Source organism: Paraburkholderia acidisoli, from assembly GCF_009789675.1.
Taxonomy (GTDB): domain Bacteria; phylum Pseudomonadota; class Gammaproteobacteria; order Burkholderiales; family Burkholderiaceae; genus Paraburkholderia; species Paraburkholderia acidisoli.
The window spans coordinates 2,520,411-2,981,783 of record NZ_CP046913.1 but is presented as its reverse complement, the minus strand read 5'-3'; the positions used below and the strand labels follow the sequence as shown (position 1 = coordinate 2,981,783).

Below are 461,373 nucleotides of genomic sequence, written 5' to 3'. Positions count from 1 at the left end.
TCCGGGAGCGTGGAAGCGTGGCGAAGAAGCCGCAATCTGGGCGGCGAGCAAAGCAGCCATCCGCACTGTCGCGCCGGGTTGCCACCCTGACCGTGCGCTAACGTACGCAGCACGCGGCGGTATACAGGCCGCCGGACGCGCTCGTGGCGATATCCCGCGCCCCTGGCCTCGAGAGTATCGGCGCAAACGCACCAGCGGCCTCTCAGCGCGCCGGGCGCGCTGTCACGCACGCTTGCCATGTGCGGGTTGCCCGGCGCCGCAGCCGCGAACGCCGCCGCGCGCGCCATAATGGCGGCCAACGCATTCAGGAGACGCACGTGACTCAATCGCAAACCGGGCAACCAGCGGGGCAACCCGCCGCGCAGCAACCCACGCCCTCCACGGCCAGCAAACGGCTGCCGCGTCTCTTCGTGTTTTCCGGCGCGGGGCTTTCGGCGGAAAGCGGCATCTCGACGTTTCGCACCGGCGACGGCATCTGGTCGCACGCGAGCATCGACGAGGTCTGCAACTACCTCACGTGGCGCCGCAACCGGCCCGCGGTGTTCCGCTTCTACAACCAGCGCATTGCCGAGTGCGGCGGCGCGCGCCCCAACGACGCGCATCGCCTGCTCGCGCAATGGCAGAACACGTGGGGCACGGAGCGCGTGCATCTCGTCACGCAGAATATCGACGCCATGCTCGAGCAGGCCGGCGCGCGTCAGGTCACGCATCTGCACGGCGACATGATTTCGCTGCTCTGCACCGACTGCGACTACCGCTTTCCCGCCTCGGGCCCCGGCCTCGATCCGCAAGCCGCGTGTCCGGCATGCGGTCAGGTCGATGGCGTAAAACCCGGCGTGGTGTTTTTCAACGAGGCCGCGCCCGAGTACGAAACGCTCTGGCGCATCCAGCGCGACATGAGCGACGACGATATTTTCATCGCGGTGGGCACGGCCTTCGAGGTCATTCCGCCCGAGCGGCTGTTGCCGCCGTCGCGTTACGGCCAGCACGCGCGGAATTTTCTCGTCGATCCGGCGCCGCGCCGTACCGAATGCTTCGGCGTGGTCGAGGCCGAACCGGCGACGGTGGGGCTGCGGCAGCTCGAACCGGCGATCGCGAAGATGATGGCGCACGGCTAGTCGCGCACGGCTAGTGACGCACGGTTAGTGGCGGACGGCTAGTCGCGCACGGTTAGTGGCGCACGCGTCGTCGTAAAAGCGCGGCCGCGGATCGGCACTGGTGTTCCGGCGTTCCCGCAAAGGCGTGCCTCCGAAAGGAGGCACGCCTTTTCATGGCGATGTCGCGCCCATGAAGTGGCGATACCCAGGCGCGCCAGACGCGGATCGGGCAAAACGCCCCCATGCGACACTCGTCGCTTCCCTCTCCCGAAATGAATCAACGATGAACGTTTCGAAGCAGATCGTCGGGTATCTGATCTCGCGTTCGCTCGTGCTCGCGAGCGTGGAAACCTGCACGGCGGGCGCGATCGCCGCGATGCTGGCCGAACAGCGCGGCGCGCCGCGTTGTCTCGCGCTGGGCTACATCGCTTACCCGGAAGCCGCCATCAGGACGCTTCCGGGCGTCCAGGCGCCGACGCTCGACCGCGAAGGTGCGCTGAGCGAGGCCGTCGCGCGCGAAGCCGCGCAAGGCGCGCTCGGGCCGCCTGCGCTGCATCCCGCCAACGCGGCGACCGTTGCGTTCGCCAGCATGGGCACGTTATCGCTCGATCACGACGATCCGCGCGCCGTCGTGGCGCACTGCTTCGCGTGGGCCTGCCGCCACGGCGACCGCGTGTATTGCGAAAGCGAGACGGTCGCGTTCTCGGGCACGCGTCACGATATTCGCCGCTCGATCGCGCGACGCGCGTTGCTCGGTGTGCCGCGCTTCGTCGATCGCATCGCGCGCATGTAGTTTTTCACGTCGACGCTTCGCGACCGGCGCGTTTCTCATTTCACTGCGCGCAAGCGCAGCACGCGAGCGCAGCGAGCGACGTACTTCTTCTCATAGTTATATGAGTATTTATATTTATAGGTAGTAGTTGTTAACAAGCCCTGGGATGAGATGTGGACAACCCAGAAATTGCGTGCCGGTTCAAATCGATGCGAAAAGGACAGCCATGCGGACAAGCGCTGTACGCGTTTTGCGCTTCGGGGATAACTTTTCGACCGTTTGCCCGCGAAGTGAAGTTATCAAGAACTCATCCACAGTTCGTTCGCCAGGTCGTCCCCAGTTTGTCCAGAGGATGACGTGGATAACTCGGCCGAATTCGTTGCGCGCGCATCTTGTCCACAGCCCGTGGCCAGCGCGAAAAAAAACGCCGCTCGCAGGCGACGTTTTTCGAAGTTTTTGAAACGGGATCGGTGGGGTAGGCGCGCGAGAAACCGCACGCATCAGGCGGCGCCCACGACGAATCGCATCGCGCAATCCGCGGCGCTCGCGTCCGCCTCCGCTAAACCGTTTCGGCCGGGTGGGTCGCGGCTTGCCGTGCCCGCGCGCGCGCCTGCCACGCGGGCAGCAATTGACACGCGAGCAAACCGCCGAGCATCAGCGCGCAGCCGCCGAGCGCGCGCGCCGTGAGCGTTTCGCCGAGCGCCGCCCAACCCGCGATGGCCGCGAACACGCCTTCCATGCTGAAGATCACGGCGGCGTGCGCGGGCGCGGCGTCGCGCTGCGCGACCACCTGCAGCGTGTAGGCCACGCCGACAGAGAGCGCGCCGCCATACAGGATCGTGGGCGCGGCGCGCACGACATCGGCGAGACGCAGCGGTTCGCACGCGAGGCCGATCGCGAGACACACCGCGCCGCACGCGACGAACTGCACGATGGAAAGCGCGAGCGGGTCGTGCCGCGGCGCGTAGTGGCTCACGAGCATCACCTGCACGGAAATCACGATGGCGCAGCCGAGTTGATACCAGTCGCCGTCCATCACCGAAAAATGCTCGCTGATGCTGAGGAAATAGAGCCCGACGGCCGCGAGCGCCGCGCCGATCCACGTGCCCGCGCCCGTGCGATGGCGCAGGAACACGCCGAAAATCGGCACGATCACGACATAAAGCGAGCTGATGAAGCCCGCATTGGCAATTTTCGTGTAGCCGAGGCCGATCTGCTGCAGCGAGATGGCGACCGCGAGCACGAGGCCGAGCACCGCGCCCGAGCGCATCACTGCGGCGTCGAAGAGCGGCGCGGCGGCCAGGTTTGCGCGATTGGCGCGGCGGCGCAGTCCCACGAACGTGAGCACGACGGCCGCGCCCAGCAGAAAGCGGATGCCGGTGAAAAGGAACGGGCCAATGGCGTCGAGGCTCAGGCGTTGGGCGACGAACGCCGACCCCCAGATCAGGGCGGCGACGAGCATCAGCAGATTGGCGCGCACATGGCGGCGGGTGGCGGATTTCAAGGCGAAAACTCGGTGGTGCGGAGGGCGGGTGCGGGCGAATGCGAGCGGCAATGCGCGGCGTGGGACGAACAGGCGACTCGAACCTGGGCAGCGGAAGTCCAGGTGAGCCCGCGAATCGATCATACGAATCGATCGTACTGATCGCGACGCGGCAAAGCCCGATTTGCGCCCCATGACGCGCGAAAAAAGCGTGAAAAACGCCGCGCAAACATCGATCGTATCCCAATTGAAAGGCGGGTGTCGTCCGGAAAATACAACCGGCGCGTTCGCGGGGATTTACGGATGACAAATGCCCTACGCTGCGTAATACTGCATCGCGCGAAACGCCGTCAGATCGGCCAACGGATCGTTTCGCGGCTTGCGCTGTTCTAATTCACAACGTGCCGTCAATTTGTCAGGTTTGGGGAACAACAGATGAAGAAGATTATCGCCTCGCTCATCGCCGCATCCGTCGCACTTATTTCGGTTCAGGCTTTCGCTCAGGACGCATCGGGCGCCGCTGCAACGGCTCCGGCTGCCAGCGCTCCGGCAAAGGCCAAGAAGACGCACAAGAAGCTCAAGCATCACGGCAAGCGCGCTGCCGTTTCGGACAGCGCCTCGGCCGCCGGCACGTCGGACAAGGGCGCGCAGAACTAAGCGTTCCTTCGCCATGAAAAAAGCCAGAGCTTTGCTCTGGCTTTTTTTTCGTCCGCCGACGGGGTGGGTTGGCGTGCCGGAATTGATCTGACGATTGCCGTCCCGCCCGGGGTGACGCCGATTCCGACGCCGATTCCGACGCCGCTTAAGACGCCTTCGCCAGCGCCGTTTCGAGCAGTTCGCCGACCAGCGCGTTGACGCCGCCTTCGTGGCCTTCGGCGCGCGCCTTCAGCTTCTCGACGAGTTCGGCGTTGAGCTTGCAGGCGAACGGCACGAGGCCTTGCGCCTGGTCCAGCTTGCGTTGCTCGCGGCGATCGAGCGCGGGCGCCGCCGCCGAGCTCTTGCCGAAGCGGTCGGGGCCGGCCTTGTGGGTCGCCTGCATCAATTTGAGCGCCTTGTTCTTCTCAAGGTCGGTTTTCTTCATGGCCATCTGTCGTGCTCCGGTGGAATGCGGTGGCGCGCATTGTACGCGCTCGCCCGCGTGCGTCCATGGCGGCGTGGGGCGGGTTCAGGCGCGCGCGTTCGCGTCCTCGTCGCCGCCGGCATGGTCGTCGGTGGTTTTTTGCGCCGATGCGTTCGGCGTTGGCTTCGGCGTGTCGTTCTGCCCATCGTCTGGCATGTCGCCCGCTCGCGCGGCGGCGGCCGCCTCGTGCGTCAAGCCGTCGACGAGCGTGCGCATGCGCTGCCAGTGCGTGCCTTCCCAGAAAACGCGGCGACACACGTCGCAGGTCACGAAGCGCGTCTGGCGCGCGAAAACGCCCTCGGGAACGCGCTCGCGCACGGCGTCGCGGTCGACACGGCGTAGCGGCGCGTTGCACAGCAGACACAGCCGGAACGGCCGCGCGCTCGCGGCGAGATCGAGGCGCTCGAAAATCTCGCGCGCCTGCGCGGGCGGCTTGAGCGCGCGCACGTAGCAGCCGTGCGTGATGCCGCGGCGCTTGAGCAGTTCGCGGTCGCGCGAGAGCACGATGCGCTGCTCGGCGCCCGCGAGCGTTTCGATGGCGTCGTCGGCGAAATGGTTGTCGTAGAGCGTGTCGAAACCCGCGAGCCGCAGCAGTTGCGCGAGGCCGCCGAGATGCGCGTCGGCGATAAAGCGCGGCTCGCGCAGCGGCGCGTCGCGCACGCGCAGCAGCGGGCGGATGTCGAGCGCTTCGAACTTCGGATACACGGCCACGCGGTCGCCGTCGGCAAGCGGATGATCGAAGCCCACCGATTCGCCGTTCACGAGGATCAGCTCGACCTCGGTGTGCGGCACGCCGAGCGCCTCGATCATGTGCTTCGCCGTGGCGTCGTGCGCGCAGGCGTGGGAGAACGCGCGCCGTCGCAGCGGTCGCGCAAGGAAATCGTTCAGCTCCTCGTAGAAGCGGAAGGTGGCGGTGACCATCGAAGCAGTATGGCACCGCGCGGCCATGGCTGCCGAGGCGTGTTTGCCCGCGCGCGCGGGATCGCGCGATCGGGGCACCGGTTCGTTTCGCGCGGGCGTTGCGCGATTCGGTCCGCGCGCTTCGTCGCCCAGCGCTCGCTGTGGCCTTCGGCCGCGCCGCGCTTGCCCGCGCTCCGGCGCGCTCGCCCGCGTTGTGCTGTACTGCTCGTTTCCCGTCGATGGCCCAGAGCCAGGCGCGAAGCCAGGCGCAAGCTGCCGCGAACGGGCTGACGAAAGCGAAAGAACGAAAGGAGCACGACGATGGCGATGGATATCGGTTTTATCGGTCTCGGTGAAATGGGCGCCGCGATCGTGGGCAATCTGCTCGAGGCGGGACATACGGTGCGCGTGTGGAATCGCACGGCGGCCAAGGCGCAGGCGCTCGCGCGGCAGGGCGCGCGCGTGGTCGCGACGCCGGCCGAGGCGTTCAGCGGCGACGCGGCGATTTCGATGCTCGCCGACGACGCCGCGTTGCGCGAGGTCATCGACGCCGCGCTGCTCGAACGCGCGCCGCGCGGCCTCGTGCACGTGAACATGGCGACCATCTCGGTCGCTCTCGCGCAAACGCTCGCTCAGGAGCACGCGGCGCACGGCATCCAGTACGTGGCCGCGCCGGTGCTCGGCCGCCCGGACGCGGCGCAGGCCGCGAAGCTCACGATCATGGCCGCGGGCGCGAGCGAGGCGATCGACCGCGTGCAGCCGCTCTTCGACGTGATTGGCCAGAAAACATGGCGCGTGGGCGCCGAGCCGCAGCACGCGAACGTGATGAAGCTGGCCGCGAATTTCATGCTGGCCTCGGCGGTGGAATCGCTCGGCGAGGCGGCCGCGCTGTTGGGCGGCTACGGCGTGGCGATGCGCGATTTCCTCGACGTGGTGACGGGCGGCCCGTTTCCTGGTCCGGTGTATGCGGGTTACGGCGGCATGATCGCCGAAGGCCGTTACGAGCCCGCGCTGTTCAAGGCGCGGCTCGGCCTGAAGGACGTGCGGCTCGCGCTCGCGGCCGCCGACGCGGTGTCGACGCCGCTGCCGGTTGCAAGCGTGTTGCGCGACAGCCTGCTCGAAGCCGTGGCGAACGGCGACGGCGAACGCGATTTCGCGGTGCTCGGCAAGGTGGCGGCGCGGCGCGCCGGGCGGCAAGGTTGAGTTCGGCCGGCTACCGGTTGGCTACTGCTAGCCGACCGAATGGCTTGCGCGAGGGAAATCGCGCGTTTTTTGATCTTTCTCCCGCGAAAGTGTCGATGACCGCGCGCTGACGCACAAATCGTGGGATTGCGGCTATGGAAAATGGGGCGCATCGCAACGGCCTGACGGCGCCGATTCCCGGCACCGGCGGCGGTTGCGTCGATGAGGCCTCGATGACATGGCAGCGAAGGCAGCGCCCGGCGCGGGAGAGGGAAAGTGGCCACGCGCATCCTGATCGCCGATAACGACGAGACGTCGCTCACCGGCCTGGACACCCTGCTGACCGATCTCGGCTACGAGGTGACGCTCGCGCGCACGCTCGACGAAGCTGTGGCGGCCGCCGCACGCGAGGCGCCCGCCGTGGCGATCGTGGCGCTTTCGCTCGCCGCCGACGATCCCGAGGCACTGGCGCGGCCGCTGCTCGCGGCGTCGCGGCCGGGTTCTGCGCAGGGCGCGATACCCGCCGCGCCGCACGTGCCCATGCTCATCGCCATTTCGGGCTGGGGCGAATCGCGCCACCGCGACGCGGCGCTCGCGGCAGGCTTCGACGTGCATCTCGTGCGCCCCGTCGGGCTCGACCAGCTCACGCTGATTCTCTCGATGACAGGACTGTGACGACCGTGTTGTGCTGATACGACATTTAGGGCGCACCCTACTTTACATGTTGCGTCGCATCACGCTAGTCGCTATACTGGTTCCTGTCTCCTCCATGTCTCCTCTGATATGGATTCAGCCCGCCAAACACGGCGGGCTTTTTTTCGTCCAGCGCTTTTTCATCGAGCATTTTCTGGGCGCGCATAAAAAAAGCCGGCTTCGAGAGCCGGCTTTTTGCTTTTCAGCGTTCACGCGCGAACGCGCGTCATTCAGCCTGCGAGACCCGTGTCTTCCGCCGCGCCGATCGCGAGGTTCATACACTGGATCGCCGCGCCCGAGGCGCCCTTGCCGAGGTTGTCGAGGCGCGCGACCGTGACGAACTGCTCGTCGTTGCCGAACACGAACAGATCCACGCGGTTCGTGTCGTTGTTGGCCTGCACGTCGAACATGCCGGCGTCGAGGTTGTCGTCGGCGTTGAAGGGCGCCACGCGCACGAACGCCTCACCGGCGTAGTACTCGGCGAACAGCGCCTGCACGTCTTGCGGCTTCGCGCCGCGCGTGAGTTGCTTCGGCGAGAAATAGGTCGTGACCGCGAGACCCTTGTAGAACGGGCCGACGATCGGCGTGAAGATCGGCGCGTTCTTCAGCGCGCCATGGAACGCCATTTCCGGCAGATGCTTGTGCGTGAGGCCGAGCGCGTAGGGGCGCGGGCTCATCAGCTTCGCGTTGCCGCCGGCTTCGTACTCGGCGATCATTTTCTTGCCGCCGCCGCTGTAGCCCGTGAGCGAATAGCTGTGCGCGGCGAACTCCGGCGCCACCAGACCGGCTTCGACCAGCGGGCGCATGGCCAGCACGAACGCCGAAGCGTGGCAGCCCGGCACGGCAATGCGCTTCGACTGGCGCACCTTGTCGCGCTGCGCCCTGGTCAGTTCGGGCAGGCCGTAGGCCCAGCTCGGGTCCGTACGGAACGCCGTGCTCGCGTCGATCAGCACCGTGCGGTCGTTGTCGACGAGCGAAGCCGATTCACGCGAAGCGACGTCGGGCAGGCACAGGAACGTGACGTCCGAGGCGTTGATGAGGCGGCGGCGTTCCTCGACGTCTTTGCGCTTCGCGTCGTCGATCCGCAGGATCTCGACGTCGGTGCGCGGCGACAGGTATTCGAAAATCTTCAGGCCGGTCGTGCCTTCCTGTCCGTCGACAAAAACTTTCGTGCTCATCTCAATCTCTCTGAACGCGGTGATTTGGGGTTGCAACGCAGGCGCGCCAGGCGGGCGGACAAGCCGCCCGTCACCCAGGGCGGCGCGGGAACGGTATTTTAAGACTTCATGCGTGCACGCGTGTGAACGTATCGGGAAAAAATCGGGGCTTACCCGTAAGGACAAGACGCGCCGCGCGATGGTTCCGCACGCGTTCCGCGCGGCGTCCCGTTCATGCCGGCGCCGCGCGGCCGCGTTTCGAACGCCTCAGACGTTCGAAGCGCGGCCCGCGAGCCAGCGCGAGGTCACGGCCGCCACGCGCACGCCAAACGCGCGCGCCGTTTCGTGGTCGCCGGGCAGCGGGCCTTCCTCGGGCGTGGCGTCGGCGGGCGATTGCGCGAGCAGGCCCGTGAAGCCGCCCACGAAGTTGACGTCGTTGCGCGTGGCGGCCTTGGTGTTGGCGGGCATCATGCCGGTGCCGGTCCAGACCATGCCGTGCTGCATGGCCAGCGTGACGAAATACTGGATGGTCGAGAATTTGTCGCCGTTCATGGTGGCGGAGTTCGTGAAGCCGGCCGCGATCTTGTCCTTCCACTTTTGCGTGAACCACGCCTTCGAACTGGCGTCGGCGAACGCCTTGAACGGCGCGGACGGCCCGCCCATGTAGGTCGGCGCACCGAACACGATGGCGTCGGCGGCGTCGAGTTCGGCCCAGCCCGCATCGTCGATCTCGGCAACGGCGATCAGCTTCGCGTCGGCGCCCGCGCCTTGCAGGCCTTCGAGCACGCTTTCCGCGAGTTTCTTCGTGTGGCCGTAGCCGCTGTGATACGCAATGACGATTCGGGACATGAAACACTCCGTGGCTGAAGGGGGAAGGGACGCGAACGTTGGCAGCGAGCGTCGCGCAGCGCGACGCGTCATCTAATCACACTGCGCAGCCGGACGTCGCGCAGGCGCTCGCACCCGAGCGCTCGGTCGCTCCTTCCCCGGCTGTTCGTCACAGGTCGGCCCGCGTGCCATCGCGTTCGCGGTCCGAGCGGCGGCCGCCGCGCCTGTCATCGGCCATAGTTGACGGTGAGCTGCGCGCGCCCGAGTTCGGCGTCTTCGATCTCGTGATCGAACAGCGCGGCGGGGCGGCCTTGCGCGAGCGGCAAGGCGTCCACGCGCAGCGCATGCACGGTGATCACGTAGCGATGCGGTTTGCCGGGCGGCGGGCACGGGCCGCCATAGCCATCGACGCCGAAATCGTTGCGCGCTTCCACGCTGCCCAACTTGCTTAGCGCGCCGGACGCGCTGGCGTTTTCAGGCACGCTCGTCACGCGCGCGGGCAGATTCGCCGCGGCCCAGTGCCACCAGCCGCGGCCCGGGGCGTCGCGATCGAAAACGGTAATGGCGAAGCTGCGCGTGCCCGCGGGGGCGTTGCGCCACGACAGCGCGGGCGACCGGTTCGCGCCATTGCAGCCCGCCGAGTTGAAGACCTGCTGCGTGCCGATCTTGCCGCCCTCGGCAAAATCGTTGCTCATCAACGTGAAAATTTCGCCTGCACAGGCGAAATTCATCGTGGAGCCCAGCATCGCCGCAAGCAGAAAATGCGTAAATGCAAGCCAAAAACTCATTGAGTCTGAAAATTTGGGAGTCCGCATTAGCGATTTCTCCTAAAGAATTGTGAAATTAAGGCCACAAATCCCTGAAGGGCGATTTTGATTTGTCCTTCGGATCGAATTTGATTCAATATAGCGGTATGAACGACAGGGGATTTGCCTGAGCGCGCTCAAGCGAAGCTGCGAATTCGGCTATAGTCGAGTGTTCTCCAGACGAAATGTTTGGAGTCATTGCGCGTGAAAGAAGCAATCAATCAAGTTGTGAAGTTATAGCGAAAGCACGCGCGGGAACGAGGCAATCGGTTTTGCCTAAATGCGGAGGGGTGATGCAGCAGCCAATCAGGGTCGTAGTCGCCGACGATCATCCGGTGATCTTGTTTGGTGCTGAACACGCACTGCTCAACTTCCCCGGAATCCAGGTAGTTGGCCGTGCGCGCCAATCGACCGAACTCGTAAAAGCGCTGCAAACCATGCCGTGCGACGTGCTCGTGACGGACCTCGCCATGCCGGGCGGCCAGTACGGCGACGGCTTGCCGCTCATCGGTTATCTGCGGCGCAATTTTTCGCACATTCCCATCGTCGTGCTGACCATGCTGGAGAATGCCGCGCTGCTCAAGCGTCTCGGCGAACTCGGCGTGATCGCCGTCGTGCACAAGTCCGACGACCTGAGCCATATCGGGCTCGCGGTGCAGCACGTGAGCCGCAACATCGAGTACATGAGCCCGCAGGTGAAAGTCGCGCTCGATCAATTGCGCATTAATAGCGGCGGCAAAACCGACGAAGTGATTCTCTCGAAACGCGAGCTGGAAGTCGTTCGACTTTTTGTTTCGGGGATGACAATTAAAGAGATATCTGAAAAATTGAATCGCAGTATTAAGACAATAAGTACGCAAAAAAATACGGCAATGCGCAAGCTCGGACTCGATCGTGACTCCGAGCTATTTCAGTACGCGCAGAGCAACGGTTTGCTCAATCTTTCCTCGCATGCGCCCGAGGGCGGCGGCGAGACGGAACCCGCGCCGCATTGAGCGCGCATCGAGCGAAGCCGCCTGTTGACGTTTGCTGTGATTCCGGTCGCGAATTCGGTGTGAAGTGACCATTCGCGGTTCAATTGCGCGGCGCCAAAGAAAAAAGGCCATCTGCCTCGAAAGCAGATGGCCTTTTTGCTGGTGCGTCGCGCGAGGGCGACGCGGCAGTCTTACTGCGGTGCCGAAGTCGCGCCGCCGTGCGCCGCCGACCATTCGGCCGGTGCGTGCAGGAACTTCTCGACTTCGTCGAGCGTTTTCGTTTCGAAATAGCCCGATTCCTTGGCGACGCGCAGCACGTCCCACCACGTGGCGAGCGCGTGCAGGTCGACGTCGATGTCCTTCAGGACCGAAACGCTTTCCTTGAAGATGTTGTAGTGGAACAGCACGAAGCAGTGGTTCACCTGCGCGCCGGCCGTACGCAGCGCGTTGATGAAGTTGATCTTGCTGCGGCTGTCCGTGGTCAGGTCTTCGACGAGCAGCACGCGCTGGCCTTCCGTGAGCAGACCTTCGATCTGCGCGTTGCGGCCGAAACCCTTCGGCTTCTTGCGCACGTACTGCATCGGCACCATCAGGCGGTCCGACAGCCATGCGGCGAACGGGATGCCCGCGGTTTCGCCGCCGGCAACGGCGTCGATCTGTTCGTAGCCGACGTCGCGCAGGATGGTGGCTTCGGCCATTTCCATCAGGCCGCGGCGCACGCGCGGATACGAGATCAGCTTGCGGCAGTCGATGTAGACCGGGCTCGCCCAGCCGGAAGTGAAGATGAACGGCTTTTCGGCGTTGAAGTGCACGGCTTGCACTTCGAGCAGCATCTTGGCGGTCGTGTCCGAGATCGTCTGGCGATCGTTGCCTGTCATGGGCGAATCCTTGGATATGAGCGGGAGGAGGGTGGGCGCGAGGCCCGGTGGCGCTGGCACGGCGGCCCGGGGGCTGGCCCCGGCGAATCCGCGGTGCGCGGCCCGGAGGCGCCGATCTTCCGACCTTTTCGGTCAGAACGATTCGCTCGGTCCGGACGGCTTCTCTTGCGCGCGTAGGCCGGTATTTTACCCGACTTGACGAGCGCCGACGAGTCGGCCGACGTGCCATGTCCCGGGGCCGAAGACGGGCAGCGGGGCGAAATCCGGGGCGCGATCGCAGCATCGGGCGTGACGACGCGCATTTGTTTTCGCGGTTGTGACGGTCCGCGGCCGCCTTTACACTCACGCCCGTTCGCGTCGTCGGTTCGTCTCGTTTGGTCTGGTTTCGTTTCGACTCGCTTCGTTCCGGTCGATGCCGCCGCTGAGTGCGAGCGGCCCATTCGCGGCGCGGCGGGCGGCCTTGGAGTCGCGCCCACATTGCCCGCTCCAACGTGATTTTCGCGCATCATCGTGCATCGGTGCGCTTTCTTTCCGCATCTCGCGCTTTACTCGCTTTTCAGGACCGCTTCGCCATGACCGCCGTTCCCACGCCCGCTTCCGCCGATACCTCGCGCGGCCACGCCTTGCGCGCGCTCGTCGCTTCGGTGCTCGGTTACGCGATGGACGGCTTCGACCTGCTGATGCTCGGCTTCATGCTGCCCGCGATCAGCGCCGACCTCCATCTGTCGGGCGCGCAGGCGGGCGGCCTCGTCACGTGGACGCTGGTGGGCGCCGTGGTCGGCGGCATCGTGTTCGGTTTGCTCAGCGACCGCTACGGCCGCGTGCGCGTGCTCACGTGGACGATCCTGCTGTTCGCCGTGTTCACGGGCCTGTGCGCGCTCGCGCGCGGTTACGCCGATTTGCTGGTGTACCGGACGATCGCGGGCATCGGGCTCGGCGGCGAGTTCGGTATTGGCATGGCGCTCGTGGCCGAGGCGTGGCCCGCGCGGCTGCGTGCGCGGGCGTCGTCGTATGTCGGGCTCGGCTGGCAGCTCGGCGTGCTGGCGGCCGCGTTGCTCACGCCCGCGCTGCTGCCGGTGATCGGCTGGCGCGGCATGTTCGCGATCGGCTTGCTGCCGGCGGTGGTGTCGTTCGTCGTGCGCCGCCGTGTGGAGGAGCCCGCGTTGTTCGTCGCGCATCGCGAGCGCGTGGCGCAGACGGCGCGCCACGAGCAGCCGCGCGCGCTGCGCATGCTGGTCGCCGATGCGCGCACCACGCGCGCGAGTTTCGGCGTGGCCGTGCTGTGCTCGGTGCAGAACTTCGGCTATTACGGGCTGATGATCTGGCTGCCCGCGTATCTCTCGAAGTCGTTCGGCTATTCGCTGACGAAGTCCGGCTTGTGGACCGCCGCCACCGTGGCGGGCATGGCGCTCGGCATCTGGCTGTTCGGCGTGGCGGCCGACCGCTTCGGGCGCCGTCCCGCGTTTCTGTTCTACCAGGCGGGCGCCGTGGTGATGGTGTTCGTCTACGCGCAACTCTCGACGCCGTTCGCGCTGCTGATCGGCGGCGCGGCCATGGGCGTGTTCGTGAACGGCATGATCGGCGGCTACGGCGCGCTCATCTCCGAGCTGTACCCCACGGCCGCGCGCGCCACCGCGCAGAACGTGCTGTTCAACATTGGCCGCGCCGTGGGCGGTTTCGGGCCGCTCGCCGTGGGCGCGCTCGCCGCGCGCTATTCGTTCACGGCGGCGCTGGGCATGCTCGCCTCGATCTACGTGCTCGACATTCTCGCCACGCTCCTGCTGATTCCCGAACGGCGCGGCGCCGCGCTCGACTGATCGATACGCCGCGCGAGATCTCGCGGCGGGCGTTGCACGCGCTTCGAGCGGCCTTCGCGCAGCGTTCGCACCCGCGTACCGCGACGCATCGCCGCATCTATCTCGATATGCGCTGTCACGCTGCTCCGCAGCATCGCCGCGTGACGCTTTCGAGGCAGCGCGTACACCGCGCACGACTGCGTGACGCAACGGCGCCGTTCTTCGCGCAACGCGCGCCCTTCACGATTCCTCGCAGGTTTTCACGCGCGCTGACGCGCCGCATCATCGCCGCCGCAAATGCCGGCTATCCGTCTTTGAACCAGGTCGACGCGTCAAATACGCGGTGTACACTGATCGCCCCGTCAGATCGGCTGCGCCCGTTCTGGATCGGCCGTGACACGCCGATGACCGGCTTCGATTGCCTTGCCGTCGTGCCGCTGTCGCACTCGCGTCGCTCATGCGCGGGCTTCATCGCGTGAGCCGGACCCGCCGCCGATCGCTGCGCACGCCACGGGAACCGTCGGCTCGACTACATAAAACAGATTCTCTTTCTTTCACGTCTCTCACGCCCTGGCAGGCCCGAAAATGGATGAACAACTGAAGCAAAGCGCGCTCGCTTATCACCAGAATCCGAAGCCCGGCAAGATTTCGGTCACGCCGACCAAGCCGCTGTCGAACCAGCTCGATTTGTCGCTCGCGTATTCGCCGGGCGTGGCCGCCGCGTGTATGGCGATCTACGACGAACCGCTCGACGCGCAGAAGTACACCTCGCGCGCGAACCTCGTGGGCGTCGTGACGAACGGCACCGCGGTGCTCGGTCTCGGCAACATCGGCCCGCTCGCGGCCAAGCCGGTCATGGAAGGCAAGGGCTGCCTCTTCAAGAAGTTCGCGGGCATCGACGTGTTCGACATCGAACTCGACGAAACCGATCCGGACAAGCTCGTCGATGCGATCGCCATGCTCGAGCCCACGCTCGGCGGCATCAACCTCGAAGACATCAAGGCGCCCGAGTGCTTCTACATCGAGAAGAAGCTGCGCGAGCGCATGAAGATTCCCGTCTTCCACGACGACCAGCACGGCACCGCCATCATCGCTTCGGCGGCGATTCTCAACGGCCTGAAAGTGGTCGGCAAGAAGCTCGACGAAGTGAAGCTCGTGTGTTCGGGCGCGGGCGCGGCGGCCATTGCCTGCCTCGACCTGCTCGTGAACCTCGGTCTGAAGAAAGACAACGTGCTGGTCACGGACTCGAAGGGCGTGATCTACGAAGGCCGCGGCAATCTCGATCCGTCGAAGGAGCGTTACGCGGCGAACACGGCGGCGCGCACGCTCGGCGACGCCATCAAGGGCGCGGACGTGTTCCTCGGCTGTTCGAGCGCGGGCGTGCTCAAGCCCGAGATGGTCGTCGACATGGGCACGAAGCCGCTGATTCTCGCGCTCGCTAACCCGGAGCCGGAAATCCGCCCGGAAGACGCGAAGAAGGTGCGCCCGGACGCGATCATCGCCACGGGCCGTTCGGACTATCCGAACCAGGTGAACAACGTGCTGTGCTTCCCGTTCATCTTCCGCGGCGCGCTCGACGTGGGCGCGACCACCATCACGGAAGAGATGAAGCTCGCGTGCGTGCGCGCGATCGCCGAACTCGCGGAAGAAACCGATCAGGGCGACGAAGTCGCGAAGGCATATGAAGGCCACTCGCTCGAATTCGGCCCGGAATACCTGATCCCGAAGCCGTTCGACCCGCGCCTCATCATCAAGATCGCGCCGGCCGTGGCGCAAGCCGCGATGGATTCGGGCGTGGCCACGCGCCCGATCCAGGACATGGACGCGTACCGCGAGGAACTCGGCGCGACGGTCTATCGCACGGGCATGGTCATGCGCCCCGTGTTCGCCGCCGCGAAGTCGAGCCCGGCGCGCATCGTGTTCGCCGAGGGCGAAGACGAACGCGTGCTGCGCGCCGCGCAATTCGTGCTGAACGAGAAGATCGCGCGTCCGATCATCATCGGCCGTCCTTCCGTGGTGGAAATGCGCTTGCAGAAAATGGGCTCGAAGCTGCGCCCCGGCACCGACTTCGAGATCGTCGATCCCGAAGACGATCCGCGTTACCAGAAGTGCTGGCAGGCGTATCACGAACTCGGCGCGCGCCACGGCGTGACGCCAGACGTGGCGAAGGCCGCGATGCGCAAGTTCAACACGCTGATCGGCGCGATTCTCGTGCACCTCGGCGACGCGGACGGCATGATCTGTGGTCTCGTGAACAGCTTCGACGCGCACCTGAAGCACATCGAGCAGGTGATCGGCCGGGCGAGTCATGCCGAAAACTTCGCGGCGATGAACCTGCTGATGCTGCCGGGCCGCAATCTGTTCATCTGCGATACGTATGTGAACGAAGTGCCGAGCGCCGAGCAACTCGCCGACATGACGATTCTCGCCGCGCGCGAGATCGAGAAGTTCGGCATCGTGCCGAAGGTCGCGCTGCTTTCGTCGTCGAACTTCGGCAGCGTGCGGTCGTCGACGTCGCAGCGCATGCAGGCCGCGCGCGAGCTGATCGCGCAACGCGCGCCGCAACTGGAAGTGGACGGCGAAATGCACGGCGACGCCGCGCTTTCCGAGCTGATCCGCAAGCAGTCGTTCCCGGGCACGACGCTTTCGGGTGAAGCGAACCTGCTCATCATGCCGAACGTGGAAGCGGCCAACATCGCCTACAACCTGCTGAAGATGATCGGCGGCGAAGGCGTGACGGTCGGCCCGTTCCTGCTGGGCGCATCGAAGCCGGTGCACATCCTCACGCCGGCGGCCACGGTGCGACGCATCATCAACATGACGGCCGTGGCGGCCGCCAACGCAGCGGTGGCGAAGAGCGCGAACGCGAAGTAAGCGAGCGGCTTTCACCGAAAGAAAAGGGCGCGCCGTTCACCACGGCGCGCCCTTTGTTTTTACGGCTTCAGCGTTGCCTCAAATCCTCACGCCGCATGGCGCGCCGCACCGTTCTCCGGCGAGCGCCACTTCGCGAGCAGCGTGGCCCATTTCGCGCGCGTGGCCTTGAGGTTGTTCTCCTTCACGTGACCGTAGCCGCGAATGGCGTCGGGCAGATTCGCGAGTTCGAGCGCGAGCGCCAGGTTCGCGTCGCTCAGGCCGCCGATCACTTCGCGCATCAACGCTTCGTATTCGCCGATGAGCGCGCGTTCGTGACGGCGTTCCTCGGTGCGGCCAAACGGATCGAGCGCCGTGCCGCGCAGGAACTTGAGCTTCGCGAGCACGCGCATCGCGCCCAGCATGCGCGGGCCGTATTGCTTCTTCACGAGCTTGCCCTTGTCGTCGTGCTTCGCGAACGAGGGCGGCGCGAGATGGAAGTTGAGCTTCCAGTCGCCTTCGAAACTCGCCTTGATCTTCTCGACGAACGCGGGATCGGCGTAAAGGCGCGCGACTTCGTACTCGTCTTTGTACGCCATCAGCTTGTGCAGATTTTTCGCCACGGCTTCGGTGAGCGCCTGCTGGCCTTCGGGGCGTTCGAGCTTCGCCTCGGCCGCGCGCACGGTCTCGACGAACGCGCGATAACGTTGCGCATACGCTGCGTTCTGATACGCGGCGAGATACTGCGCGCGCTTTTCGATGAGCGTGTCGAGCGCCTTGGGCGTGTGCAGCGAGACGATCTTCGCGCCCGCAGAGTCTGCGTTTTGCTGCGGCAACGGCTTCTTCACGAGCTGATCGACAGCCGCGCGGTCGTGCGCGACGCGACGGCCCCATTCGAACGCCGCGAGATTCTTCTCGACCTGCACGGCGTTGAGTTCGATCGCGCGCGTGAGCGACTCGTGCGTGAGCGGCAGCCAGCCTTTTTGCCACGCGTAGCCCAGCACGAACGGATTCGTGTAGATGGCGTCGCCGAGCAGCGCGAGCGCGTAGCGGTTGGCATCGACGGTCGCCACGTGGTCGGTGCCCGCGGCCGCGCGCACGTCGGCTTCCGTGTTCGAACCCGGAAATTGCCACTGCGGATTCTTGATGAACTCGGCCGTGGGCGTGGGCGCGCTGTTGAGCACCACGTGCGTGACGCCGGCCTGCATGCGCGAGACGCAGTCGTCGCCGGCGGTCACGATCGCGTCGCAGCCAATCACGAGGCTTGCCTCGCCCATGGCGATGCGCGTGGCGTGGATGTCGTCGGGACGGTTGGCGATCTGCACGTGGCTCATCACCGCGCCGCCTTTCTGCGCGAGGCCGGTCACGTCGAGCACGGTCACGCCCTTGGCTTCGAGGTGCGCGGCCATGCCGAGCAGCGCGCCGATCGTGACCACGCCCGTGCCGCCCACGCCCGTGACGAGCACGCCGTACGGGCGCGCGATGGCGGGCACCTCGGGCGTGGGCACCGTGGGCATCGCTTCGTCGGCCACGCTGCTGGGCTTGGGCTTGCGCAACTGGCCGCCTTCGACCGTCACGAAGCTCGGGCAAAAGCCCTTCACGCACGAATAGTCCTTGTTGCAGGTGGACTGGTTGATCTGGCGCTTCGTGCCGTATTCGGTCTCGAGCGGTTCGACCGAGAGGCAGTTCGACTGCACCGAGCAGTCGCCGCAGCCTTCGCACACGGCCTCGTTGATGACCACGCGCCTGGCCGGATCGGGATACGCGCCGCGTTTGCGGCGGCGGCGCTTTTCCGTCGCGCAGGTCTGGTCGTAGATCAGGATCGTCGTGCCGGTGACCTCGCGCAGTTCGCGCTGCATCGCGTCGAGCTGGTCGCGATGATGAATCGTCACGCCGGGCGCGAGTTTCGCAGCCGGTTCGCCCTGGTACTTTTCCGGCTCGTCGGTGACGATCACGATCTTCTTCGCGCCTTCGGACGCGAGCTGATGCGTGATCTGCGGCACCGTCAGCACGCCGTCCACGGGCTGGCCGCCCGTCATCGCCACGGCGTCGTTGTAGAGAATCTTGTAGGTGATGTTGGCCTTCGACGCGATCGCCGCGCGAATGGCCAGCAAGCCCGAGTGGAAGTAGGTGCCGTCGCCGAGATTGGCGAACACGTGCTTGTCCTCGGTGAACGGCGCCTGACCGACCCACGCCACGCCTTCGCCGCCCATCTGGCTGAAGGTGCTGGTGCTGCGGTCCATCCACACGGTCATGTAGTGACAGCCGATGCCCGCCATTGCGCGCGAGCCCTCGGGCACGTTCGTCGACGTATTGTGCGGGCAGCCCGAGCAGAACCACGGCTTGCGCTCGACCTGCACACGCGGCTTGGCGAGCGCGCGCTCCTTGGCCTCGATCACGGCGATGCGCGACGCGATGCGCGCGCGCACGTCCGACGGCATCTCGAACTTGTCGAGACGCGTGGCGATGGCCTTGGCGATGATCGCGGGCGAAAGCTCGTAGTGCGCGGGCAACAGCCAGTTGCCCATCGGCACGGACCATTCGCCGCCGGCGCCGTCCTTTTCGTCGAACTTGCCGTACACGCGCGGGCGCTGCGCGTCGGGCCAGTTATACAGCTCTTCCTTGATCGCGTATTCGAGAATCTGGCGCTTTTCCTCGACCACGAGAATTTCTTCCAGGCCGCGCGCGAACGCGTGCGCGCCTTGCGCCTCGAGCGGCCACACGCAGCCGACCTTGTACAGGCGCAGGCCGATGCGCGAGCAGGTTTCGTCGTCGAGACCGAGGTCGGTGAGCGCCTGGCGCACGTCGAGATACGCCTTGCCGCCCGTCATGATGCCGAAGCGCGCGTGCGGCGAATCGATCTCGATGCGGTCGATCTTGTTGGCGCGCACGTAGGCGAGCGCCGCATACCACTTGTAGTCGAGCAGACGCGCTTCCTGCACGAGCGGCGGGTCGGGCCAGCGAATGTTCAGGCCGCCTTCGGGCATGGCGAAATCTTCGGGCAGCAGGATGCGCGTGCGGTGCGGGTCGATCTCCACCGACGCCGACGACTCGACCACGTCGGTCACGCACTTCATGGCGACCCAGAGGCCCGAGTAGCGGCTCATCGCCCAGCCATGCAGGCCGAAGTCGAGATATTCCTGCACGTTGGACGGGAACAGCACGGGCAGGCCGCAGGCCTTGAAGATGTGTTCGGACTGATGCGCGAGCGTGGAGGACTTGGCCGCGTGGTCGTCGCCGGCGAGCACGAGCACGCCGCCGTGTTGCGCCGAGCCGGCCGAGTTGCCGTGCTTGAAGACGTCGCCGCAACGGTCCACGCCGGGGCCTTTGCCGTACCACATCGAAAACACGCCGTCGTATTTCGCCGATGGGTACAGATTCACCTGCTGCGAACCCCACACGGCGGTCGCGGCCAGATCTTCGTTCACACCGGGCTGAAACACGATGCCGTGACCGGCGAGGTGCTTTTTGGCTTTCCAGAGCGACTGGTCGAGGCCGCCGAGCGGCGAACCCCGGTAGCCGGAGATGAACCCCGCGGTATTCAGACCGGCGGCCTTGTCGCGTTCCTGTTGCAGCATCGGCAGACGCACCAGCGCCTGGATGCCGCTCATGTAGGCGCGGCCGCGTTCGAGGGTGTATTTGTCGTCGAGCGTGACGGAAGCGAGTGCGGCTTCGAGCGAAGCGCGCTGACCTGCGTCGAGCGGGGCATTCATTATGTGTCTTCCTCCATCCAACCAATCCGTTTTGGGATCGCCAGAACTTCTGGGCATCGGCATCTTGTGGATGCTTCAACCGGGCTCGCCATATTGGCTTCTTTTATTCGATAGTAGCACCCGGAAAAACCCGCCGCTTCGGCCTGTGGGCGGCCGTTCGTGGCGTTCTGGCTGGCGCGTCGCAGCATTTCGTTGCATTTTTCACGCCTGCGCGATCCGGCACCCTAACGATCGTGACAAGCGCAAGTCTTTGTGCAAGAAAGGATGTGTCGCAAGCCTCGCGAACGTAACAACGTGTAAAACTTGCACAGGCAAGTACCGGCTCTTGAATATGCTGTCGGTCTCCCTCACCTGTGGGATCCGCGCAATGTCCCGAAATAAATGGGGCATTACCGCAACAGGCTAGTCTGAAAAAAGGAGTACAAGCATGAATAATCGACATATCCAGACCTTCCTGACGGTCTCGGCCGCCTTCTTCGCCATGAGCGCGCCGCTGCATTCGAATGCCCGCACGCCGAGCGGCGCGAATGCCGTCACGCCGTGCGTTCGGTCCTTGACCGACGTGAGCGGCACGAGCGCCAAGGCGGAAACGAACGTCCTGCCGTCCGCCAAGGCGGAGCAGAAGTAACGCCAGCAGAATCCATCGCGATGCCGCGCTGATCCGCGCCGCATTCCACTCATTCGAATCCGTCGCCGGGTGTGCGGCGGCGGATTCAAAAGCACAAAAGGGCGAAGATCGCGCGATCTTCGCCCTTTTCATTTGTGTCGCCGGAAAAACGTCAGGCCTTGTCCTGCACCACGCCGCGGCGAATCTGGTCGAGTTCGATCGATTCGAACAGCGCCTTGAAGTTGCCTTCGCCGAAACCCTGATTGCCCTTGCGCTGGATGATCTCGAAGAAGATCGGGCCGATCTGGTTCTCGGTGAATATCTGCAGCAGCAGGTCTTCGGGCAGACCGTCGATCAAAATCTTGCGCTTCTTCAGTTCGTCGAGCGGCTCGGTGTGGCCCGGCACGCGGCGGTTCACCAGCTCGTAATACGTGTCGATGGTGTCGAGCAGCGCGATTTGCGACGCGCGCAGGCCGTCCACCGTGCCGTAGATGTCGTTGGTGCCGAGCGCGATGTGCTGGATGCCTTCGCCGTGATACGCGTCCAGATATTCCTGGATCTGGCCCGCCGTTTCGCCGCCTTCCTCGTTGATCGGAATGCGGATCTTGCCGCACGGCGAGGTCATGGCCTTGGACTTCACGCCCGTCACCTTGCCTTCGATGTCGAAGTAGCGGATCTCGCGGAAGTTGAACAGGCGCTCGTAGAACTCGGCCCATTCGGCCATGCGGCCGCGGTGGACGTTGTGCGTGAGGTGATCGATGTAGGTGAGACCGTGGCCGACGGGGTTCGGCTCGGCGCCCTCGATCGGCACGAAGTCGACGTCGTAGATGCCGATGTCGCCAATGCTGCCCGGCTGCGCGCCGTTCTTGCCGCGCCAGCGGTCGACGAAATAGATCAGCGAGTCGCCAATGCCCTTGATGGCCGGAATGTTCAGCTCCATCGGGCCGGTCTTGTTGTCGAAGCCCCACGCGCCGAGTTCGAGCGCGCGCTGGTAGGCCTTGGCGGCGTCCTGCACGCGAAACGCGATGGCGCAGATCGAAGGGCCGTGCTGGCGCGCGAAGCGTTGCGCGAACGAATCCGGCTCGCCGTTGACGATGAAGTTGATCTCGCCCTGGCGGTACAGCGTCACGTCTTTATGGCGATGGCGCGCGACGGCCGTGAAGCCCATGCGCTCGAACAGCTTGCCGAGCGCCTTGGGGTCCGGCGCGGTGTATTCGATGAATTCGAAGCCGTCGGTGCCGACGGGATTGTCCCAGGTTGCGACCTGCATGTGCGTCTCCGGTTTTCGGTGTATCGGTGAGGATCGATCCGAGCCAGTGTAGTCCGCGGCTTCGGGCGAAAACTTGCGAACTAAATCGCCGCCGCGACAATCGGCGCTATAAACTGCCTCAGTTAATTTGATCCAAGGCAGAAAATGGCGAACATCGAATTGGACGCGATCGACCGGCGCATTCTGGCGATCCTTCAGGAGAATGGCCGGCTCTCGAACCAGGAGATCGCCGAACGCGTGAATCTGTCGCCGAGCCCGTGCCTGCGGCGCATTCGCCGGCTGGAGGAAAGCGGTGTGATACGCGGCTACGTGGCGCTGCTCGATGCGCAAAAACTCGGCCTCGATCTGCTCGCCTACGTGAACGTGCGGCTGGAGAAGCGCGGGCCCACGGCTTCGGGCCGCGACGGCGTCACGCATGCGGAGCTGTTCCGCGCGGCCGTGCAAACCTGGCCGGAAGTGGTGGGTTGCCACGCCATGACGGGCGACATGGACTTTCTGCTGCGCGTGCAGGTCGAGGACATGGCGCACTTCTCGCGCTTCGTGCAGGACCAGTTGCTGCACCATCCCTCGGTGATCGACGTGAAATCGAGTTTCTCGCTCGACACGTTCAAGGAAACCACGGCGCTGCCGATTCGCTAAACGAGGTGGCGCGCGGCGGCAAAAGCCGGGCGCGCAGACGCAAAAAAAGCGGCCGAGGCCGCTTTTTTCATATCGCCGGAAACCGCGGGATTCAGGCCGCGACCGCTTGCGGCAGGATCGTTTCGATCAGACGCGTGGCGTTGCGCGCCTGACGCTTGAGCGCGTAGTCGAACACGGCGGCCTGCTCCTGGAGCATTTCCGCGATGATGCTGCTCTGGTCGGCCGGTTCGAGCGAGAGGTACGCGTCGGCTTCGCCATACGCGTATTCGATCTTCATGCCCGACTTCTTGGCGATGTGCATCATCGTGCTGTTGCGCGAGAGGCAGTGCATGTAGAGCTGCGTGACGTGCGTATTGCGGCTGCGGATGGCGGCGCGTTCGAACAGCTTCGAGCCGATGCCCTGGCCGCGCGCGCTTTCCAGCACCGAAACGCCGAACTCCGCGGTGCGGCCGTTGCCGTCGGCGGGCAGATAGGCGAGATGGCCCACGCCCACGAGTTGCAGCTGATGGTTGAACACGCCGAACACGGTGTCGCGCGTGAAGTCCATCGAGCGCACGTAGTTTTCGATCACGTGATCGGGCGCGGCCTGGCCGAAGCGCAGCAGGCGGTCGTCGGCGTCGAGCGTCAGAAAGTGCGTGACGAGACGCTCGCGATCCGCCGAAGTGAGAACGCGCACCATGACCGGCCCGGATGTGAGCGGACGCACGGGCGACACGATCGGCTCGCTGCCTTGGGTCGAAATCGGGTTCATGGTGGGTTCTCCTTGGAATGCGTGCAGCATGATGCGCCGCAAAAATGCATTCTAGCGAAAACCCTGGGTATGAGCTAGGGAAAACCCGGATTCGCGATTTGAGTGTTGCACCTAATTAGTTATTCTTGCGCACCCAACACTTTGATTTTTATGGATTATTCGCGTTGGGTAAGTTGAGGCGTCAAGTGTTGCCTCGATACATCATGTCGCAGCGCAGCAATTCAGGCCCTAAAAACGCGGCAATCCACGCGGCAATTACGCGCCCTGCAGACCGTGATCCACCACGGCGATCACCTGCTCGGCGAAGTCGCGATAACCCATGCGGCCGCCGGGCTTCAGCCACGTGAAGGTCCAGTTGATCATGCCGAACACCATCATGGTGAGGGCGGTCTGGTTCTCGGTGGTCACGCGGCCGGGATAGGCGCGCGCGAGCTGGCGCGTGAACGCGGCCACCACGTCGCGCTGGCGGTTCAGCACGATCTCGCGCTGGGCATCCACGAGATATTTGACGTCGTTGAGCAGCGCCACGTGGCGGCTGTGCGAGGTTTCGTACTCGATCAGGAATGCGCGGATCAGCTCCGCGAAGCTCTCGCGCTCGTCCAGGCCGCGCCGCTGGCTCGCGCCTTCCACCTCCGCGATGATCAGCATCAGCCGCTTGGTGTAGCGGTCGAGCAGGTCGAACAGGATCGCTTCCTTGCTCTCGTAATAGTGATAGAGCCGCGCTTTCGAGGTGCCGCTCGCGGCGGCGAGATCCGACATCGACGTGCTGGGGTAGCTGGTTTGCGCGAATTTGGCGGCGGCGAGTTCGAGGATCTGGTCGCGTTGGGTTTCGTGGTCGGGCGCTCGGGTGCGTGCCATATCGGAGTCTGCGGATTCTGCGGGTTCGGCGGTTCAGCGATTCAACGGGACAGAGAAAGGTGCGCGGCCATGTGCGGCAGGACGAGGCGCGCGGCGCGCGAGCGCGCCAGGCGAGCGTCGGCGGCGCTGGGCGCGCAGGACGCGCACATGTCGTCGCGCAGGCGCAGTTCTTCGGCCGCGGCCAGTTCGCGCAGGCGCCAGAGCACCACCGGTTCGGCCACGGCGAACCCGGCGCCCGCGCGCGTGAGCGCCGCGCCGAGCGCGCCGCTCGTAAGCCAGGGCGCGTCGGCGGGACGCTGCGCGTGGGCGGTGTCGAGCAGGTCGAGGATCAGCGTGTCGAGGTCGGCCCAGGTGCCGCTCGTGAAGGTGTTGTCGCGCCAGCGGCGCGTCTCGCCGTTGGCGAACTTCGCTTCCTGCCATTCCAGCGCGAGGCGCGTGATGCGCAGCACCGAGATGGGCGCGGCGTCGGCCAGGCGCGCTTCGAGGCGCGCGGGCGTGAGTTCGTCGGCGGCGAGGCGCACCTCGTTCAGGCGTTGCGGGGCGCAGCGCAGGCGGTAGCAGACGCGGCGCAGCGCGAGCTGGTGCGCCGCGTCGTGCGTGTGCCAGACGACCACGTTGGCGTCGCCGGGCACGAGCGCGTCGAGCGCCGCGCAGTCGTCCAGCGTGAGCGTGTCGGGCACGCCGCCGAGCAGCGCCCAGAACGCGGCGCGTTGGGCCACGCCGGCGTCCTGGGTTTCGTCGATGTCGCGTAGCGGGCCGACCGTGAGATCGTCGCGCAGGCCGATCACGCGATCGGCTCGCGCCGCATTGTGGATCGCCTGCTGGAGCGCGGCCGCAGCGGCCTCGCCGTGAATGAGATGGATCGTGGTCATCGACAACTCGTTGCGTTCGCGACGAACGCGTGAGGTCCGAAAGAGAAAAAGCGCCAGAACACGCGCAAATAAAAGGAGCCGCTCGCCAGCGCGCAGCGTTGCGCTGCACCACTCGCGAGCGGCCCCTAGTGTAAGCGGATCGCCTGAGGGCCGAAAGCGTGCTGTTGCTCTAGTGCCTCGTCTGGCGCTCTGATCGACCTCGGTCGCGACCGCGCGACCGCGCGCTCAGCGTTCGTCGAAACTCACGACCACGCGCTCGCTCAGCGGGTGGCACTGGCACGTGAGCACGAAGCCGTCCTTCACTTCCTGCTCTTCGAGCGTGTAGTTCTTGTCCATCTTCACCTCGCCTTCGAGCACCTTGGCGCGGCAGGTGCAGCACACGCCGCCCTTGCACGCGTACGGTAGCGCGAGACCCGCCTTCAGGCCGACATCGAGCAGGCTCACGCCTTCGTACGGCAGGCGCAGCTTGCGCTTTTTCCCGTCGATGACGATCTCGAGGTCGGCGGCCGGCGTGTTTTCGGTGATCTCGACCGGCGGCACGCCCGCTTGCGGCAGCGGCGAGCCGAAGCGCTCCACGTGCACGTTCTGCGTGGGCACGCCCGCGGCCTTCAGCGCGGCTTCGGCGGCGTCCATCATCGGGCCGGGGCCGCAGATGAAGGCTTCGTCGATTTCCCCGGCCGGCAGCAGCGAGTCGATGAACGCCGCGCACTTCTCCTGATCGAGCACGCCGTTGAACAGCTCGACGTCCTGCAAGTCGTCGGAGAGCACGTGGTAGAGCCGGAAGCGGTTCATGAAGCGATTCTTCAGGTCTTCCAGTTCCTCGGCGAACATGATCGCGTCCACGCTGCGGTTGCCGTAGACCAGCGTGAACGCGCTGCGCGGCTCGCTTTCGAGCGTGGTCTTGATGATGGCGAGCACCGGCGTGATGCCCGAGCCGCCCGAAAATGCCACGTAATGCTTGCCGTGATCGGCGTTCAGATGCGTGAAAAAGCGCCCATCGGGCGTCATCACGTCGATTTCGTGACCCGGCGCGAGCTGGTCGAACGCGAAGTTCGAAAAGCGGCCGCCGCGTACGCGCTTGATGCCGATGCGCAGTTCGCCGTCGCGGTCGTAATCGGTCACGCCCACGCAGATCGAGTATGAGCGGCGCGTTTCTTCGCCGTCGATATGCGTCTTGAGCGTGACGAACTGCCCTTGCGTGAAGCGGTAGGCGTCGCGCAGCTCGGGCGGCACCTCGAAAGCGACGGAGACGGCGTCCGCGGTTTCGGGCCGCACTTCGCGGATGCGCAGCGAGTGGAATTGCGGAGTGGCCATATCAGTAGGGTTTGAAGTAGTCGAAGGGTTCGCGGCAGTCGATGCAGCGGTACAGCGCCTTGCACGCGGTCGAGCCGAATTGCGCGAGGCGCTCGGTGTGCTTCGAGCCGCAGCGCGGGCAGACCGGCGCGGGCAGTTTCGGCATGAAGGTGATGGGACTTTCGCTCGCGCCGTGTGCCGCGCCGCCACCGCAATTGCCGGTGGGCGGCGCGATGCCGTAGGCGCGCAGCTTTTCGCGCGCTTCGCCGGTGATCCAGTCGGTGGTCCACGCGGGCGTCAAGGTCGTGGCGATGCGGTACGGCCCCAGTTGCGCGGTGTCGAGCGCATGCGCCACGTCTTCCGCGATCTGCGACATGGCCGGGCAGCCCGAATAGGTGGGCGTGATGACCACTTCGAGCTGGCCGTCTTGCGCGCGGCGCACGTCGCGCAGAATGCCCAGCTCGCGGATCGACACCACCGGAATCTCCGGGTCGGGCACCGCTTCGAGCGCCGCCCAGGCCTGTTCGAGCGCGCGATCTGGCGCGCCCCGATCTTCTGTGGCTTGCATCGTCATGTTCCTTGCGGGGTTGCGCGGCGCGCTTACCAGCGCGCGCCCGGATGCTGGCGCGCGAGGCTTTGCATCTCGGCGAGCACGAAGCCCATGTGTTCCGAGTGTTCGCCGTGCTTGCCGGTCGTCACGTGCTTCGCGGGTGCGGGCGCGGCGAGCGTGGCTTCTTCGAGCGCGGCTTCCACGTCGGCGCGCCACGCGGCTTCGAGCTGCGCGGTGAGCGGCGCGATGCCCGCTTCGGCCACGGCCGTTTCCACCGCGTCCGTGCTGAAGAACTCGCGCGTGTACGGCATCAGCCAGTCGATGGCGGTTTGCGCGCGGCGGTGCGATTCGTCCGTGCCGTCACCGAAACGCACGAGCCATTCGCGCGCGTGATGCACGTGGTAGCGCGTTTCCTTGATCGAGCGTTCGGCGATGGCGGCCAGTTGCGGGTCGGCGGAACGCAAGAGCGCGGTCCACAGATGCGCCATCAGCGTCGCATAGAGGAAGTTGCGCGCGATCGTCACGGCGTAGTCGTTGGCCGAATGCGTCGTGCCGGCGAGCGGGCCGAAGTGCGGCAGCTCGGCGAGCGTGTAGTTCGCGAACTCGCGCTCGGCGCGGAAATACGCGTAGTCGTCTTCCGTGCGTTCGCGGCCGTTGAGCGTCTTGTCGAGCGTGGCGGCGTGCGTGTAGAGCAGGCGCGCCTGACCGATCAGGTCGAGGCTCATGTTGGCGAGCGCGATGTCTTCTTCGAGGATCGGGCCGTGGCCGCACCATTCCGTGTTGCGCTGACCGAGGATCAGCGCCGTATCGGCGAGGCGCAGCACGTAGGCGAGATGTTCGGGCGTGGGCGTCGTCATGTTGGCGCTCTTACATGTGGTTGACTTCGTCGGGCAGCGTGTAGAACGTGGGGTGGCGATAGATCTTGTCGCCGGCCGGCTCGAACAGCTCGGCCTTGTCGTTCGGATCGGACGCCGTGATCGCGGAAGACGGCACCACCCAGATGCTCACGCCTTCCTGGCGGCGCGTGTAGACGTCGCGGGCCATGCGCAGCGCCATCGACGAATCCGCGGCATGCAGACTGCCGCAATGCTTGTGGTCGAGGCCCTGCTTGCTGCGCACGAACACTTCCCAGATCGGCCATTCCTTGTTCATTCGGGATCTCCTGATGTTTCGTTGGGTCAGGCCGCGTGCTTTTCGGCGCGCTGACGTTGTTTTTCGGCGTGGGCGAGGGCGGCTTCGCGCACCCATGCGCCTTCGTTGTGCGCTTTCACGCGCGTGCCGAGGCGTTCGCGGTTGCACGGGCCGTCGCCGTTGACGACGCGCCAGAATTCTTCCCAGTCGATCACGCCGTAGTCGTAGTGGCCGCGCGCTTCGTTCCACTTGAGGTCGGCGTCGGGCAGCGTGACGCCGAGCACCTTGGCCTGCTCGACGGTGGCATCGACGAACTTCTGGCGCAAGTCGTCGTTCGAGATGCGCTTGATGCCCCATTTCGCCGACTGATTGCTGTGCACGGAGTCGGCGTCGCTCGGGCCGAACATCATCAGCACCGGCCACCACCAGCGGTTCACGGCCTGCTGCACGAGTGTCTTCTGCGCTTCGGTGCCTTGCATCATCGCGAGCAGGGCGTCGAAACCCTGACGCTGGTGAAACGACTCTTCCTTGCAGATGCGGATCATGGCGCGCGCGTACGGGCCGTAGGTGCAGCGGCACAGCGGAATCTGGTTCATGATCGCCGCGCCGTCCACGAGCCAGCCGATCACGCCCACGTCGGCCCACGTGGGCGTCGGGTAATTGAAGATGCTCGAGTACTTGGCCTTGCCCGCGTGCAGCGCGTCGAGCAACTGGTCGCGCGACACGCCGAGCGTTTCCGCCGCGCTATAGAGATAGAGACCGTGACCCGCTTCGTCCTGCACCTTGGCGAGCAGGATCGCCTTGCGCTTGAGGCTGGGCGCGCGCGAGATCCAGTTGCCTTCCGGCAGCATGCCGACCACTTCCGAGTGCGCATGCTGCGAGATCTGACGCACGAGCGTCTTGCGGTAGGCGTCGGGCATCCAGTCCTGCGGCTCGATCTTGCCGTCGGCGGCCATCACGGCGTCGAACTGCGCCTGCTCGGGAGCGGCGGCGTCCGCGTCGATCGGCGCGACGTTGCCCGGAATGTCGAGGGATTGCGTGTACATGGGGACGCTCTCGTCGTGGGTGATTGGAGATATGCCGTGCAGTATAAACCAACCGACCGGTCGGTAAATGAATATTTTGACGTTGCGCAAAAAGGGCTCGAATGACGCGTAACCTTGGCGCTTCGGCTGGCTGTCAGGTCGATGCAAGGCCGCGTAGCCGCCCATGGGGCACAATGCGCCTTTGCCTGCGCACCCGATCCCATCAATGAAGAAGAATGCCGATTTTGCTGTCGTTCCCGCTATTGCCCGTGACGTTTTCCAGGGCGCGGCTTGCCGTGCGACCCGCGCGCCGCGCGCATCGGCGCTGGCCGTTGTGCTCGGTGCGCTGGGTGCGCTCAGTGCGAGCGCGCTAGCTTGTGCCGATCAATCGTCGAACGCCTGGGTGACGAGCTGGGCGACCACGCTCCAGCAGATTCCCCAGCGTGACGCCTTGCCGGCGCTGTACCGCGCGCCAAACGTCGCCGGCCGCACGGTGCGGCAGATCGTGTATCCCACGCTGGGCGGAAAGGTGGCGCGCATTCACGTGAGCAATCTGTACGGTCGCACGCCGCTCGTGATCGAGGCGATGGCGATCGCGCCCTCGGCGGGCGGGTCGGCGGCGAGCGAAGCGGGCTCGGTGAAGGTGACGTTCGGCGGCAAGGCGTCGGTGTCGGTGCCGCCCGGCGCGGGGCTGGACAGCGATCCCGTGCAGATCGACGTGAAGGCGGGCGCGCCGTACGCGATCAGCAGTTATATGGGCGACGCGCAGACGATGGTCGCGTGGCACCGCGTGGCGAGCCAGGTCAATTACGTGTCGCGGCCGGGCAATCACGTGAGCGGGCCGTCGATCGGCGCGTACACGCAGCGCTTCACCCAGTACGCGTGGGTGACGGGGCTCGCGGTCGAGGCGCCGGGCGCGGCCACGGTGGCGGCCATCGGCGACTCCATCACCGACGGCATGCGCTCGTCGCTCAATCTGAACCGTCGCTGGCCGGACGCGCTCGCGCGGCGCCTCGCGCAGTCGCCGCATGCCGATACCGCGGTGATCGATCTCGGCATCAGCGGGAACCGGCTGCTCAGCGACTCGCCCTGCTACGGCGAGGCGCTCGAAAAGCGCTTTGCGCGCGACGCGCTGGGGCATGCCGGCGTGAAGACGGTGGTCATGCTGATCGGCATCAACGACATCAATTTCCAGGCGATGCCGGCGCGCGCCGGGCTCGACTGCGATTTCCCGCATACGCATGTGGATGCGAAAGATCTGATCGGCGGATACCAACGCGTGATTGCGCAGGCGCATGCGCGCGGCGTGCGCATTCTCGGCGCGACGATCACGCCGGCGTCGCTGCCGGCGGATCGCGAAGCGATCCGCACGGCGGTGAACCAGTGGATACGCACGAGCGGCGCGTTCGACGGCGTGGTGGATTTCGACGCGGCGTTGCGTGACCCGGCCGAGCCGACGCGGCTGCGCGCCATTTACGACAGCGGCGACCATATCCACCCGAGCGACGAGGGCTATCTGGTCATGGCGAACGCGGTGCCGCTGGCGCTGTTGGGATCGAAACGATAAATTTCACGCCACCCCCTTGCGGGTTGGCTCACGGGGCGCTAAGATTCGCCCCCTTCGCAGTTCAGACGTAGCGGGAACCGCGAAGCCGCCACGAAACGGGCGGTGGTCGGATCAGCAGATTTTTGCGCTTGAGGTACCGGTTTTAAACGGTGAGCGAAAAAAAGATGTTGACGAGACGAAAAAGATTCTTCATAATCTCGTTTCTCTGCTGCTGACGCAGCAACGCAGAAAACGCCAGACAGTAGTGCAGCAGTTTGCGACTGGCCAGCGGTTTCAGCGAATCGATCTTTAAAAATTTACAGCCGATAAGTGTGGGCGCTTGATGCGGTGGCGGCCTGAAACGTTCTCCGGAACGCTTCGGGATAAGCAAAAGTATCAAGAGTCTCACACTAAAGTAAGTCAGGTTTTTGAAGCAATTCAGATTCCTGTCAGCTTTGAGTGAGCGACCGGTTCGAAAGAACCGAAAAACAGTAACAGGTTTGAACTGAAGAGTTTGATCCTGGCTCAGATTGAACGCTGGCGGCATGCCTTACACATGCAAGTCGAACGGCAGCACGGGTGCTTGCACCTGGTGGCGAGTGGCGAACGGGTGAGTAATACATCGGAACGTGTCCTGTAGTGGGGGATAGCCCGGCGAAAGCCGGATTAATACCGCATACGATCTACGGATGAAAGCGGGGGACCTTCGGGCCTCGCGCTATAGGGGCGGCCGATGGCGGATTAGCTAGTTGGTGGGGTAAAGGCCCACCAAGGCGACGATCCGTAGCTGGTCTGAGAGGACGACCAGCCACACTGGGACTGAGACACGGCCCAGACTCCTACGGGAGGCAGCAGTGGGGAATTTTGGACAATGGGGGAAACCCTGATCCAGCAATGCCGCGTGTGTGAAGAAGGCCTTCGGGTTGTAAAGCACTTTTGTCCGGAAAGAAAACCATCTGGCTAATATCCGGGTGGGATGACGGTACCGGAAGAATAAGCACCGGCTAACTACGTGCCAGCAGCCGCGGTAATACGTAGGGTGCAAGCGTTAATCGGAATTACTGGGCGTAAAGCGTGCGCAGGCGGTGATGTAAGACCGATGTGAAATCCCCGGGCTTAACCTGGGAACTGCATTGGTGACTGCATCGCTGGAGTATGGCAGAGGGGGGTAGAATTCCACGTGTAGCAGTGAAATGCGTAGAGATGTGGAGGAATACCGATGGCGAAGGCAGCCCCGGCCAATACTGACGCTCATGCACGAAAGCGTGGGGAGCAAACAGGATTAGATACCCTGGTAGTCCACGCCCTAAACGATGTCAACTGGTTGTTGGGGATTCATTTCCTTAGTAACGTAGCTAACGCGTGAAGTTGACCGCCTGGGGAGTACGGTCGCAAGATTAAAACTCAAAGGAATTGACGGGGACCCGCACAAGCGGTGGATGATGTGGATTAATTCGATGCAACGCGAAAACCTTACCTACCCTTGACATGTACGGAATCCTGCTGAGAGGTGGGAGTGCCCGAAAGGGAGCCGTAACACAGGTGCTGCATGGCTGTCGTCAGCTCGTGTCGTGAGATGTTGGGTTAAGTCCCGCAACGAGCGCAACCCTTGTCCCTAGTTGCTACGCAAGAGCACTCCAGGGAGACTGCCGGTGACAAACCGGAGGAAGGTGGGGATGACGTCAAGTCCTCATGGCCCTTATGGGTAGGGCTTCACACGTCATACAATGGTCGGAACAGAGGGTTGCCAAGCCGCGAGGTGGAGCCAATCCCAGAAAACCGATCGTAGTCCGGATCGCAGTCTGCAACTCGACTGCGTGAAGCTGGAATCGCTAGTAATCGCGGATCAGCATGCCGCGGTGAATACGTTCCCGGGTCTTGTACACACCGCCCGTCACACCATGGGAGTGGGTTTTGCCAGAAGTGGCTAGTCTAACCGCAAGGAGGACGGTCACCACGGCAGGATTCATGACTGGGGTGAAGTCGTAACAAGGTAGCCGTATCGGAAGGTGCGGCTGGATCACCTCCTTTCCAGAGCTTTCTGCTCACCGCGTTTTAAGCGCTCACACTTGTCGGCTGTAAAGAAGACAGACTCAGGGTCTGTAGCTCAGTCGGTTAGAGCACCGTCTTGATAAGGCGGGGGTCGATGGTTCGAATCCATCCAGACCCACCATGTCGATTGACCGTTGGTGCTTCAGCACCTACGGGCATCCCATCCCCGCAGGGGACAGGGCGTGTGCATGCCACTGGGTCTGAATGGTACGAGCGGGGGATTAGCTCAGCTGGGAGAGCACCTGCTTTGCAAGCAGGGGGTCGTCGGTTCGATCCCGTCATCCTCCACCAATCCTCAATGCCTAGTGTCCGGTTTGAACACAAGCCGGGTATTAAGCATTGGCGATTGAGCCAGTCAGAGCGATGTGAGTAAAACCATATCGGCTGTCGTTCTTTAACAATCAGGAAGAAGTAGTAAAGAGATTCATCGGAAACACACTTAGAGATGGGTGTGGAGTACGTGAATCAGGGTTGTGATTGTATCAATGTATTTTTAAGTGATCGAAAGATCGCCTTGAAATACGGCGCAACACGAATACTCAACCTGTAACGCGTGACTCTCGCTGTGAGCAATCACACAGAGACACACCCGTTATAGGGTCAAGCGAACAAGTGCATGTGGTGGATGCCTTGGCGATCACAGGCGATGAAGGACGCGGTAGCCTGCGAAAAGCGGTGGGGAGCTGGCAAACAAGCTTTGATCCACCGATATCCGAATGGGGAAACCCACTCCGTATGGAGTATCCATGACTGAATACATAGGTCATGTGAAGCGAACGCGGCGAACTGAAACATCTAAGTAGCCGCAGGAAAAGAAATCAACCGAGATTCCCAAAGTAGTGGCGAGCGAAATGGGACCAGCCTGCATTCTTTATCTGTACCGTCAGCCAAACGCTCTGGAAAGTGCGGCCATAGTGGGTGATAGCCCCGTAGGCGAAGACGGAATGGAAGAACTAGGTATGCGACAAGTAGGGCGGGACACGTGAAATCCTGTCTGAAGATGGGGGGACCATCCTCCAAGGCTAAATACTCGTGATCGACCGATAGTGAACCAGTACCGTGAGGGAAAGGCGAAAAGAACCCCGGGAGGGGAGTGAAATAGATCCTGAAACCGCATGCATACAAACAGTCGGAGCCTCGCAAGGGGTGACGGCGTACCTTTTGTATAATGGGTCAGCGACTTACATTCAGTGGCAAGCTTAACCGAATAGGGCAGGCGTAGCGAAAGCGAGTCCGAACAGGGCGTCCAGTCGCTGGGTGTAGACCCGAAACCAGGTGATCTATCCATGGCCAGGTTGAAGGCACGGTAACACGTGCTGGAGGACCGAACCCACTAACGTTGAAAAGTTAGGGGATGAGCTGTGGATAGGGGTGAAAGGCTAAACAAACCTGGAAATAGCTGGTTCTCTCCGAAAACTATTTAGGTAGTGCCTCGTGTATCACCTTCGGGGGTAGAGCACTGTCATGGTTGAAGGGTCCATTGCGGATTACTTCGCCATAGCAAACTCCGAATACCGAAGAGTGCAATCACGGGAGACAGACATCGGGTGCTAACGTCCGGTGTCAAGAGGGAAACAACCCAGACCGCCAGCTAAGGTCCCCAAATATGGCTAAGTGGGAAACGAAGTGGGAAGGCTAAAACAGTCAGGAGGTTGGCTTAGAAGCAGCCACCCTTTAAAGAAAGCGTAATAGCTCACTGATCGAGTCGTCCTGCGCGGAAGATGTAACGGGGCTAAGCCATATACCGAAGCTGCGGATGCACATTTATGTGCATGGTAGGAGAGCGTTCTGTAAGCCTGCGAAGGTGCATTGGAAAGTGCGCTGGAGGTATCAGAAGTGCGAATGCTGACATGAGTAGCGATAAAGGGGGTGAAAGGCCCCCTCGCCGTAAGCCCCCAAGGTTTCCTACGCAACGTTCATCGGCGTAGGGTGAGTCGGCCCCTAAGGCGAGGCAGAAATGCGTAGCTGATGGGAAACAGGTCAATATTCCTGTACCAGTGTGAAATGCGATGGGGGGACGGATCGCGGAAGGTTGTCCGGGTGTTGGAAGTCCCGGTCGCTGCATCGAAGAAGGCACTTTGGCAAATCCGGGTGCGCAATTCAAGGGTGTGGCGCGAGCGGCCTCGAGCTGCGAAGCAATCGGAAGGGTTCCGGAAAAGCCTCTAAGCTTCAGTTTCACATTGACCGTACCGCAAACCGACACAGGTGGGCGAGATGAGTATTCTAAGGCGCTTGAGAGAACTCGGGAGAAGGAACTCGGCAAATTGGTACCGTAACTTCGGGATAAGGTACGCCCCTGTAGCTTGATGCGCCTGCGCGCAGAGGGTGAAGGGGTTGCAATAAACTGGTGGCTGCGACTGTTTAATAAAAACACAGCACTCTGCAAACACGAAAGTGGACGTATAGGGTGTGACGCCTGCCCGGTGCCGGAAGATTAAATGATGGGGTGCAAGCTCTTGATTGAAGTCCCGGTAAACGGCGGCCGTAACTATAACGGTCCTAAGGTAGCGAAATTCCTTGTCGGGTAAGTTCCGACCTGCACGAATGGCGTAACGATGGCCACACTGTCTCCTCCCGAGACTCAGCGAAGTTGAAGTGTTTGTGATGATGCAATCTCCCCGCGGCTAGACGGAAAGACCCCATGAACCTTTACTGTAGCTTTGCATTGGACTTTGAACCGGTTTGTGTAGGATAGGTGGGAGGCTGTGAAGTGTGGACGCTAGTCTGCATGGAGCCGTCCTTGAAATACCACCCTGATCTGTTTGAGGTTCTAACCTTGGCCCGTGATCCGGGTCGGGGACAGTGCATGGTAGGCAGTTTGACTGGGGCGGTCTCCTCCCAAAGGGTAACGGAGGAGTACGAAGGTACGCTAGGTACGGTCGGAAATCGTGCTGATAGTGCAATGGCATAAGCGTGCTTGACTGTGAGACCCACAAGTCGAACAGGTGCGAAAGCAGGTCATAGTGATCCGGTGGTTCTGTATGGAAGGGCCATCGCTCAACGGATAAAAGGTACTCTGGGGATAACAGGCTGATACCGCCCAAGAGTTCATATCGACGGCGGTGTTTGGCACCTCGATGTCGGCTCATCTCATCCTGGGGCTGTAGCCGGTCCCAAGGGTATGGCTGTTCGCCATTTAAAGAGGTACGTGAGCTGGGTTTAAAACGTCGTGAGACAGTTTGGTCCCTATCTGCCGTGGGCGCTGGAAGTTTGAGGGGGCCTGCTCCTAGTACGAGAGGACCGGAGTGGACGAACCTCTGGTGTACCGGTTGTCACGCCAGTGGCATCGCCGGGTAGCTATGTTCGGAAGAGATAACCGCTGAAAGCATCTAAGCGGGAAACTCGCCTCAAGATGAGACTTCCCGGGGACTAGATCCCCTTGAAGGGTCGTTCGAGACCAGGACGTTGATAGGTCAGGTGTGGAAGCGCAGTAATGCGTTAAGCTAACTGATACTAATTGCCCGTAAGGCTTGATCCTATAACAGGTGTGTGTCGGCAGCCGCCAGTGCGTCAGCACGAAAGGGTGCCCCATCCTGCACAAGGTGCAGGATCTTGGAGAACACATACGGTTGAGATCGTTGTTGTGCCTGAAACAACACAACCCCAATTAAGCAGCACCTCTTTACGCTTCTTCCCGATTGGCTGTGGCGCACCGTAAATGCGACGCAGCAACCCGTCATGCCTGATGACCATAGCGAGTTGGTCCCACCCCTTCCCATCCCGAACAGGACCGTGAAACAACTCCACGCCGATGATAGTGCGGATTGCCCGTGTGAAAGTAGGTAATCGTCAGGCTTCTTACAAGCGAAACCCCGGCCCTAAAAAGCCGGGGTTTTTGCTTTTTCGCTCTCCCTATAAGTGAGAGCGTTGTGGGTTCTGCTCCGAACAAAGTGCTTGACACTGATCGGATGTTCCCCCATAATCATCAGTTCTCTGCGGAGGGGTGCCCGAGTGGCTAAAGGGGGCAGACTGTAAATCTGTTGGCTTACGCCTACGTTGGTTCGAATCCAACCTCCTCCACCAGAATTCAGCTGAAGTAACGTGTCGGGAATCGGCAGTAGTCAGTAGACCTCGCGGGTGTAGCTCAATGGTAGAGCAGAAGCCTTCCAAGCTTACGACGAGGGTTCGATTCCCTTCACCCGCTCCAGCGAAATGAAGTTAATGCCCATGTGGCTCAGTGGTAGAGCACTCCCTTGGTAAGGGAGAGGTCGGCAGTTCGATCCTGCCCATGGGCACCAGCCAGTATCTAGCAGGCCTCCAGAAGCGTTCAGAAGGCCTCGCATCGAGCAGGCAGCAGCAACAGTGATTGTTTGCGCGCCCCGCGCAACGTACGGAAAAATCCTCTTAGGAGTCGAAAATGGCCAAGGGTAAGTTTGAGCGGACCAAGCCGCACGTCAACGTGGGCACGATCGGTCACGTTGACCACGGCAAGACCACGCTGACGGCAGCGATCACGACGGTTCTGACCAAGAAGTTCGGCGGCGAAGCGAAGGCATACGACCAGATCGATGCAGCGCCGGAAGAAAAGGCACGTGGTATTACCATCAACACCGCGCACGTCGAGTACGAAACGGCTAACCGCCACTACGCACACGTCGACTGCCCGGGCCACGCCGACTACGTGAAGAACATGATCACGGGCGCGGCACAGATGGACGGCGCGATCCTGGTTTGCTCGGCTGCTGACGGCCCGATGCCGCAAACGCGTGAGCACATCCTGCTGGCCCGTCAGGTTGGCGTGCCGTACATCATCGTGTTCCTGAACAAGTGCGACATGGTCGACGACGCCGAGCTGCTCGAGCTGGTCGAAATGGAAGTGCGCGAGCTCCTCTCGAAGTACGACTTCCCGGGCGACGACACGCCGATCGTGAAGGGTTCGGCCAAGCTGGCGCTGGAAGGCGACACGGGCGAGCTGGGCGAAGTGGCGATCATGAGCCTGGCCGACGCACTCGACACGTACATCCCGACGCCGGAGCGCGCAGTTGACGGCGCGTTCCTGATGCCGGTGGAAGACGTGTTCTCGATCTCGGGCCGCGGCACGGTGGTGACGGGTCGTATCGAGCGCGGTCTGGTGAAGGTCGGCGAAGAATCGAAATCGTCGGTATCAAGCCGACGGTGAAGACGACCTGCACGGGCGTGGAAATGTTCCGCAAGCTGCTCGACCAGGGTCAGGCAGGCGACAACGTCGGTATCCTGCTGCGCGGCACGAAGCGTGAAGACGTGGAGCGTGGCCAGGTTCTGGCCAAGCCGGGTTCGATCACGCCGCACACGCACTTCACGGCTGAAGTGTACGTGCTGAGCAAGGACGAAGGCGGCCGTCACACGCCGTTCTTCAACAACTACCGTCCGCAGTTCTACTTCCGTACGACGGACGTGACGGGCTCGATCGAGCTGCCGAAGGACAAGGAAATGGTCATGCCGGGCGACAACGTGTCGATCACGGTGAAGCTGATCGCTCCGATCGCCATGGAAGAAGGTCTGCGCTTCGCAATCCGCGAAGGTGGCCGTACCGTCGGCGCCGGCGTGGTTGCAAAGATCATCGAGTAAGTTGTACTGCCAGTCTCGTTGATCGACTTGTGTAGTTTCGGGGTTGGCGGTGTCGCCGGCCCCAAAATGGTTTAGGGGTATAGCTCAACTGGCAGAGCGTCGGTCTCCAAAACCGAAGGTTGGGGGTTCGATTCCCTCTGCCCCTGCCAACTTATAGCGCTGTTTGCGCGTTGTTCTTTAAGGTGTTATGGCGAATCCTTCCGTCGAAACTGTTAATACTTCCAGCGACAAGCTGATGCTTGTGGTGGGCGTATTGTTGGTGTTGGCCGGGTTCGTAGGGTTCTACTGGCTCGGTAGCCAGGAGTGGTATGTCCGCGGTGCGGCGCTCGCAGTGGGCGTGATCGCGGGTGTGGTGGTCGGTCTTCTCTCGGCGCCCGGCAAGAGCTTCATCGGTTTTGCCAAAGACTCGTACAAGGAAGTTCGCAAGGTCGTCTGGCCGACTCGTAAAGAGGCTACCCAAACGACGCTGGTGGTCTTCGCCTTCGTCCTGGCAATGGCCATCATTCTGTGGGTTTGCGACAAATCCATCGAGTGGGTGATTTTCTCGGCGATTCTGGGTTGGAAATGATATGAGCGATACACCGGCATCCCCGAGCGGCAAGCGTTGGTATGTGGTGCACGCCTACTCCGGCATGGAGAAGAGCGTGCAACGTGCGCTTCAGGAGCGCATCGAACGTGCAGGCATGCAGGATCAGTTTGGCCAGATCCTCGTCCCGACTGAAGAAGTCGTCGAGGTGAAGGGTGGTCACAAATCCGTGACCGAACGTCGTTTCTTCCCGGGGTACGTCCTGGTCGAAATGGAAATGACGGATGAAACGTGGCACCTCGTGAAGAACACGGCAAAGGTGACCGGTTTCGTCGGCGGGGCACGTAATCGGCCGAGTCCGATTTCGCCGCGCGAAGTTGAAAAGATCATGTCGCAGATGCAGGAAGGCGTTGAGAAACCGCGCCCCAAGACCCTGTTCGAAGTCGGCGAGATGGTCCGCGTGAAGGAAGGTCCGTTCACGGACTTCAACGGCAGCGTCGAAGAAGTCAACTACGAAAAGTCGCGCGTCCGGGTCTCCGTCACCATTTTCGGTCGTGCCACACCAGTCGAACTCGAGTTCGGCCAGGTCGAAAAGCTGTAAATCGAATTCTACGGATCGCATCTTTGGTGCGATCCGTTTTTCCGCGCTTACGGTCCGCGCAATGGCCGTAGAGGAGCGCAAGTAGTCGAATCGGTTGTCGATGCCGGCAAAAAACCTGGCACAGCGAAGATTGCGGCGAAAGCGCGCTACCACTCACCAGGACGCTCACGCGTTCCCAAGAGGTTTTCAACATGGCAAAGAAAATCATCGGCTTTATCAAGCTGCAGATTCCTGCAGGTAAAGCCAACCCGTCGCCGCCGGTCGGTCCGGCACTGGGCCAGCGCGGCCTGAACATCATGGAGTTCTGCAAGGCGTTCAACGCGCAGACCCAAGGTATGGAGCCGGGTCTGCCGACGCCGGTCGTGATCACGGCCTTCGCGGACAAGAGCTTCACGTTCATCCTGAAGACGCCGCCGGCCACGATCCTGATCAAGAAGGCAGCGAAGGTCGACAAGGGTTCGGCCAAGCCGCACACGGACAAGGTCGCTACGATCACGCGCGCGCAAGCCGAAGAGATCGCCAAGACCAAGATGCCTGACCTCACGGCAGCCGATATGGACGCAGCGGTCCGCACGATCGCTGGTAGCGCCCGCTCGATGGGCATCATCGTGGAGGGCGTGTAATCATGGCTAAGCTTTCGAAGCGTCAACAGGCACTCGCGGCCAAGATCGACCGTCAAAAGCAATACGCGATCGGCGACGCACTGTCGCTCGTGAAGGAATGCGCCACGGCGAAGTTCAACGAGTCGATCGACGTGTCGGTCCAGCTCGGCATCGACGCGAAGAAGTCGGACCAGGTCGTTCGTGGTTCGGTCGTTCTGCCGGCAGGTACGGGCAAGTCGGTTCGCGTTGCTGTGTTCGCACAGGGCGAGAAGGCTGAACAGGCCAAGGCAGCCGGCGCGGAAATCGTCGGTATGGAAGACCTCGCTGAGCAGATCAAGGCTGGCAATCTGGACTTCGACATCGTGATCGCTTCGCCGGACACGATGCGCGTCGTCGGTACGCTCGGTCAGATCCTCGGCCCGCGCGGCCTGATGCCGAACCCGAAGGTCGGTACGGTTACGCCGGACGTCGCTACGGCCGTGAAGAACGCCAAGGCTGGTCAGGTGCAATTCCGCGTCGACAAGGCCGGTATCATCCACGCGACCATCGGCCGTGCTTCGTTCGAAGCCGCCGCGCTGCGCAGCAACCTGGACGCGCTCCTCGACGCGCTGACCAAGGCCAAGCCGGCAACGAGCAAGGGCGTGTACCTGCGCAAGATCGCTGTTTCGAGCACGATGGGCGTCGGCGTTCGCGTCGATCAATCGTCGCTGGCAGCGTAATTGCAGTAACAAGTTTTGCCGCGCTGAAGTCCGGGTCGAAGCTGAACCGGACCGCAGTGCGGATTTAAAGGGCTTTGGGCGGTTGTGCAGCAGTCGTATCGCGGCACAACCGGTTGTCAAAGACCGTTGGCGGAAGTGCAGCAGTTGGGTGCTTCCTTAATGCGAAGCCAACGCAGATGGCGAACCCGAAAAAGTTTTGAAGTGTTGATGTGAGCAGAAGCAGGCGGCAACGCCTGGCGAAGCAAGCTGATTTACTCCGGACTGGTCGGTCGCCGTTGTTGAACGCGGCATCTGGCGCGAGAGCGTTGGGTGTCGAATCTGGAGGTTAACCGTGCCACTGAACAAAGAAGGTAAGCAGGCCGTCGTGGCTGAAGTCTCCGCGCAAGTCGCGAAGGCTCAGACCGTCGTGTTGGCCGAGTATCGTGGAATCGCGGTTGGCGATCTGACCAAGCTGCGCGCGAAAGCGCGTGAGCAGCAGGTGTACCTTCGCGTGTTGAAGAACACGCTGGCGCGTCGCGCTGTCGAAGGTACCCCGTTTGCTCCGCTGGCAGAGCAGATGACTGGCCCCCTGATCTACGGCATCTCGGAAGATGCCATTGCTGCCGCGAAGGTCGTCAATGACTTCGCGAAGAGCAATGACAAGTTGGTCATCAAGGCTGGTTCCTACGAAGGCAAGGTGATGGACAAGGCAGGCGTGCAAGCGCTGGCCAGCATCCCGAGCCGCGAAGAACTGCTCTCGAAGCTGCTGTTCGTTATGCAAGCTCCCGTCTCGGGCTTCGCGCGTGCACTCGCCGCGCTGGCAGAGAAGAAGCAAGCAGAAGAAGCTGCCTGATTTCAGGTCAGCGAACGAACGCACGCAAGCGAGAAAGATCGCTAGCTGTTTCCGAATTCAAATCTGGAGTAATTTCAAATGGCAATCGCAAAAGAAGACATCCTTGAAGCCGTTGGCTCGATGTCGGTTCTCGAACTGAACGAACTGGTCAAGGCATTCGAAGAGAAGTTTGGCGTGTCGGCAGCTGCTGTGGCAGTCGCTGGCCCGGCAGGCGGCGGCGCAGCTGCTGCTGCTGAAGAGCAAACCGAGTTCACGGTCAACCTGCTCGAAGCAGGCGCGAACAAGGTGTCGGTCATTAAGGCCGTTCGTGAACTGACGGGTCTCGGCCTGAAGGAAGCGAAGGACCTGGTCGACGGCGCACCGAAGCCCGTGAAGGAAGCGGTGCCCAAGGCTGCTGCTGAAGAAGCGAAGAAGAAGCTGGAAGAAGCCGGCGCGAAGGCTGAAATCAAGTAAGTTTCAGCGCGCTGTGCGAAGGCTGGCGGTTTTTACACCGCCGGCCTTTTTGTGCTTTGTGGGGACTGCGTTTTTGTGTTCGATTTTTGATGAGTCGGAGGCAGGATGCGGGACCCAGAAGCCAAAGAGAACCGTCTTTCGTCGTGTGAGATCAGCGAACCGATCGCCGCGGCAGATGACGTTTCTCTTTGTCTTCTGAAGCGACTGCAGAAGGCAAGTTTGGTCGGGCAGCGGGCAAGTTATGACAAGCCGATATCCGCTGCCGTCAGCCAGCGGTTGGTAGAGGCCAACCACCAAGCTTCCAGGGCTCGCGCAGCCATCGGGTCTCAGTCGGTGAACACTCGGGTCGTCCTACCCGCCGTGATTCGGAGATCGTATGCACTATTCCTTCACCGAGAAGAAGCGTATTCGCAAGAGTTTCGCGAAACGCCCCATCGTTCACCAGGTTCCTTTCCTGCTGGCCACCCAGCTTGAATCATTCAGTACGTTCCTGCAAGCAGACACGGCAAGCGCCCAGCGCAAGTCGGAAGGTCTGCAAGCAGCGTTCTCTTCTGTTTTTCCCATTGTTTCCCATAACGGCTTCGCTCGTCTAGAGTTCGTGAGCTATATGCTTTCGCCGCCGGCATTCAACATCAAGGAATGTCAGCAGCGTGGCCTCACGTACTGCTCTGCCCTGCGCGCGAAGGTGCGTCTCGTGCTGCTCGACAAGGAATCGCCGAGCAAGCCGGTCGTCAAGGAAGTGAAGGAACAGGAAGTGTACATGGGCGAAATTCCGCTCATGACGCCCACCGGTTCGTTCGTCATCAACGGCACCGAGCGTGTCATCGTCTCGCAGCTGCACCGCTCGCCCGGCGTGTTCTTCGAACACGACAAGGGCAAGACGCACAGCTCGGGCAAGCTGCTGTTCTCGGCACGTATCATTCCTTACCGCGGTTCGTGGCTCGACTTCGAGTTCGACCCGAAGGACGTGCTGTACTTCCGCGTCGACCGTCGCCGCAAGATGCCGGTCACGATCCTGCTGAAGGCGATCGGCCTCACGCCGGAACAGATCCTCGCGAACTTCTTCGTGTTCGACAACTTCACGCTGATGCCGGAAGGCGCGCAGATGGAGTTCGTGCCCGAGCGTCTGCGAGGTGAAGTCGCGCGCTTCGACATTACGGACCGCGAAGGCAAGGTCATCGTCCAGAAGGACAAGCGGATCAACGCCAAGCACATTCGCGACCTCGAAACCGCGAAGACCACGTTCATCTCGGTGCCGGAAGACTATCTGCTCGGCCGCGTGCTCGCGAAGAACGTTGTCGACGGCGACACGGGCGAAGTGATCGCCAACGCGAACGACGAGATCACGGAAGGCGTGCTCGACAAGCTGCGCGAAGCGAAGATCAAGGACATCCAGACGCTCTACACGAACGATCTGGACCAGGGTCCGTACATCTCGTCGACGCTGCGTATCGACGAAACCGCCGACAAGATGGCCGCGCGCATCGCGATCTACCGCATGATGCGTCCGGGCGAACCGCCGACCGAAGAAGCGGTCGAGGCGCTGTTCAACCGTCTGTTCTACAGCGAAGAAGCGTACGACCTCTCGAAGGTGGGTCGTATGAAGTTCAACCGCCGCGTGGGCCGTGACGAAATCGTCGGCCCGATGACGCTGCAGGACGACGACATCCTCGCGACCATCAAGATCCTGGTCGAGCTGCGTAACGGCAAGGGCGAAGTGGACGACATCGACCACTTGGGCAATCGTCGTGTGCGTTGCGTCGGCGAACTGGCGGAAAACCAGTTCCGCGCCGGTCTCGTGCGTGTGGAACGTGCTGTCAAGGAACGCCTCGGCCAGGCCGAAAGCGAAAACCTGATGCCGCACGACCTGATCAACTCGAAGCCGATTTCGTCGGCGATTCGCGAGTTCTTCGGTTCGTCGCAGCTGTCGCAGTTCATGGACCAGACCAACCCGTTGTCGGAAATCACCCACAAGCGCCGCGTGTCGGCACTTGGCCCGGGCGGTCTGACGCGCGAGCGCGCTGGCTTTGAAGTGCGCGACGTGCACCCGACCCACTACGGCCGCGTGTGCCCGATCGAAACGCCGGAAGGTCCGAACATCGGCCTGATCAACTCGCTCGCTCTGTACGCGCACCTGAACGAATACGGCTTCCTCGAAACGCCGTATCGCAAGGTCGTGGACAGCAAGGTGACGGATCAGATCGACTATCTGTCGGCGATCGAAGAAGGCCGTTACGTGATCGCTCAGGCGAACGCGGCGGTGGCCGAAGACGGCACGCTGACCGACGAACTGGTTTCGTCGCGTGAAGCGGGCGAAACGCTGATGGTCACGCCGGACCGCATCCAGTACATGGACGTGGCGCCGTCGCAGATCGTTTCCGTGGCAGCTTCGCTGATTCCGTTCCTCGAGCACGACGACGCGAACCGCGCGTTGATGGGTTCGAACATGCAGCGTCAGGCCGTGCCTTGCCTGCGTCCGGAAAAGCCGGTCGTCGGTACGGGTATCGAGCGTACGGTTGCGGTCGACTCGGGTACGACGGTTCAGGCGCTGCGTGGCGGCGTGGTCGACTATGTCGACGCGGGCCGTATCGTGATTCGCGTGAACGACGATGAAGCCGTCGCCGGTGAAGTCGGCGTGGACATCTACAACCTCATCAAGTACACGCGTTCGAACCAGAACACGAACATCAACCAGCGTCCGATCGTGAAGATGGGCGACTGGGTTGCGCGCGGCGACGTGCTGGCTGACGGCGCATCGACCGATCTGGGCGAGCTCGCGCTCGGCCAGAACATGCTGATCGCGTTCATGCCGTGGAACGGCTACAACTTCGAAGACTCGATCCTGATCTCGGAGAAGGTGGTTGCGGACGACCGTTACACGTCGATCCACATCGAAGAACTGAATGTCGTGGCTCGCGACACGAAGCTTGGACCGGAAGAAATCACGCGCGACATTTCGAACCTCGCGGAAGTGCAGCTTGGCCGTCTCGACGAGTCGGGCATCGTGTACATCGGCGCGGAAGTCGAAGCGGGCGATGTGCTCGTGGGCAAGGTCACGCCGAAGGGCGAAACCCAGCTCACGCCGGAAGAAAAGCTGCTGCGCGCGATCTTCGGCGAGAAGGCTTCGGACGTGAAGGACACGTCGCTGCGCGTGCCCTCGGGCATGAGCGGCACGGTCATCGACGTGCAAGTGTTCACGCGTGAAGGCATCCAGCGCGACAAGCGTGCGCAACAGATCATCGACGATGAACTGAAGCGTTATCGCCTCGACCTGAACGACCAGCTGCGTATCGTGGAAGGCGACGCGTTCCAGCGTCTCGCGCGCATGCTCGAAGGCAAGGTCGCGAACGGCGGTCCGAAGAAGCTCGCGAAGGGCACGAAGCTCGAGCGCGCGTACCTCGAAGACCTCGATCACTACCACTGGTTCGACATCCGCCTCGCGGACGAAGAAGCTGCGGCGCAGCTCGAAGCGATCAAGAACTCGATCGAAGAGAAGCGTCACCAGTTCGATCTGGCGTTCGAAGAGAAGCGCAAGAAGCTCACGCAAGGCGACGAACTGCCGCCGGGCGTGCTGAAGATGGTCAAGGTGTACCTCGCGGTGAAGCGCCGTCTGCAGCCTGGCGACAAGATGGCAGGCCGTCACGGTAACAAGGGCGTGGTGTCGAAGATCGTGCCGATCGAAGACATGCCGTACATGGCCGACGGCCGTCCGGCCGACGTCGTGCTGAACCCGCTCGGCGTGCCGTCGCGGATGAACGTGGGTCAGGTTCTCGAAGTGCACCTGGGCTGGGCCGCGAAGGGTCTGGGCTGGCGTATCGGCGAGATGCTGGCGCGTCAGACGAAGGTTGCGGAGATGCGTGAGTTCCTCACGAAGATCTACAACGAGTCGGGCCACAAGGAAGACCTCGACAGCTTCAGCGACGACGACATCCTCGAACTCGCGAAGAACCTGCGCGAAGGCGTGCCGTTCGCAACGCCGGTGTTCGACGGTGCGACCGAAGAGGAAATGGGCAAGATGCTCGATCTGGCATTCCCGGACGACATCGCGCAGAACCTCGGCATGACGCCGTCGAAGAACCAGGTGCGTCTGTACGACGGCCGCACGGGCGAAATGTTCGAGCGTACGGTCACCGTGGGCTACATGCACTACCTGAAGCTGCATCACCTTGTCGACGACAAGATGCACGCGCGTTCGACGGGTCCGTACTCGCTCGTGACGCAGCAGCCGCTGGGTGGTAAGGCGCAATTCGGTGGTCAGCGCTTCGGTGAAATGGAAGTGTGGGCGCTCGAAGCGTATGGCGCTTCGTATGTGCTGCAGGAAATGTTGACGGTGAAGTCCGATGACGTGACGGGCCGGACGAAGGTGTACGAAAACCTCGTCAAGGGCGACCACGTGATCGACGCGGGCATGCCGGAATCCTTCAACGTGCTGGTGAAGGAAATCCGCTCGCTCGGCATCGACATCGACCTCGACCGCAACTAATCGGACTACGGAGAGAAGGCAATGAAAGCTCTGCTCGATCTATTCAAGCAAGTCCAACAAGAAGAAGTTTTCGACGCGATCAAGATCGGTCTGGCCTCGCCGGACAAGATCCGCTCGTGGTCGTTCGGCGAAGTGAAGAAGCCGGAGACCATCAACTACCGCACCTTCAAGCCGGAGCGGGATGGTCTGTTCTGCGCGAAGATTTTTGGTCCGATCAAGGACTACGAATGCCTTTGCGGCAAGTACAAGCGCCTGAAGCACCGTGGCGTGATCTGCGAGAAGTGCGGCGTGGAAGTCACGCTCGCGAAGGTGCGTCGCGAACGCATGGGCCACATCGAGCTGGCCTCGCCGGTCGCTCACATCTGGTTCCTGAAGTCGCTGCCGTCGCGTCTGGGCATGGTGCTCGACATGACGCTGCGCGACATCGAGCGCGTGCTGTACTTCGAAGCATACGTGGTGATCGATCCGGGCATGACGCCGCTGAAGGCGCGTCAGATCATGACCGAAGAGGATTACTACAATAAGGTCGAAGAGTACGGTGACGAATTCCGTGCCGAAATGGGCGCGGAAGGCGTGCGTGAACTCCTGCGCGCGATCAACATCGACGAGCAGGTCGAAACCCTGCGCACGGAGCTGAAGAACACCGGCTCGGAAGCGAAGATCAAGAAGTACGCGAAGCGCCTGAAGGTGCTCGAGGCCTTCCAGCGTTCGGGCATCAAGCCCGAATGGATGGTGCTCGAAGTGCTGCCGGTGCTGCCGCCGGAACTGCGTCCGCTGGTGCCGCTGGACGGCGGCCGTTTCGCGACTTCGGACCTGAACGACCTGTATCGCCGCGTCATCAACCGTAACAACCGTCTGAAGCGTCTGCTCGAGCTGAAGGCGCCGGAGATCATCGTCCGCAACGAAAAGCGGATGCTCCAGGAAGCGGTTGACTCGCTGCTCGACAACGGCCGTCGCGGCAAGGCAATGACGGGCGCCAACAAGCGTCCGCTGAAGTCGCTCGCCGACATGATCAAGGGTAAGGGCGGCCGCTTCCGTCAGAACCTGCTGGGCAAGCGCGTGGACTACTCGGGCCGTTCGGTCATCGTGGTGGGTCCGACGCTCAAGCTGCACCAGTGCGGTCTGCCGAAGCTGATGGCGCTCGAACTGTTCAAGCCGTTCATCTTCAACAAGCTGGAAACGATGGGCGTTGCCACGACCATCAAGGCTGCGAAGAAGGAAGTCGAGAACCAGACGCCGGTGGTGTGGGACATTCTCGAAGAAGTCATTCGCGAACATCCGGTCATGCTGAACCGCGCGCCTACGCTTCACCGTCTTGGCATTCAGGCTTTCGAGCCGGTGCTGATTGAAGGTAAGGCGATCCAGCTGCACCCGCTCGTTTGCGCGGCGTTCAACGCCGACTTCGACGGTGACCAGATGGCCGTTCACGTTCCGCTGTCGCTCGAAGCGCAGATGGAAGCGCGTACGCTCATGCTCGCGTCGAACAACGTCCTGTTCCCGGCCAACGGCGATCCGTCGATCGTGCCGTCGCAGGATATCGTGCTGGGCCTGTACTACGCCACGCGTGAAGCGATCAACGGCAAGGGCGAAGGCATGACGTTCACGGGCGTGTCGGAAGCGCTCCGTGCGTACGAGAACAAGGAAGTCGAGCTGGCTTCGCGCGTGAACGTGCGTATTACCGAAATGGTCCACAACGAGGACAAGTCGGAAGGCGCACCGGCATTCGTGCCGAAGATCACGCTGTACGCGACCACGGTCGGCCGTTCGATCCTCTCGGAAATCCTGCCGCCGGGCCTGCCGTTCTCGGTGCTGAACAAGCCGCTGAAGAAGAAGGAAATTTCGCGCCTGATCAACACGGCATTCCGCAAGTGCGGTCTGCGCGAAACGGTGATCTTCGCCGACCAGCTGATGCAGTCGGGCTTCCGCCTGGCAACGCGCGCCGGTATTTCCATCTGCGTGGACGACATGCTCGTGCCGCCGCAGAAGGAAACCATCGTCGGCGAAGCCGCGAAGAAGGTGAAGGAATACGATCGCCAGTACATGTCGGGTCTCGTCACCGCGCAGGAACGCTACAACAACGTGGTCGACATCTGGTCGAACACGTCGGAAGCGGTCGGCAAGGCGATGATGGAGCAGCTCGCCACGGAACCGGTGATCGACCGCGACGGCAAGGAAACGCGCCAGGAATCGTTCAACTCGATCTACATGATGGCCGACTCGGGCGCGCGGGGTTCCGCAACGCAGATTCGCCAGCTGGCGGGTATGCGCGGCCTGATGGCGAAGCCGGACGGCTCGATTATCGAAACGCCGATTACCGCGAACTTCCGCGAAGGCCTGAACGTGTTGCAGTACTTCATCTCGACCCACGGTGCACGTAAGGGTCTGGCTGATACGGCACTGAAGACCGCGAACTCGGGTTACCTGACGCGTCGTCTCGTCGACGTCACGCAGGATCTCGTGGTCGTCGAGGAAGATTGCGGCACGTCGAACGGCGTGGCGATGAAGGCACTCGTGGAAGGCGGTGAAGTCGTCGAAGCGCTGCGTGACCGTATTCTCGGTCGCGTCGCGGTGGCGGACGTCGTCAACCCGGAAACGCAGGAAACGATCTACGCGGCAGGCGACCTGCTCGACGAAGACGCGGTCGAAACGATCGAAAGCCTCGGTATCGACGAAGTGCGCGTGCGCACGCCGCTTACCTGCGAAACGCGTTATGGCCTGTGCGCCTCGTGCTACGGCCGCGACCTCGGCCGCGGCTCGCGCGTGAACGTCGGCGAAGCAGTCGGCGTGATCGCGGCACAGTCGATCGGCGAACCGGGCACGCAGCTCACGATGCGTACGTTCCACATCGGTGGTGCGGCATCGCGTGCGGCAGTGGCCTCGTCGATCGAAGCCAAGTCGAACGGTACCGTGCGCTTCACGGCGACGATGCGTTACGTCACGAACGCGAAGGGCGAGCAGATCGTCATCTCGCGTTCGGGCGAAGCCATCATCGCCGACGATCACGGCCGCGAGCGCGAGCGTCACAAGGTGCCGTACGGCGCGACGCTGCTGCAGCTCGACGGTGCAGCGATCAAGGCCGGCACGCAGCTCGCGACGTGGGACCCGCTCACGCGCCCGATCATCACCGAGTACGGCGGTACGGTGAAGTTCGAGAACGTCGAAGAAGGCGTGACCGTGGCGAAGCAGATCGACGACGTCACGGGTCTCTCGACCCTCGTGGTGATCGACGTGAAGCGCCGTGGTTCGCAGGCTTCGAAGAGCGTGCGTCCGCAGGTCAAGCTGCTCGACGCGAACGGCGACGAAGTCAAGATCCCGGGCACGGAGCATTCGGTGCAGATCGGCTTCCAGGTCGGCGCACTGATCACCGTGAAGGACGGTCAGCAAGTGCAGGTGGGTGAAGTGCTCGCACGTATCCCGACCGAAGCGCAGAAGACGCGTGACATTACCGGTGGTCTGCCGCGTGTGGCGGAACTGTTCGAAGCACGTTCGCCGAAGGACGCAGGTATCCTGGCGGAAGTCACGGGTACGACGTCGTTCGGTAAGGACACGAAGGGCAAGCAGCGTCTCGTTATCACGGACCTCGAAGGCAATCAGCACGAGTTCCTGATCGCGAAGGAAAAGCAGGTGCTGGTCCACGACGGTCAGGTCGTCAACAAGGGCGAAATGATCGTGGACGGCCCGGCCGATCCGCACGACATCCTGCGTCTGCAGGGTATCGAGGCGCTGTCGCGCTACATCGTCGACGAAGTGCAGGACGTGTACCGTCTGCAGGGCGTGAAGATCAACGACAAGCACATCGAAGTGATCGTGCGTCAGATGCTGCGTCGTGTGCAGATCACCGACAACGGCGATACGCGCTTCATTCCGGGCGAGCAGGTCGAGCGTTCGGACATGCTGGACGAGAACGACAAGATGAACGCCGAGGACAAGCGCCCGGCCACCTACGAGAACGTGCTGCTCGGTATCACGAAGGCATCGCTCTCGACGGATTCGTTCATCTCGGCGGCATCGTTCCAGGAAACGACGCGCGTGCTGACCGAAGCGGCGATCATGGGCAAGCGCGACGATCTGCGTGGCCTGAAGGAAAACGTCATCGTCGGCCGTCTGATTCCGGCTGGTACGGGTCTCGCCTTCCACAAGGCGCGCCGTGCGAAGGAATCGTCGGATCGCGAGCGTTTCGACCAGATCGCAGCGGAAGAAGCGTTCGAGTTCGGCGCACCGGAAGCTCCGGCTGCCGAAGTGCCGGTGGAAACGCCGCAGCAGTCGCACACCACGGACGAATAAGCGAAATCGCGGTGCAAACCGCGTCACGCTGAAAGGCCGTACCCCAAAAACCGCCCGGTTAGCGCCGGGCGGTTTTTTTTCGTCCGTCGAAACTGATTCGGTGTTTTGTCACTTAATTCAGAGTTGTCCTACGTTTTTAACAGATCGACGCATCTAGCATAGGCCGGCGTCGACATGACCCGCTGATCGCAAGCGCGCATTGCGTGTTGACGCATCGCTCAACCGCGCGATGCATCCCTATCGTCTTTCGATCGCATCGCCCTTTACTTTGGCGGTGCAATGCACTTCGATCGAAAAACGCCACTCGCGCACGCGGCTGTCTGGCTGCTTCTCTATCTCGCAACGGGAGCGCTGTCCGGGGAGTTCAACGTCAGCACGGCTGCATTGGCGCCGTACGTCTGGTTGCCGGCAGGCGTCAGTCTCGCGGCGATGCTGTTGTCGCGCTCGGTCTCGGGAATTCCGCTCGCTATCGCCTTTGCCTTGCTGCAGGCCGTGCTCTCGCATCAGGGCGGCCGCGACGTGCTGTCGTCGCTCGTCCTCGGGCTGCTGGCGGGCGTCGCGCCGCTGGCGGCCGCGGCGCTCGTGCGCGCACTGCGCATGAAGCTGGAAGGGCTGCATCTGCTGCCGACGGTCGTGGCGGCGGCGCTCGTGAGTGCGGTGCTGCTCGGCTGCGGTGGTTCGTCGTACTTCGCAATCACGCACGGCATGCCGTTCTGGGCGCCGCTGTGGCAGTGGAGCGCCGCGATCTTCGTGGGCGTGTGCATCACGCTGCCGCTGCTGGCGGTCTGGGCGCAGTTGCGCGCCCGGCGCTCCGCGCCGCGCAACGTCTGCCGCGAAATCGTCGGCTATGCGGCATTCGTGGCGATGGCTGCCATCACCTGGGCGCTGTTCGATAGCGGCACGGCGCTCAGGCTCGACGCATTGGGCGTGACCTGTCCGCTCTATTTGCCGATGTTTTGCGTCGTGATCGTCGCCATCGTTGGCGGTGCGCGGGGCGGCACGCTGGCCGTACTGGCGCTCACGTTGATCTGCCTCGGACATACCGTGCGCGGCGAGGGGCCTTTCGCGGCGCAATCGGTGCCGGCCGCGCTCATGCTGCTGCAGGCGCAGATGTATATCGGCGCCGCGGCCATGCTGGTGCTCATCGTGCATGCGCTGCGCGACGCCGAGGCGCAAGCCCGCGCGCTGGCCGAACGCTGGCGCACGGAACTCGAACTCTCGCTGGCCGGCGCGGCGCAGGCCGCCTATTCGGTCGATCCCGCAAGCGGTGGCGTGCAATGGCGCGGCGACGTGCATCGTCTCACCGGTCTCGCCGCCGAGCGGCTTGCGACCGTCGAGGACGTGATCGATCTCGTGCATCCCGACGATCGCGAATTGTTGCGCGCGCGCTGGAGAGCGCCCGAAGCGGCGCTGGCGGCGCCTCGCCATCTGCCGTTCCGTCTGTCGCGCGCGTGCGGCGCGCAAGAGTGGCTCGAACTGGTCGATCTGGGCTCGCCGTTATCGGACGGCAACGGGCGCGTGGCGTTCGTCGCCGGCGTCTGGCAGAACCCGTCGCCGTCGGTGAGGTAAGCCATGACAGTACGAACCGGCGCTCTGCTGATCCACGGACTGGGCGGCACGCAATTCGATCTCGGCTCGATGCATCGTCAACTGAAACGCTGCGGCATCGAAACCCATTCGTTGACCTTGCCCGGTCACGGCACCACGCCCGAGGCGCTGGTGTCCGTGCGAGCGGAAGCGTGGATCGACGCGGTCACAACGAAATATCGCGAACTTGTCGAGCAGTACGAAGTGTTTCATGTGATGGGCATGTGCATGGGCGCGCTGCTGGCTGCCGCGCTGTGCGCACGCGAGCGGCACGATAAAGGATCGCTCGTCACGCTTGCGCCGCCCATCTATATCGACGGGTGGAGTACGCCGTGGTGGCGCGGCGTGCGTCATCTGGCTTACCGTCTGCCAATTCTCCCGGCGAAAATGAAAATTGAGGAAGGCGAACCATTCGGCATCAAGAATGCGCTGGTGCGCAATATCGTCAAGGCGAAATTCGAGCGTGGCGATAACTTCCATTACCGCTGGGTGCCGCTCGCGTGCATCCGCGAGGTCGACCGCTTACGCCGTCGTGTCAAGCGCGATCTGCCCTTGATTTCCTGTCCCACGCTCGTCGTGCACGCGCGCGAGGACGAATTGACCAGCCTGAAATCCGCGCAATTCATTGCAAGTAAGGCGCGTGACGCCCGCATCGTCGTGCTGGAAAACAGTTATCACATGATTTGCGTCGACAACGACCGCGAGCAGGTTGTCAGCAGCGTGCTCGACTTCTTCGGAATAGCGCCGCAGCCTGTCACCACTGACGTTGTCATCGAGCCGTGTACGCCGGAGCAGACCCGGTCGCTCGTCGAGCGCTTCGAGCGTGGCATGCGTGAGCGGCGCTATGAGGACGTATTCGGGCTCTTTTCCGCGGACGTGCACTGGCACCAGCGCGGCGAGAGTCCTGTGGCGCGCGTCTATGGCGACCGCAACGCGTTGATCGATCTGTTCTCGCAATTCGTGACGCTGTCCGACGGTACGTTCCGCGTGACCGGTTTCGGTACGCCCGAATTTGACGCCGACGGCACGGTGCGGATGCGCCTGTTCAGCGAGGCGCAGGCGCGCGGTGCGACGCTGGCCGCGAGTGGCGTGCTGCGGCTCGCGTTTGGCAACGCCCGTATCCGCTCGGTCGTGTACGAGCCGGATCGCGGCGCGGAAGAGGACGCGTTCTGGAGCGCGGCGGCCCGAGCTGCGCAAGGGTCGGACGAACACGTCGAGAGCGATGCGTCGTTGACTGGCGCCGCGCTGGCCGCCGACTTCGAGAAAGCCGTTGCATCGGTGAGCGCGCTTGCCGTGCCGTTGCCGCCCGCCGTGCTGTTGAAACTGCGCGCGCTTTACAAGCAGGCGGGTTCGGGCGATGTGAGCGGCGAGCGGCCCGGCATGAGCGACGTCGTCGGGCGTGCCAAGTACGACGCATGGAAAAAACTGTGCGGCATGCCGCGCGAAGACGCGATGTCCCGCTATGTTGCATACGCGCGCTCGCTGACGCAACGGTAAGCCTATGCGGCATCGTATGTTTCGGAGTGCTGTGTTGTTCGTGACGGCGCTCATGGCGATTTGCGCCGTCGCGCAGACGCCAGCTTCCACATCCTCGACTACCACGCGCGACGCGCCCACCTCCGCGCAGGTCGCCCGGCCGCGCATCTGCCTTGCGCTCTCTGGCGGCGGCGCGCGCGGCTATGCGCATCTCGGCGTGCTCAAGGAGCTGGAGGCGCTGCATGTGCCGGTCGACTGCATCGCGGGCACGAGCATGGGCGCGGTGGTGGGTGCACTCTACGCGAGCGGCATGACCGCCGACGAAATCGAGCGCGCGCTGGCGGACCGCAATCTCGGCGACATCGCCTTCGACCGCGACGCGCGCAGTGCGCTCCCCGAGTCGTCGCGCGAGGACGAACTGATGTACCCCATCGGCGTGCCGATGGGTTTTGGCGGAGGGAAGGTGAAATTCCCCAACGGCCTCGTGCAGGGCAATCAGTTCATGGCGCTGTTGCGCACGTTGACCGGCCGCTATCCCGCCGATATCGATTTCGACCGCCTGCCCATTGCGTTCCGCGCGGTCGCGACGGATCTGGAAAGCGGCGAACGCGTCGTGCTGCACAATGGGTCGCTGCCGCTCGCCGTACGGGCGAGCATGGCCGTGCCGGGTCTCTTCGCGCCGGTAAAGCTCGGCGAGCGCACGCTCATCGACGGCGGCACGTCGTCGAATCTGCCGATCGACGTGGCGCGCGAAATGGGCGCCGATGTCGTCATCGCGGTCGACATCGGCACGCAACTCAAGCGCGCCGATCAGCTCGATTCAATGGCCGCCGTGACCTCGCAAATGGTCCGGCTGATGATGATGCGCAACGTGATCGCGCAGAAGGCGAGCTTGCGCGCGGGCGACATCCTGCTTGAGCCCGCGCTGGGCAAGCTGTCGTTTACGGACTTCAGCGTGATCCAGCCGGCCGTTCTGGCGGGGCAGGAGGCGGCCGTGCAACAGCGGGGGCGTCTCGGCGCGCTCTCGCTCGATGCGGGGCAGTACGCGGCGTGGCGCGCGGGGCTGCCGCACGATGCGGCGCTGCCGGTGGACACGCGCATCGCGCGCATTGAAGTCACGACAGGAAGTGGCCTCTCGGGCAGGCACGTCGAAAAAGCCCTGAAACTAAAGCCTGGCGACGTCTACGATGCGGCGGCCGTGGAGAACGCGCTGAACGAACTGGCGCGTCGCGATGGTCTCGAGAGCGTCACGCAAACGCTCACGGGGCCGCCTGGCGAGCGCGTGCTGCAAGTCCAGGCCAACGAGAAAAGCTGGGGCCCGAATTTTCTGCTGTTCGGTCTGGGCCTCTCGACCAATTTCGACGGCGACGGCGCGTTCTCGCTGCAGATCGGGCATCGCCTGCCGTGGATTACGCAGAGCGGTCTTTCCTGGCGCAACGACGTCGTTCTCGGCAGCCGCGTTCTCGGTATGCGCACCGAGTTGCGCCAGCCCGTGTTTGGCGAGGTGTTTCTCGCGCCCTACGCGTCGATCCGCCGCAGCGACCTGAATCTCTACGACGACAACAACGCCAAAGAGCGGCCGCTGCTGATCTACACGCAACAGGATATGCGGGTCGGACTCGATCTCGGCGTACCGCTCGGCAATCGGGGGGAGGGGCGCGTGGGCATTGCGCGTGTGCATACGTCCTACCAGGCGCGATCGTCGATTCTCACCGCGACGCAGGACGCGAACGGCGATGCGTCGGTAACCACGCGGAGCTTGTCGCTGGGCTCGACGTCGCAAACCGTCGCGAACGCCAGCGTCAAGATCGATCAGCTCGACGACGCGGTCTTCCCGCGCCACGGTTTTCACCTCAATACGCTCGTGAGCATGGGACTCGGCAATTCGCAGGCGAGCTACGACATCGCGTATGGGCGCGCGTTGTGGGCGGGGAGCGCGGGCGCATTCAGCATGAACGCCGCGCTGGAGGCGGGCGGCCCGTTTGCGGGTAATCGCAATTCGTCGTGGCAGTTCGGGCTGGGCGGGTTCCAGCATCTGTCGGCGTACTCGCAGGATCAGTTCAGCGGTCCCTATATCCTGTACGGCCGATTGACGGGACTCGCGCAGATCTCGCGCGATGGCGCCGGGCCGCTGCGCGGCGTATTCGCCGGCGTGAGTCTCGAGAGCGGGAACGTGTGGGAGACATCGAGGCAATTCGCGCGCGGTCCGTGGTTGAGCAGCGGCAGCGTGTTCCTCGGCGCGGTGACCGCGATCGGGCCGGTATACTTCGGCGTCGCCGCGGCGGGAGGCGGCGTGCACAACGTCTACTTCCAGTTGGGGAACCGTTTCTGACGCCGACCCGATGCGCAATGCCGGCGCCGCCCGGGCATGCGACCTCGTGCCGCGGCGCGCGTCGGCCTGCTGCGCGGCGCGTCGGCGCATGCTAACGTAGCGCGCCACGTCCGACCCGGCGTGTCATTTCGTACTACCGCGCTGGCGGCGTTTATCTGAATCTGGAGGCAGTAATCATGTGGTTCGTCGGGATCGGTCTCATCCTGAATCTGGCGACGTGCGTCGCCAATTTTTCGCATCTGCTGCACTTCGTCGGCAAGGAACAGGCCGCCAACTTTTTCGCGACGTTCCTCGTGCTGTGGGCGTTCCTGATCATCGGATTCATCATGCAGCTCGCGCGCAAGGTGAAAGTGGGCGCGCTGCTGCTCACGCTCGGCTCGCTCCTGTTCATGGCGGGCAGCGCCGTGCTGCTGCCGTTCGGCCTGCTCGTCGTCGTGTCGTTCGTCGCGGGCATCGTGACGATCGTCGGCGCGTTGCAGGTCATGCGCCGCCGCGTCTGAGTCGCGGCGCGCGGTTTTCCAGCGCGGTTTCCGCGTCAATCGCCGCGTCAATCGCGGCGTTAATCCCCGCGTTATCCCCCCGCTCTCTCCTGGCCGAACGGCCAATCTTCGAGGTCGCGGCGGTCAAGGTGCGTCCGGGTTGGTAAAATCCGGTCCACCGCTTCCGCTCCATCTGCCGCCGCCTTCATGTCCCGCTCCCTCGAAATCCTCAACGAAGTCTTCGGTTATCCCGCGTTCAGAGGGCAGCAAGCCGAGATCGTCGAGCACGTCGCGGGCGGCGGCGATTCGCTGGTGCTCATGCCCACCGGCGGCGGCAAGTCGCTCTGTTACCAGATTCCGGCGCTGGTGCGCCACGAGGCCGGGCAGGGCGCGGGCATCGTCGTGTCCCCGCTCATCGCGCTCATGCAGGATCAGGTCGCGGCGCTCACCGAAGTGGGCGTGCGTGCCGCTTATCTCAATTCCACGCTGAGCGGCGCCGAGGCGGCCGCCACCGAGCGCGCGCTGCGCGAGGGCAATCTCGATCTACTCTATGTCGCGCCCGAGCGTCTGATGACGCCGCGCTTTCTCGATCTGCTCGAGCGCACGCATATCGGCTTGTTCGCGATCGACGAGGCCCACTGCGTCTCGCAATGGGGGCACGATTTCCGCCCGGAGTACATCAAGCTCTCGGTGCTGCACGAGCGTTTCCCGAACGTGCCGCGCATCGCGCTCACGGCCACCGCCGACGACATCACGCGCGACGAGATCGTTCACCGTCTCGCGCTCGACGACGCGCGCATCTTCGTCTCGAGCTTCGACCGCCCGAACATCCGCTATCGCATCGTCGAAAAAGACAATGCGCGCACCCAGTTGCTCGATTTCATCCGCGCCGAACACACGCGCGCCGACGGCACCACCGACGCCGGCGTGGTCTATTGCCTGTCGCGCCGCAAGGTCGAGGAAACGGCGGAATGGCTCAAGGCGCAGGGTGTGCGCGCGCTGCCGTATCACGCCGGCATGGAATTCGAGGTGCGGCAGAATCATCAGGAAATTTTCCAGCGCGAGGAAGGCGTGGTGATGTGCGCGACCATCGCGTTCGGCATGGGCATCGACAAACCGGACGTGCGCTTCGTCGCGCATCTGGATTTGCCGAAAAGCGTGGAAGGCTATTACCAGGAAACCGGGCGCGCTGGCCGCGACGGGCTGGCGGCCAATGCGTGGATGGCCTACGGTCTCGGCGACGTGGTGCAGCAGCGCAAGATGATCGACGAATCCGACGCCGACGAGGCGCACAAGCGCGTGCAAACCGGCAAGCTCGACTCGCTGCTCGGGCTGTGCGAGGCGGCGTCGTGCCGGCGCGTGCGCCTGCTCGCCTACTTCGGCGAGGCGAGCCAGCCGTGCGGCAATTGCGACACGTGCCTCGAGCCGCCCGCCACCTGGGACGCCACCCAGGAAGCGCGCATGGCGCTGTCGTGCGTGTTCCGGGCGCAGCGTGCAAGCGGTTTTCACTTCGGCGCGGGGCATCTGATCGACATTCTGCGCGGCAATCGCAACGAGAAGATCCTGCAGCGCGGCCACGAGAAGATTTCCACTTTCGGCATTGGCGCGGCGCTTTCGGAGCCCGAGTGGCGCGCGATCTTCCGTCAGCTCGTGGCGTTCGGCTATCTCACCGTCGACCACGACGGCTTCGGCTCGCTCGTGCTCACCGAGGCGAGCAAGCCGGTGTTGAAGGGCGAGCAGCAGGTCACGATGCGGCGCTATGTGAAGCCCACGCGCACCCGCGCGTCGTCGGGCCGCACCAGCGAGCGCGCCGATCCGACCCTCGGCATGAGCCCGCGTCAGCGGTCGCGCTGGGAGCGGCTGCGGTTGTGGCGCTCGGAAACGGCCAAGAGCGAGGGCGTGCCGGCCTACGTGATCTTCCACGACGCCACGCTGGCGGAAATTGCCCGTAACGGCCCCGACTCGGTCGATGAACTGCGCGACATCCCGGGCATCGGCGCGCGCAAGCTCGAGCGCTTCGGCGAAGAGCTCGTCGAAGTCGTCGGCGACGAATAACCCGCAAATAACGCGCAAATAACCCGCAAATAACGCGCAAATAACGCGCAATGCGTGGCGCCCTCAATGCGCCGCGCGCTTCCCGCCCGCGCCGTGATGTCACGGCGCTGTCACTTGCTCTGTCCTCCGAACTATCGCAACCCGTTGACTCGCTTGGTATTTTCGGAATATCATGCTGGGTTCCGGTTCTTGGGATGTGCACGCTCGTCGGTTGGATCGATGAAAAGGCTCGGTTCATTAGCGAGGATCGGAGTTCTCGTAAGAGTTTAGATGCGTGGTTTTCCGCTTTGCCCGGGAATAAATGCATCGATTTTGTTCAATTTCAGGAATAAACAATGCCAACCATCAATCAACTGGTTCGCAAAGGCCGCACTTCGGAAGTCACGAAGAGCAAGTCGCCGGCCCTGCAGGACTGCCCTCAGCGTCGCGGCGTGTGCACGCGTGTGTACACGACGACGCCGAAGAAGCCGAACTCGGCACTTCGTAAAGTTGCCAAGGTTCGTCTGACGAACGGCTTCGAAGTCATTTCGTACATCGGTGGTGAAGGCCACAACCTGCAGGAACACTCGGTTGTGCTGATCCGCGGCGGCCGTGTGAAGGACTTGCCGGGTGTGCGTTACCACATGGTTCGCGGCTCGCTGGATACCCAGGGCGTCAAGGATCGTAAGCAAGCTCGCTCGAAGTACGGCGCGAAGCGCGCGAAGGCTACGAAGTAATAGCCAGGTGTCGTTTGCGCGCTGCGCAGGCGATAAAAGCGACAGGTGCCGGATTGGCCGGTGCTGTCGAGTAAGTGGTCACCCGACCAGGCTGGTAAGTCGTGAGATGAATCGGGTTAGTTGGTGGCCGCGGAGCGTAGGGTTTGATCCACGCTTCAACTGAAAAAGTAAAGGAAGAAACATGCCGCGTCGTCGCGAAGTCCCCAAGCGGGAAGTGTTGCCGGATCCGAAGTTCGGCAACGTTGATGTAGCCAAGTTCATGAACGTGCTGATGCTCTCCGGCAAGAAGTCGGTTGCCGAGCGTATCGTGTACGGCGCTTTCGAACAGATCCAGACCAAGGGTGGCAAGGACCCGCTGGAAGTGTTCACTGTCGCGCTCAACAACGTGAAGCCGGTGGTGGAAGTGAAGAGCCGCCGCGTTGGTGGTGCGAACTATCAGGTTCCGGTCGAAGTGCGCCCCTCGCGTCGTATGGCATTGGCGATGCGTTGGCTGCGTGAAGCCGCGAAGAAGCGCAGCGAGAAGTCGATGGCCCTGCGCCTGGCAGGTGAACTTTCGGAAGCGGCCGAAGGCCGTGGCGGCGCAATGAAGAAGCGCGACGAAGTTCACCGGATGGCGGAAGCGAACAAGGCGTTCTCGCATTTCCGTTTCTAAGAGGAAGCCCCGGCTCGGGGCCTTCTCCATAGCGGAAAAATTCCGGGCGGGTGCGCTTTTCGAGCGCCTCGCCCGTTTGTGTTCAGGCTCGTTGGGATCGACTCCACCGGAATCGTACCCGGCGCGCACCTCCCCTTAGAGGATCAAAGTGGCTCGCAAGACTCCTATCGAGCGCTACCGCAACATCGGTATTAGCGCTCACATCGACGCCGGCAAGACGACGACGACCGAGCGCATTCTGTTTTACACCGGCGTGAACCACAAGATTGGTGAAGTTCACGACGGCGCTGCGACCATGGACTGGATGGAGCAGGAGCAGGAGCGTGGCATCACGATCACCTCGGCTGCTACGACCGCGTTCTGGAAGGGCATGGGCGGCAACTACCCCGAGCACCGCATCAACATCATCGACACCCCGGGCCACGTCGACTTCACGATTGAAGTCGAGCGCTCGATGCGCGTGCTCGACGGCGCGTGCATGGTGTACTGCGCCGTGGGCGGCGTGCAGCCGCAGTCGGAAACGGTGTGGCGTCAGGCGAACAAGTACAAGGTTCCCCGTCTCGCGTTCGTCAACAAGATGGACCGTACCGGCGCGAACTTCTTCAAGGTCTACGACCAGCTGAAGAACCGCCTCAAGGCGAACCCGGTTCCGGTCGTGGTGCCGATCGGCGCGGAAGAAAACTTCAAGGGCGTCGTCGACCTCCTGAAGATGAAGGCGATCATTTGGGACGAGGCCTCGCAAGGCACGAAGTTCGACTACGTCGACATCCCGGCCGAACTCGTTGAGACGTGCAACGAGTGGCGCGAAAAGATGATCGAGTCGGCTGCCGAAGCCAGCGAAGAGCTGATGGAAAAGTACCTCGGCGGCGAAGAGCTTTCGGAAGCCGAAGTCATCAAGGCGATCCGCGACCGTACGATCGCGTGCGAAATCCAGCCGATGCTGTGCGGCACCGCGTTCAAGAACAAGGGCGTGCAGCGCATGCTCGACGCCGTGATCGACTTCCTGCCGTCGCCGGTGGACATTCCCCCGGTCAAGGGCGAACTCGAAAACGGCGAAACGGCTGAGCGTCGCGCGGCCGACGACGAGAAGTTCTCGTCGCTCGCGTTCAAGATCATGACCGACCCGTTCGTCGGCCAGCTGATCTTCTTCCGTGCGTACTCGGGCGTCGTCAACTCGGGCGACACGGTGCTGAACTCGACCAAGGGCAAGAAGGAACGCCTCGGCCGTATTCTGCAGATGCACGCGAACAACCGCGAAGAAATCAAGGAAGTTCGTGCCGGCGACATCGCCGCGGCCGTTGGCCTGAAGGAAGCGACCACGGGCGACACGCTGTGCGATCCGCAGCACCCGATCGTGCTCGAACGCATGATCTTCCCGGAGCCGGTGATCTCGCAGGCTGTCGAGCCGAAGACCAAGGCCGACCAGGAAAAGATGGGCCTCGCCCTGAACCGCCTGGCACAGGAAGACCCGTCGTTCCGCGTTCAAACGGACGAAGAATCGGGCCAGACCATCATTTCGGGCATGGGCGAGCTCCACCTCGAAATTCTGGTCGACCGCATGAAGCGTGAATTCAACGTGGAAGCGACCGTCGGCAAGCCGCAGGTGGCTTACCGCGAAACGATCCGCTCCACGGCGAAGGACGTCGAAGGCAAGTTCGTCAAGCAGTCGGGTGGTCGCGGCCAGTTCGGTCACGCAGTCATCACGCTCGAGCCGAATGAACAAGGCAAGGGCTACGAGTTCCTGGACGAGATCAAGGGTGGTGTGATTCCGCGTGAATTCATCCCCGCGGTCGACAAGGGTATCCAGGAAACGCTGAAGGCAGGCGTGCTGGCGGGCTTCCCGGTCGTCGACGTCAAGGTTCACCTGACGTTCGGTTCGTACCACGACGTCGACTCGAACGAAAATGCGTTCCGCATGGCCGGTTCGATGGCGTTCAAGGAAGCCATGCGCAAGGCGCAGCCGGTCATTCTTGAACCGATGATGGCTGTCGAAGTCGAAACGCCGGAAGACTACATGGGCAACGTGATGGGCGACCTGTCGGGCCGTCGCGGTATCGTCCAGGGCATGGAAGACATGATCGGTGGCGGCAAGATCGTTCGCGCCGAAGTGCCGCTGTCGGAAATGTTCGGTTATTCGACGTCGCTGCGTTCGCTGACGCAAGGCCGCGCAACGTACACGATGGAATTCAAGCACTACGCAGAAGCACCGCGTAACGTGGCCGACGCGATCATCAGCGCGAAGGCGAAGTAAGCATCGGCGCATTAGCGGGTCGGGCGGTCCTGCCCGGCTCGCATCGCACAGACACCGATTCACCACTTTTTTGAAAGAGTAGAAACATGGCAAAAGGTAAATTCGAACGGACCAAGCCGCACGTCAACGTGGGCACGATCGGTCACGTTGACCACGGCAAGACCACGCTGACGGCAGCGATCACGACGGTTCTGACCAAGAAGTTCGGCGGCGAAGCGAAGGCATACGACCAGATCGATGCAGCGCCGGAAGAAAAGGCACGTGGTATTACCATCAACACCGCGCACGTCGAGTACGAAACGGCTAACCGCCACTACGCACACGTCGACTGCCCGGGCCACGCCGACTACGTGAAGAACATGATCACGGGCGCGGCACAGATGGACGGCGCGATCCTGGTTTGCTCGGCTGCTGACGGCCCGATGCCGCAAACGCGTGAGCACATCCTGCTGGCCCGTCAGGTTGGCGTGCCGTACATCATCGTGTTCCTGAACAAGTGCGACATGGTCGACGACGCCGAGCTGCTCGAGCTGGTCGAAATGGAAGTGCGCGAGCTCCTCTCGAAGTACGACTTCCCGGGCGACGACACGCCGATCGTGAAGGGTTCGGCCAAGCTGGCGCTGGAAGGCGACACGGGCGAGCTGGGCGAAGTGGCGATCATGAGCCTGGCCGACGCACTCGACACGTACATCCCGACGCCGGAGCGCGCAGTTGACGGCGCGTTCCTGATGCCGGTGGAAGACGTGTTCTCGATCTCGGGCCGCGGCACGGTGGTGACGGGTCGTATCGAGCGCGGTCTGGTGAAGGTCGGCGAAGAAATCGAAATCGTCGGTATCAAGCCGACGGTGAAGACGACCTGCACGGGCGTGGAAATGTTCCGCAAGCTGCTCGACCAGGGTCAGGCAGGCGACAACGTCGGTATCCTGCTGCGCGGCACGAAGCGTGAAGACGTGGAGCGTGGCCAGGTTCTGGCCAAGCCGGGTTCGATCACGCCGCACACGCACTTCACGGCTGAAGTGTACGTGCTGAGCAAGGACGAAGGCGGCCGTCACACGCCGTTCTTCAACAACTACCGTCCGCAGTTCTACTTCCGTACGACGGACGTGACGGGCTCGATCGAGCTGCCGAAGGACAAGGAAATGGTCATGCCGGGCGACAACGTGTCGATCACGGTGAAGCTGATCGCTCCGATCGCCATGGAAGAAGGTCTGCGCTTCGCAATCCGCGAAGGTGGCCGTACCGTCGGCGCCGGCGTGGTTGCAAAGATCATCGAGTAATCGAGTAGAATACTCGGCTCGCTGTAGAAGTTGATGTATTCCGGAAGTTGATGTACTCCGGGTCTGCCCTGTGACGCCTTGTCGCGGGGCAGGCCCGTGCTCTTTATATCGTCTGGCGGCGCAAGTCCGCCTCGCTCTTTTCAAGGAATTACCATGGCTAACCAAAAAATCCGTATCCGCCTCAAGGCTTTCGACTATCGCCTGATCGATCAGTCGGCTGCTGAAATCGTCGATACGGCGAAGCGCACGGGCGCCATCGTCCGCGGCCCGGTGCCGCTGCCGACGCGTATCCAGCGTTTCGACATCCTGCGTTCGCCGCACGTCAACAAGACGTCGCGCGACCAGCTCGAAATCCGCACCCACCTGCGCCTGATGGACATCGTCGACCCGACGGACAAGACCGTCGACGCGCTGATGAAGCTGGACCTCCCGGCTGGCGTGGACGTCGAAATCAAGCTGCAGTAAGAGCCCGCGCGCTGTCCGGCGGAGTGGTTTGCAGCCGACAGCGCTAAGTCTTTGATTGCTTGCGGAAAACGTGAGGGGACGTTATACTTGACGTCTTTTCGCGCATCTGCGCAAAAAGTCGGTGTGTCTTTTTCGGGCCTTTACCCCGAAAACAGGCGTGAAGCACCGGCACTTTGTAAATTAGCCCCGACCAATCGCAGTCGGGAATGGAGAAAACGATGAGCCTTGGACTCGTAGGTCGCAAGGTTGGCATGACGCGTATCTTCACGGCAGATGGGGACTCGATTCCCGTTACCGTGCTGGACGTGTCCGACAACCGCGTGACGCAGATCAAGACTGTTGAAACCGACGGCTACACGGCCGTTCAGGTTGCGTTCGGTACGCGTCGTGCATCGCGCGTGACGAAGCCGCTCGCAGGTCATCTCGCCAAAGCTGGCGTTCAAGCCGGTGAAATCCTCAAGGAATTCCAGATCGACGCCGCTAAGGCCGCCGAACTGTCCGCTGGCGCAGTGATCGGTGTGGAACTCTTCGAAGAAGGCCAAAAGATCGACGTGCAAGGCACCTCGATCGGTAAGGGCTACGCCGGTACCATCAAGCGTTACAACTTTGCTTCGGGTCGTGCTTCGCACGGTAACTCGCGCTCGCACAATGTGCCGGGCTCGATCGGTATGGCGCAGGATCCGGGTCGTGTTTTCCCGGGTAAGCGCATGACCGGTCACATGGGTGACGAAACCGTGACGGTGCAAAACCTCGAAATCGCCCGTATCGACGCAGAGCGCAAGCTTCTGCTGGTCAAGGGTGCTGTCCCGGGTGCAAAGGGCGGCAAGGTTTTCGTGACGCCGGCCGTCAAGGCCCGCGCCAAGAAAGGAGCGCAATAATGGAACTGAAGCTCCTGAACGCTAATGGTCAGGAAGGCGCAGCAGTGAACGCGTCGGACGTCGTGTTCGGCCGTGACTACAACGAAGCGCTGATCCATCAGATCGTTGTCGCCTATCAGGCGAACGCGCGCAGCGGTAACCGCGCGCAGAAGGACCGCGAACAGGTCAAGCACACCACCAAGAAGCCGTGGCGTCAGAAGGGTACGGGCCGCGCTCGTGCCGGTATGTCGTCGAGCCCGTTGTGGCGTGGCGGTGGTCGCATCTTCCCGAACTCGCCGGAAGAAAACTTCTCGCACAAGGTCAACAAGAAGATGCATCGCGCAGGCCTCTGCTCGATCTTCTCGCAGCTGGCCCGCGAAGGCCGCATCTCGGTCGTCGAAGAGCTGTCGCTCGAAGCGCCCAAGACGAAGCTGCTGGCCGAAAAGTTCAAGGCCATGGGTCTCGAATCCGTGCTGGTCATCACCGACACGGTCGACGAGAACCTGTATCTCGCGTCGCGCAACCTGCCCCACGTGGCAGTCGTTGAGCCGCGCTTTGCCGACCCGCTCTCGCTGATCTACTTCAAGAAGATCCTGATCACGAAGGCAGCGGTCGCCCAGATCGAGGAGTTGCTGTCATGAGCGAGATTCGCAAGAACGATCATCGTTTGATGCAGGTCCTGCTCGCACCGGTGATCTCCGAAAAGGCGACGCTGGTTGCGGAGAAGAACGAGCAAGTCGTCTTCGAAGTCGCGCCGGACGCGAACAAGCAGGAAGTGAAGGCTGCTGTCGAGCTGCTGTTCAAGGTGGAAGTCGAGTCCGTCAACGTGCTGGTCCAGAAGGGCAAAGCCAAGCGCTTTGGCCGCTTCAACGGCAAGCGCAAGGACGTGAAGAAGGCGTACGTCTGCCTGAAGCCCGGCCAGGAAATCAACTTTGAAGCGGAGGCCAAGTAATCATGGCAATCGTGAAAGTTAAGCCGACCTCGCCGGGTCGCCGCGCGATGGTCAAGATCGTCAACAAGGATCTGCACAAGGGCAAGCCGTTCGCGGCACTGCTCGACACGCAATCCAAGACGGCTGGCCGTAACAACAATGGTCACATCACGACCCGTCATAAGGGTGGTGGTCACAAGCAGCACTATCGTATCGTCGATTTCCGTCGTACGAAGGACGGCATCCCCGCAAAGGTGGAACGTCTCGAATACGATCCGAACCGCAGCGCGAACATTGCTCTGGTTCTTTACGCAGACGGCGAACGTCGCTACATCATCGCGCCGAAGGGCGTGACGGTTGGCACGCAGCTGATGTCGGGTTCGGAAGCGCCGATCCGCGCGGGTAACACCCTGCCGATCCGCAACATCCCGGTCGGTACGACGATCCACTGCATCGAAATGCTGCCGGGCAAGGGCGCGCAAATGGCGCGTTCGGCTGGCACGTCGGCAATGCTGCTGGCACGCGAAGGCGTCTACGCGCAGGTTCGTCTGCGTTCGGGCGAAATTCGCCGCGTGCACGTTGAGTGCCGCGCAACGATCGGTGAAGTCGGCAACGAAGAGCACAGCCTCCGTCAAATCGGTAAGGCTGGCGCGAACCGCTGGCGCGGTATCCGCCCGACGGTCCGTGGCGTTGCAATGAACCCGGTCGACCACCCGCACGGTGGTGGCGAAGGCAAGACTGCGGCTGGTCGCGACCCGGTGAGCCCGTGGGGCACGCCGACGAAGGGCTATCGCACCCGCAGCAACAAGCGCACGACGAGCATGATCGTCCAGCGCCGTCACAAGCGTTAAGGAGTAGGCAATGGCACGTTCTATTAAGAAAGGTCCGTTCTGCGACGCCCATTTGCTGAAGAAGGTTGAGGCGGCTGCAGCAACGCGCGACAAAAAACCGATCAAGACCTGGTCGCGTCGCTCGACGATCCTGCCGGACTTCATCGGCCTGACGATCGCCGTGCACAACGGCCGTCAACACGTTCCGGTGTATGTCACGGAAAACATGGTCGGCCACAAGCTTGGCGAGTTCGCATTGACCCGTACGTTCAAGGGTCACGCAGCCGACAAGAAGGCCAAGAAATAAGGGGCAATCAAGATGGAAGTGAAGGCAATTCATCGCGGTGCCCGCATCTCGGCGCAGAAGACGCGTCTTGTGGCTGACCAGATCCGCGGTCTGCCGGTTGACAAGGCACTGAACGTTCTGACGTTCTCGCCGAAGAAAGCGGCTGGCATCGTGAAAAAGGTTGTGCTCTCGGCGATCGCAAACGCGGAACACAACGAAGGCGCCGATATCGACGAGCTCAAGATCACGAGCATCTACGTCGACAAGGCTGCTTCGCTGAAGCGTTTCACCGCGCGCGCCAAGGGCCGCGGCAACCGCATCGAGAAGCAATCCTGTCACATCACTGTGACGGTCGGGAATTAAGGAGCCATACGATGGGACAGAAAATTCATCCGACTGGCTTCCGTTTGGCCGTCAGCCGCAATTGGGCTTCGCGTTGGTACGCGAACAACAACAATTTCGCGGCGATGTTGAAGGAAGACATCGGTGTTCGTGAATACCTGAAGAAGAAGCTGAAGAACGCTTCGGTGGGCCGTGTTGTGATCGAGCGTCCGGCAAAGAACGCTCGCATCACGATTTACAGCTCGCGCCCGGGTGTGGTGATCGGCAAGAAGGGTGAGGACATCGAACTCCTCAAGGCCGAACTCCAGAAGCGCATGGGCGTTCCGGTTCACGTCAACATCGAAGAAATTCGCAAGCCGGAAACCGACGCGCAGCTGATCGCCGACTCGATCACGCAGCAGCTCGAGCGCCGCATCATGTTCCGTCGCGCAATGAAGCGCGCGATGCAGAACGCGATGCGTCTGGGTGCCCAGGGCATCAAGATCATGAGCGCGGGCCGTCTGAACGGTATCGAAATCGCACGTACCGAGTGGTACCGCGAAGGTCGAGTGCCGCTTCACACGCTGCGTGCTGACATCGACTACGCAACCTCGGAAGCGAAGACGACGTACGGCATCATCGGCGTGAAGGTTTGGGTCTACAAGGGCGACACGCTCGGCCGCAACGACGCACCGGTGGTGGAAGAAGTCGCCGAAGAAAAGCGTCCGCGCCGCAATGCGCGTCCGGGCGATCGTCGTCCGCGCCGTGATGGCGAAGGCGCACCGGGTGCCCGTCGTGGCGCACCGCGCCGTGGCGCCGGCGGTGACGGCAAGAGTGGAGAATAACGATGCTGCAACCGAAACGCAGGAAGTATCGCAAAGAGCAGAAGGGTCGTAACACCGGTATCGCAACGCGCGGCAACGCCGTTTCGTTCGGTGAATATGGCCTGAAGGCTATCGGTCGTGGTCGCCTGACCGCGCGTCAGATTGAAGCGGCGCGTCGTGCAATGACGCGTCACATCAAGCGTGGCGGCCGCATCTGGATCCGTATCTTCCCGGACAAGCCGATCTCGCAAAAGCCGGCGGAAGTGCGTATGGGTAACGGTAAGGGTAACCCGGAGTACTACGTCGCCGAGATTCAGCCGGGCAAGATGCTGTATGAAATGGATGGTGTGTCCGAAGAACTGGCCCGTGAAGCCTTCCGTCTGGCTGCAGCCAAGCTGCCGCTGAAGACGGTCTTCATGGTTCGCCAGCTCGGCGCCTAAGGAGTGATCGATGAAGGCATCTGAACTTCTTCAGAAAGACAAGGCCGCGCTCGACAAAGAGCTGTCGGACCTCTTGAAGGCGCAATTCGGCCTGCGCATGCAACTCGCGACCCAGCAGCTCACGAACACGAGCCAGCTGAAGAAGGTTCGTCGCGACATCGCACGTGTGCGGACCGTCCTGACTCAGAAGGCGAACCAGAAATGAACGAAAGCGTGAAAACCTCGCTTAAGCGGACGCTGGTCGGCAAGGTCGTCAGCAACAAGATGGACAAGACGGTCACCGTCCTGGTCGAGCGCCGCGTCAAGCACCCGATCTACGGCAAGTACGTCGTGCAGTCGAAGAAGTACCACGCTCACGACGAAGCGAACACGTACAACGAGGGTGACCTCGTTGAAATCCAGGAAACGCGTCCTCTCTCGAAGACGAAGGCCTGGACCGTGTCGAAGCTGCTCGAAGCGGCTCGCGTGATCTAAAAGCGCAGTTGCAAGGTAGCAACACCCCGGGGAGCCATTCTCCGGGGTGAGAAGTTGTTGAAATCGCTGAAGATTTCGCTTGCGAGACCAAGATTATCGAGTTATAGTCTTGGTCTTCCCTCTTTATGGGCGCGTTGTTGGCAAAGCAGCGGGCAAAAGTAGTGAGGGAGGTGGTTCGGGCGCCAGTCCGGATCTGCAAGTTTCACCGGAATGCGATGGCCGGTTTCGTTTGCCGTCGCTGCTGTTCTAACCCAAGCAGCTGAGCGGTCGTTCTAGTGGCGGCGCGGCTGACGGGACCAAGACTGACCGGATGTGCCATGGTGGCGCAACCGGATTAAGTTGGGAAAGATAAACCATGATCCAGACCGAAACTCGGCTTGAAGTAGCCGACAACACGGGTGCGCGTGAAGTCATGTGCATCAAGGTGCTCGGCGGCTCGAAGCGTCGTTATGCCAGCATTGGCGACATCATCAAGGTGAGCGTCAAGGAAGCAACGCCGCGTGGGCGCGTGAAAAAGGGCGAAATCTACAACGCTGTTGTGGTTCGCACTGCGAAGGGCGTGCGCCGTCAAGACGGCTCGCTGATCAAGTTCGATGGCAACGCCGCCGTGCTTTTGAATACCAAGCTTGAGCCGATCGGCACCCGCATTTTCGGGCCGGTGACGCGTGAGCTGCGTAGCGAACGATTCATGAAGATCGTTTCGCTTGCGCCGGAAGTGCTGTAAGGAGTCGCGATGAACAAGATTCGCAAGGGTGACGAAGTCATCGTCGTCACTGGCAAAGACAAGGGCAAGCGCGGCGTCGTGCTGGCTGTGGGCGAAGAGCGCGTCACTGTCGAAGGCATCAACATCGCTAAGAAGCATGTGAAGCCGAACCCGATGAAGGGTACGACGGGTGGCGTGGAAGCCAAGGCAATGCCGCTGGCTATCTCGAACGTCGCACTGGTCGACGCGAACGGCAAGCCGTCGCGCGTGGGCATCAAGGTCGAAGGGGACAAGAAAGTTCGTTTCCTGAAGACGACCGGTGCTGTTCTGAGCGCCTGACGCTGCGGAGTAAAAAATGGCACGTTTGCAAGAATTTTATAAAGAGAAGGTCGTTCCTGGCCTGATCGAGAAGTTCGGTTACAAGTCGATCATGGAAGTGCCGCGCCTCACCAAGATCACCCTGAATATGGGTGTGGGTGAAGCCGTCGCCGACAAGAAGGTCCTCGAGCACGCCGTTGGCGACCTCACGAAGATTGCTGGCCAAAAGCCCGTCATCACGAAGTCGCGCAAGGCAATCGCGGGCTTCAAGATTCGTGAAGGCTACCCCATCGGCACGATGGTCACGCTGCGTGGCAATGCCATGTACGAATTCCTGGACCGTTTCGTGACGGTTGCGCTCCCCCGCGTGCGCGACTTCCGTGGCGTGTCGGGCAAGGCGTTCGACGGCCGTGGTAACTACAACATCGGTGTGAAAGAGCAGATCATTTTCCCCGAAATCGACTACGACAAGATCGACGCGCTGCGTGGGCTGAACATCAGCATCACGACGACTGCGAAGACCGACGAAGAAGCGAAGGCACTGCTCGCCAGCTTCAAGTTCCCGTTCAGAAACTGAGGTTACCGTGGCTAAACTGGCACTGATCGAACGTGAAAAGAAGCGCGCTCGTCTGGCAGCGAAATTTGCGCCGAAGCGCGCATCGCTGAAGGCGATCATCGACGACCAAAGCAAGTCGGAAGAAGAGCGTTACGCAGCTCGCCTCGAACTGCAACAACTGCCGCGCAACTCGAACCCGACCCGCAAGCGTAACCGCTGCGCGATCACGGGTCGTCCGCGTGGTACGTTCCGCAAATTCGGTCTCGCACGTAACAAGATTCGTGAAATCGCGTTCCGTGGTGAGATCCCTGGCATCACCAAGGCGAGCTGGTAATAGGAGAAACATAAATGAGCATGAGTGATCCTATCGCCGATATGCTGACTCGCATCCGCAATGCGCAGATGGTCGAGAAAGTTTCGGTTGCTATGCCCTCGTCGAAAGTGAAGATTGCGATTGCGCAGGTTCTGAAGGACGAAGGTTATATCGACGACTTCGCGGTGAAAACCGAAGGTGCGAAGTCGGAATTGAACATCGCGTTGAAGTACTACGCTGGCCGTCCCGTTATCGAGCGCATCGAACGCGTTTCGAAGCCGGGTCTGCGCGTGTACCGCGGCCGTAACGACATCCCGCAGGTCATGAATGGCCTCGGCGTTGCGATCGTGTCGACGCCCAAGGGTGTGATGACGGACCGCAAGGCGCGCGCAACTGGCGTCGGCGGCGAAGTTATCTGCTACGTCGCTTAAGACCTAAGGAGAAGAAACATGTCTCGAGTAGGTAAGAGCCCGGTCGCGCTGCAAGGCGCAGAAGCGACGCTCAGCGACGAGAAGATTACCGTCAAGGGCGCGCTGGGTACGATTTCGCAAGCTGCAAACCGCCTCGTGAAGGTCGTCAACGACAACGGCTCGCTGAAGTTCGAGCCGACGGACGACAGCCGCGAAGCCAATGCGATGTCGGGCACGATGCGCGCGATCGTTGCGAACATGGTGCAAGGCGTGACGAAGGGTTTTGAGCGCAAGCTGACGCTGGTTGGCGTTGGTTACCGTGCTCAAGCGCAAGGCGACAAGCTGAACCTGTCGCTGGGTTTCTCGCACCCCGTGGTGCACCAGATGCCGGAAGGCGTCAAGGCTGAAACCCCGTCGCAAACGGAAATCGTGATCAAGGGGATCGACAAGCAGAAAGTCGGACAGACCGCAGCAGAAGTGCGCGGCTATCGTCCGCCGGAGCCCTACAAGGGCAAGGGCGTGCGCTATTCCGACGAGGTCGTGATCCTCAAAGAAACGAAGAAGAAGTAAGGGTGCGCAATCATGGATAAGACTCAATCTCGCCTGCGCCGCGCTCGTCAAACGCGTATCAAGATCGCTGAGCTGCAGGTCGCGCGTCTGGCCGTGCATCGCACGAACACGCACATCTACGCGCAAGTGTTCTCGCCCTGCGGCACCAAGGTGCTCGCCAGCGCGTCGACGCTCGAAGCTGAAGTGCGTGCGCAACTGGCTGACCAGTCGGGCAAGGGTGGCAACGTTGCCGCCGCTTCGCTGATCGGTAAGCGTATTGCTGAAAAGGCCAAGGCCGCCGGCATCGAATCCGTCGCCTTTGACCGCTCGGGGTTCCGCTATCACGGCCGCGTCAAGGCGCTGGCTGATGCTGCGCGCGAAGCCGGGCTCAAGTTCTAAGGAAGGAATTCGTCATGGCAAAGATGCAAGCGAAAGTTCAGGCTGACGAACGCGACGACGGCCTTCGCGAAAAGATGATTTCGGTCAATCGCGTGACCAAGGTCGTGAAGGGTGGCCGTATTCTCGGCTTCGCCGCACTGACCGTGGTTGGCGACGGTGATGGCCGCGTCGGTATGGGCAAGGGCAAGTCGAAGGAAGTTCCGGTTGCCGTCCAGAAGGCAATGGAACAAGCGCGTCGCAACATGTTCAAGGTGCCCCTGAAGAACGGCACCCTGCAACACGAAGTGCACGGCAAGCATGGCGCATCGGTCGTCCTCCTCGCTCCGGCGAAGGCAGGTACGGGCGTGATCGCCGGCGGCCCGATGCGCGCAGTGTTCGACGTGATGGGCGTGCAGAACGTGGTGGCCAAGAGCCACGGTTCGACGAACCCGTACAACCTCGTTCGCGCCACGCTGGACGGTCTGCGCAAGCAGTCGACCCCGGCTGACATCGCGGCGAAGCGCGGCAAGTCCGTCGAAGACATTCTGGGCTAAGGGTGGGAACCATGTCTGAAAAAACTGTCAAGGTTCAGCTCGTCAAGAGCCTGATTGGGACCCGCGAAACGCACCGCGCCACGGTGCGCGGTCTCGGCCTGCGTCGCCTGAACTCGGTTTCCGAGCTGCAGGACACGCCGGCTGTGCGCGGCATGATCAACAAGGTCTCGTACCTCGTTAAGGTCATCGGCTAAGCGGTCGACCAAAGACTCCAGGAGTTGAAAATGGAATTGAATAACCTGAAGCCGGCAGAAGGCGCGAAGCACGCAAAGCGTCGCGTCGGTCGCGGCATCGGCTCCGGCCTCGGCAAGACCGCTGGCCGTGGTCACAAGGGTCAGAAATCGCGTTCGGGCGGCTTCCACAAGGTTGGCTTCGAAGGCGGTCAAATGCCGCTGCAACGTCGTCTGCCGAAGCGTGGCTTCACGTCGCTCACGAAGGAATTCGTGGGTGAAGTGCGCCTCGCCGACATCGAGAAGCTGCCGGTCGACGAAGTCGATCTGTTGGCTCTCAAGCAGGCAGGCCTCGTTGGCGAACTGACCCGCAGCGCAAAGATCATCGCTACCGGCGAGATCAAGCGCAAGGTCGTCGTCAAGGGTCTGGGTGCGACGAAGAATGCGCGTGCTGCGATCGAAGCAGCAGGCGGTTCTTTTGCCGAGTGATTGTGAGTGGTGCGCGCGGGCTTGCCCGCCGTCACTAGCATCTGCATCGGAGAAGCTACTTGGCTAACAGCCCGAGTCTCGCAAAAACCGGTCGCAGCGCACCGAAGTTCGGCGACCTGCGTCGGCGTGCAGTGTTCCTGCTGCTGGCGCTGGTCGTTTATCGCATCGGCGCGCACATTCCGGTTCCGGGTATCGACCCCGACCAACTGGCGAAGCTCTTTCAGAGCCAGTCGGGTGGCATCCTTGGCATGTTCAACATGTTCTCGGGTGGCGCACTGTCTCGGTTCACGATCTTCGCGCTGGGTGTCATGCCGTATATCTCGGCGTCGATCATCCTGCAGCTGATGGCGATCGTCTCGCCGCAGCTGGAAGCGCTGAAGAAGGAAGGGCAAGCCGGACAACGCAAGATCACGCAGTACACGCGGATCTTCACGGTGGTGCTGGCGACGTTTCAGGCGTTCGGCATCGCGGTCGCGCTGGAAAACCAGCCGGCTCTCGTGATCGATCCGGGTATGGTGTTTCGTCTGACGACGGTTGTGACGCTCGTAACGGGCACGATGTTCCTGATGTGGCTCGGTGAGCAGATCACGGAACGCGGGCTTGGCAACGGTATCTCGATCATCATCTTCGGCGGGATCGCAGCGGGTTTCCCGAATGCGATCGGCGGTCTGTTCGAACTGGTTCGCACCGGCTCGATGGGCCCCGTCTCGGCGATCATCATCGTGGTGCTGATTGCTGCCGTGACGTACCTGGTGGTGTTCATCGAACGCGGCCAGCGCAAGATCCTCGTGAACTATGCGAAGCGTCAGGTCGGTAACAAGATTTACGGCGGGCAGTCGTCGCACCTGCCGCTCAAGCTGAACATGTCGGGCGTGATTCCGCCGATCTTCGCGTCGTCGATCATCCTGTTCCCGGCAACCATCCTGAACTGGTTCAGTTCGGGGTCGCGGACCGGCTGGTTCGCGGACACGCTGCACAACGTGGCTGAAGCACTCAAGCCCGGCCAACCCGTGTACGTGTTGTTGTACGCGTTGGCGATCGTGTTCTTCTGCTTCTTCTACACCGCGCTGGTGTTCAACAGCAGAGAGACGGCCGACAACCTGAAAAAGAGTGGCGCGTTCGTCCCTGGCATCCGCCCGGGCGATCAGACGGCTCGCTATATCGACCGCATCCTCACGCGTCTGACGCTGGCCGGTGCGATCTATATCGTGTTTGTCTGTCTGCTGCCGGAGTTCCTGGTGCTGCGCTGGAACGTGCCGTTTTATTTTGGTGGAACGTCGCTGCTGATCATTGTCGTCGTCACAATGGACTTCATGGCGCAGGTGCAGTCGTACGTAATGTCGCAACAATATGAATCGCTGCTCAAGAAGGCCAACTTCAAGGGCGGCGGAGTCCCGATGCGTTGAAAGGACCTATGGCCAAAGACGATGTAATCCAGATGCAAGGCGAGGTAATCGAAAACCTCCCCAACGCAACCTTCCGCGTGAAGCTGGAAAACGGCCATGTCGTTCTGGGGCATATTTCCGGGAAGATGCGGATGCACTACATCCGTATCCTTCCGGGCGACAAGGTGACGGTTGAGTTGACGCCTTACGATCTGTCGCGTGCGCGGATCGTGTTCCGGGCGAAGTGATTTAGGAAAAAGGGTAATATCATGAAAGTGATGGCATCGGTAAAGCGCATTTGCCGTAACTGCAAAATCATCAAGCGCAACGGCGTCGTTCGCGTGATCTGCAGCTCGGACCCGCGCCACAAGCAGCGTCAAGGCTGATTAGCGCGCTTGCGCTTTTTGTTTGAGGAAAAACAATGGCTCGTATCGCAGGGGTTAACATCCCGAACCACCAGCACACTGAAATCGGCCTGACGGCAATTTTCGGTGTTGGCCGCACGCGTTCGCGCAACATCTGCGTGTCCGCCGGTGTGCCGTTCAACAAGAAGGTCAAAGACCTTGACGACGCGGATCTGGAAAAGCTGCGTGAGGAAGTGGGCAAGTTTGTCGTCGAAGGCGATCTGCGCCGTGAAGTGACGATGAACATCAAGCGCCTGATGGACCTCGGCTGCTACCGTGGCGTCCGCCATCGCAAGGGCCTGCCCCTGCGTGGCCAACGTACGCGCACCAACGCACGTACGCGCAAGGGTCCGCGCCGCGCAGCACAGTCGCTGAAGAAGTAAGCGGATCTGACAGTTACAGGAAAACGTAATGGCTAAGGCTTCGAACAACTCCGCGGCGCAACGCGTTCGCAAGAAGGTCAAGAAGAACGTCGCCGAGGGCGTGGTTCACGTTCACGCGTCGTTCAACAACACCATCATCACGATCACCGATCGTCAAGGCAATGCACTTGCCTGGGCAACGTCGGGCGGTCAGGGCTTCAAGGGTTCGCGTAAGTCGACCCCGTTCGCAGCTCAGGTCGCAGCCGAATCGGCTGGTCGCGTGGCGATGGAATACGGCGTGAAGAACCTCGAAGTGCGGATCAAGGGCCCCGGTCCTGGCCGTGAGTCGGCGGTGCGCGCGCTGCATGGTCTTGGCATCAAGATCACCGCGATCTCCGACGTGACGCCGGTCCCGCACAACGGCTGCCGTCCGCCGAAGCGCCGCCGTATCTAAGGCGTCGCGATTGCCGAACGCCTGAGCCGCCGGTAACGGCGTCCCAGGCTCTCGGCGTTATTGAATTGACTAAGCCCACCGTTCGGTTCAAAGGACCGGACTAGCGCGAAACCGGGGCTCACGCCCTAGTCTTGCGTGATCAATTATCGAAGGAAAGCAACGTGGCACGTTATATCGGCCCGAAGGCCAAGCTGTCCCGCCGTGAAGGCACCGACCTCTTCCTGAAGAGCGCACGCCGCTCGCTCGCCGACAAGTGCAAGCTCGACAGCAAGCCGGGTCAGCACGGCCGCACCTCGGGCGCCCGCACGTCCGACTACGGCACGCAGCTTCGCGAAAAGCAAAAAGTGAAGCGTATCTACGGCGTGCTCGAGCGTCAGTTCCGCCGCTACTTCGCGGAAGCGGACCGTCGCAAGGGCAACACCGGCGAAAACCTGCTGCAACTGCTCGAATCGCGTCTCGACAACGTCGTGTACCGCATGGGCTTCGCATCGACCCGCGCTGAAGCGCGTCAGCTCGTGAGCCACAAGGCTCTCACGCTGAACGGCGTCGTGTCGAACGTTCCGTCGATGCAAGTGAAGGCAGGCGACGTCGTCGCGATTCGCGAAAAGGCGAAGAAGCAGGCGCGTATCGTCGAAGCCCTCTCGCTGGCAGAGCAAGGCGGCATGCCGGGTTGGGTCGCGGTCGACGCGAAGAAGTTCGAAGGCACGTTCAAGGGCATGCCTGAGCGCAGCGACATCGCTGGCGACATCAACGAAAGCCTGATCGTCGAATTGTATTCGCGCTAATCGGATTGACGGCCGGGGTAGCCTCTGTGCTTCGCGCAGGAGGTGGCCTCGGCTGTTTTTTTCAGGTTGTGGCCATCTCAGCCTTATCGGTGTAACGAGCCGAGGGTATTGAAAAGGAAAACCTATGCAAACCAGTTTGTTGAAACCCAAGATCATCGCTGTGGAATCGCTCGGCGACAACCACGCGAAAGTGGTCATGGAGCCGTTCGAACGCGGTTATGGCCATACCTTGGGTAACGCGCTTCGGCGCGTTCTGCTGTCGTCCATGATCGGCTACGCGCCGACCGAAGTGACGATCGCAGGCGTCGTGCATGAATATTCGACGCTCGACGGTGTGCAAGAGGATGTGGTCAACCTGCTGCTGAACCTGAAGGGCGTGGTGTTCAAGCTGCATAACCGTGACGAAGTGACGGTTACGCTGCGCAAGGAAGGCGAAGGCGTCGTCACCGCCGGCGACATCGAACTCTCGCACGACTGCGAAGTCATCAACCCGGAACACGTGGTTGCGCATCTGACGAAGGGCGGCAAGCTCGACGTTCAGATCAAGATCGAGAAGGGCCGCGGCTACGTGCCGGGCAACGTGCGCCGTTACGGCGACGAGTCGGCCAAGATCATCGGCCGTATCGTGCTGGACGCGTCGTTCTCGCCGGTTCGCCGCGTGAGCTACGCCGTGGAAAGCGCGCGTGTCGAACAGCGTACCGACCTCGACAAGCTCGTGATGAACATCGAAACCAACGGCGTGATCTCGCCTGAGGAAGCGATCCGCCAGTCGGCGCGCATCCTCGTGGATCAGCTGTCGGTGTTCGCTGCACTGGAAGGCACGGAAACGGCCGCGGAAGCGCCGTCGCGCGCACCGCAGATCGATCCGATCCTGCTGCGTCCGGTGGACGATCTCGAACTCACGGTTCGCTCGGCGAACTGCCTGAAGGCCGAGAACATCTACTACATCGGCGATCTGATCCAGCGCACCGAGAACGAGTTGCTCAAGACCCCGAACCTGGGTCGCAAGTCGCTCAACGAGATCAAGGAAGTGCTCGCTTCCCGCGGTCTCACGCTCGGCATGAAGCTCGAAAACTGGCCGCCGGCTGGTCTCGACAAGTAAAAGTAATGTGGCACGGGCGCGGATTTTCCTTTAGAATCCGCGTCTTGCCTTTTTCACGTACCGGCCCGTGCCTCACGTTGTTGTGAAGCGATAGAAGAGCTGGACCAAAACTTTGTTTCAAGGAAATTGAAATGCGTCACCGTCATGGTCTGCGGAAACTGAACCGCACGAGCAGCCACCGTCTGGCAATGCTCCGTAACATGTCCAACTCGCTCATCGAGCACGAAGTCATCAAGACGACGCTGCCGAAGGCGAAGGAACTCCGTAAGGTTGTCGAGCCCCTCATCACGCTCGGCAAGAAGCCCTCGCTGGCAAACCGTCGTCTGGCGTTCAACCGCCTGCGCGATCGTGACTCGGTCACGAAGCTGTTCGACGTGCTCGGTCCGCGTTTCGCGAACCGTCCGGGCGGCTACCTGCGTATCCTGAAGTTCGGTTTCCGTGTTGGCGACAACGCACCGATGGCACTGGTCGAACTGCTCGACCGTCCGGAAGTCACGGAAGAGAACATCCAGGAAGCGGAATAAGCTTTCCGTCGCCGCGGTCCCCGGATCGCGCGACATGCGAAAAAGCCAGGCCTAGCCTGGCTTTTTTGTTTTTTGCGCGGATGAAAACGCGCGCGGGCGTGTTGGCCTCCATGGTGCGCGGGAGCAGGCATCCTGCGCCCGGGTGGTACGATAACGTTCTGCCTCGAAGCCGCGCACGTGCCTTGCGCGCGGGCGCTCTGCCGGAGTTCGCCGTGACCCTCAATGTGACCCCGAGTGTGATCCCGAGTGTGATCCCGAGTGTGACCTTGATCCTGACCACGGCGCCCGACGAAGACGCCGCCGAGAAGCTCGCCTCCGGTGCGCTCGCGCAGCGCCTGGCCGCGTGCGTGACGCGCATGGGCGCGGTGCACTCGCAGTATCACTGGCAGGGCAAGATCGAATCCGGCGAAGAAGTGCAGCTTCTCTTCAAGACGAGCCTCGCCCGCGCGGCCGAGCTCGAACAGTTCATCCAGACCGAGCATCCCTACGAAACCCCCGAGATCCTCTCGTGGCAAGTCACGGCGTCGCACGCCTACGGACAGTGGGTTCATGCCGAGACTCAGCGTCCCCTCCATGTCTAATCGTTTCGATCGGCGCGCGTGTGCCGCGCCGTATGCTTCGCTTTGCGGTTTCCTCGTGCTCCTGTGCTGCACGTTGACGATGCTGCTCGGCGCCCCCGCCGCGCGCGCCGACGACACCGACTTTCTGCCCCCCGACCAGGCATTCACGTTCAGCGCGAGCGAAGAGCCGGGCATGGTCGACGTGCACTTCAAGATCGCGGACGGCTACTACATGTACCGCGAGCGCTTCGCGTTCGAGGCGCAAAACGGCGCGGCCACGCTCGGCGATGCGCAGATCCCGCCGGGCCACGTGAAGTTCGATCCGACCTTCAACAAGAACGTCGAGACCTATCGCAAGGAACTGACGATCCGCGTGCCGGTGGCGAAGTCGAGCGGGCCGTTCGATCTGGCCGTCACGTCGCAGGGTTGTGCCGATGCGGGCATCTGCTATCCGCCCGCGCAGCACGTCTATCACGTGAGCGGTGCGGCATTGCAGGCCGCTGCGGGCGGGCAGAGCGCGGTGCCGAAAGCTGCGGCGCAAGGCGCGCCCACGCAGACATCCGCGCAGACGCCGGCATCGGCATCGCAAGCCCCTACGCAAGCGCCCGCGCCTGCGGCGCAAGCCGCGCCGAACACTAGCGATCAACCGTGGTACGAGCGCGCCACCAGCGCCGACTACGCACAGTCGCTGCTGCAAGGTGGCGGCTTCTTCGCCGTGGTCGGTCTGTACTTCGTTGCGGGCATGGTGCTGAGTCTGCTGCCGTGTTCGTACCCGATGATCCCGATCCTTTCGGCGATCATCGTCGGCGAGGGCGCGCGCGTGACGCGCCTGCGCGGCTTCTCGCTCTCGTTCGTCTACGTGCTCGGCATGGCGCTCGTCTACACCGTGCTCGGCATTGCCGCGGCGCTGGTCGGCCAGAGTCTGGGCGCGTGGCTGCAGAATCCCTGGGTGCTCGGTGCGTTCGCCGTGCTGCTCACCGCCTTCGCGCTCACGCTGATCGCGGGCTACGACCTCGCGTTGCCGCAGCGCTGGCAGGACGGCGCCTCGCGGGCTTCGCAAGGCCGTTCGGGCGGCAAGTTCCTGGCCGTCGCGCTCATGGGTGCGCTTTCGGCGCTCGTGGTGGGCGCCTGCATGACCGCGCCGCTGTTCGCGGTGCTCGCCTTCATCGCGCACACGGGCAATGCCGTGCTCGGCGGCGCGGCGTTGTTCGCGATGGGGATCGGGCTGGGCGTGCCGCTGATGATTCTCGGCCTCGGCGCGGGCACGCTGCTGCCCCGCGCGGGCGTGTGGATGGACGGCGTGAAGGTGTTCTTCGGCGTCGTGCTGCTGGCCGCCGCGCTGTGGATCGTCTGGCCCGTGCTCGGCGCGACCGCGCAGATGCTGCTCGCGGCGCTCTGGCTGCTGCTGGCCGCCGCGGCGCTCGGCCTGTTCACGCCGGGCGCGGGCGTTTCGAACGTCTGGCGCCGGCTCGGGCGCGGCCTTGGCGCGGCGTTCGCGATCTGGGCCGCCACGCTGATCGTCGGCCTTGCGGCGGGGTCGAGCGATCCGCTGCGCCCGCTGGGCGTGCTGGCTGCGCGCGTGAGCGGCCCGGGCGCGGCCGATGCCTCGACCGCGGGTGCGCAAGCGAACACCGCAAGCGACCTGAGCTTCGCGCCCGTGCGCTCGCCGGCGCAACTGGACGCGGCGCTCGCTTCGGCCCATACGGTCGGCCAGCCCGCGATGCTCGACTTCTATGCCGACTGGTGCGTGAGCTGCAAGGAAATGGAGAAGTTCACCTTCAGCGACCCGCGCGTGCAGGCGCGTCTCAAGCAGCTAGGCCTGCTGCGCGCCGATGTCACCGCGAACGATACCAACGACCAGGCGCTGCTCAAGCGTTTCGGTCTGTTCGGGCCGCCGGGCATCATCTTTTTCGATACGAAGGGCCACGAAGTGCTGCGCGTGGTGGGCTACGAGAACGCCGAGCGCTTTCTCGCGCGGCTCGACAACGTGACATCCGCCGCGTCGGCGGCGGCGCCGCAGTCCTGACCGCGGTCCAGCGCGATAGCGTTCGCGCGTTCGGCATCGGCAAAAAACAAAAAGGCACGTCGCTCGACGTGCCTTTTTCGCTTGCGCTAAACGCGCAGAAACTTACTTCTGCGCGCGCAGGATCCGCGCGGCGTCGAGCGCGAAATAGGTCAGGATGCCGTCGGCGCCCGCGCGTTTGAACGCGAGCAGCGACTCCATCATCACCTTGTCGTGATCGATCCAGCCGTTTTGCGCGGCGGCCTTGATCATCGCGTATTCGCCGCTCACCTGGTAGACATAGGTCGGGAAGCGGAACTCGTCCTTCACGCGGCGCAGGATGTCGAGGTACGGCATGCCCGGCTTGACCATCACCATGTCGGCGCCTTCCTCGATGTCGAGGCGCGTCTCGCGCAGCGCTTCGTCGCTGTTGGCCGGGTCCATCTGGTACGTCATCTTGTTGCTCTTGCCCAGGTTCGTGGCCGAACCCACGGCGTCGCGGAACGGGCCGTAGAACGCCGAGGCGTACTTGGCCGAGTACGCCATGATGCGCGTATGGATGTGGTTCTCGCTCTCGAGCATCTCGCGCAGCGCGCCGATGCGGCCGTCCATCATGTCCGAAGGCGCGATGATATCGACGCCCGCTTCGGCCTGGGTGCGCGCCTGCGCCACCAGAATCTCGATGGTTTCGTCGTTGATGACGTAGCCGTTTTCGTCGAGCACGCCGTCCTGGCCGTGGCTCGTGTACGGATCGAGCGCGACGTCGCACAGCACGCCGAGTTCGGGGAAGCGCTTTTTCAGCTCACGCACGGCGCGCGGAATCACGCCGTCGGGGTTGGTCGCCTCGATGCCGTCGGGCGTCTTGAGCGCCGGATCGACCACGGGAAACAGCGAGAGCACGGGCACGCCCAGCTCGACGCACTGCTCGGCCACGCCCATCAGCAGGTCGATGGAGACGCGCTCCACGCCCGGCATGGACGGCACGGCTTCGCGCACGTTTTGACCGTCCGTGACGAACACGGGATAGATCAGGTCGTTGGTGGTGAGGAGGTTTTCGCGCATCAGGCGGCGCGAGAAGTCGTCGCGGCGCATACGGCGCGGACGATGATGCGGATAGAAGCTCATATCGGCGAATATCAGAGGCGGTGAAGCGCCCTTTGGGGCCAGGAAACTTTTCAGGACAATGGTATATCATACCGATCGAGCGAGGCGCCTGGCGCCAGACTCCCCGCTTCTCCTCCCTGAGCGGGTGCCTGTCGTTTTTCGATAAGGCTGTTTAACCCGCCGGCAAATCGCGGCGGGTTTTTTTCTGGGCGCGACAAAGCCCTCGGTCTATGCGCCGGGCATGCGTTTTACGAGCCATCCGGGCGGAAGCGAGGGGCGTTATGTGCGCTGGCGCACATAAGCGTAAAACTTACGGATTGGCTTCGCGCCGTGCGCCGGAATCGAGCGCAATCGAAAGCGCGAGGCGCGGCGAATCCAGCGCTATGAGGGATGGCGGCGGTGGCGGCGATCATGGCGATCCCCGCCCTGGCAGGCGCTTATTCGGCGGCTTGCCCGGCTTCGCCAGCCGTGGCCTTCGGCGCGATCCAGCTTTCGATCACCGCATGCGCCTCGTCCAGCCCAACCCGCTTGAGCGCCGAGAAGAGCTGCGCGCTCAGCTTCCCTTCGTAACCGGCCTTGCGGTATTCGTCGAACGCCTTGTTGGCCGTGCGCAGCGACAGCACGCACTCCTGACGCGTCAATTTGTCGCATTTCGTGAGCAGCGCGTGGATCGGCTTGCCCGTCGATCCGAACCACTCCACCATGCGGCGGTCGAGTTCGGTGAACGGACGGCGCGCATCCATCATCAGGATCAGCCCGGCGAGCTGCGCGCGCGACTGCAGATACAGCGAGAGCAGTTGCTCCCAGTGCGCCTTGGCGGCTTCCGGCACTTCGGCGTAACCGTAGCCCGGCAGGTCGACGAGGTAACCGGCCGGCTCGTCTTCGGGACCGACCGAGAAGTAGTTGATGTGCTGCGTGCGGCCCGGCGTTTTCGAGGCGAACGCGAGACGCTTCTGGTTGCACAGCAGGTTGATGGCCGTCGATTTACCCGCGTTCGAGCGGCCGGCGAACGCGACCTCGGGCCGCGCCGTGGCGGGCAGATCGCGCAAATGGTTGACCGTCGTGAAGAAGCGGGCTTGGTGCAGCAGGAAGGCCATCGGATACGACCACAGTATGAAACAGCGAGGCGACTGGCTCGCCGGGCCCGGAAGCGGCCGGGGTGGATTCTGGGATATCGGGGAGAGGCCCGACTGGCGCCGTAGCGCCGTGCGCGCTATTGTACAATGCGACGGTTTACTGAATACCGGTTAGGCCAGCGCGGGCCTTTCGGGCAGTGCCGTCGTTGTCGTCCATTGCAGAACCTGATTCCCACAAGACGAAACAAGGTGCGCGAATGAATCGACTGGGCAAGTCCTTGAAGGTACTCGAGATTGCGATAGCGGCAGGTCTGACAGCAGGTGTAGTCACGATGGCGGGAGGCGCGAGAGCGGCGGATCAGGGAACGCCGGCCAAACCCGACCTCGCGCGCGGGCAAGCGATTGCCGCGCAGGTGTGCGCCGCGTGCCACGCGGCCGACGGCAACAGCACGGGCGGCGCGTATCCCAAGCTCGCCGGCCAGCACGCCGCGTATCTCGTTAAAGAACTCAAGGACTTCAAGCCCCAGCCCGGCGGCAAGCCCGCCGCGCGCGCCAATCCGGTCATGGCGGGCTTCGCGGCCGCGCTGTCCGATCAGGATATGATCAATGTGGCGGCGTGGTTCGCCTCGCAGCAACCCAAGCCCGGCTACGCGCACGACGCGAAAACCGTGGCGCTTGGCCAGACGATCTGGCGCGCGGGCGTGGCCGACAAGGGCGTGCCGGCGTGTGCCGCGTGCCACGGACCCACGGGGCAAGGCATTCCGATCCAGTATCCGCGCCTTTCGGGGCAGTGGTCGGAGTACATCGTCGCGCAGCTCAACGCTTTCCAGCAGGGCACGCGCAACAACAACGACCCGATGCGCATGATCGCGCACCGGCTTTCCGACGACGAGATCAAGGCCGTCGCCGACTACGCCGCCGGCTTGCACTGAACGCGGGCGGCGCGACAGCAACACCGCGCGGCGGCTGGTCGAACAACAACAAAAAGGGTGAGGGCGTCGCGTTTCCGGCGGCGGGCCTGCACCCTTTTTTGCTGTGGCGCGGCAATCCCGGCGCGGCATCGGTTTCGCGATCGACATCGACATCGACATCGGATTTGACACGTCCAGCAGCGATAATCACGCGCACGCAGCAGCGTCATGCGGCGAATAGTGGAGTTTGAATGAGCGTCACCACGCAGGGTTTGGAGTTGAAGGTTCGCCAGAGGGCGGTGAAGAGCGCCGTCGAGCTGATCAGTTCGATGCGCTTCGCGATCTCGCTGCTCGTCGTGCTGGCGATCGCCAGCATCATCGGGACGGTGCTCACGCAGGACGACCCGTATCCCAACTACGTCAATCAGTTCGGGCCGTTCTGGGCCGACATCTTCCGCTCGCTGAGCCTCTACACGGTCTACAGCGCGTGGTGGTTCATGACCATCCTCGGCTTTCTCGTGGTGTCGATCTCGCTGTGCGTGATCCGCAACGGGCCGAAGATGATCGCGGACATGAAGAGCTGGAAGGACAAGGTTCGCGAAGGCAGCCTGCGCGCGTTCCATCACAAGGGCGAATTCGCGCTCGAGGGCACGACGCGCGCCGCCACGGCCGCCACGCTCGGCAAGCTCTCGGCGCGCCTCGGCTACCGCTTCGTGGTGCGCGAAAGCGAAGGCGCGACGCTGATCGCGGCCAAGCGCGGCGCGCTCACCAAAATCGGCTACATCTTCGCGCACCTCGCGATCGTGGTGATCTGCATCGGTGGCTTGCTCGACAGCAATCTGCCGATCAAATTCCAGATGTGGCTGTTCGACAAGACGCCCATTCGCAGCAACGCCGTCATCAACGACATCGCGCCCGAGCATCGGCTGTCGCAGTCGAATCCCACCTTCCGCGGCTACGCGTGGGTGCCCGAAGGCCAGTTCGTCTCCACCGCCATCCTCAATCAGCCCGACGGCTCGCTGATCCAGGACCTGCCGTTCTCGATCCAGCTCAACAAGTTCATCGTCGACTATTACTCGACGGGCATGCCCAAGCTGTTCGCGAGCGACATCGTCGTGATCGACCACCAAACCGGCAAGCGCATTCCCGCGCGCATCGAGGTGAACGAGCCGTTCGAATACGACGGCGTCTCCATCTACCAGTCGAGCTTCCAGGACGGCGGCTCGCAGATGTCGATGACCGCGTGGCCCATGAGCGGCGCGAACGCGAAGAGCTTCGCGTTCGGCGGCACGATCGGCAATTCGGCGCCGCTCGCCGCGCCCGCGGGCCAGCGCGTGCCCGGCATGGACGGCCAGACCATCGAGTTCGCCGATTTCCGCGCCATCAACGTGGAAAATATCTCGAACGGCAGCGGTGCGAACGACGTGCGCGGCGTTGCGCATCAGACGCTCAAGGAAGCGTTCGACGAACGGCTCGGTTCGGGCGCGAAAAGCGCGAAGCCGCTCGATCTGCACAATGTCGGGCCTTCGGTGCAATACAAGGTGCGCGACAAGGACGGCCAGGCGCGCGAGTACAACAACTACATGCTGCCGGTGGACGTGGGCGGCGGCGACCGCATGTTCCTCGCGGGCATGCGCGAGAATCCCGACGATCCGTTCCGCTACCTGCGCATTCCCGCCGACGCGGGCGGCACGCCCAAGGAGTGGATGCTGCTGCGCGCGGCGTTCGAAGATCCGTCGCTGCGCGCGCAGGCCGCGAAGCGCTTCGCGGCGCGCTCCGTCCCCGATTCGAACCGCGATCTCCAGCAGCATCTCGAAGACAGCGCCCAGCGCGTGCTGACGCTGTTCTCGGGCACCGATCCCTCGCAGCCCAGCCCGGTCACGAAGGGCGCGACCAATTCGCTCGGCGGCTTCCAGGCGGTGGCGGCGTTCATCGACAAATCGGTGCCGAAGGATCAGCAGGAAAAGGCCGCTGGCCTGTTGCTGCGCATGCTCGAAGGCGCGACGTGGGATCTCTGGCAGATCGCGCGCGAGCAGGCCGGCGAACCCGATCTCAAGCCCGACACCGACGCCGCGCGCTTCGTGCAGGACTCCATCAACGCCATTTCGGACAGCTTTCTGTACGGCGCGCCCGTCTATCTACAGCTCGATTCATTCAAGCAGGTGCAAGCTTCGGTATTTCAGTTGACGCGCGCGCCGGGCAAGAAAGTCGTGTATCTTGGCAGCCTGTTGCTCGTGCTCGGCATCTTCTCGATGTTCTACGTGCGTGAGCGGCGCCTGTGGTTCTGGCTGAAGGACCGGAGCGGTTCCGGCGCAGAGAGCCACGGCGTCGACGTCATCATGGCCATGTCGACCGCCCGCCGTACCCTCGACTTCGAGAAGGAATTCGCCCGCACCCGCGAGACGGTCGGTCGCGCGCTGGGCGCGGCGGCCGGGTCCGCCGGCGCTGCCGGGGCGCACGACACCCCCAACGAGCATGAAGGGCAAAACGATGGCAACGGTACGCACCGTGCGCCTTGATCCTCACTCGATCCGCGCGCACGACCGCCGTGCGCGCGTTGATGAATAACCTCCGATCGACACCGGAACGCCCATGGACTTGACTCAGGTTTCCTCCACCGCGAAAGCCCGCCGCGCAGACCGCGCCGCCGCGCCGCGCGACGCCTCGGCTGCCGCCGATCTGCACGACGCCCTGTTTGACGAACGCCCCTTCCTGCGCCGCCTCACGGCGCTCGACTGGCTGTTCGCGCTGGCGCTGGTGGCGGGCGCGGGTTTCGCGCTCTCGCGCTACCACGCGCACATGAATTACTACGACAAGCTGGTGCTGTGCGGCACGGTGCCGGCGCTCGTCGTGCTCGGCTGGCGCTGGAAGCCCGCGCGCCTCCTGATGGCCGGTATCGCCGTGCTCTCGATCGGCGCGATCCAGATCTACCAGGGCGATCTCGCCCGTGCCGACCAGGCGTTCTTCCTCAAGTACTTCCTCTCCAGCCAGTCGGCCATTCTGTGGATGAGCGCGCTGTTCGTGCTCGCCACGCTGTTCTACTGGATCGGCCTGCTCTCGCGCTCGGAAACGGGCGCCTCGATCGGCTCGAAGCTCACGTGGGCGGCGGTGCTGATGGGCTTTGTCGGCCTGATGGTGCGCTGGTACGAGTCGTATCTGATCGGCGCGGACGTGGGCCACATTCCCATCTCGAACCTTTACGAAGTGTTCGTGCTGTTCAGCCTGATCACCGCGCTGTTCTATCTCTACTACGAAAAGCACTACAACACGCGTGCGCTCGGCGCCTTCGTGCTGCTCGTGATCAGCGCGGCCGTGGGCTTCCTGATGTGGTACTCGATTTCGCGCGACGCGCAGCAGATCCAGCCGCTCGTGCCCGCGCTGCAAAGCTGGTGGATGAAGATCCACGTGCCCGCGAACTTCATCGGCTACGGCAGCTTCGCGCTTTCGGCCATGGTGGGCGTCGCCTACCTGATGAAAGAGCGCGGCGTGCTGGCGGACCGCCTGCCCGCGCTCGACGTGCTCGACGACGTCATGTACAAGTCGATCGCCGTGGGTTTCGCGTTCTTCACCATCGCCACCATTCTGGGCGCGCTCTGGGCCGCGCAGGCGTGGGGCGGCTACTGGAGCTGGGACCCGAAGGAAACGTGGGCGCTGATCGTCTGGCTCAACTACGCGGCGTGGCTGCACATGCGCCTCATGAAGGGCCTGCGCGGCGGCGTGGCGGCGTGGTGGGCGCTCACGGGCCTGCTCGTCACGACCTTCGCGTTCCTCGGCGTGAACATGTTCCTCTCCGGGCTGCACAGCTACGGCAAGCTGTAAGCGCACGGCGTGATATTTGCGGCCGGGGTGTAACCGCCGCGGCCCGCGCAACGAACTAACCGTCGGATGCCTCGTGCACCGACGGTTTTTTTTCGTGTGCCGGGAAGCTTCGCGCGTGCGCGGTGTTTGCCCGGATAAGGACGTTTCCCGAAACGCAGGAGCAGCAGCATGTGGGTTAGACGAAGCAACCGGATCTTGCTCAACGGCGACGACATCGCCGCAAGCGAAATCACGCCGCAAACGGTGTTCGAACAACGCCGGCGCGTGCTGAAAGCGGCGGGCGCGCTCGCGCTCGGCGGCGTGGCGGGGCCGTTCGCGGCGAGCCGGGCGTGGGCCGAATACGCGCCGGGCGACCCCAAGGCGCAGAAGCTCGCCGCCAGGACCAACCCCAAATTCGTCGCGCTCGACAAGATCACGCCCTATAAGGACATCACGACCTACAACAACTTCTACGAGTTCGGCACCGATAAGAGCGATCCCGCGCAGCACGCGCAGACGCTGCGGCCGCGCCCGTGGAAGATCAGCGTGGAAGGCGAGGTGAAGAACGCGAAGGTGTTCGACATCGACGAAATCCTCAAGCTCGCGCCGCTCGAAGAACGCGTGTACCGGCACCGCTGCGTGGAGGGCTGGTCGATGGTGATTCCGTGGATCGGCATTTCGCTCTCCGAACTGATCCGCCGCGTGCAGCCCACGGGCAATGCGCGCTACGTGCAGTTCGTGACGCTCGCCGACCCTTCGCAGATGCCGGGCCTCTCCGAGCCGATTCTCGACTGGCCGTACAGCGAGGGCCTGCGCATGGACGAGGCGATGAACCCGCTCACGCTGCTCACCGTGGGGCTTTACGGGCAGGTGCTGCCGAACCAGAACGGCGCGCCCGTGCGCGTGGTGGTGCCGTGGAAGTACGGCTTCAAGAGCGCCAAGTCGCTTGTGAAGATCCGCTTTCTGTCGAGCCAGCCGCCCACGAGCTGGAACAAGTACGCGCCCAACGAGTACGGTTTCTTTTCGAATGTGAATCCGAATGTCGATCACCCGCGCTGGAGCCAGGCGACCGAGCGGCGGATCGGCGAGGACGGCTTTTTCACGCCCAAGCGCAAGACGCTCATGTACAACGGCTACGGCGATCTCGTCGCGTCGATGTATCAGGGCATGGATCTGCGCAAGAACTTCTAGGCGCCGCGCGAGGGAGCGAAACATGGAGCGAAGGATGGAAGCGCCGAACCCGGCGCGCACGCCCAAACCGGCGGCGGGCGCGGCCCGCGCCGCGAGTGCGGCGAACGTGCCGGGTTGGCTGCGCTGGGCGAAAGTCGCGGTGTTCGTGGCCGCGTGGTATCCGCTCGCGCGTATCGTGCTGTTCGGTTTCACCGACCGGCTGGGCGCGAACCCGATCGAATTCATCACGCGCTCGACCGGCCTCTGGACGCTCGTGTTCCTCTGCATCACGCTCGCGCTCACGCCGCTGCGGCGCGTGACGGGCTGGAACTGGCTGATCCGCTTTCGCCGCATGCTCGGGCTGTATGCGTTCTTCTACGCGGCGCTGCACTTCACGACCTACATCTGGTTCGACAAATGGTTCGATGTCGCGGCCATGCTCAAGGACGTGGGCAAGCGGCCATTCATCACCGTGGGCTTCGCGGCTTTCGTGCTGCTGATTCCGCTCGCCGCCACCTCCACGCGCGCGATGGTGCGCCGGCTCGGGCGCCGCTGGCAGACGCTGCACCGGCTGATCTACGCGGTGGGCGTGCTCGCGATCCTGCACTTCTGGTGGATGAAGTCGGGCAAGCACGATCTCGCGCTGCCCAAGCTGTATGGCGCGATCATGGTGGCGCTGCTGGGCTGGCGGATCGCGATGTGGTGGCTGGCGCGGCGGCGGGCGAGCGCGGCTTGAATGACCGCCGGATTCATAGCCGGATTCGCACCGATCAATAAAAAAGCGACGCATCGAGCGTCGCTTTTTTTGTTGGCGCGTGAAACTGCGCGATCGGGCGCGGCAGGTCAGTCCGGCAGCACGCGCTCGCCCGCGAACAGTTGCGCGACGTCTTCGCGTTCGCGCGCGACGTGCACACGCGTGCCGTCGACCAGGATTTCGGCTGCGCGGGCGCGCGTGTTGTAGTTCGAGCTCATGACGAAGCCATAGGCGCCCGCCGAGCGGATCGCGAGCACGTCGCCGGCTTCGATCGCGAGCGTGCGCGCACGGCCGAGCCAGTCGCCGCTTTCGCACACGGGGCCGACCACGTCGTAGGTCTGCGCGGGCGCGGCGCGCTCGGCCACGGGCTCGATCGCGTGATACGCGTCGTACATCGCGGGGCGCGCGAGGTCGTTCATCGCGGCGTCCACGATCGCGAAGTTCTTCTCCGCGCCGGGCTTGAGGAATTCGACGGTCGTGAGCAGCAGGCCCGCATTGCCGACGAGCGAGCGGCCCGGCTCGAAATACACTTCGCGCGCCTTGCCCGTTTTCGCGCTATGGGCGTCGATACGATCGAGCACCGTGCGCACGAATTCGCCGATGTCGGGCGGGGTTTCGTCGTCGTAGCGAATGCCGAGTCCGCCGCCCACGTCGATATGGCGAATGCTCGTGCCGTCGGCTTCGATCTGGTCGACGAGTTCGAGCACCTTGTCGATGGCGTCGAGATACGGCGAGATTTCGGTGATCTGCGAGCCGATATGGCAGTCGATGCCAACTACTTCGAGATGCGGCATCGCGGCGGCGGCGCGATAGGTCGCGCGCGCTTCGTCGAACGCCACGCCGAACTTGTTCGCCTTCAGGCCGGTGGAAATGTACGGATGCGTTTTCGGATCGACGTCCGGATTCACGCGCAGCGAGACCGGCGCGCGCATGCCGAGCTGGCCGGCCACGTCGTTCAGGCGGTCGAGTTCGGGAATCGATTCGACGTTGAAGCACTTCACGCCCGCTTCGAGCGCCTCGCGCATTTCGCGCGCGGTCTTGCCCACGCCCGAGAACACCACGTCCGCCGCCTTGCCGCCGGCCGCGAGCACGCGCGCGAGTTCGCCCGCCGAGACGATGTCGAAGCCCGCGCCTTCGCGCGCGAACACGTTGAGCACGGCGAGGTTGCTGTTCGCCTTGACCGCGACGTGCACTTTGGCGCGGCGGCCCGCGCAGGCGTCGGCGTAGGCGTGCCACGCGGCGCTCAGCGCCGCGCGCGAGTAGACGTAGAGCGGCGTGCCGAACTGGGCGGCGAGATCGGCGGCGGACACGCCTTCGACGAAGAGCGTGCCGTGGTCGCGATGAAAAGCGTGGGAGGAAGCGGAATCGGTCATGCGAGCGGGTTTTACGGGTTTGGCGTGGCGCCGGTAGCAGGCTGGGAAGCGGGCTGCGCCGCGCCGTTGCTGGCGGGCACGGAATTCAGTTCGGAGTCCGGCGAAAGCGAGAGCGGCGTGCCGGTGGTGTCGGGCACCGAACCCACGGGCTCCGAAGCGGCTTCGGCACCCGACGCGGGCTGCGGCGCGGTCTCGTAATTGGGCTTCGCGGGCAGGGGCGGCACCGCCGGCATATAGAGCGGGCCGCGCTGACCGCAACCGGCGAGCGCCGAAACGGCAATCGCGCCAACGGCAAAAGCCGCTAGAATCGCGCGGGGCGATGCATGACGAGTCGTTTCGCGGGAGGTCTCGAGGCGTGCCGAAGAGACGCCGCGCGCTGCCGCGCGCATCCTGAAAATGACACGCATAATGGTCCCTGAATGATTAACCGGTGGAGTTTAGCATGCCAGACAGTGACTACCTGAGCCGCGCGGAGGCCGTGCTGACGGCCGTCGAGCGGGCCGTCGACGAAGCCGACGCCGACATCGAACTCGAGCGCAGCGGCAACGTTCTCACGCTCGAATTCGAGAACCGCACGAAGATCATCGTGAATCTGCAACCGCCGATGAGCGAGATCTGGATCGCCGCGAAAGCGGGCGGTTTCCACTATCGTTTCCTCGATGGCGAATGGCGCGACACGCGCTCGGGCACCGAATTCTTTTCGGCGCTCACGGCCTACGCAACCGAGCAGGCGGGCGAACCGGTGCGCTTTGCGCCGTAACCGGGCCATAACCGGGCCACACCCGCAACGAAAACGGGCGCCACTCGCAAGAGCGGCGCCCGTTTTTTATCGACGGTCGACGAGCGTTCGCGCGGCGCTCAGTGCTTGCGGAACAGATTCATGATGTCTTCCTTCTCCTGCGCGCCGAGCTGCTCCGGCGGCGCTTGATTGGCGCCCGAGGCGCCCGAACCCGCGTTGGCCGCGTCCAGCGCCGCCTGGCTGATGCCGACGGTCGAGACGAAGCCGTGACCGGGCAAGGCGTCGGCGTAATACAGCTCGTCGCCGAGCGCGACGATGCCGTCCGGCATGGCCATCTTGTACTCCGGCACGCCCGCGAGCGCCTTCTGCATGTAGTCGATCCACACGGGCAGCGCGAGGCCGCCGCCGGTTTCCTTGTCGCCGAGACTGCGCGGATTGTCGTAGCCGATCCACGCGATCGCCGCGAGCGTGTGCTGATAGCCCGCGAACCACGCGTCGCGCGAGTCGTTGGTCGTGCCGGTCTTGCCGCCGAGATCCGCGCGCTTGAGGACGTTCGACTTCGCGCCCGTGCCGCGCTGCGCGACGCTCTGCAGCAGACTGTTCATGATGTACGCGTTGCGCGGATCGATCGCGCGCGGCGCGTTCTGCTCCGCCACGAGCGGCTGCGCCTGCGCGACCACCATGCCGCGCTGGTCGGTGACTTCGGCAATCAAGTACGGATTCACGCGATAACCGCCGTTCGCGAACACGGCGTAGCCCGTGGCCATCTGCAACGGCGTGACGAGGCCCGCGCCCAGCGCCATCGGCAGATAGGCGGGGTGGCGCTCGGCGTCGAAGCCGAAGTGCGTGATGTACTGCTGGGCGTACTTCGTGCCGATGTGATTGAGGATGCGGATCGACACGAGGTTCTTCGACTTCATGAGCGCGGTGCGCATGGTCATCGGGCCGTCGAAGCCGCCGCCGTAGTTCTTCGGCTCCCACGCCTGGCCGCCGGTTTCGGCGGCACTGAAGAAGAGCGGCGCGTCGTTGATGATGGTGGCCGGCCCGAGCCCCTTGTCGAGCGAAGCCGAATAGATGAACGGCTTGAAGCTCGAACCCGGCTGGCGCCACGCCTGCGTGACGTGGTTGAACTTGTTTTTGTTGAAGTCGAAGCCGCCCACCAGCGCGCGGATCGCGCCGTCCTGCGGCACGACCGAGATGAACGCGCCTTCGATCTGCGGCAACTGCGTGATCGACCACTCGCCCGCGTTGTTGCGCGCGACGCGAATGATCGCGCCCGGCCGGATCTTCTGCGAAGGCTGCGCGCGCGCGCTCAGCGCGAACTGCGCGAAGCGCAGGCCGTCGCCGACGATGCTCGCGCTGTTGCCGTCCATGAAGGTGGCGCGCACTTCCTTGGGATTCGCGGCGGTCACCACGGCGGCAACGAGTTCGCCGTTGTCGGGATGCTCGACCAGCGCGTCGTCGATGGCCTGCTCGCGGTCGTCGGTGTCGGCGGGCAGGTCGATGAACGCTTCCGGCCCGCGATAGCCGTGACGCCGTTCGTAGTCCATCAGCCCCTTGCGCAGCGCGTGATAGGCGACGTCCTGATCGGCCGAATCGATCGTCGTGACGACGTTCAGGCCGCGCGTGTAGGCCTCTTCGTGGTACTGCGCGTACATCATCTGACGCACCATTTCCGCCACGTACTCGGCGTGCACGCTGAACTCCTTGCCCGCGCCCTTGACCACGAGCGGTTGCGCGGCCGCGGCGTCGTACTGCTCGCGCGTGATGTAGCGCAGTTCCAGCATGCGTTCGAGGATGTACTCCTGGCGCACCTTCGCGCGCTTCGGATTGACAACCGGGTTATAGGCCGAAGGCGCCTTCGGCAGACCCGCGAGCATCGCGCATTCGGCGAGCGTGAGATCTTTCAGATCCTTTCCGAAATAGACCCGCGCGGCGCTCGCGAAACCATACGCGCGCTGACCGAGATAGATCTGATTCATGTAGACCTCGAGAATCTGATCCTTCGAGAGCTTCGACTCGATCTTGTAGGCGAGAAGCATCTCGTAAATCTTGCGCGTGTAGGTCTTTTCGCTCGACAGGAAGAAGTTGCGCGCGACCTGCATCGTGATCGTGCTCGCGCCCTGCGTGGCGTGGCCGGCGGTGAGCGCGACGAAGCCCGCGCGCGCGATGCCCGCGAGATCGACGCCGCCGTGGTCGTAGAAGCGTGCGTCCTCGATCGCGAGAATCGCGTTTTTGAGATTGGCGGGCACGTCCTGAAAATGCACGATATCGCGCCGTTCCTCGCCGAATTCGCCAATCAGCACGTGATCGCGCGTATAGATGCGCAGCGGCACCTTGGGGCGATAGTCGGTGAGGGCGTCGAGCGAAGGCAGGTTTGGCGTGGCGACGACGAGCGCATAGCCGAGCACGAGTCCCGCGCACACGAGGCCGGCCACGATCAGGCCGACGAAGCCGATCAGCAGCGTGGCCAGCCACGAGCGCCGGCGACGCCTGGGCGGCTTGGGGCCCTCGGGCGGCGTGGACGGCGGAACGGACGAAGAAAGCGGATCTTGCATACGAACACCAGAAAAACGGTCCCGCGATTATAGCCGCCGGGTGCCCGTGGGCTTTCGAGATGCTTACATGTACGCGCCACGCAGTGGGCAGCAGACTGGTTCCAGGCTGCGCGATGTGACGGGATAACCGCACTGTAGACGCGCCCCTCGCGCGTGGGTAGCGGCTCGCCCGCCTTTTCTCCCACGTTGGCCATTCGGCGGAGTATTCGCGCATCGCGCCGCTTCGCACAATTTCCCTATCGACGCGCGGCGAACGGTTCGCGGCGCGATTTGCCGCGCGGGCACCGCAACGCGCAAGGGAGAAAACGCATGGCGATGGAATTCACAGGTTCGATGTTGCTGGGCGCGCGCCGCTACGCGGCCGGACTGGATCTCGGCGCGCGCGGCGTCACGCTGGTGGTGGTGAGTCAGCGCATTGTCGGGGCGGGGCCGTTGCGGCTCGAATGGCTGGCGAGCGCGCCGCTCGCGCGCGACGCCATGGCGGGGGCGGAGATCGTCGACCGCGCGGCCGTGGTGAGCGCTTTGCACGCGGTGTTTCGCGAGCTGCCGCGCCCGTGCAAGGCGGCCTCCCTGCGGTGCGCGATGGCGCTGCCCGCGAGCGCGACGCTCATCGCGACCGTGCCGCTCGCGCGGCTCGCGCCGTCCGCCGCCGCCGATCCTTCGGGCATCCATGCGGAGCTGGAGCCGCTGGTGCTCGCGGAAGCGGAGCGCGTGGCGGGCGTGGAGCGCGGCGAGCTGGCGGTGGACTGGAGCGTGGCGAGTGCCGCGAGTGCCGCGAGTGCCGCGAGTGCGATGGGAGCGCCAGGCGTGCTGGATGCCGCGCAGGCGGCGCAGTGGCGCGACACGCAGGTGACGATCGCCGCCACGCAGCGCCAGCATCTCGAAGCGCGCATCGAATGCGCGGCCATGGCGGGCATCACGCTGCGCACTGTCGACGACGAAGCGCATGCCGCGTTGCGCGCCATGCGTCACGCGGCCGCCTACGAACTGCCGCCGCTCGAGCCGTGGGTGGCGCTCTGGATCGGCGCGGACGGCATGCAGGGCTGGTTTCTCGTCGACGATTCGGTGCTGCGGCACATGCGCTTTCCCGCGCTCGAGCATGCCGATCTGGTCGAGGCGCTGCGCGATCTCGTGGGCGGCGAGCAGGCGGGCTGCGTGCAGGTCGCGGGCGACATCGCCATGCTGCGCGGCGTGAACTTTTCGCTGGCCGATATCGGCGACGCGTTGGGCGCGCCGGTGCTGCCGTTCGAATGCGGGCCGCTCGCCGACATCGAACGGCCGCTTGCGGCCGATCTGCTCCATGAGCCGTCGTGCGCGGTGGCGTTCGGGCTCGCGCTACGTGGAGTCAGCGAATGACGGGCGCGGTGGCTTTCGAGGCGCGGTGCGCGACGGGGCGGCCCGCGACAGGGCGGTCCACGACAGGGCGGCCCACGACAGGGCGGCCCACGACAGGGCGGCCCACGACAGGACGGAGCACGGGGCGGCCGCCTGCGCTTGCGGCGGCGCGTGCCTTGCCGCGTCGCGCGCCCGGTGGATTCAATCTGCTGCCGTGGCGGCCGCACGCGATCCGGCGGCTGCGTCGCTTGCGTGCGCTCGAATGGCTCGCGGCGGCGCTGGCGGGCGGCGTTTGCGCGCTCGGCGTGCTGGGCTGGCAGGCGTTCGATCGGCATGCCGTCGACACACAGCGCGCGGCGCTCGAACGGTCGCTCGCGCAGTCGCGCACGCCGTTGGCCGAGGCCGCGCGCCTCGCCCGCGAATCCGAAGCGCGGCGCGCCGCTGAGCAGCTTGCCCGGCAACACGCGCGCGCGTCCACACGGTTTCTCGCGCTCGGCGAGGCGCTCGCGCGCGACGTGCCGCCGGGCGTGGTTCTGCAGCAACTCACGCAGTCCGCCGACGAAACCGATCTGGAGGCCAGCGCCGCCGACGAAGCCGCCGCCGCCGCGTGGCTCGGCAGCCTGCGCGCGCTACCCGAGGTCGAGGCAGTGAGCGTGCGCGAACTCAAGCGCGGCACGCGCGCGAGCGCCCCGCGCGCCGCGTCGCAAAGCGCGGAGCCGATTCGCGTGGCCGCGCATCTCGTGTGGAAAGGCGCGGGCGGCGCGGCGGCCACCACGCCGCGTGCGCCGGGGGCGCCGCGCCAACTGCCCGTGGCGCGGCCGAAGGAGGCGAAATGAACACGCTCGCGAGCGCGGGAAACGCGTCGTCGCCGTCGCCGTTGTTGGCGGAACGGGGCGCGAGGCTGAGCGACTGGCTGGCCGTTCACGCGTGGCCCCGGCGGCGGCGCGCGCGCGTGGCGGTGGCGATCGGCGTGATCGCGGCTATCGCGTCGAGCACGGCCTGCCTGGTTGCCGATCCGCTCGACGTGCACGCGGCGCGCAGGGCGCTCGCCGATGCGCACCAGCATCGCACCGACGCGCAACGCGTCCTCGCGCGCCTGCCCGCATTGCGCCGGGAAGCCGCGCAGTTCGCGCCGCGCGCGCCGCACGCGGGCCATGCCGCCGACGACATCCGCCGCGTCTCGCAACTCGCCGCCGAGTCGGGCCTCGTGCTGCAAACGCTGGAGCCGCTGGCGTCGTCGGCACTGTCCGCAGCGTCAGCGCCTTCCGCGCCGTCTACGCGAATCGAGCCGGGCGCCGCGAAAGCCGAGCCGTATCGCGCGATGAAGCTGGGCGCGCAGGGCGGCTTCGCGCCAATGCGCCGCTTCGTCGAGGCACTCGCGCGCGAACCCGCGCTCACGGTGCCGTTCGAACTGGCGCTGCGCCGCACGGGCGAAACGCTCTCGGTTGCGGCGACGGTGCGCGTGTACGACGGGCTCGCGCCGCTGCCCGCAACGGCCGCGCGGCCACTTGCCGCCGACCCGTTTGCGCGCTCGCTCGCGGCGGTCGCGGGCAGCGCGCCCTGGCGGCTCGTGGGCGTGCTTCAGGATCGTCGGCGCAGCGTGGCGCTCGTCGAAACGCCAGAGGGCGTCGTCGCGGTGCAGGCGGGCGTATCGATCGCGGGCGGCCGCGTCGCGAGCATCGACGCCAGCCGGGTCGTGATCGAGACTGGCGGCGCGCGGCAGACGCTCACCTGGGCGGAGGCGGCGAAATGACCAGGATGACGATGATGCGATGGCTCGTCGGCGCGCTGGCGGTTTTCGTCTCGTACATGGCGATGTCGACGGCGCTCGCTTCGGTGCCGCTGCCTCAGTCCGCATGGGCACCGCTCTCGCCCATCTCGCGCGCGGTCGCGCGTTACGAGGCACCGCCGCTGCCCGAAAACATGGAAGCCGGCGCGGGCGCGGACTCCGCCGCGGCAACGCGGTGGATCGCGAATCCGTTCGCTTCGACGGGCGAAAGCGCGGCGCCAGGCGAGGGCGCGGCGCCGCCCGCGAGTCCGTCCGCCGACAACGCCGCCGACAACGCCGCTGACAACGCCGCTGGCAACGTGCCGGAGTCCGGGTCGCAGAAGGGCAGCGCCGCCGATGCGCCGCTCGAAGGGCCGCCCGTGCCGATGGCGCCCGCGTTGCGCTTGAGCGATGCATCGGCGAAAACCGACGGCTTGCCGCCCGACCGCCCGATCACGCTGAACTTCCAGCGCGCCGAGCTGGCCGCCGTTCTGCACGCGTTCGCGCAATTCACGAAGCTCAATATCGTCGCGAGCGAGCGGGCGCGCGCTCAGGTCACGCTGCGGCTCGACCGCGTGCCGTGGCGCACCGCGTTCGACCTGCTGCTCGAATCGAACGGTCTCGCCATGTCGCGCATGGGCGACGTGCTGTGGGTCGCGCCCGCCGCCGAGCTGGCGGCCCGTGAACGGCAGCGCTACGAGGCGCATGCGCGCGCCGCCGAACTCGAACCGCTCGCGAGCCGCGCGTTCGAATTGCAGTACGCGCGCGCCGAGGACCTGCGGCGGCTGCTCGCAGGCTCGGGCGCGCAGCGCGCGTTGTCGAAGCGCGGCGCGGCCGTCGCGGATGCCCGCACCAATCTGCTGTTCGTCACCGACCTGCCCGCGCGGCTCGACCAGATCGGCGAACTCGTGCGGCGGCTCGACGCACCCGCGCGGCAGGTGTTGATCGAGGCGCGCATCGTGGAGGGCGACGAAGGCTTGTCGCGCGAACTGGGCGTGCGTCTGGGCGTCACGCCCGTGAACCCCGATGGCGCGCGCGGCCTCTACGCGGGCACCGACGGCAACGCCTACAACCTCGCGGCAGGACCGCTGTCGGGCTTCGACGCCGCGCAGATCGGCCTCACGCTGCTGGCCGCGCGCGCGACGCGTCTGCTCGACATCCAGTTGAGCGCGCTCGAAGCCGAAGGCCGGGGGCGCGTGGTATCGAGCCCGCGCGTCGTCACGGCGGATCGCGTCAAGGCGGTGGTCGAGCAGGGCACGGAGCTGCCATACCAGGCGAAGGTCGGGCAGGGCGTCTCGGGCGTGCAATTCCGGCGTGCGAGCCTCAAACTCGAAGTCGAGCCGCAGATCACGCCCGACGGCCGCGTGATTCTCGACCTCGACGTCGCGAAGGACAGTGTGGGCGAGCAAACCGCCGCCGGGCCTGCCATCAACACGAAACACGTGCAGACGCGTGTCGAAATCGAGGACGGCGGAACGGTGTCGATCGGGGGTATCGACGCCACCGATGACCGCGATGATGTGACGCGTGTGCCGGTCCTGGGCAAAATACCGGTTTTGGGCGCGCTTTTTTCGCATCGCGCGCACCGCGACAAACGCAGCGAGCTCGTCGTGCTCATCACGCCGCGCGTCGTGGAGCCGAATTGACCCTCTTTCGAGGAACACGCCGCGCACGGGCTCGACGCCGCGCGCAGCGGGGCCGGAACGCCGTGCCCGCAGGCTCGACAACGCCGCCGCTTTGCCAGTAAGCTGCGGCACCAACCTTTCGTAGGAAACGCTGCAAGTGCGGGACGCAAACGCCAATGTATTTTTCGTAGGGCTCATGGGCGCCGGCAAGACGACCGTGGGCCGGGCCGTCGCGCGCCGGCTGGAGCGTCCGTTCCACGATTCCGATCACGAGATCGAAGCGCGCACGGGCGCGCGCATTCCCGTGATCTTCGAACTCGAAGGCGAGGCGGGCTTTCGCGACCGCGAGTCCCAGATGATCGACGAACTCACCGGGCGCGAGGGCATCGTCCTCGCCACGGGCGGCGGCGCGGTGCTGCGCCCCGAAAACCGCTCGGCGCTCAAGGAGCGCGGCTTCGTCGTGTATCTGCGCGCGCATCCGCACGATCTGTGGCTGCGCACGCGGCGCGACAAGAACCGCCCGCTGTTGCAGACGGAAGACCCGAAGGCGCGGCTCGAAGCGCTCTACGAAGTGCGCGACCCGCTGTATCGCGAAGTCGCCGATTTCGTGATCGAAACGGGCCGGCCCTCGGTCAACGGTCTCGTCAACATGGTGCTCATGCAGCTCGACATGGCGGGCGTCGTGCGCGCCGCCGCGCGCGAGTGAGCGGCGCTCAGCGCCGCGGCGTGTTCGCGCCGTCCGTGAGATAACGGCGCGAGCGCACGGCATTGGCGCACCGGATTCGTGGCGCGGGTCCGCAAAGATCGGCGCATGAATTCGTGCAAAGATTCGCGCAAAGATTCGCACATCGGGTCGGGCGCGGCATCCGACCCATCCAGCAGCATCGGAACTCTCAAAGATCGTGAGCATGATTACCGTCAACGTCGAACTGGGCGACCGCGCCTACCCCATCCACATCGGCTCCGGACTCATCGGGCAGACCGAACTGTTCGCGCCGCATATCGCCGGCAAGTCGGTGACGATCGTGACCAACACCGTCGTCGACCCGCTCTACGGCGAGACGCTGCGCGCCGCGCTCGCGCCGCTCGGCAAGGATGTCAGCACCGTCGTGCTGCCCGACGGCGAGGCGTACAAGAACTGGGAAACGCTCAATCAGATCTTCGACGCGCTGCTCACCGCGCGCGCCGACCGCAAGACCACGCTGATCGCGCTGGGCGGCGGCGTGACGGGCGACATGACCGGTTTCGCGGCCGCCTGCTATATGCGCGGCGTGCCGTTCATCCAGGTGCCGACCACGCTGCTCTCGCAGGTCGACTCCTCCGTGGGCGGCAAGACCGGCATCAACCATCCGCTCGGCAAGAACATGATCGGCGCGTTCTACCAGCCGCAGGCCGTGATCGCCGATATCGGCGCGCTGGCCACCCTGCCCGAACGCGAACTGGCAGCCGGAGTCGCCGAAGTCATCAAGACGGGCGCGATCGCCGACGCCGAATTCTTCGACTGGATCGAAGCCAACGTCGAATCGCTCAACCGCTGCGAGCCCGCGGCGCTCGCGCACGCCGTCAAGCGCTCGTGCGAGATCAAGGCTTCCGTGGTGGCCGCCGACGAACGCGAAGGCGGTCTGCGCGCGATCCTCAATTTCGGCCACACGTTCGGCCATGCGATCGAGGCCGGACTCGGCTACGGCGAATGGCTGCACGGCGAGGCCGTCGGCTGCGGCATGGTGATGGCGGCCGACCTCTCGGTGCGCGTCGGCATGCTCGACGAAGCGTCGCGCGCGCGCCTCGTGCGCGTGGTCGAAGCGGCGAAGCTGCCGGTGCGCGCGCCCGCGCTCGGCGCTCACCGCTATGTCGAGCTGATGCAGGTCGACAAGAAGGCCGAAGGCGGCGCGATCAAGTTCATCCTGCTCAAGCGCTTCGGCGAGACGCACATCGGCCGCGCGCCCGACGAAGCCGTGCAGGCCACGCTCGCCGCTTCGGTCGCGAGCCCCGGCACGCCCGGCTAACGCACGCCGCCCACCAACTTCGCGGAGGAACCCGGTGTGAGCGACACCCGCAGTGATTCCCGTCGTGATGTGTCGAATGAAGTCTCCGGCGCGCCCGGCGCGTCGAACGAAGCCTTCGACACGGCCGAAGCGTTCAATGTGTCGGACGCGTTCGACGCCGGGCTCGCGCCCTACGCGGCGCACAGCGCACAGTCGCGCGGCCGCCGTCATCCCGAGCCGCCGCCCGCCGCGCGTAGCGAATTCCAGCGCGACCGCGACCGCATCGTGCATTCCACGGCGTTTCGCCGCCTCGAATACAAGACCCAGGTGTTCGTGAACCACGAAGGCGACCTGTTTCGCACGCGGCTCACGCACAGCCTGGAAGTCGCGCAGATCGCCCGTTCCGTGGCGCGCAACCTGCGCGTGAACGAGGATCTGGTCGAGGCGATCTCGCTCGCGCACGACCTCGGCCATACGCCGTTCGGCCATGCGGGCCAGGACGCGCTCAACGAGTGCATGCGCGAACACGGCGGCTTCGAGCACAACCTGCAAAGTCTCGCCGTGGTCGACGAACTCGAAGAACATTACGGCGCCTTCGACGGCCTGAATCTCTGCTTCGAAACGCGCGAGGGCATTCTCAAGCACTGCTCGCGTGAGCACGCCCGCCATCTCGGCGACCTGGGCGAGCGCTTTTTGCTCGGGCGGCAACCTTCGATCGAGGCGCAGATCGCCAATATCGCCGACGAAATCGCCTATAACAATCACGATGTCGACGACGGCCTGCGCTCGGGGCTCATCACCGTCGAGCAACTCGCCGAAGTCGAACTCTGGCAGGCGCACTATGACGCCGCGCGCGCCGAGTATCCGCAGATCGAAGGGCGGCGGCTGATCCACGAAACGGTGCGGCGCATCATCAACACGCTGATCGTCGACCTGATCGGGCAGACGCGGCGCAATCTCGCTACCCACGCGCCGCGCTCGCTCGACGAGGTGCGCGCCGCGCCGCCGCTGGTCGCGCACAGCCCGCGCGTGGCCGCCCAGGCCGCCGCGCTCAAGCGCTTTCTCTATCGCAATCTGTACCGCCATTACCGTGTGATGCGCATGGCGAACAAGGCGAAGCGCGTGGTGAAGGGGCTCTTCGAGGCGTTTTCCGAAGACGCGCGCCTGCTGCCGCCCGCCTATCAGACCGCGGATGCGGCCGCGCAGCCGCGCCTGATCGCGCATTACATCGCGGGCATGACCGACCGCTACGCGCTCAAGGAGTACCGGCGTCTCTTCGTGGTCGAAGACGACGTTTGAGCGTGAGTTGTTGCTTCACGCTTCGCCCCTGCCCTCGAACACGGGAATGCCGACGATGAAGACCTGGCCGTATCCGCGCGTTGCCGCGCATCGTGGGGGCGGCACGCTCGCGCCCGAGAATACGCTCGCGGGCCTGCGCACGGGCGCCCGGTTCGGGCACACGATGGTCGAGTTCGACGCGAAGCTTTCCGCCGACAACGTCGCGTTCCTGCTGCACGACGACACGGTCGATCGCACGTCGAACGGCCACGGCGCCGCCGCGCGCCTGCGTTACGAGGAATTGGCCAGGCTTGATGCGGGGAGCTGGCGCGATGCGCAATTCGCCGGTGAGCGGATGCCGACGCTCGCGCAGGTGGCGGCGTGCTGTGGCGAGCTGAAACTGGCCGCGAACGTGGAAATCAAGCCGTGCGAAGGCCGCGACGGGGAGACGGGGCGTCTCGTCGCGCAAGAAACCGCGCGGCTCTGGGCGAATGCGCCCTTGCCGGGACCCCTGTTGTCGTCGTTCAGCTACGCGGCGCTGGAGGCCGCGCGCGAGAGCACGCCGCAATTGCCGCGCGGCATGCTCTACGAGCGTGTGCCGGAGGACTGGCAAGCGCAAACCGCTGCGCTTGGCTGTGTCTCGCTGCACGCGAGCCACCGGCATCTCGACGCGGCGCTCGTCGCGCGCATCAAGGCGGCGGGACTGTTCATCCTCGTCTACACGGTCAACGACCTCGCGCGCGCGCGCGAACTGGTGCGCTGGGGCGTGGACACGATCTGCACGGACCGCATCGACCTGATCGGGCCGCACGCGCTAGACAGCTAGCGCGCGTTACCGCGGGCGAATACCGGCGCGGCGGTGAACGCCGCGTCGCGTCGCGCCGGAGCGAGGTGCATAGGCCATGCACACCGCGCGGCGCGAACACTCAAACCATCAGCGGCGCGCCAGCAGCGCACCCACGACCAGCGCTACGCCGCCCACGATGGCAAGCGATTGCCACGGGTTGGTGTGCACGTAGTCGTCGGCGTTGGAAATGGCGGCGGTGGTGCGCTCGCGCGCGCTCGCACGCGCCACTTCGAGGCGTTCGCGGGCGGCGTCGAGGCGCTTGCGGATGTCGGCGCGCAACGCGGTGGCGTCGGCCTGGGTGCCTTCGCCTAGCGTGGTTTCCAGTTCGGCGAGCAATTCGCGCAGTTCATCGGTGATGTCGGCGGCGGCACTACGGCCGCGGCGCGCGATGCGCTTCGCATGCTTGCCCGTGCGCGTCCAGGAATCTCCGAGGGCATCTCGCGTATTCGGAAAGGCGCTCATGTACGGCTCCTCTTTGTCAAAAACACCGGGTAAAAGGCTCACCTCGCCGCGTATGAAAAAAGGACGCGGCAGGCAAGATTCGAAGTGAAAGTATTGCGCAATTCCGGTGCCCGAGCATTTGAACGTGGCCGGCGACCAGCGGCAAACGCTTATGCGGCGGGGGTCTCGCATCAAGCGGCAAAACAAATGATTACGGGGACAGCACGCTTTTTCACAGAGGCATAGAATCAGGATAAGCCCATGCGAGTCAGGGAGACATGCGGTGGAGACAGTCAATCAGGAGAGGCAGAAGCCACCCTTCGCCGGATGCCGCAAGGGCAGGGCGAAGAGAGGGCGAGAGGATTCGTCGATGTGCCGCTGCGCTGGCCGGCGGAGCGGCGCCCGCGCCAGCGGGCGGCCCACGGCCGGGCGCCAGGCATGCCGGGCGGCATGCGGGTGGCGCCAGGCCCGGTTAGAACATATAACCGACTTTCAGGTACGTGACGAGCGGGTTCAGGTGAATCTTGGCTTCGCTGCGGCGCTCGGTGCCGAGCTGGTTGTTGACCTTCGTATCGAACGATGCGATCACGCTGATCGGGATGTACGAGAGCGAGAAGCCGGCGAACCAGTGCTTCGTGAACATGTAGTTGAAGCCGGCATTGAATACCGGTGCCCAGGAACGATCCGTGGAAGCGCTGGTCGGACCCCCAAGGACGCCCTGCTCGAATGCGCTGTTGGTGATCTTCGCATCGGTGAACCATGCGTAGGTCACGCCCACGCCGAGGTAGGGGCGGAATTTCGCGTCGGGCTTGTTGAAGTAGTACTTGAAGATCAGCGCCGGGCTCCAGAGGCGTGCGGAACCCACTTTGCCGTAGGGGCTGAAGATGCCGCCACCCGAGAGATCGAACTTCGGCGGGATGCCCAGTTCGGCTTCGGCCGCGAAGCTGTCGGTGATGAAATAACCGATCGACAAGCCGAGCGTGTCGGACGAGCCTACGCTGGCGCCCGTGTTGGCAATGGACTGATTGACGGGCGCGCCGCCTGCGCTATTGATCTTGAGCGGGTCACTGCTGTCTTGCGGCATGAGACGGAACCAGCCCGTCGTGACGTAGAACGTGTTGGCCGATTGTGCGTGTGCTGCCGAAAAACTGGCGAGCGCGGCGATTCCTGCCAGCGCCTGTTTTAATTTCATATTAAGACTCCTCCATGAAAGGCCCGCTCATTATGAACAGAACGTTTGCAACAAACCATACGCGACCGTTAGAGCTTTTTCACTAAGCGCCGCGAGCTTTCCGCCTAAGCCGCATGCCTGCGAGAACCAGTGCTGGCGCGGCCTGGCGGGCATGCGGGTATTCACCAACGGAACCAGGAAAATCGAGCATGGCACGGCTTGCACGTCTTTATGTCCCCGATCAGCCGCAGCACGTGATCCTGCGCGGGCTCGATCAGCAGCCCGCGTTCGTCGATGATCAGGATTACGAGCTTTTCATCGATTGTCTGAAGGCCGCAGCGCGCGATCATCATCTGGCGGTCCATGCATGGGTGTTGATGCCCGGCGCGGTCCAACTCCTCGTTACGCCGTCCGACGAATCCAGCCTGCCCAAGGCCATGCAGGCGGTCGGCCGGCGCTACGTGGCGCATTTCAACCGTCGCTACGCGCGGCGCGGCACGCTCTGGGAAGGGCGTTACCGCGCTACCGTGATCGAGGGCGAGCGCTTCTTCCTGCTTGCGAGCCGCGTCGTGGAACTGGCGCCGGTTCGCAATCATCTCGTTGCCGCGCCCGAAGATTACCGCTGGTCGAGCTATCGGCATCACATCGGGCTCACCGTCGACAGCCTCATCACCGACCATCCGCTGTACTGGGCGCTCGGTAATACGCCGTTCGAGCGTCAGCGCGCGTATCGCGAACTCTGCGAGCAACCGCTCGACGAGCGCGAAACCTCGCAGCTGATGCAAGCCACGCTCAAAGGCTGGGTGCTCGGCGGCGACACCTACCGCGAATGGGCGGGCCGCTCCGCCAACCGGCGCGTCTCGCCGCTGCCGCGCGGCCGGCCCCGCAAGGTGCGCGAGGCGCCCGCCACTGGCGGCGCGGCGGCCTCGCCGCTGCCGGGCAGTCCCGGCCCCGCGAGTCACGCGGGTACCGGCACGCCACATGGAGCGCACGGCGCTTCGCATACGCCCATTCATGGCAGCACGCACGCCGCGGCTCAGGACGCGGCGCAAGGCGGCGGCCAATCTGGCACTCATTCTAGCGCAGGCTCGACGTTCGGCAGCGGCGCAAGTGGCAGTGGCGGCGGAGCGAGTGCGGGCGGTTCGTCCGGCAATACCGAAGATGGCCATTCCGGTGGCAATTCCACAACGCATTCTGACTCGCAGGCGGAGCGCGGCAGCGGTTCCGGTGCCTCGGGCGGCGGCGGATCGAGCGGTTCGCAAGGCTCGCACGGCGAACACAAGCCGGGGCACGGTCCACACTGAATCGCTTTCCGATCAAGCATTTAGCCTTCGCATTATCCTGAAAACGGCTCGTTGCAAGCCGTTTTCTTTTGTCTGATTTTGATATGGCACCATTAAATTAATGTGCGAATGCATCATGTGAATAAATGGGGGCAAATCACACAGGTTTATTTGCATGCCCTTGATTCGTCGCGTATATTCGCCTTTCGGCTCTCCTGGGCGCAAGACGCGGGAAGCTGGTATCGCCCCGCAACGCCGTACAGCGGTCACGCAAGCGGCGTAAAAAAGAATGGATTCAACGGCCGGAAACGGCCTTACTCGACGGTGTCCCCATGAACGATCACCAGCAGCGCGCCGCGGTGCCCGCCGCGCAAGGTCTGTACGACCCGCAAAACGAACATGACGCCTGCGGCGTCGGTTTCGTCGCCCATATCAAGGGCAAGAAGAGCCACGAAATCATTCAGCAAGGCCTGAAGATTCTCGAGAACCTCGACCACCGGGGCGCCGTTGGCGCCGACCCGCTGATGGGCGACGGTGCCGGCATCCTCATTCAGATTCCCGACGCGTTCTATCGCGAGGAAATGGCCAAGCAGGGCGTGACGCTGCCGCCGTTCGGCGAGTACGGCGTCGGCATGATCTTCCTGCCGAAGGAACACGCTTCGCGTCTCGCGTGCGAACAGGAACTCGAGCGCACGGTGCGCGCCGAAGGCCAGGTCGTGCTGGGCTGGCGCGACGTGCCGGTCGACCACACCATGCCGATCTCGCCCGCGGTCAAGGCGAGCGAGCCGCTGATCCGCCAGATCTTTATCGGCCGCGGCAAGGACGTGATGGTCACGGACGCGCTCGAGCGCAAGCTGTACATCATCCGCAAGACCGCGAGCCACCGTATCCAGGCGCTCAAGCTCAAGCACGGCAAGGAATACTTCGTGCCGTCGTGCTCGGCGCGCACGGTCGTCTACAAGGGTCTGCTGCTGGCCGGTCAGGTTGGCGTGTACTACCGCGACCTGCAGGACGAGCGCGTGGTGTCGGCGCTGGCGCTCGTGCACCAGCGCTTCTCCACGAACACGTTCCCGGCGTGGGAACTGGCTCACCCGTACCGCATGATCGCCCACAACGGTGAAATCAACACCGTGAAGGGCAATGTGAACTGGCTGAACGCCCGTACCGGCGCGATCGCCTCGCACGTGCTCGGCGACGACCTGCCCAAGCTCTGGCCGCTGATCTACCCGGGCCAGTCGGACACGGCCTCGTTCGACAACTGTCTCGAACTGCTGGTGATGGCGGGCTACCCGCTCGTCCACGCGATGATGATGATGATCCCGGAAGCCTGGGAACAGCACACGCTGATGGACGAGAACCGCAAGGCGTTCTACGAATATCACGCCGCGATGATGGAGCCGTGGGACGGCCCCGCCGCGATCGCCTTTACCGACGGCCGCCAGATCGGCGCGACGCTCGACCGTAACGGTCTGCGTCCGGCGCGCTACATCGTCACGGACGACGACCTCGTCATCATGGCGTCGGAAGCCGGCACGCTGCCGATTCCCGAGTCGAAGATCGTCAAGAAGTGGCGTCTGCAGCCGGGCAAGATGTTCCTGATCGACATGGAACACGGCCGCATCATCGACGACAAGGAACTGAAGGACAACCTCGCCAACGCCAAGCCGTACAAGAGCTGGATCGACGCCGTGCGCATCAAGCTCGACGAAATCGAGCCGAAGGCGGAAGACGTGGCCACGGCGCGCGCCGAAGCCGCCGCGCTGCTCGACCGTCAGCAGGCGTTCGGCTACACGCAGGAAGACCTCAAGTTCCTGATGGCGCCGATGGCGATGTCGGGCGAAGAAGCCGTGGGCTCGATGGGCAACGACTCGCCGCTGGCGGTCATGTCCAACAAGAACAAGACGCTCTTCAACTACTTCAAGCAGCTGTTCGCGCAGGTCACGAACCCGCCGATCGACCCGATCCGCGAGAACATGGTCATGTCGCTCGTGTCGTTCATCGGCCCGAAGCCGAACCTGCTCGACACGAACAACATCAACCCGCCGATGCGTCTCGAAGTGTCGCAGCCGGTGCTCGACTTCAAGGACATCGCGAAGATCCGCGCGATCGAGCAGTACACGGGCGGCAAGTTCAGCAGCTACGAGCTGAACATCTGCTATCCGGTGGCCTGGGGCAAGGAAGGCATCGAGGCGCGTCTCGCTTCGCTGTGCGCGGAAGCCGTGGACGCGGTCAAGTCGGGCTACAACATCCTGATCGTGTCGGACCGCCGCGCGGACCGCGACAACGTCGCGATTCCGGTGCTGCTCGCCACCTCGGCGATCCACTCGCACCTCGTGCAGCACGGTCTGCGCACGAGCACGGGTCTCGTCGTGGAAACGGGCGCGGCGCGTGAAACGCACCACTTCGCGCTGCTCGCCGGTTTCGGCGCGGAAGCCGTGCACCCGTACCTCGCGATGGAAACGCTCGCGCAGATGGCGCAGGGCCTGAAGGGCGATCTCTCGCCGGAGAAGGCCGTCTACAACTTCACCAAGGCGGTGGGCAAGGGCCTGCTCAAGGTGATGTCGAAGATGGGCATCTCCACGTACATGTCGTACACGGGCGCGCAGATCTTCGAAGCGGTCGGTCTCGCCGACGACCTCATCGCCAAGTATTTCAAGGGCACGGCCTCGAAGGTTGGCGGCATCGGCCTGTTCGAAGTGGCGGAAGAAGCGATCCGTCTGCATCACGACGCGTTCGGCGACAACCCGGTGCTCGAGAACATGCTCGACGCGGGCGGCGAGTACGCGTACCGCGTGCGCGGCGAAGACCACATGTGGACGCCGGACGCGATCGCCAAGCTCCAGCACTCGGCGCGCAGCAACTCGTACCAGACGTACAAGGAATACGCGCATCTGATCAACGATCAGACGAAGCGCCACATGACGTTCCGCGGTCTCTTCGAGTTCCGTATCGACCCGGCGCGCGCGATTTCGATCGACGACGTCGAGCCGGCCAAGGAAATCGTCAAGCGCTTCGCCACGGGCGCGATGTCGCTCGGCTCGATCTCGACGGAAGCGCACGCCACGCTGGCGGTCGCCATGAACCGTATCGGCGGCAAGTCGAACACGGGTGAAGGCGGCGAAGACGAGAAGCGCTACCGCAACGAACTGCGCGGCATTCCGATCAAGAACGGCGACACGATGCAGTCGATCATCGGGCCGGAAGTCGTCAAGGACATCCCGCTGAAGGACGGCGACTCGCTGCGTTCGAAGATCAAGCAGGTCGCGTCGGGCCGCTTCGGCGTTTCGGCGGAGTACCTGTCGTCGGCGGACCAGATCCAGATCAAGATGGCGCAGGGCGCGAAGCCGGGCGAAGGCGGTCAGCTGCCGGGCCACAAGGTGTCGGAATACATCGGCAAGCTGCGTTATTCGGTGCCGGGCGTGGGCCTCATTTCGCCGCCGCCGCACCACGACATCTACTCGATCGAAGACCTGGCGCAGCTGATTCACGATCTGAAGAACGTGAACCCGGTGTCGTCGATCTCGGTGAAGCTGGTGTCGGAAGTGGGCGTGGGCACGGTGGCAGCGGGCGTGGCGAAGGCCAAGGCCGACCACGTCGTGATCGCCGGTCACGACGGCGGCACGGGCGCCTCGCCGCTCTCGTCGCTCAAGCATGCGGGCACGCCGTGGGAACTCGGTCTGGCGGAAACGCAGCAGACGCTGGTGCTGAACCAGCTGCGCGGCCGTATTCGCGTGCAGGCCGACGGCCAGATGAAGACGGGCCGCGACGTGGTGATCGGCGCGCTGCTCGGCGCGGACGAATTCGGCTTTGCCACGGCGCCGCTCGTTGTGCAGGGCTGCATCATGATGCGCAAGTGCCACCTGAACACCTGCCCGGTGGGCGTGGCCACGCAGGATCCGGTGCTGCGCGCGAAGTTCTCGGGCCAGCCCGAGCACGTCGTCAACTTCTTCTTCTTCATTGCCGAAGAAGTGCGCGAAATCATGGCGAATCTGGGTATCCGCAAGTTCGACGATCTGGTCGGCCGCGCGGATCTGCTCGACACGCGCCGTGGCGTGGAACACTGGAAGGCGAAGGGTCTCGACTTCTCGCGCGTGTTCTATCAGCCGCAAGTGGGTGCCGAAGTCGCGAAGAAGCACGTCGACACGCAGGACCACGGTCTCGACCGCGCCCTCGATCACACGCTGATCGAAAAGGCGAAGGCCGCGATCGAAAAGGGCGAGCACGTCTCGTTCATCCAGCCGGTGCGCAACGTGAACCGTACGGTCGGCGCGATGCTCTCGGGCGTGGTGGCCAAGAAGTACGGCCACGACGGTCTGCCGGAAGACTCGATCCACATCCAGCTGAAGGGCACGGCGGGTCAGAGCTTCGGCGCGTTCCTCGCGCGCGGCATCACGCTGGATCTGGTTGGCGACGGCAACGACTACGTGGGCAAGGGCCTCTCGGGCGGCCGCATCATCATTCGTCCGACCAACGACTTCCGCGGCAAGTCCGAAGAAAACATCATCTGCGGCAACACGGTGATGTACGGCGCGCTCGAAGGCGAAGCCTTCCTGCGCGGCGTGGCGGGCGAGCGCTTCGCGGTGCGTAACTCGGGCGCGACGGCGATCGTCGAAGGCACGGGCGACCACGGTTGCGAATACATGACGGGCGGCACGGTGGTCGTGCTCGGCGAAACGGGCCGCAACTTCGCGGCGGGCATGTCGGGCGGTATCGCCTACGTGTTCGACCCGGACGGTTCGTTCGCCGGCAAGTGCAACAAGTCGATGGTCGCGCTCGACCCGGTGCTGCAACAGGCCGAGCAGGAGCGCACGGTCGACCGCGCGCTGTGGCACGCGGGCCAGACCGACGAAGCGCTGCTCAAGGGACTCGTCGAGCGTCACTTCCAGTTCACCGGCTCGCCGCGTGCGAAGGCGCTGCTCGAAAACTGGGATGCGGCGCGCCGCCAGTTCGTGAAGGTGTTCCCGACGGAATACAAGCGCGCGCTGGGCGAGATCGCCGCGAAGAAGGCCGGCCAGGAAGAACTGGCGGCCTGATCCGCAAGCGCGATTCGCCCACGACTGAACGAAGACGAAGCGCCCGCCGCGCACTGGATGCGGCGGCGGGCGCGGTCCCCCTCACTGAATACATTAGATAGACGAGAACCACATGGGTAAGGCAACCGGTTTTCTCGAGTTCGAGCGCCAGCATGAGGCGTACGAAGCACCGCTCACGCGCGTGAAGCACTACAAGGAATTCGTCGCGGCGCTTTCGGACGCCGACGCGAAAGTCCAGGGTGCGCGTTGCATGGACTGCGGCATTCCGTTCTGCAACAACGGCTGCCCGGTCAACAACATCATTCCGGACTTCAACGACCTCGTGTTCCGCCAGGACTGGAAGAACGCGATCGAAGTCCTGCATTCGACCAACAACTTCCCCGAGTTCACGGGCCGTATCTGCCCGGCGCCCTGCGAAGCGGCGTGCACGCTCGGCATCAACAACGACCCGGTCGGCATCAAGTCGATCGAGCACGCGATCATCGACAAGGCGTGGGCCGAAGGCTGGGTCGCGCCGCAAGTCGCGAAGCACAAGACGGGCAAGAAGGTTGCCGTCGTCGGTTCGGGCCCCGCGGGTCTGGCCACCGCGCAGCAACTCGCGCGCGCCGGCCACGACGTGACCGTGTTCGAGAAGAACGACCGCATCGGCGGCCTGCTGCGTTACGGCATCCCCGACTTCAAGCTGGAAAAGTGGCTGATCGACCGCCGCATGCGCCAGATGGAAGCGGAAGGCGTGACGTTCCGCACCAACGTCTTCATCGGCAAGGGTGAGCTGCCGGCGTATATCGGCAACACGGCGAAGGAAACCGTCACGCCGGAGGAACTGAAGGAACAGTTCGACGCGGTGGTGGTGGCGGGCGGTTCGGAAACGCCGCGCGACCTGCCGGTGCCGGGCCGCGAACTCGAAGGCGTGTATTACGCGATGGAGTTCCTGCCGCAGCAGAACAAGGTCAATGCCGGCGACAAGCTGCCGGACCAGTTGCTCGCCAAGGGCAAGCACGTGGTCGTGATCGGCGGCGGTGATACGGGCTCCGACTGCGTGGGCACGTCGAACCGTCATGGCGCGAAGAGCGTCACGCAGTTCGAACTGCTGCCGCAGCCGCCGGAAGTCGAGAACAAGCCGCTCGTGTGGCCGTACTGGCCGGTCAAGCTGCGCACGTCGTCGTCGCATGACGAAGGCTGCTCGCGCGACTGGTCGGTGGCGACCAAGCGTATCGAAGGCAAGAACGGCAAGGTCGAGAAGCTGATCGCCGCGCGTATCGAATGGAAGGACGGCAAGATGGTCGAAGTGCCGGGCTCGGAATTCGAAATGAAGGCCGACCTCGTGCTGCTCGCCATGGGCTTCACGCAGCCGGTCTCGCCGGTGCTCGACGCGTTCGGCGTGGAAAAGGATGCGCGCGGCAACGTGCGCGCCGCGACCGAAGGCGACAAGGCGTACTACACGTCGGTGGACAAGGTGTTCACGGCGGGCGACATGCGTCGCGGCCAGTCGCTGGTGGTGTGGGCGATCAGAGAAGGCCGTCAATGCGCGCGCTCCGTCGACGCGTATCTGATGGGCAGCACGGAATTGCCGCGTTAACAGGCGGATATGGGATTGGAGTCAGCGCTAAAGCGCTAACTCCAATCGACACGCGAAGTTTTCTGCGCCGCGCTCGCGTTTCGTTCCGAAGCGCGAGGCGTGAATGGCGCACCGTCGAACCGGGCACCTGCATGGGTGGCCCGGTTTTTTTTCGCCCGGCGCGCTACCATGACCGATCCCGCATTCGCCGATACGGCCCGATCATGTCCGATGCGCGCGCGACCGATCGTGATTCCGCCGAGCCGCAGCAGTGGCACCGCTGCTTCATCGCGCTCGCCCCCGATGCGCCCACGCGCCACGCGCTGGCCACGCTGGAAGTGCCGCCGCGCGCGCGGCGCGTGCCGCAGGCGCAGTTGCATCTCACCGTGGCGTTCATCGGCGCGATGTCGTTCGAGCAGGGCGACGCGCTCGCGCGCGGGCTCGCCATTCATGCCCCGCACGCCCGGCCCATGCCGCGCGCCGAGGTCACGAAACTCGATTACTGGCCGAAGCGCGCCACGCCGCGCCTGATGGTCGCCGTGCTGGCGATGTCGGAGGCGTTCGCGGCGCTCGACCGGCGCGTGCGTGCCCTGTTGGGCGAAGCGGGTTTGCCGCTCGATGCGCGGGCGTTTCGTCCGCATGTGACGTTGGCGCGCTTTCCGCGCGATGCGGCGGCGGTGCCCGCCATCGGCGAAGACACGGCCTTGCCCGCGCCGCTGCGCTTCGAATCGCTCGTGCTGTATTCGAGCACGCTCGCGAAGCAGGGCGCGCGATATGAGGCGCTTGCCGTGGTGAAGCTGGATTGAGCGCCCGCCACGCGCTCAGTTTCGATACCGCCCCAACGTCAGCCCGTCCAGATCGATCTCCGGCGCGCGCTGCGTCACGAGATCGGCGAGCACGCGGCCCGAGCCCATCGACATCGCCCAGCCCGTCGAGCCGTGGCCCACGTTGAGCCACAAGCCGTCCACGCCCGAGCCGCCGAGCAGCGGCGCGCCGTCGGGGAGCATCGGCCGGCGCCCGACCCAGAATTGCGCCGACGAAGGCGCGCCCGCGTGCGGAAACCAGTCGTCGAGCACTTTCATGAGCGTTTGCAGCGCCTGCTCGCGCAGCGTCGCGCGATGATTGCCGAGTTCCGCCGTGCCGGCCACACGCAGATACGGCCCGAAACGCGTGATCGCCGTCTTGAGCGACTCGTCCATGAGCGCGGCGCGCGGCGCTTTCTGGTCGTCGACCACGGGCAGCGTCGCCGAATAGCCCTTCACCGGATAAAGCGGCACGCGCACGCCGAGCGGCGCGACCAGCGCCGCGCTTTCCACGCCCAGCGCGACCACGACGGCGTCGGCGGCGAGCGTCTGCGGCGTGGCGTCGGCGGGTTCGTTGAGTTCGGCGGGGCGCAGGACTTCGGCGGGCGCGCGGCGCTGCTCGCGGCGTTCGCGCCGGTTGTTGGCGGCGCCGCGGCCGGGCACCGCGCGCACGCGCACGCCGTTCACCTTGCCGCCTTCGGACTCGAGCGCGAGCACTTCGGTGTCGAACAGGAAGTTCACGCCTTGCGCCTCGCACACCGAGCGCAGCTCGCGGGTGAAGCGCGCGCAGTCGCCGGCTTCGTCGTCGGGCAGATAGATGCCGGCCACGGGCTTCACGCGCGACCACGCGAGGCCGGGCTCGATCTGCGCGCAGGCGGCGGCGTCGAGTTCGCGATAGACGATGCCCGCGTCGCGCAGCACGCCCAGCGCCGGTTGCGCGAGCGCGAGGTCGTAATCGCTGCGGAACAGTTGCAGATAACCCTGGCTGCGGCCGTATTCGAACGCGTGCGTCGCCTGGAACGCGTGCAGACATTCGCGGCTGTAGTAGGCGATGCGCTGCATGCGCTGCTTGTTCACGCGAAAGCGCGCGAGGTCGCATTCGCGTAGCCAGCGCGCGATCCAGCGCCATTGCGCGGCGTCGAGCGTGGGCCGGAACACCAGCGGCGAAGTGGGCTTGAGCAGATATTTGACGAGCTTCGCGGGCATCCCGGGCGCGGCCCAGGGCGTCACGTAACCGGGCGCGATCACGCCCGCGTTGCCGAAGCTCGTGCCGAGCGCGACGCCCGGTTCCCGCTCGATGACCGTGACGTCGCAGCCTCGTTCGCTCAAGTAATACGCAGTTGCCACGCCGATCACACCGGCGCCGAGGACGATCGTTTTCATGCCGGTCGAGCAGTTTGGGACGGACGGTATTGCAGCATGTTCGCGCTCATCGTGCAGCGGAACCGGCAGACGGCGTGTCGCGCTGAGGGTGGGCCGGATCGGCGGATAAATCGGCGGACGAATCGGTGGAAGAATCGGTGGGCGAATCGGCAAGTGTCGGCGTGGGCGCTTCGGCCAGCGCCTTGCCCTTCGTTTCGGGCAGGCACAGCGCCGCGACGATCACGAGCAGATAGCCCGCGCCCGCCACCACGCCAATGGATTTCACGAGCGACATGCTCTGCGCGAAGCTGCCGACGAGGATCGGGAAGAACGAGCCGAGGCCGCGCCCGAGGTTGTAGCAGAACCCCTGGCCGGAGCCGCGTATCGCGTTCGGATACAGCTCGGACAGATACGCGCCCACGCCGGCGAAAATGCCCTGCACGACAATGCCGAGCGGAAAGCCCAGCGCGAGCATCGCCGTATCCGTGATCGGCAGCATGGTGTAGGCCATGCCGAGCGCGAACGAGCCGATCGCGAACAGGATGAACGAAGCGCGCCGGCCGATCTTGTCGCAGAGAATCGCACCGACGATATAGCCCGTGAACGAGCCCACGATCAGCACGATCAGGTAGCCGCTCGTGTTGAACACCGAAAGATGGCGCACGGTCTTGAGATAGGTCGGCAGCCACGTGGTGATCGCGTAGTAGCCGCCGAGCATGCCGGTGCACAGCGCGCTGCCGAGCAGCGTGGTGGCGAGATGCGTGCGCGAGAAGATCTGCAGGAAATGGCCGTGAGACTCGCCGGCTTCGCGGGCGCGGCGCGTGGCGAGAAAAACCTCGGGGTCGCTCACGTTGCGGCGCACGTAGAGAATCCACAGCGCGGGCAGGATGCCGATCCAGAAGCACGCGCGCCACGCGTATTCCTCGGGCAGCAGCGCGAAGAACGCCCAGTAGAGAATGGCCGCCGCGCCCCAGCCGAACGACCAGCTGCTCTGCACGGTGCCCACGGCTTTCGCGCGATGCTGCGGCGAGCGGATCGTCTCCGCCATCATGATCGTGACCACCGACCATTCGCCGCCAAAGCCCACGCCTTGCAGCGTGCGCGTGGCGAGCAGCTGCCAGAACGAATGCGTGAAGCCGGAAAGGCAGGTGAAGACCGCGAAGGTGGCGATGGTCCATTGCAGCACGCGCACGCGGCCGTAGCGGTCGGCGAGGATGCCCGCGAGCCAGCCGCCGAGCGCCGACGAGATCAGCGAACTCGTCGCGATCATGCCGGCTTCGCTTTTCGTCATGCCCCAGCTCGCGATGAGCGTCGGGATCAGGAACGAGTAGATCATGAAGTCGAACGCGTCGACGGCGTAGCCGCCGAAGCCCGCATAGAGCGTGCGCCGCTCGCGGCCGTTCAACTCGGTGAACCACTGAAAGGTGCTCATCGCGTGTCATCCCCCTGTTGTTGTGCGCGTCGAGGTCCGTGAACGTGCAGGGACCTCGCGCCATCGACACAATCGGCAAACGAAGCTGGCGGCGCCGCGGCCGCGCGACGAGGGCGGCGGCGAACATGCCGATGGAAAGCCGCCCGTTTGCGTTGCGCGGATGCCCGGTATTTTACGGTGCCAGGCGGTACCGGCGCGAGGGAACAATTTTGGCGCGCGATGCGGGGCCGCGTGGGCGCGTCATTTCGATAGCAAGCGAACGAAGCAGCGGAGCGGAACGATGCCGGCGCGGGGGAGGTGAAAAGGGAGCGCAGGCGATGCGGCGGCGGATGCCGCAAGAACGCGAATGCCTAGCCGAGCGTCAATCCGCCGTCGACATGAATCACCTGGCCGGTGATGTGGCGCGCCGCGTCGCCGAGCAAAAAGGCGATGAGTTCGGCGATGTCGGTGGGGTCGGCCACGCGGCCGAGCGGCGTGGCTTCGGCGGCGTGCGCCCACGCGGGCGCGTTCTCGGGCGTCGGGCCCGCGTCCTTGCGGGTGTAGCCGGGCGCGACGCAATTGACCGTCACGCCGCGCGGCGCGAGTTCGGCGGCCGCGGTTTTGGCGAGCGCTTCGAGCGCGGCCTTCGCGGCGGCGGTGGCCGCGAACGGCGCGTCGGCGCGATAGCGGTGCGCGACGAACGAGCTGAGCGCAACCACGCGCCCGCGCGCCGAGCGTTCGAGCGCGGGCCGCGCGTGCTGCACGAGTGCGGCGAAGGCGGCGGGCATGGCCGCGAACGCGTGCGCGAGGGCATCGGCGTCGAGTGTGGCGAGCGTTTGCCGCTGCGCGTGGCCCGCATTGGCGACGAGCTGGTCGAGCGCGCCGAAGTGCGCGAGCGTGGCTGCGACGAGCGCGGCGGCCGCGCCCGTTGCGGCGAGATCGGCGCCGAACGTGGCGCAGGTCGCGCCATGCCGCGCGCACTGCGCGGCCACGGCGTCGAGCCGCGCGCGCGAGGCGGAATCGGCGCCGCGCGCGTGCAGCATCAGGCCCACGCCGGGCGCGGCGAGCCGACGCGCGAGCGCCGCGCCGATACCGGAGCCGGCGCCCGTGATCAGCACGACACGATCCGCGCGCGTGTCGCTCATGCCGCGACGCGCTCCGCCGTGCGCTCGATTTCGAGCGTTTCGTGGTGATACGCCGCGAGCGATTCGCGATGCGCGACGCTCACGATGGCGGCCTTCGGCAGACGTTCGACGAAGAGCTTGTAGAGGCGGCCTTCGTTGTCGGCGTCGAGCGCGCTGGTCGCTTCGTCGAGGAACAGATAGTCGGGCTTGTGCAGCAGCACGCGCGCGCCCGCGAGACGTTGCTGCTCGCCCGGCGAGAGCACGCGGGTCCAGTGACCCGACTCGCCCAGGCGCTCGGCATAGTCTTCCAGACGGCAGGCGCGCAGCGCTTCGCGGCAGTCCTCGTCGCTGTAAGCGTCGGCGGGCGAGGGATAGGTGAGCGCGGCCTTGAGCGTGCCGATCGGCAGATAGCTCTGCTGCGGAATGAACATCATGCGCGCGTCCACGGGCGCGTCGATCGACCCTTCGCCGAACGGCCAGAGCCCCGCGAGCGCGCGCATCAGCGTGCTCTTGCCCGCGCCCGACGGACCGCGCACGAGCCAGCGCGAGCCCGGCTTGATGGCGATGTCGCGCACGGTGGAGAGCGGCGTGCCGTTGGGCAGCGCGAGCTTGAGGTGTTCCGTCGCCAGCTCGTTGCTGTCGATGAAGTGCAGATTGATGCCGCCGTGCTCCGTGGCCGGCGAGACGCTTTCCTTCAGGCGCGGCGAGTGCACCACGCGCACGAATTCGCGCAGACGATTCACCGTGGCGCGCCATTCGACCAGCGTCGCGTAACTGTTGATGAACCACGAGAACGAATCGCTCACCGTGCCGAACGCCTGCGAAATCTGCATCAGCACGCCGAACGTGAAGGCGCCCGCGAAGTAGCGCGGCGCGGCCACCACGAGCGGGAAGATGATGGCGATCTGGCCGTAGAAGCTCAGCACGAAGGTGAGGCGCTTCGTGTACTTCATCACGCGCCACCAGTTTTCGCGGATGTGCTGGAAGAGGCCTTGCGTGTTGTTGCGCTCGGTGTCCATGCCGTCGTAGAACGCGATCTGCTCGGCGTTCTCGCGCAGGCGGATCAGGCCGAAACGGAAATCGGCCTCCACCTTCTGCTGCTGGTAGTTGATCGACACGAGCGGGTGGCCGACCTTCTGGATCACGAGCGAGCCGAACACGGCGTAGAGCGCGGCGGCCCAGACCATGTAGCCCGGAATGGCGATGGGCGTGCCGCCCAGCGTGACGGTGAGCGCGCCCGCGAGCGTCCAGAGGATCGTCACGAACGAGATGAGCGTGACGACGGTGGAAAGCAGGTCGAGCGTGAGCGAGAGCGTGGTGGTCGCGAACGACTGGAGGTCGTCGCTGATCCGCTGGTCGGGGTTGTCGGCGAGACGATCGCGCTCGATGCGGTAGAACGCGCCCTTGCCGAGCCATTCGTTCAGAAAGCGCGTGGTGAGCCACTGGCGCCAGCGAAAACCGAGCATCTGGCGCAGGTAACGGCCGTACACCGCGAGGATGATGAAGCCGAACGCGAGGCCCGTGAAGATCATCAGCAGATGCGGGAACTGCTTGACGTCCTTGTTCTGCAACGCGTTGTAGAAGTCGGCGTTCCAGCTGTTCAGGCGCACGTTGATGTACACCACGAGCAGGTTCATCACGATGATCGCGACGAGCAGGCCCCAGGCGATCCAGCGTTCCTCGGACACCCAATAGGGCTTGATCAGGCTCCACGCGGTGATCTTCTGATGCTCGTTCTGATCGGGCGTGGCGCGGGAAGATTGGTTGGTCATGTGCGTCCTGATGTTGGGCCGGCAGCGATTTTCGCAGCGATTCTGTCGCCGGCCGCTTAAAGGAGTCTTAACCGCGGAGTTGAGACCGCGGCGGCCTCGGTGGCCTCGGTAGCCGCAGTAGCGTTACCCTCGGGCGGTTTCGGCACTCATTGTCTCACCGTGCGCGCGCACCGCGCCAAATCGACACGCAATGCCGCGCGGCGTTCCGGCCCAACTGGCCGCAGCGCCGCGAAACGTGCCTGAAACAAGGGCTTGCGGCGATTGTGCCAGAGCGCGAGCCCCGTGCCGCCGAGGTTTGCGGGCGCTCCGCGTTTTGTGGTCTAATAATCGATGACGAAACAGGGGTGCTTCACCGGTATGCCGGGCATGCCGCCAGTGAGGCTGAGAGAGACCCTTCGCACCCGATCCGGGTAATACCGGCGCGGGAAGTTTCCAGAAGTTCTGGCTGGTGTTCTCGTTCCGCTTCTCGTTGACTTGTCGCTGCGCGAATGCGCGCGAAGTCGCACGAAGAACGCCAGTTTCCCGCCGGGCGGCATGCCTGGCGCTTCGGACCCGCACCATCGCGCGTCATCGCGCATCGTCGTCGCGGGTCATGTGCGCCGGAACAGCCTCACGGTCGGCCTTGCCAGCCGGTTTCGTCCTTGGGTACGTCTGCAGCTGCCGTACGGAAAGGATCCGATGACCGCCACTATTTCAGCTTGTTCCCCCATTTCCGCGCGTCGCGTGAGCTTCGTCGCGCGCGCCGCGATTCCGTTCGCCGTGCGCGCGGGAGCGCCGTCATGAGCCGCGCCACTCCGCAAGGCGCGAACGGCACGCCCGACTTCGCCGTGCTCGGCGGTGGCCTGAGCGGCCGTCTGGTCGCCTGGCGCCTCGCGGGCGCGGGCCATCGCGTCGCGCTCTACGAGCGCGGCGGTCCCGAGGGCGGCGAAGCGGCCGCGTGGGTCGCGGCCGCGATGCTCGCGCCGCTCGCCGAAGCCGCCGTCGCCGAAATGCTCATCACCGAACTCGGCGTAGCCTCGCTCGAAAGCTGGCCGCGCATTCTGGCCGAGCTGCCCGAACCCGTGTTTTTCCAGCGCAACGGCACGCTCGTGGTCTGGCACAGCGCCGATCGCACCGAAGCGCCGCTGTTCGAGCGCCGCGTGCGCGCCAACGCGCCGCGCGAACTCGCCGATGCCCATTTCATGGCGCTCGCGGGCTCGCAGCTCGACGCCGCCGAACCGGCGCTGGCCGGGCGCTTCGCGCGCGGCTGGCTGCTCGACGGCGAGGGCCAGCTCGACAACCGTCAGGCGCTCGCGGCGCTTGCGGCGGGACTGGCCGAGCGCGGTGTGCAGACGCACTGGCATACGAGCGTCGACGAAACCGATCTGCCGCGTGCGCGCGTGACGATCGACTGCCGCGGGCTGGGCGCGAAGCCGGTCATGCCGGGCCTGCGCGGCATTCGCGGCGAGGTCGCGCGCGTGCACGCGCCGGGCATCGGCCTGACGCGGCCCGTGCGCCTGCTGCACCCGCGCTATCCGCTCTATCTCGCGCCGAAGGAAAACGACGTCTACGTGATCGGCGCGACCGAGATCGAAGGCGAGGACCGTTCGCCCGTGAGCGTGCGCTCCGCGCTCGAACTGCTGAGCGCGGCGTTCGCGGTGCATCCGGCGTTCGGCGAGGCGCGCATCCTCGAGCTCAATTCGCAGTGCCGTCCCACGCTGCCCGACCATCGGCCCGCGCTCGTCTGGGACGGCAAGTCCACGCTGCGCCTGAACGGCCTGTATCGCCACGGTTTCATGATCGCGCCCGAAGTCGCCGACGAAGCCGTGCGGGTCGCGCAGGCGCTGTTCGATGCGCGCGTCACCGACGCCGATTCGTTCGAGACGCTGCGCCGTGCCTCGCGCTGGGGCGAGATGCTGCACGCGCAGGGCGCGCACGAGCCGGCCTGAGCCTTGCGCGAGATTCATCGGCAGAAACCGCACCGTATTAAACAGTCAGTCGCCAACACTATTCATATGGACATCCAGATCAACCAGAAGCCGCTCACGCTGCCCGAAGGCGCGACCGTCGCCGACGCGCTCACCGCTTACGGCGCGCGTCCGCCGTTCGCCGTCGCCGTGAACGGCGACTTCGTGGCGCGCGGCCAGCACGGCGCGCGCGCGCTCAAGGCGGGCGACCGGCTCGACGTCGTGAGCCCGGTGGCCGGCGGCTGAGCGCCGCTCGCCGTCGTTATCCGGCGTCTCCCGTGCATTCCGGCGCTCGCGCCACACCAGGATCGATTGTCATGACCTCATCCCCAACTCCCGCCGACGCGCTCACGCTCTACGGCGAAACCTTCGCGAGCCGCGTGCTGCTCGGCACCTCGCGCTATCCGTCGCTGCAATCGCTCGGCGATTCGATGGCGGCCGCGCGCCCCGGCATGATCACCGTCGCGCTGCGCCGCCAGATGAACGACGGCTCGGCGGGCGCGGGCTTCTTCGATCTGCTCAAGCGCCACGGCGTGCCGCTCTTGCCGAACACGGCGGGCTGCCTGACCGTCGACGAGGCGGTGACCACGGCGCACATGGCGCGCGAAGTGTTCGAAACCGACTGGATCAAGCTCGAACTGATCGGCGACGACTACACGCTGCAACCCGACCCCGTTGGCTTGATCGAGGCGGCCGGCCGGCTCGTGAAAGACGGCTTCAAGGTGCTGCCGTACTGCACCGAAGACCTCGTGATCGGCCGCCGCCTGCTCGACGCGGGCTGCGAAGCGCTGATGCCGTGGGGCGCGCCCATCGGCACCGGCAAGGGCGTGATCAATCCGTACGGCTTGCGCGTGCTGCGCGAGCGGCTGCCCGACGTGCCGCTGATCGTCGACGCGGGTCTCGGCCTGCCGTCGCACGCGGCGCAGGTGATGGAGTGGGGTTTCGACGGCGTGCTGCTCAACACGGCGGTCGCGCAGGCGACGCATCCCGAGGCGATGGCGCGCGCTTTCGCGCTGGGCGTGGAAGCGGGCCGCGCGGCGTATCTGGCCGGGCCGATGGCCGAGCGCGAGGCGGCGGTGGCGAGCACGCCCGTCGTCGGCATGCCGTTCTGGCACCAGGATGGAGATCAACGATGACCGATACGCTGCAACTCAAGAGCCGCGAGCTGTTCTGGCCGCCCGCCGACGAACTCACCGCCGCGACCGAGCGCATCCGCGCGCGGCTGGGCGAGTGGCCGCCCACGCACGCGCCGTGGCGGCTTTGCCTCACCGCGCCTGACGCGCCCAACGGCGGCGATCTGATCGTCGTCAGCGACGCCGCGCCGCATCTCGCCAGCATCGCGCGCTGGATGACCGAAGGCGCGGGCGTGATCGAAGCGCTCGCGGACAACCCGAAGGCCGCGCGCGTCACGCTGCATCTGGGCGGCGAGCGCTACGCGCTGGAAGGCGAACTCGCCGAAGACTGGATGCCCGCGCTGGCGGCGTTTCTCGACTGCGGTTTCGATCCGCACGACGCGCTCGTGCTGGCGATGGCCTGGCGCGACGGCGACGACGCGCAGGCCGACGCGTGGCCCGTGGACATCGCGCGCTTTCCGCGCGTGCTCGGTCTGCCCGACGCGCCCGCGCAGCCGTTCGCGCCGTGCCCGGCGAAGCTCGGCCTCTATCCCGTGCTGCCCACGGCGGACTGGGTCGTGCGGGTGCTCGATTTCGGCGTGAAAACGGTGCAGTTGCGCAGCAAGCAGCCGAAATCGGCGGCGCTCAACGACGAAATCGCGCGCTGCGTCGCGGCGGGGCAACGCCACAATGCGCAACTTTTCATCAACGATCATTGGCGGGAAGCGATGGCCGCGGGCGCGTACGGCGTCCATCTCGGCCAGGAAGACCTGCGCGAAGCCGATCTGAACGCGCTCGCGGCGTCGGGCGTGCGCCTCGGTTTGTCCACGCATGGCTATTTCGAGATGCTGACGGCGCTGCACTTCCGCCCGAGCTACCTCGCCTGCGGCGCGGTGTTCGCGACCACCACCAAGTCGATGCCGACCGCGCCGCAAGGCATGGCGCGCCTCGCCCGCTACGTGCAGCTGCTCGACGGCGTGGTGCCGATGGTGGCGATCGGCGGTATCGACGGCGCCGTGCTGCCCGAGGTGCTGGCCACCGGCGCGGGCAGCGCGGCGGTGGTGCGCGCCGTGACCGAGGCCGCCGACCCGGCTGCCGCCGTTGCTGCGTTGCAGAACGCGTTTACGCAATAATTGTCCCGCCCGAGCGAGGCGCCGCGCCCTGTACGCGTGACGCCCGCCGGGTGGCCATTCGGCGTTCCGCCACGCGCAGCCGCGCGGGTGCGGGGGCCGGAAGGCTTACATCAAATACGCGGGGCGCGCCACGGCAGGTTTTCCACGATGGCCCTATAATCCCGCCTTCGTGTAAATGGACTGTCAGCCACGTGCCCCCAACTTCCGAGACCCTACTGGAGCTGCGCGACGTCGACTTCGGCTACGGCGACCGCCTCGTTCTGTCCGGCCTGAACATGCGCTTCAAGCGCGGTCAGGTGGTGGCGGTCATGGGCGGCTCCGGTGGCGGCAAGACGACCGTGCTGCGTTTGATCGGCGGCCTGATTCGCGCCCAGCGCGGCCAGGTGCTGTTCGGCGGCGAAGACGTCGGCGCGCAGTCGCGTGACGGGCTCTACGCCTTGCGCCGCAAGATGGGCATGCTGTTCCAGTTCGGCGCGCTCTTCACCGACATGTCGGTGTTCGAGAACGTCGCGTTCGCCCTGCGCGAGCACACCGACCTGCCCGAAGAGCTGATCCGCGACCTCGTGCTCATGAAGCTCAACGCCGTGGGGCTGCGCGGCGCGCGCGACCTCGCGCCGTCGGAGATTTCGGGCGGCATGGCGCGCCGCGTGGCGCTCGCCCGCGCCATCGCGCTCGACCCCGAACTCATGATGTACGACGAACCGTTCGCGGGCCTCGACCCCATCTCGCTCGGCATCACGGCCAACCTCATCCGCACGCTCAACGACGCGCTCGGCGCCACGTCCATCCTGGTCACGCACGACGTGCCGGAGTCGTTCGCCATCGCCGACTACGTGTATTTCGTGGCGAACGGCCGCGTCCAGGCCGAAGGCACGCCGGATGAGTTGCGCGCCTCCACCGACCCGATCGTGCGTCAGTTCATCGACGGCGCGCCGGACGGCCCGTTCCGCTTTCACTACCCGACGAACGTCCCGCTCGACGCGGACTTCGGCATTGGCGGAGGCCGCTCATGATTGGCGCCATCAGTTCGATTGGGCGCGGCGTGCTCGACGCGATCGCGGGCGCGGGCCACGCGTCGCGATTCTTCGCGCGCCTCGTGCTCGAATTCTTCCCGTTGTTGCGCCGTCCGCGGCTTGTCACGAAGCAGATCCACTTCGTCGGTAACTATTCGTTGCTGATCATCGCGGTGTCGGGTCTGTTCGTCGGCTTCGTGCTCGGCCTGCAGGGTTACTACACGCTCAACCGCTATGGCTCCGAGCAGGCGCTCGGCTTGCTTGTCGCGCTGTCGCTCGTGCGCGAACTCGGCCCCGTGGTCACGGCGCTCCTGTTCGCGGGCCGCGCCGGCACCTCGCTCACCGCCGAAATCGGTCTGATGAAAGCGGGCGAGCAGCTCACCGCCATGGAAATGATGGCGGTGGACCCGGTGCGGATCGTGGTGGCGCCGCGCATGTGGGCGGGCGTGATCGCCATGCCCATTCTGGCGGCCATTTTCAGCGCGGTCGGCATTCTCGGCGGCTACGTGGTGGGCGTGCTGCTGATCGGCGTGGACTCGGGCGCGTTCTGGTCGCAGATGCAGGGCGGCGTCGACGTGTGGAAGGACGTGGGCAACGGCGTGATCAAGAGCATCGTGTTCGGTTTCGCCGTGACGTTCACCGCGCTCTATCAAGGTTACGAGGCGAAGCCCACGCCCGAAGGCGTGTCGCGCGCGACCACCAAGACGGTCGTGTACGCGTCGCTCGCGGTGCTGGGTCTCGACTTCCTGCTGACGGCGTTGATGTTCAGCTGAGTGTCAGTGTGTTGATCAGCCTCGGCTCGTGCATTGGCGCGAGCCTCGCGGCGAGCGCCTGAGCGCCGCCGCAACGGATTCTCATTGGGATGACGATGAAAAAGAATGCTCTCGACTTCTGGGTCGGCCTGTTCGTGGTGCTGGGTTTTGTCGCGTTGCTGTTTCTCGCGCTGAAGGCGGGCAACATGAGCTCGCTCTCGTTCCAGCAGACTTACGCGGTCAAGCTCAAGTTCGACAATATCGGCGGCCTCAAGCCGCGCGCGCCCGTGAAGAGCGCGGGCGTGACGGTGGGCCGCGTGGCGTCGATCGGTTTCGATTCGAATACGTACCAGGCGCTGGTCACGATCAATCTCGACCAGCAATATCAGTTTCCGAAGGACACGTCCGCGAAGATCCTGACCTCCGGCCTGCTCGGCGAACAGTACATCGGGCTCGAACCGGGCGGCGATTCGGAAATGCTCAAGGCGGGCGACACGATCGCGATGACGCAGTCGGCCATCGTGCTCGAAAACCTGATCGGCCAGTTCCTGTATAGCAAGGCGGCCGACTCGGGCGCGTCGAAGTCCGGCGGCGCCGCAGCGGAGCCGCCCGCACCGGGGCTGGCCGCACCGGCCGCGGCGCCGGCACCCGGAGCGGCGGCGGCGCCGGCTTCGGGCGCGAGCGCCCAATAAGGAGAATACAACGATGACAACCACACGCATGCGCGCCATCACGCTTGGCGTCGCCGCGCTTGCACTGGCGGGGTGTTCGACGGTGCAGACGCCGTCGAAGGACGATCCGTGGGAAGGCTTCAACCGCACGGTCTACACCTTCAACGACAAGGTCGACCAGTACGCGCTCAAGCCCGTGGCTCAGGGCTACGTGAAGGTCACGCCGCAGCCGGTTCGCGAGAGCGTGACGAACTTCTTCTCGAATATCGGCGACGTCTACAACGCGGCGAACAACTTCCTGCAGTTGAAGATCACCGACGGTGTCGAAGACATCATGCGGATCGTGATCAACACGGTCTTCGGCGTGGGCGGTCTGTTCGACGTCGCCTCGGCGGCGAAGCTGCCCAAGCACAACCAGGACTTCGGCCTGACGCTCGGCCACTACGGCGTGCCGTCCGGCCCGTACCTCGTGCTGCCGCTGTTCGGCCCGAGCACGGTGCGTGACGGCGTGGGCCTCGTCGGCAACTACTTCATCAATCCGCTCAGCTATGTCGATCCGGCGGCGCTCTCGTGGGGCCTGTACGGCCTGAACGTGGTGAGCACGCGCGCGAACCTGCTGGGCGCGAGCGATCTGCTCGAAGGCGCGGCCATCGACAAGTACTCGTTCGTGCGCAACACCTACCTGCAGCGCCGCCGCTATCTGCTCTCCGACGGTCACGCAAAGGGCGACAGCGGCGTGCCCGATTACGGCGACAGCGCGCCGCTGCCCAAGTACGACGACGGCGGCGACGACGGTAGCGCGGCGCCGGCCGCGGGTGCGGCGGCCCAGGGCGCCACGCCCGCTTCCTCGGCGGCCGCGGCCACGCCCGCTTCGGGCACTGCGCGTGCTGACACGCCCTCGGCGGCGAGCATGCCGCCCGCCGCACCGGCCACGCTCGAAGGTCCGGACAGCGCGGCCACGCCGGCGGCGGGCGCCTCGCAAACCAACGTGCCGGGCGACCAGATGATTCCGCCCGCGCGCCTCGGTTATCCGGGCATGCTGCGTTTGCGTTGATGGCGGGTGGGCCCGGTTCGGCGGCGTGATGGCGCCGCGCCGGGCGCTCGCTGCCGGGTTCCGGATTGCGTGCCGGCCGCGCTGTCGTCAGACGTAAGCTCACCGTAACAAGCAGAAACGCTTGTTCCAGTTTGCTGGCAGTTTTTGACATGGCGAGATAGCACTCGCGTGATATCGTTGGCTCCAATCTTTGCGCACAACGGGGCGCTTATCCCCAACTTGCAGGGTTCGCTATGAAAAAATTCTTTCTGTATCCGCTTTTCGCCATGTTTGTTTCGTTTGCCGGATTGGGCGGTACCGCCTTCGCGCAAACGGTAGACACCAGCAATCCCGACGCGATGATCAAGACGGTCACGCAACAGGTGCTCGACCAGCTCAAAACCGACAAGTCGATCCAGGCCGGCGACGTCAACAAGATCACCCAGCTCGTGAACGAGAAGATCCTCCCGTACACGGACTTCCGCCGCACCACGCAGCTCGCCATGGGCCGCAACTGGCGCACGGCCAGCCCGCAGCAGCAGCAACAGGTCATCGACCAGTTCAAGATGTTGCTGATCCGCACGTACTCGGGCGCGCTCGCCCAGGTCCGCGACCAGCAGATCCAGTACAAGCCGTTCCGCGCGAACCCGGACGATACCGACGTCGTGGTCCGCTCGACCGTGCTGAACAACGGCCAACAGATCGAACTCGACTACCGCCTGTACAAGACGGCGCAAGGCTGGCGCGTGTATGACATCAACGTGCTCGGCGCATGGCTGATCCAGGCGTACCAGCAGCAGTTCCAGGAAAAGATCCAGCAAGGCGGCGTGGACGGCCTGATCCAGTTCCTCACGCAGCGTAACCAGCAGCTGGCTTCGGGCAAGGCGACCTCGTGAGCGAACGCTTCGCCACCGGCAACATGCTGACCCACGAGAGCGCGAAGGCCGCGCTCTCGACGGGCTTCGCGCAGATCGCGGCGGGCGCAACCGCCGTCGACTGCGCGGCGCTCACGCAATTCGACTCGTCGGCTTTGGCTGTACTCATCGCGTGGCAGCGTGCCGCGCGCGAACGCGGTGCCTCGCTCGCCGTGCTCAACCTGCCTCCCGCGCTCGCGTCCCTCGCGCGCGCGTACGGCGTCGATACGCTCCTGCACGAGCGACATTGACGCGCGTCGCCTGGCCGAACGCCGTACGTGCCGCCGTCATGCACACGTAGCGTTCGAGCGGCACGATGCCGCGCAGCCGGGCCGGCGCCTTCCCCCTGCCAGGTCAGTGGGCGTTTCCGACTTGGCCTATAATCAACCGTTTTTTGGGCGCGGCGTGTTTCGCCGGGACGTCGCCGGGACGTGTTTGACAGCGTCAGGCAACGTTTGCAACGCCGGTTCGCAGGAATCGCGCGCAAGCCGTCCCCAATTCCGGTCTTCCCCGCAGCATTGATGCATTCACAAATCGCGCCGTCATCCAAGTGAACGGCGCTTGAGTCATGCCAGCCATAGAAATCCGTAACGTCAAGAAGCGCTACAAAGAGCTTCAGGCGCTCAAGGGCGTCAGCTTCACGGTCGAAGACGGCGAGTTCTTCGGGCTGCTCGGCCCGAACGGCGCGGGCAAAACGACGCTCATCAGCATTCTGGCCGGTCTCGCGCGCGCCAACGAGGGTTCGATCGCCGTGCGCGGCCACGATGTCGTCAGCGATTACCGCAACGCCCGCCGCAATCTCGGCGTCGTGCCGCAGGAACTCGTGTTCGATCCGTTTTTCACGGTGCGCGAAACGCTGCGCCTCCAGTCCGGCTACTTCGGTCTGCGCAACAACGACGCGTGGATCGACGAAGTCATGGCCAATCTCGACCTCACCGAGAAAGCCGACGTCAACATGCGCGCGCTCTCGGGCGGCATGAAGCGCCGCGTGCTGGTCGCGCAGGCGCTCGTGCACCGTCCGCCCGTGATCGTGCTCGACGAGCCGACCGCCGGCGTGGACGTCGAACTGCGCCAGACGCTCTGGAAGTTCATCTCGCGCCTGAACCGCGAAGGCCACACCATAGTCCTCACCACGCACTACCTGGAAGAAGCGGAAGAGCTGTGCGACCGCATCGCCATGTTGCGGCGCGGCGAGGTGGTGGCGCTCGAACGCACCAGTTCGCTGCTGCAGCGTTTCGCGGGTACGCAGCTGTTCGTGCGTTTCTCCGAAGGCGTGCTGCCCGCCGAACTGCGCGCGCTCGAAGTCGATCCGTCGAACGTCAACGGTCAGCAGCATCTGCTGCGGCTCGCGAGTTACGACGACGTCGAACGCATTCTCGCGGCGTGCCGCGCGAACGGTTGCAAGCTCGAAGAAGTCGAGGTCCGCAAGGCCGACCTCGAAGACGTCTTCCTGCAGGTGATGAACGGTCCTGAAGTGGTCGAGGGTCTCGCATGAGCGTCTTGGGTGGTGGGTTCAGCACGCTGTTCTACAAGGAAGTCCTGCGTTTCTGGAAAGTCGCTTTCCAGACCGTGCTCGCGCCGGTCATTACCGCGCTGCTGTATCTGACGATCTTCGGCCACGCGCTGCGCGGCCATGTCGAGGTGTATCCGGGCGTCGAATACACGAGCTTCCTGATTCCGGGTCTCGTGATGATGAGCGTGCTGCAGAACGCCTTCGCGAACTCGTCGTCTTCGCTGATCCAGTCGAAGATCACGGGCAATCTCGTATTCGTACTATTGCCGCCGCTCGCCGCATGGGAGATGTTTGGGGCTTACGTGCTCGCCTCGATCGTGCGCGGCCTCGCCGTTGGCGCGGGCGTGTTCGTCGTGACGATCTGGTTCATTCCGATGAGCTTCGCCGCGCCGCTTTTCATCGTGGCGTTCGCGGTGCTCGGTTCGGCGATCCTCGGCACGCTCGGCCTGATCGCCGGGATCTGGGCGGAAAAATTCGACCAGCTCGCGGCGTTTCAGAACTTTCTCATCATGCCGCTCACGTTTCTTTCGGGCGTGTTTTATTCGACGCATACGCTGCCGCCCGTGTGGCGCGAGGTGTCGCGACTCAACCCGTTCTTCTACATGATCGACGGCTTTCGCTATGGGTTCTTCGGCCGCGCCGACATCGACCCGCTCGTGAGCCTCTCGATCGTGCTGGTGTTCTTCGTGGTGCTCGCCACGCTCGCCATGCGTCTGCTCGCGAGCGGTTTCAAGCTGCGCCACTAAGCCCGCATCAGCGAACGACTACAGCCTGCGCACCTTGCAAACCCGCAGGCACGACATCAGCAGGAGCCATACATCATGTTGTCTTCGGAACAGCTCAAGCAGTACATCCTGGCCGGGCTCGCGTGCGAGCATCTGGAGGTCGAGGGCGACGACGGCACGCACTTCTCCGCGACCGTCGTTTCGTCCGCCTTCGAAGGCAAGCGTCTGATCCAGCGTCATCAGCTCGTCTACGCGGCGCTCGGCGACCGCATGCGCGAGGAAATCCACGCGCTCAGCATGAAGACGCTCACGCCCGCCGAATGGCAGAACGCATAATCTGGAATCTCAGTGCGAATTACCCAGGACAAAAGCGCCGCAGCCAGCGGCGCCGCTCAACATGGCGCAACGCCGCAAGCCGGCTGCACCGATCAGGAAACCTCAGGCATGGATAAACTCGTCATCGTCGGCGGGCAGAGGCTCGCAGGGGAAGTGGTCGTTTCCGGCGCGAAAAATGCCGCGTTGCCCATTCTCTGCGCCGGCCTCCTGAGCGCGGAACCCGTTCAACTCGACAACGTTCCCGACCTCCAGGACGTGCGCACCACGCTCAAGCTGCTCGGCCAGATGGGCGTGCGCACCGAGCAGGACGGCGCGCGCGTGCGGCTCGACGCCTCGAACGTGAACAACCTCGTTGCGCCCTACGAACTCGTGAAGACGATGCGCGCGTCGATTCTCGTGCTCGGGCCGCTGGTCGCGCGCTTCGGCGAGGCCCGCGTGTCGCTGCCGGGCGGCTGCGCGATCGGCGCGCGTCCGGTCGATCAGCACATCAAGGGTCTGCAGGCGATGGGCGCCGAGATCAACATCGAGCACGGCTTCATCGAGGCGCGCGCGAAGCGCCTGAAGGGCGCGCGCATCGTCACCGACATGATCACGGTCACCGGCACGGAAAACCTGCTGATGGCCGCCGTGCTCGCCGAAGGCGAAACGGTGATCGAGAACGCCGCGCGCGAGCCGGAAGTGGGCGATCTCGCGAACCTGCTCGTGGCGATGGGCGCGAAGATCGACGGTATCGGCACGGACCGCCTCGTGATCCAGGGCGTGGACAAGCTGCACGGCGCCGAGCACACGGTCATTCCCGACCGCATCGAGGCGGGCACGTTCCTGTGCGCGGTCGCGGCCGCGGGCGGCGACGTCACGTTGCGCAACGTGCGTCCGCACATTCTCGACGCCGTCACCGACAAGCTCCGCGAAGCGGGCGTGTCGATCGAAGAGGGCGACACCTGGATGCGCGTGCGCATGAGCGAGCGCGCACGCGCCGTGAACGTGCGCACCTCGGAATACCCGGCGTTCCCGACCGACATGCAGGCGCAGTTCATGGCGCTCAACACGATCGCCGAAGGCACCGCGCAGGTCGTCGAAACCATCTTCGAAAACCGCTTCATGCACGTGCAGGAACTGAACCGCCTGGGCGCGCACATCACCATCGACGGCAAGACCGCGCTGGTCGCGGGCGTCGAGAAGCTCTCGGGCGCGAAGGTGATGGCGACCGATCTGCGCGCTTCGGCGAGTCTCGTGATCGCGGGTCTGTGCGCCGACGGCGAAACGCTGATCGACCGCATCTATCACCTCGATCGCGGCTACGACCGCATGGAAGCCAAGCTCACGAAGCTCGGCGCGAACGTGAAGCGCATCAAGGGGAGCGCGGCATGAGCACGGTCGAGTCGAAGCCCACGCCGGCCGCGGCCGTGAGCGCGCCGCTCACGCTCGCGCTGTCGAAAGGCCGCATCTTCGAAGAAACGCTGCCGCTGCTCGCCGCGGCGGGCGTGGAAGTGTCGGAAGATCCCGAGACCTCGCGCAAGCTGATCCTGCCGACCACCGACGCGAATCTGCGCGTCATCATCGTGCGCGCCACCGACGTGCCCACCTATGTCGAATACGGCGCGGCCGACTTCGGCGTGGCGGGCAAGGACGTGCTGCTCGAGCACGGCGGCAGCGGCCTGTATCAGCCGATCGATCTCGACATCGCGCGCTGCCGTCTTTCGGTGGCCGTGAAGGCGGGCTTCGACTACGCGAGCGCGGTGCGCCAGGGCGCGCGCCTGCGCGTCGCGACCAAGTACACCGAAAGCGCGCGTCAGCATTTCGCGGCCAAGGGCGTGCACGTCGACCTCATCAAGCTGTACGGCTCGATGGAACTCGCGCCGCTCGTCGGTCTCGCGGATGCCATCGTCGACCTGGTCAGCTCGGGCGGTACGTTGCGCGCGAACAATCTGGTCGAGGTGGAGGAGATCATGCAGATCTCGTCGCGCCTCGTGGTGAATCAGGCGGCGCTCAAGTTGAAGCGCGCCGCGCTGCGGCCGTTCATCGACGCGTTCGAACGCGCGTCGCGCGGCGAGTCGGCGTAACGCTACGCAGCACACGCAGCAAAACACGCAGTAGCAGCACCGGCGGCAAGGCGTAATCTCGCGCCGAGCCGCGCGCCGCGCATCTCGAAACGCGCCGCGCACAACCGTAACGGATGGATACCAGCATGGCTATCACGATGCGCAAACTCGATTCCAGCGCCGCGGGCTTCAAGCAGGCGCTGCACGCGGTGCTCGCCTTCGAGGCGAGCGAGGACGAGGCCATCGAGCGCTCGGTCGCGCAGATTCTCGCCGATGTGAAGTCGCGCGGCGACGCCGCCGTGCTCGACTACACGAACCGCTTCGACCGCCTCTCGGCCACGAGCGTCGCGGCGCTCGAACTGCCGTTCGCCGAACTCGAAGCGGCGCTCGAAAGCCTGGAGCCGAAGCAGCGCGCGGCGCTCGAAGCGGCGGCGGCGCGCGTGCGCGGCTATCACGAGAAGCAGCGTATCGAGTGCGGTTCGCATAGCTGGCAGTACACCGAATCCGACGGCACCGTGCTCGGCCAGAAGGTCACGCCGCTCGACCGCGTCGGGCTCTACGTGCCGGGCGGCAAGGCCGCGTATCCGTCGTCCGTGCTGATGAACGCGATTCCCGCGCGCGTCGCGGGCGTGCGCGAAATCATCATGGTCGTGCCCACGCCCGACGGCGTGAAGAACCCGCTCGTGCTGGCGGCGGCGCTGATCGGCGGCGTGGACCGCGTGTTCACGATCGGCGGCGCGCAGGCCGTGGCCGCGCTCGCGTTCGGCACGGCCACGATTCCGCCCGTCGACAAGATCTGCGGGCCGGGCAACGCCTATGTCGCTTCGGCCAAGCGCCGCGTGTTCGGCACCGTGGGCATCGACATGATCGCCGGTCCCTCGGAAATTCTCGTGATCTGCGACGGCACGACGGACCCGCGCTGGGTTGCGATGGACCTGTTCTCGCAGGCCGAGCACGACGAACTCGCGCAGTCGATCCTGTTGTGCCCGGACGAAGGCTTCATCAAGCGCGTGGAAGCCGCCATCGACGAACTCCTGCCGACCATGCCGCGCCGCGACGTGATCGCCACGTCGCTCACGAATCGCGGCGCGCTCGTGAAGGTGCGCGACATGGCCGAAGCCTGCGCGATCGCCAACGACATCGCGCCGGAACACCTCGAAATCTCGGCGCTCGAGCCGCAGAAGTGGAGCGCGGAAATCCGCCACGCGGGCGCGATCTTCCTCGGCCGCTACACGAGCGAAAGCCTCGGCGACTACTGCGCGGGGCCGAATCACGTGCTGCCTACGTCTCGTACCGCACGTTTCTCGTCGCCGCTGGGCGTCTATGATTTCATCAAGCGTTCGAGCCTGATCGAGGTGAGCGCGGAAGGCGCGCAAACGCTCGGCGAGATCGCCGCCGAACTCGCGTACGGCGAAGGGCTGCAGGCGCACGCGCGCAGCGCCGAATACCGCATGAAGCCGCAGTGATGTCGATGTGATTCGCGGCGCGGCGCGACGCGCCAAGTCGCGTCGTAACCCGCGACGTGACGCGAATCACCGCCATCGCCGGGGCACGAAACACCCAACGCTTCGGCAAGCCGCATCGACGCAAAGCCATGCGCGCGATGCTTCGGAGAGCGTAGCGAATGGGGCGCGAGCCCCTCGCGCGCACGAGCGAGACCACGACAAAAACCCAGGGCGACCGGCACGCCGAGCCGCCCGTGCTGGCGCGACGCAAGGCGCGCCGCCTCGAAACATGACGACACCACAAGACATCATCCGTCGCGACGTGCTCGCGATGACGAGCTATCCCGTGCCCGACGCTTCCGGTTTCGTGAAGCTCGACGCCATGGAAAATCCGTATGCGCTGCCCCCCGCGCTCGCCACGCAGCTCGGCGAGCGCCTCGCGCAGGTCGCGCTGAACCGCTATCCCGCGCCGCGCCCCGAGGCGCTCATCGCCAAACTCAAGGCCACGATGCACGTGCCCGCCGACTGCGACGTGCTGCTCGGCAACGGCTCCGACGAGATCATCAGCATGATCACGACGGCGTGCGCGAAGCCGGGCGCGAAGATCCTCGCGCCGCTGCCGGGCTTCGTGATGTACGCGATGTCGGCGACCTTCGCGCAGCTCGAATTCGTGGGCGTGCCGCTCACGGCCGGGTTCGCGCTGGACCTGGACGCCACGCTCGCCGCCATCGCCGAACACATGCCGGCCGTGATCTGGCTCGCGTATCCGAACAATCCCACCGGCACGCTCTACGCCGACGCCGACATCGAGCGCGTGATCGCCGCCGCGGCTGCCGCGAAGAGCCTCGTGGTGATCGACGAGGCCTACCAGCCGTTCGCGATGCAAAGCTGGATGCCGCGCGCGGGCGAGTTCGACAACGTGGTCGTGATGCGCACCATGTCGAAGCTCGGGCTCGCGGGCATTCGACTCGGCTATCTCGCGGGACGCGCGGCGTGGCTCAACGAATTCGACAAGGTGCGGCCGCCCTACAACATCAACGTGCTCACCCAGGCCGCCGCCGATTTCCTGCTCGATCACGTCGACGTGCTCGACGCGCAGGCCGCGCAACTGCGCGCCGAACGCACGACGCTCGCCGCCGAAGTGGCGAAATTGCCGGGCGCGCAGGTGTTCGACAGCGCGGGGAATTTCCTGCTCGTGCGCGTGCCGGATGCGGCCGCGGTGTTCGATACGCTTTTGTCCGCGCGGATCCTGATCAAAAACGTGGGTAAAATGCACCCATTGCTGGCGAATTGCGTGCGCCTCACCGTTGGAACGCCCAGCGAGAACGCGCAACTGCTCGCCGCCCTGAAGCTCGTGCTGAAGTAAAAAACCGCACGCTTCGTTCTCCCCACTCTCCGTTACGGGTTGTTTGAAGGAAATTGCCATGCGCGTCGCGCAAGTCGTTCGCAACACCAGCGAAACGCAAATCAGCGTGAAAATCAATCTGGACGGCACCGGCGAGCAAAAGCTCAAGACCGGCGTGCCGTTTCTCGACCACATGCTCGACCAGATCGCACGACACGGTCTGATCGACCTGGAAATCGAGGCGCATGGCGACACGCATATCGACGACCACCATACGGTCGAAGACGTCGGCATCACGCTCGGCCAGGCGGTCGCCCAGGCCATCGGCGATAAAAAAGGCATTCGCCGCTACGGTCACGCCTACGTGCCGCTCGACGAAGCCCTCTCGCGCGTGGTGGTGGACTTCTCGGGCCGTCCGGGCCTCGAATTCCACGTGCCGTTCACGCGTGCGCGCATTGGCACGTTCGACGTCGACCTGTCGATCGAATTCTTCCGCGGCTTCGTCAACCATGCGGGCGTCACGCTCCATATCGACAACCTGCGTGGCCTGAACGCCCACCATCAGATGGAAACCGTGTTCAAGGCGTTCGGCCGCGCGCTGCGCCAGGCCGCCGAATTCGACGAGCGCCAGGCGGGCAAGATTCCGTCGACAAAGGGCAGCCTGTAAGCGAGTCGCCAGTACGGCGCACGCCCGGCCGTTTGTCGGCCGGTTGCCGGCCGGTTGTCGCGCGCGCAATACGCTTTGCACGCGCTTTGCCACGCGCGTGCGCCGAGTCGCGTACATTGACGGGTTTGAGAGCACACGAAGGCGGGCGCACGCCCGCATAGCCTGAGGCCACGGCCAGCACCGCGCGCTTGTCGCTTCGATAAGCCGGTGCCGGCGGCCGGATTCGAGATGAAAACTTCAATTGCGATTGTGGATTATGGGATGGGCAACCTGCGTTCGGTGGCCCAGGCGTTGAGACAGGCCGCGCCGGAAGCGGACGTGGCCATCGTCGAGCGTCCCGAGGCGATTCGCGCGGCGGACCGCGTGGTGCTGCCGGGGCAGGGCGCGATGCCCGACTGCATGCGCAGCCTCGCCGAATCGGGCTTGCAGGACGCCGTGGTGGAAGCCTCGCGCACCAAGCCGCTGATGGGCGTGTGCGTGGGCGAGCAGATGCTGTTCGACTGGAGCGCCGAAGGCGACACGCCGGGCCTCGGCCTCTTGCCCGGCAAGGTCGTGCGCTTCGACCTGCAAGGCCAGTTGCAGGACGACGGCTCGCGCTTCAAGGTGCCGCAGATGGGCTGGAACCGCGTGCGTCAGGCGCGCGCCCATGCGCTGTGGGACGGCGTGCCCGACGACACGTACTTCTACTTCGTGCACAGCTATTACGTGGTGCCGGCGGACGCGTCGCATACCGTCGGCGAGACGCCGTACGGCGCGGCCTTTACCTCGGCGGTGGCGCGGGATAACATCTTCGCCACCCAATTCCACCCGGAAAAGAGCGCCGCGGCGGGCTTGCGCGTGTATCGCAACTTCGTCCACTGGAACCCCTGATTCGCGCGGCGAGGCATGCAAGCGTGCCTGCGCAACGATCGCGCGGGCATTCGATTTGCGGCAGCAAGGCTGCCGAAAGAGTTGTACTAAACTAGCGAAACGGCGTCGGATGGGCCTTTTTTCCACCCGCGCCGGCATTTCCCAACCTCACTCCCAGATACACCCGAAGCTATGCTGCTGATTCCGGCCATCGATCTCAAAGACGGTCACTGCGTGCGCCTCAAACAAGGCGATATGGACCAGGCGACGATTTTCTCCGAGGAACCGGCGGCGATGGCCCGACACTGGGTCGAGCGCGGCGCGCGCCGTCTGCACCTCGTCGATCTGAACGGCGCGTTCGCCGGCAAGCCGAAGAACGAAGACGCGATTCGCGAGATCATCCGCGAAGTCGGCGACGAAATCCCCGTGCAACTGGGCGGCGGCATTCGCGACCTCGACACCATCGAGCGCTATCTCGACGACGGCCTCTCGTACGTGATCATCGGCACCGCCGCCGTGAAGAATCCCGGCTTCCTCATGGAAGCGTGCACGGCATTCGGGGGCCATATCATCGTGGGCCTCGACGCCAAAGACGGCAAGGTCGCCACCGACGGCTGGAGCAAGCTCACGGGCCACGAAGTCGTGGATCTCGCGCGCAAGTTCGAGGATTACGGCGTCGAATCGATCATCTACACCGACATCGGCCGCGACGGCATGCTCCAGGGCATCAACATCGAAGCCACGGTGCGCCTCGCGCGCGCGGTGAAGATTCCGATCATCGCGAGCGGCGGCCTGTCGAACATGAACGACATCGACTCGCTCTGCGAAGTCGAGGACGAAGGCATCGAAGGCGTGATTTGCGGCCGCGCGATCTACTCGGGCGACCTCGATTTCGCCTCGGCGCAAACGCGCGCGGACAGCCTGCGCGAATCCGACGACGCGTAACGCGGCAAACCGGCCTCCGTCTCGGAGGCCGTTTGTTTTTGGCGCGGCGGTTCGAATTGGCGAATGCCGCGCGCGCCGGGTCGGGCGTGTCGCGCGCGCGTGTGCGAAGCGCGCGACAATGCATGGCGCCTGACAGGACGCGGCGGCGCGCGAGGCCGCGCAAGTCGTCGTTCACGCGGCTCGGGTTCGCGCGAATCCACCGCCCGCGACACGTTCCATCCCGGCCACACTCAGGCCGGATTCGGTCAGACTCAGGTCAAATTCAGGTCACATAAAGGCCGCACTCAGGCCACAACGGCCCGCAACCGGCCACACCAGGCATCGCAAGATCATGGCTCTACCCAAACGCATCATTCCCTGTCTCGACGTGACCGCCGGGCGCGTCGTCAAGGGCGTCAACTTCGTCGAGCTGCGCGACGCGGGCGACCCCGTCGAAATCGCGCGCCGCTACGACGAACAGGGCGCCGACGAGCTGACCTTCCTCGACATCACCGCGACCTCGGACCAGCGCGACCTGATCCTGCCGATCATCGAGGCGGTGGCCGCGCAGGTCTTCATTCCGCTCACCGTGGGCGGCGGCGTGCGCGCCGTCACCGACGTGCGGCGCCTGCTCAACGCGGGCGCGGACAAGGTCGGCATGAACTCGTCGGCGGTGGCCAATCCGCAGCTCGTGCGCGATTCCGCCGACAAATACGGCTCGCAGTGCATCGTGGTCGCCATCGACGCGAAACGCAGTTCGGCGCCGGGCGAACCCGCGCGCTGGGAAGTGTTCACGCATGGCGGACGCAAGGCCACGGGCATCGACGCGGTGGAGTGGGCGCGCCAGATGGCCGAGTTCGGCGCGGGCGAAATCCTGCTCACGAGCATGGACCGCGACGGCACCAAGAGCGGCTTCGACCTCGAACTCACGCGCGCCGTGTCGGACGCCGTGCCGGTCCCCGTGATCGCCTCGGGCGGCGTGGGCGGCCTGCAGGATCTCGCCGACGGCGTGGTCAAGGGTCACGCGGACGCCGTGCTGGCCGCGAGCATTTTCCACTACGGCGAGCACACGGTCGGCGAGGCGAAGCGCTTCATGGCCGGCCAGGGCATTTCGGTGAGGATGTAATCGATGAGCAACGCAGATCCCGTAACGGGCGACACGCCCCAGGCCGACTGGCTCGACAAGGTGAACTGGGACGCCAACGGCCTCGTGCCCGCGATCGCCCAGGAAGCCGCCACCGGCGACGTGCTGATGTTCGCGTGGATGAACCGCGAGGCGCTCGCCAGGACGGTCGAAACGCGCCGCGCCGTGTACTTCTCGCGTTCGCGCCAGCGCCTGTGGTTCAAGGGCGAGGAGTCCGGCCACGTGCAACACGTGAGCGAGATTCGCCTCGACTGCGACGAAGACGTCGTGCTGCTCAAGATCGAGCAGGTGTCGGGCATCGCGTGCCACACGGGCCGCCACTCGTGCTTTTTCCAGCAATTCGAAGGCACCGTCGACGAAGGCCGCTGGGTCGCCGTCGATCCCGTGCTGAAAGACCCCGAACACATCTACAAATGACGCAACTGAACTCGAACGACACGCTGCTGCGACTCGCGGCCGTGCTCGACAGCCGCAAGGGCGGCGATCCCGACGCTTCCTACGTCGCGCGCCTCTTCCACAAGGGCGACGACGCCGTGCTCAAGAAGGTCGGCGAAGAAGCCACCGAAGTCGTGCTCGCGGCCAAGGACCTGCGCCAGGGCGGCGAGAAAAAGGCGCTGGTGGGCGAGATGGCCGACCTGTGGTTCCACTGTCTCGTCACGCTCTCGCATTTCGACCTGAGTCCCGCCGACGTGCTGGCGGAACTGGAGCGCCGCGAGGGGCTTTCGGGGCTCGAGGAAAAGGCGCTGCGCAAGAGCCGCGAGCGCGAAGCGAACGGCGACTGAGCGAAGATCGCGCGGAAACCGAGCGGAAACCGAGCGAAGCTTCACGCACGGGGCGCCTCCGGCGTCCCGCATTACGACGGAGAGACCAGCATGTCCGAGCCACGCGACTATCCGCCTGCCGTGTACCGCCATTCGATCGACGCCGAACGGCTGCGCAGCCTGCGCACCTTCACGCACGTGCTCTACGGGCTGTATGCGGTGTACTGGCTCACGGGCGGCGTTTCGGTGCTGGTCGCCATCATCCTCAATTACCTGAAGCGCGACGAGGCGGCGGGCACGCCCTACGAGCCGCACTTCACGTGGCAGATCCGCACCTTCTGGCTCGGGCTGGCCGGGCATTTGATTGGCGCGGCGCTGATTTTCGTGCTGATCGGCATCCCTATATTGTGGGCTGTCGCAATCTGGACGTTGTACCGTATCATCAAAGGCTGGCTGTATTTGTACGATAACAAGCCGCTGCGCGATCCACGCAGCTGGTTTTGAACGGCGTTTAATCGCTCGCGGGAGCATCATGAGCCACGATCGCAGTACCTGTCTCTTCTGCAAGATCGCCGACGGCGAGATTCCCAGCACGCGGGTCCACGAAGACGACGAATTCGTCGCCTTCCGCGACATCCGGCCGGCGGCCGAAACGCACGTGCTCGTGATCCCGCGCCGGCATATCGCCACGCTCGCCGACAGCGAGGAAAGCGACGCGCCGCTGCTTGGTAGAATGCTCGTACTGGTTTCGAAGCTCGCGAAACAGCTGGGTGTGTCGTACACGGGCGGCGAAACCGGCTACCGCACGGTCATCAACACCGGTCCCGGCGGCGGGCAGGAGGTGTATCACCTGCACGCGCATCTGCTGGCCGGGCCGCGGCCGTGGGAACGCATGGGCTGAAGCGGTAAACAGCACGCGTGGGATGCGGGGTCGCATGCCACGTACACGCCATACATTTCAGGCAAGATTTTTTCCGTCACGCATTGCGCGCGGCGGCGGGGTTCAAGGAGAGAGTCAATCATGGGTTCGTTGAGCATTTGGCACTGGCTGATTGTGTTGTTGATCGTGGCCCTCGTGTTCGGCACCAAGAAGCTGCGCAATATCGGCGGCGATCTGGGCGGCGCGGTGAAGGGTTTCAAGGAAGGCATGCGCGAGAGCGAAACGCCGGCCGCCGACGCGCAGAAGCGCGAATTGCCGCCCAACGGCACGGTCGACGTCGAAGCGAAGGACAAGACCCCGCGCTCGAACGACTACCGCTAAGCGCGGGCCGTCGTTTTTTCCCTTCAAGGCTGATTCATGCTCGATCTGGGTCTCACCAAGATGGCGCTGATCGGCGTCGTCGCGCTCGTCGTGCTCGGGCCGGAGCGGTTGCCGCGCGTCGCACGCACGGCCGGCGCGCTGTTCGGGCGCGCGCAGCGCTACATCAACGACGTCAAGGCGGAAGTCACGCGCGAGATCGAGCTCGACGAACTGCGCCGCATGCGGACCGAATTCGAGTCCGCGGCGCAGAACGTCGAGAAGAACGTGCACGACAACCTGCGCCAGCACGAAACCGAACTGAACGACGCGTGGAACGCGGGCACCTCGGTGTCGCCGAGCATTGCCGGCGGCGCGCTGGCGGGCCCGGAAGCGGCGAGCCTCGAAGCGGCCGCCGCGAGTTCCGCCGGGAGTTCTCTCGATACCCCGTCGTGGCGTTCCGGCGACGCGGGCAGCGCGGTGTCGTCGTCCAAACGCAAGAACTGGCGCGTCAAGCAGACCGCCACGCCCGTCTGGTACAAGCGCGCCACCGTGCGCCGCACGCGCGTGCAGTCGGGCGCGGCGCGCGTCGCGCAGCATACGCCGGCCAGCCTGCGCCGGCCCACGCGCTTCTTCTGACACCGTGCGACGCTTTCGCATGGGTCCCAATCAGCGCACGTCCAATTCCAATCGAGGGCCGGTGTGAGCGACCCCCAGCAAAATCAGGAAGGCTCGGAAGAGACCTTCATCTCCCATCTCGTCGAACTGCGGGACCGCATCATTCGCGCGGGCATTGCCGTGATCGTCGTGTTCGTGGGGCTCGTGTACTGGGCGCCCGACATCTTCCGGCTGCTGGCGCGGCCGCTCATGAACAACTTGCCGAAGGACGGCAAGATGATCGTCACCGACGTGACCGGCTCGTTCTTCGTGCCCATGAAAGTGACGATGCTCGTGGCGTTCGTGATCGCGCTGCCGGTCGTGCTGTACCAGATCTGGGCGTTCGTCGCGCCGGGGCTCTACCAGCATGAAAAGAAGCTGGTCGTGCCGCTGGTGGCGAGCAGCTACACGCTGTTCCTGTGCGGCATGGCGTTCGCGTATTTCGTGGTGTTCCCCACCATTTTCCGCGTGATGGCGCACTACAACGCGCCGCTCGGCGCGGAGATGACCACCGATATCGACAATTACCTGAGCTTCGTGCTCACCATGTTCATCGCGTTCGGCGTGACGTTCGAGGTGCCGATCGTCGTGGTGCTGCTGGTGCGCATGGGCGTGGTCACGGTGAAGAAGCTCAAGTCGATCCGGCCTTACGTGATCGTCGGCGCGTTCGTGGTTGCGGCCGTGGTCACGCCGCCCGACGTGTTCTCGCAACTGATCCTCGCGCTGCCGCTCATCGTGCTGTACGAAGCGGGCATCATCGCGGCGCGCATCTTTATCGGCACGGGCGAGAAGAATATCGCCGACGAGGAACACGCGGCGAGTTGAGCCGCTTGAACCTGTGCCGAACCCGCGCCGAACTGGCGCCGCGGTCCTGAGCCGCTATACTGAGCCGATAAAAGGCCGCGAACCCGTTGAGGTTCGCGGCCTTTTGTTTGTCGACGCTCGTTGAAAAGCCGTCGCCGACGTGGCGCGTTGGCGTGCTTCAACCGCCGTCGTCGTCGCCTTCGCCGTCTTCCTGCTCCGGATGCTTCGGCGGCGGCGGGCGCTTGCCGATCATCACGTCGAGGTCCATGTCCTTGTTCTTGCGCACCACGTGGATCTTCGCTTCGGTGCCCGGCTTGATCTGCGCGATCACGTTGAGGAGGCGCGTGGTGTCGGTGATGGCCTCGCCGTTGACGGTCGTGAGGATGTCGCCGGGCTTGATGCCCGCCTTGTCCGCCGGACCGCCTTGCAGCACGCCCGCGACGATCGCGCCCGACTTCTGGTTCAGACCGAACGATTCGGCGATTTCCGGCGTCACGTCCTGCGGTTCCACGCCGATCCAGCCGCGCGTGACCGAGCCCGTGGTGATGATGCTTTCGAGCACGCTGCGCGCCGTGGAGACCGGAATCGCGAAGCCGATGCCGAGCGAGCCGCCCGAGCGCGAATAGATGGCCGTGTTGATGCCGAGCAGGTTGCCGTTCACGTCCACGAGCGCGCCGCCCGAGTTGCCCGGATTGATCGGCGCGTCGGTCTGAATGAAGTTCTCGAACGTATTGATGCCGAGATGGTTGCGCCCGAGCGCGCTGATGATGCCCATGGTGACCGTCTGGCCCACGCCGAACGGGTTGCCGATGGCCAGCACGACGTCGCCCACGCGCGCCTGATCCATCCGGCCCAGCGTGATGGTGGGCAGGTTAGGCAGGTTGATCTTGAGCACCGCGAGGTCGGTTTCCGGGTCGATGCCGATCACCTTCGCGTTCGTGGTGCGACCGTCGGACAGGGCGATTTCGATCTGGTCCGCGCCGTCGATCACGTGCTGGTTCGTTAGAATGTAACCGTCCGGACTGACAATGACGCCCGACCCGAGGTTCGCCGCGGGTTGATCCTGCTGCTTGCGATTGTTGTTGTTATTGTTGCGGTCGCCGAAGAAGTAGCGGAACAGCGGATCGTTCTGGCGCGGATCGGGCGGCAGCGACCCATCCTTGCTCGAGAACACGTTGACGACCGCGGGCATCGCTTTCTGGGCGGCGTCCGCATAGGAGCCTTGTGCGGGGCTGCCACCCATGCCGGGGGCGACTTCCCTGAGCGCGACGATCGGCTCGGCGAGCTGCTTGCCGAACTGCCCCTGGTGTTGCAGCCACTGCGGTTTGAGCGTGGCGACGATGAACATCAACGCCAGCAGCACCGTTACCGCCTGGGCAAAGAACAGCCAAAAGCGTCTAAGCATCTGAAGAGATTAGAGGTTTATATGGATCGGATCGAACTTGAATTGTATCTGAACAATCTTCTCGAATCCGCGCGGTTCAAGGACTACTGCCCGAACGGCCTGCAGGTGGAAGGGCGGCGGCGCGTGGAGAAGATCGCGACCGGCGTGACCGCCTCGCTCGCCTTTCTCGAGGCCGCGCTCGAGTGGGGCGCCGACGCCGTGCTCGTTCACCACGGCTATTTCTGGAAGAACGAGGCGCCGCAGATCACGGGCCGCAAGTACCGCCGGCTCAGAACGCTGCTCGCGAACGACCTGAATCTGTTCGCGTATCACCTGCCGCTCGACGCGCATCCCGAGTTCGGCAACAACGCGCAATTGGGCGCGAAGCTCGGCTGGATCGGCGACCAGCGCTTCGGCGAGCAGGATCTCGGCTGGATGACCACGCTGCCCATGCCCATCACGCTCGCGCACTTCGCCGCGCAGGTCGAGCAGACACTCGGCCGCACGCCGCTCGTGCTAGGCGACGCCGACTGGGAACTGCGCCGCGTGGCGTGGTGCACGGGCGCCGCGCAAGGCTATTTCGACGCGGCGATCGAAGCGGGCGCCGACGTGTTCCTCACCGGCGAGATCTCCGAGCCGATCACGCATACGTCGGCGGAAAGCGGTGTGGCGTTTCTCTCGGCCGGCCATCACGCGACCGAACGCTACGGCGTGCAGGCCGTGGGCAATCACGTGGCGGAGGCGTTCGGCGTGGAGCATCTTTTCATCGACATCGACAATCCGGTTTAAACCGGTGCAGAAGATTTTTTCGTCGATGCGAATAACGAGATCCCGGCAAACTTCGCACAAAAACAGCTGCGGCAAATAAGCGCGAATTGCCGTGATGCAGCATGATTTTATTCGCGAGGCATTTACAAATTCAAAAGAAAGTGGCCCTGATTCCATCGGGAAAACCCCGAGATATCAATGACTTCGGTCGCTTTTTCGAGATCGCCCCTTGTAAATGCCAACTCCATTCGCGCAAACTAGCGTTCGGCAGTATCGCGGGTAAGCTGGCGTGACGGAAAAATCCAACTCAGAAGTGGGGCGATGTGATGCGAGATAAAGAGAATGACCGCGTCGATGGCAGCCGCCGAACCTGGCTGATTGCGACGTCCGTAGCGGGTGGCATCGGAGGCGTGGCCACCGTCGTACCGTTCGTAGGCTCGTTTGCACCATCCGAAAAAGCACGCGCCGCTGGCGCGCCCGTCGCAGTCGACATCACCAATCTGCAGCCCGGCACGCTCATGACGGTGGCGTGGCGCGGCAAGCCGGTGTGGATCCTCAACCGCACCGAGCGCATGCTGGCCGACTGCAAGAAGGCCGACCCCGAACTGGCCGATCCCCACTCCGAGCATCCGTTTTCGATGCCGATGCCGGAGTACTGCAAGAACGAATTCCGCTCGCGCGCCGAGCACCAGAACATCCTGGTGGCCGTGGCGGTGTGCACGCATCTGGGCTGCACGCCCACGGCGCGTTTCCAGGAAGGTCCGCAGCCGAATCTGCCCGACGACTGGCCGGGCGGCTTCCTCTGCCCCTGCCACGGTTCCACCTACGATCTCGCCGGGCGCGTGTTCAAGAACAAGCCCGCACCGCAGAACCTCGACATTCCTCCGTACATGTTCACGTCCCCGACGCAGATCGTGATCGGCAAGGACGAAAAAGGAGAAGCGTGATGGCGACGGGAACCGACAAGGAAGTGGTGGAAACGTCCAGCGGCTCCGGTCTGCAGGGCTGGATCGACAAGCGCTTTCCGCTGACCGCGACATGGAAGGCGCACGTTTCCGAGTACTACGCGCCGAAGAACTTCAACTTCTGGTACTTCTTCGGCTCGCTCGCGCTGCTCGTGCTGGTGAACCAGATCGTCACCGGCATCTTTCTCACGATGAACTACAAGCCCGACTCGACGCTCGCGTTCGCGTCGGTCGAGTACATCATGCGCGAGGTGCCGTGGGGCTGGCTGATCCGCTACATGCACTCCACGGGCGCCTCGATGTTCTTCGTGGTCGTGTATCTGCACATGTTCCGCGGGCTGATGTACGGCTCGTACCGCAAGCCGCGCGAACTCGTGTGGATCTTCGGCTGCGCGATCTTCCTGTGCCTGATGGCCGAGGCGTTCTTCGGCTATCTGCTGCCGTGGGGGCAAATGTCGTTCTGGGGCGCGCAGGTGATCGTGAATCTCTTCTCGGCGATTCCGTTTATCGGCCCGGACCTGTCGCTGTGGATTCGCGGCGACTACGTGGTCTCCGACGTCACGCTCAACCGCTTCTTCGCGTTCCACGTGATCGCGATCCCGCTCGTGCTGATCGGGCTGGTGGTGGCGCATATCGTCGCACTGCACGAAGTCGGCTCGAACAACCCGGACGGCATTGAGATCAAGGAGAAGAAGGACGCGAACGGCATTCCGCTCGACGGCATTCCGTTCCATCCCTATTACTCCGTGCACGACTTCATGGGCGTGTGCATCTTCCTGATGATCTTCGCGGCGATCGTGTTCTTCGCGCCGGAAATGGGCGGCTACTTCCTGGAGTCGAACAACTTCGTGCCGGCCAACCCGCTGCAGACGCCGCCCGAGATCGCGCCGGTCTGGTACTTCACGGCGTTCTACGCGATGCTGCGCGCGACCACCGACCCGTTCAAGATCGTGCTGATGATCGTGATCGCGCTGCTCGGCCTGTACGCGCTCTGGCGCGCGCGCGGCAAGTGGCGCGTCGGGCTGCCGGTGCTGGCGGTGCTCGTGATTCTGGCGATGGCGTTCACGGAGTCGAAGTTCTGGGGCGTGGTGGTGATGGGCACGGCCGTGGTCTCGCTGTTCTTCCTGCCGTGGCTCGACCGCGCGCCGGTGAAGTCGATCCGCTACCGGCCGCTGTTCCACAAGGTGTTTCTCGGCATCTTCGTGTTCGCGTTCCTCACGCTCGCCTTCCTCGGCACGAAACCGCCTTCGCCCGCGGCCACACTGATCGCGCAGGTGTGCGCGCTCGTCTACTTCGCTTTCTTCCTCGGCATGCCGTTCTGGACGCCGCTTGGCACCTTCAAGCAGCCGCCCGAGCGCGTGCGCTTCAAGCCCCATTAATCGACGAGCGAGGAAGACATGACGGGACACTCTCAGTTTTCGACGCTCGCGCGGGCGAGCGTGCGCCGCGCCATGGCCGCGCTGGCGCTGATTTTCACGTTTGGGGTCGGATCCGTAGCTGCGCAGGAAAACATTCCGCTCGACCGCGCTCCCGATAACGGCGAAAATCTTGCTTCGCTGCAGCACGGCGCCCAATTGTTTGTAAACTATTGCCTGAACTGCCATAGTGCGAGCCTGATGCGGTACAGCCGCCTGCAGGATCTCGGCATTCCGCAGAAGCAAATCGAAGATAATCTGCTGTTCACGACCGACAAGGTCGGCAACACGATGTCCATCGCAATGCGCCCGGACGACGCGAAGTCGTGGTTCGGCGTGGCGCCGCCGGACCTCTCCGTCGAAGCGCGGGCGCGCGGGCGCGACTGGCTGTACACGTACCTGCGCAGCTTCTACCGTGACGACACGCGGCCGACCGGCTGGAACAATCTGGTGTTTGAGAATGTGAGCATGCCCCATGTGCTGTGGCAGTTGCAGGGCGTGCGCACGGCGAAGTTCGAGGAAACGACGGACGAGGAAAGCGGGGAAAAGGTTCGTCGCTTCGCGGGGTATCAGGTCGTCACGCCGGGGAAGCTTTCACCGGTGGATTATGATGCTGACGTGGCCGACCTGGTGGCATACCTCGGCTGGATGTCGGAGCCGGAGCAGAAAACCCGCAAGCAGCTTGGCGTGTGGGTGCTTTTGTTCCTCGGCATCCTGAGCTTTTTCGCGTGGCGATTGAACGCCGCGTACTGGAAAGATATCAAATAATCACGTCCTGACCGACGTGGGGCGGTGCGACGAGAAACCGTCTGACGGTTCAGCCGTCAGGCGGTTTTTCGCCTGCTGGCCTTTTGGGTTTATTGAGGAAATGTAAATCATGATGGTTCTGTACTCCGGCACTACCTGCCCGTTCTCCCAGCGCTGCCGGCTGGTGTTGTTCGAAAAGGGCATGGACTTCGAAATCCGCGACGTCGACCTGTTCAACAAACCGGAAGACATCGCCGTGATGAATCCGTACGGTCAGGTGCCGATTCTGGTCGAACGCGACCTGATTCTGTACGAGTCGAACATCATCAATGAGTACATCGACGAGCGCTTCCCGCACCCGCAGCTGATGCCGGCGGACCCGGTGCAGCGCGCGCGCGCCCGCCTGTTCCTGCTCAACTTCGAGAAAGAACTGTTCGTGCACGTGAGTACGCTCGAAAACGAGAAGGGCAAGGCCGCCGAGAAGAACCACGAGAAGGCGCGCCTCGCGATCCGCGACCGCCTCACGCAGCTCGCGCCGATCTTCCTGAAGAACAAGTACATGCTGGGCGAAGAGTTCTCGATGCTCGACGTCGCGATCGCGCCGCTCCTGTGGCGCCTCGACCACTACGGCATCGAACTCTCGAAGAACGCCGCGCCGCTCATGAAGTACGCCGAGCGCATCTTCAGCCGTCCGGCCTACATCGAAGCGCTCACGCCGTCCGAAAAGGTCATGCGCCGCTAAGCTGTTCCCCGGTGGTTTCGGGTCACAGGGGCGGCGTGCACGGCGTGGATGTGGGCGCCGCCTCGCGAAAGGATCGTTGATGCAAGAAATTTCCACCAAGCCGTATCTGCTGCGTGCGCTGTACGAATGGTGCACGGACAACGGCTTCACGCCGCACATCGCGGTGCGGGTCGACAACCGCACGCGCGTGCCGCGCCAGTTCGTGCGCGACGGCGAGATCGTCCTGAACATCAGCTTCGAGGCCACGAGCCAGTTGCAGATGGGCAACGAGATGATCGAGTTTCACGCGCGCTTCTCGGGCAAGTCGCATCGCATCGAGGTGCCGGTGCCGAACGTGCTCGCGATCTACGCGCGCGAGAACGGCCAGGGCATGGCGTTCCCCGTTGAAGCGCCGCCCGGTGACGCCGACGACGTGCTCAATTCCGAAGATCACGAAGACGTTGGCGCGCAGGAAGCGCACGACGAACCGGCGGTCGAACCCGTTGCGCCGAGCGCCGCACGCACCACCGACAAGGACGACGACGGCGGTAACAAGGGCGGCGGCAAGGGTCACCTCAAGATCGTGAAGTAAGGTAGAATAGCGGGCTACGCCGGCTTAGCTCATCTGGTAGAGCAGTTGATTTGTAATCATCAGGTGGCGGGTTCGAGTCCTGCAGCCGGCACCACATTCAAGTCTCGCAATATCGCAAGTCGTCTCAAAAGCCCGCGCCGGCAACGGTTTGCGGGCTTTTTTTCATCTCAAGCTGTCTTAGGATACTCCAGAAAATCTCAGGAAGGTGATGGTATATTCGTTGGCACCGCATGATCGAGTGTTGGTACCGGCCTATGCCCCTCCTGACAGACGCTGCCGTTCGCGGCCTCAAGGCGCGCGAAAAACCCTACAAGGTCTCCGACTCTGGAGGCATGTACTTGTATGTGTTGCCAACTGGCGCGAAATACTGGCGTCTAGCTTACCGATTGGCAGGCCGCCAGAAGACTTTTGCCATTGGCGTTTATCCAGAAGTGACGCTGGCGGAAGCGCGCGAGAGTCGAGATTCGGCAAAAAAACTTGTCAAGGCGGGCATTGATCCCGTGTCCCATCGCGCGGACGTAGATCAACGCCGGCTAGCCGCTCAGCAAAATACCTTCGAAGTTGTGGCCCGCCAGTGGCACAACACGAGAAAGCTGAAGTGGTCAGATAATCACGGCGCGAAAATCCTTAGTTCTATGGAGCGTGACCTTTTTCCTGCGTTCGGGACAAAAGCCGTGGGTGCAATCTCGCGAAGCGATATCTTGGCTGCAATTCGAAAGGTAGAAGCTAGGGGCGCGCACGAGATTGCTCACCGCGTGCTGCAGCGATGCGTTGCTGTGTTTGACTTCGCATGCGCTGGCGGCTTGGTCGAAGTAAATCCAGCGGCACGGCTCAGCGGGCAGCTTACGACCGTGCCCGTTACTCACTACAAGGCATTTAAAGAAAGCGAGCTACCCGAGTTCCTGGGCAGGCTTTCGAGCTATGACGGCGAAGAGCAAACCGGCCTTGCGATCCGACTCCTGATGCTCACTTTCGTCAGAACTGGCGAATTACGCGGGGCAACTTGGGCAGAGATTGACTTTGCCGCTGGGGAATGGCGTATTCCAGCGGAGCGGATGAAAATGCGCGAAGGGCATATTGTTCCGCTTTCGACTCAGGCCGTTTCGGTGTTGCGCCGCCTCCATGCGCTGACTGGTGGGGAGGGTTTGGTTTTCCCCGGAAGAACAAAGGCGACTAGCCCCATAAGCGAAAATACGATTCTTTTCGCGCTCTATCGAATGGGATATCACGGGCGCGTGACCGGTCACGGTTTCCGTACAACGGCATCGACAATCTTGAATGAGCGCGGTTTCAACGCGGATCATATCGAGCGTCAGCTTGCGCATCGTCCAAAAGACAAGGTGCGTGATAGCTACAATCGAGCGCAATATCTGCCGGAGCGGCGCAGGATGATGCAAGCATGGGCTGATTTGCTGGATGGATTGGAGCACAAAGCGCGCACGTCGGCGGGATCGGCAGCAAGGGCGGCAGCACTTTGAAACGCGTTGCAAACAAAACAGGCGACGCAGCGGGTGTGACGATGTGCTCGTTGCCCGATCATCTCTTGAGCTACGGCACCTCCGCACAAGTGAGCTTGCGCAGCTTTTCGTCCGAGAGACCGGATTGGCAAGCACTTCACTTCGAGAAATGGGCGCGCGAGCGAAATGAAGAGGAGCGCGCCGCCCCAGGTTGCCGGAACCAACATAGGCGCATTCGACGCGCGCGAGCACGCGTTCGCAATTCAGAGCAACTAGCCCGCCATTTTGTCGTTTTGCTGGCTTCGCGCCTTCAGGCCGTCCAATCGGGGAATGCTAGCGCGCTCGATCCCCTACAGAAACAATTCAACTCCACGATAGCCTCCTTGCACAAATTGCAAGCGGTTGCGTACCAAAGCGAATACTCAAATTCCATACTCGCGCAAAACGTGAAGCATTGGATCGAGCTATTGACCGAAATTCCGCTCCCAAGCGAAGTCGCTACCGACCCGAAGCGCATTGGATCAAGGCGGACACGAAAGAGCGGGCCTGAAACGCTGCTCGGGGCATTTGCGAGTAAAGAAGCTGCTGCGCACGGACAAAACGGGCGCCCGATGTCGTTTCCTCGTATCTGTGCGATGGCCTTGATTCGGGCGTGGTGGCTGACCTATGGGCAGGTGCCGCAGGTGCGAGCTATCAAGGATTTTAACGACCTATTGGAGGGCATTCTCCCTGATCCGTTAGGCGATCCTAGCGTCGTTATTCGAGCCGTAAGGACTGCGCGCAGGAGTTACGGGCGGCATCGTCGGCGGCAACCGTGGGACGAACAGTGGAACCGAATAGAGGCAAAAGCCCGCCCTTATTTCAGGTGGGGGGTTTAGCCTAACGCTAGGCTTGCACATTGACGCACTATTGACCCGTCTTATAAACAGTCACGAGGCGTCAAGATGACTCAACCTTCTGCAGAACGCTTGTTGCGCTTGCCTATTGTTATGGCACGCGTGGGCCTGTCACGCGCCACCGTTTACCGTCTGGTAAAAGACGGCTGCTTTCCAGGACCGGTCCGCATTGGCGTGCGGGCAGTCGCTTGGCGTGCATCGGAAATTGATGCTTGGATGGAGTCACGCCCTCCGTACGCGGGCGAATAATCATGGCGAAAATTCAGGCAAGGTTTGCGCGATCTACGTCCTCCGCGCATTTGTTTGTTGCGGCATCGCGAAGCGCCCCCCGGCCAGCGCATAAGCTGCCGCCTGGCTATCGGAAATGGAGGCGTGAGGCTCTTTTTCACCAGCGCGTGCTACGCGGCGACATTGAGAAAGCCGCATTGCTCGCGCGGGACGGTCGAGGCTTGAAACAGTTGTGTGTTGCGGTAGGGCGTTATCTGGCCTCCGATGACACCCAATTGTTGGCACTTCGCCAGGTATTCAGTCAAGGCGAACCTCGCGGCTCAAATTGGGAGCACAGCTTCGTCAGCCACTGGGACGGGCGCGGCGAAGAGCTAAGGCGCAAGCTGCATCCGGGTTGGCCCTCTGCGGAATCCCGCGTACCGAAATACGTTCCAAAAGCTGACGGGGCGAAGCGTCTGACTTGGAGGTTCGGGCCAAGCATGCGCGCGCGGCACGTGTTGGTTAAGCAGGCGCTGGAGCCGCTTATTGCGGCGCGGTTGTGGAAGCAGATGCTGAACGACGGGGGCCGCGTGCCTGGCCTATACGAGGTTAGGGAAGCACTAGGCGATCCCGCGATCAGCCATTACGCGAGTGTGGATGTAAAAGCGTTTTTCGATTCTGTGGACTTACGCCGAGCCACCCAGATTCTGCCGCTGACACGGCAGGTTCTGGAAAACACGGTGTGTATGCGACCTGAGGACTGGGCACGGGCTCAAAGCAACGGTGCTCCGCCCTCTATAGCGTCGTGTAGCGTTGCTGCCCGTCGCCCGCTGGCTCTGCTTCAAGGAGCGGCCTCGTCGCCCCTCATTGCATACTATCTCCTCGAAAGTGCATTCGCGGGGATAGAAGACGTATTCCCATACGCCGATAACGCGTTGATTTTGGGGTATTCGCCTGAGGATGTCGATGCCAAAGTCTCCCGCTACCGATCCAATTTGGTAGAGCATCCAGTTGGGCCGCTGCAGCTTGGTTCAATCGAAAGAGGAGAGGTAACGTGCGCGGGAGGGTTTGACTACCTCGGGGTCAATTTTGAAACATCCGACAACCAGTATGGCGAGCGCCGGCATGTGCGCTTGACCGTTTCCGAGTCAACTCTAGATGCGTTCTTCAAGAAATTTGACGCTTGGCTGGCGAGTGACAAGCGCAACAACGATAGGTCGTTGTCACGAGCAAGCAGAGCGCTACGTGGCTTCATTATTGCGATGCCAACGGATGACCGAGCAGCCGTGCTTCAATCAGCGCTTCAACTCGCACAGAGACGAGGTGTGGGCATCCAGCCGCTTACAGATGCCGTCAACGATCTCGTTGCAAGAGCATTTGGATAGCTTTGTGAGTCGCATGCCTCGCGGGCGAGTGAACTTTGTTAACTCCGGTGCGTAGGTAGGCATTCACTCAGGGTGTCCTTCGCGACAAGTAATCCGTTGCTGACGAAGGCCCTGAGCGATGGAAGCGATTTGCAGCAAGTTTCAATTTTGTTTCGAATCGGCGTGTCTCTGGAGGTGCGTTCTCACGGAGAATGCGGGCCGCCAGCTAGTCGGTTTCCACATCGACTTTCAAAATGTTCGCTGACTTTTCGAAGTCGCGTTGCGCGGGCGGCGACTCCTCTTCATTGGCTCGGCCAATTGCGTCCATCCAAGTTAGCCAGCTTGCATAGGCCATTTTGATATCAGCCTTAATCTGTGCGTTGTGCGGTCGGCTTGTTATTGCATCGAACGCCGCTTTGCCATCAGTCTTGCCCGCCCGATAGCACGAGACAAGTGACTCGGTCGCATCGGGCGCGGCTTGTCCATATGATCGTGCTTGGTCCTGTAGGCTACGGTCCAGACCGTATTGAAACTGACACTGGTGCGCGATACCGAAGAGGGTATTTGCAAACGCGACTTCTGGCTTTTGGGAATCTTGCGCGTGGGCGACTGGCGCGACGCTGGCGAAGCAGAAAAGTGCAAGAAGGATTTTGTTCATGGATGATCTCCGTTGTCGTTATCTGTCGGCGCGAAGCCGTTGTTAGCTAGCTTCGTTGACCTTGGTCTATGGACGGCGATTCTAAATGCGGTGGGATAGCGAAAACTGTGAGCAAGCCCACGTTGTCAAATGCCGGCCTAGCGTCTAAAGCAAATAAACAACAATTTTTTTTGTTGGTATTTTTGTTGGTACAAATCATTGTAGATTCCTTCAGAGCTTTACCTGACGGCGATTGCAGGGCAAAATTTGATTCCTGCAGCCGGCACCAAACATTCGAGAAGGGTTATCGCATTCCTGCGGTAACCCTTTTTCGTTTTGCGGCCTAGAAATCCATTACGCCCGCCGCCTCACCCCCGCTTCTCCACCACGTCGATCTCCGCTGCCGTCAGCCCGAACGCCACATAGATCGCCATGTCGATTTCGCGGGCGATCGCCTGCGCGCACGCTGGCTCATGCGCGCGCGCGAACGCCAGCAAACGGTCGACGAGCGCCACGATGCGCGCGCGTAACGCGGGATCGCCGGGCGCGGGCAACGCGTCGATCATCGCCTTCGTGAACGCCACGCCGCCGTTGTAGCTCGAGGCACCGTACTGCGCGCGAATCAGGAATCCCGAGAGCGGGCAGTTGAGCAGCGCGGCCGCGAACTTGAGCACGGCCTCGTCGTGGCTGCGCAGGATCAGCGTGGTCTTGCCGGGGATCGTGTCGCCGGCGAGATCGAGCGCCGCGTCGAGCCGCGTGAGCCCTTTGACGATCACCTTCTTCGCGTCCGCTTTCGCGCGATAGCCGTTCGCGAAGGTCGCGGCGAAGCGCGCGCGATCGACGACCGGCGCCCGATATTGCCGGCCCAGATAAGTCATCGGTTTCGCGCCCCAGCGCGACACGTAATGCGCGAGCGTGCCCGTGTTCACCACGCGATAGTGGCGCGCGAAATCGACGTTCTCTTCGGCTTCTTCGATGAGCGGCGCGAGGCGATACGCGTCGGCGGTCGCGCAGGCATTCTCGCAACCGAGCAGCGTGCCGAGCGCCGGATGCGCGAGCGCGAGGCGCCGCGCGAACGCGTAATGCGGCGAGAGCAGCGCGTCGAGCGTCCACGGCGCGGCGAGCGCCGTCTTGTTCACGCGCGTGAGTTCGGCAAGCGTCGTGCCGTCGAGCCGCGCGGTGCTCAGCGTATCGAGATCCTCCGCGCGAAAGATCGTCACGATGGCGTCGACGCGCGCCTCGTCGAACACGCCGCGCCCCAGCGCGACGATGCGCTCGATCTTGCGCAGATGCCGCGCGCGAAACGCCTCGCCGAACGGTTTCGCGAGCCATTTGTCGGGCGTGAGGTACGCCATCGCGCCGCCCGGTTTCAGCAGCGCGAGACCCAGTTCCATGAAGACGACGTAGAGATCCCAGTTGCCTTTCGCGCTCGGCCAGCGCCGCGCGAGCGCGTCGCGCAGCGGCTTCTGCCCGGCGTTGATCATGCGCTCGGAATCGATATAGGGCGGATTGGCGATCACGGCGTCGAAGCCGTTCGCGCCCGCCGCGTGCCCGTTTTGCGTGAACAGCGCGGGAAAGGCGCGGCGCCACGAGAACGCGATGCCGCGGTCGTCGTGCGCAGGCGCCGCGGTATCGGCGGCGTTCGCAACATCGACATCGCTCAACGCCGCATTGCCTTGCTTGAGATTCGCCGCGAGCTCGGGCAAGCGCTCGGTGAAATCGGCGTGTTCGAGCAGTTCGATCGCGAGCCGCACGCGCGCCATGCCCACGGAGTCGGCGTCGATATCCACGCCGAACAGCGACTGTTCGATGAGGCGGCGTTTCTCGCGGTACAGCATCGCGTCGAGCGTGCGCAACGCCTCGCGATCGCGCCGCGCGCAAAGCGGCTCGCCGTTCGCGCGCGTGACGCGAAGCCGGTCCGCCACGATCGTGAGCGCGCTGTCGCCGAGCCCTTCGAGCAGGCCGAATCGCGCCTTGAGCGCGAGCAATTCGTTGAGCGCGGATACCAGCAGGTGCCCCGAGCCCACGGCGGGATCGCACACGCGGATCGCGTCGAAGATGGCGCGCGCGGCGTCGCGATCGAAAATCGCTTCGGATCGCTGAGCGTTCAGTCGAGCGTTTAGTTGATCGACGCTGTCGTACTGCTTGCCCAGCGCACGATTGAATGCGCTGAGCACCGCGCGCGTGACGGCCGCGCGCGCGAGTTCCATCGCGACGCTGGCGGGCGTGTACCACGCGCCGTCGCGATAGCCGTTGAGCTTTTCGAAGACGAGGCCGAGCGCGGCGGCGTCGATGCACGGCCGCGCCGACGACGCGACGTGCGCGACACCGGTCGAGAAGTCGAACGCCGCGAAAAAGTCGAGCAAACCGGCGAGCAGGGGCGTTTCGCCAGCGGTGTCGTGCGCGCAGCGCGGCAAGCTGGCGGCGTCGTCGAGCGTGCTCATGTCGATAAGGCGCGCGTCGAGGCCGGTGTCGATCAGCGCGGCGCCGAGGCGCGGCAGATGAGCGAAGCGCGCGTCGCGGTTGCCATCGCGATTGCCATCGCCGTGACCGAATACGGCTTCGCAAAGCGCGCCGAGATCGCGAAACGAGCCGAGCGTGCGCGCATTCAGGAACGCACAGGCGGGGTTGTCGTCGTGCAGCGCGACGCAACGCGTTTCGAGCACTTTGAGCAAAACGAGCCGGCTGAGCCACGCGATGCCTATACGCAGCGCGAGCGCGAACCGTTGCGCCTCGTCGAGCGATGTCGCGGCTGGCGATGGCGTCTGCGCAGCAATGCGCTCGAGCGCGAGTTCGATCAGCGTGCCGCTTACGCGCGCGGACGGTTCGTGCCGCTCGATGCCGCGCCGCGTGCCCGTTACGCTTTCGCGCAAGCCCGCGAGGTGCAGCAGCCCGGCGTAGAAGCCGCCGTCGAGCGCCGCGCGGGCGCGCTGCGTGCGCGGCTTGCGTGGGCGGATCGGCGTGAGCGTGTCGGACATGGCGGCGTGGTGGCGCGTCGGCGGCGGAAAACGAAACGGGAAACGTAACGTGAAGCGAAGCCGGAGCGTATAAAGCGAAATTCGGCGGGACATTCTACAGGCGGCCCGGCGAGCCTTCGCAACGCCGTTCGCGCGTGGATTCGTCCTATGCCGTTTGGCCGGCTCGACGCGCGTTGGCGGCTGCGCGATGATCGCCCTCAGCACCCTGCAACGCAACGCAGCGGACCGCGCGGCACTGCTCTGCTATATGATGGCGCGCCGCTAAAGCGAGGGCGCCCACGTGGCGCCGCCCAGGCGGGCCGCCCGGCACGACAGGCTCGCGCCCGCTAACGGAAAGCCGCCGCACTCAATCGACCATGACCGACCAATCCACACTCACCTGGCCCGACACCGAAGGCCCGCGCACCGTGCGCTGGCGCTCCGAAGCGGGCGTGCCCGCGCCGAAGCGCGTCGTCATCGCCGACGACACCACAACCGCCGACACGGCTTACCGGCTCGCCTGCGAAGGCACCGCGTTGCTGTGGCGCGGCGACTACCAGAACGCGCGCCAGCTGCTGCAGGCCATGGCTCGCCGCGCCGAACGCAAGCCGCGCAAAGGCGGCGCGGCGCCCAAAGCGGCGGCCTCGCCTGCCGAAGCCTTCCATTTGCACCGGCAGGCGCAGTCGCAGCGGGCGCGCACGCTCGGCATGGTGCTGATCCCGCTCGAAGGCGATTTCGGCATCGAGCTGCGCCGGGCGCCTGACGTACGGGCCGCCTGCGAAGAAGCGTGGGGCGCGCCGGACGGCGAGCCTTCGGTGGCGTCGTTGCGCGAGATTCTCGGGCTGATCGGCGCGCACGAATGGCGCAAGAAGGGCGTCCCTGTCGCGGCGCTCGGCGGTGCGGTCATTCATCCGTACTACGGCGTGTTCTCGCCGGTGCGGGGCGAATACGTGGATCTCGTCGCGCGCACGCCGTTGCCCTCGGAGGAACTGGCGTTCGACATCGGCACGGGCACGGGCGTGCTCTCGGCGGTGCTCGCATCGCGCGGCGTGAAGCGCGTGATCGGCACGGATCAGGACGCGCGCGCGCTGGCGTGCGCGAAGGAAAACGTCGCGCGGCTGGGTTATGCGTCGCAGGTCGAGGTACAGGAAGCGGACTTGTTCCCGCCGGGCCGGGCGCCGCTCGTGGTCTGCAACCCGCCATGGGTGCCGGCGCGGCCCGCATCGCCCATCGAATATGCCGTGTTCGATCCTGAGAGCCGCATGCTGCGCGGCTTTCTGGACGGCCTGAAGGATCATCTCGAGCCGGGCGGCGAGGGCTGGCTGATTCTGTCCGACTTCGCGGAACATCTCGGGCTGCGCACCCGCGAAGCGCTGGTCGGCTGGATCGTGGAGGCGGGGCTGGAGGTGGTGGGGCGCGAGGACATTCGTCCGCGTCATCCCAAGGCCACGGACCCCGGCGATCCGTTGCATCGCGCGCGCGCGGCGGAAATCACGTCGCTGTGGCGGCTCAAGGCGCGGGCAGAGTAGGGCGATCAGGGAGGGCGCGGCGGGACGGTGTGGAAGGCAAGCGTAGAAGCGGGCCGCTGGCAAGCAGGTTGCCATGACGGCCCGTGGTTCGAGCTTCCCGCGCGGCTCGTGCAGGATGACGAGACGGCGGGAGTCGAGCTTCGGCGAGCGAGATCGAACGCTGCCGGGTCCAGCCAGTGAAAGAAGCGAGGCGGTGGATCGGTTGATCGGCGGAATGATCCGCGCGCTACCCTGGGTAGGCCTCGTCGACCTTGAGGCCGGCGAGCTTGAAGATCACGCGCAAGGTTTGCGGTTTGATGTCGCGTCGCGAGGCGAGCGCCGACATCACGAAATCGAGCACCTTGGCGTACTTCAGCAAGATCAGGCAGGTTTCGAGATCGGCCGCGCCGTCGCGCATGGTTTCCGCTACGCGCAGCATCTCCAGCGAGATGTCGCGCGCCATTTCCAGTTCCAGTTGCTGCTTTTCCGTCCAGTCGGGAACCTGGACCAGTTTCGTCAGCAGTTCCTGGAATTTCTGCTCTGCATTTCCGTCGGGTATCGTATTCATTGCATGCCCCATGCAAGGCCGTGCCGCGTCGCACGCTGTTGCGTAGCAAAGCTACGCCGGCCTGATTCATCGCAACCGGCGATCCCGGTGCGACCTCCCATTACGCGCTCAACCGGGACATAGCCGGTCGGTCGCGCCACTTGTTTGGTCCTTTCTGGGCATCGGGGACAAAAAATCCTCGTGTCTCTTCTAATCAACCCCTCCCTGCCGTCCGCACGTGGGTCAGCGTGGCGGACGTTAGTACGACAACAGCCGCTCTTTTCGGTTCGACGGCCTCGTCCAGCTTTTTCCGTAAAATGACAGATAGACGCAGTCCCTTCTGTCATCTGTCGCACGTTTCGCGACATGTGCCATTGCTCCCCTGAATACGCCGATGTCCAGCAAGAACTACGAAGTCCGCCCGAACCAGTCGATCGAACTGCTCAAAGAGCTGCATATCCTCACGCGCGACGGCAAGATGAACCAGGATAGCCGCCGCAAGCTCAAGCAGGTCTATCACCTGTTCCAGTTCATCGAGCCCCTTCTCAAAGAACTGAAAGAGGACGGCCGCGACGTCACGCTCGTCGATCACGGCGCCGGCAAGTCTTATCTGGGCTTCATTCTCTACGACCTGTTCTTCAAGGATCAGCGCGACAGGTCACATATCTTCGGCATTGAGACGCGCGACGAACTCGTGGCGCGCTCGCAGGAACTCGCCACGCGCCTCGGTTTCGGCGGCGGCATGTCGTTCCTGAATCTTTCGGTGGCCGAATCGATTACCTCGTCGCAACTGCCGCCGCAGGTCGACGTGGTCACGGCGCTGCACGCCTGCGACACCGCCACCGACGACGCCATTCGCTTCGCGCTCAAGAAGCAGGCGCGCTTTATCGTCGTGGTGCCGTGCTGTCAGGCGGAAGTGGCGGGCGTGCTGCGCCGGAACAAGGGCAAGTCGCTCGGGCAGGCGCTCACGGAAATCTGGCGCCACCCGCTGCATACGCGCGAATTTGGGAGCCAGATCACCAACGTGCTGCGCTGCCTGCAACTGGAGGCGCACGGCTATCAGGTGAGCGTGACGGAACTGGTGGGCTGGGAGCACTCGATGAAGAACGAACTCATCATCGCCCAGTACAAGGATCTGCCGCGCAAGCGCCCGGCCGCGCGGCTCAACGAGATTCTCGACACGTTCGGGCTGGCCGAAATGCGCGAGCGGTTTTTCGTGGATGAAGCCGGCGAGGACGCCTCCGAAGCGGTGACTTCGGAAGCGTAAAAGCGCGCGAGGCGGTAATCGAAACGCGGAAAGCGGCAGGCGGCAGATGGCGCGCGCGGCGTCAGTCGCGCTGCGCCATCCACTCGCGCCAGCCGTCGAAGCCGAGCTTGCGCAAGGTTTCCTGATTGCGTTCGTAGATGTCGGCGGCGTCGGGGAAGGCCGCCACGGCGCGCTCGATGCTCGCCTCGCGCAGCAGATGCAGGATTGGATACGGCGCGCGGTTCGTGTAGTTCTCGATCTCGTCCGGCTCGGTGCCCTCGAACTGAAACTGCGGATGAAAGCTCGCGACCTGAAGCGTGCCCTCCAGGCGCAATTGCTGCACGAGCCGTTCGGCAAACCAGGTCGCGTCGTTGAAATCGGCGAAATCCGCGAGCGCGTGAGGCACGATCAGCAGGGTCGTGTCGAGCGTATCGGGGTTGGCCTCGGCGAGAAATTGCAGTTCGCGTTCGAGATCGATCAGGACACCTTCCAGATCGCGCGCCTCGCAAATCGCGTAACGAATCTGCTGCTTCACGTGCACGCTCTTCGCGAACGGGCACAGGTTCAGGCCGATCACGGCGCGCGTGAGCCAGTGGCGCGTCGCGTCGAGAATGGCGGCGTGCCCGGGCGGGGCGCCGGATGCGGGGGCGGTGGCGTCAGAGTTGGCGTCAGAGGTGGCGTCGTCGGTCATCGCGCTATTTTACCGGCGCGCGGGCGATCGCCGGCCGGCGCGGCTGTCGCAGGCGCGTTCGGCAGATTCCCGGCTTTTCAGTCCGATGTCGACGGGAGCACCGAGATCAAACGGCCACCGCCGGGCACGCCGATTCGATCAACACCCGCGCCGTGCGCGGCGCGGCGGCAATGCGCCCGCAACCGGGGCCGTAGGTCTGGCTCGCGGCGTAAATGCCTTCGATCAACAGCGCCAATTGATCGGCGAGCGCGGCCGGGTCGTCGGCGCCGGCCTCCTGTGCAAGGGCGGTAAGCCGCGCCATCAGCTTCGACTTGTGCGCGCTCACGCTGAGCCGCGCGGGATGCGAAGCGTCGGGGAATTCGGTCGCCACGTTCACGAACGGGCAACCGCGGTAGCCCGGCTGCGAGGCGCGCTGCGCCAGATCTTCGAAATATTGCAGCAGCTGTTTTGCCGGCTTGCCCGGATGTTTTGCCAGACTCTCGTCGAAACGCACGAAGAAGCGCGCGTCGTAGCGTTCCAGATACGCGACCACGAGATCGTCTTTCGACGCGAACTGGCGGTACAGGCTCATCTTGTTGACGCCCGCGCGCTCGACCACGGCCTCGATGCCGACGGCGCGCACGCCTTCGAGATAGAACAGGTCGTCGGCGGCGCGCAGCAGCAGTTCGCGCGCGCTCGCGCCGGCGGTGTGCGCCCGTTTGGCGGCGGGTGCGGGCGTATCGTCGTGACGTTTGTGGTTCATAAGCACATCTCGCGATGAGGGGATTGCTTGACAATGTTACCGAGCGGTCACTACTATCGCAACACATTTGTGACCGATCGGTAACAATCCGGCGAAAATTCCGGCGAAACCCGATCGAGCGCGTGGTCGGCGGCGTCTTCGACGTTGCGCGGCGGCGCCTATCGCGATCGGTCGAAACAGAGCCAATCAGGAGCAGAGATGAACTGGGCAGCAAGACGGTTGGGTGGGCGCTTCCATTACGGCTGGGTCGTCGTGGCGGTGGTCTTCTTCGTGCTGCTGGCGGCGGCCGGCACGCGCGCCACGCCGAGCGTGATGATGATTCCGCTCGAACACCAGTTCGGCTGGAGCCGCGCGACCATTTCGCTCGCGATCTCCGTGAATATCGCGCTCTATGGCTTGATGGGCCCGTTCGCGGCGGCGGCCATGCAGCGCTTCGGCGTGCGGCCCACGCTGCTCACGGCGCTCGTGACGATGGCGGCGGGCGTCGCGCTCTCGTCGATGATGACGCATCCGTGGCAGATGATCCTCGTGTGGGGCGTGATGGTCGGCGGCGCCACGGGCGTGGCCGCGCTGTCGCTCTCGGCCACCATCGTCACGCGCTGGTTCACCACGCATCGCGGCCTCGCGATGGGCATCCTCACCGCGAGTTCGGCCACGGGGCAGCTCGTGTTCCTGCCGTTCCTCGCCGCCATCGCCGAAAAATACGGCTGGCAGCCGGTCGTGTTCGTGGTGGCCGCGGCGCTCGCCGTCGTGGTGCTGCCGGTGATCCTCCTGTTGCCCGAGCGGCCCGCGAACCTGAGCCTGCGCCCGTTCGGCGAGGCGCACGATGCCCCGGTCGCGCCGCCCGCGCCGCAGCAAAATCCGCTCAAGATCGCCTTCGACGCACTGTTTTCGGCGAGCAAGACCCGCGACTTCTGGCTCCTGTTCTTCAGCTTCTTCATTTGCGGCGCCAGCACCAACGGCTACGTGGGCACGCACCTGATCGCCATGTGCGGCGATTACGGCATGACCGAAGTGCAGGGCGCCTCGCTGCTCGCGACGATGGGCATCTTCGACCTGTTCGGCACCACGCTCTCGGGCTGGCTCTCGGACCGCTTCAACAGCCGCGTGCTGCTGTTCTGGTACTACGGGCTGCGCGGCCTCTCGCTCATCTATCTGCCGCACGCGTTCGGCATCGACTTTTTCGGTCTGCCGGTCTTCGCGGTGTTCTACGGCCTCGACTGGATCGCGACCGTGCCGCCCACCGTGCGTCTCGCCACCGACGTCTACGGCAAGGAGCGCGCGCCCATCGTGTTCGGCTGGGTCGTGGCGGGGCATCAACTGGGCGCGGCCTTCGCCGCGTATGGCGCGGGCCTGCTGCGTTCGAGCCTCGGCACCTACACGGTGGCGTCGATGATCTCGGGTGGTTTGTGTCTCGTGGCGGCGCTGCTCGTGCTGCGTATCAATCGGCGTCCGCGCGCCGTGGGGGTGCAGCCGGCGGCTTGAGTGGCCGGGCGAGCGGGCGGCAACCGGATCGCATCTCGCCGGCCTCGGCACCCGGCCAGCCGCCCGATTGAGCGCCCGACGGAGCGCACGACGGAGCGCACGACGCGCGAACCACGCACCGTGCCGCATCGACGCCGTCCCCCGTGTTGAGCGCTTTTCACGGGCTGCGGTTATGCTAGTGTCCCCCGGGCGACGCGCCCGCCAACCAAGGACATCAGAGGCATGACGAAGCACAAACCCGCACCAACCGCTGTGCCCATCCATGAACTGATCGCCGGCCGCTGGAGCCCGCGCGCGTATTCGAGCGAACCCGTGAGCCGCGAGGCGCTGCACGCGGTGATCGAGGCGGCGCGCTGGGCGCCGTCGGGCTATAACCTGCAGCCGTGGCGCTTCATCGTGTTCGACCGCTCGGCCGACGAAGCCGCGTTCAAGCGCGCCTTCAACACGCTCGTGCCGTTCAACCAGCAGTGGAACGCGCCCGCACCGGTGCTGATCGCCGTCACGGCCCAGACGCTCACCGCGAAGGGCGACGTGAACCGCACCGCGCAATACGACGCGGGCGCGGCGGCCATGTCGCTCGTCTTGCAGGCGCATGCACTCGGTCTCGCCGCGCACCAGATGAGCGGTTTCGACGTGAACGCCTTCCGCACCGAATTCGCCCTGCCGAACGACGTGGAGCCGCTCGCGATCATCTCGATCGGCCACTACGGCGACATGGACAAGCTCGAACCCGTGCTGCGCGACCGCGAGAAAGCGGAACGCGCGCGCGCGAACGTCGGCGAAATCGCTTTCGAGAACGCCTGGAAGCAGCCTTTCAAGGGCTGATGTCGTTGCGTCGAGCGGCCGCGCTTAGCGTCACTCGCGCATGCGAACCCCAACGCGCGGCAAGGTCCGCGCGTTTTTCGTTGATGGCGCGCCGTCCACGCACGCGAGACGGCCTGCCGATGCGGGCATCGGGGTCGCATCGCGCATGCGTGAAAGCCGATCATTCTGTCATCGCACCGGCGCGCACGGCGTCACGCGTGCGGGCCGCCGCCCGCGCACTGGCCACACCTTGCGCGGCACGCCGCGTGCTTCGCGCATCCGGGGGCCGGCGGCGCCTTGCGGTTGCCCGGCGCGGCGCTTTCGTGATACAAAGCCCGTCCTCCCCCGTCCTTCCTTTCGAGCGTGCGCAGTTCCCTGCGACGCGCCTTTGCCATGACCAGCTTTTGCGCGATTGACTTCGGAACGTCCAATTCAGCGGTGGCGCTGCCCGCCGCAGCCGGCGACGCCATGCGCCTCGCGCCGGTGGAAGGCGCTCACACGACCTTGCCGACGGCGGTGTTTTTCAACGTCGACGAACACACGCGCGAGTTCGGCCGCTCCGCGCTCGCGTCCTATATCGACGGCTTCGACGGGCGGCTGATGCGCTCGATGAAGAGCATTCTCGGTTCGTCGCTGGCGGAAACCACTACCGATCTCGGCGACGGTAGCGCGATCCGCTACACGGACATCATCGCGATCTTCCTCGAACACCTGAAGCGCAGCGCCGAGCGTTGCGCGGGTGCGCCGATCACGCACGCCGTGCTGGGCCGCCCGGTGTTTTTCGTCGACGAAGACCCGCGCGCCGACCGTCTCGCGCAGGATCAGCTCGAAGCCGCCGCGCGCGGCGTGGGCTTTCGCGAGATCGAGTTCCAGTACGAGCCAATCGCGGCGGCATTCGACTACGAATCGCGTCTGACGAAGGAAGGGCTCGTGCTCGTGGCCGACATCGGCGGCGGCACCTCGGACTTCTCGCTCGTGCGCGTGGGGCCCGATCGCATGACGCGCCTCGAGCGTAAGGACGACGTGCTCGCGCATCACGGCGTGCACGTCGCGGGCACGGACTTCGACCGCCGCGTGGAGCTCACGAGCATCCTCAGCGAACTGGGTTACCGCTCGCTCGACCCGGAAGGCCGCGAAGTGCCCAATCGCATTTATTTCGATCTCGCGACCTGGCACCTCATCAACACGATCTACACGCCCAAGCGCACCGCCGACCTCAAGCTGATGCGCCACCTTTACCCCAACACGCGTCAGCACGACCGGTTGATCCGCGTGGTGGAGCAGCGCCTCGGTCATGCGCTGATGGCGCGCGCGGAGGAGGCGAAGATCGGCGTCTCGGCGGGCGGCGAAACGATGATCGATCTCGAAGCGGTGGAAGCCGACCTGCGCCTCGCGTTCGACGACGCGCAACTGGTCGAGGCGGGGCACGAGGAAACGCGCCGCATCGTGCAGGCCGCGCGCGATACGGTGCAGGTCGCGGGCGTGGCGCCCGGCGAAGTGAGCGCGCTCTATTTCACGGGCGGCTCGACCGGCCTCGTGTTCCTGACCCAGGCGCTCGCCGAGGCGTTCCCCGGCTCGCAGGCGGTGTTCGGCGACCGGCTCGCCAGCGTGGCAACGGGCTTGGGTATTCACGCACAGCGTTTGTTCGGCTGAAGGTGCCGGCGCAAATGCGCCGGGCCAATGAGTTTGGCGGTTTGACTTCGCCTGGCTGGCCCGCATTGCGCGGCCCGCGCAGGTGGTTTCTACGATCTGCGTAAAATCGCCAGACGATAAAAAACCCCACCTTCAAGGAGAAGCGTGGGGTTTTTCGGTAAGCTTGCCGGCAGAAACGTGTTTTGCCGGGAGTGCCTACAAGCTCAGGTCTTAGACCGGCTTGATGTTGGCAGCTTGCTTGCCCTTCGGGCCCGTACGGACTTCGAATTGAACCTTTTGGTTCTCTTGCAGCGTCTTGAAGCCGTCGACCTTGATTTCCGAGAAGTGCGCGAACAGATCTTCGCCGCCGCCGTCGGGGGTGATAAAGCCAAAGCCCTTAGCGTCATTGAACCACTTGACGGTACCGGTTTCCATATTACTTTCCTAAAAATGAATGAAGGCCGAAGCCCGAGAGGTGCATGAAAATCAAGGAAGGGGTATGGGACCAACCGGAGTACCGTTGATGGGCGAACTACGAAAGACCTATTCACACTCGCCGCTTGAAATCCTGCCCGAACTTTATACGGCTAATTGCGAGGAAGGTCAACTAGCTATAAGGGTAAGTCCATAGTTTTTTAGCGCAGGGTCGAAACAAAACCTTACAAAGCTTGATAAGCAAATGATTTTTTTGTATTAGGCTGCACTTTTTTGAGACCTTCGCGCGGTGCAACCGTTAAACTACGCGCCGCGCGACAAGTTGCGCCTACAGGCGCAATCCATCGTGTGGAGGTGCGACTGCCACAGGGAAACCCGCCCGCAAAACAGACGGGATATCGTGGTGTCGAGCTGCTCTTGAAACAGGAGAAGACGTGAAAAGTTCTATTCAACGGAACATCGGCCCGTTTGCGCTGATGTTCACCGGCCTCGGGTCGATCATCGGTTCGGGCTGGCTGTTCGGCGCATGGAAGGCCGCGAAAATCGCCGGTCCCGCCGCCGTCTGCGCGTGGATCATCGGCGCCGTGGTCATTCTGGCCATTGCCCTCACCTACGCCGAACTCGGCGCCATGTTCCCGGAATCGGGCGGCATGGTGCGTTACGCGCGTTATTCGCACGGCGCACTGGTGGGTTTCATCAGCGCGTGGGCGAACTGGATCGCCATCGTTTCGGTGATCCCGATCGAAGCCGAAGCTTCCATTCAATATATGAGCACGTGGCCCTACGACTGGGCGCATGCGTTATTCGTCGACGGGTCATTAACCCATTCCGGGTTAGGACTGTCCGCGCTGCTCGTGATCGTGTACTTCATGCTGAACTATTGGGGCGTGAAGCTGTTCGCGCGCGCCAACAGCGCGATCACGATCTTCAAGTTCATCATTCCGGGTCTCACGATCATCGGCCTGATGAGCACGGGCTTCCACCACGAGAACTTCGGCGAGTCGAGCACGTTCGCGCCCTACGGCTGGTCGGCGGTGTTCACGGCGGTCGCCACGAGCGGCATCGTGTTCGCGTTCAACGGCTTCCAGAGCCCGATCAACCTCGCGGGCGAAGCGCGCAATCCGTCGAAGAGCGTGCCGTTCGCGGTGATCGGCTCGATCCTCTGCGCACTCGTGATCTACGTGCTGCTGCAGGTCGCCTACATTGGCGCGGTCTCGCCGGCTGACGTCGCGAAGGGCTGGAACACGTTCAACTTCAAGTCGCCGTTCGCGGAACTCGCGATCGCGCTGAACCTGAACTGGCTCGCGATCCTGCTGTACGTCGACGCCTTCGTGAGCCCGAGCGGCACCGGCACGACCTACATGGCCACGACCTCGCGCATGATCTACGCGATGGAGCGCAACAACACGATGCCGGCCATGTTCGGCAACGTGCACCCGTTCTACGGCGTGCCGCGCCAGGCGATGTGGTTCAACCTGCTCGTCTCGTTCATCTTCATGTTCTTCTTCCGCGGCTGGAGCTCGCTCGCGGCGGTGATCTCGGTCGCCACGGTCATTTCGTACCTGACCGGCCCGATCAGCCTGATGGCGCTCAAGCGCGCCGCCACGGACATCGAGCGTCCGCTCACCGTGCCGTTCATGAAGGTGATCGCGCCGTTCGCGTTCGTGTGCGCCTCGCTCATCCTGTACTGGGCGAAGTGGCCGCTGACCGGCGAAATCATCCTGCTGATGGTCGTGGCGCTGCCGGTGTACTTCTACTTCCAGGCCAAGCAGGGTTTCGCTGGCTGGGGCGCGGACCTGAAGGCCGCCTGGTGGCTGGTTGCCTACCTGCCGGTGATGGCGGTGCTCTCGCTGATCGGCAGCAAGCAGTTCGGCGGCAGCGACCTGATTCCCTACGGCTGGGACATGCTGGTCGTCGCGCTGTTCTCGCTCGTGTTCTATTACTGGGGCGTGCATACGGGTTACCGTACGCCGTACCTCGAAGAGCGCAACGAACACGACGAAGTGCTCGAAGGCATCGGTTCGCACTAAGCGTTCGAATCTGCGTGCCGCGCCGTCAAGCGCGGCGCGTCGGGAAAAAGCCCGCCCGAAGCGATTCAGGCGGGCTTTTTTGCGTCTGGCGATTGCGCAGATGATTGCGCCGATGATTACGCCGATGATTACTGCACGGCGCTCCCGAACACGTAGTTCGTCATGGCCAGCGCGCGCTGGTAGGTGCCGAGCGATTGCACGCCGAGCGTGTAGTCGTCGTCGGCGGCGCCGAGCGCGGCGAACACGGGCAGCAGATGCTCGTCGGTCGGGTGCATGTACTCGGCGTGCGGGGCGCGCTTGCGATAGTCGAGCAAGGCGTCGATATCACGCGCGGCCAGGTGATTCTCGAACCAGTCGGTGAACTCGGTCACGCGCGGATCGGCGTCTTCGGGGCGCGCCGAGAAGTCGGCGGCGCGCAGATTGTGGGTGATCTGGCCCGAACCGACCACCATCACGCCTTCGTCGCGCAACGCACGCAGCGCGCGGCCGAGCGCGAAATGATGCGCGGCGTCGGCGCGCGGCTGGATCGAGAGCTGCGCAACGGGCACGTCGGCGTTCGGGAACATCAGCAGCATGGGCACCCACGCACCGTGGTCGAGGCCGTGCGCTTCCTCGTCGACCTGCACGCCTTGCGCGCGCAGCAGTGCCGCCGCGCGTTGCGCCGTTTCGGGCGCGCCGGGCGCCGGATACTGGATCTCGTAGAGCGCGCGCGGAAAGCCGTAGAAGTCGTGAATCGTTTCGGGCTGCGTGGCGATGCTCACCGCCGGGCGCTGCGTGTACCAGTGCGCCGAGAGCATCAGGATCGATTGCGGGCGCGGCAGGTGGTCCGCGAGCGAAACGAAACCTTCGCGCGGCATCGACGGGTCGATCGGCAGCGTGGGCGCGCCGTGGGAAATGAACAGGGTGGGTGTACGGTCGGTCATGATCGTGGGGCGCGCGGGTTTTAAATTCGGCGCGCGAAAAATAACGGGATTGCGATCAATATAAGACCCCACCGCGGGGAATTAAACGAGGCGAAACGGAATTGATTGTGTCGCCGATGTTGATAATCGGCGAGGCGAAATCGGGCCGTTATTCGGCTGCGCCGCCGAGCCCTTGCCATGCCCGCGCGAGCGCGGGGCCGAGCGCGAACAGGTCGAGCACGCGCGCGACGGTGTGATCGACCATGTCGTCGATCGAGGCGGGCTGGTTATAGAACGCGGGCAGCGGCGGGAAGATCACGCCGCCCATTTCCGTCACGGCCGTCATGTTGCGCAGATGCGCGAGGTTGAACGGCGTTTCGCGCACCAGCAGCACGAGGCGGCGGCGCTCCTTGAGCGTGACGTCGGCGGCGCGCGCGATGAGGTTGTCGGAGAGACCGTGCGCGACGCTCGCGAGCGTCTTCATCGAGCAGGGCGCGACGATCATGCCGTCGGTCGCGAACGAGCCCGAGGCGATCGTGGCGCCCACATCGCGCACCGCATGCACGACGTCGGCGCGCGCGTGCAGATCGTCTTTGCCCAGCGCCAGTTCGTGCTGGATGTTGAGCCAGCCCGCCGCCGAAACCAGCAGATGCGTTTCTACGCCGCCCACGCGCCGCAGCATGTCGAGCATGCGCACGCCGTAGATCGCGCCCGTGGCGCCCGTGATCGCGACGATCAGCCGGCGCGGCGGGTTCGCCGTGGCGTTCGGGGTGGCGGCAATGTGGTTCACGAAGATAAGCGGGCGGGGAAAAACGCGGATGACGCGCGAGGCGCGCAACGGCAGACAGGTGAATGAGCGGTGCGGCGCGGCCGTGAAGCGCGGCCACGAAGCGCGGCCACGAAGCACGACCATGAAGCACCGCATCGGCACCGCATTGAGCGGCGCGTCCGGCCTGCGCTCACGCGCTTACGCAGCGCGGGCCGGAACGCCGAAACACCCTCAAGCCGCGGTGAACAGCTGCTGCAGTTCGCCGTTCTGGTACATCTCCATCATGATGTCCGAGCCGCCGACGAATTCGCCCTTCACATAGAGCTGCGGAATGGTCGGCCAGTTCGAGAATTCCTTGATGCCCTGGCGGACTTCGTCGTCCTCGAGCACGTTGACGGTCTTGAACTGATCGACGCCGCAGGCTTTCAGGATTTGCACCGCGCGACCGGAGAAGCCGCACATCGGGAACTGCGCGTTGCCCTTCATGAAGAGGACGACGGCGTTTTCGTCGACGATCTGCTTGATGCGTTGTTGGGTGTCCATGACTGACCTTGCGATTTGAATTGATGCGGAATACGTTGGATTGCAGGATGAAATGATAGCGGATTTCGCCTGCGCGGGCCGGGCGCTCCCGAGCCGCCGAAGCGGCCGACTCGCGACGCTACTGCGCGAGTCGCCCGCCGCTGATACGCTCGATGCCCGCCAGATCGCGCTCCGAGCGCACATCGGCGAAACCGGCGTTTGTCAGCAGCGCGCGCACCGCGGCAGCCTGATCGTAGCCGTGCTCCATCCACAGGACGCCGCCCGGCACGAGATACGCGGGCGCGCCGGCCACGATCGCGCGCAGGGCGTCGAGACCGTCGGCTTCGTCGGTGAGCGCGCCGCGCGGCTCGAAGCGCAGGTCGCCCTGGTCGAGATGCGGGTCGCCGTTCGCGATATAGGGCGGGTTGCTCACGATCGCGTGGAAGCGCGGCGCGGCTTGCGCCGAACCCAGCGCGTCGTACCAGCTGCCTTCGGCGAACGCGAGCGCGCCGCCGGGGCGTTGCGCGTCGAGCAGTTTTTGCGCATTGCGCGCGGCCACGGCGAGCGCGGCGGCCGAGCGGTCCACGGCGCACACGCGCGCGTCGGGCCGCGCCGAGGCGATCGCCACGGCAATCGCGCCGCTGCCGGTGCCGAGATCGAGCACGCGCGGCTGCGCGACGCCTTCGAGCGCGGCCAGCGCCGTTTCCACCAGCAGCTCGGTTTCGGGGCGCGGGATCAGCACGTCGGGCGTCACGTCGAAGTCGAGACCGAAGAACTCGCGCGCGCCCACGAGCTGCGCGACGGGTTCGCCCGCGGCGCGGCGCGTTTCCAGCGCGCGGTAGCGAGCGACCTGCGCGGCATCGAGCGGTTCGTCGCCGCGCGTGATGAGCTGCGTGCGGCGCCAGCCGAGCACGTGCATGAGCAGCACGCGCGCTTCGAGCGCGGGCAGCGGCGAGGCGCGCAACAAGACTTCGGCGGTGAGGGCGGGTTCGCTCACGGGGTCGGCTCTCTTGGTCGGCTTGCAGTCGGCTTGCTTAGTCGGCGTCGCCGAGCGAGGCCAGTTGCTCGGCCTGATGCTCGGACACCAGCGCGCCGATCAACTCGTCGAGATCGCCGTCCATCAGCGCTTCGAGCCGGTACAGCGTGAGGTTGATGCGGTGGTCGGTGAGCCGCCCTTGCGGGAAGTTGTAGGTGCGAATGCGCTCCGACCGGTCGCCCGAGCCCACCAGACTCTTGCGCGTGGCCGCTTCCTTCGCGTGCGCTTCCTGCTCCTGCTTGTCCTTGATGCGCGCGGCCAGCACCTTGAGCGCGCGATCCTTGTTCTTGTGCTGCGAGCGGTCGTCCTGGCATTCCACGACAATGCCGGTCGGCAAGTGCGTCACGCGCACGGCCGAGTCGGTCTTGTTGATGTGCTGACCGCCCGCGCCGGACGCGCGGAACGTGTCGATGCGCAGATCGGCGGGATTGATCTCGACTTCGCCGATCTCGTCGGCTTCCGGCATCACCGCGACCGTGCACGCCGACGTGTGGATGCGGCCCTGCGTTTCCGTCGCGGGCACGCGCTGCACGCGATGGCCGCCAGACTCGAACTTGAGCTTCGAATACGCCGCTTCGCCCGCAATGCGCACGATCACTTCGCGGTAGCCGCCGAGATCCGACTCGCTCGCCGACATCATTTCGATCTGCCAACGATTGCGTTCCGCATAGCGCAGATACATGCGCAGCAGGTCGCCCGCGAACAGCGCCGACTCGTCGCCGCCCGTGCCCGCGCGAATTTCGAGGTACACGTTGCGGTCGTCGTTGGGGTCCTTCGGCAGCAGCATCATCTGCAATTCGTGCGCGAGCTGCGCCATGCGCTCGCGCGACGCCTTCACTTCCTCTTCGGCGAAATCGCGCATCGACGCATCGCTGAGCAGATCTTTCGCCGCCGCTTCGTCGTCGCGCGCCTGACGCCACTGCGCGTACTGCTCGACCACGGGACCGAGTTCCGCGTGCTCGCGCGTGAGCTTGCGGTACTGGTCGCGGTTCGACGTCACGTCGGGGCGGCTCAACAGGTCATTGAGCTCGGCCAGGCGTGTCGTCAGCTGGTCGAGCTTCGATTGCATGCTCGTTTTCATCGGGCGGTGCGGAGCGGGCTCCGGAAAGGACTGCGAAAGAGAGGATGCCGGTGGTGCCAAACGGCGGCCGGACTGGCTAGCGGAACCCGCTGGCAGGAATCACTAACGGACTGGCGCGGGTGCGCGGTGCGGCGGGTGTCGCGGCCGGTCGTGCGCCGCGCGCAGGCGGCATGCCGGACGCCGAGCCCGAAGGCGAGCGCCGCTAAAGATCGGACGAGCCGGACGAATCAGACGAATCGGAGGATTCTGCAGGATTCGACGCGCGCGGGGAAGCGGCGTCGGTGTCGTCGTCGGCCTTGCCTTTGGCGGGCTGGCCGTGGCGGTAAAAGCCGCCCATCAGTTCGATGAGCGAGTCGCGGTTCTCGCCGCGCGTGGTGTTGAGCGCGTGCGTGGGACCGTGGATCAGCTTGTTGGTGAGCGACTGCGAGAGCGCTTCGAGCACGGCGGCGGGATCGTCGCCGCGCGCGAGCATCTTGCGCGCACGGTCGAGTTCGGCGCGGCGCAGCGCGTCGGCCTGCGTATGCATATGGCGGATGACCGGCACGATGCTGCGCGAGTCGAGCCACTGCATGAAGTTCTCGACGCGCGACTCGATGATGGTTTCCGCCTGCGCCACGGCCGCCTGACGCGAGGCATTGCCTTCTCGCACGATCGTGCCGAGGTCGTCGACGGTATACAGGAACACGTCTTCGAGCTGGCCGACTTCGGGCTCGATGTCGCGCGGCACCGCGAGGTCGACCATGAAAATGGGGCGGTGACGGCGCGCCTTCACCGCGCGCTCGACGGCGCCGAGCCCGATGATGGGCAGCGTGGAGGCCGTGCACGAGACGATGATGTCGAACTCGTGCATGCGCGTGGGCAGGTCGGAGAGCGGAATCGACTTGCCGCCAAACCGTTCCGCCACATAGCGGCCGCGTTCGGCGGTGCGGTTCGCGACCACGAGTTCGCGCGGCTGCTGGGCCGCGAAGTGCGCGGCGCACAGCTCGATCATTTCGCCCGCGCCGATGAACAGCACGCGCTGGTTGGCGATCTTGTCGAAGATGCGCTGCGCGAGCCGCACGGCCGCGGCCGCCATCGACACCGACTGCGCGCCGATCTCGGTCGAGGTGCGCACTTCCTTCGCCACGGCGAAGGTGCGCTGGAACAGCTGGTTCAGGTAGGTGCCCAGTGCGCCCGCTTCGGTCGCGGTGCGCACGGCGTCCTTCATCTGGCCGACGATCTGGGTTTCGCCCAGCACCATGGAATCGAGCCCCGAGGCCACCCGGAACGCATGACGCACGGCTTCGGACTGCGGCAGCGTGTAGACGTGCGGCGCGAGTTCCTCGGCGCGAATGCCGTGGTACTGGGAGAGCCAGCTCACGGCGGCTTCGCGCGAGCCTTGCGCGTCGGTCGCGCAATACAGCTCGGTGCGGTTGCAGGTGGAGAGAATGGCGGCTTCCGGCGCGCTCAGCGAGCGCTTGCCGGACCACGCTTCCTTGAACAGGGCGAGCGCGGGCTTGATCTGTTCGAGCGGAAACGCCACGCGTTCGCGCAAGGCGACGGGCGCGGTGTGGTGATTGATTCCGATCGTTAGAAGCTGCATACCATGGGGCGAAGATTTAGGCGGATATTATAACTTTTCCTCGCTTCTTACATTGGCCACGGCAGATTCCGAAGTTTTGTGTCCCGGATCAGACGGTGAATCTGACAGGCGTTCGAGCTGGTAGCCGAACCCGTACAACGTGGTCAAACGCCAGCCGTGCTCGGGCCCGAGCTGCAATTTGCTGCGGAGCCGCGACGCGTGCGTATCGAGCGTGCGCGACCGAACGTCGCGGTTCAAATTCCACACGGTTTCGAGAATGCGCGCGCGGGAAACGGGGCGCGATGCATTCGTGAATAACAGCAGCGCGAACCGGAATTCCTTGGGCGTGAGCGTGGCGGTCTGACCCCGGAACGACACCTCGTAGCGCGCGGAGTCGAACAGGTAGTCGCCGAAGCCGTGGCGCGCGCGATTGCGCGGGCGGCGCACGCCGGCGCGGCGCAGCAGGGCGTCGATACGGGCGAGCATTTCCGGGCCGCGCACGGGCTTGGCGATGCAGTCGTCGGCGCCGGCTTGCAGGCTCGTGACGATCTCGCTTTCATGCGGCGACACCATGAGCACGATGGCGGGCAGGCCCGGCAGACATTTGCGGACTTTGGGGATGAGTTCGTCGGCGCCCGACTCGCCGCACCACCACGCGGCGATCAGGAGATCGAAGGTTTCGTCGTCGAGCGTTTCGAAGAGCGCTTCGCCATGCGTGAAATGCTGGCATGCATGGCCGCCTGCAATGAGCAGACGGACGACGGTTTCTGCCTGACGGGCATCCGGTTCGACAAGAGCGATTCGCATAGGGGGCGTGCGGCTGCGGCGGGTCGGACGCGCGCTTGCCTTGCACCATCCCGACCCCTACACTCAACCGCTACGCGGGAAGCGCCAAGCCGACCGTTTTTTCCATTGAAAATAGGACGTAACTGAGCCTCAAATGCTATCTCCCGCCTTTCGACGGTCCTATCGGACTTTTCTGAAAATCTATAGGACGCGTCGCTGATGGGCTGGCCCGGCGTCATCTTTCTCGGACTCGTCGTAGGCTGTGCGGGGTGGTGGCTGCATCCCATGCGGCGGGCCGCGCGCGGCGGTCTCGTGGTGGCGCTCGCAGCCGGCGTGCTGGGCGCGGTGCTCGCGAAGGTCGCGGGGCGCGTCACGGGCGGCTTCTACGACGGCGAACTGCTCGAATGGCCGCTGTGCACGGCGCTCGCGCTCGTGTTCGTGATGGCGGCCGTCGCGCTGCGCGCTCGCCGCCCGGCGCGGACCTAGACGCCGGCCGCGCCGGCGCATCATCCGCATCAATCGAATCAGTCGCACGATGGCAACGACGGCATCGCTCATGTCCCCGCATCCGATCTCTCTAGCAGGTGAAACCTCATGAACGCCCGACTCCCCGAAACGTCCACGATTCCCGAACGCATCGCCGCGCTGCGCGCCGCCATGGCGCACGCCGGCGTGGACGCGGCCCTCGTGCCGTCCGCCGACCCGCATCTCTCCGAATATCTGCCGCGCCGCTGGCAGGGCCGCGAATGGCTCTCGGGCTTCACGGGCTCGGTGGGCACGCTGGTCGTGACGAAGGATTTCGCGGGCGTGTGGGTCGATAGCCGCTACTGGGTGCAGGCCGAGAACCAGCTCGCGGGCACCGGCATCCAGCTCATGAAGATGACGGGCGGCCAGCAGACCGCGCCGCATATCGACTGGCTCGCGCAGCATGTGCCCGCGGGCGGCGCCGTGGCCGTGGACGGCGCGGTGCTCGGCGTGGCCTCGGCGCGCGCGCTCGCGAACGCGTTGACCGCGCGCGGCGTGGCGCTGCGCACCGACCTCGATCTGCTCGACGACGTCTGGCAGGGCCGCCCCTCGCTGCCGCTCGAACCTGTTTACGAGCACGTCGCGCCGCACGCGGACGCGAGCCGCGCCAGCAAGCTCGCGCAACTGCGCGAAACCATGGCGACCCACGGCGCGCAGTGGCATTTCGTGTCCACGCTCGACGACCTCGCGTGGCTCTTCAACCTGCGCGGCGCCGACGTCAACTACAACCCCGTGTTCGTCGCGCACGCGCTGATCGGCCCGGACGACGCCACGCTGTTCGTCGCCGACGGCAAGGTGAGCGCCGCCCTCGCGCAGTCGCTCGCGAACGACGGCGTGCGCGTCGCGCCCTACGCGCGGGCCGCCGAGGCGCTCGCCGCGCTGCCGGAGCAGGCCGCGCTGCTGGTCGACCCGCGCCGCGTGACGTTCGGCTTGCTGCAGGCCGTCTCGAAGGCGGTGAAGCTGGTCGAATCGATCAATCCGAGCACGTTCTTCAAGTCGCGCAAAACGGCCGCCGAAGCCGAACACGTGCGCGCGACCATGGAGCAGGACGGCGCGGCGCTCGCCGAATTCTTCGCGTGGTTCGAAGGCGCGCTCGGGCGCGAAACCCTCACCGAACTCACCATCGACGAAAAACTGAGCGCCGCGCGCGCGCGCCGCCCCGGCTTCAAGTCGCTCTCGTTCGCGACCATCGCGGGCTTCAACGCGAACGGCGCGATGCCGCATTACCGCGCCATGCCCGAGTCGCACAGCCTGATCGAAGGCAATGGTTTGCTGCTGATCGACTCGGGCGGCCAGTACGTGAGCGGCACGACCGACATCACGCGCGTGGTGCCCGTGGGCACGCCCAGCGCCGAACAGAAGCGCGACTTCACGCTCGTGCTCAAGGGCATGATGGCGCTCTCGCGCGCGCAGTTTCCGCGCGGCGTGCGTTCACCGATGCTCGACGCCATCGCGCGCGCGCCTATCTGGGAAGCGGGCGTCGACTACGGTCACGGCACGGGCCACGGCGTGGGCTACTTCCTGAACGTGCACGAAGGGCCGCAGGTGATCTCGCACTACGCGCCCGCCGAGCCGTGGACGGCCATGGAGCCGGGCATGATCACGTCGATCGAGCCGGGCATCTACCGGCCGGGCCAGTGGGGCGTGCGCATCGAGAATCTCGTCATGAACCAGAGCGCGCAAACCACCGGATTCGGCGAATTCCTCCAGTTCGAAACGCTCACGCTGTGCCCGATCGACACGCGCTGCATCGACCTTGCGTTGCTGCGCGCGGACGAACGCGAGTGGCTCAACGCGTATCACCAGACGGTGCGCGTGCGCGTGGCCCCGCACGTGAGCGGCGCGGCGCTGGCGTGGCTCGAGGCCCGCACGCAGCCGATCTGAGGTTCATCACCCACGTCGATCAAAACGTCGATCGACGTCGATCAAAACGAGGAGCAGGACGCGCATGGCGATCAAGGCAGTGGTGTTCGATTTCGGCAACGTGCTGGTGGACTGGAGCCCCGAGTACCTCTATCGCAAGCTGATTCCCGACGACGACGAACGCCGCTGGTTTTTCGCGAACGTCTGCACGATGGACTGGGTGATCCGCCAGGACGGCGGCGAGCCGATCGCCGAGGGCACGCAACGGCTCGTGGCGGAATTCCCCGCGCACGAGGCGCTGATCCGCGCGTTCTACGACCGTTGGCACGAGATGGTGCCGGGCCTGCTCGAAGGCGGCGTGGCGACGTTCGAGCGGCTCGAGGCGGCGGGCGTGCCGCTGTTCGGGCTCACGAACTGGTCGGCGGAGACGTTTCCGTGGGCGTGGGAGCGCTTCGGCATTCTGCGCCGCTGCCGCGACGTGGTGGTGTCCGGGCGCGTGCGACTCGTGAAGCCCGACGCGGCGATCTATCACGAGATGTTCCGCCGTATCGAGGCGCAACTGCCCGGCGTGCAGCCCGGGGAACTCGCCTTCATCGACGATAACCCGCGCAATGTTGCCGCGGCCGCCGCGCTCGGCTGGCACGCCGTGCATCACACGAACAACGCCCAGACCGACGCGCGCCTGCGCGAACTCGGGCTGCCGGTCTAGCGCGCGGTCTTCACCGCTTTCCTCATTTCAACGCGTTACGGCGAAGCCGGCGCCGCGGGCTGTCCGAGCAGACCGCGCAGCGCGTCGGCGAGGCCCTTCGCGGTTTGTCCGGCGCCTTTCGCCACGCCTTCCGCGCTCACCCCGAGCGCCTGCGCGAAGCCCGCGCGCAACTCTGTCAACAGATTCTCGTTGAGCTTGAACTTCGGGTCGTGCAGATTGCCGTCGAGCACGAAGTGCAGCGTGATGTTGCCTTTGTGCGATTTGAGCGCGGCAACGGCGGCACGCGTGGGGATCGAGAGAAATGAGTCGAGCGGATCGTCGCTTTCGGCCAGTTGCAGGTCGTGCAGCGTGATCGTGCCCGGCGCGTGAATGTGATAGCTGCGCACGCTCGCGGTGAGATCGAGATCGACCGTGCCGCCCGTGACGTTGGCCTTCGCGCCGGCCTTTTTCAGCAGATACGGATCGACGGTGCGCACGTCCACGCCACGCAGCACGGTGTGCGTTTGCGAGTCCTTGCTCGCGATGCGGATCCAGCCGTCGAAGCTCACGTGGCCCGTATGCGCCGGACCGCTCACGTCGCCCGCGACCGAGACGCGCGTGGGTTCGTCGAGCGCGGGCAGATGCACGTTGTCGACGCTCGCCTGCGCGTGAGTCACCGTCACGCGCCACGGCGGATTGCTCACCGTGCGGTCGTAGAAGTCGAACGCGCCGTTCTCGAAACCGATATGGTCGATGACCTTCTCGCCCGGCACGCCGCTGTCACTCGCGGCGCCCGGGCTCGAGGCCGGGTTGGCGGCTTTCTGCATCTCGTCGCGCAGGTTCGGCAGGATCTGGATCGAGCCGTCGGCGCGGCGCAGCACCGTCATCGTGAAATCGCGCACGACGAGTTCGCGAATATGCACGCGATGCGCGAGCAGCGCGCGCAGGTCCGGCACGATGGTCAGGCGCCCGGCGTGCAGCGTGTCGGCGGTTGGCCAGTCGCGCGGCGGCTTCAGGCTCAGATCGGTGAGTTCGACGGAAGACAGGTTCCAGGCCACATGGATGGACGACGCCGTGCCGATGGGCGCGAGCGTGCGTTCGATGGCGGCTTTGGCCTCGCGCTGGAGCACGTAGAGCGTGCCGAGCGCGGCCAGCACGATGAGGGCGACGACGATCGCCGCGATGAGCAGAACCCGGTTTCGGATCGACGTGGCCATGCGCTGAGTCCCGCAAAAGGGAGAGTGAGACCGAGGTGAAAGAGCCCGAAGCGTACCGCATTCGAGCAACCGGCATGCCGGGCGTGCGCGTATGAAATGCGCGTATGAAAAAACGGCGGCCGCTCGCGAGAGGGGCCGCCGTTCGCTGCGCGCCGTGCAAGTCATGCAAGCGGCGCGGAGGTTTGCTTACCGGCTGATCGGCTTGTAGCGCAGACGCTTCGGACGCGCGGCTTCTTCGCCGAGGCGCTTGATCTTGTCGGCTTCGTATTCCTGATAGTTGCCGTCGAAGAACGTCACTTGCGAATCGCCTTCGAACGCGAGGATGTGCGTGGCGATACGGTCGAGGAACCAGCGATCGTGCGAGATCACCATGACCGAACCCGCGAATTCGAGCAGCGCGTCTTCGAGCGCGCGCAGCGTTTCCACGTCGAGGTCGTTCGACGGTTCGTCCAGCAGCAGGACGTTGCCGCCGGAAATGAGCGTCTTGGCCAGATGCAGACGGCCGCGCTCACCACCCGACAGATTGCCGACGATCTTCTGCTGGTCGCCGCCCTTGAAGTTGAAGCGGCCGATATACGCGCGCGACGGCGTTTCGTACTTGCCCACCGTCAGCACGTCGGCGCCGCCCGAGATTTCCTCGAACACGGTTTTCTCCGAAGCGAGCGCGTCGCGGCTCTGATCGACGTAAGCGAGCTTGACCGTCGGGCCTTGCACGATTTCGCCCGAATCCGGCTGTTCCTTGCCCGTGAGCATGCGGAACAGCGTGGACTTGCCGGCGCCGTTCGGGCCGATGATGCCGACGATCGCGCCCGCCGGAATCTTGAAGCTGAGATCGTCGATGAGCAGACGGTCGCCGTACGACTTGCTGACGTTCTTGAACTCGATGACTTCGTTGCCCAGACGCTCGCCCGCCGGAATGAAGATTTCCTGCGTTTCGTTGCGCTTCTGGTAGTCGGAGCTGGACAGTTCCTCGAAGCGGGCGATACGCGCCTTCGACTTGGCCTGACGGCCCTTCGGGTTCTGGCGCACCCACTCCAGTTCCTTCTTGATCGCCTTCTGGCGCGCCGATTCCGACGCTTCTTCCTGCTTCAGGCGCGCTTCCTTCTGGTCGAGCCAGCTGGAGTAGTTGCCCTTCCAGGGAATGCCGTGGCCGCGGTCGAGTTCGAGAATCCACTCGGCGGCGTTGTCCAGGAAGTAGCGGTCGTGGGTCACGGCGACCACGGTGCCCGGGAAGCGCGTGAGGAACTGTTCGAGCCACTCGACCGATTCGGCGTCGAGGTGGTTGGTCGGTTCGTCGAGCAGCAGCATGTCGGGCTTTTCGAGCAGCAGCTTGCACAGCGCCACGCGGCGCTTTTCGCCGCCCGAGAGGTTGCCGATCTTCGCGTCCCAGGCGGGCAGGCGCAGGGCGTCGGCGGCGATGTCGATCTGCTGTTCGGCGCTGCCGTCGGTGGTGGCGAGGATCGCTTCGTACTTCGCCTGCTCGGCCGCGAGCGCGTCGAAGTCGGCGTCGGGTTCGGCGTAGGCCGCGTAGATCTCGTCGAGCTTCTTCTGCGCGTTGAACACGTCGCCGAGACCTTCCTCGACCGCTTCGCGCACGGTCTTTTCGGGATCGAGCTGCGGCTCCTGCGGCAGATAGCCGATGTTCAGGTTGGGCATCGGCGTGGCTTCGCCTTCGATGTCCTTGTCGACGCCGGCCATGATCTTGATGAGCGTGGACTTGCCCGAGCCGTTCAGGCCGAGCAGGCCGATCTTCGCGCCGGGAAAGAACGACAGCGAGATGTCTTTCAGGATCTGGCGCTTGGGCGGCACGATCTTGCCGACCCGGTTCATGGTGAAGACGTATTGGGCCATGAGAGTGTCTTTGGAGTCTGAAAAAGCGGGAGCAAAAGGGGCGGTATTCAGCCTGGAAACGCGGCGATGGCGTCCAGCGATGCTGGGGATGCCGCGTCGAAACTGCAAATGCGGGACTGCGCAAACCGCTATTGTACGGGGCGCGGGCGGCGGGGGGATCGCGTCTGTCTATCGGCGCCTTGTCCTGTGCCGCGCCGGGGTCGCGTCAGAGCCACTGCGCGACGCCGCCGTGGCGCGAGCAGGTGCCGCTGTGATGGCGGCTGAAGCTGTAGGTGCCGTCGCGGCATTGCGCGCTCGCGCCTTCTGGCACGCGGCCCGAGCGCGTGTGCGCGGGCGAGTGGACGGCCTGGCCGTCGCGATTCACGTAGCCGTGGTGATTGTCGAGGTCGGATTCGTCCGGCGTGGTGTAGGTGCTGGCCGGGGGCTGGTAGGCGAAAGCGGATGCCGGTGCGATCAGGCAGAGCGCAAGCAGCGCCGCACCCATAGAACGTGCGGTGCGTGAACGTGCAGAAGGTGCAGAACGTGCAGAAGGTCCCGTCATTGTTGTTATCTCTCGTGTCGTTGTTTTCATGCTGCCGGTTCGCCGCAGCCCGCAGTCCGGAGGCGGCAGACGTAAAAAAGCCCGCTCGGAAGCGGGCTTTCATGATGCCTCAGGTGCGGCTTAGACGTTGAACAGGAAGTTCATCACGTCGCCGTCGTGCACGACGTATTCCTTGCCTTCGGCGCGCATCTTGCCCGCTTCCTTCGCGCCGGTTTCGCCCTTGTACTGCACATAGTCGTCGAACGCGATGGTCTGCGCGCGGATGAAGCCGCGCTCGAAGTCCGTGTGGATCGCGCCGGCCGCCTGCGGGGCCGTATCGCCCACGTGGATCGTCCACGCGCGCACTTCCTTCACGCCCGCCGTGAAGTACGTTTGCAGGCCGAGCAGCTTGAAGCCCGCACGGATCACGCGGTCGAGGCCCGGCTCTTGCATGCCCATGTCGGCGAGGAAGGCGACCTTGTCTTCGTCGTCGAGGTCGGCGATCTCGGCTTCGATCGCGGCGCACACGGCCACGACCGGCGCGCCTTCGGCTTCGGCGTGCTTGCGCACGGCGTCGAGGTACGGGTTGTTCTCGAAGCCGTCGTCCTTCACGTTCGCGACGTACATCGTCTTTTTCGCCGTGATCAGGCAGAACGGCTTGAGGAGCGCCTGCTCGTCTTCGTTCAGGTCGAGCGCGCGCACGGGCTTGGCCTGGTCGAGTTGCGCGCGCACTTTTTCCATCACGGCGACGAGCTTCGCGGCTTCCTTGTCGTTACCCGACTTGGCCGCCTTCGTGTAACGCGACAGCGCCTTTTCGACGGTGCTGAGGTCGGCCAGCGCGAGTTCGGTGTTGATGACTTCGATGTCGGCGAGCGGATCGACCTTGCCCGCGACGTGAATCACGTTCTCGTCTTCGAAGCAGCGCACGACGTGCGTGATGGCGTCGGTTTCGCGGATGTTGGCGAGGAACTGGTTGCCGAGACCTTCGCCCTTGCTCGCGCCCGCGACCAGACCCGCGATGTCGACGAACTCGACCACGGCCGGCACGATGCGCTCGGGCTTGACGATCTCGGAGAGCGCCTTCAGACGCGGATCCGGCACTTCCACGACGCCGACGTTCGGCTCGATCGTGCAGAACGGATAGTTTTCAGCCGCGATGCCGGCTTTGGTCAGCGCGTTGAAGAGGGTGGACTTGCCGACGTTGGGCAGGCCGACGATGCCGCATTTGAGGCTCATGAAATTCTCTGCATGTCAGGGTGGCGACGTGAAGCTGGCCGCGCGCGAGGCGTCGGGAACCGGTGGCCTCGCCATCTTCGAACAAAGCGCGGGGCGGCGCTGGCAACACGTAGGGGGCGCGATGCGCGTCACGGCGCCGGGCGCCGCGCGAATCGCGAAAACCGCAATTGTAACCTCGTCGGCCGGTCGGCTCGACGGCGGGTTCGACGACCTTTTGCGGGAAGGGTTCCGTGGCGGGTCCGGCGGCGCGCCGGGCAGGCGCGGCAAGGCCGCCGCGGCCGGCTGCGCCCGCTTGCCGCAGCGCGGCGCCGGCTGCGCGGATCCGGCCCGTCCGGCCGTGCCCGCGCACCCCCCGCGGCTATAATGCGCGCATGAATGCAACCCACCAGACCTTTGATGTCGCCGTGATCGGCGGCGGGCTCGTCGGCAAGTCGGCGGCGCTCGCGCTGACCCAGGGCGGCCTGCGCGTCGCGTTGCTCGCGCAGCCCTGCGCGCCGCTGCCCGCCGGCGCCGTATTCGATGCGCGCGTCTACGCGTTCTCGCGCAGCTCCCAGGCGCTGTTCGAGCGGCTGCGGGTCTGGCAGGCCGTCGATGCCGCGCGGCTCACGCCCGTCTACGACATGCGCGTGTTCGGCGACGCCGCGGCCGAGCTGCATTTTTCCGCGTATCAGGCTTCGGTGGCGCAACTCGCGTGGATCGCCGAATCGTCGCTGGTCGAGCGCTCGCTCGACGCCGCGCTCAAGTTCCAGCCCAACCTCACGTGGCTCGACACGCGCGCCCAAACGCTCGACGTGAACGCTGACGCGGCCGTCATCGGTCTCGCCAACGGCCGCGTGATCCAGGCCGATCTGGCCGTGGGCGCGGACGGCGCGCATTCGTGGGTGCGCGCGCAGATCGGCTCGCAGGTGGTGCGGCGCGATTACCGCCAAACCGGCGTGGTGGCGAATTTCCGCGCGCAGCGGCCGCACGGCGAAACCGCGTACCAGTGGTTCCGCGAGGGCGAGATCATTGCCTTGCTGCCGCTGCCCGATCAGCACGTGTCGCTGGTATGGTCGGCCGAAGCGCAGCATGCCGAAGCGTTGCTGAAACTCGCGCCCGAGCAACTCGCGGCCGAAGTCGAGCGCGCGACCCAGGGGCAGCACGGCGCGCTCGAATGCGTGACGGCGGCGCAGGGCTTTCCGCTCGCGCTGCAAACCGTCGACCGGCTCGTGGCGCCGCGCGTGGCGCTGGTCGGCGACGCCGCGCATCTGATTCACCCGCTTGCCGGTCAGGGCGTGAACCTCGGTCTGCGCGACGTGGCGGCGCTCGTCGACGTGATCACGCAGAAGGAAGCGTTCCGCGATCTCGGCGACATGGTGCTGCTGCGCCGCTACGAACGCGGCCGCCGCGAGGACATCCAGAAGCTCGTCGTGGCCACGGACGGGTTGCAGCGCGTATTCGCGTTCCCCGGCATGCTCGCGCGCGCGGTGCGCAACACCGGCATGGCGCTGGTCGGCGGGCAGCCGCTGCTCAAACGCTGGCTGGTGGCATCGGCGCTCGGCTGAGCGGGGGCCGCGCGGTATCGGCAGGAAAGGGCGCTCAGGTTCCCAGCGCGGCGCCGCGCGAGCGCCGTTCTGCGGCGCGATGGAAGCCCGAAGGGCACTGGAAGCGCCACGCAGCTTAGAATGTACGTATTCGCCCCGCGAACTTTTACCGCCGACCTCGCGCCCTCCGTTTGTCGGGCGCGCGCGGGCCGGGCGGTTCTCGCGGAACTCTGCGCGCCGCCATCATGCGGCGCCCGAATCAGGAATGCATCCCATGCAAACGCGTACGCACTTCACCACGCGCCTCGCCGCGCTCGTCGTGGCGGTGGCCGCCTCGGCGCTCGGCTGCTCGGCCCAGGCCGACCAGACCACCGACAAGATCAAGTCCGCGCTGGTGTCGCGCCTCGGCATCGACGCCGGCGATATCAAGGGCATCACCAAGACGCCCATGGCCGGCCTCTACGAGGTGAACATCGGCACCCAGCTGCTCTATAGCGACGCCAACGGCGACTACGTGTTCAACGGCGACCTCATCGACGCCAAAAACCATCGCAACCTCACCCAGGCGCGCATGGACGAGCTGAACAAGGTCGACTTCGCGAGCCTGCCGCTCGCGAACGCCGTGAAGGTCGTGAAGGGCAACGGCAGCCGCAAGATGGTCGTGTTCTCCGACCCGAACTGCCCGTACTGCCATCAGCTCGAAAGCACGCTCAAGTCGATCGACAACGTGACGGTCTACACCTTCCTCTATCCGGTGCTCTCGCCGGACTCCACCGCGAAGGCCAAGCAGATCTGGTGTTCGACCGACCGCGCGAAGGCGTGGGAATCGTGGATGCTGGACCGCAAGGCGCCCACGGCCGCGGGCACCTGCGACACGGCCGCCATCGACAGCAATCTCGCGCTCGGCCAGAAGATGAACGTGAACGGCACGCCCACCGTGATCCTCGCCGACGGCACGCGCCTGCCGGGCGCGGTCAGCGGCGACCGGCTCGAAAAAGCGCTGAGCAGCGCGCACTGAGCCTCGCCCGAGTTCGCCGGCCGCTGTTGCGGCCGGTGTTATTTTGAGCGGCGCGTTTGCCGTTCGCCTGGCTGTTCGCGTGACCGTTTGTGTGGCCGTTTGCGGCGATGCAGATTCGCCAGCCGTCACGTGCAACGCACCGCGTCATGGTGTGTGATCGGCGCGAAAGCAGGCCCATTCACGCCGATCCAACCAATGTGCACCGCGCGCCGTCGCCTTCACGCGCCACCCGCCGTGAGTTTGCGTGACGTTTGACGCGCCGACCGACTCCCTCACCCTTGCCGCCGATGAAGCCGATCCGATACACCATCGTCCCGAAGAATCCCGCCGCGCATCTGTTCGAAGTGACGCTCACCGTCGACGATCCGTCGCCCGAAGGCCAGTGCTTCATGTTGCCCGTGTGGATTCCGGGCAGCTACATGGTGCGCGAGTTCGCGCGCAACATCGTCACGCTGCGCGCGTTCAACGACGCGGGCCGCAAGGTGCGCGTGACGAAAACCGACAAGCATTCGTGGCAGGCCGCGCCCGTGAAAGGCGCGCTCACGCTGCGCTACGAGATCTACGCGTGGGATCTTTCGGTGCGCGCCGCGCATCTCGACGACACCACGGGGTTCTTCAACGGCACGAGCGTATTTCTCGCGGTGCCCGGTCATGAAGACGCGCAACACGTGGTCGACATCCAGCGGCCGGACGGCCACGCCTACCGCCACTGGCGCGTGGGCACGGCGCTCGCCGAGGCGCGCGGCACCAAGCGCTACGGCTTCGGCGAATACGCGGCCGCGAGCTACGACGAGCTGATCGATCATCCGGTCACGCTCGGCGACTTCACGCTCGCGAGCTTCAAGGCGCACGGCGTGCCGCACGACATCGTGATCGCGGGCCGCGTGGTCGGGCTCGACATGGAACGCCTTGCCGCCGACCTCAAGAAGATCTGCGAGGCGCAGATCGCGCTGTTCGAGCCGCGCACCAAGCGCGCGCCCATGGAGCGCTACGTGTTCATGACGCAGGCCGTGAGCGACGGTTACGGCGGCCTCGAGCATCGCGCGTCCACGGCGCTCATCTGCAATCGCACCGATCTGCCGGTGAAGGGCAAGCCCGAAACCACGGACGGCTATCGCACCTATCTCGGCCTGTGCAGCCACGAGTACTTCCATACGTGGAACGTGAAGCGCATCAAGCCCGCCGCGTTCGCGCCTTACGACCTCGCGCGCGAGGACTACACCTCGCTGCTGTGGCTGTTCGAGGGCTTCACGTCGTATTACGACGATCTGGTGCTCGTGCGCAGCGGTCTGATTTCCGCCGACGACTACTTCGGCCTGCTCGGCAAGACCATCGGCGGCGTGCTGCGCGGCGCGGGGCGCCTGAAGCAGAGCGTGGCCGAAAGCTCGTTCGACGCATGGGTGAAGTACTACCGCCAGGACGAAAACGCGGCCAACGCCATCGTCAGCTATTACACGAAGGGCTCGCTGGTCGCGCTCGCGTTCGATCTGTCGATTCGCGCGCAAACCAGCGGCCGCAAGTCGCTCGACGACGTGATGCGCCTTTTGTGGCAGCGCTACGGCCGCGACTTCTATCGCGGCAAACCGGTGGGCGTGGGCGAGGACGACGTCGAAGCGCTGATCGCCGAGGCCACCGGCGTCGAACTCGGCGCGCTGTTCGCCGACGCCGTGCGCGGGACGCGCGACTTGCCGCTCGCGGCGCTGTTCGAGCCGTTCGGCGTCACGCTCGAAGGCGAACCGGAGCGCGGCGCGAAACCGTCGCTGGGCGCGCGCTTGCGCGGCGGCGCGGAAGCCACGCTGGCGGTCGTCTACGAAGGCGGCGCGGCGCAGAAGGCGGGGCTCTCGGCCGGCGACGCGCTGGTCGCCATCGACGGTCTGCGCGTGACCGGCGCGAATGTCGATGCGCTGCTCTCGCGCTACCAGCCGGGCGCGAAGGTCGAAGTCCACGCGTTCCGCCGCGACGAACTGCGCGTCGCGCGCCTGACGCTCGACGCCCCCGACATCGCGCGTTACAAACTCGTGGCCGCCGCGGAAAAACGCACCGAGGGCCGCGCCAGCCCGCGCTCGCCCGCGCGCGCGATGCGCGAGCGCTGGCTGGCGGCGTGAGCGACAGCGGCGCATGCGCGGCATAAAAACGGCCTAAGTGCGACGCACCGGCGCGAAAAGTACGGTTTCGGCGCAAAAAACGCGCGAATCCACACAAAACGGCGCGGGCCGACGATCACTTCGTCGGGCCCGCGCCGTTTTTCATGCCCGCGATTGTTCTACCGTTGCAACAATCCGTCATCGGCGGGGGCCTTTTTCGGGGCGCAACAAAAAAACACAATGCCCTCACTCGCGCAAAACCTTGCGCCACTGAGACCCGAAGGAGCCACCATGACCACGATCCTGCAAATCAATTCCGCCGCCCGTTCGCAAGGCGCCCAGTCGACGCTGCTCGTCAACGAATTGACGGAGCGTCTGCAACAATCGAATCCGGGCGCGCAAGTCGTCACGCGCAACCTGCAAGCCGACCCGCTGCCGCACCTCGACGACGCCGTGCTGGGCGCGTTCTTCACGCCGGCCGAGCAGCGCACGCCGGAGCAGCAAGCCATCGCCGCGCGCAGCGAAGCGCTGATCGCCGAACTGCAAGCCGCCGACATCGTCGTGATCGGCGCACCGCTCTACAACTTCGGCATCTCGTCGCAGCTCAAGACGTACTTCGACTGGATCGCGCGCGCCGGCATCACCTTCCGCTACGGCGCGAACGGCCCCGAAGGCCTCGTGACGGGCAAGAAGGTGTTCGTGGTCTCGGCACGCGGCGGCAAGTATCAAGGCACGCCGCACGACAGCCAGACGCCGTACCTCAAGTCGTTCCTCGGCTTCCTCGGCATGACGGACGTGAACTTCATCTACGCCGAAGGCCTCAACATGGGCCCGGACGCAGCCAGCGCCGCACTCGCGAGCGCCCGCGAAGCGATCGCCGTGGCGTAAGTTTTTCGCCGATTTCCGGTCGATGTCGGGTCGATACCTCGACCGATAGCGGTGGTTTGATGCGCCGCCAAAGCAAAACGCCACGAAAGCGATTTCGTGGCGTTTTTGTTTGGGCGCGCGTGGATCGCACGAGCGCGAGCGCGAAGCGAATGCGGCGATGCGGCGATGCGGCGACGCCGGTCAGGCGAGCACGACGCCTTCTTCGGGCAGGCGCCAGTCGATCGGCGCGCGGTCGTGCGCCTTCAGATAGTCGTTCGCCTGCGCGAAATGTCCGCAGCCGAGAAAGCCGCGATGCGCGGAGAGCGGCGACGGATGCGGCGCCTCCAGCACGCAATGCGCGCCCGAGAGGAGCGCGCGCTTGTTCTGCGCATGCGCGCCCCACAGCATGAACACGAGATGCTCGTGGCGCGCGGCGAGTTCGCGGATCAGCGTGTCGGTGCAGCGTTCCCAACCGCGTTTCGCGTGGCTCGCGGCGTTGGCGCGCTCGACCGTCAGCACCGTGTTGAGCAGCAGCACGCCCTGACGCGCCCACGCGTCGAGGCAGCCGTGCGCGGGCGCCGCAATGCCGAGACTTGCCGCGATCTCCTTGAAGATGTTGCGCAGCGAGGGCGGCGGACGCACCGCGGGCGGCACCGAAAACGCGAGACCGTGCGCTTGCGGCATGCCGCGATCTTCGCCGTGATACGGGTCCTGGCCGAGAATCACCACCTTGACGTCGTCGGGCGAGGTGAGGCGCAGCGCGCGGAACACATCGGCGGGATACACCGTTTTGCCAGCCGCGCGTGCTTCGTCGACGAAACGGCACAGCGGCGCGTAGGCGTCGCTCGCGATGAACGGCGCGAGCAGGTCGCGCCAGGCGGCGGGCAGCGCGTCGAACTGGGCTTCGAGGCGTTCGGCGGGCGCGGCTTTTTCGGCCGATGAAGCGGCCGACGAAGCAGCAGACGAAGCGGCGGGCGAGGTTTTCGGCATAGCGTGAGCGGATTCGCTGGCGATGTCCTGCACGAACGCAGGCGCGTGGGCAGGCGAGGCGGGCACGGGATAATCGCCCGCGTCGAACAGCGAAAAAATCGTGATCTGGCGCGGATCGACTTCCGGCGCATCCGGCGCGTCGAGCGTGGCCTGCGCGGTGTCGGCGGCAAGCTCGTCCTCGAACAGCGACGCCTGCACCGGCATGCGGGCGCGCGGGGATTTCGTGATGGTCATGGGCGGCAAGTGTCGCAGCAAACGCCTGGCGATTCAATCCACGGCGGGCGTTTCAGGCGTTGCCGGGTGTGTGTTGCAACTAACAGCGGTTTTCCGCGCGAGGCGGCGCGTGGTTAGCGGCGCGCGACCCGCGACGAGCGGCGCACACCGCACACCGCGGCGATGCCATACCGCAGGCGTCATCGCCCACCGCCGCGCCGTCATCCGCATGACCGTCGCTCAAACCCCGCTCAACCCTCGCGCAACCGATAGCCGCGTTGCGCCTTGCTCACGTCGTCGGGCGCGAGTCCGGGCAGCGCCTGCGCGAGTTCCGCCGCGAGCGTGTGCAGCGCGGTTTCGTCGCCGTCCTTCAGTTCGAGTTCGATTTCGCAGATCGGCGTGCGACGCGTTTTGTCATCCACGTCGGCCACGACTTCGCCCCGATCGATCGCCGCCTCGACCTGGGCGCCCGCCACGTCGAGCGTCCACAGCGTGCGCGTGAAATCGGTGCGAAACAGCGGAATCAGGTTGCTGGCCGCGCCCGCAAGCGCCGTCGATACCCCGGCTTCGTCGCACTCTCGCAGCAGCGCGTCGATCTCCAGCGCCTCGCCCGCCACCGGCATTTCCCACTCGTGCCGCTCGTGCAAGCCGTTTTTCGCCGCGCCCACGCTCTTGAACGTCTGCAGCCAGCCGTCCGGCGTGCGGCGCAGCCGCAACGCGCTTTTGGCGCGCGCGAGCGCGAGCGCCGGCGTGTCGAAGTAAATGTTCTCCAGATGCACGGCGCGGCCCGGCGTGCCGGCGCGCGTTTCCAGCCAGCGCAGCGCCGCCTCCACCTGATCGCGCGGCAGCGCGAGCTTGATTTCGCGTTCGATTGCCATGGCGCGGCTCAGAAGAACATGCGGGCGAGTTCCGCGCCCGGCTGTTCGGCGCGCATGAACGCCTCGCCCACGAGGAACGTGTGCACGGCCAGCGCGCGCATCTTCTCGACGTCGTCGCGCGAGAGAATGCCCGATTCCGTCACGACGATACGGTCTTCCGGCACCTCGTCGAGCATGCCGATGGTGGTTTGCAGCGTCGTTTCGAAGGTGCGCAGATTGCGGTTATTGATGCCGATGAGCGGCGTCTTGAGCGTGAGCGCGTGCTTCAGCTCTTCGCGGTCGTGCACTTCCACGAGCACCGCGAGGCCGAGCGAATGCGCGAGCGCTTCGAGGTCGCGCATGTGGCCCGGCTCGAGCGCGGCGGCAATCAGCAGGATCGCGTCGGCGCCCATCGCGCGCGCTTCCACCACCTGATACGGATCGACGATGAAGTCCTTGCGGATCACGGGCAGGCTGCACGCGGCGCGCGCGGCTTCCAGATACGCGGCGCTGCCCTGGAAGAACTGCACGTCGGTGAGCACGGAAAGGCAGGCCGCGCCGCCTTCGGCGTACGAACGCGCGATCCCGGCCGGTTCGAAGTGCTCGCGCAGCACGCCCTTCGACGGGCTGGCCTTCTTGACTTCGGCGATCACGGCCGCCTGGCCGTTGGCGTGCTTCGCGCGAATCGCGCCGACGAAGTCGCGCAGATCGCGCGTGGCCGCTTGCAGGCGCAGTTCTTCGAGCGGCGCGCTTTGCAGCGCCACGCGCACTTCTTCGCGCTTCACGGCAATGATTTTTTCGAGGATGTCGCTCATGGTGTGTGCTTAAAACGGTGATCGATCAGCGTGCGCGGTGAGTCTCAAGCGCGCTTGAATTGCTGCGTGAAGCGTACCAGTTCGTCGACCTTGGCGCGTGCGCGGCCGCTGGCGAGCGTATCGCGCGCAAGGGCAATGCCTTCCGCGATCGAGTTCGCCACGTTGGCCGAGTAGAGCGCCGTACCCGCGTTGAGCGCGACGATCTCGCGCGCCGTGCCGGCTTCGTTCGAGAGCGCGCCGAGCAGCATCGCTTTCGACTCTTCGGCGTTCTCGACCTTGAGCGAGCGGTTCGAGACCATCTGCATGCCGAAGTCTTCGGGGTGAATCTCGTACTCGCGAATCTCGCCGTCCTTGAGTTCGCCGACAAGCGTGGCCGCGCCGAGCGAGACCTCGTCCATGCCGTCCTTGCCGTACACCACGCACACGTGCTTCGCGCCCAGACGCTGCATCACGCGCACCTGAATGCCGACGAGGTCGGGGTGGAACACGCCCATCAGCTGATTGGGCGCGCCGGCCGGATTCGTGAGCGGGCCGAGAATATTGAAGATGGTGCGCACGCCCAGTTCGCGGCGCACGGCCGCGATGTTCTTCATCGCCGGATGATGGTTGGGCGCGAACATGAAGCCCATGCCGGTTTCGGCGATCGACGCGGCCACCTGTTCCGGCTGCAGGTCGATGTTCACACCGAGCGCCTCGAGTACGTCCGCGCTGCCCGACTTGCTGGACACGCCGCGATTGCCGTGCTTGGCGACCTTCGCGCCCGCCGCCGCGACCACGAACATCGACGCGGTGGAGATGTTGAACGTATGCGAACCGTCGCCGCCGGTGCCGACGATGTCGATGAAATTCGAGTTGTCCTTCACGTCGACGTGATTGGCGAACTCGCGCATCACGGTCGCGGCCGCCGCGATCTCGCCGATGGTTTCCTTCTTCACGCGCAGGCCCGTGATGATGGCCGCCGACATCACCGGCGAGAGTTCGCCGCGCATGATCATGCGCATGAGATGCAGCATCTCGTCGTGGAAGATTTCGCGGTGCTCGATCGTGCGTTGCAGCGCTTCTTGCGGGGTAATCATGATCGTGGCTCCGGGTTACGCGCGTTGGGTCTGCTTCAGGAAGTTCTCGAACAGCGCGTGGCCGTGCTCCGAGAGAATCGATTCCGGATGGAACTGCACGCCTTCCACGTCGAGCGTCTTGTGGCGCACGCCCATGATTTCGCCGTCTTCGGTCCACGCCGAGACTTCGAGGCAGTCGGGCAGCGACTCGCGCTCGATCGCGAGCGAGTGATAGCGCGTGACGTTGAAGTGCTTCGGCAAGTCGGCGAATACGCCTTTGCAGTCGGTTTCGATCGAACTGACCTTGCCGTGCATGATGGTTTTCGCGCGCACGACACGGCCGCCGAACGCCTCGCCGATGGCCTGATGGCCGAGGCACACGCCGAGAATGGGCGTCTTGCCCGCGAATTCGCGCAGCACGTCGAGCGTGATGCCCGCGTGTTGCGGGTTGCTCGGTCCCGGCGAAAGGCAGATGCGCGCGGGGTTGAGCTGCTTGATCTCGTCGAGCGTGATTTCGTCGTTGCGATACGTGCGGACGTCTTCGCCGAGTTCGCCGAAGTACTGGACGATGTTGTAGGTAAACGAATCGTAGTTGTCGATCATGAGCAACATGGTCTTGTCTCCGCTCAGAAGTCGCTGTCGAGGCCGTCCTGCACCTGCTCGGCGGCGCGCAGCACGGCGCGCGCCTTGTTTTCCGTCTCTTGCCATTCGGACTCGGGCACCGAATCGGCCACCACGCCGGCCGCGGCCTGCACGTAGAGATTGCCGTTGTGAATCAGGCCCGTGCGGATCGCGATCGCCAGATCCATCTCGCCGTTGAACGAGAGGTAGCCCACCGCGCCGCCGTAGAGGCCGCGCTTCACCGGTTCGAGTTCGTCGATGAGTTCCATCGCGCGCACCTTCGGCGCCCCCGAAAGCGTGCCGGCCGGGAAGGTCGCGCGCAGCACGTCGAAATTGTTCACGCCGGGCTTGAGCTTGCCTTCCACCGAACTCACGATGTGCTGCACGTGCGAGTACTTCTCGATCACCATCTTGTCGGTCACGGCCACCGAGCCGATTTCGGCGATACGGCCCACGTCGTTGCGCGCGAGGTCGATCAGCATGACGTGCTCGGCGATCTCCTTCGGGTCGTTGAGCAGTTCCGTGGCGAGTTCGGCGTCGCGCTCGGGCGTGTTGCCGCGCGGCCGTGTACCCGCGAGCGGCCGGATCGTGACGATGCGATCCTCGCCGCGCTTTTCCTGGCGCACCAGAATTTCCGGCGAAGCGCCCACCACGTGGAATTCGCCGAAGTTGTAGTAGTACATGTACGGCGAAGGATTCAGCGAACGCAGCGCGCGATACAGCGAGAGCGGATTGTCGCGATACGGCTTGGTGAGGCGCTGGCCGACCTGTACCTGCATCAGCTCGCCCGCGGCGATGTATTCCTTCGCACGGCGTACGGCCGCGAGGTAATCGTCCTTCTTGAACTCGCGGAAGGTCTCGGTGCGCACGCTCGCGCTCGTCACCGGCGGCTGCACGGTGGTGCGCAGACGCTGCTTGAGTTCGCGCAGACGGTGCTTCGCCTTCGTGTACGCCTCGGGCGTTTGCGGATCGGCGTAGACGATCAGGTAGAGCTTGCCCGCGAGATTGTCGATGACCGCGACTTCCTCGGTCAGCAGCAACTGGATGTCGGGCAGGCCGAGATCGTCGGTGGGGCAGGTCGCGGCGAGCTTTTTCTCGATGTAGCGCACCGCGTCGTAACCGAAGTAGCCCGCGAGACCGCCGCAGAAACGTGGCAGGCCGGGACGCTGCGCGACCTTGAAGCGCGCCTGGAATTTCGCGATGAATTCGAGCGGGTCGCCGTGGTCGGTTTCGATCACCTGGCCGTCGCGCACGACTTCCGACACGCCATTGCTCGCGCGGATCAGCGAACGCGCGGGCAGGCCGATGAACGAGTAGCGGCCGAACCGCTCACCGCCCACCACGGACTCCAGCAGGAACGAGTTCGCGCCGCCACGCTCGGGCTGCGCGAGCTTGAGGTAGAGCGAAAGCGGCGTTTCGAGATCGGCGAGCGCTTCGGCGATCAGCGGGATGCGGTTGTAGCCCTCGTTGGCGAGAGACTGAAATTCGAGTTCGGTCATGTTCCGATCCTGTGCGTGCTGCCGGTCGCGACGTCGGGTGCGGCCCGCCGCTTGTGCGGGCGCGGTGCCAGGCGCGATGGCGACTGTTTTTCGAGTGCTAGGGTGGCTTGAACGCTGGCGCTCGCTCGTGCGGCCGGGCGGCGCGGTGAAGCGCTGGGCCAGGCCGGCGTGCGGAATCTCGACGGAAGATTCTGGCGTAGCCGTTCGCGCCTGGTGTGTTCGGTCGCACGCGACGATAAGCGGGCGACGAAACAACGCACAGGATGGGCGACAGCCAGCGGCCAGAGCAGCCGACGATTTACCGCAACAGTTTAGAGTCGAGACACGCGCGAGTGCGCAGCGAAGTAAAAAACGGTGCTGAAGACAGACTTCAGCGAACCTCGAGTGAGGTTAGCGCGACCAGCGACGCCAGGGCCAGGCTCCCCGGTCGATGCTAATCAGACTCCGTTTTTTATTCAGAAACATGAGGATGATGACGTTCAGTTGAGAACTTAGGTCAGAGTGTTGTGCGCTGCGACAACCTTGGCGGCTTCGAGCAGCGTGGCAACTATACCATCGGATTGAATTTGCTGTACAGGTTGGCCGTGGTTGTAGCCGTAAGGCACCGTCAGCGTGGCCATGCCGGCCGCGCGGCCCGCGAGCGCGTCGTTTTCCGAGTCGCCGATCGCCACCGCCGCCTGCGGTGCAACACCCAGCCGTTCGCACGCCGTGAGCATCGGCAGCGGATCGGGCTTTTTCTTCGCCAGGCTGTCGCCGCCCAGCACGACTTCGAAATATTTCGCGAAGCCGTACTGCGCGAGCAGCTCGACGGCGAAGCGGTGCGGCTTGTTGGTCACGCAGGCGAGCTTCACGCCCGCGTCGCGCAACGCGGCGAGGCCCGCTTCCACGTCGGGGTACAGATGCGTGTGACGGCCGTTGATCTTCGCGTACTCGTCCTGGTAGAGCGCGAGCGCCTCGTCGAAGCGCGCCTGGGCGTCGGCCGCGGCAAAGCGCGGCGCGAGCACGCTCTTGATGAGATGCTCCGAGCCCTTGCCCACGTAGCCCATCACCTCTTCGCGCGTGGTTTCTTCGGCGTCGAATTGCGCGAGCATGCCGTTCAGGCCCGCGGCGAAGTCGCCGGCGGTATCGACCATGGTGCCGTCGAGGTCGATCAGCGCCGCTTCGATGCGCGGCGCCTTGAGCTGGATGGCGTCGCTCATCGTGCGTTCTGCGCGTCGTTGCGCGCGTGCGTCACGGTCGCGAGCTGCGCGCGCATCTGGTCGATCACCGCCTTGTAGTCGGGCTTGCCGAACACGGCCGAACCGGCGACGAAGGTGTCCGCGCCCGCCGCGGCGATTTCGGCGATGTTGTCGATCTTCACGCCGCCGTCCACTTCGAGATGGATCTCGCGGCCCGTGCGTTCGTTATAGGCGTCGATGCGCGCGCGCGCTTCGCGCAGCTTGTTGAGCGCCTCGGGGATGAACGACTGGCCGCCGAAGCCCGGATTCACCGACATGATGAGCACGAGATCGAGCTTGTCCATCACGTGGTCGAGGTAGCTCAGCGAGGTGGCGGGATTGAACACGAGACCGGCCTTGCAGCCGTGATCGCGGATCAGCGAAAGCGTGCGGTCGATATGGTCGGAGCCTTCCGGGTGAAAGCTGATGACGTTGGCGCCGGCCTTCGCGAAGTCGGGCACGATGCGGTCGACCGGGCGCACCATCAGATGCACGTCGATGGGCACGTTCACGTGCGGGCGGATCGCCTCGCACACGAGCGGGCCGATCGTGAGGTTCGGCACGTAATGGTTGTCCATCACGTCGAAGTGAATCCAGTCGGCGCCGGCTTCGACGACGTTGCGGACTTCCTCGCCAAGACGCGAGAAGTCGGCGGAGAGAATGCTGGGAGCGATGCGGAATTGCGTCATGGCGGCGAGCGGAAACTGTCGGAAAAACCGTATTTTACCGTCAGCCGGGCGAGGCGCCGGGTTGCGGGTGCTGCCCGCATGACGCAGAATGCGGAACCATGTGCCGCGCATTGCGGCGCGCCCGCGAGCCTTGCCGCGCGGGACTTCGAAGTCAAACGAACCGCCAACCGAACCGGCGCATGCGCCCGGAGGATTGGACCGATCTGGAACGAGGATGAGCCAGTACGAATTCAGCGTGACGTCGCAGGTGCGCTACCTGCCCGAAGAATCGGACCCGGAGCACCGTAAATATGCGTTCGCCTACACGCTGACCATTCGCAACACCGGTCAGGTCGCCGCGCAGCTGATCGCGCGCCACTGGATCATCACCGACAGCGAAGAACACGTTCAGGAAGTGAAAGGTTTGGGCGTGGTCGGCCATCAGCCGCTGCTCAAGCCGGGCGAACAATTCGAATACACGAGCTGGGCCGTGATCGCCACGCCAGTGGGCACGATGCGCGGCGCGTATTTTTGCGTGGCCGAAGATGCCGAGCGCTTCGAGGCGCCGGTTGCCGAGTTCGTGCTGCGCATGCCGCGCACGCTGCACTGAGCGCGCGCCCGGTGCCCGCGGCCGGGCGTGGGGGGAACGCTTGCGCGATTTTCGGGTCTGCTAGTCCTGACGCCGCTCGTCGTGGCGGGCTCGCTCTCGCTGCTTCCTGCCCGACGCGGTCCACACAACGATGAAAATCAACAGGAACAGCGCAAGGAGCGCCTCCAGCGCAAACATGAGCATCGGGTATTCGTCGAGCAGATCTGACATGGCGGCATCCATCGAGAGTCGTCATTGTAGGCGCGAAATCGCGCCGGAACCGGCGGCAATGCCGGGTATTACGGGGGCGCATACGGGCGCGCGCGCCAGCGCGCGGCGCATTGGCGGATGGCTGGGCGCCGTCGCGCTCGCGGCGCTGCTGGCCGCGTGCGGCGGCCCGAGTTACGTGCGCACCACGCCGCCCAAGGGCGCGCCCGCGTTGCCTTCGCAACTCGCGGCGCAACGCCTGACGCCGGTCGCGTGGCAACAGGTGCCGGGCTGGCAGGACGACTCGCTGATCGGCGCGACGGCCGCGTTGCGCGCGAACTGCACGCGGCTCGCGCGCGAACCGCGCTGGCAGCGCGCCTGCGCGGCGGCCTCGCAGATCGACGATCTGGACGCCGCGGGCGCGCGCACCTTCTTCGAGACGTATTTCACGCCCTATCAGTTCGCCAACACCGACGGCACGCTCGACGGTCTCGTGACCGGCTACTACGAGCCGCTGCTGCGCGGTTCGCGCACGCGTCACGGCATCTACCAGACGGCGCTGTACCACTGGCCGGCCGGCTATCGCGCGGGCGGCCCGCTGCCGGCGCGCGCGCAGCTCGAACGTTCGGGCGTGCTGAGCGGCAACGAACTCGTCTGGGTCGACGATCCGATCGAAGCGTTCTTCCTGCAGGTGCAAGGCTCGGGCCGCATCGTGATGGAAGACGGCAGCGTGATGCGTCTCGGCTTTGGCGGCACCAACAATCAGCCGTACAAGTCGATCGGGCGCTGGCTGCTCGATCGTGGCGAGCTCACGCCCGCGCAGGCGACCATGCAGGGCATCAAGGCGTGGGCGCGCGCGAATCCGACGCGCGTCGACGCGCTGCTCGACACCAATCCGCGCTTCGTGTTCTTCCGCGAAATGCCTTCCACGGAAAGCGCGGCGCAAGGCGGCGCCGACGGTCCGATCGGCGCGCTCGGCGTACCGCTCACGCCGGAGCGCTCGATCGCCGTCGACCCTTCCTCGATTCCGCTCGGCACGCCCGTGTTTCTCCAGACCACGCGCCCGCTCACCAACACGCCGCTCAACCGGCTCGTGTTCGCGCAGGACACGGGCTCGGCGATCAAGGGTGGCGTGCGCGCCGACTACTTCTGGGGACTCGGCGACGACGCTGGCGATCTCGCCGGCAAGATGAAGCAGGGCGGCCGGATGTGGCTGCTGTTCCCGAACTCGTGATTCGTCGAGGTTTGTCCCGATTCGTTTAGCGACGACGTAAAAAAGCCGGCGGAAGCCGGCTTTTTTATTGGTGCGAGTTCAACGGCCGCGCGTTTGGGCGAGGCCTGACTGCGGCGCTCACTTCGGCCGCTTGTCGATCACGCGCCGTGCCTTGCCCACCGAACGCTCGATGCCGTTCACGTCGAGCACCTTGATGTGCGCCGTCACGCCGATCAGCGCCTTGATGTCGTAAGCGAGCGCCTTGCTGGCGGCGTCGAGCGCGCCGTAGTCGGGCGCGCTTTCCGGGCACGGCTCGCAATTGAGCGTCATGACGTCGAGCGGACCTTCCTTCGTCAGCACGATCTGATAATGCGGCGCGAGCGCGGGTTGCTTGAGCAGCAGTTCTTCGATCTGCGTGGGGAAGACGTTCACGCCGCGGATGATCAGCATGTCGTCCGAGCGGCCGGTGATCTTTTCCATGCGGCGCATCGTGCGCGCGCTGCCGGGCAACAGGCGCGTGAGATCGCGCGTGCGATAGCGGACGATGGGCAGCGCTTCCTTCGTGAGCGAGGTGAAGACCAGTTCGCCGAATTCGCCGTCGGGCAGCACTTCGCCGGTTTCCGGGTCGATGATCTCGGGATAGAAGTGATCTTCCCAGATCGTCGGGCCGTCTTTGGTTTCGGCGCATTCCGAGGCCACGCCCGGACCCATGACTTCCGAAAGCCCGTAGATGTCGACGGCCGTGATGCCCATGCGCTGCTCGATGGCCGTGCGCATGTCGTTGGTCCACGGCTCCGCGCCGAAGATGCCGATGCGCAGCGACGACGAAGCCGGGTCCATGCCCTGGCGCTCCATTTCGTCGGCGATGGCGAGCATGTAGCTCGGCGTGACCATGATGATGTCGGGACGGAAATCCTGGATCAGCTGGACCTGTTTTTCGGTCTGGCCGCCGCCGAACGGAATGACCGTGAGACCCGCGCGCTCCGCGCCGTAGTGCGCGCCGAGGCCACCCGTGAAAAGACCATAGCCGTAGCTGATGTGCACCTTGTCGCCGCGCCGCGCGCCCGCCGCGCGCACCGAACGCGCAACCAGGTTCGCCCACGTGTCGATGTCGCGCGCGGTGTAGCCGACCACGGTGGGCTTGCCGGTCGTGCCCGACGAGGCGTGAATGCGCGAGATCTGATCCTGCGGCACCGCGAACATGCCGAACGGATAGCTGTCGCGCAGATCCTTTTTCGTGGTGAACGGGAAGCGCGCGAGATCGGCGAGCGTTTCGAGCTGCGACGGGTGCACGCCCGCTTCGTCGAACTTGCGGCGATACACGGGCGAATTCTCGTAGGCGTGCGTCAACGACCATTTGAGGCGCTGGAGTTGCAGCGCCGCAAGCTCGTCGCGGCTCGCCGTTTCGATGGGATCGAGCGGCAGCGTGGTGGTCATGGGTGTCTCCTGAATCGTAAGGACTTTAGTCGTGGCGCGTGGCAAGTGCAGGGGCAACCCGGTTCACGTTGCGGCGGGAATGACGTTGCCGCGGATCTGCGCGGACTTACCTCGGAACATTGCGACGGTTTCGCCCGCGCGGTTCGTGACGCGAATGTCGTAGACCCCGTTGCGGCCCGACAGGACCTGCTCGATGGCTTCCGCGGTCAGCACTTCGTCGCGCAAAACCGGGCGCAGGAATTCGATCGAGCAGCCGGCCGCGACGGTATTGATGTTGTACGAGTTGCACGCGAAGGCGAACGCCGAATCCGCGAGCGAAAAGATCATGCCGCCGTGGCAGGTCTGGTGGCCGTTGAGAAACTCGGGCCGCACGGCCATGCGCAGGCGCGCGTAACCGGCGCGCACTTCGAGCAGTTCCATGCCGAGCGCGCGCGTGCAGCCGTCGTTTTCGTACATGGTTTGCGCGGCCGCGCGCGCGAGTTCGTCGGGCGACAGATCGGCCTGCGCGGGCGGGTTGTGGGTGGCTTGTGTCGACATGTCAGCGGCCCTCGAAGCGCGGCGCGCGTTTTTCGATGAACGCCTGCACGCCTTCCGCGTAATCGTGCGAGGCGCCCAGTTCGCGTTGCAGGTCGCGCTCGAGATCGAGCTGCTGGTCGAGCGTGTTCGATGCCGATGCGCGCAGCGCTTCACGCGTGGCGACGATCGCGCGCGTGGGCTGCTGCGCGAGGCGCGCGGCGAAGGCGGCCGCGGTGTGCGCGAGTTCGGTGTCTTCGGTGACTTGCCAGACGAGCCCCCAGCTTTCAGCTTTCTCCGCGCTGAGTTTGTCGCCGGTGAGCGCGAGACCGAGCGCGCGCTGCATGCCGACCCGCTTGGGCAGGAACCACGTGCCGCCGGAGTCTGGCACGAGACCGATCTTCACGAACGCCTGGATGAAGCTCGCCGAGCGCGCGGCGAGCACAAGATCGCAGGCAAAGGCGAGATTCGCGCCCGCGCCCGCCGCCGTGCCGTTGACGGCCGCGATCACGGGCATGGGCAGCGCTTGCAAGCGTTTGATGAGCGGATTGAAATGTTCCTCGATGAGCGCGCCGAGATCGCTCATCGCGCCCGGCGTGAAGTCGAGATCGGCGAGATCCTGGCCCGCGCAAAATCCGCGGCCCGCGCCGGTCAGCACGAGCGCGCGCGCTTGCGCGGCAGTGACTTCGTCGAGCGCGGCGGCCAGCTCGCGATGCATCGCGCGGGTGAAGCTGTTGAGCTTGTCCGGGCGGTTCAGCGTGATGGTGGCCACGCGCGTGGCGGTGTCGATTTCGACGCGGATCGCATCGTAGGGCATCGTTGTCTCCGTTATCTCCGTTCGTGTCTCGTTCCCGGCGTGGCCTTAAGGCACCTATGAGGCACCTATGAGGCACGTATTTGAGGCGCTGATTCCGGAAGCGCTTATTCGGACACGCGCTCGATCGCCAGCGCAATGCCTTGCCCCACGCCGATGCACATGGTGCACAGCGCGTAGCGGCCCTGCGTGCGCTCCAGTTGATGGAGCGCCGTGGTGACGAGCCGCGCGCCGGATGCGCCCAGCGGATGTCCGAGCGCGATCGCGCCGCCGTTCGGGTTCACGCGCGCGTCGTCGTCGGCAATGCCGAGCTGGCGCAGTACCGCGAGACCCTGCGACGCGAACGCTTCGTTCAGCTCGATCACGTCGAACTGGTCGATCGTCATACCGAGTTGCTTGAGCAGCTTTTGCGTGGCGGGCGCCGGGCCGATACCCATGATGCGCGGCGCCACGCCGGCCGTGGCCATGCCCAGGACGCGTGCGCGACGGCGCAGGCCATATTGCCGGGCGGCGGCTTCATTGGCGAGCAGCAGCGCGCAGGCGCCGTCGTTGACGCCGGAGGCATTGCCGGCAGTGACCGTGCCGTCCGGCTTGACGACGCCCTTGAGCTTGCCGAGCGCTTCGAGCGAGGTTTCGCGCGGGTGTTCGTCGAGCGTCACGCGCACCGGATCGCCTTTCTTCTGCGCGATTTCGACCGCGACGATTTCCTGCGCGAGCGTGCCGTCCTGCTGCGCGCGGGCTGCCTTTTGCTGGCTGCGCAGCGCGAACGCGTCCTGATCGGCGCGATTGATGTTGAATTCGACCGCGACGTTTTCCGCCGTTTCCGGCATCGAATCGACGCCGTATTCCTGCTTCATCAGTTTATTGACGAAACGCCAGCCGATAGTCGTGTCGTAAATGGCCGCTTCGCGCGAAAACGCCGCGTTCGCCTTGCCCATGACGAAGGGCGCGCGCGTCATGCTTTCCACGCCGCCCGCGATCATGAGACTGGCTTCACCGGCCTTGATCGCGCGCGCCGCGCTGCCGACGGCGTCGAGGCCGGAGCCGCACAGGCGGTTGAGCGTGGCGCCGGGGGCATCGGTCGGCAAACCGGCAAGCAGCGCGGCCATGCGCGCGACGTTGCGGTTGTCTTCGCCGGCCTGATTCGCGCAACCGTAAATGATGTCGTCAAGTGCGCGCCAGTCCACGCCGGGGTTACGCTCGATGAGCGCGCGAATGGGCACGGCGGCGAGGTCGTCGGCGCGAACGTCCTTGAGGGCGCCGCCGTAGCGGCCGAACGGCGTGCGAATCGCGTCGCAGATATAGGCTTCGGTCATCTCGGATTCCTGGGGCGCGAGCGCGGTTTGCGCTCACACCTTCATGCTAAGGGGACGGGGAGTGGGGCGCCATTCGGCCAAACGGCATAGGCCGTTCAGCCGACTGCAACGCTCGCCGCTTTCGGTTCAACATGAACGCGGCTTTGAACCACGCGGAACCGGTTGGCCACGAACGCGGCGTCGGCCAGCGCGGCGTTGGCCGCGGGATTGGCGCCGGTGCCGTGGAAGTCCGAGAACGCCGCCGACTGGTTCACGAACACGCCGCCCGTGAGGTTGATCGAGAGCGCCACGCCGCCCGTGATGGCCGCTTCGTACGCGGCGTCGATCACGGCTTGGTCGGTGCTGTAGACCGAAAGCGTGAGCGCGCCGTGATCGCGCGCGGTTTCGCCCGCGAGCTTGAGCGACTGCTCGGTGGAGTCCGTGGCGATCACGAAGGAGATCGGGCCGAACCATTCGCGCGTGAACTGCGCGGCGTCGCGAGCGGCGTCGAGCGAGAGCACGAGCGGCGTGCGCACGCGCGCACCGGTGAATTGCGGGTGCTCGATCGTCTGGCTGTCGGCGAGCACGGTGCCGAGCTGGCGGGCTTCGTCGATGCGCGCCGTCACGCCGTCGTTCTGGATCGCGCCGAGCACTTCCACGGCGCGGGCCGGATCGGCAACGAACTTCTGCACGGCGCCGGCCAGCGCCTGGGCAACGGCTTCGAAGCTCATCGGCCCTTCGGCGGTGCGAATGCCGTCGCGCGGCACGTAAATGTTTTGCGGCGCCGTGCACATCTGGCCCGAGTAGAGCGACAGCGAGAACGCGATGTTGCGCGCGACCGCTTTCAGATCGTCGACGGAATCGATCACGATCTGGTTCACGCCGGCTTTCTCGGTGTAGACCTGCGCCTGGTGGGCGTTGCGTTCGAGCCAGTCGCCGTTCTGCGTGCTGCCCGTGAAGTCGATCAGCTTGATTTCGGGGCGCAGCGCGAGTTGCTGGACGAGCGCGCCGTCGTTGGGATCCGTCGCGAGCAGCGTCACCACGTTCGGATCGAAACCAGCTTCGCGCAGCACCTCACGCGCGATGCGCACGGTGATCGCGAGCGGCAGGATCGCGCCGGGGTGCGGCTTGACGATCACCGTATTGCCCGTCGCCAGATCGGCGAACAGGCCCGGGTAACCATTCCAGGTCGGGAAGGTGCAGCAGCCGAGCACGAGACCCGTGCCGCGCGGCACGATCGTGAAGCGCTTTTGCATCGCGAGCGGCGGGTTTTTGCCCTGCGGCTTTTCCCAGTGCGCGTCGGCGGGAATGCGGCGCAGCTGGTCGTAGGCATAAGCCACGGCTTCGAGCGCGCGATCCTGCGCGTGCGGGCCGCCCGCCTGGAACGCCATCATGAACGCCTGGCCGGTGGTATGCATCACGCTGAATGCGATCTCGAAGCTCGCGCGATTGAGGCGCTCGAGGATTTCGAGACTCACGCCGGCCCACGCCTGCGGGCCAGCCGCGCGCCAGTCGCGCTGGGCTTGCCGAGCGGCGTCGATCAGCTGGTCGGGTGTCGATTTCGGATAGCGCGCACCGAGCGCGAAACCGAACGGCGAGGTTTCGTTACCGACGGTTTCGCCGGTCGCGGGCTGGTCGAGTTCGAAGGGGCGATCGAGGTGCGCCTTGAACGCGGCTTCGCCGTCCGCGCTGGCGGATTCCCCGTACACTTTGGGGCTGGGCATTTCGGCGAACGGGCTCCAGTAGCCGCGGGTCTCGATGGCAGCGAGCGCCTTGTGCAGCGCGCCCTCGTGTTTGGCGAACAACGGATGTGTCATGGCTCGACGTGGGGAAGAGAGGTTGGACTGGGCCCGTATCAATTAATTGACCGACCGGTTGGTTGGCAAATGTTAGCATTAGTCAAACTTCGGCGTGAAAAATTTTTTGCGAGACTTTTCTTAGAGGGAAGGAGGACGTATGGGGTACGAGAACATCCTGGTCGAAACGCGCGGCAAAGTCGGCTTGATCACGCTCAATCGCCCAAAGGCGCTCAACGCACTCAATGACGCGTTGATGGACGAACTGGGCGCGGCGCTCAAGGCGTTCGACGCGGACGAGGGCGTGGGTGCGATCGTCATTACCGGGAGCGAGAAGGCGTTCGCGGCGGGCGCCGACATCGGCATGATGGCGAGCTACAGCTTCATGGACGTCTATAAGGGCGACTACATCACGCGCAACTGGGAAGCGATTCGCTCGATCCGCAAGCCGGTCATCGCGGCGGTCGCGGGTTTCGCGCTGGGTGGCGGCTGCGAGCTGGCCATGATGTGCGACATCATCTATGCCGCCGATACAGCGAAGTTCGGCCAGCCGGAGATCAAGCTCGGCGTGATTCCGGGTGCGGGCGGCACGCAGCGTCTGCCGCGCGCGGTCTCCAAAGCGAAGGCGATGGATCTCTGTCTGACGGCCCGGATGATGGGCGCGGAGGAAGCGGAGCGCGCCGGTCTGGTATCGCGGGTGATTCCCGCCGCTGAATTGCTCGACGAGACGATCGCGGCGGCCACGACTATCTGCGAGTTCTCGTTGCCGGCGGTGATGATGGCCAAGGAGGCCGTGAATCGCGCGTATGAAACGACGCTCGCCGAAGGCGTGCACTTCGAGCGCCGGATGTTCCACTCGCTGTTCGCGACAGAAGATCAGAAGGAAGGGATGGCGGCGTTCGTCGAGAAGCGCAAGCCGGCGTTCAAGAACAAGTAAGTACTGGCGAGATGATCGGGCCGCGGGCGTTGCCTTATGTTCCAGGTAAAGGCGGCCGGATTTATTTCACGCCACCCCCTTGCGGGTTGGCTCACGGGGCGCTAAGATTCGCCCCCTTCGCAGTTCAGACGTAGCGGGAACCGCGAAGCCGCCACGAAACGGGCGGTGGTCGGATCAGCAGATTTTTGCGCTCGAGGTACCGGTTTTAAACGGTGAGCGAAAAAAAGATGTTGACGAGACGAAAAAGATTCTTCATAATCTCGTTTCTCTGCTGCTGACGCAGCAACGCAGAAAACGCCAGACAGTAGCGCAGCAGTTTGCGACTGGCCAGCGGTTTCGGCGAATCGATCTTTAAAAATTTACAGCCGATAAGTGTGGGCGCTTGATGCGGTGGCGGCCTGAAACGTTCTCCGGAGCGCTTCAGGATAAGCAAAAGTATCAAGAGTCTCACACTAAAGTAAGTCAGGTTTTTGAATTTATTCAGATTCCTGTCAGCTTTGAGTGAGCGACCGGTTCGAAAGAACCGAAAAACAGTAACAGGTTTGAACTGAAGAGTTTGATCCTGGCTCAGATTGAACGCTGGCGGCATGCCTTACACATGCAAGTCGAACGGCAGCACGGGTGCTTGCACCTGGTGGCGAGTGGCGAACGGGTGAGTAATACATCGGAACGTGTCCTGTAGTGGGGGATAGCCCGGCGAAAGCCGGATTAATACCGCATACGATCTACGGATGAAAGCGGGGGACCTTCGGGCCTCGCGCTATAGGGGCGGCCGATGGCGGATTAGCTAGTTGGTGGGGTAAAGGCCCACCAAGGCGACGATCCGTAGCTGGTCTGAGAGGACGACCAGCCACACTGGGACTGAGACACGGCCCAGACTCCTACGGGAGGCAGCAGTGGGGAATTTTGGACAATGGGGGAAACCCTGATCCAGCAATGCCGCGTGTGTGAAGAAGGCCTTCGGGTTGTAAAGCACTTTTGTCCGGAAAGAAAACCATCTGGCTAATATCCGGGTGGGATGACGGTACCGGAAGAATAAGCACCGGCTAACTACGTGCCAGCAGCCGCGGTAATACGTAGGGTGCAAGCGTTAATCGGAATTACTGGGCGTAAAGCGTGCGCAGGCGGTGATGTAAGACCGATGTGAAATCCCCGGGCTTAACACGGGAACTGCATTGGTGACTGCATCGCTGGAGTATGGCAGAGGGGTAGAATTCCACGTGTAGCAGTGAAATGCGTAGAGATGTGGAGGAATACCGATGGCGAAGGCAGCCCCCTGGGCCAATACTGACGCTCATGCACGAAAGCGTGGGGAGCAAACAGGATTAGATACCACGGTAGTCCACGCCCTAAACGATGTCAACTGGTTGTTGGGGATTCATTTCCTTAGTAACGTAGCTAACGCGTGAAGTTGACCGCACGGGGAGTACGGTCGCAAGATTAAAACTCAAAGGAATTGACGGGGACCCGCACAAGCGGTGGATGATGTGGATTAATTCGATGCAACGCGAAAACCTTACCTACCCTTGACATGTACGGAATCCTGCTGAGAGGTGGGAGTGCCCGAAAGGGAGCCGTAACACAGGTGCTGCATGGCTGTCGTCAGCTCGTGTCGTGAGATGTTGGGTTAAGTCCCGCAACGAGCGCAACCCTTGTCCCTAGTTGCTACGCAAGAGCACTCGGGGAGACTGCCGGTGACAAACCGGAGGAAGGTGGGGATGACGTCAAGTCCTCATGGCCCTTATGGGTAGGGCTTCACACGTCATACAATGGTCGGAACAGAGGGTTGCCAAGCCGCGAGGTGGAGCCAATCCCAGAAAACCGATCGTAGTCCGGATCGCAGTCTGCAACTCGACTGCGTGAAGCTGGAATCGCTAGTAATCGCGGATCAGCATGCCGCGGTGAATACGTTCCCGGGTCTTGTACACACCGCCCGTCACACCATGGGAGTGGGTTTTGCCAGAAGTGGCTAGTCTAACCGCAAGGAGGACGGTCACCACGGCAGGATTCATGACTGGGGTGAAGTCGTAACAAGGTAGCCGTATCGGAAGGTGCGGCTGGATCACCTCCTTTCCAGAGCTTTCTGCTCACCGCGTTTTAAGCGCTCACACTTGTCGGCTGTAAAGAAGACAGACTCAGGGGTCTGTAGCTCAGTCGGTTAGAGCACCGTCTTGATAAGGCGGGGGTCGATGGTTCGAATCCATCCAGACCCACCATGTCGATTGACCGTTGGTGCTTCAGCACCTACGGGCATCCCATCCCCGCAGGGGACAGGGCGTGTGCATGCCACTGGGTCTGAATGGTACGAGCGGGGGATTAGCTCAGCTGGGAGAGCACCTGCTTTGCAAGCAGGGGGGTCGTCGGTTCGATCCCGTCATCCTCCACCAATCCTCAATGCCTAGTGTCCGGTTTGAACACAAGCCGGGTATTAAGCATTGGCGATTGAGCCAGTCAGAGCGATGTGAGTAAAACCATATCGGCTGTCGTTCTTTAACAATCAGGAAGAAGTAGTAAAGAGATTCATCTGAAAGTGTCTAGAGATGGGCACGAGTAGGTGAATCAGGGTTGTGATTGTATCAATGTATTTTTAAGTGATCGAAAGATCGCCTTGAAATACGGCGCAACACGAATACTCAACCTGTAACGCGTGACTCTCGCTGTGAGCAATCACACAGAGACACACCCGTTATAGGGTCAAGCGAACAAGTGCATGTGGTGGATGCCTTGGCGATCACAGGCGATGAAGGACGCGGTAGCCTGCGAAAAGCGGTGGGGAGCTGGCAAACAAGCTTTGATCCACCGATATCCGAATGGGGAAACCCACTCCGTATGGAGTATCCATGACTGAATACATAGGTCATGTGAAGCGAACGCGGCGAACTGAAACATCTAAGTAGCCGCAGGAAAAGAAATCAACCGAGATTCCCAAAGTAGTGGCGAGCGAAATGGGACCAGCCTGCATTCTTTATCTGTACCGTCAGCCAAACGCTCTGGAAAGTGCGGCCATAGTGGGTGATAGCCCCGTAGGCGAAGACGGAATGGAAGAACTAGGTATGCGACAAGTAGGGCGGGACACGTGAAATCCTGTCTGAAGATGGGGGGACCATCCTCCAAGGCTAAATACTCGTGATCGACCGATAGTGAACCAGTACCGTGAGGGAAAGGCGAAAAGAACCCCGGGAGGTGAAATAGATCCTGAAACCGCATGCATACAAACAGTCGGAGCCTCGCAAGGGGTGACGGCGTACCTTTGTATAATGGGTCAGCGACTTACATTCAGTGGCAAGCTTAACCGAATAGGGCAGGCGTAGCGAAAGCGAGTCCGAACAGGGCGTCCAGTCGCTGGGTGTAGACCCGAAACCAGGTGATCTATCCATGGCCAGGTTGAAGGCACGGTAACACGTGCTGGAGGACCGAACCCACTAACGTTGAAAAGTTAGGGGATGAGCTGTGGATAGGGGTGAAAGGCTAAACAAACCTGGAAATAGCTGGTTCTCTCCGAAAACTATTTAGGTAGTGCCTCGTGTATCACCTTCGGGGGTAGAGCACTGTCATGGTTGAAGGGTCCATTGCGGATTACTTCGCCATAGCAAACTCCGAATACCGAAGAGTGCAATCACGGGAGACAGACATCGGGTGCTAACGTCCGGTGTCAAGAGGAAACAACCCAGACCGCCAGCTAAGGTCCCCAAATATGGCTAAGTGGGAAACGAAGTGGGAAGGCTAAAACAGTCAGGAGGTTGGCTTAGAAGCAGCCACCCTTTAAAGAAAGCGTAATAGCTCACTGATCGAGTCGTCCTGCGCGGAAGATGTAACGGGGCTAAGCCATATACCGAAGCTGCGGATGCACATTTATGTGCATGGTAGGAGAGCGTTCTGTAAGCCTGCGAAGGTGCATTGGAAAGTGCGCTGGAGGTATCAGAAGTGCGAATGCTGACATGAGTAGCGATAAAGGGGGTGAAAGGCCCCCTCGCCGTAAGCCCAAGGTTTCCTACGCAACGTTCATCGGCGTAGGGTGAGTCGGCCTAAGGCGAGGCAGAAATGCGTAGCTGATGGGAAACAGGTCAATATTCCTGTACCAGTGTGAAATGCGATGGGGGGACGGATCGCGGAAGGTTGTCCGGGTGTTGGAAGTCCCGGTCGCTGCATCGAAGAAGGCACTTTGGCAAATCCGGGTGCGCAATTCAAGGGTGTGGCGCGAGCGGCCTCGAGCTGCGAAGCAATCGGAAGGGGTTCCAGGAAAAGCCTCTAAGCTTCAGTTTCACATTGACCGTACCGCAAACCGACACAGGTGGGCGAGATGAGTATTCTAAGGCGCTTGAGAGAACTCGGGAGAAGGAACTCGGCAAATTGGTACCGTAACTTCGGGATAAGGTACGCCCTGTAGCTTGATGCGCCTGCGCGCAGAGGGTGAAGGGGTTGCAATAAACTGGTGGCTGCGACTGTTTAATAAAAACACAGCACTCTGCAAACACGAAAGTGGACGTATAGGGTGTGACGCCTGCCCGGTGCCGGAAGATTAAATGATGGGGTGCAAGCTCTTGATTGAAGTCCCGGTAAACGGCGGCCGTAACTATAACGGTCCTAAGGTAGCGAAATTCCTTGTCGGGTAAGTTCCGACCTGCACGAATGGCGTAACGATGGCCACACTGTCTCCTCCCGAGACTCAGCGAAGTTGAAGTGTTTGTGATGATGCAATCTCCCCGCGGCTAGACGGAAAGACCCCATGAACCTTTACTGTAGCTTTGCATTGGACTTTGAACCGGTTTGTGTAGGATAGGTGGGAGGCTGTGAAGTGTGGACGCTAGTCTGCATGGAGCCGTCCTTGAAATACCACCCTGATCTGTTTGAGGTTCTAACCTTGGCCCGTGATCCGGGTCGGGGACAGTGCATGGTAGGCAGTTTGACTGGGGCGGTCTCCTCCCAAAGGGTAACGGAGGAGTACGAAGGTACGCTAGGTACGGTCGGAAATCGTGCTGATAGTGCAATGGCATAAGCGTGCTTGACTGTGAGACCCACAAGTCGAACAGGTGCGAAAGCAGGTCATAGTGATCCGGTGGTTCTGTATGGAAGGGCCATCGCTCAACGGATAAAAGGTACTCTGGGGATAACAGGCTGATACCGCCCAAGAGTTCATATCGACGGCGGTGTTTGGCACCTCGATGTCGGCTCATCTCATCCTGGGGCTGTAGCCGGTCCCAAGGGTATGGCTGTTCGCCATTTAAAGAGGTACGTGAGCTGGGTTTAAAACGTCGTGAGACAGTTTGGTCCCTATCTGCCGTGGGCGCTGGAAGTTTGAGGGGGCCTGCTCCTAGTACGAGAGGACCGGAGTGGACGAACCTCTGGTGTACCGGTTGTCACGCCAGTGGCATCGCCGGGTAGCTATGTTCGGAAGAGATAACCGCTGAAAGCATCTAAGCGGGAAACTCGCCTCAAGATGAGACTTCCCCGGGGACTAGATCCCCTTGAAGGGTCGTTCGAGACCAGGACGTTGATAGGTCAGGTGTGGAAGCGCAGTAATGCGTTAAGTTAACTGATACTAATTGCCCGTAAGGCTTGATCCTATAACAGGTGTGTGCCGGCAGCCGCCAGTGCGTTAGCACGGAAGGGTGCCCCATCCTGCACAAGGTGCAGGATCTTGGAGAACACATACGGTTGAGATCGTTGTTGTGCCTGAAACAACACAACCCCAATTAAGCAGCACCTCTTTACGCTTCTTCCCGATTGGCTGTGGCGCACCGTAAATGCGACGCAGCAACCCGTCATGCCTGATGACCATAGCGAGTTGGTCCCACCCCTTCCCATCCCGAACAGGACCGTGAAACAACTCCACGCCGATGATAGTGCGGATTGCCCGTGTGAAAGTAGGTAATCGTCAGGCTCCTCATGCTGTAAAGTTCGAAACCCCGGTAACTCCGAAAGAGTGCCGGGGTTTCGGCGTTTACGCGTGCTGAAACAGCCGCACGCCAGACGAAAAAGCCGCCCGGTGAGGCGGCTTTTTTGCATTCAACATCAACTCACTACGCTCAAGTCTGCGCAAGAAACTTCGTCGCCAGATGCACCCAGAACGACGATCCCACCGGCAGCAGCTGATCGTTGAAGTCATAGCTCGCGTTATGGAGCATGCAAGGGCCGGCACCGTGCCCGGCTTCGCGGTGGCTGCCCTCGCCGTTGCCCAGAAACGCGTAGCAGCCGGGCTTGTCCAGCAGCATGAACGAAAAGTCCTCGGCGCCCATTGTCGGTTCGACATTCGCATCGACATGATCCGCGCCCACGACCTCACGCATCACCTCGGCGGCAAATTGTGTCTCCGCGCTGCTGTTCACTGTTGGCGGATAGTTGCGGTGGAACGTGATGTCGACGGAACAGTCGTACGCGTCGGCCGTGCTCTCGGCGATCTTGCGCAGGCGCGCTTCGATCAGATCCAGCGTTTCGGTGGTGAAGGTGCGCACCGTACCCGCGATCCATGCCGTGTTCGGCACCACGTTCACCGCATCGCCGGCGTGAATCTGCGTGATCGACAGTACCGCCGTATCGAGCGGCTTCTTGTTGCGCGTGATGATGCTCTGCAGCCCGTTCGCGATCTGCACGGCCGTGAATACCGGATCGCGGCCGTTGTGCGGCAGCGCGGCGTGCGACCCCACGCCCTTGATTTCGATACGGAATTCGTTGCTCGACGCCATGATCGGCCCTTCGGTCACGCCGAAGTAGCCGGCCGGCATGCCGGGCCAGTTGTGAATGCCGAACACGGCATCTACCGGAAACTGCTTGAAAAGGCCGTCTTCGATCATCGCTTTCGCGCCTGCGCCGCCTTCTTCGGCCGGCTGGAAAATGAAGACGATCGTGCCGTCGAACTCACCGTGTTTCGCGAGATATTGCGCGGCGCCCAGCAGCATGGCGGTATGGCCGTCGTGGCCGCACGCATGCATCTTGCCCTCGTGCTTCGAGCGATGATCGAACGTGTTGAGTTCCTGAATGGGCAAGGCGTCCATATCGGCGCGCAAGCCGATCATCCGTTTGCCGTTGCCGCGCTTGAGTACGCCGACCACGCCCGTTTTGCCCATGCCGCGATGCACTTCGAGACCCCATTCCTCGAGCTTCTTTGCCACGAGGTCGGCGGTCTGGGTTTCTTCGTAGCGCAGCTCGGGATGCGCGTGGATCGTTCGTCGGAGGCCCTGAATTTCGCCGTGGGCGGCCTGGATTTCCGGGATCAGTTTCATGGCTGACGGTGCTCGAAAAGGTGGGCGCCCGGCCTTTGGCTCACGATGCCTCGATTCGGCCGGGTCTAGGCGATCCATTCTACGCTGAACCATTTTTTTCTCGCCAACCTCCGGGTTGCGCAAGTGGGGCACCCCACGGACAGACTAAAATCTCCAATTCGATTCAACGCTTTGCTCACCGGTCAACGATGAACGCACCAGCCGAATTTGCCCGCGCGGTTTGTCCGCACGATTGCCCCGATACCTGCGCGCTGCGCGTGACGGTCGAGAACGGCCGGGCGATCAAGGTGAGCGGCGATCCCGACCACGCGCCCACGCAAGGCGTGCTGTGCACGAAGGTCACGCGCTACGCGGAACGCGTGCACCATCCGAAGCGCCTGACGCAGCCGATGAAGCGCGTCGGCCGCAAGGGCGAAGGACGTTTCGAGCCGATCAGCTGGGACGAAGCCAGCCGCATCGCCGCCGAACGCCTTGGTGAGATTGCCCGGCGCGCGCCCGAAGCGATCCTGCCGTATAGCTACGCCGGCACGATGGGCCTCGTGCAAGGCGACAGCATCGCGCAACGCTTCTTTCACAAGCTCGGCGCGTCGCGGCTCGATCGCGCGATCTGCGCGGCGGCCGGTGCGGCCGGTCTGCGCTATACGTTCGGTTCGAGCCTCGGCATGCTCACCGAGCATTTTGCGGAAAGCGAACTGATCCTGATCTGGGGCGCGAATCCCATTGCGTCGAATCTGCATTTTTGGACCCGCGCGCAAGAGGCCAAGCGTAACGGCGCGAAGCTGATCGCCATCGACCCGTATCGCTCGCTCACGGCCGAGAAGTGTCATCAGCACATCGCGCTCAAGCCCGGCACGGACGGCGCGCTCGCGCTGGGCATGATGCACGTGCTGATCACCGAAGACCGGCTCGATCACGCTTATATCGCCGCGCACACACACGGCTACGAAGCGTTGAAAGCGCGCGCGCTCACCTACACGCCTGCGCGCGTAGCGCAGATTTGCGGCATCGGCGAGCAGGAGATCGTCGATCTCGCGCGCCTCTACGCGTCCACGCAGAAGGCGTCGATTCGCATGAATTACGGCTTGCAGCGCGTGCGCGGCGGCGGCAATGCCGTGCGCGCGATCGCGTGCCTGCCCGCGCTCACGGGCGCGTGGCGCGAGCGTTCGGGCGGCGTGCTGCTGTCGTCGTCGGGATGGGCGCCTGTCGATACGAACGCGTTGCAGCGCCCCGATCTCATTCCGGGCTGGCCGAAGCATCAACCGCGCATCGTCAACATGAACCAGATCGGCGACGCGCTCACGCACCCGGGCGACGCCGCGTTCGGCCCGAAGATCGAGGCGATCGTCGTCTACAACTCGAATCCCGTTGCGGTCGCGCCCGAATCGGCGAAGGTCGCCGCGGGTTTCGCGCGCGAAGACCTGTTCACGATCGTGCTCGAGCAGTTCCAGACCGATACCGCCGATTACGCCGATTTGTTGCTGCCCGCCACGACGCAGCTCGAACATCTCGACGTGCACAAGTCATATGGCCACACGCACGTGATGGCGAATCTGCCCGCCATCGCGCCGGTGGGCGAGGCGCGCCCGAACACGGAGATTTTCCGCACGATCGCGCGCGCCATGAATCTGACCGAACCCGCGTTGTTCGAGAGCGACGAAGCCGTGGCGGCGAGCGCGTTCGACTGGAACGATCCCGCGTTCGCCGGCGCGGACTGGGACGCGCTCAAACGCGAAGGCTGGCTCGAACTCCAGATCGCCGATGCGCCGTTCGCGAACGGCGGCTTTCGCACGCCCACCGGCAAGTGCGAGTTTTACAGCGAGGCGCTCGCGAAGGCCGGGCTTGATCCGCTGCCCGATTACCTGCCGCCGTACGAGTCGGCGGACGGCGCGCCCGAACTGGCCGCGCGCTATCCGCTCGCGATGATCTCGCCGCCCGCGCGTAACTTCCTCAACAGCACCTTCGTGAACGTCGAGAGCCTGCGCGCGACCGAAGGCGAGCCGCACGTCGACCTGCATCCCGCCGATGCCGCGCACCGCGCGATCGCCGACGGCGACGAAGTGCGCATCTTCAACGATCGCGGCACGATGCGCGCCCGCGCGCGCGTGACCGAACGGGCGCGCCCGGGGCTCGTGGTGGGGCTTTCGATCTGGTGGAAGAAGCTCGCGCCCGACGGCCGCAACGCCAACGAAGTCACGAGCCAGGCGCTCACGGACCTCGGCGGTTCGGCGACGTTTTACGACTGTCTTGTCGAAGTCGCGCGCGCCTGAATCTCCGCTCACCTTTCATCGCCCCTGCAATAGCGCTTTCTCGCGCGTTCGAGGGGCTTTTCTAACTCGCTGATTTGCAGACATAAAAGCGGGATCGCCATGCTACGATCCGTTTTTTAGCACGATCATTCGAAAAATCCAGGAGGAGACGCCGCATGGAAAAAGTCTGGCTGAAATCGTACCCGCCCGGCGTTCCCGCTGAGATCGACGCGAGCCGTTATGCGTCCATCACGGCGCTGCTCGAAGAGAGCTTCAACGCCTACCGCGCGAAGCCCGCGTTCGCATGCATGGGCAAGACGATCACCTACGGTGAGCTGGACCAACTCTCGCAGCGCCTCGCCGCGTGGTTCCAGTCGCGCGGCATCGCGCGCGGCGCGCGCATCGCGCTCATGATGCCCAATGTGCTGCAGTATCCGGTCGCGCTCGCGGCGGTGCTGCGCGCGGGTTACGTCGTCGTGAACGTGAATCCGCTTTACACGCCTCGCGAACTCGAACATCAGCTGAAGGACAGCGGCGCCGAGGCGATCGTGATCCTCGAAAATTTCGCCGCGACGCTCGACGCCGTGATCGCGAATACGCGCGTGAAGCACGTGCTCGTCGCGTCGATGGGCGATCTGATGGGCGCGAAGGGCTGGATCGTCAATTTCGTCGTGCGGCGCGTGAAGAAGATGGTGCCCGCGTGGACGCTGCCGGGCCATGTGCGTTTCAACGACGCGATCGCCGCGCGCACGACGTTCCAGCGCGTCGAGCAAACCCCCGAGGACGTCGCGTTTCTTCAGTACACGGGCGGCACGACCGGCGTGGCGAAGGGCGCGACGTTGCTGCATCGCAATCTGATCGCGAACGTGCTGCAATCCGCGGCGTGGACCGAGCCGGCGCTCGCGCGCGTGCCGGCGGGCTCGCAGGCGGTGACGGTCGCGGCGCTGCCGCTGTATCACGTGTTCGCGCTCACGGTGTGCGGTTTGCTGACGATCCGCACGGGCGGCCTCGCCGTGCTGATTCCGAATCCGCGCGACATCGCCGGCATGATCAAGGAGCTGCACGGCTACACCGTCACGACGTTCCCGGCCGTCAACACGCTCTACAACGCGATCCTCAATCATCCCGACTTCGACAAGCTCGACTTCTCGCATCTGCTGGTCGCGAACGGCGGCGGCATGGCCGTGCAGGAAGCCGTGGCGAAGCGCTGGTACGAGCGCACGCAAACGCCGATCGTCGAAGGCTACGGTCTTTCCGAGACCTCGCCGAGCGTGACGTGCAATCCCGTCACGGCCACCGAGTACACCGGCACGATCGGGCTCGCGCTGCCGTCCACGGAAATCTCGATTCGCGACGACGACGGCAACGAGTTGCCGATCGGCGCGGCGGGCGAGATCTGCATTCGCGGCCCGCAGGTGATGGCGGGTTACTGGCAGCGTCCCGAGGAAACCGCCAAGGTCATGACCGCCGACGGCTACTTCAAGTCGGGCGACGTGGGCGTGATGAACGAATCCGGCTACATCAAGCTCGTCGATCGCAAGAAGGACATGATTCTGGTCTCGGGCTTCAACGTGTATCCGAACGAAGTCGAAGACGTGGTCGCGAAGCTGCCGGGCGTGTTCGAAGTGGCGGCCGTGGGCGTGCCGGACCAGAACTCGGGCGAAGCGGTGAAGCTCTACATCGTCAAGAAAGATCCCGCGCTGACCGACAAGGACGTGTTCGATTACTGCAAGACGCAGCTCACGGGCTACAAGCGGCCGAAGATCATCGAGTTTCGCAACGATCTGCCGAAGACCAACGTCGGCAAGATCCTGCGGCGCGAGTTGCGCGACGGCCGCGCCTGAGCGGCGTGGCGCGCGACTCGTCTTGATGCAGGAAAGCCTGCCCGCCGAGGGCAGGCTTTTTTATTGGCGCGACGCGGGGTGACGGCGGCTTCGGCGGCGTCGACCGGTGGCGAGCGCCAAAGAAAAAAGGCGCCCGGAGGCGCCTTCGAGTTTGATACGACTCTTCTTCTTAGAACTTGTGACGGATACCGACGCGAGCCGTGAACTGGTTCTGGTTCGACGACGGCGTCAGGTTGTTGATGCCTGCCGTTGCGTCGACGATGTTGCCAGCCGCGTTCAGCGTGTCGCCCAGCGCGTGCTGGTAGACGCCGACAACGTACACGTCCGTGCGCTTCGACAGGAAGTAGTCGACGCCCACTGCGCCCTGGTGGTACTGGGCACGCGATGCGCCGTCGATCGACGCGCCGCGCGTGTAGTCGTACGCGAGACCTGCGAGCAGGGCCGGCGTCAGCTGATACTTGAAGTTGACTTCGACGTTGTTCAGCGTTTCCGACTGGCCGCGGCGAGCCGCGAGCGCTGCCGTCGTGTACGACGAAGCGAGGTTGCCGAAGCGGATGTTCGAATACGTCAGGCCGAACGTGGCTGCGCCGAACGTGTATGCGCCGCCCGCACCGATGACCTGGTACGTGTTGGCCGAAGCGAAGCCAGCGTAGACCGGCGAGGTGACAGCGGCGTTAGCTGCCGTCGTCGTGCCGCCGTTGTTGAACAGGCCGCCCGAAGCTGCCGGCGTACGTGCGTTCAGGTAACCGACGCCGAGCACGAGGGGACCGTTGTTGTAGCCTGCGCCCAACGACCAGATCTGGTTGCCCGTGAAGTTGCCTGCCTGGCCGCCGAAGCTGTACGTGCCGCCGAACGTCAGGCCAGCGTAGTTCGCGCTGGTGAACTTGACCGTGTTGTTCGTGCGGTAGGCGTTGTTGAAGTTGTCGAGGTCACCCGGGTGAGCCGCGATGTAGCCGCCCCACTGGTCGCCCGTTTCGAGCGGACCGACGTAGTCGACGACGGAGTCGTACTGACGACCCAGCGTGACCGTACCGACTTGCGCCTGGCTCAAACCGACGTAGGCTTGACGACCGAACATCAGACCGCCTTGACCGAGCTTGCCGTTGTTCACGTCGAAGCCGTTTTCGAGCACGAAGAGCGCCTTCAGACCGCCGCCCAGATCTTCCGTGCCACGCAGGCCCCAACGGCTACCTTGCAGAACGCCGCTCGACAGGTTGTACAGGTGCTGGCCACCCGAGTTCGTGTTGATGTTGAAACCTTCGTCGATGATGCCGTACAGCGTGACGCTGCTCTGAGCGTGAGCGACGCCCGCGAACGCGCCCAGCGCTGCAAGCGCGAGAAGCGACTTCTTCATTGAAAGATCTCCAGTGTTTGCGAATATTTATGCGTCTTGTAACGGGACCGGATTTTTTATCTTGCTTGGGTCCCTTCGTCTAACTTCGCGAGAAGTTGCACGTAATGTAACAAAAGGGTTTTCTGCCACAAAGGAAAAGGGAGGCACCGCTAAGTACCTGTTTCGTTTACACAACATGGTCTAGAATATGCGCCTATCTATCGGCGCAGGCCCCGATTGACGGATCGCCGCAAGTTTGTGTAGCCGCGAAACGACCGTCCTGGGCGAGCGAAACATGGAGTGCCGACGAGCCGATTCCGACTCGCCGACGGACCCGAAGCAACGTATGGGAGGCTGGATGACGCTGGACGATCTGATCACCGAACTCGACCGCGGATTGCGTTCGATCACGGGCGTATCGCGCATGTCGCGACCGATGCCTGTGCCGGTATCGCAACCGGTATCGCAATCACTGCAGCAATCGGCGGAGGTCGCGGCCGATGCCGCCATGATGACCGCACACGCGGAATCGAACGAAGCCGATCTGACTGACAATGCCGCCAACGGCACGGATCTCACGCCCGCCGAACGCGCGCACGCCGCCGGCCTCATGCGCGTGAATCACGTGGGCGAGGTGTGCGCCCAGGCGCTCTACCAGGCGCAGAAAATGGCCACGCGTTCGCCGTCGCTGAAAGCCGCGTTCGAACAGGCGGCGCTCGAAGAAGAAGATCATCTCGCGTGGACCGCGCGCCGCTTGCAGGCGCTCGACTCGCGTCCTAGCCTGCTCAATCCGCTCTGGTATGCGGGAGCGCTCGCGATCGGTTTCGCGGCCGGGCGGTTTGGCGACAAGGTGAGCCTTGGTTTCATGGCGGAAACCGAGCGCCAGGTCGAGCATCACCTGGACAGCCACCTCGACAGCCTGCCGCCCGCCGATCTCGAATCGCGCGCCGTGGTCGAACAAATGCGCGCCGACGAAATGGCGCATGCGAAGTCGGCGGTCGAACTCGGCGGCATCGATCTGCCGCTGCCAATGCGCTCGCTCATGCGCGTGGCATCGAAAGTCATGACACGCACGGCGTACTACATCTAATAAGATGACGGTGGGACGGCAACGCATGCCGGCCCGCCGCGATTATCCTTTCAGAGCTTGCAATCTCCCCGAATTAATCCCCGCTCGACCCCGCTCCAGCCCTCGAAACACGCCGTTTTTCCCCGCGCTTTTCACGTATCACCTTCACATCCCGCGTTAGCTCATTCATTCATAACGCTTTTTGCCTTTTAAGCCGACTTGAAGAGGCGCCGCTAAGTCCTTGTTCTAGCGGGCAAATTTCGTCAAAAAACGTCTGGTCTCCCTTGACCCTCGTAAGGCGTTCCTCTAAAGTGGGAGACAGTGTGAGAAAGTGTATTTTTGTGTGATTTCAAGCGCATATTCAGGTAGATTTTCGGGCTATTAGCGGGGCGCCGGGCGCCTCCGTACGAGGGGGAGCCAATTGTTCCAGGGGGCGTCGGCGCTGACACTCGATGCGAAAGGACGGATGTCGATTCCGTCCCGCTATCGAGACGCGCTGCAACAACAGGCAGAAGGCCGGGTGACGATCACCAAGCACCCGGACGGCTGCCTGTTGCTATTTCCGCGCCCCGAATGGGAAGTCTTCCGCGCGAAGGTCGCCGCGTTGCCGATGGACGCGCACTGGTGGCGCCGCATCTTTCTCGGCAACGCCTCCGACGTCGACGTCGACAGCGCGGGCCGCGTACTCGTCTCACCTGAATTGCGCCTGGCGGCGGGAATGGAAAGGGAAGTCATGCTGCTTGGCATGGGTAGTCATTTTGAGTTGTGGGATGCACAAACGTACGCCGCCAAGGAACAGGCGGCGATGGCGCAGGGCATGCCCGACGCCTTGAAGAATTTCACGTTCTGACCGCGGGTAACGAGCCATGGCACCTGCGATGGGAAATGAACTGCAGCATCGCACGGTGCTGCTCGACGAAGCGGTCGATGCCCTCGTCACGCGCAAGGACGGCGTCTATGTGGACGGCACGTTCGGGCGCGGCGGGCATAGTCGCGCGATTCTGAACCGGCTGGCCGAAGGCGGCCGTCTGATCGCGTTCGACAAGGACCCGCTGGCGATCGCCACCGCCGAACAGGTGGGCGACGCGCGGTTCTCGATCGTGCACGAAAGTTTTGCTTCACTGCGCGACGCCATGGCGGAGCGCGGGGTAGGGCGCGTGTCGGGAGTATTGCTGGACCTTGGCGTGTCGTCGCCGCAAGTCGACGATCCGCAGCGCGGTTTTAGTTTCCGCGCCAATGGTCCGCTCGACATGCGGATGGACCCGACGCGCGGCGAGTCCGCCGCTGACTGGCTCGCTCGGGCCACGTTGCAGGAACTGACGGAGGTAATTCGGGATTATGGGGAAGAACGGTTTGCTTTTCAGATTGCAAAGGCGCTTGTTGCTCGCCGGGCAGAGTCCGACCGTCTCGGGCCTCTCGACAGCACGGGCGAGCTTGCCCAAATCGTGGCTAACGTCGTCAAAACCCGTGAGAAGGGTAAGGACCCGGCAACCCGCACCTTTCAAGCTATACGGATTCACGTCAATCAAGAGCTTGCGGAGTTGCAGGTCGTTCTAGAGGCAGCCATGTCGTTGCTGGAACAGGGGGGGCGGCTCGTGGTCATCAGCTTTCATTCGCTCGAAGACCGTATCGTCAAGCGATTCATGCAGGCGCACGCGAGCGCGCCGGCGATCGATCGCCGTCTGCCGATTCGCGCTGTCGATCTGCCGAGTCCGCCCCTCAAGCTGCTCGGCCGCGTGTTCGCGAGCGACGAAGAAGTCGCCGCGAATCCGCGCGCCCGTTCCGCCGTGATGCGCACCGCGGAGCGCGTCACGTCATGAACCGTCTGAACATCTTCCTGCTGATCGTCGTGATGGGTTGCGCGCTTTCCGTCGTCAACGCCACGAATCAGCAGCGGCAGATCTTCATCCAGTTGCAACGCGCGCAGTCGCAGGAGCACCAGCTCCAGCAGGACTACGCGCAGCTTCAGTATCAACAGAGCGCGCTGTCGAGAACGTCGCGCATCGAACAGATCGCCACCGATTCGCTCAAGATGCAGCCCGTCACGACCGGACGCACGCAATATCTGACACTCGCACCGGGCGCCGCGACGGCAGTCGACGCGCCCGTGCCTACGTCCGCGCCCGCGCAGGGCGCCGCCGCCACGCCCGCTCGTCGAGGCGCGCGATGAAAAAAGACCATAACCGCCGCAAGAGCGTCCCCTTCAGCGCCAACCCGATTCTCTCGGTGCGCCTGCCCATGTGGCGTTCGAAGTTCGTCGTGTTCCTGCTCTTCATGGCGTTCGTCGCGCTCGCCGCGCGCGCGTTCTGGATCCAGGGTCCGGGCAACGCCTTCTATCAGAAGCAGGGCGAAAGCCGCTATCAGCGCACCATCGAACTGCCCGCCACGCGCGGCAAGATTCTCGACCGCAACGGCCTCGTGCTCGCGACCAGTCTGCCCGTGCGCGCGATCTGGGCGATTCCCGAAGCGGTGCCCGACGATCTCGGCGCCGACAAACTCACGCAACTCGGCAAGCTGCTCGACATGAGCACGACCGACTTGCGCAAGAAGCTCTCGGAAGACAAGACGTTCGTATACGTGAAGCGTCAGGTGCCGCTCGACGTCGCGCAGCAGGTCACGGCGCTCGACATTCCGGGTATCTATCAGCGCAACGAGTACAAGCGTTTCTATCCCGAAGGCGACGTCACCGCGCACTTGATCGGCTTCACCAATGTCGAAGACGAAGGCCAGGAAGGCGTCGAGCTATCCGACCAGAAGCTGCTCGCGGGCGTGCCGGGCATTCGTCACGTCATCAAGGACCGCATGGGTCACATCGTCGAAGATGTGGACGAAACGGTCGTGCCCCACGACGGCAAGGACGTCGAACTGTCGATCGACAGCAAGATCCAGTACATCGCCTATTCGAACCTCAAGGCGGCCGTGCAGAAGTTCAAGGCCAAGGCCGGCGCGGCGATGGTCGTGGACGTGCGCACGGGCGAAGTGCTCGCGCTCGTCAACTATCCCACCTACAACCCGAACGACCGCTCGCACCTCACGGGCGAGCAGTTGCGCAACCGCATTCTCACCGACGTGTTCGAGCCCGGCTCGATCATGAAGCCGTTCACGATCTCGCTCGCGCTGGATCTGCATCGCGTCTCGCCGTCTACACTGGTGGATACGGGTGCGGGGCACTTCACGCTCGACGGCGCGACGATCACCGACGACGCCGGTTTCGGCGTGCTCACCGTTGGCGGCGTGATCCAGAAGTCGAGCAATATCGGCGCGACCAAGATCGCGATGACGCTCCGGCCCGAAGAAATGTGGGACATGTACACCAGCATCGGTCTCGGTCAGGCGCCGAAGGTCGGATTCCCCGGCGCGGCGGCGGGACGGCTGCGTCCGTGGAAAAGCTGGCGCCGCATCGAACAGGCGACGATGTCGTACGGCTACGGCCTCTCGGTCTCGCTGTTCCAGCTCGCGCGCGCGTACACGGCCATCGCGCACGACGGCCAGATTCTGCCCGTCACGATTTTCCGTTATCCCGGCGACGACCAGCCCGTGCAGGGCACACAGGTGTTCGCGCCCGTCACGGCGCGCGAAGTGCGCACGATGCTCGAGAGCGTGGTGTCGAAGGACGGCACCTCGCCCGACGCGGCGGTGCCCGGTTATCGCGTGGGCGGCAAGTCCGGCACGGCTTACAAGCACGGTCCGCACGGCTACGACCACTCGAAGTACCGCGCGTCGTTCGTCGGCATGGCGCCGATGCCGAATCCGCGCATCGTCGTGGCCGTGACCGTCGACGAACCCACGGCCGGCAGCCACTTCGGCGGGGCGGTGTCGGGTCCGGTGTTTTCGGGCATCGTCGGCGACACGCTGCGCTCGCTCAACGTGCCGCCCGACATGCCGGTGAAGCAACTCGTGGTGGAAGACAGCAGCGCCTCCGCGCCCGTCGTCGCGAACGCGCCCGGTGCGGCGACGCCCGCGCCCGCGCCCGCGGCGAAACACGTGTCGGTCGCCGCCAGCAAGAATGCCGCCGCGCGTCACATCAAGGTCGCCGACAACGCGAAGAGCCGTCCCGGAGTCGTGCGATGAGCGCCGTGCGCAATCAGCATCCCGCGCACCGGCAGATCGCGGCGGCGCTCGCGTGGCTGCGCGCGCACGTCGCGCCCACGGCCGGCCTGCACGCCGACACGCGCTCGCTGCAAGCCGGCGACGTGTTCGTGGCCTACGCCGTGGACGGCGCCGACAATCGTCCGCACATCGCCAACGCGCTCGAACGCGGCGCGGCGGCGGTGCTGTATCAGCCGGAAGGCTATGCGGGCGCCGCGCTCGACGCCGCGACGGCATTGCCCGTGCCGCAACTCGACGCGCTCGCGGGCGAGATCGCGAGCGGCTGGTATGGCGACCCGAGCGACGCGATGCTCGTGGTTGGCGTGACGGGTACGAACGGCAAGACCTCGTGCAGCCAGTGGGTGGCCGCCGCGCTGTCGGGCATCGGCCAGAAGTGCGCGATCGTCGGCACGCTCGGCAGCGGCTTCGTCGGCCAGCTCGTCTACACCGGCTTCACGACGCCCGACGCGCCGCAGCTGCAACGCAGCCTCGCGAAATTGCGCAGCGAAGGCGCACAGAGTATTGCGATGGAAGTATCCTCGCACGCGCTGCATCAGGGCCGCGTGAACGGCACCTCGTTCGACATCGCGATCTTCACGAATCTCTCGCAGGACCATCTCGACTACCACGGCACCTTCGAGGCGTACGAAGCCGCGAAGGCACGCCTGTTCGCCTGGCCCGGGCTGCGCGCCGCCGTGATCAATGTCGACGACGCCGCGGGGCGCCGCCTCGTCGCGGCCACGCGCGGCAACGCGCGCACGATCGCTTACGGCGTCGCGTCGCCCGCCGCTGAGTTTCCGGCAGCCGACGCCTGGCTGCGCGCGGCCGACGTGCGCGCCACGGCCACGGGCACCGCGTTTCGTCTGGAAACGTCCGGCTGGGGCGAGGCGAACGTGGAAGTGCAAACGCTCGGCCTGTTCAACGTCAGCAATCTGCTGGGCGTGCTGGGCGCGCTGCTGGCGGCGAACGTGCCGCTCATCGCCGCGCTCAACGAACTCGCGAAACTGCAGCCGGTCAATGGCCGCATGGAGCGCCTGGGCGGTCGCGCCGACCATGACGAGCCGCTCGTCGTGATCGATTTCGCGCATACGCCCGACGCGCTCGAAAAAACGCTCGAGGCGCTGCGCCCGATGGCGCGGGCGCGCGGCGGCCAGCTCGTCTGCATGTTCGGCTGCGGCGGCGACCGCGACGCGACCAAGCGCCCGCTGATGGGCGCGATCGCCGAACGCCTCGCGGATCAGGTCGTCGTGACGAGCGACAACCCGCGCAGCGAAAACCCCGCCGCGATCATCGAGCAGATCGCACAAGGCATGCGCGAACCCGCGAAGGCGCGCCGTATCGAGGACCGCGCGAGCGCGATCCTGCAGGCGGTGCGCGGCGCGGCGCGCGAAGACGTCGTCGTGCTCGCCGGCAAAGGCCACGAGTCGACCCAGGAAATCATGGGCAAGAAGCGCGCGTTCTCCGACCAGGATCACGCGCGGCTTGCTCTCGCTGCCCGGCCGACTTCGGACCGGCATGGGCGCGGAGGCGGTGAATGACAATGCTTTCTTTGCGCGAAGCCGCGGCGCTGATCCCCGGCGCAACCGTTCTCGGCGACGAGAACGCGACCTTCGAGCGCATCGCGACCGACAGCCGCACGACGGGTCCCGGCGACCTGTTCGTCGCGCTCAAGGGCGACCGCTTCGACGCGCACGACTTCCTCGCCGAAGTCGCGGGCCGCAACGTGAGCGCGGCGCTCGTGTCGCGCAGCCCCGGCGACTGGCGCATGCCCGCACTGCGCGTGGACGACACGCGCACGGCGCTGGGCGCGCTCGCGCTCGGCTGGCGGCGCCGCTTCGCGCTGCCGCTCGTGGCGGTCACGGGCAGCAACGGCAAGACCACGGTCAAGGAAATGATCGCCACGATCTTCGCGGCGGCCGTGGGCGAGAGCGAGCGTCTCGCCACGCAAGGCAATCTGAACAACGACATCGGCCTGCCGCTCACGCTGCTGCGCCTGAACGCGGCGCACCGGCTCGGCGTGGTCGAGCTCGGCATGAATCACCCCGGCGAAACGGCGCTGCTCGCGAACATCGCGGAGCCCACGGTGGCCGTGGTGAACAACGCGCAGCGCGAGCACCAGGAATTCATGGCGACGGTCGAAGCCGTCGCGCTCGAACACGCGAGCGTGATCCACGCGCTCAAGCCCACGGGCGTGGCCGTGTTTCCCGCCGACGACGCCTACGCGGGCATCTGGCGCGTGGCCGCCACGGGTTCGCAGATCCTCGACTTCGCGCTGCATACCGATGAACGCGCGGTCGAAGCGGCCGTCACCGGCAAGCTCGTTGGCGAGACGGGCGGCGATGCGAACGGCAACCGCCTCGCCATCGCCACGCCCGAAGGTCATCTCGAAGTCGAATTGAAGGTGCTCGGCGCGCACAACGCGCACAACGCGCTCGCGGCCACGGCCGCGGCGCTGGCCGCGGGCGTGTCGCTCGAAGCGATCGGCCGCGGGCTCGAAGCGTTCGAGCCCGTGAAGGGCCGCCTGCAGGTCAAGCGCGCGGCGCTCGGCGAGCTCGCGGGCGCGACCGTCATCGACGATACCTACAACGCGAACCCCGACTCCGTGCGCGCCGCCATCGACGTGATCGCCTCGCATGCATCGCCGCGCGTGCTCGTGCTCGGCGACATGGGCGAAGTGGGCGACAACGGCCCGGCGTTTCACCGCGAAGTGGGCGAATACGCGAAGGCGCGCGGCGTCGACGCGCTCTATACGCTCGGCGACGCCTCGCGCGACGCGGCAAAGGCATTCGGCGCGAAGGCGCTGCACGCCGCCAACGTCACGCAACTCGTGAGCGCGCTCGCGGCCGCGAATTACGGCGCGAACGCCACGATCCTCGTGAAAGGCTCGCGCTTCATGCAGATGGAGCGCGTGGTCGCCGCGTTGACGGCACCGGTCACGAATCCGCACAACCCTGCGCCGGACGCTGCGTCCGGCGCGCACTGAAATACGAAGGAATACAGGCAATGCTACTGGCGCTGGCGCAATGGCTGCAGAATGACGCAAGCTTCTTGCGCGTGTTCAGTTATCTGACGTTCCGCGCGGTGATGGCGACCATCACCGCGATGGGCATCGGGCTCTTTTGCGGCCCGTGGGTCATTCGCAAGCTCACCGCGATGAAGGTGGGTCAGGCCGTGCGCAAGGACGGCCCGCAAACGCACCTCGTGAAGTCGGGTACGCCGACCATGGGCGGCGTGCTGATTCTCATGGCCATCGCCATTTCCACGCTGCTGTGGGGCGATCTCGGCAACCGCTTCATCTGGATCGTGATGCTCGTGACGTTCGGCTATGGGCTGATCGGCTGGGTCGACGACTATCGCAAGGTGGTCCACAAGGACCCGCGCGGCATGTCCTCGCGCGAGAAGTACTTCTGGCAGTCGGTGATCGGGCTGTTCGCGGCCGTGTATCTCGCGTTCAGCGTGTCCGAAGCGAACAACGTGCGCGTGTTCGACCTGTTCATGGCGTGGGTGCGCAGCGGCCTCTCGATGGGCTTGCCCGCGCGCGCCGACCTGATGATCCCGTTCCTCAAGTCGATCAGCTACCCGCTTGGCGTGTGGGGCTTCATCGCGCTCACGTATTTCGTGATCGTCGGTTCGAGCAACGCGGTCAATCTCACCGACGGCCTCGACGGCCTCGTGATCATGCCGGTCGTGCTCGTGGGCGCCTCGCTCGGCGTGTTCGCCTACGTGATGGGCAGCTCGGTCTTTTCGAAATACCTGCTGTTTCCGCACATTCCCGGCGCGGGCGAACTGCTGATCTTCTGCTCGGCCATGGGCGGGGCGGGGCTCGCGTTCCTCTGGTTCAACACCCACCCGGCGCAAGTGTTCATGGGCGACGTGGGCGCGCTCGCGCTCGGCGGCGCGCTCGGCACCATCGCCGTGATCGTGCGTCAGGAAATCGTGCTCTTCATCATGGGCGGCATTTTCGTGGCGGAAACGTTCTCGGTGATGCTGCAGGTCACCTGGTTCAAATACACGAAAAAACGCTTCGGCGAAGGGCGGCGCATCTTCAAGATGGCGCCGCTGCATCACCACTTCGAACTGTCGGGCTGGAAGGAAACGCAGGTGGTCGTGCGCTTCTGGATCATCACGTTGATGCTGTGTCTGTTCGGCCTCTCCACGCTCAAGCTGCGCTAAGCGCGCATTGAGCGGGGCGCTGGATTCACCAAGGTAAGCAAGGAAAGCAAGCGATGTTTGGCGAGAAGTTTCGGGATCGGCAAAAGCCGATGGTGCTCGTGCTGGGACTCGGCGAATCGGGTCTCGCGATGGCGCGTTGGTGCGCGCGGCAAGGTTGCCGCCTGCGCATTGCCGACACGCGCGAAGCGCCGCCGAATCTGCCCGAACTCGCGGCGCGCGGCATCGAAGCCGATTTCGTCGGCGGCCCGTTTTCCACGGCGCTGCTCGAGGGCGTCGAACTCGTCGCCATCAGCCCCGGGCTCTCGCCGCTCGCCGAAGACCTCGTGCCGCTGATCGCGGCGGCCCGCGAGCGCGGCATCGAAGTCTGGGGCGAACTCGAACTCTTCGCGCAGGCGCTGCGCCATCTCGGCGAAAGCGGTTACGCGCCGAAGGTGCTCGCCATTACCGGCACGAACGGCAAGACCACCACCACGAGCCTCACGGGCATGCTGTGCGCGCGCGCGGGCAAGCGCGTCGCGGTGGCGGGCAACATCAGCCCGGCCATGCTCGACAAGCTCGCCGAAGCGATCGACAACACCGCGCTGCCCGACATCTGGGTGCTCGAACTCTCGTCGTTCCAGCTCGAAACCGCGCACACCTTCGCGCCCGACGCCGCCGCGATCCTCAACATCACGCAGGATCATCTCGACTGGCACGGCGGCCTCGACGCCTACGCCGCCGCGAAGGGCCGCATTTTCGGCGCGAACACCACGCGCGTGCTCAACCGCGACGACAAGCGCGTGATGTCGCTCGCCAAGGCGGGCACCGGCGGGGGCGGCGAAGCGAAGCTCGTCACGTTCGGTTTGAACGAGCCGCAGAACGACGGCGATTTCGGCCTGTTGCGCGACAACGGCATGCAGTGGCTCGTGCAGGCGCACGATCCCGACGCGAGCGACGAGCCCGTTTCGGCGCGCCGCCGCAAGCAGCAGGCCGCCGCGCCGGTCGAACTCGCCATGAAGCGTCTCATGCCCGCCGACGCGCTGCGCATTCGCGGTCTGCACAACGCGGCGAACGCGCTCGCGGCGTTCGCGCTCACGCGCGCGATCGATCTCGCGCCCGCGCCGCTCCTGCACGGCCTGCGCGAGTATCGCGGCGAGCCGCATCGCGTCGAACTGATCGCGTCGCTCGACGGCATCGATTATGTCGACGACAGCAAGGGCACCAACGTGGGCGCCACGGTCGCGGCGCTCGACGGCCTCGCGCAGCGCGCGGTGCTGATCGCGGGCGGCGAGGGCAAGGGCCAGGACTTCGATCCGCTCGCCGAGCCGGTCGCGCGCTGGTGCCGCGCGGTGATGCTGATCGGCCGCGACGCGCCGAAGATTCGCGCGGCGCTCGACGCCACCGGCATCGCGCTCACGGATCAAGCGACGCTCGAAGCCGCCGTGCGCGCGGCCACGGCGCTCGCGCAACCCGGTGACGTCGTGCTGCTCTCGCCCGCGTGCGCGAGCCTCGACATGTTCAAGAATTACGCCCATCGCGCGGCTGTGTTCCGCGACACGGTGGAAGCCATCGCCGCAGAACGGGGGACGTCGATATGAGCTGGTCCGAACGATTCGGTTCGCGTTTGTCGCGTGAGGCGACCGCCGCCGGCGCCGCCGCGGGCGGTACGGCTTCGGGTGGCGCGGGTGCGGCCACCGGCCGCTCGGGCGGCCTCGCGAGCGTTGTCAACGGCGTGCGTCCCGCGCGCTCGCGCATGCTCGACTACGATCACTCGCTGCTTTGGGCCGTGATCGCGCTGCTCGGGCTCGGCGTCGTGATGGTCTATTCGGCCTCGATCGCCATGCCCGACTCGCCCAAGTACGCGTCGTACCGCGACTGGGCGTTCCTCGTGCGCCACATCGTGTCGCTCGTGATCGGCACGATCGCGGCGCTGGTCGCGTTCCGCATTCCGGTGTCCACGTGGGACCGCTGGGCGCCCAAGCTCTTTCTCGCTTCGCTGCTGCTGCTCGTGATCGTGCTGATCCCGCACATCGGCAAGGGCGTGAACGGCGCGCGCCGCTGGATTCCGCTCGGCATCACCAACATGCAGCCGTCGGAAATCATGAAGCTCGCCGTCACCATCTACGCGGCCAACTACACGGTGCGCAAGCAGGAATTCATGCACAGCTTCGGCAAGGGCTTTTTGCCGATGGCGCTCGCCGTGGGCGTGGTCGGCGCGCTGCTGCTGCTCGAACCCGACATGGGCGCGTTCATGGTGATCGCCGCGATCGCGATGGGCGTGCTGTTCCTCGGCGGCGTGAACGGCAAGCTGTTCGGCGGCCTCGTCGCCACCGCCGTGGGCACGTTCACGCTGCTCGTGTGGGCGTCGCCGTGGCGTCGCGAGCGGATCTTCGCCTACCTCGATCCGTGGGACGACCGTTACGCGCAGGGCAAGGCGTATCAGCTCACGCACTCGCTGATCGCGTTCGGCCGCGGCGAGTGGTTCGGCGTGGGTCTCGGCGGCAGCGTCGAGAAGCTCAATTATCTGCCCGAAGCGCACACCGACTTCATCCTCGCGGTGATCGGCGAAGAGCTCGGTTTCGTCGGCGTGCTCGTCGTGATTCTGCTGTTCTACTGGATCGTGCGCCGCGCGTTCGAGATCGGCCGTCAGGCGCTCGCGCTCGACCGCACGTTCGCGGGCCTCGTCGCCAAGGGGCTCGGCGTGTGGTTCGGCGCGCAGGCCTTCATCAACATGGGCGTGAATCTCGGTCTGCTGCCGACCAAGGGGCTCACGCTGCCGCTCGTGAGCTACGGCGGCTCGGGCATTCTGCTGAACTGCGTCGCGGTGGCGCTGCTGCTGCGCGTGGACTACGAGAACCGGGTGTTGATGCGCGGAGGAAAAGTATGACCGCTGCCACGCGCACGCTCATGGTGATGGCCGGCGGCACCGGGGGACACGTGTTCCCGGGGCTCGCCGTCGCGCATCGCATGGAGCAGTGGGGCTGGCGCGTGGTGTGGCTCGGCAATGCCGCGGGCATGGAAGCGACGCTCGTGCCGAAGCACGGCATTCCCATGGAGTACGTGCGCTTTGGCGGCGTGCGCGGCAAGGGCATCAAGACCAAGCTCATGCTGCCGCTCAACCTGCTGCGCGCGTGCACGCAAAGCCTCGCGGCGCTGCGCCGCGTGAAGCCCGACGTGGTGCTCGGCATGGGCGGCTACATCACGTTCCCGGCGGGCGTGATGAGCGCGCTTTCCGGCGCGCCGCTCGTGCTGCATGAACAGAATTCGATCGCGGGTCTCGCCAACAAGGTGCTCGCGAAACTCGCGAAGCGCGTGCTCGTGGCGTTTCCGGGCGCGCTGCCGCACGCCGAGTGGACCGGCAATCCGATCCGCGAGGAACTCGAACACGTGGGCAGCCCAACCGCGCGATACGCCGCGCGCGGCGGCCCGTTGCGCGTGCTCGTGGTGGGCGGCAGTCTGGGCGCCGCGGCGCTCAACGAAGTCGTGCCGCGCGCGCTGGCGCAACTCGCGCCGGGCGAACGTCCGGGCGTGGTGCATCAGGCGGGCGCGAAGCATATCGACGCGCTGCGGGCGAATTACGTCGAAGCCGGTCTGATCGACGAAAAAACGGCCGATCAAGCAGCCGACCAGGCAGCCGACGAAGCCGCCGTGAAGCTCGTGCCCTTCATCGACGACATGGCGAGCGCCTACGAAAACGCGGATCTCGTGATTTGCCGTTCGGGCGCCATGACGGTGGCCGAGATCGCGGCCGTGGGCGTGGCCGCGTGCTTCGTGCCGTTCCCGTACGCCGTGGACGACCATCAAACCACCAACGCCGCATTTCTTGCTGACAAGAACGCGGCGCGGGTGATGCAACAACGCGACCTGACGGCGGAAAAACTCGCCGACTGGTTGCGGCAACAGACCAGAACATCGCTGGCGGAAATGGCCGAGCGCGCCCGCGCGCTCGCGAAACCCGACGCCGCCGATCAGGTCGCGCGTATCTGCGCGAGCGTGGCGGGCGTAGTAGCGGGAGGAAAGCAATGAAACACATCGTCAAACACATCCATTTCGTCGGCATCGGCGGCGCGGGCATGAGCGGCATCGCCGAAGTGCTCGTCAATCTCGGCTATCACGTGAGCGGCTCGGACCTCGCGAAGAACGCGGTCACCGACCGTCTCGCGGCGCTCGGCGCACGCATCGCGATCGGCCACGCCGAAGAGAACATCGAAGGCGCGAACGCCGTGGTCGTTTCCACGGCCGTGCGCGGCGACAACCCCGAAGTGCTGGCCGCGCGCCATCGCCGGATTCCCATCGTGCCGCGCGCCGTGATGCTCGCGGAACTCATGCGCCTGAAACAAGGCATAGCAATTGCTGGCACGCACGGCAAAACCACGACCACTTCGCTCGTCGCGAGCGTGCTGGCAGCGGGGGGGCTCGATCCGACCTTCGTGATCGGCGGCCGTCTGATCAGCGCGGGCGCGAATGCGCGGCTCGGCACCGGCGACTTCATCGTCGCGGAAGCCGACGAATCCGACGCGTCGTTCCTGAATCTTTTTCCGGTGATCGAAGTCATCACGAACATCGACGCCGACCACATGGACACCTACGGGCACGATTTCGCGCGCCTCAAGCAAGCATTCATCGAATTCACGCATCGCCTGCCGTTCTACGGCATCGCGGTGCTGTGCGTCGACGATCCGAACGTGAAGGAAATTCTGCCGTTCGTCTCGAAGCCGATCATCCGTTACGGCTTCGCGTCGGACGCGCAGGTGCGCGCGGTGAACGTGGTCGCGCGCGACGGCAAGATGTATTTCACGGCGATGCGCGAAGACGCGCCGTCGATCGACATCGTGCTGAACCTGCCGGGCACGCACAACGTGCAAAACGCGCTCGCGGCGATCGCGATCGCGACGGAACTCGAAGTGAAGGACGCGGACATCCAGCGTGCGCTCGCGGAATTCAACGGCGTGGGCCGCCGCTTCCAGCGTTACGGTGAAGTGCCGGTCAACGGCGGCGGCGCTTACACGTTGATCGACGACTACGGCCACCATCCGGTGGAAATGGCGGCAACGGTCGCGGCGGCGCGCGGCGCGTTCCCCGGCCGCCGTCTCGTGCTCGCGTTCCAGCCGCACCGCTATACGCGCACGCGCGATTGTTTCGAAGACTTCGTGCGCGTGTTGTCGACGGTCGATGCGCTCGTGCTCACCGACGTCTACTCGGCGGGCGAAGCGCCGATCGTCGCGGCGGACGGCCGTGCGCTCGCGCGCGCGATTCGCGTGGCGGGCAAGGTGGAGCCGGTGTTTATCGAAACGGTGGACGAAATGCCGGACGCGCTGGCCGCGGTGGTTCGCGACGGCGACGTGGTGATTACGATGGGCGCGGGTTCGATCGGCGGTGTGCCGGGCCGGATCGTGCAACAGGAACAGAAGGCGTAAAGCGAAATGAGCAGCATCGACCCTAAAGATTTCGGCAAGGTTGCCGTGTTGTACGGTGGCGTGTCCGCGGAGCGCGAAGTGTCGCTCAAGTCGGGCACGCTCGTGCTGCAGGCGCTGCAAAGCGCGGGCATCGACGCACATCCGTTCGATCCTTCGGAGCGTCCGCTGTCCGCGCTCAAGGAAGAAGGCTTCGTGCGCGTGTTCAACGCGCTGCATGGCGGTTACGGCGAGAACGGCCAGATCCAGGGCGCGCTCGACTTTTACGGCATTCGTTACACGGGCACGGGCGTGCTGGGTTCGGCGCTCGGTCTCGACAAATTTCGCAGCAAGCTCGTGTGGCAACAGCTCGGCATTCCCACGCCGCCGTTCGAGACCGTGCTGCGCGGCGACGACTACGCGGCGCGCGCGCCGCAGATCGTCGCGAAGCTCGGCTTGCCGTTGTTCGTGAAGCCGGCGAGCGAAGGCTCGAGCGTCGCGGTCATCAAGGTGAAGACGGAAGCGGACCTCGCGCCGGCGCTGGAAGAAGCCGCGAAGTTCGACAAGATCGTGCTGGCGGAAAAAAGCATTGAAGGTGGCGGCGAATATACGGCGTGCGTCGCGGGCGATCTCGATCTGCCGATCATCAAGATCGTGCCGGCAGGCGAGTTCTACGACTACGACGCCAAGTACATTCTCGACACCACGCAGTACCTGATTCCCTGCGGCGTGGCGCCGGAAAAGGAAGCGGAGCTGAAGAAGCTCGCGCGCCGCGCGTTCGACGTGCTCGGCTGCACCGACTGGGGCCGCGCCGACTTCATGATGGACGGCGCGGGCAACGCGTACTTCCTCGAAGTGAACACGGCGCCCGGCATGACCGACCACTCGCTGCCGCCGAAGGCCGCGCGCGCGGTGGGCATCGAGTATCGCGAGCTGGTGGTGAAGGTGCTGGCGCTCACGCTGCAAGACTGAATTCGCTGAATCTGCCTGAAACCGTTTTTAAGCCTGACCAATTGATCGACAACGTGCCGTCTCGACATGTGGAATAACGTACGCCAGCTCAACCTTGCCGCCAACGCGTTGCACACGCTGCTCGTGCTCGCGCTGCTGGCGGCCGGCTGTTACTGGCTCGTGCAGCGGCCGAATTTCGCGCTGCGCGAAATCCGCATCGAAGGCGACACCGAGCACATCAATTCGCCCACGGTGCGCGCGAGCGTGGTGGGGCGGCTGAAGGGCAACTTTTTCACCGTCGATCTCGACACGGCGCGCGCGGCGTTCGAGCAGATGCCGTGGGTGCGTCACGCGAGCGTGCGACGCGTATGGCCGAATGCGCTCGCGGTGTCGCTCGAGGAGTACAAGCCGCTCGGCACGTGGGGCAGCGACCAGCTCGTGAGCACCGACGGCGAGTTGTTCACGGCGAACCAGGGCGAGCTGGACGAGGAACTGCCCGCGTTCGACGGCCCGGACGGTACGGCGAAGGAAGTCGTCGCGCGGTATCACGACTTCGAGAAGTGGTTCGCCCCGCTCGGGCTCACGCCGGACGAAGTGACGCTGTCGCCGCGCTACGCGTGGACGGTGAAGCTCTCGAACGGCATGCAGCTGGAGCTGGGCCGCGAACGCAACGCCGACACGCTCGGCGAGCGCTCGCATCGTCTCATCGCGGCATGGCCGGCGGTCACGCAGCGGTGGGGCAAAGACATCGAATACGCGGACTTGCGCTATCCAAACGGGTTTGCCCTGCGGGCGGCCGGCATGCGCTTCATCAGCGACACGCCGGGTCCGGGCAAGAAGTAACAGCACATCACACGCAACGAGCACGATATGAGTAAAGACTATAAGGATCTGCTGGTCAGCCTCGACATCGGGACGTCGAAGGTGGTGGCCGTCGTCGCCGAAATGAAGGGCGACGGCCACTACGAGGTGATCGGTCTCGGCCAGAGCGAATCGAAAGGTCTCAAGAAGGGCGTGGTGGTGAACATCGAGGCCACGGTGCAGTCGATCCAGCGAGCGCTCGAAGAAGCGGAACTCATGGCCGACTGCAAGATCACTAACGTGTTCACGGGCATCGCCGGCAGCCATATCCGCAGCTTCAACTCGAGCGGCATGGTCGCCATCAAGGAGAAGGAAGTCACGCAGGCCGATGTCGCGCGCGTGATCGAAACGGCGAAGGCGATCAACATCCCGACCGACCAGCAGGTGCTGCATATCCTCACGCAGGAATTCATCATCGACGGCCAGGAAGACGTGCGCGAGCCGATCGGCATGAGCGGCATCCGCCTCGAAGTGAAGGTGCATATCGTCACGGGCGCGGTGAGCGCGGCGCAGAACATCGTGAAGTGCGTGCGCCGCTGCGGCCTCGAAGTGAACGACCTCATTCTGCAACCGCTCGCTTCGTCGCTGGCGGTGCTGACCGAGGACGAAAAGGAACTGGGCGTGGTGCTCGTCGACGTCGGCGGCGGCACGACCGACATCGCGATCTTCAGCGAAGGCGCGATCCGTCATACGGCCGTGATTCCGATCGCGGGCGACCAGGTCACGAGCGACATCGCCATGGCGTTGCGCACGCCCACGCCCGACGCCGAAGACATCAAGGTGAGCTACGGCATCGCGAAGCAGGCGCTCGCCGACCCGGACGAAATGATCGAAGTGCCGGGGCTGGGCGAGCGCGGTCCGCGCACGCTGTCGCGCCAGGCGCTGGCGGCCGTGATCGAGCCGCGCGTGGAAGAACTGTTTTCGCTCGTGCAGCAGGTCGTGCGCGAGTCCGGTTACGAAGAGCTGCTGAGCTCGGGCGTCGTGCTGACGGGCGGCGCCGCGATGATGCCGGGCATGGTCGAGCTGGGCGAGGACATCTTCCTCAAGCCCGTGCGGATCGGCGTGCCGGAATATGCGGGCGGTCTCGCCGATGTCGTGCGCAATCCGCGCTACTCCACGGCCATGGGTCTGCTCGTCGAAGGACGCTCGCAACGCATGCGCGGCCGCAAGGTCGCGGTGCAGTCGGGCTCGATGGGGCAGGTGTTCACGCGCATGAAAGACTGGTTTCTCGGCAACTTCTGACGCAACTTTTGACCGAACTTCCGGCCCAAAGCCGGGTTGGTCGTAGCAGGAATGGCGCAGTACAGGTAGTGAAAATCGCGCTGGTGCCGGCGGCTGGCGCGCGGAGAGCGGTTGCCCGATCGCTCACCGGATAACGGCCGAGGTGCGGAAATCTTTTTCTTGACGGAGGCAACATGGAATTCCAGATGCTGGAAACGGAAACCAACGGCACCATCATCAAGGTGGTGGGCGTGGGTGGTGCTGGCGGCAATGCCGTGCAGCATATGATCAGCCGCGGCGTGCAAGGCGTCGACTTCATCGTGATGAACACGGACGCCCAGGCGCTGTCGCGCTCGCGTGCATCGGCCGTGATCCAGCTCGGCAACACGGGTCTGGGCGCTGGCGCCAAGCCGGAAATGGGCCGCGCGGCAGCGGAAGAAGCCCGCGAGCGTATCGCCGACTCGCTGCGCGGCGCGCACATGGTGTTCATCACCGCGGGTATGGGCGGCGGCACCGGCACGGGCGCAGCCCCGGTCGTCGCGCAGATCGCCAAGGAAATGGGCATTCTCACCGTGGGTGTGGTGAGCAAGCCGTTCGAGTTCGAAGGCGGCAAGCGCATGCGCGTTGCGGAAGCCGGCTCGCAGCAACTGGAGGATCACGTCGACTCGCTGATCGTCGTCCTGAACGACAAGCTGTTCGACGTGATGGGCGATGACGCCGAGATGGACAAGTGCTTCCAGTGCGCGGACGACGTTCTCAACAATGCAGTCGCAGGCATCGCGGAAATCATCAACGTCGACGGTCTGGTCAACGTCGACTTCGAAGACGTGAAGACGGTGATGGGCGAGCAGGGCAAGGCCATGATGGGCACGGCCACGGTGGCCGGCGTCGATCGCGCGCGTCTCGCGGCGGAACAAGCCGTGGCGAGCCCGCTGCTCGAAGGCGTCGATCTGTCGGGCGCGCGCGGCGTGCTGGTCAACATCACGTCGAGCCGTTCGCTGCGTCTGTCGGAAACGCGTGAAGTCATGAACACCATCAAGAGCTACGCGGCGGAAGACGCCACGGTGATCTTCGGTGCCGTGTACGACGACGCGATGGGCGACGCGCTGCGCGTGACGGTGGTGGCAACGGGTCTGGGCCGCGCTGCGAAGAAGCAGCAAGCCGCGCCGATGCAACTGCTGCGCACGGGCACGGACAACCATCCGATCCCGCAACCGCAAACCTACGCGCCGCAAGGCAACACGGCCGACTACGGCGCGCTCGACACGCCGGCCGTCTGGCGCACGTCGCGCGACACCGCGGCTTCGCATGTGCAGGCGCTGCAGGAAAAGGGCGTCGACACGTACGACATCCCGGCGTTCCTGCGCAAGCAGGCGGACTAAGGTCGTCGAGCGGGTCTGTCTGCGGCGCGGCGCAAGTGGGTTTGCGCCCCTCCGCGGCATGACCGCGCGCGAGGCGTCGCAATGAAGGCGAGCAAGACCAGCAAGGCCGCATCGGCGAGGATGCGCGGCAGGGACGGTTGTCCGCGACGCGCGCGGTGTCGTGCGCAAGCGGAATGGGCGCGGTGTCGCCTGGCGAATCTGCCTATCCTTGATGAACATCGTTGCCCACCGTTGCGGCGTGATGGCGCGCGCACAGACGGCATCCGCCTGAACCGCTATAACCGCTCGCACATCGTTGCGAAGGACGAGTCATGATCAAGCAAGGCGATACGCTGCCGGACGCGACCCTCTTCGAGTTCGTCGAAGACGAGCGCGAGGGCTGCACACTGGGCCCCAACAGCTTCGAAGCACGTAAGGAAGCCGCGGGTAAGCGCGTGGTGATCTTTGGATTGCCGGGTGCGTTCACGCCCACGTGCTCCGCAAAGCATGTGCCGGGCTACATCGAACATGCCGACGCATTGCGCGCGGCCGGTGTCGACGAAGTCTGGTGTGTGTCCGTCAACGACGCGTTCGTGATGGGCGCGTGGGGCCGCGATCAGGGTACCTCGGGCAAGGTACGCATGATGGCCGACGGCAGCGCTGCATTGACTCGCGCACTCGGGCTGGAGCAGGATTTGTCGGCGCGCGGCATGGGAATCCGTTCCCTGCGCTACGCGATGGTGCTCGACGACGGCGTGGTCAAGACGCTGCACGTCGAAGCACCCGGCAAATTCGAAGTGAGCGATGCCGCGAGCATACTTGCCTCGTTGACCGGCGCATGAGCGCGCCCGGACGCTGCGTTGCCGCACGACGTTGTCGTTAAGCAACGCGCATTCGCGGCGCAAATGTGACAGGCAATTACGCGAGTTCCGCGGGCCGATGTCCGGAAACGCCTCCGTTTCGGGCGTCGGCCCGTCCTCCATTCCCGTTTGATGTGCGCCGGGAAACAGTTTGTCACGCCCAGGAGGACGACGGACTTGCTGCAACTGGAGTATACTTCGCCCTATGAATTAAAAAGTCCCGATTGGGATTTTCAATGAGTAGAAAATTATGTTGAAGCAGCGAACCATCAAATCGATCGTGAAGACAGTCGGCATCGGCCTGCATTCCGGCCGTAAAGTCGACCTCACGCTCCGTCCGGCGGCGCCGAACACGGGCATCGTGTTCTCGCGCGTGGATTTGCCGACGCCGGTGGACATTCCTGCCTCGGCCATGGCGATTGGCGACACCCGCCTCGCGTCCGTGCTGCAGAAGGACGGCGCGCGCGTCTCGACGGTCGAGCATCTGATGTCCGCCTGCGCGGGCCTCGGTATCGATAACCTTTATGTCGATGTCACCGCCGAAGAAATTCCGATCATGGACGGCAGCGCCTCGTCGTTCGTGTTCCTGATCCAGTCGGCGGGTATCGAAGAACAGAACGCGCCCAAGAAGTTCATCAAGGTGACGAAGCCGGTCGAGATTCGCGACGGCGACAAGTTCGCGCGTCTCGAGCCGTATTTCGGCTTCAAGCTCAAGTTCACCATCGACTTCCGTCATCCGGCCGTGGATAAAACCGGCCAGGCGCTCGAAGTGGATTTCGCCAACACGTCGTACGTGCGGGAAATCGCCCGTGCGCGCACCTTCGGCTTCGCGCATGAAGTCGAGATGATGCGCGAACTGGGTCTGGCGCGCGGCGGCAGCATGGACAATGCGATCGTGCTCGACGAGTACCGCATCCTCAACAACGACGGACTGCGTTACGACGACGAGTTCGTGAAGCACAAGATGCTCGACGCGATCGGCGATCTCTATGTGATCGGCCATCCGCTGCTGGCGTCGTACGACGCCTACAAGTCGGGCCACGGTCTGAACAACGCGCTGCTGCGCGAATTGCTCGCGCACGAGGACGCCTACGAGATCGTCACGTTCGACGACACGCAGAAGGCGCCGCGCGGTTTTGGCTACGAAGCGCAAACGGCGTTTGCCTGACCGGCCGAAGCCAACCACGCAAAAAGGGCGACACATGTCGCCCTTTTTCTTTTGGTGCCGTCGCGAACGCTAGTGCGGGACGCGATTTAGCGCCGATTTAGCGTTTCGTATGACGCGCCGCCATCTTCGCGAGCGCGGCCTGCAACGGCGAAGGTTCCAGATGCTCGCTGAGCGCTTGCAGCGCCGCGGCGCCCACCGGCGTCATGCGCGCCTGTTTGGGCGGCACGGGATCTTTGACGGCCTGCGGGCGTACGCGAATGCGCACGCCGTCGAGCGCCCAGCCGCGCGCCTGCAGATCGGCCACGAGGCGCGGCTCGAGGTGCCGCAAGCGCGCCGCAAGTGCGTTGTGCGCGGCGAACAGCGCTAGTTTGCCGTCTTTGATGAAGCCTGGTTCGATGCTGGCCGCGAGATAGTCGGGCAGGAGCGCGTCCAGGTCGCGCCGTATCGCCGACATCTGCTCGACACCCGCGCGCAGCGGCGCGAACGCGTCCGTGCGGCTCAGGACTTCGGTGAGCAGCTGCGGTGCGCGCGACCTTGAAAACGGCGAGAAACGGCTCATGTTCCGGAGGGATGCGTAAGTACAGGCGACGCCCGCGGTTCAGGCATGGCGGGGCGAAGGGTGCTGTCATTGTAGCTTGCGCATCGGGTAAGAACGCGCCTTTTGGCCGTTCGGCCAGGGTCGCGGGCACTCCACACGCGACCCATTGCCGCATGGCGGGAAGGCGTCCGCGCGGGCATCCGGCACGCAATCCACGTCTCGCGGGGCGACTTCCCGCTGACACAGGCGACGGAGAGGGCGCGTGCTAAAATGCCTGATTCGAATCCACTATTTTGGGCTAAAGCTGCCGAGGTTCTTCCGATCCGGGTGCGCGGCGCAGCGTTGTTGTGTCCAGCACCCAGCGCGCGCAGGAATCCCGGCCGAAGCCGCGACGCAGACACCGATCCGATGACCACCGGTTTCTTACAGAAAATCTTTGGCAGCCGCAATCAGCGCCTGATCAAGCAATATCAGAAGACGGTCGCGGCGATCAACGCGCTCGAACCGAAAATCGAGCAGTACACCGACGAGCAACTGCGCGCGAAAACGGTCGAGTTCCGCGAGCGCGTGGCCAACGGCACCTCGCTCGACGAACTGCTGCCCGAAGCGTTCGCGGTCTGCCGCGAAGCGAGCAAGCGCGTGCTGAAGATGCGCCACTTCGACGTGCAGCTGATCGGCGGCATGGTGCTCCATTACGGCAAGATCGCCGAAATGCGCACCGGTGAAGGCAAGACGCTCGTCGCGACGCTGCCCGTGTACCTCAACGCCCTTTCGGGGCGCGGCGTGCACGTGGTCACGGTGAACGACTACCTCGCCCAGCGCGACGCCGAATGGATGGCGCGCCTCTACAACTTCCTCGGTCTCTCCGTCGGCATCAATCTGTCGCAGATGGACCACGCCATGAAGCAGGAAGCCTACGGCGCGGACATCACCTACGGCACGAACAACGAGTTCGGCTTCGACTACCTGCGCGACAACATGGTCTACGAGACCGAGGCGCGCGTGCAGCGTGCGCTGAACTTCGCCGTGGTCGACGAAGTGGACTCGATCCTGATCGACGAAGCGCGTACGCCGCTCATCATTTCCGGCCAGGCCGAAGACCACACCGAACTCTACGTGCGCATGAACGCGCTGCCGCCGCTGCTCGAACGCCAGATCGGCGAAGAGAAGGCCGACGGCACGGGCGTCGAAAAGCCGGGCGACTACACGCTCGACGAAAAGGCGCGCCAGGTGTTCCTCACGGAGTCGGGTCACGAGAAGGCCGAGCGTCTGCTTGCCGAGTGGGGCCTGATCGGCGAGGGCGAAAGCCTCTACGCGCCGCAGAACATCACGCTGATGCACCACGTGTACGCCGCCTTGCGCGCGCACACGCTGTTCTTCAAGGATCAGCACTACGTGGTGCAGAACGGCGAAGTCGTCATCGTCGACGAATTCACGGGTCGTCTGATGGCGGGCCGCCGCTGGTCCGACGGTCTGCATCAGGCCGTGGAAGCGAAGGAACACGTCAAGATCCAGAGCGAAAACCAGACGCTCGCTTCGATCACGTTCCAGAATTACTTCCGCATGTACGCGAAGCTGTCGGGCATGACTGGCACGGCGGACACCGAAGCGTACGAATTCAACGAGATCTACGGTCTCGAAACGGTCGTGATCCCGACCAATCGCGTGCCCAAGCGCATCGACAAACAGGATCAGATCTACAAGACCGCGAAGGAGCGTTACGACGCGGTGATCCGCGACATTCGCGACTGCCACGAGCGCGGTCAGCCGGTGCTGGTCGGCACCACGTCGATCGAAAACTCGGAACTGCTCTCGCATCTGCTCACGAAGGCGGGTCTGCCGCACGACGTGCTCAACGCCAAGCAGCACGGCCGCGAAGCCGCCATCGTCGCGGAAGCCGGCCGGCCCAGGCGCATCACGATCGCCACCAACATGGCGGGCCGCGGCACCGACATCGTGCTGGGCGGCAACGTGGAGAAGCAGGCGTCCTTCATCGAGGCCGACGAAGCGATTCCCGCCGACGAAAAGGCGCGCCGCATCCAGCAGCTCAGCGACGAATGGCAAACGCTGCACGATCAGGTGAAGGCCGCGGGCGGCCTGCATATTATCGGCACCGAGCGCCACGAATCGCGCCGTATCGACAACCAGCTGCGCGGCCGTGCCGGCCGTCAGGGCGATCCGGGTTCGTCGCGCTTCTATCTCTCGCTCGAAGATCCGCTGCTGCGCATTTTCGCGGGCGACCGCGTGCGCGCCATCATGGACCGCCTGAAGATGCCGGAAGGCGAGCCGATCGAAGCGGGCATCGTCACGCGCTCGATCGAGTCGGCGCAGCGCAAGGTGGAAGCGCGCAACTTCGACATCCGCAAGCAGCTGCTCGAATACGACGACGTCTCGAACGACCAGCGCAAGGTGATCTACCAGCAGCGTAACGAGCTGCTCGAAGCGCACGACATCACCGAAACGATCGGCGCGATGCGTCAGGGCGTGATCACGGAAATCGTGCAGCAGTACGTGCCGGCGGGCAGCATCGAAGAGCAGTGGGACGTGCCCGAGCTCGAAGAAGCGCTGCGCAACGACTGGCAGCTCGACCTCGCGATCCAGGAAATGATCAACGAGTCGTCGCAGATCGACGCGCAGGAGATTCTGGAAGCCGTGCTCGCCGCCGCCGACGAAGCCTACGAGCAGAAGGTTGCGCAGGTGGGCCGCGAGTCGTTCAGCGGGTTCGAGCGCTCGGTCATGCTGCAGACGCTCGACCGTAGCTGGCGCGAGCATCTGGCGGCGCTCGACCATCTGCGTCAGGGTATCCATCTGCGCGGCTATGCGCAGAAGAACCCGAAGCAGGAATACAAGCGCGAGGCGTTCGAACTGTTCGCCGCGATGCTCGACGGCGTGAAGATGGAAGTCACGCGCATCGTCATGAACGTGCGCATCCAGTCGCCGGAACAGCTCGAACAAGCGGCCGAACAGATGGACGAGCAAGGCGGCCATCTGGAGAACGTCGAGTTCCGTCATGCCGAATTCGCCGAAGCGGCGCCCGCGGCCGCGGCAGTCGCGCCGGTCGCCGCCGACGCCACGGCGGCCATGGTCGGCGCGGCCATGAGCCAGGCGCCGGTGGGCGGCGACGACCTGCCGAAGGTCGGCCGCAACGACCCGTGCCCGTGCGGCAGCGGCAAGAAGTACAAGCAGTGCCACGGCAAGATCGCGTGATCCGCGAGATTCGCCTGCTCGTTTGACGGGCGGCGCGGGCTGACTGGCCACGCCGCCTGAAATACGTTTGCCACTCAAGCAGCGTAGATCCGTAGATTCCGGTGGCCCGCTCCTCGCGGCGGGCCTTGCGTTTTGAATCCCGATGCCGGTGAGGCCTGAGCGCCTCAGCCGGCATCGCCTTTTCGACAGGTCGCCACCATGGCTGTCAATTTCCCCTCGATCGATCCCGCACAACTCCATCCGGTCGCCGGCGTGACGCTCGGCTGGGCCGAGGCCAATATCCGCAAGCCGAACCGCAAGGACGTGCTCGTGATTTCCGTCGACGAAGGCGCGAGCGTCGCGGGCGTGTTCACGCTCAACCGCTTTTGCGCCGCGCCGGTCACGGTTTGCCGCGAACATCTCGCGGCGGTGCGCGCGGGCGGCAAGGCCATTCGCGCGCTCGTGGTGAACACGGGCAACGCGAACGCGGGCACGGGCGAGCCGGGTCTCGCGAATGCGCGCGCCACCTGCGACGAACTCGCTCGCCTGCTGAACCTCGAACCCGCGCAAGTGCTGCCGTTCTCGACGGGCGTGATTCTCGAACCGCTGCCGGTGGACCGCCTGAAGGCCGGCCTGCCCGCCGCGCTCGAGAATCGCAAGGCCGCCAACTGGTACGACGCGGCGCAAGCCATCATGACGACGGACACGCTGCCGAAGGCCGTGTCGCGTCAGGTCGAGATCGACGGCCATACGATCACGTTCACGGGCATCAGCAAGGGTGCGGGCATGATCAAGCCGAACATGGCGACGATGCTCGGCTTCCTCGCCTTCGACGCGAACGTGGCGCAACCGGTCCTCGACGAACTCGTGAAGTACGTGGCGGACCGCTCGTTCAACTGCGTGACGATCGACGGCGATACCTCGACCAACGACTCGTTCATGCTGATCGCCTCGGGCAAGTCGAGCCTGCCCGCGATCACGTCGACGGACTCGCCCGCCTATGCGGCGCTGCGCGACGCGCTCACGGCCGTGTCGCAGGAGCTTTCGCAACTGATCGTGCGTGACGGCGAAGGCGCGACCAAGTTCATGACCGTGCAGGTGGAAGGCGGCAAGGACGTGGCCGAGTGCCGCCAGATCGCCTACGCGATCGGCCATTCGCCGCTCGTGAAGACCGCGTTCTACGCCTCGGACCCCAACCTCGGCCGCATCCTGGCCGCTATCGGCTATGCGGGCGTGACGGATCTCGACACCGACAAGATCGACCTCTATCTCGACGACGTGCTCGTCGCGAAGGCGGGCGGCCGCAATCCCGACTACCGCGAGGAAGACGGCCAGCGCGTCATGAAGCAGAGCGAGATCACCATTCGCGTGCTGCTCGGCCGCGGCGACGCGCAGGCGACCGTCTGGACCTGCGATCTCTCGCACGACTACGTGAGCATCAACGCCGATTACCGTTCGTAAATCCGGCTCGTCAATTTCGCAGCTCGTAACTTCATCGACATGGATAAGCTCGAACAGTTTTTGACCCGCGCCGAAGCGTTGCTCGGCCGCCTCGAAGCCGTGTTGCCGCCGGCCGCGCCCGACGTCGACTGGAATGCGGCGGTGGCGTTCCGCTGGCGCAAGCGCCAGGGGCGCGGTTATCTGCAGCCGGTACCGGCGATCTCCGACATTTCGCTCGACGACCTGCAGAACATCGATCGCCAGAAGGATCTGATCGACCGCAACACGCGTCAATTCGTGCACGGCAAGCCCGCCAACAACGTGCTGCTCACGGGCGCGCGCGGCACGGGCAAGTCGTCGCTGATCAAGGCGTGCCTGAACGCGTATTCGAAAGACGGCCTGCGCCTGATCGAAGTCGACAAGGACGATCTGCACGATCTCGGCGACATCGTCGATCTGATCTCCACGCGCCCCGAGCGCTTCGTGGTGTTCTGCGACGACCTCTCGTTCGAAGACGGCGAGTCGGGCTACAAGGCGCTCAAGGTGGCGCTCGACGGCTCGGTGGCCGCGCAATCGGACAACGTGCTGATCTACGCGACCTCGAACCGCCGCCATCTGCTGCCCGAGTACATGAGCGACAACGAGTCGTACAAGCACACGTCCGACGGCGAGATTCATCCGGGCGAAGTGGTCGAAGAGAAGATTTCGCTCTCCGAACGTTTCGGCCTGTGGGTGAGCTTCTACCCGTTCAAGCAGGACGATTACCTGACGATCGTCGGCCACTGGCTGCGGCACTTCGGCGTGAGCGATGCCGAAGTCGAAGCGGCGCGCGGCGACGCGCTCGTCTGGGCGCTGGAGCGCGGTTCGCGTTCGGGCCGCGTGGCGTGGCAGTTCGCACGCGACTGGTCGGGCAAGAAAGCGCAAGAGGCGTGAGCGGCATGAGCGATCAAGCCAACGCCAATGCCAGCGCGAACGCGGGCGCGCGCCCGGTCACGGAAGTCGCGGTGGGCGTGCTCGTCCAGCCCGACGGCCGCTATCTGCTCGCGCAGCGCCCCGAAGGCAAGCCCTACGCGGGCTACTGGGAATTCCCCGGCGGCAAGCTGGAGCAGGGCGAGACGGTCGAGGCCGCGCTCGCGCGCGAGTTGCACGAGGAACTGGGTGTCGACGTGACGGCGTGCCATCGCTGGCACACGCTGGAGCACGATTACCCGCATGCGTACGTGCGTCTTTACTTCTGCAAGGTCACGCAATGGACGGGCGAGCCGCATGGCCGCGAGGGCCAGGCGTTTGTCTGGCAATCGCTGCCGGCGACGGTCGAGCCCCTGCTGCCCGCGACGATTCCCGTGCTGGAGTGGCTCGCCGCTGAATGAGGCGCCACGCTTTGCGTCCATGAGACGATGAAGCGAAAGGCGAGCCGATTAGTGATCTCGCCATGAAACGAAAAGGCCGCTGTGCATCATGCAGAGCGGCCTTTTTCATGGGTGATTCGGTACGACGCGGAGCGTTACTGGCGCGTTTCGCCGGGCGCGTCTTCGGGCGGCGATTCTTCATCGTTGCCGCCAATGCGATATTTCTCGGCAGCCCATGCGCCCAGATCGAGTTGCTTGCAGCGTTCCGAGCAGAAAGGGCGGAAGCGGTTTTCCGGCACCCAACGGACATCTTTGCCGCAGGACGGACATTTGACGACTGAGATCATGCGAAACGGACTTGGGTCGATGCGGTTGAAACGCGGTTGAAGATTACAGGCTGCACAGCGTGAGCTGGAACGGCACGTCCTGATCGACGGCGCGCGGACGCAGATCGCCGTCCTGCACCGTGAAGCGCACCCACAGCATGTACTTGTTGGCGCTCGCCTCGGGAATCACGCGCAAGTCCGGTGCCACGCGCACCTGCATCAGTTGATACGCGCGACCCGAGAGCATTTGCTGATAGCTGCCCTGCATGGCCATGACCTTCGAAGCTTGACCCGATTCGCGTGCCAGCCGCAGCACGATGGCGGCTGCGTCGCGCAACGGCAGCAGCGGCGTGACCCACTTCGCGATGTCCTGGCGGCGTTGATCGGCATGCAACTGCTGCCACGCGTAGTACGACGGCAGGTCGAACTTGCAGGTGCCGCCCGGAATGATGGCGCGGCTGCGTATGCTCGTGAGCCATTCGTTGTCCATCAGATGCTGGCCGGTTTTGCCTTGCATCTGCGTAAGACCGGCGAGCGTCTGCTCGATTTCGCCGAGCACCGCTTCGAGCGCGTTCTGCTCGATGCCGGGATTGCCGCGGAACGGTGCGAGCGTCTGGCGTTGCCGTTCGAGTTCCTTCATGAGGTCCGACTTGAGGTCGGCGCGGCCCGCGACTTCCGCGATTTCGAAGAGCGTCGTGAGCGCGACGTGATGTTCCCTCGGATCTTCCTGGGTCAGGAAGAACGTAAAGCGCTCGAACAGGTCTTCGAGGCGCAGCAGCGTCCGGATTCGCTCGTTGAAGGGATACTCGTAAAGAATCAAGCGCGCTCGCCTCGGGCGTGGTCGGTGAAGGATTGCAATTGCAGCACATTCTAATGCCGTGAGACTACGGTCGCAATCGCGCGGGCAGCGTGTTTCGCCGCGTTTTGCCACGTCTCGCCGCGGGTTCTCGCGCGTGTTTGCGCTTTTACGCGCATTTTCGATATGTCCCGCGTTTCGCCTGCGCTTCGCGCTTGCGAGGTCATTCGACTCTCATGCGCGCCAAGGGTTCGCGTTTGCGCTCACGATATTTCGTGGGCGCCGCACCGATGTTCGCGAATCGCTTGGGGTTGGCGTGTGAATCGTGGTGATCATGCGCGCGCGTGCGCGAGTCTCAGATACTTCTGATGCAGCGCCTCGACTTCCTGTTCGAGCGATTCGAGCGTGGCGCCGTCGTTGGCCACGATGTCGTCGGCGGCGGCGAGGCGCGCTTCGCGTGTGGCCTGCCGCGCGATGATGGCGAGCACTTGCTCACGCGTAAAGCCATTGCGGCGCATCACCCGCGCGATTTGCGTTTCGACGCTGCAATCGACGGTGAGCACGCGCTCGACGCGCGTTTTCCACGTGCCCGATTCCACGAGCAGGGGCACGACCGCCATGACGTACGCGCCGCGCGCTTCGCGCATTTCGCGCTCGGTTTCCGAACGTATGAGCGGATGCGTGATCGCTTCGAGGCGCTTGCGCGCGGCCTCGTCGCCGAACACGAGGGTGCGCATGCGAGTGCGATCCATCGAGCCGTCCGCTGCAACAAATTCGGGGCCGAATTGTGCGGATATTGCCGCCATCGCCACGCCGTTCGGCGCGGTGACGCGATGCGCGATGAGGTCCGTGTCGACGAGCGTGACGCCGCGCGCCGCGAATAAATCGGCGACCGTCGATTTGCCGCTACCGATGCCGCCCGTGAGACCAACCGCGAACATGAATCAACTCCCCCACGCAAAAGCGCCATATAGCGGCGTGCCCGCAAACAAGGTGACGAGCGCGCCCACCGCGAGATACGGACCGAACGGCAACGGCTCTTCGAAACGCATGCGTCCGCTCAAGGTGGCCGCGACACCGACGATCGCGCCCGCGACGGCGGCGATCACGACGATCTGCGGCAACGCGCTCCAGCCGAGCCACGCGCCGAGCGCGGCCAGCAGCTTGAAGTCGCCGTGCCCCATGCCTTCGATACCGCGCAGCAACCGGAACAGCCAGTACACGCACCAGAGCGCGAGATAACCGGCAATCGCGCCGATCACGGCTTCGTGCAGGCCCGTGAACGTGCCGGCGAAATTGACGATGAGACCGGCCCAGAGCAGCGGTTGCGTCAGCTCGTCGTAGAGCATTTGATGTTCGAGATCGATGGCGCTCGCGGCGATCAGCACGGCGCACAGCGCGAACGCGGCGACGGCCTTGCCCGACGGGCCGAACGCGATGAGCGCGGCGGCCGCGCACGCTGCGCCCAGCAGTTCGATGAGCGGATAACGCACGCTCACGCGCGCGTGGCATTGCGAGCAGCGCCCGCGCAACGCGAGCCAGCTGAACACGGGGATGTTTTCCCACGCGCGCAGCACGTGGCCGCAATGCGGACAGGCGCTGCGCGGCAGCGAGAGGTTGTAGCGCGCGGGCAGGCCGTCGTTTTCGAACAGCGGGCCGGGGGTGCCGAGCGTTTCGGCGACGTCGGCGCGCCACGCGCGTTCGAGCATGATCGGCAGACGATGCACGACCACATTGAGGAAGCTGCCGATCACGAGCCCGATCACGATGGCGAAGCCCATCAGCACGCCGAATGGCAACGTGCCGAGCACGGCGGCGAAAGTAGGGCTGGCTTCGGAAGCGGACAGGATGGGAACGGGCATGAAGCGGTACGGGAAGCGGAACAAGAAGCGGAACCGGAATCTGGCAGCGATGCTACACCACGTTGCCCAGTTGAATGATGGGAAGATACATCGCCACCACGAGGCCACCGACCAGCGCGCCCAGCACCACGATTACGAGCGGCTCGCAGAGGCTGGAGACGAGCGCGATCTTTTCGTCCACCTGACGATCGGCGAGCGCGGCCACGTCGAGCAGCATGGCGTCGAGCGCGCCCGATTCCTCGGCCACGGCCACGGGCTGAATCACGTCGGCGGGAAAGCAGCCCGCGGCGCGCATCGCGGCGGCGAGGCGCTCGCCGTGCCGCAGACGCGCGCTGATGCCTGCGCTCGCGCGATCGAAGAACGCATTGCCGCTGGCGTGTGCGAGCGAGTCGAAGGCGTCGGCGAGCGGTGTGCCGGCGGCGAGCAGCGTGCCGAGCGCGCGGCTCCAGCGCGCCGCGCACAACGTGACGAGCAACGGCCCGCAGAGCGGCAGCTTGAGCAGCGTGCGGCCGAACGCGAGACGCGCCGCTTCCGAGCGGCGCAAACCCTGATTCAAGGCGACCACGGCCGCCACGACGACGAGCGCCGTTGGCACGCTCCAGCGCGCCGCACCCGCCGAGAGCATCAGCACGAATTGTGTGGGCGCGGGCAACGCGGCGCCGAAGCCGTCGAAGATCTGCTTGAAGGTCGGCACCACCCAGACGAGCAACGCCGTGGTGATGGCGAGCGCGAGCAGCAGCACCGCTACCGGATACGTGAGTGCGGCGCGCACTTTCGCGCGCTGCGCGGCGGCGCGTTCGCGGTCGTCGGCGAGACGCGCGAGCACGGTGGCGAGCGCGCCCGAGGCTTCGCCCACCGCGACGAGCTGGCAGTACAGCGTGGCGAAGCGCGCGGGGTGGCGCGCGAGCGCGGCGGCGAACGGCAGGCCCGTGGCGATGTCGCGCGCCAGCGCGGCGGCGATGCGCGGCATGCCGTGCGGCCCCGGCGACTGTGCGAGCAGATCGAGCGCGTTCGCGAGCGGCAGGCCCGCGCGCAGCAGACTCGCGAGTTGGCGCGTGAAGCGCGTGACGTCGGCGTGACTGGCCTTGGGCGCGGGCGCGCTCGCGCGCCGCTCGATCGCGAGCACGGTAATGCGTTCGCGCTTGAGCGCGACGCGCACGGCGGCCGCGTCGAGCGCGATCACCGTGCCGCGTTTGAGCGCGCCCGTGGCATCGAGTCCGCGCCACGCGAAGCGCCAGTCGGCATGCGCGCGATTCGTATTGGCCACGGCGGCGTTCATGCGGCCTCCGTGGCGGCGAGCGCTTCCGCGAGACTCGTCGTGCCGTCTCGCACCCGGGCGAGCGCGGCCGCGCGCAAGCTGGCCACGCCGCTTGCGCGGGCTTCGCGCGCGATCTCGTGGGCACCGCGCCCCGCGACGATCAGATCGCGCATGGCGGTTGAAATCGGCATGACTTCGTGAATGCCAATGCGCCCGCGATAGCCGATGCCATGACACGCCTCGCAACCGCGCGCGACATACAGCGGCGCGGCATCTGCGTCGATGCAACCGGCGGCGCGCAAGGCCGCCGGCGAGTCGTCGCCCGGCGCGCGGCACTGCATGCACAGGCGCCGCACGAGACGCTGCGCCGTGACGAGCCGCAGCGCGCCCGCGAGGTTGTACGGTTCGACACCGATGTCGATGAGACGCGCGCACGCGGCGCTCGCGTCGTTGGTGTGCACGGTCGAGAGCACGAGGTGGCCGGTTTGCGCGGCTTTCACGGCGACGCTGGCGGTTTCCTCGTCGCGGATCTCGCCGATCATGATGACGTCCGGGTCCTGGCGGAGCAGCGCGCGTAGCGCGACCGCGAAGGTGAGGCCGGCCTTCTCGCGCACGTTGACCTGATTGATGCCCGCGAGCTGGATCTCGGCGGGGTCTTCGACCGAGCAAAGATTGCGGGCGGTGCCGTTGAGCATTTGCAGGAAGCAGTACAGCGAGAGCGTTTTACCGCTGCCGGTGGGGCCGGTCACGAGCACGAGCCCGTGCGGCGCGCCGATCGCGGCGGCCACCGCCTGGCGCTGCGCGGGGTTCAGGCCGAGCGCGTCGAGCGTGAGGTTGGCGGGAAGCGCTTCGAGCCGGCGCAGCACGAGCTTTTCGCCGTGCAGCGTGGGCAGCGAATTCACGCGATAGTCCTCGGCGGCTTGCGACGGCGCGCCGGACGCGAGGCGCAGGCGCCCGTCTTGCGGAATGCGCCGCTCGGCGATGTCCATGCGCGCGAGCACCTTGATGCGCGTGACGAACGCGTCGCGCAAATGCGCGGGCGGCCGCGCCATTTCGTGCAGCACGCCGTCGATACGCAGACGCACGCGCCAGCCGTGCTCCATGGGCTCGACATGCAGGTCGGACGCGTTGCGGCGCGCGGCTTCGCCCAGCGTGTGAGTGAGCAGCCGAACCGCGGGCGCGTCGTCGAGCGACGCCGGGGATGACGCGAGCGCGCCGCTTTCGGCGTTGCCGGCGAAAGGGGCCGCCCGGGTGGCGTGTGCGGTTTGATCAGGAGTGGAAAACATCGCATGCCGGCGCGAAGCCGCCTTTATCGGGTGACGGCTTCATCTTCGGCCGCGGCGCGTGCTCGCACCACCTGGCCGAACGGCTAACGTCAGTGTCCGGGCAGCAGCTTTTTGGCTTTTTGCAGCGTGCCCTCGCGCGCCTTCGCGCCGGGCCGGAAGAGCTTGACGGTGCGCACGGCCTGATCGTCGCTGCGCAGCACTTCGAGTTTGACGTCGTTGATCTGCAGGCACACGTCGCCTTCGGGAATCTCTTCGAGCGTTTCGAGGATCAGGCCGTTGAGCGTTTTCGGGCCGTCGGTGGGCAGCTTGATGTGCAGCCAGCGATTGAGTTCGCGCAGCGGCATGCTGCCCGGCACGATGCACTCGCCCTGTTCGTTCCAGCCGCCGCGCCCCGTACCGCTGCGCGGCATCGACGTGGTGAATTCGCCGATCAGTTCCTCGATGATGTCCTCGGGCGTGACGAGGCCTTCCATTTCGCCGTATTCGTTGACGACCAGCGCGATGCGATGACGGCTTTCCTGGAAGTACTGAAGCTGCTGGAACACCGGCGTGCCCGTGGGTACGAAATACGGTTCGGTGAGCAGTTCGCGCAGCGTCTCGCGCTCGAAGTCCTGGTTATGCAGCCCGGCCAGCGTCTTGCGCACGTGCAGCACGCCGAGCACGCGGTCGATGTCGCCCTGGTAGACGATCAGCTTGTTGTGATAGCAGGTTTCGAGCTGATGCAGGATGTCTTCGAGCGGCGCGTCGTAATCGAGCGCCTCGATGCGCCGGCGCGGAATCATCACATCGTCGACGGTGATGTTTTCGAGATCGAACAGGTTGAGCAGAATGCTGCGGTGTTTGGTCGGCATGAAACTGCCCGACTCGAGCACGATACTGCGCAGTTCTTCGGTGGAGATGCGTTGATCGTTCGCCTTGCTCGTGTTGATGTGCAGCACGCGCAGGATGGCATTGGCGAAGCCGTTCACGAACCAGATGATGGGCTTCGTCACGCGCATGAGCGGCGCGATCAGCAGGCTGGCGGGCAGGGCGATCTTTTCGGGAAAGGTCGCGCCGACGATCTTCGGCGTGATTTCCGCGAACACGATGATGAGAAACGCCACGATGCCGGTCGCCACCGAGAGCACGAGATTGTCGTGGCCGAAGGTGCGCAGCGCGATCGAGGTGGTGAGCACCGGGATGATCGTGTTGAACAGATTGTTGCCGATCAGGATCACGGAGAGCAGCAGGTCGGTGCGACCGAGCAGGCCCTGGGTGGTTTTCGCGCCGAGCGCGCCCTGGTTGGCGAGGTGTTTGAGCCGATGGCGGTTAAGCGCCATCATCGCCGTTTCGGAGATCGAGAAGAAGCTGGAGCAGATGAGCAGGACGAAGACGGCGCCAATCTGCGCCCATAAGGGAAGGTGGTCCACGCGTCGAGAGGAGTGAGGGGGCGGATGGAAAGACTATAGCAGAGGGGTCGGGCGCGCCCGAGGCGGCTGGCCCGGTGTTGGCCGGGTGTTGGCCGGACGGATAAGGCCATGCCGGCGCGGCGCCGGTCTTCTCGATGGCGCGCGGTGATTCGCATTGATCCGCAGTGCGCTGACGGCATCGGCGATAAAAACCGCGGACGAAAAAAAGCCGCGCAATGCTGCGCGGCTTTTTCGAAATTCTGGTCGGGGTGAGAGGATTCGAACCTCCGGCCTCTACGTCCCGAACGCCATTTCGAGCTTAAACGCGGTGCCCCAGTTGAGGGATGTTTAATTATAAATCAATGACTTACGAATTGCAAGGAACAGGCTGCCGTTCCCGAACTCGGTGGCAAGTTCGAAAAACTGCCACTAATCTGCCAACGATTTTTGCACTCTGCGAACCATCTTGGGCTGCCACCCGTTTGCCATCGTCAGATTTATTTACGCCTCACTCCCGCAATGATGTGACGGTCTCGCGTCAACCGGTGCGCCGACGGCCCGGCTTCGAATCAAGCCGCCGTGTCTATGGTGGCGTTTTCGCATAAGGACGTCCCGTCAATGGTGGCGCTTTCGCATTAGACCGGCATGGCATTGGGTGGCGTGCACGGTTCGCAGGTTGGCTCCGGTCCAGCAATCCGCGAAGATGGTCAGACTCGCAACGGGGGCTTATGCGAAAGCGCCACCATACTCTTTCGCCCCATGCGAAACCGCCAGTTATGCGGTTGCATACAAGGCAGCCGTCCGCATCGGTCATCGTATATCGTGTGCCGACACGTTCGGATATTCGATTGAAAGCAACGCTTCCAACCGTACTTCATGCCAGCGGCGCCCCCGGGTTCGCTGCTTTCGCATAAATTTCATTCGTTTTCAATGGCACATCCCACGGACTCAAGGTGAGGAGGCGATTGCCGTAAACCAGAGAAGTGGCCTTGTTACATCCAAGGTCTATTGACCACACTTCGCGAGAGGAATTGTTTTGAAGAAGTCGAATGACCCGAGCCAAGTTTTTTTGCAGACGCTGACGAGTCTCTACTTTTATAACGCGGTAAAGCCCATCTCAGGTCGCAAAGAGGCGGACGAGTTGCCGCCGATGGAAGCGCTTGTCTTGGGCATGATGTGTCTGACCAAGACGTATAACAGTCGAAACTTCACCAATCTGCTCTATCGCAAATATGGGGCGTTCGATTCACGTGAATGTGACAAGCTGACTGAGGTCGGTATTCTCGGCCTGGTCGAACGCGGCTACCTCAAACCTGCGTCAAAGAAGGCTGAGGCAGCCCTTGATGAACGTGACATGGAAATTTGGGGCCTTGGGGACGTACCATTCGTGGTCACTGCGAAGGGCGCCAAGCGCATCGGGTATGTGGTTGCCAACCTGCGCGGTGAAGACGTGAAAGATGTCATCAAGGGCCTCCAAGCCGAATCCAAAGAGGCAGCAAAAGGTTGGGCGACCTCGCTCTAACGCTCAATTCGGCGTGAGCAAATCAGCCCCTTTTCGGCTATCGAGTTCCATACTATGCGGCGGCAGCATTCGATGTATGGCTGCTCTTAGTTTGTTGGGCCGGTAGATTGGACATCGTGTCCTTGAAGGACACGATGTTATTTTTCGGGGGGGCCGAAGTTTTCGAAGCCAAGCAGTGCTGCGGCCTACGGCTTGTTCTAATGAGACATCCCCAACGTTTCGCCCTTCAGCTTGCTAACAACAGACTGGCGATGCGACGTCTGTAGGCTATATAAGGTGGAACGGGATACACCGAAACGCTGCGCGATTTCAGCAACGGAAATGTCTCGGTTTTTCATCATCGCGAGCGCGGCTCGAGTTTCTTTCTCGGTCAATATTTGCGGCCGGCCGCCCTTCCGTCCGCGCGCCCGCGCGGCGGCTAGACCAGCGACGGTACGCTCTCTGACCAGTTCACGCTCGAACTCAGCGAGCGCGCCGAACAAATGAAATACAAGCTTGCCTGCGGGGCCGCCGGTGTCGATGCATTCCTTGACCGATTTGAACTTAATGTCTCGTCCTTCGAGCTCATTGACGATTCGAATCAGGTCTTGCAAGTTGCGTCCGAGCCGGTCTAATCGCCATACGACGAGTGTGTCGCCTTCCCGTAGTGCTTTCAGGCACTGCGCTAATTCTTGCCGGTCGGTCGACTTACCGCTTGCCTTGTCCTCATAAATGTTGACGGCGCCTGATGCGTGCAGAGCGTCCCGTTGGAGGTCGAGCGTCTGTTCGGCCGTGCTGACGCGCGCGTATCCAATTACTGCCATGCGTACCCCTTTTTCAGATGTTGATTGTTGGACGGAATGTCAAACATGTAAAAGGGTATAGCTCAGCGGGCGGCTGCGATTTTCGCGACGTCCAATAAACCTTCGTTTTCTGGGCAATGTAGGTCGCTTGCCAAGGGTCCTTGGCATCGCAAGAAATCTCGCGTTAACCGCTGCAAGGTCGCCATAGTTGTCCGAGCCGTCTCGCTCGCGGTGGCAAGGTCACCAAAATTGTCCGAGTCATCGCGTTCGTGGTTGAAGGGTCATCGAAGTTGCTCTCAAGCTTTCCATTGAAACAGCGGCGCTATTGAGCTTCCTTCAGACACCGATGCATTCACGTCGCCGGTTTCGGACAATCTCGGTGACCTTGTCGTTTCGAGAGGCTAACTACAGCGCGTCTCGCTCATCGAGTCGACGAGGCGAGAGACGTTGCCGTCGTCGTCGCACTTGTTTATCGACAGCCTGCTGAATACGTCGTGCCACTGCACATGGCTTTTCCGAAGAAGGGAGCAGCCGGCGCTCGAGCCGCCAGGAAACGGGCGCGTGCTAGTCCGCACAGGTCACCATAGTCGTCGGGGGGCGAGTACAACTGCCACACGGCATCATTCTTCCAGCAATCGTTCAGCAACGTTTCTAAAAAATGTAGAAACGTTGCTGAAAAGATGTCTGCTTGTGCTAAGCTGCAGTCTCCATACGCAGACTGGGGGAGCAAAACATGAGCACACAAACTTTGACGTCAATGGCCCTCGGCCATCACTTGGCTCGCCTGCGAGACCAGGCGGGATTGAAGCAGGCTGAGCTCGCCAAGAAAGTGACATGGAGTCCCGCAGTCCTCTCGAGAGTTGAAAGTGGGGAGCGCGACGTGAGCTCAGAAGAACTCGAGGAGGTTTTGCAAGCAATTGGTTCTGAAGAGGCGCTGAAGCTCCGAGAGCGCATTCAGCGACAGTGGCAGGTGCTGCCCCAGCCATCCCTCGACCATCCCGAGCAGGAGCGCCTGTGGGAAGCGGAACTCGCGGCCCAGCAGCTTCGGGCCTTGTCGGCATCCGACGATGTGTCCGGTTCATTCCAGCGGCGTCTCGATGAATACCAAGAAGAACTGCACCATTTGGCGAGCCTTGTGCTTAAGCGCGAGCATACAGTTGCCTTCATCGGCAGCATCGGTATCGGCAAATCAACGGCAATTTGCCGTATGACGGGGCTTGAGGTACGGGAGGATGATTCTTTGGCACAACCCGTCTTAGAGGCCGGCGCTGGCGGTATTACCGTATGCGAGGTGCATCTTCAGACAGGTCCCCAGTACGGCATCACTGTAGAACCATGCTCGGATGAAGAAATCCGTCAGCATGTTGCCGACTTTGCCGACCATATCAGCCGTGCGAGCACCGCTGCCGCAAGTGATGATGTCGACGCTACTGAAGCAGATGGGCAGGGAATTTCACGGGAAATTGAGCGGGCTATTCGGAACATGTCGGGACTGAGGCTCCGCCGAGAAAAAATCGAAGGGAAGACTGTCCGCCGTGACGATGCGAAAGAGATGGCTCAGCGGTTTGAGTCGACGCGAGAGGTTGTGGTGGAGGTACTTTCTCGCATGGAGCTTCATCGTCGTGACACGCGAAACATCTGGTACGACCCGTCTACCGGAAAGGCGCCGCTCGCTTGGTTGAAGGACACTTTCGAGTCGATTAACAATGGCCGGTTGGCTGAATTCACGCTTCCGAAGCGAATTGAAGTAGTCGTACCGATGAAGCTTCTTGAGGGAAGCGACCTCACTACGCGGTTGATTGATACAAAGGGCATCGATAGGACGGCCGCCCGTGCTGACCTCGAGGTGCACCTCCACGACCCCCACACACTGGCAGTTCTTTGCTCCAGTTTTAATAATGCGCCAGGCGCCGAAGCGCGCTTACTTTTGTCGCGCGCCCGCGAAGCAGGGATTCGGAACTTGGCACTGAAGGCGGCAGTCGTCGCCCTGCCGCGTCCTGAAGAGGCTCTGGCAGTAAAAGACGATGGGGGGGAGAGAGTAGAGTCGGTGGAGGAGGGGTACGAGTTGAAGGGCGACCAGGTGGCGACCGCGCTTGAGCCGCTGGGACTGGGCGATTTGCCGATAGGGTTCTTCAACGCACGGGAAGATGCACCATCGTCTCTTCAAGACTTTGTCGTCAAACAACTTGAGCGCGTAAGGGCGGAGTTTGCTCAGCGACTCGACCAAGCGACGGAGAACGTTCATGAAGTGATGCGGAACCGAGAGCGTGAACAAACGCAAGCCGTCATCCGAGATGCAGCCGCACAACTGAAAAACTGGCTGGCGCAAAATGCTGCTTGCCCACCCATAAGGCAACAACTCCAAACTAGCTTGATGACTGAGTTGGCCAAGGCTCACGCGAGTACGATTCACGCAGCAGTTCGGCGCGGCGGCGATTGGCCGAATTTGAACTACAGCCATGAACTCGGGCACGGTGCTCGTGTACTTGCGGCGAGTTCGCTTGGCCGCAGCTTGGAGGCGTTCAAAGCCGTTGCCGAGAACATCCGCACGAATCCTGACTACGCGATTGCGGTGTCTCTAGTTTCGCAGGCCGAGAAAGTTATGCTCTCCGCCTTCGATGGCGTGCTTGCCAAGATGCGCTTGCTCGGGGAGACGCTATTCGAGGAGGAGATGCGAAGGGATGCAACTTTCTGGCGAAATTGCGAAGGCGAATGGGGTAAGGGAGGCGGGTACCGAGACCGTGTTGTAACCCGCAGTCGGCAATGGTTCGATGACGAGCGGAAGGACGAACTCAACAAGGCAATTCAGAACTTGTTGTCTTCCGAGTGGGCCGACAGTGTTTCTCGGGTCTCTGCTCTGTTGGAAGAGTAAGGAGCCTTTAGTCTTTGTTCCTATTCTGGAAGACTACGAAGCTCGAAAGAGTGTCTAGTTTAGACACTCTTTTTTAGGCCGTCGCGCGCTCCACGCATTTCATTTCACCATGACTGGTGCAATTCAACGCTTACTTGCATTTTCCAAGTAAGTGTCATGCTTTGTTGTCGGGTACGGCCAACAGCAGTCGCTGCGTGCGCTTCACGACCCATGCTGCTTCAAGTTCCGAAAAGTCCCACTCGCCAGCGTCTATTTTCAATCTCATGCCTCTCTCCGCCCGACTCAATGCCACGTCGGGCGGCAGACCAGTGGCGGCAATTTTTCGCAAGACATACGCTGAGAGCTGATTTGCGAGGTCTTCGCACGCGTCGTAACGGACCCACAACTCTTCTTCCGTGAGAGCACTTTGATAACGACCGTCTATTTCACGAACGAGAAGTTTCGGTTGAACTCCGGTCACAGCGCCAAGGTTTGCTTCTCTCGGAAAGTCATCGGGTACATGTCGCTCGGTCATCGTGTTCTCCAAAGCTGCCGCCGATGTAAGCGCAGCGAGATGCCGGTATTCGCTGCCATCACGTCACGCCGCTCAGTATTGCCGGCTGTGTTCCGCGCAACGACATCACGAGGCGGCGTCATACGCGTAGATGTCGAGACGCGGCTTCTAATCATCTCCCGTCTGCGATTGATGTGGTCGAGGAAACAGCTTGACTGTGTCTTTACGCAACAAAATGGTCGCGTTCGTATAACGACAATTTGTATTTTGCCAACTCGTCTCTGGCGAGATTGACGGCGGATACCTGACCTTGCTAGCGTGCATTCAAGACCGTCTGCCATTGCCCTTAGCGTTGCAGATGCACGAATCGCAACTAAGAGAACCTTGGTGGTTTTGCGCCAATTTGATGAGAGAAAGGTCATGGCAAGCACTGTGAGCGATAACGAAGACATCGCCGCACTTATCAAGGCCCGAACGCGGCACGCGATTCGCGCTTCTGTTATCGCAGCAGTCCTAGACGACCCTGTAGGCGTCTGGAGGCTTCTTGAACTGCCCGCGGAGGAACTCGGGCGGCGTATCAGAAGCCACCTATGGGACGTCAGTGGAGTTGCCACGGTATTTAACTACGACCTGCCCGCGCTTCGCGAAGAAGGAGAAAATCTGCGTAAGCGCTATGAACGCATCGCGAAATCACGGAAAGACGCAACTGAGTTGTTGAGTGAAGCCGAAAAGGCAAACCCTGAACGTTCTCAGCTCATTCGTCAACGCAAGGTTCTATGCGAAGAAGACTTCCGTCTGGCAACCAATATCACCAAGAAGAAGCTAGAGAAGGATGTTGCCGGCGGGCGCGTGTTCAGTGTCGACTTTGGCGGAGAGCCGTATTACCCGGCCTTTTTTATCCCCAAACTTTTTGACCGGAACGACTTCGCGAGTGTGTTCCGTCGGCTTGATGGCTTATCGGCATGGAGCAAATGGGACTTCTTCACCAGTCCGATTGAGTCGCAGCAAGGGGCTACTCCGCTTCAGCTATTGATGGTTGAATCCATGGAGCAGGTATTGAAGGCTGCAGACGCATTTGTGAATCGATGACCGAGGTGTCTTTTTGATGGACGGAGAAGCCGCGGCTGCAACGTTTCAAATTGGACTCAGTGCCTTGCGGAGAGCGCTATGAGTACGAATGGGCTACCGCCGTTATTCTTCAACAATTTCACGCCAACGTTGTTTGTAGATTTCGATGGCACTCTTCACCGAGGCACTGGGATGTTGGGGCCGGGTGGATGCATATCGCTCGACAACGGGAATCCGATGTTTGAATTTGCGTCGCTGCTTGCAGACATCCTTGAGCCGTATCCGCGAGTCGAAATTGTGCTGACCAGCGCATGGATGTATTGGCTCTCACTCGACCAGATGGTCACGTATCTGCCCAGCGGACTGGCGAGGCGAGTTGTCGGCACAACGCTGGAATACAAACCTCGGTTTGGCTATTTAAAGGATGGGACGGCGAAGACCTACGTCATCAGGTCGTACGTCATCGGTAAAAAGCTCGTGAACTGGCTTGCCATCGACGATTCCGTCTACGGTGCGTTGCAATTGAGCTCCGAATCGTTGCCGCTCGAGTCACACCTCATTCTGCTCAATGGCGAGCATGGAATTGGGGCGCCCGAAGTGCAGCAGCGAATACAAAAATGGCTTGTCCAGGTTCATGGTTGACCAGATGCAGTTCAGGCAGTTGAGAGTGTTCTACTAGAACACAGCCCCCCGGTTTCGGGCGAGGTATGGGCGGTGGACAACCAGAAGTGTTCTACTAGAACACGGTCCGGGTTTCGGGCGAGGTATGGGCAGCGGGCAAACAGAAGTGTTCTACTAGAACACGGTCCCGGTTTCAAGCGAGGTATGGTCAGGACGTTTAGGCGACGGCACGAATCCTTGGAGTAACTGATGACTTCTTCTGATACGAACGCGCAAGCGTCCAAAGCTGCCGATGATTTCGTTTCAATTGCCGATGCGGCAAAGCAGCTCTTCGTTTCCCGGCCGTATGTCCTGAAACTCCTCGAGCGAGGAGAACTAGACCTGCACCATGAAGTCGGGAACGAGCGGTTTATTACGCAAGCATCAGTTCAACGCTGTCGGGCGGACCGTGATGCCGCTGCGCAGGCCTACCAAGATTTGGCGACGGACGAGAGCTGAGCAGGTCGAGCAGCGAGCGAATGACCTCCTCCAAGGGCCGTGGTCAGAACTTTGGCGATGAAACCAGTGATGAGGGGCTTTCCAAGATGGTTATCAATATGAAAGCGCTGTGGAAGCACTTGACCCCGGTAACGCCAGCGCAGGCAGAGAAGGCCATGGCCGCATCATTGACGGCGCACGCCGAGAAGTATGGCCCGCCGTCGAAGACTAGCGTCTGTCTTGAGTCGCCCAACAAGGCCGTAGATGAGCTCGATGGCGAATCCGCTGACGTGTCGTCATCATCGCCCGAGTAGGCCTCTCATGTTGTTCGCTCGAGTCGGGCGTCAGTCGCGCTGCAGTTATCGCCCCTGAGAAAGGCCGCCCCGTCGGAGCGGCTCGTTTTCGAAAAAGGTTCACCTTTGTCGTCAATTGTTTGAGCAGCCTACTAACGCGCTCCCCAGCTCCGAAATGCGCCATCGTCGGAGCGCGGCCTGGGGGATGCGTTGGGTGCTCGGAGCATCGTCGGCATCGCGATGCTTCCGCCAAACACAATCGCTGTCTGCCTCGCGAGGCCAGCTATGCGTCTGACCTCCCGCCGGTCCGCCCATTCACTCGCCGACTGAACCGCGGCCAAGTCCTTCTCGGACGTTAGCCGGAACGTGACCCAGTTGTTGCATTGAGAGAGCACGGTTGGTGAGATTTCGGACGGTCGTTGAGTGCTTAACCACAAAGCCAATCCGAACTTACGTCCTTCCTTTGCGAGGCGTTCGTACGCTAGCGAATTCTCATTTGCCTCCTCGCCCGAACCAATCGGGCGCATGTAGTGATGAGCCTCCTCCAGAACTAACAGCGTCGGTACTGCTTGATGCTGGCCGCGCCGGAATAGCTCGTACGCGTACAGCTCGAGAAGCGACCCGAGAACGAACGGGGTGAGGTCATGAGAAACGCGGCGCAGGTTGATGATATGCACGCGCCAGTCGACTTCCTGGCCGCCGAAGATACGTTCTACGAGATTGGCTGACTCGACTGGCCACGACAGTCGAGCGCCGTGACCTGGGCCACCGTTGACATCAACAACATCGGTGAACATAGGGTCTTCTGAGAAACGATGAATTCGCGTGACCAGTGGAGAAACGTTGGAATAGTGGAAACTGGACCGCTCCGCAGCACCGCCCCGTCCGGGCTGAATCCCGTGGCTCTCCGCCACGAGTGCAGCCAACGCCGCCATATGAGGCCACTGGGTAACTGCCGGCGCGGTGCCGTTCCGTATGCGTTGCATGCGTGCATCTGCATCGTTAGCTCCAGCCTGCCGACAGTCATCAAACAATGTTGCCGCAACGTCAGTTGCTAAGCCCGCACCCTTGGCTGCGGGGAACCACTGGACCTTGTTGAGATGCTCAAGTGCAAATGAAAGCGCGGGGCGTTGGGTTTTTTCGCTTGGAATGAGTAGTCGATGAAGCCCGAACCTGCCAAGTGCGTAATACGGGATTTTCAGCGAGTTGGCTTCATCACCACCGAGCGTCGTTACACGTACAGCGTCGGCGGGGAGGCCAGCGAGCTGAAACGCATCCTCGTACTCACCATTAACGTCGAACACAACCACGCGAGCGCCGGGCAGCCGCACTACCTGCTGAAGAACCGATGCTGTGAAGCAGCTCTTGCCTTGGCCGGAGCTGCCCAAGACGGCAACATGCCGTGAAAGGAAACTTTCAAGTCCAACCCGCAACATACCGCCACCTCGTAAGTCCTCGCCAAGGTTTATTGGCACGTCTTCGGCATCAGGTCGTCCGAGTGATGCTTCCAGCTCCTCACGCGTCAGAGGGAAGGCTTCAGCACCTAACGGAGGGGTTGGAAGTGAGTCGCTTACGAATCGGGTTGCGCCGCCGTCTCGGAAAAGTCGCCCGACAACCACGCCGGTGAGATTGCGCAACGGCTCGGACTGGTGAGTGCTGGACCCGATTCCGAGGCGATGGGCTTCCTTGGGCTCTGCAAAGCTGAGCGTGAGGACTTTCATGACCAGGATTCGACTTCCGGCGTCCAACGCTAGGAGACTTCCTACTTCGGTGACGGTCGAAACGCCTTGCATGTGGGCCGCGACTTGGCCGCGGTGCATATCTAACAGGTTGAGAGTGACCTCGGCCCCATCAATCTGGACCACATAGCCGACCGGCTGACGACTTCTCATAGACCCTCCGCGGGGTCGTGCGCTTCGGCTTCGGGGGCGAGCGGTTCGCGAAGTGCTTTCGCCAAGCGACGCATCTCGTCGTCGTACAAGAGCGGGTCGGGCAACTGCGCGGCCAGCTTGTCCAGATACGCCTCAGCACCGCCACCAATAACTGTCACCCGAGGATTCTTGAGTGCCAGCAATTTACGTAGCGCGGGGGGCAGCGTCGGGCTCAGCACATCTCCCGAAAACTCTGGAGAGTAGACGACAAGCTGTAGCGTTGGGTTGAGCAGCGCGGATGTGAGCAGTCGATTGATATGCTCATCGCCGAATCCATAGCCGCATACGAGCAGGCTCGTCTGTGGCCGGGAAAGGAATTCGGAAAACCGCCTGAACAACTCGCCGAGAACATATCCGACGGTTTGCATGTACTTTGCGGCTCGCGGCAGCACCATGAATCCGAGTTCCGTCTCATTCAGGTCGCCCAAGAAGGATTGAATCTTCTCTCCGGCAAGGGCGGCCTGCATCTCATAGACTTGCCCGGAGTCCTCTCGCCAAGTCAACGAGCCGTGCAATTTGGCGAGGTAGACGTTGTAGACGCCGAATCGAGCCTCGCCCCGCGCTTGCGTGTTGCGGAACCCAAGGTCGAAGCTTTGAGGTGAAAATCGTCTGCTGTGGACGCCGAGAAATCCGTTCACCACCTGTAGGTCGATGCTCTCTGCGGACCATTCGACCGCGAGGTCGTAATTGGTCGTGAACACCCATGGTGCTGCCTGGCCGGGCTGGCGAGCGGCGACGAGCTTCTGTAGGACAGTACGATGGTGTTGTAGCTGAACAGAGTCTGATTCGGCGCCACCGAGAGATTGCCACCACGCAGGCTGCAGTTGGGCGGCACGCACAACTGCGCGAGTTAGATGGGCGCGTGCCCGCTCAAGTTGCGGCACATCGGCACTCCCTTGCCGTTTCCATTCCACGAGCGCAATTTCGAGCGAATCGTTCAATTGCTCTACGTTGGGGACGACCCTTTCGTCCGGGGCAGCGAGGGCCTCAGAACGGATGAATCCGTGTTCTTTAAGCCACTGCGCTTCGTCGGCAGACGTATCGACGAAGTCGGACCATAAACTCCACATCGTTTTGCCGCCGACAGCAACTGATGCCCCGGCGCCCAGCAGCAACCCCACATTCTCCAGGCGTAGAAGGCTCGCGAGCTGCGCTTGAAGTTCGATTTCGTCCGTCAACGAGGTCGCTCCCCGTATGCCTACAATTGCCATCGTAGTGTCTCTCGAGTTTATTAAGTTCTGGCGCGCGCGGTCTAATTTTGCATGTGCAAGGCCCGGTCGAATGCTTTAAATAACCGAGGTGAGGTTTGGAGCGACCGCCGCTACGAATTCAGAAAATTTCGACGCTATTTGACGTTCTTGACTATCGAAGTCGCAATACGTTTTTTTGCATGGGTTTGCTCGCAATCATGGGTAAATCGGGGTAACAGATGCATATACTCTATGCAGTCATGTGACTGCTTTCAGACCATGACTTATGCAAGAGCTTATGTCTCCCAAAGCGCTGGCGGCCTTTCTTGGGCTGGCCGTGCAAACAATCTACAACCGCCACTCGACTGGCGGCGACCTTCCGAAATCTATCAAGTTAGGCAGCCGACTGCGCTTCAGCGGGAGCGATGTCGATGCGTGGTTGGACGCGAAACGTCAGTTCATGACAAGCGCCACGCAGGACGGGTGAACTGATAACAGACTTCTATCTGCACCACACCAAGTAATACGCCCCGGTTGCAGCCGGGGCGGGTGCACCCAAAGGCGCGTGTTGCTCTCTCACAAATGAGTATATGCGCGAACGGACCCATCGTCGCCGCTCAGCGCGGAGGACAGACATTTTGAACGGTGGCATCGAGGACACAGCTAGATAGCTGATGCGGCACACAACTTTCGTGTGCCATGTTTGATTCATCATATCCGGTCGCGGAGCGGCCGAGTTGTACTGCGACGTCCGTCGCGCGCTTTGCTGAACTTGTCAAAAAGATTGGAACAAGTGCGTCACCCGCAGTTCGCAAACGCAAGAATGCCGCGCGAAAAAAGCTGAAATGCGTTATTGACGAGCAACGCCGGTACGCAAAGCAAGCGAATCTTCGGGCCGTCGCGCTGACGTTGACCTTCAACTGTGATGCGGATTTCTCGACGAAGCATGTGAGCCGATTCTTGGACCGCATGCGCAAATCGTTCAAAGATGTGGAATCGTGCCTCACCTATGCGTGGGTATTGGAGCGCGCCGGTAAATTACACTACCACCTGATAGTGTGGCTTCCTCGCAATATGGCTCTTGAGCACTCAAAGCTGGCGAACTGGTGGCCGTGGGGAAGCACATGGGTCGAGGCTTGTAAGAGCGTTAAGGCTTGGGGACGCTACATTTCCAAGTTCGATTGCGTTGGAAAGTTACCAAAGGGTGCGCGCCTTTTTGGCTGTGGTGGGCTTGACCCCGACGGCAAAGCCGCGGTTTCCCGGTCGGCCTTGCCGCAGTGGTTGCAGGAAGTTCTTCCGCGGCGCCATCGTGCTCGGCGCATAATCGGCGAGGGTTGGGTTGACCTTTCGACTGGCCAACTGCACCACTCCCCGTACGTCTGGACACCATGGGGAATATTGCTTGCCACCGCTAACCAGCGAGCGCATCCACGAATCGCTTGACCATGCTGTCGCCTGCATTGGTCGGTGATGCATGGCCTGATTTTGTTTTTTGAATTGCGGCTGAAATGCTGAGGACTCGTCTGGAGGACGACGTTTAAGCGTGCAGGAAGTCGTGCAGTCGCTGTCTAAGGTCTGGTGCCTTGGTCTCGCAGTCCCAGATTACGAGGACGCACCATCCGGCAGCCTCCAAAGCCTTGATGGCTTCAGCATCCCTCTCGCAGTTTCGCTGCAATTTGGGGAGCCAGTATTCCAGCCTCGACTTTGGCAGGCGTGCATCGGAACAGCCTGCCGGGTGTTGGTGCCAAAAGCAGCCATGCACGAAAATTATCTTCCGCTGCGAAGCAAAGGCCAAATCTGGCTTTCCTGGAAGGTCTCTTCGGTGCAATCGATAGCGGTAACCCATCGACCAGACGAGGCGTCTGACCACATACTCTGGCCGCGTATCTTTGCTGCGAATTCGCCGCATATTTTCACTGCGGCTAATCGGCGGCGTACCGGCTTTACTCGTTTTCGGGTTTGCTTTTCGCGGCATTGACCGACTGCAGGAAGTCTGCTGATTCTTCCGGATATTTGCGCAGCAGCTTTTCAAGGACCTTTATCTGCTCGCTCCCGGGAGAGCGTCGTATTTGGGCTAACAGCTTCTCGTGGTCCGGTCGAGCTGTTGTGATGTTCGCAGCCCCCTCGTTGCAGACGGAACACAGCACGCGCAAATTGTGAGCGTCGTCCGTACCACCTTGGCTTTTGTCAATCCAGTGACCGAGTTGAAGGCGGGTCGGGCGGCCGTCGTGAGGATTTATTTCCCCAGCGACTGCGCCACACGATTGGCAAGTGAAGCCGTCTCGGTCTAAAACGAGCGCTCGTGTTTCCTTTGAAATACCCCGCTCACGCGGTGGGCGTTGGGTATTGTCAGCTAAGACATACTGGCCAGGGGCGAGGTCACTGCGGTCGTTATGACTCTGAATGTTGTACCCTTGCTCGTCGCGCAGTTCACGGATGCGGCGGCCCCATTCAGAAGCATTTCCCGATGCCTCACGGAGTTCGTCGGACGTCACCACCTTGCCGACGTTGTCCTGTAAGTACGCAAGCAATTTCGCTTTGGAGCCGTTGCCTCGTGTAGCCATTTTGAGTCCCCTTGTTACGCGGCGATGCGCTTCCGCCTGTTTTCTTTTGCCTTTGCAGCGAGCAACACTTTCGCTAATGCTCGTCCCACGGCTGCCGCCACCGGCGGCGGGAAAGCGTTACCGATTTGCCGGTATGCGGCTGTCTTCTTGCCGTTGAACTGCCAGTCGTCGGGAAAGCCTTGAATTCGCGCAGCCATGCGGACAGTAAGTCGTGGCATTCCAACGAACTCTCTTGTTGGCGGCTCATTGGCTATGCCCATACCATCGACGCCAAGTGACGCCCATGCTTTCTTTGCACGCGTTGGACCAAGGTCGGGCCCCCCGTGCTTCTTGGAGCCACCGACCAGAGTCGGCGCTATTTCATTGGCTTCTTTGGCCCAACGTTTCGCACCAACCCAACCATCGGCTGCCATCAAGTCGAAGAGCGTTTCGCCAACTGTGGGTGCACGATGTTCGAGCGGCGCTGGCCACGTTATCTCGTTCGCAATGTCTTTCCGGATAGCAAGGAAAATAACCCGTGGGCGCAGTTGCGGAACGCCATAATCCGAGGCGCTCAGTAGGCGCCAGTCCGTGACGTAACCCAGTTCATCCAAGCGAGACTGGATTTTCTTCCGATAATCCTCGAAAACGGCGTCCATCAAACCTCGGACGTTTTCGAGCATAACCGCCTTCGGTCGCATTTCCTCGACCAACCTTAGCGCCTCAGGAAACATATCTCGCTCATCGTCGCTGCCGAGTTGCTTACCTGCTTTCGAAAATGGGGGGCACGGCACCCCCCCAGCAAGAAGGTCGACACCGCCGTAGGGCAATCCTGAAAAATCTCGCAGGTCCTTGTTGATAACGTTCCAATCTGGTCTGTTGAGACGCAGCGTGCTGCAGAAGGCGCTCTCAATCTCGACCAGAGCGACGTGCTCGAAGCCCGCTTGTTCGAGCCCTAGTGCTTGGCCACCTGCGCCAGCACAAATTTCCACAGAGGTCAGCATGTTCGCCTTTCATTAAGTGCATGACGCCTCGCAAGCGATGGGCGCCGGATGGCGCGATTTTATCAGCGGTGCAATCGGCTCGCCAGGAAAACGTAGCCGTGGTGGCGCGGGGGGCGTACCTGTGCGTTGTCATGGCACGTCGCACTTTCTGAGCATAGCCACGACTGCAAGCGGCGGGGCAGCCCAATGCTCTATGCCCGAGCGGAGTGAGACGAAATGCCGGTCTCTCAGTCCAGTGGCAGCCTGTCTCCATGGCTGACCTTTTGAAGATAAAAGATGTGGGGCAGCTCTTCCGCGTATCCGCGTCGGCGCACCGCATGGAACAGTTCCCAGGTTTGAGTTCGTACGCCGTGAAAACCCGGCTGACGAGCAATGCGTTGCAGCGTCTCGCTAACGGCTGAGTATTGTCGCTGCGCAATCTGTGATGCAAGAAGCGCGTGCAGTTCTGTCATCTCGCGCTTTTCGCGGCGCCACGTCCACACGGTCCGACCTGCCGAAGGATAAAGGACCAATTCGTAGCCGAGCCAAGACATCCGAGGCTTACTGCCGACAGTGCGCAGCATTTCATCTTCTAGGCCATTGCCATCGGTTGCGAGAAGGAGCCACGCAGCGTACTCAGCTTCTTGCGGCCAATACATCACGAGCACGGCGTTCGCACGCCCTTTGCTTTTTCGAGTGATTCGCTGTGCGGCCGTGCAGCCGATACCGAAGCGTGCGTGGAACTTCTTGGCGAGGGCCTCAGCCTTAGTGGCCTTGACCGTTCCGCAGGTATATCGACAGTAACCCTTGGGTACGCAATCGAGAACGCGGGCGAGGGCGGCGGTTTTACTACGTGCGATTGGCGTGGTGGCGAGCATGAGGTATCCGGATGGAAGGGGATACCTCGTATAGGTAAAAAAGCCGCGCTGATTGGATGTGATTCACTCGGTACGTATGAGACGTAATGATGTTCCGTGCGGAGCGCGGACATCGTCTATACAGAGGTAGGAAAACTGTGTTTGCAAGGGCACTCCGTCGGCGAAGGCCGGCACGCGTCGCATGCGCGGCGGTCTGCCCGGTGTCCCCTCATGCGTGTGCGTGAGGGCTCAGCGGACAGGCCGCCAAACTGTAAACACACACGCTCGAAAGAGCACGTCGGGGCGCCACCCCGACAGGTCCAGGTCGCCAACCTGGGCCAAGCAAACGCTGTAGCCGCATGCCTCTAATAGGGCTGGTGCGGCTGCGAAGGGCGCTGGAGGGTGAAACTCCTTCCTTCGACCCAATCCCGCTGGCCAACGCGCCAGCAGAAGTTGGGCGACACGGAAACGGCGGCAGGCAGGAAATGGCCTGACGACCTGTTATCTGGCGAAAGTCGGTGAGAGTCCGATTCGGGGGGCGTACCGCAAGGGCGCAACCCGTGCCGCACACGACGGCTGATGAGCGTGCAGTGATGCACGAGGGCTGCAAGGGGAAACCTGGCGCAGTCGGCACCTCGGGAAACCGGGGGTCTCTGGATAGCTTAAGCGTGTAACGGCGCCTCTCGAAAGGCGCTGTGCGGAGCAACGTGGAGCCATAGGCATTAAGCCGTGGTTCGTAGTCGATGAAGCATGAACTGAGTACCTGAGCCGCTATGGAACATCGGGCTGGGGAAACCTGCGGGGAGCCGGAAGGCTAGGCGATTGTGGAGACAATGGCGCTACGTTGCGCAGTAGCTGATAACTAACGTGGGAACCTCTCTTCGTACCGGGTCGGGTGGCACCGTCCGGGTTGATGGCAGAGAGGGGGAGACTGGCTGAGTAGGGTTTGACTCATTGAGCGATACGACCGAAGCTCATGCGGAACCACGGAAGTGGTAGCACGGTTGGCACCGTGCTCCGAAAGGTTGGAGCGTTTGCGCAGTGTGTGGTTGGGCTTGGCGGCCCGTTATAGTGATGTGCCGTTTCTTCCGCTTGGCCGCGGGAGAAACGAACTCCGACCTTGGCCGGTTGGACAGCGATAAAGGAAAAGGTATCCAAGGACATTTGAACTCATGCCCGGGCGTCATACTCGACGCCCGGGCATACCCACTTGCGATGTGACACGAGGCCGACTCTGTTGACTACGCAAGTTTCCGTGCAAAGTCGACGCGGATGACGTTCATGGCGTTGCTACCAGCCGCGCTAACGCCGATACAGGGCAATTCGTTTGCGACGTCAGCTTCCGGAGACATCACGGTCGAGTCCCGAATGATGTCTCCGATACTGACGGATGCGTCGGTTCTCAAACGTCGCCTGCCGTGATGGGAATGCGACTCATCGGATGAGGCAAACGCAGCGTCCAGCCGTTTCGCCAGGCTTTGAGTGCAGAGATGTGCGTACCGGAGCAGCATGCGCGTGTCGCGGTGGCCGCTGAATGCCTGAAGGTCGACCAACGAGAAGCCGCCCGGAGTGTTACTGCCCGCCTCTGCTACGCGGGAAATCGCCTCATGGCGAAGGTCATGAATGCGCAGGTCATCATCTTCGGCCAGGCCAGCCTGCGCGCAAATTCGCCGCCATGCTTTGCGAAGGCCATCGACGCCAATCGGAAATACGACATCATGGGTTCTGGGTAAAGCACGCAGCATTTCAACCAGGTCAGCGCGAAGAGGAACCTTGCGCGCTCGGCCGTTTTTCGTTTCAGGCAGATATGCGATTTGCGCCGCGAGGTCGACATTTGACCAGGTGAGCGTCAGTGTTTCGCTTCGGCGCGCAGCAGTCATCAGCTGGAAGTGCACGAAGGTCTCGAGCAATGGCACATGCTCGTAAGTCTGTTCAGCTTCGGGCAAGTACAACTGCCGGGCACTCTTGACCACCTGCTTGCGGCGGTACACCGTGGCAGCATCGGTCGCCTCCTGGCGCTCTTTCTGCATGAGCTGTTCGAGTCGGGCGGCTATCGACGCCTCCTTGTCTTCAGCGTGCGCTCCTGCGAGCAGGCGGTCTTCCTCCCCGTCCTTCAGGCGACGGTCACGCTCGTTGAAATATTTCGGGCGCCGCACCCCGGCCATCGGATTCTGGGCGACGTGAATACGCCAGGAGTCGATGGCAATGCGGCAGACGGCTGAGAAAATGTCGATTTCGCGGTCGACCGTGGCTGCGGAAACGACATCGCACCGTTCATCGATGTAATCTCTGAAGTCTTCTGGGACAAGTTCCGCAAAACCTTTCCGGATGAACTTGCTGGCTTCCGATACCTGACCCATCCGTGCCCCGCTGGGGGTGCGAAGCTTCGTGGAAGCCACTTTCGGATGGACGTTGGGGTGGTTTGCGATGATTTCGGCCAGGTCCTGGCGAGGCAGTCCGGCATCTTGCAGCAAAGCGTTGATTTTGTAAGCCTCGACTTCGAAGCTCTTGTGGCGCGGCGCCTCGTCGCGCAGGTATCGAATCAGCAGTTCAGCGAAGGTCGTCTGAAGCCCGCGGGCATAGTCGATGAACAGGCTGCGCCGATGCTCTGCTTTGAGATTCAGCACAATCGTTTCCGCGTCTTTGTAGCTGCACGCATGGAGCGTCTGATTCTTTCGGGAAACGCTGCGGTCGCGAACAATAAAGCAATCGTCGAGTCGGCCGAGTTTGGGCCGGAGCCCTTGAGCCGTGAGTTCCCGGCTGTACGCTTCGGCTTTGGACTTGGCCGTGTGGGGGAAGAGTTGGGTGAGGTCGTCGCGGTTCTTGACCGAGACCTGATAGCGCGAACGGTTTTCGATGGACGCCACGTCCATGCTCCAGATTGTTGAGGAGCACCGTATAAGTCGAAAAAGTGGCGATAATTTGCGTCGAGCGGACCGATTTTCAAAAATGTGCCTGTGAGTTCTAGGCAAACTTTTTTTTCGGTGGGGCATCGGGGTGGCATTGCCACCCGTTTGCCACCCGAGGCAGCACAAACAAAAACAGCGGACATTTAGTCCGCTGTTTTGTAAGGAAAATTCTGGTCGGGGTGAGAGGATTCGAACCTCCGGCCTCTACGTCCCGAACGTAGCGCTCTACCAGGCTAAGCTACACCCCGAATTTACTGCTGGACTCAACGCGTTGCTTTGTCTTGTTCAAGACTGGCGCGTCGTCGAGTAAGAACATAATTCTAGCAGGCTATCTTTGTAAATGGAAGGGGGGAACGCCGAAATTGCGTCGGCGGCCGCCTGAGCCTCGGCTTTCGCGCACTGGAGCGTGTGGTCGAGCGCGCCCGAGCGCGTGATAGCCGCGAAAATCTCGTCGAAGCGCGTGGTGCCGCCTTGCTCGATGGCTTCGCGCGCGAGCGCCGCTTCCGCCGCCGTGCCGTGCTCGATCAACCAGATCAGCGGCAGCGTGGGCTTGCCTTCGCGCAGGTCGTCGCCGGCGTTCTTGCCCATGGATTCCGGCGTGCCCGTGTAGTCGAGCCAGTCGTCCATGATCTGGAACGCCGTGCCGATGCGCCGGCCGTATTCGGCGGCCGCTTCTTCGGCGTGCGCGTCGGCGCCCGCGAGCACCGCGCCCAGTTGCGCCGCCGCCTCGAACAGCTTGGCCGTCTTGTAGCGGATCACCTGCATGTAGCGCGCCGTGTCCACGTCGGCGTCGTGCATGTTCAGGAGCTGGAGCACCTCGCCTTCGGAAATGATCGTCGTGGCCGAGGAGAGGATCTCCATCACGCGCATCTTGCCCACGCCCACCATCATCTCGAACGAGCGCGAATACAGATAGTCGCCGACCAGCACGCTCGCCGCGTTGCCGAACAGCGCGTTGGCCGTCTGGCGGCCGCGCCGCAGGTCGGACTCGTCGACCACGTCGTCGTGCAGGAGCGTGGCCGTATGGATGAATTCGACGACGGCCGCGAGCACGTGGCGATGCGTGCCGCGGTCGCCGAGCGCGCCGGCCACCAGCAACAGCAAGGCCGGACGCAGACGCTTGCCGCCCGCGCCGATGATGTACTCGGAGATCTGGTTGATCAGCATCACCTCGGACGCCAGACTCTGCCGGATGACACGATTCACCTGCTCCATGTCGCTGACGATGGGAGCAAGCAGGGTGGCTGCGCTGGGAGTAGGGGTGGCGGTGGACGACATGATGGCAAATAAAGGTAGTGCCGCGGATTATAAGGCGAATCGCTATCAGGCCGGACTGTGCCCTGACGTCCGGCCGATGGTTCCCTCTACTTTTGCCGCGCCGGGCGGGATGTTCGCGCGGCGGGTTCCGGTGCGACGTGGCGTGGCCGGCATACCGCTGCGGCGCGCGCGGCCTTGCGCGCCGGGGCGCAAGGCGCAGTGAAAAGCACAATCGCGGCAAACTCGCAACGGTTTTGACCGCGTAGCTAACTCCATGTATAATCTAGGGTTTCGGGCGCGCAGTGTGCCCGGAATATTTGAAAGAGTGAGGTTTTCAATGTACGCGGTCATAAAAACCGGCGGCAAGCAGTACAAAGTTGCCGTTGGCGAAAAACTTAAAGTAGAACAGATACCGGCTGACATTGACGCAGAAATCACGCTCGACCAGGTGCTCGCAGTGGGCGAAGGCGAATCGATTAAGTTCGGTACGCCGCTGGTCGGTGGGGCTTCCGTCAAGGCCACCGTTGTGTCGCACGGTCGTCACGCCAAAGTGACCATCTTCAAGATGCGTCGCCGGAAGCACTACCAGAAGCATGGCGGCCACCGCCAGAACTACACCGAACTGCGCATCGACGCGATCAACGCGTAAGCGCACGCAGGTAAAGGAGCAAACAAATGGCACACAAAAAGGCAGGCGGGTCGTCACGTAACGGCCGCGATTCCGAGTCGAAACGACTTGGCGTGAAGGTGTACGGCGGCCAGGCAATCCTCGCCGGCGGCATCATCGTTCGCCAGCGCGGCACGCGTATGCACCCGGGCAACAACGTCGGCATCGGCAAGGACCACACGCTCTACGCGCTGGTCGACGGCCACGTCGCGTTCACGACCAAGGGCGCAGCTAACAAGCACACGGTCACCGTCGTCCCGGCAGCGGTCTAAGTTCCAGACCGTTCGCAATCGACGCAAAGAAGGCCCCGCGAAGTTTGCGGGGCCTTTTGTTTATCTGTGCGTTTGTTTACTTGCGCATTGATCGCGTGTCGAACCGACGCGCGCGAGTTGGACCGGCGTTAGCCGTTCGGCCAGGTTGGCCGGCGTCGCTGCGGCGGGCAAAATACCGATATTCACGGGACGGAGTTACGCATGAAGTTCATTGACGAAGCGAAGATCGAAGTCATCGCCGGTGATGGGGGTGATGGCAGCGCGTCGATGCGGCGCGAAAAGTTCGTCCCGTTCGGCGGGCCGGATGGTGGTGACGGCGGGCGCGGCGGCAGCGTCTGGGCGGTCGCGGACCGCAACATCAACACGCTGATCGACTACCGCTACACGAAGAAGCACCAGGCGCGCAACGGCGAAAACGGCCGCGGCTCCGACTGCTACGGCAAGGGCGGCGACGACATCACGCTGCGCATGCCGGTGGGCACGACCATCACCGACCAGGACACGGGCGAGCTGATCGCCGACCTCACCGAGCACGAGCAGCGCGTCATGGTCGCGCACGGCGGCGCGGGCGGCCTTGGCAACCTGCATTTCAAGTCGTCCACGAATCGCGCGCCGCGCCAGAAAACCGACGGCAAGCCGGGCGAGCGCCGCATGCTCAAGCTTGAGCTGAAGGTGCTGGCCGACGTCGGTCTGCTCGGCATGCCGAACGCGGGCAAGTCCACCTTCATCTCGTCGGTGTCGAACGCGAAGCCGAAGATCGCCGACTACCCGTTCACGACGCTCGCGCCCAATCTGGGCGTGGTGCGCGTGGGTCCGAGCCGCAGCTTCGTGATCGCCGATATTCCGGGCCTGATCGAAGGCGCGGCGGAAGGCGCGGGTCTCGGCCACCAGTTCCTGCGCCATCTGCAGCGCACGAATCTGCTGCTGCATCTCGTCGATCTCGCCCCGTTCGACGAAACGGTCGATCCGGTCGCGGAAGCGAAGGCCATCGTCGGCGAACTGCGTAAATACGACGAGCTGCTGTTCGAAAAGCCGCGCTGGCTCGTGCTGAACAAGCTCGACATGGTGCCGGAAGACGAGCGCGCCGCGCGTATCGCCGACTTCGTCGAGCGCTTCGAGTGGAAGGGTCCCGTGTTCGAGATTTCGGCGCTCACGGGCCAGGGCTGCGAGAACCTCTGCTACGCCATCTACGACTACGTCTCCGAGCATTCGGATGCGCGCCGTGCGGCCGAGGCGGAAGACCTCGCATCCGACGTGCGTTTTCGCGAGCAGCAGAATGTGGCGGGCGCGAGCGAAGGCGCCGCGCCCACGCAGGAACCGCAGGAGTAAGTGCGCAGTGCACGCCGGCGCGCGGGTCGCGCCGGCAATTCGAGGCAAACCTCACGCGTCATAGTTATTAGGGGAGACCGCGCAGCATGCGTTCCGTCATCGCCGATTCGCGGCGTCTGGTAGTGAAAGTCGGTTCGAGCCTCGTCACCAACGACGGTCGGGGCCTCGATCATGCGGCAATCGGCCGCTGGGCCGCGCAAATCGCGGCACTGCGTGCGCAGGGCAAGGAAGTCGTGCTCGTGAGTTCGGGTGCGATCGCCGAAGGCATGCAACGGCTGGGCTGGACGAAGCGACCGCGCGAGATCGACGAACTGCAGGCAGCGGCCGCCGTCGGCCAGATGGGCCTCGCGCAGGTCTACGAGAGCCGCTTCGCCGAGCACGACATCCGCACCGCGCAGATCCTGCTCACGCACGCCGACCTGGCCGACCGCGAGCGTTATCTCAACGCGCGCTCCACGCTGCTCACGCTGCTGCGCCTGGGCGTGGTGCCGATCATCAACGAGAACGACACGGTCGTCACCGACGAAATCAAGTTCGGCGATAACGACACGCTCGGCGCGCTCGTCGCGAACCTGATCGAAGGCGACGCGCTCGTCATCCTCACCGACCAAAGCGGGCTCTACACGGCCGACCCGCGCAAGGACCCGGCCGCCACGCTGGTGCGCGAAGCCGACGCCGGCAAGCCCGAACTCGAAGCCATGGCGGGCGGCGCGGGCTCGAGCCTCGGCCGCGGCGGCATGCTGACCAAGATTCTCGCGGCCAAGCGCGCGGCGCACAGCGGCGCGAACACGGTCATCGCGAGCGGCCGCGAGACCGAAGTGCTCGTGCGGCTGGCGCAGGGCGAGGCCATCGGCACGCAGCTCATCGCGCGCACCGCGCGCATGGCGGCGCGCAAGCAGTGGATGGCCGACCACCTGCAGGTGCGCGGCCACGTGGTGATCGACGACGGCGCCGTCAACAAGGTCATGGCGGACGGCAAGAGCCTGCTGCCCATCGGCGTGATCGGCGTGCAGGGCGCATTCGCGCGCGGCGAGGTCATTGCCTGTCTGAACGCGTCGGGCGCGGAAGTGGCGCGCGGCCTCACCAACTACAGCAGCGCGGAAACCAAGCTGATCCAGCGTCACGCGAGCGGCGACATCGAAGGCATCCTCGGCTACATGCTGGAGCCGGAGCTGATTCACCGCGACAATCTCGTGCTCGTTTGAGCGGTCGTTCGAAGCGCGTTCCCGGCTTCGAGCTCGCACAAAAAAGCCGCTGCGGCCAAGGCCCAGCGGCTTTTTTCATGCTTTTTTCGTACGTCGATGTCGCGTGGCTCAGCGCACCAGCGTCGATTGCGTGCGACCGTAGCGGATGTTTTCGACGATGGTCGGCGCCTTCGCGACCGGCATCTTGTTCGCGCAGAAGTAGTCGTGATACAGCGCGGCCTGGTAGGCGTTGAGCGAACCGCTCTCGATACGCGACCAGTTGTTCGCCACGGTCCGATCCCAGCCGTTGTGCTCGGCGTCGAGGCTCGCGTAGAGGCGCCACTCGTAGGTGTCGCAGCGAATGCCTTCGTAGTTCACGTTGCGCGCGCCCGAATCGCTCGTGATCACGACCGTATAGCGCACCACGCCGTCGGTGCCGACCGAAACCGACGCGGGATCGACGGCGAACTTGAGCGGCGTGTTGTTCGAGACGTCGAACGGCAGCAGCTTCGCACCCGCCTGCGGCAGCGCCGGGAGGCTCTCGACCTTGTTTTCCTGCCACTCGCCTTTGCGGTCGAGCAGGTAGGTGAACGCGCTGTCGTCCTTGTTGGTCGGCCCCGAACTGGAGCAGCCTGCCAGCGTCAAAAACAGCACACCGCCTGCGGCGCAGGCCGCAGCAAGAGCAAATCGTTTCAAATTGGTTTTCCTCGAAGCTCCGGCGCTGAGCGCACGAACGTGCAGCGCCGCCAATGCGAACCGCGAGGCGCGGCGCGCAGGGGCGCCGGTCTCGCCGGTTCGGGCGTTCTTTCGCCGGTCGGCGCGATCCGATCCGTACGCCCGGTTCAGGCGTCCTGGTCGTGCTCGTCCGGCGCAGGCTCGATGATACTCTGCGCGGCAGCACAATCGCCGTCGATCGGCACACCCGGCGACGTTACGACAGATGTCACCATGGCCGCGCCCATCACGGCGTCGGCGTGCGCCGACGTCACGATGCGCGGATACCGCACCTCGTGGACCTGCACGTGCACGCGCTCCTGACGCGCCGCGGCGGGCCGGCGCAGGAAGCGCGAGAGTTCGGTCAGCGCAAGCTGATACACGTCGCGCTTGAACTCGATGACCGCTTCCAGCGGCACCCAGTACTCGTTCCAGCGCCACGCGTCGAACTCGGGATGCTCCGTTGCCCGCAGGCAGATATCGCAATCGCGCCCGACCATCCGCAGCAGAAACCAGATCTGTTTCTGCCCGCGATAATGGCCGCGCACTTCGCGCTTGATGAACTTGTCCGGCACCTCATAACGCAACCAGTCGCGCGTGCGACCGACGATCTTGACGTGCTCCGGATGCAGACCGGTTTCTTCGTGCAACTCCCGATACATTGCCTGCATGGGGGTCTCACCATATTTGATGCCCCCTTGCGGAAACTGCCAGGAATGTTCGCGAACCCGTTTGCCCCAAAACACTTCGTTTCGCGCGTTCAAGAGGATGATGCCGACGTTCGGGCGAAACCCCTCACGATCCAGCATACAACCACCTTCGAATCCTTTAAAATTGCTTTGATTATAAACAGATAACGGCCCTCACGCACCCGCTGCCCGGAAGTTTGGAGCGAACGGTCACAAGCTTGCCTTGCACTTCGTGTCCGGTTTGCCCGGCGCGCCCGAAACGCGTCGCGCCGCCGCGCGAAAAAACGGCCGCGAGCCCAGCCAGAGGGCCGCTGCGCGCGTGCCGTCACGGTATAGTGTCGGACTCCGCACGTTCGGCCCGGTTACGCGAACGCTCATGCGAGCCGCAACGCGAAATTCGCGCGCCATCCACGGTTTCACCTTCTCAGGGCGGTCTGCACCGGGCCGCCGCTTTTGGAAAATTCTGAATGAAAGCCTCCCGTTTCTTTATCGGCACCCTGAAGGAAGCGCCGTCCGACGCCGAAATCGTCAGCCACAAACTGATGGTTCGCGCGGGCATGATCCGTCGCGTCGCTGGCGGCATCTACAACTACCTGCCGATCGGTCTGCGTTCCATTCGCAAGGTCGAGCAGATCGTGCGCGAAGAAATGAACCGCGCGGGCGCGATCGAACTGCTCATGCCGGCCGTGCAGCCGGCCGAGCTGTGGCAGGAATCGGGTCGCTGGGAAAAATACGGGCCGGAACTGCTGCGCTTCAAGGACCGCAAGCAGAGCGATTTCGTGATGGGACCGACGCACGAGGAAGTCGTCACCGACATCGCGCGCAACCAGATCAAGAGCTACCGCCAGTTGCCGGTGAACTTCTACCAGGTGCAAACCAAATTCCGCGACGAAATCCGTCCCCGTTTTGGTGTGATGCGCGGCCGCGAATTCATCATGAAGGACGCGTACTCGTTCGATAAGGACGTCGACGGCCTCAAGCTTTCGTACCAGAAGATGTACGACGCCTACACGCGCATCTTCACGCGTCTCGGCCTCGAGTTCCGCGCGGTCGCGGCCGACAACGGTTCGATCGGCGGCTCGGGCTCGCACGAATTCCACGTGATCGCCGAAACCGGCGAGGACGACATCGCGTACTGCCCGACCTCGGAGTTCGCGGCCAACGTCGAAGCCGCCGACGCGCTGCCGCTCGTGGCCGAGCGCGCCGCGCCCGCCCAGGCGCTCACGAAAACGTCCACGCCGGGCGCGGCCAAGTGCGAGCAAGTCGCCGAACTGCTCGGCATCCCGCTCGAAAGCACCATCAAGTCGATCGTGCTGGCCACAGACAACGAAGGCGCCGAGCCCACGATCTGGCTGCTGCTGCTGCGCGGCGACCACGATCTCAACGAGATCAAGGTCGGCAAGCTCGAAGGCCTGGGCGGTTTCCGCTTCGCCACGGAGAGCGAGATCGTCGAATGGTTCGGCACGCCGCCGGGCTACCTCGGTCCGCTCAATACGAAGAAGCCGGTCAAGGTGATCGCCGACCGCACGGTCGCGAACATGAGCGACTTCGTGGTGGGTTCGAACGAAGCGGACTTCCACACCACGGGCGTGAACTGGGGCCGCGATCTGCCGGAACCGGTCGTGGCCGACATCCGCAACGTGAAGAAGGGCGATCCCTCGCCGGACGGCAAGGGCGTGCTCGACATCTGCCGCGGCATCGAAGTGGGCCACGTGTTCCAGCTCGGCACGAAATACTCGGACGCGATGAACGCCACCTATCTGGCCGAAAACGGCAAGCCCGCGCCGATGCAGATGGGTTGCTACGGCATCGGCGTCACGCGTATCCTGGGTGCGGCGATCGAGCAGAATTTCGACGACAAGGGCATCATCTGGCCGGAAGCGATCGCTCCGTTCGAAGTGGTCATCTGCCCGATGGGCATGGACCGCAGCGAACTCGTGCGCGAGCACGCCGAGCGCGTGTACAACGAACTCGTGGCGGCGGGCGTGGACGTGATCCTCGACGATCGCGGCGAGCGCCCGGGCGTGATGTTCGCCGACTGGGAACTGATCGGCGTGCCGCATCGCCTCGTGATCGGCGACCGCGGTCTGAAGGACGGCAAGATCGAGTATCAGGGCCGCCGCGACACCGAAGCCACGCTGCTCGCGGCCGAAGAAGCCGCGCAGGCGGTGGTCGCGAAGGTGCGCGCCGCGCTCGGCCGCTGATTCGTCCTCATTCGATTCGCCATTCGGCAAACCCGGCTAAAGGAGCGCCCAGAGCGTGGAGTACAGTTTCCTGTCCGCTACGATCCTGCTGCTCCTGATCACCGATCCGCTCGGCAACATTCCGCTTTTCATCACGTGTCTGCGCGGCGTCGCGAAACAGCGCCGCGCGATCGTGATCCTGCGCGAGGTCGGCATCGCGTTCGTGATCCTGCTCGTCTTCATGGTGGCCGGCAACGGCTTCCTGCGCATGATGGGACTCACGGACACGTCGCTGCGCATCGGCGGCGGCATCGTGCTGTTCCTGATCGCGCTGCGCATGATCTTCCCGCATCCGGGCGGTCCGTTCGGCGGCGGCGATAAAGGCGGCGAGCCGCTCATCGTGCCGCTCGCGATTCCCGCGCTGGCGGGGCCGTCGGCGCTCGCCACGGTCATGCTGCTCACCTCGCAGGCGCCGGGCAAACTGTTCGAATGGATCGGCGCGCTGGTCGTGACCATGGTGATCTGCGCGGTCGTGCTGGTGTTGGCCGAGCGCATCCAGCAGTGGCTGGGCGAGCGCGTGGTGACGGCCTTCGAGCGGCTGATGGGTCTCGTGCTCGTGGCGATTTCGGTGGAGATGATCCTCGCGGGCATCGCCAATTTCGTGCATCACCTTTGACGGCGGCATCGGCACGTTCGAATTCGCATCGACGCAAACAAAAAAGCAGCCCGAGGGCTGCTTTTTTCATGGCGCTTCGCGAAACCGGTGCGAGGCGCGTCAAGCGCCTTCGGTCAGCGCGCGAATGGTCGGCAGATTGCGCCAGTAGCCCTTCGCGTCCATGCCGCAGCCGAACACGTAGCGGTCCGGCACCGAAAAACCGCAGTAGTCGGGATGCAGCGGCTTTTGCTTCGGGATGATCTTTTCGCACAACACGGCCGAGAGGAAACGCTTCGCGCCCATGTCCATGATGCGGTCGCGGATCGCGGCCATGGTCTCGCCTTCGTCGAGGATGTCGTCGAGCACGAGCACCACGCGGTCCTTCACCGACTCGCGCGGCGCCACGCGCCACTGCATTTCGGCGCTGCCCTTGATGGCGTTGCGATAGCGCGTGAGGTGGATGTAGTCGAACTCGAGCGGGAAGTCGAGGTGCGGCAGCAGCATGCCGGTGAACACGGCGGCGCCGCCCATCACCGACAGCACGAGCGGGAAGTCCTCGCTGATCTCGGCGCGGATGGCGTCGGCCATCCGGCCGATCGACGCGTTGACGTCGCCCTCCGAAACGATCTCTTCGGAGTGGCGGAAAATGTGGAGGGCTTCTTCGCGATTCATGAGTCTGGCGAGGCGGTAGCGATTGAGTGTGAAAAACGGCGGTGCAAAGTCAGGCGGCGCGCTACAGCATAAACCCGTGCGTTCTTCCCTCGCGCGCCGCGTGTCCGCGGGCCGCGCGCGCAAATCCTGCGCCTCGCGGCTCGCGAGATCGAAATCAGCGCATGCCGGGCATCATGCCCTTCATGCCGCGCATCATCTTCTGCAGATTGCCGCCCTTGAGCTTCTTCATCATGGTGCGCATCTGGTCGTACTGGTTGAGCATGCGGTTCACCTCCTGAACCTGCACGCCCGCGCCCGCCGCGATGCGGCGCTTGCGCGTGGCCTTGATGAGATCGGGCTTGGCGCGCTCTTCGGGCGTCATCGAATTGATGATGCCTTCCATGCGGCGCATCTGCTTTTCGGCCTGGCCCATGTTGGCGCCGGCGGCGGCCTGCTGGAACTGCGCGGGCAGCTTGTCCATGAGCGACGAAAGGCCGCCCATGTTCTTCATTTGCGAAAGCTGCGCGCGGAAGTCGTTGAGGTCGAAGTCGCCGCCCTTCTTGACCTTGTTGGCGAGCTTTTGCGCGGCCTCGACGTCCACGCCGCGCTGGGCTTCCTCGACGAGCGCCAGAATGTCGCCCATGCCGAGAATACGGTTCGCCATGCGGTCGGGGTGGAACACCTCGAGACCGTCGAGCTTTTCCGCCACGCCGACGAACTTGATCGGCTTGCCCGTGATGTGGCGCACGGAGAGCGCCGCGCCGCCGCGCGAGTCGCCGTCGAGCTTGGTGAGCACGACGCCGGTGAGCGGCAGGGCGTCGTTGAACGCCTTCGCCGTGTTGACCGCGTCCTGGCCGAGCATGGCGTCGACCACGAACAGCGTTTCGGCGGGCTTCAGGAACGCGTGCAGCGCGCTGATCTCGTTCATCATGGCTTCGTCGATACCGAGACGGCCTGCCGTGTCGACGAGCAGCACGTCGTGGTAATGGCGGCGAGCCCAGTCGATGGCCGCGGCGGCGATGTCCACCGGCTTCTGGTCCGGCTGCGACGGGAAGAAGTCCGCGCCGACCTGTTCCGTCACCGTCTTCAACTGCGCGATAGCGGCAGGGCGGTAGACGTCGCACGAAACGGTGAGGACCTTCTTCTTGTACTTCTCGCGCAGGAGCTTGGCGAGCTTGCCGGTGGTCGTGGTTTTACCCGCGCCCTGCAAACCGGCCATGAGGATCACGGCGGGCGGCGTGACATTGAGGTTCAGCTCGGCGGCCTTGCCTTCGTAGTCGCCGCCGATCACGGCGGTCAGCTCGCGCTGCACCACGCCGACCAGCGCCTGACCCGGCGAGAGGCTCGCGAGCACTTCCTCGCCGAGCGCCTTTTCCTTCACCTTGGCGATGAATTCGCGCACGACGGGCAGCGCCACGTCCGCCTCGAGCAGCGCGAGACGCACTTCGCGCAGCATTTCCTGCGTGTTGGCTTCGGTCAGCCGGGCTTCGCCGCGCAGCGTCTTGACGACGTGCGCCATCCGTTGAGTGAGATTGTCGAGCATGGGGAGGCGGTGAGCAGTGCGGCCCGGCATGCACGCGCAACAGGGAAGGCGCAGCGATTCGTCGCGATCCCGCGCGGCCGGGGGGCCTATAGTAAACTTCGAACATGGATATTGTACTGTATGCCCTCACCGTGCTCCTGTACGGCGGTTTATGCGCCGCCGACTGGCGCGCCCTGCGCCGCGCCGGCACCCAGCCGGTCTTCGGCAGCGTGCCGCCGGTGCCGGTAACCATCGGTTCAGGCGGTGCGGCCGGCGGCGTCGGCGGCATGCTCGACGCGCCGCGCGCGCGCAGCTTCGGCGCGCTGTCGCGCACGCTGCTGTTCGTCGCGATCGCCGCGCACGGCGTGCTGCTCCACATGACCATTTTCCCCGCCAACGAAATGGTGTTCGGCTTCGCGTTCGCGTTGTCGGCCATGTTCTGGCTCGGCGCGGGCATCTACTGGATCGAGAGCTTTTTCTTCGCGCTCGACGGGCTGCGCCTCCTGTTGTTGCCGCTCGCCGCGCTCGCCGCGCTGATGCCGCTCATCTTCGGCGGCGTGCGCGTGCTGCCGTACGCCGCGGCGCCCATGTTCAAGGCGCACTTCGTCATCGCCAATATTGCCTACGGGCTCTTCGCGATCGCCGCCTTGCACGCGGTGCTGATGCTGGCGGTCGAGCGGCGTTTGCATGCGCTCAAGGGCGTGGGTTTCCAGCGCAACGCGGGCAATCCGGGCGGCGGCTGGCTGTCGAGCTGGGTCGAGACGCTGCCGCCGTTGCTCACGATGGAAAAGCTGCTGTTCCGTTTGATCGGCGCGGGCTTCGTGCTGCTCACGGCCACGCTCGTCTCGGGCATCGTGTTCAGCGAGCAGTTGATCGACCGGCCGCTCTCGCTCGATCACAAGACCGTGTTCGCGATTCTCTCGTGGCTGATGTTCGGCGCGCTGCTCACCGCGCGCAAGATTTCCGGCTGGCGCGGCCGCGCCGCGCTGCGCTGGGTGATCGCGTCGTTCGTCGCGCTGCTGCTCGCGTACGTGGGCAGCCGTTTCGTCTTCGAGGTGCTGCTGCACCGTCCCGTGGTGTAAGGGTTTTCAGAGCCGGTTTCGATGAGACAGATTCTTCTCCTCGTGCTGCTGTTCGTGGTCGGGCAGTGGTTCGTCAAGACGCTGCGCCGCGCGCAGATGCCAACACGTCCGGGCGCCGATCCGCGCGACGCGGGGCAGGGCGCCGCCCGTAGTGCGAATGGCGCGAGCGGTGCCGGCGCCACGCGTGGCGCGAACGGCCAGGCCGCGTTGCCGGAGCCGATGGTGCGTTGCGCCGAGTGCGGCGTGCACGCGCCGCGTAGCGAGTCGGTGAACGTGGGTGCGCGCTCGTTTTGCAGCGCCGAACACGCGCGCCGCTACGACGCGCGCAACGTCGGTCAGGACCGTCCCGCACGATGAGCGGCGCGAGGGGTTCCGCCGCGCCGCCGCCGCTCGAAGTCGACGCGCACGGCTGGGTGAGCGGCGCGCGCCGCCTGCCTTCGCCGAATTTCGAAGCGCGGCCGCCAGGCGCCGTGCCGTCGCTCGTCGTCGTGCACAACATCAGCTTGCCGCCCGACGTGTTCGGCGGCCCCGAGATTGCCGACCTCTTTCTCAATCGGCTCGACTGCGACGCGCATCCGTACTTCGACGCGCATCTGCGCGGCGTGCGCGTCTCGGCGCATTTCGTGATTCATCGCGATGGCGCGCTCGAGCAGTTCGTTTCCTGCGACGAGCGCGCGTGGCACGCGGGCGCGTCGAACTTCTTCGGCCGCGAGCGTTGCAACGATTTTTCGATCGGCATCGAACTCGAAGGCAGCGACACGACGCCGTTCGAAGCCGCGCAATACGCGACGCTCGCCGCGCTCGTGACGGCGCTCGCGAAGCGCTATCCGGTACAGGCGCTCGCCGGTCATTCCGACATCGCGCCGGGCCGCAAGACCGACCCCGGTCCGCACTTCGACTGGCCGCGTCTGCAGCGCGACACGCAACTCGACGACGCGCGCTTTCCGTATCGGCATCCGGCGGACGACGCGCGCGACGCGTCGTGATCCCTCGCTACGTCCCCTGAAAAGCAACTAAACGGAGGCCGCGATTCCGCTCCAATGGCAGCGGTTCGCAGGGACTTTCTGACGCACGGATATCGGCATTTCGTCCGAATGCCCGCGCTGTCTGGGCTTCGCGCCGCTGCCTCGAATGTCAATACTTTTGGCTTGAAATTTAGCCGTTGACCGTCCGGCAACTTCCACTATACTTCGTACCCGAATCACAGCTTTACACCATATGTTGTGTTGTACCGCGGCGCCCCGCTCTTCGAGCATGGCGCCGCAGGCATTAGCGGCATAGGAAAAAAAGAAACTGGTTTCGGTGTCGTCGGTAGAAAGAACCGGCGCACCGGCAGCAATCCAAGAGAGAAGGTGCAGCCAATGATCGCGACATCCACGATGAAGTCCGCAGTCGTTCGAGTTTCATCTGCCTTGTCCCATCCGGCAGCTTCGCCAGGCTGACTTTTTCTCTCCGCTCGATCGAGCGTGCACACGGGGGCACGACGTCGGCGTCCGTACTAATTCGCGAATTCCTCTTCGCACCTTTCCAGGACCACAGGAGCTTTGCACATGCAAACGACCGATAACGTCTCGACCCGGTATGAAGGCGCGCCCGCCGCGCACAACCTGGGCGGCCAGACGCAGGACGGCCAGTCGAGCGCGCAGCAGTTCGCCGACCACAAGGTGATTCGCCGCAACGGTAGCGTGGTGTCGTTCGAGCCGTCGAAGATCGCGATCGCGATGACGAAGGCATTCCTCGCCGTGAACGGCGGCCAGGGCGCGGGTTCGGCGCGTGTGCGCGAACTCGTCGAGCAGCTCACGCAGAACGTGGTGCGCGCGCTCGTGCGCAGCCGCCCGAACGGCGGCACGTTCCATATCGAAGACATTCAGGATCAGGTCGAACTCGCGCTGATGCGCGGCGGCGAGCACAACGTCGCGCGCGCCTACGTGCTGTATCGCGAGAAGCGCAGCCAGGAACGCACGCACGCGCCGGAAGCGGCGGCGGCGCCCGGCATCAACGTGACGGACAACGGCGTCACGCGCCCGCTCGACATGCACGCGCTGCGCGCGCTGATCGTCTCGTCGTGCGACGGTCTCGGCGACGCGGTCAACCCCGACCCGATCGTCGCGGAAACGGTGAAGAACCTGTACGACGGCGTGCCGATGACGCAGGTCTACGACTCGGCCATTCTCGCGGCTCGCACGATGATCGAAAAGGATCCGGCGTACAGCCAGGTCACGTCGCGCATCCTGCTGCACACGATCCGTCGCGAAATTCTCGAAGAGGAAGTCACGCAAGCCGAAATGGCCGTGCGTTACGCCGACTACTTCCCGCAGTTCATCAAGCGCGGCGTGGAAGCCGGCCTGCTCGACGACAAGCTCCAGCAGTTCGACCTCAAGCGTCTGGGCAACGCGCTCAACGCGAACCGCGACCTGCAGTTCGGTTACCTCGGCCTGCAAACGCTGTACGACCGCTACTTCCTGCACGTGCACGGCACGCGTATCGAAATGCCGCAGGCATTCTATATGCGCGTGGCGATGGGCCTCTCGCTCAACGAGATCGACCGTGAAGCGCGCGCGATCGAGTTCTACAACGTGCTCTCGTCGTTCGACTTCATGTCGTCCACGCCCACGCTGTTCAACTCGGGCACGCACCGCTCGCAGCTCTCGTCGTGCTACCTGACCACGGTCGCCGACGACCTCGACGGCATTTACGAAGCGCTCAAGGACAACGCGCTGCTCTCGAAGTTCGCGGGCGGTCTGGGCAACGACTGGACGCGCGTGCGTGCACTCGGTTCGCACATCAAGGGCACCAACGGCAAGTCGCAAGGCGTCGTGCCGTTCCTGAAGGTGGTGAACGACACGGCCGTGGCCGTGAACCAGGGCGGCAAGCGCAAGGGCGCGGTGTGCGCGTACCTGGAATCGTGGCACCTCGACATCGAAGAATTCCTCGAGCTGCGCAAGAACACGGGCGACGACCGCCGTCGTACCCACGACATGAACACGGCGAACTGGATTCCCGACCTGTTCATGAAGCGCGTGATGGAAGGCGGCGACTGGACGCTGTTCTCGCCGTCGACCTGCCCGGATCTGCACGACCTGTTCGGCGCGGACTTTGAAAAGGCTTACACGGCTTACGAAGACAAGGTCGCGCGCGGCGAGATCAAGCTGTTCAAGAAGCTGCCGGCCGCGCAACTGTGGCGCAAGATGCTCGGCATGCTGTTCGAAACGGGTCACCCGTGGATCACGTTCAAGGATCCGTGCAACATCCGTTCGCCGCAGCAGCACGTGGGCGTCGTCCACTCGTCGAACCTGTGCACGGAAATCACGCTGAACACGAGCGACACGGAAATCGCCGTGTGTAACCTCGGCTCGGTGAACCTCGTGGCGCACATGGTCGAACAGGCCGACGGCACGTTCGCGCTCGACCACGACAAGCTCAAGCGCACCATCAGCGTGGCGATGCGCATGCTCGACAACGTCATCGACATCAACTACTACGCGGTGTCGAAGGCGCGTAACTCGAACCTGAAGCACCGTCCGGTCGGCATGGGCATCATGGGCTTCCAGGACTGCCTGCACGTGCTGCGCACGCCGTTTGCTTCGCAAGAAGCGGTGGAGTTCGCCGACCGCTCGATGGAAGCCGTCTGCTACTACGCTTACTGGGCGTCGACGGAACTGGCAGCCGAGCGCGGCCGCTACTCGACCTACCGCGGCTCGCTGTGGGATCGCGGCATCCTCCCGCAAGACACGCTGAAGCTGCTCGAGCAGGCACGCGGCGGCTACGTGGAAGTCGACACGAGCGAGACGATGGACTGGACGTCGCTGCGCGAGCGCATCGCCCAGCACGGCATGCGCAATTCGAACTGCATCGCGATCGCGCCCACCGCGACGATCTCGAACATCATCGGCGTCTCGCCGTGTATCGAGCCGACGTTCCAGAACCTCTACGTGAAGTCGAACCTCTCGGGCGAATTCACGGTGGTGAACGACTACCTCGTGCGTGACCTGAAGGCGCGCGGCCTGTGGGACGAAGTCATGGTCGCCGACCTCAAGTACTTCGACGGCATGCTCTCGCGCATCGACCGCGTGCCCGCCGATCTGCGCGCCGTGTACGCCACGGCGTTCGAAGTCGATCCGACGTGGCTCGTCGAAGCGGCCTCGCGTCGTCAGAAGTGGATCGACCAGGCGCAGTCGCTCAACATCTTCATGGCCGGCGCATCGGGCAAGAAGCTCGACGAGATCTACAAGCTCGCCTGGGTTCGCGGCCTGAAGACGACGTACTACCTCCGCACGATGGCGGCCACGCACGTCGAGAAGTCGACGGTTGCGCACGGCGCGCTCAACGCCGTGCCGACGGGTGGCGCGGGCGGTGCCGGTGGTGCGGGCTTCGGCGCGAATGGCGCGAGCGGTGCGAACGGCGCCAGCGGCGGTTCGAGCGTGCTCGCCTCGGCGCAAGCGCAGCAACCCGCCGTGGAAGCCGCACCGGAAGCGGAAGGTCCGGTGTGCATGATGCGTCCGGGCGACGCGGGCTTCGAAGAGTGCGAGGCTTGCCAGTAAGGCAGACGAATCGTCCGGCGCGCGGCGCAACGCCACGCGCGTCGGGCGACGCACCGCGGCACACTAGTAAACAGTAGCCAGCAGCAGTCGCAAGCAACAACGAAACGCGGCGCGCGCGATGCGCGCCGCCTCGCTCCCGGCGACGTGCGCCATGCACGCCTCGACTCGCACGCGAGTCGTTTCGCAAAAGCTTCAGGATTCCCTGGAGTTTCGTGACAGGCTCGGGACACGCGCGGCGCACGTCGAACAGCGACCCGAAGCGCAGCGCGGCATCGACACGAGAGACGACGAGGAGCACGTACGGATCGCACGAAACCGCAACGCAATCGCAGCAGAAACGCAGGATGAAACGGTTGCCGCGAGACGTGCGAGACGAGTACGCAGGAGTGAAAACGAGCGCTGCGAATGCAGCCATTCACAGACGCTCGCGATTCATGTGAAGACCTTCGATTGCATGGCCGATACGACGCTCGCGCGACGCATCGGCAACGACAGCACGAGATGATCGCGAGTCGATGACGAGTCGATCGTCGTATCGCGATCACAAAGTGTTGTATCGAGGTCGCAACGCGAATCGAAAACAGGCTTTTTCGTGTGCGAACCCTTTTACCGCTCACGAAAAGATGGTACAAACCGATCTAAATTGATGGTGACATTTATGCTCAACTGGGATGACGAGAACACGGCCGTAACTCCGTCGAGCGGTGCGCAGCAAAACACAATGCGCAACCCCGCGGGTGAGGCTGTCCAAACTGCACAAGCGCAGTTTGGTGTGCGTTCCACTCCTCAGGCTTCCTCGGCGACCAACATTTTCTCCGCCGACTTCGCCGTTGCTCCGCCGCCGCAAGCGCCGGTTTCGAGCGAAGCCCGCGTGAATGTCGCCGACAAGCGCATCATCAACGGCCAGACCGACGTGAACCAGTTGGTCCCGTTCAAGTACAAGTGGGCCTGGGAGAAGTACCTCGCCGGCTGCGCGAACCACTGGATGCCGCAGGAAATCAACATGTCCCGCGACATCGCGCTCTGGAAAGACCCGAACGGTCTGACCGAAGACGAGCGTCGTGTCGTGAAGCGCAACCTCGGGTTCTTCGTTACGGCCGACTCGCTCGCCGCAAACAACATCGTGCTCGGCACCTACCGGCACATCACGGCGCCCGAATGCCGCCAGTTCCTGCTGCGCCAGGCGTTCGAAGAAGCGATCCACACGCACGCTTACCAGTACATCGTCGAATCGCTCGGTCTGGACGAAGGCGAGATCTTCAACGCGTACCACGAGGTCAAGTCGATCCGCGACAAGGACGAATTCCTGATCCCGTTCATCCAGACGTTGACCGATCCCGCGTTCACGACCGGCACGCTCGAATCGGACCAGACGCTGCTCAAGTCGCTGATCGTGTTCGCCTGCATCATGGAAGGTCTGTTCTTCTATGTGGGCTTCACGCAAATTCTGGCGCTCGGTCGTCAGAACAAGATGACCGGCGCGGCTGAGCAATACCAGTACATTCTGCGCGACGAGTCGATGCATTGTAATTTTGGCATCGACCTCATCAACCAGATCAAGCTCGAAAACCCGCACCTGTGGACGCCCGAGTTCCGTGCGGAAATCCGTGAGCTCTTCAAGCACGCGGTCGACCTCGAGTACCGTTACGCCGAAGACACCATGCCGCGCGGCGTGCTGGGTCTGAACGCGTCGATGTTCAAGAGCTATCTGCGCTTCATCTGCAACCGTCGTTGCCAGCAGATCGGCCTCGACCCGCTGTTCCCGAACGAAGAGAACCCGTTCCCGTGGATGAGCGAGATGATCGACTTGAAGAAGGAACGCAACTTCTTCGAGACGCGCGTGATCGAATATCAGACGGGCGGTGCGCTGTCCTGGGAATAACCCGGGCGCACTGCGGAGCAAGTCTTTAGGGGATGCCGGAGGCGGCGCGCGTGCTGCCTCGACCGGCATGATGACCAAGGAGCAGGAACGCCTGATGCAATTAGTGCCCGGAGCCCCGGTGGCTTACCGACATGACTGGCACTTTGCGAACCCTTCAGTGGGATGGGCAAACTTCCCCCCGGAAAAGCGCGCAGGCCATGTGGCCTGTGCCTTCAACGAACGTTGGCCGGTGTCGGTAGCCGATACCGGATTGACTTTGGCAGCGCTGTGCCGTGTGGCACGGCGCTGCCTTACCGCATTCATTAGCGTAAGCGCGCGGGATCAGCGTACGCCGATGAATAGCCCGCTTCGTAGCGCGCGCCCTGAGAAGCGTTCGCGGGAAGGCGGGTTTTGACGAAGGGTGTAGTTTGAACTGACTCTCATCTGAACCTGAAGGAGAAAAAAATGGCAACTGCCAAGAAGAAACCGGCGGCCAAGAAGGTCGCAGCGAAGAAGGTTGCAGTGAAGAAGGCGGCTCCGGCGAAGAAGGTCGCAGCGAAGAAGGTTGCGGTCAAGAAGGTCGCAGCGAAGAAAGTCGCCGTGAAGAAGGTTGCTGCGAAGAAGGCAGCACCGGCGAAGAAGGCCGCCGCCAAGAAGGTTGCAGCGAAGAAGGTCGCAACGAAGAAGGTTGCCGCCAAGAAAGTCGCGGTGAAGAAGGTTGCCGCGAAGAAGGCAGCGCCGGCGAAGAAGGCCGCAGCGAAGAAGGTTGCCGCCAAGAAGGTCGCGGTGAAGAAGGTTGCTGCGAAGAAGGCAGCGCCGGCCAAGAAGGCCGCGCCGGCGAAGAAGGCCGCAGCGAAGAAGGCTGTTGCCAAGAAGGCCGCGCCCGCGAAGAAGGCTGCTGCGAAGAAGGCCGCGCCTGCCAAGAAGGCTGCTGCGAAGAAGGCCGCGCCTGCCAAGAAGGCCGCGCCTGCGAAGAAGGCTGCTGCCAAGAAGGCGCCCGCGAAGAAGGCTGCGGCTGCCGCGCCTGCTGCGCCCGCTGCTGCTGCGCAACCGGCTGCTCCCGCAGCCACGGTGAAGACTGCCCTGAATCCGGCCGCAGCATGGCCGTTCCCGACCGGCAGCCGTCCGTAAGCAGTACCAGGCGAAGCGCGCTCGCAACACGGTTTCCGCGCTTCGCCAAGTATTCCGGTCGAGTCGGGCGGCACTGTTCGCAAGACTCGATCCTGATCCCGCCGCCGGGTTTCCCGCGGCGGGATTTTTTTATGCTTACGATTCGTCAGGTCTGCCAACGAATTGCGTCGGGGCATGGCGCGAGGCCGGGTGGCAAATCGCGCGGGCATGAAAAAAGGCGCATGCACAGGGGAGCACATGCGCCTGAGGTTCCGCATCCGGCGCAAGCGCCTCTGCGGTACAGGGGAAAAGGGTGATGCGTGCGGCGCTGTGACTGCCGCGTTTTTAAACGTGCAGCGTGTTAGTGCGTCACGCGGGTGACGCCGGCGCTCGACAGCAGCCGCACGCGCTCGCCCGCGTTGAAGACTTCGCCCGTGGCGGACTGCGTGATGGCGCGATAGTCGCCGTTGTCGAGGCGCACCGTGATCTCGAGGCCGTCGTGAACGGCCACGCCGTTTTCGACCGCGTTGCCAGCCACCGCGCCTGCAATACCGCCGATGATACCCGTGACGATCGAGCCGCGTCCGCCGCCGATCGCGCTGCCGGCCACCGCGCCGAGCGCACCGCCGCCCACGGCGCCGAGACCGCTAGGCTGGCCGTTGTTCGAGCTGATCTTCACCGCGCGCACGCTTTCGACCGTGCCCATGCGCACCGTTTGCTCGCGCTGCGCCTGCGAGGCCGTATAGACGTCGGCGGAACTGCTGTTATACGCGCAGCCGGACAGCGCGAGCGAACCCGCGACGACGGCAGCGACAATCAGACGACTCGTTGTTTTCATACCCGTAGCTCCCTACTACCTGAGGCGCGCGCACCTTCGCGCCGCGCCCCGTTCAATTCGGCCTTTCGCGTGGCTGTTACTTCGTCAGCTCGTAGCCGAATGCTTCCTTGAACCGTTCGTTGATCTGCGCCCGCGTGGGCGCGTAGTTTTGCGGTCCTTGATGTTCGATCTTGAGCGCGCCCATGAGGCTCGCGAGACGTCCCGAGGTCGCCCAGTCGAGGCCATTCTCGATGCCGTAGAGCAGGCCGCCGCGGAAGGCGTCGCCGCAACCGGTCGGATCGAGCACCTGCGCGGCCTTGACCGGCGGAATTTCCTCGATCTTGCCGCCGTGGTAGATCTGCGAGCCGTGTTCGCCGCGCGTGATGATCAGCGCTTCGACATGGCTCGCGATTTCCTCGAGCGACCAGCCCGTGCGATGGCTCACGAGATTGGCTTCGTAATCGTTGACCGCTACGTAAGTCGCAAGTTCAATGGCGTGGCGCAAAGACGCACCATCGAACAGTGGCAAACCTTGACCTGGGTCAAAGATGAACGGCACACCGGCTTTCGCGAACTGCTCGACGTGCTGAACCATGCCGTCGAAACCGTCCGGTGCGACGATGCCGAGCTTGATGCCGGGCGCTTCGTCGGCGCGGTTCAGGTGGGATTGCATCATCGCGCCCGGGTGGAACGCGGTGATCTGATTGTTTTCGAGATCGGTGGTGATCATCGCCTGCGCGGACCAGGTGTCGGGCAGCACGCGCACGTGCGCCTTCGAAAGACCGAGCGTGTCGAGGCGATCGAGGTAAGGCTGCGCGTCGGCGGCGCCGAGCGTGGCCATGATGCGCGCGTCGCCGCCGAGCAGATGCAGCGCGTAGGCGATATTGCCGGCACAGCCGCCGAACTCGCGGCGCATCGTCGGCACGAGGAAGCTCACGTTCAGGATATGCACCTGCTCGGGCAGGATGTGCTCCCGAAAGCGACCCTCGAAGGTCATGATGTTGTCGTAGGCGAGCGAGCCGCAGATCAGCGTAGCCAAGGCGGAATTCCTGTAGAGCGTGGTGGGTAGGGCGGCGCGGCGGCCGGTGCGCGGCGGCACAGCCGCGCGCATCGCAACGAAAGGCGCGCGCCGCCGCCGGATTACTTCAGCGCGGCGAGCGCGGCGTCGTAGTTCGGTTCGTTCTTGATTTCGCTGACGCGCTCGGCGTGGATCACGTTGTCGTTCGCGTCGAGCACGACCACGGCGCGCGCGGTCAGGCCGGTGAGCGGGCCGCTCGTGACGTCCACGCCGTAGGCTTGCGCGAACTCGTGGCCGCGGAACGTCGACGCCGTGACGACGTTTTCGATGCCTTCGGTCGTGCAGAAGCGCGATGCCGCGAACGGCAGGTCGCCCGAGATCACGATCACCGCCGTGTTGTCGAGCTTGGCGGCGGCTTCGTTGAACTTGCGCGTGGAGGTGGCGCAGGTCGGCGTGTCGAGGCTCGGGACGATGTTGAGCACCTTGCGCTTGCCCGCGAAATCGGCGAGCGCGACGGGCTTCAGGTCCTTGCCGACGAGCGAGAACGCGGGCGCCTTCTGGCCGACGTTCGGGAACGTGCCGGCGACTTCGATCGGGTTACCGCCTAGCGTGACTTGACTCATGATGTGCTCTCCGAATGCGTGTAGTGATGAATGGCGCCCGATGAGGCCGGACGCGGAAATTGCGCGGGCCCGCCTGGGCGCGCCCGCGTAAGACGAACCGCTCAGGGATAGAAAATCTCGATGCGGAAATTCGATGCCACCACGTCGCCGGTGTCGAGCCGCACGATCATGGTTTGCGTGGTGTGCGCGGGCAGACCCGCTTCCACGCGCGTGCCGGGCGTGACGTAATCCTGCGGCCACAGCACGCGGCGCACGACGATATTGTTCTGGCGGTCGAGCAGCGACAGCTCGATGGCCGGGTAGGCGAGCGCCACGTTGAAGCGGTTGCGCAACGGCACCTTCAGTTCGAGGTGATGCGGCTCGTTGTCGACCTGACGCAGATCGGACGGTTCGACCAGCAGACCGTCGATGTCGCGCGGCGGCAGCACGCGGCAGCCGAGTTGCGCGCAGGCCTTCAGATACAGCGGCTGCGAATTGGGCCAATAAACCATTACCGTTTCGCGCTGCCACCAGGCGATCTGCACGACGAAGAGCGCGAACAGCAAGAGCGCGACGATCGCGCCCAGCACGCGCCAACCGGCGCGGCGCCCGGCGCGTGCGCGGGCGGGTGCTTCGCGCGTGACGGCGAACGACTGGCCGCCTTCGTTGGGCTCGAGCGCGCTGAAGGCCGGCGCGGCGGTTTCGGGTGCCGCTTGCCAGCCACCGCGATGCGCGGCTTCGGGCTCGAAGCCGCGAGGTTCGCGGGCCGCCGCTTCATGGGCCGCTTCACGATCCGCTTCACGATCCGACTCGCGCGGGGCGTCGTGGGCGCGGTTGACGAGCGTCGGTTCGGAGTCGTCGAGGCGGGCGTGCGCCGGTTCCTGGCCCGAGAACGTGGGCTCGACGGGCGCAGCGGCCGCGAGACCCGGCTCCACGCGCGTCCAGCGCGTGGCGGGCGGGAACGGCTCGGCGGCTTGTGCGGGTTCCGTGGGTTGTACGGGCGGAGCGGGCTGCGGAGCGGGCGCGGCTTGCGGTGCTTGAGCAGCGTGGAAGGCTTGCGCCGCCTGCGCGGTTTGCGACGTTTGAGCGGCGGGCGCGGCCGCGCGAGCCGCGGGCACCGGCACGTCGATGGGTTCCGCCACAGCCTCCGGCGCGACTGCCGCGTGCGCGGGCAGGGCGGACGCCGCCGTTTGAGGCGTCGCGCTTTCGTGGCGCGCTGCGGCTTCGAGCCGCGACGCTTCACGCGCGGCTTCGGATGCCACGGTTTCACGCGTGAGCGTCGGCTCGCCATCATCGACGACGATGCGAGACTCCACGCCACGTGTCACGCCCGGCGTGGCGCTCGGGGCGAGGCTGGCTTGCGGCAGATGATCGGCGTTGTATTGCAGACGCGGGTCGATATGACTGTCCGAGGGCGGCGCCCACGGGTCCCACGCGCGATTCGAGAAGTTCGGTGCCACGGCCGGCTTTTGCGGCGCGGCTTCGGGCTGTGCGACCGCTGGCGCAACTGGCTCGGCGGCTGGCGTGGCCGCGATCCCGGGCTCAAGCTCGTGCCCGAATGTTGGCTCAACGATTGGCTCAACCATCGGCTCAACGATCGGCTCATCGACGGACGTATCACGCGGCTCTTCGATCGCTTCGGGCACTGGAGAAACCGTGGGTGTCACGGGCTGCTCGGGCGCGAACGCTTCGGCATCGACAGACGATGCGCCGTTCAGCGCCGCGTCGAGTGCGGGATGCAGCGCGCTCTGCGGATCGAGCGGCGCGGTCAGGCTCGCCGCGACTTCCGCCGTGACCGGCACGGCATGCGAGAAATCGCTGCCCTCGGCCACTTCGTACAGACTGCCCGATGCGTCGAACGCTTCCTGGCAATGTCCGCAACGCACGAGGCCGCGCCGCACGGCAAGCTGCGTGGGCTGAATGCGGAATACGGTTTCACAGAAGGGGCAGCGCGTTGCCAGAAGCATGGGGGCCGAGATCTGGATAGACCGGAGGGTTGGCGATACCCGCCATTCTACTGTCAATCGCTTGCCACCTACGACTCACGGCCGCGCTCAAGGGACCGAACGCGGCGCGTGACGGGACGCGCGGATCGAAATGCGCGCGGCTTACGCGCGACGCGTGCCCGCGAGACAGACCCAGCCTTCGTGCTCGCGCCACACCGAGATGTCGATCCAGCGCGCGTAGACCTGCGCGACTTCGTCGGCTTGACGGGCGAGGATGCCCGACAGCGCGAGGCGGCCGCCCGGCTTCACGCGCGCGCTCAGCATCGACGCCATCAGCTTCAGCGGATTCGAAAGAATGTTGGCAACGACGATGTCGAACTCGCCCGCCGGGCAGTCGTCGGGCAGGCCGTAGGTGACTTCGGCGTGGTTACGCTCGCTGTTGTGACGCGCCGATTCGACCGCCTGCGGGTCGATGTCGATGCCAATCACGGGGTTCGCGCCGCACTTCTGCGCGAGGATCGCGAGGATGCCCGAGCCGCAGCCGTAGTCGAGCAGGGAATTGCCCGGCTTCACGTGCTGCTCGAGCCACTCCATGCACAGGCGCGTGGTGGGATGGCTGCCCGTGCCGAACGCGAGGCCCGGATCGAGTTCGAGCACCAGCGCGCTCGGGTCCGGAGCGTCGTGCCACGACGGCACGACCCAGATGCGCTCGCCGATGGGGATCGGATCGAACTGCGATTGCGTCAGGCGCACCCAGTCCTGTTCCTCGACTTCGCGCAGCGAAAATTTCGGCGTTTCGGCGAGCGCGAGCTCGTTTGAAGCGGCCGTGAGCAGCAGGGCGGGGTCCTGATCGGCGCCGATCAGCGCGATCACGCGCGAGTGCTGCCACGCGGTGCGCTCGGGCGTGAGACCCGGTTCGCCGAAGAGCGGTTGCTCGTCGGGCGTGTCGGCGTCGGCGTCTTCCACCGACACCGAAAGGGCGCCAAGTTCGATCAGCGCGTCGGAGAGTTCTTCGGCGCGGTCACGCTCGAGCTCGACGATCAGTTCCCGGTAGCTCATGAATTACGCTTCGTCCTTCTTCACGGCCTGACGTTCCGCCAGACGGCTTTCGAGGTAGTGAATGCTCGTGCCGCCTTCGACGAACTTGGCGTCGAGCATCAACTCGCGGTGCAGCGGAATGTTGGTCGAGATGCCTTCGACGACCATTTCCGAGAGCGCGATCCGCATACGCTGAATGGCCTGCTCGCGCGTCGCGCCGTAGGTGATCAGCTTGCCGATCATCGAATCATAGTTCGGCGGCACGAAATAGCCATTGTAGGCATGCGAATCCACGCGCACGCCGGGACCGCCCGGCATGTGCCAGGAGGTCAGGCGACCCGGCGACGGCGTGAACTTGAACGGATCTTCCGCGTTGATACGGCACTCGATCGAGTGGCCCTTCAACTGGATGTCGCGCTGGCGGAACGACAGCTTTTCGCCCGCGGCGATGCGGATCTGTTCCTGCACGATGTCGATGCCCGTGATCAGTTCCGTGACCGGGTGCTCGACCTGCACGCGCGTGTTCATTTCGATGAAGTAGAACTCGCCGTTTTCGTACAGGAATTCGAACGTGCCCGCGCCGAGATAGCCCATCTTCTTGCAGGCGTCGGCGCAACGGTCGCCGATACGGTCGAGCAGGCGGCGCGCGATGCCCGGCGCCGGCGCTTCCTCGATCACCTTCTGGTGGCGGCGCTGCATCGAACAGTCGCGCTCGCCGAGCCACACGGCGTTCTTGAACGAGTCGGAGAGCACCTGAATCTCGATGTGACGCGGATTCTCGAGGTACTTCTCCATGTACACCTGCGGATTGCCGAAGGCGCGACCCGCTTCTTCCTTGGTCATGTTGACCGCGTTCACGAGCGCCGCTTCCGTGTGCACGACACGCATGCCGCGACCGCCGCCGCCGCCCGACGCCTTGATGATGACCGGGTAGCCGATCGTGCGCGCGATCTTCACGATTTCTTTGGGATCGTCGGGCAGGGCGCCTTCCGAGCCCGGCACGCACGGCACGCCGGTCTTGATCATCGTCTGCTTGGCGGTGACCTTGTCGCCCATCATGCGGATCGTTTCCGGACGCGGGCCGATGAACGTGAAGCCCGACTGCTCCACGCGTTCGGCGAAGTCGGCGTTCTCGGAGAGGAAGCCGTAGCCGGGGTGGATCGCTTCGGCGTCCGTCACTTCGGCCGCGCTGATCAGCGCCGGCATGTTCAGATAGCTCAGGTTCGAAGGCGCCGGGCCGATACAGACCGCCTCGTCGGCGAGCTTCACGTACTTGGCTTCCTTGTCGGCTTCCGAATAGACGACGACCGTCTTGACGCCGAGTTCGCGGCACGCGCGCTGAATGCGGAGCGCGATTTCGCCACGATTGGCAATGAGGATTTTTTCAAACATGGTGGGTATTCGACTCATCAATGGGCGCCATGGATTTCATCGAAGGCGCGCCTGTCGATCGGAGTTGGCACAACTCGGCGGATCGGCCACGCGGGCGGCGCAAGGCGTGCGCCCGCCGCGCGGCAAGCGCGACGCGCCCTCGATCAGGGCCGCGCCGCGCACGAGACAACTCAGGCGATCACGTAGAGCGGCTGGCCGTATTCGACGGCCTGGCCGTTCTCGACGAGGACTTCCTTGACGACGCCGGCGGTGTCCGACTCGATCTCGTTGAGCAGCTTCATCGCTTCGATGATGCACAGCGTCTGGCCTTCCTTCACCGTGTCGCCCACTTGCACGAACGGGTCGGCGCCCGGCGACGGCGCGCGGTAGAACGTGCCCACCATCGGCGAGGTCACGACATGGCCCTGCGGCACGGCCGGCACGGCGGCCGCAGCGGCGGCCGGGGTGGCTTCGCCCGCGACGCCCGGTGCCGCGAACGGCGCACCGGCCATCGGCGCGGCGTACTGCGCGCTCGGCTGCACGTAAACGGGCGGCGCGTTCTTGACGATGCGCACCTTGCCTTCACCCTCGGTGACTTCGAGTTCCGAGATGCCCGATTCGGAGACGAGGTCGATCAGAGTCTTCAGCTTACGTAGATCCATGGTGCAGCCCCTTTGCTTTGAATACGTGAGATGCCGGCGCACTGTGCAAACGTTGCGCCCGGCACGGGTTGGGTGTTGTCTTGAGTGAGGGTCGCCCGACGCGCGCGAATCAGGCGGCACGGCCGGCGGCGAGCCGGTCGAGCGCGTATTCGAGCGCGTAGAGATACCCCTTCCAGCCGAGACCGCAGATAACGCCTTCGGCCTGGTCGGAAAAATACGAGTGATGCCGGAAGGGCTCGCGCCGATGCACGTTCGAGAGATGGATCTCCACGAACGGAATGCCGACGCCCGCCAACGCGTCCCGGATGGCGACGCTGGTGTGCGTGTACGCGGCCGGGTTGATCAGGATGAAGTCGGTCTGCTCGGTGCGGGCCGCCTGGATGCGGTCGACCAGCGCGCCTTCGTGATTGCTCTGGAAGGTCGCCAGTTCCACGCCGGCGTCCGCCGCACGGTCGAAGAGCGCCTGATCGATCTGCGGCAGCGTCACGCGGCCATACACCTCCGGTTCCCGGGTGCCGAGAAGGTTGAGGTTGGGGCCGTGCAGAACCAGCAGTCGCGTCATGGTCGCTTCTTTTTCCGTGGAATTGCGCGAACTTTAGCGCCGATTAGAGAAATTTGTCTAGTTTTACGATGCGTTGATATGGCCCCGTGCGTGCCAGGTAACACCGTATGCGCCGTATCTTCTGTCAAAATCCGTAAATTAGACGGCAAAAGGCGCCTTATGGCGCCTAAGGTTTTGCAAGTTGGCTCGCTGCGTCAAAGTGCGTCGAGCGTGTGCCGCAGTTCGTCGGGCTTGATTTGGCCTAATTTTGTCGCGCGTACGGCGCCGTTCGCGTCGATTACGACCGTGTAAGGCAGGCCGCCCGCGTTGTTGCCGAACGCGCGTGCCACGTCCGCACCGCCGAAGCCGGCAATATAGATGGGGTAATCGACGGGGACTTTCTTCAGGAACGTCTTGATGTTGGCGGCCGAATCCACGCCCAGGCCAACGAACTGAATGCCTTTCTTCGCATACTCGCGCTGCAACGCCGACAACTCCGGCATCTCTTCCACGCACGGGCCGCACCACGAGGCCCAGAAGTTCACGACCACCGGCTTGCCTTTATAGATGGCGAGCGACTGCGGCTTGCCGTCGGGGTTGGTCACCGCCGCCGACCACAGTTGGCCGACCGCGTCCTGCTTGCCCGTGACCGAGGCCGCGTCGGCGTTGGTCACGGCCGCGTTGCCGCCGCCGGCCCAGTGCCCCGCCAGTACGCCGCCGCCCGCGGCGACTGCCGCCACCGCCACGCCGGCCAGAATCCGTTTCGTATTCATCGCTGCCGCTTCAGAAGTGTGTTGACCCGCGCCCGCAGCCGGGCGTCAGGTGGTGGAAGAGGTGGCGCCGCTCTCGTCGATGAGCGCCTGGAGCGCCTGCGCGTTCGCGCGCGGCACCCGGCCCCGCCCGTCGGCGCGTACCGCCCCGCGCAGGTCGTCGGTATTGTAGAGCGCCACGTGAATGCCGACCGGCTCCTCGGCGCGCGACGGCCGCCACATGAAGCTCAGCGTCTCCACGAGCCCGCGCGCCGCGAAGTGCCGCGTTTCCGACACGTCGTACTGGATATTCGCATTCAGCAACCAGATGGCGACGTCCTTCGCGTTGTCGCAGAAAATCTGCAAATGGATGTCGGAATGCTCGCCCGCCGTGCCGTTGAGCACCGCGCCGGTCAAGAACGGATTGAAGGCTTCGAGCCGCCGCATCCATTCGAGCGCGATCTCGCGCAGGCGCCGCAGTACCGCCGGCTGGCTGTCGCCCTGGAACAGCGCCTGATATTCGCGGATTTCTTCCTCGATCTGATCGTTGTCGGGCAACCAGGTGCCCTCGATACGCGTTTCCCCCACCACCTGCTTCGCGGCCTTGCGCTTGGCGGTGGCGTAGTCTAAGCCGTCTTCGGCGATCATCCGGGCTGCCGCGAGGGCGATTTCCTCGCGCACGCGCTGGGGATCGAAATGTGATCTGCGAACCATGCGTCAATCATACTAGAGAACGATGTGGCTTCTATTTCACGGCCGCCCGCCGTGACGGCCGGCGCCGCCCGGAGACCCGCCGCCGCGCCGGGCAATGCGCAGGGGAGCGCACCACACCGCGCACCACACCGCGCACCACGCAGTGCATCATAAAGGGCGCCTTCGAGCGCGCCGCGAAGCGGGCGGGAAACGGTGCAAGACGCGGCGCGGGAAACCGTGGCGGCGAACATGCCGTGGCGCACGCCCCGCCGGGCGCGACGCGGCGAGCGCGCCGAAATGCCCCGGTCGGCTCGGGTACAATACCCGTCTTTGCTCCGGCGGCGCAGGCTTCCGATGGTTCCCCGGCGTTCCCAGGCGGGTTCCACCAGTCCGCCGTCCCGGCTTCCCCATCCCTGAACCCGTTCACGACGCCCGCGCGGCGCGACAGGCTTATGCACATCCATATCCTCGGCATCTGCGGCACGTTCATGGGCGGTCTCGCCGTGCTCGCGCGCAGCGCCGGTCATACGGTGACCGGCTGCGACGCAGGCGTGTATCCGCCGATGAGCACCCAGCTCGAAGCGCAGGGCATCCGCCTGATCGAGGGTTACGACGCGAGCCAGACCGAACTCAACCCCGACCTCTACGTGATCGGCAACGTGGTCTCGCGCGGCAACCCGCTGATGGAAGCCATCCTCGATCGCGGCTTGCCCTACACCTCGGGCCCGCAATGGCTCGGCGAGCACGTGCTGCGCGACAAATGGGTGCTGGCCGTGGCCGGCACGCACGGCAAGACCACCACGAGTTCGATGCTCGCGTGGCTGCTCGAAGACGCGGGCCTGAATCCCGGCTTCCTGATCGGCGGCGTGCCGCTCAATTTCGGCATTTCGGCGCGCCTCACCGATTCGAGCTTCTTCGTGATCGAAGCCGACGAATACGACACCGCGTTCTTCGACAAGCGTTCGAAGTTCGTCCATTACCGCCCGCGCACGGCGCTCCTGAACAACCTCGAATTCGATCACGCCGACATCTTCCCCGATCTCGCCGCGATCGAAACGCAGTTCCATCACCTCGTGCGCACGATTCCGGGCGTAGGCCGCATCGTCACGAACGGCCGCTCGGACGCGCTCGAACGCGTGCTCGCGCGCGGCGTGTGGAGCGAGGTCGAGCGCTTCGGCGTGGATGGCGGCTGGCAGGCGCTGCCGGCCGAGGACGGCGTGGCCGTGGACGAGCGCTTCGCCGTCTATCACAACAGCGAGCGCGCGGGCGTGGTCGACTGGCAGATCCAGGGCGAGCACAACCGCCTGAACGCGCTCGCGGCCATCGCCGCCGCGCGCAGCGTGGGCGTGCCGCCCGCGCAGGCCGCGCAGTCGCTCGGCAGCTTCCGCAACGTCAAGCGCCGCATGGAAGTGCGCGGCAGCGTGGATGGCGTGACCGTTTACGACGACTTCGCGCACCATCCCACGGCGATCGAGACCACCATTGCGGGTTTGCGCACGCGTGTGGGCCGCGGCGCGGCGGGGCAACCCACGCGCATTCTGGCCGTGCTGGAGCCGCGTTCGAACACCATGAAGCTCGGCGTGATGAAGGCGCAGCTGCCCGCGAGTCTCGCCGACGCCGACCTCGTGTTCGGTTACGGCGCGCCCGGCGGCAAAGATGCACTAGGCTGGGATCTCGCGGGCGCGCTCGCGCCGCTCGGCGAAAAGGCGCATGCATTCCACGATCTCGGCGCGCTCGTGAAGGCCGTGGTCGCGGCGGCGCGTCCCGGCGACCAGGTGCTGGTGATGAGCAACGGCGGCTTCGGCGGCGTGCATCAAAAGCTGCTCGACGCGCTTTCCGCACGCACCGGCGGGAGCGCGGCGTGATCGTCTATCTGCACGGCTTTCGCTCCTCGCCGCAGTCGTTCAAGGCGCGCCTGCTGGCGGCGCGGCTGAGCGAACTCGGGCGCGGCGGCGAATGGCTGTGCCCGACGCTGCCGGTTTCTCCGCGGGAAGCCCTCGAACTCGTGGAGCGCGAGATCGCCGCCCAGCGCAAGGAAGGCGAGCGCGTCACGCTCGTCGGCAGTTCGCTCGGCGGTTTCTTCGCCACGTTTCTCGCGGAACAGCACGGCTGGCGCGCCGTGCTGCTCAATCCGGCCGTGGTGCCGGACCGCGATCTGTCGAAGTATCTCGGCGAGCAGCCGCTGTGGCACGGCGGCGGCAGCATCGTCGTCGAGCCGCGCCATCTGGACGAACTGCGCGCGCTCGCCGTGGCGTCGGTCACGCAGTCCGCGCGCTACTATCTGATCGCCGCCACCGGCGACGAAGTGCTCGATTACCGCGAGATGCTTGCGCACTATCCGGGTGTGGCCACGCACCTGATCGAAGGCAGCGATCATGGCATCAGCGAATTCGCCGATTACGTGGACGAAGTGATCCGGTTCTGCGACGCGCCCTGAAGCGTCGTCGCCATCGTCCGGCGTGTGCGGCCGTCAGCAACGAGAGCCGCGCGCCGAACGCCTATATGTATACAGCAGCACCGCCCGCGCCCCCGCGCCGGCGGTCGAAGCAAGTCTGAACGAGAGTGTTGAGTGAACGTTTTCTTTGAGGAATCGGGCAGTTTCAAGGCCGGCAGCGTGCTGTCGAAGCAGGGCGACGCCTTCCAGGTCGAGTTGCCGGGCGGTCGCCGCGCCAAGGTGCGCGCGAAGGACGTGCTGATCGAGTTCGAAAAGCCCGCCGCGGCCGAACTGATGACCGAAGCGGAAGCCGCGTCGCAGGACATCGATCTCGACTTCCTGTGGGAATGCGCGCCCGCCGACGAGTTCGCGTTCACCGCGCTCGCGAGCGAGTACTTCGGCGAAACCTTCGGCCCGGTCGAGCGCGCGGCGCTCGTGCTGCGTCTGCACGGCTCGCCCGTCTACTTCCGCCGCAAGGGCCGCGGCCAGTATCAGCGCGCGCCCGAAGAGCAGCTCAAGATGGCGCTCGCCTCGCTCGAGCGCAAGCGCCAGCAGGCGCTGGTGCAGGCCGGTTACGAGGAAGAACTGAAGGCGGGCAAGCTGCCCGAGGCGTTCGCGGGCAAGGCGCTCGGCCTGCTCACGAAGCCGGACAAGAACTCGATCGAATACAAGGCGCTCGAAGCCGCGGCCGCCGCGCGCGGCATTTCCATGCCGCGCCTGATGCTCGAAACCGGCGGCGTCGCGTCGCCGCGCGCGCTGCACGAGGCGCGCTTTCTCGCCGAATTCTTCCCGCACGGCACCGGCTTTCCGGCCGTGGAAGTGGGCGCGCTGCCCGAAGATCTGCCCGACGCCGCCGACCACGTGCAGGCGTTTTCCATCGACGACGTCACCACGACCGAAATCGACGACGCGTTCTCGATCGAGCATCTCGCCGACGGCCGCGTGCGCATCGGCATTCACATCGCGGCGCCGGCGCTCGGCATCGCCCGTGGCGACACGGCCGACACCGTGGCGCGCACGCGCCTGTCCACGGTGTACATGCCCGGCGACAAGATCACCATGCTGCCCGACGATTTCGTCGACGCCTTCACGCTGAAGGAAGGCGGCATGCGCCCGGCGCTGTCGCTCTACAGCATCGTGAACCGCGAGACGCAGGAGATCGTCGCCACCGAAACGCGCGCCGAGCGCGTGTTCGTGAAGAGCAACCTGCGCCACAACACGCTCGACGAACTCGTGACTGAAGAAACGCTCGCCGCCGGCACGGGCGAGTATCCGCACAAGGACGACATCGCCGTGCTGTGGCCGTTCGCGCAGGCGTTGTTCGAAAAGCGCCAGCAGGCGCGCGCGGGTTACGGCCTGCGCCGCGAAGTGCAGCGCAACACCGACTACAACTTCTATGTCGACGGCGAGCACGTCAGCATCACGCCGCGCCGCCGCGGGTCGCCGCTCGACATGATCGTCGCGGAACTCGCGATTCTGGCGAACTCCACGTGGGGTGCGTTCCTGCACGACCACGGCGTGCCGGGCATCTACCGCTCGCAGCGCGCGTTCGGCGCGCCCACGGGCCCGAAGCGCACGCGCATGCAGACCAACGCCGCGCCGCACGAAGGCCTGGGCGTCGCGCAGTACGCGTGGAGCACCTCGCCGCTGCGCCGTTACGTCGACCTCGTGAACCAGTGGCAGTTGCTCGCGTGCGTCGAGCACGGCGTGGCCGCGAAGCTGGTCGCGCCGTTCAAGCCCAAAGACGCCGATCTCTTCGCCGTCGTGCAGGGCTTCGACGAAACCTATTCCGCGTACGCCGACCATCAGCGCCGCATGGAGTACTTCTGGTGCCTGCGCTGGCTCCAGCAGGAAATGCGCGGCGAGGGCGGCCGCGAGGCGCGCCGCGAATTCCCGGCGAGCGTGGTGAAGGACGACCTCGTGCGCTTCGAGGAAGTGCCGCTGCTCATGCACGTGCCCGCGCTCGGCGTGCACGCGCGCGGCACGCGTCTGATGATGGACGTGCTGTCGATCGACGAACTGACGATCGAGGCTTCGGTGCGCATGCTGCGCGTGCTCGACGCGCCGGTCGTGACGAGCGGTGAACAGCCCGAAGAAGAGGCGGGCGATGACGAAGAGCTGATCGAAGCCGCCGACGACTCCGCGCAAAGCGAAGCCGAAGCGATCGCCGAAGCGGACGAGGGCGAAGCAGGCGGCGAAACGGACGACGAAACGGGCAGCAAAGCAGGCGCGGCGGAAACCGACGCCGAAACCGACGCGTCGGCGCAAGCGCAGTCGAACGAACAGCACGCCACGGAGCCACGCGAATGAGCGTCGACCAGGCCGGTGCCGGGGAAGTCGGCCGCTATGCCGTGGTCGGCAATCCGGTCGCGCATAGCAAGTCGCCGGTCATCCACGCGCAGTTCGCGCAGCAAACCGGCGAACGCGTGGAATACGACCGCCTGCTCGCGCCGCTCGACGGTTTCGTCGAGCACGTGCAGGCGTTTCGCGCGGCGGGCGGGCGCGGCCTGAACGTCACGGTGCCGTTCAAGCTCGAGGCGCACGCGCTCGCGCAACGTCTGTCGCCGCGCGCGGCGGCGGCGGGCGCGGTGAACACGCTGCGCTTCGACGCGGACGGCATTTTCGGCGACAACACCGACGGCTTCGGCCTCGTGCGCGACATCGAAGTGAATCTCGGCGTCTCGCTCGCGGGCGCGCGCGTGCTGCTGCTCGGCGCGGGCGGCGCGGCGCGCGGCGTCGTGTTGCCGATGCTCGAGCGCAAGCCGCGCGAGATCACCATCGTCAATCGCACGGCGCCCAAGGCGCACGCGCTCATCGAGCAGTTCGAAGGCGCGGCGCGCGAAGCCGGTTGTCTCGTCAGCGGCGGCGGACCGGAAGCGGTCTTTCGCGATTCGGCCGAGGCGAAACCTTATGACGTCATCGTCAATGCAACGGCCGGCAGTCTGGACGCCGCGTTGCCCGAATGCGACGCGCGCGCGTTCGGGGCGAACACGCTCGCCTACGACATGATGTACGGCGCGCAGCCCACGGTGTTCATGCGTCACGCGGAACAACTCGGCGCGCGCGCGGCCGACGGCCTGGGCATGCTGGTCGAACAGGCCGCCGAGTCGTTCTTCGTCTGGCGCGGCGTGCGCCCCGAAGGCGCGCCGGTGCTTGCCCTGCTGCGCGCGCAACTCGCGGCGCAGCCGGCCTGATCGCACGAAAAACTCCAGGGGAGACGACGCCATGCGCAGGGAAGCGATCGGCGCGCAGGCGCCGCACAAGACGCTGCGGCGCGCGCCGCTGCGCAACGGCAACGCGCGCGGCTCGCGGCCCGGCGCGCTGCGCTGGATCGTCTACGTGGCGAGCGTGTTCGCGATCGCGTGGATCGGCTTGCAGGTGTTCTATCTCGCGCAGATCGCGCTCTGGAATGTTGTCGATCCGCAAACCACGGCGTTCATGCGCTCGGACGCCGCGCGGCTCGCGAGCGAGCGTCCCGATCTCGCGATCCAGCACCAATGGGTGCCGTACGAGCAGATTTCGCGCAACCTGAAGCGCGCGATCATCGCCTCGGAAGACGCCAACTTCGTCAACAACAACGGCTACGAAACCGACGCCATCCTGCAGGCGTGGGAGCGCAACAAGAAGCGCGGCCATATCGTGCGCGGCGGCTCGACCATCACGCAGCAACTCGCGCGCAACCTGTTTCTGTCGCGCGAAAAGAGCTATATCCGCAAAGGCCAGGAACTCATCATCACGTGGATGCTGGAAGCGCTGCTCGACAAGGAGCGCATCTTCGAGATCTATCTGAATTCGGTGGAGTGGGGCAACGGCGTGTATGGCGCGCAGGCGGCCGCGCGTTACTACTACCGCAGCACGGCGGCGCAACTCACGCCGTGGCAGTCGGCGCGGCTCGCGGTCATGCTGCCGCGCCCGAAATACTTCGACGAGCATCGCAACTCCGCGTATCTCGCGCAGCGCAGCGGCGTGATCGCGCGGCGCATGGGCGCGGCGGAGTTGCCGCATTGAGCTGAGCGCTTTGACGAATCGCTCGCCGCAATGAACAACGCGCCGCAATAGCGGCGCGTTTTCGTTGGTAGCCCGTAAAACGCCGGCGAAAAGCCGGGCGCTTACTGGCGCGCGAGCCGCGCGTTATCCGGCATCGGCATATTGAAGTTGGTGCGGAACGGATTGATGTCGAGGCCGCCGCGCCGCGTGTAGCGCGCGTAGACCGCGAGCCGGTCCGGTTTGCACTCGCGCAGGATGTCCATGAAGATGCGCTCGGCGCATTGCTCGTGAAAGCCCGTGTGATTGCGAAACGAGATGATGTAGCGCAGCAGACCGGCCTGATCGATCTGCGGCCCCACGTAGTGAATCTGCACGCTGCCCCAGTCGGGCTGGCCCGTGACCGGGCAGTTCGACTTCAGCAGATTCGAGACCAGCGTTTCTTCCACCGGCGACTCGTCCAGCGCCGCCTTCAGCAGCGTGGGATCCGGGTGATAGATCTCAGTGTCGAGGTCGAGACGGTCGAGCGAGAGGCCTTCGAATTCCTCGAACGGAAGCTTGCCGAAGCCGCCCGGCTGATCGAACTTCACCGACACCGACGCGCCGCAGGCCGCCGACACATCGCGCTTGATGGTGTCGCGCACCGCGTCGGCGGACTCGAACGCGGTTTGCGCGAACGAGCCCAGATAGAGCTTGAACGACTTCGATTCGACGATGTTGGGCGAATCCGCCGGAATGAAGAACGTGGCGATGGCGATCTGCGGCTTGCCGCGCGCGTTGAGCCACGACAACTCGTACGCGTTCCAGATATCGGTGCCGAAGAAGGGTAGTCGCGCGCCAATGCCGATCTGCTCGCGCGCGCCGGCGCGCGGGATCGGGAACAGCAGCGTGGCGTCGTACTGTTCGGTGTAGGCGGCGGGCTTGCCGAGCGGAGAGTGTTCGGGAGTCATGGTGCGCGGGTGTCTGCGGTTGTGTGGCTGGCCGTTGCGAGGCCCGGGGCGGCATTGGCCGCGCCGAGCGCGACGTGTCCGGTCGCCGTGACCGAGCGCGCGGATTCGCAATGGCGGATCTGGTCGTCGAAGAAAAAATCGGGTTCGAACTCGCGCAGGAACGGGCCTTTTTCGAGTCCGCCGAGGAACATCGCTTCGTCGATTTCGATGTTCCAGGCCATCAGCGTGCGGATCGCGCGTTCGTGCGCGGGCGCCGAACGCGCGGTCACGAGCGCGGTGCGGATGCGCATGTTCTGCGCGTTGCCGTCCGCGAGCTTCTGCAGCCGGTGCAACGCCGCGAGCAGCGGCTGCAGCGGGCCGTGCGCGAGCGGCAGGTCGCGGTTGTCGCGCTCGTGGCTCACGAAGGCGCCCAGGCCTTGCTGCTGGAAGATCTGCTCGGCTTCGTCGGAAAACAGCACCGCATCGCCGTCGAACGCGATGCGAATTTCGTTCGCGTTGCGATCCGCGCTGGCAGCCGACATTGTCGCCGAATTCGCGTCGGGTCGTGGGAAGACGCGCGGGAACACGCGCGCGGCGGGAAAGCCCGCTTCGAGCGCGGCCCGCACGTCGTCCGGATTCGCCGATAGAAATAGCGACGCGTTGAGCGGCTTCAGGTAATGCCACGGCGTGCGGCCGCGCGTGAACACGCCGCGCTGGATGTTCAGGCCGTGCTCGCGGCACGAGCTGAACGCGCGCAGGCCGCTGATCGGGTCGCTGCGCGAGAGGATCACGACTTCGACGTGATGCGCGCCCGTGTTCAGCGCGAGCAGCTTGCGCATGAGCCCAAACGCGACGCCAGGCCGCGCGGGCACGTTCAGGCGCTCGCGCTGGAGCTGTTCGTAGGCGCCGAGGTCGCCCGCTTCGAACACGCGGTTTTCTTCCTCGAAGTCGAAGAGGGCGCGCGACGAAATGGCGACGACGAGCTTGTCGGTGAGCGAGACGGACACGGTGCGTCAGGCGAGGAACAGCCGATACACGGGGTTCTGCGTTTCCTCGTAATACGGATAGCCGATGGTGGCGAGGAAGCGGCTGAATTCCGCGTGTTCGGCGGCAGGCACCTGAATACCGACGAGGATCGAGCTGTAATCCGCGCCCTGGTTGCGGTAGTGGAACAGGCTGATGTTCCAGTTCGGCGCCATCGAAGAGAGAAAGCGCATCAGCGCGCCCGGCCGCTCCGGAAACTCGAAGCGGAACAGGCGCTCGTCGTGCGCGAGCGGCGAGCGGCCGCCCACCATGTAGCGGATGTGCTGCTTCGAGAGTTCGTCGCCGGTGAGATCGACCGTGGGGAAACCGTGCGAAACGAAGGTCTGCGCGATCTCCTGCGACTCGCCGCGATTGCGGATCTGCACGCCCACGAAGATATGCGCGCGCTCGGCGTCGTCGATACGGTAGTTGAATTCGGTGACGCTGCGCGTGCCCACGAGTTCGCAGAAGCGCTTGAAGCTGCCGCGTTCCTCGGGAATCGTCACGGCGAACACGGCCTCGCGCGCCTCGCCCACTTCGGCGCGTTCCGCCACGAAGCGCATGCGGTCGAAGTTCATGTTCGCGCCCGAGGTGATCGCGACGAGTGTCTGGCCTTCGACGCCCGTGCGTTCGGCGTACTGCTTCGCGCCCGCCACGGCCAGCGCGCCCGCCGGTTCGAGCACGCTGCGCGTGTCCTGGAACACGTCCTTGATGGCGGCGCACAGCGCGTCGGTGTCGACGGTGAGCACATCGTCGAGATACTGCTGGCACAGCCGGAAGGTTTCCTCGCCCACGAGCTTGACGGCCGTGCCGTCCGAGAACAGGCCGACCTCGCTCAGTTCGACGCGCTCGCCCGCCTTCATCGACCTGGCCATGGCGCAGGAGTCGTCGGTCTGCACGCCGATCACCTTGATCTCGGGCCGCACCGCTTTCACATAGGCCGCCACGCCCGCCGCGAGGCCGCCGCCGCCGATCGGCACGAAGATCGCGTGAATCGGGGCCTGATGCTGGCTCAGCACTTCCATGGCGACGGTGCCCTGGCCGGCGATCACGTAGGGATCGTCGAAGGGATGCACGAAGGTCAGGCCGCGTTCTTCCTGAAGCTGCACGGCGTGCGTGTAGGCGTCGCTATAGGATTCGCCCGCCTGGACGATCTCGACGGTCGCGCCGCCGTGGGCGCGCACGGCATCGACCTTGACCTGCGGCGTGGTGACGGGCACGCAGATCACGGCCTTCACGCCGAGGCGCGCCGCCGAAAGCGCGACGCCCTGCGCGTGATTGCCCGCCGAGGCGGTGATCACGCCGCGCTCGAGCTGCGCGGGCGTGAGATGGGCCATCTTGTTGTAGGCGCCGCGCAGCTTGAAGGAAAACACCGGCTGGTTGTCTTCGCGCTTGAGGAAGACGCGGTTGCGAATGCGGGCGGAGAGATTGCGCGCGGGCTCGAGTTCCGTTTCGCGGGCGACGTCATAGACGCGGGCGGTGAGGATCTTCTTCAGGTAATCGTCGTGGGAAGCCATGCGAGGACGCGCCGGGCGCGGGTGGAAACGGGGAAAACAGCGATTTTAGCGCCAATGGCCCGCGCGCCGACGGCGGGGTTCGGGCGCGGCCCGTGCGGGTTGCCGTCTGGCTCCACGGGTTACAGCGGGATCGCCGGAATTCGCCTGGCTTTGCCTGCCGATACATGAGCCGATATATGAGCCGATGCATGAGCGATACCTCGACCGATTCGCCAACCGTCCGGACGGCAGGTCATCGTCGCCGGGATCCGATGCGAATAGCACGATGCGCTGACAGCGCAAATGAAAGTTGCGTGTCTGTCGCCTTCCTGTCTAGCGTCAGCGCAGGCGCGGATCATGCGTTAAAATCGCTTTTTGAAACAAGGATCGGATGATGCACTGGCAACCTCGGACAGCCCATTTGATGCCCGCACGGCGCGTAACCCGCCCGGCGGCGCAGCGGCACGCCCGCCACGCACGATCGTGTCGCTAAGTCCGAGCGCCGGGGAACCATCGGCGTGAGCCTTGCCGCCATGCGCTTCCCCACCCCTTTCGTCCGCCTATAGCCACATGCGCCACACGCACCACCTGCAGCCCATGCGTGCCCGAAGCGGACTCGATTTCAGAATAGCGCCCCACGCGCCCCGTCAGCATCTCCGTTAGCGGCAGCGAGCCGCCCGCGATGCTGGCCCAAAGAGTCGTCCAACCATGAACGCACCTCAAGTTTTCGATCCTCACGGCGCCGCCGCAGCCGTGGCCGCCGACATCGAACCGCGCCTGCGCGAGATTCCGTATAACTACACGTCCTTTTCGGACCGCGAGATCGTCATACGCCTGCTGGGCGAGACGGCCTGGGAAGCGCTCGCCGAACTGCGCGCGGAACGCCGCACCGGCCGCTCGGCGCGCATGCTGTACGAAGTGCTCGGCGACATCTGGGTGGTGCGCCGCAACCCGTATCTGCAGGACGACCTGCTCGACAACCCGAAGCGCCGCGCGCTGCTGGTCGAGGCGCTCAACCATCGTCTCGCCGAAATCGAAAAGCGCCGCCGCGCCGACCTCTCCGAACACACCGACAGCGAAGGCGTGAACCGCGCCGCGCGCGTGGAGACGCTGGTCTCGGCCGCGCGCCGCGCCGTCGGCGATTTTTCGGCGGAATTCGAGAAGATGGCCGACCTGCGCCGCCGCGCGAACAAGGTGCTCGGCAAGTGCACGGCGAAGGACAACATCCGCTTCGACGGCCTCGCGCGCGTCTCGCACGTCACCGACGCCACCGACTGGCGCGTGGAATACCCGTTCGTGGTCCTCACGCCCGACACCGAAGCCGAGATCGCCGGTCTCATCAAGGCGTGCTTCGAACTCGGTCTGACCGTGATTCCGCGCGGGGGCGGCACGGGCTACACGGGCGGCGCGGTGCCGCTCACGCCGTTCTCGGCCGTCATCAACACGGAAAAGCTCGAGGAACTGGGCGCGGTCGAAATGACCTCGCTGCCCGGCGTCGATCGCGAAGTGGCGACCATTTTCTCGGGCGCGGGCGTGGTCACGCGCCGCGTGACCGAGGCCGCCGACGCGGCCGGCTTCGTGTTCGCCGTGGATCCGACCTCGCTCGACGCCTCGTGTATCGGCGGCAACGTGGCGATGAACGCGGGCGGCAAGAAAGCGGTGCTGTGGGGCACGGCGCTCGACAATCTCGCCTGGTGGCGCATGGTCGACCCGCAGGGCAACTGGCTCGAAGTCACGCGCCTCGAACACAACATGGGCAAGATCCACGACATCGAAGTCGCGCGCTTCGAGCTGAAGTGGTTCGACGGCAACTACGCGCCGGGCGAAAAGCTGCTGCGCACGGAGCCGCTCGAAATTGCCGGCCGCGTGTTCCGCAAGGAAGGTCTCGGCAAGGACGTCACGGATAAATTCCTCGCGGGCCTGCCGGGCATCCAGAAGGAAGGCTGCGACGGCCTCATCACGTCGGCGCGCTGGGTGCTGCACAAGATGCCCGCGCACACGCGCACCGTCTGCCTCGAATTCTTCGGCCAGGCGCGCGAGGCGATTCCGAGCATCGTCGAGATCAAGGACTACATGTTCGAGCAGACGCGCCAGGGCGGCGCGATTCTCGCGGGCCTCGAACATCTGGACGAACGCTATCTGCGCGCGGTCGGTTACGCGACCAAGAGCAAGCGCAACGCGTTCCCGAAGATGGTGCTGATCGGCGATATCGTCGGCGACGACGCGGACGCGGTGGCCACGGCCACCTCGGAAGTGATCCGCATGGCCAACGGCAAGAGCGGCGAAGGCTTCGTTGCCGTGAGCGCCGAGGCGCGCAAGCGCTTCTGGCTCGACCGCAGCCGCACGGCCGCCATCGCCAAACACACCAACGCGTTCAAGATCAACGAAGACGTCGTGATTCCGCTCAATCGCATGGGCGAATACACCGACGGCATCGAGCGCATCAACATCGAACTGTCGATCAAGAACAAGCTGCAACTGATCGACGCGCTCGAGGCGTTCTTCAAGGAAGGCAAGCTGCCGCTCGGCAAGAGCGACGACGCGAACGAAATCCCCAGCGCGGAGCTGCTCGAAGACCGCGTGCAGCAGGCGCTCGACCTGCTCAAGCGCGTGCGCGAGCGCTGGAGCTTCGTGGGCGCGAATCTCGACCTGCCGCTCGCCGAGGCGCAGCACACGCTCGTGCAGCTCGGCTATGAAGCGCTGGCGGAAAAGTTCGCCGACCGCGTGGACGCGCAAGCGGGCGTCAACGTTTTCCACGTGACGCAGGACCGTACGGTGCGCATCTCGTGGAAGCAGGAAGTGCGCGCCGAACTGCGCCAGATCTTCAACGGCGGCGCGTTCAAGCCGATCCTCGACGAAGCCCAGGCCATCCACAAGAAGGTGCTGCGCGGCCGCGTGTTCGTCGCGCTGCACATGCACGCCGGCGACGGCAACGTGCACACCAACCTGCCGGTCAACTCGGACAACTACGAGATGCTGCAGGACGCGCACGTGGCCGTGGCGCGCATCATGAAGCTCGCGCGTTCGCTCGACGGCGTGATCTCGGGCGAGCACGGCATCGGCATCACGAAGCTCGAATTCCTCACCGAAGACGAGATCGCCGAATTCCGCGCGTACAAGCAGCGCGTGGACCCGGAAGGGCGCTTCAACAAGGGCAAGCTGCTCGAAGGCGCGGACCTGCGCAACGCCTATACGCCGTCGTTCGGCCTGATGGGTTACGAATCGCTGATCATGCAGCAGTCCGACATTGGCGCGATTGCCGACTCGGTGAAGGACTGCCTGCGCTGCGGCAAGTGCAAGCCCGTGTGCGCGACGCACGTGCCGCGCGCGAACCTGCTGTACAGCCCGCGCAACAAGATTCTCGCCACCTCGCTGCTGGTGGAGGCGTTCCTGTATGAGGAGCAGACGCGCCGCGGCGTCTCCATCAAGCACTGGGACGAGTTCAACGACGTGGCCGACCATTGCACCGTCTGCCACAAGTGCGTGACGCCGTGCCCGGTCAAGATCGACTTCGGCGACGTGACGATGAACATGCGCAACCTGCTGCGCAAGATGGGCAAGAAGAAGTTCAACGCGGGCAACGCGGCGGGCATGTTCTTCCTCAACGCCACCAATCCGCAGACCATCAATCTCGCGCGCACCGCGATGATGGGCGTGGGCTACAAGGCGCAGCGCCTCGGCAACGACGTGCTGAAGAAGTTCGTGAAGAAGCAGGCCGCGCTGCCGCCCGCGACCACCGGCAAGCCGCCCGTGGTCGAGCAGGTGATCCACTTCGTCAACAAGAAGATGCCGGGCAATCTGCCGAAGAAGACGGCGCGCGCGCTGCTCGACATCGAAGACAACAAGATCGTGCCGATCATCCGCAACCCGAAAACGACGTCGGTCGATTCGGAAGCGGTGTTCTACTTCCCCGGCTGCGGCTCGGAGCGTCTGTTCTCGCAGGTGGGCCTTGCGACCCAGGCGATGTTGTGGGAAGCGGGCGTGCAAACCGTGCTGCCGCCGGGTTATCTGTGCTGCGGCTATCCGCAGCGCGGCTCGGGCCAGTTCGACAAGGCCGAGAAGATCGTCACGGACAACCGCGTGCTGTTCCATCGCGTGGCCAATACGCTCAACTACCTCGACATCAAGACGGTGGTGGTCTCGTGCGGCACGTGTTACGACCAGCTCGCCGGTTATGAATTCGACAAGATCTTCCCGGGCTGCCGCATTATCGACATCCACGAGTTCCTGCTCGAAAAGAACATCAAGCTCGATGGCGTCTCGGGTACGCGCTACATGTATCACGACCCGTGCCACACGCCGATCAAGACGATCGACCCGGTGAAGCTCGTCAACGAACTCATGGGTTCGGAAAAAGACGGCTACAAGATCGAGAAGAACGATCGCTGCTGCGGCGAATCGGGCACGCTCGCGGTCACGCGCCCGGACATTTCGACGCAGGTGCGCTTCCGCAAGGAAGAGGAAATCCGCAAGGGCGCGGCCAAATTGCGCGGCATTCCGGTCGTGGCCAACGGCGCGAGCGGCACGACGGGCGAGAACGGCAAGCAGGCGGCCACGCCCGAGGAAGCGAACGGGCAGGGCACGGCGCAGGACGTGAAGATCCTCACGAGCTGCCCGTCGTGCCTGCAAGGTCTGTCGCGCTACAACGAAGACGCCAGCATCGAAGCCGACTACATCGTGGTGGAGATCGCGCGCCACGTGCTCGGCGAGAACTGGATGGCCGACTACGTGAGCAAGGCCAACCATGGCGGAATCGAGCGCGTGCTGGTTTAATGGCACGCCTCAAGGTTCGGTGACACGGGTTCGAGGACGACGATGGAATGCGTATTCTGCAAAGAGGAAGGCGGCGACGTGCTGTGGCAGGACGAGCGCCTGCGCGTCGTGCTGGCAACGAATGAAGTCGACTATCCGGGCTTTTGCCGGGTCATCTGGCATGCGCACGTGGCGGAATTCTCGGATCTCGCCGCTGCCGACCGGGATCATCTGATGCGCGTGGTGTACGCGACGGAGCGTGCGCTGCGCCGCGTCATGCAGCCTTCGAAGGTGAATCTCGCGAGCCTCGGCAATCAGGTCCCGCACGTGCACTGGCACGTGATCCCGCGCTTCACCAACGACGCGCATTTCCCGCTGCCCGTGTGGGCGCCGCGCCAGCGCACGGTCTCCGAGGCCATGCTCGGCCAGCGCCGCGCCCAGGCCACGCTGCTGCGCGAGGCGGTGCGCCAGGAAATCGACCAGGCGCTCGCCTGAGCCGCGCGCCTTTGCCGCTGCATCGCACGTGACTTCGGCACGTGACTTCGACGCCTTACAACGATCAGGAAGGACCATGAGTGGATTGAAAGCCGATACCCCGGTGCCGACCGGCATCGTCGTACACGCCGTGTCCCGCGTGCTCGAGCTCCAGTACGCGAACGGCGCGAGCTATCGTATTCCGTTCGAGTTGATGCGCGTGTATTCGCCTTCCGCCGAAGTGCGCGGCCACGGTCCCGGCCAGGAAACGCTGCAAACCGGCAAGCGCGAGGTGACGATCACGGCGCTCGAAGCCGTGGGCCACTACGCGCTGCAACCCACGTTCTCGGACGGCCACAACACCGGCATCTATTCATGGGACCAGCTTTACGACCTGGCCACGCGCCAGGACGAACTCTGGGCCGATTATTTCGCCAGACTCAAGGCAGCGGGCGTCGAGCGCGACGCGCCGATGGCGGCCGCGGCAGCCGGCGGTGCCGGGCACGGCCACTGCCACTGACGCTTCCTGATACGATCCTGCCCCGCCGCCGAACGCCTACGCACGAGGCGGCGTAATCTCACAGAACACCCTCCGCGAAAGGACGAGCGCGATGAGCAAAACCCACTTCGGCTATCAGACAGTCGACGAACAGGACAAGGCGAAGAAGGTGGCCGGCGTGTTCCACTCGGTCGCCTCGAACTACGACCTGATGAACGATCTGATGTCGGGCGGGCTGCACCGCGCGTGGAAGGCGTTCACGATCGCGCAGGCGAACGTGCGGCCTGGCGCGAAGGTGCTCGATATCGCGGGCGGCACCGGCGACCTTTCCATGGCGTTCGCGAAAAAGGCGGGCCCGAGCGGCGAGGTCTGGCACACCGACATCAACGAGTCGATGCTGCGCGTGGGCCGCGACCGGCTCATCGACAAGGGCGTGATCACGCCCGCGCTGCTCTGCGATGCCGAGAAAATTCCGTTTCCGGACAATTACTTCGACGTGGTGACGGTCGCCTTCGGCCTGCGCAACATGACGCATAAAGATGCCGCGCTCGCCGAAATGCGCCGCGTGCTCAAGCCGGGCGGCCGCCTGCTCGTGCTCGAATTCTCGAAGGTCTGGGACCCGCTCAAGAAGGCTTACGACGTCTATTCGTTCAAGGTGCTGCCGTGGCTTGGCGAGCGCTTCGCGCAGGACGCCGAAAGCTATCGCTACCTTGCGGAGTCGATCCGCATGCATCCCGATCAGGAAACCCTCAAGACGATGATGGAACAAGTCGGCCTCGACGCCGTCAAATATTACAATTTGTCAGCTGGCGTGGTAGCCTTACACGTCGGTACAAAGTATTAGTGTTCCCAAATCTCTGTCTTTAAAGGAATTTTCGCCATGTCTGAGCCCCGAACCAATGCTTCCAGAAAGCTTTCAATGTCGTGGGCCAGGCGGATCGGAACCCTGGCCGTGATCGGCGCGATCGTCGCCGGCAGCCTCGCGTCGCTCGACGCCGAGGCGCGCCGCATGGGCGGCGGCCGCAGCTTCGGCCGTCAGTCTTCGGTGGCCTCGCAGCGCAGCACCACGCCGCCGCCGGCACAACCCAGTCCCACGCAGCAGGCCGGCGCCCAGCGCGCACCGGCCGCGCCGGCGCCCACGCCTGCGGCCGCCCCGGCGCGCAACCGCTGGCTCGGGCCCATCGCGGGTCTCGCGGCGGGTCTCGGCATCGCGGCGCTGCTCTCGCACTTCGGCCTGGGCGAAGCGTTCGCGGGCGCCATGGCGAACATGATCATCATCGCGCTCATCGCCTTTATCGCCATCTGGCTGATCCGCAAGATCGCGAGCCGCCGCCGCGCGGCCGAACCGGCGTATCAAACCGGTGGTGGCGGTGGGTATCCTGGATCGGCGGGTTCGGGCGGCATGCTGAACCAGTCGTCGGGTTATCGGCCTTCGGAACCGAGCTATAGCGCGCCGGCCACGGGCCAATATCTCGCGCCCGAGGCGAACCCGCTCACCACGCCGCAGATCGACACGCCGCCCGCCGTGCCGGCCGGTTTCGACACGGAAACCTTCGTGCGCAACGCCAAGGTCTACTTCGTGCGACTCCAGGCCGCATGGGACGCGGGCAATATGGACGACATCCGCGAATTCACCACGCCCGAAATGTTCGCCGAAATTCGCGTCGATCTCGCGGGGCGCGGTCCGCAGCCGAACCAGACCGACGTCGTGCAGCTCAACGCCGACCTGCTGGCCGTGGAAGAGCGCGGCAACGACTATCTCGCGAGCGTGCGCTTCTCGGGCCTGATCCGCGAAGGCATGGGCGTGCCCGCCGAGCCGTTCACGGAAGTGTGGAATCTCTCGAAGTCGCGCGGCTCCGGCGAAGGCTGGCTGCTCGCGGGCATCCAGCAGGTCACGTCGCACTGAGCGCCGTGCGCGTCCGGTGCGGCTGCGCGCCGCACGGGGCGCTAATCGGCGCGCATAGCCGGCGGAGGCTCCCCGACAAGGCCGGGCGGCGGCGCGATCCTACGTCGCCAACGCTACAATAGGAACCCGCCCGGGCTGTTGCCCGTGCGGGTTTTCTTATTTCATGCCGATGACTCTCGCCGCCAAGCCCTTCGCTGCCGCTGTCAATCACCTGCTCGCCCGCGAATCGTGGGCTCGCGATCGCCTCGCTCCCTATGCCGGCAAGACGGCGCGGCTGGCTTGTCCGCCCGTCGTGCTCACGCTGCTGGTTCAGCCGGACGGTTACCTGAGCGCCGTTAAGGATCACGACGCCGCGCAGGTCGACGTTGCGCTTTCGCTGCCTGCGGGCGCGTTCTCGTCGTTCGTGCAGGGCGGCCAGTCGGCCGTGATGAAGCACGTCAAGATCGAGGGCGACGCCGAGTTCGCGCAGGTGATCGGCAAGCTCGCCGAGCATCTGCGCTGGGAGCCCGAGGAAGATCTCGCGCGCGTGATCGGCGACGCGCCGGCGGCGCGCCTCGCGTCGCTCGCGCGTGCCGCGAGCGAACAGGCGTTGCGCACGGGGCGCAACGTGCTCGGCTCCGTCACCGAATATCTGCTAGACGAAAATCCGCAGCTCGTGCGGCGCGTCGAGCTGGACAGCTTCAACGAAGAACTCGCGCGCGCCCGCGATGCGCTGGCGCGCGTGGAAAAGCGCATCGAGCGCCTCGAACAAAAAACCGGGGCCGGCGGCGCGGCGGCAAACGCCGCGCCGCGCGGCTCGCGCTAGTCAACAGGCCTCCCAGACATGCGTTTCCTGCGTTTCCTCAAGATTTTTTTCACCGTCATCCGTTTCGGCCTCGACGAGATGATGCTGAGCCGCATCAACGACCGGCGCGTGCGCCTGCTGCTTCGCATCACCACGATCGGCCGCAAGTTCGATCAACCGCCCGGCGTGCGTTTGCGGCTCGCGCTCGAAAGCCTCGGCCCGATCTTCGTGAAGTTCGGCCAGGTGCTGTCCACGCGCCGCGACCTGCTGCCGCTCGACATCGCCGTTGAACTCGCGCGCCTGCAGGATCAGGTGCCGCCGTTCGACTCGAACGTGGCGATCGGCATTGTCGAAAAGTCGCTGGGCGCGCCTGTTGATACGCTGTTCGACGAATTCGAGCGCACGCCGGTGGCGAGCGCGTCGATCGCGCAGGTGCACTTCGCGAAGGTGAAGTCGGGTCAGCACGCGGGCAAGCCGGTTGCCGTGAAGGTGCTGCGGCCGAACATGCGGCCGGTGATCGATTCCGACCTCGCGCTGCTGCGCGACATTGCCGTGTGGGCCGAACGTTTATGGGCCGACGGCAAGCGGCTGAAGCCGCGCGAAGTGGTCGCGGAATTCGACAAATATCTGCACGACGAACTCGACCTGATGCGCGAGGCCGCCAACGGCAGCCAGTTGCGCCGCAACTTCGCGGGCCTCGATCTGCTGCTCGTGCCTGAGATGTACTGGGAGTTCAGCACGCCCAACGTGCTGGTGATGGAGCGCATGGTCGGCGTGCCGATCAGCCAGGTCGACAAGCTGCGCGCGGCGGGCGTGGACATTCCGAAGCTCGCGCGCGAAGGCGTGGAGATCTTTTTCACCCAGGTGTTCCGCGACGGCTTTTTCCACGCCGACATGCATCCCGGCAACATCCAGGTGAGTCTCGATCCCGCGCATTTCGGCCGCTATATCGCGCTGGACTTCGGCATCGTCGGGGCGCTCTCGGACTTCGACAAGAACTATCTCGCGCAGAACTTCCTCGCGTTCTTCAAGCGCGACTATCACCGCGTGGCCACCTTGCATATCGAGTCGGGCTGGGTGCCGCCCAACACGCGCGTGGAGGAGCTGGAAAGCGCGATTCGCGCCGTGTGCGAACCGTACTTCGACCGCGCGCTCAAGGACATTTCGCTCGGTCAGGTGCTGCTGCGCCTGTTCCAGACTTCGCGGCGCTTCAACGTGGAAATCCAGCCGCAGCTCGTGCTGCTGCAAAAGACCATGCTCAACGTGGAAGGGCTCGGCCGCTCGCTCGATCCCGAACTCGACCTCTGGAAAACGGCCAAGCCGTATCTGGAGCGGTGGATGACGGAGCAGATCGGTCTGCGCGGCTGGTACGAGCGCTTCAAGATCGAGGCGCCGCAGTGGAGCAAGACGCTGCCGCAGCTGCCGCGCCTCGTGCATCAGGCGCTGCTGCACCGGCAGGAGCCTTCGCATATCGCCGGCGACGAGACCATCCGCCAGATTCTCGCCGAGCAGCGCCGCACCAACCGGCTGCTGCAAGGGCTGCTGGTGTTCGGCGTGGCGGTGGGCGTCGGCATGGTGGCGGCGCGGATGTGGATGGCGTTTGCTTATGGCGGTTGATGTGCGCGGCTGAAGCGTACGGTTGAGGCGTGCGGTTGAAGCGCGTCGCCGATGCGGTCAGTCGATGTCGATGGATGAGACAACCGCGCACGACCGGCCCAACGACAAGGAGTGAGACGATGAGCGATCCGACCCGCGAGCCGAACGTACCCGCGACCCCACCCGCGACCGATCCCGCGCCGCCCGCGTTCGAAAGCCGCGACCCCTCGCAGCCCGCGTTCTGGGACGAGCGCTTCGTGCGCGGCTTCACGCCGTGGGACCAGGCCGGCGTGCAGCAGGACTTCACGGCGTTCGCGGCCGCGCATCCCCATGCCGCCGTGCTGATTCCCGGCTGCGGCAACGCGTGGGAAGCGGGCTGGCTGGCCGAGCGCGGCCGCGCGGTGCGCGCCATCGACTTCGCGCCGCAGGCCGTCGCGAGCGCGCAAGCGGCGCTCGGTCCGTACGCGGGCGTGGTCGAGCAGGCCGACTTCTACAAGTACGCGCCGCCGTTCGCGCCGGACTGGGTGTACGAGCGCGCGTTCCTGTGCGCGTTGCCCAGAGCCATGCGCGCGAGCTACGCGCCGCGCATGGCCGAACTGATGGCGCCGGGCGCGCTGCTGGCGGGCTACTTCTTTATCGGCGAAACGGAAAAGGGGCCGCCGTTCGCGATCGCGCGCGACGAACTGGACGCGCTGCTCGCGCCGTATTTCACGCTCGACGAAGATCGCGCCGTCGCCGATTCGCTGGCCGTGTTCGCGGGGCGCGAGCGCTGGCTCGTGTGGCGTCGCAACGACGCGGCGGTGAAGTCGCGGTGAGCCGCGTCGAGACCCGAACCCGTCGAAGACACACCGAAAACAGGCCAGGAAAGCCGCGGCGCGCCGTATCGGCTCGCTAATCACGGTGGCTTTCAACGCGCGACAAGGGTTGCGCCGATACCTCGCGAAAGGCGGTTCGAAGCTCGCCTGACGCCGTTTTCTCAGCCCGGCTGACCGCCGCGCGCACGTTCACTCTTGATGTGCGCGCATCGCGCCCTCATCTGCGCGGTTGCAGCCGCAAACTCGCAGGCGATCCTGTTGTGCCACCCCGACTCCGGCGAAAGCCAGGGGCGAGCCGGGTTTGCGGCTATAATTCAAGGCTTTGCAAGCAATTATCAGATTTTCATCAGGATAGAGATCATGCCGATCTACGCTTATCGCTGCGAGTCGTGCGGCTTCCAGAAAGACGCGCTGCAAAAGATTAGCGATGCGCCTCTGACGCAGTGCCCCAGCTGCGGCGCGGACGCGTTTCGCAAGCAGGTCACCGCGGCCGGCTTTCAACTGAAGGGCTCGGGCTGGTACGTCACCGATTTCCGTGGCGGCAGCGGCGGCGCGAGCGGCGCGGCCAAGGGCGCGACGAGCGAAGGTGCCGCAGGCGAGAGCGCCGCGACGAGCGACGCGAAACCGGCCTCGGACAGCGCCGCTGCGGCACCGGCCGCCGCGAGCGCGCCGGCGGCGCCGGCTGCCGGCTCCGGCTCGGCCAGTTCCACCTGATGAAAACCCGTGGCGTGACCGCAGCCGGTCGCGCCGCGCAGATGCCGCGCCGCGCGCGGCCCCGACGGCGATATACATGACGATCAAGAAAGCGACGTTCAAATCGGTGTTCCTGACCGGCCTGCTGGTGCTGGTGCCGCTGGCCATCACGCTGTGGGTGCTGAACCTCGTGATCGGCACGATGGACCAGACGCTCCTGCTGCTGCCCGAATCGTGGCGCCCGGAGCGTGTGTTCGGCGTGCGCCTGCCGGGCCTCGGCGCGGTGCTCACCATCGCGTTCATCTTCGTGGTGGGCGTGCTCACGCACAACTTCATCGGCCAGAAGCTGGTGGAGTGGTGGAACGCGCTGGTGCGCCGCATTCCGCTCATCGGGCCGCTGTACGGCAGCATCCAGCAGGTTTCCGATACACTGCTTTCGAGCAACGGCAACGCCTTTCGCAAGGCGCTCCTGATCGAGTACCCGCGCAAGGGCTCGTGGACGATCGCGTTCCTCACCGGCATTCCGGGCGGCGACGTGGTGAATCATCTTCAGGAAGATCACGTGAGCGTGTATGTGCCGACCACGCCGAACCCCACGTCGGGCTTCTTCCTGATCGTACCCAAGAGCGAGGTGATCGAGCTCGACATGACCGTCGACGCCGCGCTCAAGTATATTGTTTCGATGGGGGTGGTCGCGCCGGCCGCGCATACACGCCGCCCCATCGATCCCCCGCTTTAAATACCGGACGCCGCACGCGTACTATCGCGGCGCTCCCGTTCATTCATGCATAACGAAAGACGAACATCATGTCGATGAGATCTGAATACTGCGGTCTGGTGACCGAACAGCTGCTGGGCCAAACTGTTTCGCTGTGCGGATGGGTGCAGCGCCGCCGCGACCACGGCGGCGTCATCTTCATCGACCTGCGCGACCGCGAAGGCCTCGTTCAGGTCGTTTGCGACCCCGATCGCGCGGAGATGTTCAAGATCGCCGAAGGCGTGCGCAACGAGTTCTGCGTGCAGGTGAAGGGTCTCGTGCGCAACCGTCCGGAAGGCACGGTCAACGCGAACCTCACGAGCGGCAAGATCGAAGTGCTGTGCCACGAGATCGTGGTCCTGAACGCGTCGGTCACGCCGCCGTTCCAGCTCGACGACGACAACCTCTCGGAAACCACGCGCCTCACGCACCGCGTGCTCGACCTGCGCCGTCCGCAGATGCAGCACAACCTGCGCTTGCGCTACCGCGTGACGATGGCCGTGCGCAAGTATCTCGACGCGCTCGGCTTCATCGACATCGAAACGCCGATGCTCACGAAGAGCACGCCGGAAGGCGCGCGCGACTACCTCGTGCCGTCGCGCGTGAACGCGGGCCAGTTCTTCGCGCTGCCGCAGTCGCCGCAGCTCTTCAAGCAGCTCCTGATGGTGGCGAACTTCGATCGCTACTACCAGATCGTCAAGTGCTTCCGCGACGAAGACCTGCGCGCCGACCGTCAGCCCGAATTCACGCAGATCGACTGCGAAACGTCGTTCCTCGGCGAGCAGGAGATTCGCGACCTGTTCGAAGACATGGCGCGTCACGTGTTCAAGGAAACGATCGGCGTCGAGCTCGACGCGAAGTTCCCGATCATGCCGTACTCGGAAGCCATGAGCCGCTTCGGTTCGGACAAGCCCGACCTGCGCGTGAAGCTCGAATTCACCGAGATGACCGACGCGATGAAGGACGTCGACTTCAAGGTGTTCAGCACGCCGGCCAACACGAAGGACGGCCGCGTCGCGGCGCTGCGCGTGCCGAAGGGCGCGGAACTCTCGCGCGGCGACATCGACGGTTACACGGAATTCGTGCGCATCTACGGCGCCAAGGGTCTCGCGTGGATCAAGGTCAACGAAGTCGCGAAGGGCCGTGACGGTCTGCAAAGCCCGATCGTCAAGAACCTGCACGACGCGTCGATTGCCGCGATTCTCGAGCGCACCGGCGCGCAAGACGGCGACATCATCTTCTTCGCGGCCGACCGCGCGAAGGTGGTGAACGACAGCCTCGGCGCGCTGCGCCTGAAGATCGGCCATTCGGAATTCGGCAAGGCCAACGGTCTGGTCGAAAAGGGCTGGAAGCCGCTGTGGGTGATCGACTTCCCGATGTTCGAATACGACGAGGAAGAAAACCGCTACGTGGCCGCGCATCACCCGTTCACGAGCCCGAAGGACGAGCACCTGGAATACCTCGAAACGGATCCGGGCCGCTGCCTCGCGAAGGCCTACGACATGGTGCTGAACGGCTGGGAAATTGGTGGCGGCTCGGTGCGTATCTATCAGGAAGAGGTGCAGAGCAAGGTGTTCCGCGCGCTCAAGATCAACGCCGAGGAAGCCCGCGCGAAGTTCGGCTTCCTGCTCGACGCGCTGCAGTATGGTGCGCCGCCGCACGGCGGTATCGCGTTCGGTCTGGACCGCATCGTCACGATGATGGCCGGTGCCGACTCGATCCGCGACGTGATCGCGTTCCCGAAGACGCAACGCGCCCAGTGTCTGCTCACGCAGGCGCCGAGCCCGGTGGACGAGCGCCAGCTGAAGGAACTGCACATCCGTCTGCGTCAACCCGAGCAGAAGCCGGCGCAGTAAGCACCGGCGGCGGCCCGCGAAGCTCCGTTGCCGGGGCTTTCGCATCGCAGCAACAAAAAAGGCGCATCATGCGCCTTTTTTGCTTTTTGCGTTACATTCTCGCTGAGCGTCGACGCGTTCCGCCCGGGGCGCTTGCTTGTTGCTCGTTGGTTGCTCTTTGGTCGCTTGCTGGTTGCTTCCTGGTTGTTTTTTGGCCGCTGATTGGCCGTTGATGGGCCAAATTTCCGCATGCAGCCGGTGCTGCGGCGCCTTTTCCCCCACGCTTGTCATCATGCAGAAGCCGCCAAAGATTCCGGAATCCGTTCTCGTCGTCATTCATACGCCGCAACTGGACGTGTTGATCATCGAGCGCGCCGACCGCCCCGGCTTCTGGCAGTCGGTCACGGGCTCGAAGGATCATCTCGACGAGCCGTTCAGCGAAACCGCCGTGCGCGAAGTCGCCGAGGAAACCGGCATCGTCGTGGGCGCGCACGGCATTGCCGGCAGCGCGCTGCGCGACTGGCGCCACGAGATCGAGTACGAAATTTATCCGGTCTGGCGGCACCGCTACGCGCCGGGCGTCACGCGCAACACCGAACACTGGTTCAGCCTCGAAGTGCCCGCGGGCACGCCCGTCACGCTCGCGCCGCGCGAGCACACGGCCTACGCGTGGCTGCCGTACGAGCAGGCGGCGGCGCGGTGTTTTTCGTCGTCGAACAGCGCCGCCATCCTGCAACTGCCCGAACGTCTCGGGCGGCCGGGTGGCGCGGGCGGAGTCCGGTCATGAGCGACACGCAACGCGAGCGCCCCGATCCTTTTGTCGACGAAGCCGGCCTCGACGTCGAGCCGCGCCGCATCGTGCGCCTGCGCGAAGCGCTGCTCGGGCGGCGCTACCGGTCGCGCTACCGCTTCACGAGCGGCAACGAGGTGCGCCTGTTCGAATCGGGCGCCGAGCTGTTCGGCGCGCTGATCGAGCGCATCGACGCGGCCACGCGCGACGTCGCGCTCGAAACCTATATCTTCTGCCACGACGGCACCGGCCAGTCGGTCTCGGAGGCGCTGGTCCGCGCCGCGCGGCGCGGCGTGCACGTGCGCGTGATCACCGACGGCGTCGGCACCGCGCGCCTCGATCTGTTCGACGCGTGGGGCGAGGCGGGCATCGAGCATCGCATCTACAACCCGCACATTTTCGGGCGCTTCGGCTTCTCGCGCACGCACCGCAAGCTCGCCGTCATCGACGACGCCTACGCGTATTGCGGCGGCATCAACGTCGTCGACGACATGGAAAACGAAGGCAAGCCGCTGCCGTTTCCGCGCTGGGATTTCGCGGTCGAACTGGCCGGGCCCGTGGTCGTGGACGTGCGCGAGGCGATCGAGCTGCAATGGCGGCGCATCCGGCTCGGCCATCGTCCGCCGCTGCCGGGCGCGAGCGGCGCCGACAGCCAGGTGTCGCCGGGCGTGCCCGCGAGCGCGGGCTACATGGCGCCGCACCCCACGGGCCACACGATCGGGCGCTCCACGCAGGCGGTGAACGAGGTGCTGCGCCATCTCCCGGCCGCCGCCAGCGCCGGGCGCACGAGCCGCACGCGCCGCATCATCGAGCGGTTGCGCGAGCGCCTGCGCGCGGGCGTGCCCGATCCGCGCACGGCGCACGTGCCCTGCGTGGCGTTCGTCGCGCGCGACAACGTCGTCAACCGGCGCGCGATCGAGAAGGCGTATCTCGAAGCGATCGGCGAGGCGCGTCACGAGGTGCTGCTCGCCAATCCGTACTTCATGCCGGGACGGCGCCTGCGCCGCGCCTTCGTGGAAGCGGCGGCGCGCGGCGTGTCGGTCAAGCTGCTGATCGGGCGCAAGGAGTTCAAGGTGCTCGACTACGGCACGCCGTTCCTCTATCACCAGTTGCTCACGGCGGGCGTGCAGATTGCTGAATACGAGAAGACGATGCTGCACGGCAAGGTGGCGGTGGTCGATTCGATCTGGGGCACCGTGGGGTCGTCCAACCTCGACGCGCTCAGTCTCGTGCTCAACAACGAGGCCAACGTGCTGATGGTGCGGCTGCCGCAGATCGCGCAACTGCGCGACGCGATCCTCGCCGCGTTCGACGAATCCACGCAGATCGACCGCGCGCACTACGAAGCCAGGCCGTGGCACGAACGCCTCGTGAACTGGCTGGCGTTTTCGATCTATCGCGGGGCGATGAAACTGCTCACGGTAGGCAGCTACGACTAGAAACACGAAGTCTGCCCGACCGGTTTCCGCCGGGTGTTCGCGGAATGTCTGCCACAGGAGGCGCCGCGCGTGCAATCGAGACAATGTCCGCTTGTGCGCCGCGCGCGAACCTCGAAAATTAGAGTCCCGGTTAGAAATCGGTTTCTAATAAAGTCCTTGTTTCGCGGACGGCTGTCCTCAACAATAGTACGGCCGTTCGATTTAATTCAGGCCCCGATGCACGCAGTTGACGATCCGTTCGCTGCAACATCGCGGCTTCATCGTTACGGTAAATAGAGCTATGCGAAAAGGCGAACAGACACGAGCCGCCATTCTGGATGCAGCACTCGATCTTTCGGGTCGGGACGGACTGGAAGGTCTGACCATCGGCCTGCTCGCCGAGCGCATGCAGATGAGCAAGAGTGGCGTCTTCGCGCACTTCGGGTCGCGAGAGGATCTCCAGGTCGAGGTGGTGCGCGAGTATCACCGGCGATTCGAGGAAGAAGTCTTCTTTCCGAGCTTGCGCGAACCGCGTGGTTTGCCGCGCTTGCGTGCGATGCTGTCGCGGTGGTTCGAGAAGCGCATTCACGAAGTCACGACTGGCTGCATCTATATCAGCGGCGCCGTCGAATACGACGACCGCGCGGACAGCCAGGTACGCGAGACGCTGGTGGCCAGCGTGTCGATGTGGCGCGCGGCGCTCCTGAGGGCCATTTCGCAGGCAATCGAAGAAGGGCACCTGCGGCGCGACACCGATCCCGCGCTGATGCTCTTCGAACTGTATAGCGTCACGCTGGGCCTGCATCATGACGGCCGCTTCCTGCACCTGCCGGACGCAGTCGAGCATACGTGGGCCGCGTTCGAAAAACTGATCGTTTCGTATCAGAGCGTAGAGAGCCAGTAGGCGCCAGCCGCACGCAACACGTCGCGGCGGCGCGCACCGGCCCGAAGCTCACTTTTGGGAGAGAAGACATGGGACAGTACACCGCGCCGCTGCGCGACATGCAATTCGTCCTGCACGAACTGCTGAACGTGGAAGGCGAAGTGAAGCAGATGCCGAAGCACGCCGACCTCGACGCCGACACCATCAATCAGGTGCTCGAGGAAGCCGGCAAGTTCTGCTCCGAGGTGCTGTTTCCGCTGAACCAGGTCGGCGACCGTGAAGGCTGCACGTACGCCGGCGACGGCGTCGTCACCACGCCCACCGGCTTCAAGGAAGCGTACAAGCAGTACGTCGAGGCGGGCTGGCCCGCGCTCGGCTGCGATCCCGACTACGGCGGTCAGGGTCTGCCCGCGTTCGTGAACAACGCGCTCTACGAAATGCTCAATTCGGCGAACCAGGCGTGGACCATGTATCCGGGTCTCTCGCACGGCGCCTACGAATGCCTGCACGCGCACGGCACGCCCGAGCTGCAAAAGACCTATCTGCCGAAGCTCGTGGAAGGTGTGTGGACCGGCACGATGTGTCTGACCGAGCCGCACTGCGGCACCGACCTCGGCATTCTGCGCACCAAGGCCGAGCCGAACAGCGACGGCTCCTACGCGATCACCGGCACGAAGATCTTCATCTCGAGCGGCGAACACGACATGGCCGAGAACATCGTCCACCTCGTGCTCGCGCGTCTGCCGGACGCACCGAACGGCACCAAGGGCATTTCGCTCTTCATCGTGCCGAAGTTCCTGCCCACCGCGAGCGGCGAAGTGGGCGAGCGCAACGGTATCAAGTGCGGCTCCATCGAACACAAGATGGGCATTCACGGCAACGCGACCTGCGTGATGAATCTCGACGGCGCGCAAGGCTGGCTCGTCGGCGAACCGAACAAGGGCTTGAACGCCATGTTCGTGATGATGAACGCGGCGCGCCTGGGCGTGGGCATGCAAGGCCTCGGCCTGACCGAAGTCGCGTACCAGAACTCGCTCGTCTACGCGAAGGAACGCCTGCAGATGCGTTCGCTCACGGGCCCGAAGGCGCCCGAAAAGGCCGCCGATCCGATCATCGTCCACCCGGACGTGCGCCGTATGCTGCTCACGCAGAAGGCCTACGCCGAAGGCGCGCGCGCCTTCACGTACTGGTCGGCGTTGCAGATCGACAAGGAGCTGTCGCACGCCGACGAAGGCGAGCGCAAGGAAGCCGCCGACCTCGTCGCGCTGCTCACGCCGATCATCAAGGCCTTCCTCACCGACAACGCGTTCGAGTGCACCAACCTCGGCATGCAGGTGTACGGCGGCCACGGCTTTATCGCCGAATGGGGCATGGAGCAGTACGTGCGCGACGCGCGTATCAACCAGATCTACGAAGGCACCAACACGATCCAGTCGCTCGACCTGCTGGGCCGCAAGGTGCTCGGCGACATGGGCGCGAAGCTCAAGAAGTTCGGCAAGCTCGTGACCGAATTCGTCGAAGCCGAAGGCATCAAGACGGAGATGCAGGAGTTCGTGAATCCGCTCGCCGACATCGGTGAAAAGATGCAGAAGCTCACGATGGAAATCGGCATGAAGGCGATGCAGAACCCCGACGAAGTGGGCGCGGCCGCCGTGCCGTATCTGCGCACGGCGGGTCACCTCGTGTTCGCGTACTTCTGGGCGCGCATGGCGCGCATCGCGCTCGACAAGGCAAGCTCGGGCGATCCGTTCTACCAGTCGAAGCTGGCCACGGCGCGGTTCTACTTCGCGAAGCTCCTGCCGGAAACGGCCACCTCGATCCGCCAGGCGCGCGCGGGTTCGAAGACGCTGATGGAAGTGGACGAAGCGCTGTTCTAAGCGCCGGCGGGCGCGCGCGCCGCAGGTTCGCCGCCCGTCCTCCCGTCTTCTTCGCTCTCAAGACTTTCGCATGACTGAAGCGGCGCCACAGCCATCGCGGCGCCCGCACTTTCAATCCGCTCGACATTGCATACCCGCTGGAGGAACAACGTGAGCAACCTGAATATTCGCAAGGTGGCCGTGCTCGGCGCCGGCGTGATGGGCGCGCAGATCGCCGCGCATCTCATCAACGCCCGCGTTCCCGTGCTGCTGTTCGACTTGCCCGCGAAGGAAGGCCCGAAGAACGCCATCGCGCTCAAGGCCATCGAAACGCTCAAGAAGCTCTCGCCCGCGCCGTTCGGCGTGAAGGACGACGCGCAGTTCATCACGCCCGCGAACTACGAAGACGACATCGCCAGGCTCGCGGAATGCGACGTGGTGATCGAGGCGATCGCCGAGCGCATGGACTGGAAGCACGACCTCTACAAGAAGGTCGCGCCGCATATCGGGCCGAAGGCGATTTTCGCGAGCAACACCTCGGGTCTGTCGATCACCGAACTCTCGCAAGGTTTCGACGACGCGTTGAAGGCGCGCTTTTGCGGCGTGCACTTCTTCAACCCGCCGCGCTACATGCATCTGGTCGAGCTGATCCCGACCGCGCACACGCAGCCCGACATTCTCGACCAGCTCGAATCGTTCCTCACGAGCGTGGTGGGCAAGGGCGTGGTGCGCGCGAAGGACACGCCGAACTTTATCGCGAACCGCGTGGGCGTGTTCTCGATCCTCGCCGTGATCGCCGAGGCGCAGAAGTTCGGGTTGCGTTTCGACGAAGTGGACGACCTCACGGGCGCGCGCCTCGGCCGCGCGAAGTCGGCGACGTTCCGCACGGCCGACGTGGTCGGTCTCGACACGATGGCGCACGTCATCAAGACGATGCAGGACAACCTCGCGGACGACCCGTTCTTCCCCGTGTACGAAACGCCGGCGGTGCTCGCGGGCCTCGTGGCGAAGGGCGCGCTCGGCCAGAAGTCGGGCGCCGGTTTCTATCGCAAGGAAGGTAAAGCGATCAAGGTGCTCGACGCGAAGACCGGCGAGTACGTGGACGGCGGCGGCAAGGCCGACGAACTCGTGGGCCGCATCCTCAAGCGTCCGCCCGCGGAACGTCTGAAGCTGCTGCGCGAATCGCAGCACCCGCAGGCGCAGTTCCTCTGGTCGATCTTCCGCGACGTGTTCCATTACATCGGCGTGCATCTGCAATCCATCGCCGATAACGCGCGCGACGTCGATCTCGCGATCCGCTGGGGTTTCGGCTGGAACGAAGGTCCGTTCGAAGGCTGGCAGGCCGCGGGCTGGAAGCAGGTCGCCGAGTGGGTGAAGGAAGACATCGACGCGGGCAAGGCGCTCTCGAACGCGCCGCTGCCCGCCTGGGTGTTCGAAGGCCCGGTCGCGAACAACGGCGGCGTGCATGGCGCCGAAGGCTCGTGGTCGCCCGCCGAACAACGTTTCGTGCCGCGCTCGAACCTGGCCGTGTACGAACGGCAGGTGTTCCGCGCGGCGCTGTTCGGCGAGTCGAACGCGCGCGATCCGAAGACCTTCGGCAAGACGTTGTTCGAGAACGAGCAACTGCGCGCATGGGTCGACGACCGCGCGGGCGAGGACGACGTCGTCATCGTCTCGTACAAGAGCAAGATGAACACGATGGGCCCGGATCTGCTGGACTCGCTCGTGAAGGTCATCGAGATCGCGGAAGACGGCTATAAGGGCGTCGTGATCTGGCAGCCCACCTCGCTGAAACTTGGCGCGCCGGGCGGCCCGTTCTCGGCGGGCGCGAACCTCGAAGAAGCCATGCCCGCGTTCATGATGGGCGGCGCGAAGGGCATCGAGCCGTTCGTGAAGAAGTTCCAGGACACGATGCTGCGCGTGAAGTACGCGAACGTGCCGGTCGTCACGGCCGTTTCGGGCATTGCGCTCGGCGGCGGCTGCGAAATCATGCTGCAAAGCGCGAAGCGCGTCGCGCACGTCGAGAGCTACGTGGGTCTCGTCGAAGTGGGCGTGGGTCTCGTGCCCGCGGGCGGCGGCCTGAAGGAAGCGGCGATCCGCGCGGCCGAAGGCGCGGCGGCGATTGGCGCGGTGCCGAGCGATCTGCTCCGTTTCCTGCAGAAGTCATTCGAAAACGCGGCGATGGCGAAGGTCTCGGCCTCGGCGCATGAAGCGCGCGCCATGGGCTACCTGAAGCCTTCGGACACGATCGTGTTCAACGTGTTCGAGCTGCTCGACACGGCGAAGAAGGAAGCGCGCGCACTGAGCGCGGCCGGTTATCGCGCGCCGCTGCGCGCGACGCAGATTCCGGTGGCGGGCCGCTCGGCGATCTCGACCATCAAGGCGTCGCTCGTGAACATGCGCGACGGCCGCTTCATCAGCGACCACGACTTCCTGATCGCGAGCCGTATCGCCGAGGCGATCTGCGGCGGCGACGTCGAAGCGGGCAGTCTCGTCGACGAAGCATGGCTGCTCAAGCTCGAGCGCCAGGCGTTCGTCGACCTGCTCGGCACGCAAAAGACGCAGGAACGCATCATGGGCATGCTGCAAACCGGCAAGCCGGTGCGCAACTAAGCGGCACGACGCACGCACACCAGATACTGGAGTTAGAGATGAGCAAACAGTTGCAGGACGCTTATATCGTCGCCGCGAGCCGCACGCCCATCGGCAAGGCGCCGCGCGGCGTGTTCAAGAACACCCGCCCCGACGAGCTGCTGGTTCACGCGATCAAGTCGGCGGTGGCGCAGGTGCCGGGCCTCGACACGAGCGTGATCGAGGACGCCATTGTCGGTTGCGCGATTCCCGAAGCCGAGCAGGGCTTGAACGTGGCGCGGATCGGCGCGCTGCTCGCGGGTCTGCCGCAGAGCGTGGGCGGCGTGACCGTGAACCGCTTCTGCGCCTCGGGCCTCACGGCGCTCGCCATGGCCGCCGACCGCATTCGCGTGGGCGAAAGCGACGCGATGATCGCGGGCGGCTGCGAGTCGATGAGCATGGTGCCGATGATGGGCAACAAGCCGTCGCTCTCGCCGCACATCTTCGATCGCAACGAAGACGTGGGCATTGCTTACGGCATGGGCCTCACGGCGGAGAAAGTCGCGGAACGCTGGAAGATCAGCCGCGAGGCGCAGGACGCGTTTTCGGTGGAATCGCACCGCCGCGCGCTGGCCGCGCAGCAGTCGGGCGAGTTCAAGGACGAGATCGCGCCGTACACGCTCGTCGAGCGTTTCCCCGATCTCGCCTCGGGCGAAGTGAAGGTGAAGGAACGCCTGATCGAGCTGGACGAAGGCCCGCGCGCCGACACCACGCTCGAAGGTCTCGCGAAGCTGCGCGCGGTGTTTGCGAACAAGGGCTCGGTCACGGCCGGCAACAGTTCGCAGACGTCGGACGGCGCGGGCGCGCTGATCGTCGTCTCCGAAAAGATCCTGAAGCAGTTCAACCTCACGCCGCTCGCGCGTTTCGTGAGCTTCGCCGTGCGCGGCGTGCCGCCGGAGATCATGGGTATCGGCCCGAAGGAAGCGATTCCGGCCGCGCTCAAGGCGGCGGGTCTGAAGCAGGACGACCTCGACTGGATCGAGCTGAACGAGGCGTTCGCCGCGCAGTCGCTGGCGGTCATTCAAGACCTCGGGCTCGATCCGTCGAAGATCAACCCGCTCGGCGGCGCGATCGCGCTGGGTCACCCGCTCGGCGCGACGGGCGCGATTCGCGCCTCGACGGTCGTGCACGGCCTGCGCCGCCGCAACTACAAGTACGGCATGGTGACGATGTGCGTGGGCACCGGCATGGGCGCCGCGGGCATCATCGAACGGCTGTAAGCGCTTCGCGCTTACGCACACGACACGGTTCGCAAGCCTCGCGGTTTGCGGACCGTTTTTCATATCGGCTCGCGCCGAGGTGGACGCCGACGCGAGAGCCCCGAGGAGACCCATCGCAATGACCAACGACATCCTGACCGCGCGCGAGAACGGCGTGCTGACGATCACCATCAATCGCCCCGAGCGCAAGAACGCGCTCACGCCCGCCATGTACGAGGCGATCAACGCGGCGCTCGCTGCGGCGCAGGAAGACGCGGGCGTGCGCGCCGTGCTGCTGCGCGGTCACGCCGAAATCTTCACGGCGGGCAACGACATCGAAGACTTCCTGAAGACGCCGCCCACCGGCGCCGACTCGCCCGTGATGCGTTTTCTGGCCGCCATCTCCGGCTTCGAGAAGCCGCTCGTCGCGGCGGTGGCGGGCGCGGCGATCGGCGTGGGCACGACGATGCTGCTGCATTGCGACCTCGTGTACGCCGCCGATACCGCGCGCTTCGCGATGCCGTTCGCGCAACTGGGGCTGTGCCCGGAAGCGGCGTCTTCGCTGCTGCTGCCGCGCATTGCCGGCTATCAGGCCGCCGCCGAAAAGCTGCTGCTCGGCGAGACCTTCGACGCGGCGGAGGCGTATCGCATGGGCTTCGTGAATCGCGTGCTGCCGGCCGCCGAACTCGAGGCGTTCGTGGCGGCGCAGCTGGCGAAGCTCGTGGCGTTGCCCGCTTCGTCGTTGCGCGCGACCAAAGCGCTCATGAAGCGCGCGGGCACGCACGAGATTCGCGAGCAGATGAGCGAGGAATCCGTGCACTTTGGCAAGATGCTGCTCGCGCCCGAAGCGCGCGAGGCGTTCACGGCCTTCCTGCAAAAGCGCAAGCCGGATTTCCGTCAGTTCGATTGACGCGAATGGTGTCAACGCCTGGCTTACGCCGCGCTTCACGTCCGGCTTACGCCGTTTCGTAATCGACGTAACCGGACTCGCGGCAGAAGCTCACGAGCCGCAGTCCGGCGCGTTTCGCGATGTTGATCGCGAGCGAGGAGGGCGCGGAAATGGTGGCCACCATGGGAATGCCCACGCGCGCCGCCTTGCGCACCAGTTCGTAGCTCGCGCGGCTGGAGAGGAACACGAAACCTTGCTGCGTGTCGGCGCGCTCGATCGTCAACTGGCCGATGAGCTTGTCGAGCGCGTTGTGGCGGCCCACGTCTTCGAATGCGCGCAGGATCGCGCCGTTCGCGTCGCACCATGCGGCGGCGTGCAGGCCGCCCGTGAGTTTCGTGAGCGCCTGATGCTGCGGCAGTTCGCGCGCGGCGCGCGCAATGGCGTCGGGGGCGAGGCGGGCGAGAAAACCGGTGTCGGGCACGCGCTCGGGCTCGAGATCGAGCAGGTCGATGCTTTCGATGCCGCACACGCCGCAGCCCGTGCGGCCCGCGAGCGCACGGCGCTTTTCCTTGAGTTCGGCGAAGGCCTGCTGCACGACGGTAAGGTGCACTTCGGCGTGCGGCACCTCGGCGTCTTCGCGCAGATACACCTCGAAGTCCTGAATGTCGGCGTTGCGGCCGACGATGCCTTCCGAAATGGCGAAGCCCACGGCGAACGCTTCGAGGTCGCGCGGCGTGCACATCATCACCGCGTGCGAAATGCCGTTGAAGACGAGCGCGACGGGCCATTCCTGGCCGACGTGGTCGTCGAGCGTGCGGACATCGTCGCCGCGGTGCCGGTGCACGCGCACGGCGATCGCGCCGGTTTCGCCTTCGCCTTCGTGCGGCGTGGACGAGGCGGCGAGCGGCAGGACGGGGTCGTTCAAGCGAAAAGCTCCATGAGGGCAGAGGCGGCGCGCCGGTTGCGCGCCGGTTGCGTTCCGATAGCGCTCCCGGGACCGGGGACGCCGTGGCATGCGCCGCGCGCGTAAGGTTCTAAAATACCTCAAGCGGGGGCGCGACGCTCGGCTCCGCATCGCGAGGATATTGCCATGGCATTGCACGAAGCTCCGCTCCTTTTCCGCTTCGAGCACGACTCGTCGGAGAATCTCACTTTCATTCCGATGTGCGTGCGCTTCAATCTCGATCGTTTCGGGCTGCGTATTTCGCTCGCGCAGTGGCAATTGCTGCCGTACGAGGATCGCCGTCTGCTCGCCTGTTTTCCCGTCGACGAAGACGCCGAGATCGAGCCCAATTTCGACCACGCGCTGTTCGAGATGATGCGCACCCACGCCAACGTCGAGCCCGAATGGTTCGCCGCCGAGGAAGCGCCCGCGTGGCGCGACGTGAACCACGTGCCGGCCGGTCTCGCCCATCAGGCGCAACTCGCCAACCTGCGCGAGCCGGGCCTCGAAGACTGGGCGCAGCTCGCGCCGTTCCAGCGCTACGTGCTCGCGAAACTCGCCCGCAAGCCGGAGGCGAATCACGACTTCGTGCCCGCGATGCGCGAATTCGGGCTGGCCGTGCCGCGCTGAGTCCGGTTGCCGATGAGGTAGCGCGTCATCGATTCGTCATAAGTTTGGGATGTGCAGTATTTGACGTTTGAGCATTGATGCGCAACATCCTGCTTCACGCTATCGTTTGCGCGCGATTTTTCCCCACTTTTGAGATCCGGGCCCTCAAGCTCGGCTGAGGGCATGCCGTTATCCGGGTTGGCGCTTCAGGCGCCGACCGGTCGCGCACGTCGCGACCCGTCAACCCACGCACGCCGCGTGGGCCGTTCGACGCTCGGCATTCATGAACCTTCTCTTTTCGAAGCGCCATCTCATCAACATGGCCGTCGTCGTGGCGGCCTTCGGCGCGAACGCGTTCGTCGCGTGGACGCAGTTCGGCGCCCAGCGCGAGATCGACGCGCGGGCCGCGCAAGCCGCGCGCATTCGCCACGATCTCGACCGTTACCGCGCCGCCCTCGGCGGCGGCGTGAGTGCGCTCGGCCATCTGGCGATGGAGGGGCAAGGGGAACCGGCGCAGGTACGCGCGGCGCGGGTGGCCGAACTCGACGAGACGGGCCGTGCGCTGCGTGCCGAACTCGCCGGCAACGCGGATTTCGCGGCGCGCTTCGATGCGGCGGCCGCCGAAGGGACACAGGTCGCCGGGGAAATCGACGCGACGCTCGCGCATGCGGGGCAGCGCATCGGCAATGCGCCCGTGCGTGCCGCGGGTGCCAGCGCCGCCGCGGTTGCGGCGGCCACGCCCCGTGAGGCGACGCCCGCGCATGCCGCGCACGCGCCGCTGGCGCCGCGCACCGAAGGCGCGAACGCCGCCTACAACACCTACACGACCGGCCACGTGGTGACGGGCGTGATCGACACGGCACCGACCGCAACGGCCGGGACGGCGCTCGACGCCGCGCCTGTCGAGACGAATCCGGCGGCGGCCAATGCAATTGCCAATGCAGCGGCAAATCCGGCGGCCAATGCAGCGGCCCATGCAGCTGCCAATACGGCATCCGCCGCGCCGCAAGCCGCGCAGACCGCGGACGCCGCGAGCGCATCGAAGCTCGCGCTGGCCAGCGCGCTTTACGCGAACCACGCCGCCAACGCGCCGGCGAGCGCGGCAACGACCGAGACGACCGCACCGGCAAGCCCGGTTGCGCTCGCGGCCGCGCTCTACGCGAAACGCGCGGGCGCCGCGTCGGCCGCTACGCCCGGCGCCGCGGCCAATCATGCCGTTTCCGGCGACTCGCTCTACGCGAATCACGCGAACACCGCGTCTGCGACCGTGCCGACGACCGCGCCAGCAACCGCCTCCACGACCACGATTACGCCGATCGCCCCGGCGGCCAACGCCGCGCTCGCCGCCACGCGCTACGCGAGCCAGGCCGGCAACGCCGCGCCGACCGCGACGGCAGCGCCGGGCGCCCAGGCCCAGCCCAATCCGGCGACGACCCTCGCGACTTCGGCGGCCCCCACCGACGCCGCCGCCCACGCCTGGCTTGCCGCCGAATACGTGCGCCTCGACACCCGCGTGGACCGCATCGAAGCCCAGCTCGCCGCGCTGCAAAGCGCCGCCGATCGCGCGCTCTCGGACGCGCTCGCCGAGTCGGCGCGCTCGGGCAGCCACGCCTCCATTCTGCTGCTCGCGACGATGCTGGCGGGCGCGACGCTCCTCATCTACACGTTCGGCGCGCGCGAAACGGCCGCGCGCGAGAAGCTGCGCGCCGTGAGCGGCATGCGTCTGCGCAGCGAGCGTTTTCAGGGCCTGTTCGACGCGCATCCGGTGCCGATGTACGTGTTCGACCGCGAGACGCTGCGCTTTCTCGCCGTCAACACGGCCGCGATCCAGCAGTACGGTTACAGCGAGGAGGAATTCCTCGCCATGTCGATTCGCGAGATTCGCTCGCCGCAGGAAGCCGCGCGCCTCGAACAGCATCTCGCGCGCTCCGACACGCTCACGCAGCACGTGCGCACGATGGCCGGCATCTGGCACCATCGGCGCCGCAACGGCTCGACCATCAGCGCCGACATCTCGCATCACTCGCTCGTGTTCCTCGGCCGCGCGGCCGTGTTCGTGCTCGCCGACGACGTGACCGAACAGATCAAGGCCGAAGCCGAGGCGCAGCGCTCGAACCAGATGCTCGAGTCGGTCATCGACAACATTCCGCAGCGCATCTTCTGGAAAGACGCCGAGGCGCGCTATCTGGGTTGCAACATGACCTTCGCGCGCGACGCCGGCCTCGCGTATCCCGAGCAGATCATCGGCAAGACCGACGACGATCTGCCGTGGCGCGCCTACGCGGGCTTGATGCGCGAGCAGGATCGCGAAGTGATCGAGTCGGGGCTGCCGCGCATCAACTTCGAGGAAGGCCACACGATCGACGGCCTGCATCGCACGACGCTCACGAGCAAGCTGCCCTTGCTCGACGGCGACAACCGCGTGATTGGCGTGCTCGGCACCTACACGGACACGACCGAAAGCAAGCGCGCCGATCTCGCGCTGCGCCTGCAAAGCCGTGCGCTCGACGCCTGCGTGAACGCCATTTTGATCAGCGCGCCGGGGCCGGGCGGCAGCAATCTGATCGAGTACGCGAACCCGGCGTTCAAGCGCATCACGGGCTACGATCCCGCCGAAGTGACGGGCCAGGATTGCCGCCTGCTGCAGCGCGACGACCGCGATCAGGAAGGCCTCGTCGCGATCCGCAAGGCGCTGCTCGCCAATCGCGAGGTGAGCGCCGTGCTGCGCAACTATCGCAAGGACGGCGCGCTGTTCTGGAACCAGTTGCTGATCGCGCCGGTGCCCGATCTCGACGGCCGCATCACGCATCACATCGGCATCATCAACGACGTGACCGAGCTGATCCGCTATCAGGAACAGCTCGAATATCAGGCCAACTACGACAGCCTCACGCTGCTGCCGAACCGCAATCTGCTGCGCGACCGGCTCCAGCAGGCGCTGGTGCAGGCGCAGCGTCACGAAAGCGGCGTGGCCGTGGTGTTCATCGACCTCGACGGCTTCAAGAACGTCAACGACAGCCTCGGCCATAGTGTCGGCGACCGGCTGCTCGGCGTGGTCGCGGAGCGCCTGCAGCGTTGCACGCGCACGAGCGACACCGTCGCGCGCCACGGCGGCGACGAGTTCGTGATCGTGCTGACGGACACCATCGACGAAAAATCGCTGATCGGCTGGATGGAGCGGGCGCGCGCGATGATCTCGGAGCCGGTCTGGGTCGACGGCACCGAGCTGTACGTGGGCTGCAGCATGGGCGCGAGCGTGTTCCCGCAGGACGGCAACGACGCCGAAACCCTGCTCAAGAAAGCCGACGTGGCGATGTATCGCGCCAAGGACATGGGCCGCAACACGTTCCAGTTCTTCCAGCCCGAGATGAACGCCAGCGTGGGCGCGCGCATGAATCTCGAACGGCGCCTGCGCCGCGCGCTGCGCGACCAGGAGTTCCTGCTGCACTACCAGCCGCAGGTGGAGATCGAGAGCGGGCGCATTGTGGGTATGGAAGCGCTGGTGCGCTGGCGCGACCCGGAGGCGGGGCTCGTCTCGCCCTCGCAGTTCATTCCGGTGGCCGAGGAGAGCGGGCTGATCGGGCCGCTCTCGGACTGGGTGCTGCGCGAGGCGTGCCGGCAGAATCGCGCGTGGCAGCGCGAAGGCTTGCCGCCCGTGCGCGTTTCGGTGAATTTTTCGGCGAAGACCTTCCATCAGCGCGACATCGCGCAACTCGTGAAGGAAGTGCTGCAGGAAACCGGCCTCGAAGCGTGCTGGCTCGAAATCGAGCTGACCGAATCCACGCTGATGCGCAACGCCGAGGAAGCGGTGTCGATGTTGAACGAGCTGCACGCGCTCGGCATTGGCATTGCCATCGACGACTTCGGCACCGGCTATTCGAGCCTGAGCTATCTGAAGCGGCTGCCCGTGGACCGGCTCAAGATCGACCGCTCGTTCGTGGCCGACATCGGTTCGAACAGCGACGACGAAACCATCACGGCCGCCATCATCGCGCTCGCGCACGAGTTGCGGCTACAGGTGATCGCGGAAGGCGTGGAGACCTCGACGCAATTCGCCTTCCTGCGCGAGCGCGCGTGCGACGAATTGCAGGGCTACTTCTTCGCGCCGCCTTTGCCCGGCGACGAGGCGGCGGCGCTGCTGCGCGCGAGCACCTCGGCCGACGACGAAACCGCCGCACTCGCGTGGACGGCCTGACGCGGCGCCCGCGACCGGGCGCGCGTTACTCGAGCGGCGGCAGCGGGCGCGGGCGGCGGTCCGCGCCGGTCGCGACATAGGTGAGCGTCGCTTCGGTGACCTTCACGACTTCTTCCTGCAGACGCATGCGCTGCGCGTAGACCTCGACGTCGACGGTGACCGAGGTCGTGCCCGTCTTGACGATCTCGGCGTAAAAGCTCAGCAGGTCGCCGACGAACACCGGCTGCTTGAACACGAACGAATTCACGGCGACGGTCGCGACGCGGCCGTTGGCGCGGCGGCTCGCGGGAATCGAACCGGCAATGTCGACCTGCGACATAATCCAGCCGCCGAACACGTCGCCGTGCATGTTCGAGTCCGAAGGCTGCGGAACGACGCGCAGCGCGGGCGCTTTATCGGGGAGCGGGTAGGAGTCGGTCATGGTGCGGTCTTCTCAAGAATGACAAAGCGGGGAGCGAACACGGGGGCGCGTCGGGCGGATTGGTCTTCCGACCCAACCGCGAGCGCACATTCGGCCGTCAGCGGCGCGTGCCGCCTTCTGCGACAATACGTCGATCAGGAATTGTACGGGAGCCGGCGCGCCGCGCGCGTGCCGGCCACAACCCGTCGCCGCTCCTCCCCATACCGCTCGTCGCGCGTGCCACGCGCGTGCTTGTCTCGCACGCCGGGCATGCCGCGCGGCCGCTTTCGCGTGCTTTTCGCCCGCCCATCGCCCGCTCATCGCCCGCTTCCCGCCCATGCGCCGTTCCGCTTCCAACGATCCCGCGCCGCCCGCCACCGGGCCGCGCAACGACTGGCAGACCATTCTTTCGCTGCTGCCGTATCTGACCGCCTACAAATGGCGCGTGGCGTTCGCACTCTCGTGCCTGATCGGCGCGAAGGTGGCCAATCTCGGTGTGCCGATCGTGATGAAGCACATTGTCGACGGGCTGTCGTCGGTGCAGCATCTCACCGCGCTCGGCCGCAGCGAGCACGCGCCCGGCATTGTGCTCGCGAGCGGCGTGGGTCTGCTCGTGGTGGCCTACGCGATCGTGCGGCTCTCCACCTCGCTCTTCACCGAGCTGCGCGAAATCCTCTTTTCGAAGGTCACGGAAAGCGCCGTGCGCCAGCTCGCGCTCAAGGTGTTCCGTCATCTGCACGCGCTCTCGCTGCGCTTTCATCTCGAACGCCAGACGGGCGGCATGTCGCGCGACATCGAACGCGGCACGCGCGGCATCACGCAGCTCATTTCGTATTCGCTCTACAGCATCTTGCCGACGCTCGTCGAAGTCGGGCTCGTGCTCGGCTTTTTCGTCGTCAAATACGAGGCGTATTACGCGCTCGTCACGCTCGCCGCGCTGGTGGCGTACATCGTGTTCACGGTGAAGGTCACGGAGTGGCGCACGCATTTTCGCCGCACCATGAACGAACTCGATTCGCGCGCCAACTCGCGCGCGATCGACTCGCTGCTCAACTACGAAACGGTGAAGTACTTCGGCAATGAGGCGTGGGAAACGCAGCGCTACGACGAGAATCTGCATCGTTACCGCCAGGCCGCGATCAAGTCGCAGCATTCGCTTTCGGCGCTCAATTTCGGGCAGCAGGCCATCATCGGCACGGGGCTCGTGTTCATCCTGTGGCGCGCCACGCAGGGCGTGATGGCGGGGCGCCTCACGCTCGGCGATCTCGTGCTCATCAACACGTTCATGCTGCAGCTCTACATTCCGCTCAATTTTCTCGGCGTGGTGTATCGCGAGTTGAAGCAAAGCCTCACCGACATGGACCGCATGTTCACGCTGATGAACGTCGAGCGCGAAGTCGCCGACGTGCCGAACGCGCCGCCGCTCGCCGTGCGTGGCGCGGAGGTGCGCTTTACGCACGTGAACTTCGCCTACGAGCCGTCGCGGCAGATCCTGCACGACGTGAGCTTCACGATCGCGGCGGGTACGACCACGGCGGTCGTCGGCCACAGCGGGTCGGGCAAGTCGACGCTCGCGCGGCTCCTGTTCCGCTTCTACGATCTCGATCGCACCGGCCCCGGCAACAGCGGCGGCGCGATCACCATCGACGGGCAGGATATTCGCGACGTCACGCAGGCGTCGCTGCGCGCGGCGATCGGCATCGTCCCGCAGGACACGGTGCTGTTCAACGACTCGATCTACTACAACATCGCCTATGGCCGGCCCACGGCGAGCCGCGACGAGGTGATCGCGGCGGCGCGCGCGGCGCACATTCACGCGTTTATCGAGAGCTTGCCGAAGGGCTATGACACGCCGGTGGGCGAGCGCGGCCTGAAGCTTTCGGGCGGCGAGAAGCAGCGCGTGGCGATCGCGCGCACGGTGCTGAAGAATCCGCCCATCCTGCTGTTCGACGAGGCGACTTCGGCGCTCGATTCGCGTTCCGAGCGGGCGATCCAGCACGAACTCGAACAGATCGCGCGCGAGCGCACGACGCTCGTGATCGCGCACCGGCTGTCCACGGTCGTGCACGCGGAGCAGATCATCGTGATGGATCGCGGGCGCATCGTCGAGCGCGGCACGCATGCGGAGTTGCTGCGCGTGGGCGGCCACTATGCGCAGATGTGGGCGTTGCAGCAGCAACGCGCGAGCGATGGGACGGAGGCGGACCCGGCGGGCGAGGCGGCGCCCGCGCCGCAATCGTCGACGACACCGGCCGGCGGGTGAGGCGGCACGGCGTGTCGTATCGACTCGAGGGCGCCGGGCGTTAGCGCGACGACCGGCGGACTGGCGCGCGCATTGACGCGCGGGCTAACGAAGGCACTAACGCAGGTACTAACGCAACTGGGCGTCGAGCGCCGCGAGCTGCGCGGGCGTGCCGACGTTTTCCCACACGCCTTCGTAAAGCTCGCCGCTCGCGCGCCCTTGCGCAATGGACTCGCGATAGTACGGCGTGAGCGCGCGCCTCGTGCCCGGCGCGAGATCGCGGAACATGCGCGTGTCGTAGAGGCCGATATTGCCGAAGGTGTAGCGCGGCGCGCCCTCGAGCGCGAGCGTGCCCGCGGGCGTCAGCGCGAAGTCGCCGCGCGGATGAAACGGCGGATTCGGCACCATCACGAGATGCATGCCCGGTTGCGCGCGCGCGGCGAGTGCCTGGGCGCGCGCGCCGAGCGTGGTGAAATCGAAGGCGCTGAAGACGTCGCCGCTCACCGCGAGGAACACGGCGGGCGTGCCGTCCTGCTCGATCAGGGGCAGCGCCTGCGCGATGCCGCCCGCCGTTTCGAGCGCGTCGTGCTCGGGCGAGTACAGCAGCGTCACGCCGAAGCGCGAACCGTCGCCGAGCGCGGCTTCGATCTGCGCGCCGAGCCACGCATGATTGATGACGATGCGCGTATAACCGGCCGCCGCGAGGCGCTCGATCTGCCAGACGATGAGCGGCTTGCCGCCCGCTTCGAGCAGCGGCTTCGGGCTGGTGTCGGTGAGCGGGCGCATGCGCTCGCCGCGGCCGGCGGCGAAGATCATGGCGGTGCGTACGGTCGGGACGGCCGCGGGTTGCGTCGATTCAGTCATGGCGTGCCGGTCAGAACGTGTAGCCGGTTTCGACCGCCGTGCCCTGCAAGTCGTCGAGCAGGCGCGCGAACGGCACGAGCGGGCGATAGCGGTGCGCGACCTTGCTCGCGTAGGCGAGAAAGCGCGGCAGATCGTCCATGTAGTGCGGCTTGCCGTCGCGATAATTGATGCGGCAAAAGAGGCCCAGCACCTTGATGTGACGTTGCAGGCCCATCCATTCGAGCTGGCGGTATAACTCGCCGAAGTCGGCATCCACGGGCAGGCCGGCCTTTTTCGCGCGCTCCCAGTAGTACGCGAACGCATCCAGCTCGAAATCTTCGTCCCAGCTCAGGAAGGCGTCGCGCAGCAGCGAGACGACGTCGTAGGTGATCGGCCCGTACACGGCGTCCTGGAAGTCGAGCACGCCCGGATTGGGCGTGGCGATCATCAGGTTGCGAGGCATGAAGTCGCGCAGCATGAACACCTGCGGCTGCGCGCGCGCGCTCGCCACCAGCAGCGCGAAAGTGCGATCGAGCACGCCGCGCGTGGCTTCGCTCACTTCGCGGCCCAGATGGCGGCCGAGGAACCACTCGGGCATCAGCTCCATCTCGCGGCGCAGGAACGCCTCGTCGAACGGCGGCAACACGCCTTCGCGCGAGGACGACTGCCAGCGCACGAGCGCGTCGAGCGCCTCGCGCAGCAGTTCGCGCGAGCGCGGGCCGGGACCGGCTGCCTGCAGCGCGGGCAGATACGGCGCGGTGCCGAGGTCGGTGAGCAGCATGAAGCCTGCTTCGAGATCGACTTCCAGCACGCGCGGCACGTGCACGCCGGCCGCTTCGAGCAGACCGGCGACTTCGACGAATTCGCGGCATTTTTCGGGCGGCGGGGCGTCGACGGCGATCAATGTCGCGCCGTGTCCGGCCGCGCTCGCGAGCCGGAAGTAGCGGCGAAAGCTCGCGTCGGACGAGGCGGGCGCGAGCGTGGCGAGGTCGAGAGCGTAGCGGTTCGCGTGCGCGCCGAGCCATGCGGCGAGCAGCTCGCGGCGCGGGTCGGCGGGGGCGTGGGAAGGGGCGGGCGCGGCGGTGGAAGTCATGAAAACCAGAGGCAAAATCAGTGGAACAACGTCTTGCCATATAATACCCCACGACTTTTTTGACGCGACTCGCGCCAAAGCCCGCAGGACGGTTCGCTCGCCGCATTCATCGCAAAGTTCTTACGCCGATGAAATGTCAATAATTGCATGCAGTCCGGCCCGATCCGGTTCATCGGGCGGCCGGTCGCGCCGGCGGGCCACCATCGAAAGCGGGCAGGCGGCCGGGCCGATACGCCAAAACCATACATGCCGCCCAGACAGTTTTTCCAGACGATCTCCAATAGTGATGACGGCGTGCCGGTCAAGCGGCGGCTCATCGCGGCACTTCTCGCCGTGCCCGGTCTGGTGCCCGCGCTCGCGCACGCCCAGCTCGCGGGCGACGCCGCGCTGCCCGCGCCGCTGGACGGCCCGTGGAGCCTGCGCCTCGCGCCGCAGCTCGAAGATCACCCCAACGTGCAGGGGCGCCATCCGGCTACCTTCGTGCTCGGCGATTCGACCACCGGCACGACCGACACCGACCTCGCGGTCAAGGGCGCGGCCGAGCTGCGCCAGGGAATGAACGTCGTCAAGGGCGACGCGCTGCACTACGACCAGGACACCGACACCGCCGACGCATACGGTCACGTGGTGGTCGTGCAGAACGGCACCTCGTTCGCGGGCCCCGAGGCGCACCTGCGGGTCGAGGCGAACGAAGGCTTCATGCCCGCGCCGAAGTACCACTTCTCGCTCACGGGCGGCTCCGGCAGCGCCGAGCGCGCCGACCTGCTCGACAACGAGCGCTCCGTGCTCACGACCGGCACCTACACGGCGTGCCAGTGCGCGACCGATCCGGCGTGGTACATCAAGGGCAGCGAGTTCGACTTCGACACCGGCAGCGACGAAGGCGTGGCGCACAACGCCGTGCTGTTCTTCCAGAACGTGCCGATCTTCGCGAGCCCGTGGCTGTCGTTCCCGCTGTCGGGCGACCGCAAGAGCGGCCTGCTGCCGCCCACGTTCTCGATCAGCTCGACCAACGGTTACGAAGTCTCGCTGCCGTATTACTTCAACATCGCGCCGAACCGCGACTTCACGTTCACGCCGGAGCTGATCTCCAAGCGCGGCGTGTTCCTGCAGGGCAACTACCGGTATCTCTCGACCAACTACTCGGGCTCGATCACCGGCACCTTCCTGCCCAACGACGCGATCACGAAAACGAACCGCTACGCGCTGTTCGTGCAGCACAACCAGGACTTCGGCAACGGGTTCGGCGGCTACATCTACTACAACAAGGTCTCGGACAACACCTATCCGGAAGATCTGCAGTCGGCCGCCAACCAGTTTCTGAACGGCACGCAAACGCTGTATCAGCAGGAAGCCGGCCTCACGTACAACAATGGGCCGTGGTCCGTGCTCACGCGCTGGCAGCACTGGCAGACGCTGGAGCCTTCGGTGGCGCCGTACGGCCGCGAGCCCGAGCTGAACGTGAAGTACGCGAAGTACAACGTCGGCGGCTTCGACTACGGCATGGAAGCCGACTACACGCGCTTCCGCATCACCACGGCCGACGCGACCGAGGGCGACCGCGTCGTCTTCAATCCGTACGTGTCGTACTCGCTGATGGGGCCCGGGTACTTCGTCACGCCGAAGGTGCAATGGCACTTCGCGGACTACAACCTGAGCAACATCGGCACGGACGACGTGGGCGCGCCCAAGAGCTTCACCGAGTCGATCCCGACCTTTAGCTTCGACACGGGGCTCGTGTTCGACCGCTCGGTGCACCTGTTCGGCCAGGATTACATCCAGACGCTCGAGCCGCGCCTGTACTACGTGTACACGCCGTATCGCAACCAGCAGTTCGCGCCCCTTTTCGACACGGCCGAGTCGGACTTCGGTCTGGCGGAAATCTTCACGCCGAACACCTTCGTCGGCAACGACCGCATTGCCGACGCGAACCGCCTGACCGCCGCGATCACCACGCGTTTCCTCGATCCGGCAAGCGGCGACGAGCGTGCGCGCTTCGTGCTCGCGCAGCAGTATTACTTCCAGGATCAGCGCGTCACGCTGGCCGAGGGCAATGGCTCGACCGCCTCGACCACGGACGCGACGCACTCGGACCTGATCGCGGGCGCGGCATTCAAGATCGGGCGCGGTTTCGCTTCGGAAACGGCGTTCCAATATAATGCCGACAACAACCAGCTCACGAAGGCGAGCGTCGGTTTCGGCTACAGCCCCGGCCCGAGCCGCGTGCTGAACATCGCCTACCGCTACACCCGCGCGAACACCACGCTCGACAACGAGCCGATCAACCAGATCCTGGTTTCCGCGCAATGGCCGTTCTCGCACCGGGTATACGCCGTGGGCCGCTTCAACTACGATCTGAGCGGTCACCGGATCGTGGACGGCCTGGTCGGCATGCAGTACGACGCGGATTGCTGGGTGCTCGGCGTGGGGCTTCAGCGTTACGCTAACGGCATCAACACCACGGGCGGCACGAATTCGGCCACGCGCTTCCTCGCGCAGCTCACGCTCAAGGGCTTTTCGAACGTCGACAACGGCCTCGTCGCGGCGTTCAAGGCCAGCGTGCCGGGCTACACGCCGGTGCCGGGTTCGGGACCGTTGCCGTCGCGCTTCACGGATTATCAATAACGCGTGATCCGGCGCGCTTTCTTCGTGAGGCGTGCCCAGGAGCCGCGCGGGGTCGGTTGCATAGAGACGGGTGAAGCGTGCCCGCCAACTTTGGAGTATCTGTGGGAATCATGAAAAAGCTTCGCCTGGCAGCGTACGCTGCGAGTCTCATCGCCATCGCAGGCATCCTGCCGGCCGCGCCGGCGCAAGCTCAAGGGCTCCCGGGCGCGAACAACGGCCAGACCGTCGACACGATCGCGGCCGTCGTCAACGACGGCGTGATCACGCAGCGCGAGCTGGACGACCGCGTCAACCTGATCGCGCGCCGCCTGCAGCAGCAGAACGCGCCGGTGCCGCCGAGCGACCAGCTGCGCGCGCAGGTGCTCAACCAGATGGTGCTCGAACGCATCCAGCTCCAGAAGGCCAAGGAAGACGGCATCACCATCGACGACACCGCCGTGAACCGCACGCTCGAGCGCCTCGCGCAGGCGAACGGCATGGACCTCGCCACGTACCGCGGGCGGATCGAAGCGGCGGGCGTGCCCTGGAGCACGTTCACGCGCGACGCGCGCACGGAACTCACGCTCTCGCGCCTGCGCGAGAAGGAAGTGGACAGCAAGATCTCGGTGTCCGACGCCGAAGTCGCGAACTACATCGCGAGCCAGCGCGGACCGAACGCGGGCCAGAGCAACGACCTGCACTTCGAGCACATCTTCGTCAAGGCGCCGCTCAACGCTTCGGAAACCGACATCGAAGCCGCCCAGGCCAAGGCCAACGCGCTGCTGAAGCAGGCGCAGTCGGGCAGCAAGTTCGAAAGCCTCGCGAAGTCGAATTCGCAGGCGCCGGACGCGAGCAAGGGCGGCGACATGGGCTTCCTGCCGGCGGCCAAGCTGCCGCCGGAATTCGTGACGGCGGCCTCCACGCTGCGTCCGGGCGAAGTGAATCCCTCGCTGATCCGCACCAGTGACGGCTTCGAGATCGTGCGTCTCGTCGAGCGCCGCCAGGGTCAGGGCACGAGCGCCGATGCCACCAAGCTCGTGCAAACGCACGTGCGCCACATTCTGCTGCGCGTGGGCGACGGCATGTCCGAGCAGCAGGCGCGCCAGAAACTGCTCGAAATTCGCCAGCAGGTCGCGCAGGGCGGCGACTTCGCCAAGTTCGCGCGTACCTATTCGCAGGACGGCTCGGCTTCGCAGGGCGGCGACCTCGGCTGGATCAGCCCGGGCGAAACCGTGCCCGAATTCGAACGCGCCATGAACACGCTGCAGGACGGCCAGCTGAGCGAGCCGGTGCGCACGGAATACGGCTATCACCTGATCCAGGTGCTCGGCCGCCGCGACGCGGAAGGCTCGGTCGCCCAGCAGATGGACCTCGCGCGCCAGGCCATCGGTCAGCGCAAGGCTGAACAGGCTTACGCCGACTGGCTGCGCCAGCTGCGAGACAGCGCCTACGTGAGCTACAAGATCGCGGGCATGACGCCGCCGCAGAGCAACTAAGCCAAAGGAAATCGAGCCATGAACGCCTCCGCATCGTCGCCGGCTCCGGCCCCGCGGAAGGCGGGCCCGATCCGCATTGCCATCACCACGGGCGAGCCGGCCGGCGTCGGTCCCGAACTCACCGTCGCCGCGCTCGCGGGCGCGGCCGCTCACTGGCCCAACGCCCGCTTCGTCGTGCTCGGCGACCGGGCGCTGCTCGAAGCGCGCGCGAAAGCCGTCAACGTCGACTGGGCCGCGCTGCTCGCGACCCAGCCCGTGGAAATCGAAGACATCCCGCTCGGCACGCGCGTGCAGGCCGGCAAGCTCGACGCCGCCAACGGCCGCTACGTGCTTGCGCTGCTCGATCGCGCGATCGACGGCGCCACGGCCGGCGAGTTCGACGCGATCGTCACCGCGCCGCTGCAAAAGAGCACGATCAACGACGCGGGCGTGCCGTTCACCGGCCATACCGAATACCTCGCCGAACGCACCGGCACGCCGCGCGTGGTGATGATGCTCGCGGGCACCGGCGCGCGCCCGCTGCGCGTCGCGCTCGCGACCACGCACCTGCCGCTCAAGGACGTTTCGGCGGCGCTGAGCGTGGCAGGCATCGTCGAAACGCTGCGCATCATTCATCACGACCTGCGCCACCATTTCGGCGTGCCGTTGCCGCGCATTCTCGTGACCGGCCTCAATCCGCACGCGGGCGAGAACGGCTATCTCGGCCGCGAGGAAATCGACATCATCGCGCCGGCGCTCGCGAGCGCCACGGCCGAAGGCATCGACGCACGCGGCCCGTATCCCGCCGACACGCTGTTCCAGCCGCGCTACCTCAAAGACGCGGACTGCGTGCTGGCGATGTTCCATGACCAGGGCCTGCCGGTTCTCAAATACGCGACGTTCGGCGAGGGCATCAACGTGACGCTCGGTTTGCCGATCGTGCGCACCTCGGTCGATCACGGCACCGCGCTCGACCTCGCGGGTACCGGCCGCGCGGATGCGGGCAGCCTGATCGCCGCTCTCGACACGGCCGTATCGATGGCGCGCCACCGGCGCGGCCTCTGACAGATTTCGAAACGATGTCCAATAGCAGCAGACAGCACCAGGGCCACTTCGCGCGCAAGCGCTTCGGCCAGAACTTTCTCGTCGACACGGGCGTGATCGACTCGATCGTCGACGTCATTCGCCCGCAGCGCGGCGAGCGCATGGTCGAAATCGGGCCGGGTCTCGGCGCGCTCACCGAGCCGCTGATCGAACGCCTCGCCACACCCGAAGCGCCGCTGCACGCGGTCGAGCTGGACCGCGACCTGATCGCGCGCCTCACGAAGAAGTTCGGGCCGCTGCTCGAACTGCACGCGGGCGACGCGCTCGCGTTCGACTTCGGCTCGCTGGCGGCGCCGGGCGAGACGCCTTCGCTGCGCATCGTCGGCAATCTGCCGTACAACATTTCGAGCCCGCTGCTGTTCCATCTCGTCACCTTTGCCGAGCGCGTGATCGACCAGCATTTCATGCTGCAGAACGAGGTGGTCGAGCGCATGATCGCCGAGCCGGGCAGCAAGGCGTTCGGCCGGCTCACGGTGATGCTGCAGTATCGCTACGTGATCGACAAGCTGATCGACGTGCCGCCCGAATCGTTCCAGCCGCCGCCCAAGGTGGATTCGGCGATCGTGCGCATGATTCCGTACGCGCCGCACGAATTGGCGAAGGTGAACGGCGTGCTGCTCGGCGAACTCGTGACGGCGGCGTTCTCGCAGCGCCGCAAGATGCTGCGCAATACGCTGGCCGATTATCGCGACCGGCTCGATTTCGACGCGCTCGGTTTCGATCTCGCGCGCCGCGCCGAGGAAGTGCCCGTGGACGAATACGTGCGGCTCGCGCAGGCGCTGGAAAGCGCGGTCTGAGGCGTGTGACGCGCGGCCCGTCAGGCGACCGGATCGCACGACACGGGTAAGACGCCGCGCGACGTCACTCGCGCGCGAGCGATTCAGGCGCGCCGCTTCGCGGGCGCGTTGACGAGCGCGATGCCCGCGAGCACGAGCAGGGCGGCCGCGAGAAAACGGTAGTTGAACGATTCGCCGAGCAGCAGCACGCCGAACGTCACGCCGAAGAGCGGCGTGAGAAACGAGAAGACCGAAAGCCGCGAAGCCATGTAGCGCGTGAGCAGCCAGAACCACGTCAGGTAGCTCACGAACGCGACCACCACGGCTTGATAGCCGAGACTCAGCACCGCGAGCGGCGTGACCGCGCGCACTTCCATCTGGCCGACGCCCGCCGCAAGCGCGAGCAATACCACGGCCGAAACCGCCAGTTGATAGAAGAGCGCCTTGCTCGCGCTCACCCGCGCGAGCGGGCTTGAGCGCACGACGACCGTGGTCGCGGCCCAGGCGATACCGCCGAGCACGCCGAGCGCGTCGCCGGCAACGCCAACGAGCATCGCGTGGGTCGCGCCGCTGGCCGAACCGTGACGCACGAAGCCGTCGGCGAAGGCGAGCGCCATGCCGACGAACGCTATCGACACGCCGATCCACTGCGTGCGCCGCATGCGCTCGCCGGGCGTGAACCAGTGCAGGCCGAGCGCCGTGAAACAGGGCGCGGTGTAGAGAAACACCGCCATGCGCGTGGCGCTCGTCATCGTCAGGCCGACGAAGATGCAGACGAACTCCGCCGCGAACAGGCTGCCCGCGAGCAGGCCGGCGGCCAGCGTGCCGTCGGCGCGAAAGAGCGGCGTGCCGCGTGCGCGCGCCCAGCCCCACACCAGCATGGCCGCGATCGCCGAACGCAAGGCCGCCTGGAACACCGGTGGCACGGAGGCATTCGCGCTCTTGATCGCGACTTGCTGAAAGCCCCAGATCGCGCAGAGGGCGATCATGAGGACGACGGCTTGCGCGTCCGGCACGCGGCGCACGGGCAGGGCAACGGTGCTCATCGAAGGACGCTCGGCCAGGAAGATTGGAGCCTAACGATAGCAAAAACCTTACGGTCGCCCGACGATGCCCCCAGGCGCGACAGGGTGGCCGCGCCCGGCTTTGCGGCTTTCGACCCGGTCAGCTCGCGTCGTTGCGCAGCGCTTCGTACGCCTTCAACTGGCTATAGACGATGCGCAGCACCGACAGCTCGCTCGCCGAGCGTTGCGCCGCGCCGCCGCGACGGATCAGATCGCCGAGGATGTGGTCGGCTTCGATGCGCGAGCCGTTTTGCACGTCGCGCAGCATCGACGCCGTGAGCGACGAACCCGTGGCGAACAGCATGGCGCGCGAGCGTTCGAGGAAACTCTCGCGCACCGCGTGGCCGTGTTCGGCGGCAATCGCGCGGCATTCGGCGAACAGGCGCTCGATGGTCGCGGCGCCGTCGGGCGTGGCCAGAATCGCGCCGATGGGCGCGCGAAACAGGCACGTGCTGCCCGCGAGCGTCGCGAGAAACACCCACTTTTCCCACATGTCCAGCAGGATCTGCCCGCTCGCCTTAATGGCGAAGCCGGCGTTGCCGAAGGTCTCGGCGATGGTCTGCGCGCGCGCCGAGACGCCGCCGCCGAGTTCGCCGAACGTGATGGCCTGCGAGTCGTTCAGATGCACGATCTCGCGCTTGTCGTTGAGCGTGGAGGCGATCAGGCAGATGCCGCCGAGCACGGCTTGCGTGCCGAAGCGCGCCTGCAGGATGTCCAGATGACGCATGCCGTTGAGCAGCGGCAGGATCTGCGTTTCGGGGCCGACGGCGGGCGCGAACGAGTCGATGGCGTTCTCGAGGTCGTAAGCCTTGCAGCTGAGCAGGATCAAGTCGAACGGTGTATCGAGCGTGTCTTTCGTCACCGTCTTGACGTCGCGCAGCGTGAGATCGCCGTTGGCCTTGCTGCGAATCACGAGGCCCTCGTCGCGTAACTGCGCCGCGCGCGCCTCGCGCACCAGAAACGTCACGTCGCGCCCAGCGGCGGCGAGCCGGCCGCCGAAGTAACCGCCCGTTGCACCTGCACCGACAACCAGAATCCGCATGTCCTACTCCTTGTCGCTTGTTACTTACGCGTCTGTTGATGACGTTGGGCCAGCGAAACTGCCGCCGCGGACGGCCGGCAATTTCGGGATGGCGAACATGCTAGAGCAAATCGGCGGACTTTGCCGCCGCGGGCAGGCCCAGCGGGATTTTGGTACAGTCCCGCTTTTCACGACGGCATAACGGAGTCCCCCATGCGCCTTTTGCACACGATGCTTCGGGTCGGCGATCTCGATCGTTCGATCCAGTTCTACACCGAGCTGCTCGGCATGAAACTGCTGCGCCGCGAAGACTACCCGGACGGCAAGTTCACGCTGGCGTTCGTGGGCTACACGGATGAGCGCGACGGCACGGTGATCGAGCTGACCCACAACTGGGACACGCCTTCCTACGATCTTGGCACCGGCTTCGGACACCTCGCGGTCGAGGTCGAAGATGCCTACGCGGCCTGCGCGAAAATCAAGGAGCAGGGCGGCACGGTGGTGCGCGAAGCCGGCCCGATGAAGCATGGCACGACCGTGATTGCGTTCGTGACCGATCCGGACGGATACAAGATCGAGTTTATTCAGAAGAAGGGGTAACAATTTTCCGTCGACGACGCCAGAATTCTGGCGTCGCCCGACCAGATTGTTAAAGTTGTATTGATTTTATTAATTTTAAAATAAATATCGAGTAAAGCAACTTAATTAACTAAAAACTACTCGATTCGAAGCGGGTGCTTTTCTTCTGAATTGAATCAAGGTCATCGTCTCCCCTTGCAACGTCCGCACTGTCGACCGTGTGATTGGCTACAGAAAATTCCTAAATATAAGTAGTACTACCTAATACAATGTATAGATTTTTGTAAATATCCCGACGAAATCGGAGATTACGTGAAATTTTTGGCATTGTTGAGTCATCTCTGCGCTGGTGGATCTCCCAATTCGGACTGTTCCTATATGCGCAAATCCCAAAGTCGACGAGACTCCTTCCTTCGGTCATAAATTCAAAATACAGCTCGACTAGCGCTTGCTGCGTGAAAGTGGGCGCCTGACGTCGCCGCGCTTGTAGTGATCGGTAAGCTGCTTTTTCACGAGCGTGAAGGTCCTTGAGTCTGCTGAGAGAGGCGGAAATATGTGGGCAGCTTATCGAATCTTGAAGATTCAACTTTCTTATTTTCTTCTTCGCAAATGTATGGCGTCGCAGGACTTTTCTCGAATGAATTGCTCGCCAAATTCGGCAAACGGGCTGCGCTCGTTGTGACGAGTCGTGTCGTTGGCGACGCGCAATCCAATTCATTCAGGAATCGTTCTATGCATTTGCCTGCACAAAGCTTCGTCGGTGTGCCGCCGCGTAATGGCGGCGTATTGACGCGCACGCTGGATTTCGCCGTGATCGCGCTCGGTGCGCTTGTGGCTGCGCGGTTTGAGCGGTTGCCTGACGGTGGCGGCTATGACAGTGCTTTACTCGCGTTCGCGCTCCTGGTGTCGGCGTTAGTCTTTCCTCTGTTTGGCCTGTATCGAATCGGACATCGTCGCATCTTCGTGCGCTGTATCTGTGCGCCGGTGCTCGCCTGGTTGTTGTCGCTCGTGGTAGCGCTGGTCGTCGTCGTGATCCTCGGCGATCCGTGGCGCCCTGACAATCTCCGGGTCTTGCGCTGGACTCTTTTTTCGGGCACCGGGCTCGTCCTTGTCCGCCTGGTCGCCTGTGTGCTCAGCCGTCGTCGCGAACGTCACATCGCAGGCTCGCGAGCCGTCGCCATAGTGGGAAGCGGCGAACACTGCCGACAGCTGCTGCGAAAGATCGAGTCGACTCCCAATTCGCGCTGGATTGTCTCGACGATCTTCGATACGGGTCTGGACATGGCGGCAGCGCCCGGCGCGATGCCTGCGTTCCATGACAGATCAGGCTTCGCCGAGTATGTGCGTCGCTATCAGGTCAAGGAGCTTTGGCTCGCGCTGCCGCTTTCGGAGGAGCGCACCATTCTCGATTTCATCGAATTGTTCCGTCGCGATCTCGTGAATATCCGCTTCATTCCCGACGTGAGCGGTATGGCCTTGTTCGAAGGCGAGATGATCAAACTTGAGGGCGCGTCAGCGATCAATCTGGTCGGCTCGCCCCTGTCGTCGGACGCGTTGGTGATCAAGGACAGATTCGATCGTGCTTTCGCCCTATGCGCGTTGACCATGCTGTGTCCGTTGCTCATTGCCATCGCACTCGCTGTAAAGATTTCTTCGCCAGGTCCAGTGCTCTTCACGCAAAAGCGTAAGGGCGCCAACGGACGGATCTTCGAGATTTACAAGTTTCGCAGCATGCGGATACATCAGGCGGCGCATGGCGTAGTCAAGCAAGCGACACGGAACGACCCGCGCATTACGCGTGTGGGCGCATTTTTACGTCGTACCAGCCTTGATGAGTTGCCCCAGTTTCTCAACGTTCTGCGCGGCGATATGTCGGTGGTCGGACCACGGCCGCACGCCATCGAGCACGACACGCTTTATCAAAATATTGTCGACGGCTACATCCATCGTTACCGCATCAAGCCGGGCATAACGGGTTGGGCGCAAGTGAACGGCTTTCGTGGCGAGACCGATCGCATCGAAAAGATGGAAGGGCGCGTCGAACACGATCTCTTCTATTTGAGCAACTGGTCCTTCGGTCTCGACATGCGCATCATTGTCGCGACAATTTTCAAGGGACTAGTCCACCGCAACGCGTATTGACTAGCTGGAACGTAGAGACGTGCTGAAACGATTGAACAAGCCGATTGCAAACCGGCCACGACTTCTGTGCCTTGGTGCGGCCGTTGCGCTTTGCGCTGAGTTGGGCGCATGCGCGGTCGCGCCGGGCATGCGCATGACTGTGTCGCAGGGGGCGGCTCAGTCGCCGGCTTTGGCGGGCGGTGACTGGAAGGCCGGCTCAACTGAGACGGAGAAATCCGCTGAAGGCAAGGCAACGCCGCCGGCGTCCAACGCCAGCGCGAGCACGCCTGACATTGCCATCACTGAACTTAACTTCGCACTGCTGAAAGTATTTCAAGATGAACGGCTGAAGCAGCAGCGCGCGCAACTCGAATTGCTTGCGGGGGCACCGCAGCCCTACACCATCGGTGCGGGCGATGTGCTGCAGATCGTCGTTTGGGATCACCCCGAAATTGCAGCAGCGATGGGCGGCTCCCAGTCCCAGGCGTCTAATCGGCCAGCTGATCCGTATTCCGGTTTCGTCGTCGATCAAGCAGGCGATCTCACTTTTCCATATGCGGGCACGTTACACGTTGCCGGACTTCGCGCGGAGGAAGTGCAGCGCCGCTTGACCACCGCCTTGGCCCGCTACTTCGTCAAGCCTCAGGTGACCGTGCGAATGGCGTCGTATCGCGCGCACGAAGTGTATGTCGACGGCGAAGTGCGCAATCCCGGTGTTGTCGCCGTGAACGACGTGCCGATGTCGCTCTACGAAGCCATTTCGCGCGCAGGCGGTTTTGCGGATTCAGCCGATCAAAGCGATCTCGTGCTTGTGCGCGGCGGCAGCTCTCATCGTATCGACCTCACGCAGATGGTGGCGAGCGGGCAAAGCCCCTCGCGGCTCTATCTAAAGCCCGGCGACATGTTGCACGTCGTCGCGCGCGACGAAAACGACGTCTATGTCATGGGCGAAGTCAACAAGCCCATCTCAGCCATTCCGCGCCGCACAGGCCGTATCACGCTGGCCGACGCGATCGCGCAGGCCGGCAGTGTCAATGCATCAACAGCCGACGCAGCACAAATGTTCGTGATTCGCGGCGCTTTGAACGGGAAACCCGAGGTGTTTCACCTTGATGGACGATCGCCGGTGGCGATGCTTGTGGCGAAAGAATTCGACCTTCAACCCAAGGACGTCGTGTACGTCGATGGTAACGGACTGGTTCGCTTCAACCGCGTTCTTTCCCTGCTGATACCGGCAATCAACGCGGGCTTGACCGCAGGGCTAGTGGCTAAATGATTGAGAACGTACTCGTGGTTTGCGAAGGCAACATTTGCCGCAGCCCGCTTGCGTGCGCGATGCTCGCCCGATCGTTGCCAGACATTGCGTTTAGTTCTGCCGGCACGCACGCGCTAACGGGCGAGAGTGCCGACCCGCTCATCGTCCAACTGGCGCGCGAGCGCGGTGTCGCTCTCGATGAACACATCGCCTCATCAGTTACTGACAAGCGCGTGCGCGGAGCCGATCTGATTCTCACGATGACCAAAGTGCAGCGTGAACAGATCGAGTCCGCGTGGCCTTTCTCCCGGGGCAAGGTATTTCGTCTGATCGAAGGCGAGGAGGGTATCGACATCGTCGATCCCTATCGCCGTCATCGCACAACGTTCGATCTGGCTGTCGCGCAGATCGAACATGGCGTCGCGCATTGGTGTGACGTCCTGGCAGGACAGCAGGTTCACTGAAACATGACTCTTCTCAAGAAAAATCCGTCCAACCATCCATCGGACGACGATGAAATCGATCTCTCGGAGTTATTTGCGGTACTCCGCGAAAGCCTCTCGCTGATCGGCGTCGTCACCGCGGTTGTGTTTCTGCTTGGCGCGATGTACGCCTTCCTGAGTACGCCGGTTTATCGCGCCGACGCGATGATTCAGGTGGATGACGACTCGGGAGCCGGCTCGATCAATGACAAGTTGGGCGATCTGGCGTCGCTCTTTCAGCAGAAGGCGACAGCCGACGCCGAAATCGAGTTGATCCGCTCGCGCGCAGTGGTTGGCGAAACGGTGAGCAGGCTGCACGTCGATGTCGATGCGCGACCGCATTACTTCCCGTTTATCGGGGCGACAGTTGCGCGGTACCGATCCAAACGCAGCAACGAATTGCTTCCACCTATCTTGGGGCTGACCGGCTTTTCCTGGGGTGGCGAACGTATCGTTGTGGGGCAATTCGATGTTCCCCCGGCATTATTCAACGCCAAATTCACGCTGACCGCGCAAGCCGATGAACGATTTGAACTGGCCGCGCCGAATGGAAATGTGGTGATTCGCGGGCGCGTCGGTACGCTGGCCACGGGCAACACGGAATACGGTGCCGTCACACTCAAGGTGATGTCATTGCTTGCGCTGCCGGGCGCGCATTTCGACCTTAAGCGGCTCCCCACACAGCAGACTGTCGAGCGCCTTCAAAAGAACCTCGACATTGCCGAGAAGACCAAGCAGTCGGGAATCATTGGCATGAAACTCGACGGCGAGGACGCGTCGCGCATTACCGCTATCGTTAATATGATCGCGAGCCTGTATGTACAGCGCAACGTCGATCGAAGATCCGCTCAAGCGCAGCAGATGCTCGATTTCCTTGGTGAGCAGTTGCCGCAACTCCGCGCGGAACTCGATCAATCCGAGGCTCGCTACAACGCATATCGCGAGAAGTCTGGGGTAATCGATCTCGACGCGCAAGGAAAGTTGCTTCTGCAAAGCGTTGTCGATGCGAGGACGCGGCTCACGCAGTTTCAGCAGCAGCGTGCTGAACTAGTCCAACGCTATACGCCATCGCATCCGGCGGTCGCCGCCGTCGACGCACAAATCGCTGAACTTGAGCACCAGCAGGATCAGTATGAGCAGCAGGTGACCGCATTGCCCGAGACGCAACAACAGGCACTGCGTCTCATGCGCGATGTGAAGGTAAACAACGATCTCTACATGAAGTTGCTCGATAGCACGCAGCAATTACGGGTATTGAAGGCCGGTCAACTTGGTAATGTTCGCACCGTCGACTACGCCGTCGTGCCGGAAGAGCCGGTTCGTCCGCGCAAACTAATGGTCCTGGCGGTAGCCGCCGTGCTCGGCGTGTTGCTCGGATGTGCCATCGCGCTGTCTCGCCGCATGTTCAATCGCGGCCTCGAAAGCCCAGCGGAAATCGAGCATGCGGTCGACGTCCCCGTCTACGCGATCATTTCGCACAGTGACAAGGAGGTGGCACTCCGGCAATCGGCGCGTCGAAATCCGACCGGTCCCGCCGTTCTTGCCGCAGTGTATCCGGATGACGTCGCAGTGGAAGGTCTACGCGGCTTGCGCACCGCGATGCAGTTCGGGGTGCTCAAACCTGAAAACAACATCGTGATGCTCACCGGGCCGCGTCCCGGCGTCGGCAAGTCGTTCGTTTCGGTGAATCTGGCCACCGTGCTGGCTGCCACAGGCAAGCGCATTTTGCTGATCGACGCAGACATGCGCCGTGGCGACGTTCATAGCTACTTCTCGATCAACAACAAGCCGGGGTTGTCGGATGTTCTCACCGGACGTGACCCGAAGGACGTGATTCGCCGCGAGGTACTGCCGCATCTCGACTTGATGCTGTCGGGGACCATTCCCGATCGTCCAGCAGAGTTACTGGTTCGCGAACGGCTCGGGCACGTGCTCAAGTCACTTGCCGGAAGCTACGACATGGTTATCGTCGATTCGCCGCCCGTGCTTGCCGTGACCGATCCAGTTGTGATTGGCAAACATGCGGGTGCAACGCTGATGGTCGTGCGTCACGGGCGCCACTCGGCAGCCGAACTCCGCGAATGCACGCGTCAACTCGCGAGTTCGGGCGTGCGAGTGGATGGTCTGCTGCTTACGGACGTGCCCGAGCGCGGAACGAGCTACGGCGCGTATTCGAACTACAGCAATAAGTCCGACTGAGGAAAGACACCCTCGCTGGAGGGTGTCCAGCATCCAACAGAAAACAAAATGAAAAAGAAAGTATTACTAACATTTGGGACGCGGCCCGAGGCGATCAAGATGGCGCCACTCGTTAAACGTTTGCAGATGGAGCCTGGAATTCGCTGTCAGGTGTGCGTGACCGGTCAGCACCGGGAGATGCTTGATCAGGTGCTCGATCTGTTCGCAATTCGCCCTGACTTTGACCTCAACATCATGAAGCGTGGCCAGGATCTGTACGACGTTACGACGTCGATCCTGAGTGGTATGCGCGATGTTCTCGCGCAAGCCCAGCCTGACATGGTGCTTGTGCATGGGGACACGACGACTACCATGGCCGCGACGCTTGCCTCGTTCTATCAACGTACGCCTGTTGCGCACGTCGAAGCCGGGCTGCGCACTGGCAACCTGCTTTCGCCATGGCCGGAAGAAGCAAACCGCAAAGTGACCGGTGCGTTGGCGTCAGTGCATTTTGCACCTACCGGGAGAGCTCGGCAGAATCTGCTGGCAGAAGGTGTGGCTCCGGGTTCGATTGTTGTGACGGGGAATACCGTTATCGACGCATTACTGCAGGTGCGCGAGCGTCTTGCAACCGATGCCCGATTGCGTGATGAAGCCGAGCGTGCACTCCCGCAATTCGATCCCGCGCGACGACTTATTCTTGTAACCGGGCATCGTCGTGAAAGCTTCGGCCACGGCTTCGAACGCATTTGCTCTGCGCTCGTCCAATTGGCGCGAGCGTTTCCAGACATCGACATTGTTTATCCGGTGCATTTGAATCCAAGCGTGCGCGAACCCGTCAATCGTCTGCTGATGGATATCGCGAACGTTCATTTGATCGAACCGCTCGACTACCTTCCATTCGTTTGTTTGATGGATCGTGCTCACCTGATCCTGACCGATTCTGGCGGCATTCAGGAAGAAGCGCCGTCGCTGTGCAAGCCCGTGCTGGTGATGCGCGACACGACGGAACGCCAGGAGGCGGTGGATGCCGGCATAGTGCGCCTGGTTGGAACGGATGCCCGCGCGATTGTAGATGGCGTCACTCAGTTACTGGAAGACTGCGAGGCTTACGCATCCATGGCGCGCGGCGATAACCCCTACGGCGATGGGCACGCATGCGACCGCATTGCGCATTCGCTCGACGGCTGGTGGGATGCCGCGTCCGGCGCGGAATAATGCTTTCAGAAAATAGTTAAGGATTACTATGAGTTTCGAAACGATTTCAGTGATCGGCCTTGGGTATATCGGCTTGCCAACCGCCGCTGCATTCGCCGCTCGCCGAAAAAAAGTGATTGGTGTCGACGTCAATCAGCACGCCGTCGACACGATCAACCGCGGCGCCATTCATATTGTCGAGCCTGAGTTGGACATGCTGGTGCATGCGGCTGTGTCGCAAGGATATCTGCGTGCGACGACAAACCCTGAGGCAGCGGACGCTTTTCTCATTGCGGTACCAACGCCGTTTTCGGACGGCCATAAGCCTGATCTTTCGTACATTGAGGCCGCAAGCCGCGCTGTGGCTCCGGTTCTGAAGAAAGGCGATCTGGTGGTGCTCGAATCCACTTCTCCGGTTGGCGCGACGGCGAAAATGGCTGAGTGGATGGCTGAAATGCGCCCTGATCTCACATTCCCGCAGCAAATGGGCGATTCCTCGGACGTGCGCGTAGCGCATTGCCCGGAACGCGTGCTACCCGGTCATGTGATTCGCGAATTGGTGGAAAACGATCGCGTGATCGGCGGTATGACTCATCGCTGCAGTGAGTCGGCACGGGAGCTCTATCAAGTCTTCGTGCGGGGTGAATGCATTGTGACGGACGCACGTACCGCCGAAATGTGCAAGCTAACCGAAAATTCGTTCCGCGACGTGAACATTGCTTTCGCGAACGAACTTTCCTTGATTTGCGACAGGCTCGATATCAACGTGTGGGAACTCATCAAGCTGGCGAATCGCCATCCGCGCGTGGATATTCTTCAGCCGGGACCGGGTGTGGGTGGTCACTGTATCGCCGTCGATCCCTGGTTCATCGTTGACTCTGCACCGGATCAGGCTCGACTCATTCGCGCCGCGCGCACGGTGAATGACGACAAACCACATTGGGTCGTTGAGCGCGCGGAAAACGCAGCAAAGCGCTTCCGTGAACCGCTGATCGCGTGTTTAGGGCTCGCGTTCAAGGCGAACATCGACGACCTGCGGGAGAGTCCGGCAGTGGAAATCGCCAAACACCTCGCGGACAAATTCCCAGGCCAAGTGGTCGCGGTTGAGCCGAACATTCATCGGCTTCCGGACGAGCTCGACGGCCGAATGGGTCTCTGTGATTTGCGCACTGCATTGGCTGAGGCCGATGTGATCGTGATCCTGGTCGATCACTCTCAGTTCAAACAAGTCGATCCGATTCGTTTGCAGGCGAAAGTGGTGATTGATACGCGAGGGGTTTTGGCTCGTGGCTAAAAAGGGGCTAGGTCTGACGGTCGGCTATGGCATATCGCTGATCGGCGGCATCTTGTCGCTAATGATTTACGCGAGAATGCTCGGTCCACAAGCTTATGGTCGACTTGCTGTCTACCTGGCACTCGTAGAAGCCTTTCAAGGAATTTGCTTTCAATGGCACAGACTCGCGCTCGTAAGATATTGGAACACGCTCCCGCATAACGAGCGCGATACATATCTTTTTACCAGCCACCTGACTTGGATATTTGTTGGAGTGTTTGGCGTCATCGTGTGGCTCCTCTCGCTATTTTGTGTGGGTGGATCTCAAGCCGAATGGTGCGCGGTCGCTTTGGTTGCGCTGACAAAAAGCGCTGCGCTGTATACACAGGAAATAGCGCGCGCATCGGGTGCAATATTGAGATATTCGGTGGCGTCATTTCTACTGACTGTTGGCGCAACGAGCGCTGGGATTGCCGTCTGGTCGGCGACGCATTCAATGGCATTAATGCTAGGTGCGACCGCGACAATTTTTATTGCACAGACCATTCTTTGCGGATTTGGTCATTTCCGAATTTTGCGAACTGCGCAATTTGATCAAAGACAGTTGCAAAAAATGATGGGGTATGGATTACCGCTGATCCCGGTATTTTTGGCGACCGCTGCCCTTACGCGTATCGATAGGCCGATTTTAGAGGCCTTTGAGTCCAGTCGAGTGGTGGGAATTTATGCCGCCACGAGCGGGTTGATCATCAATGCCGTTTCTGCCGCTTGCCTCCTGATCGTGACGCCAGCCTATCCATGGCTACTGAGAGAGAAAGAAACCCGGTCACGGTCTGATCATCAACTGCTTCACGCACGAGTTGGATTGCTGACACTGGCGGGGATGCTAGTCGTTTTTATCATAGTATTCCTTGCACGAGATATAGCCTTGCCATTGTTGCTTGGGACGGAAATCGGAGCTCCCGCGCAACGTATATTATTTCCATTACTATCGATGGCAATAATCGGTGCATTCCGAATGCATTTTTTCGATCAATCCTTTCATTTGCATGCGAAAACACGGATATTAATGGTGATCAATTTATCGACACTTGTAGTGGCTACAGTATCGGTTTATTTAGGTGCTCGACTTGATGGGTTGGAAGGACTGATATTTGGGCTATTGATTGCCAATACGTTCTCACTCTTTGTAAGTGCAATATTTGCGAGAAATTTGGTGGACATTCGACAAATAACAACAGGTGCAATAATTCTTGTTGTTATCGCTTCATTCGCATTGTGGTGTGGGACTTTATTTTTCAATTTTATTGAGCGCTTTTATCTTTCAAATTATCTGGTGACAGGTATTTCAACTTTGACGGGAGTCATGATATTCGCTGGATTGTATATTGGCGGAAACATCGGTTCCGTGCGTGGCGCGCTGGTGGGAAGGCTATGATTAAAAATGGGAAAGTCGTATTTCATATCGCAAATCTCGCCGGTGGCGGTGCAGAACGCGTGGCTGTGGAGATTGCGCGTCATTTTGTGGCGCGCGGAACCGCGGTAATTTTCTTCGTCCACGCTTCCAGTAGCGCTTATGTGTTACCCGAAGGTGTCGAGATTATAGTCGCGAGCAGTGCGGGGCATCTGGGACGAGTACTGGAATTCAGGAGGCTTCTCACCCGCGTTAAGCCTGACGCAGTTCTTTCATTTTTGCCCTACGCAAATCTGATTTCGCTATTTGCACAATTTTTTGAAATTAAAAAAATTCGATTGGTTATCAGTGAACATTTGACCATCGAGGGAGAACATAACGCTCGGTTGATGGAGAAAATCAAATGGAAATTGCGGCGATACCTGTATCAAAGAAGTGACTCAATTATCGCTGTGTCAAAAGGGGTTGCGGAAGATTTGAAGCAGACGCTTGCTGGTCCAGTAAGCAAAAAAATTTCCGTGATCTACAATCCATGCTTTATCCCGAATGCAAAGTCAAAAATTATCGAATCGACCCGCAGAGAAAAAAACATCCTCGCGGTGGGACGACTCTGCGATGACAAAGGTTTTGACATATTGATTCGCGCCTTTGCGAGAATTGATCCGAGAATTGGCGACGTCAAGTTGATAATCGCCGGGGAAGGTCCGAGGCGTTCAGATCTGGAGAAGCTGATTTTAGATCTGGGACTTTCAAATCATGTTAGCTTGCCGGGATTCAGGCCAGATGTTCGAGATCTATATGAACAAGCTGATCTATTCGTTTGTTCGTCTAGACGCGAGGGATTTGGCAATGTCATCGTAGAAGCGCTGTCTTTCGGGCTACGTGTTGTGGCGACACGATGTCCTCATGGTCCGGAGGAAATTCTCGATAGTGGTCGATTTGGTCGTCTCGTTGCAGTCGGTGATGAACTTGAATTGGCAGAAGCGATGGCTGAATCATTACATTCCGCGAAAAATGAAGCAGCGCAAGTTTCCCGAGCTGGGGACTTCTCGTTAGACTTCATCGGAGATCGCTATTTAGAGGCTGTTGGACTTTCAACATCTCATCGTAAAGAAGCGTCAACCCAGAGTGCTGGATATTCGAGATGAGAATCTCTCGTTCTGCGTGCGTGTCCAGGTTAAGCATCCTGGCAACAATGTTCGCGCTTTTCATAAGTGGATCCACACTTAACTACTTCGGCTTGAATTATTCAGGTAATGAGTCCGTGCCAGGCTGGAAGATTCACCCCTATGTGCTGCTTGCATTCAGTGCAATGGCAATACTAGGTTTGCCCTTTGGCAAGGCGAGATCGAGAATTTCAGAAAGAAATTTCTGCGTACCGTTCGTTTGCTCGGCTGCCATTATTCTAATTCTCATAATTCGATCGCTTGGTAGCGGACGGCAATCGTTGGGCTTCGCCGTTGACACCCTTGTTTCCGTGTTCTGGATAGCGGCGGTTGTTCCTTATGTCAACGATAAAGGTGCAAAGACAATTTGGAAAATGGGATTGACATTCGTGGTTATCGAGTGCGTGCTGGCGATCATCGAGGTAGTGGGAAGGATGAATTTCATTCCTATCGATACGTGGTACGGTGGATATTTTCGAGCTACCGCACTTCACGGGCACCCATTGAACAACGCACTCGTTCTATTAAGTGTGGCGGTGCCGATACAGCTAAGCGCGAACAGAAATATTTCTTTTTTTATCTTTGTTCTTGTTATCGGTGCGCTATCGGCATTTGGTGCCAGAGGCGCGTTGTTGGTCTATTTGCTATTTAATACATTGCTGTTTTTTCGATATGGCCTCCGTTCTGCAGGTAGGCTGTCGATTGTGTTAATTGGAATCCCGATTGCGATAATTGTAATACTCTCGATGCTGTTTTCCGGGGCTCTGGGGGATCGAATTGCGAATGTGGGCGCTTACGATGACAGCTCTGGCGTGCGCTTCCAATCAGTTAAAATGCTCGGTAACGTTGATTTTGGAAGTGTAATCACAGGAATTGATCCAGATCGGGTTGCTCGAATTATGGAAAAATCAGATGTGAGTGTTATTGAGAATTTTATCGTAGCTTATATTTTTATGTTTGGACTTATAAGTACATCGATACTATTTCTCAGTATTTTTGTCAGCATAAAGCGCTTATCCCGATCGATTGAGGGGCAATCAGAAAAGCTGCTGCTTGTGGTGTTTTTTGTGTTTTTTGCAACTGCATTAACAAACAATTCTCTTGTGACCAAGACGCCAGCTTTATTTCTTTGCTTAATATTTGGATGGGCGGCGGGAAGGGTGCGGGATGGCATCGCGAGGCAGAAAGTAAGTTTTGGTGATTCAAAATTCGCGCCTCCCGAATGTCATAAAATATGAATGAATAACCAATGAATTTTATACCACTGCGAGTAATACACGTTGGTCCGGGTCGTGCTGCGCGGGGAGGGATTGCCTCGCTGCTTGCCGCCATGGAGGACAACGGCGAATTATTCAAGGCGAAAGGAATCTCGCTTCATTTTTTAAGCACACTGAGAAATAGTGAATGTGGGAATTTTAGAAAAATCATTGAGTTTTTTTGTGCAATTTGTCATATTTTATTAAGTATTGTGCGTTCCAATATAGACATTGTCCATTTGCACAGTGCGCTTAAAGGATCTTTGATCAGAAAAATAATAATTTCTCATTTTTGTATAATTACAAAAACACCATATATTTTTCAAGTTCATAATGGTGGTTTTTTCGAAAATTATTTAAATTCAAATTTTTTATTTAGATTTTTCATTCGTAGATCATTGCGGTATGCTAATTATGTGATTGTGCTTTCGCATCATATGCAGCAGATCGCGTTATCAAGCGGGCTACTCGAATCCGAAAGATGTCTGTTAATTTATAATGGAATTGTAGATCCGGTTAAGAATGATTTTTCTGAAGAATATAAAAGAAAATATGAAAAATCCGAATCGATTAGAATTGTATTTTTGGGGTTGATTTCTCAGGATAAAGGTATTTTAACTCTGCTTGATGCCATAAAGATCATTGATAAAAATCATTTGAAGTTTCGAGTTGATGTGTACGGTAATGGGAACATCCCGAAATTTGAAATGGATGTTGTTTCGCGCGAGTTAGAGGATATCGTCAAATATGGTGGATGGATCAATGGAGACGCCAAGCGTCACGTTATGAGCCTTGCCGATATTTTTGTTTTACCGTCAAGGAGCGAGGGATTTTCCATTGCCGTACTTGAAGCAATGGCGTTCGGTTTGACGATTGTCGCAACTTCGATTCCGGGGATTGTCGATGCAGTGCGCGATGGCATTGAGGCAAAGCTTGTCTCACCCAATGACGCTGCTGCGCTAGCGGATACGATGCGGAGTTTGATGACCAACCCAGAATTTCGTGAGCGGCTTGGAGCAGCGGCTCGTCAAAGATATTTAGCCCATTTTACGATGGAAGAAATGGTCACGCAGCTTCAAAAAACATATTTTAAATGCGCACGAAGTGCCATTTGAGGATGCTCGTATATTTTAAATTGCAAGGGAGAGGAGATGACATCTGTTTGTTCGACCAAGAGAGTTAGTGTATTTGGTTGCCCGATGGACGCATTGTCCGTTCAGGAGTCTGTTGAAATAATCGGTAAGCGCCTGAGAGAAGGTATGTTTACTCAGCATGTTGTGGTGAACGTGGCGAAGATTGTGAATATGCAGACCGACGCCCGTTTGGCAGAATCGATCAATTCGTGTGATCTCATCAACATCGACGGCATGGGAGTAGTTTGGGCGGCTCGCGTCTTAGGGCATGTAATTCCACAGCGAGTTGCGGGGATTGATCTGTTTGAAAATCTATTGGGGTTGGCCAGTTCTCAAAAATATCCGGTCTATTTTCTTGGGGCAACAGATGACGTGCTCAAAAAGGCTGTTGAAGCCTGTGAGAAAAGCTTTCCAGGACTTGAAATTGTCGGTTTTCATCACGGTTACTTTCAACAAGGGCAAGAGCACGAAATCGTCGAACGCGTGAGTGCGTCCGGCGCTAAAATGCTGTTTGTTGCTATGTCGTCACCTATTAAAGAGAATTTTATTAATAGATGGAAATCGCAGTTAGGAGTCGGTTTTGTGATGGGGGTGGGAGGAACATTTGACGTTGTTGCAGGAAAGGTTAACCGTGCTCCGGTCTGGATGCAAAATTTGGGATTGGAGTGGCTTTTTAGAGTTTATCAAGAGCCTCGAAGAATGTGGCGGCGATATCTTGTGACAAATAGCAAATTTGCTATGATGCTGATCAAGGCGCGAATTGGTAGAAAAGTCAAATCTCCCATATGAAAAACAATGAAAAAAAATTGTATTTTGTTGGCGCTTGCTTTTTTATATTTTTAATTTTAATTAAACCAGCGCATGCGGAAGCGACCAAGGAAGATAACAAAATCTTGTACAGCGATTCATGGAGCGATGGTGTTAATCATCTGCTAGACGTTCAGGCTCCAGTGAACGCGATATCGGTTGTGTACAGCTCAGCGTTTAACGGTAACGCTCTTCGTGTTTCAATCCATCACTCTGATGATTTTTCTTCCGTCGCGAACGGAACACCTCGCGGAGAAATTTCATTTGCGAGAATTTTTCGGTTTACGCCTGGATTTCTCTATACCGTTGAATGGTCAACGTCGATACCATCAGATTATAAATTCGACTCTATGCAGCCAGAGCTATTTGCCCAAATTCTTCAAGGTGCGCACGGGGGCCTTGGGCCTCCACCGTTCTCCGTTCGTTTCGTGGACGCGCGGTATCAGGTCGAGATACGAGGTGGGGCTAGGGCGGTACCTCATGTATTCGTATTTGGCGATCCCGGCGCTGACAAAAACAATGTTGTTCACTGGCGGTTGAACTATCGGCCAGATCATGCGGGAACAAGCGCCGTAACCGATTTGTTCATGAACGGAAAATTAGTTGTTCATTGCAAGGAGTGCGAGAACGCATACGCGAATGACGATGATGCATACCTGAAAATCGGAATTTATAAATGGTGGTGGCAGTCGAGGCCTTCAGATGTAGATGAGCGAACACTTTATTTTGGAAAAATTAGTGTTAGACGTGATGAATTGTAATATTCTTAAGGGGGAAATTCCTCTGTAAAATAGATTTACGTACGCTCGATCTCCCGGGCCGGAATGCCCACGACCATCGCTCCCGGCGTGACATCGACAAGCACAACAGCATTGGCACCGATTATTGCTCCGCGACCAATCCTGATAGGGCCAAGAATACACGCCCCTGCGCCAATAACTACGTCATCCTCGATAATCGGCGCGCCCGGCTTTCCTCTTCCTTTTCCGCCAATTACAACGTTCGGCGAAATGACGATATTGGAGCCAAGGCGCGCGCTCTTATGGACAACGATACCAAGACCTTGATACCCAAACGTCACGTTGGAGCCGACTTGTACAGAGGGGGGCAAGGATACAGAGAAAAGAATTCTATTTAATATTTTTAGAATCCAGGGGAGTGCGGGGATCCGCAAACGGAAGAGCAGGTTCGCAAGACGGAAGATATAGATCATATGATTCTCATGAGACACCGGTCAGCCGGTAGCATCGCATGTGATACTGTATTGATTCAATAATACTGATCCTAATTTTGGAGCTTGGACCAACGAGGTGAACTTCACACCTCCGGTATCATTTCCGCCGAACTCTCCTTCAACACCTTCCTCGCCTCCCGGAACTCCGGAAACACCGACTCCACCGTTTCCCAGAACCGCGGGCTGTGATTCATCTCGCGCAAGTGCGAAAGCTCGTGCGCCACCACGTAGTCCACAACCGAAAGCGGAAAGTGCACCAACCGCCAGTTCAGGCGAATCCGCCCTTCGCTCGAACAGCTACCCCAGCGAGTCGCGGCCGAAGACAGCGCATACGACCGGAACGTCACGCCCAGCTTCGGCGCATACACCGCCAGCCGCTCGCCGAAGATCCGCCTGGCTTCGCCTTGCAGCCAGCCGGTCACGCGATCCTTGATCTGCTGCGAATCCGCGTGGGGCGGCAGCGGCAGCGCGAGCACCCGCGTCGCTTCGTCGAACGCCAGTGCGGCAGCGCCCAGCTTCAGCGTGATCGGCTTGCCCAGATAGGGCAGTTCCGCGCCGTCCTTCCACTCGACCTTCGGCAGCGCCCGCTGCTCGACCCGCGTCTGCCACTCGGCGAGTTTCGCAAAAATCCAGCGCTGCTTTTCGCCGATCGCCGTCTCGATATCGGCGATCGTCACCCAGCGGGGCGCCGTGATCGAGAGTCCGCTTCCGTCGATCACAAACCCAATCGACTTCCGCGACGATCGCTTGAGCCGGTAATGCAGCGTTTGCGAGCCGAACACGATCGAACGCAGCCGCGTGCCGTCGGGCGCGAGCGGGGCGGGGCCGCGCGTACGCGCCGGCGCAGCGGGAGTCGCGCTGGCATCCACGGTGGGGTCAACGGAGGGGAGAGGCGCCGGCTCGGCGAAGAGCGGCAAGTCGAGTTGATGATGATCGAGTGCCGCGTTAGGGCGCGGCCGGGAGGGCTTCTGCATCGTCAAGCCTGGTGCGATTGCGCGAGCGCGGCGGGCGCGTTGGCCAGTGGGAGCGGTGGGCGTGCGGCGCGATGCGGTCAGGCGGGCGAGCCACGCGGCAAGCCAGGCGCTTGCGCGCGCAATCCGCGTCCACACTCGCCGCGCCGGAGAAACCGGTGTATCAGGCTTGCGTCGCGCTCGACGTTGCGGCATCGCCCGCACCACGATAGGCGCCGGGGTCGATCCGGCGCATTTCCGTTTCGATCCACGCTTCCACGCGTGCGTTCACTTCGTCGGGGGTGAGTCCGGTCGTCTCGATCGGCTTGCCGATCGACACCGTGACTATACCCGCATATTTGAGAAAGGAATTTCGGGGCCAGACGTGGCCGGCGTTGTGCGCGATCGGCACCACGGGCGCGCCCGTTTCGATGGCGAAACGCGGGCCGCCCGTCTTGTACTTGCCCTGCTTGCCCACGGGCGTACGCGTGCCCTCGGGGAACATGATGACCCACGCGCCTTCGGCCATGCGTTGCCTGCCCTGGCGCGTGACCGAGGCGAACGCGTTCTTGCCTTCCTTGCGGTTGATGTGAACCATCTTCAGCATGCCGAGCGCCCAGCCGAAGAACGGCACGTACAACAGCTCGCGCTTGAACACGTAGCAGAGCGGGCGCGGCATCAGCGCCGGAAACGCGAGCGTCTCCCACGCCGACTGGTGCTTCGAAAGGAGCACGGCGGGCCCGTCCGGCAGGTTTTCCCAGCCCTCGATGCGATAGCGGATGCCGGTCAGCACGCGCGCGACGAACAGCGTCGAGCGGCACCAGCCCACGGCCATCCAGTAGCGCCGCGTCGCGTTCAAGAACGGGAACGCAATGAAGCACGCCGTCGCGTACGGCATCGTGTAGACGATGAAGTAGATGAACAGCAGCAGGGAACGGAGGAAGCGCATCGGGCGGACAGGTTAGAAGTGGCGGGCGCGAGGAGCCGGAGGCCGGCTCGCCGCGCTCAAGCGGGTTCGTTGGCGAGAAAGTCGAACACGAAGGCGCGCAGGTCGTCATGCACGCGGGTGCCTTCGGGCAGCCCGCCCGCCGCGAGCGTTTTCTCGCCCTTGCCCGTGCGCACGAGGTGCGGGCGGAAGCCGAGCGCCGCGCCCGCTTCGAGGTCGCGCAGCGAGTCGCCCACCACGGGCGTGTTCCCGGGTTCGATCTCGAAACGTTCGACGATCATCTTGAGCATGCCGGGCTTGGGCTTGCGGCAGTCGCAATGGTCTTGCGCGGTGTGCGGGCAGAAGAACACGGCGTCGATACGGCCGCCCACGGCGGCCGCGAGCCGATGCATCTTCGCGTGCATGGCGTTGAGCGCGGCCGTGTCGAACAGGCCGCGGCCGATGCCGGACTGGTTCGTCGCCACCGCGACGCGATAGCCCGCCTGGTTCAGGCGCGCGATCGCTTCGAGGCTGCCGGGAATCGCAACCCATTCGTCCGGCGTCTTGATGAACGCGTCGGAGTCGAGGTTGATCACGCCGTCGCGGTCGAGAACGACGAGTTTGCGGGGTGTGCTGGTCGGCATGGCGTGGTTCCTGGCTTGCCGTTACGCAGCGAGTCGCGAGATGTCCGCGACGCGGTTCATCTGCCGGTGCAGCGCCTTCAGCAACGCCAGGCGGTTCGCGCGCAGCGCCGGATCTTCGGCGTTGACCATCACGTCGTTGAAGAACGTGTCGACGGTTTCGCGCAACGCGGCGAGCGCCGTGAGCGCGCCCGTGTACTCGCGCGCGGCGAGTTGCGTTTCCACGCGCGGCGCGACCTGCTCGAGCTGCGCGTAAAGCGCCTTCTCGGCCGCTTCCACGAACAGCGCGATCTGCACGCCCGCGTCCTCGGTGCCCTCGGACTTCTTGAGGATGTTCGAGATGCGCTTGTTGGCCGCCGCGAGCGACGCCGCTTCGTTGAGCGCCGCGAATTCGCGTACGGCGTCGAGGCGCGCGACGATGTCGTCGAGGCGCGTCGGGTTCAGCGCGAGCACCGCGTCGATTTCCTGCGCCGCGTAGCCGCGTTCACGCAGCATGCCGCGCAGACGGTCGAGGCAGAACTCGTAGATCGCCTGGGTCGATTCCTGCACCGCGTCGATACCGGCGAATTGCGCATACGCGCCGCGCAGCAGATCGACGAGATCGAGCGGCAACTGCTCTTCGACGAGAATACGCAGCACGCCCAGCGCATGGCGGCGCAGCGCGAACGGGTCTTTCTCGCCCGTGGGCGCGAGACCGATGCCCCAGATGCCGACGAGCGTTTCCAGCTTGTCGGCGAGCGCGACGATCTTGCCGGTCGTGGTCGTGGGCAACGTGTCGCCGGAGAAGCGCGGCTGATAGTGCTCCGAGCACGCGATGGCCACGTCTTCCGGCTCGCCGTCGTGGCGCGCGTAGTAGGTGCCCATCGTGCCTTGCAGCTCGGGGAATTCACCGACCATGTCGGTCAGCAAGTCGGCCTTCGCGAGGCGCGCGGCGCGCCGCGCGAGCGCGACGTCGGCGCCCGAGCGTTCGGCGATCAGACCCGCGAGCGCTTCGAGACGCTCCACGCGCTGCAACTGCGAGCCGAGCTTGTTGTGATAGACCACGTTCGCGAGCAACGGCACGCGGTCGGCAAGCGTCTTCTTCTTGTCCTGCTCGAAGAAGAACTTGGCGTCGGCGAGACGCGGGCGCACCACGCGCTCGTTGCCTTCGACGATCTGCTCGGGCGTGGAAGTCGCGAGATTCGAGACGATCAGGAAGCGCGAGCGCAGACGGCCTTCGTCGTCGGTGAGCGCGAAGTACTTCTGGTTGGTCTGCATCGTGAGGATCAGGCATTCCTGCGGCACTTGCAGGAATTCGTCCTCGAACTTGCACGCGTACACGACCGGCCATTCGACGAGCGAATTCACTTCGTCGAGCAGCGCTTCCGGCATCACGACCTGGTCGCCGGCCGCCTGCTCGGCGAGTTGCGCGCGAATCGAGTCGCGGCGCTCGGCGTAGTTCGCGATCACGGAGCCCTTGTGCTGGAGCGTGTGCGCGTAGTCGTCGGCGTGCGAGATGGCGATCGGGCCTTCCGAGAGGAAGCGGTGGCCGCGCGTGGTGTCGCCGGCGTCGATGCCGAATGCCGTGACCGGCACGATTGCCTCGCCGTGCAGCACCGTGAGGCGATGCACGGGGCGCACGAACTGCACGTCACTGCCGTCCGGGCGCTGATACTTCATGACCTTCGGGATGGGCAGCTTGCCGAGCGCTTCGTCGAGCACGGCCTGCAGGCCGTCGGCGAGCGTGGCGCCCGGCGCCGCATAGCGCAGGAAGAACGCCTCGTTCTTGCCGTCGCTCGCGCGTTCGAGATCGCCAACCGGAAACTCGGGGAAGCCGAGCGCGGCGAGCTTCTTCGCGAGCGGCGCGGTGGGCTGGCCGTTGGCGTCGAGCGCGACCGACACGGGCAGCACTTTTTCGCGCACCTGCTTTTCGGGCGCGACGCTGCGCACGTTCTTGATCGTCACCGCGAGACGGCGCGGCGTGGCGAAGCGTTCGAACGAGAGATCGCCTTCGATGAGATCGCGCGCGGCGAGGCGCTGCGCGATGCCTTCGGCAAAGGCGTCGCCGAGGCGCGCGAGGGCCTTCGGCGGCAGTTCCTCGGTCAACAGTTCGACGAGGAGAGTGGCGTGATGAGCTTGCGTCATTGTTCTGGAGATCCGGTCATTCCTCGGCGAACTTGCGTTCGACCTTCAGCGGCGGCGCCCAGGCGGGCATCGCGGCGTCCTGTTCGTCGGTGGTCAGGCCCGGCACGCCGTGCACGGGATTGCCGAGCATCGGGAAGCCGAGCTTTTCGCGCGACTCGTAGTACGACTGCGCCACGCTGCGCGACAGCGTGCGGATGCGGCCGATATACGCCGCGCGCTCCGTCACGGAGATCGCGCCGCGCGCGTCGAGCAGGTTGAAGGTGTGTGCGGCCTTGAGCACGAGTTCGTAGGCGGGCAGCGCGAGTTGCTGCTCCATCATGCGCTTCGCTTCGCTTTCGTACGCGTTGAAGAACGTGAACAGCAGGTCGACGTTCGCGTGCTCGAAGTTGTAGGTCGATTGCTCGACTTCGTTCTGGTGATAGACGTCGCCATAGGTGAGGCGGCGGATTTCCAGGCCGTTCGGGCCTTGTTCTTCCCACTCGGTCCACACGAGGTCGTAAATGTTCTCGACCTTCTGCAGATACATGGCGAGACGCTCGAGCCCGTAGGTGATTTCGCCGAGCACCGGCTTGCAGTCGAGGCCGCCCACTTGCTGGAAGTAGGTGAACTGCGTGACTTCCATGCCGTTCAGCCACACTTCCCAGCCGAGACCCCACGCGCCGAGCGTGGGATTCTCCCAGTCGTCTTCCACGAAACGCACGTCGTTCTGCTTGAGATCGAAACCGAGCGCTTCGAGCGAGCCGAGATACAGGTCGAGAATGTTTTCCGGCGCCGGCTTGAGCACGACCTGGTACTGGTAGTAGTGCTGGAGGCGGTTCGGGTTCTCGCCGTAGCGGCCGTCTTTGGGGCGGCGCGAGGGCTGCACGTAGGCCGCGCGCCACGGCTCGGGGCCAATCGCGCGCAGGAAGGTGTGGACGTGCGAAGTGCCGGCGCCGACTTCCATGTCGATCGGCTGGAGCAGCGCGCAGCCCTGCTTGTCCCAGTAAGACTGGAGCGTCAGGATGATTTGCTGAAACGTGAGCATGTGTGCCTGCAGTGTCGTGCGGTCTTTCGGAGCGGAACCTGGTGCGCCCGGCGCAGCGGCCGGTGGGCCGCGGGGCGACCTGCCCGGCGCTACCCGCCCGGAACCTCCGTGCGGTGGCGCGGCCCGAGCCGGGAAAGGCTGCCGGGTGCTAAAACCTTGAATTTTACCGGATTGCCGATGCCTTGAGACCTGGGCCGATATCGCGCGGTGTTGCGCCGGATATCGGACCGACGATCGGGCCGGGTCCCGAGCCTGTTATCGAGCCGGTTATCGGGCCGTGCGGCGCGCCAGCCTGGGTGTCAGCCTGGGTGCCGGTTTCGCGCCGTGTCTCGCACCGGCACGCCCGCGTTCCGCCGCGGCCAGCGTGCGCGGCGCGCGCTTCGCGACGAAACGCGCGCCGTATCGGCATCGGCGTTATGGCGCGCGCGTCTTGCGGCGCCTGAGGGCCGGTCCAAACGCGAAACCGACCGCGAGCAGCAGCAACGACACGGCGATCACCGTGTTGTTGCCGCTCGTCACGTAAGGCGTGAAGCCGGTCGTGCCTTCCACGCGCACGTCGAGCGAGCCCGTCGTGAAGGTGGGCAGGCGCGCGATCACGCGGCCGTGTCCGTCGATGGCGGCCGTCGCGCCCGTGTTGGTCGCGCGCAGCATCGGCCGGCCGGTTTCGAGCGAGCGCATGCGCGCGATCTGCAGGTGCTGGTCGAGCGCGATGGTGTCGCCGAACCACGCGAGATTGGTCGAATTGACGAGAATGCCGGGCGAAACCGGGTTCTCGCGCACCGTGCGCGCGATTTCCTCGCCAAAAATGTCTTCGTAGCAAATGTCCGCGGCCACCGGCTGGCCGTGCACGAGGAATGGCGGCTGCACGGGCGCGCCGCGCGCGAAGTCGCCGAGCGGAATGTTCATGAGGTTCACGAACCAGCGGAAGCCCCAAGGCACGAACTCGCCAAACGGCACGAGGTGGTGTTTGTCGTAGCGATACAGCCCCGGCTGGCCCGGCGTGATCCCGAACAGGCTGTTGGTGTAATCGACGACACGGCCTTCCGGCGTGATGGTGCCGCCCACGGCGCCGAACAGGATTGCCGTGTGGGTCGCATCGGCGAAATCGCGGACGTCGCGGCCGAACTGCTGCGGCACTTCCTGCACCAGCACGGGAATCGCGGTTTCGGGCGTGACGACGAGATCGGCGGGCTTTTCGGTGATGAGCTTCTGGAACTCCGCGAGCGCGTCCATCGTGCCGGTTTCGGAGAACTTCATTTCCTGCTTCACGTTGCCTTGCAGCAGGCGCACGTTGAGCGGCGCGCCGGAAGGCTGCGTCCAGGGCACGAGCGGCAGCAGCAGCCCGGCGGCGATCACGAGCACGGCGAGCAAGGCGGGCATGGCGACGGCCGCGCGCCTGGCAGCGGACTCATAATCCGGCTCCGAAAGGACTTGCGCGGGCTTGGCCGACCGTGCCCGCACGGCCGCCTGCACGATCAGCGCGGCCACGAGCGCCAGTGCCCAGCCCACGCCGTACACGCCCGCGACCGGCGCGAAGCCGGCGAGCGGGCCGTCCACCTGCGCGTAGCCGCTGGAGAGCCACGGAAAGCCCGTGAACACGTAGCCGCGCGCCCATTCGCCGAGCGCCCAGGCGCTTGCGAACGCGAATGCGCCGTGCCACGTCGGCGTGAAAGGCAGCGACCCGGCCAGCGACTCAGGCATCGACCCGAAGCGAGCGCGCCGTGCCGCATGCGTCGCGTGACCCGCGCAGAACGACCAGACGAGCGCGGCCAGCGCCGGATACACGCCGAGATACAGCGAGAACAGCCCGAGCGCCGCGCCCGCGAGCGGCGCGGGCATGCCGCCGTAAAAATGCATGCTGACGTAGAGCCACCAGACGCCCGTCACGAAGTTGCCGAAGCCGAACGCCCAGCCCGTGAGCAGCGCGCTCTTCCAGCCGGTCGTGCGCGTGAGCCAGAAGTAGAACGCCGCGAAGATAACGATTTCGAGCCAGCCGCCGTGCGGCGTCGGGGCGAACGAGAGCGTGTTCAGCGCGCCGAGCGCGATGGCGGCCAGATAGTGCCAGAACGGCAGCGCGCGGCGCACGGCGGTATCGGCGGAATGGGCAGAATTTGCGGGCGATGCGGAATCTGCGGAATCTGCGGAATCTGCGGAATCTGCGGAATCTGCGGAATCTGCGGAGGGCGCGGCGGCGCGCGCGGCGTCCTGCGCGCGGGTATCGATCGGTTCGGCCATGAGATGCGGTGTGACGGCGACAAAGTGGGCAAAAAGGCGAGCGAGCGCAACGATAGCATTTTCATGCGACGCGCCCGTGCATCGGCAAAACCCGGCAATAGGGATGGCACCAAAGCAAAACGCCAGCCCGAAGGCCGGCGTTTCGCGAAACCGTGCCGAACGCGTAGGCGCGTGCGGTCAGGCCGGCGGTTGCAACGCGGCTTCGCGCTGGCCCGCGAGCGGGTCGCGGCGCACGAGCAGCATATGCACCTGACGTGCGTCGGCGCGCAGCACCTCGAAAATCAGGTCGCCGATCCGCACCTTCTCGCCGCGATGCGGCACGTGCCCGAAGTGATGCGTGACGAAACCGCCGATCGTGTCGACTTCCTCGTCGGAGAAATGGGTGCCGAACGTCTCGTTGAACTGCCCGATTTCGGTGAGCGCGCGCACGCGGTAGCGGCCGTCGGGCGAGGCGATGATGTTGCCGCTTTCCTCGTCGAAGTCGTATTCGTCCTCGATGTCGCCGACGATCTGCTCCAGCACGTCCTCGATCGTGATGAGGCCGGCCACGCCGCCGTATTCGTCCACGACGATGGCGATGTGATTGCGGTTCACGCGGAAGTCGTGCAGCAGCACGTTCAGGCGCTTCGATTCGGGGATGAACACGGCCGGGCGCAGCATGCCGCGCACGTCGAATTCCTCTTCGGCGTAGTAGCGCAGCAGGTCTTTCGCGAGCAGCACGCCGATCACGTTGTCGCGATTGCCCTCGAACACGGGATAGCGCGAGTGCGCCTTTTCCAGCACGAACGGGATGAAATCGTCGGGACGGTCGGCAATGTTGATCGCGTCCATCTGGGCGCGCGGCACCATGATGTCGCGCGCGCACAGGTCGGACACCTGGAACACGCCTTCGATCATCGAAAGCGAGTCGGCGTCGATCAGATTGCGCGCGTGCGCGTCCTGGAGAATTTCGAGAAGCTCGCCGCGCGAGTCGGGCTCGGGCGAGATGAAATCGGTCAGCCGCTCGAGGAGCGAGCGCTTTTCCTGCGGTTTGTCGGTCTGGCGTCGACTGGGATAAGAGTCGTTCATGGTGGTGCGCCCTTCACCGTGTGCTGGCTGGGCGCGCTGTTGCGGAGCGTTAAGGATACAGCATGGACGCGGCGCGCCTGTGTACGGCGACCGTCAGACTCATCCTAGCGCAGATGCGGCATGGCCGCGTGATGGAAGAAAATGTTCGCCGGGTGCGATGCGGCGCGCGGGCCGTTGTGTCGCCAGCGTGAAACCTCAGCCGTCTTGACGCCCGTCAGCAGGCTCTCGAAATTGACAGTTCACTTTCGATTGATCGGTTTTAATCCTTCCCTTTTCGCGCGGTTGCCGGGTCGCGACGTGCGCGAAGCCTGGACCGTCGTCCAGCGCAAATCACGAGGAGAGACCGATCATGTCGAAGTTACCAAGGCGTCGTGCCCCATGGGCCGTGGCACTCGTTTTCGCAATGCTCGGCGGTTGCGCGACCGAGGCGTCGCACACCGTCGCCGTTCCGGAAGTCGCCGTCGCGCGCACTCCTTATGCGGGCAAGCCCGTGGCCGTTGCCGTCGGCAAGTTCGACAACCGCTCCAGCTACCTGCGCGGCATTTTCACGGACGGCAGCGACCGTCTCGGCGGCCAGGCCAAAACCATTCTCGTCACGGCGCTCCAGCAAAGCGGGCGCTTCAACGTGCTCGACCGCGACAACCTCGCTGAAATTCGTCAGGAAGCGGGCTTCGCGAAGCAGGCGCAGAGCGTGAAGGGTGCGCGCTATGTCGTGACCGGCGACGTCACCGAGTTCGGCCGCAAGGAAGTGGGCGACCAGCAACTGTTCGGCATTCTCGGCCGCGGCAAAACCCAGGTCGCCTACGCGAAGGTCAGCCTCAACGTCGTCAATACCGTCACGTCCGAAGTGGTGGCTTCCGCCCAGGGCGCGGGCGAATACAGCCTGTCGAGCCGCGAGGTGATCGGCACGGGCGGCACGCAAGGCTACGACTCCACGCTCAACGGCAAGGTGCTCGACCTGGCGATCCAGGAGGCGGTCAACCGCCTCGCCGAACGAGTCGACGCGGGCGCGCTCGCCCCGGCGCAATGACGGCGCGGCCGTTCCGCCGTCACCGCACGCGACTTCGCAATCACGCCAAACCCATCGGGAACGCTTTCATGAATCACACGACAACCCGCGCGCGCAGCGTCGCGCTCGCCTGCGCCGCGGCCGCCGCCGCGAGCGCGCTGCTGTCCGGCTGCGCAACGCAGACCACGCCGCCGCTCTACGGCTGGGACGGATATCAACCGCAGGTGTACGACTACCTCCAGGGCAAGTCGAGCCCGCAAACGCAGATTGCCGCGCTCGAGCAGAGCCTGCAAAAAATGGCCGCGAAGGGCGAAGCGGTGCCGCCGGGCTTCCACGCGCATCTCGGGGCGCTCTACGCGAGTGCCGGCAAGCGCGACGACGCGCAGCGGGAGTTGCTGGCCGAAAAATCGGCGTTCCCCGAGTCGTCCGCATACATGGACTTCCTGCTGACGAACCTGAAGAAATAGGAGCACGCACATGTTCGATTTTTCACGACTGAAATGGCTGCCCGCGCTGGCCGTGGCCGCATTGCTCGCCGCCTGCGCCGGTCCGGCGAAACAGCAGGTCGATTACACCGCGCTGCGCGCCGCCCGGCCGCACACCATCGTCGTTTTGCCGCCGCTGAACGAGACGTCCGACGTGAACGCCACGAACGGCATGCTTTCGCAGATGACGATGCCGCTCGCGGAAGCCGGCTACTACGTGCTGCCGGTGGCGGAAGTTGCCGAGACCTTCAAGCAGAACGGCCTGACGACGGCCGCCGACATCCAGGACGTGTCGCCCGCGAAGCTGCGCAAGATCTTCGGCGCGGACGCGGCGCTCTACACGAAGGTGACCCAGTACGGCTCCGTGTATCAGGTCGTCGACGCCAATACGTTCGTGACCGCTTCGGCCAAACTGGTCGGCCTCGCCAACGGCGACGTGCTCTGGGAAGGCAAGGGAAGCGCGAGCGGCAAGGAACTGGGCAACTATGGCGTGAATGGCGGGCTGATCACGTCGCTCGTGCAGGCGGCGGTCAAGCAGGTCGCGCATACGCTGAGCGACGAAAGCTGGGCGGTCGCCGGGCTGACGAGCCGCAAGCTGCTTTCCGCGGGACAGCCCAATGGCCTGCTGTACGGCCCGCGCTCGCCGAAATTCGGTACCGACTAAGCCGGTGCGGCGGAGGCGCCCGCAGCGGCGCGCCGAACGCGCCTTTCGCGCAGCAGAATACAAAACCGCGACATTGCCGCGGTTTTTTTTCGCCTACGCGCAGCGCGCGAGCAACCGTTCCAGCGCGCGGTCCGGCATGCCGCTCTCGCGCAACGCTTCCGCCGTGCGGCGCACGTAATCGAGCGTGCTGCCGTAGCGGCCGCTCGCGCAGCCGAACACGGTGCGCACGGTCGCTTCGGAGAGCTTGCCGGTATAGGACGCCACATCGCGCCGCATCACGAACGCCAGCGCGGCCACGCGGCGGCCGTCGGCGAGGGTGCAGGGCAGCCACGCGGGGCGATACGAGCCCATCGGCATTTCGCGGCGCCACAGCGCTTCGAGATGCGGCATCACGCCCTCGGCCGCGAGCCGGAACGCGACGCCCGCGCACGAGCCGCCGCGATCGAGCGCGAGCACGAGGCCCGGTTGCTCGGGCGTGCCGCGATTCACGCGGGACCACAAATAGAGTCCGCGATGGTAGCCGTGCACGCGCGAGCGCACGGTTTCGACGCTCGGCAGGCCCGGGTTCCAGATCAGCGAGCCATAACCGAACAGCCAGAGGTCGGTTTTGCCGTCCCAGTCTTTGAGCGTGCACGCGAGCGAAGCGCGCAGTTCGTCGTCGTCGAGCAGGCGCGATTCGCCGAGCGAGGGCGGGTACGGAGAATGAGGCGCATCACCCGCGGGGCCCGGCGCGCCGGGCGGCGACTCCGTGGCGCGCTCGTCGAGCGGGTCGACCGTATCTAGCGGATCGTCGGAGTCGGGCGTGCGCGTGTCGTTCATGGAGTCGGTGCCGGAAGCGCGGGTTGAATCGCTACCTTACTTGTACGGATCGGGAAAGCCGAGCGAGTTGAGCACCTCGGTTTCGATGCCCTCCATTTCCTCGGCCTCCGCGTCGTCCTCGTGATCGTAGCCTTGCGCATGCAGCGCGCCGTGCACGAGCAGGTGCGCGTAGTGCGCGGCGAGTGGCTTGCCTTGCTCGGCCGCTTCCTTCTCCACCACGGGGCAGCAGAGGATCAGGTCGCCGGTCACGGGGTCGTCCTCGTTCTCCGCGTACGCGAAGGTGAGCACGTTGGTCGCGTAGTCCTTGCCGCGATAGCTGCGGTTGAGCGCGCGGCCTTCCTCGGCGTCGACGAAGCGAACGGCCAGTTCCGCGTCGGCGAACAGCGCGGCCTTGAGCCACGCCGCCACCGTCGCGCGCGGCAGCGCCGCCTTGTGCTCGGGAAACGCCTTCGCGGCGGGGAACTGGACGGTCAGTTTGAGTTTGGGTGCGCGGGCCATGAGTCGTGCCGGTGTCGTGCCGATCAGCGGCCGTTGCTGCCGTCTTCGTCCTTCTTCGCGTGCGCGTCGTAAGCCTCGACGATGCGCGCGACCAGCGGATGGCGCACCACGTCGGCGCTCGTGAAGTGCGTGAGCGCGATGCCGCGCACGTTCTTGAGCACCTGCTGCGCCTCGATCAGGCCGCTCTTGTGGCCGCGCGGCAAGTCGACCTGGGTCGTGTCGCCGGTCACGACCGCCTTCGAGCCGAAGCCGATCCGCGTGAGGAACATCTTCATCTGCTCGGGCGTGGTGTTCTGCGCCTCGTCGAGAATGATGAACGCGTGATTGAGCGTGCGGCCGCGCATGTAGGCGAGCGGCGCGATTTCGATCATCTGGCGCTCGAACATCTTCGCCGTTTTGTCGAAGCCGAGCAGATCGTAGAGCGCGTCGTAGAGCGGACGCAGATACGGATCCACCTTCTGCGCGAGATCGCCGGGCAGGAAGCCCAGACGCTCGCCCGCTTCCACGGCCGGGCGCGTGAGCACGATGCGCTTGACCTGATCGCGCTCCAGCGCGTCGACGGCGCAGGCCACCGCGAGATAGGTCTTGCCGGTGCCCGCCGGCCCGATGCCGAACGTCACGTCGTGCGAAATGATCTGCTTGAGGTATTCGCGCTGCGCGGGCGTGCGGCCGCGCAGGTCGGCGCGGCGCGTGTAGAGCTTCGGCCCCTGGTCTTCGACGTCGAGGTCGCCGCCGTTGCCCGCGGGCTCGTCGAACGGATGATCGGGGTCGCCGCGAAAGCGCGGATCGATTTCCGTCAGCGCTTCGTTGCCGCGGCCGTTCTTGCCGCCGTGCTGGCCGCGCACGCCGCCGTTGCCGCTCTCGCGCGGATCGCTCACGAGATTGGCCGGATGCCGCGCCTCGACCAGCGCGAGCTGGATGTCGTCGACGGAAAGCGGATCGCGCGCCTGGTTGTAGAAGTTTTCGAGCGCCGTGAGCGCCACGCGCGCGCCGCGCCCGCGAATGCTGATGCGATGGCCGCGCCGCGCGAGCGTCACGTCGAGCGCCTGCTCGATCTGCCGCAGGTTTTCGTCGAGCGGGCCGCAGAGATTGGCGAGGCGCGCGTTGTCTTCGCGCGGCGCCGTGAATTCCAGATGCTGCTGATTGTGCTGATTGGGCTTCAAGGTGTTGGTGAACTCCTCAATACCGCAAATACGCGGGACAGTGCGGGGTCAGTGCGAAAGCGCCGACGCGCCTTCGTGCGCGAGCACGAGTTCGCCGCGCAGCGAATGCGGGTACGCGTGGTTGATCTTCACGTCGATCATCTGGCCGATCAGGCGCGCGTGCGACGCGAGCGGCGCCGGGAAATTCACCACGCGGTTGTTCTCGGTGCGGCCGGCGAGTTCGCTCGGGTCCTTGCGCGACGGGCCTTCCACGAGAATGCGCTCGACCCGGCCGACCATCGCCTGGCTGATGCGCTGCACGTTCTCTTCGATCGTGGCTTGCAGATGCTGCAGGCGCTTGAGCTTGAGTTCGCGCGGCGTGTCGTCGTGAAGGTTCGCGGCGGGCGTGCCGGGACGCGGGCTGTAGATGAACGAGAAACTCGTGTCGTAGCTCATCTCTTCGACGAGCTTCATGGTCTTCTCGAAGTCTTCCTCGGTCTCGCCGGGGAAGCCCACGATGATGTCGGTCGAAAGCGACAGGTCGGGGCGGATCGCGCGCAGCTTGCGGATCACCGACTTGTATTCGAGCACCGTGTAGCCGCGCTTCATCGCCATCAGCACGCGGTCCGAGCCGTGCTGCACGGGCAGATGCAGGTGCGAGACGAGCTTCGGCACCTTCGCGTACATGTCGATCAGGCGCTGCGTGAATTCCTTCGGATGCGAGGTCGTGTAGCGGATGCGCTCGATACCGGGCACTTCGGCCACGTATTCGATCAGCGTGGCGAAGTCGGCGACGTCGTGCGAACCGTGGGTGAGCGCACCACGATAGGCGTTCACGTTCTGGCCGAGCAGCGTGACTTCGCGCACGCCCTGGTCGGCGAGACCGGCGATTTCCGTGAGCACGTCGTCGAGCGGGCGCGAGACTTCCTCGCCGCGCGTGTAGGGCACGACGCAGTAGCTGCAGTACTTCGAGCAACCTTCCATGATCGAGACGAACGCGCTCGGGCCTTCCACGCGCGCGGGCGGCAGATGGTCGAACTTCTCGATTTCGGGAAAGGTGATGTCGACCTGCGCGCGGCCCGAGGCGCGGCGCGCGTCGATCATCTGCGGCAGGCGGTGCAGCGTTTGCGGACCGAACACGAGGTCCACGTAGGGCGCGCGCGCGACGATCGCGGCGCCTTCCTGGCTCGCCACGCAGCCGCCCACGCCAATCAGCAGATTGGGATTCGCTTCCTTCAGCTCGCGCACGCGGCCAAGGTCGGAAAAGACCTTTTCCTGGGCCTTTTCGCGCACCGAGCAGGTGTTGAAGAGGATCACGTCCGCGTCTTCGGGCGTGTCCGTCTTCACGAGTCCTTCGGCGGCGCCGAGTACGTCGACCATCTTGTCGGAGTCGTACTCGTTCATCTGGCAGCCAAAGGTCTTTACATAAACTTTCTTGGTCATCGGGGTTCGCCGTTCGCAGTGGTTGACCTGGGGGCGTCGTCCGGTTGATGCACGTGCCGGAGCACGGGATGCATGTGATGGACTACGGGGTTCTGGTTTTTTAGAGGGCCGAATCGCAAGCGCTGGCGGCTGCGGTGAGCCGCGGTGCCGTTGCGTGCCGCCAAAGCTTGGTGCGCGGCGTGGCGGGCAGCGGATGCGCGTGTTTTTCGTCGTCGGCGCCGGGCGACGGAGCGCGGTTTTGCGCAATCCAGCATTATAGCCGGTTGCGCGCGGGCGCTTATGGCGCGGTCGCGGCACGCTGGGCGGGCGTTTCGCGGTGCCGGGGGACGTATGCGCCGATGGGTTCTCAAAGGCGGGCCGCCGTTTGAAACTGCTTCAAGCGCGACGCCGCTTATCGGCATGACCCTCGAGGGCGACAATCGGTCTGTTCGAAGCGTCGCGCTTCCTGCGTTTTTACCCGATCTCCCCGCCCATCCGCCATGCAACTCGACCACGTCACGCTCGTCACGCCCGATCTCGCGGGCGCCCGCCGCTTTTTCACCGACATCGCCGCGCTCGAAGACGGCCCGCGCCCGCCGTTTCGCGTGGCGGGCCACTGGCTCTACGCCAACGGCCGCCCGGTCGTTCATCTGGTCGACGCCACGGCGCCCGCGCGCGCGACCGCGCTCGTCGTGCCGCGTCTCGATCACGTGGCGTTTCGCGTCGCGCCCGGCGAGGCATGGCGCGCGCTGCTCGCGCGTCTCGACGCGCATCGCGTGCCGTACGAGTACGCCGAAGTGCCCGCGAGCGCCGAGGTGCAGATCTTCGTCGCGCTCGCGCCGGGCGTGGCCGTCGAATTCGTCACGTCGATGGCGGGCGGCGCGGTTCGCTGAATGCCTGGGCCGAATACGCCGGCGAAAACCCGCGCCAAAGCGCGAACTCAAAGCGCCGCGCGCCTTATGCCGCCAGCGCGTAAGCATTCCCCGAACGCCGCTCTGCAATGCTGATATGAGTGTGAAGATAACTTCGTTGGGTGCGGCAAATCGCAATGCTAGTCTTGCCTCCATTCAAGCCTTACGCCGCTTCACGCGCGGCGCCACCGGGAGGCAGTCATGCATTCACCCCTCGCGCTCGTGCGCGACGCCCAGCAACATGCTGCGCACAACGAAGGACCTTACGACGCGCTCGAGTACCTCGTCGGCGTGAATCTGGCGCGCCTGCGCGCCGAGCGGCAACTCTCGCTCGATGCGCTCGCCCGCGCCTCGGGCGTCTCGCGGGCCATGCTCGCGCAGGTCGAGTCGGCGCGCAGCGTGCCGTCCATCAAGGTGCTCTGCAAGGTCGCGGCGGCGCTCAAAGTGTCCGTCTCGGCGTTCCTGCGCAAGCACGCGGTGAACGGCTTCGAGCATCTGCCCGCCGAGCGCGCTTCGCGCGTGGTTTCCGCCGATGGCCGCTATTCGGCGCGCGCGCTCTATCCCGAGGGCGAGTCCGTGGCCGCCGAATTCCACGAGTTGCGCATCGCGCCGCTGCACACCGAGCCCGGCACGCGCCGCGCGCCCGGCACGACGGTGAATCTCGTGGTGAGCGAAGGCACGCTCGAAGTGAGCGTGCACGACCGCCGCCAGTTGCTCGCGACCGGCGACGCCATCGTGTTCGACGCCGATCAGCCGCACACGCTGCGCAATCCCGGCGACACCGAGGCGCGCGTGTTCCGCGTGACGCTCAACGCCGAAACGCCGCCGCGCTGGGACGTGCCGGCGGCGGCCGCGCCGCAACCGGCGTGAAGTTGGCGTGACGTTGGCGTAAAACCGGCGGCGTGAAGCCGTCGTGAAGCCGGCGCGAACCCGCTGGCGCAAGCCGGGCGGGCGCCGAAGCGCTGGAAGATTTTTGTCGGGATGCCATTTTTCGCGCTGCACGACGGCGCGCTCTGTTGTATCCTTTGCCCGCCGGATTTTCCGGTAATCAGTGCGTCTTCAGGGCGGGGTGAAATTCCCCACCGGCGGTATGTCGGCCGCGCCGCAAGGCAATGCCGACGAGCCCGCGAGCGCCTCGCGCGAGCCTCGAGCTTGCGCGCAGGGTCAGCAGATCTGGTGCGAAGCCAGAGCCGACGGTCAGAGTCCGGATGAGAGAAGATGTGCAGATGGTCACGGTTGCCCATCCGCCGCGGCGCTTCGGCCGATACGCGTGCGTTCCCTGGAACGCGCGGTGTCGGCAGGAAGGCGCGTGCCGGGATGCCTGTCTGTTTGCAATGCCCTGAAACGTTTTTCGCCCCACTCTCGCGAGGAGCGTTTCACATGTCCGTTATTGCCAGTTCCCCCGTTGCGACGTCCGCCGTCGATTGCCTCGACGCCGCCGCCGATCTCCCGTTTCTCGAAACCGAACCGGTGCCGCCGCGCATCGCCGCCGCGCTGCAAGCCATGCGCGAAGGCCGTCCCGTCGTGCTCCAGGACGACCACGACCGCGAGGACGAAGCCGATCTGATCGTCGCCGCCGAGCGGCTCACGCCCGCCACCATGGCGCTGTTCATCCGCGAATGCAGCGGCATCGTCTGCCTGTGTCTCTCGGACGACAAGGTGCGCGCGCTCGAATTGCCGCCGATGGTCGCTCACAACGAAAGCCGCAACCGCACCGCGTTCACGGTGTCGATCGAAGCGCGCGACGGCGTGAGCACGGGCGTTTCCGCCGCCGACCGCGTGACGACGATCCGCGCCGCCATCGCCCCGAACGCGCAGCCCGCCGACATCGTGCGCCCCGGCCACGTGTTCCCGCTGCGCGCACAGAAGGGCGGCGTGCTGGCGCGCCGCGGCCACACCGAAGGCACGGTCGATCTCGCCGTGCTCGCGGGCCTCTCGGCCGCCGGCGTGCTGTGCGAGTTGATGAACCCGGACGGCACGATGGCGCGCGGCCAGCAGGTCGACGACTTCGCGAAGCTGCACGATCTGCCCATGCTGACGATCGCCGAACTCGTGGCGTTCCGCGAGTCGATCGCGGCCGCGCGCGAGCGTTGCGCCGAACCGGCGTGAGGCACGTTGCCGGGTTGCCCGGCTGAAGCGGTGCCGGGGCTCGAATGACACACGGCGCGCGAAACTTCGCGCGCCGTGTGCGTTTTGACGGCCGGTTTGAGGCGTGCGTTCGCGCTGCGCGGGCGTTACGACTGCACGTCGCCGAACTCGCCGCGCACGCCCGCTTCGACGAGCGCGGGCAGTTCGTCCATGTGCGTCATGATGCGCGTGATGCCCATCTCGCGCAGCACGTCGGCGTAACCCGACGGAATGTGGCTCGCGCCCACGAACGCGATCGTCTTCATGCCCGCCGCGCGCGCGGCGTTCAGGCCCGAGATGCTGTCCTCCACGACGAGGCAGCGCGCCGGCGCCACGCCGAGCGTGTTCGCGGCGTGCAGATAGACGTCCGGATAGGGCTTGGGACGCGCGACCATTTCGGCGCTGAAGATGCGTTCGCCGAAGATCGTGTCGAGGCCCGCGCGGCGCACCGAGGCGTGCACGCGCGTGAGGCGGCTGTTCGACACCACGGCCACGGGCAGCGTGACCTGGCGCAGCGCGTCGCGCACGCCGTTGATCGGACTCACGGATGCGGCGATGGCCGCTTCGCAGTTGTGCTCGATCGTTTCGAGGAAGTCGTCCGGCATCGTGAGGTTCAGGCGCGCGGCAAGGTCGGCGAGAAAACGCGAGGTCTGCTGTCCGAACGCCGACTGCACCGCGACGTGGAAATCCACGCCGGGAAAAGTTTGCGTGAGGGTTTCGAGGAGGACGCGGTCGGCGATGACTTCGCTGTCGACGAGGACGCCGTCGCAGTCGCAGATGAGATGGTCGATCATGCGTAAAACGAAAGAGGGGCCGGGCTCTGCGCGCCAATTGCCGGCGGCGGCGCGCACGAGGTGGAGACCCGACATGATACGTGCTTTCGCGCGCGCATCCGGCGATCGGCCGGGTGCGGCGCGCGGGGTGGGCATGGCGGCGCGATCGGCCGCGTGGTCCAGCGCGGATTCAAACGCTCGCACCCGCGCGGGTGCAGGGCCGCCACAGCCGCATTCAAATGCCGCTTCGAACGCCGCATTCGAACGCCGCATTCGAACGCACATCAGGAATCGTCGGAGTTGCCGCTGTCGGCCCATGCCCGGGCGGCGTCGATCGCGCGCTGCCAGCCCTTCAAACAGCGCGTGACCTCGTCGCGCGGCAGCACGGGCGAAAAGCGGCGGTCGAGTTGCCACTGCTGCTGTAATTCGTCGATGTCGCGCCAAAAGCCCACCGCGAGTCCCGCGAGATAGCCCGCGCCGAGCGCCGTGCTTTCGCTCGCGCGCGGCCGCAGCACCTCGGCGCCGAGCAGGTCGGCCTGGAACTGCATCAGCAGATTGTTGGCGCACGCGCCGCCGTCCACGCGCAACGCCTTCACGCGCATGCCCGAGTCGGCTTCCATGGCGGCGAGCACGTCGTACGACTGATACGCGATGGCGTCGAGCGCCGCGCGCGCGATATGCGCCGCGCTCGTGCCGCGCGTGACGCCGAACAGCGTGCCGCGCGCGTGCGCGTTCCAGTGCGGCGCGCCGAGGCCCGCGAACGCGGGCACGAGGTAGACGCCGTCGCTGTGCGGCACGCTGGCCGCGAGCGTTTCGATCTCGCTCGCGCTGCGGATGAGGCCGAGCCCGTCGCGCAGCCACTGCACCACGGCGCCCGCGATGAAGATGCTGCCTTCGAGCGCGTACTGCGTTTTGCCGAGCGCCTGCCACGCGATGGTGGTGACGAGATTGTGGCGCGATTCGATCGGCGTCTCGCCCGTGTTCATCACGAGAAAACAGCCCGTGCCGTAGGTGTTCTTCACCATGCCGGGACGCAGGCACATCTGCCCGAAGAGCGCCGCGTGCTGGTCGCCGGCCACGCCCGCGAGCGGGATTTCGCTCGCGAATAGCGTGGATGCCGTGCGCCCGTAAACTTCGGACGACGAACGGACTTCGGGCAGCATGTTGCGCGGGATCTCGAACAGCGCGAGCAGGTCGTCGTCCCATTGCAGCGTATGGATGTTGAAGAGCAGGGTGCGCGCGGCGTTGGTGACGTCGGTCGCGTGCAGCGCGCCGCGTGTGAGATGCCACATGAGCCAGCTGTCCACGGTGCCGAACGCGAGTTTGCCCGCGCGCGCCTTGTCCTTCGCGCCATCGACGTGATCGAGAATCCAGCGGAGCTTGGGGGCCGAAAAGTACGCGTCGACCGGCAAGCCGGTCTTGGCGCGCACCGCGGCTTCATGACCGCGCTGCTTGAGGCTGTCGCAGAACGCGGCCGTGCGGCGGTCCTGCCAGACGATGGCGTTGTACACCGGCTGGCCCGTTTCGCGGTCCCAGACGAGGGTGGTCTCGCGCTGGTTCGTGATGCCGATGGCGGCCACCGCCGCGCTGCTCACACCCGCACGCGTGAGCGCTTCCGCCGCGACGCCCGCCTGGCTCGACCAGATGTCGCGCGGATCGTGCTCGACCCAGCCGGGCCGCGGGTAGTGCTGCGCGAATTCCTTCTGGGCGAGCGCGACGATTTCGCCGCGGCGATCGAGCAGCAGGGCGCGCGAACTCGTGGTGCCCTGGTCCAGCGCGAGGATGTACGACTCGGCCATCGTGCGGTCTCCTCCGTTTGAATTGAGAAGGGAGAAAGCGTGAGGAAGCGAGGGAAAGCGGTTAAACAGCGAGGCCAGCATAGCCCGAAAGCCGCGCGCAAGTCGCCTCGGCCGAACGGCCAGGGTGTCGCGCGCGGCGCTCGGTGCGACAATAGCCGCGTTCAAAACAATCGGGCTGACCAGCCGGAAACGAGGCAATCATGCGTGGAGTTGCGATGATCGGCGCGGCGGTGCTGCTCGCGGGGTGCGCGGGCGCGGTGCCAACGAGTGTCGATGGGGGTTGGGGCGCGCCGTCGTTCGCCGCCTTGCAGCAGATGTGCGGCCAGACCGCGGACTACGGGCAAGACACGCAGGCGGTCTATTCGGCCGTATTCGACGCGTGGGTGGCGCAGCGCCACGGCAAGCTGCCGCAGGCGCAGTTCTGCGGCTTCCAGGCGGCGCTCGCGCAGCAGTACGCCACGAACGGCAAGAGCGGCGACATGGCCGCGCGCAATCAATGGGTGGAGTTTCTCAACCAGCAGCGCGCGAATGCGCTGAGCTGGCGCGCATTCGCCGACTCCACGCTGCGAGCGGGGTAAGCGCGAGCGGGATCGTCGCGGGAATGGCTTCGCGGCGGGGTGGCGGGTGAATCGCGCGGCGGGTCGCGAGCGCGGCGGCGCGCAAAAAAATGGTCACGCGGGCATGAAGCGCGCGGGTCCGCGTGACCATGCACTGCAGGCGCGTGCGGTGAAGCAATGCGCCTGCATCGGGGAGGTGCCCGTGGCAGACATGCCCGTTGGACATGCCCGAGCGCGAAAGCCGCGAAGCGGTCCTCGCGGCGCTTTCGCCGGGCGAGTGGGCGGACGTCCTTACGTCCGCGAAAGTTCAGAGTCGGGCAGCGCCTGAACGTGCCGCGCGCGAGCGGCGCGGCTGGCGGCGCTCGGGTTCACGAGCACCGTTTGATGGCGCGTAACGCGGAGTCGCCGATTTCGGTGAGTCGCCATTGCTGGAGGCCCGAGGCGAGGCGTTCCAGCTGGACGAGCTGCCGCTCGAGCAGGGCGTCGAGTTCTTCCCGTTCCATATCGAGCTGGTTCGGGGCGTCCTTGACGAGTAGCAGGGTGGCGAATTCATGCGGACTCAGCATCGTTCTCTCCGTGTTGCCGCATCAGAGGTCGCCTGAGCCGCCGGAGGATGCGGCAGCGCAGCGACAGATATGCGTTAGGTATGAGCGAAAGCCTGCGCCGTATCGACCGGCAGGCGGGCGGTCCACCGTTCCAGGCGGTCCGCGGCACGTAGACGTACGCGGCCCAAACCCGGCAAAACGGCATCCCACCGGCGATCGGCTACGGGGAACTGGAGTGTAGTCAACGCCGCTGCGTTGTACAAACCACATGCCGAAAATATTCCCTTTGACATTCGCGCTCGCGGAAAGCGGTTGAGCCGACCGGCCGACATCGCGAAACGACTTGAAGTTTCTGCCGCGCCGCCGCAATGCGTGCTGGATCGCGCCGACGTGCGCCGATGTGTGCCGCGCGCGAAAACGCGCGATTCATTCCCCGCGATTCGGCTTCGGCGTGATTGAGCTCGATTTCGGCCGATACCGAACCGTGTTCGGCGTTACCGCCGGCTCAGGTCGCCGCGACATTCGCTTGCGGTTACCTGTCGGCCGCCTTCCAGATCGTCGTCAGATAATATTTCGTTGCATGATTTAGACCGAGGAAGGCCTCAGTTTCCGGAACTGCGAGGACCGGGATCGGTCTGTGCTCCATGACTGCAGCTACGCGAAACTACCGCTAAGATTGAATCGGATGGCTGGTACCTTTCACCAACGTGAAAGCGTGTGCGCGTGACCCGTGCGACGCGGGCTAGAAAGTCCGCTCCGCGCGACGTGGGCACCAGATACCGCTTTGGGAGTACGAACCATGCGTAACGACATTGAGCCTCGCCACGTAATGCCCTGGCGCATCGAAGACATCGATCTCACCCGCATCGACCGTCAGCATGCCCGCGCCAACGAAGACCTCATGCTGCTGCTGTGCGCCTCGTCATTCATCGAGAGCGGCTCGGACATCTACACGAGCAACCTGAGCGCTTTCTTCAACGGCGACCCGGAAGTCTCGGAATGGCTCAACACCGAATGGGAAATCGAGGAGCTTCAGCACGGCCGCGCGCTGAAGACCTACATCCAGTACGTGTGGCCCGAGTTCGACTGGGATCTCGCGTTCCAGAATTTCATCGACGAATACTCGAAAACCTGCTCGTTCGAGGAATTCGAAAAAACCCGCGCGCTCGAAATGGTCGCGCGCTGCGTGGTGGAAACCGGCACGGCCACGCTCTATCGCGCGATCGGCGAATGCGCGAACGAGCCCGTGCTGAAGGAAATCACGGCCAATATCCGCAGCGACGAAGTGCGCCATTACAAGCACTTTTTCCGCTACTTCAAGAAGTACAACCAGATGGAAGGGCACGGCCGGTTCGCCGTGCTCGGCGCGCTGTTGCGCCGCGTGATGGAAATCAAGAACGAGGATTCGGAGATCGCGTTGCGGCACGTGTTCGCGGTGCGTTATCCCGAGCGCGTGCGCGACGCCGCGTATAACCGCGAGCTCACGGCGCGCGTGAACAAGCTCGTGCGCCGCAATCTGTCCGCCGACATGTGCGTGAAGATGCTGCTCAAGCCGCTCGACATTCCCGCGAAGATCCAGCCGGGCGTTCATTACCCGCTCGCGAAAATCACGCAGCACGTGTTCTTCCGCTGATCTGCGCCAGGCTGGTACCAACCGGCCTCAAATAAAAAAAGCCCGCTGAATCCAGCGGGCTTTTTTTCGTTGCGAGGCCGCGTTTGCGCGCTACGCGAGCGGCCTGGCGCGCTTAGCGATCGCGCTGACCGTTGCCGTCGCGGCGCGAGCTGCCGGCGGGGCGGCCGCCGAGCAGGGCGCCCGGATTCGATTGCGGCTTGCGTTGCTGAGGGCGGCCGAGCGCGCTTTCGTGCGACACACCGCGCTGGCTTTCGCGACGCGTATGTTCGCCGCGCGCGCCTTGCGTACCGTGATTCGCGGCGTTCTGCGGCTGCGCGGGACGCCCGCCGTTGGCCGGCTTGCCCTGGCGCTGACCGTGGTTCGCACCGTTCCCGCCGTTTGACGCATTGGCGGTCTGGCCGTTCTGGCGACCGCCGCGCGCACCCTGGTTGCCGCCGCGCGCTTCACGCGCCTCGCGCGGCTCGCGTTGTTCGCGCGCATCACGCGATTCACCGCGCGATTGCGCCGGACGACCGCCGCCCGCGCCGCTGGGCTTGCCGCCCTGCGAGGCCTCGCGGCTCTGCCGCTGGCCTTGCGGCTGCTGACCCTGGCGCGGCGCACGGCCTTGCGGCTGGCTGCGGCGCTGGATCGGCTCGGGCTTGGCGTTCGGGTCCGGCTCGAAGCCCGGCACGACTTCCTGCGGCACCGCGCGCTTGATGAGCTTTTCGATGTCCTTGAGCAGCTGGTGTTCGTCGACGCAAACCAGCGACACCGCTTCGCCTGTCGCGCCCGCGCGGCCCGTGCGGCCGATGCGGTGCACGTAGTCTTCCGGCACGTTCGGCAGGTCGTAGTTCACCACGTGCGGCAACTGGTCGATGTCGATGCCGCGCGCGGCGATGTCGGTGGCGACCAGTACCTGCAGCGTGGCGTCCTTGAACTCGGCGAGCGCGCGCGTGCGGGCCGACTGGCTCTTGTTGCCGTGAATCGCGAGCGCGCTGATGCCGTCCTTCGTCAGTTGCTCGGCGAGACGGTTCGCGCCGTGCTTGGTGCGCGTGAACACGAGCACCTGGAACCAGTTGTGCTGGCGGATCAGGTGCGTGAGCAGGTCGCGCTTGCGGTCGCGGTCGACGGGATAGATCTTCTGCGCGACCGTTTCGGCCGTGGTGTTGCGGCGCGCGACCTCGATCAGCGCGGGCGAGTCGAGCAGGCTGTCGGCGAGCGCCTTGATTTCGTCGGCGAAGGTGGCCGAGAAAAGCAGGTTCTGGCGCTTGGGCGGCAGCTTCGCGAGCACGCGCTTGATGTCGTGGATGAAGCCCATGTCGAGCATGCGGTCGGCTTCGTCGAGCACGAGAATCTCGAGCTGCGAGAGGTCGATGGTCTTCTGCTGCATGTGGTCGAGCAGGCGGCCCGGCGTGGCCACGACGATATCCACGCCACGGCGCAGCGCGTCGATCTGCGGATTGATGCCGACACCGCCGAACATCACCGTGGACTTGAGCTTCAGGTACTTGCCGTAGGCGCGCACGCTTTCCTCGACCTGGGCGGCGAGTTCGCGCGTGGGCGTGAGGATCAGCGCGCGCACGATGCGTTTGGCACCCGCGGGCGCCGGCATGTCGGTCAGGCGCTGGAGGATCGGCAGCGTGAAACCGGCGGTCTTGCCCGTGCCGGTCTGCGCGCCGGCGAGCAGGTCGCCGCCGCCGAGCACCGCGGGAATCGCCTGCGCCTGGATGGGCGTGGGCGTGGTGTAACCGAGTTCATTGACAGCACGGACCAGCGGTTCGGACAAGCCGAGAGAATCGAAAGACATAAAGACCTGTTTGTATTGCAGTAGCGCTGGCGTCGTATCGCGGCCATCGGGCGCGCTGCGACGTCGAGCGGCGGGGCGGTCTTGCCAGACGACATGCGCCCGGCCGTCAGCCGCCCTTCGCGTTTTTCGGACGACGCGCCAGTGTGCGCGCCGCGGATTTCATGACCGGACGAGTCTTTCAAGACCTGTCGGCTGGCGTTAAGTTGCATCGCCCGGCCGCGGACACTGAGGCGGCTGCGCGATGGCTTCGCATGGAGGCGTTACGCGACGTAGCGCGCGACGCTTACGAACTGACAAACGCTGCCGGCGAGCACGAACAGATGCCAGATTCCATGTCCGTGCCGGATGCGTTCGTCGTTGACGAAAAAATAAATGCCGACGCTGTAGATGATGCCGCCGGCCAGCAGCCACGCGGTGCCGGCCGCCGGCAGCGCCTCGACGAGCGGGCGAACCGCCACCACCGCGAGCCAGCCCATCACCACGTAGAGCACCATCGACACAATCCGGGTGCGCCTGCCGAGCGTGAGTTCCTGCACGATACCGAGCACGGCGAGCCCCCAGCTCACGCCGAACAGCGACCAGCCCCACGGGCCGCGCAGCGTCACGAGCGTGAACGGAGTATAGCTGCCCGCGATCAGCAGATAGATCGCGGCGTGGTCGCACTTCTGCAGGACGGCCTTCAGACGCGGACCGCGCACGCCGTGATAGAGCGTCGAGATCGTGTAGAGCGCGCAGAGCATCGCGCCGTAGACCGCGAAGCTCACGACCTTGTACGCGTCGTGGTCGAACGCGGCGAGCGTCACGAGCGAGACGAGTCCCGCGATCGACAACATTGCGCCCACGAGGTGAGTAATGCTGTTCAGACGCTCACCGGCGTGCATACGACACTCCTTGTTCTTCTTGCCCCGCAGCGCGCGCCGCCGAAACCGCCGCTACCACCGGCACCGATACCCCGCCGGCCGGCGCGCCTTGCCTTGCAACTGCATTCGAACGACGCTCGCGGCCTGTCCCACCGTGCGGCCCACGCGCTGCAAACCTGTCCCGACTACGCGCCACTCGCGGCCGGGCGCGGTCAACACGCGCTCCGGTTCGCCAAATAGCGAAGGGCGCAGCCCGCTTTTCACAGACTGCGCCCTCGTCAGGCAAACGCCACTATAGCAGCTACGCGCTACCCGTTACCGCGGCAAGGGCGCCGTGCCGCACGGCGCCTTGGTGTGCCGCGGTGCGGCCGGGCGAGCCTCAAGCGCCTGGTCGCCCCCTCAATCGCCCCTCAATCGGCCCCTCAGTCGAGCGGCGCGGAGCGCAGATCCGCCACCTGTTGCGGGGAAACCGGCGTGCCCTTGTTGCCCCAGGACATGCGGATGAACGTGACCACGGCCGCGACTTCCTGGTTCGACAGGGCCTGCGCGAACGGCGGCATGCCGTACGGACGCGGGTTGCCGCCCGTGCTCGGCGGATAGCCGCCGTTGAGCACCATGCGGATCGGGTTCACGGCCGAATGCATCTGGATCGACTGGTTGTTCGCGAGCGGCGGGAAGTTCGGCGGCATGCCGAGCCCGTTTTCCGCGTGACATTTCGCGCACTGGTCGTGATAGATCTTGCCGCCCTGCTGCAGCAGCGCGCTGCCAAACGCCTCCGAAGTCTCCATCTGCATCGTTTCGGGCGCTTCCTTCTTCTGCGGAATGGTCTTCAGATACGTCGCCATCGAATGGATGTCGTCGTCCGAGAGATATTGCAGACTGTTGTGGATCACGTCGGCCATCGGACCGAATACCGCGCCGCGCTGCGAGACGCCGGTCTTGAGCAGGCTCGCGATGTCCTTCGTTTCCCAGTCGCCGAGACCGCCTTCGCTGCCGGTGAGCGAGGGCGCGTACCAGTTCTGCAGCGGAATCAGCCCGCCCGCGAACGCCGCCGAGTTGACCGGGCCGCCCACCGCGTTGATCGACGTATGGCACATGCCGCAGTGGCCGAGGCCTTCGACCAGATACGCGCCGCGGTTCCATTCGACCGATTTGGTCGGATCGGGCTTGTACTCGCCTTCGCGGAAGAACAGCGTGCGCCAGCCGATCAGCAGATTGCGGTTGTTGAACGGGAAGCGCAGCTCGTGCGGCCGGCTCGGCACGTTCGAGGGCGGCACCGAGCGCAGATACGCGTAGATCGCGTCCGAGTCGGCGCGCGACACTTTCGTGTAGCTCGCGAACGGGAAGGCCGGATACAGCAGACTGCCGTCTTTCGAGCGGCCCGTGTGCATGGCGCGATAGAAGTCGTCGGCGCTCCATTTGCCGATGCCGTACTGGTCGTCGGGCGTGATGTTGGGCGTGTAGAGCGTGCCGAACGGCGTGGCCATGGGCAGGCCGCCGCCGAACTGCTTGCCGCCGCGCACCGTGTGGCAGGCGATGCAGTCGCCGGCGCGGGCGAGGTATTCGCCCTTCTTGATGAGGTCGGCCTGGTCGGCGGGCGTGGCGGCAACGGCCGCGCCCGTGTGCAGATAGCCGGTGCCGGACCAGAGCACCGGCACGAGCGCCGCGGCGGCGGCCACGACGACGGCGGAAAGTGCGAACAGGGACTTGCGGTTCATATTGGCTGTCTCCCCCGGCGCCTTATTGCGGTTCGCTGCCGCAGGCGAGCGGCGTCTTCAACGAGCCAGCCGGTGCCGGCACGGGATTCTGCGGCGCGCGCTGCGACGCGAGCCAGGCCGCGACCGCGTTCACGTCCTCGTCGGTGAGGCGCGTGGCGATTTCGTGCATGCAGTCGGGCGCTTTCGCATGACGCGAGCCCGAACGCCAGGCGCCGATCTGCGCGCTGATGTAGTCGGAATGCAGGCCGACCAGACCCGGAATGGCGGGCTCCATGCCCGTGAGCGACGCGCCGTGGCAGGCCGCGCAGGCGGGAATCTGCCTGGCCGGATCGCCGTGCAGCACGATGTTCTGGCCGCGCGCGAGCGTGGCGCTGCCAACGGACGTCTGCGCGGGCGGCGGATAGGGCGGCCGCTGCTGCGAGAAGAACGTGGCGATCTCGTGCAGGTAATCGTCGGAGAGATAGGTGACCAGGTAATTCATCGGAGGGTACTTGCGGCGACCCTCGCGGAAATTCATCAGCTGGTTGTACAGGTACTCGGCCGGTTTGCCGGCGAGACGCGGGAAATAGTCGTTGTCGGTGCCCTGGCCGTGCGTGCCGTGGCACGCGGTACAGCCCTGCACGCGCGAATCGATCGTGTCGGGGGCTTTGGGCTGCGGCGGATTCTGGGTCTGGGCGAGCGCCGCGTTGAAAGCACCGGTCGTGCCGAGCAAAAGTGCGGCTGCCAGAGGCGCGACGAGCGGAATGAGCGGCCGGAAGATACGTCTTGGGGACACGCGTGACTCCATCTTTATCGTAGACCTGACCAGGCTTCGAACGGCCCGGCTCCCAGGCTGCGCGCGATGAAAGCAGAAGACCGGGCGCGCTGCGGCAACGGAGCCGATTCTAGCATCGGGGTTTGGAGTGCGACCATTTGCCGCATGCGCCGCGCCGATGACGAACCGACCGCCGAAGCTGGCGTGCCGCGTGTCTCTCGGTCGCGGCGTCGCCGGTTATGATTCTGCACCTGTTCGCCGATCGGTGACACGGGGTTGTCCCGCAGTCGCGCGTGGCTGATGCCGGGCGCATCGCACGTTTTTCACCGCGCGCTCCGACGAAGTTTCGGTGGATCGATGCGCGCGCATGGAATTGGCGCGGCGGGTTCGCGCGGTGGCCCGCGCGCCGCGTGGCCCGGATGGAACCGATCCGCGCGGCGTCTATCGAAGCATGCACTTTGCCGCATCGCCTGGCCGGTCGCGCCTCGCCGGTCGCGCCTCGCCGGTCGCGCCTCGCCGGCCGCGCCTGGCCGGCCGCGCTGGCCGGTTGCACTTCGTCAGCAAGGTGTGTGTCGCCCGTTTCACCCCGTGTTCGCCGTCGTCGCTCATGCTCGTGTCCGCGCCCGCTCGCGCACTCCGTAATCCGTTTCATGTTGTTTCCTTGCCACTCGTTTCGATGACTCCCATTGCTCTGTTCCCGCCGCCGTTGCCTGCCCGTTGTGCGCCGTCCCGTCACGATTTCGACGCTCGCGAGGGCGCCCGCCGATGAAAGCTGACTGGCTCTGGATCGGACAGGTCGCCATGGCGGCGCTCGTCAACGTGGCCTATGCGTTCGCGCTCGGCTCCGCCTTCTACAGCGCGTGGCTCGACAAGGACGGCCGCACGGCCGTCGCGCCCGCGCGGCTCGCGTGGCTGCGCGCGCAACGCTCGCTGCGCGCGGCGTCGTTCGTGCTGGTCGCCGCGCTGGTGATGTGGCTGCTGTACGAAGGCGCCGCGATGAGCGGCTCGTCCTTGCCTGGCGCGTTCGGCGTGCTCGGCACCGTGCTGTCGCAAACCCACGTGGGCCATGCGTGGGCCGTGGCGTTCGTGGGCGCACTGGTGCTGCTCGGTTGCGCGTTCGCCGCGCAGAGCGTGGCGCGCGACGGTGTGCTGTGGCTCGCGCTCGTCGCCATCGCGGCGGGGCGCGCGGGCCTCGGTCATGCCGCCGACGCGGGCTTCGCCTCGGCCGCGCTCGGCTTGCACACGCTGCACGTGCTGAGCGCGAGCGCGTGGAGCGGCATCGTCATGGCGGGCGGGCTGGCGGTGCTGCCGGCGCTCGGCGCGTCCACGGCGCGCGGCGTGCTGATCCGCACGGCGAGCCAGGTCTCGAACGTCGCCGTGTTCGCGGTGGGTTTCGTGATCGCCACGGGGGTGTTCAACGCGGTGCGCGGCAGCGGCGGCTCGCTCGACGCGATCGTCGGCAGCACGTGGGGCCGCGTGCTCCTGCTCAAGCTCGCGCTGGTGGTGTTCGCGCTGCTGCTCGGCGGCTTCAACCGCGTGGTGGCGATGCCCGAATTGCGGCGCGCGGCGTCGACGGCGGCGGCGCGCCGCTTCGTCAACGTGATCCATCTGGAGGCGATCGTGATGATCGGCGTGCTCGTGATCGCCGCGGCGCTGGCGCACAGCGTGCCCGGCTATGTGATGCAAGGCTGAAACATCGCCGCTTCGGCGGCGCGCGTCGCGTGCGATAACACGCGTTATTCGAAGCCGAGCCGGTGGCTGAGAATCGGCGAGAAGAACAGGGCGATCGTGCAACCCACGGCCTTGCCTTCGAGTTCGGCGAGCGCCGCGATCGAGCCGGGCGCGACGATCAGCTCGATCAGTTGCGGCGCGCACCACAGCACCGCGAGGCCGATTCCCGCCTGCTCGATGAGGCCGATACGCCAGCCTTTCGTCAGCGCGACGGCGGCCGCGATCACGCGTAGCACGCCGAATACGACGAGCGCGCCCACGGCGGCCTGTTCGCGGATCAGGTAATCGGGAAGCGATGCGCCCATGGGGTCCCCTGCGGTTCTCGTTGTTTGAGTGCAGGAGACTCTGCAATTTGCAGGCCAGTGCGCGCCAGGACGCGCCGTTTGGCGCGTCCGCGCGATCGCGCGCCGATAACTCGCGGTTCCGGAACGATTTTTTATGTGCGATTCCGACAAAGCCCGAACGCGGTGTTCGGGCGGCGCGCGAAGGCGCGCGCGAAAGCGGCCGGAAACGTTACGCCGCTGAAACGCGCGGCCGAACGGGCGTCACGTTACGCCCGCGGCCGCACGCTGTGCGTTTCACGCGTGCATCACCACGCTCACCGCGCTTACCACTCGGCGACGCTGCCGTCCTCGTGACGCCACACCGGGTTGCGCCAGCGATGACCGACCTTCGCCATCTCGCGCACCTTCTCCTCGTTCACTTCGATGCCCAGGCCCGGGCCCTGCGGAATCGACACGAAACCGTCTTCGTATTTGAAGACTTCCGCGTTCTTGATGTAGTCGAGCAGGTCGTTGCCCTGGTTGTAGTGAATGCCGAGGCTCTGTTCCTGGATGAACGCGTTGTAGCTCACCGCGTCGATCTGCAGGCAGGTGGCCAGCGCGATTGGTCCGAGCGGGCAGTGCAGCGCGAGCGCGACGTCGTAGGCTTCGGCCATCGCCGCGATCTTGCGGCATTCGGTGATACCGCCCGCATGCGACGCGTCGGGCTGGATGATGTCGACGTAACCGCCCGCGAGGATGTGCTTGAAATCCCAGCGCGAATACAGGCGCTCGCCGAGCGCGATCGGCGTGCTGGTCTGGTTGACGATGTCGCGCAGCGCCTCGACGTTCTCCGAGAGCACCGGCTCCTCGATGAACATCAGCTTGTACGGATCGAGCTCCTTCGCGAGCACCTTGGCCATCGGCTTGTGCACGCGGCCGTGGAAGTCCACGCCGATACCCACGTTCGGGCCCACGGCCTCGCGCACGGCCGCGACGTTGTCGATCACGCCCTGCACCTTGTCCCAGGTGTCGATGATCTGCAGCTCTTCCGAGCCGTTCATCTTGACGGCCTTGAAGCCGCGCTCGACCACGGCGCGCGCATTGTTCGCGACGTCGCTCGGACGGTCGCCGCCGATCCACGAGTACACCTTGATCTTGTCGCGCACCTGGCCGCCGAGCAGCGCATGCACCGGCACGCCGTGATGCTTGCCGAGGATGTCCCAGAGCGCCTGATCCACGCCCGCGATCGCGCTCATGGTGATCGGGCCGCCGCGGTAGAAGCCCGCGCGGTACATCACCTGCCAGTGGTCTTCGATCAGCAGCGGATTCTTGCCGATCAGGTAGTCGGACAGTTCGTCGACGGCGGTGGCCACCGTGTGTGCGCGGCCTTCCACGACCGGCTCGCCCCAACCCACGATGCCTTCGTCCGTTTCGATCTTCACGAAACACCAGCGCGGCGGAACGATGAAGGTTTCGATCTTGGTGATTTTCATGCGATGTCTCCGTGAAACGCGGGCGCGCAAGCGGATGGAAAGCGAGGAGGGCGGCCCGTCAGCAGCGCACATGCTACTGCAAAATTGGCGCTTAAGTGCTATTAATAGTATTATTTAGCGTGCTTTCCCAGTATCTGGGCGGCTTTCCGCATTCCTCGTACCTCAATCCCTACGCAAAGACCTTCGGACGATGAGCATTCAGCGCGATCTGCACGGCACGGTGGCCTTCGAACTCGGCAGCGCGATTCTGCGCGGCGACTACGCGCCGGCCACGGTGCTTCCGCGCGAGGCCGACTTGATGGCTGCATTCGACGTGAGCCGCACCGTGCTGCGCGAGGCGCTGCGCACGCTCACCTCGAAAGGGCTCGTGGAATCGCGGCCGCGCGTGGGCACGCGGGTGCGCGCGCGCGACGCGTGGAATCTGCTCGATGCCGACGTGCTCGACTGGTACGCGCGCGTCGCGCCGCCGCTCGCGTTCGCGCTCAAGCTCCAGGACATGCGCGAGATGATCGAGCCGTTCGCGGCGGGACTCGCGGCGAGCGCGCACGACGCCGCCGCGCTGGCCACGCTCGCGGGCGCGCACACGGCGATGGCCGAGGCGCGCAACGTGGACGAGTGGGTGCGCGCCGACCTGCGCTTCCATCTCGCGGTGCTGGCGGCGTGCCGCAACGAATTGCTCGTGCCGCTCGGCACGCTCATCGAGCGCACGCTCGAAGGCCAGTTGCGCGTGAACGCGAAGCGCGCCGACGTGTTCAATGCGGCGCTGCCCGATCACACGGCGGTGTTCGACGCGATCGCGCGACGCGACGCGAGCCGCGCGCGCGAGGCGATGGCGGCGTTGCTGCGCGTGACGCGCGAGCGTATCGAAGGGTGAGGCGCAAACGGTGAAGCGCGAGGGTTGATGCGCGCACGCTGATGCGCGTGCGCGCGTGCATGCGTTGCGCGACATGAAGCATGGCAACGAGGTTTGTTATGCTTCCTGGCTAAAGCGGCGCGGGTTATCGAGCGCCCTCAGGCTAGCCACGCAACGGTCGATTCGATGAACCACGAAGCACTTTCGCAGAACACGCAGCTCAACAACGCCACGCTGCTCGAAATCATCAAGGCGCAATCGGAAATCGCGAAGCTCGGGCTCGATCTCGGCGGCGTGATGGCGTACGTCGCCGAACGCGCGGAACAACTCACGGGCGCGACCGGCGCCGTGGTCGAACTCGCGGAAGGCGCCGACATGGTGTATCGCGCGGCGTCGGGTAATGTCGCTTCGCTGCTCGGGCTGCGTCTCGCGCGCGCCACGAGCCTCTCGGGCCTGTGCGTGAACACGGGCGAGATCTTGCGTTGCGACGACTCTGAAATGGATCCGCGCGTGGACCGCGAAGCGTGCCGCCGCGCCGGCCTGCGCTCGATGCTGGTCACGCCGCTCAAGCATCTGGAGACGACCGTCGGCGTGTTGAAGGTGATGAAGCCCGACGTCAACGGTTTCTCGGACGAAGACATCCGCCTGCTTTCGCTGATGTCCGAACTGATCGCGGCCGCGATGTTCCATGCCGCGCAACACGAAACCAGCGAACTGTATCTGCGTGCCACGCACGACGCGCTCACGGGTTTGCCCAATCGCGCGTTGTTCTACGACCGTCTGCGCCAGTCGGTCGATCTCGCGGTGCGCTCCTCGGGCGGCCTGGGCGTGCTCAATCTCGACATGGACGGCCTCAAGCCGATCAACGACCGCTACGGCCATCGTGCCGGCGACGCCGCAATCCGCGAAACGGCCGAGCGCCTGTTGCGCAACAGCCGCCGTGTGGACACGGCCGCGCGCGTGGGCGGCGACGAATTCGCGCTGTTGCTGCCCGGCGTCACGCGCCGCGCGGACGCGCAGGCGCACAGCCTGCGCCTCATGGAAAAGGTGGGCGAGCCGTTCGAATTCGAAGGCCAGCGCATCGACCTCGGCGTGAGCATCGGCGTGGCCGTGCTGCCCGAAGACGGCACGGAAATGACCTCGCTGATCGATTACGCCGATCGTTCGATGTACGAAACGAAGCGCGAGCGCAAGCACTCGCGCTGAGCGAGCGGCGCAACGGTAACGCTGGGCGCGTTACTGCACCGTGAGCTTGTCGATCAAACCGCCCATGCCCACCGCCTGCTTCTGCGACGCGGCGGCTTCGGTCGTCCAGCTCCAGCTCACGCTGAACGCCGCGCCGTTCCGGGTGCCCGCGACCGTCGCCGTGTATTGCGTGCTGGGCGAGAGCGCCTGATACGGCGTGCACAGCGCCGCGCCGTGCAGTTCGCTGCCGATGCTCGCCGTTTGCGGATCGACCTCCAGGCAGGGCACGTTCACGCCGTTCGAACTGATCTTGAACGTCGAGATCGCGAGCGTGTCGTTCACGCCGCCTTGCAGCGTGACCGGGTAGCCGACCGTCGCGCCCATGTAGGCGGGCGCGTCGTTCATCGGATTCGGGCTTTCGTTGGCGACCCACTGATACGGCGCGCCGGTTTGCCCGCTGAACGGATAGGCGACGAACTGGTTGCTCGCGAGCGCGTTCGCGGGATCGGCGAAATCGATGTTGAGCGCGCTGTAAAGCGCCGTGTTGTTCGAGACGGCCGCCGAGTTGGAGCCCACGCCGATCGTCGCGAAATCCGAGAGCATGACGATGCGGTGGAACGGCGCGTCGAACAGCGTTTCGATGCCGTAGAGGCTCGGCAGCTGAATGCCGGTCTGCGTCGTGATCGTCACTTCGCCGTTGAAGGTGGTCGGATGCAGCGCGTCGATGCGGGTTTGCGAATCGGCGCCCGTGAAATCCGTGAGCCCCGGCGTTTCGTTGTGCCCCGAGGCCTGGTTCGCGACGAGGTAGTCGGCGTGGTTCAGCGCGGCCTGCGCTACGGCGGCGTTCTGCGTGAGCACGCGCAGACCCAGGGTCTGGCGGATCGCGTTGAGATAACCGAGGCTGTCGGTGTCGACATTGCCGGTTGCCGTGTAGGCGGCGATCGACGTCGCGGCGGCGGCCACGAGCGTGGCGCCCGAGTTCGCGACGACGGTGTTGGTGCTGGCTTGCTGCGTGCCGCTCGAAGCGGCCGTGGCGCCACTGCCGGTGCTGGCGCTGCCGCTCGAACCTCCACCGCCACCGCCGCCGCAAGCGGCGAGCAGGCTCATCAGCAAGGTTGAAACGGCAAGTTGTGTGGCTGCGGTCTTCTTCACGTTGTTCCCCGAATGAATCACCGGGTGCGGTCTTGAGTGCCGACGCCCGGGCGAGCCAGATGCCATGGCGGCGGTTCCCGAAATGCGCGCGCGTGTTGCGGCCTCGTGAAGACACGGGCGGCGTGGACGGCGGGCAGGCGTGCTGTCGCGCGAGATCCGCTTAGGCGGACGCAGCAGCGATGGACGAAACGGGAAGGGTCCTGCGCATGGCGTTGGCTCTGGCTATTCCAGATATCGGCCGTTCGAGCGCGAGATGAAGGTGCAAAAAATCGGGCGGGAATGAAAAAAGCCGCTGTCCTTGTGGGACAGCGGCTTTCTTTTGCAACTGGTGGCGAATCAGGGATTCGAACCCCGGACCTGCGGATTATGATTCCGTCGCTCTAACCGGCTGAGCTAATTCGCCGAAGAAGAAAATTATGCCTACGCCCGGTGCGCCTGTCAACACCCTCGTCAATCTTTTTTAAAATCGGCGTGAGACGCGCCCGGGAGCGCGGGTGTCGAACAGGCTTTCCGGCCCGCGCCATCAATCCTGCGCGTAGATATCCGAATCCTTCGTTTCCTTCACGAACAGCATGCCGATCACGAAGGTGAAGAGCGCGATCACGATTGGATACCAGAGCCCCGAGTAAATGTCGCCGCGCGCCGCCACGATCGCGAACGCGGTGGCGGGCAGGAAGCCGCCGAACCAGCCGTTGCCGATGTGATAGGGCAGCGACATCGACGTATAGCGGATGCGCGTGGGGAACATCTCCACCAGCATCGCCGCGATCGGGCCGTACACCATCGTCACGAAGATCACGAGGATCGTCAGGATCACGATCGACATCGGCCAGTTGATTTGCGCCGGGTCGGCCTTGAGCGGATACCCCGCGTTCTTCAGCGTGCCCGCGAGCGTCTTGTCGAACGCCGCGCCCGCTTCCTTCGCGCCCGGCGCCTTGCCGTTATAGGTGTCGATGGTCGCGTCGCCCACCTTGATCTGCGCCATCGTGCCGGCCGGCGCCGCCACGTTCTCGTAGTTCAGGCCCGCCTTCGAGAGCGCGCTCTTGGCGATATCGCACGAACTCGTGAACTTCGAGGTGCCCACCGGATTGAACTGGAACGAGCATTCGTCCGGGTTCGCGATCACGACGATCGGTGCGCGCGCCGTGGCGGCTTCGAGCGCCGGGTTGGCGTAGTGCGTGAGCGCCTTGAAGAGCGGGAAGTAGGCGAGCGCCGCGATCAGGCAGCCCGCCATGATGATGGGCTTGCGGCCGATCTTGTCCGAGAGCGAGCCCCAGAACAGGAAGAACGGCGTGCCGATCAGGAGCGCGACCGCGATCAGGATATTGGCGCTCGCGCCGTCGACCTTGAGCGTCTGCGTGAGGAAGAACAGCGTGTAGAACTGGCCCGTGTACCAGACCACGGCCTGGCCGGCCGTCAGGCCGAGCAGCGCGAGAATCACTACCTTGAGGTTCTTCCACTGGCCGAACGCTTCGGAGAGCGGCGCCTTCGAGATCTTGCCTTCGGCCTTGATGCGCTTGAACGCCGGCGACTCGTCGAGTTGCAGGCGAATCCACACGGACACCGCGAGCAGCAGGATCGACGCGATGAACGGAATGCGCCAGGCCCACGCGCCGAACTGGTCTTCGCCCACGAAGGTGCGCACGCCCAGGATCACGAGCAGCGAGAGGAACAGGCCGAGCGTGGCGGTCGTCTGGATCCACGCGGTGTAGAACCCGCGGCGGCCCGCCGGGGCGTGTTCGGCCACGTAGGTGGCGGCGCCGCCGTATTCGCCGCCGAGCGCGAGACCTTGCAGCAGGCGCATGACGATGAAGATCACCGGCGAGGCAATGCCGATCGACGCGTAGCCGGGCAAAAAGCCCACCACGAACGTCGACAGACCCATGATGACGATGGTCACGAGGAACGTGTGCTTGCGCCCGACGAGGTCGCCGAGCCGCCCGAACACGATCGCGCCGAACGGCCGTACCGCGAAGCCCGCCGCGAAGCCGAGCAGCGTGAAGATGAAGCCCGCCGTGGGGTTCACGCCCGAGAAGAAGCTCTTGCTGATGAAGGCCGCGAGCGAGCCGGCCAGATAGAAGTCGTACCACTCGAACACCGTGCCGAGCGACGACGCGAAGATCACGCGTTTCTCGTCGCTGGTCATCGGCGCGTGCGAGACTTGTCCGCCAACGGTTGCCATAGTTGTCTCCAGATTTGATATGCGTGTGGTCCGCGCCGGGCGCGCCGCTGCTGCGGCGGTGCCGGGCGGTCCTGCGAAGCATTATTGAAATGGAAACTTACGGGCTTCTGACGTGGAAGTGGGTTTCTTCCGTCGATGTGAAGCGCGGGATCGTGATGATTACATCGGCGAAATGGTCGCTATGTTTCGGCTATCGTCGCCTAAATGTGGTTTTTGTCGTGCGTGGGGCCGGGCGGGTGAGCGGCCGCTAAGGGAAAGTCCCATGCCGTCTTTTCTGACGCGCGCCGCCGGCTTTGCGGCGCTTCGCGGCGCTTTGCGCGCCGTAGCGGCGCCGCGGCGCGAGTCAAACCCGCCCGCGCAGCCGCAACGTCACGCGCACGAGCGTGCCCGCGAGCGGCGGCGATGCCTGATAGACGTGATCGTCGATGGCGAGCGTGCCGCCGTGCATGGTCGCGATCTCGCGCACGATCGCGAGGCCGAGGCCGCTGCCTTCGCCGTCGCGGCCGAGTATGCGGTAGAAGCGCTCCAGCACGCGCTCGCGCTCCGCCGCCGGAATGCCGATACCCGTATCCTCGACTTCGAGATGCACGAGGCCCGCCACGGCGTCGGGCCGCACGCGCACGGTGATGCGGCCGCCCGCGGGCGTGTAGCGGATGGCGTTGTCGATCAGGTTCGAGAGCATCTCGCGCAGCATCACCGGATTGCCTTCCACTTCGAGGCGCGCGCGCTGCCCGGCGCACTCGCCGGACTCGTTGGTCTCGTCGGCGAGGGCGCTTTCCGGGCCTTCGTAACCGAGGTCCATGCGCTTCGCGAGCGCGGGCTGCACCCAGTCGCGCACGGCGTGCCGCGCGACATCGGCGACATCGACCGTCGTGAAGATTTGCCCCGAGAGGCGGTTTTCCGCGCGCGCGAGCGCGAGCAGTTGCGTGACGAGCCGCGCCGCGTGCTCGCTGCTGGTCGCGATCTGTTCGAGCGAGCGATGCACTTCGGGCGAGGCGTCCTGGCGCAGCGCGAGTTCGGCTTGCGTGCGCAGGCCCGCGAGCGGCGTCTTCATCTGATGCGCGGCATCGGCGATAAAGCGCTTTTGCAGCTCCATGTTCTGTTCGAGCCGCGTGAGCAGGTCGTTGAACGAGGTCACGAGCGGCTCGATCTCGGGCGGCGCGCGACGCGCTTCGAGCGGCGAGAGATCGTCGGGGCGGCGCAGGCGGATGTGCGCTTGCAGCGCGTGCAGCGGCGCGAGTCCGCGCGAGAGCCCGAACCACACCAGCAGGATCGCGAGCGGCAAGATCACGAACTGCGGCAGGATCACGCCCTTGATGATGTCGTTGGCGAGCTGGCGGCGCTTGTCGAGCGTCTCCGCGACCTGCACGAGCACCGGCTGCGCGCCGGCCGGCAGATGCGTGGTGTCGAAGGTCGCGACGGTCGTATAGGCGACGCGGATGTCGATGCCGTGCAGCGTATCGTCGCGAAACTCGACGAGGCCGGGCGGCGGCCGGTCGTCGTCGCGCGGCAGCGGCATGTCGCGGTCGCCGCCCACGAGTTCGCCGCGCGTGCCGAGCACCTGGAAATAGACGCTGTCGACGTTGTCGGCGCGCAGGAAGTCGCGCGTGGCGGCGGGCAGCGTCAGCTCGGCCACGCCGTTGACGGGATGAATCTGGCGCGCGAGCACGTAGGCGTCGGTTTCGAGCGCGCGATCGAACGGACCGTTGGCGATGGATTTGGCCACGAGATACGTGACGGCGATGCTCATCGGCCAGAGCAGCAGCAGCGGCGCGAGCATCCAGTCGAGAATTTCGCCGAACAGCGAGCGCGGGCGCGCCTCGGCCGCGGCTTCCGCCTCGTCGGGCGGCGCGAACGGATTGGCGTAGCGGGCGTCGCGCGCGGCGTCGTCGAGGGCTTCGGCTTGGTCGGCGGGGTGAGCGGCGGGGTGAGCGGCGGAATCCGCAGCGCGGGACGAGCGGCCGCCGTGACGGGTGAGGGCGGCGAACGCGGCGCGCGCGGCGGAAGGGCGCTCGGCCATCGTGGCCTCGTCTTACTTGTAGTAGTGGCTGGCGGGCATGCCGGGCGGCGGGCTGGCGGCGCCTGGCGCGCCGGCCGCTGCGCCGGTCGTGGCCGGGGCTTCCTTTTCGAGGCTGTAGCCGAGCCCGCGCACGGTCACGATGCGCACGCCGCCCGTTTCCAGCTTCTTGCGCAGCCGGTGCACATAGACTTCGATCGCGTTGTTGCTGACTTCCTCGCCCCACTCGCAGAGATGATCGACGAGCTGCTCCTTCGAGACGAGCCGGCCGAGCCGCTGCAGCAGCACTTCGAGCACGCCCAGTTCGCGCGCGGAAAGATCGAGCACCTGATCGTTGATGCGCGCGACGCGCCCCACCTGATCGAACGCGAGCGCGCCGTGGCGCACGACCGTCGGGCCGCCGCCCGCGCCGCGCCGCGTGAGCGCGCGCACGCGCGCCTCCAGCTCGTTGAGCGCGAACGGCTTGGCCATGTAGTCGTCGGCGCCGAGGTCGAGGCCCTTCACGCGTTCGTCGACGCTGTCGGCGGCCGTGAGGATCAGTACGGGCAGGTTGGAATTGCGCGCGCGCAAGCGGCGCAGCACCTCGAGGCCCGGCATTTTGGGCAGCCCGAGATCGAGGATCAGCAGGTCGAAAGACTGCATGGACACGGCCGTATCGGCGTCCACGCCGTTACGCACGTGATCAACGGCATAGCCCGATTGGCGGAGTGATCGGACGAGACCGTCCGCGAGTATGCTGTCGTCTTCGGCAATGAGGATTCGCATGGTGCGCCAGCGTCGCCTTCGAGGTCTGGCATGACCTCGTAGCACCGGCGCCGTGATGCTCATGGCCGGCGCGCGGCGGTCTCCCGAAATTCGAGGTTGCGGCATGCGCCCAATTGCGGCGTGCGGATATTTATGTGTCTCCGCGTGCTTTAGCGCTTGCCAAAACCACTGTTTTTTTATACAGTGTCTGCGTTCGTGTGCATGAACCCTGCATCAACCAAACAGGGCGTGCGCATCGGTACGAGACGCCGTTCATCATAGCAAAGGACGATTCATGGAAGATAGCAAGAAAGGCTCGGCTGGGCTGACTGCTGAGAAGAGCAAGGCGCTGGCCGCCGCGCTCGCGCAGATCGAAAAGCAGTTCGGCAAAGGGTCGATCATGCGACTCGGCGACGGCGATGCAGTCGAGAACATCCAGGTGGTCTCCACCGGTTCGCTCGGTCTGGACATCGCGCTCGGCGTGGGCGGTCTGCCGCGCGGCCGCGTGGTCGAGATCTACGGTCCGGAATCGTCGGGCAAGACCACGCTCACGCTCCAGGTGATCGCCGAACTGCAAAAGATCGGCGGCACGGCGGCGTTCATCGACGCGGAACACGCGCTCGACGTGCAATACGCCTCCAAGCTCGGCGTGAACGTGCCCGAACTGCTCATCTCGCAGCCGGACACGGGCGAGCAGGCGCTCGAAATCGCCGACGCACTGGTGCGCTCGGGCTCGATCGACATGATCGTGATCGACTCGGTCGCGGCACTCGTGCCGAAGGCCGAAATCGAAGGCGAAATGGGCGACTCGCTGCCGGGTCTGCAGGCGCGTCTGATGTCGCAGGCGCTGCGCAAGCTCACCGGCACGATCAAGAAGACGAACTGCATGGTGATCTTCATCAACCAGATTCGCATGAAGATCGGCGTGATGTTCGGCAACCCGGAAACCACCACGGGCGGCAACGCGCTCAAGTTCTACGCCTCGGTGCGCCTGGACATTCGCCGTATCGGTTCGATCAAGAAGAACGACGAAGTCATCGGCAGCGAAACGCGCGTGAAGGTCGTGAAGAACAAGGTCTCGCCGCCGTTCCGCGAAGCCGTGTTCGACATTCTGTACGGCGAAGGCATTTCGCGTCAGGGCGAAATCATCGACCTCGGCGTGCAGGCCAAGATCGTCGACAAGGCCGGTGCGTGGTACAGCTATAACGGCGAGCGCATTGGTCAAGGCAAGGACAACGCGCGCGAATTCCTGCGTGAAAACGCCGACATCGCCCGTGAAATCGAAAACCGCATCCGCGAGTCGCTGGGCGTGAACGCCATGCCCGAGGGCGCCAAGGACACCGGCGAAGTCGAAATCGCGGACGAAGAAGAATAAGCCAGGGCGTAACGAGGCAAGCCGATGCGCAAGGACGGATCTGCTTCGGTGCCGCCGGTGTCGGCGGCATCCCATGCGTCCTTGCCGTCGGGCAAGCGGGGTGAGGCACGCGCGTCGGAAGATTTCGGTGTGGAGGGCGCTGCTTCATCTCGCGTTTCGCCTTCCGTTTCACCCGCCGCTTCACCTTCGGCTTTACGTCCCGCTTCACATTCAGCTTCACATCCCGCTTCACCGCGTATCCAGGAAAGCCGCGAAGCCCAGCCGGGCGGTCGCGGCTTTTCGTTTTCCGGGCAGGACCCAGCGATGTTCGAGGCCAATCCCGCTTCAGCCGACGTCCCCGAGTCGTCCGTCGATTTGAGCGACGACGGCGGCGCGGTATTCGAAGTGCCGTTCGAGGCATTTTTCGGCGCAAACCATGACGCCGACAACGCCACCCGGGCGCGTCCCGGCGTGCGCGGAACCCCCCGCCGCGGGACGTATGGCTCGCCCGCGAAGACCGCTTTGGGAAAGCGCGTCGACAAAGACGCTGACGAAAGCATCGGCAACGGCGACATAAAGAACAGCGGCAACGATAACGATAACGACAGCGACAGCGACAGCGACGCCCCCCAGGGCGACCGCTACGAACGCAGTTCCGCCACCCGCGCCGCGCGTCAAAGCGCGCGCGAAGCCTCCGCCTCCACGAGACAACGCCCCGAACGCTCGCTCAAAGGCCGCGCGCTCGGCTATCTCTCGCGCCGCGAATACAGCCGTGCCGAACTCTCGCGCAAGCTCATGCCTTACGTCGAGGACGCCGACAAACTAGAGGTCATGCTCGATTCGCTCGAGCGCGAGGGCTGGCTCTCCGACGCGCGCTTCGCCGAAAGCGTCGTGCACCGGCGTGCGGCGCGCGTGGGCTCGGGGCGCATCGTCAGCGAACTCAAGCGGCATGCCGTGGGTGAGGCGCTCATCGAAGAAGTGAGCACGCAGCTGCGCGAAACCGAACTCGTGCGCGCGCGCGCCGTCTGGCGCAAGAAGTATGGTGAACTCCCCGAAACGCCGGCCGAACGTGCCCGGCAGGCGCGCTTTCTCGCGGCGCGCGGCTTTTCCATGTCGATCATCGGCAAGATTCTGAAGGGCATCGACGAAGATTGGTCGGGCGACTGAGCCGCTCCGCCCGGCGGCACGCCGTTCCGGCCAGACACGCCGGACAGCAGCCGAAGCGTTCGGCCATGACCGGCGGGGCTGTGCCGCCCGTCCCCCAAAACTGCCTCGGTACGCCGCACCGCGTTTGCGGCCCCGCCTCGCGCTAGCCCCCGCCGCGCCTGTGGATTCGCGGGTGTCACAAATACCCGGTATGTTAAAATCAGGCGGTTTTCCAATCCGGTCTTACCTCCCAGCATGCCGCTTTCTCCGCCCGTGCCACGCCAGTTGCGCCATCAGCGCGCTATTCGGGCGGTTGCTTACGAGCGCGAAGACGGTTTTTGGGACATCGACGCGTGTCTGACCGACCACAAGCCACGCGACGTGCCGCTCGCCTCCGGTGTCCGGCCCAACGGTCTGCCGATCCATGAACTCTGGCTGCGTATTACGATCGATCGCAAGCTCAACGTCGTCGACGCCGAAGCGTCGTCCGACTGGGTGCCCTACGACGGTCAGTGCCAGAACGCCCATCCCGCCTATCGGGCCCTCATTGGGCTCAATCTCCTCCAGAATTTCCGCCGCGAAGCGGGCCGGCTCCTCGCCGGCACGGTTGGCTGCACGCATCTCACAGAAATGTTGGGCGTGTTGCCGACGGTCGCGATCCAGGCATTCGTCGGGGAAGTGTGGGATTCATCGAGCGACACACCGGGCGACGTATCCGGACCGGAATCCGGCAAGACCGCCAGCGGCACGGAAGCCGCCGGCGAAAAACCGCCTTTCCAGCTCGGCCGCTGCCATGCGCTGCGGTTCGACGGCGAGGCGGTCAAGCAGTTTTATCCGCGCTGGTATGGCCATGCACCGCGTTCGAAAGACCGTGGCGCTGAAGCCGCCGGCGTGCGCGACAACCCCGGCACGAGCCAAGCGGGCCCGTCTGGCGCCGTCACGCATGAATAACAACAGCGGAAACGAAGTTCACTCCAACTCTCAGACTGAAGGGAATCACGCATGAAGATTCACGAGTACCAGGGTAAGGAAATCCTGCGGAAATTCGGAGTCGCGGTACCGCGCGGCACGCCGGTGTTTTCGGTGGATGACGCGGTCAAGGCCGCTGAAGAGCTGGGCGGTCCGGTGTGGGTCGTGAAGGCCCAGATCCATGCCGGCGGTCGCGGCAAGGGTGGCGGCGTGAAGGTGGCGAAGACGCTTGAGCAGGTCCGCGAATACGCGAACCAGATCCTCGGCATGCAACTCGTCACGCACCAGACCGGTCCGGAAGGCCAGAAGGTCAACCGTCTGCTGATCGAAGAAGGCGCCGACATCAAGCAGGAACTGTATGTCAGCCTCGTCGTCGACCGCGTCTCGCAGAAGATCGTGCTGATGGGTTCGAGCGAAGGCGGCATGGACATCGAAGAAGTCGCCGAAAAGCACCCGGAACTGATCCACAAGGTCATCGTCGATCCGAACACGGGCCTGCTCGACGCGCAAGCCGACGATCTCGCCACGAAGATCGGCGTGCCGGCCGCCTCGATCCCGCAAGCCCGCACGATCCTGCAAGGCCTGTACAAGGCATTCTGGGAAACGGACGCATCGCTCGCCGAAATCAACCCGCTGAACGTTTCGAGCAACGGCACGGTCACCGCGCTCGACGCCAAGTTCAACTTCGATTCGAACGCGCTGTTCCGTCATCCGGAAATCGTCGCTTACCGCGATCTGGACGAAGAAGATCCGGCTGAAATCGAAGCGTCGAAGTTCGACCTCGCGTACATCTCGCTCGACGGCAACATCGGCTGTCTCGTGAACGGCGCCGGTCTGGCGATGGCCACGATGGACACCATCAAGCTGTTCGGCGGCGAGCCGGCGAACTTCCTGGACGTTGGCGGCGGCGCCACGACCGAGAAGGTCACCGAAGCGTTCAAGCTCATGCTCAAGAACCCGGGCCTGAAGGCGATCCTCGTGAACATCTTCGGCGGCATCATGCGCTGCGACGTGATCGCGGAAGGCGTCATGGCGGCTTCGAAGGCCGTTGACCTGAAGGTGCCGCTCGTCGTGCGCATGAAGGGCACGAACGAGGACCTCGGCAAGAAGATGCTGGCCGATTCGGGCCTGCCGATCATCTCGGCGGACAGCATGGAAGAGGCCGCGCAGAAGGTTGTCGCGGCTGCCGAAGGCAAGTAATTCTCACCGGATACGAATGGCGCAGTGCCGGCGCGAAGTTCGCTGACTACGTGGCAACACGAGCGGACGACGCGACGCGCGGCGCCAGGCAAACAGAGGTCAATACATGTCGATTCTGATCAACAAAGACACCAAGGTCATCACGCAGGGCATCACCGGCAAGACCGGTCAGTTCCATACCCGCGCCTGCCGTGAGTACGCGAACGGCCGCGAAGCATTCGTCGCTGGCGTGAACCCGAAGAAGGCCGGCGAAGATTTCGAAGGCATTCCCATCTACGCGAACGTGCGTGAAGCGAAAGATGCGACCGGCGCGACCGTGTCGGTCATCTACGTGCCGCCGGCAGGCGCCGCGGCCGCGATCTGGGAAGCCGTCGAGGCCGACCTCGATCTCGCGATCTGTATCACGGAAGGCATTCCCGTGCGCGACATGATCGAAGTGAAGGACCGTATGCGCCGCGAAGGCCGCAAGACGCTGCTCCTCGGCCCGAACTGCCCCGGCACGATCACGCCGGACGAGCTGAAGATCGGCATCATGCCGGGTCACATCCACCGCAAGGGCCGTATCGGCGTCGTGTCGCGTTCGGGCACGCTCACGTACGAAGCGGTTGCCCAGCTGACCGCGATCGGCCTCGGCCAGTCGTCGGCAGTCGGTATCGGCGGCGACCCGATCAACGGTCTGAAGCACATCGACGTCATGAAGATGTTCAACGACGATCCGGATACGGACGCCGTGATCATGATCGGCGAAATCGGCGGTCCGGACGAAGCCAACGCCGCCGAGTGGATCAAGGACAACATGAAGAAGCCGGTCGTCGGCTTCATCGCGGGCGTCACGGCGCCTCCGGGCAAGCGCATGGGCCACGCCGGCGCGCTGATCTCGGGCGGTGCGGACACGGCCGACGCGAAGCTGGAAATCATGGACGCGTGCGGCATCAAGGTCACGCGCAACCCGTCGGAAATGGGCCGTCTGCTGAAGTCGGTGCTGTAAATTCGGGAAAGACGCGGGTCTCGCGCATCGTGCATGCGCGGGTAGCCGGCGTTTTTTGGTATGCTTGCGAAATCCTTTCACGAGGTTCCGCGAGTTGCCGCAAAAGCGAGGAGCCAGTCATGGCTGCCTCGCTTTTTTATTTCGCGCGCTGAACGTCCCTTCCGTCATTCCGTTCCCCCTTCCACGCCTTCATGCTCGAGTTCTTCGCCACGCTCCACTGGGGCGCCGTCGTCCAGATCATCGTCATCGACATTCTGCTCGGTGGCGACAACGCCGTGGTGATCGCGCTCGCCTGCCGCGATCTGCCCGAGCGGCAACGCACGCGCGGCATCGTTTGGGGCACCGTGGGCGCGATCGCGCTGCGCGTGGTGCTGATCGCCTTCGCGGTCGCGCTGCTCAACGTGCCGCTGCTGAAGTTCGCGGGCGGGGTGTTGCTGCTGTGGATCGGCGTGCGGCTGCTCGCGCCCGCGCACGACGATCATGCGAACGTGAAGCCTTCCGACAAGCTGATGTCGGCGATCAAGACGATCATCGTCGCCGACGCGGTGATGAGCCTCGACAACGTGGTCGCGATCGCGGGCGCGGCCGAAACCGCCGATCCGCAGCACCGCATCGCGCTCGTGATCTTCGGGCTGATGGTGAGCATTCCGCTGATCGTGTGGGGCAGCCAGCTCGTGCTGCGCCTGCTCGACCGCTATCCCGTGATCGTCACGCTCGGCGCGGCGCTGCTCGGCTGGATCGCGGGCGGCCTGATCGTCAACGATCCGGCCGGCGACCGCTGGCCGGTACTCGATACGCCCGCGGCCGAATACGGCATGCATGTCGCGGGCGCGCTCTTCGTGGTCGGGCTCGGGTTGTTGCTCAAACGGCGCAATGCGCAGCGCGCGCTAGGGCAGGGGCACGAATGACGTGGTTGGCGCGAGCGCTGACGGCGCGGTTCCGCGGCGCTTCCTTAATCGTGTCCTAAGTCGCTTCCTAAGCCGTTTCCTAAGCCGTTTGGCCGACTGTCTGGCCGGGAATCCCGTCGATACGATCAAAACGCCTGTTCACGCGTGTGAGCAGGCGTTTTCCGTTTCAGGAGCCCTGACGATGATCGTATCCGCTGTTCTTTCCCATCTCGCCATGCGTGGCGCCCCGCGCGCCACGCGCTTCAAGGACGTCATGCACCGCGTGCACCGTTCCCCGGCCGCGCAGCGCGTGCTGCGCATCATGCCGACGGCTGTGCCGACCGCAGTGCCGAGGTTCTTGCCCAGGCTCGTGCCGAAGTCCGTGCCGCGTTTCATGCAACTTGCCGCGCGCGGTTTCACGCTGATCGAACTGATGATCGTGCTCGCGATCGTCGGGGTGATCGCCGCTTACGCAATTCCCGCGTATCAGGACTATCTCGCGCGCAGCCGCGTGGGCGAGGGGCTGTCGCTCGCGTCGTCGGCGCGCCTCGCGGTGGCCGAGAACGCGGCGAGCGGCAATGCGTTCGGTGCGGGCTACACCGTGCCGCCCGCCACGCGCAACGTTCAGTCCGTCAACGTTGACGACACCACTGGCCAGATCACGGTCGCCTTTACGACGCGCGTCGCGCCCGAGGGCAGCAACACGATCGTGCTCGTGCCCTCGGTGCCCGACAACGCCGAGTCGCCCACGGCGCGCGTCGCGCTCGCGCAAGGCAGCGTGCAGGGCGGCACGCTCACGTGGGAGTGCTTCGCGGGCGGCAAGACGGCTTCGTCGCTGGAGGCGCCCGGCGCGGGACCCTCGCCCGTGGACGGCGCAACCCTGCCCGCGAACCTCGCGCCGCCGGAGTGCCGTGCGTGACGCGACGTGAGCAATCTGTTTGAGCCGATTTGAGCCGATGTGAGCCGATCTGAGCGGATCTGAGGTGAAGCGCCTGCGGGCGCTTTCCGGCGGGTGGACCCGGCCGATGCGGGTCCCGTCGAGTCGTTGCGGCGTGCCTGTGTCCACAAGGCTGGAGGCGCCTCGGCCCGTCCCGGATCGACCCATCGCACACCGGGCGAGTCCGGTCGCGCGCCGCCGCCCGACTTCGCGCCTCCGTCGGCGCAACACACCGGCGCAACACATCGGCGCGCCGCTTGCCGCCATCGTCCGCAGGCGGCGCGCCGACAAAAAATGCGCGGGAACATGATCTGACAGGCTCCGGCCCGCACAGCGGGGGAAAAGTTGCGTATAGTGCGCCGGTTGCTGACGCCCCCGCCTGACTCATGCCTTCCAACTTTGCGCGTTACCTTACGTTCGTCTTGCTCTGCCTCGCGTTGACGCTGCCATATGCAGTCGTCAACCACACGTATCCGATTCCCACGTTCTACGCGGAATTCGTTGCGCTGACGCTGTACGTGCTGCTCGGCGCCGCCGTGCTGCTGCTGGTGCGTTCCGGGCGCGCCGAGGCCTTCGGCTCGCCAGCGGTGGCGCTCGTGCCGCTCGCGTTCGGCTTGCTGCTGATCGTGCAGACCTTTGCGCTGCCGCTCGCGCAACCGTCCATGAACTGGCTCGGCGCGGGCTATCTGCTCGCCGCCTTCATGGTCACGCACGCGGGCTACGGCATCGCGCGCGCGCGCCTCATGCAGAGCGCGCTCGTGTGGGGCGCGTTCGCCTTGCAGATCGGCGGGCTCTTTGCGGTGTTCTGCCAGGTCATCCAGTTGCTGCATCTGGAGACCAAGGTCACGCCGCTCGTGGTCGCGTACAACGTGACCGTCGACCGCCGGCCGTTCGGCAACATGGCGCAGGCCAATCACCTCGCCACCTATATCGCGTTCGCCATGGCGGGTGCGATGTATCTGGTGCAGACGCGCCGTTTGCCCGTGCTCGTCTGGGGTGTGCTCTCGGCGGTCTATGCGGGCGGTTTCGCCCTCACGGTGTCGCGCGGCCCGTGGCTGCAGATGGGCGTGATCTTCGTCGCGGGTCTGTGGATGGCGCTCACGGGTTGCCGCACCGAAAGCGGCGAGCGCGCCGAAGGCAGCGCCGCGCGCCTGCGCGCGTGGGTCGTGCCGGTCGCGCTCGTGATCATTTTCTTCGCGATGAACGCGTTCGTGCGCTGGGCCAACCTGCACTTCGCGCTCGACCTCGCGCAATCGGCGGCCGAGCGCTTCCAGGACAAGAGCCAGATCGCGCCGCGCCTCGCGCTGTGGCGCTACGGCTTCACGATGTTCAAGACGCACCCGCTGCTGGGCGTGGGCTGGGGCGACTTCCCGATGCATCAGTTCGAACTCGTGCGCACGCTGGGCGGCGTCGAGATCGCCAACAACTCGCACGACATCTTCATCGACCTGCTCGCCAAGACCGGGCTGGTCGGTTGCGCGATCGTCGTGCTCGGCCTGCTCGCGTGGGTCGTGCGCATGCTGCGCGCGCCGCACACGACCGAGCGCGTGTTCGGCGTGATGCTGATCGGCGTGCTCGTCATGCATGCGCTGGTCGAGTACCCGCAGCAGTACATGTTCTTCCTGCTGCCCGCGATGTTCGTGTTCGGCCTGCTCGAGACGAAGCGGCTGCGCGCGGTCGTGCCGAGCGTGTCCTTCGGCGTGTACGCGGTGGTCGTGGTGGCGGGCATCGCTTCGCTGTATCCGGTGCTGCGCGACTACAACCGCTCCGAAGTCCTGTACTACGGCGCGCATCCCGCGCAGGAATACGCCGACGATCCTTCGCATCTGTTCAGCGCCTGGGGCGATTACGGCATGGCCACGTTGATGCCGATGAGTGCCGCGAACCTTTCGACCAAGCTCTACGCGCATCAGCGCGCGATCGCGTTGCTGCCGGGCGAAACCGTGCTGCGCCGCTACGCGGTGCTGCAGGCGCTCAATGGCGACACGGCGGCGGCGTTCGATACGGTCGAGCGTCTGCGCATCTTCGCGACCGAGCTGCACGACTGGCCGACGCAACTGGGCGCCCTGTACGGCCTGCTCGACGCGCAGCCGACGCTGGCCAGTTTCAAGGCCGATCTGGTGAAGAAGTACGGCGCCGGCGCGAAGTCGACCGACGACGATGACGACGACGATTCGGACGATTGATCGTTCGAAGCCGCCGATCGGACCAACGACATCGGCGCAACGAAAAAAGACAAGGGCGGGCCACGATGCCCGCCCCGACCGTAATCGCCTGGTGACCGCCAGTTAAGCGCCAGGCAATCACCAGGCAATCGCTAAAGCGCGGTAGCGCTCCTCAGCCCGCCACCCAGTCCCCCGACTTGCCGCCGTGCTTCTCCAGCACGCGCACATCGGTGATCGTCATGCCGCGATCCACCGCCTTGCACATGTCGTAGACCGTCAGCAGGCCCACCTGCACGGCGGTCAGCGCTTCCATCTCCACACCGGTGCGACCGAGCGTTTCCACCTGCGCCGAACAATGCACGCCGGGCAGTGCCGCGTCGAGTTCGAAATCCACTTTTACGCGCGTGATGGCGAGCGGATGGCAAAGCGGGATCAGGTCCGAGGTCCGCTTCGCGCCCTGGATCGCGGCGATGCGCGCGACGCCGATCACATCGCCTTTTTTCGCGTGACCGTCGCGGATCAGCGCGAACGTCCCGGGCAGCATGCGGATCGTGCCGCGCGCCACGGCGATGCGTTTGGTCTCGGCCTTGCCGCCGACGTCGACCATATGGGCGTCGCCGGCGGCATCGAAATGGGTGAGTTCGGGCATGGTGGGGCTCTCAGGTAAGGCGCTTATCTTAGCAGCGCGGGCCGCGCCCGCTTCGCGCCGCCCGGACACCGGCTAGAATCGGCCGACAGGCGCCGAAGGTTTTCGAAAGTTTTCGCGAGCACTCGTGAGCACCGAGGGCACGAACGATGTGCTCGAAGCCGCGCGCCGCCTCGGTTTTGGCTTCTTCCGATCCTGTCATCGATGCGTCCGAAACGGCTGCTGACTGCATGGTTGTGCGCGTCGCTCGCGGTGTCGCCGCATGCGTATGCGCAGACGGCGAACGCTAGTCCGCGCGACGCTGGTCCGCGCGACGCCAGTGCGCGCGCGGCCGTGCCAGCGCGCGCCGCCGTGCTCGATCTCGGCGCGGCCGCCGCCATGCCGGCCAACGCGTCGGCCTCGTCCGGCGCGTCCGCGAGCGCGCGACCCAACACGCCACCCCAGACGCCACCCAACACGCCGATTCACGTGCCGATTCACGCGCCAATTCACGTGCCAATTCACGCGTCGCTCAGCGCGCCCGCATCGTCCGCCGCCAACGCGCCCGCGCTCGTGAGCGGCCCGCTCGACGACGCGGCCGATCCCGTCGTGCCCGCCTCGATCGCGCAGGGCGTGTTCGGCACCTACGGCGGCGCGGAAAGCCGCTTTTCCGGACACAGCGGCGCGCTGGACGCCGCGGGCGTGCGCACGCCGTCGTGGGTGCCGCAATTGCCCGATCTCGGCGACGGCTCGGGCGGCTCGCTCACGCCGCAAGCCGAGCGACGGCTCGGCGAACGCGTGATGCGCGAGATTCGCCGCGATCCCGATTACGTCGACGACTGGCTCGTGCGCGACTATCTCGACGCGGTCGCGGCGCGCCTCGCGGCCGCGGCGAGCGCGCAGTTCATCGGCGGCTATCGTCCCGACTTCGACCTCTTCGCGATGCGCGACGGCCAGATCAACGCGTTTTCGCTGCCGGGCGGTTTCATCGGCGTGAACACGGGGTTGATCGTCGCGACACAAACCGAGTCCGAACTCGCCGCCGTGCTCGGCCACGAGATGGGCCACGTGCTCCAGCGCCATATCGCGCGCATGCTCGCGCAGAACGAGCGCGACGGTTACGCGGCGCTCGTCGGCGTGCTGTTCGGCATCCTCGCGGGCGTGCTCTCGCACAGCGGCGACTTGGGCAGCGCGATCGCGGTCGGCAGCGAGGCATATGCGATCGACAGCCAGTTGCGCTTTTCGCGCGCGGCCGAGCACGAGGCCGACCGCGTCGGCTTCCAGCTGCTCGCGGGCGCGGGCTACGACCCGTGGGGCATGGTGGCGTTCTTCGAGCGGCTGGAGCGCGCGTCGATGGGCGATGCGGGCGTGCCGGCCTACGCGCGCACGCATCCGCTCACGGGCGAGCGTATCGCCGACATGCAGGATCGCGCGCGCCGCGTTGCCTACCGGCAGCCGCGCCAGGCGCCCGAATATGGTTTTGTGCGGGCGCGCGTGCGCGTGCTGCAGGATCGCTCGCGCTACGAATATGTCGATGAGATCGCGCGTCTGCGCTCGGAAATCGACGATCGCACCGCGCTCAACGTGGCGGCGAACTGGTACGGCATCGCCGTCGCGCAAACGCGGATCGAGCGTTACGACGACGCGCTGGCTTCGCTCGCCGCTTCACGCGCCGCGTTCGCGCAGTTCGAGGCCGCCGACGGCAGCAAGACGCGCAGCTCGCCGAGCCTCGATGTGCTCGCCGCCGAGATCGCGCGTCGCGCGGGCCGCACCGAGGAAGCCGTGCGGCTCGGCGAAGCCGCGCACAAGGCGTGGCCCGCGTCGCACGCCGCCGTCGACATGCTGCTGCAGGCGCTGCTCGCCGCGCGCCGCTTCAAGGAAGCCCAGACGCTCGCGCGCAGCGAAACCGAGGCCGAGCCGCAGCAAGGCGCGTGGTGGTTTTATCTCGCGCAGGCGAGTCTCGCGCTCGGCGACACGCTCACGCAGCATCGCGCGCTCGCCGAAAAGCTCGCGCTCGACGGCGCGTGGCCCTCGGCGATCCGGCAGCTCAAGGAGGCGCGGGACATGAAGACGGTGGGCTACTACGATCTGTCGACCATCGACGCACGGCTGCACGACTTCGAGTCGCGCTACAAGGAAGAGCGCGAGGAGGAGCGGGAGCAGAATCGCGGCTGAGCCTGACGGCGCCAGGCCCGGGCGCTACGCGTCAGCCGTTTTGCGAGGCGTGCTGATCGGCGTTTGCGGTATTCGCTGGGCTTGCGGCATTCGCGGCGTTCGCCGCATCCGCCGGGCTCGCCACGAAGCGAAACCGCGCGGGCACCTCGGCACGCGTGATCGGCTGCAAGGGCAGGGCGGTCCCGGCGCGCCAGTGGAACGTGCCGCTTTGCGCGTCGTCGCCGATCGTTGCGTGTTCGGCGAACAGATCGAGATCGTGATCGTGCAGCAGCGCCACGCCGTGCTGGCCGTTGTCGGCGAACAGAATGCTGCCCGCTTCGTCGAGCCACGCCGCGACCGGCGTGAAGGGCGCGCCGGCCTGATCCGTCAGCGTGAGCGTGCCGTCCGCGGCCTCGGCCAGCCGCACGATCCACGGCGTGTATTCGAGTTCGACGTACACGCGCTGCGGCCCGTTCTGGAAATACCACTGACCGCTTTCGTCGTGCTCGTAATTGCGGTTGATGAAGCCGAGCAGCGCGTCGTGGCGAATCGGCGTGCCGCTCGCGCGCTGCGCCTGGGCGGCCTCGTCGCGCATGCGCCAGTTGCCGCGCGCGTCGAGCAGCAGCCAGCCCGTGCAATGCGGAACGTTGGGCCAGCGCACGAGCGCCTGTTTGACGATGTCATCCATGAGATGCGTAGGGCGATAAATAGTCGAAGACGCGCGACGCGAGCCAGTTGCTGCGGCCGGGGAACGGGCCCGTCATGAAGCCGACGTGGCCGCCATGATCGGGTTGATCGAGTTCCACGGCGCGGCCCACTTCGTGGCGCGCGGGCAGCGCGTGGCCGGGCAGAAACGGGTCGTTGCGCGCGTTGAGCACGAGCGTGGGCACGACGATCTCGCGCAGCTTCGGGCGGATCGTGGCCTGGGTCCAGTAGTCGTGCGCGTCGCGAAAGCCGTGCAGCGGCGCGGTCACGACGTTGTCGAATTCGTACATGTTGCGCGCGCCGAGCAGCGCCTGCGCGTCGAACAGACCGGGATACTGTTCGAGCTTTTGCAGCGCCTTGACCTTGAGCGTCTTGAGGAAGCTGCGCGTGTACACCATGCCGAAGCCGCGCCCGAGCATCTCGCCGCCCGCGTGCACGTCGAGCGGCGCCGAGATCGCGGCGGCGGCCGCGACGATCGACGCGTCTTCGCGGCGTTGCGCGAGCCAGTGCAGCAGCACGTTGCCGCCGAGCGACACGCCCGCGACCACGAGCGGCCCCGCGTGGCGCGCGGCAAGGCGGCGCAGGATCCAGTCGACTTCGGCGGAATCGGCGAGATGGTAGAAGCGCGGCAGCAGATTCATCGGGCCGCTGCAGCTGCGAAAGTGCGGAATCACGGCGTGCCAGCCGCGTGCATGCGCGGTGGCGGCGAGCGCGCGCGCGTAATGCGAGCCGGAGCTGCCTTCGAGACCGTGGAACAGCACGAAGAGCGGCGCGGTGGGCCCGGCGTTCATGCCATCGACCCAGTCCACGTCGATGAAGTCGCCGTCGGGCGTGTCCCAGCGCTCGCGCCGGTAAGTGGGCAGCGGCAGCCGCGAGAACAGCGCGGGGACGATGGTCTGCACATGCGCGCCCGGCAGCCAGAACGGCGCGCGGTAGTTCGACGCCAGGCTGGCGGTGAAATCCGCGGCGAGCGCCGGGCTCAGAGGCGGGCTGAGAGTCGCACCGAGATTCTGGGCGAAGGCCGGAGCGAGGCCGGACGGCGCGTCCGGGAGCGCGCCCGCGACGTGCATCACCTCGGCGGGGTCGCGGGTGTCGTCGGTCGTGCTCATGACTGCCTCCGTACTCTCGTCAGTGCAGCGCGCCCTGGCCGTGACGCAGCTTCGCGGAGAACTGCGCGGCGGCTTCGTCGGGCATGCGGCTCGCGTGAATGTGCGCGATGCGCCATTCGCCGCGTTCGTGAACCATCACGTACGTCGTGAAAACCATCGTGGGAATGGCCGCCGGATCGACCGGACGGTGCGCTTCCACGATCGCGTAGACCACGGTGCCGAGGCTGTCGTACACGCGAATGTCGAGCGGTTCGATCGACACGGGCGCGGCTTCGAGCTGGGCGGCGAGGCCCGTGCGAATGCTGGAGAGGCCGTGCAGATGCGAGCCGTCCGCGCTGATGCAGCTCACGAACTCTTCATCGATCCACAGACCCATCAAGCTGTCGATGTTGACTTCCGCGACGGCCTGGTAATACGCGTTGAGGGTGTCCGCGGCGGCTTCGAAGATGTGGGCAAAACGTGGCATGGCTCGTTGGTCTGATGCGTCCAGCGTCGCGGCGGATACGGCCGGCGGCGCCAGGCGCGGGTTGGCACGGAGTGGGCGCGCATGAGCGCGCCTCGCGCAAAACGGCTGCGGTCGCGGTGCGGCCAGCGATCCGGCGCGATCGTCTTCGATCGCGCCGCAGATCGCGGCAGCCGCGAGCATGCCGGCGCTGCGAGACACGGCGATGACGCGAAGCCGAGGCGCCGGAGCGCCGCATGCAACGAGGCGGCGCAGCGGGTGCGCGCCCGGCTTCGCGGGTCTCGCCTCGCGTCTCGCCTGAAGTCTGCCGGTTTCCATGTGCTTCACGTCGCCCAATCCATCCCTACCGCTATTACCGCTATTGGGCGCGCGTCGCGCGGGCGTCGTCCGTTGCATGGCGCACGCATCGCCAACGACGGCGTTGCGTATGCGACGAATGTCGCGCCAGGTCAGCCCTGACGCTGGCCGAGCAGCATGCCGCGCAGATCGCCGAAAACCTGCTCCGGACCGAGTTCGCGCAGGCAGTTCTGATGCCCGAGCGGACACTCGCGCGCGAAGCAGGGACTACATTCGAGATGCAGCCATTGTACCTTTGCGAGGTCGGACAGGGGCGGCGTGTGGCGCGGATCCGTCGAACCGTACAGCGCGACGAGCGGCCGGCGCAGCGCGGCCGCCACGTGCATCAGGCCCGAATCGTTGGTGACCACGGCGTTCGCGCGCGAGATCAGCGCGCACGCTTCGCCGAGCGCCGTCTGGCCGCACAGGTTGCGCACGTTCGAGGCCTGGTCGGCAATGGCCTGGGCGAGCGGCGCGTCTTTCGGCGAGCCGAGCGCGACGATCTGCGTGTACGGAAACGACTGGCCGACCATGCGCGCGAGCGCCGCGAAATGCTCGGGCGGCCAGCGCTTGGACGGGCCGTACTCCGCGCCGGGGCAGAACACCAGCAGCGGCACGCGCGTGTCGAGATTGAAGCGCGCCGAGACGCGCGAAGCCTCGTTCGGATCCGACTCCAGACGCGGCATCGGCAGGTCGTCGGGCACCGTGGCGCCCGGCGCCCACGCGAGCGCCGCGTAGTGCTTCACCATCGGCGGACGCTCTTGTTTGGGCGGATTCGCGTGGCGCACATTGAGCAGCCCGAAGCGATTCTCGCCCGTGTAGCCGATGCGCAGCGGAATGTGGGCGAGCCACGGGATCAGCGCGGACTTGAGCGAATTCGGCAGCACGTAGGCCGCGTCGTAGCGCTCCGCGCGCAGATCGCCCGCGAGCTGCCAGCGGCGCAGCAACTGCAGCTTGCCGTGGGCGAGGTCGGTGGCGTAGACGTCGCGGATCTCGGGCATGCGCTCGAGTACGGGCGCGACCCAGGTGGGGGCGAGCGCATCGATTTCGATACGCGGGTGCAATTTCACGAGCCGCGAAAACAGCGGCTGCGCCATCAGTGCGTCACCGATCCAGTTCGGTGCGATTACCAGCGCGCGGCGCATCGGGAGTCAGGGTCCGGGGGGCTAAGGTCGTGCGCGGCCGGTCAAATCGAGCCCTCTTCGGGACTTTCGGACGCGCGCAACACGGTGTTGAGAAAAGGCCGACGCCAGGCGTTCGGCCGGATTATCGCGATGCGCGAAGCCCGCCGCGCGCCGCCGTATCGATGCAACCGATGCGGCGCGCGGCGGGCCGCGAACCCGGAAAAAGCCGGGTGCGGCGGATCAACCGATCCAGGCCGCGCCCGCACGGCTTCAGTGGCCGTGCACGACCTCGCCCGCCTTCAGCGTGTAGCGCGTGCTGCAATACGGGCACTTGGTTTCGCCGTGGCTCACGTCGAGGAACACGCGCGGATGGTTGCTCCAGCGCGGCATCGACGGATTCGGGCAGTAGGCGGGCAGGTCCCTGGCCGACAATTCGACCAACGGCATTTCCTTGATTTCGCTCATGAGGATGATTCTCTGTGGTGCTGTGGGGGCGAGGGCGCGAGTGTCGTTCTCGCGGGGATCGCCGCTTAGACTTTCGCGAGCCAGTGCGCGTACTTCTCGCTCTTGCCCGAGACCACGTCGAAGAACGCCGATTGCAGCTTCTCCGTGATCGGGCCGCGCGAGCCGCTGCCGATGGTGCGGTTGTCGAGTTCGCGGATGGGCGTGACTTCGGCGGCGGTGCCGGTGAAGAACGCTTCGTCCGAGGTGTAGACCTCGTCGCGCGTGATGCGCTTTTCGATGACCGGAATGCCGAAGTCGCGCGCAAGCGTGATGACGGTGTCGCGCGTGATGCCGTCGAGGCACGAGGCGAGATCGGGCGTATAGATCTTGCCGTTGTTCACGAGGAAGAAGTTTTCGCCCGAGCCTTCCGAGACATAGCCGTCCACGTCGAGCAGCAGCGCTTCGTCGTAGCCGTCGGCGGTGGCTTCCTGGTTCGCGAGGATCGAGTTGACGTACCAGCCCGACGCCTTCGCGCGCACCATCGACACGTTCACGTGATGGCGCGTGAACGACGAGGTCTTCACGCGAATGCCTTTGGCGAGGCCGTCTTCGCCCAGATACGCGCCCCACGGCCACGCGGCGATGGCCACGTGAATGGTGTTGCCCTTGGCCGACACGCCGAGCTTTTCCGAGCCGACCCAGATGATCGGGCGGATGTAGCACGAGTCGAGCTGGTTTTCGCGCACGACTTCGAGTTGCGCGTTCGCGAGCGTCTGGGCGTCGTAGGGGACGTCCATCTGGAAAATCTTGGCCGAATTGAGCAAACGCTTCGTATGCTCGGCGAGACGGAAGATGGCGGTGCCGTTGGCCGTCTTGTAGGCGCGCACGCCTTCGAAAACGCCCATGCCGTAATGCAGCGTGTGGGTCAGCACGTGGATGTTGGCTTCGCGCCAGTCGACGAGCTTGCCGTCCATCCAGATCTTGCCGTCGCGGTCGGCCATTGACATACGATTCTCCAGGCGAGTTGCAGATTGAAACGGGTGGGGGACGCCAGTCGCGCGGCCCGTGGGCGGCGGCTGGCAAAGACGATCATTTTAGCGTCATTTGGCGCGAAGTCGCGCGCCCGAGGGCGGGTGCGGCGGGCTTTGGGGGGATTTCGCCACAGCGCCCAGGGCGGCGCGGCCGCGGCTTTCGCGTGGCGTTTCGCTGATGTCGATGTCGATGCCGGCGGCGGTCGGGAATGCTGCGTCGCAACATTCCGTTGCGGCCGTGCGGGCCGGCGCCGCTTCGCTCCCAAATACGGGACATTCGGCCAGCACGTCTCAGATCGTCCTGGCTATCGGCTAAAATACCGATCTCGCAATTCGATGCCGGCGCGTGCCAGCGACGAGCCGCGACCCGGAAGCCCGACACGAGACAGTCGGTCCGGATCCCGCGCCAACCCGCCGAGCCCGCCCAGCCGCAGCGCCTCGTTCGAACCGCACGGTTCCAGACGGCGCGCGGCGCCCGCATCGCCTTGCCACCGCCTTCCCACCATCAAGATGACATGTCCATGAACAAGGTTCTGCGTCTTTCCGATCTGATCTCCGAAGGCAAGCTCAAGGGCAAGCGGGTGTTCATCCGCGCCGACCTGAACGTGCCGCAGGACGACCACGGCAACATCACCGAAGACACCCGCGTGCGCGCTTCCGTGCCGGCCATCCAGGCCGCGCTCGATGCGGGCGCCGCCGTCATGGTCACGTCCCATCTGGGCCGCCCGACCGAAGGCGAATTCAAGCCCGAAGACTCGCTCGCGCCGGTCGCGAAGCGTCTGGCCGAGCTGCTCGGCCGCGACGTGCCGCTGGTCGCGAACTGGGTGGAAAACGGCGTGAACGTCGCGCCCGGCAACGTCGTGCTGCTCGAAAACTGCCGCGTGAACAAGGGCGAAAAGAAGAACTCGGACGAGCTCGCGCAGAAAATGGCGAAGCTCTGCGACATCTACGTGAACGACGCGTTCGGCACCGCGCACCGCGCGGAAGCCACGACCTACGGCATCGCGAAGTACGCGCCCACGGCCTGCGCGGGCCCGCTGCTCGCCGCCGAACTCGACGCGCTCGGCAAGGCGCTCGGCGCGCCGAAGCGTCCGCTCGTGGCGATCGTCGCGGGCTCGAAGGTGTCGACCAAGCTCACCATCCTCAAGTCGCTGGCCGAGAAGGTCGACCAGCTGATCGTGGGCGGCGGCATCGCCAACACGTTCATGCTCGCGGCCGGCCTGAAGATCGGCAAGTCGCTCGCGGAAGCGGACCTCGTGGACGACGCGAAGGCGATCATCGAAGCGGCGCGCGCGCGCGGCGCCTCGGTGCCGATCCCGACCGACGTGGTCACGGCGAAGGAATTCGCGCCCACGGCCAAGGCCGAAACGAAGGACGTGGCCGACGTGGCCGACGACGACATGATTCTCGACATCGGCCCGGTCACGGCCAATGCGCTCGCGGCGCAACTCGCGCAGGCCGGCACGATCGTGTGGAACGGCCCGGTTGGCGTGTTCGAGTTCGACCAGTTCGGCAACGGCACGAAGACGCTCGCGAACGCCATCGCCGGTTCGGGCGCGTTCTCTATCGCGGGCGGCGGCGACACGCTCGCGGCCATCGCCAAGTACAACATCGCCGACAAGGTCAGCTACATCTCGACCGGCGGCGGCGCGTTCCTGGAGTTCCTGGAAGGCAAGAAGCTGCCGGCCGTGGAAGTGCTCGAAACGCGGGCGGCCGGTTAAGTGGCCCCGCGCGCCCCGGCCGCCAAAGTGGCGAAAGCACGTCAGGCGGCGCAGTCGGCCGCCACGCCCAAGGCTCCCCGAGCCGACGCGCAGCAGGCGCGCGCGGCCGGGGCCGCAGTCAAACCCGCGAAGCCGTCGGGAACGCTGTCGCGCAGCACGCAGGCGCGTGCCGCCGGCCGCGAAACCGGCGAGCGCGATGAACACAGCGCAGGCGCCGATGCCGTCTCATCGGCGCCTGTCGCAACGAATGAAGCCGGGCGCACCGCCGCGCCCGCCGCGTTGACTACGCCCGGCGTATCGACCGGATCGAGCGTCTCGATCGCACCCAACATAAAAACCGCCGCGGCTCTCGCGGCGCTCTCCAAGAAAGCGACGCCGGGCACAACCGGTGCGCGTCCCGGCCAGGTCACGCTTGTTGGACAAGCGGCGGCCCAGCCGGCCAGCTCTTCTCGCAGCAACGGTTATCCCAGCGATTCTTTCCAGACGAGGAGACTCATGCATCGCGCCACCAAGATTGTCGCCACCATCGGCCCGGCTTCCAGTTCGCCGGACGTCCTGCAGAACATGATCCGCGCGGGACTGGACGTGGTGCGCCTCAACTTCTCGCACGGCACCGCCGACGACCACCGTCAGCGCGCCGAAACCGTGCGGGAGTGCGCCCGTCAGGCCGGTCGCCAGGTCGCGATCATGGCCGACCTGCAAGGCCCCAAGATTCGCGTCGGCAAGTTCGAAAACGGCAAGACCACGCTCGAGCCGGGCCAGCCCTTCATCCTCGACGCGGCCTGCGAACTGGGCAACGACGAGCGCGTGGGCCTCGACTACAAGGACCTGCCGCGCGACCTGAAGCCCGGCGACGTGCTGCTGCTCAACGACGGCCTGATCGTGCTCGACGTCGCACGCGTGATCGGCAGCGAGATCCACACGATCGTGAGCGTGGGCGGCGATCTGTCGAACAACAAGGGCATCAATCGCCAGGGCGGCGGCCTCACGGCGCCCGCGCTCACGGCGAAAGACATGGAAGACATCCGCACGGCCATGTCGCTCGGCGCGGACTTCGTGGCCGTGTCGTTCCCGAAGAACGCCACCGACATGGAAATGGCGCGCCAGCTCGCGAACATCGCGGGCGCGCCGTACGGCATCAAGCCGAAGATGATCGCGAAGATCGAGCGCGCCGAAGCCATTCCGGCGCTGCAGGAAATTCTCGATTCGTCGGACGGCATCATGGTCGCGCGTGGCGACCTGGCCGTGGAAGTGGGCAACGCGGCGGTGCCGGCGCTGCAAAAGCGCATGATCCGCATGGCGCGCGAGTCGAACAAGCTCGTGATCACGGCCACGCAGATGATGGAGTCGATGATCCACGCGCCGGTGCCCACGCGCGCCGAAGTCTCGGACGTCGCCAACGCCGTGCTGGACGGCACGGACGCGGTGATGCTCTCGGCCGAATCGGCGGCGGGCAAATACCCGGTGCAGACGATCGAAGCCATGGCCGCGATCTGCCTGGAAGCCGAGAAGTCCGAGCATTCGGAACTCGACAAGGACTTCCTCGACCGCACCTTTACGCGCATCGACCAGTCGATCGCCATGGGCGCGCTCTTCACGGCCTACCACCTGGGCGCGAAGGCGATCGTCGCGCTCACGGATTCCGGCTCGACCGCGCTGTGGATGTCGCGTCACTGGACCCATGTGCCGATCTTCGCGCTCACGCCGCGCGAAGGCAGCGAGCGCGCCATGTCGCTCTATCGCAATGTCACGCCGCTACATCTGGACACGAGTTCGGACCGCGACACGGCGCTTCAGCAAGCCGTGGAAGTGGTCGTGAGCAAGGGCTACGCGGCGCGCGGCGACATGATCGTGCTGACCGTGGGTGAACCGATGGGGCAGCCCGGCGGCACGAATACGCTCAAGATCGTGCGCGTAGGCGACGTGTTGTAAGCCGAAGTCGCATTTCGACAGTTTCCGCGCCTCGCTCGCCGGTTCTCGGACCGGCGGCGAGGCGCGGTTGCGTTTACGCGCGTGTTCCTGGAGACGGCTGCCGGGAATCGGGCGCGCCGGTTCATATCGGAAACGCTGGTATCAAACTGGTATTTAACTGGCGCCAGAATCATGCTAGAAGCCAGCGAGTTATACGCGATTTAACCCATTTTTCGACGCCGATAACGCCCGTTCGCGAGTGCGGCCACGCCTGCGCTGTCAACGCTTTTTGCGCTTTTTCGCAGATCTGACGTTCCGACACGCCAATTTCATGCCAGTTACGCGATTGGGGCCGGGAAACGGCGCGCTTCGCGATAAAATTGCGCCCATTGAGCCCGCGGCGAGCGGCGGGCGGCGGCTGCCAGGCCGCCTCGACCGGTTGCACAAGACAGCCGGCGGCAGGAAGCATTTCGTTTCAAATCAAAGGAGTAACAATGCCTCTCGTTTCAATGCGTCAACTGCTCGACCACGCCGCCGAACACGGTTATGGCTTGCCCGCGTTCAACGTGAACAATCTGGAACAGGTCCAGGCGATCATGGAAGCGGCCAGCCAGGTGGGTTCGCCGGTCATCATGCAGGCCTCGGCCGGCGCGCGTAAGTACGCGGGCGAAGCGTTCCTGCGTCACCTGATCGAAGCGGCCGTGGAGTCGTTCCCGCATATTCCCGTCGTGATGCACCAGGATCACGGCCAGTCGCCGGCGGTCTGCATGGCGGCAATCCGCAGCGGTTTCACCAGCGTGATGATGGACGGCTCGCTCGAAGCCGACGGCAAGACGGTCGCCTCGTACGACTACAACGTGGCGGTGTCGAAGCAGGTGGTGGACTTCTCGCACTCGATCGGCGTTACGGTCGAAGCCGAACTGGGCGTGCTCGGTTCGCTGGAAACGATGAAGGGCGACAAGGAAGACGGTCACGGCGCCGAAGGCACGATGACGCGCGAGCAGCTCCTGACCGACCCGGAACAGGCCGCCGACTTCGTCAAGGCCACGCAGTGCGACGCGCTCGCGATCGCCATCGGCACCTCGCACGGCGCCTACAAGTTCTCGAAGAAGCCCACGGGCGACATTCTCTCGATCGCCCGCATCAAGGAAATCCACGCGCGCATTCCGAACACGCACCTCGTGATGCACGGTTCGTCGTCGGTGCCGCAGGAACTGCTGGCCGAGATCCGCGAATTCGGCGGCGACATGAAGGAAACCTACGGCGTGCCGGTCGAAGAGATCCAGGAAGGCATCCGTCACGGCGTGCGCAAGATCAACATCGACACCGACCTGCGTCTGGCGATCACGGGCGCGATCCGTCGCTATATGTTCGAAAACCCGTCGAAGTTCGACCCGCGCGACTACCTGAAGCCGGCTCGCGAAGCCGCGAAGAAGGTTTGCGTGGACCGCTTCGTCGCGTTCGGCTGCGAAGGCCAGGCCGGCAAGATCAAGCCGGTCTCGCTCGACAAGATCGCGGAGAAGTACAAGTCGGGCGAACTCGCGCAGATCGTCCGTTAATGCCGGGCCCCGCGCCGCAACGGTCAGACGCCGCGTAGGGCCATGCAGGAAAACGTCGCCGTTTCCGCCAGTTTTGGGGAAACGGCGATGAGCTTTTTGGCGTTTTTTGGTTTACCCTCGCAGTACTTTCCGGATTCCGGCCGTCCTGGCACTGCGCTTCGCGGGTGTTTTGCCGCGAATCCGATCCGTTTCGATAGTTCTCGATTGTCCTTTTAGCGAATCACGACGATGTCTACCCTCTACGAATCCACGCTCCGCTCGCTGCCGCTGCTCGGCCGCGGCAAGGTCCGCGACAACTATGCCGTGGGCAACGACCAGTTGCTGATCGTCACCACCGACCGTCTGTCGGCGTTCGACGTCATCATGGGCGAGCCGATTCCGCGCAAGGGCGAGGTGCTCAACCAGATGGCCGACTTCTGGTTCGAGAAGCTCAAGCACGTCGTGCCGAACCACCTCACGGGCGTCGCGCCCGAGTCCGTGGTGGCCGCCGACGAAGTCGAGCAGGTCAAGGGCCGCGCCGTGGTGGTGAAGCGCCTCGAGCCGATCCTCGTGGAAGCCGTGGTGCGCGGCTATCTCGCGGGCAGCGGCTGGAAGGACTATCAGGCCACGGGTTCCGTGTGTGGCGTGGAATTGCCGCCGGGCCTGCAGAACGCGCAGAAGCTGCCCGAGCCGATCTTCACGCCGGCGGCCAAGGCCGAAATGGGTCACCACGACGAGAACATCACGTACGACGAGATGGAGCGCCGCATCGGCACCGAACTCTCGCGCACGATCAAGGAAATCTCGATCAAGCTGTACAAGGAAGCCGCCGACTACGCGGCCACGCGCGGCATCATCATCGCCGACACGAAGTTCGAGTTCGGTCTCGACAACCACGGCAAGCTCTATCTGATGGACGAGGCGCTCACCGCCGACTCGTCGCGTTTCTGGCCGGCCGACCAATACCAGGTGGGCTCGAACCCGCCGTCGTTCGACAAGCAGTTCGTGCGCGACTGGCTCGAAACCCAGGACTGGAAGAAGGAGCCGCCCGCGCCGCAGCTGCCGGAAGACGTGGTCGCCAAAACCTCGGCGAAGTATCAGGAGGCGCTCGAGCGTCTCACGGGCCAGAAGCTGGCTTAATTCAGTGTAAAGAAGGACGAAGGAAGCACAATGAGCGAAGTTCAGACGGTCCATCAGACGGAGCACCGGCATGCGGCGCCGCTCGTCGGCGTGTTGATGGGCTCCAGCTCCGACTGGGACACGATGAAGAGCGCGGTCGCGATCCTGCAGGAGTTCGGCGTGGCGTACGAGGCGAAGGTGGTCTCGGCGCACCGCATGCCCGACGAAATGTTCGAATATGCCGAGAAAGCGCGCGAGCGCGGCCTGCGCGCGATCATCGCGGGCGCGGGCGGCGCGGCGCATCTGCCCGGCATGCTGGCGGCCAAGACCACGGTGCCCGTGCTGGGCGTGCCGGTGGCGAGCAAGTATCTGAAGGGCGTGGATTCGCTTCACTCGATCGTGCAGATGCCCAAGGGCGTGCCGGTCGCGACGTTCGCCATTGGCGAGGCGGGTGCGGCCAACGCGGCGCTGTTCGCGGTGTCGATGCTTGCGACCACGAATTCCGACTACGCGAACAAGCTCGCGGCATTCCGCGTGCGCCAGAACGAAGCCGCGCATGCGATGGTGCTGCCGGCGCTCTAAGCACGGTAAGCGCAGTTTGATCGCAAGTTGAGCGATGATGGCGGCGAGATGCCGCCATGCCGTATCACCGTCCCGGCGCCCCCGCGCGCGGCGACGTTAAACCCCGGTCTGTCCGCGCGACGTCCCCACGCGCCGCGGCCAGCCGCGACCGACCACGAAGATGACTCCTGACAATTCTCCGGTTTCACCCATTCTCCCCGGCGCCTGGCTGGGCATGGTGGGTGGCGGCCAGCTCGGCCGCATGTTCTGCTTCGCCGCTCAGGCCATGGGCTACCGCGTGGCCGTGCTCGATCCCGACGCGACGAGCCCCGCGGGCGCTGTCGCCGACAAGCACATTTGCGCCGCTTACGACGACGAAGCCGCGCTCACCGAACTCGCGCGCCTGTGCGCCGCGATCTCGACCGAATTCGAGAACGTGCCCGCCGAAAGTCTGGACACGCTCGCGAAGTCGACCTTCGTGAGCCCGGCCGGACGCTGCGTGGCCGTGGCGCAGGACCGTATCGCCGAAAAACGCTTTATCGCGGCGTCGGGCGTGCCGGTCGCGCCGCACGTGGTGATCGAGTCGTCGCAGGCGCTCGCCGCCTTGAGCGACGACGCCATCGCCGCGGTCCTGCCCGGCATTCTCAAGACCGCGCGCATGGGCTACGACGGCAAAGGTCAGGTGCGCGTCTCGAGCGTCGACGAAGTGCGCGCCGCGCATGCGACGCTCGCCGGCGTGCCGTGCGTGCTGGAAAAGCGTCTGCCGCTCAAGTTCGAAGTGAGCGCGTTGATCGCGCGCGGCGCGAACGGCGCGGCCGTGGTGTATCCGCTCGCGCAGAACACGCACCGCAACGGCGTGCTCTCGCACACGATCGTGCCCGCGCCCGACGCGAACGAAGCGCTCGTGAAGCAGGCGCAGCAGGCCGCGCTGCAGATCGCCGCGAAGCTCGGCTACGTGGGCGTGCTGTGCGTCGAGTTCTTCATTCTCGAAGACGGCTCGCTGGTCGCCAACGAAATGGCGCCGCGTCCGCACAACTCGGGGCACTACACGACCGACGCGTGCGCCACGAGCCAGTTCGAGCAGCAGGTGCGCGCGATGACGGGCATGCCGCTCGGCGACACGCGCCAGCATTCGCCGGCCGTGATGCTCAACATTCTCGGCGACGTGTGGTTCCCGGCCGGCGTGGGCGAGGCGAAGGCGCCGCAAGGCCCGGTGTCGAGCACGGCGGCCGTCACGCCGCCGTGGGACCAGGTCGCGGCCATGCCGGCCGCGCGTCTGCATCTATACGGCAAGGAAGAGGCGCGCCCCGGCCGCAAGATGGGCCACGTGAACTTCACCGCGCCGACGCTCGACGAAGCGCGCACGGCCGCGCGCGATTGCGCGCGTCTGCTGCATATCGCCACGAGCTGAGCCGGGCCGCATCATGTCCGACTCGCAACCCGTTCCGCACGACGCCAGCGCGCCTTTGACCGACGCCGAGATCGAGCACGCCGCCGCGCTGCTCGACGCGGGCGAGCTGGTCGCGTTCCCTACCGAGACCGTTTATGGCCTTGGCGGCGACGCGGCGAGCCCGGAAGCCGTGGCGCGTATCTACGCGGCCAAGGGCCGTCCGGCGAATCACCCGGTGATCGTGCATTTGCCGCCCGAAGGCGATCCGCAATACTGGGCCGCCGAGTGGCCCGAGGCCGCGCAGAAGCTCGTCGAGGCGTTCTGGCCCGGCCCGCTCACGCTGATCGTGAAGCGCCACGCGCGCATCCCCGACGCGGTGAGCGGCGGCCAGGACTCCGTGGGCCTGCGCTGTCCGTCGCATCCGGTTGCGCAGAGGCTGCTGGCGGCGTTCTCGAAGCGCCGCGGCGGCCATGGCGGCGTGGCGGCGCCCTCGGCGAACCGCTTCGGCCACGTGAGCCCGACCACGGCGCAGCACGTGCGCGACGAATTCAATGCAGAGTTCAATGCGGAATCCAGCGCGGAGTCCGGCGTTGCATCGGGCCCCACCGTGCACGTGCTCGACGGCGGCGCGTGCGATGTGGGCATCGAATCGACGATTCTCGATCTCTCGCGCGGCTTTCCCGCGCTGCTGCGCCCCGGCCACGTGAGCCCGCAGGACATCGCGCGCGTGCTGGGCGAGGCGCCGCGCCTGCCCGACGGCAGCGACGCCACGGCGCCGCGCGCGTCCGGCACGCTCAAGGCGCATTACGCGCCGCGCACGCCGCTCGCGCTGCTGCCGTTCGAAGCGCTCGAAGCGCTGCTCGCCGCCGCGAGCGACGCGGGCGAAACGGTGGCGCTGGTCGCGCGCGCGTCGCGCGCCGGGGCGTGGGCAGAGGCCGCGAACGTGCATTTCGTGGCCGCGCCCGAGGCGCCGCCGTTATATGCGCGCGAGCTGTACAGTTTGCTGCGCGCGCTCGATCGTGCGAACGTCACGCGCATTCTTATCGAGAAGCTGCCCGACACGCTCGAGTGGATCGCCGTGAACGACCGGCTCGGCCGCGCGGCGGCGGCGTTCGAAGCGCAACAGGATTCGCCGCCGGATTCGCCGCGGAACTAAGCTCGCGCGGCGTTCATCGGCGAAAACTTCATCGGCGAAAACTTCATCGGCGATAACGTGCGTCGATAAAAAAACACCCCACGGACCGCTTCGGCGCGTGGGGTGTTTGCTTTTCCGGGGCCGGGCGGCGTTTTGAGAACGCCGCCCGGCAACGGCGCCTTACTGCGGCGCCTTGCCCACGCCGGCGGCGGCCAGCTGCGTTTCGACATAGGTCGCGAACTGCGCGTGCAGCGCCGTGGTCGGGTGCACGAGATCCGCGAACATGTAGGTCGTGGGCGCGTTGGCCGTCGTCAGCGTTTGCGGCGAGCAGAACAGCGAGCTGCCGAAGTTGTTGCCGTACACGGCGGCGGCGGCCTGGAGCGTCGCGGCCGGCGTCGTGGCGGGCAGGCCGAGCGTGGCTTGCGGGTTGGCGAGCGCGTAGGCGGTGGCGTTGGTGACCATCTGCGTGAGGTTGCAGGCGGTGCCCGTGTTCGTCACCGTGAAGCCCAGGCTCGCGGCATTGGTGATCGACGAATCGAGCCACGAGTACGTGTCGACCGGAATCACCTTCTTCGCGGCGATGGAAGGCGCGAGGCCTTGCAGCAGCGTGAGGTTGTACGCGGCCGTGATCAGCGAAAGCGCCTGGTCGGGCGCGCTCGACGAACCCGGCGTGGCGCTCACGGCGGCGTCGGCGGCGAGGGCGGCCGGCGTCTTGCCGATGTCGGGCACCGTGACGACGACAACCTTCGGCGTGCCCGCGATCTGGTTGTTCACGAGCGTCGCGAGCGTGCCGGCGGCCGTGATGACGGGCACGACCGAGGCGAAGTCGGTGGGATCGGCCTTGACGAGCTGCAGCAGGATCGCGGCCGGCACGAGCGCGACGGCCTGGGCCTGCGTGAAGCCCGCGGCCATCAGCGTTTGCACGGTGCTCGCCTGGGTCGTGGGGTTGCTCGCGAGCGTCGCGAACGGCGAGGCGGCGAGCGCCGCGCCGAACGCCTTCAGGCTCGCGCCCGAATTGACCGAGACCAGATTCAGGATTTCGTTCGCGCCGCCTTCGACCAGCACGAGCTGGTTCGCATTGAAGCTGCCGTGCTGCGCGAGATATTGCTGAAGCTGCCACGTGACGGGCTGCTGGCTCGCCGCCGCGATGGGCTGGGTCGTGTCGGCCACGCCGCCCGTGCTGACGAGCGCGCCGCCTTGCGCGTAGCCGAAGCCGCCCGTGGCCGTGAGCGCGAGGCCGAAGCCGCCTTCGAAAGCCGGCGTGAGCGTGCCGCCGAAGTACTCGGACACCTTCATGGTCCAGACTTCGCCGGGGTTGGTCGTGAAGCGGCCACCGCCGAAGCCGGGCAGGATCTGCTCGGAATAGGTGCCCGCGTCCGACAGGCTCGTGCCGAAGGACACGACCTGCATCTTCACGCCCGACGGCGGCGTGGCGCTCGCGTTGTTGTTGTCGCTGCCGCCGCCGCCACAGGCGGCGAGCAGGGCGAACGCCGCGCTCGCGACGGCGATCTGGGTGGCGCGCAACAGCGTACGGTGTCCCGGTCCTTGATGCTTCATGTTCACTTCATCTCCTCTGTGTGTGGCCGCTGTGTGGCCTGTGATGCCTTGCCTCGATGCTCCGGCGCCGTGTGCCGGCTCTTGCCGATGAAGCGGGCCTGCCTTGCATCGATCGTGTCGTTGCTGCTGTTTTTGTCGTTGCTGCGTTGCGTTGCGTGGCCTGGCCGGGATTTGCCGCGCTCCGGCGCAAGCGGCCGGCCCGGCGCCGCGTTGCCTTGCCATGTCGATGTCGATGTCGATGGCCAAGCCCGACAGACTACGCAATCTCTCAGGTTTTACGCGACCCGAACTCACCCTCGGTGTTGTTTTCCGGCACGCTCGTACGGTTCGTGCCATCGTAGCGCGCGCACCAGTCCGGCGGGGCAAAAAGCGCGGCGAAACGCGCGCGGGCGCCGCGCATGCGGCCGAAATCGTGTGCCATCGCGTGCCATTCGTGAAATGTCGCCTTGAGCGGATTGCACGAGCGCAGCGGCTTGACAATGCCGTATTGCGGCGGATCCTGCGCGTCTTCCGCAACGAAACTGCCGAACAGCCGGTCCCAGATCGACAGCACGCCCGCGTAATTGCGGTCGATATAGCGCTCGTTGCGCGCGTGGTGGACGCGATGCATCGACGGCGTGTTGAAGACGTATTCGAGCCAGCCGAGCTTCGGCACGGCCTGGGTGTGCACGAAGAACTGGAACGCGAGATTCACGAGCACGATCGCCACGATCTGCGCGGGCGGAAAGCCGAGCAGCGCGAGCGGAATCCAGAACAGCCACATGCCCGCGACGGGATACATGAGGCTCTGGCGAAACGCGGTGGAGAGATTGAGCCGCTCCGACGAGTGATGCACCACATGCGCGGCCCACAGCCAGCGCACGCGATGGCTCGCGCGATGAAACACGTAGTAGAGCAGGTCCTGGGCGACGAAGAGCGCGAGCCACGCGCCGAAGCCCGGCTGCCACGCGAGCAGCCGGTAGTGGTCGTAGACGAACGCGTAGACGGGCACGGCCACGAGCCACGCGAGCTTGTCCGCGCCTTGATGCATGAGCGCGAGCGCGGCGTTGCAGAGCGTGTCGGACCACTGGTAGCGGGCGCTTTCGGCGTAGCGGCCGCGCGTGCGCGCGCGGGAGAGGTGCCAGGCTTCCCAGCCGATGCAGGCGAGGAACACGGGAGCGAGGGCGAGCAGCAGCCATTGCGCGTCGAACTGCACGAACGTCGTCCTCCTTGTCCCGTAAGCGGCGCTGGTCGGCCAGCGCGGCGGCGTTGTCTCGATGTGTGCTATCTCGTCGGCCGTACGCGCGTAGCGAATTGTTATGACGCGCGATCGGCCTTTGCCCGTCAGAGTACACGCACGGGCCGCGCGACGGGCGGCGCTTCGCTAGAGGAAAGCTTCGAGGCTCGAGCGGGCGCGCCCCGTCTGGCGGGGCGCGCCACAACCGGGAGAGGAGGGGCGACGGACCGGTGCTGGCGCGCCTTACGGATGCGGGACGCGCGACCCGCGACGCCCGGCGCCGCTCAATGCGCGCCGCGCCGCTTCGCCGCCTTGTGCGACGCCCGGCCTTCGCTCTTCGACTCGCTCTTGTGCGACACCCGGCCTTCGCTCTTCGACTCGCTCTTGTGCGACACCGCCGCGGCACGCGACGCCTTGCTCGCGCGCTTCGGATGCGGCTCGACATACACGGGCTTTTCTTCCGGCATGCCCTTGTAGACCCATTCGAGCAGCGCGTCGTGCGCGGCGCGGGCCGCTTCGGCGCGCGGGTCGTTGATGAGGCTCACGACGATCCAGCTCTCGCCGTTCTCGGCGGCCACGTAGCCCGCGATCGCGCGCACGTCGCGCAGCGTGCCGGTCTTGATGTGCGCGTTGCCGCCCACGCCCGCGTTGGTGAGACGGTTGCGCATGGTGCCGTCCACGCCGACGATCGGCAGCGAATCGACGAACGGCTGCGCCACCGGGCTCGCGTTCGCCGCTTGCAGCAGGTTCGCGAGCGAGAGCGCGCTCACATGCTCCTCGCGCGAGAGGCCGCAGCCGTTGTCGAGCACGAGTTCGGGCATGGAGAGACCGCTCTTGCGCAGGAACGCGTTGACGGCGCTCGCGGCCTTCGCGGGCGTGGAAGGCGGCTTGACCTCGACCGCGCCGAGCGTGAGGAACAGATTGCGCGCCATCACGTTGTTGCTGAACTTGTTGATGTCGCGCACGACGTCGCTGAGCGGCGGGCTCTGATGCACGGCCAGCAGCTTCGCGCGCGGCGGCACGACGCCTTCGCGCACCGCGCCGTTCGGGCCCGCGAACAGGCTGCCGCCGCCTTGCTGCCAGAGCGCGAGAAAACCGTCGGCGAAGAAGGTGCTGTGATCGACGGGCGCGGCCATGTTGAGCGTGCGCGCGCCGCAGCGCAGCGCGTAGCTGCCCGCGAAGCTCGCGCTCACCGCGCCGTTCGCGCCCGGCGTGACCTGCGGGCTCGGCAGGAGGCCGCCGCACGCGCCGCCGCGCTCGCGCAGCTGATTGTCGATCTGCCATTGCGCGACGGGCGGCACCACGTCGATATCCACGCCCGCGCGCGACGGCGAGAACGTGAACGACACCGACTTGAACGCGTACATGAGCGGATCGGGGCCCACGTTGTAGGGCGCGCTTTCGTCGCCGTCGAACGCGGGCAGGTCGCGCGTGGAAGGATCGAACTCGCTCTTGTCGAGCACGAGTGCGCCGTCGATGCGCGCGATGCCTTGCGCGCGGATCTTCTGCACGAGGTCGATCAGTTCTTCGGGCACGAGCTTCGGGTCGCCCGTGCCCTTGATGTAGAGATTGCCGTGCAGCGTGCCGGCCGTATCCACTTCGCCGTCGGTATAGGCGGAGGTCTTCCAGCGATAGTCGGCGCCGAGCATCGAGAGCCCGCTCCAGGTGGTGACGAGCTTCATCGTCGAAGCGGGCATCATCGGTTGCCCCGCGTTGACGGCCACGCTCGGCTGGCGGTCGCCGACCTTTTCGATCACCACGCTCACGGAGGAGAGCGGCACGTGCGCGCGCTCGAGACCGGCCATCACGGTGGGCGGCAGCACCGTCGTCACGTTGACGGTGGGCACGCGCGCGCCTTCGGGTTGCGCCCACGCGCCTGGCGCGACGGTGAGGCCCGTGGCCAGCGTCGCGCAGGCGAGCGCGATGGCGAGCGGTTTCGGCGCACGCCGCACGCGATCGACGCAATCGGCGCGATCGGCGCCAGGGCCGCGAGGCACGTGAGGTACGGAAAGACGGAACAGGGAACGGAGACGGGACAGCGAAACGGAGAGCATGAAATGCGTTCGGGCGAGAGCGGGCAGTGCAGGGCCGGGCGCAGCGCGTCGATCGGAAAGAACGAAACAGAGCAACGCGCGCGGCACGCGGACGATCGGAAAAATCGGTAAAACGGGGTGATGCCGGGATGCGGTCGAGCGAGCCGGGAGGGCGCCGGTCGCCGCAAAAGCGCCCATTGTAAAGACCTCGCGCCGCGCGCGCGCATCGCGGTGAGCAAAATGGCGCGGCTTCGCCACAATGACACCGCGAACGCAGCAGATGAAGGCTGATCGTCAGATAAACGCAGCGTGCCGCAAGCCGTCGCGGGCCGAGCGAGGCGCTAGAATGCTCGGATTCTCACCTACGTTCGCGACATATCACGATGCGCATACTGCTAGTCGAAGATGACCGCATGATCGCCGAAGGCGTGCGCAAGGCGCTGCGCGGCGACGGTTTCGCGGTCGACTGGGTCGAAGACGGCGAAGCCGCGCTCTCCGCCGCGAGCGGCGAAAGCTACGACCTCATGCTGCTCGATCTCGGGCTGCCGCGCCGCGACGGCCTCGACGTGCTGCGCACCTTGCGCGCGCGCGGCGCCGCGTTGCCGGTGCTGATCCTCACGGCGCGCGACGCCGTGGCCGACCGCGTGAAGGGCCTCGACGCCGGCGCCGACGACTATCTCATCAAGCCCTTCGATCTCGACGAACTCGGCGCGCGCATGCGGGCGTTGATCCGCCGTCAGTCGGGCCGCAGCGACTCCACCATCCGTCACGGCACGATCACGCTCGATCCCGCCTCGCACCAGGTCACCCAGGACGGCGCGCCCGTGGCGTTGTCCGCGCGCGAGTTCGCGCTGCTCGAAGCGCTGCTCGCGCGGCCGGGCGCCGTGCTCTCCAAGACGCAGCTCGAGGAGAAGATGTACGGCTGGGGCGAGGAGATCGGCAGCAATACGGTGGAGGTGTATATCCACGCGCTGCGCAAGAAGCTCGGCGCCGACCTGATCCGCAACGTGCGCGGCCTCGGCTACATGATCGCGAAGGACGCCTGATCCGCATGACGACCCGCGCAACACGCCTGAAAAAATCTCCACGCCCCGCATGAGTTCGATCCGACGACAACTGCTGTTCTGGCTGCTCGCGATCGTCGTCGCGGGTGTGAGTCTCGCGGGCTGGCTCATCTATCGCCAGGCGCTCGCCGAAGCCAACGAGCTGTTCGATTACCAGTTGCAGGAGATCGCGGAGGCGCTGCCGTCCGAGCCGTTCAACGAGATCCTCAGTTCGCGCGATACCGGCGACGAAGGCATCGTGCTGCAGATCTGGAATCGCAACGGCGTGCTCATGTACTACTCGCATCCGCGTGCGCCGCTCGCGCCGCGCGCCGAGCTGGGCTTCTCCACCGAGAAGACCGATCGCGGGGACTGGCGCGTGTACGGCGCGATCGTCGGCGACAACGTCGTGCAGCTCGCGCAACCGGTGTCCGTGCGCAACCGGCTCGCGGCGAACGTCGCGTTACGCACGCTCTGGCCGCTCATCGTGGTGCTGCCGTTTCTCGGCGTGGCCGTGTGGGTGGTGGTCGGGCGCGGCCTGAAGCCGCTCTCGCGCGTCGCGCGCGCGCTCGACACGCGTCACCCGGAAGCGCTCGATCCGTTGCCCGAGGAGCGCTTGCCGCGCGAAGTCACGCCGCTCGTGCATGCGTTGAACGCGCTGCTCGAACGCCTCGCGCATGCGCTCGACACGCAAAAAGCCTTTGTCGCCGATGCCGCGCACGAGTTGCGCACGCCGCTCGCGGCCGTGCAGATTCAATCGCAACTCGTGGCGCGCGCGAAAGACGACGAAACGCGCCGCGAAGCGCTCGTCGATCTGCAGGCGGGCGTCACGCGCGCGACGCGTCTCGCCGAGCAACTGCTTGCGCTCGCGCGTTCGGAGCCCGACGGTCACGCGCACGCGCGCAGCGTCGATCTGCATGCGCTGCTCGACGATTGCGTGCTCAACTATGCGCCGCTCGCGCAGCAACGCGGCGTCGATCTCGGCATCGAGGAAAGCGCGGCCGCGAGCGTGCACGGCGACCCCGACGCCTTGCGCGTGATGTTCAACAATCTGCTCGACAACGCCACCAAGTACACGCCCGCGGGCGGCCGCGTGGACGTGAGTCTGCTCCTCGACGACGGACACGCGTGCGTGCGGATCGCCGACAGCGGCCCGGGCATTCCGAAGGAAGAGCGCGCGCGCGTGTTCGATCGTTTCTATCGCGTGGGCGCAAGCGCGAATCGCACGCGCACGGATATCGCCGGCACCGGCCTGGGACTCGCGATCGTGCGCCGTATCGCCGATCAACACGCCGCGACGATCTCGCTGGGCGATTCGCCCGCGGGCGGCTTGCTTGTCGACGTGCGGTTTTAACGGCGGCGCATGGCAGCGCGTCGCAACACGTTTCGCGACCTGACGAACGGCCATGCACGGCGGATACGACCCCGCGCAAAGTGCCGCCGAGCGGGCGTTTGCGCGCGCTAGAGGCAAATCTCGCAATTAAGACTCCTTTAAGCGATAGCGCTTACGCTTCGATACGTCGTGATCAGCATCGAAGCGCAAGGAGTCCGTAATGAATACCAAAGTCTTTACCCGCAGTGCCGTGGCTGTTGCCGTGGCGGTCGCGTTGTCGGCAGGCTACGTCGCCGGGAAGCGCGACGTGCCCGCGCCGCAGGTCATCTCGCCGGCGCAGGCCGCGATGATGCCCGCCGAAGCCGCGGCCAAGACCGGCATTCCCGACTTCTCGGGCCTCGTGGAAACCTACGGGCCCGCGGTCGTCAACATCAGCGCGAAGCACGTCGTGAAGCAGGCGGCGCTGCGCAGCGGCGGCGGCGGCCCGCAGCAATTGCCGATCGATCCGCAGGATCCGTTCTACCAGTTCTTCAAGCACTTCTACGGCGCGCCCGGCATGGGCGGCGGCGACGGCGGCGGTCAGGCCGACACGCCGAGCACGAGCCTCGGCTCGGGCTTCATCGTCAGCAGCGACGGCTACATCCTGACCAACGCGCATGTGGTGGACGGCGCGAACGTCGTGACCGTCAAGCTCACCGACAAGCGCGAGTTCAAGGCCAAGGTCGTGGGCGCCGACAAGCAGTCGGACGTGGCCGTGCTCAAGATCGACGCGAGCAATCTGCCCACCGTGAAGATCGGCGATCCGCGCGCGAGCAAGGTCGGCCAGTGGGTCGTGGCGATCGGTTCGCCGTACGGCTTCGACAACACGGTGACCTCGGGCATCATCAGCGCGAAGTCGCGTTCGCTGCCTGACGAGAACTACACGCCATTCATCCAGACCGACGTGCCGGTGAATCCGGGCAATTCGGGCGGCCCGCTCTTCAACCTGCAAGGCGAAGTGATCGGCATCAATTCGATGATCTATTCGCAGACGGGCGGCTTCCAGGGCCTCTCGTTCGCGATCCCGATCAACGAGGCGATCAAGGTCAAGGACGAACTCGTCAAGACCGGCCACGTGAGCCGCGGTCGTCTTGGTGTGGCCGTGCAGGGCATGAACCAGACGCTCGCGAACTCGTTCGGCATGGACAAGCCGCGCGGCGCACTGGTGAGTTCCGTCGATGCCAACGGTCCGGCGGCGAAGGCGGGCCTGAAGCCCGGTGACGTGATTCTGTCCGTGAATGGCCAGGCGATCGACGAATCGTCGGATCTGCCTTCGCTGATCGCGGGCATGAAGCCGGGCACCAAGGCCGACGTGCAGGTCTGGCGCGACAAGGGCACCAAGGATCTGAGCGCGACCATCGGCACGCTCTCGGACAACAAGGTCGCCTCGAACAACGGCCAGCAATCGCAGATGCAGGGGCGCCTCGGCGTGGCCGTGCGCCCGCTCACGCCGGACGAGAAGAGCAACGACTCGCTCGATCACGGCCTGCTGGTCGAGCAGTCGGGCGGCGCGGCGGAAAACGCCGGCATCCAGCCCGGCGACGTGATCCTCGCCGTGAACGGCCGCCCGGTGTCGAGCGGCGACCAGCTCAAGCAGATGATCGCGCAGGCCGGCAACAGCATCGCCCTCCTGATCCAGCGTGACGACGCGCAGATTTTCGTGCCCGTCGATCTCGGCTGATCCTTGCGGCCGCGAACCCGGCTCCGTGCGCCGGGTTCGCGGGTCTCCGCATCAGGCTTTCCCGCCCGTTTTCTCCGCTGCCGCCGCGGGCCTCGCGCCTCCGGCGGCAGTGCCGTTTTTGGGCATAGCCTTTGCTCCACGGTTGGACCGGAGTCAACTTCCAAGGAGTGTTCGATGGAGAAGTTCCAAAACGCGCGTCGCGCCCATTCGGCCGCCTCGTCGGTAACCTGCGCGACGATTCTCGCGGCCACCCTGGCGTTCGGCTACGCGGGCAGCGCGGCGGCGCAGCAAGGCACGCCCCCGGGCGGCAACGCCGGCGCGGCCACCATGAACGGCGCCACCGATAACGCCACCGTCGGCGGCTCGTCCAGCGACGACACCAGCGCCGGCAACGCCAACGGCGGCGGCATGCCGCAAGTGCAGCAGCAGGGCAACGTGTCGTTCGTGTCCGGCGGCGTCGGTCTCGACGAATCCAGGGCGCTGCAGAGCGCGGCGCACCGCTGGCCGCTCGCGCTGCGCTTCACGGGCCGCAAGGGCGAGTTCCTCGCCGACGTGCACGTGCAACTCACCGACGCGCACGGCGCCAGCGTGCTCGACACCACCTCGCGCGGGCCGTACATGCTCGTGAAGGTGCCGCCGGGCCGCTACACCGTGCACGTGAGCCACGCGGGCGTCGACAAGAAGAGCGCCGTGACCGTCTCCGGCAACGGCAGTGGGCGCGCCTCGTTCGTCTGGTAAGGACGACGCTGGCATCGGCATGACCCGAAGCGATCACCGGACCGCCGGACTCGGGGCGGGCTAAAGGGTTGGCCGAAAGCGCCGTAAAAGCGTTGTCGGAGGCGCTTGAAAACGGCGCCGGGCGGCGCGGCGTGGGGCGGCGGCGGATGCGCGGCTTGCCCCACACGCGCTGTCAGAAGATTCACGCAAGGCCGCAAAGTTTGGCCGATAATGCAGGCAGATGTCGGGTGGAAACCGGGTAGCACGCGGGCGGCGAAGCGGTCGCGAGTCAGCCCGGCACGACGTTACCCAACCGCAGTCATGGAAGAGTCATCGAAGGATAGATAACGGGCGCGCGGCCAGTCAGGCGCGCCACGCAGAGCCGGCGCCCAGCGCCGGCGCGGGCGACACGGGGCGCCCACCACCAGGGAGCCGAACATGGCGGTCGAACCGGATGCACGGCATCGCATCGACATCGTCGCGAACCGTCATCGTGTGCGCGTGATTCACGGCGGCATCACCGTCGCCGACACGCTCGCCGCGCTCACGCTTTCCGAAACCGGCTATCCCGACGTGTTCTATTTCCCGCGCGCCGACGTCAACATGGCGCGGCTCGAGCGTTCCGAACGCACCTCGCATTGCCCGCACAAGGGCGATGCCACGTACTTCCATTTGCATACCGAAGACGGCGGCCGCATTGAAGACGCCGTCTGGAGCTATGAAGCGCCGCTCGACGCCGTTCGCGGCATCGAGGGCTATCTCGCGTTTCACGCCTCGTGCGTGGACCGCATCGATCAGACTTCCTGACCGGCCGGTCGAGCCACGGAGAGCCGCCATGGAACTGAACGATGCATTGAGGATTCCGCTCGAACCGTCGGCCGTCTGGACCGCGTTGCAGGACACGGCGCTGGTGCGCGCGAGCCTCGAGCACTGCGAGTCGTTCCGGCGGCTCGGTCCCGGCGAATACGCGATCACGCTCACGGTGCCGCTCGGCCCGCTGCGCGCGCGTTACGAAGTGCGCGCTCACATCGCCAGCGACGCCGCCCAGGTGCCGCTCACGCCGCTCCGCGTGCTGAGCTTTCGCGCGCGCGCCGACGGCATCGGCTCGCTGCGCGGCCAGATCGACGTGGCGCTGCGGCCCGAAGGCGATGCCGATACGGCCGACGCCACCGCCGCGAGCACGCGCATCGACTATTCGGTGTGGGCGACGACGAGCGGACCGCTCTCCGAATTGCCCGCACGCCAGATCGAAAACGCGCTGCACGGTCTCGCCGACGATTTTTTCACCGAGTTCTGCGCGACGGTCGCGGCCAAGCACGGCCAGGCGCCGAACCGGGCGGCGGGGCGCGAGCCGCGCCGTCAGCACGTGTTCTTGCGGCCGATCCACTTCGCGGGCCTCGCGCGCCGTGCGCGTCTGTTGCCGCAGCAGGGCGGCGCGACGCTTTCCGGCCGTGCCGCGAGCACCTTGCACTCCGAACCCGCGCCGCACGCCATGCCGCATTGGGCGTGGGCCGCGATGATCGTGTTCGTCGCGCTGCTGCTCTACGCGGCGCGCTGGTTCACCGCAAGTTAGTTAGCGCTCACATCCGCGCGAATCGCCCGTCGCCACGCCGACGGCGAGATTCGCCATCGCTTCACGACAGATTGCCGAAGCCCGCTTTCGCGCCGCGAGAGCGGCGCGCGGTTGCGCGGCTATGTGCGGGAAGTGGCGCGGGAAGCGGCGCGAGAATCGGCGCGAGAATCGGCGCGGATCAGGATGCCGGCGATTCGCCCGCGCCCACGCGCAAGGCCGGGCTCAGGCGCAGCGCGTCGAGCATCGCGGCCACGTGGCGTTCCGCGTTGGTGGCCACGTCGAACACGTCGGGCAGCACGGCCATGTCGCGCAGCGCGCCCGAGATGAACGAATGCAGCACGCGCGAGGCGCGCACCACGTCGAGATCCGCGGGCAGCTGGTTGCGCGTGATGGCGTTGCGCAACGCTTGCTCGATGCTCGCGAGACCTTCGCGCATGTTGGTCTGATGGCGCTCCATCACCGGCCCCATTTCCTCCACGAATTCGCACTTCAGGAACAGGATCTCGAACACGCGGCGGCGGCGTTCGTCGGTGGCGGTGTCGCGCAGGCACAGGATGCACAGATCGCGCATGCGGCCGAGCGGGTCGGGCTCGCTGGGGTCGGTCGAGGCGATCTTCAGTTCGTCGAGCGGCAGCAGCACACGGTCGAACATTTCGGTGAAGAGATCGCCCTTGTTCTCGAAATGCCAGTAGATGGCGCCGCGCGTGACGCCCGCCGCCTGCGCGATGTCGGCGAGCGAAGAGCGTGACACGCCCTTCTCGTAAAAGACGTGTTCGGCGGCATCGAGGATGCGATTGCGCGTCTCCAGCGCTTCCTCTTTCGTGCGTCGTGCCATGAGTAGAAATGGATTATTGCGTCGGTTTAACTACGACCGGATTATTTCAGGGCTCGAACCGTAATGTATTGATTTGTAATATAGATATGATGCGCAACGTGCTCTTGTAACTAACTGCAGCACAGTGTGTCGATCTTTTACATTCGTTCGCGAATGTATCTATAATAGCACCCCACCACCTGGGTGCCCCAAGTGGGGATGTCCGGTTAATATCCGTCACTGGCTTACAAGCGGTCGTAGAAACCCCAGTGTGCGCGACGCCCTCGCGGTGGCGCGCAGCAGTCCCGCCAGACGGATCGATCAAGACCGGAATCGCGCCTTTCTAAGAAGAAGTACCGGGCTTGTCCGTCAGGTATTTGCCAGATGCTGGCGTGCGTCGTCGTCCTCCTCGTTGCAGGGCGCCGCACGCTTTTATTGTCAGTTATAGACAGAGGTCGCTCCATGCGCGTCGAACGGGTTCCATTCCGCCTAATCAGTGTCGCGACGGCTGCCATCGCGCTTGCCGCGTGCGGTGAAAAGCAGTCCGCGCCGCCGCCGCAAACCCCCGAAGTGGGTACCGTCACCGTCCAGCCGAGCACCGTGCCGGTCGTTTCCGAACTGCCGGGCCGCACCAGCGCGTTCCTGGTCGCGCAAGTGCGCGCCCGGGTCGACGGCATCGTGCTGCGCCGCGAATTCACCGAAGGCTCGCAAGTGAAGGCGGGTCAGCGTCTTTACAAGATCGATCCGGCGCCTTACATCGCCTCGCTGAACAACGCCAAGGCCACGCTCGCCAAGGCGCAGGCGAACCTCGTCACGCAGAACGCCCTCGTGCAGCGCTACAAGGTGCTGGTGGGCGCGAACGCGGTCAGCAAGCAGGATTATGACAACGCCGTGTCGGCGCAAGGTCAGGCCGCCGCGGACGTCGCAGCGGGCAAGGCCGCCGTCGACACCGCGCAGATCAACCTCGGCTACACGGACGTCGTCTCGCCCGTGTCGGGCCAGGTCGGCATCTCGCAGGTCACGCCGGGCGCCTACGTGCAGGCGAGCGCCGCCACGCTGATGTCCACCGTGCAGCAGCTCGACCCCATGTACGTCGACCTCACGCAGTCGAGCCTCGACGGCCTGAAGCTGCGCCGCCAGATCCAGGAAGGGCGCCTCCAGACCAACGGCCCGAACGCCGCCAAGGTCACGCTCATTCTCGAAGACGGCCGCGCGTACCCGGCCAAGGGCAAGCTCCAGTTCTCCGACGTCACGGTCGACCAGGCCACGGGCTCGGTCACGGTGCGCGCGCTGTTCCCGAACCCCGACCGCGTGCTGCTGCCGGGCATGTTCGTGCGCGCGCGTATCGAGGAAGGCACCAACGACCACGCGTTCCTCGTGCCGCAAGTGGGCGTCCAGCACGACCAGAAGGGCCAGGCCACGGTCATGGTCGTCAACAAGGACAACAAGGTGGAGCTGCACAACGTCGTCACGGCCGGCTCGCAAGGTCAGGACTGGGTGGTCGACAGCGGCATCAACGCGGGCGACCGCGTGATCGTGCAGGGCACCGAGAAGGTCAAGCCGGGCGCCCAGGTCAAGCCGGTCGACGCGCAACTGCCGCCGCCGCCCGCGCCGGGCGCGCCTTCGGCCGACCAGGCCACGGCGTCGGGTTATGCGAACGCACCGGCATCGGGCGCTTCCGGCGCCGCTGCTGCTTCGGGCGTGCCGGCATCGGGCGTACCGGCTTCGGGCGCCGCTTCCGCATCCGCCGCCTCCGCAGCGCAATAACGGGGAGCCTGCTTCATGGCAAAGTTCTTTATCGACCGCCCAATTTTTGCGTGGGTGGTCGCCATCATCCTGATGCTGGCAGGTATAGCGTCGGTGTTCACGCTGCCGGTCGCGCAGTATCCGACCATCGCGCCGCCGTCCATCCAGATCAGCGCGACCTACCCGGGCGCTTCGGCGAAGACGGTGGAAAACACCGTCACGCAGGTGATCGAGCAGCAGATGAGCGGTCTCGACCACCTGCTGTATCTTTCGTCGACGAGTGACGACTCCGGTACGGCCACGATCACGCTGACGTTCGCCGCCGGCACCAACGCGGACATCGCGCAGGTGCAGGTGCAGAACAAGCTGCAGCTCGCCACGCCGGTTCTGCCGCAGGTGGTGCAGCAGCTCGGCATCAAGGTCACGAAGTCCAGCAACAGCTTCCTGCTGGTGATGGCGTTCGTGTCCGAAGACGGCAGCATGACGAAGTACGACCTCGCGAACTACGTGGCGTCGAACGTGGAAGACCCGGTCAGCCGTATCGACGGCGTGGGTACGGTCACGCTCTTCGGCTCGCAGTACGCCATGCGCGTCTGGCTCGATCCGAACAAGCTCACGAACTTCAGTCTCACGCCATCCGACGTTACCGCGGCCATCACGGCGCAGAACGTGCAGATCGCGGGCGGCCAGCTGGGCGGCACGCCTTCGGTGGCGGGTCAGTCGTTCCAGGCGACCATCACGGAATCGACGCTGCTGCACACGCCCGACGACTTCGGCAACATCCTGCTGAAGGTGAATCAGGACGGCTCGCAGGTGCGCCTGAAGGACGTCGCGCGCATCAGCCTCGGCGGCGAAAACTACAACTTCGACACGAAGTACAACGGTGCGCCCACGGCCGGTCTGGGCATTCAGCTCGCGACGGGCGCGAACGCGCTGCAAACCGCCAAGCTCGTGCGCCAGAAGATCGACGACCTCTCGAAGTACTTCCCGCACGGTCTCGTCGTGAAGTACCCGTACGACACCACGCCGTTCGTGCGTCTGTCGATCGAGGAAGTGATCAAGACGCTGCTCGAAGGCATCGTGCTCGTGTTCCTCGTGATGTACCTGTTCCTGCAGAACCTGCGCGCGACGTTGATTCCGACGATCGCGGTGCCGGTGGTGCTGCTGGGTACGTTCGCGATCATGGGCGCGGTGGGCTTCTCCATCAATACGCTGTCCATGTTCGGCCTCGTGCTCGCCATCGGCCTGCTGGTGGACGACGCGATCGTGGTGGTGGAGAACGTCGAGCGGGTGATGGCCGAAGAAGGATTAGGGCCGAAGGAAGCCACCCGCAAGGCCATGGGCCAGATCACCGGCGCTCTCGTGGGCGTGGCGCTCGTGCTCTCGGCCGTGTTCGTGCCGGTGGCGTTCTCGGGCGGTTCGGTGGGCGCGATCTACCGTCAGTTCTCGCTCACGATCGTGGCGGCCATGGTGCTGTCCGTGCTCGTCGCGCTGATTCTGACGCCGGCGCTGTGCGCGACCATTCTCAAGCCGATCCCGCAGGGCCACCACGAAGAGAAGAAGGGCTTCTTCGGCTGGTTCAACCGCACGTTCGAAAAGAGCCGCGACAAGTATCACAGCGGCGTCTATCACGTGATCAAGCGCTCGGGCCGCTGGCTCATCATCTATCTCGCGGTGATCGTCGCGGTCGGCCTGCTGTTCGTGCGCCTGCCGAAGTCGTTCCTGCCCGATGAAGACCAGGGCACGATGTTCGTGATCGTGCAGACGCCTTCGGGTTCGACGCAGGAAACCACGGCGCGCACGCTGGCCAACATCCAGAACTATCTGCTCAACGACGAGAAGTCGATCGTCGAGTCGACGTTCACGGTGAACGGCTTCAGCTTCGCGGGGCGCGGCCAGAACTCGGGTCTCGTGTTCGTGCGGATGAAGGACTACAAGGAGCGTCAGCACGCCGACCAGAAGGTGCAGGCACTGGTGCGCCGCATGTTCGGCCGTTACGCGAACTACAAGGACGCGATGGTGATTCCGGTGAATCCGCCTTCGATTCCTGAACTCGGCACGGCGTCGGGCTTCGACTTCGAACTCCAGGATCGCGGCGGCGTTGGCCACGAGAAGCTCATGGAAGCGCGCAACATGCTGCTCGGCATGGCGGCGAAGAACCCGAGTCTCGCGCTGGTGCGCCCGAACGGCCTGAACGACACGCCGCAGTACCAGATCGACATCGACCGTGAAAAGGCCGAGGCGCTGGGCGTGACGGCGGCCGCCGTCGACCAGACCTTCTCGATCGCGTGGGCGTCGCAGTACGTGAACAACTTCCTCGACGTCGACGGCCGGATCAAGAAGGTGTACGTGATGGCCGACGCGCCGTTCCGCATGACGCCGAACGACCTGAACATCTGGTACGTGCGCAACGGCGCGGGCGGGATGGTGCCGTTCAACTCGTTCGCGACCGGTCACTGGACCTACGGTTCGCCGAAGCTCGAGCGCTACAACGGCATCTCGGCGGTGGAAATCCAGGGTCAGGCGGGCGAAGGCAAGTCCACCGGCCAGGCCATGACGGCCATGGAAGCGATCGCGTCGAAGCTGCCCGCGGGGATCGGCTACGAGTGGACGGGTCTGTCGTTCCAGGAACGCCAGTCGGGTTCGCAGGCGCCTATCCTCTACGGCATCTCGATCCTCGTCGTGTTCCTGTGTCTCGCGGCGCTGTATGAAAGCTGGTCGATCCCGTTCGCGGTCATCATGGTGGTGCCGCTCGGCGTGCTCGGCGCGCTGCTGGCGGTCACCTTGCGCGGCCTCGAAAACGACGTGTTCTTCCAGGTCGGTCTCTTGACCACCGTGGGTCTCTCGGCGAAGAACGCGATTCTGATCGTGGAATTCGCGCGCGACCTGCAGGCGGAAGGCAAGATGGGACCGGTCGAGGCGGCGCTCGAAGCTTCGCGTCTGCGGTTGCGCCCGATCCTGATGACGTCGATGGCGTTCATCCTGGGCGTGCTGCCGCTCGCGATCTCGAACGGCGCGGGCTCGGCTTCGCAGCACGCGATCGGCACGGGCGTGATCGGCGGTATGGTCACGGCCACCTTCCTCGCGATCTTCATGATCCCGATGTTCTTCGTGGTGATTCGCGCGAAGTTCGCCGGCGAGAAGGAGAACCCGGACGTCGCGCTCCAGCATTACGAAGAGCACCACGCGCACGACCACGATGACGACCACACGCCGAACGGCGGCACGGGCGGCAATGGTGGTGGCAACGATGGTGGCAACAATCGCGGCCCGGGCAACGAAGGACACTGAGATGCATAAACTATCCGTAATTGCGGCGGCCACCGCGCTTCTCGCGGGTTGCACGATGGCGCCGTGGTATCACCGGCCCGAGGCGCCCGTCTCGCAGACGTTCCCGCAAGGCGGCGTCTACGATACGCAGCCGGGCGCCACGTCCAACCCCGGCCAGACCGGCGCGAGCGACGCAATGGAAGCCGGTGCGCCGAACGGCGCCGAGCAGAGTGCCCGCAGCGCCAACAACGCCGCGGCCACCGAGATCGGCTGGCGTGACTTCTTCGTCGATCCGCGCCTGCAAAAGCTCGTCGAGATCGCGCTGAAGAACAACCGCGACCTGCGCGTCTCGGTGCTCAACGTCGACGCGGCGCGCGCGCAGTATCAGATCACGCGCGCCGACCTGTTCCCGACCATCAACGGCGTGGGCACGGATACGCGTAACCGTTTGCCGAAGAATCTGGCAACGAACTACCCGACCAATCCGTACAGCGTGTACAACGTCGGCTTGCAGGCGTCGTGGGAAATCGACTTCTGGGGCCGCGTGCGCAGCCTGAAGGACCAGGCGTTGGCGCAGTACCTGTCCACGGCGCAGGCGCGCAAGGCCGCGGAAATCACGCTGGTCTCGCAGGTCGCCGACCAGTACCTGACGATGCTCTCCGACGACGACCTGCTGAAGGTCACGCAGGACACGCTCAAGACGGCGCAGGACTCGTATCGCATCACGAAGGCGCAGTTCGACACCGGCACCGGCACCGAACTCGATCTGCGTCAGGCGCAGACCGTGGTCGAAACGGCGCAGGCCAACCTGCAGGCGCAACTGCGCGCCCGCGCGCAGGCCGAGAACGCGCTCGTGCTGCTGATCGGCGAACCGCTGCCGGCGGACCTGCCGCAAGGCTTGCCGCTCGACGGCCAGAACCTGCTGTCGGACATCCCGGCGGGCCTGCCTTCGGACCTGCTCGCGCGTCGTCCCGACATCATGGAAGCCGAGCAGAACCTGCTCGCGGCGAACGCCAACATTGGCGCGGCGCGTGCGGCGTTCTTCCCGAAGATCTCGCTCACGGCGGCGTTCGGCACCGAAAGCCTCTCGCTCGGCGGTCTCTTCAAGGCGGGCACGGCGGCGTGGAGTTTCGTGCCGCAGGTTTCGCTGCCGATCTTCGCGGGCGGTTCGAACATCGCGAACCTGCAACTCGCGAACGTCGAGAAGCGCATCGAAATCGCCGACTACGAGAAGGCGATCCAGTCGGCGTTCCGCGAAGTGGCCGACGGCCTCGCCGCGCGCGGCACCTACGATCAGCAGATCACGGCGCTCGAACGCAGCACCTTCGCGAACCAGCGCGGTCTCGATCTGTCGGAGCTGCGCTACAAGAACGGCGTGGACAGCTATCTGCCCGTGCTGACGGCGCAAACGAGCCTGTATTCGGCGCAGCAGTCGCTGATCACGGCGCGTCTCGCGCGTCTCACGAACCTGGTCGATCTGTACCGCGCGCTGGGCGGCGGCTGGATCGAGCACGCGGGCGAAACGCCGCGTCCGGCCGACGCGCCGGTCGACTACGGCGCGGCCAGCGCGCCGGTGGCGGCTTCGGCCGCTACGGCGGGGTAATTCGCCGCGAAAGCGGGTCGATGTCGATGTCGTTGTCGTCGATCAAAAAGCAGAACGCCACGGGAAACCGTGGCGTTTTTTTTATGGGCGCACGTGGCGCAACACGAGCGCAGCACGGGCGGATCGAGGCAAAAAAAACGCCACGGTTGCCCGTGGCGTCAAACCAGCAAAAGACCCCGGCTTCACGCGGGATGCGCTCGGTCGGGAACCTCTCGCGTCAACTCAATTCTGTTTCCATTCAGCGGATTCAATGGACACTCAATCCGGCGCACTCAATGTGCGGCGGTGCGCGGCATGTCGTGTCCCGCATCCGATGCATGCGCCGAGCCGTGTGTGGCATCGTGTGCGGAATCGAGGTCGTGTCCGGCGCGGTGAATCGCACGTCCCGCGGCGCGCTCGCTCTTCACGCCGTTGAAGATCAGATTCAGCACCACCGCCGAGACCGAAGCCAGCAGAATCCCGCTATGCAGCAGCGGCGAGAACGCGGGCGGCAGCTTCGCGAAGAAGTGCGGCGAGACCACCGGCACGAGCCCGAAGCCCACGCTCACGGCCACGATGAAGAGGTTGTGCTGGTTCCTCACGAAGTCCACGCGCGAGAGCACCTTGATGCCGTTCGCCGCCACCATGCCGAACATCACGATGCCCGCGCCGCCCAGCACGAACGCCGGCACCGAGGCGACCATCTGCGCCATCTTCGGAAAGAGGCCGAGCAGCACGAGAATCACGCCGCCCATCGCGCACACGTAGCGGCTCTTCACGCCCGTCACGCCGATCAGGCCCACGTTCTGCGAAAACGAGGTGTGCGGGAACGAGTTGAAGATGCCGCCGATCATCGTGCCGAGACCGTCCACGCGCAGGCCGCGCACGAGCGTCGCCTGGTCGACGGGACGCTCGACCATGTCGCCCACCGCGAGGAACATGCCGGTCGATTCGATGAAGGTCACGAACATCACGATCACCATCGTCGCGATCGGCAGGACGTGGAACTTCGGCATGCCGAAGTGGAACGGCATCACGAAGCCGACCCACGGCGCGCTTGCCATGCCCGCGAGATTCACGCGGCCGAGCACGAGCGCCAGCACGAAGCCCGCGACAATGCCGAGCAGCACCGAGATATTGGCAACGAAGCCGCGCCCGAACTTGTTGATGAGCAGGATCAGCATCAGCACCATCAGCGAGAGGCCGAGGTAGACCGGGTTGCCGTAGTCGGGGTTGCCCACGCCGCCCGCGGCCCAGTTGATGCCCACTTCCATGAGCGACAGGCCGATCACGGCGATCACCGTGCCCACCACCACGGGCGGGAAAAAGCGCAGCAGCTTGCCGATCATCGGCGAGATCAGAATGCCGATCGCGCCCGCCGCGATGGTCGAGCCGAAGATGTCGAGAATGCCGAGCGCCGGATTCGTGCCGATGGCGATCATCGGGCCGACCGAGGCGAACGTGCAGCCCATGATGACGGGCAGGCGAATGCCGAAGATCCACAGGCCGAGCGTCTGGATGAGCGTGGCGATGCCGCACGCGAACAGGTCGGCGCTGATGAGAAAGGCGACCTGGTCTTTCGGCAGACCGATCGCGCCGCCGATGATGAGCGGCACGGCGACCGCGCCCGCGTACATCACGAGCACGTGCTGGATGCCGAGCGTGAGCAACTGGCCGAACGGCAGGCGCTCGTCGCAGGGGTGGACCCGGCTCGCGCGCGTCTGGTCCTCGATACCCTTGGCTTGCATGTCGTCTCTCTCCGTCTCTGTTGGGATATGCCTCCAAGGTATGCGGTGGAAAAAGCGCCGCCAAGACCGCTGGGGACTATTCCGTGCTTTCCGGCCACCATATGCGCGCGCGGCGAAACCGCGCCGGCAGCGGGGGCGGGGCCGATGCCGAACGGCGTCTGACAGCGCGAATCCGTGTCGTGGCGGCGCTTGCGGCGTGCGCGCGCGATTCGCGCTGGCGCGGGCCAAGGGCGGCGGCGGCCGTCGTGCATGGCGGCATCGTTATGAACTGTATTTGCCCGAACGCATGAGGGCGATTTCGCATCGCGCGAACGAGCGTCGGGTTAACCCGCGAACGCGGGGTTTTCGCGGCGAGATCGGCGCGAATCGCCGCCGGTTCAAAGCGGATTCAACGCGCGTTCGAGGCGTGGGTTTGCGCTGCGCATCCGCGCGCGACATGCGCCGGTATGATGGCCACTCCCTCTCTCTTTTCGCCTCCCATGAGCCCCACGCACACGCGCTTTCTCGGCATCGATCTCGGCACCGGTTCGCTCAAGCTGGCTATCGTCGATGGCGACGGCCACGAGCGCGCCGCCGCGAGCGTCGCTTACGCGCTGGAAACGCCGCAGCCCGGCTGGGCCGAAATCGACGTCGAGCGCTGGTGGCAGGCGCTCGTGCAGGCGAGCGCGCGCCTGCCTGAAGCCGAGCGCGAAGCGGTGCGCGCGATCGGCTTTTCCGGGCAGATGCACGGCGTCGTGCTCACCGACGCTACGGGCCGCGCCCTGCGCCGCGCCATGCTGTGGCCCGACACGCGCGCGCACGCGCTGCTCGACGCGTGGCCGGATACGCAAGCGCAGCCGCAGCCCAATCCCGTCGCGCCCGGCATGACGGGGCCGCTGCTGCGCTGGGTCGCGCTGCACGAGCCGCAGGTCGCGCAGGCCGCGCGCTGGGCGTTGCAGCCCAAAGACTGGCTGCGCGTGGCGCTCGGCGGCGCGTTCGCGGCCGATCCGTCCGACGCCTGCGCGACCGCGCTGGCCGCGCCCGACGGCACGTGGGATCTCGCGCTGATCGAGCGGCTGGGTTTGCCGGCGCGCTGGTTCGCGCCGCTCGCGGCGTCGTCGGCGCACAGCGGCGTGTTGAGCGCCGCGGCGGCCCAGGCGCTGGGCTTGCCCGCGGGCGTCGTGCTTGCCACCGGCGCCGGCGACACGCCGTGCGCGGCGCTCGGCAGCGGTCTCGCCGAAGACGGCGACGCGCTGCTCACCACGGGCACGGGCGGCCAGATCGTCGTCACGGCGCGCGCCGAGCCGCAAGCGCGGCGCGGCCTGCATCGCTACCGTTCGGCCACGGGCGGCTGGTACACCATGGCCGCGATGCAGAACGTGGGCGTGGCGCTCGAAGCGGCGCGCGGCTGGCTCGCCTACGACTGGCCGCAAGCCTACGCCGACGCCTTCGCCGCCGCGCCTTCGTCGACCCTGGCGTTCCTGCCGTATCTGAGCGGCGAGCGCTCGCCGTGGCTCGATCCGGCGGCGCGCGGCGGCTGGCTCGGCGCGGCGCTCGGCGACACGCGCGGCACGCTCATGCGCGCCGCATTCGAAGGCGTGGCGTTCGCGTTGCGCGCGGGCCTCGACGCGGTGCGCGATAGCGCGGCCGGGAGCATGCCGCCCGCGCCGGGGGCGCGCGACGCGCAGCCCGTGCCGGTGCTCAAGCTCGCGGGCGGCGGTTCCGTCGACGCGCGCTGGCGCCAGTTGCTCGCCGACGCGCTCGTGGCCGACCTGCACGCCATCGACTGCCCGAACGCGGCCGCGCGCGGTGCGGCGTTGCTCGGCGGCGTCGCGTGCGGTCACTGGCGACTCGACGATCTCGCGACGCTCGCGCCCTCGGCCACGCCGGTCGCCGCGCCGCGCGAGGACGCGGCGCTCGCGCGGCGCTATGCGCGCTTCGTCGACCTGTACGGCCGCGTGCGGAGCTGGTTTCCGTAAGCGCGGAACGCGGGTAAGGGCGAGCGGCGAGCGGCAAGCGCAATCCGTCCGTACACACCCTCACCGGGAACGAGGAGGGCTTCGACCTCATGAAAAAGGGCGAATCGATTCGCCCGGTCGTGCTTTACTAACGTCTTTCGCGTTTTTATCGAGGCACGCCATGCTTGAACTTATCGAGGAGCACGCCTGTTACGGCGGCGTGCAGCGCATCTACCGGCACCTGTCCGCGGTGATCGGCTTGCCCATGCGCTTTTCGGTGTATCTGCCGCCGGAGGTCGCCACGAACCCCGCGAAGAAAGTGCCCGCGCTGTTCTATCTCGCGGGCCTGACCTGCACCGAAGAAACCTTCCCGATCAAGGCGGGCGCGCAGCGCTTCGCCGCGCAGCACGGCATCGCGCTGATCGCGCCCGACACCAGCCCGCGCGGCGCGAACGTGCCAGGCGAAGCCGACTCGTGGGACTTCGGCGTGGGCGCGGGTTTTTATGTCGATGCCACGCGCGAACCGTGGTCGCCGCATTGGCGCATGTACAGCTACGTGCGCGACGAACTGCGCGAAACGGTGCTGCGCGAGTTGCCCGTAAACGGCGAACGGCTGGGCATTTTCGGCCATTCGATGGGCGGTCACGGCGCGCTCGTGCTCGCGCTGCGCAATCCGCAGATTTATCGCTCGGTCTCGGCGTTCGCGCCCATTGCCGCGCCCACGCGCTGCCCGTGGGGCGAGAAGGCGTTCTCGGGCTACCTCGGCGAAGACCGCGAAGCGTGGAAGCAATACGACGCGAGCGAACTCGTGGCACAGGCCACGCAAAAATTCGCGCAAGGCATTCTCGTCGATCAGGGTCTCGCCGACGCCTTCCTCGAAAAGCAGCTGAACCCCGAGGTGTTCGAAGCCGCGTGCCAGGCCGCGGGCCAGCCGCTCACGCTGCGCCGTCACGCGGGCTACGATCATGGCTACTTCTTCATCCAGAGCTTCGTCGAGGATCACCTCGCGCATCATGCGCGCGTGCTTTTGGGTTGAGCGCCAGTGTGACTTCGCGCTGAAGGCATCGGCATGAAAAAAGGCGTTGTCCCGTGCAGGGCAACGCCTTTTTTTATCGACATCGACATCGGTATCGAGCAGCGCCTAGCGTCTGCCGATCAAACTCGCGCCGTAGACGAGCGCGGCGAGCGCCGTGATCCAGAAGCTCGTCGGCCAGTCGGTGTAGAACGCGAGCGTGACGCCCAGCCACGCCTGCACGAGCGCGAGCAGCGCCGCGAGCACGAGGCCGGCGGACAGGCGCGTGGTGAGGTTCTGCGCGGCCGCGGCGGGGCCGACCATCAGCGTGAACACCAGCAGCACGCCCACGATCTGCGTGCAGGCGGCCACGGCGAGCGCGGCAATCGCGAGGAACAGCATCGACACGAGACGCAGCGACACGCCCTTGGCTTCGGCGAGTTCGGGTTGCAGCGAGGCGAACAGCAGCGGCCGCATGATGGCCGCGAGCGCCGCGAGGCTCGCGACGGCGAGCGCCGCGAGCACGCCCAGCGTTTCATGGTTCACGCCGAGCACGTTGCCGAACAGCAGCGCGGTGACCTGGGTCGCGTACGAGGTGAAGAAGTGCAGAAACAGCAGGCCGAAGCCGAGCGCGAGCGAGAGAATCACGCCGATGGCGACGTCGCGGCCCGCGAGCTTTTCGCCGAGCGCGCCCATCGAGACACCCGCCACCAGCGTGAAGCCGACCATGCCCCACATGGGCGACACGCCGAGCAGCACGGCGCCCGTCGCGCCCGTGAAGCCCACGTGCGACAGCGCGTGGCCCGCGAAAGTCTGGCCGCGCATCACGAGGAAGTAGCCCACCACGCCCGCGAGCACCGCGACAATGCCCGACGCCGCGAAGGCGTTCACCATGAAATCGTAATCAAGCATCGTGGGTGTGGCCGTGTGCGTTGTTGTTGTCGTCGTGGCCGTGGCCGTGGCTGTGGGAGTGACCGTGACCATGATCGTGCGCATGGTCGTGCTCGTGTTCGTGATCGTGCTTTTCCACCTCCACGTCGCCCGACATCACGAAGATGCGGCCTTTCATGCGCATCACCTCGATTGGCGAGCCGTAGAGGCGCGAGAGCACGGGCGCGGTGATGACTTCGTCCACGCTGCCGAGCGCGGCCACGCCGTTGCCCAGATACAGCACGCGGTCGAGCGCGTTGAGCAGCGGATTCAGTTCGTGCGCGGAAAACAGCACGGCGATGCCGAGCTCGCGCTGCACGCGGCGCACGAGTTCGACCACGCCGCGCTGGTGATGCGGGTCGAGGCTGATGAGCGGTTCGTCGAGCAGCAGCAGCTTCGGGTCGCCGAGCAGGCATTGCGCGAGCAGCAGGCGTTGGCGTTCGCCGCCCGAGAGTTCGGAAAGCGGCCGGTCGGCCAGCGCGCTCGCGCCCACCAGATCGAGCACGCGCGCGACGTCGGCGCGCGTGGCGGCGTCGGCGCGCGGCAGGCCCCAGCGGTGGCCGTCGGCGGCCATGGCCACGAAGTCGCGGCCGCGCACGCGGCGGCTCGCGAGCGCGGTGCGCGTTTGCGGCATGTAGCCGATCTTCGCGTTGCCGCGCGCCACGGGTTCGCCGAGCACGCGAATCGCGCCGCGCGAGGCCGGCACGAGGCCGAGGATCGCGCGCATCAGCGTGGTCTTGCCCGCGCCGTTCGGCCCGAGCACGCCGATGAACTCGCCCTGGTTCACGGCGAAATTCGCGTCGCGCAGGATCGTGCGCTCGCCCAGTTCGAGCGTGACGCCCGCCACCGTGAGCACGGGCGTCGCGACGCGCGACGCAACGGCGCCCGACGTAGCGGCGCCCGACGTAGCGACGCCCGACGTCGCAACCTGTGCGGCGCCGGGCGCGTGTGGATCGATGGGCGAGGGGCTGGCCCCGGTCATGACTGCTTTCCTTGCTTCAATTCGCTTCGCTTCGGTTGAATTACGTAGAGAGGCCGATCAGTTCGCCGACGGCGCGTTCAGCGCGAGCGCCTTATCCAGCGCGTCGAGCTGCGCGAGCATCCATTGCTGGAAGTTCACGCCGGCCGGCTGCGTTTCCGTCACGCTCACCGAAGGCACCTTCGACTGCTTCGCGAGCGCGAGCATGCGTCGCGTGAGCGCTTCGGTCGCCTGGCTGTTATAGATCAGCACGCGCACCTTGTGCCCGCGCAGATCGCCCTCGAACGCGGCGATATCCGACGCGCTGGCCTCGGTGTCGTTCATCGCGGCGAGCTGGAAGCGCAGATTGCGCATGTCGAGCCCGATCGCGTCCGACATATAGCCGAACACCGGTTCCGTGGCCGTGACCGGCTGGCCCTGATAGCGGGCGCGCAGCGAGGCGACCTTGGCGTCGACGGGTTCCAGCGACTTCAAAAACGCCGCAAGGTTCGCATCGTACACGCTCTTGTGCGCCGGGTCCGCAGCCCCGAGTGCGGCGCTCACGGCGCGCGCGACCGCCGGCATCGTCTTCGGGTCGTACCAGAGGTGCGGATTATCGCCTGCTTTCTTGCCGACGAGGTCCGCCGCGACGATGGTCGTGCGCGTGCCATTGCCCTTGCTGGCGCCGAGCAGCTTGCTCATCCACGGGTCGTAGTCCGCGCCGTTGTAGACCACCACGCGCGCGTGCTGGAGCGCGCGCGCCGTTTTCGGGCTCGCTTCGAACAGGTGCGGGTCCTGGTCCGGGTTGCTGAGGATGCTCGTCACGTCGACGAAATTGCCGCCGATCTGCTTGACGACGTCGCCATAGAAGTTCTCGGCCGCGACCACGGGAATCGCCGCGCTGGCTTGCGCGGCGAGGGCGGCCTGCGCGCCGCCGAATGCGGTGCCGAGCGCCAGCGCGAGCGTGGCGGCGGCGCGGGCGAAGGCCGGTGCGAAGCGTACGAGGCGCGCGGAGCGGCGGGCCGGCTGGCGGAGCGCACAGTTGGCGGCGGTGAACGTCATCATGGATCTATCCTTATGCGGGCGGCAGGCGATGTGAAAGGCGGCGTGTGAATCAGAGGGCGAAACGGGGCGCCGGGCGGCGGCGCGGATCGTAAAAAGTCGCAAAGAAGTCGCAAAGAGGCGGCGAATTCGAGATGATATAACGTATCACTCTTCTTTGCCGAATCGGCCGGGGCCGTCACCGCCGTGGCCTTGTCGCATGGGCTTCACGCGCGGGTAGCTTGCGCGGCGCACCATCGAAATCTCGCGCAATCGTGTTTGCCCGCCTTGACATGCCTCCACGCGTGTCCGATCATTCGATCACCAATCGAGCAAATGCTCGCATGCCCCTCGCAGCGCAATCGCGAGACCGGCACGAAACGACATCGGAGACAACCTCGTGGCACATCCCGCGCCCTCGGCGGCAGGACGTTTGCAGGACAAGGTGGCCGTGCTGACCGGCGCGGCAAGCGGTATCGGCGAGGCGGTGGCGCAGCGCTATCTCGACGAAGGCGCGCGCGTCGTGCTCGTCGACGTGAAGCCGGCGGACGCCATCGCGCCCGCG

The 461,373-nt window shown here is 64.5% G+C and carries 400 protein-coding genes, 11 tRNA genes, 6 rRNA genes, 6 pseudogenes and 2 riboswitches (1 of these 425 cut by a window edge); of the genes and pseudogenes, 277 read left to right on the top strand and 146 right to left on the bottom strand.

Annotated elements, in window-relative coordinates:
* Nucleotides 1-317: 317 nt before the first annotated feature.
* Together FAZ98_RS13225 and FAZ98_RS13220 are read left to right on the top strand one after the other, a co-directional pair.
* Nucleotides 318-1,118, top strand: a complete 801-nt coding sequence (locus tag FAZ98_RS13225; RefSeq protein WP_233272616.1) for an SIR2 family NAD-dependent protein deacylase — start codon at nt 318-320, stop codon at nt 1,116-1,118.
* Nucleotides 1,119-1,380: 262 nt separating this feature from the next.
* On the top strand, nt 1,381-1,890 hold the full coding sequence (locus tag FAZ98_RS13220; protein WP_158951612.1) for a CinA family protein: 510 nt from the start codon (nt 1,381-1,383) through the stop codon (nt 1,888-1,890).
* Between the two features lie 538 nt (nt 1,891-2,428).
* On the opposite strand, the gene FAZ98_RS13215 is transcribed toward FAZ98_RS13220, so the two are convergent.
* The gene (locus FAZ98_RS13215) at nt 2,429-3,373 is read right to left on the bottom strand and encodes a DMT family transporter (protein ID WP_158951611.1); all 945 of its coding nucleotides are present in this window, start codon (nt 3,371-3,373) and stop codon (nt 2,429-2,431) included.
* Between the two features lie 414 nt (nt 3,374-3,787).
* Here FAZ98_RS13215 and FAZ98_RS13210 point away from each other — a divergent pair, with 414 nt between their 5' ends.
* Entirely contained in the window at nt 3,788-4,009 is a 222-nt protein-coding gene (locus FAZ98_RS13210) for a hypothetical protein (RefSeq protein ID WP_158951610.1), read from the top strand.
* 145 nt (nt 4,010-4,154) lie between these two features.
* Here FAZ98_RS13210 and FAZ98_RS13205 read toward each other — a convergent pair whose 3' ends face one another.
* Nucleotides 4,155-4,439, bottom strand: a complete 285-nt coding sequence (locus FAZ98_RS13205) for a hypothetical protein (protein ID WP_158951609.1) — start codon at nt 4,437-4,439, stop codon at nt 4,155-4,157.
* A 78-nt stretch (nt 4,440-4,517) separates the two neighbouring features.
* The gene (locus tag FAZ98_RS13200) at nt 4,518-5,393 is read right to left on the bottom strand and encodes a Mut7-C RNAse domain-containing protein (protein ID WP_158951608.1); all 876 of its coding nucleotides are present in this window, start codon (nt 5,391-5,393) and stop codon (nt 4,518-4,520) included.
* A 306-nt stretch (nt 5,394-5,699) separates the two neighbouring features.
* Here FAZ98_RS13200 and FAZ98_RS13195 point away from each other — a divergent pair, with 306 nt between their 5' ends.
* Nucleotides 5,700-6,575 carry an NAD(P)-dependent oxidoreductase gene (locus tag FAZ98_RS13195; RefSeq protein WP_158951981.1) on the top strand — a complete coding sequence of 292 codons (876 nt, stop codon included), beginning with the start codon at nt 5,700-5,702 and terminating at the stop codon, nt 6,573-6,575.
* Nucleotides 6,576-6,830: 255 nt separating this feature from the next.
* Nucleotides 6,831-7,229, top strand: coding sequence for a response regulator (locus FAZ98_RS13190; RefSeq protein WP_158951607.1), 399 nt, complete (start codon nt 6,831-6,833; stop codon nt 7,227-7,229).
* Between the two features lie 248 nt (nt 7,230-7,477).
* Here the strand turns inward: FAZ98_RS13190 and argC are convergent, their stop codons facing one another.
* The 3 genes from argC to FAZ98_RS13175 all read right to left on the bottom strand — a co-directional run bounded on the left by argC (nt 7,478) and on the right by FAZ98_RS13175 (nt 10,047).
* Nucleotides 7,478-8,425 carry an N-acetyl-gamma-glutamyl-phosphate reductase gene (argC, locus tag FAZ98_RS13185; RefSeq protein WP_158951606.1) on the bottom strand — a complete coding sequence of 316 codons (948 nt, stop codon included), beginning with the start codon at nt 8,423-8,425 and terminating at the stop codon, nt 7,478-7,480.
* 246 nt (nt 8,426-8,671) lie between these two features.
* Nucleotides 8,672-9,253, bottom strand: a complete 582-nt coding sequence (locus tag FAZ98_RS13180; protein WP_158951605.1) for a flavodoxin family protein — start codon at nt 9,251-9,253, stop codon at nt 8,672-8,674.
* 206 nt (nt 9,254-9,459) lie between these two features.
* Entirely contained in the window at nt 9,460-10,047 is a 588-nt protein-coding gene (locus tag FAZ98_RS13175) for a YbhB/YbcL family Raf kinase inhibitor-like protein (RefSeq protein WP_158951604.1), read from the bottom strand.
* Between the two features lie 284 nt (nt 10,048-10,331).
* Here FAZ98_RS13175 and FAZ98_RS13170 point away from each other — a divergent pair, with 284 nt between their 5' ends.
* Complete coding sequence (locus FAZ98_RS13170; protein WP_158951980.1) at nt 10,332-11,033, top strand: response regulator; 702 nt, start codon at nt 10,332-10,334, stop codon at nt 11,031-11,033.
* 170 nt (nt 11,034-11,203) lie between these two features.
* Here FAZ98_RS13170 and FAZ98_RS13165 read toward each other — a convergent pair whose 3' ends face one another.
* Nucleotides 11,204-11,890 carry an orotate phosphoribosyltransferase gene (locus FAZ98_RS13165; RefSeq protein WP_158951603.1) on the bottom strand — a complete coding sequence of 229 codons (687 nt, stop codon included), beginning with the start codon at nt 11,888-11,890 and terminating at the stop codon, nt 11,204-11,206.
* A 572-nt stretch (nt 11,891-12,462) separates the two neighbouring features.
* On the opposite strand from FAZ98_RS13165, the gene FAZ98_RS13160 reads away from it, so the two are divergent.
* From FAZ98_RS13160 to FAZ98_RS13150, 3 genes are all read left to right on the top strand, one after another.
* Nucleotides 12,463-13,707 (top strand): MFS transporter, encoded by a 1,245-nt coding sequence (locus FAZ98_RS13160; RefSeq protein ID WP_158951602.1) that lies wholly within the window; start codon nt 12,463-12,465, stop codon nt 13,705-13,707.
* Nucleotides 13,708-13,739: 32 nt separating this feature from the next.
* Nucleotides 13,740-14,165, top strand: coding sequence for a hypothetical protein (locus tag FAZ98_RS13155; protein ID WP_158951601.1), 426 nt, complete (start codon nt 13,740-13,742; stop codon nt 14,163-14,165).
* Between the two features lie 106 nt (nt 14,166-14,271).
* Nucleotides 14,272-16,560: an NADP-dependent malic enzyme gene (locus FAZ98_RS13150; RefSeq protein ID WP_158951600.1), complete on the top strand. Its 2,289-nt coding sequence runs from the start codon at nt 14,272-14,274 to the stop codon at nt 16,558-16,560.
* A gap of 86 nt (nt 16,561-16,646) precedes the next feature.
* Here the strand turns inward: FAZ98_RS13150 and FAZ98_RS13145 are convergent, their stop codons facing one another.
* Nucleotides 16,647-20,249, bottom strand: a complete 3,603-nt coding sequence (locus FAZ98_RS13145) for an indolepyruvate ferredoxin oxidoreductase family protein (protein WP_158951599.1) — start codon at nt 20,247-20,249, stop codon at nt 16,647-16,649.
* A gap of 427 nt (nt 20,250-20,676) precedes the next feature.
* Here FAZ98_RS13145 and FAZ98_RS13140 point away from each other — a divergent pair, with 427 nt between their 5' ends.
* Nucleotides 20,677-20,877 (top strand): hypothetical protein, encoded by a 201-nt coding sequence (locus FAZ98_RS13140; protein ID WP_158951598.1) that lies wholly within the window; start codon nt 20,677-20,679, stop codon nt 20,875-20,877.
* Nucleotides 20,878-21,028: 151 nt separating this feature from the next.
* On the opposite strand, the gene hppD is transcribed toward FAZ98_RS13140, so the two are convergent.
* Nucleotides 21,029-22,126, bottom strand: a complete 1,098-nt coding sequence (hppD, locus tag FAZ98_RS13135) for a 4-hydroxyphenylpyruvate dioxygenase (protein WP_158951597.1) — start codon at nt 22,124-22,126, stop codon at nt 21,029-21,031.
* 144 nt (nt 22,127-22,270) lie between these two features.
* On the opposite strand from hppD, the gene FAZ98_RS13130 reads away from it, so the two are divergent.
* The gene (locus FAZ98_RS13130; protein WP_158951596.1) at nt 22,271-22,765 is read left to right on the top strand and encodes an Lrp/AsnC family transcriptional regulator; all 495 of its coding nucleotides are present in this window, start codon (nt 22,271-22,273) and stop codon (nt 22,763-22,765) included.
* A 91-nt stretch (nt 22,766-22,856) separates the two neighbouring features.
* On the opposite strand, the gene FAZ98_RS13125 is transcribed toward FAZ98_RS13130, so the two are convergent.
* From FAZ98_RS13125 to paaA, 8 genes are all read right to left on the bottom strand, one after another.
* A complete protein-coding gene (locus FAZ98_RS13125; RefSeq protein WP_158951595.1) occupies nt 22,857-23,516 on the bottom strand; it encodes a GNAT family N-acetyltransferase in 660 nt (219 codons plus the stop codon).
* 255 nt (nt 23,517-23,771) lie between these two features.
* On the bottom strand, nt 23,772-24,374 hold the full coding sequence (locus FAZ98_RS13120) for a TetR/AcrR family transcriptional regulator (protein WP_158951594.1): 603 nt from the start codon (nt 24,372-24,374) through the stop codon (nt 23,772-23,774).
* 41 nt (nt 24,375-24,415) lie between these two features.
* Complete coding sequence (locus FAZ98_RS13115; RefSeq protein ID WP_158951593.1) at nt 24,416-25,246, bottom strand: DUF1835 domain-containing protein; 831 nt, start codon at nt 25,244-25,246, stop codon at nt 24,416-24,418.
* Between the two features lie 225 nt (nt 25,247-25,471).
* Nucleotides 25,472-26,560 (bottom strand): 1,2-phenylacetyl-CoA epoxidase subunit PaaE, encoded by a 1,089-nt coding sequence (gene paaE / locus FAZ98_RS13110; RefSeq protein WP_158951592.1) that lies wholly within the window; start codon nt 26,558-26,560, stop codon nt 25,472-25,474.
* A 1-nt stretch (nt 26,561) separates the two neighbouring features.
* Complete coding sequence (paaD, locus tag FAZ98_RS13105; RefSeq protein ID WP_158951591.1) at nt 26,562-27,113, bottom strand: 1,2-phenylacetyl-CoA epoxidase subunit PaaD; 552 nt, start codon at nt 27,111-27,113, stop codon at nt 26,562-26,564.
* Between the two features lie 26 nt (nt 27,114-27,139).
* Nucleotides 27,140-27,946 carry a 1,2-phenylacetyl-CoA epoxidase subunit PaaC gene (gene paaC / locus FAZ98_RS13100; RefSeq protein WP_158951590.1) on the bottom strand — a complete coding sequence of 269 codons (807 nt, stop codon included), beginning with the start codon at nt 27,944-27,946 and terminating at the stop codon, nt 27,140-27,142.
* 10 nt (nt 27,947-27,956) lie between these two features.
* Nucleotides 27,957-28,241 (bottom strand): 1,2-phenylacetyl-CoA epoxidase subunit PaaB, encoded by a 285-nt coding sequence (gene paaB, locus FAZ98_RS13095; protein WP_158951589.1) that lies wholly within the window; start codon nt 28,239-28,241, stop codon nt 27,957-27,959.
* A gap of 26 nt (nt 28,242-28,267) precedes the next feature.
* Nucleotides 28,268-29,266, bottom strand: coding sequence for a 1,2-phenylacetyl-CoA epoxidase subunit PaaA (gene paaA, locus FAZ98_RS13090; protein WP_158951588.1), 999 nt, complete (start codon nt 29,264-29,266; stop codon nt 28,268-28,270).
* 205 nt (nt 29,267-29,471) lie between these two features.
* On the opposite strand from paaA, the gene FAZ98_RS13085 reads away from it, so the two are divergent.
* The 59 genes and pseudogenes from FAZ98_RS13085 (at nt 29,472) to dsbD (ending at nt 81,185) form a co-directional block, all read left to right on the top strand.
* Nucleotides 29,472-30,812 (top strand): SGNH/GDSL hydrolase family protein, encoded by a 1,341-nt coding sequence (locus tag FAZ98_RS13085; protein ID WP_158951587.1) that lies wholly within the window; start codon nt 29,472-29,474, stop codon nt 30,810-30,812.
* Nucleotides 30,813-31,293: 481 nt separating this feature from the next.
* Nucleotides 31,294-32,822: ribosomal RNA gene (locus FAZ98_RS13080) — 16S ribosomal RNA — on the top strand.
* A 65-nt stretch (nt 32,823-32,887) separates the two neighbouring features.
* Nucleotides 32,888-32,964: transfer RNA gene (locus FAZ98_RS13075), tRNA-Ile, on the top strand.
* A 94-nt stretch (nt 32,965-33,058) separates the two neighbouring features.
* A tRNA-Ala gene (locus FAZ98_RS13070) sits at nt 33,059-33,134 on the top strand.
* Nucleotides 33,135-33,441: 307 nt separating this feature from the next.
* Nucleotides 33,442-36,321 (top strand): 23S ribosomal RNA (locus tag FAZ98_RS13065).
* A 203-nt stretch (nt 36,322-36,524) separates the two neighbouring features.
* Nucleotides 36,525-36,638, top strand: a 5S ribosomal RNA gene (gene rrf / locus FAZ98_RS13060).
* The 16S, 23S and 5S rRNA genes sit together here with 5 tRNA genes alongside, the layout of an rRNA operon.
* Before the next feature lie 142 nt (nt 36,639-36,780).
* Nucleotides 36,781-36,866 (top strand) — tRNA-Tyr (locus tag FAZ98_RS13055).
* A gap of 50 nt (nt 36,867-36,916) precedes the next feature.
* A tRNA-Gly gene (locus FAZ98_RS13050) sits at nt 36,917-36,990 on the top strand.
* 16 nt (nt 36,991-37,006) lie between these two features.
* Nucleotides 37,007-37,081: transfer RNA gene (locus FAZ98_RS13045), tRNA-Thr, on the top strand.
* 119 nt (nt 37,082-37,200) lie between these two features.
* Nucleotides 37,201-38,390, top strand: a pseudogene (tuf, locus tag FAZ98_RS13040) (elongation factor Tu).
* A 73-nt stretch (nt 38,391-38,463) separates the two neighbouring features.
* A tRNA-Trp gene (locus FAZ98_RS13035) sits at nt 38,464-38,539 on the top strand.
* 38 nt (nt 38,540-38,577) lie between these two features.
* Nucleotides 38,578-38,958, top strand: a complete 381-nt coding sequence (gene secE, locus FAZ98_RS13030) for a preprotein translocase subunit SecE (protein WP_158951586.1) — start codon at nt 38,578-38,580, stop codon at nt 38,956-38,958.
* Nucleotide 38,959: 1 nt separating this feature from the next.
* A complete protein-coding gene (gene nusG, locus FAZ98_RS13025) occupies nt 38,960-39,517 on the top strand; it encodes a transcription termination/antitermination protein NusG (protein WP_075303275.1) in 558 nt (185 codons plus the stop codon).
* Nucleotides 39,518-39,708: 191 nt separating this feature from the next.
* A complete protein-coding gene (gene rplK, locus FAZ98_RS13020; protein WP_158951585.1) occupies nt 39,709-40,140 on the top strand; it encodes a 50S ribosomal protein L11 in 432 nt (143 codons plus the stop codon).
* 2 nt (nt 40,141-40,142) lie between these two features.
* Nucleotides 40,143-40,838 (top strand): 50S ribosomal protein L1, encoded by a 696-nt coding sequence (gene rplA / locus FAZ98_RS13015; protein ID WP_158951584.1) that lies wholly within the window; start codon nt 40,143-40,145, stop codon nt 40,836-40,838.
* A 331-nt stretch (nt 40,839-41,169) separates the two neighbouring features.
* Nucleotides 41,170-41,670, top strand: a complete 501-nt coding sequence (gene rplJ / locus FAZ98_RS13010) for a 50S ribosomal protein L10 (RefSeq protein WP_158951583.1) — start codon at nt 41,170-41,172, stop codon at nt 41,668-41,670.
* Nucleotides 41,671-41,748: 78 nt separating this feature from the next.
* Nucleotides 41,749-42,123, top strand: coding sequence for a 50S ribosomal protein L7/L12 (gene rplL, locus FAZ98_RS13005; protein WP_027821097.1), 375 nt, complete (start codon nt 41,749-41,751; stop codon nt 42,121-42,123).
* Between the two features lie 376 nt (nt 42,124-42,499).
* The gene (gene rpoB, locus FAZ98_RS13000; protein WP_158951582.1) at nt 42,500-46,606 is read left to right on the top strand and encodes a DNA-directed RNA polymerase subunit beta; all 4,107 of its coding nucleotides are present in this window, start codon (nt 42,500-42,502) and stop codon (nt 46,604-46,606) included.
* Between the two features lie 21 nt (nt 46,607-46,627).
* The gene (gene rpoC / locus FAZ98_RS12995; RefSeq protein ID WP_158951581.1) at nt 46,628-50,890 is read left to right on the top strand and encodes a DNA-directed RNA polymerase subunit beta'; all 4,263 of its coding nucleotides are present in this window, start codon (nt 46,628-46,630) and stop codon (nt 50,888-50,890) included.
* A gap of 279 nt (nt 50,891-51,169) precedes the next feature.
* Nucleotides 51,170-52,459, top strand: a complete 1,290-nt coding sequence (locus FAZ98_RS12990) for an MASE1 domain-containing protein (protein WP_158951580.1) — start codon at nt 51,170-51,172, stop codon at nt 52,457-52,459.
* 3 nt (nt 52,460-52,462) lie between these two features.
* Nucleotides 52,463-53,974, top strand: a complete 1,512-nt coding sequence (locus FAZ98_RS12985; RefSeq protein WP_158951579.1) for an acyl-CoA-binding protein — start codon at nt 52,463-52,465, stop codon at nt 53,972-53,974.
* A 16-nt stretch (nt 53,975-53,990) separates the two neighbouring features.
* The gene (locus FAZ98_RS12980; protein ID WP_158951578.1) at nt 53,991-56,285 is read left to right on the top strand and encodes a patatin-like phospholipase family protein; all 2,295 of its coding nucleotides are present in this window, start codon (nt 53,991-53,993) and stop codon (nt 56,283-56,285) included.
* Nucleotides 56,286-56,461: 176 nt separating this feature from the next.
* Complete coding sequence (locus FAZ98_RS12975) at nt 56,462-56,785, top strand: hypothetical protein (protein WP_158951577.1); 324 nt, start codon at nt 56,462-56,464, stop codon at nt 56,783-56,785.
* A 186-nt stretch (nt 56,786-56,971) separates the two neighbouring features.
* Nucleotides 56,972-58,819, top strand: a complete 1,848-nt coding sequence (recQ, locus tag FAZ98_RS12970; RefSeq protein ID WP_158951576.1) for a DNA helicase RecQ — start codon at nt 56,972-56,974, stop codon at nt 58,817-58,819.
* Between the two features lie 335 nt (nt 58,820-59,154).
* Entirely contained in the window at nt 59,155-59,535 is a 381-nt protein-coding gene (gene rpsL, locus FAZ98_RS12965) for a 30S ribosomal protein S12 (RefSeq protein ID WP_158951575.1), read from the top strand.
* A gap of 181 nt (nt 59,536-59,716) precedes the next feature.
* Nucleotides 59,717-60,187, top strand: coding sequence for a 30S ribosomal protein S7 (gene rpsG, locus FAZ98_RS12960; RefSeq protein ID WP_006053291.1), 471 nt, complete (start codon nt 59,717-59,719; stop codon nt 60,185-60,187).
* Between the two features lie 148 nt (nt 60,188-60,335).
* A complete protein-coding gene (fusA, locus tag FAZ98_RS12955) occupies nt 60,336-62,438 on the top strand; it encodes an elongation factor G (RefSeq protein WP_158951574.1) in 2,103 nt (700 codons plus the stop codon).
* Between the two features lie 86 nt (nt 62,439-62,524).
* A complete protein-coding gene (gene tuf, locus FAZ98_RS12950; RefSeq protein ID WP_158951573.1) occupies nt 62,525-63,715 on the top strand; it encodes an elongation factor Tu in 1,191 nt (396 codons plus the stop codon).
* 153 nt (nt 63,716-63,868) lie between these two features.
* Nucleotides 63,869-64,180 carry a 30S ribosomal protein S10 gene (gene rpsJ / locus FAZ98_RS12945; RefSeq protein WP_158951572.1) on the top strand — a complete coding sequence of 104 codons (312 nt, stop codon included), beginning with the start codon at nt 63,869-63,871 and terminating at the stop codon, nt 64,178-64,180.
* 218 nt (nt 64,181-64,398) lie between these two features.
* A complete protein-coding gene (gene rplC / locus FAZ98_RS12940; protein ID WP_028222628.1) occupies nt 64,399-65,058 on the top strand; it encodes a 50S ribosomal protein L3 in 660 nt (219 codons plus the stop codon).
* Nucleotides 65,058-65,678, top strand: a complete 621-nt coding sequence (gene rplD, locus FAZ98_RS12935) for a 50S ribosomal protein L4 (RefSeq protein ID WP_028213350.1) — start codon at nt 65,058-65,060, stop codon at nt 65,676-65,678. The genes rplC and rplD overlap by 1 nt, the downstream gene beginning before the upstream one ends.
* Nucleotides 65,675-65,989, top strand: a complete 315-nt coding sequence (gene rplW, locus FAZ98_RS12930) for a 50S ribosomal protein L23 (RefSeq protein ID WP_028206513.1) — start codon at nt 65,675-65,677, stop codon at nt 65,987-65,989. Before rplD ends, rplW begins: the two co-directional genes overlap by 4 nt.
* A gap of 2 nt (nt 65,990-65,991) precedes the next feature.
* Nucleotides 65,992-66,819: a 50S ribosomal protein L2 gene (rplB, locus tag FAZ98_RS12925; protein WP_158951571.1), complete on the top strand. Its 828-nt coding sequence runs from the start codon at nt 65,992-65,994 to the stop codon at nt 66,817-66,819.
* 10 nt (nt 66,820-66,829) lie between these two features.
* Nucleotides 66,830-67,105, top strand: a complete 276-nt coding sequence (gene rpsS, locus FAZ98_RS12920) for a 30S ribosomal protein S19 (RefSeq protein WP_027797286.1) — start codon at nt 66,830-66,832, stop codon at nt 67,103-67,105.
* 12 nt (nt 67,106-67,117) lie between these two features.
* On the top strand, nt 67,118-67,447 hold the full coding sequence (gene rplV, locus FAZ98_RS12915) for a 50S ribosomal protein L22 (RefSeq protein ID WP_007730533.1): 330 nt from the start codon (nt 67,118-67,120) through the stop codon (nt 67,445-67,447).
* A gap of 11 nt (nt 67,448-67,458) precedes the next feature.
* Nucleotides 67,459-68,250: a 30S ribosomal protein S3 gene (gene rpsC, locus FAZ98_RS12910; protein WP_027797287.1), complete on the top strand. Its 792-nt coding sequence runs from the start codon at nt 67,459-67,461 to the stop codon at nt 68,248-68,250.
* Between the two features lie 2 nt (nt 68,251-68,252).
* On the top strand, nt 68,253-68,669 hold the full coding sequence (rplP, locus tag FAZ98_RS12905; protein WP_042269753.1) for a 50S ribosomal protein L16: 417 nt from the start codon (nt 68,253-68,255) through the stop codon (nt 68,667-68,669).
* A gap of 10 nt (nt 68,670-68,679) precedes the next feature.
* Entirely contained in the window at nt 68,680-68,874 is a 195-nt protein-coding gene (gene rpmC / locus FAZ98_RS12900; protein WP_028206515.1) for a 50S ribosomal protein L29, read from the top strand.
* Nucleotides 68,871-69,143 carry a 30S ribosomal protein S17 gene (rpsQ, locus tag FAZ98_RS12895; protein ID WP_158951570.1) on the top strand — a complete coding sequence of 91 codons (273 nt, stop codon included), beginning with the start codon at nt 68,871-68,873 and terminating at the stop codon, nt 69,141-69,143. Before rpmC ends, rpsQ begins: the two co-directional genes overlap by 4 nt.
* Nucleotides 69,144-69,498: 355 nt before the next feature.
* Nucleotides 69,499-69,867, top strand: coding sequence for a 50S ribosomal protein L14 (gene rplN, locus FAZ98_RS12890; protein WP_028213345.1), 369 nt, complete (start codon nt 69,499-69,501; stop codon nt 69,865-69,867).
* Nucleotides 69,868-69,876: 9 nt separating this feature from the next.
* Complete coding sequence (gene rplX / locus FAZ98_RS12885) at nt 69,877-70,185, top strand: 50S ribosomal protein L24 (protein WP_158951569.1); 309 nt, start codon at nt 69,877-69,879, stop codon at nt 70,183-70,185.
* A gap of 16 nt (nt 70,186-70,201) precedes the next feature.
* On the top strand, nt 70,202-70,741 hold the full coding sequence (gene rplE, locus FAZ98_RS12880) for a 50S ribosomal protein L5 (RefSeq protein WP_158951568.1): 540 nt from the start codon (nt 70,202-70,204) through the stop codon (nt 70,739-70,741).
* 7 nt (nt 70,742-70,748) lie between these two features.
* Nucleotides 70,749-71,054 (top strand): 30S ribosomal protein S14, encoded by a 306-nt coding sequence (gene rpsN, locus FAZ98_RS12875; RefSeq protein WP_028206520.1) that lies wholly within the window; start codon nt 70,749-70,751, stop codon nt 71,052-71,054.
* 14 nt (nt 71,055-71,068) lie between these two features.
* Nucleotides 71,069-71,464, top strand: coding sequence for a 30S ribosomal protein S8 (rpsH, locus tag FAZ98_RS12870; RefSeq protein ID WP_027819345.1), 396 nt, complete (start codon nt 71,069-71,071; stop codon nt 71,462-71,464).
* Between the two features lie 18 nt (nt 71,465-71,482).
* On the top strand, nt 71,483-72,013 hold the full coding sequence (gene rplF / locus FAZ98_RS12865; RefSeq protein ID WP_158951567.1) for a 50S ribosomal protein L6: 531 nt from the start codon (nt 71,483-71,485) through the stop codon (nt 72,011-72,013).
* A gap of 12 nt (nt 72,014-72,025) precedes the next feature.
* Nucleotides 72,026-72,391, top strand: a complete 366-nt coding sequence (gene rplR / locus FAZ98_RS12860; RefSeq protein ID WP_158951566.1) for a 50S ribosomal protein L18 — start codon at nt 72,026-72,028, stop codon at nt 72,389-72,391.
* A 14-nt stretch (nt 72,392-72,405) separates the two neighbouring features.
* Nucleotides 72,406-72,924 carry a 30S ribosomal protein S5 gene (gene rpsE / locus FAZ98_RS12855; RefSeq protein ID WP_028206522.1) on the top strand — a complete coding sequence of 173 codons (519 nt, stop codon included), beginning with the start codon at nt 72,406-72,408 and terminating at the stop codon, nt 72,922-72,924.
* 11 nt (nt 72,925-72,935) lie between these two features.
* Nucleotides 72,936-73,118, top strand: coding sequence for a 50S ribosomal protein L30 (rpmD, locus tag FAZ98_RS12850; RefSeq protein ID WP_010106952.1), 183 nt, complete (start codon nt 72,936-72,938; stop codon nt 73,116-73,118).
* 30 nt (nt 73,119-73,148) lie between these two features.
* Nucleotides 73,149-73,583 carry a 50S ribosomal protein L15 gene (rplO, locus tag FAZ98_RS12845; RefSeq protein WP_158951565.1) on the top strand — a complete coding sequence of 145 codons (435 nt, stop codon included), beginning with the start codon at nt 73,149-73,151 and terminating at the stop codon, nt 73,581-73,583.
* A gap of 59 nt (nt 73,584-73,642) precedes the next feature.
* Nucleotides 73,643-74,989, top strand: coding sequence for a preprotein translocase subunit SecY (secY, locus tag FAZ98_RS12840; protein WP_158951564.1), 1,347 nt, complete (start codon nt 73,643-73,645; stop codon nt 74,987-74,989).
* Between the two features lie 8 nt (nt 74,990-74,997).
* Nucleotides 74,998-75,216, top strand: a complete 219-nt coding sequence (infA, locus tag FAZ98_RS12835; RefSeq protein ID WP_004521905.1) for a translation initiation factor IF-1 — start codon at nt 74,998-75,000, stop codon at nt 75,214-75,216.
* Between the two features lie 21 nt (nt 75,217-75,237).
* A complete protein-coding gene (gene rpmJ / locus FAZ98_RS12830) occupies nt 75,238-75,354 on the top strand; it encodes a 50S ribosomal protein L36 (protein WP_027819338.1) in 117 nt (38 codons plus the stop codon).
* Nucleotides 75,355-75,389: 35 nt separating this feature from the next.
* Complete coding sequence (gene rpsM / locus FAZ98_RS12825; protein WP_158951563.1) at nt 75,390-75,755, top strand: 30S ribosomal protein S13; 366 nt, start codon at nt 75,390-75,392, stop codon at nt 75,753-75,755.
* A 28-nt stretch (nt 75,756-75,783) separates the two neighbouring features.
* Nucleotides 75,784-76,188, top strand: coding sequence for a 30S ribosomal protein S11 (rpsK, locus tag FAZ98_RS12820; RefSeq protein WP_006052224.1), 405 nt, complete (start codon nt 75,784-75,786; stop codon nt 76,186-76,188).
* A gap of 161 nt (nt 76,189-76,349) precedes the next feature.
* Nucleotides 76,350-76,973 (top strand): 30S ribosomal protein S4, encoded by a 624-nt coding sequence (gene rpsD, locus FAZ98_RS12815; protein WP_158951562.1) that lies wholly within the window; start codon nt 76,350-76,352, stop codon nt 76,971-76,973.
* 124 nt (nt 76,974-77,097) lie between these two features.
* Nucleotides 77,098-78,075, top strand: a complete 978-nt coding sequence (locus FAZ98_RS12810; protein WP_158951561.1) for a DNA-directed RNA polymerase subunit alpha — start codon at nt 77,098-77,100, stop codon at nt 78,073-78,075.
* Between the two features lie 131 nt (nt 78,076-78,206).
* The gene (gene rplQ / locus FAZ98_RS12805) at nt 78,207-78,599 is read left to right on the top strand and encodes a 50S ribosomal protein L17 (protein WP_027819334.1); all 393 of its coding nucleotides are present in this window, start codon (nt 78,207-78,209) and stop codon (nt 78,597-78,599) included.
* A 212-nt stretch (nt 78,600-78,811) separates the two neighbouring features.
* Entirely contained in the window at nt 78,812-79,180 is a 369-nt protein-coding gene (cutA, locus tag FAZ98_RS12800) for a divalent-cation tolerance protein CutA (protein WP_407672009.1), read from the top strand.
* Nucleotides 79,173-81,185: a protein-disulfide reductase DsbD gene (dsbD, locus tag FAZ98_RS12795; protein WP_158951560.1), complete on the top strand. Its 2,013-nt coding sequence runs from the start codon at nt 79,173-79,175 to the stop codon at nt 81,183-81,185. The genes cutA and dsbD overlap by 8 nt, the downstream gene beginning before the upstream one ends.
* Nucleotides 81,186-81,287: 102 nt before the next feature.
* Here dsbD and hemB read toward each other — a convergent pair whose 3' ends face one another.
* Complete coding sequence (gene hemB / locus FAZ98_RS12790) at nt 81,288-82,286, bottom strand: porphobilinogen synthase (protein WP_158951559.1); 999 nt, start codon at nt 82,284-82,286, stop codon at nt 81,288-81,290.
* Between the two features lie 416 nt (nt 82,287-82,702).
* Nucleotides 82,703-83,362: a ribosome biogenesis GTP-binding protein YihA/YsxC gene (yihA, locus tag FAZ98_RS12785; RefSeq protein WP_158951558.1), complete on the bottom strand. Its 660-nt coding sequence runs from the start codon at nt 83,360-83,362 to the stop codon at nt 82,703-82,705.
* Between the two features lie 236 nt (nt 83,363-83,598).
* Between yihA and FAZ98_RS12780 the strand changes: the two genes are divergently transcribed.
* From FAZ98_RS12780 to msrQ, 5 genes are all read left to right on the top strand, one after another.
* A complete protein-coding gene (locus FAZ98_RS12780) occupies nt 83,599-84,273 on the top strand; it encodes a c-type cytochrome (RefSeq protein WP_158951557.1) in 675 nt (224 codons plus the stop codon).
* Between the two features lie 230 nt (nt 84,274-84,503).
* Nucleotides 84,504-86,771, top strand: a complete 2,268-nt coding sequence (locus FAZ98_RS12775) for a cytochrome c biogenesis protein ResB (RefSeq protein ID WP_158951556.1) — start codon at nt 84,504-84,506, stop codon at nt 86,769-86,771.
* A gap of 73 nt (nt 86,772-86,844) precedes the next feature.
* Nucleotides 86,845-88,071 carry a c-type cytochrome biogenesis protein CcsB gene (gene ccsB, locus FAZ98_RS12770; RefSeq protein WP_158951555.1) on the top strand — a complete coding sequence of 409 codons (1,227 nt, stop codon included), beginning with the start codon at nt 86,845-86,847 and terminating at the stop codon, nt 88,069-88,071.
* Nucleotides 88,072-88,239: 168 nt separating this feature from the next.
* Entirely contained in the window at nt 88,240-89,241 is a 1,002-nt protein-coding gene (msrP, locus tag FAZ98_RS12765) for a protein-methionine-sulfoxide reductase catalytic subunit MsrP (protein WP_158951554.1), read from the top strand.
* 22 nt (nt 89,242-89,263) lie between these two features.
* Nucleotides 89,264-89,956 carry a protein-methionine-sulfoxide reductase heme-binding subunit MsrQ gene (gene msrQ / locus FAZ98_RS12760; protein WP_158951553.1) on the top strand — a complete coding sequence of 231 codons (693 nt, stop codon included), beginning with the start codon at nt 89,264-89,266 and terminating at the stop codon, nt 89,954-89,956.
* 107 nt (nt 89,957-90,063) lie between these two features.
* Here msrQ and lysA read toward each other — a convergent pair whose 3' ends face one another.
* Complete coding sequence (gene lysA / locus FAZ98_RS12755; RefSeq protein WP_158951552.1) at nt 90,064-91,347, bottom strand: diaminopimelate decarboxylase; 1,284 nt, start codon at nt 91,345-91,347, stop codon at nt 90,064-90,066.
* Nucleotides 91,348-91,371: 24 nt separating this feature from the next.
* On the opposite strand from lysA, the gene FAZ98_RS36040 reads away from it, so the two are divergent.
* On the top strand, nt 91,372-91,545 hold the full coding sequence (locus FAZ98_RS36040; protein WP_325072391.1) for a hypothetical protein: 174 nt from the start codon (nt 91,372-91,374) through the stop codon (nt 91,543-91,545).
* 59 nt (nt 91,546-91,604) lie between these two features.
* Here FAZ98_RS36040 and FAZ98_RS36035 read toward each other — a convergent pair.
* Nucleotides 91,605-91,736: pseudogene (locus FAZ98_RS36035) on the bottom strand (hypothetical protein); the annotation flags it as partial.
* Between the two features lie 53 nt (nt 91,737-91,789).
* On the opposite strand from FAZ98_RS36035, the gene cyaY reads away from it, so the two are divergent.
* Nucleotides 91,790-92,107 (top strand): iron donor protein CyaY, encoded by a 318-nt coding sequence (gene cyaY, locus FAZ98_RS12745; RefSeq protein WP_158951550.1) that lies wholly within the window; start codon nt 91,790-91,792, stop codon nt 92,105-92,107.
* Nucleotides 92,108-92,205: 98 nt separating this feature from the next.
* Here the strand turns inward: cyaY and FAZ98_RS12740 are convergent, their stop codons facing one another.
* Nucleotides 92,206-94,644: a penicillin-binding protein 1A gene (locus FAZ98_RS12740; RefSeq protein WP_158951549.1), complete on the bottom strand. Its 2,439-nt coding sequence runs from the start codon at nt 94,642-94,644 to the stop codon at nt 92,206-92,208.
* Nucleotides 94,645-94,953: 309 nt separating this feature from the next.
* On the opposite strand from FAZ98_RS12740, the gene pilM reads away from it, so the two are divergent.
* The 8 genes from pilM (at nt 94,954) to ugpQ (ending at nt 103,461) form a co-directional block, all read left to right on the top strand.
* A complete protein-coding gene (gene pilM, locus FAZ98_RS12735) occupies nt 94,954-96,000 on the top strand; it encodes a type IV pilus biogenesis protein PilM (RefSeq protein ID WP_158951548.1) in 1,047 nt (348 codons plus the stop codon).
* Between the two features lie 155 nt (nt 96,001-96,155).
* A complete protein-coding gene (locus FAZ98_RS12730; RefSeq protein WP_158951547.1) occupies nt 96,156-96,815 on the top strand; it encodes a PilN domain-containing protein in 660 nt (219 codons plus the stop codon).
* Nucleotides 96,812-97,732, top strand: coding sequence for a hypothetical protein (locus tag FAZ98_RS12725; RefSeq protein ID WP_158951546.1), 921 nt, complete (start codon nt 96,812-96,814; stop codon nt 97,730-97,732). Before FAZ98_RS12730 ends, FAZ98_RS12725 begins: the two co-directional genes overlap by 4 nt.
* Nucleotides 97,729-99,393, top strand: coding sequence for a type IV pilus secretin PilQ (locus FAZ98_RS12720; RefSeq protein ID WP_158951545.1), 1,665 nt, complete (start codon nt 97,729-97,731; stop codon nt 99,391-99,393). Before FAZ98_RS12725 ends, FAZ98_RS12720 begins: the two co-directional genes overlap by 4 nt.
* Nucleotides 99,394-99,523: 130 nt before the next feature.
* Nucleotides 99,524-100,078 (top strand): shikimate kinase AroK, encoded by a 555-nt coding sequence (aroK, locus tag FAZ98_RS12715; protein WP_158951978.1) that lies wholly within the window; start codon nt 99,524-99,526, stop codon nt 100,076-100,078.
* Between the two features lie 202 nt (nt 100,079-100,280).
* Nucleotides 100,281-101,378 carry a 3-dehydroquinate synthase gene (aroB, locus tag FAZ98_RS12710; RefSeq protein WP_158951544.1) on the top strand — a complete coding sequence of 366 codons (1,098 nt, stop codon included), beginning with the start codon at nt 100,281-100,283 and terminating at the stop codon, nt 101,376-101,378.
* 36 nt (nt 101,379-101,414) lie between these two features.
* Complete coding sequence (locus tag FAZ98_RS12705; RefSeq protein WP_158951543.1) at nt 101,415-102,656, top strand: deoxyguanosinetriphosphate triphosphohydrolase; 1,242 nt, start codon at nt 101,415-101,417, stop codon at nt 102,654-102,656.
* Nucleotides 102,657-102,711: 55 nt separating this feature from the next.
* A complete protein-coding gene (gene ugpQ, locus FAZ98_RS12700) occupies nt 102,712-103,461 on the top strand; it encodes a glycerophosphodiester phosphodiesterase (protein ID WP_158951542.1) in 750 nt (249 codons plus the stop codon).
* Nucleotides 103,462-103,569: 108 nt separating this feature from the next.
* On the opposite strand, the gene FAZ98_RS12695 is transcribed toward ugpQ, so the two are convergent.
* Nucleotides 103,570-103,944, bottom strand: a complete 375-nt coding sequence (locus FAZ98_RS12695; protein ID WP_158951541.1) for a DUF883 family protein — start codon at nt 103,942-103,944, stop codon at nt 103,570-103,572.
* A gap of 451 nt (nt 103,945-104,395) precedes the next feature.
* A complete protein-coding gene (locus tag FAZ98_RS12690; RefSeq protein ID WP_158951540.1) occupies nt 104,396-105,115 on the bottom strand; it encodes an OmpW/AlkL family protein in 720 nt (239 codons plus the stop codon).
* Between the two features lie 188 nt (nt 105,116-105,303).
* Between FAZ98_RS12690 and FAZ98_RS12685 the strand changes: the two are divergent.
* From FAZ98_RS12685 to thpR, 4 genes and pseudogenes are all read left to right on the top strand, one after another.
* Nucleotides 105,304-106,005 (top strand): annotated as a pseudogene (locus FAZ98_RS12685) (transposase); the annotation flags it as partial.
* A gap of 704 nt (nt 106,006-106,709) precedes the next feature.
* Nucleotides 106,710-111,410, top strand: a complete 4,701-nt coding sequence (locus tag FAZ98_RS12680; protein ID WP_158951539.1) for a glutamate synthase-related protein — start codon at nt 106,710-106,712, stop codon at nt 111,408-111,410.
* Nucleotides 111,411-111,522: 112 nt separating this feature from the next.
* Nucleotides 111,523-112,989 carry a glutamate synthase subunit beta gene (locus FAZ98_RS12675; protein WP_158951538.1) on the top strand — a complete coding sequence of 489 codons (1,467 nt, stop codon included), beginning with the start codon at nt 111,523-111,525 and terminating at the stop codon, nt 112,987-112,989.
* 203 nt (nt 112,990-113,192) lie between these two features.
* Entirely contained in the window at nt 113,193-113,774 is a 582-nt protein-coding gene (gene thpR, locus FAZ98_RS12670; protein WP_158951537.1) for an RNA 2',3'-cyclic phosphodiesterase, read from the top strand.
* A 15-nt stretch (nt 113,775-113,789) separates the two neighbouring features.
* On the opposite strand, the gene FAZ98_RS12665 is transcribed toward thpR, so the two are convergent.
* The 4 genes and pseudogenes from FAZ98_RS12665 to FAZ98_RS12650 form a co-directional block, all read right to left on the bottom strand.
* Nucleotides 113,790-115,154 carry a D-amino acid dehydrogenase gene (locus FAZ98_RS12665; RefSeq protein WP_158951536.1) on the bottom strand — a complete coding sequence of 455 codons (1,365 nt, stop codon included), beginning with the start codon at nt 115,152-115,154 and terminating at the stop codon, nt 113,790-113,792.
* 163 nt (nt 115,155-115,317) lie between these two features.
* Nucleotides 115,318-116,565, bottom strand: a pseudogene (locus tag FAZ98_RS12660) (MFS transporter); the annotation flags it as partial.
* A gap of 350 nt (nt 116,566-116,915) precedes the next feature.
* Nucleotides 116,916-117,689, bottom strand: coding sequence for an SDR family NAD(P)-dependent oxidoreductase (locus tag FAZ98_RS12655; RefSeq protein ID WP_158951534.1), 774 nt, complete (start codon nt 117,687-117,689; stop codon nt 116,916-116,918).
* On the bottom strand, nt 117,686-119,440 hold the full coding sequence (locus FAZ98_RS12650) for an ABC transporter ATP-binding protein/permease (RefSeq protein ID WP_158951533.1): 1,755 nt from the start codon (nt 119,438-119,440) through the stop codon (nt 117,686-117,688). The genes FAZ98_RS12655 and FAZ98_RS12650 overlap by 4 nt, the downstream gene beginning before the upstream one ends.
* 330 nt (nt 119,441-119,770) lie before the next feature.
* A riboswitch (TPP riboswitch) is annotated at nt 119,771-119,885 on the top strand.
* A gap of 334 nt (nt 119,886-120,219) precedes the next feature.
* On the opposite strand from FAZ98_RS12650, the gene FAZ98_RS12645 reads away from it, so the two are divergent.
* From FAZ98_RS12645 to tatC, 28 genes are all read left to right on the top strand, one after another.
* Nucleotides 120,220-121,368 carry an FAD-dependent oxidoreductase gene (locus tag FAZ98_RS12645; RefSeq protein ID WP_158951532.1) on the top strand — a complete coding sequence of 383 codons (1,149 nt, stop codon included), beginning with the start codon at nt 120,220-120,222 and terminating at the stop codon, nt 121,366-121,368.
* 66 nt (nt 121,369-121,434) lie between these two features.
* On the top strand, nt 121,435-121,632 hold the full coding sequence (thiS, locus tag FAZ98_RS12640; RefSeq protein ID WP_158951531.1) for a sulfur carrier protein ThiS: 198 nt from the start codon (nt 121,435-121,437) through the stop codon (nt 121,630-121,632).
* A gap of 71 nt (nt 121,633-121,703) precedes the next feature.
* Entirely contained in the window at nt 121,704-122,522 is an 819-nt protein-coding gene (locus FAZ98_RS12635; RefSeq protein WP_158951530.1) for a thiazole synthase, read from the top strand.
* Nucleotides 122,519-123,631, top strand: coding sequence for a thiamine phosphate synthase (thiE, locus tag FAZ98_RS12630; RefSeq protein WP_158951529.1), 1,113 nt, complete (start codon nt 122,519-122,521; stop codon nt 123,629-123,631). Before FAZ98_RS12635 ends, thiE begins: the two co-directional genes overlap by 4 nt.
* Before the next feature lie 191 nt (nt 123,632-123,822).
* Complete coding sequence (locus FAZ98_RS12625) at nt 123,823-124,644, top strand: ABC transporter ATP-binding protein (RefSeq protein WP_158951528.1); 822 nt, start codon at nt 123,823-123,825, stop codon at nt 124,642-124,644.
* On the top strand, nt 124,641-125,417 hold the full coding sequence (mlaE, locus tag FAZ98_RS12620; protein WP_158951527.1) for a lipid asymmetry maintenance ABC transporter permease subunit MlaE: 777 nt from the start codon (nt 124,641-124,643) through the stop codon (nt 125,415-125,417). Before FAZ98_RS12625 ends, mlaE begins: the two co-directional genes overlap by 4 nt.
* Before the next feature lie 95 nt (nt 125,418-125,512).
* Entirely contained in the window at nt 125,513-126,088 is a 576-nt protein-coding gene (gene mlaD, locus FAZ98_RS12615; protein ID WP_158951526.1) for an outer membrane lipid asymmetry maintenance protein MlaD, read from the top strand.
* Between the two features lie 13 nt (nt 126,089-126,101).
* On the top strand, nt 126,102-127,121 hold the full coding sequence (locus tag FAZ98_RS12610) for an MlaA family lipoprotein (RefSeq protein WP_158951525.1): 1,020 nt from the start codon (nt 126,102-126,104) through the stop codon (nt 127,119-127,121).
* A gap of 233 nt (nt 127,122-127,354) precedes the next feature.
* Nucleotides 127,355-127,996 (top strand): MlaC/ttg2D family ABC transporter substrate-binding protein, encoded by a 642-nt coding sequence (locus FAZ98_RS12605; RefSeq protein WP_158951524.1) that lies wholly within the window; start codon nt 127,355-127,357, stop codon nt 127,994-127,996.
* A 23-nt stretch (nt 127,997-128,019) separates the two neighbouring features.
* Nucleotides 128,020-128,265, top strand: a complete 246-nt coding sequence (locus FAZ98_RS12600) for an STAS domain-containing protein (protein WP_158951977.1) — start codon at nt 128,020-128,022, stop codon at nt 128,263-128,265.
* 317 nt (nt 128,266-128,582) lie between these two features.
* Nucleotides 128,583-129,509, top strand: coding sequence for an ABC transporter ATP-binding protein (locus tag FAZ98_RS12595; RefSeq protein WP_158951523.1), 927 nt, complete (start codon nt 128,583-128,585; stop codon nt 129,507-129,509).
* On the top strand, nt 129,506-130,273 hold the full coding sequence (locus FAZ98_RS12590; protein WP_158951522.1) for an ABC transporter permease: 768 nt from the start codon (nt 129,506-129,508) through the stop codon (nt 130,271-130,273). The genes FAZ98_RS12595 and FAZ98_RS12590 overlap by 4 nt, the downstream gene beginning before the upstream one ends.
* A gap of 75 nt (nt 130,274-130,348) precedes the next feature.
* A complete protein-coding gene (locus FAZ98_RS12585; RefSeq protein ID WP_407672008.1) occupies nt 130,349-130,588 on the top strand; it encodes a BolA family protein in 240 nt (79 codons plus the stop codon).
* Between the two features lie 108 nt (nt 130,589-130,696).
* The gene (gene murA / locus FAZ98_RS12580) at nt 130,697-131,959 is read left to right on the top strand and encodes a UDP-N-acetylglucosamine 1-carboxyvinyltransferase (protein WP_158951521.1); all 1,263 of its coding nucleotides are present in this window, start codon (nt 130,697-130,699) and stop codon (nt 131,957-131,959) included.
* A complete protein-coding gene (hisG, locus tag FAZ98_RS12575) occupies nt 131,956-132,651 on the top strand; it encodes an ATP phosphoribosyltransferase (RefSeq protein WP_158951520.1) in 696 nt (231 codons plus the stop codon). The genes murA and hisG overlap by 4 nt, the downstream gene beginning before the upstream one ends.
* A 125-nt stretch (nt 132,652-132,776) precedes the next feature.
* Complete coding sequence (gene hisD / locus FAZ98_RS12570; protein ID WP_158951519.1) at nt 132,777-134,096, top strand: histidinol dehydrogenase; 1,320 nt, start codon at nt 132,777-132,779, stop codon at nt 134,094-134,096.
* A 268-nt stretch (nt 134,097-134,364) separates the two neighbouring features.
* A complete protein-coding gene (hisC, locus tag FAZ98_RS12565) occupies nt 134,365-135,441 on the top strand; it encodes a histidinol-phosphate transaminase (protein ID WP_158951518.1) in 1,077 nt (358 codons plus the stop codon).
* Nucleotides 135,442-135,499: 58 nt separating this feature from the next.
* Entirely contained in the window at nt 135,500-136,087 is a 588-nt protein-coding gene (gene hisB / locus FAZ98_RS12560; RefSeq protein WP_158951517.1) for an imidazoleglycerol-phosphate dehydratase HisB, read from the top strand.
* Nucleotides 136,088-136,315: 228 nt separating this feature from the next.
* Nucleotides 136,316-136,957, top strand: coding sequence for an imidazole glycerol phosphate synthase subunit HisH (hisH, locus tag FAZ98_RS12555; RefSeq protein ID WP_158951516.1), 642 nt, complete (start codon nt 136,316-136,318; stop codon nt 136,955-136,957).
* Between the two features lie 171 nt (nt 136,958-137,128).
* A complete protein-coding gene (hisA, locus tag FAZ98_RS12550) occupies nt 137,129-137,881 on the top strand; it encodes a 1-(5-phosphoribosyl)-5-[(5-phosphoribosylamino)methylideneamino]imidazole-4-carboxamide isomerase (RefSeq protein WP_158951515.1) in 753 nt (250 codons plus the stop codon).
* Nucleotides 137,882-138,212: 331 nt separating this feature from the next.
* Complete coding sequence (gene hisF, locus FAZ98_RS12545) at nt 138,213-138,986, top strand: imidazole glycerol phosphate synthase subunit HisF (protein ID WP_158951514.1); 774 nt, start codon at nt 138,213-138,215, stop codon at nt 138,984-138,986.
* A 3-nt stretch (nt 138,987-138,989) separates the two neighbouring features.
* Nucleotides 138,990-139,421, top strand: coding sequence for a phosphoribosyl-AMP cyclohydrolase (hisI, locus tag FAZ98_RS12540; RefSeq protein ID WP_158951513.1), 432 nt, complete (start codon nt 138,990-138,992; stop codon nt 139,419-139,421).
* Nucleotides 139,418-139,786, top strand: a complete 369-nt coding sequence (locus tag FAZ98_RS12535; protein ID WP_158951512.1) for a phosphoribosyl-ATP diphosphatase — start codon at nt 139,418-139,420, stop codon at nt 139,784-139,786. Before hisI ends, FAZ98_RS12535 begins: the two co-directional genes overlap by 4 nt.
* Before the next feature lie 90 nt (nt 139,787-139,876).
* A complete protein-coding gene (locus FAZ98_RS12530) occupies nt 139,877-140,269 on the top strand; it encodes a DUF4870 family protein (RefSeq protein ID WP_158951511.1) in 393 nt (130 codons plus the stop codon).
* 28 nt (nt 140,270-140,297) lie between these two features.
* Nucleotides 140,298-140,666 carry a histidine triad nucleotide-binding protein gene (locus FAZ98_RS12525; protein WP_158951510.1) on the top strand — a complete coding sequence of 123 codons (369 nt, stop codon included), beginning with the start codon at nt 140,298-140,300 and terminating at the stop codon, nt 140,664-140,666.
* Nucleotides 140,667-140,786: 120 nt separating this feature from the next.
* Nucleotides 140,787-141,026 carry a Sec-independent protein translocase subunit TatA gene (gene tatA, locus FAZ98_RS12520; RefSeq protein ID WP_158951509.1) on the top strand — a complete coding sequence of 80 codons (240 nt, stop codon included), beginning with the start codon at nt 140,787-140,789 and terminating at the stop codon, nt 141,024-141,026.
* A 36-nt stretch (nt 141,027-141,062) separates the two neighbouring features.
* Nucleotides 141,063-141,641, top strand: coding sequence for a Sec-independent protein translocase protein TatB (gene tatB, locus FAZ98_RS12515; protein WP_158951508.1), 579 nt, complete (start codon nt 141,063-141,065; stop codon nt 141,639-141,641).
* Between the two features lie 63 nt (nt 141,642-141,704).
* Entirely contained in the window at nt 141,705-142,484 is a 780-nt protein-coding gene (tatC, locus tag FAZ98_RS12510) for a twin-arginine translocase subunit TatC (protein ID WP_158951507.1), read from the top strand.
* Between the two features lie 157 nt (nt 142,485-142,641).
* Here the strand turns inward: tatC and FAZ98_RS12505 are convergent, their stop codons facing one another.
* Nucleotides 142,642-143,868, bottom strand: a complete 1,227-nt coding sequence (locus tag FAZ98_RS12505) for a Do family serine endopeptidase (protein ID WP_158951506.1) — start codon at nt 143,866-143,868, stop codon at nt 142,642-142,644.
* Nucleotides 143,869-143,889: 21 nt separating this feature from the next.
* Between FAZ98_RS12505 and FAZ98_RS12500 the strand changes: the two genes are divergently transcribed.
* The 10 genes from FAZ98_RS12500 to FAZ98_RS12455 all read left to right on the top strand — a co-directional run bounded on the left by FAZ98_RS12500 (nt 143,890) and on the right by FAZ98_RS12455 (nt 153,000).
* Nucleotides 143,890-144,636 (top strand): Nif3-like dinuclear metal center hexameric protein, encoded by a 747-nt coding sequence (locus FAZ98_RS12500; protein ID WP_158951505.1) that lies wholly within the window; start codon nt 143,890-143,892, stop codon nt 144,634-144,636.
* Between the two features lie 305 nt (nt 144,637-144,941).
* Nucleotides 144,942-145,562, top strand: coding sequence for a ubiquinol-cytochrome c reductase iron-sulfur subunit (gene petA / locus FAZ98_RS12495; protein WP_158951504.1), 621 nt, complete (start codon nt 144,942-144,944; stop codon nt 145,560-145,562).
* Nucleotides 145,562-146,959: a cytochrome b gene (locus tag FAZ98_RS12490; protein ID WP_158951503.1), complete on the top strand. Its 1,398-nt coding sequence runs from the start codon at nt 145,562-145,564 to the stop codon at nt 146,957-146,959. The genes petA and FAZ98_RS12490 overlap by 1 nt, the downstream gene beginning before the upstream one ends.
* Before the next feature lie 72 nt (nt 146,960-147,031).
* Nucleotides 147,032-147,763 carry a cytochrome c1 gene (locus tag FAZ98_RS12485; protein ID WP_158951975.1) on the top strand — a complete coding sequence of 244 codons (732 nt, stop codon included), beginning with the start codon at nt 147,032-147,034 and terminating at the stop codon, nt 147,761-147,763.
* A gap of 109 nt (nt 147,764-147,872) precedes the next feature.
* Nucleotides 147,873-148,484 (top strand): glutathione S-transferase N-terminal domain-containing protein, encoded by a 612-nt coding sequence (locus tag FAZ98_RS12480; RefSeq protein WP_027797364.1) that lies wholly within the window; start codon nt 147,873-147,875, stop codon nt 148,482-148,484.
* 79 nt (nt 148,485-148,563) lie between these two features.
* Complete coding sequence (locus FAZ98_RS12475; RefSeq protein ID WP_158951502.1) at nt 148,564-149,055, top strand: ClpXP protease specificity-enhancing factor; 492 nt, start codon at nt 148,564-148,566, stop codon at nt 149,053-149,055.
* A gap of 18 nt (nt 149,056-149,073) precedes the next feature.
* Nucleotides 149,074-149,149 (top strand) — tRNA-Thr (locus tag FAZ98_RS12470).
* Between the two features lie 160 nt (nt 149,150-149,309).
* Nucleotides 149,310-150,533 carry a tyrosine-type recombinase/integrase gene (locus FAZ98_RS12465; protein WP_158951501.1) on the top strand — a complete coding sequence of 408 codons (1,224 nt, stop codon included), beginning with the start codon at nt 149,310-149,312 and terminating at the stop codon, nt 150,531-150,533.
* Nucleotides 150,534-151,456: 923 nt separating this feature from the next.
* On the top strand, nt 151,457-151,657 hold the full coding sequence (locus FAZ98_RS12460) for a helix-turn-helix transcriptional regulator (RefSeq protein ID WP_158951500.1): 201 nt from the start codon (nt 151,457-151,459) through the stop codon (nt 151,655-151,657).
* Between the two features lie 2 nt (nt 151,658-151,659).
* Complete coding sequence (locus tag FAZ98_RS12455; protein WP_158951499.1) at nt 151,660-153,000, top strand: RNA-dependent RNA polymerase family protein; 1,341 nt, start codon at nt 151,660-151,662, stop codon at nt 152,998-153,000.
* A gap of 205 nt (nt 153,001-153,205) precedes the next feature.
* Here FAZ98_RS12455 and FAZ98_RS12450 read toward each other — a convergent pair whose 3' ends face one another.
* On the bottom strand, nt 153,206-153,637 hold the full coding sequence (locus tag FAZ98_RS12450) for a hypothetical protein (RefSeq protein WP_158951498.1): 432 nt from the start codon (nt 153,635-153,637) through the stop codon (nt 153,206-153,208).
* Nucleotides 153,638-153,984: 347 nt separating this feature from the next.
* Nucleotides 153,985-156,798, bottom strand: coding sequence for a type IIG restriction enzyme/methyltransferase (locus FAZ98_RS12445; protein ID WP_158951497.1), 2,814 nt, complete (start codon nt 156,796-156,798; stop codon nt 153,985-153,987).
* Between the two features lie 152 nt (nt 156,799-156,950).
* On the opposite strand from FAZ98_RS12445, the gene FAZ98_RS12440 reads away from it, so the two are divergent.
* Complete coding sequence (locus FAZ98_RS12440) at nt 156,951-158,102, top strand: methyltransferase (RefSeq protein WP_158951496.1); 1,152 nt, start codon at nt 156,951-156,953, stop codon at nt 158,100-158,102.
* 226 nt (nt 158,103-158,328) lie between these two features.
* On the opposite strand, the gene FAZ98_RS12435 is transcribed toward FAZ98_RS12440, so the two are convergent.
* A complete protein-coding gene (locus FAZ98_RS12435; protein ID WP_158951495.1) occupies nt 158,329-158,649 on the bottom strand; it encodes a type II toxin-antitoxin system HicA family toxin in 321 nt (106 codons plus the stop codon).
* 373 nt (nt 158,650-159,022) lie between these two features.
* On the opposite strand from FAZ98_RS12435, the gene FAZ98_RS12430 reads away from it, so the two are divergent.
* Nucleotides 159,023-159,895 (top strand): class I SAM-dependent methyltransferase, encoded by an 873-nt coding sequence (locus FAZ98_RS12430; RefSeq protein WP_158951494.1) that lies wholly within the window; start codon nt 159,023-159,025, stop codon nt 159,893-159,895.
* A gap of 61 nt (nt 159,896-159,956) precedes the next feature.
* On the opposite strand, the gene FAZ98_RS12425 is transcribed toward FAZ98_RS12430, so the two are convergent.
* Nucleotides 159,957-160,565 carry a DUF1415 domain-containing protein gene (locus tag FAZ98_RS12425; RefSeq protein WP_158951493.1) on the bottom strand — a complete coding sequence of 203 codons (609 nt, stop codon included), beginning with the start codon at nt 160,563-160,565 and terminating at the stop codon, nt 159,957-159,959.
* Nucleotides 160,566-160,671: 106 nt separating this feature from the next.
* Nucleotides 160,672-161,307: a TetR/AcrR family transcriptional regulator gene (locus FAZ98_RS12420; protein ID WP_158951492.1), complete on the bottom strand. Its 636-nt coding sequence runs from the start codon at nt 161,305-161,307 to the stop codon at nt 160,672-160,674.
* Between the two features lie 198 nt (nt 161,308-161,505).
* Here FAZ98_RS12420 and FAZ98_RS12415 point away from each other — a divergent pair, with 198 nt between their 5' ends.
* The 3 genes from FAZ98_RS12415 (at nt 161,506) to FAZ98_RS12405 (ending at nt 165,249) form a co-directional block, all read left to right on the top strand.
* A complete protein-coding gene (locus FAZ98_RS12415) occupies nt 161,506-162,792 on the top strand; it encodes an MFS transporter (RefSeq protein WP_158951491.1) in 1,287 nt (428 codons plus the stop codon).
* A gap of 222 nt (nt 162,793-163,014) precedes the next feature.
* The gene (locus FAZ98_RS12410; RefSeq protein ID WP_158951490.1) at nt 163,015-163,617 is read left to right on the top strand and encodes a nitroreductase family protein; all 603 of its coding nucleotides are present in this window, start codon (nt 163,015-163,017) and stop codon (nt 163,615-163,617) included.
* 372 nt (nt 163,618-163,989) lie between these two features.
* Nucleotides 163,990-165,249, top strand: coding sequence for an Hsp70 family protein (locus tag FAZ98_RS12405; RefSeq protein ID WP_158951489.1), 1,260 nt, complete (start codon nt 163,990-163,992; stop codon nt 165,247-165,249).
* A gap of 210 nt (nt 165,250-165,459) precedes the next feature.
* On the opposite strand, the gene FAZ98_RS12400 is transcribed toward FAZ98_RS12405, so the two are convergent.
* A complete protein-coding gene (locus FAZ98_RS12400; RefSeq protein WP_027797379.1) occupies nt 165,460-165,663 on the bottom strand; it encodes a cold-shock protein in 204 nt (67 codons plus the stop codon).
* Between the two features lie 434 nt (nt 165,664-166,097).
* Between FAZ98_RS12400 and FAZ98_RS12395 the strand changes: the two genes are divergently transcribed.
* Nucleotides 166,098-167,693 carry an APC family permease gene (locus tag FAZ98_RS12395; RefSeq protein WP_158951488.1) on the top strand — a complete coding sequence of 532 codons (1,596 nt, stop codon included), beginning with the start codon at nt 166,098-166,100 and terminating at the stop codon, nt 167,691-167,693.
* Nucleotides 167,694-167,821: 128 nt separating this feature from the next.
* On the opposite strand, the gene FAZ98_RS12390 is transcribed toward FAZ98_RS12395, so the two are convergent.
* From FAZ98_RS12390 to FAZ98_RS12360, 7 genes and pseudogenes are all read right to left on the bottom strand, one after another.
* Complete coding sequence (locus FAZ98_RS12390) at nt 167,822-168,616, bottom strand: DODA-type extradiol aromatic ring-opening family dioxygenase (protein ID WP_158951487.1); 795 nt, start codon at nt 168,614-168,616, stop codon at nt 167,822-167,824.
* A gap of 148 nt (nt 168,617-168,764) precedes the next feature.
* Nucleotides 168,765-169,385, bottom strand: a complete 621-nt coding sequence (locus tag FAZ98_RS12385) for a UbiX family flavin prenyltransferase (RefSeq protein WP_325072341.1) — start codon at nt 169,383-169,385, stop codon at nt 168,765-168,767.
* 210 nt (nt 169,386-169,595) lie between these two features.
* Nucleotides 169,596-169,907, bottom strand: a complete 312-nt coding sequence (gene grxD, locus FAZ98_RS12380) for a Grx4 family monothiol glutaredoxin (protein ID WP_158951485.1) — start codon at nt 169,905-169,907, stop codon at nt 169,596-169,598.
* Nucleotides 169,908-170,025: 118 nt separating this feature from the next.
* Nucleotides 170,026-170,883 (bottom strand): peptide chain release factor N(5)-glutamine methyltransferase, encoded by an 858-nt coding sequence (prmC, locus tag FAZ98_RS12375; protein WP_158951484.1) that lies wholly within the window; start codon nt 170,881-170,883, stop codon nt 170,026-170,028.
* Nucleotides 170,884-170,920: 37 nt separating this feature from the next.
* Nucleotides 170,921-172,003: a peptide chain release factor 1 gene (gene prfA, locus FAZ98_RS12370; protein WP_158951483.1), complete on the bottom strand. Its 1,083-nt coding sequence runs from the start codon at nt 172,001-172,003 to the stop codon at nt 170,921-170,923.
* Between the two features lie 304 nt (nt 172,004-172,307).
* Nucleotides 172,308-173,585: pseudogene (hemA, locus tag FAZ98_RS12365) on the bottom strand (glutamyl-tRNA reductase); the annotation flags it as partial.
* Between the two features lie 27 nt (nt 173,586-173,612).
* On the bottom strand, nt 173,613-174,371 hold the full coding sequence (locus tag FAZ98_RS12360; protein ID WP_158951481.1) for a response regulator transcription factor: 759 nt from the start codon (nt 174,369-174,371) through the stop codon (nt 173,613-173,615).
* Between the two features lie 198 nt (nt 174,372-174,569).
* Between FAZ98_RS12360 and FAZ98_RS12355 the strand changes: the two genes are divergently transcribed.
* The 3 genes from FAZ98_RS12355 to FAZ98_RS12345 all read left to right on the top strand — a co-directional run bounded on the left by FAZ98_RS12355 (nt 174,570) and on the right by FAZ98_RS12345 (nt 177,447).
* Nucleotides 174,570-174,836 carry a hypothetical protein gene (locus FAZ98_RS12355; RefSeq protein ID WP_158951480.1) on the top strand — a complete coding sequence of 89 codons (267 nt, stop codon included), beginning with the start codon at nt 174,570-174,572 and terminating at the stop codon, nt 174,834-174,836.
* A 108-nt stretch (nt 174,837-174,944) separates the two neighbouring features.
* Complete coding sequence (locus FAZ98_RS12350; RefSeq protein WP_158951479.1) at nt 174,945-176,759, top strand: aminopeptidase P family protein; 1,815 nt, start codon at nt 174,945-174,947, stop codon at nt 176,757-176,759.
* Between the two features lie 64 nt (nt 176,760-176,823).
* Nucleotides 176,824-177,447 carry an HAD family hydrolase gene (locus FAZ98_RS12345; RefSeq protein WP_158951478.1) on the top strand — a complete coding sequence of 208 codons (624 nt, stop codon included), beginning with the start codon at nt 176,824-176,826 and terminating at the stop codon, nt 177,445-177,447.
* A gap of 35 nt (nt 177,448-177,482) precedes the next feature.
* Here FAZ98_RS12345 and FAZ98_RS12340 read toward each other — a convergent pair whose 3' ends face one another.
* The 4 genes from FAZ98_RS12340 to ychF form a co-directional block, all read right to left on the bottom strand.
* Nucleotides 177,483-178,643 carry a DUF748 domain-containing protein gene (locus tag FAZ98_RS12340; RefSeq protein WP_158951477.1) on the bottom strand — a complete coding sequence of 387 codons (1,161 nt, stop codon included), beginning with the start codon at nt 178,641-178,643 and terminating at the stop codon, nt 177,483-177,485.
* 186 nt (nt 178,644-178,829) lie between these two features.
* The gene (ettA, locus tag FAZ98_RS12335) at nt 178,830-180,494 is read right to left on the bottom strand and encodes an energy-dependent translational throttle protein EttA (protein WP_158951476.1); all 1,665 of its coding nucleotides are present in this window, start codon (nt 180,492-180,494) and stop codon (nt 178,830-178,832) included.
* Between the two features lie 205 nt (nt 180,495-180,699).
* Nucleotides 180,700-180,978: a DUF3761 domain-containing protein gene (locus tag FAZ98_RS12330; RefSeq protein ID WP_233272612.1), complete on the bottom strand. Its 279-nt coding sequence runs from the start codon at nt 180,976-180,978 to the stop codon at nt 180,700-180,702.
* A 177-nt stretch (nt 180,979-181,155) separates the two neighbouring features.
* Nucleotides 181,156-182,250 carry a redox-regulated ATPase YchF gene (gene ychF, locus FAZ98_RS12325; protein ID WP_158951474.1) on the bottom strand — a complete coding sequence of 365 codons (1,095 nt, stop codon included), beginning with the start codon at nt 182,248-182,250 and terminating at the stop codon, nt 181,156-181,158.
* On the opposite strand from ychF, the gene FAZ98_RS12320 reads away from it, so the two are divergent.
* The 5 genes from FAZ98_RS12320 (at nt 182,249) to FAZ98_RS12300 (ending at nt 187,763) form a co-directional block, all read left to right on the top strand.
* Nucleotides 182,249-182,614: a hypothetical protein gene (locus FAZ98_RS12320; protein ID WP_158951473.1), complete on the top strand. Its 366-nt coding sequence runs from the start codon at nt 182,249-182,251 to the stop codon at nt 182,612-182,614. The genes ychF and FAZ98_RS12320 overlap by 2 nt on opposite strands.
* Nucleotides 182,615-182,621: 7 nt before the next feature.
* On the top strand, nt 182,622-183,794 hold the full coding sequence (locus tag FAZ98_RS12315) for a UbiH/UbiF family hydroxylase (RefSeq protein ID WP_158951472.1): 1,173 nt from the start codon (nt 182,622-182,624) through the stop codon (nt 183,792-183,794).
* Between the two features lie 253 nt (nt 183,795-184,047).
* A complete protein-coding gene (locus FAZ98_RS12310; RefSeq protein ID WP_158951471.1) occupies nt 184,048-184,791 on the top strand; it encodes a DsbC family protein in 744 nt (247 codons plus the stop codon).
* A 287-nt stretch (nt 184,792-185,078) separates the two neighbouring features.
* Nucleotides 185,079-186,896: a M61 family metallopeptidase gene (locus tag FAZ98_RS12305; RefSeq protein WP_158951470.1), complete on the top strand. Its 1,818-nt coding sequence runs from the start codon at nt 185,079-185,081 to the stop codon at nt 186,894-186,896.
* Between the two features lie 270 nt (nt 186,897-187,166).
* The gene (locus tag FAZ98_RS12300) at nt 187,167-187,763 is read left to right on the top strand and encodes an FMN-dependent NADH-azoreductase (protein ID WP_158951469.1); all 597 of its coding nucleotides are present in this window, start codon (nt 187,167-187,169) and stop codon (nt 187,761-187,763) included.
* A gap of 180 nt (nt 187,764-187,943) precedes the next feature.
* Here FAZ98_RS12300 and FAZ98_RS12295 read toward each other — a convergent pair whose 3' ends face one another.
* The 8 genes from FAZ98_RS12295 to rpe form a co-directional block, all read right to left on the bottom strand.
* Nucleotides 187,944-188,960 (bottom strand): uracil-DNA glycosylase, encoded by a 1,017-nt coding sequence (locus FAZ98_RS12295; protein WP_407672063.1) that lies wholly within the window; start codon nt 188,958-188,960, stop codon nt 187,944-187,946.
* 236 nt (nt 188,961-189,196) lie between these two features.
* On the bottom strand, nt 189,197-189,823 hold the full coding sequence (locus FAZ98_RS12290) for a CYTH domain-containing protein (protein ID WP_158951468.1): 627 nt from the start codon (nt 189,821-189,823) through the stop codon (nt 189,197-189,199).
* Nucleotides 189,824-189,831: 8 nt separating this feature from the next.
* Nucleotides 189,832-190,617, bottom strand: a complete 786-nt coding sequence (gene trpC, locus FAZ98_RS12285) for an indole-3-glycerol phosphate synthase TrpC (RefSeq protein WP_158951467.1) — start codon at nt 190,615-190,617, stop codon at nt 189,832-189,834.
* A 44-nt stretch (nt 190,618-190,661) separates the two neighbouring features.
* Entirely contained in the window at nt 190,662-191,696 is a 1,035-nt protein-coding gene (gene trpD / locus FAZ98_RS12280) for an anthranilate phosphoribosyltransferase (RefSeq protein WP_158951973.1), read from the bottom strand.
* A gap of 12 nt (nt 191,697-191,708) precedes the next feature.
* The gene (locus FAZ98_RS12275; protein WP_158951466.1) at nt 191,709-192,284 is read right to left on the bottom strand and encodes an aminodeoxychorismate/anthranilate synthase component II; all 576 of its coding nucleotides are present in this window, start codon (nt 192,282-192,284) and stop codon (nt 191,709-191,711) included.
* 14 nt (nt 192,285-192,298) lie between these two features.
* The gene (trpE, locus tag FAZ98_RS12270) at nt 192,299-193,792 is read right to left on the bottom strand and encodes an anthranilate synthase component I (RefSeq protein WP_158951465.1); all 1,494 of its coding nucleotides are present in this window, start codon (nt 193,790-193,792) and stop codon (nt 192,299-192,301) included.
* A 491-nt stretch (nt 193,793-194,283) separates the two neighbouring features.
* On the bottom strand, nt 194,284-194,991 hold the full coding sequence (locus FAZ98_RS12265; RefSeq protein ID WP_158951464.1) for a phosphoglycolate phosphatase: 708 nt from the start codon (nt 194,989-194,991) through the stop codon (nt 194,284-194,286).
* A complete protein-coding gene (gene rpe, locus FAZ98_RS12260) occupies nt 194,988-195,698 on the bottom strand; it encodes a ribulose-phosphate 3-epimerase (protein ID WP_158951463.1) in 711 nt (236 codons plus the stop codon). Before rpe ends, FAZ98_RS12265 begins: the two co-directional genes overlap by 4 nt.
* Nucleotides 195,699-195,912: 214 nt before the next feature.
* Between rpe and apaG the strand changes: the two genes are divergently transcribed.
* Together apaG and mltA are read left to right on the top strand one after the other, a co-directional pair.
* A complete protein-coding gene (apaG, locus tag FAZ98_RS12255) occupies nt 195,913-196,287 on the top strand; it encodes a Co2+/Mg2+ efflux protein ApaG (protein WP_158951462.1) in 375 nt (124 codons plus the stop codon).
* A gap of 130 nt (nt 196,288-196,417) precedes the next feature.
* Nucleotides 196,418-197,707, top strand: coding sequence for a murein transglycosylase A (mltA, locus tag FAZ98_RS12250; RefSeq protein ID WP_158951461.1), 1,290 nt, complete (start codon nt 196,418-196,420; stop codon nt 197,705-197,707).
* Nucleotides 197,708-197,824: 117 nt separating this feature from the next.
* Here the strand turns inward: mltA and paaK are convergent, their stop codons facing one another.
* From paaK to paaN, 5 genes are all read right to left on the bottom strand, one after another.
* Nucleotides 197,825-199,123 (bottom strand): phenylacetate--CoA ligase PaaK, encoded by a 1,299-nt coding sequence (paaK, locus tag FAZ98_RS12245; protein ID WP_158951460.1) that lies wholly within the window; start codon nt 199,121-199,123, stop codon nt 197,825-197,827.
* A 63-nt stretch (nt 199,124-199,186) separates the two neighbouring features.
* Nucleotides 199,187-199,660, bottom strand: coding sequence for a hydroxyphenylacetyl-CoA thioesterase PaaI (paaI, locus tag FAZ98_RS12240; protein ID WP_158951459.1), 474 nt, complete (start codon nt 199,658-199,660; stop codon nt 199,187-199,189).
* 1 nt (nt 199,661) lies between these two features.
* Nucleotides 199,662-200,453 carry a 2-(1,2-epoxy-1,2-dihydrophenyl)acetyl-CoA isomerase PaaG gene (gene paaG, locus FAZ98_RS12235; RefSeq protein WP_158951458.1) on the bottom strand — a complete coding sequence of 264 codons (792 nt, stop codon included), beginning with the start codon at nt 200,451-200,453 and terminating at the stop codon, nt 199,662-199,664.
* A gap of 104 nt (nt 200,454-200,557) precedes the next feature.
* Nucleotides 200,558-201,766 carry a 3-oxoadipyl-CoA thiolase gene (gene pcaF, locus FAZ98_RS12230; RefSeq protein ID WP_158951457.1) on the bottom strand — a complete coding sequence of 403 codons (1,209 nt, stop codon included), beginning with the start codon at nt 201,764-201,766 and terminating at the stop codon, nt 200,558-200,560.
* Nucleotides 201,767-201,861: 95 nt separating this feature from the next.
* Nucleotides 201,862-203,562: a phenylacetic acid degradation protein PaaN gene (paaN, locus tag FAZ98_RS12225; RefSeq protein ID WP_158951456.1), complete on the bottom strand. Its 1,701-nt coding sequence runs from the start codon at nt 203,560-203,562 to the stop codon at nt 201,862-201,864.
* Between the two features lie 139 nt (nt 203,563-203,701).
* On the opposite strand from paaN, the gene FAZ98_RS12220 reads away from it, so the two are divergent.
* The 6 genes from FAZ98_RS12220 to rrf (FAZ98_RS12195) all read left to right on the top strand — a co-directional run bounded on the left by FAZ98_RS12220 (nt 203,702) and on the right by rrf (FAZ98_RS12195) (nt 210,359).
* The gene (locus FAZ98_RS12220) at nt 203,702-204,478 is read left to right on the top strand and encodes an enoyl-CoA hydratase (protein WP_158951455.1); all 777 of its coding nucleotides are present in this window, start codon (nt 203,702-203,704) and stop codon (nt 204,476-204,478) included.
* Nucleotides 204,479-205,022: 544 nt separating this feature from the next.
* Nucleotides 205,023-206,551, top strand: a 16S ribosomal RNA gene (locus FAZ98_RS12215).
* 66 nt (nt 206,552-206,617) lie between these two features.
* A tRNA-Ile gene (locus tag FAZ98_RS12210) sits at nt 206,618-206,694 on the top strand.
* A gap of 94 nt (nt 206,695-206,788) precedes the next feature.
* A tRNA-Ala gene (locus tag FAZ98_RS12205) sits at nt 206,789-206,865 on the top strand.
* Between the two features lie 305 nt (nt 206,866-207,170).
* Nucleotides 207,171-210,042: ribosomal RNA gene (locus FAZ98_RS12200) — 23S ribosomal RNA — on the top strand.
* Between the two features lie 203 nt (nt 210,043-210,245).
* Nucleotides 210,246-210,359: ribosomal RNA gene (gene rrf, locus FAZ98_RS12195) — 5S ribosomal RNA — on the top strand.
* A gap of 145 nt (nt 210,360-210,504) precedes the next feature.
* Here rrf (FAZ98_RS12195) and FAZ98_RS12190 read toward each other — a convergent pair.
* A complete protein-coding gene (locus FAZ98_RS12190) occupies nt 210,505-211,698 on the bottom strand; it encodes a M20 aminoacylase family protein (RefSeq protein ID WP_158951454.1) in 1,194 nt (397 codons plus the stop codon).
* A gap of 188 nt (nt 211,699-211,886) precedes the next feature.
* Here FAZ98_RS12190 and FAZ98_RS12185 point away from each other — a divergent pair, with 188 nt between their 5' ends.
* Together FAZ98_RS12185 and FAZ98_RS12180 are read left to right on the top strand one after the other, a co-directional pair.
* Nucleotides 211,887-213,965, top strand: a complete 2,079-nt coding sequence (locus tag FAZ98_RS12185; RefSeq protein ID WP_158951453.1) for a molybdopterin-containing oxidoreductase family protein — start codon at nt 211,887-211,889, stop codon at nt 213,963-213,965.
* Between the two features lie 155 nt (nt 213,966-214,120).
* On the top strand, nt 214,121-215,788 hold the full coding sequence (locus tag FAZ98_RS12180; protein ID WP_158951452.1) for a long-chain fatty acid--CoA ligase: 1,668 nt from the start codon (nt 214,121-214,123) through the stop codon (nt 215,786-215,788).
* 169 nt (nt 215,789-215,957) lie between these two features.
* On the opposite strand, the gene FAZ98_RS12175 is transcribed toward FAZ98_RS12180, so the two are convergent.
* The gene (locus FAZ98_RS12175; RefSeq protein WP_158951451.1) at nt 215,958-217,142 is read right to left on the bottom strand and encodes a porin; all 1,185 of its coding nucleotides are present in this window, start codon (nt 217,140-217,142) and stop codon (nt 215,958-215,960) included.
* Between the two features lie 337 nt (nt 217,143-217,479).
* Between FAZ98_RS12175 and coq7 the strand changes: the two genes are divergently transcribed.
* From coq7 to lpxC, 18 genes are all read left to right on the top strand, one after another.
* Nucleotides 217,480-218,211: a 2-polyprenyl-3-methyl-6-methoxy-1,4-benzoquinone monooxygenase gene (gene coq7 / locus FAZ98_RS12170; RefSeq protein WP_158951450.1), complete on the top strand. Its 732-nt coding sequence runs from the start codon at nt 217,480-217,482 to the stop codon at nt 218,209-218,211.
* A 400-nt stretch (nt 218,212-218,611) separates the two neighbouring features.
* Entirely contained in the window at nt 218,612-219,040 is a 429-nt protein-coding gene (gene mraZ / locus FAZ98_RS12165) for a division/cell wall cluster transcriptional repressor MraZ (RefSeq protein ID WP_158951449.1), read from the top strand.
* Between the two features lie 16 nt (nt 219,041-219,056).
* Nucleotides 219,057-220,010: a 16S rRNA (cytosine(1402)-N(4))-methyltransferase RsmH gene (gene rsmH / locus FAZ98_RS12160; RefSeq protein WP_158951448.1), complete on the top strand. Its 954-nt coding sequence runs from the start codon at nt 219,057-219,059 to the stop codon at nt 220,008-220,010.
* On the top strand, nt 220,007-220,360 hold the full coding sequence (gene ftsL, locus FAZ98_RS12155; RefSeq protein ID WP_158951447.1) for a cell division protein FtsL: 354 nt from the start codon (nt 220,007-220,009) through the stop codon (nt 220,358-220,360). Before rsmH ends, ftsL begins: the two co-directional genes overlap by 4 nt.
* Nucleotides 220,357-222,261, top strand: coding sequence for a peptidoglycan D,D-transpeptidase FtsI family protein (locus FAZ98_RS12150; RefSeq protein WP_158951446.1), 1,905 nt, complete (start codon nt 220,357-220,359; stop codon nt 222,259-222,261). Before ftsL ends, FAZ98_RS12150 begins: the two co-directional genes overlap by 4 nt.
* The gene (locus FAZ98_RS12145; RefSeq protein WP_158951445.1) at nt 222,258-223,817 is read left to right on the top strand and encodes a UDP-N-acetylmuramoyl-L-alanyl-D-glutamate--2,6-diaminopimelate ligase; all 1,560 of its coding nucleotides are present in this window, start codon (nt 222,258-222,260) and stop codon (nt 223,815-223,817) included. The genes FAZ98_RS12150 and FAZ98_RS12145 overlap by 4 nt, the downstream gene beginning before the upstream one ends.
* Complete coding sequence (locus tag FAZ98_RS12140; protein ID WP_158951444.1) at nt 223,814-225,262, top strand: UDP-N-acetylmuramoyl-tripeptide--D-alanyl-D-alanine ligase; 1,449 nt, start codon at nt 223,814-223,816, stop codon at nt 225,260-225,262. The genes FAZ98_RS12145 and FAZ98_RS12140 overlap by 4 nt, the downstream gene beginning before the upstream one ends.
* Nucleotides 225,263-225,282: 20 nt before the next feature.
* Entirely contained in the window at nt 225,283-226,452 is a 1,170-nt protein-coding gene (gene mraY / locus FAZ98_RS12135) for a phospho-N-acetylmuramoyl-pentapeptide-transferase (RefSeq protein ID WP_158951443.1), read from the top strand.
* A 53-nt stretch (nt 226,453-226,505) separates the two neighbouring features.
* Nucleotides 226,506-228,029 (top strand): UDP-N-acetylmuramoyl-L-alanine--D-glutamate ligase, encoded by a 1,524-nt coding sequence (murD, locus tag FAZ98_RS12130; protein ID WP_158951442.1) that lies wholly within the window; start codon nt 226,506-226,508, stop codon nt 228,027-228,029.
* Nucleotides 228,026-229,318: a putative lipid II flippase FtsW gene (gene ftsW / locus FAZ98_RS12125; protein WP_158951441.1), complete on the top strand. Its 1,293-nt coding sequence runs from the start codon at nt 228,026-228,028 to the stop codon at nt 229,316-229,318. Before murD ends, ftsW begins: the two co-directional genes overlap by 4 nt.
* Nucleotides 229,315-230,457 (top strand): undecaprenyldiphospho-muramoylpentapeptide beta-N-acetylglucosaminyltransferase, encoded by a 1,143-nt coding sequence (gene murG, locus FAZ98_RS12120; RefSeq protein ID WP_158951440.1) that lies wholly within the window; start codon nt 229,315-229,317, stop codon nt 230,455-230,457. The genes ftsW and murG overlap by 4 nt, the downstream gene beginning before the upstream one ends.
* Nucleotides 230,454-231,848, top strand: coding sequence for a UDP-N-acetylmuramate--L-alanine ligase (murC, locus tag FAZ98_RS12115; RefSeq protein WP_158951439.1), 1,395 nt, complete (start codon nt 230,454-230,456; stop codon nt 231,846-231,848). The genes murG and murC overlap by 4 nt, the downstream gene beginning before the upstream one ends.
* Nucleotides 231,849-231,854: 6 nt before the next feature.
* Nucleotides 231,855-232,796: a D-alanine--D-alanine ligase gene (locus tag FAZ98_RS12110; RefSeq protein ID WP_158951438.1), complete on the top strand. Its 942-nt coding sequence runs from the start codon at nt 231,855-231,857 to the stop codon at nt 232,794-232,796.
* Nucleotides 232,797-232,862: 66 nt separating this feature from the next.
* On the top strand, nt 232,863-233,618 hold the full coding sequence (locus tag FAZ98_RS12105; RefSeq protein ID WP_158951437.1) for a cell division protein FtsQ/DivIB: 756 nt from the start codon (nt 232,863-232,865) through the stop codon (nt 233,616-233,618).
* 27 nt (nt 233,619-233,645) lie between these two features.
* Nucleotides 233,646-234,878 carry a cell division protein FtsA gene (ftsA, locus tag FAZ98_RS12100; protein ID WP_112177526.1) on the top strand — a complete coding sequence of 411 codons (1,233 nt, stop codon included), beginning with the start codon at nt 233,646-233,648 and terminating at the stop codon, nt 234,876-234,878.
* A 173-nt stretch (nt 234,879-235,051) separates the two neighbouring features.
* Nucleotides 235,052-236,239 carry a cell division protein FtsZ gene (gene ftsZ, locus FAZ98_RS12095; RefSeq protein WP_158951436.1) on the top strand — a complete coding sequence of 396 codons (1,188 nt, stop codon included), beginning with the start codon at nt 235,052-235,054 and terminating at the stop codon, nt 236,237-236,239.
* Between the two features lie 311 nt (nt 236,240-236,550).
* Nucleotides 236,551-237,060, top strand: coding sequence for a peroxiredoxin (locus FAZ98_RS12090; RefSeq protein WP_158951435.1), 510 nt, complete (start codon nt 236,551-236,553; stop codon nt 237,058-237,060).
* A gap of 268 nt (nt 237,061-237,328) precedes the next feature.
* Nucleotides 237,329-238,246, top strand: coding sequence for a UDP-3-O-acyl-N-acetylglucosamine deacetylase (lpxC, locus tag FAZ98_RS12085; protein ID WP_158951434.1), 918 nt, complete (start codon nt 237,329-237,331; stop codon nt 238,244-238,246).
* Nucleotides 238,247-238,343: 97 nt separating this feature from the next.
* Here the strand turns inward: lpxC and FAZ98_RS12080 are convergent, their stop codons facing one another.
* Nucleotides 238,344-238,805, bottom strand: a complete 462-nt coding sequence (locus FAZ98_RS12080) for a DciA family protein (protein ID WP_158951433.1) — start codon at nt 238,803-238,805, stop codon at nt 238,344-238,346.
* Nucleotides 238,806-239,192: 387 nt separating this feature from the next.
* Here FAZ98_RS12080 and secA point away from each other — a divergent pair, with 387 nt between their 5' ends.
* From secA to FAZ98_RS12060, 4 genes are all read left to right on the top strand, one after another.
* Entirely contained in the window at nt 239,193-241,991 is a 2,799-nt protein-coding gene (gene secA / locus FAZ98_RS12075) for a preprotein translocase subunit SecA (protein ID WP_158951432.1), read from the top strand.
* A 198-nt stretch (nt 241,992-242,189) separates the two neighbouring features.
* Nucleotides 242,190-243,431, top strand: a complete 1,242-nt coding sequence (gene argJ / locus FAZ98_RS12070; protein ID WP_158951431.1) for a bifunctional glutamate N-acetyltransferase/amino-acid acetyltransferase ArgJ — start codon at nt 242,190-242,192, stop codon at nt 243,429-243,431.
* Nucleotides 243,432-243,470: 39 nt separating this feature from the next.
* A complete protein-coding gene (locus FAZ98_RS12065; protein WP_158951430.1) occupies nt 243,471-244,343 on the top strand; it encodes an ATP-binding protein in 873 nt (290 codons plus the stop codon).
* Between the two features lie 5 nt (nt 244,344-244,348).
* Nucleotides 244,349-244,780, top strand: coding sequence for an NUDIX domain-containing protein (locus FAZ98_RS12060; protein WP_158951429.1), 432 nt, complete (start codon nt 244,349-244,351; stop codon nt 244,778-244,780).
* 134 nt (nt 244,781-244,914) lie between these two features.
* Here the strand turns inward: FAZ98_RS12060 and FAZ98_RS12055 are convergent, their stop codons facing one another.
* The 7 genes from FAZ98_RS12055 to FAZ98_RS12025 all read right to left on the bottom strand — a co-directional run bounded on the left by FAZ98_RS12055 (nt 244,915) and on the right by FAZ98_RS12025 (nt 251,696).
* The gene (locus FAZ98_RS12055; protein WP_158951428.1) at nt 244,915-245,106 is read right to left on the bottom strand and encodes a DNA gyrase inhibitor YacG; all 192 of its coding nucleotides are present in this window, start codon (nt 245,104-245,106) and stop codon (nt 244,915-244,917) included.
* A 43-nt stretch (nt 245,107-245,149) separates the two neighbouring features.
* The gene (gene zapD, locus FAZ98_RS12050; protein ID WP_158951427.1) at nt 245,150-245,905 is read right to left on the bottom strand and encodes a cell division protein ZapD; all 756 of its coding nucleotides are present in this window, start codon (nt 245,903-245,905) and stop codon (nt 245,150-245,152) included.
* A 308-nt stretch (nt 245,906-246,213) separates the two neighbouring features.
* Nucleotides 246,214-246,822 (bottom strand): dephospho-CoA kinase, encoded by a 609-nt coding sequence (coaE, locus tag FAZ98_RS12045; RefSeq protein WP_158951426.1) that lies wholly within the window; start codon nt 246,820-246,822, stop codon nt 246,214-246,216.
* Between the two features lie 3 nt (nt 246,823-246,825).
* Nucleotides 246,826-247,743, bottom strand: a complete 918-nt coding sequence (locus FAZ98_RS12040; protein ID WP_158951425.1) for a prepilin peptidase — start codon at nt 247,741-247,743, stop codon at nt 246,826-246,828.
* Nucleotides 247,744-247,795: 52 nt separating this feature from the next.
* On the bottom strand, nt 247,796-249,022 hold the full coding sequence (locus FAZ98_RS12035) for a type II secretion system F family protein (protein WP_158951424.1): 1,227 nt from the start codon (nt 249,020-249,022) through the stop codon (nt 247,796-247,798).
* Nucleotides 249,019-250,287, bottom strand: a complete 1,269-nt coding sequence (locus FAZ98_RS12030; RefSeq protein WP_158951423.1) for a GspE/PulE family protein — start codon at nt 250,285-250,287, stop codon at nt 249,019-249,021. Before FAZ98_RS12030 ends, FAZ98_RS12035 begins: the two co-directional genes overlap by 4 nt.
* 89 nt (nt 250,288-250,376) lie before the next feature.
* The gene (locus FAZ98_RS12025; RefSeq protein WP_158951422.1) at nt 250,377-251,696 is read right to left on the bottom strand and encodes an HlyC/CorC family transporter; all 1,320 of its coding nucleotides are present in this window, start codon (nt 251,694-251,696) and stop codon (nt 250,377-250,379) included.
* A gap of 1,015 nt (nt 251,697-252,711) precedes the next feature.
* Between FAZ98_RS12025 and FAZ98_RS12020 the strand changes: the two genes are divergently transcribed.
* Nucleotides 252,712-253,197 carry a hypothetical protein gene (locus FAZ98_RS12020; protein ID WP_158951421.1) on the top strand — a complete coding sequence of 162 codons (486 nt, stop codon included), beginning with the start codon at nt 252,712-252,714 and terminating at the stop codon, nt 253,195-253,197.
* A gap of 197 nt (nt 253,198-253,394) precedes the next feature.
* On the opposite strand, the gene FAZ98_RS12015 is transcribed toward FAZ98_RS12020, so the two are convergent.
* On the bottom strand, nt 253,395-254,000 hold the full coding sequence (locus FAZ98_RS12015) for a recombinase family protein (RefSeq protein ID WP_158951420.1): 606 nt from the start codon (nt 253,998-254,000) through the stop codon (nt 253,395-253,397).
* A 712-nt stretch (nt 254,001-254,712) separates the two neighbouring features.
* Between FAZ98_RS12015 and FAZ98_RS12010 the strand changes: the two genes are divergently transcribed.
* Complete coding sequence (locus tag FAZ98_RS12010; RefSeq protein WP_158951419.1) at nt 254,713-256,851, top strand: helix-turn-helix domain-containing protein; 2,139 nt, start codon at nt 254,713-254,715, stop codon at nt 256,849-256,851.
* A gap of 154 nt (nt 256,852-257,005) precedes the next feature.
* Here the strand turns inward: FAZ98_RS12010 and FAZ98_RS12005 are convergent, their stop codons facing one another.
* A complete protein-coding gene (locus FAZ98_RS12005) occupies nt 257,006-257,365 on the bottom strand; it encodes a hypothetical protein (RefSeq protein ID WP_158951418.1) in 360 nt (119 codons plus the stop codon).
* 399 nt (nt 257,366-257,764) lie between these two features.
* On the opposite strand from FAZ98_RS12005, the gene FAZ98_RS12000 reads away from it, so the two are divergent.
* The 4 genes from FAZ98_RS12000 (at nt 257,765) to FAZ98_RS11985 (ending at nt 259,824) form a co-directional block, all read left to right on the top strand.
* Nucleotides 257,765-258,433, top strand: coding sequence for a hypothetical protein (locus FAZ98_RS12000; RefSeq protein ID WP_158951417.1), 669 nt, complete (start codon nt 257,765-257,767; stop codon nt 258,431-258,433).
* A 78-nt stretch (nt 258,434-258,511) separates the two neighbouring features.
* Nucleotides 258,512-259,054 carry an HAD domain-containing protein gene (locus FAZ98_RS11995; protein WP_158951416.1) on the top strand — a complete coding sequence of 181 codons (543 nt, stop codon included), beginning with the start codon at nt 258,512-258,514 and terminating at the stop codon, nt 259,052-259,054.
* A 228-nt stretch (nt 259,055-259,282) separates the two neighbouring features.
* A complete protein-coding gene (locus tag FAZ98_RS11990; protein WP_158951415.1) occupies nt 259,283-259,531 on the top strand; it encodes a MerR family transcriptional regulator in 249 nt (82 codons plus the stop codon).
* 20 nt (nt 259,532-259,551) lie between these two features.
* A complete protein-coding gene (locus FAZ98_RS11985; protein ID WP_158951414.1) occupies nt 259,552-259,824 on the top strand; it encodes a hypothetical protein in 273 nt (90 codons plus the stop codon).
* 131 nt (nt 259,825-259,955) lie between these two features.
* Here the strand turns inward: FAZ98_RS11985 and herA are convergent, their stop codons facing one another.
* Together herA and FAZ98_RS11975 are read right to left on the bottom strand one after the other, a co-directional pair.
* Entirely contained in the window at nt 259,956-261,695 is a 1,740-nt protein-coding gene (gene herA / locus FAZ98_RS11980; protein WP_158951413.1) for an anti-phage-associated helicase HerA, read from the bottom strand.
* On the bottom strand, nt 261,692-262,912 hold the full coding sequence (locus FAZ98_RS11975) for an SIR2 family anti-phage-associated protein (RefSeq protein ID WP_199272270.1): 1,221 nt from the start codon (nt 262,910-262,912) through the stop codon (nt 261,692-261,694). Before FAZ98_RS11975 ends, herA begins: the two co-directional genes overlap by 4 nt.
* A gap of 310 nt (nt 262,913-263,222) precedes the next feature.
* Between FAZ98_RS11975 and FAZ98_RS11970 the strand changes: the two genes are divergently transcribed.
* Entirely contained in the window at nt 263,223-263,411 is a 189-nt protein-coding gene (locus FAZ98_RS11970; RefSeq protein ID WP_233272611.1) for a helix-turn-helix transcriptional regulator, read from the top strand.
* Between the two features lie 212 nt (nt 263,412-263,623).
* A complete protein-coding gene (locus tag FAZ98_RS11965) occupies nt 263,624-264,367 on the top strand; it encodes a rolling circle replication-associated protein (protein WP_158951410.1) in 744 nt (247 codons plus the stop codon).
* Between the two features lie 94 nt (nt 264,368-264,461).
* Here the strand turns inward: FAZ98_RS11965 and FAZ98_RS11960 are convergent, their stop codons facing one another.
* The 7 genes from FAZ98_RS11960 to FAZ98_RS11925 all read right to left on the bottom strand — a co-directional run bounded on the left by FAZ98_RS11960 (nt 264,462) and on the right by FAZ98_RS11925 (nt 271,494).
* Nucleotides 264,462-264,833: a very short patch repair endonuclease gene (locus FAZ98_RS11960; RefSeq protein WP_233272713.1), complete on the bottom strand. Its 372-nt coding sequence runs from the start codon at nt 264,831-264,833 to the stop codon at nt 264,462-264,464.
* Between the two features lie 34 nt (nt 264,834-264,867).
* Entirely contained in the window at nt 264,868-265,488 is a 621-nt protein-coding gene (locus FAZ98_RS11955; protein ID WP_158951408.1) for an HNH endonuclease, read from the bottom strand.
* 14 nt (nt 265,489-265,502) lie between these two features.
* The gene (locus FAZ98_RS11950; protein ID WP_158951407.1) at nt 265,503-266,471 is read right to left on the bottom strand and encodes a DNA cytosine methyltransferase; all 969 of its coding nucleotides are present in this window, start codon (nt 266,469-266,471) and stop codon (nt 265,503-265,505) included.
* 227 nt (nt 266,472-266,698) lie between these two features.
* Nucleotides 266,699-267,328 carry a hypothetical protein gene (locus tag FAZ98_RS11945; protein ID WP_233272610.1) on the bottom strand — a complete coding sequence of 210 codons (630 nt, stop codon included), beginning with the start codon at nt 267,326-267,328 and terminating at the stop codon, nt 266,699-266,701.
* A 1,220-nt stretch (nt 267,329-268,548) separates the two neighbouring features.
* The gene (locus tag FAZ98_RS35370; protein ID WP_233272609.1) at nt 268,549-270,180 is read right to left on the bottom strand and encodes a site-specific integrase; all 1,632 of its coding nucleotides are present in this window, start codon (nt 270,178-270,180) and stop codon (nt 268,549-268,551) included.
* A 207-nt stretch (nt 270,181-270,387) separates the two neighbouring features.
* Nucleotides 270,388-270,464, bottom strand: a tRNA-Pro gene (locus tag FAZ98_RS11930).
* Between the two features lie 37 nt (nt 270,465-270,501).
* Nucleotides 270,502-271,494, bottom strand: coding sequence for a polyprenyl synthetase family protein (locus tag FAZ98_RS11925; RefSeq protein ID WP_158951406.1), 993 nt, complete (start codon nt 271,492-271,494; stop codon nt 270,502-270,504).
* Nucleotides 271,495-271,810: 316 nt separating this feature from the next.
* Here FAZ98_RS11925 and rplU point away from each other — a divergent pair, with 316 nt between their 5' ends.
* The 4 genes from rplU to proB all read left to right on the top strand — a co-directional run bounded on the left by rplU (nt 271,811) and on the right by proB (nt 274,946).
* Nucleotides 271,811-272,122 carry a 50S ribosomal protein L21 gene (rplU, locus tag FAZ98_RS11920; protein ID WP_158951405.1) on the top strand — a complete coding sequence of 104 codons (312 nt, stop codon included), beginning with the start codon at nt 271,811-271,813 and terminating at the stop codon, nt 272,120-272,122.
* Between the two features lie 26 nt (nt 272,123-272,148).
* A complete protein-coding gene (gene rpmA, locus FAZ98_RS11915) occupies nt 272,149-272,412 on the top strand; it encodes a 50S ribosomal protein L27 (protein ID WP_158951404.1) in 264 nt (87 codons plus the stop codon).
* Between the two features lie 201 nt (nt 272,413-272,613).
* Complete coding sequence (gene cgtA, locus FAZ98_RS11910) at nt 272,614-273,741, top strand: Obg family GTPase CgtA (protein ID WP_158951403.1); 1,128 nt, start codon at nt 272,614-272,616, stop codon at nt 273,739-273,741.
* An 86-nt stretch (nt 273,742-273,827) separates the two neighbouring features.
* On the top strand, nt 273,828-274,946 hold the full coding sequence (gene proB / locus FAZ98_RS11905) for a glutamate 5-kinase (protein WP_158951402.1): 1,119 nt from the start codon (nt 273,828-273,830) through the stop codon (nt 274,944-274,946).
* 108 nt (nt 274,947-275,054) lie between these two features.
* Here the strand turns inward: proB and FAZ98_RS11900 are convergent, their stop codons facing one another.
* Together FAZ98_RS11900 and FAZ98_RS11895 are read right to left on the bottom strand one after the other, a co-directional pair.
* Nucleotides 275,055-275,621 carry a CNP1-like family protein gene (locus FAZ98_RS11900; RefSeq protein ID WP_158951401.1) on the bottom strand — a complete coding sequence of 189 codons (567 nt, stop codon included), beginning with the start codon at nt 275,619-275,621 and terminating at the stop codon, nt 275,055-275,057.
* Between the two features lie 146 nt (nt 275,622-275,767).
* Entirely contained in the window at nt 275,768-276,448 is a 681-nt protein-coding gene (locus FAZ98_RS11895) for an RNA pyrophosphohydrolase (protein WP_158951400.1), read from the bottom strand.
* 347 nt (nt 276,449-276,795) lie between these two features.
* Between FAZ98_RS11895 and FAZ98_RS11885 the strand changes: the two genes are divergently transcribed.
* Nucleotides 276,796-278,532 carry a proline--tRNA ligase gene (locus FAZ98_RS11885; RefSeq protein ID WP_158951398.1) on the top strand — a complete coding sequence of 579 codons (1,737 nt, stop codon included), beginning with the start codon at nt 276,796-276,798 and terminating at the stop codon, nt 278,530-278,532.
* 55 nt (nt 278,533-278,587) lie between these two features.
* Nucleotides 278,588-279,187: a MarC family protein gene (locus FAZ98_RS11880; protein WP_158951397.1), complete on the top strand. Its 600-nt coding sequence runs from the start codon at nt 278,588-278,590 to the stop codon at nt 279,185-279,187.
* 99 nt (nt 279,188-279,286) lie between these two features.
* Here the strand turns inward: FAZ98_RS11880 and FAZ98_RS11875 are convergent, their stop codons facing one another.
* Nucleotides 279,287-279,838: a hypoxanthine-guanine phosphoribosyltransferase gene (locus tag FAZ98_RS11875; RefSeq protein ID WP_158951396.1), complete on the bottom strand. Its 552-nt coding sequence runs from the start codon at nt 279,836-279,838 to the stop codon at nt 279,287-279,289.
* Between the two features lie 154 nt (nt 279,839-279,992).
* Complete coding sequence (gene ffh, locus FAZ98_RS11870; protein ID WP_158951395.1) at nt 279,993-281,360, bottom strand: signal recognition particle protein; 1,368 nt, start codon at nt 281,358-281,360, stop codon at nt 279,993-279,995.
* A 104-nt stretch (nt 281,361-281,464) separates the two neighbouring features.
* On the opposite strand from ffh, the gene FAZ98_RS11865 reads away from it, so the two are divergent.
* From FAZ98_RS11865 to FAZ98_RS11835, 8 genes and pseudogenes are all read left to right on the top strand, one after another.
* Nucleotides 281,465-282,421, top strand: coding sequence for a cytochrome C assembly family protein (locus FAZ98_RS11865; protein WP_158951394.1), 957 nt, complete (start codon nt 281,465-281,467; stop codon nt 282,419-282,421).
* 21 nt (nt 282,422-282,442) lie between these two features.
* On the top strand, nt 282,443-282,778 hold the full coding sequence (locus tag FAZ98_RS11860) for a PP0621 family protein (protein ID WP_158951393.1): 336 nt from the start codon (nt 282,443-282,445) through the stop codon (nt 282,776-282,778).
* A complete protein-coding gene (ampD, locus tag FAZ98_RS11855) occupies nt 282,775-283,407 on the top strand; it encodes a 1,6-anhydro-N-acetylmuramyl-L-alanine amidase AmpD (protein ID WP_158951392.1) in 633 nt (210 codons plus the stop codon). Before FAZ98_RS11860 ends, ampD begins: the two co-directional genes overlap by 4 nt.
* A 564-nt stretch (nt 283,408-283,971) precedes the next feature.
* Entirely contained in the window at nt 283,972-286,962 is a 2,991-nt protein-coding gene (locus FAZ98_RS11850; RefSeq protein ID WP_158951391.1) for a ribonucleoside-diphosphate reductase subunit alpha, read from the top strand.
* 151 nt (nt 286,963-287,113) lie between these two features.
* Entirely contained in the window at nt 287,114-287,467 is a 354-nt protein-coding gene (locus FAZ98_RS11845; protein ID WP_158951390.1) for a hypothetical protein, read from the top strand.
* A 153-nt stretch (nt 287,468-287,620) separates the two neighbouring features.
* Entirely contained in the window at nt 287,621-288,844 is a 1,224-nt protein-coding gene (locus FAZ98_RS11840; RefSeq protein ID WP_158951389.1) for a ribonucleotide-diphosphate reductase subunit beta, read from the top strand.
* A 94-nt stretch (nt 288,845-288,938) separates the two neighbouring features.
* Nucleotides 288,939-289,260: pseudogene (locus FAZ98_RS35600) on the top strand (hypothetical protein).
* Between the two features lie 28 nt (nt 289,261-289,288).
* Complete coding sequence (locus tag FAZ98_RS11835) at nt 289,289-289,954, top strand: histone H1-like DNA-binding protein (RefSeq protein ID WP_158951388.1); 666 nt, start codon at nt 289,289-289,291, stop codon at nt 289,952-289,954.
* A gap of 340 nt (nt 289,955-290,294) precedes the next feature.
* Here FAZ98_RS11835 and FAZ98_RS11830 read toward each other — a convergent pair whose 3' ends face one another.
* The 10 genes from FAZ98_RS11830 to FAZ98_RS11780 all read right to left on the bottom strand — a co-directional run bounded on the left by FAZ98_RS11830 (nt 290,295) and on the right by FAZ98_RS11780 (nt 299,391).
* Nucleotides 290,295-290,771, bottom strand: a complete 477-nt coding sequence (locus FAZ98_RS11830) for an outer membrane lipoprotein (protein ID WP_158951387.1) — start codon at nt 290,769-290,771, stop codon at nt 290,295-290,297.
* Between the two features lie 76 nt (nt 290,772-290,847).
* On the bottom strand, nt 290,848-291,789 hold the full coding sequence (locus FAZ98_RS11825; RefSeq protein WP_158951386.1) for a carbohydrate kinase family protein: 942 nt from the start codon (nt 291,787-291,789) through the stop codon (nt 290,848-290,850).
* A gap of 101 nt (nt 291,790-291,890) precedes the next feature.
* A complete protein-coding gene (gene tpx, locus FAZ98_RS11820) occupies nt 291,891-292,391 on the bottom strand; it encodes a thiol peroxidase (RefSeq protein ID WP_158951385.1) in 501 nt (166 codons plus the stop codon).
* 101 nt (nt 292,392-292,492) lie between these two features.
* Nucleotides 292,493-294,337, bottom strand: coding sequence for a zinc-ribbon and DUF3426 domain-containing protein (locus FAZ98_RS11815; RefSeq protein ID WP_233272608.1), 1,845 nt, complete (start codon nt 294,335-294,337; stop codon nt 292,493-292,495).
* 141 nt (nt 294,338-294,478) lie between these two features.
* Complete coding sequence (gene prmA / locus FAZ98_RS11805) at nt 294,479-295,375, bottom strand: 50S ribosomal protein L11 methyltransferase (RefSeq protein ID WP_158951384.1); 897 nt, start codon at nt 295,373-295,375, stop codon at nt 294,479-294,481.
* Nucleotides 295,376-295,378: 3 nt separating this feature from the next.
* The gene (gene accC, locus FAZ98_RS11800) at nt 295,379-296,746 is read right to left on the bottom strand and encodes an acetyl-CoA carboxylase biotin carboxylase subunit (protein WP_158951383.1); all 1,368 of its coding nucleotides are present in this window, start codon (nt 296,744-296,746) and stop codon (nt 295,379-295,381) included.
* A 170-nt stretch (nt 296,747-296,916) separates the two neighbouring features.
* Nucleotides 296,917-297,387, bottom strand: coding sequence for an acetyl-CoA carboxylase biotin carboxyl carrier protein (gene accB, locus FAZ98_RS11795; RefSeq protein ID WP_158951382.1), 471 nt, complete (start codon nt 297,385-297,387; stop codon nt 296,917-296,919).
* A 109-nt stretch (nt 297,388-297,496) separates the two neighbouring features.
* On the bottom strand, nt 297,497-297,949 hold the full coding sequence (aroQ, locus tag FAZ98_RS11790) for a type II 3-dehydroquinate dehydratase (protein WP_158951381.1): 453 nt from the start codon (nt 297,947-297,949) through the stop codon (nt 297,497-297,499).
* A 194-nt stretch (nt 297,950-298,143) separates the two neighbouring features.
* The gene (locus tag FAZ98_RS11785; RefSeq protein WP_158951380.1) at nt 298,144-298,701 is read right to left on the bottom strand and encodes a TlpA family protein disulfide reductase; all 558 of its coding nucleotides are present in this window, start codon (nt 298,699-298,701) and stop codon (nt 298,144-298,146) included.
* 45 nt (nt 298,702-298,746) lie between these two features.
* Entirely contained in the window at nt 298,747-299,391 is a 645-nt protein-coding gene (locus tag FAZ98_RS11780) for a UDP-N-acetylmuramate--alanine ligase (RefSeq protein ID WP_158951379.1), read from the bottom strand.
* Nucleotides 299,392-299,822: 431 nt separating this feature from the next.
* Between FAZ98_RS11780 and mpl the strand changes: the two genes are divergently transcribed.
* The 5 genes from mpl (at nt 299,823) to mtgA (ending at nt 305,812) form a co-directional block, all read left to right on the top strand.
* Nucleotides 299,823-301,235 (top strand): UDP-N-acetylmuramate:L-alanyl-gamma-D-glutamyl-meso-diaminopimelate ligase, encoded by a 1,413-nt coding sequence (gene mpl / locus FAZ98_RS11775; RefSeq protein WP_158951378.1) that lies wholly within the window; start codon nt 299,823-299,825, stop codon nt 301,233-301,235.
* Complete coding sequence (locus FAZ98_RS11770) at nt 301,232-301,807, top strand: YqiA/YcfP family alpha/beta fold hydrolase (protein WP_158951377.1); 576 nt, start codon at nt 301,232-301,234, stop codon at nt 301,805-301,807. Before mpl ends, FAZ98_RS11770 begins: the two co-directional genes overlap by 4 nt.
* Nucleotides 301,808-301,939: 132 nt before the next feature.
* Nucleotides 301,940-304,114, top strand: coding sequence for a ribonuclease catalytic domain-containing protein (locus FAZ98_RS11765; RefSeq protein ID WP_158951376.1), 2,175 nt, complete (start codon nt 301,940-301,942; stop codon nt 304,112-304,114).
* Nucleotides 304,111-304,998: a shikimate dehydrogenase gene (gene aroE / locus FAZ98_RS11760; RefSeq protein WP_158951375.1), complete on the top strand. Its 888-nt coding sequence runs from the start codon at nt 304,111-304,113 to the stop codon at nt 304,996-304,998. The genes FAZ98_RS11765 and aroE overlap by 4 nt, the downstream gene beginning before the upstream one ends.
* 31 nt (nt 304,999-305,029) lie before the next feature.
* Nucleotides 305,030-305,812 (top strand): monofunctional biosynthetic peptidoglycan transglycosylase, encoded by a 783-nt coding sequence (gene mtgA / locus FAZ98_RS11755; RefSeq protein WP_158951374.1) that lies wholly within the window; start codon nt 305,030-305,032, stop codon nt 305,810-305,812.
* A gap of 101 nt (nt 305,813-305,913) precedes the next feature.
* On the opposite strand, the gene queF is transcribed toward mtgA, so the two are convergent.
* The 3 genes from queF to ilvA are packed head-to-tail and all read right to left on the bottom strand — an operon-like array spanning nt 305,914 to nt 309,257.
* Nucleotides 305,914-306,738 (bottom strand): NADPH-dependent 7-cyano-7-deazaguanine reductase QueF, encoded by an 825-nt coding sequence (gene queF, locus FAZ98_RS11750; protein WP_158951373.1) that lies wholly within the window; start codon nt 306,736-306,738, stop codon nt 305,914-305,916.
* The gene (locus FAZ98_RS11745; protein ID WP_158951372.1) at nt 306,735-307,724 is read right to left on the bottom strand and encodes a 5'-nucleotidase; all 990 of its coding nucleotides are present in this window, start codon (nt 307,722-307,724) and stop codon (nt 306,735-306,737) included. The genes queF and FAZ98_RS11745 overlap by 4 nt, the downstream gene beginning before the upstream one ends.
* A 6-nt stretch (nt 307,725-307,730) precedes the next feature.
* The gene (gene ilvA, locus FAZ98_RS11740) at nt 307,731-309,257 is read right to left on the bottom strand and encodes a threonine ammonia-lyase, biosynthetic (RefSeq protein ID WP_158951371.1); all 1,527 of its coding nucleotides are present in this window, start codon (nt 309,255-309,257) and stop codon (nt 307,731-307,733) included.
* A 687-nt stretch (nt 309,258-309,944) separates the two neighbouring features.
* Between ilvA and FAZ98_RS11735 the strand changes: the two genes are divergently transcribed.
* The 18 genes from FAZ98_RS11735 to FAZ98_RS11650 all read left to right on the top strand — a co-directional run bounded on the left by FAZ98_RS11735 (nt 309,945) and on the right by FAZ98_RS11650 (nt 333,034).
* Entirely contained in the window at nt 309,945-314,009 is a 4,065-nt protein-coding gene (locus FAZ98_RS11735; RefSeq protein WP_158951370.1) for a DUF3683 domain-containing protein, read from the top strand.
* A gap of 42 nt (nt 314,010-314,051) precedes the next feature.
* The gene (locus FAZ98_RS11730; RefSeq protein ID WP_158951369.1) at nt 314,052-314,483 is read left to right on the top strand and encodes an HIT family protein; all 432 of its coding nucleotides are present in this window, start codon (nt 314,052-314,054) and stop codon (nt 314,481-314,483) included.
* Between the two features lie 76 nt (nt 314,484-314,559).
* A complete protein-coding gene (locus FAZ98_RS11725) occupies nt 314,560-314,982 on the top strand; it encodes a gamma-butyrobetaine hydroxylase-like domain-containing protein (RefSeq protein WP_158951368.1) in 423 nt (140 codons plus the stop codon).
* 91 nt (nt 314,983-315,073) lie between these two features.
* A complete protein-coding gene (ubiE, locus tag FAZ98_RS11720; protein ID WP_158951367.1) occupies nt 315,074-315,805 on the top strand; it encodes a bifunctional demethylmenaquinone methyltransferase/2-methoxy-6-polyprenyl-1,4-benzoquinol methylase UbiE in 732 nt (243 codons plus the stop codon).
* Nucleotides 315,806-315,841: 36 nt separating this feature from the next.
* Nucleotides 315,842-316,867 carry a Tim44 domain-containing protein gene (locus FAZ98_RS11715; protein WP_158951366.1) on the top strand — a complete coding sequence of 342 codons (1,026 nt, stop codon included), beginning with the start codon at nt 315,842-315,844 and terminating at the stop codon, nt 316,865-316,867.
* 169 nt (nt 316,868-317,036) lie between these two features.
* Nucleotides 317,037-317,672: a ubiquinone biosynthesis accessory factor UbiJ gene (locus FAZ98_RS11710; RefSeq protein ID WP_158951970.1), complete on the top strand. Its 636-nt coding sequence runs from the start codon at nt 317,037-317,039 to the stop codon at nt 317,670-317,672.
* A gap of 18 nt (nt 317,673-317,690) precedes the next feature.
* Nucleotides 317,691-319,268, top strand: coding sequence for a ubiquinone biosynthesis regulatory protein kinase UbiB (gene ubiB, locus FAZ98_RS11705; protein ID WP_158951365.1), 1,578 nt, complete (start codon nt 317,691-317,693; stop codon nt 319,266-319,268).
* A gap of 119 nt (nt 319,269-319,387) precedes the next feature.
* Nucleotides 319,388-320,062 (top strand): class I SAM-dependent methyltransferase, encoded by a 675-nt coding sequence (locus FAZ98_RS11700; RefSeq protein WP_158951364.1) that lies wholly within the window; start codon nt 319,388-319,390, stop codon nt 320,060-320,062.
* A gap of 360 nt (nt 320,063-320,422) precedes the next feature.
* A complete protein-coding gene (locus tag FAZ98_RS11695; RefSeq protein WP_158951969.1) occupies nt 320,423-320,776 on the top strand; it encodes an FmdB family zinc ribbon protein in 354 nt (117 codons plus the stop codon).
* Between the two features lie 76 nt (nt 320,777-320,852).
* The gene (locus FAZ98_RS11690; protein ID WP_158951363.1) at nt 320,853-321,494 is read left to right on the top strand and encodes a DUF502 domain-containing protein; all 642 of its coding nucleotides are present in this window, start codon (nt 320,853-320,855) and stop codon (nt 321,492-321,494) included.
* A 68-nt stretch (nt 321,495-321,562) separates the two neighbouring features.
* Nucleotides 321,563-323,368, top strand: coding sequence for an aspartate--tRNA ligase (aspS, locus tag FAZ98_RS11685; RefSeq protein ID WP_158951362.1), 1,806 nt, complete (start codon nt 321,563-321,565; stop codon nt 323,366-323,368).
* Nucleotides 323,369-323,639: 271 nt separating this feature from the next.
* The gene (gene nudB, locus FAZ98_RS11680; protein ID WP_158951361.1) at nt 323,640-324,134 is read left to right on the top strand and encodes a dihydroneopterin triphosphate diphosphatase; all 495 of its coding nucleotides are present in this window, start codon (nt 323,640-323,642) and stop codon (nt 324,132-324,134) included.
* Complete coding sequence (locus FAZ98_RS11675; RefSeq protein ID WP_158951360.1) at nt 324,131-325,576, top strand: phospholipase D-like domain-containing protein; 1,446 nt, start codon at nt 324,131-324,133, stop codon at nt 325,574-325,576. The genes nudB and FAZ98_RS11675 overlap by 4 nt, the downstream gene beginning before the upstream one ends.
* Before the next feature lie 280 nt (nt 325,577-325,856).
* Nucleotides 325,857-326,459 carry a TetR/AcrR family transcriptional regulator gene (locus FAZ98_RS11670; RefSeq protein WP_158951968.1) on the top strand — a complete coding sequence of 201 codons (603 nt, stop codon included), beginning with the start codon at nt 325,857-325,859 and terminating at the stop codon, nt 326,457-326,459.
* 68 nt (nt 326,460-326,527) lie between these two features.
* A complete protein-coding gene (locus FAZ98_RS11665) occupies nt 326,528-328,315 on the top strand; it encodes an acyl-CoA dehydrogenase C-terminal domain-containing protein (protein WP_158951359.1) in 1,788 nt (595 codons plus the stop codon).
* A gap of 150 nt (nt 328,316-328,465) precedes the next feature.
* A complete protein-coding gene (locus tag FAZ98_RS11660) occupies nt 328,466-330,907 on the top strand; it encodes a 3-hydroxyacyl-CoA dehydrogenase/enoyl-CoA hydratase family protein (protein ID WP_158951358.1) in 2,442 nt (813 codons plus the stop codon).
* Between the two features lie 38 nt (nt 330,908-330,945).
* Entirely contained in the window at nt 330,946-332,145 is a 1,200-nt protein-coding gene (locus FAZ98_RS11655) for an acetyl-CoA C-acyltransferase (protein ID WP_158951357.1), read from the top strand.
* A 118-nt stretch (nt 332,146-332,263) separates the two neighbouring features.
* The gene (locus FAZ98_RS11650) at nt 332,264-333,034 is read left to right on the top strand and encodes an enoyl-CoA hydratase (protein ID WP_158951356.1); all 771 of its coding nucleotides are present in this window, start codon (nt 332,264-332,266) and stop codon (nt 333,032-333,034) included.
* Nucleotides 333,035-333,080: 46 nt separating this feature from the next.
* Here FAZ98_RS11650 and fdhD read toward each other — a convergent pair whose 3' ends face one another.
* Entirely contained in the window at nt 333,081-333,869 is a 789-nt protein-coding gene (gene fdhD / locus FAZ98_RS11645) for a formate dehydrogenase accessory sulfurtransferase FdhD (RefSeq protein ID WP_407672062.1), read from the bottom strand.
* Nucleotides 333,870-334,103: 234 nt separating this feature from the next.
* Between fdhD and FAZ98_RS11640 the strand changes: the two genes are divergently transcribed.
* Nucleotides 334,104-334,586: a nitrate reductase associated protein gene (locus FAZ98_RS11640; RefSeq protein WP_158951354.1), complete on the top strand. Its 483-nt coding sequence runs from the start codon at nt 334,104-334,106 to the stop codon at nt 334,584-334,586.
* A gap of 262 nt (nt 334,587-334,848) precedes the next feature.
* Entirely contained in the window at nt 334,849-338,760 is a 3,912-nt protein-coding gene (locus tag FAZ98_RS11635) for a sensor domain-containing protein (protein ID WP_233272606.1), read from the top strand.
* Nucleotides 338,761-338,785: 25 nt separating this feature from the next.
* Here FAZ98_RS11635 and FAZ98_RS11630 read toward each other — a convergent pair whose 3' ends face one another.
* Nucleotides 338,786-339,181 carry an acyl-CoA thioesterase gene (locus FAZ98_RS11630; protein WP_158951353.1) on the bottom strand — a complete coding sequence of 132 codons (396 nt, stop codon included), beginning with the start codon at nt 339,179-339,181 and terminating at the stop codon, nt 338,786-338,788.
* Between the two features lie 316 nt (nt 339,182-339,497).
* Between FAZ98_RS11630 and FAZ98_RS11625 the strand changes: the two genes are divergently transcribed.
* Nucleotides 339,498-341,423: an ABCB family ABC transporter ATP-binding protein/permease gene (locus tag FAZ98_RS11625; RefSeq protein WP_158951352.1), complete on the top strand. Its 1,926-nt coding sequence runs from the start codon at nt 339,498-339,500 to the stop codon at nt 341,421-341,423.
* Between the two features lie 108 nt (nt 341,424-341,531).
* Here FAZ98_RS11625 and murU read toward each other — a convergent pair whose 3' ends face one another.
* Genes murU through FAZ98_RS35365 form a run of 3 tightly spaced genes read right to left on the bottom strand, consistent with a single transcriptional unit; the run spans nt 341,532 to nt 343,655 of the window.
* The gene (gene murU, locus FAZ98_RS11620) at nt 341,532-342,218 is read right to left on the bottom strand and encodes an N-acetylmuramate alpha-1-phosphate uridylyltransferase MurU (RefSeq protein ID WP_158951966.1); all 687 of its coding nucleotides are present in this window, start codon (nt 342,216-342,218) and stop codon (nt 341,532-341,534) included.
* Nucleotides 342,219-342,276: 58 nt separating this feature from the next.
* Nucleotides 342,277-343,338, bottom strand: a complete 1,062-nt coding sequence (locus FAZ98_RS11615; protein WP_158951351.1) for an aminoglycoside phosphotransferase family protein — start codon at nt 343,336-343,338, stop codon at nt 342,277-342,279.
* 17 nt (nt 343,339-343,355) lie between these two features.
* Entirely contained in the window at nt 343,356-343,655 is a 300-nt protein-coding gene (locus tag FAZ98_RS35365) for a hypothetical protein (protein WP_199272342.1), read from the bottom strand.
* Between FAZ98_RS35365 and FAZ98_RS11610 the strand changes: the two genes are divergently transcribed.
* From FAZ98_RS11610 to rsmA, 4 genes are all read left to right on the top strand, one after another.
* On the top strand, nt 343,585-345,963 hold the full coding sequence (locus FAZ98_RS11610) for an LPS-assembly protein LptD (protein ID WP_158951350.1): 2,379 nt from the start codon (nt 343,585-343,587) through the stop codon (nt 345,961-345,963). The two genes, FAZ98_RS35365 and FAZ98_RS11610, sit on opposite strands and share 71 nt — an antisense overlap.
* Before the next feature lie 101 nt (nt 345,964-346,064).
* Complete coding sequence (locus FAZ98_RS11605) at nt 346,065-347,438, top strand: peptidylprolyl isomerase (RefSeq protein ID WP_158951349.1); 1,374 nt, start codon at nt 346,065-346,067, stop codon at nt 347,436-347,438.
* An 18-nt stretch (nt 347,439-347,456) separates the two neighbouring features.
* The gene (gene pdxA, locus FAZ98_RS11600; RefSeq protein ID WP_158951348.1) at nt 347,457-348,482 is read left to right on the top strand and encodes a 4-hydroxythreonine-4-phosphate dehydrogenase PdxA; all 1,026 of its coding nucleotides are present in this window, start codon (nt 347,457-347,459) and stop codon (nt 348,480-348,482) included.
* Between the two features lie 14 nt (nt 348,483-348,496).
* Nucleotides 348,497-349,318: a 16S rRNA (adenine(1518)-N(6)/adenine(1519)-N(6))-dimethyltransferase RsmA gene (gene rsmA, locus FAZ98_RS11595; RefSeq protein WP_158951347.1), complete on the top strand. Its 822-nt coding sequence runs from the start codon at nt 348,497-348,499 to the stop codon at nt 349,316-349,318.
* 83 nt (nt 349,319-349,401) lie between these two features.
* Here the strand turns inward: rsmA and FAZ98_RS11590 are convergent, their stop codons facing one another.
* Nucleotides 349,402-350,343 (bottom strand): DMT family transporter, encoded by a 942-nt coding sequence (locus FAZ98_RS11590; RefSeq protein WP_158951346.1) that lies wholly within the window; start codon nt 350,341-350,343, stop codon nt 349,402-349,404.
* Between the two features lie 118 nt (nt 350,344-350,461).
* Nucleotides 350,462-351,403: a 2-dehydropantoate 2-reductase gene (gene panE, locus FAZ98_RS11585; protein ID WP_158951345.1), complete on the bottom strand. Its 942-nt coding sequence runs from the start codon at nt 351,401-351,403 to the stop codon at nt 350,462-350,464.
* A 192-nt stretch (nt 351,404-351,595) separates the two neighbouring features.
* On the opposite strand from panE, the gene gloA reads away from it, so the two are divergent.
* From gloA to FAZ98_RS11520, 13 genes are all read left to right on the top strand, one after another.
* Entirely contained in the window at nt 351,596-351,982 is a 387-nt protein-coding gene (gene gloA, locus FAZ98_RS11580; protein ID WP_158951344.1) for a lactoylglutathione lyase, read from the top strand.
* 711 nt (nt 351,983-352,693) lie between these two features.
* Nucleotides 352,694-354,103: an undecaprenyl-phosphate glucose phosphotransferase gene (locus FAZ98_RS11575; RefSeq protein ID WP_158951965.1), complete on the top strand. Its 1,410-nt coding sequence runs from the start codon at nt 352,694-352,696 to the stop codon at nt 354,101-354,103.
* A 19-nt stretch (nt 354,104-354,122) separates the two neighbouring features.
* The gene (locus FAZ98_RS11570; RefSeq protein ID WP_456093739.1) at nt 354,123-355,358 is read left to right on the top strand and encodes a polysaccharide biosynthesis/export family protein; all 1,236 of its coding nucleotides are present in this window, start codon (nt 354,123-354,125) and stop codon (nt 355,356-355,358) included.
* Nucleotides 355,355-355,801: a low molecular weight protein-tyrosine-phosphatase gene (locus FAZ98_RS11565; protein WP_158951343.1), complete on the top strand. Its 447-nt coding sequence runs from the start codon at nt 355,355-355,357 to the stop codon at nt 355,799-355,801. Before FAZ98_RS11570 ends, FAZ98_RS11565 begins: the two co-directional genes overlap by 4 nt.
* Nucleotides 355,802-355,804: 3 nt before the next feature.
* A complete protein-coding gene (locus FAZ98_RS11560) occupies nt 355,805-358,018 on the top strand; it encodes a polysaccharide biosynthesis tyrosine autokinase (protein WP_158951342.1) in 2,214 nt (737 codons plus the stop codon).
* A 48-nt stretch (nt 358,019-358,066) separates the two neighbouring features.
* Nucleotides 358,067-359,215 carry a non-hydrolyzing UDP-N-acetylglucosamine 2-epimerase gene (wecB, locus tag FAZ98_RS11555; RefSeq protein WP_158951341.1) on the top strand — a complete coding sequence of 383 codons (1,149 nt, stop codon included), beginning with the start codon at nt 358,067-358,069 and terminating at the stop codon, nt 359,213-359,215.
* Between the two features lie 28 nt (nt 359,216-359,243).
* Nucleotides 359,244-360,488 (top strand): UDP-N-acetyl-D-mannosamine dehydrogenase, encoded by a 1,245-nt coding sequence (gene wecC / locus FAZ98_RS11550; RefSeq protein ID WP_158951340.1) that lies wholly within the window; start codon nt 359,244-359,246, stop codon nt 360,486-360,488.
* Nucleotides 360,481-361,905, top strand: coding sequence for a lipopolysaccharide biosynthesis protein (locus FAZ98_RS11545; protein WP_158951339.1), 1,425 nt, complete (start codon nt 360,481-360,483; stop codon nt 361,903-361,905). The genes wecC and FAZ98_RS11545 overlap by 8 nt, the downstream gene beginning before the upstream one ends.
* Nucleotides 361,902-363,029, top strand: a complete 1,128-nt coding sequence (locus FAZ98_RS11540) for a glycosyltransferase (protein WP_158951338.1) — start codon at nt 361,902-361,904, stop codon at nt 363,027-363,029. The genes FAZ98_RS11545 and FAZ98_RS11540 overlap by 4 nt, the downstream gene beginning before the upstream one ends.
* A 47-nt stretch (nt 363,030-363,076) precedes the next feature.
* Complete coding sequence (locus FAZ98_RS11535) at nt 363,077-364,285, top strand: VpsF family polysaccharide biosynthesis protein (protein ID WP_158951337.1); 1,209 nt, start codon at nt 363,077-363,079, stop codon at nt 364,283-364,285.
* Nucleotides 364,286-364,296: 11 nt separating this feature from the next.
* Nucleotides 364,297-365,418 carry a glycosyltransferase family 4 protein gene (locus FAZ98_RS11530; protein WP_158951336.1) on the top strand — a complete coding sequence of 374 codons (1,122 nt, stop codon included), beginning with the start codon at nt 364,297-364,299 and terminating at the stop codon, nt 365,416-365,418.
* Nucleotides 365,419-365,502: 84 nt separating this feature from the next.
* Nucleotides 365,503-366,225 (top strand): WecB/TagA/CpsF family glycosyltransferase, encoded by a 723-nt coding sequence (locus tag FAZ98_RS11525; protein WP_158951335.1) that lies wholly within the window; start codon nt 365,503-365,505, stop codon nt 366,223-366,225.
* Nucleotides 366,222-367,004 carry a heparin lyase I family protein gene (locus FAZ98_RS11520; RefSeq protein ID WP_158951334.1) on the top strand — a complete coding sequence of 261 codons (783 nt, stop codon included), beginning with the start codon at nt 366,222-366,224 and terminating at the stop codon, nt 367,002-367,004. The genes FAZ98_RS11525 and FAZ98_RS11520 overlap by 4 nt, the downstream gene beginning before the upstream one ends.
* Nucleotides 367,005-367,039: 35 nt before the next feature.
* Here FAZ98_RS11520 and FAZ98_RS11515 read toward each other — a convergent pair whose 3' ends face one another.
* The 8 genes from FAZ98_RS11515 to FAZ98_RS11480 all read right to left on the bottom strand — a co-directional run bounded on the left by FAZ98_RS11515 (nt 367,040) and on the right by FAZ98_RS11480 (nt 376,444).
* The gene (locus tag FAZ98_RS11515; protein ID WP_158951333.1) at nt 367,040-367,456 is read right to left on the bottom strand and encodes a serine O-acetyltransferase; all 417 of its coding nucleotides are present in this window, start codon (nt 367,454-367,456) and stop codon (nt 367,040-367,042) included.
* Between the two features lie 104 nt (nt 367,457-367,560).
* Entirely contained in the window at nt 367,561-368,451 is an 891-nt protein-coding gene (locus FAZ98_RS11510) for a M48 family metallopeptidase (RefSeq protein ID WP_158951963.1), read from the bottom strand.
* Between the two features lie 160 nt (nt 368,452-368,611).
* Complete coding sequence (locus FAZ98_RS11505) at nt 368,612-369,376, bottom strand: lysophospholipid acyltransferase family protein (RefSeq protein ID WP_158951332.1); 765 nt, start codon at nt 369,374-369,376, stop codon at nt 368,612-368,614.
* A 56-nt stretch (nt 369,377-369,432) separates the two neighbouring features.
* Nucleotides 369,433-369,996 carry a D-glycero-beta-D-manno-heptose 1,7-bisphosphate 7-phosphatase gene (gmhB, locus tag FAZ98_RS11500; RefSeq protein WP_158951331.1) on the bottom strand — a complete coding sequence of 188 codons (564 nt, stop codon included), beginning with the start codon at nt 369,994-369,996 and terminating at the stop codon, nt 369,433-369,435.
* A gap of 21 nt (nt 369,997-370,017) precedes the next feature.
* Entirely contained in the window at nt 370,018-372,117 is a 2,100-nt protein-coding gene (gene glyS / locus FAZ98_RS11495) for a glycine--tRNA ligase subunit beta (RefSeq protein ID WP_158951330.1), read from the bottom strand.
* 16 nt (nt 372,118-372,133) lie between these two features.
* Entirely contained in the window at nt 372,134-373,141 is a 1,008-nt protein-coding gene (glyQ, locus tag FAZ98_RS11490; protein WP_158951329.1) for a glycine--tRNA ligase subunit alpha, read from the bottom strand.
* Between the two features lie 414 nt (nt 373,142-373,555).
* Nucleotides 373,556-375,376 (bottom strand): apolipoprotein N-acyltransferase, encoded by a 1,821-nt coding sequence (gene lnt, locus FAZ98_RS11485; protein WP_158951328.1) that lies wholly within the window; start codon nt 375,374-375,376, stop codon nt 373,556-373,558.
* A gap of 177 nt (nt 375,377-375,553) precedes the next feature.
* Complete coding sequence (locus FAZ98_RS11480; RefSeq protein ID WP_158951327.1) at nt 375,554-376,444, bottom strand: HlyC/CorC family transporter; 891 nt, start codon at nt 376,442-376,444, stop codon at nt 375,554-375,556.
* Between the two features lie 349 nt (nt 376,445-376,793).
* Here FAZ98_RS11480 and FAZ98_RS11475 point away from each other — a divergent pair, with 349 nt between their 5' ends.
* From FAZ98_RS11475 to FAZ98_RS11465, 3 genes are all read left to right on the top strand, one after another.
* Nucleotides 376,794-377,474, top strand: coding sequence for a CsgG/HfaB family protein (locus FAZ98_RS11475; protein WP_158951326.1), 681 nt, complete (start codon nt 376,794-376,796; stop codon nt 377,472-377,474).
* A gap of 68 nt (nt 377,475-377,542) precedes the next feature.
* Nucleotides 377,543-377,920, top strand: coding sequence for a DUF4810 domain-containing protein (locus FAZ98_RS11470; protein ID WP_158951325.1), 378 nt, complete (start codon nt 377,543-377,545; stop codon nt 377,918-377,920).
* A gap of 10 nt (nt 377,921-377,930) precedes the next feature.
* Nucleotides 377,931-378,602: a DUF799 domain-containing protein gene (locus FAZ98_RS11465; RefSeq protein WP_158951324.1), complete on the top strand. Its 672-nt coding sequence runs from the start codon at nt 377,931-377,933 to the stop codon at nt 378,600-378,602.
* A gap of 93 nt (nt 378,603-378,695) precedes the next feature.
* On the opposite strand, the gene FAZ98_RS11460 is transcribed toward FAZ98_RS11465, so the two are convergent.
* Genes FAZ98_RS11460 through miaB form a run of 4 tightly spaced genes read right to left on the bottom strand, consistent with a single transcriptional unit; the run spans nt 378,696 to nt 382,504 of the window.
* Nucleotides 378,696-379,421 carry a gamma-glutamylcyclotransferase gene (locus FAZ98_RS11460; protein WP_158951323.1) on the bottom strand — a complete coding sequence of 242 codons (726 nt, stop codon included), beginning with the start codon at nt 379,419-379,421 and terminating at the stop codon, nt 378,696-378,698.
* Between the two features lie 36 nt (nt 379,422-379,457).
* Nucleotides 379,458-379,919, bottom strand: a complete 462-nt coding sequence (ybeY, locus tag FAZ98_RS11455; RefSeq protein WP_158951322.1) for an rRNA maturation RNase YbeY — start codon at nt 379,917-379,919, stop codon at nt 379,458-379,460.
* 23 nt (nt 379,920-379,942) lie between these two features.
* Nucleotides 379,943-381,082 carry a PhoH family protein gene (locus FAZ98_RS11450; RefSeq protein WP_158951321.1) on the bottom strand — a complete coding sequence of 380 codons (1,140 nt, stop codon included), beginning with the start codon at nt 381,080-381,082 and terminating at the stop codon, nt 379,943-379,945.
* A gap of 48 nt (nt 381,083-381,130) precedes the next feature.
* Nucleotides 381,131-382,504, bottom strand: coding sequence for a tRNA (N6-isopentenyl adenosine(37)-C2)-methylthiotransferase MiaB (miaB, locus tag FAZ98_RS11445; RefSeq protein WP_158951320.1), 1,374 nt, complete (start codon nt 382,502-382,504; stop codon nt 381,131-381,133).
* 479 nt (nt 382,505-382,983) lie between these two features.
* Here miaB and FAZ98_RS11440 point away from each other — a divergent pair, with 479 nt between their 5' ends.
* The 3 genes from FAZ98_RS11440 to ribB all read left to right on the top strand — a co-directional run bounded on the left by FAZ98_RS11440 (nt 382,984) and on the right by ribB (nt 385,503).
* Nucleotides 382,984-383,376 carry a VOC family protein gene (locus FAZ98_RS11440; RefSeq protein ID WP_158951319.1) on the top strand — a complete coding sequence of 131 codons (393 nt, stop codon included), beginning with the start codon at nt 382,984-382,986 and terminating at the stop codon, nt 383,374-383,376.
* A 219-nt stretch (nt 383,377-383,595) separates the two neighbouring features.
* Entirely contained in the window at nt 383,596-384,264 is a 669-nt protein-coding gene (locus tag FAZ98_RS11435) for a helix-turn-helix domain-containing protein (RefSeq protein WP_158951318.1), read from the top strand.
* 181 nt (nt 384,265-384,445) lie between these two features.
* Nucleotides 384,446-384,618: riboswitch (FMN riboswitch) on the top strand.
* 156 nt (nt 384,619-384,774) lie between these two features.
* Nucleotides 384,775-385,503, top strand: coding sequence for a 3,4-dihydroxy-2-butanone-4-phosphate synthase (ribB, locus tag FAZ98_RS11430; protein ID WP_158951317.1), 729 nt, complete (start codon nt 384,775-384,777; stop codon nt 385,501-385,503).
* A 125-nt stretch (nt 385,504-385,628) separates the two neighbouring features.
* On the opposite strand, the gene FAZ98_RS11425 is transcribed toward ribB, so the two are convergent.
* Together FAZ98_RS11425 and glpK are read right to left on the bottom strand one after the other, a co-directional pair.
* The gene (locus FAZ98_RS11425; protein ID WP_158951316.1) at nt 385,629-386,315 is read right to left on the bottom strand and encodes an HAD family hydrolase; all 687 of its coding nucleotides are present in this window, start codon (nt 386,313-386,315) and stop codon (nt 385,629-385,631) included.
* Between the two features lie 263 nt (nt 386,316-386,578).
* Complete coding sequence (gene glpK, locus FAZ98_RS11420; RefSeq protein WP_158951315.1) at nt 386,579-388,093, bottom strand: glycerol kinase GlpK; 1,515 nt, start codon at nt 388,091-388,093, stop codon at nt 386,579-386,581.
* A 200-nt stretch (nt 388,094-388,293) separates the two neighbouring features.
* On the opposite strand from glpK, the gene FAZ98_RS11415 reads away from it, so the two are divergent.
* Entirely contained in the window at nt 388,294-388,671 is a 378-nt protein-coding gene (locus FAZ98_RS11415) for a hypothetical protein (RefSeq protein WP_199272267.1), read from the top strand.
* 347 nt (nt 388,672-389,018) lie between these two features.
* Here FAZ98_RS11415 and FAZ98_RS11410 read toward each other — a convergent pair whose 3' ends face one another.
* On the bottom strand, nt 389,019-389,216 hold the full coding sequence (locus FAZ98_RS11410) for a hypothetical protein (protein ID WP_028211787.1): 198 nt from the start codon (nt 389,214-389,216) through the stop codon (nt 389,019-389,021).
* 778 nt (nt 389,217-389,994) lie between these two features.
* On the opposite strand from FAZ98_RS11410, the gene FAZ98_RS11405 reads away from it, so the two are divergent.
* Nucleotides 389,995-390,828 carry a ferritin-like domain-containing protein gene (locus tag FAZ98_RS11405; protein WP_325072339.1) on the top strand — a complete coding sequence of 278 codons (834 nt, stop codon included), beginning with the start codon at nt 389,995-389,997 and terminating at the stop codon, nt 390,826-390,828.
* Nucleotides 390,829-390,940: 112 nt separating this feature from the next.
* Here FAZ98_RS11405 and FAZ98_RS11400 read toward each other — a convergent pair whose 3' ends face one another.
* The 4 genes from FAZ98_RS11400 to FAZ98_RS11385 form a co-directional block, all read right to left on the bottom strand.
* On the bottom strand, nt 390,941-392,614 hold the full coding sequence (locus tag FAZ98_RS11400; RefSeq protein ID WP_158951314.1) for a DEAD/DEAH box helicase: 1,674 nt from the start codon (nt 392,612-392,614) through the stop codon (nt 390,941-390,943).
* A gap of 260 nt (nt 392,615-392,874) precedes the next feature.
* Nucleotides 392,875-393,495 carry a PAQR family membrane homeostasis protein TrhA gene (gene trhA / locus FAZ98_RS11395; protein ID WP_158951313.1) on the bottom strand — a complete coding sequence of 207 codons (621 nt, stop codon included), beginning with the start codon at nt 393,493-393,495 and terminating at the stop codon, nt 392,875-392,877.
* A gap of 401 nt (nt 393,496-393,896) precedes the next feature.
* A complete protein-coding gene (locus FAZ98_RS11390) occupies nt 393,897-395,192 on the bottom strand; it encodes a cytochrome c (RefSeq protein WP_158951312.1) in 1,296 nt (431 codons plus the stop codon).
* Between the two features lie 22 nt (nt 395,193-395,214).
* Nucleotides 395,215-395,979 (bottom strand): c-type cytochrome, encoded by a 765-nt coding sequence (locus FAZ98_RS11385; protein ID WP_158951311.1) that lies wholly within the window; start codon nt 395,977-395,979, stop codon nt 395,215-395,217.
* Between the two features lie 732 nt (nt 395,980-396,711).
* Between FAZ98_RS11385 and FAZ98_RS11380 the strand changes: the two genes are divergently transcribed.
* Entirely contained in the window at nt 396,712-397,638 is a 927-nt protein-coding gene (locus FAZ98_RS11380; protein WP_158951310.1) for a CopD family protein, read from the top strand.
* A 44-nt stretch (nt 397,639-397,682) separates the two neighbouring features.
* On the opposite strand, the gene FAZ98_RS11375 is transcribed toward FAZ98_RS11380, so the two are convergent.
* Together FAZ98_RS11375 and dgoD are read right to left on the bottom strand one after the other, a co-directional pair.
* On the bottom strand, nt 397,683-397,982 hold the full coding sequence (locus FAZ98_RS11375; RefSeq protein ID WP_158951309.1) for a hypothetical protein: 300 nt from the start codon (nt 397,980-397,982) through the stop codon (nt 397,683-397,685).
* 302 nt (nt 397,983-398,284) lie between these two features.
* Nucleotides 398,285-399,433, bottom strand: a complete 1,149-nt coding sequence (dgoD, locus tag FAZ98_RS11370; protein WP_158951308.1) for a galactonate dehydratase — start codon at nt 399,431-399,433, stop codon at nt 398,285-398,287.
* Nucleotides 399,434-399,623: 190 nt separating this feature from the next.
* Here dgoD and FAZ98_RS11365 point away from each other — a divergent pair, with 190 nt between their 5' ends.
* Nucleotides 399,624-400,307, top strand: a complete 684-nt coding sequence (locus FAZ98_RS11365) for a FadR/GntR family transcriptional regulator (RefSeq protein WP_158951307.1) — start codon at nt 399,624-399,626, stop codon at nt 400,305-400,307.
* 165 nt (nt 400,308-400,472) lie between these two features.
* On the top strand, nt 400,473-401,492 hold the full coding sequence (locus FAZ98_RS11360) for a sensor domain-containing diguanylate cyclase (RefSeq protein WP_158951306.1): 1,020 nt from the start codon (nt 400,473-400,475) through the stop codon (nt 401,490-401,492).
* A gap of 30 nt (nt 401,493-401,522) precedes the next feature.
* Here the strand turns inward: FAZ98_RS11360 and FAZ98_RS11355 are convergent, their stop codons facing one another.
* The 5 genes from FAZ98_RS11355 to FAZ98_RS11335 form a co-directional block, all read right to left on the bottom strand.
* On the bottom strand, nt 401,523-402,623 hold the full coding sequence (locus FAZ98_RS11355) for a CAP domain-containing protein (RefSeq protein ID WP_158951305.1): 1,101 nt from the start codon (nt 402,621-402,623) through the stop codon (nt 401,523-401,525).
* 326 nt (nt 402,624-402,949) lie between these two features.
* Nucleotides 402,950-403,026 (bottom strand) — tRNA-Met (locus tag FAZ98_RS11350).
* A 120-nt stretch (nt 403,027-403,146) separates the two neighbouring features.
* A complete protein-coding gene (locus FAZ98_RS11345) occupies nt 403,147-404,805 on the bottom strand; it encodes an MFS transporter (protein WP_158951304.1) in 1,659 nt (552 codons plus the stop codon).
* Nucleotides 404,806-405,148: 343 nt separating this feature from the next.
* Nucleotides 405,149-406,825: a sensor histidine kinase gene (locus FAZ98_RS11340; protein ID WP_158951303.1), complete on the bottom strand. Its 1,677-nt coding sequence runs from the start codon at nt 406,823-406,825 to the stop codon at nt 405,149-405,151.
* Between the two features lie 12 nt (nt 406,826-406,837).
* Complete coding sequence (locus FAZ98_RS11335; protein WP_158951302.1) at nt 406,838-407,587, bottom strand: response regulator transcription factor; 750 nt, start codon at nt 407,585-407,587, stop codon at nt 406,838-406,840.
* 274 nt (nt 407,588-407,861) lie between these two features.
* On the opposite strand from FAZ98_RS11335, the gene recA reads away from it, so the two are divergent.
* From recA to FAZ98_RS11295, 8 genes are all read left to right on the top strand, one after another.
* Nucleotides 407,862-408,941, top strand: a complete 1,080-nt coding sequence (recA, locus tag FAZ98_RS11330) for a recombinase RecA (RefSeq protein WP_158951301.1) — start codon at nt 407,862-407,864, stop codon at nt 408,939-408,941.
* Nucleotides 408,942-409,244: 303 nt separating this feature from the next.
* A complete protein-coding gene (recX, locus tag FAZ98_RS11325) occupies nt 409,245-410,087 on the top strand; it encodes a recombination regulator RecX (RefSeq protein WP_158951300.1) in 843 nt (280 codons plus the stop codon).
* 234 nt (nt 410,088-410,321) lie between these two features.
* Nucleotides 410,322-411,017, top strand: coding sequence for a DUF2889 domain-containing protein (locus FAZ98_RS11320; protein WP_158951299.1), 696 nt, complete (start codon nt 410,322-410,324; stop codon nt 411,015-411,017).
* A gap of 51 nt (nt 411,018-411,068) precedes the next feature.
* Complete coding sequence (sucC, locus tag FAZ98_RS11315; RefSeq protein WP_158951298.1) at nt 411,069-412,235, top strand: ADP-forming succinate--CoA ligase subunit beta; 1,167 nt, start codon at nt 411,069-411,071, stop codon at nt 412,233-412,235.
* Between the two features lie 106 nt (nt 412,236-412,341).
* Nucleotides 412,342-413,223 (top strand): succinate--CoA ligase subunit alpha, encoded by an 882-nt coding sequence (gene sucD / locus FAZ98_RS11310; RefSeq protein WP_158951297.1) that lies wholly within the window; start codon nt 412,342-412,344, stop codon nt 413,221-413,223.
* Nucleotides 413,224-413,414: 191 nt separating this feature from the next.
* On the top strand, nt 413,415-414,131 hold the full coding sequence (locus FAZ98_RS11305) for a TerC family protein (RefSeq protein ID WP_158951296.1): 717 nt from the start codon (nt 413,415-413,417) through the stop codon (nt 414,129-414,131).
* Between the two features lie 373 nt (nt 414,132-414,504).
* Nucleotides 414,505-415,029: a pilin gene (locus FAZ98_RS11300; RefSeq protein ID WP_199272328.1), complete on the top strand. Its 525-nt coding sequence runs from the start codon at nt 414,505-414,507 to the stop codon at nt 415,027-415,029.
* 404 nt (nt 415,030-415,433) lie between these two features.
* On the top strand, nt 415,434-417,233 hold the full coding sequence (locus FAZ98_RS11295; RefSeq protein ID WP_158951295.1) for a PglL family O-oligosaccharyltransferase: 1,800 nt from the start codon (nt 415,434-415,436) through the stop codon (nt 417,231-417,233).
* A 151-nt stretch (nt 417,234-417,384) separates the two neighbouring features.
* On the opposite strand, the gene moaC is transcribed toward FAZ98_RS11295, so the two are convergent.
* Complete coding sequence (gene moaC / locus FAZ98_RS11290; protein ID WP_158951959.1) at nt 417,385-417,861, bottom strand: cyclic pyranopterin monophosphate synthase MoaC; 477 nt, start codon at nt 417,859-417,861, stop codon at nt 417,385-417,387.
* 465 nt (nt 417,862-418,326) lie between these two features.
* Here moaC and FAZ98_RS11285 point away from each other — a divergent pair, with 465 nt between their 5' ends.
* The gene (locus tag FAZ98_RS11285) at nt 418,327-420,012 is read left to right on the top strand and encodes a M48 family metalloprotease (RefSeq protein ID WP_456093743.1); all 1,686 of its coding nucleotides are present in this window, start codon (nt 418,327-418,329) and stop codon (nt 420,010-420,012) included.
* A 31-nt stretch (nt 420,013-420,043) separates the two neighbouring features.
* Here FAZ98_RS11285 and FAZ98_RS11280 read toward each other — a convergent pair whose 3' ends face one another.
* The 6 genes from FAZ98_RS11280 to FAZ98_RS11255 form a co-directional block, all read right to left on the bottom strand.
* Complete coding sequence (locus FAZ98_RS11280) at nt 420,044-420,679, bottom strand: DUF2946 family protein (protein ID WP_158951293.1); 636 nt, start codon at nt 420,677-420,679, stop codon at nt 420,044-420,046.
* Nucleotides 420,672-421,805 (bottom strand): hydrolase, encoded by a 1,134-nt coding sequence (locus FAZ98_RS11275; RefSeq protein ID WP_158951292.1) that lies wholly within the window; start codon nt 421,803-421,805, stop codon nt 420,672-420,674. Before FAZ98_RS11275 ends, FAZ98_RS11280 begins: the two co-directional genes overlap by 8 nt.
* Nucleotides 421,806-421,824: 19 nt before the next feature.
* Nucleotides 421,825-422,271 carry a nuclear transport factor 2 family protein gene (locus FAZ98_RS11270; RefSeq protein WP_158951291.1) on the bottom strand — a complete coding sequence of 149 codons (447 nt, stop codon included), beginning with the start codon at nt 422,269-422,271 and terminating at the stop codon, nt 421,825-421,827.
* A 446-nt stretch (nt 422,272-422,717) separates the two neighbouring features.
* Entirely contained in the window at nt 422,718-423,749 is a 1,032-nt protein-coding gene (gene waaF / locus FAZ98_RS11265) for a lipopolysaccharide heptosyltransferase II (RefSeq protein ID WP_158951290.1), read from the bottom strand.
* 249 nt (nt 423,750-423,998) lie between these two features.
* Nucleotides 423,999-424,193 carry a zinc-finger domain-containing protein gene (locus FAZ98_RS11260; protein WP_158951289.1) on the bottom strand — a complete coding sequence of 65 codons (195 nt, stop codon included), beginning with the start codon at nt 424,191-424,193 and terminating at the stop codon, nt 423,999-424,001.
* 65 nt (nt 424,194-424,258) lie between these two features.
* The gene (locus FAZ98_RS11255; RefSeq protein ID WP_158951288.1) at nt 424,259-425,179 is read right to left on the bottom strand and encodes a branched-chain amino acid transaminase; all 921 of its coding nucleotides are present in this window, start codon (nt 425,177-425,179) and stop codon (nt 424,259-424,261) included.
* A 545-nt stretch (nt 425,180-425,724) separates the two neighbouring features.
* On the opposite strand from FAZ98_RS11255, the gene FAZ98_RS11250 reads away from it, so the two are divergent.
* Nucleotides 425,725-426,924: a phosphoglycerate kinase gene (locus FAZ98_RS11250; RefSeq protein ID WP_158951287.1), complete on the top strand. Its 1,200-nt coding sequence runs from the start codon at nt 425,725-425,727 to the stop codon at nt 426,922-426,924.
* Between the two features lie 41 nt (nt 426,925-426,965).
* Here the strand turns inward: FAZ98_RS11250 and FAZ98_RS11245 are convergent, their stop codons facing one another.
* Nucleotides 426,966-427,256, bottom strand: a complete 291-nt coding sequence (locus tag FAZ98_RS11245; RefSeq protein WP_158951286.1) for a hypothetical protein — start codon at nt 427,254-427,256, stop codon at nt 426,966-426,968.
* A gap of 163 nt (nt 427,257-427,419) precedes the next feature.
* Here FAZ98_RS11245 and pyk point away from each other — a divergent pair, with 163 nt between their 5' ends.
* The 6 genes from pyk (at nt 427,420) to FAZ98_RS11215 (ending at nt 434,599) form a co-directional block, all read left to right on the top strand.
* The gene (gene pyk / locus FAZ98_RS11240) at nt 427,420-428,856 is read left to right on the top strand and encodes a pyruvate kinase (RefSeq protein ID WP_158951285.1); all 1,437 of its coding nucleotides are present in this window, start codon (nt 427,420-427,422) and stop codon (nt 428,854-428,856) included.
* A gap of 473 nt (nt 428,857-429,329) precedes the next feature.
* The gene (fba, locus tag FAZ98_RS11235) at nt 429,330-430,394 is read left to right on the top strand and encodes a class II fructose-bisphosphate aldolase (RefSeq protein ID WP_158951284.1); all 1,065 of its coding nucleotides are present in this window, start codon (nt 429,330-429,332) and stop codon (nt 430,392-430,394) included.
* A 228-nt stretch (nt 430,395-430,622) separates the two neighbouring features.
* Complete coding sequence (locus FAZ98_RS11230) at nt 430,623-431,513, top strand: phosphoribosylaminoimidazolesuccinocarboxamide synthase (RefSeq protein ID WP_158951283.1); 891 nt, start codon at nt 430,623-430,625, stop codon at nt 431,511-431,513.
* Nucleotides 431,514-431,543: 30 nt separating this feature from the next.
* A complete protein-coding gene (gene purE, locus FAZ98_RS11225; protein WP_158951282.1) occupies nt 431,544-432,074 on the top strand; it encodes a 5-(carboxyamino)imidazole ribonucleotide mutase in 531 nt (176 codons plus the stop codon).
* Between the two features lie 160 nt (nt 432,075-432,234).
* Entirely contained in the window at nt 432,235-433,464 is a 1,230-nt protein-coding gene (locus tag FAZ98_RS11220) for a 5-(carboxyamino)imidazole ribonucleotide synthase (RefSeq protein ID WP_158951281.1), read from the top strand.
* A gap of 13 nt (nt 433,465-433,477) precedes the next feature.
* Complete coding sequence (locus tag FAZ98_RS11215; RefSeq protein ID WP_158951280.1) at nt 433,478-434,599, top strand: L-threonylcarbamoyladenylate synthase; 1,122 nt, start codon at nt 433,478-433,480, stop codon at nt 434,597-434,599.
* Nucleotides 434,600-434,758: 159 nt separating this feature from the next.
* Here FAZ98_RS11215 and FAZ98_RS11210 read toward each other — a convergent pair whose 3' ends face one another.
* The 3 genes from FAZ98_RS11210 to dacB form a co-directional block, all read right to left on the bottom strand.
* Nucleotides 434,759-436,135 (bottom strand): SGNH/GDSL hydrolase family protein, encoded by a 1,377-nt coding sequence (locus tag FAZ98_RS11210; protein WP_158951279.1) that lies wholly within the window; start codon nt 436,133-436,135, stop codon nt 434,759-434,761.
* 268 nt (nt 436,136-436,403) lie between these two features.
* Nucleotides 436,404-437,330 carry a sterol desaturase family protein gene (locus FAZ98_RS11205; protein WP_158951278.1) on the bottom strand — a complete coding sequence of 309 codons (927 nt, stop codon included), beginning with the start codon at nt 437,328-437,330 and terminating at the stop codon, nt 436,404-436,406.
* Nucleotides 437,331-437,635: 305 nt separating this feature from the next.
* Nucleotides 437,636-439,405: a D-alanyl-D-alanine carboxypeptidase/D-alanyl-D-alanine endopeptidase gene (dacB, locus tag FAZ98_RS11200; RefSeq protein WP_158951277.1), complete on the bottom strand. Its 1,770-nt coding sequence runs from the start codon at nt 439,403-439,405 to the stop codon at nt 437,636-437,638.
* A 362-nt stretch (nt 439,406-439,767) separates the two neighbouring features.
* Here dacB and FAZ98_RS11195 point away from each other — a divergent pair, with 362 nt between their 5' ends.
* The 6 genes from FAZ98_RS11195 (at nt 439,768) to FAZ98_RS11170 (ending at nt 445,770) form a co-directional block, all read left to right on the top strand.
* Nucleotides 439,768-440,430 (top strand): response regulator, encoded by a 663-nt coding sequence (locus tag FAZ98_RS11195; protein WP_158951276.1) that lies wholly within the window; start codon nt 439,768-439,770, stop codon nt 440,428-440,430.
* Between the two features lie 49 nt (nt 440,431-440,479).
* A complete protein-coding gene (locus FAZ98_RS11190; RefSeq protein WP_158951275.1) occupies nt 440,480-441,781 on the top strand; it encodes an ATP-binding protein in 1,302 nt (433 codons plus the stop codon).
* 199 nt (nt 441,782-441,980) lie between these two features.
* Nucleotides 441,981-443,480 (top strand): DegQ family serine endoprotease, encoded by a 1,500-nt coding sequence (locus FAZ98_RS11185; protein WP_158951274.1) that lies wholly within the window; start codon nt 441,981-441,983, stop codon nt 443,478-443,480.
* Between the two features lie 174 nt (nt 443,481-443,654).
* Nucleotides 443,655-444,218, top strand: coding sequence for a carboxypeptidase-like regulatory domain-containing protein (locus tag FAZ98_RS11180; RefSeq protein ID WP_158951273.1), 564 nt, complete (start codon nt 443,655-443,657; stop codon nt 444,216-444,218).
* A gap of 417 nt (nt 444,219-444,635) precedes the next feature.
* On the top strand, nt 444,636-445,004 hold the full coding sequence (locus FAZ98_RS11175) for a DUF427 domain-containing protein (protein WP_158951272.1): 369 nt from the start codon (nt 444,636-444,638) through the stop codon (nt 445,002-445,004).
* Nucleotides 445,005-445,032: 28 nt separating this feature from the next.
* Nucleotides 445,033-445,770, top strand: coding sequence for a CoxG family protein (locus tag FAZ98_RS11170; RefSeq protein ID WP_158951271.1), 738 nt, complete (start codon nt 445,033-445,035; stop codon nt 445,768-445,770).
* Between the two features lie 178 nt (nt 445,771-445,948).
* Here FAZ98_RS11170 and FAZ98_RS11165 read toward each other — a convergent pair whose 3' ends face one another.
* Nucleotides 445,949-446,605 carry a TetR family transcriptional regulator gene (locus FAZ98_RS11165; protein WP_158951270.1) on the bottom strand — a complete coding sequence of 219 codons (657 nt, stop codon included), beginning with the start codon at nt 446,603-446,605 and terminating at the stop codon, nt 445,949-445,951.
* A gap of 441 nt (nt 446,606-447,046) precedes the next feature.
* On the opposite strand from FAZ98_RS11165, the gene FAZ98_RS11160 reads away from it, so the two are divergent.
* From FAZ98_RS11160 to FAZ98_RS11150, 3 genes are read left to right on the top strand one after another with little or no spacing between them, the layout of a single operon-like run.
* Nucleotides 447,047-448,351 carry an efflux RND transporter periplasmic adaptor subunit gene (locus FAZ98_RS11160; RefSeq protein ID WP_158951269.1) on the top strand — a complete coding sequence of 435 codons (1,305 nt, stop codon included), beginning with the start codon at nt 447,047-447,049 and terminating at the stop codon, nt 448,349-448,351.
* Nucleotides 448,352-448,366: 15 nt separating this feature from the next.
* The gene (locus tag FAZ98_RS11155) at nt 448,367-451,621 is read left to right on the top strand and encodes an efflux RND transporter permease subunit (protein ID WP_158951268.1); all 3,255 of its coding nucleotides are present in this window, start codon (nt 448,367-448,369) and stop codon (nt 451,619-451,621) included.
* Between the two features lies 1 nt (nt 451,622).
* Nucleotides 451,623-453,203 (top strand): efflux transporter outer membrane subunit, encoded by a 1,581-nt coding sequence (locus FAZ98_RS11150; RefSeq protein ID WP_158951267.1) that lies wholly within the window; start codon nt 451,623-451,625, stop codon nt 453,201-453,203.
* A 272-nt stretch (nt 453,204-453,475) separates the two neighbouring features.
* Here FAZ98_RS11150 and FAZ98_RS11145 read toward each other — a convergent pair whose 3' ends face one another.
* On the bottom strand, nt 453,476-454,930 hold the full coding sequence (locus FAZ98_RS11145; RefSeq protein ID WP_158951266.1) for a nucleobase:cation symporter-2 family protein: 1,455 nt from the start codon (nt 454,928-454,930) through the stop codon (nt 453,476-453,478).
* A gap of 479 nt (nt 454,931-455,409) precedes the next feature.
* Here FAZ98_RS11145 and FAZ98_RS11140 point away from each other — a divergent pair, with 479 nt between their 5' ends.
* Nucleotides 455,410-456,888 carry a xylulokinase gene (locus FAZ98_RS11140; RefSeq protein ID WP_158951265.1) on the top strand — a complete coding sequence of 493 codons (1,479 nt, stop codon included), beginning with the start codon at nt 455,410-455,412 and terminating at the stop codon, nt 456,886-456,888.
* A 160-nt stretch (nt 456,889-457,048) separates the two neighbouring features.
* Nucleotides 457,049-457,903, top strand: a complete 855-nt coding sequence (fghA, locus tag FAZ98_RS11135; protein ID WP_158951264.1) for an S-formylglutathione hydrolase — start codon at nt 457,049-457,051, stop codon at nt 457,901-457,903.
* Nucleotides 457,904-458,008: 105 nt separating this feature from the next.
* On the opposite strand, the gene FAZ98_RS11130 is transcribed toward fghA, so the two are convergent.
* From FAZ98_RS11130 to FAZ98_RS11120, 3 genes are read right to left on the bottom strand one after another with little or no spacing between them, the layout of a single operon-like run.
* Nucleotides 458,009-458,791 (bottom strand): metal ABC transporter permease, encoded by a 783-nt coding sequence (locus FAZ98_RS11130; protein WP_158951263.1) that lies wholly within the window; start codon nt 458,789-458,791, stop codon nt 458,009-458,011.
* Nucleotides 458,784-459,791 carry an ABC transporter ATP-binding protein gene (locus tag FAZ98_RS11125; protein ID WP_158951262.1) on the bottom strand — a complete coding sequence of 336 codons (1,008 nt, stop codon included), beginning with the start codon at nt 459,789-459,791 and terminating at the stop codon, nt 458,784-458,786. The genes FAZ98_RS11130 and FAZ98_RS11125 overlap by 8 nt, the downstream gene beginning before the upstream one ends.
* Before the next feature lie 57 nt (nt 459,792-459,848).
* Nucleotides 459,849-460,829 carry a metal ABC transporter solute-binding protein gene (locus FAZ98_RS11120; RefSeq protein WP_158951958.1) on the bottom strand — a complete coding sequence of 327 codons (981 nt, stop codon included), beginning with the start codon at nt 460,827-460,829 and terminating at the stop codon, nt 459,849-459,851.
* 379 nt (nt 460,830-461,208) lie between these two features.
* Here FAZ98_RS11120 and FAZ98_RS11115 point away from each other — a divergent pair, with 379 nt between their 5' ends.
* Nucleotides 461,209-461,373, top strand: the start of a protein-coding gene (locus tag FAZ98_RS11115; protein ID WP_233272605.1) for an L-iditol 2-dehydrogenase. 639 nt of this gene lie beyond the right edge of the window; only the first 165 of its 804 coding nucleotides appear in the window; the start codon lies at nt 461,209-461,211; its stop codon lies beyond the right edge, outside the window.

Coding starts and splice junctions, on each gene's coding strand:
- FAZ98_RS13220 (WP_158951612.1), top strand. CDS start 1,381: ATGAACGTTTCGAAGCAGATCGTCGGGTATCTGATCTCGCGTTCGCTC.
- FAZ98_RS13210 (WP_158951610.1), top strand. CDS start 3,788: ATGAAGAAGATTATCGCCTCGCTCATCGCCGCATCCGTCGCACTTATT.
- FAZ98_RS13205 (WP_158951609.1), bottom strand. CDS start 4,439: ATGGCCATGAAGAAAACCGACCTTGAGAAGAACAAGGCGCTCAAATTG.
- FAZ98_RS13200 (WP_158951608.1), bottom strand. CDS start 5,393: ATGGTCACCGCCACCTTCCGCTTCTACGAGGAGCTGAACGATTTCCTT.
- FAZ98_RS13195 (WP_158951981.1), top strand. CDS start 5,700: ATGGATATCGGTTTTATCGGTCTCGGTGAAATGGGCGCCGCGATCGTG.
- argC (WP_158951606.1), bottom strand. CDS start 8,425: ATGAGCACGAAAGTTTTTGTCGACGGACAGGAAGGCACGACCGGCCTG.
- FAZ98_RS13180 (WP_158951605.1), bottom strand. CDS start 9,253: ATGTCCCGAATCGTCATTGCGTATCACAGCGGCTACGGCCACACGAAG.
- FAZ98_RS13175 (WP_158951604.1), bottom strand. CDS start 10,047: ATGCGGACTCCCAAATTTTCAGACTCAATGAGTTTTTGGCTTGCATTT.
- FAZ98_RS13170 (WP_158951980.1), top strand. CDS start 10,332: ATGCAGCAGCCAATCAGGGTCGTAGTCGCCGACGATCATCCGGTGATC.
- FAZ98_RS13165 (WP_158951603.1), bottom strand. CDS start 11,890: ATGACAGGCAACGATCGCCAGACGATCTCGGACACGACCGCCAAGATG.
- FAZ98_RS13160 (WP_158951602.1), top strand. CDS start 12,463: ATGACCGCCGTTCCCACGCCCGCTTCCGCCGATACCTCGCGCGGCCAC.
- FAZ98_RS13150 (WP_158951600.1), top strand. CDS start 14,272: ATGGATGAACAACTGAAGCAAAGCGCGCTCGCTTATCACCAGAATCCG.
- FAZ98_RS13145 (WP_158951599.1), bottom strand. CDS start 20,249: ATGAATGCCCCGCTCGACGCAGGTCAGCGCGCTTCGCTCGAAGCCGCA.
- FAZ98_RS13140 (WP_158951598.1), top strand. CDS start 20,677: ATGAATAATCGACATATCCAGACCTTCCTGACGGTCTCGGCCGCCTTC.
- hppD (WP_158951597.1), bottom strand. CDS start 22,126: ATGCAGGTCGCAACCTGGGACAATCCCGTCGGCACCGACGGCTTCGAA.
- FAZ98_RS13130 (WP_158951596.1), top strand. CDS start 22,271: ATGGCGAACATCGAATTGGACGCGATCGACCGGCGCATTCTGGCGATC.
- FAZ98_RS13125 (WP_158951595.1), bottom strand. CDS start 23,516: ATGAACCCGATTTCGACCCAAGGCAGCGAGCCGATCGTGTCGCCCGTG.
- FAZ98_RS13120 (WP_158951594.1), bottom strand. CDS start 24,374: ATGGCACGCACCCGAGCGCCCGACCACGAAACCCAACGCGACCAGATC.
- FAZ98_RS13115 (WP_158951593.1), bottom strand. CDS start 25,246: ATGACCACGATCCATCTCATTCACGGCGAGGCCGCTGCGGCCGCGCTC.
- paaE (WP_158951592.1), bottom strand. CDS start 26,560: ATGGCCACTCCGCAATTCCACTCGCTGCGCATCCGCGAAGTGCGGCCC.
- paaD (WP_158951591.1), bottom strand. CDS start 27,113: ATGACGATGCAAGCCACAGAAGATCGGGGCGCGCCAGATCGCGCGCTC.
- paaC (WP_158951590.1), bottom strand. CDS start 27,946: ATGACGACGCCCACGCCCGAACATCTCGCCTACGTGCTGCGCCTCGCC.
- paaB (WP_158951589.1), bottom strand. CDS start 28,241: ATGAACAAGGAATGGCCGATCTGGGAAGTGTTCGTGCGCAGCAAGCAG.
- paaA (WP_158951588.1), bottom strand. CDS start 29,266: ATGTACACGCAATCCCTCGACATTCCGGGCAACGTCGCGCCGATCGAC.
- FAZ98_RS13085 (WP_158951587.1), top strand. CDS start 29,472: ATGAAGAAGAATGCCGATTTTGCTGTCGTTCCCGCTATTGCCCGTGAC.
- secE (WP_158951586.1), top strand. CDS start 38,578: ATGGCGAATCCTTCCGTCGAAACTGTTAATACTTCCAGCGACAAGCTG.
- nusG (WP_075303275.1), top strand. CDS start 38,960: ATGAGCGATACACCGGCATCCCCGAGCGGCAAGCGTTGGTATGTGGTG.
- rplK (WP_158951585.1), top strand. CDS start 39,709: ATGGCAAAGAAAATCATCGGCTTTATCAAGCTGCAGATTCCTGCAGGT.
- rplA (WP_158951584.1), top strand. CDS start 40,143: ATGGCTAAGCTTTCGAAGCGTCAACAGGCACTCGCGGCCAAGATCGAC.
- rplL (WP_027821097.1), top strand. CDS start 41,749: ATGGCAATCGCAAAAGAAGACATCCTTGAAGCCGTTGGCTCGATGTCG.
- rpoB (WP_158951582.1), top strand. CDS start 42,500: ATGCACTATTCCTTCACCGAGAAGAAGCGTATTCGCAAGAGTTTCGCG.
- rpoC (WP_158951581.1), top strand. CDS start 46,628: ATGAAAGCTCTGCTCGATCTATTCAAGCAAGTCCAACAAGAAGAAGTT.
- FAZ98_RS12990 (WP_158951580.1), top strand. CDS start 51,170: ATGCACTTCGATCGAAAAACGCCACTCGCGCACGCGGCTGTCTGGCTG.
- FAZ98_RS12985 (WP_158951579.1), top strand. CDS start 52,463: ATGACAGTACGAACCGGCGCTCTGCTGATCCACGGACTGGGCGGCACG.
- FAZ98_RS12980 (WP_158951578.1), top strand. CDS start 53,991: ATGTTTCGGAGTGCTGTGTTGTTCGTGACGGCGCTCATGGCGATTTGC.
- FAZ98_RS12975 (WP_158951577.1), top strand. CDS start 56,462: ATGTGGTTCGTCGGGATCGGTCTCATCCTGAATCTGGCGACGTGCGTC.
- recQ (WP_158951576.1), top strand. CDS start 56,972: ATGTCCCGCTCCCTCGAAATCCTCAACGAAGTCTTCGGTTATCCCGCG.
- rpsL (WP_158951575.1), top strand. CDS start 59,155: ATGCCAACCATCAATCAACTGGTTCGCAAAGGCCGCACTTCGGAAGTC.
- rpsG (WP_006053291.1), top strand. CDS start 59,717: ATGCCGCGTCGTCGCGAAGTCCCCAAGCGGGAAGTGTTGCCGGATCCG.
- tuf (WP_158951573.1), top strand. CDS start 62,525: ATGGCAAAAGGTAAATTCGAACGGACCAAGCCGCACGTCAACGTGGGC.
- rpsJ (WP_158951572.1), top strand. CDS start 63,869: ATGGCTAACCAAAAAATCCGTATCCGCCTCAAGGCTTTCGACTATCGC.
- rplC (WP_028222628.1), top strand. CDS start 64,399: ATGAGCCTTGGACTCGTAGGTCGCAAGGTTGGCATGACGCGTATCTTC.
- rplD (WP_028213350.1), top strand. CDS start 65,058: ATGGAACTGAAGCTCCTGAACGCTAATGGTCAGGAAGGCGCAGCAGTG.
- rplW (WP_028206513.1), top strand. CDS start 65,675: ATGAGCGAGATTCGCAAGAACGATCATCGTTTGATGCAGGTCCTGCTC.
- rplB (WP_158951571.1), top strand. CDS start 65,992: ATGGCAATCGTGAAAGTTAAGCCGACCTCGCCGGGTCGCCGCGCGATG.
- rpsS (WP_027797286.1), top strand. CDS start 66,830: ATGGCACGTTCTATTAAGAAAGGTCCGTTCTGCGACGCCCATTTGCTG.
- rplV (WP_007730533.1), top strand. CDS start 67,118: ATGGAAGTGAAGGCAATTCATCGCGGTGCCCGCATCTCGGCGCAGAAG.
- rpsC (WP_027797287.1), top strand. CDS start 67,459: ATGGGACAGAAAATTCATCCGACTGGCTTCCGTTTGGCCGTCAGCCGC.
- rplP (WP_042269753.1), top strand. CDS start 68,253: ATGCTGCAACCGAAACGCAGGAAGTATCGCAAAGAGCAGAAGGGTCGT.
- rpmC (WP_028206515.1), top strand. CDS start 68,680: ATGAAGGCATCTGAACTTCTTCAGAAAGACAAGGCCGCGCTCGACAAA.
- rpsQ (WP_158951570.1), top strand. CDS start 68,871: ATGAACGAAAGCGTGAAAACCTCGCTTAAGCGGACGCTGGTCGGCAAG.
- rplN (WP_028213345.1), top strand. CDS start 69,499: ATGATCCAGACCGAAACTCGGCTTGAAGTAGCCGACAACACGGGTGCG.
- rplX (WP_158951569.1), top strand. CDS start 69,877: ATGAACAAGATTCGCAAGGGTGACGAAGTCATCGTCGTCACTGGCAAA.
- rplE (WP_158951568.1), top strand. CDS start 70,202: ATGGCACGTTTGCAAGAATTTTATAAAGAGAAGGTCGTTCCTGGCCTG.
- rpsH (WP_027819345.1), top strand. CDS start 71,069: ATGAGCATGAGTGATCCTATCGCCGATATGCTGACTCGCATCCGCAAT.
- rplF (WP_158951567.1), top strand. CDS start 71,483: ATGTCTCGAGTAGGTAAGAGCCCGGTCGCGCTGCAAGGCGCAGAAGCG.
- rplR (WP_158951566.1), top strand. CDS start 72,026: ATGGATAAGACTCAATCTCGCCTGCGCCGCGCTCGTCAAACGCGTATC.
- rpsE (WP_028206522.1), top strand. CDS start 72,406: ATGGCAAAGATGCAAGCGAAAGTTCAGGCTGACGAACGCGACGACGGC.
- rpmD (WP_010106952.1), top strand. CDS start 72,936: ATGTCTGAAAAAACTGTCAAGGTTCAGCTCGTCAAGAGCCTGATTGGG.
- rplO (WP_158951565.1), top strand. CDS start 73,149: ATGGAATTGAATAACCTGAAGCCGGCAGAAGGCGCGAAGCACGCAAAG.
- infA (WP_004521905.1), top strand. CDS start 74,998: ATGGCCAAAGACGATGTAATCCAGATGCAAGGCGAGGTAATCGAAAAC.
- rpmJ (WP_027819338.1), top strand. CDS start 75,238: ATGAAAGTGATGGCATCGGTAAAGCGCATTTGCCGTAACTGCAAAATC.
- rpsM (WP_158951563.1), top strand. CDS start 75,390: ATGGCTCGTATCGCAGGGGTTAACATCCCGAACCACCAGCACACTGAA.
- rpsK (WP_006052224.1), top strand. CDS start 75,784: ATGGCTAAGGCTTCGAACAACTCCGCGGCGCAACGCGTTCGCAAGAAG.
- FAZ98_RS12810 (WP_158951561.1), top strand. CDS start 77,098: ATGCAAACCAGTTTGTTGAAACCCAAGATCATCGCTGTGGAATCGCTC.
- rplQ (WP_027819334.1), top strand. CDS start 78,207: ATGCGTCACCGTCATGGTCTGCGGAAACTGAACCGCACGAGCAGCCAC.
- dsbD (WP_158951560.1), top strand. CDS start 79,173: ATGTCTAATCGTTTCGATCGGCGCGCGTGTGCCGCGCCGTATGCTTCG.
- hemB (WP_158951559.1), bottom strand. CDS start 82,286: ATGAGCTTCTATCCGCATCATCGTCCGCGCCGTATGCGCCGCGACGAC.
- yihA (WP_158951558.1), bottom strand. CDS start 83,362: ATGGCCTTCCTGCTGCACCAAGCCCGCTTCTTCACGACGGTCAACCAT.
- FAZ98_RS12780 (WP_158951557.1), top strand. CDS start 83,599: ATGAATCGACTGGGCAAGTCCTTGAAGGTACTCGAGATTGCGATAGCG.
- FAZ98_RS12775 (WP_158951556.1), top strand. CDS start 84,504: ATGAGCGTCACCACGCAGGGTTTGGAGTTGAAGGTTCGCCAGAGGGCG.
- ccsB (WP_158951555.1), top strand. CDS start 86,845: ATGGACTTGACTCAGGTTTCCTCCACCGCGAAAGCCCGCCGCGCAGAC.
- msrP (WP_158951554.1), top strand. CDS start 88,240: ATGTGGGTTAGACGAAGCAACCGGATCTTGCTCAACGGCGACGACATC.
- msrQ (WP_158951553.1), top strand. CDS start 89,264: ATGGAGCGAAGGATGGAAGCGCCGAACCCGGCGCGCACGCCCAAACCG.
- lysA (WP_158951552.1), bottom strand. CDS start 91,347: ATGACCGATTCCGCTTCCTCCCACGCTTTTCATCGCGACCACGGCACG.
- cyaY (WP_158951550.1), top strand. CDS start 91,790: ATGCCAGACAGTGACTACCTGAGCCGCGCGGAGGCCGTGCTGACGGCC.
- FAZ98_RS12740 (WP_158951549.1), bottom strand. CDS start 94,644: ATGCAAGATCCGCTTTCTTCGTCCGTTCCGCCGTCCACGCCGCCCGAG.
- pilM (WP_158951548.1), top strand. CDS start 94,954: ATGGCGATGGAATTCACAGGTTCGATGTTGCTGGGCGCGCGCCGCTAC.
- FAZ98_RS12725 (WP_158951546.1), top strand. CDS start 96,812: ATGAACACGCTCGCGAGCGCGGGAAACGCGTCGTCGCCGTCGCCGTTG.
- FAZ98_RS12720 (WP_158951545.1), top strand. CDS start 97,729: ATGACCAGGATGACGATGATGCGATGGCTCGTCGGCGCGCTGGCGGTT.
- aroB (WP_158951544.1), top strand. CDS start 100,281: ATGATTACCGTCAACGTCGAACTGGGCGACCGCGCCTACCCCATCCAC.
- ugpQ (WP_158951542.1), top strand. CDS start 102,712: ATGAAGACCTGGCCGTATCCGCGCGTTGCCGCGCATCGTGGGGGCGGC.
- FAZ98_RS12695 (WP_158951541.1), bottom strand. CDS start 103,944: ATGAGCGCCTTTCCGAATACGCGAGATGCCCTCGGAGATTCCTGGACG.
- FAZ98_RS12690 (WP_158951540.1), bottom strand. CDS start 105,115: ATGAAATTAAAACAGGCGCTGGCAGGAATCGCCGCGCTCGCCAGTTTT.
- FAZ98_RS12680 (WP_158951539.1), top strand. CDS start 106,710: ATGAACGATCACCAGCAGCGCGCCGCGGTGCCCGCCGCGCAAGGTCTG.
- FAZ98_RS12675 (WP_158951538.1), top strand. CDS start 111,523: ATGGGTAAGGCAACCGGTTTTCTCGAGTTCGAGCGCCAGCATGAGGCG.
- thpR (WP_158951537.1), top strand. CDS start 113,193: ATGTCCGATGCGCGCGCGACCGATCGTGATTCCGCCGAGCCGCAGCAG.
- FAZ98_RS12665 (WP_158951536.1), bottom strand. CDS start 115,154: ATGAAAACGATCGTCCTCGGCGCCGGTGTGATCGGCGTGGCAACTGCG.
- FAZ98_RS12655 (WP_158951534.1), bottom strand. CDS start 117,689: ATGAGCGACACGCGCGCGGATCGTGTCGTGCTGATCACGGGCGCCGGC.
- FAZ98_RS12650 (WP_158951533.1), bottom strand. CDS start 119,440: ATGACCAACCAATCTTCCCGCGCCACGCCCGATCAGAACGAGCATCAG.
- FAZ98_RS12645 (WP_158951532.1), top strand. CDS start 120,220: ATGAGCCGCGCCACTCCGCAAGGCGCGAACGGCACGCCCGACTTCGCC.
- thiS (WP_158951531.1), top strand. CDS start 121,435: ATGGACATCCAGATCAACCAGAAGCCGCTCACGCTGCCCGAAGGCGCG.
- FAZ98_RS12635 (WP_158951530.1), top strand. CDS start 121,704: ATGACCTCATCCCCAACTCCCGCCGACGCGCTCACGCTCTACGGCGAA.
- thiE (WP_158951529.1), top strand. CDS start 122,519: ATGACCGATACGCTGCAACTCAAGAGCCGCGAGCTGTTCTGGCCGCCC.
- mlaE (WP_158951527.1), top strand. CDS start 124,641: ATGATTGGCGCCATCAGTTCGATTGGGCGCGGCGTGCTCGACGCGATC.
- mlaD (WP_158951526.1), top strand. CDS start 125,513: ATGAAAAAGAATGCTCTCGACTTCTGGGTCGGCCTGTTCGTGGTGCTG.
- FAZ98_RS12610 (WP_158951525.1), top strand. CDS start 126,102: ATGACAACCACACGCATGCGCGCCATCACGCTTGGCGTCGCCGCGCTT.
- FAZ98_RS12605 (WP_158951524.1), top strand. CDS start 127,355: ATGAAAAAATTCTTTCTGTATCCGCTTTTCGCCATGTTTGTTTCGTTT.
- FAZ98_RS12600 (WP_158951977.1), top strand. CDS start 128,020: ATGCTGACCCACGAGAGCGCGAAGGCCGCGCTCTCGACGGGCTTCGCG.
- FAZ98_RS12595 (WP_158951523.1), top strand. CDS start 128,583: ATGCCAGCCATAGAAATCCGTAACGTCAAGAAGCGCTACAAAGAGCTT.
- FAZ98_RS12590 (WP_158951522.1), top strand. CDS start 129,506: ATGAGCGTCTTGGGTGGTGGGTTCAGCACGCTGTTCTACAAGGAAGTC.
- FAZ98_RS12585 (WP_407672008.1), top strand. CDS start 130,349: ATGTTGTCTTCGGAACAGCTCAAGCAGTACATCCTGGCCGGGCTCGCG.
- murA (WP_158951521.1), top strand. CDS start 130,697: ATGGATAAACTCGTCATCGTCGGCGGGCAGAGGCTCGCAGGGGAAGTG.
- hisG (WP_158951520.1), top strand. CDS start 131,956: ATGAGCACGGTCGAGTCGAAGCCCACGCCGGCCGCGGCCGTGAGCGCG.
- hisD (WP_158951519.1), top strand. CDS start 132,777: ATGGCTATCACGATGCGCAAACTCGATTCCAGCGCCGCGGGCTTCAAG.
- hisC (WP_158951518.1), top strand. CDS start 134,365: ATGACGACACCACAAGACATCATCCGTCGCGACGTGCTCGCGATGACG.
- hisB (WP_158951517.1), top strand. CDS start 135,500: ATGCGCGTCGCGCAAGTCGTTCGCAACACCAGCGAAACGCAAATCAGC.
- hisH (WP_158951516.1), top strand. CDS start 136,316: ATGAAAACTTCAATTGCGATTGTGGATTATGGGATGGGCAACCTGCGT.
- hisA (WP_158951515.1), top strand. CDS start 137,129: ATGCTGCTGATTCCGGCCATCGATCTCAAAGACGGTCACTGCGTGCGC.
- hisF (WP_158951514.1), top strand. CDS start 138,213: ATGGCTCTACCCAAACGCATCATTCCCTGTCTCGACGTGACCGCCGGG.
- hisI (WP_158951513.1), top strand. CDS start 138,990: ATGAGCAACGCAGATCCCGTAACGGGCGACACGCCCCAGGCCGACTGG.
- FAZ98_RS12535 (WP_158951512.1), top strand. CDS start 139,418: ATGACGCAACTGAACTCGAACGACACGCTGCTGCGACTCGCGGCCGTG.
- FAZ98_RS12530 (WP_158951511.1), top strand. CDS start 139,877: ATGTCCGAGCCACGCGACTATCCGCCTGCCGTGTACCGCCATTCGATC.
- FAZ98_RS12525 (WP_158951510.1), top strand. CDS start 140,298: ATGAGCCACGATCGCAGTACCTGTCTCTTCTGCAAGATCGCCGACGGC.
- tatA (WP_158951509.1), top strand. CDS start 140,787: ATGGGTTCGTTGAGCATTTGGCACTGGCTGATTGTGTTGTTGATCGTG.
- tatB (WP_158951508.1), top strand. CDS start 141,063: ATGCTCGATCTGGGTCTCACCAAGATGGCGCTGATCGGCGTCGTCGCG.
- FAZ98_RS12505 (WP_158951506.1), bottom strand. CDS start 143,868: ATGCTTAGACGCTTTTGGCTGTTCTTTGCCCAGGCGGTAACGGTGCTG.
- FAZ98_RS12500 (WP_158951505.1), top strand. CDS start 143,890: ATGGATCGGATCGAACTTGAATTGTATCTGAACAATCTTCTCGAATCC.
- petA (WP_158951504.1), top strand. CDS start 144,942: ATGCGAGATAAAGAGAATGACCGCGTCGATGGCAGCCGCCGAACCTGG.
- FAZ98_RS12490 (WP_158951503.1), top strand. CDS start 145,562: ATGGCGACGGGAACCGACAAGGAAGTGGTGGAAACGTCCAGCGGCTCC.
- FAZ98_RS12485 (WP_158951975.1), top strand. CDS start 147,032: ATGGCCGCGCTGGCGCTGATTTTCACGTTTGGGGTCGGATCCGTAGCT.
- FAZ98_RS12480 (WP_027797364.1), top strand. CDS start 147,873: ATGATGGTTCTGTACTCCGGCACTACCTGCCCGTTCTCCCAGCGCTGC.
- FAZ98_RS12475 (WP_158951502.1), top strand. CDS start 148,564: ATGCAAGAAATTTCCACCAAGCCGTATCTGCTGCGTGCGCTGTACGAA.
- FAZ98_RS12465 (WP_158951501.1), top strand. CDS start 149,310: ATGCCCCTCCTGACAGACGCTGCCGTTCGCGGCCTCAAGGCGCGCGAA.
- FAZ98_RS12460 (WP_158951500.1), top strand. CDS start 151,457: ATGACTCAACCTTCTGCAGAACGCTTGTTGCGCTTGCCTATTGTTATG.
- FAZ98_RS12455 (WP_158951499.1), top strand. CDS start 151,660: ATGGCGAAAATTCAGGCAAGGTTTGCGCGATCTACGTCCTCCGCGCAT.
- FAZ98_RS12450 (WP_158951498.1), bottom strand. CDS start 153,637: ATGAACAAAATCCTTCTTGCACTTTTCTGCTTCGCCAGCGTCGCGCCA.
- FAZ98_RS12440 (WP_158951496.1), top strand. CDS start 156,951: ATGACCGACCAATCCACACTCACCTGGCCCGACACCGAAGGCCCGCGC.
- FAZ98_RS12435 (WP_158951495.1), bottom strand. CDS start 158,649: ATGAATACGATACCCGACGGAAATGCAGAGCAGAAATTCCAGGAACTG.
- FAZ98_RS12430 (WP_158951494.1), top strand. CDS start 159,023: ATGTCCAGCAAGAACTACGAAGTCCGCCCGAACCAGTCGATCGAACTG.
- FAZ98_RS12425 (WP_158951493.1), bottom strand. CDS start 160,565: ATGACCGACGACGCCACCTCTGACGCCAACTCTGACGCCACCGCCCCC.
- FAZ98_RS12420 (WP_158951492.1), bottom strand. CDS start 161,307: ATGAACCACAAACGTCACGACGATACGCCCGCACCCGCCGCCAAACGG.
- FAZ98_RS12415 (WP_158951491.1), top strand. CDS start 161,506: ATGAACTGGGCAGCAAGACGGTTGGGTGGGCGCTTCCATTACGGCTGG.
- FAZ98_RS12410 (WP_158951490.1), top strand. CDS start 163,015: ATGACGAAGCACAAACCCGCACCAACCGCTGTGCCCATCCATGAACTG.
- FAZ98_RS12405 (WP_158951489.1), top strand. CDS start 163,990: ATGACCAGCTTTTGCGCGATTGACTTCGGAACGTCCAATTCAGCGGTG.
- FAZ98_RS12400 (WP_027797379.1), bottom strand. CDS start 165,663: ATGGAAACCGGTACCGTCAAGTGGTTCAATGACGCTAAGGGCTTTGGC.
- FAZ98_RS12390 (WP_158951487.1), bottom strand. CDS start 168,616: ATGACCGACCGTACACCCACCCTGTTCATTTCCCACGGCGCGCCCACG.
- grxD (WP_158951485.1), bottom strand. CDS start 169,907: ATGGACACCCAACAACGCATCAAGCAGATCGTCGACGAAAACGCCGTC.
- prfA (WP_158951483.1), bottom strand. CDS start 172,003: ATGAAAACGAGCATGCAATCGAAGCTCGACCAGCTGACGACACGCCTG.
- FAZ98_RS12360 (WP_158951481.1), bottom strand. CDS start 174,371: ATGCGAATCGCTCTTGTCGAACCGGATGCCCGTCAGGCAGAAACCGTC.
- FAZ98_RS12355 (WP_158951480.1), top strand. CDS start 174,570: ATGGGCTGGCCCGGCGTCATCTTTCTCGGACTCGTCGTAGGCTGTGCG.
- FAZ98_RS12350 (WP_158951479.1), top strand. CDS start 174,945: ATGAACGCCCGACTCCCCGAAACGTCCACGATTCCCGAACGCATCGCC.
- FAZ98_RS12345 (WP_158951478.1), top strand. CDS start 176,824: ATGGCGATCAAGGCAGTGGTGTTCGATTTCGGCAACGTGCTGGTGGAC.
- FAZ98_RS12340 (WP_158951477.1), bottom strand. CDS start 178,643: ATGGCCACGTCGATCCGAAACCGGGTTCTGCTCATCGCGGCGATCGTC.
- ettA (WP_158951476.1), bottom strand. CDS start 180,494: ATGGCCCAATACGTCTTCACCATGAACCGGGTCGGCAAGATCGTGCCG.
- FAZ98_RS12330 (WP_233272612.1), bottom strand. CDS start 180,978: ATGGGTGCGGCGCTGCTTGCGCTCTGCCTGATCGCACCGGCATCCGCT.
- FAZ98_RS12320 (WP_158951473.1), top strand. CDS start 182,249: ATGAAATTCTCTGCATGTCAGGGTGGCGACGTGAAGCTGGCCGCGCGC.
- ychF (WP_158951474.1), bottom strand. CDS start 182,250: ATGAGCCTCAAATGCGGCATCGTCGGCCTGCCCAACGTCGGCAAGTCC.
- FAZ98_RS12315 (WP_158951472.1), top strand. CDS start 182,622: ATGAATGCAACCCACCAGACCTTTGATGTCGCCGTGATCGGCGGCGGG.
- FAZ98_RS12310 (WP_158951471.1), top strand. CDS start 184,048: ATGCAAACGCGTACGCACTTCACCACGCGCCTCGCCGCGCTCGTCGTG.
- FAZ98_RS12305 (WP_158951470.1), top strand. CDS start 185,079: ATGAAGCCGATCCGATACACCATCGTCCCGAAGAATCCCGCCGCGCAT.
- FAZ98_RS12300 (WP_158951469.1), top strand. CDS start 187,167: ATGACCACGATCCTGCAAATCAATTCCGCCGCCCGTTCGCAAGGCGCC.
- FAZ98_RS12290 (WP_158951468.1), bottom strand. CDS start 189,823: ATGGCAATCGAACGCGAAATCAAGCTCGCGCTGCCGCGCGATCAGGTG.
- trpC (WP_158951467.1), bottom strand. CDS start 190,617: ATGAGCGACATCCTCGAAAAAATCATTGCCGTGAAGCGCGAAGAAGTG.
- FAZ98_RS12275 (WP_158951466.1), bottom strand. CDS start 192,284: ATGTTGCTCATGATCGACAACTACGATTCGTTTACCTACAACATCGTC.
- trpE (WP_158951465.1), bottom strand. CDS start 193,792: ATGACCGAACTCGAATTTCAGTCTCTCGCCAACGAGGGCTACAACCGC.
- FAZ98_RS12265 (WP_158951464.1), bottom strand. CDS start 194,991: ATGAGCGACGCCATCCAGCTCAAGGCGCCGCGCATCGAAGCGGCGCTG.
- rpe (WP_158951463.1), bottom strand. CDS start 195,698: ATGACGCAATTCCGCATCGCTCCCAGCATTCTCTCCGCCGACTTCTCG.
- apaG (WP_158951462.1), top strand. CDS start 195,913: ATGAGCCAGTACGAATTCAGCGTGACGTCGCAGGTGCGCTACCTGCCC.
- mltA (WP_158951461.1), top strand. CDS start 196,418: ATGAAAATCAACAGGAACAGCGCAAGGAGCGCCTCCAGCGCAAACATG.
- paaK (WP_158951460.1), bottom strand. CDS start 199,123: ATGACCACCACGCTGCCGCTCGATCCCATCGAAACGGCGAGCCGCGAC.
- paaI (WP_158951459.1), bottom strand. CDS start 199,660: ATGTCGACACAAGCCACCCACAACCCGCCCGCGCAGGCCGATCTGTCG.
- paaG (WP_158951458.1), bottom strand. CDS start 200,453: ATGCCCTACGATGCGATCCGCGTCGAAATCGACACCGCCACGCGCGTG.
- pcaF (WP_158951457.1), bottom strand. CDS start 201,766: ATGACCGAAGCCTATATCTGCGACGCGATTCGCACGCCGTTCGGCCGC.
- paaN (WP_158951456.1), bottom strand. CDS start 203,562: ATGACACATCCGTTGTTCGCCAAACACGAGGGCGCGCTGCACAAGGCG.
- FAZ98_RS12220 (WP_158951455.1), top strand. CDS start 203,702: ATGGGGTACGAGAACATCCTGGTCGAAACGCGCGGCAAAGTCGGCTTG.
- FAZ98_RS12190 (WP_158951454.1), bottom strand. CDS start 211,698: ATGAAACTGATCCCGGAAATCCAGGCCGCCCACGGCGAAATTCAGGGC.
- FAZ98_RS12185 (WP_158951453.1), top strand. CDS start 211,887: ATGAACGCACCAGCCGAATTTGCCCGCGCGGTTTGTCCGCACGATTGC.
- FAZ98_RS12180 (WP_158951452.1), top strand. CDS start 214,121: ATGGAAAAAGTCTGGCTGAAATCGTACCCGCCCGGCGTTCCCGCTGAG.
- FAZ98_RS12175 (WP_158951451.1), bottom strand. CDS start 217,142: ATGAAGAAGTCGCTTCTCGCGCTTGCAGCGCTGGGCGCGTTCGCGGGC.
- coq7 (WP_158951450.1), top strand. CDS start 217,480: ATGACGCTGGACGATCTGATCACCGAACTCGACCGCGGATTGCGTTCG.
- rsmH (WP_158951448.1), top strand. CDS start 219,057: ATGGCACCTGCGATGGGAAATGAACTGCAGCATCGCACGGTGCTGCTC.
- ftsL (WP_158951447.1), top strand. CDS start 220,007: ATGAACCGTCTGAACATCTTCCTGCTGATCGTCGTGATGGGTTGCGCG.
- FAZ98_RS12150 (WP_158951446.1), top strand. CDS start 220,357: ATGAAAAAAGACCATAACCGCCGCAAGAGCGTCCCCTTCAGCGCCAAC.
- FAZ98_RS12145 (WP_158951445.1), top strand. CDS start 222,258: ATGAGCGCCGTGCGCAATCAGCATCCCGCGCACCGGCAGATCGCGGCG.
- FAZ98_RS12140 (WP_158951444.1), top strand. CDS start 223,814: ATGACAATGCTTTCTTTGCGCGAAGCCGCGGCGCTGATCCCCGGCGCA.
- mraY (WP_158951443.1), top strand. CDS start 225,283: ATGCTACTGGCGCTGGCGCAATGGCTGCAGAATGACGCAAGCTTCTTG.
- murD (WP_158951442.1), top strand. CDS start 226,506: ATGTTTGGCGAGAAGTTTCGGGATCGGCAAAAGCCGATGGTGCTCGTG.
- ftsW (WP_158951441.1), top strand. CDS start 228,026: ATGAGCTGGTCCGAACGATTCGGTTCGCGTTTGTCGCGTGAGGCGACC.
- murG (WP_158951440.1), top strand. CDS start 229,315: ATGACCGCTGCCACGCGCACGCTCATGGTGATGGCCGGCGGCACCGGG.
- murC (WP_158951439.1), top strand. CDS start 230,454: ATGAAACACATCGTCAAACACATCCATTTCGTCGGCATCGGCGGCGCG.
- FAZ98_RS12110 (WP_158951438.1), top strand. CDS start 231,855: ATGAGCAGCATCGACCCTAAAGATTTCGGCAAGGTTGCCGTGTTGTAC.
- FAZ98_RS12105 (WP_158951437.1), top strand. CDS start 232,863: ATGTGGAATAACGTACGCCAGCTCAACCTTGCCGCCAACGCGTTGCAC.
- ftsA (WP_112177526.1), top strand. CDS start 233,646: ATGAGTAAAGACTATAAGGATCTGCTGGTCAGCCTCGACATCGGGACG.
- ftsZ (WP_158951436.1), top strand. CDS start 235,052: ATGGAATTCCAGATGCTGGAAACGGAAACCAACGGCACCATCATCAAG.
- FAZ98_RS12090 (WP_158951435.1), top strand. CDS start 236,551: ATGATCAAGCAAGGCGATACGCTGCCGGACGCGACCCTCTTCGAGTTC.
- lpxC (WP_158951434.1), top strand. CDS start 237,329: ATGTTGAAGCAGCGAACCATCAAATCGATCGTGAAGACAGTCGGCATC.
- FAZ98_RS12080 (WP_158951433.1), bottom strand. CDS start 238,805: ATGAGCCGTTTCTCGCCGTTTTCAAGGTCGCGCGCACCGCAGCTGCTC.
- secA (WP_158951432.1), top strand. CDS start 239,193: ATGACCACCGGTTTCTTACAGAAAATCTTTGGCAGCCGCAATCAGCGC.
- argJ (WP_158951431.1), top strand. CDS start 242,190: ATGGCTGTCAATTTCCCCTCGATCGATCCCGCACAACTCCATCCGGTC.
- FAZ98_RS12065 (WP_158951430.1), top strand. CDS start 243,471: ATGGATAAGCTCGAACAGTTTTTGACCCGCGCCGAAGCGTTGCTCGGC.
- FAZ98_RS12060 (WP_158951429.1), top strand. CDS start 244,349: ATGAGCGATCAAGCCAACGCCAATGCCAGCGCGAACGCGGGCGCGCGC.
- FAZ98_RS12055 (WP_158951428.1), bottom strand. CDS start 245,106: ATGATCTCAGTCGTCAAATGTCCGTCCTGCGGCAAAGATGTCCGTTGG.
- coaE (WP_158951426.1), bottom strand. CDS start 246,822: ATGTTCGCGGTTGGTCTCACGGGCGGCATCGGTAGCGGCAAATCGACG.
- FAZ98_RS12040 (WP_158951425.1), bottom strand. CDS start 247,743: ATGCCCGTTCCCATCCTGTCCGCTTCCGAAGCCAGCCCTACTTTCGCC.
- FAZ98_RS12035 (WP_158951424.1), bottom strand. CDS start 249,022: ATGAACGCCGCCGTGGCCAATACGAATCGCGCGCATGCCGACTGGCGC.
- FAZ98_RS12030 (WP_158951423.1), bottom strand. CDS start 250,287: ATGTTTTCCACTCCTGATCAAACCGCACACGCCACCCGGGCGGCCCCT.
- FAZ98_RS12015 (WP_158951420.1), bottom strand. CDS start 254,000: ATGGCAGTAATTGGATACGCGCGCGTCAGCACGGCCGAACAGACGCTC.
- FAZ98_RS12010 (WP_158951419.1), top strand. CDS start 254,713: ATGAGCACACAAACTTTGACGTCAATGGCCCTCGGCCATCACTTGGCT.
- FAZ98_RS12005 (WP_158951418.1), bottom strand. CDS start 257,365: ATGACCGAGCGACATGTACCCGATGACTTTCCGAGAGAAGCAAACCTT.
- FAZ98_RS12000 (WP_158951417.1), top strand. CDS start 257,765: ATGGCAAGCACTGTGAGCGATAACGAAGACATCGCCGCACTTATCAAG.
- FAZ98_RS11995 (WP_158951416.1), top strand. CDS start 258,512: ATGAGTACGAATGGGCTACCGCCGTTATTCTTCAACAATTTCACGCCA.
- FAZ98_RS11990 (WP_158951415.1), top strand. CDS start 259,283: ATGACTTCTTCTGATACGAACGCGCAAGCGTCCAAAGCTGCCGATGAT.
- FAZ98_RS11985 (WP_158951414.1), top strand. CDS start 259,552: ATGACCTCCTCCAAGGGCCGTGGTCAGAACTTTGGCGATGAAACCAGT.
- herA (WP_158951413.1), bottom strand. CDS start 261,695: ATGAGAAGTCGTCAGCCGGTCGGCTATGTGGTCCAGATTGATGGGGCC.
- FAZ98_RS11970 (WP_233272611.1), top strand. CDS start 263,223: ATGTCTCCCAAAGCGCTGGCGGCCTTTCTTGGGCTGGCCGTGCAAACA.
- FAZ98_RS11965 (WP_158951410.1), top strand. CDS start 263,624: ATGTTTGATTCATCATATCCGGTCGCGGAGCGGCCGAGTTGTACTGCG.
- FAZ98_RS11960 (WP_233272713.1), bottom strand. CDS start 264,833: ATGCGGCGAATTCGCAGCAAAGATACGCGGCCAGAGTATGTGGTCAGA.
- FAZ98_RS11955 (WP_158951408.1), bottom strand. CDS start 265,488: ATGGCTACACGAGGCAACGGCTCCAAAGCGAAATTGCTTGCGTACTTA.
- FAZ98_RS11950 (WP_158951407.1), bottom strand. CDS start 266,471: ATGCTGACCTCTGTGGAAATTTGTGCTGGCGCAGGTGGCCAAGCACTA.
- FAZ98_RS11945 (WP_233272610.1), bottom strand. CDS start 267,328: ATGCTCGCCACCACGCCAATCGCACGTAGTAAAACCGCCGCCCTCGCC.
- FAZ98_RS35370 (WP_233272609.1), bottom strand. CDS start 270,180: ATGGACGTGGCGTCCATCGAAAACCGTTCGCGCTATCAGGTCTCGGTC.
- FAZ98_RS11925 (WP_158951406.1), bottom strand. CDS start 271,494: ATGTCGTCCACCGCCACCCCTACTCCCAGCGCAGCCACCCTGCTTGCT.
- rplU (WP_158951405.1), top strand. CDS start 271,811: ATGTACGCGGTCATAAAAACCGGCGGCAAGCAGTACAAAGTTGCCGTT.
- rpmA (WP_158951404.1), top strand. CDS start 272,149: ATGGCACACAAAAAGGCAGGCGGGTCGTCACGTAACGGCCGCGATTCC.
- cgtA (WP_158951403.1), top strand. CDS start 272,614: ATGAAGTTCATTGACGAAGCGAAGATCGAAGTCATCGCCGGTGATGGG.
- proB (WP_158951402.1), top strand. CDS start 273,828: ATGCGTTCCGTCATCGCCGATTCGCGGCGTCTGGTAGTGAAAGTCGGT.
- FAZ98_RS11895 (WP_158951400.1), bottom strand. CDS start 276,448: ATGCTGGATCGTGAGGGGTTTCGCCCGAACGTCGGCATCATCCTCTTG.
- FAZ98_RS11885 (WP_158951398.1), top strand. CDS start 276,796: ATGAAAGCCTCCCGTTTCTTTATCGGCACCCTGAAGGAAGCGCCGTCC.
- FAZ98_RS11875 (WP_158951396.1), bottom strand. CDS start 279,838: ATGAATCGCGAAGAAGCCCTCCACATTTTCCGCCACTCCGAAGAGATC.
- ffh (WP_158951395.1), bottom strand. CDS start 281,360: ATGCTCGACAATCTCACTCAACGGATGGCGCACGTCGTCAAGACGCTG.
- FAZ98_RS11865 (WP_158951394.1), top strand. CDS start 281,465: ATGGATATTGTACTGTATGCCCTCACCGTGCTCCTGTACGGCGGTTTA.
- FAZ98_RS11860 (WP_158951393.1), top strand. CDS start 282,443: ATGAGACAGATTCTTCTCCTCGTGCTGCTGTTCGTGGTCGGGCAGTGG.
- ampD (WP_158951392.1), top strand. CDS start 282,775: ATGAGCGGCGCGAGGGGTTCCGCCGCGCCGCCGCCGCTCGAAGTCGAC.
- FAZ98_RS11850 (WP_158951391.1), top strand. CDS start 283,972: ATGCAAACGACCGATAACGTCTCGACCCGGTATGAAGGCGCGCCCGCC.
- FAZ98_RS11845 (WP_158951390.1), top strand. CDS start 287,114: ATGCACGCCTCGACTCGCACGCGAGTCGTTTCGCAAAAGCTTCAGGAT.
- FAZ98_RS11840 (WP_158951389.1), top strand. CDS start 287,621: ATGCTCAACTGGGATGACGAGAACACGGCCGTAACTCCGTCGAGCGGT.
- FAZ98_RS11835 (WP_158951388.1), top strand. CDS start 289,289: ATGGCAACTGCCAAGAAGAAACCGGCGGCCAAGAAGGTCGCAGCGAAG.
- FAZ98_RS11830 (WP_158951387.1), bottom strand. CDS start 290,771: ATGAAAACAACGAGTCGTCTGATTGTCGCTGCCGTCGTCGCGGGTTCG.
- tpx (WP_158951385.1), bottom strand. CDS start 292,391: ATGAGTCAAGTCACGCTAGGCGGTAACCCGATCGAAGTCGCCGGCACG.
- FAZ98_RS11815 (WP_233272608.1), bottom strand. CDS start 294,337: ATGCTTCTGGCAACGCGCTGCCCCTTCTGTGAAACCGTATTCCGCATT.
- prmA (WP_158951384.1), bottom strand. CDS start 295,375: ATGAGCTACCGGGAACTGATCGTCGAGCTCGAGCGTGACCGCGCCGAA.
- accC (WP_158951383.1), bottom strand. CDS start 296,746: ATGTTTGAAAAAATCCTCATTGCCAATCGTGGCGAAATCGCGCTCCGC.
- accB (WP_158951382.1), bottom strand. CDS start 297,387: ATGGATCTACGTAAGCTGAAGACTCTGATCGACCTCGTCTCCGAATCG.
- aroQ (WP_158951381.1), bottom strand. CDS start 297,949: ATGACGCGACTGCTGGTTCTGCACGGCCCCAACCTCAACCTTCTCGGC.
- FAZ98_RS11785 (WP_158951380.1), bottom strand. CDS start 298,701: ATGAATACGAAACGGATTCTGGCCGGCGTGGCGGTGGCGGCAGTCGCC.
- FAZ98_RS11780 (WP_158951379.1), bottom strand. CDS start 299,391: ATGGTTCGCAGATCACATTTCGATCCCCAGCGCGTGCGCGAGGAAATC.
- mpl (WP_158951378.1), top strand. CDS start 299,823: ATGCACATCCATATCCTCGGCATCTGCGGCACGTTCATGGGCGGTCTC.
- aroE (WP_158951375.1), top strand. CDS start 304,111: ATGAGCGTCGACCAGGCCGGTGCCGGGGAAGTCGGCCGCTATGCCGTG.
- mtgA (WP_158951374.1), top strand. CDS start 305,030: ATGCGCAGGGAAGCGATCGGCGCGCAGGCGCCGCACAAGACGCTGCGG.
- queF (WP_158951373.1), bottom strand. CDS start 306,738: ATGACTCCCGAACACTCTCCGCTCGGCAAGCCCGCCGCCTACACCGAA.
- ilvA (WP_158951371.1), bottom strand. CDS start 309,257: ATGGCTTCCCACGACGATTACCTGAAGAAGATCCTCACCGCCCGCGTC.
- FAZ98_RS11735 (WP_158951370.1), top strand. CDS start 309,945: ATGAACGCACCTCAAGTTTTCGATCCTCACGGCGCCGCCGCAGCCGTG.
- FAZ98_RS11730 (WP_158951369.1), top strand. CDS start 314,052: ATGGAATGCGTATTCTGCAAAGAGGAAGGCGGCGACGTGCTGTGGCAG.
- FAZ98_RS11725 (WP_158951368.1), top strand. CDS start 314,560: ATGAGTGGATTGAAAGCCGATACCCCGGTGCCGACCGGCATCGTCGTA.
- ubiE (WP_158951367.1), top strand. CDS start 315,074: ATGAGCAAAACCCACTTCGGCTATCAGACAGTCGACGAACAGGACAAG.
- FAZ98_RS11715 (WP_158951366.1), top strand. CDS start 315,842: ATGTCTGAGCCCCGAACCAATGCTTCCAGAAAGCTTTCAATGTCGTGG.
- FAZ98_RS11710 (WP_158951970.1), top strand. CDS start 317,037: ATGACTCTCGCCGCCAAGCCCTTCGCTGCCGCTGTCAATCACCTGCTC.
- ubiB (WP_158951365.1), top strand. CDS start 317,691: ATGCGTTTCCTGCGTTTCCTCAAGATTTTTTTCACCGTCATCCGTTTC.
- FAZ98_RS11700 (WP_158951364.1), top strand. CDS start 319,388: ATGAGCGATCCGACCCGCGAGCCGAACGTACCCGCGACCCCACCCGCG.
- FAZ98_RS11695 (WP_158951969.1), top strand. CDS start 320,423: ATGCCGATCTACGCTTATCGCTGCGAGTCGTGCGGCTTCCAGAAAGAC.
- FAZ98_RS11690 (WP_158951363.1), top strand. CDS start 320,853: ATGACGATCAAGAAAGCGACGTTCAAATCGGTGTTCCTGACCGGCCTG.
- aspS (WP_158951362.1), top strand. CDS start 321,563: ATGTCGATGAGATCTGAATACTGCGGTCTGGTGACCGAACAGCTGCTG.
- nudB (WP_158951361.1), top strand. CDS start 323,640: ATGCAGAAGCCGCCAAAGATTCCGGAATCCGTTCTCGTCGTCATTCAT.
- FAZ98_RS11675 (WP_158951360.1), top strand. CDS start 324,131: ATGAGCGACACGCAACGCGAGCGCCCCGATCCTTTTGTCGACGAAGCC.
- FAZ98_RS11670 (WP_158951968.1), top strand. CDS start 325,857: ATGCGAAAAGGCGAACAGACACGAGCCGCCATTCTGGATGCAGCACTC.
- FAZ98_RS11665 (WP_158951359.1), top strand. CDS start 326,528: ATGGGACAGTACACCGCGCCGCTGCGCGACATGCAATTCGTCCTGCAC.
- FAZ98_RS11655 (WP_158951357.1), top strand. CDS start 330,946: ATGAGCAAACAGTTGCAGGACGCTTATATCGTCGCCGCGAGCCGCACG.
- FAZ98_RS11650 (WP_158951356.1), top strand. CDS start 332,264: ATGACCAACGACATCCTGACCGCGCGCGAGAACGGCGTGCTGACGATC.
- FAZ98_RS11640 (WP_158951354.1), top strand. CDS start 334,104: ATGGCATTGCACGAAGCTCCGCTCCTTTTCCGCTTCGAGCACGACTCG.
- FAZ98_RS11635 (WP_233272606.1), top strand. CDS start 334,849: ATGAACCTTCTCTTTTCGAAGCGCCATCTCATCAACATGGCCGTCGTC.
- FAZ98_RS11630 (WP_158951353.1), bottom strand. CDS start 339,181: ATGACCGACTCCTACCCGCTCCCCGATAAAGCGCCCGCGCTGCGCGTC.
- FAZ98_RS11625 (WP_158951352.1), top strand. CDS start 339,498: ATGCGCCGTTCCGCTTCCAACGATCCCGCGCCGCCCGCCACCGGGCCG.
- murU (WP_158951966.1), bottom strand. CDS start 342,218: ATGATCTTCGCCGCCGGCCGCGGCGAGCGCATGCGCCCGCTCACCGAC.
- FAZ98_RS11615 (WP_158951351.1), bottom strand. CDS start 343,338: ATGACTTCCACCGCCGCGCCCGCCCCTTCCCACGCCCCCGCCGACCCG.
- FAZ98_RS11610 (WP_158951350.1), top strand. CDS start 343,585: ATGCCGCCCAGACAGTTTTTCCAGACGATCTCCAATAGTGATGACGGC.
- FAZ98_RS35365 (WP_199272342.1), bottom strand. CDS start 343,655: ATGAGCCGCCGCTTGACCGGCACGCCGTCATCACTATTGGAGATCGTC.
- pdxA (WP_158951348.1), top strand. CDS start 347,457: ATGAACGCCTCCGCATCGTCGCCGGCTCCGGCCCCGCGGAAGGCGGGC.
- rsmA (WP_158951347.1), top strand. CDS start 348,497: ATGTCCAATAGCAGCAGACAGCACCAGGGCCACTTCGCGCGCAAGCGC.
- FAZ98_RS11590 (WP_158951346.1), bottom strand. CDS start 350,343: ATGAGCACCGTTGCCCTGCCCGTGCGCCGCGTGCCGGACGCGCAAGCC.
- panE (WP_158951345.1), bottom strand. CDS start 351,403: ATGCGGATTCTGGTTGTCGGTGCAGGTGCAACGGGCGGTTACTTCGGC.
- gloA (WP_158951344.1), top strand. CDS start 351,596: ATGCGCCTTTTGCACACGATGCTTCGGGTCGGCGATCTCGATCGTTCG.
- FAZ98_RS11575 (WP_158951965.1), top strand. CDS start 352,694: ATGCATTTGCCTGCACAAAGCTTCGTCGGTGTGCCGCCGCGTAATGGC.
- FAZ98_RS11565 (WP_158951343.1), top strand. CDS start 355,355: ATGATTGAGAACGTACTCGTGGTTTGCGAAGGCAACATTTGCCGCAGC.
- FAZ98_RS11560 (WP_158951342.1), top strand. CDS start 355,805: ATGACTCTTCTCAAGAAAAATCCGTCCAACCATCCATCGGACGACGAT.
- wecB (WP_158951341.1), top strand. CDS start 358,067: ATGAAAAAGAAAGTATTACTAACATTTGGGACGCGGCCCGAGGCGATC.
- wecC (WP_158951340.1), top strand. CDS start 359,244: ATGAGTTTCGAAACGATTTCAGTGATCGGCCTTGGGTATATCGGCTTG.
- FAZ98_RS11540 (WP_158951338.1), top strand. CDS start 361,902: ATGATTAAAAATGGGAAAGTCGTATTTCATATCGCAAATCTCGCCGGT.
- FAZ98_RS11535 (WP_158951337.1), top strand. CDS start 363,077: ATGTTCGCGCTTTTCATAAGTGGATCCACACTTAACTACTTCGGCTTG.
- FAZ98_RS11530 (WP_158951336.1), top strand. CDS start 364,297: ATGAATTTTATACCACTGCGAGTAATACACGTTGGTCCGGGTCGTGCT.
- FAZ98_RS11525 (WP_158951335.1), top strand. CDS start 365,503: ATGGACGCATTGTCCGTTCAGGAGTCTGTTGAAATAATCGGTAAGCGC.
- FAZ98_RS11520 (WP_158951334.1), top strand. CDS start 366,222: ATGAAAAACAATGAAAAAAAATTGTATTTTGTTGGCGCTTGCTTTTTT.
- FAZ98_RS11515 (WP_158951333.1), bottom strand. CDS start 367,456: ATGATCTATATCTTCCGTCTTGCGAACCTGCTCTTCCGTTTGCGGATC.
- FAZ98_RS11510 (WP_158951963.1), bottom strand. CDS start 368,451: ATGCAGAAGCCCTCCCGGCCGCGCCCTAACGCGGCACTCGATCATCAT.
- FAZ98_RS11505 (WP_158951332.1), bottom strand. CDS start 369,376: ATGCGCTTCCTCCGTTCCCTGCTGCTGTTCATCTACTTCATCGTCTAC.
- gmhB (WP_158951331.1), bottom strand. CDS start 369,996: ATGCCGACCAGCACACCCCGCAAACTCGTCGTTCTCGACCGCGACGGC.
- glyS (WP_158951330.1), bottom strand. CDS start 372,117: ATGACGCAAGCTCATCACGCCACTCTCCTCGTCGAACTGTTGACCGAG.
- glyQ (WP_158951329.1), bottom strand. CDS start 373,141: ATGCTCACGTTTCAGCAAATCATCCTGACGCTCCAGTCTTACTGGGAC.
- lnt (WP_158951328.1), bottom strand. CDS start 375,376: ATGGCCGAACCGATCGATACCCGCGCGCAGGACGCCGCGCGCGCCGCC.
- FAZ98_RS11480 (WP_158951327.1), bottom strand. CDS start 376,444: ATGAACGACTCTTATCCCAGTCGACGCCAGACCGACAAACCGCAGGAA.
- FAZ98_RS11475 (WP_158951326.1), top strand. CDS start 376,794: ATGTCGAAGTTACCAAGGCGTCGTGCCCCATGGGCCGTGGCACTCGTT.
- FAZ98_RS11470 (WP_158951325.1), top strand. CDS start 377,543: ATGAATCACACGACAACCCGCGCGCGCAGCGTCGCGCTCGCCTGCGCC.
- FAZ98_RS11465 (WP_158951324.1), top strand. CDS start 377,931: ATGTTCGATTTTTCACGACTGAAATGGCTGCCCGCGCTGGCCGTGGCC.
- FAZ98_RS11460 (WP_158951323.1), bottom strand. CDS start 379,421: ATGAACGACACGCGCACGCCCGACTCCGACGATCCGCTAGATACGGTC.
- ybeY (WP_158951322.1), bottom strand. CDS start 379,919: ATGGCCCGCGCACCCAAACTCAAACTGACCGTCCAGTTCCCCGCCGCG.
- miaB (WP_158951320.1), bottom strand. CDS start 382,504: ATGACCAAGAAAGTTTATGTAAAGACCTTTGGCTGCCAGATGAACGAG.
- FAZ98_RS11440 (WP_158951319.1), top strand. CDS start 382,984: ATGCAACTCGACCACGTCACGCTCGTCACGCCCGATCTCGCGGGCGCC.
- FAZ98_RS11435 (WP_158951318.1), top strand. CDS start 383,596: ATGCATTCACCCCTCGCGCTCGTGCGCGACGCCCAGCAACATGCTGCG.
- ribB (WP_158951317.1), top strand. CDS start 384,775: ATGTCCGTTATTGCCAGTTCCCCCGTTGCGACGTCCGCCGTCGATTGC.
- FAZ98_RS11425 (WP_158951316.1), bottom strand. CDS start 386,315: ATGATCGACCATCTCATCTGCGACTGCGACGGCGTCCTCGTCGACAGC.
- glpK (WP_158951315.1), bottom strand. CDS start 388,093: ATGGCCGAGTCGTACATCCTCGCGCTGGACCAGGGCACCACGAGTTCG.
- FAZ98_RS11415 (WP_199272267.1), top strand. CDS start 388,294: ATGCGTGGAGTTGCGATGATCGGCGCGGCGGTGCTGCTCGCGGGGTGC.
- FAZ98_RS11410 (WP_028211787.1), bottom strand. CDS start 389,216: ATGCTGAGTCCGCATGAATTCGCCACCCTGCTACTCGTCAAGGACGCC.
- FAZ98_RS11405 (WP_325072339.1), top strand. CDS start 389,995: ATGCGTAACGACATTGAGCCTCGCCACGTAATGCCCTGGCGCATCGAA.
- FAZ98_RS11400 (WP_158951314.1), bottom strand. CDS start 392,614: ATGTCTTTCGATTCTCTCGGCTTGTCCGAACCGCTGGTCCGTGCTGTC.
- trhA (WP_158951313.1), bottom strand. CDS start 393,495: ATGCACGCCGGTGAGCGTCTGAACAGCATTACTCACCTCGTGGGCGCA.
- FAZ98_RS11390 (WP_158951312.1), bottom strand. CDS start 395,192: ATGAACCGCAAGTCCCTGTTCGCACTTTCCGCCGTCGTCGTGGCCGCC.
- FAZ98_RS11385 (WP_158951311.1), bottom strand. CDS start 395,979: ATGGAGTCACGCGTGTCCCCAAGACGTATCTTCCGGCCGCTCATTCCG.
- FAZ98_RS11380 (WP_158951310.1), top strand. CDS start 396,712: ATGAAAGCTGACTGGCTCTGGATCGGACAGGTCGCCATGGCGGCGCTC.
- FAZ98_RS11375 (WP_158951309.1), bottom strand. CDS start 397,982: ATGGGCGCATCGCTTCCCGATTACCTGATCCGCGAACAGGCCGCCGTG.
- dgoD (WP_158951308.1), bottom strand. CDS start 399,433: ATGAAAATCACCAAGATCGAAACCTTCATCGTTCCGCCGCGCTGGTGT.
- FAZ98_RS11365 (WP_158951307.1), top strand. CDS start 399,624: ATGAGCATTCAGCGCGATCTGCACGGCACGGTGGCCTTCGAACTCGGC.
- FAZ98_RS11360 (WP_158951306.1), top strand. CDS start 400,473: ATGAACCACGAAGCACTTTCGCAGAACACGCAGCTCAACAACGCCACG.
- FAZ98_RS11345 (WP_158951304.1), bottom strand. CDS start 404,805: ATGGCAACCGTTGGCGGACAAGTCTCGCACGCGCCGATGACCAGCGAC.
- FAZ98_RS11340 (WP_158951303.1), bottom strand. CDS start 406,825: ATGGCCGAGCGCCCTTCCGCCGCGCGCGCCGCGTTCGCCGCCCTCACC.
- FAZ98_RS11335 (WP_158951302.1), bottom strand. CDS start 407,587: ATGCGAATCCTCATTGCCGAAGACGACAGCATACTCGCGGACGGTCTC.
- recA (WP_158951301.1), top strand. CDS start 407,862: ATGGAAGATAGCAAGAAAGGCTCGGCTGGGCTGACTGCTGAGAAGAGC.
- recX (WP_158951300.1), top strand. CDS start 409,245: ATGTTCGAGGCCAATCCCGCTTCAGCCGACGTCCCCGAGTCGTCCGTC.
- FAZ98_RS11320 (WP_158951299.1), top strand. CDS start 410,322: ATGCCGCTTTCTCCGCCCGTGCCACGCCAGTTGCGCCATCAGCGCGCT.
- sucC (WP_158951298.1), top strand. CDS start 411,069: ATGAAGATTCACGAGTACCAGGGTAAGGAAATCCTGCGGAAATTCGGA.
- sucD (WP_158951297.1), top strand. CDS start 412,342: ATGTCGATTCTGATCAACAAAGACACCAAGGTCATCACGCAGGGCATC.
- FAZ98_RS11305 (WP_158951296.1), top strand. CDS start 413,415: ATGCTCGAGTTCTTCGCCACGCTCCACTGGGGCGCCGTCGTCCAGATC.
- FAZ98_RS11300 (WP_199272328.1), top strand. CDS start 414,505: ATGCAACTTGCCGCGCGCGGTTTCACGCTGATCGAACTGATGATCGTG.
- FAZ98_RS11295 (WP_158951295.1), top strand. CDS start 415,434: ATGCCTTCCAACTTTGCGCGTTACCTTACGTTCGTCTTGCTCTGCCTC.
- moaC (WP_158951959.1), bottom strand. CDS start 417,861: ATGCCCGAACTCACCCATTTCGATGCCGCCGGCGACGCCCATATGGTC.
- FAZ98_RS11280 (WP_158951293.1), bottom strand. CDS start 420,679: ATGGATGACATCGTCAAACAGGCGCTCGTGCGCTGGCCCAACGTTCCG.
- FAZ98_RS11275 (WP_158951292.1), bottom strand. CDS start 421,805: ATGAGCACGACCGACGACACCCGCGACCCCGCCGAGGTGATGCACGTC.
- FAZ98_RS11270 (WP_158951291.1), bottom strand. CDS start 422,271: ATGCCACGTTTTGCCCACATCTTCGAAGCCGCCGCGGACACCCTCAAC.
- waaF (WP_158951290.1), bottom strand. CDS start 423,749: ATGCGCCGCGCGCTGGTAATCGCACCGAACTGGATCGGTGACGCACTG.
- FAZ98_RS11260 (WP_158951289.1), bottom strand. CDS start 424,193: ATGAGCGAAATCAAGGAAATGCCGTTGGTCGAATTGTCGGCCAGGGAC.
- FAZ98_RS11255 (WP_158951288.1), bottom strand. CDS start 425,179: ATGTCAATGGCCGACCGCGACGGCAAGATCTGGATGGACGGCAAGCTC.
- FAZ98_RS11250 (WP_158951287.1), top strand. CDS start 425,725: ATGAACAAGGTTCTGCGTCTTTCCGATCTGATCTCCGAAGGCAAGCTC.
- FAZ98_RS11245 (WP_158951286.1), bottom strand. CDS start 427,256: ATGTTGGGTGCGATCGAGACGCTCGATCCGGTCGATACGCCGGGCGTA.
- pyk (WP_158951285.1), top strand. CDS start 427,420: ATGCATCGCGCCACCAAGATTGTCGCCACCATCGGCCCGGCTTCCAGT.
- fba (WP_158951284.1), top strand. CDS start 429,330: ATGCCTCTCGTTTCAATGCGTCAACTGCTCGACCACGCCGCCGAACAC.
- FAZ98_RS11230 (WP_158951283.1), top strand. CDS start 430,623: ATGTCTACCCTCTACGAATCCACGCTCCGCTCGCTGCCGCTGCTCGGC.
- purE (WP_158951282.1), top strand. CDS start 431,544: ATGAGCGAAGTTCAGACGGTCCATCAGACGGAGCACCGGCATGCGGCG.
- FAZ98_RS11220 (WP_158951281.1), top strand. CDS start 432,235: ATGACTCCTGACAATTCTCCGGTTTCACCCATTCTCCCCGGCGCCTGG.
- FAZ98_RS11215 (WP_158951280.1), top strand. CDS start 433,478: ATGTCCGACTCGCAACCCGTTCCGCACGACGCCAGCGCGCCTTTGACC.
- FAZ98_RS11210 (WP_158951279.1), bottom strand. CDS start 436,135: ATGAAGCATCAAGGACCGGGACACCGTACGCTGTTGCGCGCCACCCAG.
- dacB (WP_158951277.1), bottom strand. CDS start 439,405: ATGCTCTCCGTTTCGCTGTCCCGTCTCCGTTCCCTGTTCCGTCTTTCC.
- FAZ98_RS11195 (WP_158951276.1), top strand. CDS start 439,768: ATGCGCATACTGCTAGTCGAAGATGACCGCATGATCGCCGAAGGCGTG.
- FAZ98_RS11190 (WP_158951275.1), top strand. CDS start 440,480: ATGAGTTCGATCCGACGACAACTGCTGTTCTGGCTGCTCGCGATCGTC.
- FAZ98_RS11185 (WP_158951274.1), top strand. CDS start 441,981: ATGAATACCAAAGTCTTTACCCGCAGTGCCGTGGCTGTTGCCGTGGCG.
- FAZ98_RS11180 (WP_158951273.1), top strand. CDS start 443,655: ATGGAGAAGTTCCAAAACGCGCGTCGCGCCCATTCGGCCGCCTCGTCG.
- FAZ98_RS11175 (WP_158951272.1), top strand. CDS start 444,636: ATGGCGGTCGAACCGGATGCACGGCATCGCATCGACATCGTCGCGAAC.
- FAZ98_RS11170 (WP_158951271.1), top strand. CDS start 445,033: ATGGAACTGAACGATGCATTGAGGATTCCGCTCGAACCGTCGGCCGTC.
- FAZ98_RS11165 (WP_158951270.1), bottom strand. CDS start 446,605: ATGGCACGACGCACGAAAGAGGAAGCGCTGGAGACGCGCAATCGCATC.
- FAZ98_RS11160 (WP_158951269.1), top strand. CDS start 447,047: ATGCGCGTCGAACGGGTTCCATTCCGCCTAATCAGTGTCGCGACGGCT.
- FAZ98_RS11155 (WP_158951268.1), top strand. CDS start 448,367: ATGGCAAAGTTCTTTATCGACCGCCCAATTTTTGCGTGGGTGGTCGCC.
- FAZ98_RS11150 (WP_158951267.1), top strand. CDS start 451,623: ATGCATAAACTATCCGTAATTGCGGCGGCCACCGCGCTTCTCGCGGGT.
- FAZ98_RS11145 (WP_158951266.1), bottom strand. CDS start 454,930: ATGCAAGCCAAGGGTATCGAGGACCAGACGCGCGCGAGCCGGGTCCAC.
- FAZ98_RS11140 (WP_158951265.1), top strand. CDS start 455,410: ATGAGCCCCACGCACACGCGCTTTCTCGGCATCGATCTCGGCACCGGT.
- fghA (WP_158951264.1), top strand. CDS start 457,049: ATGCTTGAACTTATCGAGGAGCACGCCTGTTACGGCGGCGTGCAGCGC.
- FAZ98_RS11130 (WP_158951263.1), bottom strand. CDS start 458,791: ATGCTTGATTACGATTTCATGGTGAACGCCTTCGCGGCGTCGGGCATT.
- FAZ98_RS11125 (WP_158951262.1), bottom strand. CDS start 459,791: ATGACCGGGGCCAGCCCCTCGCCCATCGATCCACACGCGCCCGGCGCC.
- FAZ98_RS11120 (WP_158951958.1), bottom strand. CDS start 460,829: ATGACGTTCACCGCCGCCAACTGTGCGCTCCGCCAGCCGGCCCGCCGC.